Source organism: Ruegeria sp. BK1, from assembly GCF_056535645.1.
On record NZ_JBQFIS010000001.1, the window covers coordinates 3182023 to 3636982 of the forward strand.

Sequence of the window (454960 nt, forward strand, 5' to 3'; positions counted from 1 at the left end):
ATGTTGGTGGTCGAGGCAGCAGAAGAGGGTGCAAAGTTGATCATCGACCACCGCGAGTTGGGCGATGACGAAATCGCAGCGAACCACACCAAAGGCTGGACGTCGACGCTGAACAAGCTGGCCGCACAGCTGGCCTAGTTTTTCATCACGAAGGCATAAGGGAGGAAATAAATGCCACAGTTTCTATTTGTCTATCACGGTGGTCATACCCCGACCGACCCCGCTGAAATCGAAGCGACCATGGCCGCCTGGGGCGCTTGGTTTGGCGGAATGGGCGAGGCACTGGACATCCCCGGAAACCCGGTTGGCCAGTCTTACACCGTCAGCAGCAGCGGTGTTGTTGACAATGGCGGCGCCAATCCGGCCTCGGGCTTTACAGTTGTCAAAGCCGAAAGCATGGATGCTGCGACCGAGATGGCCAAAGGTTGCCCGATGGTTGTCAACGGGTCCGGCTCGGTCGAAGTGGCCGAGATTCACGAGATTGAGATGTAGCCTTTAGCTGGGGAACCCCGGCGCGGGTTTGATCACGCCGCATTCCAGCCCTCGACGGCTGTATTGCGTGGCGTTCAGAAATTTGCGGGTGGCCGGGTGGTCGGCCTCCAGCACGCCCAAGCTGACCAGAACCGCGGCAATGGCGCATTCGCTGGCGCGGGTGGTGCCGTCGGTGATCTTCAATGCCACGCCCATGCGTTTTTCGGGTAGGATTGCGATGAACACAGCCTCGGCACCGGTTTTGATGGCAACGCGACCACCCATGGCGCGCATCAGTTCGGTGCAGGCGCGGGTTTCACCGGCGACCAGCTCGGGGTGTTTCATCATTGCGGCCGTCAGCTGTTGCGCCGCGTCGCTGGCCCGGTCCGACCGATCCGCGGCGCTGGCAAACCACGCCATCGAACGCGCCAACCCGACCAGCGAGGTCGCAAAGTTCGGGGCTGAGCAGCCGTCGATGCCGTAGGCGGGGCTGGTCTCGCCCGTTGTTTCCTCAAGCGCGGACAGGCAGGCCTGTTGTACGGGGTGGTCGATTTCCAGATATTCCGGTCCGGCGCCCATATGCTGAGCAACGGTCAGAAACCCGCAATGCTTGCCCGAACAGTTATTGTGAATCTGACATGGCGTGTCATCGGCTAATATTAACCCGTCGCGCGCAGCCATGTCCTGTGGCTCTTGCGGGCCGCAGCGAAGATCGGATTCCGCCAGACCCAGGTGGTCCAACCAGGCTGAGACGCGATCGGTATGAATATGCGCTCCACTGTGCGAGGCACAGGCCAGTGCAAGATGTTCCGAGGTCAGCCCGTACTTCGCCGCTGCACCCGAAGTGATCAGCGGCAGCCCCTGAATCATCTTGGCCGAGGATCGCGGATAGATCACAGCGTTCGGATTCCCCCAACTTTTAACGATCTGGCCGGTATCGTCGCAGATCACCGCATGCCCAAGATGTAGGCTTTCCAACAGCGGTCCGCGCCACAGTTCTGTCATTGGTACGGCTTGTGTCATTAGAACATTCCTTAACATGCGCAAAATTCTGCCAATCGCTCTTTCGCCTGTGGCGAAACCTGCGTTACAGTGTGTATGTCGGCAATCACCGGAAGACGCAACGTACAGACGGATCAGGCAGGGTCCGCACGCATTTCCGGTGGGTATGAGGTAATGGGTCGAGCTAGGAGGCTGGACGATGGGATCAAAGCTTGTCCGCGTGATCGCGGGCCTGTGCATAGCAGGATTGGCAACAACGGCAACTGCACAACAGGCGACGAGCACGAACAGGGTTGCAGCCAAAACGGACTGGAGCGTCTTCGTCGAGGATGACCCGACTGAATGCTGGAGCGTTTCCGCCCCCAAGGAAACCGTGAACACCCGCGGTGGGCGGGTCGTGTCGGTACGGCGCAGCGACATTCTGCTGTTCGTGTTCTACCGCCCCAACGCCGAGGTCAAAGGGCAGGTGACGTTCACGGGCGGCTATCCATTTGCACCGGGATCGACTGTCAATCTTGATATCGACGGCACCAAGTTCGAGCTGATCACCGAAGGTGAATGGGCGTGGCCCGCAACCGAAGGTGAAGACCTGAAGGTGGTCGCAGCCATGAAGCGCGGGACCGAGGCCGTCCTGACGGCGCGCTCGGAACGTGGGACGCAGACCAAGGACACGTTCTCGCTGCTGGGGTTCACCGCTGCGATTGAAGACGCCGAGACGCGCTGCACCAACTAGACTGGGCATTTGCCTGATCGCTGCCCCGCCAGTCTGGCGGGGTTTTGCGTTGTGGCAGGGCATTGTGCAGCGTTCTGGAGGCGGCATTCGTATTCGAAATTTGATTCCAGTCAAAGAAATGAATGCAAATATCTGCATGTATAAAGCTCTGAACTAGGGAAGGAGCCCGACATGCAAACGAAATCACTCACCGCTCTCTTGATGATGGTCGCCCTTATCCTGAGTGCTTGCGAGAAAGAGGCCGACACATATCCGGTCACGGGCGAGCAATGCGGGCCGGATGATCCGGTTCAAACGCTGGACGCAACGGATTGCAATATCGTGCCACCGGGCATTTGACGCATGCGGGTCCCATCGTGGCACGGCCATGTCGTCGTGTCTGGGGCTTCGACGCTTTGGGGTAAAACCGGGCCTGTGCTAGTATTGGGCAACCAATAGGGGGCTGCCCGATGCGCTTTGCATTTTTGATTTTGTTTCTGTCTTCCGCTGCCAGTGCTGATCCAACTCTAGAATGTCTGGATGCTGGTTCTCAGATAGAGATTGGCGCATGCGTGGGCGCGATGGAGGACCGCGTCAATCAGGCGATAGATGCAAGCTACAACATTGCCATGCAATCGGCCAAAGAACTGGATGATGTTACCGGACGTGTTGTGGCAGTGCCCGCGTTGGACAGCGCGCAGACCGCGTGGCTGGCTTACCGCGATGCCCAATGCGAGGCTGTTGGCGCGTCGTTCGGTGGTGGGTCAGGTACCGGCATTGGCATTACCGCCTGTCGGGTAGAGTTGGGCCGGGCACGTGTGGACGAATTGCTGCGCTACGCGAATTAAACGCGACGATTTCTTTTGATCTTTGCGCTAGGTCCTATATAGAGGCGCATCCCAAGCCAGAATCCGTTGAGATAGCCCCATGTCGCCCAAAGCGCCGATCACTCAAGACGTCATGACCATCCCCCGCAAGCTGCCCGAGGGGAAGGTTAACCTTGTCGGTCTTACTCGCGACCAATTGCGCACGACGCTGGTCGCACATGGCACGCCCGAGAAACAGGCCAAGATGCGCACCGGGCAGATCTGGCAGTGGATCTATCAATGGGGTGTTCGCGATTTTGCGCAGATGACAAACCTCGCCAAAGCCTATCGGGCCCAACTGGCCGAGAGCTTTTTGATCGAAATTCCCGAGGTCGTAACACGGCAGGTGTCCGAGGATGGCACCCGAAAATACCTGTGCCGCATCGCCGGCGGGCACGAGGTTGAGGTAGTCTATATCCCCGAGGACGATCGCGGCACGCTGTGTATTTCCTCGCAAGTGGGCTGCACGCTGACCTGTTCTTTCTGCCATACAGGCACACAGAAACTGGTGCGCAATCTGACCGCGGCCGAGATCGTGGGTCAGGTGATGATGGCTCGCGATGATCTGGGCGAATGGCCCACTCCCGGTGCGCCCAAAGACGAAACGCGCCTGCTGTCGAACATCGTATTGATGGGCATGGGCGAGCCGCTTTACAATTTCGACAACGTGCGCGACGCGATGAAGATCGCCATGGACCCAGAGGGAATTTCCCTGTCCCGCCGTCGGATTACGCTTTCGACCAGCGGTGTGGTGCCCGAGATTGCCCGAACGGCGGAAGAAATCGGCTGCCTGCTGGCGATCTCGTTCCACGCCACTACGGATGAGACCCGCGACGTGCTGGTGCCGATCAACAAGCGCTGGAATATCGAAGAGCTGCTACACGCACTGGCCAGCTATCCCAAGGCGTCTAATTCGGAGCGGATCACGTTCGAATACGTGATGCTGGATGGAGTCAATGACAGCGACGCCGACGCGCATAGGTTGATTGACCATATCAAGCGCCACAACATCCCGGCCAAGATCAACCTGATCCCGTTCAACGAATGGCCAGGCGCGCCTTATAAGCGCAGCTCGAACAACCGGATCCGGGCGTTTGCGAATATCATCTATCAGGCGGGTTATGCCTCCCCCATCCGCAAAACGCGGGGCGAGGACATCATGGCAGCCTGTGGTCAGTTGAAATCCGCAACCGAGCGTGCGCGCAAGTCGCGCAAGCAAATTGCAGCCGAAGCGGGCCTCGACGGATAGTAAGCATAAAATTTGATCGCCCCGTAAACAGATTTAATGCGTCTGCGTCTGTCTATTGCATGCGTTTTTTGGTATGTTTGCCAGGTCAAAACTTGGGTGCTGCGCTCACATCCATGCACAATGGGGTGAGAGTCGAGTGCCCCGTGATGGCGAGAAGACCCATGGCCGCTATCTAATAGCCACTCACAAGACGTGCGGCGTTTCTGTGAACCGAATTGAACAGATAGGCCATATGAATGTTTGTGCAATTGATACGACAAAACCGCAAAATTCTATTGGGGTTAGGATTGGCAGGCTTGGTGGCGACCGGAGTCGCGGCCCAGTCGAATGGTGAAAACGCGCATCTTGCGATCGAAAACCCGGCGGATCTAACCAAGGAAGAGGCGCTGAGTATCTATGCCTCATTACAGCGCCGGATGGCGCGGGGATACGCCGCCGCGCAGATGGATGAGCTGCGAAATTATCAGAGCTGGCCTTTGTTCAACGATGCGCCCTATATCTCGGAAACCCATGGCAGGCGGTTCGTAAACAGCTATGCCAACCGGATGGCGCACAATTACGGCACGCTGCAACCGGGTGAAAAGCTGCCGTTGGGGTCGGTTTTGGCCAAGGACAGCATGACTGTCACGGATGAGGGCAACACCCATCCCGGCGCCTTGTTCGTGATGGAGAAACTGGCCGAAGGCGCCAGCCCGGATACGGCAGATTGGCGCTATATCATGGTGATGCCGGACGGGTCGGTCTTTGGCGACACGATGGGCGACCGCGCCAGCGCCGTGTCTTATTGCCACGATTGTCACGAGGCCGTGGCGGATAGGGACTATACATTCTACGTGCCAGAAGAATATCTGGTGCAGAACTGAGCTTTCCTATCGCCCGAACCGGGCGGTGCCGATCACGTCGATCAGGCTTTGCCTGACGGGTTCGGGCTGCGATTCGACGGCGTTCAGCACCTCGCGCAGTTCGGCGCGCAACCCGTGCATCTGGTCGATCAGCGAGATCATCATCGACAGTGCATCTGCTTCCATCTCGTACTGGTCGTGTAACTCGCAGGCCAGCTCTAGTCGGGCCACGTCAAGGCTATGATAGACCAGCCCTTGTTCGGTGCTTTCAGGGATCACGATTTCGGCGGCCAGATACTCGGTCAACCGGGCTGAGGTTAGGCGAGTCACGGTTGCGATCACTTCGGATTCGGTCAGGGTGCGGGTCATGACGGCATTCCTTTGCGAGGATCATAGCGGTGTGTGTCACGCCACGTTTCCATGAAAGCCTTTAGGTCATCGTCGATCTGGTCCGGCATGGCGACGGTCAATTCGATCAGTTGGTCGCCCCGGTCGGAAGAGCCGCGTTTTTTGACCCCTTTGCCCCGCAACCGCAAGGTTTTGCCGCTGCTGGTGCCGGGCGGCACGCTGACGTTGACGCCGCCGTCAATAGTTGGCGCGGGGACTTTGCCGCCCAGAACAGCCTCGTCAATGGTGATGGGCAGGGTAATGTGGATGTCATCACCCTGACGTTCAAACACCGGATGAGGTGCGACTGTCACGGTGACCAGAGCATCACCTGCAGGCCCGTCGCCAAACCCGGGATCCCCCTTGCCGCGAAGTCGGATGGTTTGGCCGTCTGTAATGCCTGCCGGGATCTTAACCTCGATCCGGTCGCCGTCAGGCAATGTCAGTTTCTGGCTGGCGCCAAACACAGCGTCCAGAAAGCTGATCTGCAGGCTGTAGCTGCGGTTATGCCCCGGCGCATGGAACCCCTGACTGCGTTGACCATAGTTGGCGCGCCCGCGCATGAATTCGGCGAAGATGTCCGACATATCGTCCGGGCCTGCCGCGCGCCCGCGATAGGGGTTTCCGGCAGCCTCGGCATAGTCACGATAGTATTGTTGTTGCGGACGCTCCTGGCCCGAGGCGTCAATCTCACCCCGATCGTATTGCGCCCGTTTCTCGGGGTCTTTCAGCAGATCATAAGCGGCGGCTGCGGCTTTGAATTTTGCCTCGGCCTCGGCGTCGCCGGGTTTCAGATCGGGGTGACAGTCCTTGGCGATACGCCGATAGGCTTTCTTGATCTCGGCGTCGCTGGCATCTTTGGCAACACCTAAAACGGTATAGGGATCGTCGCTCATCTCACCTCTCGTCGGTGGGGGTCTGACCTTGATACTTGGGTTTTATCATGCGATTTCAAAGACCCAAAAGAAAGAGGCTTTTGAAATACCTCGCTAAATCGCTTAATCCTGCTAATATCTGCATGTTTTGAATTGATTGCTGACGGAGACTTTAATGACGCGCAGACTCAAGTCCGTTCTGGCCCTGCTGGCTGGGAATGCCATCGGGTTGCTGCTGGCGGCGATCTTGCTGCCTGAATTTGCGATCCGGCCGATCTCGTTCATCGTGGTGGTGATCGTTTTCACGCTTATTCAATGGGTCGCCGAGCCACTGATCCTGAAACTGGGCGCAAAGCGCGCGCCTGCAATCAAGGGCGGTATCGCGTTGATCGTGACCTTTGTCGGGTTGCTGCTGACCGATCTGATCACAAATGGTCTGACTGTGGGCGGTATTTCGAACCTGCTGGCCGCAACCTTGCTGGTCTGGCTGGGGGCGTTGATCGCCAGCATCGTGCTGCCGATCTACGTGTTCACTGAACTGCGCGAGCCCAAGAAGTAATCACAGCGCGTTAAGGCTGGCGTTTATCGCCTGCCACAACTCCTCGACCGGCTCACACCCTACCGAAAGACGGATGAAGGCCGGGTCCACATCGTCGCCCCAGCGCGCGCGGCGTTCGGCTGAACTGTGGACGCCTCCGAAGGATGTGGCAGGACGAAGCATCGGGCAGGCGTTGATGAAGGTTTCGGCTTTGTCTTCACTGTCCAGCGTGATCGACAACAGAAACCCGAACCGCGTTGTCTGCGCTTTGGCCAGCGCGTGCGCGGGGTCAGAGGGCAGACCGGGATAGCGGATAGCTTTCACCGCAGGGTGATCCGCTAGCCGCTCGGCCAGTACCTGCGCCGAGGCGCACATCCGGTCGAACCGCACATCCAGCGTCTCTAGCCCGCGATGCAGCAGCCATGCCTCATGCGGGCCGGGGATCGCGCCAGAGACTTTACGCCATTCCTCGACCCGCTCCATGATCTGCGGATTGCGGCTGGAGACATGGCCCATCAGCAGGTCGGAATGCCCGCCCATGGCCTTGGTGTCCGAGGCTACAACCACATCCACGCCCAGATCCAGCGGGCGCTGGCCCAGCGGGGTCATGGTGGTGTTGTCAGCAATCGTGATCCCTCCGGCTGCGCGTACTGCTTGTGCAATTGCGGGCAAGTCCATCATGTCCAGACCGGGGTTCGAGGGGCTTTCGACAAAGACCACGTCGAACCCGTCAAACCCGCCCTCGGTAAACGCGGTCGTGGGGCGTTCGGTGACCGACACGCCCAGACCTGATAGAAATCGATCCGCCAGCACGCGGGTGACGTAGTAGCCGTCGGACGGGATCAGGATACGCGACCCGGCCTTGATGGTGGCAAACAAAGCGGCGGAAATCGCCCCCATTCCCGAGGGGAACACGAGGCAAGGCGCGTCCTCCAGATGGGCCAGAACATGTTCCAGATGCACCCATGTGGGGTTGTCGACGCGGCCATAGGTTGCCAAACCGTCCGGCGCGCCGGGCAGGTGGTACATGCTGCTTTGGGTCAGCGGCAGCGCCACAGGGTCGCCTGCATTCAGGGCATTGCCGCGCAGGTGCAGCATCTCTCCGGGTTTGGGGGCCATCTCTCAGCGCCCCGGAATGTCGTCGCGGGGCGGGGCGGGTTCCCAGTTCTCGATGATGTCGACAGCCTCTTGCGCGGTGTCGACAAAACGGAACAGGTCCAGATCTTCTTCCGAGATGGTGCCCGCATCCGCCAGTGCCTCCCAGTTGATGACCTTTTCCCAGAACTCTCGGCCAAACAGCAGGAAGGGCACGCGGTCCATCCGGCCGGTCTGGATCAAAGTCAGGGATTCAAACAGCTCATCCATGGTGCCAAAGCCGCCGGGGAAGATGGTGATGGCCCGGGCGCGCATCAGGAAATGCATCTTGCGGATGGCGAAATAGTGGAAGTTGAAGCTGAGTTCCGGCGTCACGTAGAGGTTCGGCGCCTGTTCATGCGGCAGCACGATATTCAGCCCGATGGAACAGCCGCCCGCGTCCTGCGCGCCGCGATTGCCAGCCTCCATCACGCCGGGGCCGCCGCCGGTGACGATCACGTTCTCGCGGCAGCCTGTCTGGTTCGACTTCTCGGTCATCAACCGGGCAAATTCACGTGCTTCGTCATAATACTCAGACAAGTCAGCCAGAGTTTTCGTGCGCGCATTGTGTTTTTGCGACGGTTCCGGGATGCGCGCGCCGCCGAACATGACGATGGTCGAGGTGATCTGACGTTCGCTCATGATCATCTCGGGCTTAAGCAGCTCCAATTGCAGGCGCACCGGGCGTAGCTCATCGCGGCACAGGAACTCATCATCGGCAAAGGCAAGGCGATAGGCGGGCGAGCGTGTCTGCGGCGTGTCCGGCACCTCGCTCGCGGTCGAGCGGTCGGTCTGCGCGTCGCGGAACGGGCTGTGGCGGTCTTCTCTCATATGTGAGGTTTCCCTGCTTGCGTGTTTGCAAAACAGCTATAGGGTTCGCGGTCAGAGCGCCAGTCACGGAAGTACAAGAATGAATTGGAAGAACGAAATTTCAGCAGCCGCAGACCGGATCGCTGGGTACGCACAGGTTACACCCGTGATGGAGAGCCGCGTTCCGGGCTACCCGATTGAGTTGAAGCTGGAGCATATGCAGCACACTGGCAGCTTCAAAGCGCGCGGGGCATTTAATACGTTGCTCAGCATGGATGTTCCCGCGGCCGGTGTCGTGGCCGCATCGGGTGGCAATCACGGGGCAGCGGCGGCCTATGCGGCGCAGACGCTGGGCTATCCGGCCAAGATTTTCGTACCTGAACTGGCGGGTCCGTCCAAAATCGCATTGATCGAACAAACGGGAGCGGACCTGAGTGTTGTGTCCGGCGAATATGCGAACGCGCTTACGGCGGCGCAAGATCATGAGGCGCAGACCGGCGCGATGCAGATCCACGCCTATGACTCGCCGGGCACCGTCGCCGGGCAAGGCACGTGTTTCGCCGAATGGGAGGCGCAAGGCCTACAAGCCGACACAGTTTTGGTCGCCGTTGGTGGCGGAGGGCTGATCGCCGGGGCGCTAGCGTGGTTGCAAGGTGCGCGCAAGGTCGTGGCTGTCGAGCCCGAGACCTCATGCGCTTTGAATGCCGCATTGCAGGCCGGGGAGCCGGTCGATGTCTCGGTCTCGGGTATTGCGGCCAATGCGCTGGGCGCGCGGCGGATCGGATCGATTTGTTTTGGTCTGGCGCAGGGCATGACCTCGGTCTTGGTCAGCGATGCGGCCATTGCCGATGCGCAAAAGCGGCTTTGGCAAGCGCATCGGATTCTGGTCGAACCGGCAGGTGCTGCGGCTTTGGCGGCGTTGATCTCTGGCGCGTATAAGCCCGCGCCAGGGGAAAAAGTGGCCGTGCTGGTGTGCGGGGGCAATATTTCACCCGACCCGCTGATGGGCTGAGAATGCGGCTTGTGATCTTTGGGGTCGGATTTTATCTATTTTTCATGAGCGCGACCATTGCCGACACCATTTACGACAGCCTAAGCCAGCAGATCATAACTGGCGCACTGACCGCTGGGGAAAAGCTGCGTCAGGATCATATTGCACGGGCCTTTGACACCAGTCATGTGCCGGTGCGCGAGGCCTTGCTGCGGTTGCAGGCCCATGGGCTGGCCAAAAGCGAACCCCGTCGTGGAATGCGCGTAACAGCGCTGGACCCGGTTGAGATGCGCGAAGTGATCGAGATGCGCGTCGCGCTGGAGCCTCTGGCGCTGCAATATGCGGTACAGAACCTGACACCTAATGCCCTGGTACGTGCAGAAGAGGCGCGACTTGCCTGTGATGCGGCTGAAACCATGCCGGAATGGGAAGCCAGGAACCGCGCCTTTCATCGTGCCATTCTGACGCCCTGCGGGTTGCCGCGTTTGCTGCGTACAATCGACGATCTGCACATCGCCAGCGCGCGCTATCTGTTCGCGCATTGGCGGCCGAAATGGGAGCAGCGGGTCGACAGCGACCACGCCGCGCTGATGCAGGCGATCCAGAAGAAAGACACGGCAGGGGCAGTTTCAATTTTGGTGCGTCATATCAGGCGGGCAAGCTAGACGGCCCGCAAAACACCGCAGTGTCGATGTCCTGACGTAAACGCACCCGCCTTCGTCGCATTGCGTCATTGTTTTCGGCTGCGTATAGGCAACACCAACGTGAACAGATTCGTCAGGGAGCCCCGAAATGTCCAACGCGCAACTGGAAGCCGCCATCGAAGCCGCATGGGAGGCACGCGATACCATCACCCCCGCCACCACCGGCGAAACACGCGAGGCCATCGACGACACGCTGAACGCGCTGGACAGCGGCACGCTGCGTGTTGCTGAAAAGCTGGACAGTGGCGACTGGCACGTGAACCAGTGGGCCAAGAAAGCGGTCTTGCTGGGCTTCCGCATCAAGGACATGGAAATCCAGACCGGTGGCCCACAGGCCGGTGGCTGGTGGGACAAGGTGGACAGCAAGTTCGCCGGTTGGGGTGAGAACCAGTGGAAAGCCGCAGGCTTCCGCGCCGTGCCCAACTGTGTGGTCCGCAAATCAGCCTACATCGCGCCCGGCGCGGTTCTGATGCCGTCTTTCGTGAACCTCGGCGCCTACGTTGACGAAGGCACGATGGTCGACACGTGGGCCACCGTCGGGTCCTGCGCGCAGATCGGCAAGAACGTCCACCTGTCGGGCGGCGTCGGCATTGGTGGCGTGTTGGAGCCGATGCAGGCCGGCCCGACCATCATCGAAGACAACTGCTTTATCGGAGCCCGGTCGGAAGTGGTCGAGGGCTGCATCGTCCGCGAAGGCTCGGTTCTGGGCATGGGCGTGTTCATCGGCAAATCAACCAAGATCGTCGACCGCGAAACCGGTGAGGTCACCTACGGCGAAGTGCCGCCCTATTCGGTGGTCGTTGCAGGCTCCATGCCGACCAAGAACAACATCAGCCTCTATTGCGCTGTGATCGTGAAGCGGGTGGACGAAAAGACTCGCTCGAAAACCGGGATCAATGAACTGCTGCGCGACTAAACCCCGCGCCAGTCGAATACAGGCCGCAGCCCCGCGCTGCGGCCTTTGTTGTTAGCCCTTGACCGGATAGCGGTCGGCTTCCTCGAACACGTCGATCACCCGCGACCCGGCCTTAATCTTACCGCCATGTTCCACACCTGAAGGGATCGAGTAACTGTCGCCGGGTCGGTAGATGCGTGTCTCATCCCCGATGGTCAATTCGATCTCGCCTTCAATGACCGTGCCCCATTGCGCCTTGTGCGAATGCATGGGCAGTTCGAAGTCTTGCAAAAAGGTAAAAAATGCCACCAAACCGGCGTCCGAGCGGATCACGGCGGATTGTACCACGTCCTCGGGGAACGGGACGTCGAGGCTGGGAAAATTGGTAATGAAATCTGGATAGGTCATATGGCCCCCTCTTGGCTGATGGCGTCACTATGGCCAGATGCCCGCCCTCATGCAATCGCTTGACCGGACAGGGGCGCGCAGCTATGGCCCCCAACATGGAAAAGCAAAAGAAACCCTCCCGTCAGCAAGTTTACACTCTGCTTGTGCAGATCGGCCGCAAAGAAGGCGACGGCCTGCCCGAAGGCGCGACCGGGGCGGCGTTGATGTGCTTTGCCAGCGGTGTGGATGAGGCCGAGGCGGTGCGCGAAACCGTAGCGATCCTGAAACAAGCCGACACCGCGCCTTTGGACGTGACTGGCTATGGCACATTGGCCGAACGCGAAGCGCAGGGCCATGACATCGACCCGGATGAGCGCGCCCTGATGCAACGTGCGCTGGACGAGAACGCGGTCATTGTTGCTCAGATGACGCCGTTTTTCGGGGATGAAGACGCGGTCTAGTTCCGCGCGCCGAACCACTTTCGGTAAATCTCGTCATAGGTGCCGTCTTCGCGCAGGGCCAGCAGTGCCTGATTGACGTCTTCCACCAAGGGCGAGCCGGTCGGGAAAACGATCCCGTAGTTTTCGCGCAGGAAAATACCGCCGGTCATCGAAGCGAACCTGCGACCCTGATGCGTGGCATAGTAGGACAGGATCGGGGCATCGAACACGACGGCGTCCAAATCCTCGGCTTCGAACGCGGCCAGTAAGGGATCAAGACTGTCATAGCCTGCAAACTCGATCTCGCGCCGGTTCAGGAAACTGGCAGCGGTCGAGCCCGAGATCGTGCCGACCTGCTTGCCATAAAGGTCATTGACCGAATTCACGTTGCCGCTGATCGCATCCACCGTCATGACCGAGGTGATGCGCGCGGTGAAGACTGACACGATGAACAGGGACGACACCACCAGCACCACGCCCAGCAGGCGGCCAAAGGGGGTGCGCGGCATCCGTTCCTCGAACCCGCCATTCACGACTAGATTAAGCGCCCACCAGAAGGACGGAAACCATGCCTCATCTAGCTTGCGGTCGAAATAGGGCTGCGAGCGGCGCTCGAACACCCACATCAGCATCCCTCCGCCCAGCAGGATGGCAAAGGCCAGCCCGATGGCGATAAACAGCTCAACCGACAGCAAGGCTTGCAGCAGAGACGGGCGTCGCACCGCGTCCGAGGGAACCATGATCTGCAAACCGGCCTCGAAAATCGGTTGGCTGAAATCCATCTGCGTTTCACGCGCGGCGGTGATCGAGATATTGGCGATGGCCAGATCAGACGTGCCGTCTTGCACCGCAACCAGCATGTCGCCGAAGCCGTCTACGCGGTCGATCTCGTAGTCCCAGCTCAGGGCCTCGGCCAAAGCAGCCAGCAGGTCCATCGAGAATCCCACATCCGCCCCATCCTCGACATATGAGAACGGAGGACGGGTCACGGTGGTGACCGACAATGTCTGCGCCTGGCTTTGCTGTGCGAGAACCGCGAAAGTCAGGCAGATCCATGTGACAAGAATGCGAGTCATCAAAATTACCTGTTTCGCGGCCCTGTAACGCGAATTTATCGGGTGGGACAAGGTGGTCGCTGGGTCACACCTGATGTTTTGTTGGGGTATCACCCCGAGAGTTCTGTCAAAAAACGAGGTGAAGTGGCCGACTCAGGGGTTGGCAATTGGGCCAATTCGTTGAATCTGTGCGCGAACCTGCGTGTGAGGAATGGGAAAGGGGCAAAGATGACAGACCCGGTAGAGTTGACGGCGGAGCTGATTCGTTGCCCATCGGTCACACCCGAGGAGGGCGGAGCGCTGGTTCTGCTGGAAAATCTGCTGTCCGGCGCAGGCTTTGACTGTACCCGCGTAGATCGCGGTGGGGTCAGCAACCTATTCGCCCGTTGGGGCGACAAAGCGCATCCGCGTAGTTTTGGTTTTAACGGCCATACCGATGTTGTTCCCGTCGGCGATGAGGCCGCATGGACCACGCCGCCCTTCGGGGCGCAGGTGAAAGACGGTGTGATGTATGGGCGTGGCACCACGGATATGAAGTCCGGCGTGGCGGCCTTCGCTGCTGCCGCGGTTGATTTCGTGCGCGACACACCCCCCGATGGGGCCGTGATCCTGACCATTACAGGCGATGAAGAGGGCGACGCGCTGGACGGCACGACCGCCCTGCTGGACTATATGAACAGCGCCGGGGAAAAGATGTCGGTTTGTCTGGTTGGTGAGCCGACTTGCCCGAACACAATGGGCGAGATGATGAAGATCGGGCGGCGTGGCTCGATGAATATCTGGTTCACCGTGACCGGGGTTCAGGGCCACGCGGCCTATCCGCACCGCGCCAAGAACCCGATGCCCGCAATGGCGCGGCTGATGGACCGGTTGGCCAGCCACGAGTTGGATCAGGGTACGGACCATTTCGACGCCTCAACACTGGCCGTGGTGACGATCGACACGGGCAACTCGGCAACAAACGTGATCCCCGCGCAATCTACTGGGGCTGTGAATATCCGGTTCAATGATCTGCATTCCGGGGCCAGCCTCAGCGATTGGTTGCGGGCCGAGGCCGCTGCCGTGGCCGATGAGTTCGGGGTTGAGATCGACCTGCGCATCAAGATCTCGGGCGAGAGCTTTTTGACCCCGCCGGGGCCCCTGTCCGCACTGGTCGCCAAGGCGGTTGAGGCGGAAACCGGTGTGGTGCCCGAGATGTCGACCACAGGCGGTACCTCGGACGCGCGATTTGTGAAGAACCACTGCCCGGTGGTGGAATTCGGCCTTGTGGGCCGCACGATGCATCAGGTGGACGAATGCGTCGAGGTAGCCCAGATCGAACAGCTCAAGGCGATTTATACGCGCATCCTGCGGGACTATTTCGCCTGAGATGCAGCGCACCCTTGTGATCATGGTCAAAGAGCCGCGACCGGGTCGGGTGAAAACCCGGCTGGGTCGGGATATCGGCATGGTTGGTGCAGCGTGGTGGTTTCGCCATCAGACCCGAAACCTGATCCGGCGGCTGCGCGACCCGCGCTGGCAGATCGTGCTCGCAGTTTCGCCCGACCGCGAAGGGCTGACCAGCCGCATCTGGCCCACCGACCTGCCGCGCGCAGCGCAAGGGCGGGGAGATCTGGGTGACCGGATGGGGCGAATGTTGCGCGGGATGCCAAAAGGACCCGTCTGTCTGATCGGGGCGGATATTCCGGGCATCACGCGTAGCCATATTGCCCACGCGTTCACAGCGCTTGGCGGAGCGCAGATGGTGTTCGGCCCTGCGCCCGATGGCGGGTATTGGCTGGTGGGCGCGCAAAGATACGGTGCGCTGCACGACGGTCTATTTAGCAATGTGCGCTGGTCCACCGAACATGCGCTGGCGGATACGCTGGCATCGATCCCCGGCGCGCGGGTGTCGCTGCTGGACCCGTTGCGTGATGTGGACACGGTGGCGGATCTGAAACCCTGATCCGTTTTTGGTCATGACGCCGTCGCACGCCCGTGTTACGCCAAATATATGAGTCGCATACCCACCAAGCAGGAGGTCCTTGACTGGATCTCGGCGAACCCCACCCTGACCTCGAAACGCGATATCGCCAAAGCCTTTGGGATCAAGGGCGCGGCGCGGATCGACCTGAAACGCATCCTGCGCGAGCTTGAGGCCGAGGGCCACCTGGAAAAGCGCAAGCGCAGCTATGGCGACCCGGATCGTCTGCCACCGGTCAGTGTGTTGCAGGTCAAGGCTCCGAACGATGATGGCGACCTGTTCGCCCGCCCGCTGGAATGGCATGGCGAGGGGGTCGAGCCCATCGTGCTGCTGATCACCCGCGCCAGTGACCCGGCGCTGGGCGAGGGTGACCGGATTCTCGCCCGCCTGACCGTGGTGCATGAGGAAGACCACAATTACGAGGCCCGCCTGATCCGCCGCATTGGCACCAACCCACGCAAGATCGTCGGCATTTTCCGCAAAGGGGCCGAGGGCGGGCGGATCGTGCCTATCGACAAAGCGGGCCAGAATGAATGGCTGGTCCCCGATGGTGCGGTGCTGGGCGCAAAGGACGGTGAGTTGGTCGAGGCCGAACAGGCCGGGCCCAAGAACCGCATGGGCCTGCCCCGCGCCCGCATCGTTGAACGGTTGGGCGACCCCACCGCGCCCAAGGCGGTCTCGCTGATTGCTATCCACCAGCATGGTATCCCCGACGACTTCCCGGACAAGGTGATCGCCGAGGCTGACAAGGCCAAACCCGTCGGTCTGAAGGGCCGTGAGGACCTGCGGGATATGCCGCTGCTGACCATCGACCCCTCAGATGCGCGCGATCATGACGACGCGTGCTATGCGCATGCGGACGATGATCCGAAGAACCCCGGCGGTCATGTGATTTGGGTCGCCATCGCCGATGTCGCCGCCTATGTGCAGCCCGGAACCGCGCTGGACTGCGAGGCGCGCAAGCGCGGCAATTCCAGCTATTTCCCCGACCGCGTGGTGCCGATGCTGCCGGACCGCCTGTCGGGCGACCTGTGCTCGCTGCATGAAGGCGTCCCGCGCGCTTGTATCGCCGTGCGGATGCAGATCGACGCCGAGGGCAACAAGATCGGCCACCGTTTCGTGCGCGGGCTGATGCGCTCGGCCGCGTCGCTGCACTATGCTGAGGTGCAGGAGGCCATCGACGGTACTCCCAATGACCGCACCGGACCGCTGTTGGAGACGGTGCTGAAACCGCTCTATGCTGCCTATGCCGCGTTGAAATCCGCGCGTGCGGTGCGACAGCCATTGGAGCTGGACCTGCCCGAACGCAAGATCGTCCTCAGCGACACCGGCGAAGTGACCAGCGTGGCGTTTCGCGACCGGCTGGATGCTCATAAGTTGATCGAAGAGTTCATGATCCTCGCCAACGTGGCTGCTGCCGAGACGCTGATTGCCAAACGTCGCCCGCTGCTGTTCCGCGTCCACGAAGAACCCGCGCCCGAGAAACTGGAGAGCCTGCGGGAAACGGCTCAGGCTGCCGGTTTGAACCTTGCGAAAGGGCAGGTGCTGCAAACCCGCCACCTCAACGCGCTGCTGAACGCCGCTGCTGGAACCGAAGATGCAGAACTGATCAACCTGACGACCCTGCGGTCGATGGCACAGGCCTATTACAACCCCGAAAACTTCGGCCATTTCGGTCTGGCGCTGCGGAATTATGCACATTTCACCTCGCCCATCCGCCGCTATGCGGACCTGATCGTGCATCGCGCGCTGATCTCGGCCCATGGCTGGGACAAGGATGGGCTGACCGAAGATGAAATCGCGCGGCTGGACGAAACCGCCACCCATATCTCGGACACCGAGCGGCGTTCGATGATGGCCGAGCGTGACACAACCGACCGCTATCTGGCCGCCTATCTGAGCGAGCGGGTGGGCAATGAATTCACCGGCCGCATCAGCGGCATCGCGCGGTTCGGGGCCTTTGTGAAGATGGACGAAACCGGCGCTGATGGGTTGGTGCCCGTGCGATCCTTGGGGCGTGAGTTTTTTCATTTCGACCGCGAGGCCGGGACGCTGATGGGATCAGACACCGGGCTGATTATCGCCATCGGCCAACGCGTCACGGTGCGCCTGACTGAGGCGACGCCGGTTACGGGCGGGTTGGAGCTGGAGTTGCTGTCCATCGACGATCAGGCCCTGCCGCGTGGGCGAGGTCCGGTGAAACGCGGCGCGCGGCGAAAGGCGCTCAGCAACAAGCGAAAGAAAGACAAGATCAAGCGCAAGGTCGAACGCAAGCGCCGGCAGAAGTAGGCGCCCTGGCCGGGCCTCAGGTCACGAACCGGTGCCGTCAGCATGCGTTCGCTGGGCAAAACACGGCGCATCGGTCTTTTGCGCGCTTTGTGAATTTCCCGTTTTGCGCTATTCTTGGCCTTGAGCAGTAATCAGGACATTCGACATGCGTAAAAGCATCAGCGGCGCCGTGACCGTCGCTCTATGGGCGTCCCTTTTGCAGGTATCGCCGGGTCACGCAGAAGACAAGTCAGGGGCTTTTCAGGTGGCCTCGGCGGATGTGACGGTTTCGCTGCGTCCGGCCTTGCGGCCATCGACACAGGAGTATCGGGTGGCAACCGAAGGAAACGCACGCTTTCAGGCATGGTTGGGCGCCTTTCGCAAACGGGCGGTGGAACAGGGGATTTCGGCAGGTACTTTGGACCGGTCACTGACCGGGCTGACCTATGACAAGGACGTCATCAAACGGGACCGCAATCAGGCCGAGTTCTCAAAACCGATCTGGGACTATCTGGATTCCGCTGTGTCGAGCAAACGCATCGCTGGTGGGCGTGCCGGGTTGGATGACTACAGTCAAACCCTGAACAAGATCGAAAAGAAATATGGCGTCGAAAAAGAGGTTGTGACCGCGATCTGGGGGCTTGAGACCTCGTATGGATCATTCAAAGGCGGGGATCAGACGATCCGCTCGCTGGCGACATTGGCCTTTGACGCCCGCCGCGCGCAGTTTTTCGAGGCGCAGCTGGTTGCGGCTTTGCAGATTGTCGAGGCCGGGGATGTAGCGCCGTCCAATATGGTTGGAAGTTGGGCGGGTGCGATGGGGCATACGCAGTTCATGCCGACCTCGTATCTGGAACATGCGGTGGATTTCGACCGCGATGGTCGCAGGGATATCTGGGCCGATGATCCAACGGATGCACTAGCCTCGGCCGCGTCTTATCTGGCGCGCCATGGGTGGAAAAAGGGTCAGCCCTGGGGGGTCGAAGTGCGGTTGCCTGAAGGGTTCGACTATAGCCAGGCGCGGCGGGATTATACTCTGAAACCATCGCAATGGGCGCGGCAGGGGGTGGTGACACCGCAAGGCCGTGCGGTTCCCAACCATGGTAAGGCCGCGATCCTGCTGCCTGCTGGTGGGCAGGGGGTTGCGTTGATGGTCTTCGACAATTTCCGGGTGATCGAGAAGTACAACAGCGCGGATGCCTATGTGATCGGGGTAGGGCACCTGTCGGATCGTTTGGCGGGTGGCGCGCCGTTTCAAGGCGCGTGGCCACGTGGCGACCGGGTGCTGAGCTTTACCGAGAAGAAAGAGCTTCAGACCCGCTTGACTGAAGCCGGGTTTGATACGCAGGGCGTGGATGGACGCACGGGCCCAAATACGGTCAATGCTGTGCGAGAATATCAGCTCGCGCAGGGGTTGGTGCCGGATGGCTACCCGTCCCTGCGGTTGCTTGAGCGGTTGAGGTAAAGGGGGCGCTGCCCCCGCCGCGGCAGGCCGCGACTCCCCCGAGATATTTTTGGCCAGATGAAGCTGCGCGGATCAATTGGCGGCTCTCATCAATCCCTGTTTGGTGATTTCTGCATGCGCTTCGTCCAGTGATTTGTGGATGCGCAGGAACATTTCGTCGATATCCGCAGGTGTCACAATCAGCGGTGGCGAGATAATCATGCGGTCGCCGACATGGCGCATGATCAGATTGTTGGCAAAGCAGCGCTCGCGGCAGATCAAGCCGATCGTTCCAGCTTCGGATGCGAATTTTGCACGGCTGGATTTGTCCGGGGTTAGGGCGATTGAGCCCATCATGCCGACAATTTTCGCTTCACCCACCAGCGGGTGGCTGGTCAGAGCTTCCCATTTTTTTTTCAGGTAGGGGGCGGCGACGTCGCGGACGTGGTCCACTATGCGTTCCTCTTCGAGGATGCGCAGGTTTTCCAACGCCACGGCAGCGGCAACAGGGTGACCGGAATAGGTATAGCCGTGGTTGAATTCGGTATCGCCGATAACTTTGGCGATGTCGTCGTTGACGATGGACCCGCCGATGGGGGCGTAGCCCGAGCTGAGGCCCTTGGCGATGGTCATGATGTGCGGGCGGATGCCCATGGTTTGTGAGCCGAACCAGCTTCCGGTGCGACCGAAGCCGCAGATCACCTCATCGGCGATCAGCAGGATTTCGTATTTGTCGCAGATGCGCTGGATTTCCGGCCAATAGGTTTCGGGAGCTACAATCACGCCACCCGCGCCCTGCACGGGTTCGGCGATGAAGGCTGCAACGCGGTTTTCGCCCAACTCCAGAATCGCCTCTTCCAATTCACGCGCACGGGCCAGGCCGAACTCTTCTGGCGCCATGTCGCCGCCCTCGGCCCACCAGTTGGGTTGATTGATATGATGGACATTTGGGATCGGAATGCCGCCCTGAGCATGCATCCCAGCCATTCCGCCAAGCGACGCTGAGCCTACGGATGAGCCGTGATAGGCGTTGTGGCGGCTGATGATGATGTTCTTGTCAGGCTGGCCTTTTTCGGCCCAATAGGTGCGAACGAGGCGGATATTGGTGTCATTTGCCTCGGACCCGCTGCCTGCAAAAAACACATGGTTCAGATCGCCTGGCGCCAGTTCGGCCAGTTTGTTGGCCAAGGCGATGGCGGGGACATGGGTGGTCTTGAAGAAGGTGTTGTAGTAGGGAAGCTCGCGCATTTGGCGGGCGGCGGCATCCGCCAGTTCATCGCGGCCATAGCCGATATTCACGCACCAGAGCCCGGCCATGGCATCCAGAATCTGTTCCCCTTCACTGTCGGACAAATAGATACCTTTGGCGCCGCTAATGACTCGCACACCGTCCTTGCTCAGGTCCGCATTGGTCGAGAAAGGGTGCATATGGTGGGCAGCGTCCAGCGCCTGCAACTCGGCGGTCGGCATGTGGTTGGTGATGGTCGACATCGGGGAATCTCCTGCAAGAGCGGTTGGCGATCACAATATGATCAAATTTTTCCCTGTCAATCGAATCGCATTATTCTAGGACGTCGATAGTGCTTCGGCCATCAGTTCCATCCCTTGTTCGATGTCTTGCGCGGTGGCTTTTGCAACGCGCTGGGGGTCTTGATCACGCAGTGCCGAGACGATGTCCTTATGGCGATCCGGCAGGCTTTGAGTTCCGAACCGGCCGCATACGACTCGTAGGGACGGGCCGAACCGAAGCCACAGACTTTCGGCCAAATCGTTCAGAATCGGGGCGTCGGCATGGGCGTACAGAGTTTGGTGGAACTGGTGGTTCAGGCGCAGATAGCCGCCGACATCTCCGTCCGCGATGGTGCGGTCCAATCGTTGATCGATGCGGGCGAGCGCGTCTATCTCGGCCTTGCTCATGTTAAGGGTCGCACGTCTGGAAAGCTCTGATTCTATTGCAATTCTTGCAAAAATCATTTGCCCGACATCACTGTCCTTCAGCAAAGGTACACTGACCCGACGGTTGCCTTGAAACACCAGTGCGCCGTCCGAGATCAGCCTTCGGATCGCCTCGCGTACAGGGGTCATGCCAACTCCAAGCGAATCAGTCAGTCCTTGTATGGTGACAGGCTGTCCGGGCACCAGATCGCCGTACATGATCTGTGCGCGCAGTGTCTGATAGACCTGTTCATGCGCCGGCTGTTTCTGATCCCCGGAGACCTGTGAAACCGCCTTATTTTTGATCAAATCCAAGTGGTTTACCCTATTTTCGACTATGTTGACTTGCCAGGAATCTGACCTCGTGAAACCATACGATGGATCGGGGGAAAACGCAAAACTTGATCAAATCCAAAAAAACGGGAAAATACCCGCACACTTGCAGGGAGAAGAAAATGTCAATCAAAACGCTGACACTGACAGCGGTCATCGCATTGGGGACTTCGGCGGCCTTCGCCGAAGAGGTGCGTGTCTACAATTGGTCGGACTATATCGACGAGGAGCTGCTGGAGAAGTTCGAGGCCGAAACCGGCCTGACGCTGATCTACGATGTGTTCGACAGCAACGAAGTTTTGGAAACCAAAATGCTGGCTGGCGGATCGGGCTATGATGTGGTTGTGCCCTCGGGCACATTCCTTCAGCGCCAGATCCAGGCGGGGGCTTTCCAGCAACTGGATACGTCGCAGTTGGACAATTCAGGCAACCTTTGGGATGTCATTCAGGAACGCACTGCGGGCTATGACCCCGAAAACGCCTATTCGATCAACTACATGTGGGGCACCACCGGGATCGGTGTGAATGTTGGCAAAGTGCGTGAGCTGCTGGGCGACGATGTTGCGCTGAATAGCATGGAACTGGTGCTGAAACCTGAGAATATGGAAAAGCTGGCCGGTTGCGGCGTTCATTTCCTGGATGCGCCCGCGGAAATGATTCCGATGACGCTGCAATTTTTGGGCGAAGACCCTGACAGCCATGATCCCAAGGTGATCGGCAAGGTCGAAGAAGTGCTGACCAGCGTGCGCCCCTACATCCAGAAATTCCACAGCTCGGAATACATCAACGCGCTGGCCAATGGCGATATCTGCGTGGCCGTGGGTTGGTCGGGTGATATTCTTCAGGCCCGTGACCGTGCCGCCGAGGCCGACAACGGAGTCGAGATTGAATATCACCCCTTCGCCGAAGGCTCGCTGATGTGGTTCGACCAGATGGCGATTCCGGCGGATGCACCGAACCCGGAAGGTGCGCATAAGTTCCTGAACTTCATCCTGGATGCCAACAACATGGCTGCGGCGTCGAACTATGTGTACTACGCCAATGGCAACAAGGCCTCGCAAGAGTTTCTTGAGGAAGACGTGATCGGCGATCCGGCGATCTATCCGGACGACGCAACGATGCAGAATCTCTACATCACCACGCCCTACCCGGCAAAAACGCAGCGGGTTGTGACCCGTCTGTGGACCAAGATCAAATCGGGTACCTGATCCGATTTCCTAAGGCAGGGCGGGTTTTCCGCCCTGCCGTTTTTCCTAAGATTGCCGAACGGGGGCTGTAGTGAACTCTGACGTCTTTGCGCCGTGGGAAGACCCACAGGCGAAACCCTTGATCCAATTCCAGAATGTCACCAAGCGGTTTGGAGACTTTACGGCAATCGACAACCTGTCTCTGGATATTTTCGAGAAAGAATTTTTCGCTCTACTGGGGCCTTCGGGCTGCGGCAAGACCACAATGATGCGGATGTTGGCGGGGTTCGAGACGCCCACAGAAGGCCACATTATGTTGGGCGGTCAGGATATCGACCCGATCCCACCGAACAAGCGGGCGGTGAACATGATGTTCCAATCCTACGCACTGTTCCCCCATCTGAGCATCTGGGAAAACATCGCCTTTGGTCTGCGCCGGGACAACATACCCAAACGCGACCTTGAGGACAGAGTCGAAGAAATGCTGCGCCTGACCCGGCTGACGCAATTCGCGCGTCGTAAACCGCACCAGATCTCGGGCGGGCAGCGGCAGCGGGTCGCTTTAGCACGGTCTTTGGCGAAAGCGCCAAAACTATTGCTGCTGGACGAACCGTTGGGCGCGCTGGACAAGAAGCTGCGGCAGGACACGCAGTTCGAGCTGATGGATATTCAGGAAAAGACCGGCACCACCTTTGTCATCGTGACCCACGATCAGGAGGAAGCTATGACCGTGGCGAGCCGCGTGGCCGTAATGGATCAGGGACAGCTGATGCAAGTCGCCACGCCGGACCGGATTTATGAGAACCCCAACTCGGTCTATGTCGCAGACTTTATTGGCGACGTGAACATCATTGAAGGCCGCGCCACCGCCAATGGTGAAGACACCTATCAGATCGATTGGGCCGAAGGGCAGGCCCCGTTGACCGCGACCTCGGCCAAAGGGTTTGCGCGGGGGCAGGCCTGTCATCTGGCCATCCGCCCCGAGAAGGTAACTATCTCGGCCGACCGCCCGGCGGACGCGATCAATGCGGTGCAAGGCAAGGTCCATGACATCGCCTATTTGGGGAACCTGTCCACCTATCACGTCGAATTGCCCAACGGCACGATCATCAAGGCGCAGACGGCCAATACCCGCCGTATCTCGCGCCGTTCATTCACGTGGGAAGACCCGGTCTGGCTGTCCTGGACAGCAACGGCTGCGGTTCTGCTGGCCGACTGATGCGCCGCGCCTTTCTGATCGCTGTCCCCTATGTCTGGCTGCTGGCGCTGTTCTTGGTGCCGTTCTTCATCGTCCTGAAAATCTCGCTGTCGGAAATCGCGCTGGCGATTCCGCCTTATACGCCGACGCTGGACTTTTCGCAGGGCTGGTCGGGCATCAAAGATTTCTTCAGCCAGCTTGACCTGGAAAACTATGTCTGGCTGACCGAGGATGACCTGTACTGGAAAGCCTACCTGTCCAGCGTAAAAATCGCTCTGATTTCGACGTTTTTGACCCTGCTGGTGGGGTATCCGATCGCCTATGGCATGGCCCGCGCGCCTGCCGAGTGGCGCCCGACGCTGATGATGCTGGTGATCCTGCCCTTCTGGACCTCGTTCCTGATCCGCGTTTATGCGTGGATGGGTATTCTGTCGAACGAAGGTTATCTGAACCAGTTGCTGCTGTGGACAGGGCTGATCTCGACCCCGCTGACCATTCTGAACACCAACACTGCCGTCTATATCGGCATCGTCTACACCTATCTGCCGTTCATGATCCTGCCGATCTATTCGGCGCTGGAACGGATGGACGAATCCCTGATTGAGGCCGCCGAAGACCTTGGTTGTTCGCGGGTTCAAGCCTTTTGGCTTGTGACAATCCCGCTGTCGCGCCCCGGCATCATAGCAGGCTGTTTCCTTGTGATGATCCCGGTGATTGGCGAATTCGTCATCCCCTCGCTTCTGGGCGGGTCAGGCACGTTGATGATCGGCAAGGTTTTGTGGGAGGAGTTCTTCTCGAACCGCGACTGGCCCGTGGCGAGCGCCGTGGCCGTAGTATTGCTGCTGATCCTTGTGATCCCGATCGTGCTGTTCCAGCGCAACCAGCAGAAACAGACGGAGGCCGAGCAATGAACAGGCTAAGCTGGTTCAACGCGGTCTCGCTGACGCTGGGATTTGCGTTCCTCTATATCCCGATGATCATCCTGATCATCTTTTCCTTCAACGAAAGCAAGCTGGTCACCGTCTGGGCTGGCTTCTCGACCAAATGGTATGGTGAGCTGGTCCAGAACGAGGCGTTTCTGGATGCGGCATGGGTGACAATCCGGGTGGCTGTGTTCTCATCTACGCTGGCGACCATTCTGGGCACCGCCGCCGCCTATGTGCTGGTGCGTGGGGGGCGTTTCTTCGGTCGAACGCTATTCTCCGGTATGATCTACGCCCCGCTGGTGATGCCCGAGGTAATCACCGGCCTGTCGCTGCTGCTGCTGTTCATCGGCATCGGGCTGGATCGCGGTATCCTGACCATCGTTCTGGCGCATACGACCTTTTCGATGTGTTTCGTCTCGGTCGTTGTCTCGTCGCGTTTGGTGACGTTCGATCAGTCGCTGGAAGAGGCCGCTCTGGACCTTGGTTGTTCGCCCGCGCAAGCGTTTCGCCTAGTGACACTGCCGATCATTGCGCCTGCCGTGATTTCCGGCTGGTTGCTGGCCTTTACCCTGTCGCTGGATGATCTGGTGATTGCGTCCTTTACCTCGGGGCCGTCGGCCACAACCCTGCCGATCAAGATCTTCTCGGCGGTCAGGCTGGGTGTCAGCCCCGAGATTAACGCGCTGTCAACGTTGATGATCGCCGTCGTGACAGTGGGCGTCATTACCGCGTCGCTGGTGACAAAACGCGCCATGATGCGACAAAAGCAGGATGAAATGGCCGCGGCACGGGCCGAATGAAACGGCTGTTTCCGGACTATACCTATGGTCCCGGTCCAAGGCAGGGATGCTGGTGGGACGAAACAATTGCCGCCCCCAATTGGCCGGAACAGTCTGGGGATTTGGTCGTTGACGTAGCCATTGTTGGCGCGGGTTTCACTGGCCTGTCCGCCGCGTTGCATCTGACCAAGGCCGGGGCATCCGTCGCTGTGCTTGAGGCCGAAACGCCCGGCTGGGGGGCGTCTGGCCGAAATGGTGGGTTTTGTTGCCTGGGCGGGTCGAAGCTTAACCCCAAGGCCATGACCCGTCTGTTCGGTGAGGCGGCGACAGCGGGCTATGCGCAGGCCGAGGAAGATGCCGTCCATCTGGTCGCCGATCTTCTGAGCAGTTATGAAATCGACGCCGATACCCATTCCAAAGGTGAAACCCAACTGGCGCACAATGCGCGGGCAATGGAGAGGCTGAGGAAAAGCGCCGAGGCCTTGGGTGTTTTGCACGAAGCTGCAGACTTGCCCGCCTTGGGATTCGGTGGCGCGTTCCATGGCGGCTATACCACCCCCGTCGGGTTTGGTCTGAACCCAAGGAAGTACCTGTACGGGCTGGCAGACGCCGCCAAAGCGCGCGGCGCCCAGCTCTTTCAGAGAAGCCCGGTGTCAAAAATTGTCAAAACAGCGAGCGGCTTTGATGTCCAGACGCCAACTGGCCGGATACAGGCGGCAAACGTTCTGATCTGCACCAACGGATATTCAAGCGAGGATGTTCCGGCCTGGATGTCTGGGCGTTATATGCCTGCGCAGTCGACCGTTCTGGTGACGCGGCCTTTGACGCAGGCCGAACTGCAGGCGCAGGGTTGGACTTCGGATCAGATGTCATATGACACCCGGAATTTGTTGCACTATTTCCGCCTGATGCCGGATCGTCGGTTCCTGTTCGGAATGCGCGGCGGCCTTCGGTCCTCGTCGCGTGCCGAGGCCGGCATTCGCCAAAAGGTTCGCCATGACTTTGCGGCGATGTTTCCCGAGTGGCGCGGGGTGGACGTCACTCATATGTGGTCGGGGATGGTGTGCCTGTCCCGCAACCTGATGCCCTATGCCGGTCCGGTGCCAGATCAGCCTGGTATGTTCGCCGGGTTCGCTTATCACGGCAACGGTGTCGCGATGGGAAGCTTTTGCGGACGGGCTCTGGCTCAACTGGCTTTGGGGCATAACCCGGACTTGCCAGAGCCGATGACCCGCAGGCCCGGTCGGTTCCCCCTGGGGCGGTGGCGACGCGCCCTGATGCCGCCTGCCTACGCTATGATGGGGCTTGCGGATTTGTAGCGCGGTCAGAGGGACGCGATTTCCAGTTCTAGCCCGGCGGCATAGTCGTCGGCCCCGTTCTCGACCCGCCACAAGCAATAGGCCGCCATCCGCCATGCATACCAGGGGCGCAGCGCGTTGAAACGCGCGACGATCTGAGGCTGGTCATAGGAGGTCAGAAACGCCGCCTCCTCCTCGGGCGCCAAGGGTGCCCCGCGATAGAGGTGCTGCATAGCTGGGGACAGGAACAAGGCGATATCTTCGCAGGGGTCCCCCAGCGCTGGGCATTGCCAGTCAATCAGCGTCAGACCCGTGTCTGAGGCCAGGATGTTTCCGGCTACCGGGTCGCCATGGATGAGGCAAGTGTCCGGCGTGGCGGCAACATGGGTCTGCGGGCAAAGCTGTTCCAACCGCTGGCGAACTTGTGTCTTGCACAGACCCAGAATGCGCCGCGTATGATCCCGTAGGTCGTCGCTGCCATTGCATCCGTCGGGTGCGTCGATCCGGATTTCCATACTGTGCAGCCTGCGCAGCAATTGAGCCACTTGCGCGGCCCCGGTTTGCCAGGGCGCACCGGGCGCGTGATCATAGAACACCCAATGCCCATCACTATCCTGCCCCGCCGCCCGCAAGCGCGGGGCAAACCCTGTGGGGGCAAGCTCCGTAAGGCAGAGCGCCTCAAGCCGGGCATCGTTTCGAAACAGAGGGTTGCGCAGCCCTGAACGATACAGTTTGAGCACCTTATCTCCGTCTCCGCCCAGAACCTTCCAGACCTGATTGGTGCGCCCGCCATAAAGGGTCTGAAAACGCGCCCCGGCCTCGACCAGACCTGAGCGGCACAGATCTTCCACAAGGCGGGGCGGAGGTGCGTTTGAAGCGGGCAGAGGGATCACCGGGTCAGGAGTTGAGTCGCGCGTTGCACAGCTTTGGCCTGTCCCGGCGCGTAGATCAAGTTCCGGTTCGAACGCCCGAGACCAGACCGGCCGGTATGACCTGCCCGTTTTCGAGGGTCAGCAACACCGTATCCTCGCCCACCTGCGCCTCGATCACTTGCGCGTATGAGGACATGGGCTGCGTCGACAGAACCTCTTCCCCGTCATAGCTTTCCATTGCGGCAGAGTAGGTTCCAGCCGGAAGCGGCGTGCCGTCCTCTTTGGTTCCAGCCCAGACAATCACGGAATCGGTGGTTTGAACGGTGATCCGTTCAACCTCGGCCCCGTCTGCGTCGCGGATAACCAGAACGGCACCGTCCGCCGCCGGAGCGGCCTGGCCGTAAAGTGTCAACGGCGCGCCGTCGAACTGGAATGGAGAGGTGCTGCGCACATCCATGCCGACCCAACTGGCTAGTTCCTCCAGATTCATGCTGCTCATCGACAGGGTCAGGGCCGTCAGCAGGTCATTTGTCTGCACCTGTTGTTCCACCATCGAAAACTGCGCCAGTTGTGCGGCGTATTCCGAGGAATCCAGCGGCTCCAACGGGTCTTGGTGACGGGCCTGAGCGGTCAGCATCAGCAAAAAGGTCTCAAAATCCGAGGCCAGCGCGGCCGTCTGACCTGAGGACGCCGCCAATGGATTGGCTTTCTGCGTGGTTGAAGCGATAGGAGAGATCATGGGTCACAGCCTTATGTCGATGCGCCCGGACGTGCCAAGGTTGACCGGGCGCTGGAGAGTGGCAGAGGTGAGTTCGGATTGTACCGTCTCAGAAAAAGAATTTTCACCGGAGTCCGATGGGTCCTGTCCCTTGTCGGCGGAGTTGCCCAAGTCGAAGGACAGATCGCCGAAGCCGAGGCTTTTGAACGCGGCCTCAAGCACAGCAAGATGGCGGCGCATCAAGTCCAGCGTCTCGGGACGTTCCGCCGCGATGGTCAGATGCAGCCCATCATCACGCCCATTCAGAACCATCGAGACGCGCCCCAGTTCTTCGGGGTTCAGCGCGATTTCCACCGCACCTGATTGAGGCCGTGCGGTGATCGCTGCCGCCATCTGTCCGGCAATGGCCCGAGCAACCTCGGACCGTGCGGTCGCTGGCAGATTTGCCGTCGCCGTCTCGCGCACCGATGCGGTCGCGCCGGTTTCCTTCACGATCAGGCCGTCCTCTACCTCGGGGAGAGGAGTTGAATCGGTGTGTGCAGCGGCATTTTCCGATACCAGAAGTTGAATCTGCATAAGGTTGGGTACTTGGGTCGGTGCAGCAGGTGGTTTTGGATTTGCAGCCGACTCAACATGTGGCTCCTGGGAAATCGGCGAAGTTAGAACTTCCTTCTTTGCGGAAAACGGCGTTGGAGCCGCAGCGATTGCAAAAGCAGGAACTGACCTGCTCTCTGCTTTTGGCAATGTCGGAAGATTTGGTGAATCCTCAGGCAAGTCATCGTTGAAAACAGGCGATACCTCGGCGCGTCGATCGCCCATATTGCGCTTTGGAGGTTCCGCAAGAGCTTCGTCAGATCGTATGCTATCCCCCGTTTCCGCCAAATTGTGCGGATTCCCAGCGACCGCCGGCGCAGCATCAGGTCGCGACAGTGGGTGCGATTTGATCGTCTGCGAACCTGTTTCAACAGGCAAACCTTTTTCCACGACTATCTGCAGATCTTTGGCTTCTTCCCCATCCGAGTCGGGCACCGTTTCGGTATCCAGCAGAGAAACAAGATCTTCTGTCGGTTCGGATAGGCTCTGCTCGGGCGGCGCCTGATCATCCAGAACGGATTGAAAAGACATATCGGCCTTTTGTCCCGAACCATCGGCAGGTTGGGGAGAAATTTTGGCGTTATTTTGGGCGGGTATCACCGCTGTAAGAGGATTGGGCATTTTGCTCCCACTCAGGTTGTCTGGCCACAAACCTGCCCGCAGGAAGTTACGTTTATTTTAACTGCTTTCCTTTTTGATCGAGAAAGTTCGATGCAAATTTCGGAGAAAGCGATGAAGATTACAGCACCAGCCTTCCCTGCAATGCCCGCGTCCTCGGCGGATAGAATCAAGGCCGCAGCGGTCGAGCTTGAGGCGGCATTCCTGTCGGAAATGCTGAATTCCGCCGGGTTGGGGGAGGCACGCAGTTCGTTCGGAGGCGGTGCGGGCGAAGATCAGTTTTCCTCGTTCCTTGTCCAGCAACAGGCCCGCCAACTGGCCGAAACCGGTGGCGTGGGCCTGTCGGAAATTCTGTTTCAATCAATGATGGAGACAACCAATGACGACCAAACCTGACATGGGGCTTCTTAAGTCTTTGGAAGAGGTTCTGGACCTTGAGCGCAACGCGCTGGTGCAGGGTGATCTGGATCAGCTGACCCAGATGGCGCCCGAGAAGGAAAAGCTTATCGATGCAGTCAATGATTTGCAGGTGCTGGACAGCGAAGATCTGATTCGTCTGCAAAACAAGGTCGCGCGCAATAAGGCGTTGCTTGGCAGTGCAGCGGACGGAATTCGCGCCGTTGCAGACCGCATGGCCGAACTGCGCCGGGTACACGGCGAATTCAGCACCTATGGTGCCGACGGGCAGCGCAGCGATTTTGCCGTGCGCAGCCACGCCAAGCTGGAAAAACGCGCCTAGGTGGCGGTTTGATTCAAATCCAAAATTTCCAGCCTAGGGGCTTTAGCACTCCGTTAGGAGATCAGGGGCCAAGGTGATCGGGCACTTGAAACAGCAAGTGGCGCGAACAGCCGGACGGCGGATCGCACAGATCAGAAAGACGTTAAAGCCCGCAAGTGGTGCGGGGTTAGCACGGGCGCAAAGGGCCCATACGTAAAAAGGAAGAAGCTATGTCCAGCATTCTGACCAACAATGGCGCAATGGTTGCGCTGCAGACTCTGAAATCGGTCAACAAAAATCTGGCGATGACCCAGAACGCGATCTCGACCGGTAAAGACGTTGCCACGGCCAAGGACAATTCAGCGGTTTGGGCGATCTCGAAAGTTATGGAATCCGACGTCAAAGGATTCAACGCGATTAAAGACAGCCTAGCTTTGGGCGAATCGACTGTTGCTGTGGCGCGGAATGCTTCGGAAACCGTGACCGATCTTCTGAACCAGATGAAGGGCAAGATCGTCGCAGCGCAAGAAGACAACGTGGATCGGGCCAAGATCAACGATGACGTAACTGCGTTGAAAGATCAGATTTCTTCTGTTGTCAGCGCTGCACAATTCAATGGTCTGAACCTGGTTGACGGTTCGGCCGGTACAGCCTCGATCCTGGCGTCTCTGGATCGCGACTCTGCGGGGAATGTGACCGCATCATCGATTTCGGTTGCGTCGCAAAACCTGTCGACCGGCGGCTATACCAGTAAGGGTGTTCTGGCGGGTTCGGACAATGTGACCTCTGACAACGATGCGGCGGGTTTCACGATGGACAAGTCCGGCGGCACCGGAGATATCGTGATCGACAGCTCTACCGACAACTTTGCGGCGGGCGACAAAGTGTCAATCACGATTGGCGACAAGGTTGCGTCCTACACCGTTCAAGACGCTGATCTGGACCCCTCGGGGACTTACGATGCGGCTTATACGGATGCCATCGTTGCAGTTGGCCTGAAGAATCAGATCGACTCCCTAGGCATTACCGGCGTCGCGATTGACTACGACTCGGGATCTCCTGGCACGCTGACCTTTGTAACGGGTACCGCAACAGCGGGCGCGGATGCGGACCGTGACGTGACCGTTTCGGCGCAGTTCACCAATGCGAACGCGGGTGGCCTGGGTGCTTTGGCTTCGATAGACGTGTCCACGGATGCAGGCGCACAGGCTGCGCTGGGAACCATCGAATCGCTGATCGACACTGCGATTGATGCTTCAGCAGCCTTCGGTTCGTCGCAAGGCCGGATCGAGACCCAGAAAGAGTTCATCTCGAACCTGGCGGACTCGTTCAAATCCGGTATCGGCTCGCTGGTTGACGCCGACATGGAAGAGACCTCGGCCCGTCTGCAAGCCCTTCAGGTGCAGCAGCAGCTGGCCACCCAGTCGCTGTCGATCGCCAATCAGGCGCCGCAGTCGATCCTGTCGCTGTTCCGTTAATCTTCGGAACTTGGCCGGGGCGTGGAAACGCGCCCCGGTTCTGACCGCCCTAAGACGGCCCATTGGAAGGATTTCAAGTGATACCGCAAACTCTTGCACAGCGTGCCTACGTACAAACCGCCGCCCCGACGCGCACGCCGCGCGACACCGAATACGAGGCGATTTCCAAGATTACGCATCGCCTCAAGGCAGCAGCAGCTCGTCAGAAATCCGATTTCGGAACTTTTGTTCAGGCGTTGCACGAAAACCGTCGGTTGTGGAACGTCTTGGCCAGTGGCGTCGCGGATTCCGACAATGCGCTGCCCAATGATCTGCGCGCGCGGATTTTTTACCTTGCGGAATTTACCGAGCGGCACAGCGGTCAGGTGTTGGGCAACAAGGCGACGGTTGAACCCTTGTTGGAGATCAGTATGGCAGTGTTGCGCGGGCTCAGGCAGATGGGGGCAACCTGATGGGTGGGCTGGTGCTGAAACTTGCTCCGAAAGAACGGGTGCTGATCAACGGCGTGGTCGTCGAGAACGGGGACCGGCGCAGCCGGTTTTCAATCATGACGCCGCAAGCCAATGTCCTGCGTTTGCGCGATGCTATTCACCCGGATGAAGTGAACACGCCCGTCCGCCGCGTTTGTTATGCGGCACAGCTGGTGCTGTCGGGCGACATGGAGCCGGATCAGGCGCGCCAACAACTGCTGCGACGTGTCGAGGAGTTGAGCCAGGTGTTCACTGACGCCGATAGCCGAAAGGTGTTGGCTGAGGCCACAGAAGCCCTTTTTGCTGAGCAATTCTACAAATGCCTCAAGTCCCTGCGTACGTTGTTGCCGCGGGAAGAGCGGTTGATGGCCTATCAGCAATGACCTTTCAGCCCGTCATACCTTCTGGCGGTCTGGTTGGCTGGCGGTTTTTGCAGCGTACTTATGACGCGCAACTCGACAGTTTCGCAACCTCAGCGGTCAATGAACGCGAGACGCTTTATTTTCTGGACAATATCTCCAAAGTGCAGACCGCCGAGGATTTGGTTTCAGATCGGCGGTTGCTGCAGGTGGCATTAGGCGCTTTCGGGTTGGAGGACGATATCAACAATCGGTTTTTCATCCAGAAGGTGCTGTCAGACGGCACTTCAGCGGATGACGCCTTGTCAAACCGGCTGTCTGACAAACGGTATCGTGAGTTTTCCGAAGCGTTCGGTCTTGGTCCGGGGGAAATTCGTAGAACCGGCTTGGTCACATTCATGGAGGACATTGCGCGGGACAATGTCGTGTCCCGATTTGAGGTCGCGGTGGGTCAATCTGACGAATCCATGCGTATCTCGCTTTTTGCTCAGCACACACTGGCAGATTTGGCGGCGCAGGAGGGCAGTGCAGATACTAAGTGGTTTGAGTTGATGGGTTTGCCACCGCTGCGTAGTATGATGGAAACCGCCCTGGGGCTTCCGTCCAGTTTTGGGCAGTTGAATATAGATAAGCAGTTGGATGTGTTCAAGGACAGGCTATCGCGCCTGACTGGCTCGGATGATCTGGCGCAGTTCACGGATGACGGGGCCATAGCCGAACTGACGGACAGGTATCTGGCGCGCAGCCAGATCTCGCAACTACAAAATACGATATCGCCCGCGCAAACGGCTTTGATCCTTTTGGGCGGCTAGGGTCTCGGCGTTCACCGGTCCAATATGTGATCAGCGGCTGTTTTAAGCGCAAAGGATGGCACCGGCTGAGACACATTATGGAGCGCGACATCCCCAAGGGGCAGCGCGTCGGCGCAGGCTGGGACAATGTCGGACGAGACGACGATCCTGTGACCCACGGTCTTACCATATTCCCCCAATCGCGCGGCGATGTTGGCGGCCTGACCGATTACGGTGAAATCAAGCCGTTCGCGGGATCCGACATTGCCATAGGTCACGCGCCCATAGGCGACGCCAATCGAGCAATCGCAATGGGCATCTGTTCCCGAGGCCCGAAACTCGCCAAGCTTTTCAACAATACCGATCGCAGAGCGCTGCGCATTGGCACGGGCCGTGATCGAGTTCTCACCTGCGGGGAACACGGCCAAAACAGCGTCGCCGATAAATTTCAAAACCTCGCCGCCATTGTCATGCACGATGCCCGAAACGGTTTCAAAAAACCCATTTAACAGACTGATATAGGGGGTGCGGCCCAGTTTTTCCTCTAACCGGGTCGAGTTACGTAGATCGCAGAACATGATTGCGGCGTCGATCTCATCCCCGTCGCCGCGTCGGATTTCACCACCCAGAACCCGCGCGCCGGACCGTTTGCCCACATAGGTCTCCAACAAAACCTGCGCATTTTCGCGCTGCATGAACACCTCGTAGAACCGGGCAATCACCGCCGAGCATTCAAAGACAAGACCTAGATTCTCGGTCGTGAACCCATCCGGGTGGTCGCTGGTCAGAGTCAGAACATTGGTGCGGCCATCGGAAAATGGCAGGGGCATGGCGACGTAGTCGGTTGCACCTTTGGCGCGCAAATCCTCGATAATGGGAAAACTGTTATACGGGTTGTCGTCACTCAGCCGCTGGCGAACTCCGCCCAACCCGTTCGAGACATGTCGCAACGGGCTGTTGATATAGGCCGGATGGTCGTGAATTTCATAGGTTGGCACATTGGTCGAGATCTCATCCTCGCCCTTTTCCCAAATGTAGTGCTTGCCCGCGATCAGCGGATGCAGCGACCAGACCAGAATGCTGAGGCGTTGAATGGCAATGCCGTGCTCCAGCATCTTCTCGGACAGCGCTTTGGTAAAGGCTTCCGAGGTTTCGATTTCCGAGGCGCCGCGCATCAGCCAGTCAATCAAAGGGCCGCTGATATTGCCGTCTTGGGGTTGTTCAAGCGTATTGCCACCCAGATCAAGCCGGTCATAGGCGTTGGGCAGGAACCCGATATGGCCCTGAATGGCCTTGCTTTCGGGCAGCGCGTCCTCATACGCCCAGACCGAGTTCGCAAGGCGCTGATCCCCAAGGACCACGTCATGATAGGTTGCCGTTCCCTTGAACGGGCAGAAGGTTTGCAATTCGGTCTCTTCGCTCAATTCGACAGACACATCTGCGCGGGGGATGTAGATCGTCGGAGGCAAGCGGGTTTCATACATCACCACGGCGTTGGCACTTTCAGCCAGCAGCACGTCGCCGCGATAGATGGCGATCCGACCTTTTAGTCGTTCAACCGAGATGCGATAGCCTGTGGAATGCGGAGTGGTGTGGACGTTCATCATCGACCTCCCTGTCCGGGGTCCTATAAGGATGGGACTTCGGACCGGGAATGCCAAGAGGGACCGCGCACAGTTTTTTGCACATGCGGCGTGCGCGGCAGCGGGGTCAGACCATCTGGATCACGTCTTTTTCGATCGACAGCATATATCCCCGTTTGGCGATATTCTTGACCAGCAACTCACTGACCATCTGATTGCCTAGCGCGTCGCGCAGGCGTTTGATCCGGGTTGCCCCGGCGGCCTCTTCGCAATCGGCGGCGTCCTTGCCCGAGATCACCGCCTCGATCTGGGCACCGGACAGGACTTCGTCATCCAGACGGGATTCCGCCAGAACCGACAGGGTCTCCATCGCGGCGGGGGTCAGTTTGAAATCCATATTGTTGAGGTATACGGTGTTTTCCTCGCGGCTGATCAGCAGGGATGTGACCTGAATGCCGGTACGCTCGATCTGGGCCATGCGGCGGTTCAGAAGGACCAGCATCACCAAAAACACCAACGCAGTGACCAGCATCGCGCTGGCAAAGACCAACAGCACGAAGATCACCATACGGTAGCTGGACAAGGTGTCGGCAAATGCAGTGCCGGATTGCGCCAGAATTTCCAGCAGGCGGATCTCGGCCTGTGTGGTCAGGTCGCTTTCGACGAACAACCGCTCGACCCGGGCATTGAACGCGTTTGCGTCGGGCAGGGACCAGAACAGGAAGACGGCGGCAGTGATCAAGATCAGGACAATCGCGGCAATACCCGCGCCGACCAACCGTACCCCGGATCGCCGCGCGTCAGTAACGGAGATAGAATTTTCCGGCATCGGCCTTCCTCTTGTCCAACCCTTCCGGTCCGAAAACCGACATCACGTTCAGCAGGGTCCAGCCCGAGGTGCGCAGCCGCTGGGCCACCTCTTGTTGCGCCTGACCCTTGTTGCAGGACGACACCTGCATGACGCCGTAATGCAATCGCAATGGATTGTCCTGCTTGGCTTTGTAATCCGCAAAGCAATCCGCCGCAGACGCCGCCGTGCCGAGCGATATCAGGGCCGCGAAGGCCAGAGAAGAGAGGATAGGTTTCATAGGCTGCATCCTGCGCATGTGTTGCCCTGATATTCAATATCCTAAGGGGTTTGCGGGCCCTGATATTCGATAACAATGTCCCGATATTGCTTGTCGGAGGGCGGTGAACCCAGTGTTGACCCAAAGAATTCACGAGCCCAGCCGGCTTCGTCGCAACACGGTCAAAAGGACACGCATCATGCACCGGAAATTTATCGCCCTGATCATCGCAACTGCCGTCGCTGTTACGGGTGTTTCAGCCTCGCAGGCGCGGGCTGCGGATGCCAAGGATATTCTGGGCGGTCTGGCCGCCATCGCCATCATCGGCGCGGGCGTTCACTACTATAACAAGGAAAAGGACAAGAAACGCGCCAGCCGTCACCAAACGCATATCCAACCCCATCACCCGGTGCGTCCCCGCCCGCACCATCTGGCGAAATACGACCTGCCGCAGAAATGTCTGCGCACCTTTGATCACTATTCACCCCGTCATCAATTGCTTGGAACCGGGTGCCTCAAGAAACACTACAAATATGCCAATAGCCTGCCGCGAGAGTGCAAAGTCGGTTTCTGGAATGGCAAGAAGGTCAAGCGGGCCTATGAACCCGCCTGCCTGCGCCAGCAAGGTTATCGTGTCGTTTACAAGTAACCGTTTTCGAGCAGGAGCGGCGTCGCAGAAGCGCCGCGCAGGAGGGGGTGGCGCAAGCCGCCCTCTCTTTTTTGTTGCGATAAGGTCCGAAACAGGATTTTCCAAAAGGATGACGACACCAACCTACGATATTGAACAGACCGCCATGGCTGACGGGTTTCTTCGGATCGCCGGGGTGGATGAGGTGGGCCGGGGCCCCTTGGCCGGGCCTGTTGTTGCCGCAGCCGTGATTCTGAACCCGGTCGACATACCTCAGGGACTGAATGATTCCAAGAAGCTGACAGCCAAACGTCGCGCGGCTTTGGATGCGGCCATTCGCGAACAGGCTGATTTCGCAGTGGCTGAGGCGACAGTGGCCGAGATAGACGAGCACAACATCTTGCGCGCTTCGCATCTGGCAATGGAGCGCGCGGTGGCCGCTTTGAACCCTCCGCCGGATTATCTGCTGATCGACGGGAACATGATTCCGCGCGGGCTGAGCATACCTGCGCAAGCGGTTGTCAAAGGCGATGCGCGGTCGGTGTCGATTGCGGCGGCCTCGATCCTTGCGAAAAACTGGCGCGATCAAGTGATGGTGGATTTGGCGCAACAGCATCCCGGCTATGGGTGGGAGTCGAACGCAGGTTATCCGACAAAAATGCATCGCGAAGCGCTGCGAAATCTAGGTGTGACCCCACACCATAGACGTTCGTTTAAACCGGTCCACAATATCTTGTATCAAGAGTAAATCGTAAGTCTCTGATTCAAAAAAGAAATTGACGGCGAATCGTCTTTGACTCATCCTTGTCTCAACCAAATGAGCGCAAAAGCGCCGTGGACACTTGAGGCAGTGATATGACTACGACCACCAAAAAGGGCGCAAAAGCGCTCCCTTTAAACACGATTCTTTCCGGGGACTGCATCGATGTGATGAACAGTCTGCCCGAGGCGTCGATTGACCTGATCTTTGCGGACCCGCCGTATAATTTGCAGCTGAAAGGCCAGTTGCACCGCCCGGATAACTCTCAGGTGGATGCGGTTGATGATCACTGGGATCAGTTTTCCAGCTTCGGGGCCTATGACCAGTTCACTCGCGAATGGCTGAAAGCAGCGCATCGGTTGCTGAAGCCCAATGGGGCGATCTGGGTTATTGGCTCTTATCACAACATCTTCCGGGTTGGCTCGGCCCTTCAGGATGCGGGATACTGGATTCTGAACGACGTGGTTTGGCGCAAATCGAACCCGATGCCGAACTTCCGTGGCAAGCGGTTCACGAATGCGCATGAAACGATGATTTGGGCGTCCAAACGTGAAGGTGCGAAATACACGTTCAATTACGAGGCGCTGAAGGCGCTGAATGAGGGCGTACAGATGCGCAGCGACTGGGTGCTGCCGATTTGCACAGGGCATGAACGTCTGAAAGATGAAAACGGCGATAAGGCGCATCCAACGCAAAAGCCTGAATCGCTGCTGCATCGGGTGCTGGTCGGTTCGACCAATCCGGGCGATGTGGTGCTGGACCCGTTTTTTGGTACGGGCACGACCGGCGCTGTCGCCAAGATGCTGGGCCGCGAGTTCATCGGGATCGAACGCGAGGAAAGTTATCGCAAAGTGGCCGAAAAACGCATCGCCAAGGTTCGCAAATTCGATCGCGAGGCGCTGGAAGTCAGCGCCAGCAAACGCGCCGAGCCGCGCGTGCCGTTCGGCCAGTTGGTCGAACGCGGCATGCTGCGTCCGGGGGAAGAGCTCTATTCCATGAACCAGCGTCACAAGGCCAAGGTCCGCGCTGATGGCACGCTGGTCGGGCAAAATGTCAAAGGCTCGATCCATCAGGTAGGGGCGCATTTGGAGAACGCGCCTTCCTGTAACGGCTGGACTTATTGGTGCTTCAAGCGCGACGGCAAGACCGTGCCGATCGACGTGCTGCGTCAGCAAATCCGGGCTGAAATGCACAACTGAATACCGCCGGTGCCTGTGGCCTGACACAAGGCACTAAGCCTTGCCCCGCCGGTCTTCGGCGGGGTCTTTTGTTTTCATCACATTCTCACTTCTATATGACTTCTGCAAAGCCCGCCGCGCACCGAGGGAGCCTCAGCCATGTCGGACACCACAGCCAGTCAATCCCGCTTCAGCCGGTTTTTCGTCACTCGCCCGGATCCGGTCGACTTGGACAACAAATACACCGAGGCCGCGCTAGAGAGACACAAGCGAGAAGGACTGGAGCTGGCGGTACGCGCACGTTGGTTCGCCATGGGGTTGACCGGCATTCTGCTGGTATTCCTGAACCCTCATTGGGAGGTGTTGTGGTACCATTTCATCCTGTTGCTGATCTGCGCCAATGGCTGGTTGATCCGACGGGCGGGGCAGGTCGGGCAGTCGCGGACCGAGTTGCTGCTGATCTTTGTGGACCTTCTAATCATGACGCTGGGGATGATCGTCCCGAACCCATTCAGTGACGATGTGCGCCCGTTGGCGATGCAGTACCGGTTCGACAACTTCCAGTATTTCTTCATCATTCTGGCCGCCGGGACATTGGCTTATTCTTGGCGGACGGTTGTGGCGATCGGGTCCTGGACCGCGATGATGTGGACCGTTGGCTGGATCATTGCATGGTGGGTCGCCACGCCGATCCCTGGTATCAGCGAGCGCGTTGCCGAAGCATTAACGGAGTACCCGGATGTAGCTGAGTTGATGGACCCAAACAGTTTTATGCCCTCGCAACGCATTCAGCAGGTGGTTGTTTTTATCATGGTCGCGGTCACGTTGGGCATTTCGATGAGGCGGCTGAATCGCTTGCTGATGACAAACGCCGGGCTTGAGCGGGAACGGGCAAACCTGTCGCGCTATTTCTCGCCCAATGTGGTGGATGAGCTGAGCCAGAATGACGAACCGCTGAAGCAGGTGCGAAAAGAGAGTATTGCGGTTCTGTTTATTGATATCGTGGGCTTTACAAAATACGCGGCGGGTCGTGATCCTTATGAAGTGATCGAGGTGCTGCGCGGGTTTCATGCGCGTATGGAAACTGAAGTGTTTCGCCATCATGGCACGTTGGACAAATATCTGGGCGACGGGTTGATGGCGACCTTTGGCACGCCGGTGCCGACGCCTTTGGATGCCAGCAATGCGGTGGCCTGCGCGCGCGACATGACCCGTGTGATCAATCAATGGAATACTGACAGGCGCCGCGCGGGTGAGCCGGAAATCCATGTGGGTATCGGAGTGCACTATGGGCCGGTGGTTTTGGGCGATATCGGCGCGAACCGGTTGGAATTTGCAGTGATCGGAGACGCGGTCAATGTGGCGGCCAAGCTCGAGGCTTTGACCCGAGTCAAAATGGCTCAGGTGATATTGAGCGACGAGGTTTGCAGCCAGCTTACAATGGAAGGACACAGTGCCGCGACCCTGACAGAGGGGTTTGAAAAGCTGCCGGGCCAGACCGTGCGCGGGGTTGAGCACCCCATGGATATCTGGGTGATGCGGGCGCTTCCGCCGATCTGAATTGCATCATAGATGCAAGGCAGATCGTTGGGCCGGGCAGCGCGCGGGGCGCGCTGCGGTCACGCTCGAGGCAGCGGGTTTTGCGATTTGTTGTAGGGTTTCCAGTTGCTGACCTCGGGGTAGTAGTGGCGTCTCCAGGCGCGAACGCGCGGATTCATGACGCGCCGCCAAACGGGTGGGATCATGGCGGCGACGGTCATCACAGGGTAACCGTAGGGCAGTTGCGGAGCGGTGTCTTCGGAATGGTGTTGTAAAAGGGGAAAACGGCGATTGGGTTTATAGTGGTGGTCCGAATGCCGTTGCAGATTGATCAGCAGCCAGTTTGACGCTTTTTGTGATGCATTCCAGGAATGCTGCGGCTTGACGTGTTCGTATTTCCCATCGCCGAGATGCTTGCGGGTCAGGCCGTAATGTTCGACATAGTTGACCAACTCCAGCTGCCAGATCGCGACACCGGCCTGAAGCAGGAACAGGGCGACGCCGGACCACCCTCCGACCCCAAGAGCCAGCAGCACCATACTGCCCTGCAACACCCAATAGCGCCAGAAGGGGTTCGAAGCGTCCGTCCATGGGCGGTCTTTCCGCGCCAGCTTGTCGCGCTCGGCCTTGAAGGCTGAGGTCAGGCACTGCCGCAGGACGCGGGGATAAAAGCGGTGAAACCCTTCATTATAGCGGGCGGTCACTGGGTCTCGAGGGGTGCCGACATAGCGGTGATGCACCAGCAGATGCTCGGACCGGAAATGCGAATACAGGACCATGGCCAGAAGAATATCGCCCAGCCAACGCTCGAACCGGCCTTTTTGATGCATCAGTTCGTGGCTGTAGTTGATCCCGATTGTGCCAGAGATGACGCCCATGCCGAAGAACAACCCGATCTTGGACGCCAAGGACAGGTGATCAGTATGAGTGGCAAACCAGATCAGACCGAACAGCGTGATGAACTGCACCGGGACCCAGATATTGGTCAGCAGGATGTACCAGCGCAGGCCTTTGTCAGGGGTGTCGGGGTCCGCGTTGTTCAGCTCCAGCCCGGTCAGCAGGTCCAGTATGGCAAAGGCCCACCAGGTGAAAATCGGCACAAGAAGAACCCACCAGCCACCAAGGGTGGCCGATATCCAAATTATGGGAATCAGCATGAAGGATACCCAGAAGGGCAGCGCTGATTGCCAGCGGGACAGGGTGTCGGATGAAATCATGCGCCAACTCCGAATGACCGCTTCTGGGATGCTCCAGAGGCCTTTTTGAAAAACCTGTTACTGCCCGAGCCAGAGGTCAAGCGCCTTGCGCATCACAGTTGGAAGAACTTTGGGTCGGAACGTGTGTTTGTCCATGATGATCAGGTCATTCGGGGCTAGATCTTCCGGCAGGGGGGCGGTCCAGACGCGCAGAATCAGGTGGAAATGGGTGAAGGTGTGGCGCACCTCGCCGGGCAGTGCCTGCCAATCCGCCGGGAAGGGCGGTGTCTCGGCTGGCGCATCCGACCAATCTGATCCGGGCCAGCCCAACATCCCACCCAGCAGGCCTTTGTCCGGGCGACGCTCAAGCAGCAGCGCGCCATCGTTACGCTGGGCGATATAGACATGGCCATAGCGCGTGGGCTTTGGTTTTTTGGGCGTTTTGCGCGGCAGGTCAGCCTGCGTTCCGGCCTTGCGCGACAGGCAGGGATCGCGCAGCGGGCAAATTCCGCAGGTAGGTGATTTGGGCGTGCAGATCGTGGCCCCCAGATCCATGACAGCCTGCGCGTAGTCTCCGGGTCGTACGTCAGGTGTCAGCGTTGCGGCTTTGTTCTTTAGCGCAGGTTTCGAGCCGGGCAGCGGGGCGTGAATGTCGTAAAGCCGGGCTATGACGCGTTCGACATTTCCATCCAGCACGGTTTCGGGGCGGTCAAAGGCGATGGCCGAGATTGCAGCGGCGGTATAAGGGCCGATGCCGGGCAAGCCTAGCAAAGCGTCATGGGTGTCGGGGAAGATGCCGTCGTGACCTTCAGCCACCGCTCGCGCGCATTTCAGCAGGTTGCGGGCGCGGGCGTAGTAGCCCAGCCCGGCCCATTCGCCCATGACCTGATCATCGGGGGCCGCGGCCAGCGCCTGCACCGTGGGCCAGCGCGTCGTGAACCGCATGAAATAGTCACGCACGGCGGCCACGGTGGTCTGCTGCAGCATCACCTCAGACAGCCAGACGCGATAGGGGTCGGGCCGCACTCCGGCGGCGCGGTCAGCGGGGCTGACGCGCCACGGCATCTTGCGGGCGTGGCGGTCGTACCAGGCCAGCAATTCGTTGCTGACGTCAAATTCGCCTGTGTCACGCAATTTTTAATCATCTCCCTGTCGGGTTTCGCTGGCGCCCGGTGTCCTGCCCTCTACAATAGTGGCGCAGGAGTTGGAAACCAGATGCAGCGCAGACGTTCTTCGACCCGCGGGTTCAAACGCACCGCGACATTGCTGAGCGATCAGATCAGACGCGCCGGTGAAAGCCGGGGCTTTGCCGTGTCGCGCCTGTTGACCCATTGGGCCGAGATCGTGGGGCAGGACATGGCTGCCATCGCGCGCCCTGTGAACGTGGGCTATGGCAAAGGCGGCATGGGGGCGACGCTAACCGTGCTGACCACCGGCCCGCAAGCCCCGATGCTTGAGATGCAAAAGGAACAGCTGCGCGGTAAAGTGAACGCGGTTTATGGCTATAACGCCATCAGCCGGGTGCGCATCACCCAGACCGCTCCGACAGGATTTGCCGAGGGGCAGGCCAGTTTCGATCACAAACCGAAAGTGGTGAAACCCACACTGAAACCGGAAATCGCGGCCGAGGCGGACCGGGCAGCGCAAGACGTCCATGATGGCGACCTGCGTGCAGCCCTTGAACGTCTGGGTCGTAACGTTCTATCCAAACAAAAACGCTGAGAAAGGGCTGATACATGAGCCGTATTGCAACCGGAATTTGCGCGGCCGTCGCCATTGCCGCAGGCAGCTTTTTGCTGTCGTCACCAAACGCGTCATTTTCGCTGATCGGCAGCGCCAAGGCGCAAGAGGCCGAGCTGGACACCTCGACCATCGTCGAGATGACCCTGGGGGCCAAGGACGCGCCGGTCGAGATCATCGAATATGCCTCGTACACCTGTCCGCATTGCGCGAATTTCCACAAAGGGCCGTACAAGCAACTCAAGAAGGATTTCATCGACACCGGCAAGGTCAAGTTTGTCTACCGCGAGGTGTATTTCGACCGCTACGGCCTGTGGGCGTCGATGGTGGCGCGCTGTGCGGGTCCTGACAAGTTCTTTGGCATCTCGGATCTGATCTATGAAGGCCAGTCCGAGTGGACCCGCGCGGGTGGCCCGGCTGAGATCGTGGATGAACTGCGCAAGATCGGGCGTCTGGCCGGGATCGACAATGACCAGCTTGAAGCCTGTCTTCAGGATGGCGATCGTGCCCGCACATTGGTGGCCTGGTACCAGGAAAACGCCGAGCGTGACGGCATTCAGGCCACTCCGTCGTTTATCGTGAACGGCAAAGCGGTCGAGAACCAGTCGTATGACGCGTTCAAGAAGCTGATCGAAGACGAACTGGGCAGCTAAGCCTGTTTGGCGGCCAGCTCTTTTCGGCTGGTCGCTTTTTAGGGCGATGGGGCAACTTGCAAGAGCATTTGTTTGACCCTGTCGCCGTCCGCGACATTTAGGCGAACGGGCAGGGTGATGACCTTGCTGCGGAACGCTGCGGGCAGGCGAACGGCGTCTTTCTCGGTCGTGACCATCTGTGCACCGAGCAGGCGTGCCTCATTTTCCAACCGGGCCATCAAGGCCGGGGTCAGTGGCTGGTGATCGTCCAGTGCTTCGGCCCGCAACAGGGTTGCGCCTTGCTGGCGCAGGGTTGCAAAGAACTTCTCCGGGTGGCCGATCCCGGCAAAGGCCAGAACCGGCGTGTCGGCCCAGTCCATCCCGGTTTGCAGCGCCTCGACCACACCCGTGGCGTGGGGAACGGTCAGCTTCAGCCCCCATCTGTTGGTGAATTCGATCTGCGCGGCGGCATCCCCTAGTGACAGGACGAGATCGGCACGTTTCAGGCCCACATCGACCGGTTCGCGCAACGGTCCGGCAGGCAGGCACAACCCGTTGCCGAACCCGCGCTGGGCATCCACCACGATGACCGAGAAATCCTTGGCGACCGAGGGGTTTTGAAACCCGTCATCCAGAACGATCACCGTCGCTCCGGCCTCGGCGGCGGCTTTGGCCCCGGCGGCGCGGTCCTTTGCCACCCAGACATCGGCAAAGGCGGCCAGCAACAGCGGCTCGTCCCCGACCTCGGCTGCGGTATGCTTGCCCGGATCAACGCGCACCGGCCCGTCCAGCGATCCGCCATGGCCGCGTGTGACCACATGGGTCTGATGCCACGCATCGCGCAACTGTTCGATCATCCAGATCACGGTGGGGGTCTTCCCGGTGCCGCCCGCATTCAGGTTGCCAACGCAGATCACTGGTACGCCGGGTGTTAGACCCGGCTGGGCCGCAACGCGCCGGGCGGTTGCGGCCGCGTAAAGTCCCCCAAGCGGAGCTAGAAGTCGTGCCCGGATTGCCAATCGGTCAGGTGCGGTGTGCCAGAAATCAGGTGCCTGCATGATCTGATCCCCGCCGATCCAATGTGTCCTGCACCAATTCGATCAGGCGATCCGCCTGCGGTGCGCCCTCGGTTACGACCTGCCATCCGGCCAGCGCCATATCGGCGGCGCGGTCCGGGGCCAGGCTTTCCACAACAGCGTCACCCAGTTCGGTTGCACTTCTCACCACTCTTGCGGCACCCGCCCGGTCAAGCTGATCGTATATCTGTTGGTGCCGATGCACAAACGGGCCGTGAATAACCGCCGAGCCCAGGGCAGTCGCAATCAGCGGGTCCTGTCCACCTGACCCGCGTTCCAGCGTGCTGCCGATGAAGGTCACGGCTGAAACGCGCTGCCAGAGACCCAAAGCTTCGGCATCCGAGGACAGGATCACCTGCGTGTTGTCCTCGATTGTTCCGCCTTCATCCCAGTTGACGCAGCGCAGGTCCATCGCCTCAAGCCGTCGGTGCAGCGGGGCTGCCTCGTAGATATCCGCGACATGCAGCACAAGGGCCAGCCTGGGCAGCATTCGGGTCGCTTGCCTATGGGCGCTGAGGACAGAGATGAATTCCTTGTCCTGCACCCAGGAAGCTAGCCACACAGGGCGACCAGACAGGGCATGCGTCATCTCGATCAACTCATCCTCAGGCCAGGGGCGGGGGTTGGGGCTGACCATAAGGGGCGGAGCTGTGCCCACTTTCGAGGACGAGATACCCAGCCGGCGGATTTGCCGGGCGGCTTCGTTATTCGTGGTTAGGATGGAGGTGAAACTGTCGAAGGTCAGTCGGGTCAGGTCTGGCAGCCAGCGTCCACCCGGTGCGATGTTGAAGTGATAGGCGGCTTCGGCAAGGATCAGAGGGATGCCCCTTTCCTGCGCCCGCGTGATCAGGTTGGGCATCAGCCCGCCGCCAATCCAAAGGCCGATATCTGGGCACCAATGCTCTAGAAAGGCGCGCGCGGCGCCGGTCTGTTCGGATGGCAGGTTGATCAGGGGAAAGTCTGCCGACGGCCAGCGAGACAGATCTGCATCCGGCGGGGCCGTCAACAGGATCGACAGATCGGGTCGGACCTGTTGCAGGCGTTGACAAAAATCAACCACTGCCCGCTGCCGATCCCGTGCGCCGATGTGTATCCAGATCAATTCACCCCCGGGGCGTGGGGCGTAGGCGGTGTCTCCTGCGCTGGACACCCCCCAAGACAGGACGCGATAGGCCGTCAAGCTCATCGAGCGCGTCTTGGTCATGACCAGGGTCCGGTGCTTTCCGGCTCCAGCATGTTGGTTATACGGCTGTGCAAGGCGGCCCCTGCAGCGACGACCCCATTTAGGCGGGGATGCGGGTTGTTGAAGCGCAGCGGCCCGCCCAATCGGTCGGAACACACTCCGCCCGCTTCGCGGATGATCAGATCACCGGCGGCGATATCCCATTCCCAGCTTGGGCGCAGCGTCAGCATCCCGTCGAACCGCCCTTGCGCAACCGTAGCCATGCGATAAGCCAGCGACGGGCGGTAGTTGCGCTGAAAGCCGGGAATTGTGCCATTGCGCCAATGGCTGGCGTCCATATTTGGTCTGGCTGCCAGAACTTCAGCGCTGTTCAGATCGTCGATGCCAGACACGCGTATTGCGGTGCCGTTTAGCGTTGCTCCCTGCCCTTTGGCTGCCGCAAAAAGCAGGTCGCGGCGGGGTAAGTATATAACAGCTGCCGTAACTTCTTGGCCTTCTGTAACGGCTAGCGAATGCGCCCAGGTCCGCGAGCCTTCGGCAAAGCTGCGCGTGCCGTCGATGGGGTCGATGATGAACACCCGGTCTTTTGTAAGCCGCGCTTGGGAATCCTCGGTCTCTTCGCTGAGCCAGCCATAGCCGGGCCGGGCAGCAGGCAGCTTCTGCTCCAGCATCGCGTTCACCGCCAGATCGGCTTCGGTCACCGGGCCCGCGCCGCCGGGTTTGTCCCAGCGCTGGGCCGTGGTGCCCGAATAGCGGGTAGCGATCTTTCCGGCCTCCAATGCGGCGTCGATCAGCAGGGGCAGGTCAGTTGCCGGCAAGTGTCATCCCTTCGATCAGCAACGACGGCACCACGCGCGACAGATAGGGGCGGGCGTCATTGGCCGGAACGATCCGTTTCAACATGTCGCGCAGATTGCCCGCAATGGTGCATTCGTTGACCGGATAGGTGATCTCGCCATTTTCGACCCAAAAGCCTGATGCGCCGCGGGAATAGTCGCCTGTATTGGGGTTGATGGTTGACCCGATCATCGACGTCACCAAAAGCCCGGTTCCCATATCGCGCAGCAGGTCAGCCCTGCTTTGATCACCCTGCGTCAGGCTCAGGTTCCAGTTGCTGGGAGACGGGGGCCCCGAGACCCCGCGAGCAGCGTTACCCGTCGAGGTCATGTCCAACTTGCGTGCGCTGGCCAGATCCAGAGTCCACCCGGTCAGAACGCCGTTTTCGACAATCGCCCGGCGTCGGGTTGGCAGGCCTTCGGCGTCAAACGGGCGGGATCCGGCAATGCGCGGGCGATGCGGGTCTTCGATCAGCGATATACGCTCGGGCAGAACCTGTTCGCCGAGACAATCCGACAGCCAGGATGCGCCGCGCGCAATGGCTGCGCCGTTGCTGGCCCCCAGCAAATGCCCGATCAGCGAGGACGAGATGCGCTCGTCAAACAGAACCGGAAAGGTGCCGGTGGTTGGTTTCCGTGCGCCCACTTGCTGAACCGCACGCTCCCCGGCGGTGCGGCCGATCTCGTCGGGTGCGCGCAGATCGGTCTGAAAGGTGCGGCTGTCACCATCATAGTCCCGCTCCATCCCGGTGCCTTCGCCCGAGATCGCCACGCAGGATGTTGACCGGCTGGACCGAGTATAACCGCCGGAAAATCCATTGCTGGCTGCCAAATGCACCCGGTGCGTCCCATAGGCCGCCGCCGCATCCGAGACCTGAGACACCCCGTCAACAGCCAGCGCCGCAGCCTCGGCGGCCAATGCGTCCTGCAACAGGGCTTCGGCCGTGGGTTCGGGGGTGGGATCAAACAGCTCCAGCGCCTGCATGTCCCAGGTTTTGGCAAGCTGGTCTGGGTCGGCGAGGCCGGCAAAGGGGTCCTCGGGGGCTTCACCCGCCATGGCGACAGCACGTTCGGCCATTGCCGTCAGGGTCTCGGGGCGGCTGTCCGAGCTGGATACGATCGCCTGTCGCTTGCCCAGAAACACACGTAATCCAAGATCGGTACCTTCCGACCGTTCGGCGTGTTCCAACGCCCCGGCGCGCACCTCGACCGACACGGAGGAGCCGTCCAATACAATGGCATCGGCAGCCTCGGCCCCCGCTTTGCGGGCCGCATCCAGCAGGTTCTGGCTGATTTCTTCAAGTGCGCGGGTCATGGGGCCTCCGGGTGTGGTTGTATTGGACCTAGCCCCGGACCGGGCGTCCCGCAAGGCCCCCAATGCCATTGGGCACAACGAAGTTGCGTGAACGCAGGGCGCATTTCAGGGCAATGGAAAATCGTCACCGGGTTCGAACCGGAAAGGACGTCAGAGGGCAGGTGATGACCACCCTCTGACAGTGCAGGTCACTTGATGCGCTGACCATTGGCCAGAATTTGGCCATCCTCGGTGAATTCGATCTTGGAATTCAGCGTATCGGGTTCTTCGCCAGGAACGGCCATCAGACCCATCATCATCCGTGCGCCCAGGGCATCGCTTTCCGCAACCAATCCCATGCTGATCAGCGTGTCGATCAACTTATTGGCCCCGACCAGTTGCAATGTAGTGCTGCCGACAGGTGTGGGCAGGCCGCCCAGTTCTTGCGTATTGGTGTTGTCGAAGGTGAAGTCGCCCTCACCGGTCAGTTTTGCACCGACCAGAGACACCAGCAGCTCGTTGATCTTCAGCGAATGCAACTCACCCGGCGCGTCTTCGGACAAGGCCAGCGACTCGACTGCCTCGGGGTCGAAGAAATCTGTCAGGATTTTTGCAGTGCCCGCCGTATCCAAAGCAATGGTGGCTGGATCTCGCGGCAGCGCACCTGCGGGGTCAAAAATGCTCCACAACACGTCCGACATGGTGAAATCGGTCAGGTTGAAGGCAAAGCCGAACGGTTGAATTTCTTCAGATTTCTGCACCGGGAATTCGAATTTCAACCCGGCATTGGCCATCGCAATCTCGATCGGGAAAGGCAGGTCTGCCGTGGTCACTGCCAGTTTGGTGCTGTTCTGCTCCAGATCATAGGCCAGACGCTGCGCGTCAAAGCTGGCCCCGAACCGCCCCCCCTCAGAGGAACTGCTCATGTCAAAGCTTTCTCCGTCCGAGGTGCCCGCGATGGCCGTTTTGCCGGAGGCATAGGTAAACAGCCCCGAGAATTCGAAACCATTTTGGTAAAAGGCCAGAGGGTCCGACACATCGAAACTCGACGGAATGACGTTGGTGCCTTCAAACGCAAGCTGTTCCAGCGAGCCGTCGATCTTGCCGGTATCGTCGCTCTCGGGGTCGTCGAAGGCCAGATCATAGCTGAGTGCGCTGGCGGTGAAGGTCTGGTCTATATCGCGGTTTTCACCGATCTTCATGCGTGAACTGCCTGACAGATCGGCAAGCTGTACGGCCACACCCAAAACGTCGCTGGGCAGAGTTTCATCATTGGCCGTTATCTCGTCCAGCGTGATCCCCAGCGTGTCGGCGGTGTAGTCATAGGTCATCTCATCCGGGCTGCCCGACACGACCATGTTCAGACCTTTGTGGGTGTATAGGATCTTGGCCGAGAACGCCTCGCCCTCACCCTCACCCGAGACAGTCATCGGCAGAGTTTCGGGCAGGGAAATGCTGACGGTTCCATCGCCGTTTTCGGTCAGCGTCATCTGCGGGACCTGCATTTTAAAGCTGCTGTCCTCTTCGGGCAGAACCATGTTCAGGTTCATGTCCGTGATGCTAAGTACATTGCCATTGGCTGATTGCTGCGCCTCGACCGTGTAGCCCATCTGGGACAGATAGCTTTGCCAGTCGTTCCACACATCCTGTGCAGTAACATCGGCAAACGCGCCTTGGGAAATGACGGCATAGGCCAAAACAGCGCCGCTGCTGCGGCGAAGGAAAACGGACATTACAAGAACCCTTCTTGATCAATTTTGCGGGCATCGTCGTGCCTGTGGCGTCGGGCGTCAAGGGGCAAGGGCTGGACCCTTTCCCCGTTAGCGAGGTAGAGGTTTACACAATCTCAAAACAACGGAGGTACAGGGTCCACATGCAAGGAAAAACCGTACTGATAACTGGGGCCAGTCGCGGCATCGGGGCCGAAGCAGGGCGCGTTTTTGCCGCGGCCGGGGCGAATGTCGCCCTTGTTGCGCGCAACAGGGACCAGATCGATGCTCTGGCGGCTTCGCTGGGGGAGAATGCGATTGCGTTGCAATGTGACGTCAGCGATTTTGCGCAGTTCGAACAGGCCGTGGCCGATTGCGTGGACCGCTTTGGCGGGCTGGACGTGCTGATCGGCAATGCGGGTGTGATTGATCCGATCTTTCATCTGTCGAATGCCGATGTCGAGGCTTGGGGTAAGGCGATCGATATTAACCTCAAGGGCGTTTTCTACGGGATGCGCGCCGCGTTGCCGATTATGCGGGCAGCCGGTGGAGGGACGGTGATCACCATCTCGTCCGGCGCGGCCTCGAACGCGATTGAGGCGTGGAGCCACTATTGCGCCTCCAAGGCCGGGGCGAAGATGCTGACCGAGTGTTTGCATCTTGAGGAATCTATTCACGGCATCCGCGCGATGGGGCTATCTCCGGGTACTGTGGCCACGGATATGCAGCGCGTGATCAAGGCCAGCGGCATCAACGCCGTCAGCCAGTTGGAGTGGAGCGATCACATCCCCGCCGATTGGCCCGCGCGCGCGTTGCTATGGATGTGCACCAAGGACGCCGATGAGTTTCTGGGTGATGAGATATCGCTACGCCGCGAGGACATTCGACAACGGGTAGGTCTGACGTGATTGAGTTAAGTAAGGCGGACGGGCTTTGGATCGTTACGCTGAACAACCCCGGAAAGGCCAATGCGCTGACCGGGGCAATGCTGACCGAACTTTGCGAAATAGCCGAAGCCGCGACAGAGGCACGCGCCTTGATCCTGACCGGTGCGGGCAAGGTGTTCAGCGCTGGTGCCGATCTGGATGAGGCGCGGGCAGGGCTGGCAACCTCGGATTTGTGGGAACGTCTGTCCGGAGCCATTGCAGCGCTGCCATGCCTGACCGTGGCGGCCCTGAACGGGACGCTGGCGGGCGGGGCCAACGGGATGGTTCTGGCCTGTGACATCCGTATTGCCGTGCCCACGGCCAAGTTTTTCTACCCGGTCATGAAGCTGGGGTTTTTGCCTCAACCGTCTGATCCGGGTCGTATGGCAGCGCTGATCGGGCCATCCCGGACCAAGATGGTCCTGATGGCCGGGCAAAAGATCGCAGCGGATGAAGCCTTTGCCTTCGGTCTGGTCGACCGTGTGGTTGAACCTGACGTATTGATGCAGACGGCGCGGGATCTGGTGGCAGACAGCCTGAGCGCCGATCCGAAAATCGCGGCTGGAATTGCCGAGCTTTGCCCATGAGATTATCTGCCATCCGTCTTCGGGTCGCGGACCCTGAACGCCTGTCAAAGTTCTACGGCGAGCTTTTGGGCATGCGCGCGCAAGAACAGGGGGCGAGCCTGCGTCTGGGATATGCAGGCGAAGATGCCGATCTGCTGCTGATGCCGGGCGGTGGGGGCTATAGCCACGACCAAGGCCAGCGCTATTGGAAGATTGGCATTACCCTTCCCGACGTCGATCTGGCAGCGGCTTATCTGCGGCGACAGGGGGTTGAGGTCTCGACCCCTCGGCAGTTTCTGGACATCGGCTATATGTGCCACCTAACCGACCCCGAGGGGTTTGTCATCGAACTGCTGCAACATGATTTTGAGGGCAACCGCCCAGACAACGCGGCAGATCCCGACGATCCGTTTGCGCAGGCCCGGATCGGTCAGATCACCCTGCGCACAGGCGATATCGGGGCCGAGGACAAGTTCTGCCGCGCGCAGGGCATGCGCCTTTTGTCGATGCAGGATGTTGCCCAATACGGGTTCGACCTGCATTTCTATGCCTTCACCGACGAGACACACCCGGATGCCGATCCGTGGGTCGTGGCGAACCGGGAATGGCTGTGGAAACGTCCCTACACGACCTTGGAATTTCAGAACGTGGCAGGTGCGCAATTCGCACCCTCGCCGGATTATCGCGGGATCGAGATCGAAGGGCTACCCGCCCCTATCCACGATGCGTTCGGGGATCGCGTCTGGCCGGGTTGATCAACGCCCGCGCCGCTTGCCCGGAACTTTTGAGCGAAAGCCGGGCGGGCGTTTGCGCACCCAGTTCAGGAATTTCTCAATTCGAGGGTGTGTACGCAGGGCCTCGACCGTGTTGAAATTGCGGGCCAGTTCGGCTTCGGACAATGTGGCGTGGACCTCTTTGTGGCAGATCACGTGCAGTAAAACCGTGGGACCGCCCTTGCCCCCTTTGAGTTTTGGGATCAGATGGTGCAGGCTTCCGCCCCCGTCAGGAATGGGGCGGTCACATAGCGGGCAGATGGGGTCGCGGTCGGGCATGGGGCAGACTGTGGCTCAGGGCGTGCGAAAGGCAAGAGGACAGCAATGGCACATGCAGTTGTAATCGGTGCCGGGCCTGCGGGTCTGATGGCGGCAGAGCAGCTTGCAGCAGCGGGTCACGACGTGCTGGTGGCCGAGGCCAAGCCTTCGGTCGCGCGCAAGTTTCTGATGGCGGGCAAATCCGGCTTGAACCTGACCAAGGACGAGACGTTCGAGAATTTGATGCCTGCATACGGCGCGGCCGATTGGCTGCGTCCGATCGTGGCCGAGTTCGACGCCGTCGCGGTGCAGGGCTGGGCAAGAGGGTTGGGGCAAGAGCTGTTCACCGGTTCGACCGGGCGGGTGTTTCCCAGCGCGATGAAAGCCTCGCCGCTGTTGCGAGCATGGCTGCGGCAGTTGGACGAGGCGGGTGTGCAGATCCGAACCCGCTGGCGTTGGTTGGGCTGGGACGGCGACGCTTTGCGCTTTGATACGTCTGAGGGGCCGCAGGTCATCAAACCCGACGCGACCGTGCTGGCGCTGGGCGGGGCCAGTTGGGCGCGGCTAGGATCAGATGGGCAATGGGCGAAGATGCTAGCAGAGAAAGGTGTGGCGCTGGCTTCGTTCGAACCGGCGAATTCGGCGCTGTCGGTGGCGTGGAGCCCGCATATGCAGCCGCATTTCGGCAAGGCGCTGAAATCGGTGCGCTGGATGGCCGGAGAGTTGCACAGCAGGGGTGAGGCCACGATCTCTGCCACCGGGCTGGAAGGCGGAGGGCTGTATTCGCTTACACCGGCGCTGCGTCGGGGAGCGGATCTTAATGTCGATCTGGTGCCCGATCTGGGTGCGAAAGTTTTGCAGGCGAAGTTTGAGGCAAAAAGCGCGAAAACAACGTTGTCTCAATGGCTGAAAAAGGCTCTGAAACTGCCGCCACAGAAAATTGCACTGTTTCATGAGATGTCCAAGCAAGCAGGTGCGCCGCAAGGGCACGAAGCTGCGTCGCTCAAACACTTACCCATCCTTGGCGCGCAGCTGCGCCCGATGGACGAAGCGATTTCAACCGCAGGTGGGGTTCAGCGAGGCGCCATGGATGGCCACCTGATGCTAACGGCCAAACCTAGCGTGTTCTGTGCCGGTGAGATGCTGGATTGGGAGGCCCCGACGGGGGGGTATCTTCTGACCGCGTGCCTCGCCACCGGGCGCTGGGCCGGGCGCGGGGCCGTGCAATGGCTGGCGCGCTAACGCGACCGGGCCAGCATTGCTAAGCGGATCATGGCGCGTTCCACCAATGCCATGGCGGGTGCGGTTTGACCGGCGGACCGCAAGGACAGGTCCGTATCGGTCAGAACGGTCAGCGCGGTTTGCAGCTTTGGCGCGCCCCATCCCTGCGCCTGCCGCAGAATCCGGTCGCGCCGTTTGCCATAGACCGGCGGACGCAGTTTGCCGATACCCTGCGCCGCCCCACCAGGGTCCGATGCGCAGGCGTAAAGTGTACGAAAATGCCGGGTGGCCCCAATGCACAAAGTCACCGCATTGGTGCCTTGCGATTGCAAGCGGCGGATCAGAGGACCAATTTCGCCCGCACGGCCCTCGGCCACCACGTTCAGAACATCGTCCAGCGCGGCCTCGGTCGAGCGGGGGGCGCAGGATTCGATATCCTCGATGGTCAGCTCAGAGCTGTCTCCGCGCTTGTATAGGGACAGCTTTTCAATGGTTTGCGCAAAGTCTCCGGGGCTGATTCCGGCTGCAAGTTCGGTTATCGCCGACATGGAATCGGACGGGATGTTCTTCAACCCGGCCTCGGACAGAACCCGTTCGACCTCGGCCCGCGATGGGGGATCGTCATAGATGCCGACCGCATAGGCAGAAGGGTGTGCTTCAAAGGCCTTGCGGATTTTCGAGCTGGGTTTCAACAGCCCGGCGGTGACGATGATCTGAGCGTCACCGGGTGCCCAATCCTCGAAGGCTGCAAGGATCGCAGGGGCAGCCACGTCGGTGGTATCCTCGACAAACACAGCGCGTGGGCCGGGAAAGAACCCGACGGCTTTTACCGCATCCAGCAACAGGGCCGGGTCGCCGCGCAGATCGCTGCCGGGCATCCGCGTCAAGCGCATCTCTTCTTCGGCATTTGCGCCCAGAAGGGCCGCCAGAACCTGCTGGCGCTTCAACGCAACACGCATCGCATCCGAGCCGTATATCAGCAACCCAAGCTTGTCGGCGTCAGGCCGCGCAAAATACCCCTCAGCCTCGCGTGGGCTGAGCTTCATGTGCCAAGTCCCGGGACGGTGTAAAGCTCGGTTACGATCTGGTCCGACAGAATCACCATCAGCCGCTGCATCGCATCCCGCTCGTCCGCCAGAGTCGACACGGTCGAACCGGCTGCGGAATAGCCGACGAAATTGTTCACCCGGCCCGAGGCCAAAATCTGCCCGGTCTCATTCGACCGCAGCGCGTAGGTCGCGGTGCCTTCGATATTCAGACGGTTGGTCTCGTTGGTCTGGGTGATCGCGGCAGAACGAACTACAGTCGAGACATCGACATCAAGATTATAGGCGTTACCCGAATTTGCACTGCGGCCCAGCCGTTGTTCCAGATTCTGGACCAGCAGAAAACTGTTGGTTGAATTCGGCGCCGATACTGTGACACGCCCGTCCAGAGCCGCGCCAGTGCCACCGGGGGCATAGACCGGTTCAAAGCCGCAGGCAGCGAGTGCCAGCGGCAGCATCAACAGGGTTCTGCGGTCAAACAACGACATTCACGATCCGGCCCGGTACAACGATCACCTTTTTCGGCGCATTGCCATCCAGCGCCTTTTGCACAGCTTCGGTGCTGAGCGCGATTTTTTCAACCTCGGCCTTGTCCATTTCCAATGGAACGCTGATTTCCGCGCGGCGCTTGCCATTGATCTGAATGGGCAGGGTGACGGTATCGTCGACCAGCATCTCCTCATCTGCGACGGGCCACGCGGCGGTGGCAACCAGCCCCTCACCGCCCAGCAATTGCCACAGCTCTTCTGACAGGTGCGGGGTCATCGGGGACATCAGCTGCGCCAGTGTTTTGGCCGCCTGACGTTTGGCATCTGCGCCCGCCTTGGATTTCGCCAGTGTATTGGTAAAGGCGTAAAGCTTAGCGATCGAGGCATTGAAACCAAAGGATTCGACCCCGCCTGACACATCATGAATGGCTTTGTGCATTTCACGCAGCAGGGTTTCATCCTCAGCATTGGCGGGCGCATCGGATTCGGCGATCTCAGTGGCGATGCGATGCACGCGGCTGAGGTGCTTAAAGGCGGCCTCGGCCCCGGATGCGGTCCATTCCACGTCGCGTTCGGGCGGCGAATCGGACAGCACAAACCAGCGCGCGGTATCTGCACCAAAGGCTGAGATAATGCTGACCGGATCCACCACGTTTTTCTTGGATTTCGACATCTTTGCCGAAGGGATGATCTCGACCTCGGTACCGTCGGCCAGTTTGCCGTCGGTCACGTCCTCGGGCAGGTGATAGACCGGTCGGCCATTGGTGTCGCGGGTTTGGTAGATTTCGTGCGTGACCATGCCTTGAGTGAACAGCGCGTTGAACGGCTCGATGGCCTTTTTGGGCAGGTGGCCGGTAATCTGCATGGCCCGCGCAAAGAAGCGCGAATAGAGCAAGTGCAGAATCGCATGTTCGATGCCGCCGATATACTGATCCACGTTCATCCAGTATTCGGCCTCGGCCAGATCGGTCGGGGTTTCGGCGCGGGGCGCGGTGAAACGAGCGAAATACCACGACGAATCGACGAACGTGTCCATCGTGTCGGTCTCGCGTGTGGCCGGGGCTCCGCATTTCGGGCATTCGCAGTCACGCCAGGTCGGGTGACGATCCAGCGGGTTGCCGGGTTTGTCGAATGTCACATCGTCGGGCAGGCGAACTGGCAGGTTCTCTTTCTTTTCGGGCACCACACCACAGGAATCACAATGCACCACGGGAATCGGGCAGCCCCAGTAGCGCTGGCGGCTCAGACCCCAGTCGCGCAGGCGATATTTGGTGACACCTTCGCCCCAGCCCGCCTTTTCGGCGAAATCTACGGTGGTGTTGATGGCCTCATCACCCGTCGCCTCAGTGAGGCCGGCGAAGTGATTCACCCAGCGGACTTTCTCGGTTTTCGGCGGAACGAAAGCGATCTTGTCCACCGGGGTGTCATCGTCCAGTGCAAAGAACGTATCGACCACCGGCAGACCGTATTTGCGGCAGAAGTCCAAATCACGCTGGTCATGGGCTGGGCAGGCAAAGATTGCGCCGGTGCCGTAATCCATCAGGATGAAGTTCGCGATCCAGACTGGCAGTTCCCAATTCGGGTCCAGCGGGTGTTTGACGGTGATGCCGGTGTCATAGCCCAGCTTTTCGGCGGTCTCGATCGCTTCTTCGGTGGTGCCTCCCTTGCGGCATTCGGCCACGAATTCAGCGACTTCGGCGTTTTCAGCCTCCAGCTGCTTGGCAATCGGGTGATCGGGCGAGATGCCGACGAAAGACGCGCCCATCAGCGTATCGGGGCGAGTCGTGTAGACGGTGATCGGCTCGGCACCATCGGTGCGTTCAAAGCTGAACTGCAGGCCGCGCGATTTGCCGATCCAGTTTTCCTGCATCAACCGCACCTTGGCGGGCCAGTTTTCCAGTGTGTCCAGCGCGCCGAGCAATTCTTCGGAATAGTCGCTGATTTTAAAGAACCACTGCGTCAGTTCGCGCCGCTCGACCAGAGCGCCCGAGCGCCAGCCGCGCCCGTTTTCCACCTGTTCATTGGCCAGAACAGTCATGTCCACCGGGTCCCAGTTCACCACGGCGTTCTTGCGGTAGACGAGCCCGGCCTCAAGCATATCCAGAAACAACGCCTGTTGCTGGCCGTAATATTCCGGGTCGCAAGTGGCGAATTCGCGCGACCAGTCGATCGACAGGCCAAGCGGTTTCATTTGCCCTCGCATGTCGGCGATGTTGCCGTAGGTCCAGTGTTTGGGATGGCCGCCGATAGCCATCGCAGCGTTCTCTGCAGGCATCCCGAATGCGTCCCAGCCCATTGGATGCAGCACGTTGTGCCCAGTCGCCAGTTTGTGCCGCGCGATCACGTCGCCCATCGTGTAGTTGCGTACGTGTCCCATATGGATTCGGCCAGACGGGTAGGGGAACATCTCAAGCACGTAGTATTTCGGCTTGTCCGCCTTGTGATTAGCGGCAAAGATTCCGGCCTTGTCCCAGGCCTCTTGCCATTTTGCTTCGATTTCGTTGGCCGAGTAGCGCGACATCGTGCGGTCCTTCGTGAATGAAAACGCCGGGACAGAGCCCGGCGTGGTAATATTGTGATTTGCAGCGGGTGGCTAGAGCTTGTTGTCCGCAATCCGCAACTGACGGGCCCGCGACAGGATTGCATCTTCAACCGCGCGCGTGGTTGCAGCGCTGACAGGAGCGCCTCCGCTGGTTTGAAGCGATACCGAAAGCGAACGCGCCGCGAGGGCCGGATCACTGATATGCACTGTGGCGCGATATTGACGACCACCACCCGGAGGTGTGCCGTAACCCGTTACGATTACACCGGTAAAGGGGTCCACCTCTTCGACAGGTAAGAAGTTCAGAATGTCCAGAGACGCCGACCACAGGTAGCGATTCACATTGGTGACCTGCTCGGCATCGGCGGTATCGAACACATCCCAGATCGTCGAGCGATTCGGGTCATTCAACTCGCGCTCAGCAGTGCTGGTGCCGTCTGACGAAAGTTGCAGGTTTGGGTTCGGTAGTTCAGAGTTGCCCAGCCCGCAAGATGAGACCAGGGCGGTCACAAGGATCATACCGAAAATCGTCTGCGGGCGCATCGTCGAAGGGTCCTATTTCATTGGGTCTCACTCGTTCAGAGATACTCCTAGACAAGGTCAGGTGCCGCAACAAGCCTATTCTTGTCACTTTAGGGTGGGTTTGTTGGTGTGGCGGGCCAGGCAATCAACTGTGGCATCCTTGCACCAATCTGCGGCCAATAGGGCGCGAGGCTTTATGCCAAGCTTGCGTGAGGGGGGCAAAAAGAGCGAAACGGTTCCCGTGCTGAGACACGTGCAAAGACATGTGTCGAGTAGAAAAACTTTGAAACCGAGGGAAACAAGATGAAAAAAGTTCTCTTCGCATCGACCGCTCTGCTGGCAACCGCAAGCATGGCGTCGGCCGAAATCAAATTCAGCGGCTACGGTCGCTTTGGTATCGGGTACCTGGAAGATCGCGCACAAGCGACTGGGACTACCAATATCACCATCACCACAATCGACGGCGGCACGGCGACAACAACCGTTGCGACGACTGCAGAAACTGACGAAACCATTCTGGTCTCGCGTTTCCGCCTGAACATCGACGGCGTTGTCGATACCGATAGCGGCGTTGAGTTCTCGGCTCGTGTTCGCCTGCAGGCTGACGAAAACGCCAGTAACGGCGAAGCTAGCGAAGCTCAGCTGAGCGGTGCACGCTTCACCGTTCAGTACGAAGGTCTGCGTGTTGACGCAGGCAACGTATCGGGCGCCTTCGACAACTTGGCGAACTACTACGGTAACGAGCCCGGCCTGGAAAGCTTCATCGGTCAGTACTCGGGTGTTGACTATAACTTCCTGGCCTTCTCGTCGACCGGCGCGGGTTCGAATGCTGTGTTCTTCCAGTATGCAGTTGGCGATTTCGCGTTTGGCGCGTCTTACGACCAGCGCACCTTCTTCGCGAACGACGGCCTGGGTACCACCACCGACGCAGACCGTTGGGACGTTAGCGTAACTTACACCTTCAACAACGTAACCGCGGCGCTGGCCTATGGTGAAACCGATGGCGGCGACGTCACAGATGACCAAGACCTCTTGGTGTTCACTCTGGGTGCAGATTTCGGTGACTGGAATTTGACTGGGTTTGTTGCAGACGAAGACACACCGACTACCATCATCGGTACTCGTGAAGTTGAAACAGACGGCACTGCATGGGGTGTGTCGGCAGCCTACAACCTGGGCGCTGCGACAACTCTGAGCTTCGCTTACGGCGACGGTAGCGCAGACGGCGACACCCAGCAGTATGGTATCGGCGCGGTATACGACCTGGGTGGCGGTGCATCGCTGCGCGGTGGTATCGGCAACAGCGACTGCGACGCATGTGAAGACTCGCAACTGCGCGCAGACTTCGGTGCATTCTTTGCATTCTAAGTTGAGCTGAACCGCATGGTTTAAGGGCAGGTCTTCGGGCCTGCCCTTTTCTTTTGCGCCGACATGGTGTTTTCCTGCGCTCAGGTCAATTCGAGGGAACCCATGCCGCTGCACGATATCTCAACCCGTATCACCAAGGCCGAGGCTGCCGCAGGACGCGTTGCTGGCAGTGTCAAACTGATCGCGGTGTCCAAGGTCCAGCCGAACGACCGCGTACTGGACGTTCTGGCGCAGGGCCACAGGAGCTTTGGGGAAAACCGGGTGCAGGAAGCGGCCGGAAAGTGGCCCGGTTTCATGGAAATATATCCCGATGTCGATTTGCACCTGATCGGCCCTTTGCAAACCAACAAAGCCCGTCAGGCGACCGAGCTGTTCAGCACAATACACTCAGTTGATCGCCCCAAGCTGGCCAAGACACTAGCACGGTTGGCGCAAGAAGTGGGCGCATGCCCTGACCTGTTCATTCAAGTCAACACGGGGGAAGAGGCGCAAAAGGCTGGCATTAAACCATCCGAAGCTGACACGTTTATTGCCGAATGCAGGGCGCTGGATCTGCCGGTCGTCGGGCTGATGTGCATCCCTCCGGTCGATGAAGAAGCCGCACTGCATTTTGCATTGCTGGCGAAGATCGCCGCCCGCAATGGGCTTGAGGGGCTGTCGATGGGTATGAGCGACGATTTCGAAAAGGCCATCGCCTTGGGTGCAACCCATGTGCGTGTCGGCTCGGCGATCTTTGGCGAACGCGTCAGGCCCGAGGAATAACTACCCGCGTCCCGGGCAGCACCCTTTGCGCGATCCAGAGCAGATGATCGCGCCGAAAGGCAATGCAACCTTCGGTCGGAAATCCGGGTCGCCGCCATTGATGCAGAAAAATAGCCGACCCACGACCCGGAACTGCATTGGGCCAGTTCCAATCCGTCAGCAGCACAACATCGTAGAGCGGATCAGCGCGGCGCAGTCTCTCGTGGCTGAACGGGTAGGGCGCGCGTACTAGTTGATTATATCGAGAATCGCTTCCGTCATCGGACCACAGATCCTGCGGTCCAGTCGGGATCGCCCAAGAGGTCGGCGCCACAACACGATCCGGTCGGTACAGAAGCCCGACGATGTGATGAATGCCGGTCGGGGTCGCCCCATCGCCCTCGCGTTTGTCGTTGCTCAGCCCGCCTTTGCCGATTGAGCAAGGAAACAAACGCCCGGCAAACCGAACGCCGCGCGGGGTCAGAACCAGATCTTGCGGGGTCACAGCAAGTGGCCGGACTTGGCCGCCTTGGTTGCCAGATATCCGCGGTTATGCGCGGTTTCGCCCACCTTCAGCGGTACACGCTCGGTCACGGCGATGCCGGTTTTCTCCATCATCGCAATCTTGGCAGGATTGTTCGTCAGCAATCGGACCGAGTTGAATCCCAGCGATTTCAGAATATCCGAACCCAATCGGAAATCACGCTCGTCATCCTCGAAACCCAGCCGGTGGTTGGCTTCGACCGTGTCGAACCCCTGATCTTGCAGGAAATAGGCGCGCATCTTGTTGGCCAACCCAATGCCCCGCCCCTCTTGGTTGAGGTAGAGCAGCACCCCGGCGCCCTCCGAACCCATCTGCGCCAGTGCCCCCCGCAGTTGCGGGCCGCAATCGCATTTCAAGCTGCCCATCAGGTCGCCGGTGAAACAGGCCGAATGCAGCCGCGCCAATACTGGTTTGCTTCGGTCCGGTCGGCCGATTTCGATGGCGTAATGTTCTTCGCCGCCATCTTCGGGGCGGAATACGTGCAACCGGCCTGCCTCGGACACCTCCATCGGAAGGCGCGCGGCGACAACGGCATTCAGGATGCTGCGATCGGCCAGATGCGGTGCGGCGCGAGTGTGGTCGATGCAGGTCAGACCGTGCGCCGCGGCAAATGCGCGCCCGTCCTCGACCGGGACCACAACGGTTGCGGGCAGCAGACGCGCTGATTTGGTCAGCGCAATGGCGATGCGGTGCAGATTGGCATTACCCTGACGTTCCGTCATCAGGGGGCCCTTCATAGGTGCGTTCAGATCGTCCGAAGGGTCGGCCACAGCCTGAACCCAACCGATATCGGTATCTGCCGGAATGACCACCCGCGCGAGATCACCGTCATAGGCCCGCGCTTTCAGAGTCTCAGCTCGTCTTACGGTGATTGCAACCACTGGCTCGCCGCCAAGGCTGCGCAAATCCGCAAGCCTTTGGGCGCTCAGGGTTTCTGAGGCAATGGCCAGCACGCTGAATCCACTGTCATCTGTTAGCACGACCGGGACACCCATACGCAGGTCCGCGCGGGCGCGTGCCAGCAGTTCCGATATGTCGGGGATAAGACTCATTTATGTTACCCTGTAACGATCAGCCTCTTTCTGTATCCTGATCCGCAGGAAATGTGAAATAATTCCTACTCGCCGGACACGAGGGCGTGAGACGATTGCAGCAAACCTTGTTGATTGCATATTCGACACGCAAGTGTCCGAAAAGGCTTAGGAGGACCGGGAATGGCACAGCTTAAGAAAATCCTGCTGGTGGATGATGATGAAGACCTGCGCGAGGCGCTGAGTGAGCAGCTCGTGATGACAGAAGACTTTGACGTGTTCGAAGCGTCAGATGGTGCCTCGGCCATGGAGCGAGCCCGCGAGGCGATTTATGACCTTGTTATTCTGGACGTCGGTCTGCCTGATACGGACGGGCGCGAGCTGTGCCGCCTGATGCGCAAGCAGGGCGTCAAAAGCCCTATCCTGATGCTGACCGGTCACGACAGCGACGCCGACACCATTCTGGGCCTGGATGCCGGTGCCAATGACTATGTTCCTAAGCCGTTCAAGTTCCCGGTTCTTTTGGCCCGCATCCGTGCCCAGCTGCGCCAGCACGAACAGTCCGAAGACGCCGTCTTTGTTCTTGGGCCGTATACGTTTAAGCCTGCGATGAAGATGCTGATCACAGAGGAGGATCGCAAAATCCGCCTGACCGAGAAAGAGACGAACATCCTTAAGTTCCTCTACCGCTCGGCGGATGGCGTGGTCGCGCGCGACGTGCTGCTGCACGAAGTGTGGGGTTACAACGCTGGTGTCACCACCCATACGCTGGAAACCCACATCTATCGCCTGCGTCAGAAGATCGAGCCTGATCCGTCCAATGCTCGCCTTTTGGTCACAGAATCGGGCGGATATCGTCTGGTCTCTTAACTGCCGGTGGATTGATGTGGATCAAAGTGATACCCTGAAGTCATCATTAGGTTACTCCCAACCCGCGCATGTCCGGGTTATGACATGCACCTCCCTGTTGGACTGCCGGGCCTGATGGCCCGGCCTTTTTTTGTGTAACGAGTCTGTATGACGCCCGGCCACCGTCCGTGACCACCCAAATTCCGGACGCGCTTGACTTGTCCCCCGGTACCGGTGCCAACTCGGCCCATCGTTTTGGGGGGATGGGATTTGTCCAGTGACATTCGTGAATTGTTGAAGATTAAAAAGTCAATTTTGTCAGCGCCGATGGGGGGCGCGGCGGGACCGGATCTGGTGGCGGCTGTCTGCAATGCGGGCGGTTATGGCGTCATCCCGTTGTGGGGCAAACCCGCGGCGCAGGTTGCAAGCGGCATTGAGGCGGTGCGTGCCCTGACGGACCGTAACTTTGCGGTCAATATCAACCTTGAATTTCCGTATGAGGAACAGCTTCAGACCTGTATCGACAAACAGGTTCACGCGGTTTCGCTGTTCTGGGGGATGGAGCCTGAGGCGATTTCCAAAGCCAAAACGGGCGGCTTGCTGGTGATGGCCAGCGTCGGCAACGCAGCCGAGGCCAAGGCGGCGGAAGAGGCTGGCGCAGATATCATTGTCGCCCAAGGGTGGGAGGCCGGAGGCCACGTCTGGGGCCAGGTCGCCACCATGGCGTTGATTCCCGCCGTTGTGGACGCGGTTTCGGTTCCGGTTGTTGCGGCGGGGGGCATAGCGGATGGGCGCGGCATGGCGGCTGCGTTGATGCTGGGGGCTTCGGCCGTTTGGGTCGGCACCCGGTTTCTGGCCAGCGTTGAGGCCACGATTCATGACGAATACCGCCGCCGCGTCCTGAACGCGACCGAGGCGCAGACCGAATGGTACTACGACCTCTATGATGTGAAATGGCCGCAAGCCCCGCATCGGGCGCTGGCCAATTCCACCGCGCAAAAGTGGAAAGACGCAGGGTCCGCCGCGCCGGGCCAGCGTCCCAACGAACAGGAAATTATCGGCCACCGTCCTGATGGTGAGGCCGTGGTGCGGTACCAAAGCTATACCCCGCTGCCCGAAACACAGGGCGATGTCGAGGCAATGTCGCTTTGGTCCGGGCAAGGCGTTTCGATGGTGCGCGAGGTGATGCCCGCCGCACAGATCGTCGATGAGATATTCAACGAGGCGCAAGCCCTGCTGAATGCGGCGCCGTGCCGGCTCTGACATACCGGTTTTTCCGATGGCACCCCGCCCCGCACCGCGCTAACGTCGCGCCCAACCGCGACAGAGGAGTCCCCCATGCCCTTTACTCTTGCCACCTGGAACATCAACTCGGTCCGCCTGCGCGAGCCTATCGTGCTGAAATTGTTGCAGGAAGAGGCCCCAGATGTGTTGTGTCTGCAAGAGTGCAAGTCACCGGTCGAGAAGATCCCGACCGAAGGCTTCGCCGAGCTGGGGTATACCCACATGGTTGCGCGGGGGCAAAAGGGCTACAACGGTGTCGCCATCCTGTCCCGCATCCCTATGGAGGAGGTGGGCGACAAGGATTTCGCCAGTCTCGGCCACGCCCGCCACATTGCGGCACGGCTGGAAAACGGCGTGACCATCCAGAACTTCTATGTCCCCGCAGGTGGCGATGTGCCCGACCGCGAGGTGAATGAAAAGTTTGGGCAAAAGCTGGATTACCTCGCCGACATGCGCGATTGGTTTCGCGCTGAAAAGCCCGAAAAATCCATTCTGGTCGGCGATCTGAACATCGCCCCACGCGAAGATGACGTGTGGTCGCACAAACAACTGCTCAAGGTTGTCTCGCACACCCCGATCGAGGTCCAGGCGCTGGCTGAGACGCAAGATGCAGGCGGTTGGGTTGATGTTACCCGTCAGGACATCCCCGAGGGGCAGCTCTATAGCTGGTGGTCCTACCGCGCGCGTGACTGGGAGGCAGCGGACAAGGGGCGGCGACTGGATCACGTCTGGGCCACGCCCGATATCTCGAACGCGGGACATTCCAGCCGCGTTCTTCGCGACGCGCGCGGGTGGGAAAAACCCAGCGACCACGCCCCGGTCTTTGCCACATTCGACCTGTAATCGCGCAAGTCAGCCCTTGGTTTCTGCCTGTTGCGGTTGCATATAGGGCGCAAGTACGAACGAAAGAGTGACTGCCATGGATCTTCTGAATACCGCCCCCGACTCTGCCGCTGCCGACCTGATCAAGGAAGGGTCCGAGGCCACTTTCATGGCCGACGTTGTGGAAACCTCGCAAGAGGTGCCGGTCATCGTCGATTTTTGGGCCCCGTGGTGTGGCCCGTGCAAAACGCTGGGCCCGATGCTGGAAGAGGCCGTCACCGCCGCCAAGGGCGCGGTCAAGATGGTCAAGATCAACGTGGACGAAGCGCAGATGATCGCCTCGCAAATGCGCATTCAGTCGATCCCGACAGTCTATGCCTTTTTCAAGGGTCAGCCTGTCGACGGGTTTCAGGGAGCGCTGCCGGGGTCCGAGATCAAAGCGTTCGTTGACCGGGTGATCGAAGCGGCAGGCGGCGAAAGCCCCGGTGGTCAGTTGGACGAAGCCGTTGCCGCTGCCGAGGAAATGCTGGCCGAGGGCGCGGCAAGCGATGCGGCCCAGACTTTTGCCGCGATTTTGGGCGAAGATCCCAACCATGCCGGCGCTTACGGCGGTCTGGTGCGCGCGCATATCGCCGCAGATGATCTGGAACAGGCCGAGGCGATCCTGAATGGTGCTCCGGCTGAAATTTCCAACGCGCCCGAATTGGAAGCCGCCCATGCGCAGTTGGAACTGGCCAAACAGGCCGCCGATGCCGGCCCCGTGGCCGAGCTGAAGGCGGCGGTTGAGGCGGACCCCGACAACCATCAGGCACGCTTTGATCTGGCGCAGGCGCTGCACGCGAACGGGGACGTGGAAGAGGCCGTCGCGCAATTGCTGGACCTGTTTCGCCGCGACCGCGAGTGGAATGACGGCGCCGCCAAGGCGCAGCTCTTCACGATCTTTGATGCGCTCAAGCCAAATGACCCGATTGTTTTGAACGGGCGGCGTAAACTAAGCTCGATGATATTTGCCTAATTTCTGAACAGAGCTACACTCCGGTCTATGATGCATCCCGCCGACCTGCCGGAAACGGTATCCGTTTTTCCTTTGCCCGGGGCGTTGCTGTTGCCCCGTTCGCGCCTGCCGCTGCACATTTTCGAGCCGCGCTATTTGCAGATGCTGGACGATGCCCTGAAAACGCCTGAGCGGTTGATCGGAATGGTGCAGCCGAACCCCTGTCAGAACAACGACTCCAAACTGCATCAGATCGGTTGCGCCGGACGCGTCACTCAGTTCTCTGAAACCGAGGATGGGCGCTATCTGATCACGCTGACCGGCATTTCCCGGTTTCGGGTGAAATCTGAACTCGACGCTTTTACCCCTTATCGGCGGTGCGCGGTGTCATGGGACGGGTTCGACCGGGACTTGGGCAAAACCGAACAGGATGACGGGTTCAATCGACCGCGGTTCCTGAATCTGTTGGAAAAATTCTTTTCGTCGCAGAATCTTTCGACCGATTGGGACACGCTGAAAGACGCGGATGATGAGTTGCTGGTAAATTCGCTGTCCATGCTGCTGGATTTCGACCCTGAAGAGAAACAAGCCCTGCTTGAGGCCCCGTGCTTACGGACCCGGCGCGAGACGTTGGTAACATTGATCGAATTCGCCATGCGCGGCGGATCGAGCGAGGAACATTTGCAATGACTGAACACGCGTTTGACCGTCACATGCTCGAGGCGCTGATTTGCCCGCAGACCCACACGACCCTGCACTATGATGCGGACAAACAAGAACTGGTGTCGAAAGCCGCCGGTCTGGCCTTTCCGATCCGCAATGGCATTCCGGTGATGCTGGTGGATGAGGCGCGCGAGCTGGACTAAATCGCGCGACCCTGCAGCAATTTGGGTAGGTCCCCGGTCAACCCGGCGGCCTCGCGCACAAAGCCGCGTCGTAGGCCTGGCAGCGATCCGACGATTCCCATCCCGATATCGCGGCCTGCACGCAGAAGCGGATTGTCGTTGGAAAACAGCTTGTTGAACACGTCTGTCGCCATCGCCAGCGAGGCCGTGTCGAAGCGCCGCCACTCCTGATAACGCTCTAACACCAGCACCGATCCGATATCCTCACCCCGTCGCCCAGCTAGGGTCAGAACCTCGGCCAATGCGCCCACATCGCGCAGACCGGCATTCAGGCCTTGCCCTGCGATTGGGTGCATACCGTGGGCGGCGTCGCCCACCAGCGCCATGCGGTCGCCGATAAAGGAATTGGCGATGGTCAAGTTCAGCGGATAGGTGAACCGGTCACCTTGCAGCCGGATGTCGCCCAGAAAATCGCCGAAGCGGGGGCGCAGGACTTGCATATAGTCGGCCTCGGACAGAGCATTGATGCGCTCGGCAGCTTCGGACCGTTCGCTCCAGACGATCGAACTGCGATTGCCAGTCAGCGGTAGGATGGCCAGCGGGCCGGGCGGCATGAAGAACTGATGCGCGATACCGTGATGGGGCAGGTCATGTTCAATCGCACACACCAGCGCGGTTTGGCCGTAATCCCACCCCGTCCGCTTGATGCCCGCGCGCGCAGCGGTGCCGCTGCGGCGGCCATCGCAGCCCACCAACAGCCCGCCCGTCACGGTCGCGCCATCATCCAGTTTCACGGTCACGCCGGTCGCGTCAGCCTCTTGCGCGACAACCGTGCGTCCGTTGATCTGCGTGATCCGGGTCTCGTCGGCCATGGCGTCCAGAAAGGCACGACGCAGGTGGCGATCTTCGACCATGTAGCCCATCGGGCCCTCTTCGATCTCGGCATGGTCGAAATGCATGAAGAACGGCGAGGGGCCCACGCCCGCATGTCCATCCGTGACCTTGATTTCAAGCATCGGCTGGGCGTGACCAGAGACCTTATCCCACACGCCCACAGCATCCAGCAGCCGTTGCGAGGCCAGCGCCAGTGCATAGGCACGCCCGTCAAACGCAGCGTTCTTGCGGACTTTCTGGGCCAAGCTGTCGATCACGGTGACAGAATGCCCTGTTTGGGCCAGCGCCAAAGCCAAAGCCGGGCCGTTCAGCCCGCCGCCTACGATCAGGATATCGGTCTTGTGTTCCATGCCTCGCAATATGCGCGCCCTTTCGGGATTGTCCATGTGCGGTCCTGTCGCTACCGTCCCGTCAGCAGAATTTTCCAAGGGGGCAGGGATGCAGGACTGGTTGACCATGACGGCGTGTGATCTGGGGCGGGGGATCGGCATGGGCCAGATTGATCCGGTCGAGCTGACCGAGACCTATTTGACCGCCATCGACGCCCATCCCTACCGCGACCGCATCTATGCGCGCGTCACCCATGATCGCGCCCGGGCCGAGGCGAAAGCCGCGCAGGATCGCGCCGCGCTGGGTCTGCGCCGGTCGCTGCTGGACGGGGTGCCGATCAGCTGGAAAGACCTGTTCGATACCGCTGGTACCGGGACCGAGGCCGGATCAGCCCTGCTGAAAGGCCGTGTGCCGCAGGCGGACGCGGTTGTCGTGCGCAACGCCACGGCCATGGGCACGGTGTGTCTGGGCAAAACCCATATGAGCGAGTTGGCCTTCTCGGGCCTTGGTCTGAACCCCATCACCGACACACCGCCCTGCATTGATGATGTGGATGCCGTGCCGGGCGGGTCATCCTCAGGCGCGGCGGCATCGGTCGCTTGGGGCTTGGCGGCCTGTGGGATTGGGTCCGACACCGGAGGCTCGGTTCGTATTCCATCCGCATGGAACAATCTGGTGGGTCTGAAAACAACCGCAGGGCGGGTCAGCCTTGAAGGCACGGTACCACTGTGCCTGCGCTTCGACACTGTGGGCCCGCTGGCCCGGTCGGTTGAGGACGCGGCGCATATGCTAGCCCTGTTGGAAGGCCGCACACCCGCCGACCTGCGTGGCGCTGGCTTGAAAGGCCGCCGCTTTGCCGATCTGCAAAACATCGCCAAGGATGACCTGCGCGACGCTCCTCGTGCCGCCTATGACAGCGCGCTGGAGCGTCTGCGCGATGCAGGGGCCGAGATCGTGCCGCTGGAAGTGCCCGAACTGGCGGATGCGATGGCGCTGTCTGGTGTGCTTTACACGACCGAGGCCTATGGCCTGTGGCGCGATGTGATCGAAGCCAACCCGGATGCGATGTATCCAGAAATCCTCGAACGGTTCCGCACGGGCAAGAATGTCTCGGGTGCGGATTACATCGCGGCGTGGTCCAAGCTGAAGGCCTCTCGCGCTGCCTGGGATGTGGCCACATCCGGGTTTGATGCTGTTCTGGCTGCAACAGCGCCGATTCTGCCGCCCAATCTGGAGCGTTTGCTGACCGATCACGACTACTACGTCACCGAAAACCTGCTGGCCCTGCGCAACACGCGGATCGGCAACCTGATGGGTCTGGCCGCGCTGACCTTGCCGACAGGAACACCGGGCTGCGGGTTGATGATGATGGGCTATCCGGGGTCCGAGGAGGCTCTGCTACGGATCGGATCAGCGGCCGAGGCGGCATTGGCCTGAATGCCACAATCCCCTGATTCGCCGCCACTTTGTCTGGACGAAGTGGGGTGCGGCCTGTAACCTGCCTTAAAACGGGGCGGTATGATCCCGAACTTGAGGCAGTAGATATGAATTTCCCCGAGCGGTTTTCGAACCTACCGGAATACGCTTTCCCGCGTCTGCGCACCCTGTTGGACCACCATCAGCCGGGCGGCGATGTGATTCACATGACTATCGGCGCGCCGATTCATGATTTCCCGGCCTGGGTGACGGATGTCATCTCTGAGAATGCCGCAGGGTTTCAAGGTTATCCGCCCAACGAAGGCTCACCCGAGCTGCGTGGCGCGATCACCGACTGGATCGCGCGCCGCTATGGCGTGACGATGGACCCCGACACCAACGTGATGGCACTGAACGGCACGCGCGAGGGGTTGTATAACGCCGCCATGGCGCTGTGCCCCGAGGAAAAGAATGGCCAGAAGCCGGTCATCCTGTGCCCGAACCCGTTCTATCAGGTCTATATGGTAGCCTCGATCTCGGTCGCGGCGGAACCTGTTTTTGTATCAGCCACTGCCGCCACTGGCCATCTGCCCGACTATGCAGGCCTGCCCGAGGATGTGCTGAACCGCACTGTCGCGGCTTATATCTGTTCGCCCGCCAACCCGCAGGGCGCTGTGGCCTCGCGCGACTATTGGGCCGAACTCATCGGGTTGGCCGAAAAGTACGATTTCCGCATCTTCGCGGATGAATGCTATTCCGAGATCTACCGTGAAGAGGCACCAGTGGGCGCCCTGACCGTCGCGCAAGAGATGGGCGCAGACCCCGAACGTGTGGTGCTGTTCAACTCACTCTCGAAGCGGTCGAACCTGGCAGGGTTACGCTCGGGTCTGATTGCGGGCGGGCCGGATACGATCAAACGGGTCAAGCAGCTGCGCAACTATGCCGGATCGCCACTGCCCCTGCCGTTGCAGGCCGCCGCTGCACGTGTTTGGGCCGACGAAGAGCATGTCATCCAAAACCGCGCGCTTTATCAGGAAAAATACGCTATCGCGGATGAGGTGTTTGCGGGCGTGCAAGGTTACATGTCACCCGAGGCCGGGTTCTTCCTGTGGCTACCGGTCGACAACGGCGAAGAGACCGCATTGAAGCTGTGGCGTGAAACCGGGGTTCGGGTTCTGCCGGGCGCATATCTTTCCCAAGGCGATCCGGGGCAAAACCCGGGCGAGAATTTTATACGGGCCGCGCTTGTGGCTCCAAAAACAGAGTTGCAGCAGGGGCTAATCACGCTCCGCGACTGCATCTATTCGTGAGGTACGAGGGCAAAATGGCATCATTGAACGCGCGCAACCGCGATCCATTGCTGGACAGTACAACGCAAGCCGCCATTGAACGGCGCAGCAAAGAGCTGATCGGGATTGCCTTGATCCTGCTGGGGTTGGCCTCGGCGGCGATGATCTGGTCCTACACGCCGGATGATCCGAACTGGATGGTCTCGACCGATGCGCCGGTGCAGAACTGGATGGGGCGGATTGGGGCCTCGATCGCGGCACCCTTGTTCATGATCGTGGGCTGGGGCAGTTGGAGCATCGCCTTGGTCCTGATCGGCTGGGGCGTGCGCTTTGCCGGGCATTTTGGCGAGGATCGCGCGATTGCACGGTTGATTTTTGCGCCGATTTGGATTGCCGTCGTCTCGGTCTATGCAGCGACTTTGGTGCCCGATGAGGCTTGGCGTTCGACCCATAGTTTTGGTCTGGGCGGGCTGTTTGGCGACACCGTCATGGGCGCGTTGCTGACACTGTTGCCGGTCGCATCGCATTTCATGGTCAAGCTGATGTCACTGGCCATGGCGCTCGGGTTGCTGGCGCTAGGCGTTTTTGTTCTGGGCTTCACGCGCGACGATGTGCGCAAAGGATTCCGGGCGTTTCTGCTGGGTTTGGTTATGTCCTATGACGGGTTGATGAACCTGCTGGGTCGTGGGGCCGCCGCGACCGCGCAGGCCGCCCGTGATCGCCGAGCGCAATGGGATGAGCGCAAGGTCGCGCGCGCCGAGGCCGCGGAGGCTGTATTCGAAGATGAACTGGCCTACGCCGACCCGGTCTTTGACGAACCGCCGCTGACCGCGCCCGAGCCCGCGAAACCGGGCCTGCTGTCACGCATCCCCGATCTGATCCGCCGCCCCGATCCGATGCCCGAGCCCGAACTCATTGACCGGGAATCTCTGGTCGATGTTGACGAGATGCCAGGCGAGGACCGCATCCGGTCGAAGATTTCCGCCGCTGTACGCAACCGCAAGGTCGCCGCGGGTGAGATGGCGCCCGAATATGACCCGAACCTGCCGCTGACCAAGGGGCGGGGGCGTGGGCCTGATCCGTTGATCCTGAACTCAGGTGCTGGCGAATTGCCGCCGGAACCGCCGATGACTTCGACTGGTTTGCCGCCCAAGTCGATGCTGACGGCAGAACCGACCGAATGGCAGGAGCCCTTACATCAGGACTTCGCGCCCGAGCCGGACTATGACGACGCCGTATTCGAGGACACGCCCGAGCCTGCGCTGCAGTCTCGGCCCGCGATGAAAATCCCCGTGGCGGAGCCGCGCAAACCGGTTGTCGCGCAACCTGTGCGCCGCGCGCCTCAGCCTTCGCGCCGCGCGCAGGCCGAAGCGCAGCCTGCGCTGTCGTTCGAGGACAAGCATTCCGATTTCGAATTGCCGCCTTTGGGCCTGCTGGCCAACCCGGCGAACATTCAGCGCCATCACCTCAGCGATGAAGCGTTGGAGGAAAACGCCCGGATGCTGGAAAACGTTCTGGATGACTATGGCGTCAAGGGGGAGATCGTCAGTGTTCGCCCGGGTCCGGTTGTTACTATGTACGAACTAGAGCCCGCGCCCGGTCTGAAAGCCAGCCGTGTGATCGGTTTGGCCGACGATATCGCACGCTCGATGTCGGCGCTGTCGGCGCGTGTTTCGACCTTGCCAGGGCGCTCGGTCATCGGCATCGAACTGCCCAACGAAAATCGCGAGATGGTGGTGCTGCGTGAAATCCTTGCCAGCCGTGATTTCGGCGACGGCAACCATGCGCTGCCGTTGGCCTTGGGTAAGGATATCGGCGGTGAGTCAGTCGTGGCGAACCTTGCCAAGATGCCTCACCTGCTGATCGCAGGGACCACGGGGTCCGGTAAGTCGGTGGCGATCAACACGATGATCCTGTCGCTGCTCTATAAGTTGACGCCTGATGAATGCCGCCTGATCATGATCGACCCCAAGATGCTGGAACTGTCTGTTTACGACGGTATCCCGCATCTGCTGTCGCCCGTTGTGACCGACCCGAAAAAGGCGGTTGTCGCCCTGAAATGGGTCGTTGGCGAGATGGAGGATCGTTATCGCAAGATGTCCAAGATGGGCGTGCGCAATATCGCGGGCTATAATGGCCGTGTGAAGGATGCGTTGGCCAAGGGCGAGATGTTCAGCCGCACGGTCCAAACGGGCTTTGACGATGAAACCGGCGAACCCACCTTCGAGACCGAAGAATTCGCGCCCGAGGCGATGCCCTACATTGTCGTCATCGTCGACGAGATGGCCGACCTGATGATGGTCGCGGGCAAAGAGATTGAAGCTTGCATCCAACGTCTGGCGCAGATGGCACGGGCCTCGGGTATTCACCTGATCATGGCGACGCAGCGGCCTTCGGTCGATGTGATCACCGGTACGATCAAGGCAAACTTCCCCACCCGGATCTCGTTCCAGGTGACCTCGAAAGTCGACAGCCGCACCATTTTGGGCGAGATGGGTGCCGAGCAACTGCTGGGGCAGGGCGACATGCTCTATATGGCTGGCGGGGCCAAGATCACTCGCTGCCACGGCCCGTTCGTGTCGGACGAAGAGGTCGAAGAAATCGTCAACCACCTGAAACAGTTCGGCCCGCCCGATTACATGAGCGGTGTCGTCGATGGTCCGGCCGAGGAAAAGGCCGACAATATCGATGCAGTTCTTGGCCTGAATACCGGTGGCAACACCAATGGCGAGGACGCTCTCTATGATCAGGCTGTGGCGATTGTGATCAAGGATCGCAAGTGCTCGACCTCTTATATCCAGCGGAAACTTGCCATCGGTTACAACAAAGCCGCGCGTCTGGTTGAGCAGATGGAGGACGAAGGCGTTGTTTCCGCTGCCAATCACGTCGGAAAGCGCGAAATCCTCGTCCCCGAGCAATAGGATATTTAATAACAAGGGCAGAAGGCCTATCTGTGCCTCATGAAACAGATTGCTTTTGCCCTTGCTTTGACATTGTCCGCACCCGCCGCGTGGGCGGCGGACAAGCTGCCGCTATCGCAGATATCAAACTACCTGAACGAGCTGAAAACCGTTGAGACCACGTTCACGCAGGTCAACGACGATGGCTCGCTCAGCACCGGGAAATTGTGGATCGAACGCCCTGGCAAGATGCGGTTCGAATATGATCCGCCCAACAGCGCAGTGGTACTGGCGCGGGCTGGAACCGTTCAGATATTTGATCCCAAGTCCAACCAGCCGGCTGAGCAATATCCACTAAAACGTACGCCCCTGTCGCTGGTGCTGGCGCGGAATGTGAATCTGGGACAGGCCAATATGGTGGTCGGTCACGATTTTGACGGTACCGCCACGGTCGTGACGGCGCAGGACCCCAAGAACCCGGATTCGGGTCGGATCGAGCTGATGTTTACCGGTGATCCGGTCGAACTGCGCAAATGGGTGATCCACGATAACGCAGGCAGCCAAACGACCGTTCTGCTGGGGCAGCTGGAAACTGATGGCAAGCTGAACAGCGACCTGTTCACGAAAAGGACGCGGAGCGGGTCAGGCGATCGCTGACCCGCTGGGCTGTTAAATTCGGCAGCCCGCCAGCTGTGCCTGATAGAGTTTGGCGCGCGCGTCCACATCATTGGCCACGTTCAACAACCATGTTTTGCTGTAATGGCTCCCACGAGCGTAGCCGGTATGGCCTTCGTGATAGGCCAGATACTGGTTGCGGGTGTCATGCAGCTGGATGCCGTTGCGCTGGTTGGTTTTGTTCATGTACCAACCGATGAAATCCGACGCGTCGCGGATACGGTCGCGCTTGGCGCGGCGCTTGCCGGTTTCGCGCTGGTATTCCTCCCACGTGCCGTCCAAAGCTTGACTGAACCCATAGGCGCTGCTTTGACGGCCCATCGGGATGACACCCAACACGTATTTATGCGGGGTGCGCGCATCGTGGCGATAGCGGCTTTCCTGATAGATCGTCGCCATCTGAACGTGGACGGGGACACCCCATTTCCGCTCGGTGCTTTTGAAGGCTTTGATAAAATCAGGACGTTCACGCGCAATGCTGCACGCGTCATTTAGCTTGCTGGGCGGCTGTTTGGAGCCACCACTACAGGATGCCAAAAGCAGCACCCCGAAGAGTACGATAAGAATTCTGCTCATGTGCCTCGTGCCTTTTTTCTTCATTCTAGCGCAGATTGAGCCTTTAGGAAATCACAATCGCTACAACACAATAGCTAGAATTAAAGGCAACGCGCCCACAGACAGGACAGTTGACACCATAACCAGGCCTGCGACGGCGTCTGCGTCCGCTTCGAACCGTTCGGCCAGCAGGTACGAGGTCACAGCCACCGGGGTGCACATTTGCAGGACCAGAACGCCAAACGCGACGCTATCCAGGTCAAATGCCAGCGCGATGCCCCAGCCCAGCCCAAAGCACACCGCCAGTTTCAGCGCAGACAGCCAAAGCGCCTGTCCCAAACTGCGCGAGGTCAGCCGCGCGATCGCCACGCCCAGCGTGATCAGCATCAGGGGGATGGCCATTTGCCCAAGCAGGTCCAGCGTATTGGTCAGGAAAACGGGCGTTTCCCAACCGCGCCACAGGAACAGGGCACCCAGCAGGGTGGCCCAGACCATCGGTTCGCGCGCGGCTTTGCCGAACGCACCTTTGCCCGCCACAAGATAGATCCCATAGGTAAAGGAAAAGAGCGCCGTTACAGCCAGAAAAACCACCGCAAATCCCAGCCCCGCCTGCCCAAAGGCAAAGATGCACAGCGGCACCCCCAGATTGCCTGTGTTGCCAAAGATCAGCGGGGCAAGAAATGTGCGGCGATCCAAGCCGCTGAGCCGCACGAACAGGCCAAAGGCCACCGCAAGCACCACATGCCCGGTGATGGCCGCCAACGTGAACCGCGTCAGCTCGGTGGCTGTGATCTCGGTCTGCATCAGGGCGACAAAGATCAGACAGGGCACCGCCAGCGTAACGCCCAGACGGGTCACAAATTGCAGCCGGTATTCGAACCCCAGCTTGACCCACGCAAATCCGATCCCGGCCAAAAGAAAGACCGGAGCCGCAATTTCGAACACTGTTAGTAGAAGGTTCACAGACTGTTTCCCTTAAAATCCGATCATTGATTGGCATTTCCGCCGGGAAAAGAGTAGTAAGTTCTTTGGGGGCTGAAGATATGCTGAAGACACATGCCAAGTACAAATTGGGCCAGGTGGTCCGTCACAAGAAACATCCCTTCCGAGGGGTGATTTTTGACGTAGACCCGGAATTCTCGAACACAGAAGAATGGTATCAGGCCATCCCCGAAGATAGCCGCCCGATCAAGGATCAGCCGTTCTATCATTTGTTGGCCGAAAACGACCAATCCTTCTATGTTGCTTATGTTTCTGAACAAAATCTGGTTGCCGATCAGTCCGGCGAGCCGGTGGAACATCCTGATATTCCAGACATGTTCGGCCCGTTTGAAAACGGCGCATACCCGCTGCATTTCCACCTAAACTGATCGGCGCATCGTGCGCGTTCAGGATCAGTAGCCAAGAGCGCAACCGTCTTTTCGGGGGTCGCTGGCACCTTCCAGAACACCGTCATCGCGGATTCGGATAGCCTGCGCTCCACCCAGTGGCGTTTCCGGGATTTGAACGTTGTGGCCCAGATCTGACAATTGTTGCACGACGCTGGGCGGAATTCCGCGTTCCAGTTTCATAACGTTTCCATCGGCGAAGGCGCGCGGGGCGTCGATGCTGTCCTGCAATCCCAACCCGTGATCCGTCAGGTTGGACAACAGGCGTGCGTGTCCGGTGGGTTGAAACGATCCGCCCATTACGCCGAATGGCATGGTGATGCGGTCGTTCTGTTTCAGCATACCGGGAATGATCGTGTGCATCGGGCGCTTGCCCGGCCCCATCTCATTCGGATGTCCGGCCTGCAAGGTAAAGCCAGCGCCCCGGTTTTGAAGCAGTATCCCGTATTTCGGTGAGGCGATGCCCGACCCAAAACTGTGAAAGATCGAATAGATCAGAGACACGGCCATCCGATCCCGATCGACGACGGTAATATAAACCGTATCCTTGTGGATCGCCTCGGTCAGCGGAGCGGCGGCTGGCATCGCCCGCTTAGGATCGATCAGGGCGGCGAGCTGATCTGCCAGCGCCTGATCGGTGAACTTTTCAGCCTGCGTGGCGTGATCAGGATCGGCGATAAAGCGATTACGCGCGTCATAGGCCAGTTTTGAGGCCTCGGCCTCGATATGAATACGTTCCGCGCTGAACGGGTCCATCCCGGAAAGGTCGAAATTTTTCAGGATATTTAACAACAAAAGCGCCGTCGCCCCCTGACCGTTGGGGGGGTGTTCGTACATCTCGACACCGTTGTAGCTGCTGTTGACTGGTAGGGTGACGGTACATTGGGTGGTCCGAAAATCTTCGATCGTGTGAACACCGCCCAATTGCGACAGTGCGGCAACCATGTCCTCGGCAATGTCGCCGGTATAAAACGCATCGCGCCCGTGTTGTGCGATTTGGCGTAGAACTTCTGCCTGACCCGGAGAGCGGAAGATTTGCCCCGTTTTGGGGACCTTGCCGTCGATCAGGTAGTGATCTCGCGCGGATCCTTGCAGCGTGGCTGCTCCAATATTCCAGTCCAAAGCCACGCGCGGGGCCACAGGCACGCCGGTATCCGCATAGTGGATGGCAGGGCTAAGGACCGAATCCAACCCGATCCGGCCCTCGGTTTCGGCCAGGTGGCAAAAGGCATCGACCGCGCCTGGTATTGTCACCGCCTCGGGCGAGGACAGGGGAACCGCATTCAGACCCTGTGAGCGCAAGGCGTCCGCATTGGCCATCGCGGGAGCGCGGCCTGATCCGTTAAGGGCGCGGATTTTGGTTTCGCCAGCACGGTTGAACAGGACAAAGCAATCTCCGCCCAATCCGGTCATCTGTGGCTCGCACAGTCCCAGCAGAACTGCGCCCGCAATCGCGGCATCCATCGCATTACCGCCCTGTTCCAGAATGCTTATCGCAACTTGCGCAGCCAGCGGGTGCGATGTTGCGCACATGCCTTCCGTTGACAGGACTTCGGACCGACCCGGAACGTGAAAATCGCGCATAACAGTATTCCCCAATAACTCGCGCCGAAGGTATCGCGCGTCGATCTATTGTCCAGTCAAATCAAGGGGAAATTCCTCGGCGCCGTTCACTGGGTGGGGGCTGTGACACTTGGCGCCGAGGGAAGCTATCTGAGCTACAGGTAAATGTATGACCCTGATTTGCGGCGCGACAATGGTTCGATTTGGGCGTTATTGTGACCTTTTACCTGTCACTCGGCGTCCGGGAAATCAAAGCGCAGGGACAGCCTGTTGCAGCCGTTGCTGCGCTCATACCGGATATCGCTGGTCAATTCATGGATCAGGAACCAGCCAAATCCGCCCTCGGGCAGTTCGTCGCGCGATGACCCCAGCGCCGCCGGCATACCTTCGGGCACCCGAAATCCGGGCAGAGGGTTGCCGGTGTCCGAAATCAGTATTTCAAGCCAGTCTTGGTTCAGCCGACACCGCACCTTGACCTGAGCGGGTGTGACCCCGGCATAGGCATGCTCGACCACGTTGTTGATTGCCTCGGCTAGCGCGATTTTTACGTCCCCCGCCTTGTGCGCGGGCAGGCCTTGCGCTTTCAGGCAGGCGCTGAGCTGAGCGATGCCCGCGCTGGCATCGGACGCTGTGGCTGAGAACTGAAGATCCAGGCAGTTACCGGTACACATGGGCAGGGCGCTTATTCATTCGATCTGCGGGCTCAGTCGGCGGTGGACGCAAGCGCGTCGCCCAGCGTCGGGTATAGCTTGAAAACCGTGTCCATACGGGTCAGGCGAAAAACCTTTTCGACAAAGGGGTGCAACCCCGCCAGATCCAGCCTGCGATCACTGCCAAGCTGTTTCATGGCGGCGACGATCGCCCCGAGACCGCTGGAGTCGATGAATTCCACCCTCGTCAGATCTAGCACTACCCGCGCAGCACCGCCTTCGGCCTCTTGCCGCATCTCTTCCTTGAACTGGATGGCCATGGCGGCGTCGATCCGGTCGGAATGCACCGTGATAATCTGGGCCGAGTCGGTTGTTTTGCTGGTCAGGCTCATGCGCGCCGGTCCTCTGAATTGCAAATCATGCGTAGAAATACGCTAGACGCCAATTCTTACCATTCGGTATCCATCCATACGGAAAAGCAGAAAAGGAGCCTCCCGATGAAGCAAGTTGTAATCGCAGGTGCAGCACGGACCCCGATGGGTGGGTTTCAAGGGATGTTCGATGGCGTCAGCGCCGCTGATCTGGGCGGAACGGCAATCCGCGCCGCCTTGCAGGGCGCCGGGGCCGATACTGCGGACGAGGTGCTGATGGGCTGCGTCCTGCCCGCGGGTCAGGGCCAAGCCCCTGCGCGGCAGGCAGGTTTCGCCGCCGGTCTGGGTGAAGAGGTTCCCGCGACCACCCTCAACAAGATGTGCGGGTCGGGAATGAAGGCTGCGATGATGGCCTATGACCAGATCGCCTTGGGGCACGCAGACACGATGGTTGCTGGCGGGATGGAGAGCATGACCAACGCCCCCTATCTGTTGCCCAAAATGCGCGGCGGCGCCCGGATCGGCCATGGGCAGGTGGTTGACCACATGTTTTTGGACGGGCTCGAGGACGCCTATGACAAGGGGCGTTTGATGGGTACCTTCGCCGAGGATTGTGCCGAGGCCTATCAGTTCACCCGCGAGGCACAGGATGACTACGCGCTGCAGTCTCTGTCGAACGCGCTGCAGGCACAAGAAACCGGCGCCTTTGCGGATGAGATCACGCCTGTTACCCTGAAAACGCGCAAAGGGGACGTCACACAATCCACCGACGAGCAACCTCTTTCGGCCCGGCCCGAGAAAATCCCGACCCTGAAACCGGCCTTCCGCAAGGATGGAACGGTGACAGCGGCCAATGCCTCGTCGATCTCGGACGGGGCTGCGGCCTTAGTGCTGGCGTCGGAGGAAGCCGCCCAGGCGCAAGCCCTGACCATCCGCGCCCGTATTCTGGGCCATGCCAGCCACGCACAGGCCCCCGGCCTGTTTACGACTGCCCCGGTGCCTGCCGCGCAAAAACTGCTGACGCAGATCGGTTGGACCACTGATGATGTGGACCTGTGGGAGGTGAACGAGGCCTTCGCCGTCGTGCCCATGGCCTTCATGCACGAAATGGGTTTGCCGCGCGACAAGGTGAACGTGAATGGCGGCGCGTGCGCTCTGGGCCATCCCATCGGCGCATCCGGCGCGCGGATCATGGTCACATTGCTGAATGCGCTCGAGAAACGAAACCTCAAACGCGGCGTTGCGGCCATCTGCATCGGGGGTGGCGAAGGCACCGCCATTGCCATAGAACGCGTTTGACCATTCTTCTTGTTTCAAATACGGCGGAGGTGAATTGAGCCACCGGCTCATGAGGGGGTAGCGCCCCCTGATACCCTTGCCTCAAAGTGCTGCCATGACCGTTGACTATTCCACCCTCGCAAAAACCATCGCCGCCCTGACCGAAGGCGAAACGGATCAGGTCGCCCTGATGGCCACTGTCACCTGCGAGGTGCATCACAGCGATGACCGCTTCAACTGGACCGGGTTTTATCGCGTGACCGAGCCCGAGGTGTTGAAGATCGGGCCGTATCAGGGTGGACATGGCTGTCTGGTGATCCCGTTTGCACGCGGCGTCTGTGGAGCAGCAGCCCGCACCGGAGAAGTGCAAATTGTACCCGATGTGGAGGCTTTTCCTGGTCATATCGCCTGTGCGTCCTCGACCCGGTCGGAACTGGTACTGCCTGTCTTTGACTCGCAGGGTGAGGTGATCGCGGTGTTTGATATCGACAGCGATCTACCAGATGCGTTTACCCAAGCGGATGCTGATGAGCTCGCTGCCATCTTGCGCGATGTGTTTGCGCGTTAAGGTCGGTTAGCCCAGCAACGGGGGCAGATAGGTGAAGGCCGCATAGCAAGCAGCGGCCTGAACTATCAGAATTGCAAACAGCCATGCTGAAAACCGGCCTTTGCGGGTTTTGTGGCGAAAAATCCAGCGCCCAACCACGGCTCCGGGGCCGCCACCCAGCGCCGCCAGCCACAAAAGGCGGCGTTCCGGCACCCGGCGCTTGCGCCGCCGCGCGCGAAGTTTGTCCCAGCCAAAGGCCAGCAGAGTCAGGGTATTGATCGCCCACAGATACATCACTGCTATCCACATGCGTGACCGATACCGAACCCGGCCGCGTGACCCAAGTGAAAAAACGCTTGGTTTTTTCATCGATTCGCGCCATCGTGAAAAACAGGGATGAAATTTCACGACAACGCGGAGCGGCAATTGAACTCGCAGGCCCCCCAAAGCGCGACCCTCGGTGCCGATATCCGCGCCTTGCGCAAAGCGCGCGGACTGACGCTGAGCGAGATTGCGGCAAAGCTGAACCGCTCGGTCGGGTGGCTGAGCCAGGTCGAGCGGGATATGTCTGACCCGTCCATCTCGGACCTGCGACAGATGGCCGATTGTCTGGGCGTGCCCATGTCGATGCTGTTTGCCCATTCTGCCGCCCCGGCGGCCGAACAGGGATATGTCGTCCGCGCAGGCTCGCGCCGTCCAATGGGATCGGGTGAGGAAGGACTGATCGAGGAATTGCTCTCACCCGATCTGACCGATGATTTTGAGATGGTGCATTCCACCTTCGAGCCCCGCTCGCAGATGCAGACCCCTGCCAATCGTCCGACGCAAGAGGTGGGCTATATGATCTCGGGGCGGTTGGACCTAACGATTGGAGGACGGCAGTTCTCGGTCGGGCCGGGCGACAGTTTCCGTATCAAACACGAACCCTATCACTGGGCGAACCCCTATGATGAGCCCGCCGTGGCCATCTGGGTCATCGCCCCGCCGGTGTATTGAATGAGCTTCGAGGCCTGGACCATATTCGCTCTGTTCTGGGTGGTGTTCGTCACCACACCGGGGCCGAATGCGGTCAATTGCATCTCAAACGGAATGAGCCTGCCCTTTGCCAGGGCTATGTTGGGCGTGCTGGCGATCCTGACACAGGCCAGCGCCTTTTTGATCCTGTCCGCGCTGGGCGTCACGGCGCTGATCGCGGCGTCACCCACCGGGTTTTTCATCGCCAAACTGATCGGCGCGGGGTTCTTGATCTGGATGGGCATCCGCGGCTGGATCAATGCCAGCAAACCCGCGCCCGCGTCCGAGCGACCCGCGCGCCACGTTTATCTGCACGCACTGGCAGTGGCGACCATCAATCCCAAAAGCGTGGCCGGGTATCTGGCGGCGTTTTCGCAATTCGTTCAACCCGAGGTTCCGGTCTGGCAGCAGATGGGAGTGATCATGCCCACCGCTCTGGTCATCACAACGCTCAGCTACACCGGATTTACCTTGTTGGGCGCGCTGATGGGCAAGGCCGCGCTGGGCGCTGTGTTCAATATCTGGGTCCGCCGCGTGATGGCGACCTGTTTCATCATCTACGGTGTGTTGCTGGGTACCAGCGCAACGCCTACAGCAAGGGGGTAAAGACATGCACACCGGTTCCTGCCTCTGCGGCAAGGTCGCCTTCACCATTGACGGAGACCTCGCCGCACCCAACGCCTGCCATTGCGGCCAATGCCGCAGGCAATCGGGTCATCTCTGGGCCTCCTGCGAAACCCATCAGGACAACCTCAGCTTTACCTCCAGCGAGACGCTGGGTTGGTATCGCGCCTCGGACATCGCCAAGCGCGGCTTTTGCAGCGCCTGCGGCTCGTTCCTGTTTTGGCAGCATAATGATGAGGACACGATTGCGGTTTCAATAGGGTCTCTGGACGAGCCCACCGGCTTGAAACTCGCCCAACATATCTTCGTCGCCGACAAGGGCGACTACTACGACATCAAAGACGATCTGCCCCAGCGGGCACACTAACAGGGAAGCAAAACCATGAGTGATTTTCCAACCAAGGCCCGTGTGGTCATCATCGGCGGCGGCGTCGTCGGCTGTTCATCGCTTTACCATCTGGCCAAGAAGGGCTGGACCGACTGCGTTCTGCTGGAAAAGAACGAACTGACAGCGGGCTCGACGTGGCACGCGGCGGGCAATGTGCCGACCTTTTCGACCTCATGGGCGATCATGAACATGCAGCGCTACTCGACCGAGCTGTATTCGCGGCTGGCGGATGAGGTCGATTACCCGATGAACTACCACGTCTCGGGCTCGATCCGACTGGCGCATAGCAAGGAACGGATGCAGGAGTTCGAACGCGCCCTGTCCATGGGTCGTTATCAAGGCATCCCGATGGAGATGTGGACAGCGGAAGAGGCCAAAGAGCGCTATCCCTTCCTTGAAACCCATGATCTTGAGGGCGTTCTGTACGATCCGACCGACGGCGACATCGACCCGGCGCAGCTGACGCAGGCTCTGGCCAAAGGCGCGCGGGACATGGGGCAAAAGATCATCCGTTTCTGCCCGGCAACCGGGGTGACACAGCACGACGATGGCACATGGACCGTTCACACCGATAAGGGCGATATCGACTGTGACTATGTGGTCAACGCCGCCGGGTACTATGCGCAGCGCGTGGGGGAATGGTTCAAACCCTTTGGCGGGCGCACGGTGCCTGCGATGGTCATGAGCCACCAGTACCTGCTGACCGACGAAATCCCCGAGGTTGAGGCATGGTCGAAGGAAAACGGCGGCAAGCTGCCGCTGCTGCGCGACGTGGATATCTCGTATTACCTGCGGCAGGAGAAGAACGGCTTTAACCTTGGTCCCTATGAACCCAACTGCAAGGGCCATTGGATGACCGAAGACGATCCGATGCCCGAGGATTTCAGCTTCCAGCTTTGGAACGATGATCTGGACCGGATCGAAGACATCGTCACTGACGCGATGGAGCGGGTGCCGCTGATGGCAACCTCGGGCGTGGGTCGGGTGATCAACGGGCCGATCCCTTACGCGCCGGATGGGTTGCCTCTGATCGGGCCGATGCCCGGCGTAAGCAACGCGTTCGAGGCGCACACCTTTACCTTCGGCATCGCGCAGGGCGGCGGCGCAGGCAAGGTGCTGGCCGAATGGATCGTCGATGGCGCGACCGAATGGGATATGTGGGCCGTCGATCCCCGCCGTTACACCGATTACACCGATCAGGACTACTGCAATCAGAAGGGTATGGAGGTCTACGGCAACGAATACGCCATGCACTTCCCGCATCATGAATGGCCTGCAGCGCGGGACAAGAAGCTGTCTCCGGTCCATGACAAGATTAAGGAACTGGGCGGCGTGATGGGTGCCTATAACGGCTGGGAACGCGCCAATTGGTTCGCCAAGCCGGGCGACGATACCTCGCTGGATGCGACGCATACATGGGGCCGCTCGGGCCCGTGGGAGCAGCGGATCAAAGAAGAATGCGAGGCCGTGCGCGACCATTGCGGCGTGCTGGACCTGCCGGGTTTCTCGCGCTTCATGGTCAAGGGGGAAGGCGCGGCCGAGGCGCTGCGTGGGCTGGTGACGGGTGGTCTGCCCAAGGTGGGCCGGATCAATCTGGTCTATATCGCCGACGACCGGGGCCGCATCCTGACCGAAATGTCCTGCCTGCGTCTGGGTGAGGATGAGTTCGTCATGATCACCGCCGCCACCGCGCAATGGCATGACCGGGACATTCTGGTGAATGCGATGCCCTCAGGTGTCAGTGTCGAGGATGTGACCACCACACGCGACACGCTGATCGTCACCGGCCCAAAATCGCGTGAGATCCTGTCGGGTCTCACCGATGCCGACCTGTCGCTGGGCTGGCTGACCCATCAGGCCGCCACTGTGGCAGGGAAACCCGCCTATCTGATCCGCGTATCCTTTGCTGGCGAACTGGGTTGGGAGGTTCACGCTCTGAACGACGACATGCCTGCGATCTATGACGCGATCCTTGAGGCTGGTGCCACGCCGTTTGGCATGTATGCGCTGAACTCGCTGCGGATCGAAAAAGGCTACCGCGCGTGGAAGGGCGATCTGTCCACCGATTACTCGCTGTTGGAAGGCGGGCTTGGGCGTTTTGTCAAACTAGACAAGCCGCAGGATTTCCCCGGCAAGGCCGCGATCCTGAATGAAAAGCAGCAGGGGGTGAAGAAGTCGTTCGTGACTCTGACGGTCGAGGCAGGTGACTGCGACGCGCCCTATATGTCCTGCATCTGGCAAGGCGATCAGATCGTGGGTGAGACGACGTCCGGCGCATGGGGCTATCGCGTGGGCAAATCCATCGCGCTGGGCATGATCAAGTCGGAACTGGCAAATCCGGGCACCGCGTTGGAGGTCGAAATCTACGGTCAGAAATACCCTGCCGTGGTGCAAGAGGATCAACCCCTCTGGGATCCGGCCAACGACCGGCTGCGGGCCTGACCATGGCTGTTCCGCGCGTTATGCAGGGCGTTCACCTAACCCGCCACGGCGGGCCCGAGGCGCTGGAATTTCGCGCGGATATTCCCGTGCCGCAACCCGGACCCGGTCAGGTTCTGATCCGGGTCGCGGCAGCCGGGGTGAACAACACCGACATCAACACGCGCGTCGGCTGGTATTCCTCGGATGTGACCGGCGCGACAGATGCTGTGGATCAGGAGGTCGACGCGGGCGGTTGGGGCGGTGCGCTTGAGTTCCCGCGCATTCAGGGCGGCGATCTGTGCGGCATCGTTGAACTTGCCGGACCCGAGACTGGGTTCCAACCCGGTCAGCGCGTCACCTGCCCGATCAACCTGCCGCGCCCACGCCCCGGCAATCCGACCGGCTTCATCGCGCTGGGGTCTGAGATCGACGGGGCCTTCGCGCAATATTGCCTGGTTGAAGCGTCGGACCTGTACGACGTCTCAGCGTCTCCGCTATCTGATGCCGAGATCGCGGCCATCCCCTGCGCTTTTGGAACGGCCGAGAACCTTCTGACGCGCGCGGGCGTGACCGCCGGGCACAAGGTTCTGATCACCGGAGCTTCAGGCGGGGTCGGTCTGGCCGCCGTGCAACTGGCCCAGCTGCGCGGGGCGACCGTGTGGGGTGTCACCAGCCCAGCCAAAGCCGATGTGGTCAAAGATCAGGGAGCAACGGATACGTTCGACCGGGACGCGCCCTTGCCGAAAGACATGTTCGATGTGGTGATTGACGTCGTCGGCGGTCCCGCGTGGCCCAACCTGATCCTGTCGCTGAAACCCGGCGGGCAGTATGCGGTATCCGGTGCCATCGCCGGACCCATCGTTCAGGCAGATCTGCGCGACATTTATTTGCGCGACATCACCATCCACGGCTGCACCCATCAGGCGTTCGAGGTCTTCGGACGATTAGTCGAACTGATGAATGCAGGCCGGATCAAACCTTTGATCTCAAAAACCTATCCGCTAAGAGATATCACCAAAGCGCAAGCGGACTTTCAGTCCAAAACATTTGCGGGAAAACTGGTCCTAATTCCCTGAGGAAAGGTAAGGCTATGGCGGATATAACCCTGTTGGACGGCTCGATCGGGCAGGAATTGGTCAAACGCGGCGGCGAAAAACCCACACCTCTGTGGTCGACGCGCGTGATGATCGACCAACCCGACCTGGTGGGTCAGGTCCACGCGGATTACTTCCAACGGGGCGCGACGGTTGCCACCACCAATACCTATGCCGTCCACCGCTCGCGCTTGGTGCGGGAAGGGATCGAGGATCAACTGCCTCATCTGATTGACCAAGCGTTGACCCAGGCCGAACGTGCGCGCGGATCACGCCACAAACGGATTGCGGGGGCGCTGGGGCCTCTGCTGGCGTCGTACAGACCAGACCTGAAGCCCGATGTAGACGATGCAGCGGTGAAATTTTCCGAACTGGTGCAGATGATGAACGACCGGGTGGACCTATTCCTGCTGGAAACCGTCTCGTCCCTGCAAGAGGCCGAAGGCGCGTTGCGCGGGACGGAAAGCGCAACCAAACCCGTCTGGCTGGCGCTGTCAGTGATGGACAATGACGGCACCCGCCTGCGTTCGGGTGAGCATCTGGCGCAGGTTGCGCCGCTGGTCGATCGCTTCGCGCCCGATGCGGTTCTGATCAACTGTACTCGCCCGGAATCGGTGATGCCCGCGCTGATGATCCTTGAAACGATGGGCCGCCCTTACGGGGCCTATGCCAATGGCTTCACTGGCATCACGCAAGGGTTTTTGGAAGACGCCCCCACTGTTGATGCGCTGGAAGAACGTCGTGACCTGACCCCCGAAGCCTATGCCGATTTCGCGATGAAGTGGGTCGAACACGGGGCCACCATTGTCGGCGGCTGCTGCGAGGTCGGCCCCGATCATATCGAGGCGCTGGCCCACGCGCTGCACGCCGCCCGACACCGGATCGTCTAGGGCGATGGCGGCACAGCAGCATTTCGATATCCTCGTCGCCCCTGGCTATGTGCTGCTGGAACTGGCGTCGCTGGTCGAGGTGCTGCGTCTGGCCAATCGCGTCTGTCCGCACCCGCCCTTTACCTATGCGTATAAATCCCTGAAGGGTGGAGCGATCCATTCCAGCAGCGATGCGATGATCCAGACCGAGGCTGTCTGCACCCAGCCCAAGGCGGATTACCTGTTTGTTATCGGCAATACCGACCCTGACCATCCCGACCTTTCGCTGGGCCGCGTGGTTTCGGATTACACATATCGCGGCGCACAGGTGTTTCTGCTGGCCGAAGCCGCCAGTCGTTACATCGACGAACACGGGACCGAGGATATGGCAACCCATTGGGAAAACGCCTCATTCCTGCGCGAACGCGGCGCCCGGTTCGAGGCCAAGCTCTCCATCGCCACCCAGCAAGGCGCCGTCGTCACCTGCGCGGGGATGGAGGCGACGACGGATGTGGCGCTGTCGGTGATTGGCCGTCACATCTCGGGGCCCGCCAAGATGACCGTGGCCGATATCATGTTGCACGAGAACATCCGCGATTTTTCTTCGATGCAGCCGTTTTCCGGCACGCGTTTGACCGCCACCGGGGATGCCAAACTGGACCAGTGCATCAAGCTGATGCAGGCCAATATCGAAGATCCCCTGCCGATCCATCAGATCGTCGAGGAACTGCATCTGTCCAACCGCTCGCTTGAGCGGAAGTTCAAGATCTTCTTCGGCACCACCCCCAACGGTTTCTACCGCGAGATGCGGCTGGCCAAGGCCAATAACCTGCTGCTCAATACCACCATGAGCGTGCGCGAGATCGGCCTTGCCTGTGGATTCCCAAACGGGTTTTCCTCGGTCTACAAAAGCTTTTTCGGCGTCACGCCCTTTGTTCTGCGTCGCGAAAAGCGCGCGACACATCGGTGAAAATTACTCGTTTTGTGACGCTTTTGGTGCATTTATTGTCGATCCTTCGTGGCATTTTGGCCCAAACCTGACAGTGCGGAGATTTCAGGATGGTTGATCTTCCCCCAAAGGCCCGTGTGGTCATCATCGGCGGCGGCGTCATCGGATGCTCGGTCGCATATCACCTGACTAAGAAGGGCTGGAGTGATGTCGTTCTGCTGGAGCGCAAGCAGCTGACCAGCGGCACCACATGGCACGCTGCCGGCCTGATCGCACAGTTGCGGGCGACGGCGAACATGACCAAACTGGCGAAATATAGTCAGGAACTTTACGGCTCGCTCGAAGAAGAAACCGGTGTTGCCACGGGGTTCAAACGCTGCGGCTCTATCACCGTGGCGCTGACCGAGGAACGCAAGGAAGAGATCTACCGTCAGGCCGCCATGGCCCGCGCCTTTGGGGTCGAGGTCGAAGAAATCTCGAACGAGCGCGTCAAGGAGATGTACCCACATCTGAATGTCGAAGACGTCAAGGGCGCGGTCTATCTGCCGCTGGACGGGCAGGGCGACCCGGCCAATATCGCACTGGCGCTGGCCAAGGGCGCGCGGCAACGCGGCGGGATCGTCAAGGAACGGGTGAAAGTCACCGAGATCGTCAAGCAGGGGCGTACAGTCACGGGCGTTGACTGGATTGCCGATGACGGCAGCGCCTCGGGCCATATCGAATGCGATATGGTGGTGAATTGCGCGGGCATGTGGGGGCATGAGGTCGGGCGCATGGCAGGCGTGAACGTCCCGCTGCACGCGTGTGAGCATTTCTATATCGTGACCGAAAGTATTGACGGCCTGACCCAGCTGCCGGTTCTGCGCGTGCCGGATGAGTGCGCCTATTACAAGGAAGACGCGGGCAAAATCCTGCTGGGCGCATTTGAACCCAACGCGAAGCCATGGGCCATGGAGGGCATCCCCGACAGTTTCGAGTTCGACCAACTACCCGAGGATTTCGACCACTTCGAGCCGATCCTTGAGGCAGCGGTGAACCGGATGCCGATGCTGGCCGAGGCGGGGATTCACACCTTCTTCAACGGGCCAGAATCGTTCACCCCCGATGATGCTTATCATTTGGGTCTCGCGCCCGAGATGGACAATGTCTGGGTCGCAGCCGGGTTCAACTCGATCGGTATCCAATCCGCAGGCGGCGCAGGCATGGCGCTGGCCGAGTGGATGGATAGCGGTGAGAAGCCGTTTGATCTGGGCGATGTGGATATCAGCCGGATGCAGCCGTTTCAGGGCAACAAAAAATACTTGTTTGAACGGTCCAAGGAAACGCTGGGACTGCTTTACGCCGACCATTACCCCTATCGCCAAAAGGCCACCGCGCGTGGCGTGCGGCGCACGCCCTTCCACCATCACCTGCTGGAACAGGGTGCCGTCATGGGTGAACTGGCCGGGTGGGAGCGCGCCAACTGGTTCGCCAATGCAGGTCAGGAACGCGAATACCACTATAGCTGGAAACGTCAGAACTGGTTCGAAAACTCTGCCGCCGAACACCGCGCGGTGCGTGAGAATGTCGGCATGTATGACATGTCCTCTTTCGGCAAAATCCGCGTCGAAGGGCCGGATGCCGAGGCGTTCATGAACTACATTGGAGGTGGCGATTACTCAGTGCCCAATGGCAAGATCGTCTACACCCAGTTCCTGAACCGCACCGGTGGGATCGAGGCAGACGTGACCGTCACCCGCCTGACCGAGACCGCCTATCTGGTCGTCACCCCCGCAGCCACGCGTTTGGCCGATCAAACCTGGATGCAACGCCACGCGGGTGGGTTCAACGTGGTCATCACTGATGTCACGGCAGGCGAGGGCGTTCTGGCCGTCATGGGTCCCAACGCACGCACGTTGCTGCAAAAAGTCTCGCCTGCCGATTTCTCGAACGCGGCCAACCCGTTTGGCACAGCGCAAGAGATCGAGATCGGCATGGGCCTCGCCCGCGCGCATCGCGTCACCTATGTGGGTGAACTGGGGTGGGAGATCTACGTCTCCTCCGACATGGCGGGCCACGTGTTCGAAATCCTCTACGAGGCCGGGCAAGATATGGGTCTGAAACTCTGCGGGATGCATATGATGGACTCTTGCCGGATCGAGAAGGGCTTTCGCCATTTCGGCCATGACATTACTTGCGAGGATCACGTGGTCGATGCGGGGTTGGGTTTTGCCGTTAAAACCGACAAGGGCAGTGATTTCATCGGTCGTGAGGCGGTTATTGCCCGTAAAGAAAGTGGACCGCAAAGCCGGTTGGTTCAGTTCAAACTGACCGACTCTGAGCCGCTGTTGTTCCACAATGAACCCATTCTGCGGGATGGCGAATATGTGGGATATCTGAGTTCGGGCAACTACGGTCACACGCTGGGCGCGGCAATCGGCCTGGGGTATGTGCCGTGCGCGGGTGAAAAGGCAGCCGATGTACTGGCTTCTAGCTATGAGATCGACGTCTGCGGCGTGAAGGTCAAAGCCGAAGCATCCCTGAAGCCGATGTATGATCCCAAGTCCGAGCGTACAAAAGATTGAGCCGTAACTAGGGACGCTGCCCTCGCCGCCCTTTCCGGGCGACTCCCCCGGGATATTTGAAGCCAAATGAAGCAGGAATCCTTCATTCATCTGGCAATAAATATCCCGGAGCGCGAGGCAGAGCCTCGCATCTTGATGCTCAGACTTGGGTGCGACGTATCAGATTTCTTGATAGGGTTCTTCACAGTTTTCTTGGTTCCCAAAACCATTTGATTTGCCATAGAGGAAATGGGCACCAACCGGAGACCAAACGTGGCAGATACCCCCACACCAATGAACCGTGAAGATACGCCAAAGGGGTTGGCCTTAGCAGTAACGGCCTATGTTTTGTGGGGCTTTCTGCCTCTTTACATGAAAGCGATGGCGCATGTCGGGCCGGTTGAGATTGTGGCGCATCGGATCATCTGGTCAGTACCGGTCGCCGGGGCGCTGCTGGTCGTGTTGGGACGAACACAAGATTTGAAGGCGGCGCTGGGCAATCCGAAGATGTTGGGCATGGCGTGTTTGACGGCTGCGCTGATCTCAGTGAACTGGGCGATTTATGTTTGGGCCATTGCGAGCGGGAATGCGTTGGATGCGGCGCTGGGTTACTACATCAACCCGTTGTTCAGCATTGCGCTCGGCGCTGTGTTGCTGCGGGAGCCGTTGAACCGTGCGCAGCTTGTCGCTGTAGGATTGGCAGCGACGGGCGTTTTGGTACTGATCTGGCAGGCGGGCAGCCTGCCATGGGCAGCCTTGGGATTGATGGTGAGCTGGGGGTTCTACGCCTTCTTCAAACGTTCGCTTCCCATTGGGCCAAATCAGGGGTTTTTGCTTGAAGTGCTGATCCTGCTGATCCCGGCCTTAGCCTATGTGACGTGGCTGGGCGCGCAGGGGACGGGGCGCTTTGGGGTGTCGGCTTCGGATACGATGCTGCTGCTTGGCTGTGGTATCGTAACCGCGATTCCGTTGTTGGTTTATGCCAATGGGGCAAAGCTGGTGCGCCTGTCTACGATGGGGATTCTCCAATACATCGCGCCGACCATGATCTTCATCACCGCTATCACTATGTTCGGCGAGCAGATCGACCAAGGCCGCATGATCGCTTTTCCGATGATCTGGGCCGCACTTGTTATCTATTCGATCCCGATGATCCGGCAGATGCGCGCTCAGCCTTGATGCAGCAGATGGGCGGCGGTCTCTGCCCAGATCGCATAGGTTTTGGGACTGGGATGGTAGCCATCCGGTGCGGCCAGTGCAGGGTCGTCCGGTAAGTCGAGGGCCAGGTGCCGGGCTTGCGCATATTGTGCGACAACCTTTTGAAGCGCCCGGTCCAGCCTGGCTGCCTGTTGACCCAGCACCCAGGCCAGAGGGTGGGGCAGCGCGGGAAAGCGGTGCATCTGTGGAACCGCCATCACAACAACGCGACGCACCCTTAGTGGGCCGGTCAACAGTTCCATCAACCGGGCCTGTCGGTCTGCGAAGACCTTCGCAGATACAAGACGGGTCACGTCGTTGACGCCCAGGGCCGTGATTGCCATGTCGAAGGGACCGTCTAGGCCCTCCAGTCGGGCGATCGTGTCTTCGGTGGTGTGGCCAGTGGTGGCCTCCAGTTGCCATTCGACGCAGTAGTGACGGGATAGATTGCGCACCACGCATCCTGACAGAGCTTGTGTTTGTGTGCCAGCGCCCACCCCAGCAGCCGAACTGTCACCGGCAATCAGCAAGCGCAGGCGCGGACCGCGGCCGAAACGCCCGGCACGGGGGCCCGTCGGTTCGGGCAGCAGCCGCGCGTTGCGCCGCACGGCCAGCCCTTGTGCCGCCAAGACCGGCAGCAGCGGGACCCGCAGCAATTGATCGGCGGCGAAGGGCATCTTAACTGAGCGCGTCTTTGAACTTGAGGAACCGCGCGTCGGTCATAACGCGCGACATCATCGCTTCGCGCAGGGCGCCAACGCTCTTGTAGGGGCGCATGACGACCTCGAATTCCTGAATCAGACCATCGTCGCTCAGTGTGATCAGGTCAACACCCACCGCATCCAGTTCTCCGACCTTGCATTGGAATTCCAGCGCCCAGTCCTTGCCCTCTCCCATGATCCGGCGATAGTGGAAATCAGAAAACACCTGCCCCACATGCCCCAGCACGGCGGCCACGGGTTCGCGGCCCGTCCATGTGCTGTAGTAGGTTGGGGGCGAGAAGCGCACGTCCTCGGCCAGCAATTCATGGATCAGGGTTTCGTCTCCTTTGGCGACGACCTCTTGCATGCGGGCGATTGTGGGGTGCATGTGTTCTCCTCCGCTTTGGGCCAGATTTGCTGAACTGTTGAGTTCAGGCAAGCCCGACGTTGCGGGAGGTTGCGCTGTAGGATAGGCAGGCGCGCATGAGCGACGCCTATGATCCTCCCCTGACACCCTTGGATGTGCTGCACGAAGATGCCCACCTGATCGTGGTCAACAAACCTTCGGGGCTGCTATCCGTGCCAGGGCGGGGTGACCATCTGGCCGATTGCCTGCTGACGCGGGTTCAGGCCGCGTTCCCGCAGGCGCTGTTGGTGCATCGGCTGGATCGGGATACGTCGGGTGTGATGGTATTTGCGCAGACGCCCCATTCGCAGCGTCATCTGAGTATGCAGTTCGAAAAGCGTCAGACCCGCAAGACCTATGTCGCCCGCGTCTGGGGGCAGGTTGCTGACAAGACCGGCACCGTTGACCTACCGCTGATCGTCGATTGGCCCAATCGTCCGCGCCAGATGGTGTGTCATGAAACCGGCAAGCTCGCCGTGACCGACTGGCGCGTAGTAAAACATGAGGGTCAGACGACCCGCATCCGGCTGTTTCCGAAAACCGGCCGCTCGCACCAGTTGCGGGTGCATATGCAGGCGTTGGGCCATCCCATTCTAGGTGACCCGTTCTATGCCGAGGGTCCGGCGCGGGACTTCCCGCGCCTGATGCTGCATTCCGAGGAGTTAAGGCTAAAAAGCCCCGATGGAGGCGCATCGATGAAATTTCGCGCCAAGGCAGACTTTTAGAACAGCCCAACCCATAGCAGTTTCAAGTTCCCAAGGGATAATCGTCTTTTGCGCCGACGAGAGACGCAAGGTTGGCGGGCGGCCATGATCTCGCGCTCGATCTCGAAGGCGCGCAGCCTGTGGCCTTGGGACCATGGGCCCAATTGCAGTGTCATCATAACGTGATCGTCGCGGCTTGGCATGGGGACCTCCTTCATTTCATGTCCAATCTGGCGGGTCACTGCTGACACCACCTTGTCAGGGGGCTGTGTTAAGGTGTCAGCAGATCAACCCCGGAGACGCCGATGCGCCGCTCGACCCGCTTGTTTGAAATCATCCAGATCCTGCGCGCCACAGACGCGCCGGTCACAGCCGAGGCGCTGGCCGAAAAGCTCGAAGTGTCGGTGCGTACGGTGTACCGCGACATCGCCGCGCTTCAGGCGCAACGCACTCCGATCGAGGGAGAAGCCGGAGTCGGCTACATGATGCGGCGGGGGTATGACCTGCCGCCGCTGAATTTCGACGCCGAAGAGGTTGAAGCCCTGTGGGTGGGGTTGTCCATGCTGGCCCGAACGGGTGACAGCACCTTGCAACAGGCCGCCGATCGGGTGTGTCGCAAGATCGAAGCCCTGCGTGCGCCTGCGGATTGGCTGCAAGTAGCCCCCTGGGGCGCGCCAATGGATGACCCTGCCAAGGGATGTGTCCCGATTGTCAATTACCGTGAGGCGATCCGTTCGGAACGCAAACTGCGCATCACCTATGTGAACGCCGAAGGCCAGCGGACCGAACGTATCGTGCGGCCTGTCGCGTTGATCTACCACATCGAATGCACCATGCTGGCGGCGTGGTGCGAGCTGCGCAACGGGTTTCGCCATTTCCGCACCGACCGCATCTGGGCCTGCGCCCCGACCGAGGATCACTTTTGCGGGCAAGGCGCGCCTTTGCGCGCGATCTGGCAGGAACAGGACTATTGGACTGATCCCACGCCACCGCATTGAACGGCGTCATCCCGCCACGCTCACCCGATTGTTGCTTGAGCCTGCGCCCAAGTGGCGCGATACAATGGGGGAAAGAACGTGGCCCCGGCAAACGGGTGCCAGAGCAGAAGGTGAACTTATGACGATTTCCAAGTTTTTTGTTGCCGCCGGGCTCAGCTCGGCTTTGGTTCTGGGGGCCTGCACGGACCCCGGTACGCTGAACCTGCCCGCTGATCCCAATCAAAACGCCAAGCAAGGCGCGATTCTGGGTGGTCTGATCGGCGCTGGTGTCGGCGCGATTGCCAATGATTCTGACCCCTTGTTGGGTGCACTGGCCGGTGGGGCCATCGGGGCTGCCGGTGGCGGTATCATCGGTAACCAGTTGGACCAGCAGGCCGCCGAGCTACGCCAGCAACTGGCCAATGACGGTATCATCATCGTCAATGCCGGCGACCGCCTGATCGTGACCGTGCCAAATGACATCACGTTCAACACCGACAGCGCCACAGTGCGCCCGGCGCTGCGGGCCGACTTGGTGAAGGTCGGGCAGAACCTGAACAAATATCCCAACTCGAATATTCAGGTCATCGGCCATACCGACAGTGATGGCGAGGCATCCTATAATCAGGGTCTGTCCGAACGCCGTGCACGCTCGGTCGCGGATATCCTGCAAGCCAATGGCGTGAACGGATCGCGGATCACCACGATCGGTCTGGGTGAAAACCGTCCTGTCGCCTCGAACCTGACCGCCGCGGGCAAAGCGCAAAACCGCCGCGTGGATATCGAGATCACGCCCAACTGACGGGGCCGATCTGATAAGAGCGATTTATGCACATTGACTGCGCGTCAACCATGCTTTGGCGCGCAGCATTCTTGGACTAACTAAAAGGAAACGAACAACCCGGAGTTTCCTCATGTCCGAACCGATCCTGCTGGGCCTCTCTGGCTCATTGCGCAAAGACGCCACCAACCGCAAGCTGCTGCACGAGGCGGCACGCCTGTTCGAGGCGGGCACTTTCATTGACGCTGACCTGAACCTTCCCCTTTATGATGGTGATCTGGAGGCGCACGAGGGTATTCCCCCAGCGGTTCAAACACTGTCCGACCAGATCGCGCAGGCCCATGCGGTGATTATCTCGACCCCGGAATACAACAAAGGGCCGTCGGGTGTTCTGAAAAACGCGCTGGATTGGGTAAGCCGTACCAAGACAAAACCATGGGCTGACAAGCCGGTTGCCGTGATGTCGGCTGCCGCAGGTCGCGCCGGGGGTGAGCGCGCCCAGATGGTGCTGCGCGGCTTTATGGTGCCGTTTCAGCCACGCATTCTGCAAGGGCCGGAATTTCATCTGGCAGACAGCACCAATGAGTTTGATGAGGCTGGCCGGCTACGCAGCGACCGGTACGAGAACATGCTGCGGAGCCTGATGCAAAAATTGCGAGCCGAAGCAGGTCTCTGACCGGTTGTTCGGGATGCGCCGGATGCCTAGTCTGGCCCAATGCAACAGGACATCCAGACCGATATGATCGACCCAGCCCGCGCCTGTGCGATGCAGGCCGCGCTGGGTCAGAAACCCTCCATCTTGGCGGGCACAGATCTGCCCCCTTTCTTCCATCAGCTTTACTTCTGGACGCCCGAGCCGCCACAAGGACTGGGTCGCGACGGCCATCCGAAACGGGGCGGCCTGATCCCCGATATGGGCCTGCCACGCCGTATGTGGGCGGGGGGGCGGCTGAGCTTCCACACCCCTCTGGTCGCCGGTGAGCGGGCCGAGCGTCGCTCTGTCTGCGAAAGCACCGCGCGGAAAACCGGACGCAGCGGGCCTTTGGGATTTGTGACACTGCGCCATGAGATCTCGCAGCGGGGCAGGCTGTGCGTGACCGAATGGCAGGATCTGGTCTACCGCGAAGACCCAACTGGCCCGGCCCCGACACCCCCGAAGGCGCGGACAGATGAGACCGAGACGCAGCAAGTCGCCTTCGACACCACGTTGCTGTTTCGATACTCGGCACTGACCTTCAATGGCCACCGTATCCACTATGATCTGGATTACGCGCGCGATGTCGAAGGCTATGCGGGGCTGGTCGTTCACGGCCCGCTATTGGCGCAGTTGCTGATGCTGTTTGCCGAGGCGCGGATGGGATCTTTGGCGCGGTTTTCCTTCCGGGCGTCGTCGCCGCTGATGCATTTCGAAACCGCAACCTTGTGCCGGAACGGATCCGACATGTGGGTGCGCGGCCCCGATGGGCGTCTATGTATGCAGGCTGAGGCGCATCCTCGGTCAGAGTGACGCTTCGGGGCGGAAGTCCTCGGGGATCGTGTCGCGTCCCTCCAACATTAGATCGGCCATGACCTCGGCCACTTTCGGGGCCATGCCGAAGCCAATCTTGAACCCTCCGTTGGCGATGAACTGTCCATAATGCAGCGGATGTGCCCCCAGCATCGGGGCGCGGCTTTTGCTGCGTGGGCGAACCCCGGCCCAGCGTTCGATTACTTCGGCCCCGTGCAGCAGCGGCACGGCCCGGATGGCGCGGTCCAGCACGTCGTCCAGTGCTTCATCGGTGCTGTTTGGATCGTCATACTCACGTTCGGAGGTCGACCCAATCGCCAGCGTGCCATCCGCATGGGGGACAAGGTGAATGGCATCGGCAAAAAGCTGCGGCACTTCTCCGGCATCAAATCGCAAAAGGGCGGCTTGTCCTTTTACGCCATTGCCGACCGTCCTGCCCAAGGCGGTATTTAGTTCCTGTAAACCGGCCAAACCGGTGGCGTGGACAACCTGACCTGCGTCCGGCGCGTCGGACTGCACATGTACACCCATCACTTGCAACGCTGCGACCAACGCGGCACAGGCCCGGCGCGGGTGCATCCGCGCGCTGAGCGTGTCGTGGATCACAAATCCGGTCGGACTGGGCGGGCACCATGCGCCGACCTCTGTGGTCCTGACCACACGCCACTCGGCCCGACCCTGCCATAGTTCGGCCGCTGTCACCGCGCGAGCGTGGGCCAGATCCAACGTGCGTTGATCCGCGATGGGTTGCAGCCGCCCCAATCGCCCATAACCCGGTGAGACGCCGCCTGTGGCCTCAACCTGCGTCCAGAACGGTTCGGCCATGATCAGGCTGTCGAATTGAAAGGCTTTCTTGGCGTTCCAGTTCTCGGGCACGTGCGGGGCCAGCGCACCCACTAACCCGCCGCTGGAACCTGCGCCGGGGCCAAACGGGTCCACCACCTGAACCTTGGCGCCACGTCGGGCGCAGGTCCAAGCGATGGACAGGCCAAAGATACCCGCGCCCCGCACCGTCACATCGACCATTGCCAAACCTCATTTCCTTGTTCAGTGTCGCGCCGCTTAGCTACAGGATTCCCCGATGGCAGACCAGCGTGCCGAACTGACATGGCGGGACGGGCAGATCCCCGTCTCGGACCGTTTCGACGATCCCTATTTCTCGCTCCAGAACGGTCTGGAGGAAACGCGGCATGTCTTTCTGGCGGGCAATGATCTGCCTGCACGGTTCGTGCCGGGGATCCGCATAGCCGAGCTGGGATTCGGCACCGGGCTGAACATGCTGACGGTCTGGTCTGCGTGGGAGATCTCGGGCCAGACAACCCCGCTGAGTTTCACCAGTTTCGAGGCCTACCCCATGGGTCGCGATGACATGGCCCGCGCGCTGGACGCCTTTCCCGATCTGACCCCGTGGGCCGAGCGGTTTCTAAGCGCATGGCAGGGTGGGGCTTGTGATCTGAGCACCCTGCGGCTGGAGGTGATCGAAGGCGATGCGCGGAAGACTCTGCCTGCGTGGTCCGGGCAAGCGGATGCGTGGTTTCTAGACGGGTTCTCGCCTGCCAAAAACCCTGAACTATGGGGCTCAGACCTGATGCAACAGGTGGCGGATCACACGGCCAAAGGCGGCACTGCGGCGACCTATACGGCGGCCGGGTTTGTTCGGCGCGGACTGGCCGATGCGGGCTTCACCGTGGCGCGAACCCCCGGATATGGCCGCAAACGTCACATGACCCGCGCGGTGAAGGAATGAGCCAGCAGAACAATATCCGCGCCGGTATCGCGCTGATGATCGCGGCGACGGTTGTGTTTGCGTTGCAGGACGGGATCTCGCGCCATCTGGCGGCGACCTACAACACCTACATGGTCGTCATGATCCGCTATTGGTTCTTTGCGGCTTTTGTGATCGCATTGGCCGCACGCGCGCCCGGAGGGCTAAAGGCAGCGGCACAGACCAGCCAGTTGGGCTTGCAGGTCTTCCGGGGCGTCTTGCTCGCGGTCGAGGTTTGCGTGGCCGTGTTCGCCTTTACAGTGCTGGGCCTGATCGACAGCATGGCGGTGTTCATCTGCTATCCGCTGTTGGTGGCAGCGCTCAGCGGGCCGGTTCTGGGCGAAAAGGTTGGCTGGCGACGTTGGCTGGCGATCGGGGTGGGGTGCGTCGGCGTTCTGATCATCCTGCAACCGGGGGTGGGCGTGTTCAACCCGTGGGCCATTGTGCCGCTGATCTCGGCCTTTTTGTTTGCGTTGTATGGCCTGCTGACCCGCTATGCTGCCCGCAAGGACAGTGCGGCCACCAGTTTCTTTTGGACCGGCATAGCCGGGGCAGTGGCGATGACCCTGGTCGGCATGTGGTTCTGGGAGCCGATGGCCCGTGCCGATTGGGCGTGGATGTTACTGCTTTGCGTCGGAGGTGTCTCGGGTCACTGGCTATTGATCAAATGCTATGAGCTGGCCGAGGCCAGCGCGGTGCAACCTTTTGCCTATTTTCATCTGGTCTGGACCGCTATCATCGGTATCTCGATCTTTGGCGAAGCCCTGCGCGCCGAGGTCATTCTGGGCGCAGCTTTGGTCGTTGCGGCGGGCCTCTTTACCCTATGGCGCGAACGCCGCCAGGGTTGAACCCGTCAGCTCTTGCGAGAACGGCACCGGCAGGGCAGGCTGCCCCAGCCGTGCGCGGTAAACCGGCAAGCTTTCCGCCACGCGCATCACGTAGTTACGGGTTTCGCTGAAGGGGATGGTCTCAATCCAGTCGACCACGTCAATCTCGCCTGCCCGCGGGTCGCCATAGCGTTCCATCCACGAGATCGGACGGCCCGGCCCGGCGTTATAGCCAGCCGCCATCATCACCACATTGCCGTTGAAGTCCTCGGCCAGACCGGACAGGTAATTCGCCCCCAGCTTGGCGTTATACTGCCAGTCCGACGTGAGGCTCGAGGTCTTGTGCCCGCTAAGGATGCCCAGATTCCGCGCCACGTTCTGGGCGGTGGCGGGCATCACCTGCATCAGTCCCCGCGCACCTGCGCCGCTAATCACGACGGGGTCAAATTCGCTTTCGCGACGGGCAATGGCCAGCGTCATCTCTTTGGCCATCGGAAGACCCAGATCAGCCACCGGATGCACCGGGTAATAGGCCGCAGGCAAAACAATGCCCACTGTGGCCGCGCGCTTGGCAATCATTACGGCCAGATGGGGTTCTTTCAGTTCAATGGCCAAATCGCCCAGTTGGTTGGCTTGCGTGGAGTCCAGGCTTTCGACCAGATGAGTCAGGAACCGTTCCGACAGGTTGTCCTCACCAGCCTGCAACAGCAATAAACCGGCCTCTAACACGCTGGAATCGGCAAAATCCGCCTGCTTCCAATGTGGTGCCCGGCGCGGGTTCGCCAATTCGCTGTCAAATGGACGCCCAATCTGTTCGGCCGCCAGCAAACCATAGAATGAAGTCTGATAGTCCGCCCCCATCGCATAGGCCGCATAAGCCTTGTCCGCATCGCCCAGCGCCGCGTAGGCTCGCCCCAGCCAATACCCGCCGCGTCCTTTCGAGATCGGAGATGCCACTGCATCCGAGAAATTCTGGAAATGCCGCACCGCAGTGGCCGGGTCATTCAGTTTCCGCAGCGCCAGAAACCCGGCCAGCCACTCCAGATCGGCATAGCCATACCCATTTTCGGGCGTCATATGGTGATTGGCCGCGATTTCATAGGCTTTGGCCGCGCTGCCATTGCGCATCTCAAGCCGCGCCAGCCGGCGGCGGCCCTCGGCCCATTTGTCGGGCTCACCCAGTGCATCGGGCCCGGTCGAGCGCGCGAGCATCAGGTCAATCGCGCTGTCGTCCAGCTCTTTCTTGTCGCGCCAGACAAAGCGGTCAAAGGCCAGCCCAGGCGCATCCACCAGTGATTTAGGCACTGCGGCAACCTTGCCATCCACGCCGGGCTGGCGTTTTTGCAAGGCGATCCGCGCCACGGCCAGCTTGCGCTGATCGGCACTAACCAAAGGCAGCATCTGCCCCGCACTGACCAGATGGCCATCCCACAGCATCCGATCCAGCCGTGCCGTGTGATGAGGCCGCAGCATCGCCTCAAAATTCTCAAGATAGTTTTTTTGCAGACCCGCCCCCATGGGCATGGTCCGCCATGCGGTCACGATATCGGCCTCGGCATCCCCGGTGCGTCCCTTGGCCTTTAGTGCCACGGCGTAGTTCAGCGCCCCTTCAGCGGTTTGCGGAGGGAGGTCGTCATAGAACTTCACCACCCGGTCGGGATCAGCCCCGGTAAAGGCTGGCTCGCTCTTGCGCCGCAACCAGGCCAGGCCAGGCCAATCAGGACGTCGATCCAGAAATACCAGTACATCGCCCGAGGTCCCGAACCCTTCACGCAGCCAATGCCAGACGATGATATCGCGCGACACCGATCCTCGTGCACCGGATTCGCGCAACGCTGCGTTCCAATCACCCTTGCGCATCTCATTCATCCCGGCGCGCAGATCACCCACCGCGTCGGCCCTTGCTTGCCCGAATGAAATCAGAATCACAGCTGTCAAAAGCGCCAGAACGCGTGTCATGCCTTGCATTTCCCAACCAACCAAGGATAGAGCCATTCAGGATAAACCTTGCACCGCCGGGATCAACACACATCGCCAAGATTGTGATGCCGCGCGAGGCAAAAAATTGCTAACCGCACACCAAGGAGCGTGTCATGTTCAAAGGCTCAATGCCAGCCCTCGTCACCCCGTTCACAAACGGCGCGTTGGACTTGGATACGCTCAAACACTTGGTCGAGTGGCACATTCAGGAAGGCTCGACCGGATTGGTCCCTGTAGGCACGACGGGTGAAAGCCCCACGCTCAGCCACGATGAACATGAAACCGTCGTGGCCGAGGTGGTCAAGGCCGCCGCCGGACGCGTGCCGGTTATCGCGGGCGCGGGTTCAAACAACACGGTCGAAGCCATCCGCTTTGTGCAATTTGCTCAAACGGTTGGGGCAGATGCGGCTCTTGTCGTGACCCCATACTACAACAAGCCTACGCAAAAAGGGCTGATCGCACATTTCCGCGCGTTGCATGAATGCGCAGATATCCCGATCATCATCTACAATATTCCGGGTCGTTCGGTCATCGACATGTCACCCGATACCATGGGCGAGCTGGCAAAGTTGCCGCGTATTATCGGCGTCAAAGATGCGACAGGCGATCTGGCACGGGTCAGCCAGCAACGCGCCACCTGCGGTCCGGATTTCTGCCAGTTGTCGGGCGAGGACGCCACAGCGCTGGGCTTCAACGCCCATGGCGGCGTCGGCTGCATCTCGGTTACTGCAAACGTAGCCCCCAAACTCTGCGCCGAGTTCCAGCAGGCCACGCTCGCGGGCGACTATGCCAAGGCGCTGGACTATCAGGACCGTCTGATGCCTCTGCACGAGGCGATCTTCATCGAACCCGGCCTTGTCGGTGCCAAATACGCACTGTCCAAACTGGGCTTGTGCAGCACCGAGGTCCGCTCGCCGCTCACGGAATTGGAAGACAGCACCAAAGCCGCGATCGAGGCTGCGATGAAACACGCGGGCCTGCTGTAACGCCGGGCCTCAACTCGGGTCCGAACTTCATCTGGCCATAAATATCCCGGGGGTGAATTGAGCCGCAGGCTCAAGAGGGGGCTGGCCCCCTCATGCCCTATCGTTTGCCGTAATACAGCCCAACAACATGTTCGGCCTGCGCAAAGAACAACCAGCGTGACACCGCAACTCCTGCCAAATGAGACAACACCGCCAAGGCGGCAAAGAAATGGCTGAACGGCAGAACCAGCAGTAACACCGGGACCATGAAGGCCAGAACAAACGCGATGATGCGCAGTTTCTCGGCGTGTTTGCGACCCACCACAAAGACGAATTCGCGCAGAAGGTAGTTGGTTCCCGTATGCGGCGGTTCAAAGGCCCGTACCGCGCCGCGTGCACCCAAACCGGTGGCAGTGCCAAGGTCTGTGCCAGAGGTGGCAAAGGCTTTGTCCCCTAGCCACCAATAAAATGCCTGAACAAACGCCGCCGCCAGCAAAAGTGGAACTGCGAGGCTCGTCTGACCCGCCAAGAGCGCCCCACCAGCAAGGCTGAAGCTGAGAAACATGGCTGGTGTCAGTTTCATGTTCCAGCGCGGGATCGTTTTGAGTTGGGTATAGATCATCGAGGTTGTGAAAACGGTCGCCAAGGCGAATCCGGCGCCGATAAGGCCGAAAAGCCCCCAACGCTGGCCAAAGAAAACAAGACCAATGGCATAAAGCCCCATCACGAGCAAAGCGATCACAGCACACCAACCCTCACGGCTGAGCCAGCTGGAACGCCATTGGGTGAATGCCTTCAAAGCCCGTTCCGGGTGGCCAAGGTGGAAGGTCGAGGCCATCAGCCCTCCGACCGACAGGCCGTAGGCGATGACAAAAAACACAAAGGCCACCCAGCCCGAAACGTCAGGCATCCCGAGGCCCAGAAAGAACAGCAACCCAAATCCCAGGCCTGAAAGTGTGGTGAAGATGATGACGGAAGGGGCTGGATGCATCAGAGCTTCTCCAGTGTTTTATCGAGCCAACCAAGGAAGCCTTTGGGTTCTTCAGCGACTGGGGCCAGAAGCGGGGCGAGGATGTCGATCTGGTCCTCAATCTGGTCCTTGGGCCGCGGCGGCAGGTATTTGTTGACGGGTTTGGTGCCCATTTCGGGCATCAGATCCATGCCCTCGCGTTCGGCGACCAGCTTGCTGACATCGCTTTCCGGGTCGCCGAGGTCTCCGAAATGACGAGCGCCGGCGGGGCAGGTGCGCACGCAGGACGGCACGCGATCCACCTCGGGCAGGTTCTCATTATAGATGCGATCCACGCAGAGGGTGCATTTCTTCATCACTCCCTCCGCCCGATCCAATTCGCGCGCGCCATAGGGGCAGGACCACGCACAAAGCCCGCACCCAATGCAGTCGCTTTCATTGACCAGAACGATCCCGTCCTCGACCCGTTTATAGCTGGCCCCGGTGGGGCAGACGGTGACGCAGGGGGCATCCTCACAATGCAGGCAAGACTTGGGGAAGTGGATGAGTTGTGCGGGACCTTCAGCGGGTCGCACCTCGTAGGAATGCACGCGGTTGAGGAATGTGCCCGAAGGGTCGGCCCCATAGGCGTCCTGATCCGACAGTGGCGCGCCGTAGTTTTCGGTGTTCCAGCCTTTGCAAGAGATCACACAGGCGTGGCAACCGACGCAGGTGTCAAGGTCGATGACGAGGCCCATTTTGCGGTCGGTCGATGAGGGGAGCTGGGTCATGTGCTTTGACCTCCGCGTAGGTGGTGAGGGTCGGTGCGAGGGGCCAGCCCCTCGCGCTCCCCGGGATATTTTTGGCCAGATGAAGATTGGATCCTGCTCATTTGCCAACCTTCCATGCCAAGTCCTTGGGGCCGGTGCCGACTGGGGACTGAATCGGGGCGAATTCCGGCTGGCTTTCGGCGTCGGATGGCGGATCGGCCTTTTTGATCTTCACCTTGAGGTCGAACCACGCGGCCTGCCCGGTGATCGGGTCCGAGTTGGCCCAGCGCATTCCGTCGCCTTTTGGGGGGAGGAGTTCATGGATCAGGTGGTTCAGCAAGAAGCCCTTGGTGGCTTCGGGCGCGTCCACTTGCAGGGCCCATGCGCCTTTCCGTTTGCCGATTGCGTTCCACGTCCAGACGGTGTTGTCGTTGAGCGCGGCCATCTCCATCACCGGAACGGTGATTTCGCCGTGGGGCGAGGTGACTTTGGCCCAGTCGCCGTCTTGTAGCCCGTGTTCACGCATCAGTTTGGTCGGCACGTAGAGCGGGTTGCGTCCATGGAGTTGCCGTAGCCACGCGTTCTGGGTGCCCCAGGAATGGTACATCGCCATCGGGCGTTGGGTCAGGGCGTTGATGGTGAAGCCTTCGTTGCCCTGCTGGTCGGTCTCGTACCAGATGGGCAGCGGGTCCATCGTGTCTTTGAGGCGCTGACGCAGTTGCTCGGGGGGTTGTTTGTCTCCGTGCCCTTCGGCGGCCAGTTGGAACTTGCGCATCGGCTCGGAGTAGAGCTGAAACAGATAGGGTTGCGGGCTGTCATAGAGGCCCATGCTGACCGCCCAGTCCTGATAGGCCGTGTTCCACGGTTTGTAGTAATCCGCACCTTCGGGGATATGGGCGACGTAGAAACCGCCATTGTCTATATAGCGGTTCAGCTGGTCTGGATTGACCGCGCCGCGCCCTTCTTTGTCGCCATCCTCGCCCCGGAAACCCGCAAGCGGTCCGATGCCCGGTTTGCGTTCGTGGTTGACGATATAGTCGGCGTAGTCCTTCCATTTGGGCGTGCCGTCTTCGTTTGTGAAGCCCGGCAGGCTCATGCGGTTGGCCAGTTCGATCAGAACCGACTGGAACCCGCGCACGTCGCGGTCGGGCTCGACCACTGGCCAGCGGATCGCGTCGGCGGCGGCATCGGCCTCGCAGATCGGGCGGTCCAGCAGCGAGATACAGTCGTGCCGTTCGAGATAGGTGGTGTCGGGCAAGATCAGGTCGGCATAGGCCACCATTTCCGAGGAATAGGCATCCGAGTAGATGATCTTAGGGATGACATATTTGCCGTCTTCGGTTTTGGCCGAAAGCATCTCCATCACGCCCTTGGTGTTCATGGAGGAGTTCCACGACATGTTCGCCATATACATGAACAGCGTGTCGATCTTGTAGGGATCACCAGCGGCGGCGTTCGAGATCACCATATGCATCAGCCCATGGGCCGACATCGGGTTTTCCCAGGTGAACGCCTTGTCGATGCGCTGCGCGTTGCCGTGTTCGTCCAGCAGCAGGTCTTCGGGGCCGCGTGGGAAGCCAAGGTGCGGGCCTTCCAGAGGGCGACCGGGGCGGCGGTCTCCGTGCGGGGTGGGGTGCGCCTCGACCGGTTTGGGGTAGGGTGGTTTGAAGCGGAAACCGCCGGGGACCTCGACCGTGCCCAGCAGGATTTGCAGCACGTGCAGGGCGCGGCAGGTCTGAAAACCGTTGGCATGGGCTGAGATGCCGCGCATGGCGTGGAAGCTGACCGGGCGGCCTGTCATTTTCGAATGTTTTTCGCCCCGGAAGTCGGTCCATTCGTGGTCCAGCTCGATCGCCTCGTCAAAGGCGACGCGCGCGATTTCGGCCGCAATCGCGCGGATGCGTTTGGCCGGGATGCCGCAGCGGTCGGCGACTTTTTCGGGGGCGTGGTCGTCGGACAGGTATTTCTCGGCCATCAGGTGAAAGACCGGGCGGTGCGTAACGCCGTCTTTGTCATAGGTGGCTGACAGGTCCGGACGGACACCGGGTTTGTCAAAGGCAGTTGGTTCGCCAGTCACGCGGTCGATGACAAGTGGCTTGCCGTCGTCGTCGCGCAGGAACAGCCCCTTCTCGGGGCCTTCGGCGGCGTTCACCAGAACAGGCGCGTTTGTGTAGCGGCTTAGATAGTCGAGGTCGATCCTGCCCGCTTTCATCAGCACATGAATCAGCGACAGGATGAACAGACCGTCGGTGCCGGGCGTAATCCCGACCCAATCGTCGGCCACCGCGTTATAGCCCGAGCGGATCGGGTTCACCCCGATCACCCGCGCGCCGCGTGCTTTGATCTTGCCGATGCCCATCTTGATCGGGTTGCTGTCATGGTCTTCGGCCACACCAAACAGCATGAACAACTTGGTGTGGTCCCAATCGGGCTGGCCGAACTCCCAGAACGCGCCGCCCATTGTGTAGATTCCGCCCGCCGCCATGTTGACCGAGCAGAACCCGCCATGGGCTGCATAGTTGGGAGTGCCGAAATTCTGCGCCCAGAAGCTGGTGAAACTTTGGCTCTGGTCGCGGCCGGTGAAGAAAGCCAGTTTTTGCGGGGCTGTCTCGTGCAGCTCGTTCAGCCAGCCGACAGCGGTGCTGATCGCTTCGTCCCACTCGATCTCGCGGAACTCGCCCGAGCCACGCGGGCCGACCCGGCGCAGCGGTTTGCGCAAGCGCGAGGGCGCGTTAACCTGCATGATTCCCGCGCTGCCCTTGGCACACAACACACCCTTGTTGACGGGGTGATCGCGGTTGCCCTCGATATAAGCAACTTTGCCGTCTTTCATGTGGACGTTGATGCCGCAGCGGCAGGCGCACATGTAGCAGGTGGTCTTGCGGACCTCGTCGGAAACCTTGGGCGAGGTGTCGATCACTGGCTGGTTCAAATGCGCCCCCTTTTCATCTTGCGACCCGATCATTCCCACGTTTTACGAAAAATCGGAATAATTTTTTCGTTTTTACGCCTTTGGACGACTTATGTCCCGGCATCATTGTGTTGCGCCTGAACGGCGGTGACGGCGATCATGTGCAGGATGTCTTCGGACGAACAGCCGCGCGACAGGTCGTTTGCGGGTTTCGCCAGCCCTTGCAGTACCGGGCCGATCGCCTCGACCCCACCGATGCGCTGGGCGATTTTATAGCCGAGGTTCCCAGCATTCAGGCTGGGGAAGACAAAGACATTTGCCTCACCCTTGAGCGGTGACTCTGTGGCCTTGGTTGCGGCGACTTCGGGAACGAAGGCGGCGTCGAATTGCAGCTCTCCGTCGATCAGCAAGGTTGGGTCCTTGGCGCGTGCGATCTGTGTGGCCTCGACGACTTTGGACACTTTGGGATGTTCTGCGCTGCCCGAGGTGGAGAAGGACAGCATCGCTACGCGCGCCGTATCGCCGGTCAGGGTGGTGTAGGAATCAGCCGAGGCACGGGCGATTTCCGCCATCTCTTGCGCGTCTGGGTCCACGACCAAGCCGCAATCGGCGAAGATGCGGGCGCCTTTGACGTCGTGATGGTCCTGACAGAACAGCATCAGGAAGAAGCTGGACACCATCGCGGCCTCGGGCGCGGTGCCGATGATCTGCAACGCGGCGCGCACGGTGTCCGAGGTGGTTTCGACCGCTCCGCCGACCGTGCCGTCGGCGATATCCTGTTGTACCAGCATGGCAGCATAGGTCAGGCGGTTGGTGATCTGCTGGCGCGCCTCATCCAGCGTCAGGCCCTTGTGCTTGCGCCGCTCATGCAGGGCCTGTGCAAGGCCGGGCGTCAGGTCAGAGGTGGCCGGGTCATGAATGTCGATCCAATCCGGGTCATATCCCTCGTGTGCGCTGAGAAGGGCCGAAACCTCGGCCCTGTCTCCGATCAGTATGATCCGCGCAACATTCTCTTTCACGGCCTTGACGGCCCCTTCGACAACGCGGGGATCGTCGCCCTCGGACAGGGCGATGATCTTGTCCGACGCGCTTGCCGTCCCGAGAATGGCGCGCAGAGGCTTCACGCGGATTACGCCCCGGCCTGCGGGGTCATGTCATCGGCGGTGACGCCTGCAACGGCCACTGGTTTCTTCATCGCGTCGCGGCGGAAGGGTTCACCCAGTTCTTGGTTGATCATGGCTTCGATCAGGGTAGTGATGCCGTTCTTCTGGTCCTCGATGGCCTGATTCAGGGCCGCTGTCAGCTCGTCCATGGTGCGTGCCACCACGCCTTTCAGACCGCACGCCTGCGCGATACCGGCGAAAGAGACCTTGGTGTCCAGCTCGGTGCCCACAAAGTTGTCGTCGAACCACAGGGTCGAGTTCCGTTTCTCCGCCCCCCACTGATAGTTGCGGAAGACGATCTGCGTAATCGCGGGCCATTCTTCGCGCCCAATGGCGGTCAGTTCGTTGACCGCGATGCCAAAGGCACCGTCGCCCGCAAAGCCCACAACCGGCACGTCGGGGCAGCCGATCTTAGCCCCCATGATCGAGGGCAGGCCATAGCCGCAGGGCCCGAACAGGCCCGGGGCCAGATATTTGCGGCCATCTTCGAAGGACGGATAAGCGTTGCCGATGGCGCAGTTATTGCCGATATCGGACGAGATGATCGCCTCTTTCGGCAGGGCGGACTGGATCGCGCGCCACGCCATGCGGGGGCTCATCCAGTCGGGCTTGGCTGCGCGAGCGCGCTGGTTCCATGTGGTGCCTGGATCGTCATCTTCGTGGTCCATGCTGGACAGTTGCTGCGCCCAAGCGGATTTCTTCTGAGCGATTTTCGCCTTGCGCTCATCGCGACCGGCGTCGCCAGCTGTGTCGCTGAGATTTGCCAGAATGCCATTGGCCACCTTGGCCGCATCGCCGATGATGCCAACCGAGACCTTTTTGGTCAGGCCGATCCTATCCGGGTTGATGTCGACCTGAATGATCTTGGCATCCGCCGGCCAGTATTCCATGCCGTAGCCCGGCAGTGTCGAGAACGGGTTCAGACGGGTGCCGAGGCACAGAACCACATCGGCCTCGCTAATCAGCTCCATACCCGCCTTTGAACCGTTATAGCCCAGCGGGCCAGCGAACAGCGGGTGCGAGCCGGGGAAGGCGTCATTGTGCTGGTAGCCGACACATACCGGCGCATCCAGACGCTCGGCCAGGTCTTTCGACGCTTCGATGCCGCCTTCGGACAGAACCACGCCCGCACCGTTCAGGATCACTGGATTCTTGGCGTTCGACAGCAGCTCGGCCGCCTGCGCCACGGCGCTTTCGCCGCCTGAGGGACGCTCGAATTCCACAATCGCGGGTAGGTCGACGTCGATAACTTGAGTCCACATATCGCGCGGGATGTTCAACTGCGCAGGGGCGCTGGCGCGTTTGGCCTGCATGATCACGCGGTTCAGAACCTCGCACACGCGGGTCGGATCGCGGACCTCTTCCTGATAGGCGACCATGTCTTCGAACAGTTTCATCTGCTCGACTTCCTGGAAACCACCCTGACCGATGGTCTTGTTCGCGGCCTGCGGCGTGACCAGCAGCAGCGGGGTGTGGTTCCAATAGGCGGTTTTGACGGCGGTGACAAAGTTGGTGATACCGGGGCCGTTCTGCGCGATCATCATCGACATCTTGCCGGTGGCGCGGGTATAGCCGTCGGCCATCATACCGGCGCTGCCTTCGTGTGCGCAGTCCCAGAACATGATCCCCGCTTTGGGGAACAGGTCTGAGATCGGCATCATGGCCGAGCCGATGATCCCGAACGCATGTTCGATCCCGTGCATTTGCAGAACCTTAACAAAGGCCTCTTCGGTGGTCATTTTCATCTGGTTGATCTCCGCGCATATATGAGTTTGGCCGGGCTGGCAGCCCCGCCTTTAGATATGGTTTTGGCGCAAGGGACAGGGTCGCGTTAGGGCCAGAAGTCAGGGCGGGTTAGGTCCAGATCGAAGTCAAGCTTTGCGGATCGTCTCGGCGATCCGTTTCACGCCTGGATCAATTCGGTCCTGTGGGATCGAAGAATAACCCAGACGATAGAAATTCCGCGGCCGGTTTGCGCCAGAAAAGAAGGGCGCGCCGGGCTCGATATGCACGCTCTGGTCTTGTAAGGCTCGGGCCAGATCGGTCGTGTCTATATGCTCGGGGGCTGACATCCACAGAGACGAGCCACCCATGATCCCCCGACCGGCGACGGTCAGACCATGGATTTCAACCGCCTTGTCCATCGCTGCGCGTCGATACGCCAGCGCTTTGGACATGCGCCTGATCTGTGCATCGTAATGGCCAAGCGACAGGAAATAAGCCGCCGTGCGCTGGACATGCCCCGGCGGGTGGCGCAGAACCAGCGACCGAAGGGCACGGGCTTCGCGAATGAACGGCGCGGACCCGACCATGTAGCCAAGGCGCAGTCCGGGAAACAGCGACTTCGAGAAGCTGCCTACATAGATCACCCGCCCGTCCTGATCCATGGATTTCAGCGCCGGAGAGGGTGCACCCAAAAAGGCCATCTCGAATTCATAGTCATCTTCGACCACCATCGCATCCAAAGCGCGGGCGCGCTCCAGCAACGCAGTGCGGCGTTCGATCGGCATGGTCGCGGTGGTGGGGCTTTGGTGGCTGGGGGTGGTAAAGATCACATCGGTCTGCTCGGGCAGCGCATCCGGTGGCAGCCCGTCACGGTCCACGGCGACCGGCGCCACTTTGCAGTCGGAATGGTTCAGCAGATCGCGCAGAGCATAATAGCAAGGGTCCTCGATCACCGCCGTTCGGTTGCGGTTCAATAAGATACGCGAGGCCAACCACAATGCGTTCTGCGCGCCCAGCGTGATCAGAATCTCCTCGGGTCTTGCGGCGATCCCGCGGCGGGGTAGGGTATGGCGGGCGATGAATTCGACCAGAAGAGGGTCGTCCTGATCCACATAATCCCCGGTCAGGGAATCGAAATCCTTGTGCCCCAGCGCCCGCACCGCACACAGGCGCCAATTGGCATGATCGAACAGCGACCGGTCGGCCTGACCGTAGATGAACGGATAGCGGTAATCGCGCCAGTCGCTGGGCTTTGTCAGAGTGTCCCCGTCCGAAAATTTGCGTGCCAGGGCGGTGCTCCAATCCACAGTCTCGTCGCCGCGCGGGGTGGGCGTGTATTTCGGGGGAACCGGCGCGTTTTCCGACACATAATACCCCGACCGCCCCTTGGCTGTTAGATAGTCATTGGCCAGAAGTTCCGTATAGGCCAACGTCACCGTGATCCGGCTGACGCCCAGATGGGCAGCCAGTTTGCGGGATGAGGGCAGTTTCTCACCCACATGAAAACGGCCCGACAGGATACCTTCGGCAATCATCTGCTGGATCTGCGCTTGCAGAGTGCCCTGACCGTTGAGTTCCAGAAAGAAAGTGTCGACCGATATCCCCATGCGTATCTTATAGGGTGGACTTATGGAGGGAGCAATCTGGACTTACGCATTTTTGACTGTTGACGGGGCGATATGAATAACCTAAATACCTAAAAATCTAGTTTAATGGAGTTGTAAAATGTGGGAAGCCGCCGCTGCGGGATTTTCTGCCATGGGGTCCGAGGCCCGGTTGAAGGTTCTAAAAACGCTGGTCCGCGCCGGTGAGGCCGGTCTGACGGTTGGAGAGATCCAGGACCGAACCGGGATTGCACCGTCAACGCTGGCACATCACCTGCGGTTTCTGGCCGCCGGAGGGGTGGTGCAGCAGGAGAAGATCGGCCGAACAACGATCAACCGCGCGAACTATGACGAGTTGAGGAAACTGGCGCAGTTTATCCTGTCCGAGTGCTGCGCCGACGAAGTGGGAAAGGCCGCAAACGATGGCTGAGCTAACACAAAACCCGAAGGTTCCGGCGAAAGTTGCGCTGGACCTGATCAAGACACCTTGGGCGGTGATCTTGGTCCTTCTGATTGGGGTAGCCGTTCTGGACCCGGCCAATTGGACCGAAGTGGTAACGTTTGCAGGCAAGGCTCTGGCGCATACCGGGCAGTATATCCTCTTTGCCGTGTTGTTACTGTCTTACCTCAAAGCCACCGGGGCCGAGGTCATGGTCGCGCGTGCCTTTGAGGGGCGCGAGACGCGGATGATTTTCCTCGCCGCTTTGTTCGGTGGCCTTGCCCCGTTCTGTTCATGCGAGGTGATCCCCTTCATCGCCGGTCTGCTGGCGCTGGGCGCGCCTTTGTCGGCGGTGATGGCGTTTTGGTTGAGCTCACCGCTGATCGACCCGCCGACCCTGCTGATCACGGCGGGCGCGCTGGGTTGGCCGTTTGCCATAGGCAAGGCCGTCGCCGCCGTTGCTTTGGGCCTGTTCGGAGGCTTCGTGGTGCGCGCGCTGATGCGTGGCGGAGCGTTCGCGGAGCCTCTGCGCGTTTACAAACCCGCCGGGTGCTGCGGCTGTGGTCCGAAACAGGACGACAAGCCGGTCTGGAAATTCTGGCAGGAACCGGAACGCCGCACGCGGTTCCGAGCTGAATTTGTCCAGAACGGGATGTTCCTGCTGAAGTGGCTGGCTTTGGCCTATGTACTTGAGGCGCTTCTAGTTAGCTATGTGCCCGCCGACCTGATCGCGCGTGTGGTTGGGGGCGAAGGCATTGTGCCGATTGTCATCGCGGCGCTGGTCGGAATGCCTGCCTATCTGAACTCTTACGTCGCACCGCCGTTGCTGGCGGGGCTGACCGAGCAGGGCATGAGCGCAGGCGCTGCCATGTCGTTCATGATCGCAGGCGCGGTCAGCTCGATCCCGGCGATGGCGGCAGTGTGGTCGCTGGTCAAGCCACGGGTCTTTGCGACCTACCTTGGGCTGGGGATCACCGGGGCGATCATCGCAGGGGTTATCTTTCAGATGATCTAAAGGAAAAACCGCCCGGAGATGCCTCCGGGCGGTTTTGCTTATTGGTTGGCCTCGCAGAGGCTCGGCATTTTGAACCGGTACCGGGGCTCTTGGCTTTTGACGTAGACGCGTTTTTCGACGCAGGCGGTATCGCCGACGGTGCGAGCTACGTGTTCCTTGGATTCGTCGATCGAGATGGTGGACCCGTCGGGCAGTTGAACCGACGCGATGACGCCGTGTTTCAAGTCTCCATTCATCGGGGTCGCCGTCAGAACCGCAACCGTCAGGTACGAGTCGTGTTCGTGCGCGCCGTCATCGTTGAGTATCAGCAGCGCTGCTGCGACCGAGACTGTGCCGACGATCGCCACCATCAGCAGGCCCCATGTTTTCAGAAATGCATAGATCGACACCGCACGGTGCGGGCCGAAGACAGAGGACAAAGCATTCAGCATAGGTATCTCGTGCAAAAAAGCCCCGGCCGTTTCGGACCGGGGCTGATTAAGTATCAGAAGCGCGGATCTTCGTCTTCTTCCTCGTTGCCGCCGCCTTTGGGCAGGTTGAAGAAGCTGTCGGCGTCGATGATCGGCTCATCGTCTTTTTCCTCGACCGGGTCATCGGACAGCGAGAAGGTTTCCAGCCCCTCGATGGCGGTCGGGATTTTCGGTGCGGCGTCCATTTCCAGCGACTGTTCGGTCGAAACCAGCTTGCGGCGCTCATCATCGCTCATGACGCCACCTTCGGCGGCTTTCTTCGCGGCCGCTTTCTGGACAATCGCGTCCAGCTCGGACTGTTTGCACAGGCCCAACGCAACCGGGTCGATCGGCTGCATGTTAGCGATGTTCCAATGCGTGCGCTCGCGGATCGACTGGATGGTGGGCTTGGTGGTGCCGACCAGCTTGGCGATCTGTCCATCGCTCAGCTCGGGGTGGAACTTAACCAGCCACAGGATCGAGTTCGGACGGTCCTGGCGTTTGGACAGCGGGGTATAGCGCGGGCCACGGCGCTTTTCCTCACCTGCCGCAGCAGCGTTGAACTTGAGCTTCAGCTTGTGCAGCGGGTTGTTCTGGGCCGAGTCAATCTCGTCCTGGGTCAGCTGGTTGTTGGCGATGGGGTCGAAACCCTTGACGCCAGCAGCCACGTCGCCGTCTGCGATGCCCTGCACTTCAAGCTCGTGCATTCCTACGAAATCCGCGATCTGCTTGAAACTGATCGTGGTGTTGTCCACCAGCCAAACGGCGGTTGCTTTGGCCATAAGCGGTTTTGCCATCAGCCTGCCTCCTAATGCATACATCTGTCCCGTCGCCGGAATTCGGCGGCCCCGTGGTCTTGGGGCAGGTTTCCGTTGTCGGGGAACTTCGGGCCTATATAGTCGCGCAAAGGCAAGAAGGGAAGAGGCGAATGCGCCACGGGATTTTAGCGCTGGCATTGTGGGCGTTCAGCGGGCTGGCCGCACAGGCCGACGGCGAGAAGGCGGGTGTGTTCGACTACTACGTTCTGTCGCTCAGTTGGTCGCCCAACTGGTGCGCCCGCGTCGGCGATGCGCGCGGGTCCGACCAATGCGATGCGCGGCATGATCATGGCTGGATCCTACACGGGCTTTGGCCGCAATACCACAATGGCTGGCCGTCTTATTGCCCGACGGCCAAGGCGCCACCGTCGCGTGCGATGACGCGAGAGATGGCGGATATTCAAGGCACCTCTGGGCTGGCGTGGCACCAGTGGAAAAAGCACGGAACCTGTTCGGGCCTGTCTGCATTGGACTACTACGCCTTGTCGCGGCGGGCTTATGAGGGCGTCGCCCGTCCACAGGTGTTCCGTCAATTGGACGCTTCGGTCAAGCTGCCCGCCTCGGTGGTGGAAGAGGCGTTTCTCAAGGCCAACCCCGCGCTAGAGCGCGACATGATCACCGTCACCTGCAAACAGGGCTATATCGAAGAGGTCCGCCTGTGCCTGTCCCGCGATCTGTCGCCTGTGCCCTGTGGACTGGACGTGATCCGCGACTGCGCGGCCAAGGATGCGTTGTTCGATCCGATTCGCTAAAGCTTACGGTTCTGGCAATCCCGCGCATAGTCCAGCGCTTTGGCCGTGCCTTTAAGGTCAATCGCCATAACCACTTCGCCTACAGGGTTGTAGACGGTCATCGTCTTGTTTCTGGCGATAGCGTCCACAAAGCTGCGGTCGGTGAAAAAGACGGTGGCACCGGGCACATCGCGCTGGTTGAACCCGATGGCAGTGGCATCAAAGCTCTGGCCGTCCAGTTCAAAACGGATCGGATAGCTTTCGCCCTGTTTGATATCACCCCAGGCCTTGTTGTAGACGGCAAAATACCCGCGATTGTCCAACGCATCATAGCCGATACGCACGACCGAGAGGTCTTGATAGATCGTCTGTATCAAGCACCCATTGCCAAGCGCTGGATCCATCATGATGTTCCAGCCGTCGACAAAGCCTTTGTCGACTAGCTGCTGCGAAAACGCAGTAGTGGCTGTAAAGGCGGCAAGTGCGACAGCAAAAAGGCGTTTCATTACAGTTCCCAAAATCAAATGGACAAGGTCAAAGCCATAGTACACGCCGCGTGCGGCAGGCAAAGGTCATTCTTGACTGATGTCGCCGCGAAGAAACACCTATGTGCATGGCGGAACCCGGCTTTGCCTTGCCAAGGGAACGCTTGAAACTTGGCTGTCGCACAATAGTTTTCGTCTCATAAAACAAGGAGCGAGCTATGCCGCAACATCCAAGAGCTTTCTCTCACATCGGATTGTCCGTTCCAAACGTTGACGAGGCGGTACAGTTCTACTCCGAAGTCCTTGGTTTCTACGTGATCATGCCGCCGACCGATGTAGTAGAGGACGATACGGATATCGGTGTCATGTGTACCGATGTGTTTGGTCCGGAATGGAAAAAACTACGTATTGCACATCTCGCGACTGCTGATCGCATTGGGTTCGAGCTTTTCGAGTTTGACGGGAATTATGTACCGGAAAACAATATCGACTTTCGCCAGAATGGTACGTTCCATTTTTGCGTCCAAGACCCGGATGTCGAAGGCTTGGTGGAAAAAATCGTTGCAGCGGGTGGCAAGCAGCGGATGCCAATTCGATACTATTATCCCGGTGAGAAGCCCTACCGTATGGTCTATGTCGAAGACCCCTTTGGCATTGTCTTCGAGATTTATAGCCATTCCTACGAATTGACCTACTCGTCGGGGGCTTACACCTGACATATGAGACTGAAGCTTGTGTGTGGCCGGAAGGGGCCATATCGTTCCGGATGCTGCCGTTTTGCTTAGTTCAGAGCTCTTTTCGTGCCCTCAGTGCTGCCGTAATCGTCCCGTCATCCAGATAGTCCAGCTCGCCCCCAATCGGCACGCCCTGGGCCAGTGAGGTCAGGCGGACCTGCCCCTCCAACTGATCGGCTATGTAGTGGGCTGTGGTCTGGCCGTCTACGGTGACGTTCAGGGCGAGGATGACTTCGGTGATTCCTTCGGCCGTGACCCGGTCCTTAAGGCGCGGGATGCGCAGTTCGTCCGGGCCGACGCCGTCCAGTGCCGAGAGTGTCCCGCCCAGCACGTGATAGCGGCCTTTGAACACGCCTGCGCGTTCCATCGCCCAGAGGTCGGCTACGTCTTCGACTACGCACAGCTCTCCGGTGGCGCGGGCCTCGGCGTCGCAGATGTCACAGATGTCCATGGTGCCCACGTTGCCGCAGTTCAAGCATTCGCGGGCGGTGATGGCGACCTGCTGCATGGCGTCCGACAGGGGTGTCAGCAGCAGCGCACGTTTGCGGATCAGGTGCAGCACCGCGCGACGGGCCGAGCGGGGCCCAAGCCCCGGCAGTTTGGCCATCAGGTCGATCAGATTGTCGATGTCGCTGTTCGAACTCAACGCGTGTGCTCCTGCAAAAGGGCCGAGTTTGCGGGCCCGGCCTTTGGGTCGTCAGGAGTGTGTATCAGAACGGCAGCTTGATGTCTGCGGGCAGACCCATGCTTTCGGTCAGCTTGGCCATCTCTGCCTGCGCGCGTTCGGCGGCTTTGGTCTGTGCGTCCTTGATGGCGGCGAGGATCAGGTCTTCTACGACTTCCTTATCGTCGCCGTTGAAGATCGAGGGGTCGATGTCCAGACCTTTGAGTTCGCCCTTGGCGGTGGCAGTGGCTTTGACCAGACCTGCACCGGATTCGCCGACAACCATCAGATTGTTGAGTTCTTCCTGCATGTCGGTCATCTTGGTCTGCAGATCCTGCGCGGATTTCATCATCTTGGCCATATCGCCCAGACCGCCGAGTCCTTTGAGCATTACGTTTTCTCCTGCTAATCGGTTTGTCGCCTAGATACGGATAGCGCCCGTGCGGCACAAGGGGGCAGTGCCCTCCCGCCCGTCGTCGCGGTCTTTTGCAAGACCTCTCCTCCCGTTGGGCCCGGCAGAGCGCGGGCAACGCCCGCGCTCTGCCGGGCCCAAGGTCGCTCAGGGGTATCGGCGTCAGCCGATGGCCCGTGGCGGGCGCCGGAGGGTTAGTCCTCCTCGAACGGGTCCCATTCGTCTTCGACCTCGGGCAGGGCTTCGGTTTCGACCTTGGCGGCGCGTTCTTCGGGGGTTTCGATGCGTTTGATCTTGGCTTTGGGGAATTGAGCCAGCACCGCCTGCACCAGCGGGTGCTGTTCCGCCTCGGCTTTCAACGCCAGATCGGCGGCGTCGCGGATTTCGGCGATGGTTGCTGCCTTACCGTTGGCGACAATCGTCACCGCCCACCGATTGCCGGTCCAGCGTTGCAGTGCGGTACCCATGCGAGCGGCCAGGTCGGCTGGGGCCGAGTCCGTCGGTGTGAATTCAATCCGTCCGGGTTGGTACGAAACCAGCCGGACACCGTTTTCGACCTCGACCAGCAGTTTCACATCCCGGTTGGTGCGGATCAGTTCGACCACATGTTCGAAGGTCGGGTAGCGGGCCAGAGCCGTCTGCACATCCTGCGCCAGTGCCGCCGTCGGTGCACCTGCTCCGCCGCGTACGTGTGGCGCATAGGCAGAGGCCACGGGGGCCTGCACGGCGTGCGGTGGGGCGCTCATTCTGCCGCCGGGTCCGTCATTGGGTGACGGAGGCGGGGTGTCTTGCAAACGTTTGATCAACTCTTCCGGGCTGGGCAGGTCGGCAACATGGGTCAGGCGGATCACGGCCATCTCGGCGGCCATCATGGCGTTGGGGGCGGCTGAGACCTCTTCCAGAGTCTTCAATAACATCTGCCACATACGGGTCAGGACGCGCATCGGCAGGGCCTCTGCCATTTGCTGACCGCGCGCGCGTTCGTCGGGGGACACGGTCGGGTCTTCGGCGGCATCCGGCGTGATTTTCACGACCGAGACCCAATGGGTGATCTCGGCCAGATCGCGTAGCACGGCCAGCGGGTCGGCGCCTTCGGCATATTGCGCGCCAAGCTCAGTAAGCGCCCCGGCGGCGTCGCCGCGCAGGATCATGTCCATCAGGTCCAGCACTCGGCCACGGTCGGCTAAACCCAGCATCGCACGCACCTGATCGGCGCTGGTTTCCCCGGCACCGTGTGAAATCGCCTGATCCAGCAGAGAGGTCGCATCCCGCGCCGAGCCTTCAGCCGCGCGGGTGATCAACGCCATCGCGTCCTCGGCGATTTGCGCACCTTCGGCCTCGGCAATGCGGCGCAGCAAGCCGATCATGTCTTCGGGTTCGATCCGGCGCAGGTCGAACCGCTGGCAACGCGACAGAACCGTCACGGGTACTTTGCGAATCTCGGTGGTAGCAAAGATGAATTTCACATGCTCGGGTGGTTCCTCTAGCGTCTTGAGCAGCGCGTTGAAGGCGCTGGTCGACAGCATATGGACCTCGTCGATGATGTAGATCTTGTAGCGGGCCGAGGCCGCGCGGTAGCGGACGCTGTCGATGATCTCGCGAATATCATTGACGCCGGTGCGGCTGGCGGCGTCCATCTCCATCACGTCCACATGGCGGCCCTCCATAATGGCCACACAATGTTCGCACTGGCCGCAGGGTTCGGTGGTCGGCTTGCCCTCGCCATCGGGGCCGATGCAGTTCATACCCTTGGCGATGATACGGGCCGTGGTGGTTTTGCCGGTGCCGCGAATGCCGGTCATGATAAAGGCTTGCGCAATTCGATCCGCCTCGAACGCGTTTTTCAGCGTGCGTACCATGGCGTCCTGACCGACTAGATCGGCGAAGGTTTCCGGGCGGTATTTGCGGGCAAGAACCTGATAGGCGGGGCTGGGCGTGTCGGTCATATCTGCTCTGTCGGATTCGGAGTCCGATGCAGCGTAGTGACCCCTGCCGCCCACGTCCACAGCAGCAGCGCAGGAAATTCGATTTGCAAGCAAGGACGCAGGCGATACATCATCGGTGCAGATTGATCGGAACGTGCCATGAATAATTTCGCCATCTATTCCCTGCGACTGGGGCCGGGTCGTCTGGGGATATCTCCGCTGCCCGGCGCGGGAGGTGCCTATGCGGCCGATCTGAAGACGGTGCAGGACTGGCGACCGGATCTGGCGATTTCAATGACCACAAGCTCTGAGATGAAAAACCTGGGAGCGGCGGCGTTCGGTGGCGATCTGGAGCGGCACGGGGTCGAATGGGCTCACCTGCCGGTCCAGGATTTTGGTGCGCCGGATGCGCGGATACAGGCCATTTGGTCCAATGTCAGCCAGCGGGCCCGTGCGCTGCTGTCCGGCGGCGGAGGCGTTTTGGTCCATTGTCGGGGCGGCTGCGGGCGATCGGGTATGGTTGCTTTGCGGTTGATGACGGATAGCGGACTGCCCGCAGATACCGCTTTGCAGATGCTACGGACAGTACGTCCCTGCGCCGTCGAGACCGAGGCGCAGATGGTCTGGGCCACTTCGGCGGCCCGGACGGGCAGCTGAATTCAGGCTGAAAGCTGGTGTTCGGTCGGCGCGGCTGGCTGGGGCGCCGTGGTAACCACTTCCATCATCGCGCAGGGCGGTGTCGGCAAAAGGCTGGCTGCGTGGGCGGTGAAATCTGCTCCGAACAACATATCCGCATAGCGATCCAGCCGCTCGGCCGGAGTGTCGGCGGCCACACCGCAGAACACCCGGATCTGATCGGGTTGGGCGCGAAACCGGGCCGAGCACCCTTCGGCGCAATGGGTCAAGTCGCTGCTGCCTTCGATCTCGAACGCATCGGTTGTTGCCGGACGGGCCGTGGCCATTGCATCCGTCAGGGCGCGTGCCATTCGGGCCAGTGCCGGGCAGGGGGCGCCGGTTTTTTGGCATACCGTCGCGGTGAATTCGTGGGTCTTGGTCTTCCAGATCATGATGCGCCCTCCGCGCGCTGGACGAGGGGCATGGATCAGGTGTGACAGCGTGCTGACGACCTGTCCCGGACACCCCGCCCGAGTTTCGGTTTTCGTTCGATGGCAGGTCTCCTGACTTGCGGGTCGTGGCTTTGCCGACCTTCCCAGCCTTTCGGCCAGTGGTATCTCGGCATTGCTCACCGCTTACAGTTGCGGGGGCAGTCTCGGCCTTGATCCGTTCCGGCAATGCCGGGCAGGATCGCACCGTGTTCCCTTTTCATCCCGCCCCGTGACCGGGGACGAGAACCATCACGCCATCGCTAGCGGTTGAGCGGGCTTCGAGTCAAGCGCCATTGAATCCCGGCGCGACGTTGGGTCAATTTCCCCACGGCTTGACTCTGATGACGGAACAGGGCCGACTGCGCGGGTGAACTAAACAGTTTAGAACATGAGGCGCGGGCGATGTTGGACAATACGCATTCTGTTTTGACCGAAGATGTCCAGTTTCCGTCCGGTCCGGCGATGCTGTCGGGGCGGCTCTATCTGCCTGCTCTGCCTCCCAAGACAGTTGTGATGATCCATGCAGCGACCGGCGTGCCCCGCGACTATTATCAGCATTTTGCCCATTGGCTGGCGGCCGAGCAGGGTATGGCTTGTCTGACCTATGACTATCGGGATTTCGGCCATTCGCTGACCGGCCGATTGCAGGACTCGCAGGTAACTATGGCGGACTGGGCGCTGGTCGACATGCCCGCCGCCCGCGCGGAAATGCGCAGACGCTTCCCGGACGCGGAACAATGGAGCATCGGCCATTCCGTTGGTGGAATGCTGGGCCCGGTTCAGCCGGATATCGCGCAGATTGACCGCATGATCTGTGTTTGCTCCGGGCTTGTCACTCTGTCTGATCACCCGTGGCCGTACAAGGCGCTGGCGGGGTTGTTCTGGTATGGCCATGCGCCGCTGGTTGTCAAAGCGGCGGGGTATTTGCCGGGCAGGGCTTTGGGTTTTGGGGCTGACCTGCCCGCGCGGGTCTACTGGCAGTGGCGTAAATGGTGCACGGCACCGACGAACTACCTGCCCGATTTGGGCAAGACCCTGCCCGAGGCGCACTGGGCCGGGCAGGGAGTGCCGGTCGATCTGATCGCATTCGACGACGATCAGGTGGTGCCGCCCAAAGCGGTGTGGCGCCTGGCCGAGCTTTATGGCCCGAATGCGCGGCGTAGGTTGTTGTCACTGTCAGATTTTGGGGTGAAAGAGATCGGGCATATCGGCGTGTTCGCCCGTCGCAACGCAGCGGTCTGGCCGCAGCTTATTGCCCAGGATCATGTGGTAGATAAGTGAGAGGTTGGACATCGACCCAAGCGGGGCTCGTTGTGGCTGCTTCCTTCCGGACCTGACCAGGTTGGCGAGGCGCTCGCCCGCGCCAACCTCTCAGCACGCGATATAGGCAAGTGCGCGGCAAATGACAACCCGTCAGAGCGTCAAATGGATCATCAGAAAACCGGCCTCGTCCTCTCCGGCGATGTTTGGTGCAAATTCTGAGATGTCGTCCAGATGGTTCCGGGCCTTGTGGCCAGTACGCAGAACCGCCACCGCCCCGGCCACGGGGGACAGACGGAACGGACGCTCGAACACGGTGCCGGAATGAGGCCCGGCAGTCACGTAGTTTTTGACCAGATCTTGTAGAGGCAGAATCGGCAGCGGAACGCGCGTCGCCCGCCCGGCAAAGGGGAAGTGCCCACCGCCATTTGCGCGGTAATTATTCAACGCCACCACAAAAGTCTGCTCTGCATCCAAGGGTTGGCCTTCGAAACGAATCTCGCGGACGCGGCGGGCCGATGGGTGCAAAAGTGCCCCATCTGCGCCAAACCGAGCGGGCTGGCTAAGGTCGATCCGGTATGTCAGCCCATGCAGGACGTCAAAATTATGCCCCGCGCGGTCCGAGGCCAGCAGATCGCATCGTTGGCCGGGGATCATCCTGTTAAAGACGCCTGCGGACATTTCCAGCCAGTCTTCGATTTGCGAACCGGTGACCGCGACGGCCATCATCTCATCGGGAAAGACGTTCAAGTCCGTCACATGGCGCAGGCAGATTTCCCCGGCCGGGACGTCGGTAAAGAACCGAGGCCCGGCACGCCCGCCGAATTTCGACGGGGACACGGCAGACAGGATTGGGCAGTCCCGATAGTCCGTATCCTTTAGAAAAGGTCGCAACGCGAGGGTTTGAGCGGCGGCCACGAAAGCCAAGCCCCGGTCATAGCCGCAAAAGCTGAAATAGCTGTGCATGTGCTGCTGTACCTGTCCCACAGGTTCGGCCACCCGCCGCCGCGTCTCGGCGTGGCCGGTGGCAAGTAGCTGCGTCAGTGCGGCGTCTTCATCTGACGCCTCTGTCGAAACCGAACGCACCTGCGCGTGTCCATGAAATACCTGCCATCGGTCGTCCAGTGATGTGCCGAGGGTCAGGTCGATGACGCCCAGATATGACCCCGCCGCACCGGGCATCACGACGGGGGTGCTGTGCACCAGCCCGCGATCAACGTCGATATAGCCGCTGTATTCTTGTTCAGGGCTGGGAAAAACCATATGGGAATGCCCGCCCGCAATGGCGTCGATCCCGTCGATGGCGGCCAACGGTACCAACGCGTTTTCCATGCCGGGCGTGTCTTGCGCCGGACCGAACCCCGTATGCGCCAGCGCCACAACGATATCGCAGCCCAGTTCGTGCAGTTCAGCGACTTTGCGGCGCGCACAGTCAAGGATGTCGCCGATCTGAACTGCACCTGCCAGCTTGTGCGCCTCCCATTTTGCGGTCTGGGGTGGCAGGACCGAGAATATGCCGATTGCAAGCTCGTGCGCGTGCCCTTGGATTTCGACCTGACGCCTGACAATCGTGTGCTCCTGCCAGAACTGCGGGCTGGAGGATTTGTGGGCATTGCTGCACAGAACAGGGCAGGGGGCCTGCCGCATGATCCGGTCCAGCACGTCCAGACCAAAGCCATAATCGTGATTGCCCAGCCCTATAGCATCGTAGCCCAGAAGGTCGAAGGCCTGCATCAGAACATGGCGCTCGGGGTGTTGAGCCACGGCCCAGTCGCCCAGCGGCGTGCCCTGGACCGAGTCGCCATTGTCTACCAGCAGAACCAACCCGTCCTGTACCTCGCTTCGGGCCTTGCGGATCAGGTCTGCGGTCCGGGTCAGGCCAATCGTCGGTTCGTGCCTGTCAGTGTAATAGTCATATGCCGTCAGATTCATATGCAGATCGGACGTGGCCAGAATTCGCAGTTGGACGGTTTGAGAGGAAGGAAAAGTCGACACTACTCTACTTTAGGCAGTTTTTTATCAATCATTTTCAACAAAAAGAGTGTTGCGTGCAATTTTCAAGGCGGACCTGCGGTCTTTCAGCGGCAGCGGGTGTTTTTTCGGAGTTCCATGAATACCCATTGCAACCCCAGAACCATCGTGGCAGCCCTATGCGCACAATCTGGGGGGCATGCAATGAAGAATGCAGAGTTTGTGACGTTCGGCGGATCAGGGCTGGACCGTGCGGCGCATATTCGGGGCGATGCCGACGCGCTGGCTGGCCTGGTGGCGGACCCGAATGCCAAATGCCTGCTGATATGGCGCGGCAAACCCCTTGTAGAGGGTGAGGCTTCGGATCGGTTGGGTCTGATCCCGGTGTCTCATGCGCTGGTCGAAAAAGGACCAGGCGGAGTTGCGGATGGGCTGATTTTTCTGGGCCTGTCGGATGGTGTCCCGGTCTTTGCTGCCGATATCTCGAATTGGGAACCTGACGGGCAGGATTTGTCTGAAGTAGGTGGTTTCGTGGATGGCTCGGAACAGCAGCATCCTGACCTGCCAGACAGGTTCGTATTTGCCGAGCTGCGCCGGATCATGACGTGGCTGTCCCCGCGTGATGCCGAGCTTGCGGCGACCGCCAAGGCGGTGATCGGCTGGCACGAAACCCATAAATTCTGCGCCCGCTGTGGCGCGGCCAGCGCGATGACGCAGGCCGGATGGCAACGAAGCTGCCCCACGTGTAGCGGCCAGCACTTTCCGCGCACGGACCCGGTGGTGATCATGCTGATCACCCATGGGGACTCGGTACTGATGGGGCGGTCTCCGGGTTGGCCCGAGGGGATGTATTCGCTGCTGGCGGGTTTTGTCGAACCCGGCGAAACGCTCGAAGCTGCTGTGCGCCGCGAAGTGTTCGAAGAGGCGGGCGTGCCCGTCGGCGCTGTCACCTATCTGTCCAGCCAGCCCTGGCCCTTCCCGGCCTCTTTGATGTTTGGTTGCGCGGGCCAGGCGCTGTCGCGTGACATCTCGATTGATCCCGTTGAAATTGAAGATGCCATGTGGGTCAGCAAGTCCGAGATGATGCAGGCCTTTGCCGGTGAGCACCCGGTTCTGAAACCTGCCCGCAAAGGGGCCATTGCACATTTCCTGTTGCAGAACTGGCTTGCAGATACGCTGGACTGACGAAATAGAAACGCAATAGGTCAACGAACTAAAGGTCGGAATGCAGTTCACAGTACAGGAAGATATTCAGGCACCGATCAACGCCGTTTTCGAAATGGTCGCCGATTTCGAACGGTTCGAACGTATGGCCATGCGCCGCGGGATCGAGGTGCGGCGGCTGTCCGGCCACATGGGGGTGGTGCCGGGCACCAAATGGCAGGCCGACTTCACCCTGCGGGGCAAGCCACGCCATGTTGAGATAACAATGGCACACAGCGACCCGCCCGCGCAAATGCGGTTCGAGGCAATCGGCAAAGGGGTCGGCGGTGTCACTGAGGTTGATCTTCTGGCTCTGTCCCAACGCCGTACCCGGTTAAGCGTGGATGTAACGCTGACGGCCAAATCCCTGCCCGCGCGGCTGTTTCTGCAATCGCTGCGGCTGGGCAAATCGCGGTTCCGGGCCCGGTTCCAATCCCGACTGACCGAATTCGCCCGCGAGATGGAGGAACGACACCTGCACGGGTCGTAAAACCGATATGAGCGATCTGATCCTGAGACTGGCAACCTCATACGACGCGCCGGGTATTGCTGGAGTGTTGCAAGCCCTTGTTTTGGCAGACAAGCGCAGCAAACCGGCAGATGCCGGGTTCGCCGAAACGCACTGTGTCTCTCATCCCGGTCAGATTCAGTGCCTTCTGGCGTTGGACGGGGACGAGGTGCTGGGGTTTCAATCGCTGAAGCAAGCGGTAGAGGGCAACCCCTATGGCGCGCCTGTCGGCTGGGGATTGATCGGCACGCATATTCGCCCTTCGGCGGCTCGGCGCGGGGTCGGTCGGGCGTTGTTTCAGGAAACCCTGAAAGCTGCCCGTGCGGCAGGCCTTGTGGCGATCGACGCGACGATCGGCGTCAACAATGCGGAAGGGCTGGCCTATTATCAGGCAAGGGGGTTCGTGGACTGCCGCCGAATTGACGGCGCGCGCCGCAAATCCTTCACCTTGTGACCGCCGCCGGGTAAACGCCTAGCACTTCGACATTTGTGGTGAAATGCTCCAGCTCTTCCATCGCCAGTTGCACATTGCGGTCGTCGGGGTGCCCCACGATATCGGCATAGAACTGCGTGGCGGTGAATGAGCCGTCGACCATATAGCTTTCCAGCTTGGTCATGTTGATCCCATTCGTGGCAAACCCGCCCATCGCTTTATATAGCGCGGCAGGGATGTTGCGGACCTGAAAGACGAAGCTGGTGATCATTCCGTGTTCACCGCGCCGCGTGCGGTCTTCCTCGCGTGACATTACAAGGAAGCGGGTGGTGTTGTCGTCATTGTCCTCGATATGTCGGGCCAGAACGTTGAGGCCATAAATCTCTCCGGCCAGTTCGCTGGCCAGCGCGGCCGAGTGAAGTTCGCCCTGTTCGGACACTTCGCGCGCGGCGCGGGCATTATCGGGGCTGACGCGCCCGTGGATGTTGTGCTGTTTCAGAAAGCCCGCGCATTGGGGCAGCAGAACCAGATGGGAATGGGCCTCGGTAATGTCGTCCAGCGTGGCACCCGGAACGGCCAGCAGGTTGATATGGACGCGGACAAAGGCCTCATCAATGATGTGCAGCCCGCTATGAGGCAGCAGGCGGTGGATATCGGCCACGCGCCCATAGGTCGTGTTCTCAACCGGCAGCATCGCCAGATCCGCCGCGCCCGAGCGCACCGATTCGATCACATCCTCGAAAGTGCGGCAGGGCAGGGCCTCCATATCGGGGCGTGCGTTACGGCAGGCCTCGTGACTATAGGCGCCGGGCTCCCCCTGAAATGCGATACGTTTGGTCATTTGGTCGATTCCGTGCAACAAGTTCCAGAATTGGGCGTTTAGTCGCGGTGTCTATACCTTGCCTCTTGTCAGGGGAAGCCTTAGACACCCCGCAGACAGCTGAAATGGACTCGCGATCAATGTTCGACACGATGACAGTTACCAAGGCCGCCGCAGGCCTGTTTGGCACCTTCCTGGTGCTGCTTCTGGCCAAATGGGCCGCCGAAGGCCTGTACCATGCCGATGGTCATGGCGAGACGGCCTCGTACATCATTGAAACCGAAAGCGCAGGCGAAAGCGCCGACGGTGAGGAAGTGGTGTTCGAAGACCTGCTGGCCGCAGCCGACCCGGAAAAAGGCGCACGCGTTTTCCGTAAATGCACCGCTTGCCACAAGCTGGAAGACGGCGCGAACGGCACAGGCCCTTATCTGTATGGCATCGTTGACCGTCCGGTCGCGTCGGCCAATGGCTTCACCGGCTACTCGGCCTCGATGCAGGCCCATGGCGGCAACTGGACGCCCGAAGCGCTGGACGCCTTCCTTGAGCGCCCGAGCGCCTATATTCCCGGCACATCCATGAGCTTCGCGGGCCTGAAAAAGCCGCAAGAGCGTGCCGACCTGATTGCCTATTTGCAGACCATCGGCAACTGATCCTGCGAATAACCCGAAAAAACAAAGGCCGCTGCCCCGTGCAGCGGCTTTTTTTGTCTAAACAGAACTTCACAAAGCGCTCACGCATTCTAAACTTGAATTTGTAAGTGCTGGTATTTTAGCTGGCGAACGCAAGATTAAAACACGTGATGCAACAGGGGATGAGCAACATGAGGTCCAACCGGGAAATCGTTCAGGCGCGTGTATTGGATTTCAGAGGCGGGCTTTGGGCTCTGATGGCCGGTATGGTCATGGTGATGTTGATGGCACTGCCGGGGCGGGCCGAGGAAACGATCATCAAAAGTCACGGTTTCTCGGAATTTGGTGATCTAAAATATCCCGAAGGCTTTGCGCATTTCGCCTACGTCAACCCGAACGCCCCGCGCGGAGGAGAGCTTTCCTATGCCGCGCAGGGCACGTTTGACAGTTTCAATCCCTTCACCCGGCAGGGGCGAGCGGGCGCACGATCCGCAGACCAATACGAATCCCTGTTGATCGAATCTTATGACGAGCCTGCCTCTTATTACGGCTTGCTGGCGGAGAGTCTCGAATACCCGGAAAGTCAGGAATGGGTCATTTTCAATATGCGGCCCGAGGCACGGTTTTCTGATGGAACGCCAGTCACGGCAGAGGACGTCGTGTTTTCTCACAATCTGCTTTTAGATCAGGGTTTGAAATCTTACGCCGAGGCCGTTCGCAAGCGTATCCCCCGCGCCGAGGCATTGGATGAACATCGCGTAAAATTCTACTTTGCCCCTGATATCCCGCGCCGGGCGCTGATCTCTCAGGTTGGTGGCACGCCGGTGTTTTCCAAGGCGTGGTTCGAGGCAGACCCGGAAAACCGCCGTCTGGACAAATCTCGCCTTGAACCAGGCATCGGGTCGGCCCCCTATCTTCTGGACAGCTACGACATCAACCGACGCATCGTTTACAAGCGCAATCCCGACTATTGGGGCGATGAGATCAATGTGAATGTGGGTCGGAACAACTATGACACCATCCGCATCGAGTATTTCAGCGACTCGATTGCCGCGATGGAGGGGTTCAAGGCCGGAACATTCACTCTTCGGCAGGAAAACAACTCGAAAAGCTGGGCGACGGCTTATGATTTCCCAGCGATTGCAAATGGCAATGTCCTGCGGGTCGAGCTTGAGGACGGCAACGTCCCGTCGGCCTCTGGTTTTATCATGAACCTTGACCGGCCTCAGTTTCAGGACCCCCGCGTGCGCGAGGCGGTTCAACTGGGCTATAACTTCGAATGGACCAATGAAAGCCTGCAATATGGCCTGTTCCAGCAGCGCGATTCGTTCTGGCAAGGCACGCATCTTGAGGCAACCGGCCTGCCCGAAGGGCGTGAGCTTGAGGTGCTGCAAAGTCTAGGCGATGCGGTGGACCCTGCTGTGCTGACCGAAGAACCGGTCTCGGCCCATGACTCGCGCCCGGCCCGTCAGAATGACCGCCGCAACCTGCGTGCTGCGATGCAACTGTTGGATGAGGCGGGCTGGAAAGTCGGAGACAACGGCATCCGCAGCAATGACAATGGCGAAGTTCTGAAGATCGAGTTTCTGTCGGACCAGCCCACTTTGGATCGGATTATCCAACCATTTGTCGACAACCTGCGCGCCATGGGGATTGATGCGACCTATAACCGGGTCGACAACGCTCAGTTCACACTGCGCCGTCGGGATCGGGATTTCGACATGATCTTTGGCGGCTATCCGACCTCGTTGCAGCCATCCACAGGGCTCTATCAGCAGTTCGGGACCGAGGCAGCCGCGTATTCGGTGTTTAACCCGTCGGGCGCGCATGGCCCCGATATCGAACCGCTGATCGACAATATCGTCGCCGCGACTGACAGCGAAGAACTGCACGCCAATGTGCGGGCGCTGGATCGTGTGCTGCGGGCCAAGCGGATCATGGTTCCCACCTGGTTTCTGGGTAAATACTGGGTCGCCTACTGGGACATGTACGAGCACCCTGCGAACCTGCCGCCCTATGCGCTGGGCGTCGAGGACCTGTGGTGGATCAACGCCGAGAAAGAAGCCGAGTTGAAATCCTCGGGCGCCTTGAGGTAATCCGCTCTCATGGGAGCATATATTCTAAGACGTCTGTTGCTGGTCATCCCCACTTTGCTTGGGATTATGATCGTCAACTTTACGCTGGTTCAGTTCGTTCCGGGCGGCCCGATTGAACAGATTATCGCCCAGATGGAAGGTGGGGGTGATGTGTTCGAAGGCATTGCCGGCGGCGGCAGCGATATCGAGCAGCAAACCGGCGGCGCGAATGACCGCTATATCGGTGCGCGTGGGTTGCCGCCCGAGTTCATTGAAGAGTTGGAAAAAGAATTCGGATTCGACAAACCTCCGGTCGAGCGGTTTCTGGACATGATGGGCAACTATCTGACGCTGGATTTCGGCGAGAGCTATTTCCGGTCGATCAGCGTGATTGATCTGGTGCTGGAGAAAATGCCGGTGTCGATCTCGTTGGGGCTGTGGTCAACGTTGATTGCTTATCTGGTGTCGATCCCGTTGGGAATTCGCAAGGCGATGAAGGATGGTTCGACCTTTGATACCTGGACCAGCGGGGCAATCATCGTGGCCTATGCCATCCCCGGTTTCCTGTTTGCGATCTTGTTGCTGGTGCTGTTTGCCGGTGGCTCCTACTGGCAGATTTTCCCGCTGCGAGGGCTGACCTCGGACAATTGGGATGACCTCAGCGCGGTGGGCAAGGTGCTGGATTATTTCTGGCATATCGCTTTGCCGATCATTGCTCTGACAATCTCTGCCTTTGCGACGCTGACTTTGCTGACCAAGAACTCGTTCCTGGACGAGATCAAAAAGCAATATGTGATGACCGCCCGCGCCAAGGGCCTGAACGAGCGCAGGGTGCTCTATGGTCACGTGTTCCGTAACGCGATGCTGATCGTGATCGCGGGTTTCCCGGCAGTGTTCATTGGCGTGTTCTTTGGTGGGTCAATCATTATCGAGACGATCTTCTCGCTGGACGGTCTGGGCCGTCTGGGATTCGAGGCCGCAGTGGCGCGCGACTATCCGGTGATCTTTGGGACACTGTTCATCTTTGGTCTGATGGGGCTGGTTGTCGGCATCATCAGCGACCTGATGTATGTGCTGGTCGACCCGCGCATCGATTTCGAAAAGCGGGAGGGGTAAATGGCACTGTCCCCACTCAACCAGCGCCGCTGGCGCAATTTCCGCCGAAACGGACGGGCCTTCTGGTCGCTGATCATCTTCTCGGTGCTGTTCGGCCTGTCGTTGTTTGCCGAATTCATTGCCAATGACAAACCCATTCTGGTGAACTACCGGGGTGAGTATTTCACGCCGATCTTCAACTTCTATCCCGAAACGGCCTTTGGCGGCGACTTCCAGACCGAGGCGATCTATCGCGACCCCGAGGTTCAGTGTCTGATCGACAGCGGCGGGATCGAAGATTGCTTTGACGATCCCGAAGGCATCATTGAACAAATTCAGGCCGGAACATACGAGGCCGAAGGGTTCGAGCGTGGCTGGGCTATCTGGCCGCTGATCCCCTATTCCTTCAACACCAGCGTGGATCGCCCCGGCGCGGCTCCGCTGCCGCCCAACGGGCAGAACCTGCTGGGCACGGATGACACCAAGCGCGATGTGCTGGCACGGGTGATTTACGGGTTCCGCCTGTCGATCCTGTTCACACTGATGGTCACCGGCGCGGCCAGCATCATAGGCATTTTTGCGGGGGCCATTCAGGGCTTCTTTGGTGGCTGGCTCGACCTGATTTTCCAACGCGTGATCGAGATCTGGTCGGCCACGCCCTCACTTTACGTGATCATCATCATGTTCGCCATTCTGGGCCGAAGTTTCTGGCTACTGGTGGCGCTGATGATTCTGTTCAGTTGGACCGGCCTTGTTGGCGTCGTTCGTGCTGAATTCCTGCGGGCGCGCAACCTTGAATATGTGCGGGCGGCGCGGGCGCTGGGTGTGGGCAACATGACCATCATGTTCCGCCATATGCTGCCCAACGCGATGGTAGCCACGCTGACCTTCATGCCCTTCATCGTCACAGGTACGATTGCCGGGTTGGCCTCGCTGGACTTTCTGGGGTTTGGCCTGCCGTCCTCGGCTCCGTCGCTGGGTGAGCTGACTTTGCAAGCGAAACAGAACCTGCAAGCGCCGTGGTTGGCTTTCACCGCGTTTTTCACCTTTGCCATCATGCTGTCGCTGCTGGTCTTCATCTTTGAAGGCGTGCGGGATGCGTTTGATCCCAGAAAGACCTTCTCATGAGCCTTTTAGATGTGAAAAACCTCAAGGTCTCGTTCAAGCAGGACGGGCAGGTCTCTGCTGCGGTCAAAGGCGTGTCGTTCACCGTGGATCGCGGGGAAACGGTTGCACTGGTGGGCGAATCCGGCTCGGGGAAGTCGGTGACCGCGCTCAGCACCGTGTCGCTGTTGGGCGACAGCGCGATTGTCGAAGGCTCGGTCACCTATGACGGGGATGAGATGATCGGCGCCGCGCAAGCCAAGCTGATGGATGTGCGCGGCAACGATATCAGCTTTATCTTCCAGGAGCCGATGACCTCGCTGAACCCGTTGCACACGATCCAGAAACAGATGGCGGAATCGCTTGCGCTGCATCAGGGCGTCACAGGGGACGCCGCGCGCGAACGGATTGTCGAGCTGCTGACCAAGGTTGGCATCCGCGACCCGCGCGAGCGTTTGGACAGCTACCCGCACCAACTGTCCGGCGGACAACGTCAGCGGGTCATGATCGCCATGGCGCTGGCCAACAAACCCGACATCCTGATCGCGGATGAGCCCACAACAGCGCTAGATGTGACCATTCAGGCGCAAATCCTGGAACTGCTGGCCGAATTGCAGAAATCCGAGAATATGGGGATGCTGTTCATCACCCATGACCTTAGTATCGTGCGCCGCATCGCTGACCGGGTTTGCGTGATGAAGGATGGCGAGATCGTGGAATCCGGCCTGACATCCGAGATCTTCGATAACCCGCAGCATCCCTATACGCGCAAATTGCTGGCCGCCGAACCTTCGGGTCATCCCGATCCTGTGGCGACTGACGCCGAAGAGGTCGCGCGCACTGATCACCTGAAGGTTTGGTTCCCGATTCAGCGCGGCTTGCTGAAACGAACCGTGGGTCACGTGAAGGCCGTGAACGACGCCACGCTCAGCGTGCGGGCGGGTGAGACGCTGGGCATCGTGGGCGAAAGCGGCTCGGGCAAGACGACATTGGCACTGGCGATCATGCGGCTGATCGCGTCCGAGGGTGGGATCACCTTCCGCGATCAGGACGTGCGCCGCTGGTCCACGCGCGAGTTGCGACGGCTGCGCAAAGATATGCAGATCGTGTTTCAGGATCCGTTCGGCAGCCTAAGCCCGCGTATGACCTGCATGCAGATCATTGCCGAGGGGTTGGCGATCCACAACGTCGACCCGCACCGCGCGCCCCGTGATCTGGTGGCCGAAGTGATGACCGAGGTGGGTCTCGACCCTGCCGCGATGGACCGTTATCCGCATGAGTTTTCGGGCGGGCAACGTCAGCGCATTGCCATTGCCCGCGCGATGATCCTGCGGCCCAAGCTGCTGGTTCTGGATGAACCGACCAGCGCGCTGGACATGACAGTGCAGGTGCAGATCGTCGATCTGCTGCGCGATCTACAGCGCAAATACGGGCTGGCCTATCTGTTCATCAGCCACGACCTAAAGGTTGTGCGCGCCATGTCGCATAACGTGATCGTCATGCGCAACGGCGACGTGGTCGAGATGGGCGCGGCTGAAGACCTGTTTGAGAATGCTCAGACAGAGTATACCCGCGAACTGATTGCGGCAGCGGGCTGAAAACAGCCCGCGCCATGTGTCAGGCGTTGGCTGTTTCCCTGACCGCTGCTTTTGGAACCGGGCCGCGTAATTCTTCATAGTGATCAAAGCTCAGCTTGACCCATCCTGTGCCACGCGTGGCGCTGGCAAGGCTCCGGAGCAACTCGTCCTGCGCCACTGCGGGAAGCTGGGCGTTGAAAATCTCCCAGCCCGAAGCGTTGGGATTGCCCTCGAACCCAAGAACCTGCCCCTGTAGCGAGCTGATTGTGGGCACCAGGTCGCCGACGAAATCCGATGGCAGGTGTATCTCGGCGTTCAGGATGGGTTGCAGCACTACGGGTTTAGCCTGTGGCAGCGCCTCACGCACTGCGTTCTTGCCCGCTGTACGAAACGCATAGTCAGAACTGTCCACATTATGGTGTTTACCGTCGTTGAGCGTGACTTTGACATCGACAACAGGGAAGCCCTCGGGCCCCTGCACCAGCGCGTCTTTCGCACCATGCTCGACCGAGGGGATGTAGTTGCGCGGAACCGCGCCGCCTTTGACCACCTCTTCAAACTGGAACCCCGCGCCACGCGGCATCGGCGCGATTGAGATCACTACATCGGCAAACTGCCCCGCCCCGCCGGATTGCTTACGGTGGCGGTGGCGATGTTCGACGGGCGCACGGATAGTCTCGCGATAGGCAGTCTCGACTGGGTCGGCCTCAATCTCGATACCGAAATCCTCGGCCAGCTTCGCCGTCACGCGGCGCATGTGTTGTGGACCTTGCGAGCCCAGCACCGAATGTCCGCTCAGCTCGTCCTGATCCAGATGCAGGCCGGGGTCGATCTCGACCAACCGCGCCAATGCGTTGGACAGGCGTACATCGTCCCGCTCATGCGATGGTGAGACGACCTGACGATGCGCGGCCGGATGGGACCAGGCCCATTCCGGCAGGGCGGTTGCGCCCTTGCTGTCATAGATATTACCGGGATTCAGATGGTCGGATTTCACCGCCAATCCGATTTGTCCAGCCTCCAGCGTGGCGATCTGGGTTTTGGCATCCAGCGTCGTCAGGTTGCCGACGGTTTCGCCGCCCAACGCTTCGTGAGCCTTGACGCCGTCACCAAGCCCGCGCAGCACGATGATCTTGCCGATATGCTTTTTCACATCAGCAAATCCGGCAATGGCGCGCGCGTTTTCGGCAGCCTCGTCCCGGTCGGCGGCGATGTTGAACTCGGGCGCTTCGTGCCGCAGGGCCTTCATCAGCCGGGTCAGGCCGTTGCCGTGGCTGGCGGCCCCCAAACAGGCGGGGATCAGTTGGTGGTTTTGCAAAACCTGTGCCGCCAGATCGTAAACCTCGCCACTGGGGGGCTGTTTGTCCTCGATCAGTTGCTCCAGCAAATGATCGTCAAAGTCCGACAGCGTTTCCAACAGCTCGGTCCGCGCCTCTTGTTCACGATCTTCAACGGATTGCGGCAGCTCGATCAGGGCCGAGGGTTGGCCTTCCTGATACTTCCACGCCCGCTCCGAGATCAGATCGACCGCACCGACAATCGTGTCGCCTTCGCGGATGGGTACCTGTCGCAAGGCGATGTGGTGTGTGCAATAGGTCTGCAGTGCCGAGATGATATCGCGGATGCGGCCATTGGGGCTGTCCATGCGGTTGATGAACAGAAAACAAGGAATGCCTGCCTCTTCCACCAGGCGCAGATAGGGCGCACACAGGACGGCTGCATCCGGGTCGGGTGGGACGACCACCACTGCTGCGTCCGAAATGGCCATGGCGGGGCCGACATAGCCCAGATTGTCGCCGCCTCCGTCGACGTCGATGGCGCACCATGGCTCGTCCAAGTAAGAAAAACCGTGCACATGCACGGTTCCGGATACGTCGAATGTGGTGGGCCGCCCGTCGAGGCGGCTGATGGCCTCGACCAGAGTAGTTTTGCCCGATTGGCTGGGGCCGAGGACGGTGAAAACGCGCATGAGTGCTGTCCCTCTTTAAGGTTGCAGAAATACCTGCACGAAAAGGGCTGTCCGGCGCGGATGCGTCGGCAAGAACTGTCTGCAAATTCACCTGCCTCAGGGTGCGATACGCACAGCCCAAGTGTGGAGAAAACCAGAGGCCTGCGTCAAGCCCCTGTGCGGGTATGCATGGGTAGGCCCGCGTGGGGACCCACCGGGAAAGGGGTTAGATTGCCGAACTGTGCCCGGCCTTGCTGAGGTCATAGGCATCAAAGCTGCGGGCAATCATTCGGGTCAGAGGGCGCGCTTCGGGCGGGATGAACAGCCCGTCTTCGGTAATACTGAGCAAATTGTCGAAGGCGGCATTGGCCGACTGATACATCTGGTTCAGCTCACTAACCGAGATGTCGTGGTCGCGCAGAATCTCCGCCGAATTGATCTTGAAATCGCACATCAGCGCTTCGATCAGGCGTGATCTCAGAATGTCCTGCCCCTTGAACAGGTGCCCGCGCGAGGTCGAGAACCGCCCTTCGCGGATCGCCTTGGTATGCGCCGACGTTGCCGGAGCGTTCTGGGCATAGCCCTGTGGAAAACGCGAGATCGAGCTGGCGCCGACACCGATCAGAACCTCGGCCTGATCATCGGTATAGCCCTGGAAGTTCCGCTTCAGCTTCCCGGTCTTCAGGGCGCGGGTCAGACCGTCTTCCTGAGTGGCAAAGTGATCGATGCCGATTTCGGCGTAATTGTCCCACATGAACAGGCGGCGGGCGGTGTCGAACAGGTCCAGACGCTGTTCAGGCGTAGGCAGCGCGTCGGACGGGATCATCTGCTGCCGCTTGGCCATCCACGGCACATGGGCGTAGCCATACAGCGCAACCCGGTCGGGGTTGAGCGACAGCAGCTTCTGTACGCTTTCCGTCATCCGCGTTTTGGTCTGATGCGGCAGACCATAGAGGATATCGGCGTTCAGACTATGGATGCCCCGTTCGCGGATCATTTCGGCCGCTTTGCGTGTTGTGTCATAGCTTTGGATGCGACCGATGGTCTTTTGGATTTCATCATCGAAGTCCTGAACCCCAATCGACGCACGGTTCATGCCCGCCTCTGCCAGGGCATCCAGTCGGGCCTCGTCAATCTCGTTCGGGTCGATCTCGACCGAGAACTCGGCATTAGGGCCAAGTGGGACCACGTCGAGAATGTGGGCGGCCAGATCGCGCATCAGGTCGGGGTTCAGCAAGGTGGGCGTGCCGCCACCCCAATGCAGGCGAGACAGGGTCACGCCCTCGGGCAGGCGCGCGGCCAGCAGGTCTAGCTCGGCCTTGAGGACATCCACGTAGGCGATGACCGGATTGTCGGTCTGGGTGCCTTGCGTCCGGCAGGCGCAGAACCAGCACAGCCTGCGGCAGAATGGAACATGGATATACAGCGAGATCGAACTTCCGGGTTTGATGTCGGAAATCCAGTCGCCATAAAGGCTTGACCCTACGTCATTGCTGAAGTGCGGGGCGGTGGGATAGCTTGTATAACGCGGGACTTTCGCGTCAAATAGTCCAAGCCGTGCCAGTTGTGGTTTAACTATCATGACGGTACCGTTAGAGGACGCCACGAACAGATGCTTTGATAGAGATCAAGTGGAAGCGCGCATGACACCCACATTCAAGATCGACCATACGAACTGTGCAGACTGCCCGATCCGCCACCGGGCCGTGTGTGCGCATTGTGACGCGGATGAGCTGGAAGAGCTTGAAGGCATTAAATATTATCGCAGTTTCGAAGCCGGGCAGACGATCATATGGTCGGGTGATCAGATGAACTTTGTAGGCTCGGTCGTGTCTGGAATTGCGTCTCTGACGCAAACAATGGAAGACGGTCGTACCCAGATGGTCGGTCTTTTGTTGCCTAGCGACTTCGTCGGCCGTCCGGGGCGCGATTCGGCCCCGTATGACGTTCAGGCGACCACAGATCTGGTCATGTGCTGCTTTCGAAAGAAGCCCTTCGAAGAGTTGATGAACACGACTCCGCATATCGCGCACAGGTTGTTGCAGATGACTCTGGACGAGTTGGACGCCGCCCGTGAATGGATGCTGGTTCTCGGTCGTAAGACCGCCCGCGAAAAGATTGCGAGCCTATTGTCCATCATCGCCCGCAGGGATGCCTCGGTCGGTCAAAGAGGTAGCGATGGCCCCATCGTATTCGATCTGCCCCTCACGCGTGAGGCGATGTCGGACTATCTCGGCCTGACTCTGGAAACGGTCAGCCGCCAGATTTCGGCGCTTAAGAAGGATGAGGTTATCCTGCTGGAAGGCAAGCGCCACGTGACGATTCCCGATATGGGACGCCTGATGGAAGAGGCCGGGGACGATTCGGATGGCGGCTTCCTAGTGTAACCGGCGCTAATGCGCCAGAAACACCGGTACTGAAGATTGTTCCAACATGTTCCGCGTCGCACCGCCCAGAATGGCTTCGCGGAACCGCGAATGGCCATAGGCGCCCATTACGATCATGTTGGCTTCGGTGTCCGAAGCGTGACGGTTCAGGATATCCGAAACCCGCGTCATGGTTTTGCTGAGAACGTCAATCTCGCATCGCACCCCGTGACGGGCCAGCATCTGTGATAGCATCCCGCCGGGGTCAGAACGATCCGGCCCATGGCGGGGCGGGTCGATCACCACGATCCTCACCAGATCGGCCTGTTTCAGAAATGGCAGGGCTCGACGGATAGCGCGCATGGCCTCTACGCTTTCGTTCCAGCCGATCAGAATCGTTCCAGGGCGGCTGAAAGGCTGCGCTTTGTCGGGGACGATCAGAACCGGGGCGTGACCTTCGAACATCGCAGCCTCGACAATTGGTTCTGCTTCGGCGCCGCGGTCCTCGCCATAGGGCTGTGGCAGAATCACCAGATCGGAAAACCGGGCGCGATGCGCCACGTGGCGCCCAAGATCGGCGATCTGGGCCACACCGTTTTCGGCAGACCAGCGCGTGCCGGATTTGGATAGGAAGGCCTTTGCATAATCCAGCACTTCCTCGGCCTCGGCATTGGCCCGGCTCAGCGTTTCTTGCAGGATCAGCGCATTGGCTCCTGCATAGTAGTAACCCGTCTGGCTGCGATCCACGCCAAGGCATAATGCCTCGACATGTGCGTCCTGCGCTTCGGCCAGCGCTACCATCTGCCCCAGTGCCGCATCTGAGGGTTTGGTTTCTGTCATCACGGTGAGAAGTGATTTGTAAGACATCTTGACCTCTTGCCTACGGGGCGGGGCAAACTGCGACGTTCCAGCCCATTCGTTTCTGAAGCATAGTCACAATATCTGCCGACTCGTCTTGACACAGATCAAAGCAGTTAGAACCGCTGTGGTAGAAAACAGCAGCCAGTCAAAAAGGTCTCGCGACACATAAAGAATCGCGCGGGGCATGGCAAAGGGACGCAATATGTCAAATTATATCAAGCTGATCGTGCTTGGTGTGATTGCGGTATTCGCCGCGATCGCAACCAATTACGCACGCGATTTGGCGTATCAGGTGCACGCAATTCTGGTGATGTTGATCGCCGGTGGTTTGTTCATCTGGACGCTTAGAAACACGGATGAGCCAGAAACGTTCGTTGATCGCTCGGGTGAATACATGGATGGCGTGATCCGCTATGGCGTGATCGCAACCGCCTTTTGGGGGGTAATCGGGTTCCTGGCGGGGACCTTTATAGCGTTCCAGCTGGCCTTTCCTGCGCTCAACTTCGAATGGGCACAGGGCTATCTGAACTTTGGCCGTTTGCGTCCGCTGCACACCTCGGCGGTGATTTTTGCTTTTGGCGGCAACGCGCTGCTGGCGACCTCGTTCTATGTGGTGCAGCGTACCAGCGCCGCGCGCTTGTGGGGCGGAAACCTGGCGTGGTTCGTGTTCTGGGGCTATCAGCTGTTCATCGTTCTGGCCGCGACCGGCTATGTTCTGGGTGGCACACAGTCCAAGGAATACGCCGAGCCCGAATGGTATGTTGACCTGTGGCTGACCATCGTTTGGGTCGCCTATCTGGCCGTTTACCTGGGCACGATCATCAAGCGGAAAGAGCCTCATATCTACGTCGCCAACTGGTTCTACCTGGCCTTCATCGTCACCGTTGCGATGCTGCATGTGGTCAATAACCTGACCATCCCTGTCAGCATCTGGGGCTCGAAATCGGTCATCGTCTGGTCGGGCGTACAAGATGCCATGATCCAGTGGTGGTACGGCCACAACGCTGTGGGCTTTTTCCTGACTGCAGGTTTCCTGGGCATGATGTATTACTTCATCCCGAAACAGGCCGAGCGTCCGGTCTTTTCATACAAGCTGTCGATCATCCACTTCTGGGCGCTGATCTTCCTGTATATCTGGGCTGGTCCGCACCACCTGCACTATACCGCGTTGCCTGACTGGGCCTCGACGCTGGGCATGGTGTTCTCGGTCGTGCTGTGGATGCCTTCGTGGGGTGGTATGATCAACGGTCTGATGACCCTTTCGGGCGCATGGGACAAGCTGCGTACGGACCCTGTGATCCGCATGATGGTCATCTCGGTCGGTTTCTACGGCATGTCCACCTTTGAAGGCCCGATGATGTCGATCCGTGCCGTGAATTCGCTGTCTCACTACACCGACTGGACCATCGGCCACGTGCACTCTGGCGCGTTGGGCTGGAACGGTATGATCACCTTTGGTGCGCTCTACTATCTGGTGCCTGTACTGTGGAAGCGTGAGCGTCTGTATTCGCTGCAGATGGTCAGCTGGCACTTCTGGCTCGCCACGATCGGCATCGTTCTCTATGCCGCGTCGATGTGGGTCACCGGTATTATGGAAGGCCTGATGTGGCGCGAAGTGGATGCCAACGGCTTCCTAGTGAACTCGTTCGCTGACACCGTGGCAGCCAAGTTCCCGATGTATGTGGTGCGTGCTCTGGGTGGCGTGATGTTCGTCGCTGGTGCCGTAATCATGTGCTACAACCTGTGGATGACTGTGCGGAAGGCACCGGCCAAAGAGGCCAGCCTGACCGTCGCGGTCCCGGCTGAATAAGGAGGGCCGGAGCAATGGCAATTCTCGACAAACATAAGATCCTCGAGACCAACGCGACCCTCCTGCTGGTGTTCAGCTTTCTGGTCGTGACCATTGGTGGCATCGTTCAAATCGCCCCGCTGTTCTACCTTGAGAACACCATCGAAAAGGTGGAGGGCATGCGCCCTTACACCCCTCTCGAGATGGCGGGCCGTGAGGTTTATCTGCGCGAAGGCTGCTATGTCTGCCACAGCCAGATGATCCGCCCCATGCGAGATGAGGTCGAACGTTACGGTCACTACTCGCTGGCGGCTGAGTCGATGTATGACCACCCGTTCCAGTGGGGCTCCAAGCGGACCGGTCCTGATCTGGCCCGCGTGGGCGGTCGCTATTCGGACCAGTGGCATGTGGACCACCTGCGTGATCCGCAGTCGGTTGTGCCGGAATCGGTTATGCCGAAATACGGCTTCCTCGAGCATCGCAAGCTGGACGGCAAGTATATCGGTGACATCATGAAGGCGAACGCCGTTGTCGGCACGCCTTACACCGAAGAGATGCTGGCCAATGCCGAGGCCGACTTCCGTGCGCAGGCCGATCCGGACAGCGACTATGACGGGCTGCTGGAACGCTATGGCGACAAGGTCAGCGTGCGCAATTTCGACGGTCAGCCAGAGCTGACCGAAGCGGATGCGTTGGTGGCTTATCTTCAGATGCTGGGCACGCTGGTTGATTTCTCGACCTTCACCCCGGACGCAAGTCGTTAAGGAGGGCGTTATGGAAGAATACACACTCCTCAGACAGTTCGCGGATAGCTGGATGCTTTTGCTGCTGTTCTCGGTCTTTGTCGGCATCATCATCTGGGTTTTCCGCCCCGGTGCCAGCAAGGAATACAAGGACACCGCCAACATCCCCTTCCGGCATCAAGATAAACCCGCCGAATCCAAGGAGGCGCGGCCATGAGCAAGACACCTGATAAACAGCCAGGCGATCCGAATACCACGGGTCACAGCTGGGACGGTATCGAAGAATTCGACAATCCGATGCCCCGCTGGTGGCTGTGGACCTTCTACGCCTGTATCTTCTGGGGCGTGATCTACACGATCATGTATCCAGCATGGCCGCTGGTTCAGTCGGCAACCGCAGGCGTCACTGGCTGGTCCTCGCGCGGGGAAGTGCAGCAGGATATTGTATCCTTCGAAGAAGCCAACGCGCCCTGGAACGCACGTCTGGTGGAAACCCCGCTGGAAGAGATTTCGGCCGATGCCGAGTTGCAGCAATACGCTGTGAACTCAGGCGGCGCCGTGTTCCGCACCTGGTGTGCGCAATGCCACGGCTCGGGAGCGCAGGGTGCTCCGGGTTTCCCGAACCTGCTGGATGACGCATGGCTGTGGGGCGGTTCACTTGAGGATATCGAGTTCACAATCGCCCATGGCATCCGGAACGAAGAAAGCGACGATGCGCGCTATTCCGAGATGCCGGCCTTTGGTGAGCTGCTTGAGAAAGAAGAGATTGCTCAGGTGGTTCAATACGTGATGTCGCTGACGAATGCCCAAAGCGATGATGCGGCGGCGCAGGCTGGCAAGGTTGTGTTCGAAGACAATTGCGCGGCTTGCCATGGCGAAGACGGCACTGGCGATGTCTTTCAAGGTGCGCCGAACCTGACCGACGCGATCTGGCTCTATGGCGGCAGCCAAGAGGCGCTGACCGAGACGGTGACTTACAGCCGGTTTGGCGTGATGCCCGCTTGGGAAAACCGCCTGACCGATGCGCAGATCCGCGCTGTCACGGCTTACGTCCACCAGTTGGGCGGCGGCCAGTAAGGCCAAAAGAATACCTTCGGACGGTTCGCCGCCCGAAGGTTGCAGCACCGGCTGTTCCATCTGTTCGCGCGTTTCCAGAACAGCCGGTGCTATTTCCCTACCGTAGAGTTCCGCCCATGACGGGTCCAGAACTTGGGTAAAGCGATCACAGATCGTTCAGATCGACATCGCGGAGCGGTTCTTTCCACCAATGACTGTCCGGCAACCACTCCTTCCTGGACTGGTTTGGCTTGGGCGCATCCCGGATGACGGGGGCATCGACGCGGGTTGCGGTCAGAAAAGTTCGTGCAAAAACGGTGAACATTGTCAGCCTCCTATACGCTGCGATCATGGGTTAAAGATTGACCTTTGGGCTTTGAAATGCGACTCAAATGAAACTCTAACGTGTAAGTTTGGATTACATATGGATTGGCTATCTCTGCCCCCTTTGGCGGCCCTAAGGGCCTTTTCTGCCTTCGCCGAGCGGCGCAATGTGGTTGCAGCTGGTGCGGCGCTTAATGTCAGTCACGCTGCCATCAGTCAGCAATTGCGCGCGCTTGAGAAACATCTGGGCGTGGCCCTGCTGGACCGGACCGGTAAATCCATGACCCTGACACCGGAAGGCGAGGAGCTGGCCCGCGCCCTGCATCTGGGCTTTGGCGCGATAGGCACGGCCATTGCTGATCTGACCAAGGCCCGGCAGGGGCGGCCCGTGCATGTGTCTTTGACCTCATCCTTCGCGGCATCCTGGCTAATGCCGCGCCTGCCTACGTTTCAGGCCAAATACCCGGATATCCATCTTGCGCTAGACCCTTCGCCCAAGCTGGTCAGCCTTACACCCGGTGGGGTGGATGTGGCCATACGCTATGGCGCGGGCGACTGGCCGGGTGTCAGCGCCGAGATGCTGCAACCCAGCCCCATGGTCATCGTCGCCGCACCTTCCCTGCTGGATGGCAAGACCGACTGGACCGCGAAGGAGCTGAGCCAGTTACCTTGGCTTGAGGAATTCGGAACGACCGAGGCAACCACATGGCTGGCCCGGCAAGGTGTTGATCACGGACCGGGCGCCGGGCGCATCGCGCTGCCGGGCAACCTGCTGCTGGATGGGGTGCGCGCGGGGCAGGGCGTGACCGTGACCGCGCGGCATTTTGTCGAAGGCGACATATCATCCGGTCGTATCGTCGAACTGTTTCAGGAACCCGGCGACTTTGGTTATCATATCGTTCTGGGCGATGCGCCCCTGCGTCCTGCCGTAAAGACCTTTGTCGCGTGGCTTAGGCGTCAGGCGCGCGACCTGTGACAAAAGGTGTCTGTACGATGCGCTTTTGACCCATGTCAAAGTGCCGGGTGGTGTGATCTGGGACAAGGCGCAGAATAGAAGTGAGTCTGGAGCCAGCCCGTGAGCGATTCCGATCCCGCCCCTAGCCTTTACGCCGCACGAGAGCCGATTTTCCCCCGGCGCGTGTCCGGTCCGTTTCGCAATCTGAAATGGATCATCATGGCAGTGACGCTGGGTATTTACTACATCACTCCGTGGATCAGATGGGACCGTGGCCCCAGCCTGCCGGATCAGGCGGTGTTGCTGGATCTGGCCAACCGTCGCTTTTACTTCTTCTGGATCGAGATCTGGCCGCACGAGTTTTATTTCGTTGCCGGCCTGTTGATCATGGCTGGGCTGGGCCTGTTCCTGTTCACCTCGGCCTTGGGGCGTGTGTGGTGTGGCTATGCCTGTCCGCAGACAGTGTGGACTGATCTCTATATTCTCGTCGAACGCTGGATCGAAGGCGACCGCAACGCCCGCCTACGTCTGCACCGACAACAAAAGCTGGATATGCGAAAGGCACGGTTGCGCCTGACGAAATGGACCGCCTGGTTCCTGATCGGTTTGGCAACCGGCGGTGCCTGGGTGTTCTATTTCGCCGACGCGCCCACATTGCTGCGTGATCTGGTGACGGGCAATGCGCACCCTGTGGCCTACACAACCATGCTGATCCTGACCGGCACCACCTTCCTGTTTGGTGGTTTCGCGCGGGAACAGATTTGCATCTATGCTTGCCCGTGGCCCCGCATTCAGGCGGCGATGATGGACGAGGATACTCTGGTCGTCGGCTACCGCGAATGGCGGGGCGAGCCGCGCGGCAAGGGCAAACGCACGGCGGATTCCGAGTTGGGCGATTGCATCGATTGCATGGCCTGCGTGAACGTCTGCCCCGTGGGCATCGACATCCGCGACGGGCAGCAGTTGGAGTGCATTACCTGTGCGCTCTGTATCGACGCTTGTGACGACATGATGGCCAAGATCGGCAAGCCTCGTGGTCTGATCGACTACATGGCGCTGAGTGACGAGACCCGCGAACGGGCGGGTGAGACCCCCAAGAATGTCTGGAAACACATTCTGCGGCCCCGCACGATCATGTATACGGCCATGTGGGCGGCTGTTGGTTTTGCGCTGCTTTTTGCGCTGTTCATCCGCTCGGATATCGACCTGACCGTCGCACCTGTGCGCAACCCGACCTTCGTGACCCTCTCAGATGGCACAATCCGCAACACCTATGACGTGCGTCTGCGCAACAAACATGGTGAGGAACGCCCGTTCAAGCTGACCCTGGCAGGCGACCCGGCCTTGCAAATCCAGATCGAGGGCATCGACGGAGACACTGTCAATGTCACCGCAGATACGGCACAATTGACCCGTGTCTACGTGGTGACCGCAGGTGATACCGGCCCTGCTGCTGCGGATGTGACGCCCGTGCGCATCTGGGTCGAGGATCTGGAAAGCGGCGAACGCGCCTATAAGGACACCACGTTTAACGGACGGGGGAACTGAGCATGGCTGAACGTCAATTCACCGGAAAACACGCGCTGGCCGTGTTTGTCGCGGCCTTTGGTGTGATCATCGCCGTCAATCTGGTGCTGGCATACAGCGCGGTGAAAACCTTTCCGGGGCTAGAGGTCAAAAACTCTTACGTCGCGAGCCAAGAGTTCAACGAGCGTTTGCAGGAACAACAAGCCCTTGGATGGTTCATCCGGGCCGAGGTTTCGGGCGGATTGCTGGTTCTGCACATCACCGATCAAACCGGCGCTCCGGTCGAAGTGGCCGAGTTGCAGGCCGTGGTTGGCCGCGCCACCCATGTTAAAGAAGATTTCGCCCCTGATTTCACCTTTGACGGTACTGCCTATGCAACCCCTGCGGCGCTGGGCAAGGGCAACTGGAACATCCGTCTGGTCGCCAAGGACCACAGCGGAGCGGAATTCGCGCAGCGCGTGCCGCTTTATGTGAAAGGGTAGGGGATCGTGGCGCAGCTCAGTTCCGGCACAGCGGCCTGTCCGGGCTGTATCGCGGCCCCAGCAGAACCGGCACGGCCCATTCCGCAGGACACCCAGATCGCTCTGTCGTTGCCGGGCATCCATTGCTCGGCCTGTATCGCGACGGTGGAACGCGCGCTGAACGCCACTCCCGGCGTCGAAGATGCGCGCGTCAACCTGACCCTGAAACGCGCCATGATCAAAGCCGCGCCCGATCTGCGTGCTACCGATCTGATCCCAGTGCTGGAAAACGCGGGTTTTGAGGCACATGAGCTGGACCCCGGTGCCCTGTCCGCCACACAGGCTGACAAGGCGGGGCGCGACCTGCTGATGCGGCTGGCTGTGGCCGGGTTTGCCTCGATGAACGTGATGCTGCTGTCGGTCTCGGTCTGGTCCGGGGCGTCCGACGCCACACGGGACATGTTCCACTGGATATCGGCGGCGATTACGCTGCCCGCGATCGCGTTCTCCGCGCAGCCCTTCTTTGCGAATGCGTGGTCAGCCTTGCGCGTGCGGCGTCTGAACATGGACGTGCCGATCGTGCTGGCGATCCTGTTGGCGCTGGTCACATCGCTTTGGGAAACCACGCTCAGCGGCGAACATGCCTATTTCGACGCCGCCCTGACGCTGACGTTCTTCCTGCTGGCCGGGCGTTATCTGGATTACCGCACCCGCGCCGCTGCCCGATCTGCGGCCGAGGAGCTGACCGCGCTGGAAGTCCCCCGCGCCATTCGGGTCGTGGATGGCATCGAGGAAGAGGTCGCCGTTGCCACGCTGAGCGTGGGCGACCTGATCTTGATCCGCCCCGGCGGGCGGATGCCTGTGGATGGCGAAATTGTCTCGGGCCAGTCTGAACTCGACCGGTCCCTACTGACCGGAGAAACCCTGCCGGTGTTCGCCGAGGCGGGCACGACTGTCAGCGCTGGAGAAGTCAACCTGACCGGCCCTCTGACCATCCGCGCGACGGCGGTGGGTGAGGACACCTCGCTGCACCGCATGGCCGATCTTGTGGCCATCGCGGAATCGGGGCGCTCGCGATACACCTCGCTGGCCGACAAGGCGGCCAAGCTCTATGCGCCCGGTGTGCATATCCTGTCGGCGCTCAGCTTTGTGGGTTGGTATATCTATTCCGGTGACGTGCGCACGGCGCTGAACATCGCCGCCGCCGTTCTGATTATTACCTGCCCCTGCGCGCTGGGCTTGGCTGTGCCAGCGGTGACCACGGCGGCCTCGGGGCGGTTGTTCCGTAAGGGGATGCTGATCAAGCACTCTACCGCGCTGGAACGTCTGGCCGAGGTTGATACGGTTGTTTTCGACAAAACAGGCACGCTGACCTCTGGTATCCCTGAACTGACCAATCTGGGCGACCATTCCCGCGCGGATCTTGAGGTCGCGCTGGCCCTGGCCGAGGCGTCCTCGCACCCGTTGTCGGTTGCTTTGACCAAGGCCGCTCGCGAGGCTGGGATAAAACCCGCCACGCTGAAAGACGTCACCGAGGTTCCGGGCTACGGCACTGAGGGTACCTATCGTGGTCAGCGCGTACGTCTGGGCCGGGCGGCATGGACCGGCGCGGAAGAGGGCGACCAGACCGCCGCATGGCTGGCCATCGCCGGGCAAGCGCCGTCGGCATTCCTGTTCTCGGACGCGCTGCGCGTTGGTGCCGCGGATGCGGTCCAAACGCTGCGCGAAGCGGGCAAAGAGGTCATCCTGATCTCGGGCGATACGCAAGGCGCTGTTCAGGCGCTGGCGGGCAAGCTGGGGATTGAAAACTGGATTGCGCAGGCCCTGCCGCAGGACAAGGCCCAGCATGTCGAAGCTTTGCGCGATCAGGGCCATCATGTGCTTATGGTCGGTGACGGGCTGAACGACACGGCGGCGCTGGCGGCGGCGCATGTGTCGATCTCACCAGCGTCCGCACTGGATGCGGCGCGGGTGGCGTCAGATATCGTGCTGCTGGGCAACGACCTGTCACCTATCGCCGATGCCTGCGATACCGCTGCCAAAGCCACAAAACGGATTCGCGAGAACTTCCGCATCGCCACCGTCTATAATATCATCGCGGTGCCTTTGGCCGTGGTTGGTCTGGCTACGCCGCTGATCGCGGCGCTGGCGATGTCGGCCTCATCAATCACTGTGTCTTTGAACGCGTTGCGGGTAAGGTAAAGCGATGGAAGTCTTGGCCTATCTGATACCGATTTCCCTTTTTCTGGGCGGAGTTGGGCTGGTGGCCTTTGTCTATACTGTCCGCTCGAACCAGTATGACGATCCCGAGGGAGACGCGCGGCGCATCCTCAGCGATGAATGGGACGACAAGCCCAAGCCCTGACAGCTCTTGAAATTGCCGCAATGCCCGGTTATGTCCGGCCCATCCGCTAGCAGAGAGAACACCGCCAAATGGCTACCATGAATCCGATCCAGTTCATTCAGCAAGTCCGCGCCGAAGTTGCAAAGGTCGTGTGGCCCACGCGCCGCGAGGTTCTGCTGACCACGGTCATGGTGTTCATCATGGCGGCTCTTACCGCTGTGTTCTTTGCATTGGTCGATCTGGGCATTCGCGGGGGTCTTCAACTGATCCTTGGTGCGTTCGGCTAAACCCGTTTGGGGTTGGGTGGAAACGCCGCTTCCCTCTTGCACAGCACGCGATGTCCTTGTAGGTCACGCGGGACTCTTCGGAATGGGCGTGCGGCGATTCGGACCGCGCGCCGCTTTTTATTCCGGATGACGTAACTGAATTCAAACGACGGGCGCAGTCGCGGCCCAAAGGCAAACAAGGACGACAGGTTCATGGCGAAACGGTGGTACTCGGTCAGCGTTCTTTCGAATTTCGAAAAGAAGATCGCAGAACAGATCCGCACGTCGGTGGCCGAACACGGCCTTGAGGACGATATCGACGAAGTTCTGGTGCCCACCGAAGAGGTGATCGAAGTGCGCCGGGGCAAGAAGGTCACGACCGAACGCCGTTTCATGCCTGGTTATGTACTGGTGCACATGGAAATGTCGGATCAGGGCTATCACCTAGTGAACTCGATCAACCGCGTCACCGGTTTCCTGGGCCCGCAAGGTCGCCCGATGCCGATGCGAGATGCTGAGGTGAACCAGATTCTCAACCGCGTTCAGGAAGGCGAAGAAGCGCCCAAGCTGATGATCTCCTTCGAGGTCGGCGAGAAGGTCAAGGTCAACGACGGCCCGTTCGAGGATTTCGACGGCATGGTTGAAGGCGTGGACGACGAGAATCAGAAGCTGAAGGTTTCGGTCTCGATCTTTGGCCGCGAAACACCGGTCGAGCTGGACTTTACACAGGTGACCAAGCAGGGCTGATTTAAGCCTTCACAGCAATTTCTAACGCCGCGCTGCCATGAGCAACGCGGCGTTTTTCTTTTCAGTGCCACAAAAGTTGGTTTTTAATGCTCCGCTTATTGCGCCTGCACCATGGCCGCACGCAAAAGCTGCGGGCGGTCGGTTTGCGACGGCAGGAACACCGCTTGCGATCCGGCGTCAAGCGCCGACAGGCTTGCGTCATACCATTGCATTGCAAGGTCCTGACGTTCCTGCACGCCAAAGCCTTCGCGCAGGTGGTGGCCGACCAATTCTCCGTAGGCAGGCTCACCCAAGGCGACCAGCATCAGTGCCGAGCCAACTGCTGTATCCATGTTGTCCTGACGGTAGCCGAGCGACAGACAGACCTTGCTTGTGGCGGACAGATCGGCTGGGCTCAGCCCGGTATCCAGAGCGAATTTGCGCATCTGGCTTTCCGCATCGGCTTTCGAGCTGAGCGAAAGCGCAACCACCTGCGGCGACAGGGTGTCACCAAAGGCGGCACATTGCGTGCTGATCTGATCGGGGGTCAGGCCCTGAATGTCCTGGATCAGTTCTTCACCACGCGCCATGGCATAGCTGCGAGCCAGGCAGAACTGCTCGCTCAGGGCGAAATCGGGGTCCGACATATTGGCCAGTGTTGTGTACCCGCCATTGGTCGAGGTTTGCAGCATCACCGCACTGCACCGGTTGGCAAGTGAGGGCCGTGCTGTGCCACCGGCAAAGAGGCTGGGCAAGCTGCCCGTCGATGCGGTTTCGGTTGGGGCTTCTGTGGGTGTGGTCTCGGGCTGGGCAGTCACAACCGGAGTGATCGGGGCCGGAGCCTGTGCCTGGGGCTGCGGGGCAGCCGCCAGCGCGGCGCCGCTGTGAACCTGCTGACGATAGGCAAACAAAAGTGGCTGACCCGACAGTTGCGTCGCCGCTTGCCCGCCGCTGGTCGCCCAGTAGTAGGCCTGGTTCAGAAAGTCGCTTTGATAGGGGGGAAAGTCATAGCCATTGACCGGGTAGCCCATCGACGCCTGATATCGCTCGATCGCTGCGCGGGTACCGCCCCCGACTTGGCCATCGACTCGTCCGGCATTGTAGCCGAAATAGTTCAGGGCAGTCTGTGTTTGAGCCCCCTGTGAGGTGGACGGAATACCCGATCTGTAAGTCCGCGTTGTTGTCGATCGGCTGGATTGCTTCTTTCCTTGCTCTTTACCGATTGCGTAGCCAATGACGCCACCCACGACGGCACCGCCAAGAATTTCGCCCGCATCCGCTCGGGCCACCTGTGGAGCTGTAATGGCAAGCGAGAGCGCGATGCCCAGTGTTGTGATGAATCGAATAATCATAATAAACCTCCGCCAAATAAGCATAGTTGCAGTCACTATAGCACAACTGCCCCTCGTGCAGTTTCACAATAGCCAAGACGTGATCGGTGCGCGGGGATTTGCTTTGCTGGCGGAGGTTTTTCCCGAGGCGCGATGCAGAAACAGGGTTATAACCTAGTGAACTCTATCAACCGCGTTCAGGAAGGCGAAGAAGCGCCGAAACTGATGATCAGCTGTGAAGTTGGCGAGAAGGCCAAGGTCAACGACGGCCCATTCGAGGATTTTGATGGCATGGTCGAAGGCGTGGATGACCAGATCCAGAAGCTGAAAGTTTCGGTCTCGATCTTTGGTCGGGAAACACCGGTAGAGCTGGACTTTACGCAGGTTACGAAGCAGGGCTAAACGCTCAGTGCCTGGAAATGGAACGCCCGCGCTGCCCAAAACACTGCGGCGCTTTTTTGGCAAGAAACAGTTGCAACACTCCGAGGTTAGGGCCGACCGGGAATGAGTTCCTGTTGCTGAAGCACCGTCAATACATCCAGAATTGTTGACGGGCTGACATCAACAGACCCGTCAAGCAATATACCAAGTCCACCGTCTCCGATCTCGCGCGGGCCACCGCTTTCGTAGACCGGATCAAGTGAAGCGAGTTCTGCCGGCAATTCCGGGCACAATGGGGTTTCGTTGAGCACAAGATCTACAGCTGCCAGCATCAGTTCTTTTACGGACTCGAGGGTGTCGTCTTCCAAGATTTGTTCGCGCTGCGCTTCCGGCGCCGTGAGTGTGAGATCGATTAGTTTGATGTAGGCGCAATTGTCGCGCAGTTCGACAGTCGCCTCGGTGGACATGTTCGCCAGAATGGAATTCTTTTCTTGGCCGCGCTGAAAATCGCGCTCACTGGTGCGGCTGCACTCAAAGAGTGTAACAGTAACCTCGCCGTCTAAATCAATTGCATCGTCCTTGGCCCCAAAGCTTATGTCATCTAGCCTGACTTGCAGACCGCAATTATCGACTATCGCGTTGTCAGCCAGTCTTTCGGGCACAATTTTCTGTGCGCCCCGTAAGTCGAGTAATGCTCCGACGCCTATCCGTGTAGTGTCAACGGCAGTTAGGGTCAGATTTAGCTTGTAGGGCAAATCCGTATCGCGAACTGGCAATGTCGCGTCGATGATAAAATCCACCTGTTGGGCGTATGGGGCTCGGGCACCTACAACGGCTGCCATCAAGACTGGGATAATTAACCAAAGTCTCATTCAGCAAACTCCAAAACACCAAGGTTCTTTAGACCCGCAAGAACTTTGACTATTGTCTCGGCGCTTACGTCGGCTGATCCAACAACAGCAGCGCCCATTCCCCCGGGTGCAACTTCACGTGTTCCACCAGACTCGTAAATTGGATCAAGAACCGTGAATTCTTCTGGCAGTGGTGGGCAAACCGGGTTGGCTGCCAGAAACTCTCCACCCTTTTCAAGGACCGCTTCGTTGATGCGGTCGGTCAGCCCGAAAAGATTGGTAACAGTTCCGATGAACCCACGCGGGCTGAGGTCCGCGCTTTCGATACTGAATGTAAGGCATTGGCCCTTAACTTCCGCCTTGGCGACAGCAATTGCATCTACCGTGGCCCCAAAATATTGAAAGCCCGGTTCTTCATTCCGTTTGCACCGCGTGAATTGAGCACGAGCCGAACCCTCGACCTTTACGGTTTCGCCGATGGCGGTGACGTCTCGGATGTCGAGATAGATCTGGCGCTTACAGGTTTCTTCCAACGGACCGGTCAGTATTTGCGGTGCCTTTTCCTGCAATCCGCGCAAATCCATGAACGCCCGCAATCGCAGCCGAGTTGGGCTGGATTCCTCCAGGCCGGCGTAGACTGTGAAGGGGACGGGAATATCGCGCAGCGGAACTTCTTTGGTCAGCTTGACCTGAAACTGACCCGAATAGGTGCTGGGATCAATTCCTGTCGCATCGAAAGCAGCATCGGTGTTGGACACGCTGGTTTGGGCAGTTTCGTTGGACGCACCACCCTGATCCTGAGCTTTGCTGCCGCATCCGGGCAACATAGCTAAGAGCACGCATATCAGTAGCCCCTTGTTTAGCCGAGATGACGCCATCCCTGATCACTTCTTTTGTAGCCAATTTGCTCCAAGATACCCGCCTTGTTTTCTGACGCAACTTATGTATTCAGATGAATTATTCTGTTTGACTGTTCCCAAAAGCCACTGAGGTCCGGTCAATACAAAAAGTCAAACTGGCAATAGCGCGACATCCACTTGCCAACCCCACAATTCCACTATAAATGCCGCCTCTATCGTCTTCGGGCGAGATTCTCTCGTGGGAGGTTGCTGGGATCGCGATCCCGGATCGGACCACGCAACATAGTCTGGGTGAAACGCGTTTCACCCGAGTTGAAAGGAAAACCAAATGGCCAAGAAGCTTGCTGGTACAATGAAGCTGCAGGTTCCTGCAGGTCAGGCGAACCCCTCGCCGCCAGTTGGTCCGGCGCTAGGTCAGCGCGGCATCAACATCATGGAGTTCTGCAAGGCGTTCAACGCCAAGACCGCAGACATGGAGCAAGGCGCCCCTTGCCCGACCGTGATCACCTACTATCAGGACAAGTCCTTCACCATGGACATCAAGACGCCGCCCGCGTCTTATTACCTGAAAAAAGCCGCTGGTCTGAAGCCGGTTGGCAAGCGTAACCGCCCCCGTGGCGCGGAAAACCCCGGTCGCGAGACCGTGGCAACCGTGACCTCGAAGCAGGTTCGCGAAATCGCCGAAGCCAAAATGAAAGATCTGAATGCCAACGATATCGAAGGCGCAATGCAGATCATCCTGGGCTCGGCCCGCTCTATGGGCATCGAGGTGAAGTAAGATGGCAAAACTTGGTAAACGCACCCGCGCTGCGCGCGAAGCTGTCGCCGGCAAGGAAAACCTGTCGGTTGAAGATGCAGTTGCCCTGGTCAAAGCCAATGCAACCTCGAAATTCGACGAGACCATCGAAATCGCGATGAACCTGGGCGTTGACACTCGTCACGCAGACCAGATGGTTCGCGGCGTTGTTGGTCTGCCCAACGGCACCGGTAAAGCGATGCGCGTTGCTGTGTTCGCGCGTGGTCCCAAGGCGGACGAAGCGAAAGAAGCAGGTGCGGATATCGTTGGCGCAGAAGACCTGATGGAAACCATTCAGGGCGGCACCATCGAATTCGATCGCTGCATTGCCACCCCGGACATGATGCCCATCGTTGGCCGTCTGGGTAAGGTTCTGGGCCCCCGCAACCTGATGCCGAACCCCAAGGTTGGCACCGTGACCATGGACGTGAAAGCGGCCGTGGAAGCAGCCAAAGGCGGTGAAGTTCAGTTCAAGGCGGAAAAAGGCGGCGTTGTGCACGCAGGCGTTGGCAAAGCTTCGTTCGACGAAGCCAAGCTGGCCGAAAACGTCCGCGCTTTCGTCTCGGCTGTGGCCAAGGCAAAGCCGTCGGGTGCAAAAGGCACCTACATGAAAAAGATCGCACTGAGCTCGACCATGGGCCCCGGTGTGACCCTGGATGTGGCGGCTGCGTCGGGCGAATAAGCCCTTCCGTCAATGCAGATTTGAAACCGGGTTGCCGAAATGCAGCCCGGTTTTTTTGCGTTTACAGGTAAGCGCGCAGAACCTCTGCCTCACGGGCGCTGATAGTCGAGGCCGCGGTTTCGCCGAAAGCAGAGACTCCGAATTTCAACATGGGGAATAGGGTTAGAATCTCGGACCGTTGGGCCTCTGACAGGGCGTGTTTGGCGGTGTCGCCAAAGAAATAGCTTTCAGTCAGTGCCCCGTTTGAGCGGACGATATGATGCCGGTCGAACATGAAATGCGTGTAGGTGATACTGTCCATTTCGCAGATTTCAACGCCAGGCAGGCCGCACAGGTGTTTGGCGGCAACGAAGACTTCGGATGAGCCGAACAGCATGTCGGTGACGGGGGCCGAGACCAGTACCCGGTGCTGTGGCGACAAGATAAGCTTGCGGCTGTTTCCAATCGCATCTTTTTCGATGACGACAGGGGCAAAGGCGCCGGTGCCTTGCACTTCGGTTGTGCCGATCCACAGAATGGGTTGGAACCCGGCGTCGCGGGTCCAGACCATTTGACCTTTTTTCAGCAGGGCTACGTCGACTTCGCCATCGACGGTTTCGATCAACGTGCCGGGGCCAAAGCAAGGGATATAGTCATCATAGGAAGACGACCCGGCGTTGGAACCGGAAATCTTGATGTAGGACGTGCCGGGTGTCAGCGGTTCGGATGTTGCAAACCCCCAAACGTCCGAGGTGATGCCATTTTGCGAAAAGACATAAATCTCGATCTCGGGGCCGGTAGGTACTCCGTTTTCGTCGAGGGCGCGGACAACGATTATGGATTCGGATTCGACCTGGGTACCGTCGGCGACGATACCGCCACCATCCGTGATGACGTGCCCGGCTTCTTGGTCATCGTCGAAGACGTTAGGGCTTCCGCTGGTGTCATCCAGCGTGACAGTGGTGCCAAAGCCTCCGGAGTATTCAAAAATCGTTCCGTCCGGCGTGTCCGAGTTGTTGATGATCGGATCGCCTTCAATCGAGCTGTCGGGGCTGGACGTGACGATCAGAGCTTCACTATCCTGGGCGAAAAAGCTGCGAAGTACCATTGAATACGAACACCTGTAGCTGCTGAAGATCCGGATCACGGATCATTTTTTCGAGGCAATCTGGACCAAAATATTGGTGCAGGTCGAGAGGGTAAATATCAAAACCTTTCCATGTCGTTACAAAAAAGCGTCAGTGTAGTCAGGGCTTTTGGAACGCAAGACGCAACCGGTCGCCGAGCCTTTTCCGCCTGTCCTCATCATAGGCGCTATATGGGTGATCAGCTTGCCAAAGGGACAGCCAGTCAATCAATAGTCGGGCACGCAGACAGAAATCGAGGACGTCCATACGGAACGGATGGCGATATCGACGTAGGAACATCTGTTTGTTGGCTTGCACGATTCCACTGCGGTCAATGGCGTCGGTCGGCGCGTTGCGGAATACATCTGATTTCAAGAAGTCTACAATATCATAAACCGCCAGTTTTTCGCGGGTTTCAGTAAAATCCAGCCCGACCATCTGCCCTTGCCCGACAATCAGGTTCTGGCTGTGGAAATCACCATGGGCCAGGACCTGGGTCTCGGGCGCGCCCCTCAGGCCAGCCATCTCGGCCAACAGCACCCTGAGCATGACGTCACTTTCTGCTCGAACCGAAGGTGGAACCTGTGCGTTTAACTCTGCAATCAGGTCAGTCATCCATTTGGGGCGAAATCTGTACTCCTTGGACGGACGGAAAGAATGTAGATCGTTCAGCCACGCGCCGGCGCGGCGATAGATCTGGGCGACTTGGGTGTCATCTATGCTGTTGTGGATCAGGTCTGCGGCGGTTGGTCGGTCGATGAAGGGGGTGACAAAGAACGCCTGAGACGGCGAAAGATAGACCGGGTGCACGACGTCGGAATCTTTCATAGGTGAAAAATACTCCGACAAGGCGGTAAGGTGGCCGAATTCCTGTTTCAGTCGTCCGGTGCCAGGGGAGTCGACGTCGATCTTGAGGGCGTACACCTCATGAGCAGCACGCAGTTTAATCACCATACGCGTGTCAGGAAAGTCATGAGATCGGTAGATGCAATCGAACGCACCAACCGGATTGGCCCCGATTTGCCGGGCGAACTCGTCCACATAGCGAGAGGCGCGGTGAAATTCTTCGTCCGAAAGAGGGTGCATTCTTGGAGGGAACCGTGTCCAGGCGTGTCTGATAATCTGCCCAATGGACGGGCAGTTGCAGCCCTTGTCAATGCCATGGCAAAACCGCGCCCAATCCGCAATTTACCTCTTGGAAACCCACGCCATCTGCCCTAAAGAGACTTGCGGAGTAAAGCGTGCGATTCGTCGTGCGCTTTATTTCGTTTCGTCCAAGACGGTGGGTGGTGCCATATGGCCCCTTAATCTCCTGCCTGAGACGGGTAAGACCAAAGAATTCTGAGGGTCGCGATCCTCGGGCGCATTTTGGCCAATCCCGTAACAACGGACCTGAACGCTGTGGTTTCGACCGCAGCAAATATGAGCCGGGATGTCCAACATCCCAAACTTGGAGAGAACTGTGGATAGAGCCCAGAAAGAGAAAGTGGTCGAGGAACTCGGCCAAATCTTCGAAAGCTCTGGCGTCGTAGTGGTAGCTCACTACGCCGGTCTGACAGTTGCCGAGATGCAGGACCTTCGCGCACGTGCTCGTGACGCGGGTGGTGCCGTGCGTGTTGCCAAGAACAGGCTCGCCAAAATCGCCCTCGACGGAAAGCCATGTGAGAGCATCGCTGACCTGCTGACGGGTATGACCGTTCTGACCTATTCCGAGGACCCCGTGGCAGCAGCCAAGGTGGCCGAGGACTTCGCCAAGGAGAACAAGAAGTTCGAAATCCTTGGCGGTGCAATGGGCGAGAACGCTCTGGACCGCAAAGGCGTCGAAACAGTTTCGAAAATGCCGTCTCGCGAGGAGCTTATTGCTTCGATCGTGGGCTGCATTGGCGCACCTGCTTCGAACATCGCCGGCGCGATTGGCGCACCTGCAAGCAACATCGCAAGCATCCTTTCCACCATCGAAGAGAAGGCGGAAGCTGCGTAAGCGGTTGGCACTGAATGATCTGCGTAGGGAACACTCCCTGACGTTGGAACACACACTTTAAACGGAAAGAGCTGATAAAATGGCTGATCTGAAAGCACTCGCAGAAAGCATCGTGGGTCTGACCCTGCTGGAAGCACAAGAACTGAAAACCATCCTCAAAGACGAATACGGCATCGAGCCCGCAGCTGGCGGCGCCGTAATGGTTGCAGCTGGTGGCGACGCCGGTGGCGCAGCTGAGGAAGAAAAAACCGAATTCGACGTCGTTCTGAAGAACGCCGGCGCTTCGAAAATCAACGTGATCAAAGAAGTTCGCGGCATCACCGGTCTGGGCCTGAAAGAAGCCAAGGAACTGGTCGAAGCTGGCGGCAAGATCAAAGAAGGCGTGTCGAAAGACGAAGCCGAAGAAGTCAAAGGCAAGCTGGAAGCAGCTGGCGCCGAAGTCGAGCTGGCCTAAGCCAACCGACAGGTGCATCGCTGATGCGCCGAAAATTCAGGCTGGGCCCAGAGAAATCTGGGTCCAGCCGAACCTGTCTTAGAAAGGGCCTCATATCTTGGGGCGTTTTCTAAGACACGGTTTTCGGATCGGGAGGCCACCTTCGGGACGGTGGCCACGAATTGATCCGGACGTGTCGTCTCGATTGTGCAAGATGCCGGGGCCCGACGGTGTCTTTGCCCGCTGAGAACATCGAAAGGTGACATCTGACATGGCTCAAACGTTCCTTGGCCAGAAACGTCTTCGTAAATATTACGGCAAAATCCGCGAAGTTTTGGAAATGCCGAACCTCATTGAAGTCCAGAAATCTTCATATGATCTTTTCCTGCGCTCCGGCGATGCAGAACAGCCCACAGACGGCGAAGGCATCAAAGGCGTGTTCCAGTCGGTTTTCCCGATCAAGGATTTCAACGAAACCTCCGTGCTGGAGTTCGTGAAATACGATCTGGAAAAACCCAAATATGACGTCGAAGAGTGCATGCAGCGCGACATGACCTACAGCGCGCCGCTGAAGGTTACTCTGCGTCTGATCGTGTTTGATGTCGATGAAGACACCGGCGCCAAGTCGGTCAAAGATATCAAGGAACAGGACGTGTTCATGGGCGACATGCCCCTGATGACACCGAACGGAACGTTCATCGTGAACGGCACCGAGCGTGTAATCGTCAGCCAGATGCACCGCTCGCCCGGTGTGTTCTTTGACCACGACAAGGGCAAGACCCACTCGTCCGGTAAACTGCTGTTTGCCTGCCGCATCATCCCGTATCGCGGCAGCTGGCTGGACTTTGAGTTCGACGCCAAGGACATCGTGTTCGCCCGTATCGACCGTCGCCGCAAGCTGCCTGTGACCACCCTGCTGTACGCACTGGGTCTGGATCAGGAAGCGATCATGGACGCGTATTACAACACCGTGTCCTACAAGCTGGACAAGAAGAAAGGCTGGGTCACGCCGTTCTTCCCAGAGCGTGTGCGCGGGACCCGTCCGACATACGACCTGATCGACGCGAAATCAGGTGAAGTGATTGCCGAAGCGGGCAAGAAAGTCACGCCGCGCGCCGTGAAGAAGCTGATAGACGAAGGCAACGTCACCGACCTGCTAGTTCCCTTCGACAACATCGTCGGCAAGTATGTCGCAAAGGACATCATCAACGAAGAAAACGGCGCGATCTATGTCGAAGCCGGTGATGAGCTGACTCTGGAATACGACAAGGACGGCGACCTGATCGGTGGCACCGTCAAGGACCTGATGGATGCGGGCATCACCGACATCCCGGTTCTGGACATCGACAACGTTAATGTCGGTCCCTACATGCGCAACACTATGGCTCAGGACAAGAACATGAGCCGCGAAACCGCGCTGATGGACATCTACCGCGTCATGCGTCCGGGTGAGCCGCCCACCGTCGAAGCGGCCTCGGCCCTGTTCGACACGCTGTTCTTCGACAGCGAGCGCTATGACCTGTCCGCTGTTGGCCGCGTGAAAATGAACATGCGTCTGGCACTGGACGCGCCTGACACTCTGCGTACCCTGCGCCGCGAAGACATCGTGGCCTGCATCAAGGCGCTGGTTGAGCTGCGTGACGGCAAAGGCGACGTGGACGATATCGACCACCTCGGCAACCGTCGTGTGCGCTCGGTGGGCGAACTGATGGAGAACCAGTACCGCGTCGGTCTGCTGCGCATGGAGCGCGCGATTAAAGAGCGTATGTCGTCAGTCGAGATCGACACCGTCATGCCTCAGGACCTGATCAACGCGAAACCGGCTGCGGCTGCTGTTCGTGAATTCTTCGGCTCGTCGCAGCTGTCTCAGTTCATGGACCAGACCAACCCTCTGTCTGAAGTCACCCATAAACGCCGCCTCTCGGCGCTTGGCCCCGGTGGTCTGACACGTGAGCGTGCAGGCTTTGAAGTGCGCGACGTTCACCCGACCCACTACGGCCGGATGTGCCCGATTGAAACGCCTGAAGGTCCGAACATCGGTCTGATCAACTCGCTGGCCACCTTCGCCCGCGTGAACAAGTATGGCTTCATCGAAACGCCCTACCGCGTCGTTAAAGACGCCGAGGTGACCGATGAGGTTCACTACATGTCCGCGACCGAGGAAATGCGTCACACCGTGGCGCAGGCGAACGCGACTTTGGATGCGGATGGCAAGTTCATCAACGATCTGGTGTCGACCCGTCAGGCCGGTGACTACACCCTTGCCCCGCGCGAGAATGTTGACCTGATCGACGTGTCGCCGAAACAGCTGGTGTCGGTCGCTGCATCGCTGATCCCGTTCCTTGAAAATGACGACGCCAACCGCGCTCTGATGGGCTCGAACATGCAACGTCAGGCGGTTCCGCTGCTGCGGGCCGAGGCACCGCTGGTTGGTACCGGCATTGAGGAAAAGGTTGCGATTGACTCGGGCGCTGCGATTCAGGCGAAACGCGCCGGTATCATCGACCAGGTCGATGCCCAGCGTATCGTTATCCGCGCGACTGAGGATCTGGAACTGGGCGACGCTGGCGTTGACATCTATCGTCTGCGCAAATTCCAGCGTTCGAACCAGAACACCTGCATCAACCAGCGTCCGCTGATCAAGGTGGGTGACACTGTCCAGAAGGGCGAGGTTATTGCTGATGGTCCGTCGACCGATATGGGTGAACTGGCCCTTGGTAAGAACGTGGTCGTCGCGTTCATGCCCTGGAACGGCTACAACTACGAAGACTCGATCCTGATCAGTGAACGTATCGCGCGTGACGACGTCTTTACCTCGGTCCATATCGAGGAATTCGAAGTCGCCGCCCGTGACACCAAGCTGGGTCCGGAAGAGATCACCCGCGACATCCCGAACGTCGGTGAAGAAGCGCTGCGCAACCTCGACGAGGCGGGCATCGTTTACATCGGCGCGGATGTTGAACCGGGCGATATTCTGGTCGGCAAGATCACTCCGAAGGGCGAAAGCCCGATGACCCCGGAAGAAAAGCTGCTGCGCGCCATCTTTGGTGAAAAAGCATCTGACGTGCGCGACACCTCGCTGCGCGTGAAGCCGGGCGATTACGGTACGGTCGTTGAAGTCCGCGTCTTCAACCGTCACGGCGTCGAGAAAGACGAGCGTGCGCTGCAGATCGAGCGTGAGGAAGTCGAACGTCTGGCCCGTGACCGGGACGACGAGCTGGCGATCCTGGACCGCAACATCTATGCGCGTCTGCAAGGTCTGATCCTGGGTAAAACCGCTGTCAAAGGCCCGAAAGGCGTCAAGGCAGGGTCGGTGATCACCGAGGAGCTGCTGGAAACCCTGACCCGTGGTCAGTGGTGGCAGCTGGCGCTGGAAGGCGAACAGGACGCACAGATCGTCGAGGCTCTGAACGAGCAGTACGAAGTGCAAAAGCGTGCTCTGGACGCTCGTTTCGAGGACAAGGTCGAGAAAGTCCGCCGTGGCGACGACCTGCCGCCGGGTGTGATGAAAATGGTCAAAGTCTTCATCGCCGTGAAGCGCAAGCTGCAGCCGGGCGACAAGATGGCCGGTCGTCACGGGAACAAAGGTGTGATCTCCAAGGTTGTTCCGATGGAAGACATGCCGTTCCTGGCCGATGGTACGCCGGTTGACTTCTGTCTGAACCCGCTGGGTGTGCCTTCGCGTATGAACGTTGGTCAGATCCTTGAAACCCACATGGGTTGGGCCGCGCGCGGTCTGGGTCTGAACATCGACGACGCTCTGGGTGAATACCGCCGGTCCGGCGATCTGACCCCGGTACGTGAGGCAATGAAACTGGCCTATGGCGAGGATGTCTACGAAGAAGGCATCACCGGTCTGGACGAGGATGGCCTGATCGAGGCTGCTGGCAACGTGACCCGCGGTGTTCCGATCGCCACCCCGGTCTTTGACGGAGCCAAAGAGGCAGACGTCAACGACGCGCTGGTGCGTGCGGGCTTCTCGGAAAGCGGTCAGTCGGTTCTGTTCGACGGTCGTACCGGTGAGCAATTCGCACGTCCGGTGACCGTGGGCATCAAGTACCTGCTGAAACTGCACCACCTGGTGGACGACAAGATCCACGCGCGTTCGACCGGGCCGTACAGCCTGGTTACCCAGCAGCCGCTGGGTGGTAAGGCGCAGTTCGGTGGTCAGCGCTTTGGTGAGATGGAGGTCTGGGCTCTGGAAGCTTACGGCGCCGCCTACACCCTGCAGGAGATGCTGACGGTGAAATCGGATGACGTCGCCGGCCGGACCAAGGTCTATGAGTCGATCGTCAAGGGCGAGGATAACTTTGAAGCGGGCGTACCGGAATCGTTCAACGTTCTGGTTAAAGAAGTCCGTGGCCTCGGCCTGAATATGGAACTCCTGGATGCGGAGGTTGAGGAGTAAGGGCGCTGCCCTTTCTCCCGTCCCCCCTTCCGCAAGATTTGAGGTAACAAATGAACCAGGAAATCACCAACAACCCGTTCAACCCGCTGACGCCCCCGAAGGTCTTTGACGAGATTAAGGTCTCGCTGGCGTCGCCCGAGCGGATCCTGTCTTGGTCCTATGGCGAGATCAAGAAACCCGAAACCATCAACTACCGCACGTTCAAGCCTGAACGTGACGGCCTGTTCTGCGCGCGTATCTTTGGCCCGATCAAAGATTACGAATGTCTGTGCGGCAAATATAAGCGGATGAAATATCGCGGCGTTGTCTGCGAGAAATGCGGTGTGGAAGTCACCCTGCAAAAAGTCCGCCGTGAGCGTATGGGCCATATCGAACTGGCCGCGCCCGTTGCGCATATCTGGTTCCTGAAATCGCTGCCGTCCCGCATCGGTCTGATGCTGGACATGACGCTGCGCGATCTGGAACGCGTTCTGTACTTTGAAAACTACGTCGTCATCGAACCCGGTCTGACCGACCTGACCTATGGCCAGATGCTGACTGAAGAAGAGTACATGGACGCGCAAGATGCCTATGGCATGGACGCGTTCACCGCCAATATCGGTGCCGAAGCCATCCGTGAGATGCTGGCCCAGATCGATCTGGAAGCCGAAGCCGAGCAGCTGCGCGCTGATCTGGCCGAAGCAACCGGCGAACTGAAGCCCAAGAAGATCATCAAGCGTCTGAAGGTTGTTGAATCCTTCCTTGAGTCGGGCAACCGGCCCGAGTGGATGGTGATGACTGTGATCCCGGTCATTCCACCGGAACTGCGTCCGCTGGTTCCGCTGGATGGTGGCCGTTTCGCAACGTCGGATCTGAACGATCTGTATCGCCGTGTCATCAACCGGAACAACCGTCTGAAGCGTCTGATCGAGCTGCGCGCACCTGACATCATCGTCCGCAACGAAAAGCGGATGCTGCAGGAATCCGTTGACGCTCTGTTCGACAACGGCCGTCGTGGCCGCGTGATCACCGGCGCCAACAAGCGTCCGCTGAAATCGCTGTCGGACATGCTGAAAGGTAAGCAGGGTCGCTTCCGTCAGAACCTTCTGGGTAAGCGCGTCGACTTCTCGGGCCGTTCGGTCATTGTGACCGGTCCGGAGCTTAAGCTGCACCAGTGTGGTCTGCCCAAGAAGATGGCGCTGGAGCTGTTCAAGCCGTTCATCTACTCGCGCCTTGAAGCCAAGGGTCTGTCTTCGACCGTGAAACAGGCGAAGAAACTGGTCGAGAAAGAGCGTCCCGAAGTTTGGGATATCCTCGACGAGGTGATCCGCGAACACCCTGTCATGCTGAACCGTGCGCCAACGCTGCACCGTCTTGGCATTCAGGCGTTCGAGCCGGTCCTGATCGAAGGCAAAGCGATCCAGCTGCACCCGCTGGTCTGTTCGGCCTTTAACGCCGACTTCGACGGTGACCAGATGGCCGTTCACGTCCCGCTGAGCCTTGAGGCGCAGCTGGAAGCGCGTGTTCTGATGATGTCGACGAACAACGTTCTGTCGCCTGCAAACGGCGCGCCGATCATCGTTCCGTCGCAGGATATGATCCTGGGTCTGTACTACGTGACTCTGGAACGCGAAGGCATGCCGGGCGAAGGCAAGGTCTTTGGCTCGATCGAAGAAGTTCAGCACGCGCTGGACGCGGGTGAGGTGCATCTGCACTCGAAAATCACCGCGCGGATCACGCAGATCGACGACGAGGGCAACGAAGTTCAGAAGCGTTATGAAACCACTCCGGGCCGTCTGCGTCTGGGTGCCTTGCTGCCGATGAACAACAAGGCGCCGTTCGAGTTGGTCAACCGCCTGCTGCGGAAGAAAGAAGTGCAGCAGGTGATCGACACCGTCTACCGTTACTGCGGTCAGAAAGAGTCGGTCATCTTCTGTGACCAGATCATGTCGATGGGCTTCAAAGAGGCGTTCAAGGCGGGCATCTCGTTCGGTAAGGACGACATGGTCATTCCGGGTGACAAGTGGGGCATCGTCGATGACACCCGCAATCAGGTGAAAGACTTTGAACAGCAGTACATGGACGGCCTGATCACTCAGGGCGAAAAGTACAACAAAGTTGTCGATGCCTGGTCGAAGTGTAACGATCGCGTGACTGAGGCGATGATGAGCACGATCTCGGACGTCGCCAAGGCCGAAGACGGGTCGGATCAAGAGCCGAACTCGGTCTACATGATGGCCCACTCGGGTGCGCGTGGCTCGGTCACTCAGATGAAACAGCTGGGCGGTATGCGCGGCCTGATGGCCAAGCCGAACGGTGACATCATCGAAACGCCGATCATCTCGAACTTTAAAGAAGGTCTGACCGTTCTCGAGTACTTCAACTCGACCCACGGTGCCCGTAAGGGTCTGTCGGATACCGCTCTGAAGACGGCGAACTCGGGGTACCTGACCCGTCGTCTGGTGGACGTGGCGCAGGACTGTATCGTGCGTGAGATCGACTGTGGCACCGAGCGTGCAATCACAGCCGAAGCAGCCGTGAACGACGGTGAGGTTGTTGCCTCGCTGGCCGAACGTGTGCTGGGCCGTGTGGCGGCTGACGATGTTCTGCGTCCGGGCACCGATGAGGTGATCGTCGCAGCAGGTCAGCTGATCGACGAACGTATGGCCGACACCATCGACGAGGCCGGTGTTGCGTCGATGCGCATCCGTTCGCCTCTGACCTGTGAGTCCGAGGAAGGCGTCTGTGCAACCTGCTATGGTCGTGACCTTGCACGCGGCACCATGGTCAACACGGGTGAAGCTGTCGGCATCATCGCCGCGCAGTCGATCGGTGAACCCGGTACTCAGCTGACTATGCGGACCTTCCACATCGGTGGTGTTGCGCAAGGTGGTCAGCAGTCGTTCCAGGAAGCCAACCAGGAAGGTGTTGTTGCGTTCGAGAACCCGCAGATTCTGATCAATGCCGCAGGCGAAAGCCTGGTCATGGGCCGGAACATGAAGCTGGTTATCAACGACGAACACGGCGAAGAGCGTGCCAGCTTCAAGCTGGGTTACGGATCCAAGCTGTTCGTCAAGGATGGCGCAACCGTTTCCCGTGGCGACAAGCTGTTCGAATGGGATCCGTACACTCTGCCGATCATCGCCGAGAAAGCCGGTACTGCGAAATACGTTGACCTTGTTTCGGGCCTTGCTGTCCGCGACGAGACCGACGAAGCAACCGGTATGACCCAGAAGATCGTGATCGACTGGCGCGCGGCCCCCAAAGGCAGCGACCTCAAGCCCGAGATCATTCTGGTCGGTGAAGATGGCGAACCAGTCCGCAACGACGCGGGCAACCCGGTTCACTATCCGATGTCGGTGGATGCGATCCTGTCGGTCGAAGACGGTCAGACCGTCGAAGCCGGTGACGTTGTCGCGCGTATCCCGCGTGAAGGTGCCAAGACCAAGGATATCACCGGTGGTCTGCCGCGTGTGGCCGAACTGTTCGAAGCCCGCCGTCCAAAAGACCACGCGATCATCGCAGAAGCCGATGGTTACGTGCGCTTTGGCCGCGACTACAAGAACAAGCGCCGCATCAGCATCGAACCGGCGGACGAGTCCATGGAGACCATCGAATACATGGTGCCCAAGGGCAAGCACATCCCGGTCGCCGAAGGGGACTTCATCCAGAAGGGTGAATACCTGATGGACGGTAACCCGGCTCCGCACGACATCCTGTCCATCATGGGTGTCGAAGCGCTGGCGGATTACATGATCGACGAGGTGCAGGACGTGTATCGTCTGCAGGGCGTGAAGATCAACGATAAGCACATCGAGGTTATCGTGCGCCAGATGCTGCAGAAGTGGGAGATCCTGGATTCAGGCGACACCACCCTGCTGAAAGGCGAGCATGTCGACAAGCAAGAGTTCGACGCGGCCAACGAGAAGACCATCGCCCGCGGTGGTCGTCCGGCACAGGGCGAACCGATCCTTCTGGGGATCACCAAAGCCTCGCTGCAAACGCGTTCGTTCATCTCGGCGGCGTCGTTCCAGGAAACCACTCGTGTCCTGACCGAAGCTTCGGTTCAGGGCAAGAAAGACAAGCTGGTTGGCCTGAAAGAGAACGTCATCGTCGGTCGTCTGATTCCCGCCGGTACCGGTGGTGCCACTCAGGCCGTGCGTCAGGTCGCCCAGACCCGCGACAACGTCGTCATCGAAGCCCGCCGGGAAGAGGCCGAAGCCGCCGCTGCTCTGGCTGCGCCGCTGATCGATGACGACATGGTCGGGGATGAGCTGGACATCGTGGTCGACGCCCCCGAAAGCCGCGAATAAATCAAGAAAATAGAGAAGTAGAAAAGGCCTCTGCAAAATTGCAGGGGCCTTTTTGCCCTCTGGGGTCAAGGGCAAACGCGTCGGGCTGGAAGGCGACAGACTTCATTCAAACGCGCAAAACATACGCTTTAACGGGATCAGCCTTGCCTTTGAGGTTAAATGTACGTTGTTCGGCTATCTCAGGCTTACTGGTTAGATGTTCAGAGAAGGCTTCGGAATAAACCAGTTCCCGCGGTCCGGCTTCTGCTTGAAAGCGGGCGGCTATGTTCACAGTGTCACCAACCGCCGTGAAGTCTTTGGCTGCACCGGTCTGGATTGAACCCACGTTTGCAGTTCCCAGTGTCATGCCAACCCCGACATCAAGTGGCAGCTTACCTTTGTCCAAGCCCGCCACCAACCTTTTTGCGGCTGCCAGCATCTTGTCTGCCGTGTGCTCACTTAGTGAGGGCAATGGCACGGGGTAGATCGCCATAATCTGATCGCCGATATATTCCACAATCGCGTCATCGCGGGTGATTTCTTGCGTCGCGATCTCGTAGAACTGGGTTAACACGCGGGTTACCTCGTCAGGGGCATGAGATTCAGACCAGGCCGTAAAACCTCGAAGATCGGCGAATAGAATTCCGACCTCAAGATTGATGGTTACGGCAGGCAAAGCTGCGAAACAGCTTTGGCAAAAGTTGGGATTTTTGGAGGAAGGTTTGATGCCCAGGGCTTTCCCCAATCCTTCAAACGGCACAAGGCAAAATCGACAACGGGGTGAAGACGGCAAAAACCGTGTAATTGCACGGACCCGACCAACAAATCCCGTCATGCACAGATTCAGGATAAGCGGATTATCGTCCGAAGAAAGTCTGCTGACGATCCAAGCGTCGTGGTTATAGATATACCATACGAATGCAGCCGTCAGAAGGATGCACAGCAATGCTCCGAGCAAAACTGAGTAGAGAACGGCCGAGATAATCGAGAGCGTTAGAATGATAACGCCGACAGAGATTGCTCCGATTTCAAACAGACGAGCGTTCCGCATTACGAGGCACCGGTTTGAACAAAAGCAGTATACATTATTTTCCAGTTTCTAGGTGTTTTGTTCTTTCGCATATCGTCGATGGGTTGGCGGAAAGACGTCTTGACAAGAACTGACGTGATCTTGCCAATGTCTTCTATTTGGAAGTTTTGGAAACTTTGGATGACCCCAAACATAAAAGGCGCCCTACTGATGATGGGCAGTATGGCGGCCTTTACCATCAACGATACGCTGATCAAGCTGGCAGGGGCCGAGGTGCCTCTGTTCCAGATGGTGGCCATGCGCGGGGTATTGGCGACGGTTCTTGTGTATCTTATGGCGCGCAACCTGGGGGCGCTGCATTTGCACTTCCCGCGACATGACAAGTGGCTGATCGGTGCGCGTAGCCTGGCCGAACTGTCGGCCACGTTCTTTTTCCTGACCGCTCTGCTGCATATGCCGCTTGCCAATGTGACGGCGGTCTTGCAGGCACTGCCGCTGACCGTGACTTTGGGCGCGGTTCTGTTTTTTCGCGAACAGATCGGGTGGCGGCGCATTCTGGCTATCGGGATGGGGTTTGTGGGGATGCTGCTGATCGTCCGACCAGGTCCGGAGGGGTTTAGCATCTATGCGATTTACGCACTGATCGCCGTGATCTCGGTCACGGTGCGGGATCTAATCACGCGGCGCATGTCCAGTGAAGTGCCGTCGCTGGTTGTGACGCTGGCCACAAGCGTCACCATCACCGTTTCGGCCTCGATTGCGACCGTATCAACAGGTTGGGTGCCAGTTTCGCCCGGAGCGGGCGTGATGGTGGGGACGGCGGCAGTGTTTGTACTGATGGGCTATCTGTTCAGCGTCATGGTTATGCGCGAGGGCGATGTGGGGTTCATCGCGCCGTTTCGTTACTCCAGCTTGCTTTGGGCCCTGGGTTTGGGTTGGGTCGTGTTCGGAGACTGGCCAGACGCTGTAACCATGGCAGGTGCCGCGCTGGTCGTGGGTGCCGGGCTTTTCACCCTATTCCGTGAGCGGGCAGTTCACCCGCCCGAGTGAACCCGACGCACGGCGTCCTGATCGATGGCAAAGCGGGCGATGAACTCGCCCTCTTGTTCGGGGGTCAGGGGGGCAAGCTGAGTGTTGCTTTTGCGGGCATGGGGTGAATCGTTGAACGAATTCAGCGTGCGCACCCACATCGGCGCGTCTGGATAGCTGATCACCGGCATGTAGTTACCGATCCGGTGATGCCCAAAATTCATGATTGTCAGATCACTTCCACCCCGCACGTACATGGCAAACCCGATCCCCAGCAGCGGTTGAAACACCTGCGCGGCGTGAATGCCCTCGGGCCCGAACCGTGCCAGAAACCCTTGGTTATAGTCGATGGCAACCGTTTTGTGGTTGCGCATCAGCGCGCCGCCTTCGTCAGCGGCGATACGTAGCCGTTCGACGAAATCCACCGACACGGCGTCGTCATCATCATGCCGGAATTGGATGCAGGGCATGTTGGGATCGTGACGTGCGGCGTTCAGGATCTCTTTCATCACCCGGCGGTGGCGCATGGGGCGACGGGCGATGATCTGCACCTGCTTCATGCCTGTGGTCAGGTCGTGCAGCCGATCAAAGGCGGGTTTCGGTAGGCAATCCCCGATCACGATGAGCAATTGGAAATCCTCATCCGTCTGTTCGCGCAGACAGGGCAGGGTGGTGGTTTCGAACAGGCGAAACCTCTCTTCCAGCCGGGTAGGGTGGTAGAGATAGGCGCGCCGTTCCACGATCGTGTCATGTTCGACCTGAAAGCCGCCATGGGCGGGGTAGGAAAAGCGGCACAGGCCGATGATTTGCATGGGTCATCCGTAGTGCGTGGCGTTGTGGCTGACTATGCCCCTGCGGTCGCGAACTCGCAACGGTCAGCAGTACTGGCGGCCGACAATCGGACCGGATATATCAGCGCAAAGCGGCCTGTCGTGCGGTGGGTCCGGTGTACTGTTGACACTTGCGCCGACTCCCCCTATTACGCGCCCATCTCGGTACCGGGGGCCGCCCCAAAACCGATCTCAGTAATGGACTGGTCAAGACCCGGACAATTTTGCAGTTCGCGTCCTCTGATAACCAACCGCGACGTTCACCTCGGAATGGGAACGCTCGCGGGTTTTGCGCTTGTGGACGCATGAGCGCAGCAAAGTTTAACCGCACGCAATGCGCGTGCATGTCATGTGTGTTGCAAAACGGGGAAGAAACCGGAATGCCAACTATTCAACAGCTGATCCGCAAACCGCGGCAGCCCAAAGTAAAACGCTCGAAGTCCATGCACCTGGAGCAGTGCCCGCAGAAACGCGGCGTCTGCACCCGTGTGTATACCACCACACCGAAAAAGCCGAACTCGGCTATGCGTAAGGTTGCCAAAGTGCGCCTGACCAACGGGTTCGAGGTCATCTCGTACATCCCCGGTGAAAGCCACAACCTGCAGGAGCACTCGGTTGTTCTGATCCGTGGCGGCCGTGTAAAAGACCTTCCCGGTGTGCGTTACCACATCCTGCGCGGTGTTCTGGATACTCAGGGCGTCAAAGACCGTAAGCAACGTCGTTCGAAATACGGCGCGAAGCGTCCCAAGTAAGAAGGAGAGGCTGATATGTCACGTCGTCACGCCGCCGAAAAACGCGAAGTCCTGCCTGACGCCAAATTTGGCGACAAGGTTCTGACCAAATTCATGAACAACCTGATGATCGACGGCAAGAAGTCGGTCGCAGAGCGCATCGTTTACAACGCGTTTGACCGCGTTGAGAACAAAATCAAGCGCGCACCTGTCGAAGTGTTCCACGAAGCGCTCGACAACATCAAACCGTCGGTCGAGGTTCGCTCGCGCCGGGTTGGTGGTGCAACCTATCAGGTTCCGGTCGAAGTACGCCCCGAGCGCCGCGAAGCACTGGCCATCCGCTGGCTGATCACCGCCGCGCGCGGTCGCAACGAAAACACCATGGAAGAACGCCTCGCCGGTGAGCTGCTGGACGCTGTACAGTCCCGCGGTACTGCCGTGAAGAAGCGCGAAGACACCCACAAGATGGCCGAGGCGAACAAAGCCTTCAGCCACTACCGTTGGTAATCCAGAGGCTTATCCAAAATGGCACGCGAATATCCGCTCGAACTATACCGTAACTTCGGTATCATGGCGCACATCGACGCAGGTAAGACCACCTGCTCGGAGCGTATCCTGTATTACACTGGTAAATCTCACAACATCGGTGAGGTGCACGATGGTGCAGCCACCATGGACTGGATGGAGCAGGAGCAGGAACGCGGCATCACCATCACTTCGGCTGCGACCACCACTTTCTGGGAGCGCACCGAGGACGGTAAAACCGCCGATACCCCTAAGCACCGCCTGAACATCATCGACACCCCCGGCCACGTTGACTTCACCATCGAAGTTGAGCGTTCGCTGGCGGTTCTCGACGGTGCCGTCTGCGTTCTGGACGCAAACGCCGGTGTTGAGCCCCAGACCGAAACCGTGTGGCGTCAGGCTGACCGCTACAAGGTTCCGCGTATGGTTTTCGTCAACAAGATGGACAAGATCGGCGCAGACTTCTTCAACTGCGTTCGCATGATCGAAGACCGCACCGGCGCACGCGCTGTTCCGGTTGGTATTCCGATCGGCGCCGAGTCCGAGCTGGAAGGTCTGATCGACCTGGTCACCATGGAAGAATGGCTGTGGCAGGGCGAAGATCTGGGCGCAAGCTGGATCAAAGCTCCGATCCGCGACAGCCTGAAAGACATGGCTGACGAATGGCGCGGCAAGATGATCGAAGCGGCCGTCGAAATGGACGACGACGCGATGATGGAATACCTGGAAGGCAATGAGCCCGACGTTCCGACCCTGCGCGCCCTGCTACGCAAAGGTACTCTGGACATCGCGTTTGTTCCGGTTCTGGGTGGTTCGGCGTTCAAGAACAAAGGCGTTCAGCCTCTGCTCAACGCTGTGATCGACTATCTGCCCAGCCCGCTGGACGTTGTTGATTACATGGGCTTCAAACCCGGCGACGAGGAAGAAGTTCGTGACATCGCCCGTCGTGCTGATGACGACATGGCCTTCTCGGGTCTGGCGTTCAAAATCATGAACGACCCCTTCGTTGGCTCGCTGACCTTCACCCGGATCTACTCGGGCACCATGAACAAGGGTGACTCGATCCTGAACTCGACCAAAGGTAAGAAAGAGCGCATCGGTCGTATGATGATGATGCACTCGAACAACCGGGAAGAGATCGAAGAAGCGTTTGCAGGCGACATCATCGCGCTGGCGGGTCTGAAAGACACCACCACCGGTGACACCCTGTGTGACGCGAAGGATCCGGTGGTTCTGGAAACCATGACCTTCCCCGATCCGGTGATCGAGATCGCGGTTGAGCCCAAAACCAAGGGCGACCAAGAGAAGATGTCCCAGGGTCTGGCCCGTCTGGCCGCCGAAGACCCGTCCTTCCGTGTGGAAACTGACCTGGAATCCGGTCAGACCATCATGAAGGGCATGGGCGAACTTCACCTGGACATCCTGGTTGACCGTCTGAAGCGCGAGTTCAAGGTTGAAGCGAACATTGGTGCACCGCAGGTGGCCTATCGTGAAACCATCTCGATGCCGGTTGAACACACCTACACCCACAAGAAACAGTCGGGTGGTTCGGGTCAGTTCGGTGAAGTTAAGCTGGAAATCCAGCCGACCGAGCCAGGCGAAGGTTATTCGTTCGAAAGCCGCATCGTTGGTGGTGCCGTTCCGAAGGAATACATCCCGGGTGTTGAAAAAGGCATCAACTCGGTCATGGATAGCGGCCCGCTCGCTGGCTTCCCCGTGATCGACTTCAAGGTTGCCCTGCTGGACGGTAAGTTCCACGACGTTGACTCGAGCGTTCTGGCGTTCGAAATCGCGGCCCGTATGTGTATGCGTGAAGGCATGCGCAAAGCTGGCGCGAAACTGTTGGAACCGATCATGAAGGTCGAAGTGATCACTCCGGAAGAATATACCGGCGGTATCATCGGCGACCTGACCTCGCGTCGTGGCCAGGTGTCTGGTCAGGAACCGCGCGGCAACGCGATCGCGATCGATGCGTTCGTTCCGCTGGCGAACATGTTCGGCTACATCAACACTCTGCGTTCGATGTCGTCGGGCCGTGCCCAGTTCACCATGCAGTTCGATCACTACGATCCGGTTCCGCAGAACATCTCGGACGAGATCCAGGCGAAATACGCATAACCAAAGATTTGAGGGAGTCCGGTTCACGGGCTCCCTTCATTACCGAAAAAGGAGGCCATCATGGCAAAGGAAAAGTTTGAGCGTACAAAACCGCACGTCAACATCGGCACGATCGGCCACGTTGACCATGGTAAAACCACGCTGACCGCAGCGATCACCAAGTATTTCGGTGACTTCAAAGCGTATGACCAGATTGACGGTGCGCCGGAAGAGAAAGCGCGCGGTATCACCATCTCGACCGCCCACGTGGAATACGAGACCGAGAACCGCCACTATGCGCACGTTGACTGCCCCGGCCACGCCGACTACGTCAAGAACATGATCACCGGTGCTGCCCAGATGGACGGCGCGATCCTGGTTGTGAACGCCGCTGACGGCCCGATGCCGCAAACCCGCGAGCACATCCTGCTGGGCCGCCAGGTTGGCATCCCGAAGATGGTCGTGTTCATGAACAAAGTTGACCAGGTTGACGACGAAGAGCTGCTGGAACTGGTGGAAATGGAAATCCGCGAGCTGCTGTCTTCGTACGAATACCCCGGCGACGATATTCCGATCGTTGCAGGTTCGGCTCTGGCCGCGATGGAAGGCAACAACCCTGAAATCGGCGAAGAGAAGATCAAGGAACTAATGGCGGCCGTTGATGAGTATATCGACACCCCCGAGCGCGCTGTTGACCAGCCGTTCCTGATGCCGATCGAAGACGTGTTCTCGATCTCGGGCCGTGGTACCGTTGTGACCGGTCGTGTTGAGCGTGGCGTGATCAACGTTGGCGACGAGATTGAAATCGTCGGCATCCGCGACACTTCGAAAACCACCTGCACCGGCGTTGAAATGTTCCGCAAGCTGCTGGACCGCGGTGAAGCGGGCGACAACATCGGCGCGCTGCTGCGTGGTGTTGACCGTGACGGCGTTGAGCGTGGTCAGGTTCTGTGTAAGCCGGGTTCGGTTACACCGCACACCAAGTTCGAAGCCGAAGCCTATATCCTGACCAAGGAAGAAGGCGGTCGTCACACTCCGTTCTTCGCGAACTACCGTCCTCAGTTCTACTTCCGTACAACTGACGTGACCGGCACCGTGACCCTGGCGGAAGGCACCGAGATGGTCATGCCTGGCGACAACGTGTCGTTCGGCGTTGAGCTGATCGCGCCGATCGCGATGGAGCAGGGCCTGCGCTTCGCGATCCGCGAAGGCGGCCGCACCGTCGGCGCCGGCGTTGTGTCGAAAATCACTGAATAATTCGCGCAAGCGAATGATCAGACAGAAAGGGCGTCCCTCGGGGCGCCCTTTTTGTTTGAAATAACGTTGCGGAAACAACAGATACTTCTGCCGATGACTTGTTGTTTCTAGTTGTTTGGGACTTCAACAAAATCGCGGATACTGGCGATCATTCTCGTGAAATCTGGTTCGGCCTCAAAGAGCAAGTGGTTCGGGCTGTTCAATTGCACGAATAGTGCATTTGGAATTTTGGACGCCAGCAATTTTCCCTCGGAAAGTGGGGCAACTGCATCTCTATCACTGTGGATGACTAATGTTGGCACGGTGACCTGTGGCAAAAGACCGGACACATTAATATCGTCAAAAAGCGCCCGAAACTGCGCGATGTTTTCCGCAGGGCCACACAGCTTTTGAAACTCGTTGAACCATTGCGTTTCCTCTTTGGTCGCGTCCGGCATGAACATCGTAGTCAGAATCTGTCGTATCGCGGGGTTGTCGTTTCCCCAACTGGTACGGATAAGTTGTACGAGGGCCTCGCTTTCTTCAAATTCCATCCTGTTGCCACGTTGTCTTCGCCCACGTGGATATCCACCGCTAAGGATCAGGTGTGAAATTCGCGAAGGGTGGCGGAGTGCGTATGCGACAGACACAGATGCGCCTTGCGACAATCCCAGTATTGCGACTTTTTCAAAGCCGTAAGCGTCGACCACCACTTCCATATCGTCGACCATTCGGTCGAAACTAATGTCAACATTGGCCCATTGCGACAGGCCGTTGCCACGCTGATCATACCGAATGACAGAAAAATTTTGCGACAAGTGTCGAATATAATCGCCATACGCTGGATTCTGCCAGTCTTGTTCCAGATGTGTCATCCAACTCCCGGAAATTAGCAATGGGTAACCCTCACCCGATGCCGTGTGTGCGATGGATGTGCCGTCATATGATTGGCAGAACTTTACTGTCGGCAATGTGTCCGGTTGAAGATTTCGGCGTCGGTGAAATGAAGGTCTGTCTTCGCCAGACTGAACAGAGATCTGACCGATCAAACGGAAACCGCGCCGCCCCACCGTTTCTATGTATTGCGAGTCTTTAGCCTTGTCGCCAAGCGCTTTTCGAATTTCAAAAATATACTCTCGTACCAGATCTGGGCTCACGTTCAGGTCTTTCCAGACTGCGTGAAGTATCTCCTCGCGAGACAACACAACGCCGGGTTTGGCTACCAAAAGAGCTAATATATCGGTCGCCTTCGGAGACAGCGACGCATTTCCCTGTTCCGATGACAGTTTGCCATCGTTCAGATTCAGCACCCATTGCCCCATGCACGCCTCCAATGCGATCTCTCAAACTCAACGATAAAACAACGATAAGTCAACGGCATCGGTTCTCTGCCAAGGGTAAACTGAATTGCGAGATCAATCAGGATAAAAACGATGCCACACATCTCGACGAACAATTCGAGCCGAAACCTGACAATTAGTGAGAGTACCACGAAAGCCGAGGCGGCAGTATTGGTGCAACAACTTGCAACCCAACTGGAAGAGGAAATTTGTCTGGCGTTGTTGGAAGGTAATGTTGCCTTGGCACAGCGTTTGGCCTTGCCACAAGCTCGATTGAAACAGCTGGGACAGGTTCTTCAATAGATGCTTCTGTTTCGAAATTTGCTTCCCGCTGGGAATCGCTGTTACTGATAGGCATACCTTATGGGCTTGGGTCAATTACCCCTTGCCAAACCACACCAACCCCACTAATACGCGCGAGTTCTCACTAAGAACATCAAGGCGGGGTGATTCCCGCCTTTTGGGTTCGAAGAGGGTTGGCGATGCGCGTCTGTCCTCCTCTCAACCTCAACGCCTGATAAAAGGCTGTATCTATGCAAAGCCAAAACATCCGTATTCGGCTGAAGGCATTTGACTATCGCGTTCTGGATGCCAGCACGCAAGAGATCGTCAACACTGCCAAGCGGACCGGCGCGAACGTGCGCGGCCCGATCCCGCTGCCGAACAAGATTGAGAAGTTCACGGTTCTCCGTGGCCCTCACGTTGACAAGAAATCCCGCGACCAGTTCGAGATCCGCACGCACAAGCGTCTGCTCGACATCGTTGATCCGACCCCCCAGACCGTTGACGCGCTGATGAAGCTCGACCTCGCTGCTGGTGTGGACGTCGAGATCAAGCTGCAGTCGTAAGATCGGAGGGTATAGATTATGCGCTCTGGTATTATCGCAAAAAAAGTCGGCATGACCCGCCTGTTCATGGAAGACGGCAAGCAGATCCCTGTGACCGTTCTTCACCTGGACAACTTGCAGGTTGTTGCACAGCGTACCGCTGACAAAGACGGCTACACCGCTGTTCAGCTGGGCGCCGGTGCTGCCAAGGCAAAACGCACCTCGAAAGCCATGCGCGGTCACTACGCCGCTGCCAAGGTTGAGCCCAAGCGTAAGCTGGCCGAGTTCCGTGTGTCGGAAGATGGCCTGATCGATGTGGGCGCCGAGATTTCGGCAGAACACTTCCTGGAAGGTCAGAAAGTTGACGTTTCGGGTACCTCGATCGGTAAAGGCTTTGCCGGTGCGATGAAGCGCTGGAACTTTGGTGGTCTGCGCGCCTCGCACGGTGTTTCGATCAGCCACCGTTCGCACGGTTCGACCGGTCAGTGTCAGGACCCGGGCAAGGTATTCAAAGGCAAGAAGATGGCCGGTCACATGGGTGCTGCCCGTGTTACCACCCAGAACCTGGAAGTCGTCAAAACCGACGCCGACCGGAACCTGGTCTTCATCAAAGGCGCCGTTCCCGGACCGAAATCGGGCTGGGTCACCGTCAAGGACGCCGTGAAGAAGAAAGCACCGGAAGGCCTGCCTTTCCCGGCTGCTGTGAAATCGGCTGCAACCGAAGCACCTGCGGAAGAAGCTCCCGCGGAAGGTGGTGAAGCATGAAACTTGATGTAATCAAACTGGACGGCGGCAAAGCCGGCGACATCGAGCTGAACGCCGATCTGTTCGGTCTCGAGCCGCGCGCGGACATCCTGCACCGTGTGGTCCGTTGGCAGCGCAACAACGCGCAGGCCGGCACCCACAAGGTAAAGACCCGTTCGGAAACCAGCTACTCGACCAAGAAGATCTATCGTCAAAAGGGCACCGGTGGCGCACGCCATGGTGACCGCAACGCGCCGATCTTCCGCAAGGGTGGTATCTACAAGGGCCCGACCCCGCGTTCGCACGGCCACGACCTGCCCAAGAAGTTCCGCAAGCTTGGCCTGCGCCACGCTTTGTCGGCCAAAGCCAAGGCAGGTGAACTGGTTGTGATCGAGAACGCCGAAGCCGAAGGCAAGACCGCCGCTCTGGCCAAACAGGTTGCAAACCTGGGCTGGAAACGCGCTCTGGTCATCGACGGCGCGTCCGTGAACGAAGGGTTCCTGAAAGCGTCCAAGAACATCGAAGGTCTGGATATCCTGCCGTCGATGGGCGCAAACGTCTATGACATCCTCAAGCGTGACACTCTGGTGCTCACCAAAGCGGCTGTCGAAGCACTGGAGGCTCGTCTGAAATGAGCGCGAAGGCAGAACACTACGACGTGATCCGCAAGCCGATCATCACTGAAAAGTCGACCATGGCGTCTGAAAATGGCGCGGTTGTCTTTGAAGTGGCGATCGACAGCAACAAGCCGCAGATCAAAGAGGCCGTTGAGGCGCTGTTTGGTGTGAAGGTCAAAGCGGTGAACACCACCGTGACCAAAGGCAAGGTCAAGCGGTTCCGCGGCCAGCTGGGTCGTCGGAAAGACGTCAAAAAAGCATATGTGACCCTGGAAGAGGGCAACACAATCGACGTGAGCACCGGTCTTTGATCCGACGCTTACTGCGACTATTCACGGCCTCGGCGGTTCAACCCGCCGGGGCCGATTTCGTTTCAGACCCTGAAACTGTGCGTGCGCAGGTGCTGGAGCAGATGCGGGCGTTCAGTGCCGAGCCCTATTTCCAGATTGCCGATGAGAAGCTAGGGCTGCTGTCGGTGTTCGATGATCTGAAATACGACCGGGCAGATGTGGACATGATCTCTCCGGCGATGCGTCACCATGTGGTCGGCAAGCTTGGCCCCTTGGGCTTCCGGCAGACCTCCGGCACCGTGCTGGAGCACGCCGAGGCCGATATGCGGGTGCATATCCCTAAGTTCCACGCACTCGGCGCGTCGCCTTTCGACATTGTGCGCTATACCGAGAAACGCCCGCAGGACTACTGTCTGCTGACGCCCACACAGGTGGCCTGTCAGTACGTGGATCACTATGAGTTGGACGACGCGGTGCAGCGGATCGAAGAGCTGATTGCGAAGCACCCGATCAACCTGCTCAAACTGGCGGATTATCTGGAAGGCAAACCCAAACACCGCGCCTTTCGCGAGGTGCTGGGGCATATCAAGCTCAAGCAGCGGATCGCGGTGGAGTCCGAGCCGCTGTGCCGCAGGCGGTCTTTGGGGTGAGCTGTTGTCGCAGGGAAAGATGAAAAGGGTTTCTGAACGGCGAGCCTTGTTGACCACTGTAACTCGCTGTTGATAGCTTTACTGAACAATTTGAATTTCAACACTTTAAGTAAGTTGCTTATGGAGTTTGGGCCGATGTCAAAAAATGAATTCGACGACTTAATTAAAGATCTCAACAAAGATCTGGAGAAGATCCGAAAAAAATATGATCAGACATTTGACAGGCTGGAGGCTCTTGAGAAGCTCTGCAAGCCGGTTTCAAAAGACCCCATGTGCAAGGATTTATTGAGGGTTGTTAAAGAGATAAAGAAATTTCGAGTAAAAGTTCCACGTACAGTCACTACTATTCAGCAGGCCATAGAAACCGGAAAAAAAATTGGGGAAGCTGCGCAGAGATTGGACAAAGACCTTTCTAAAAAGATGTTTGTGGTTACGAAGACGTGTGAACAAATTCGGGACGAGTTCAAACAAAACAAATGTCTCTACTTCGAGAGGGAGCGCGCGAAGAATTGGGAGAAACTTAGGGCGCCTGGCGCAATTTTTCTCCGAACTTTCGGAAAAGAGTTTCCGCAAGCGTGCAAAGCTTGGGATGCTTGTCGCAAAGAAGTCTTCGAATACGATAAAATCATACAGCGAAAAATTGACCGCATCAGGAAAAAATACAAAATCACGCCTAGAGATGAAAAAAACCCCAAGCTAATTCTTCACTAAGTTGTGTTTTCTTTGGTGTGTTCTTGAAGCCTTATTCTTTGAAACCTGTAGATAGTCAAATTTACCTCGACCTATAGACACCCACCCCCAACCCTGTTACACGCTCCCAATCTTGCGGCCTCGGATTCGTTCCGGGGCCTCTGATATTTGTAACCGGGGACCTTCGGGGCCCTATACCCTTGGCACCTACGGGGGCCTATCACATAGCGGGGGAACGCTCCTCGCACTTGCTAAACGGAAGACAGAAAGCATGGCACTCAAGTCGTACAAGCCGACGACGCCGGGCCAGCGCGGGCTGGTGCTGATCGACCGTTCGGAGCTTTGGAAAGGACGTCCGGTCAAGTCTCTCACTGAGGGTTTGACCAAATCGGGCGGCCGGAACAACACCGGACGGATCACTTCACGCCGCCGCGGCGGTGGCGCAAAGCGTCTCTACCGGATCGTTGACTTCAAACGGAACAAATTTGATGTCGCGGCAACCGTCGAACGGATCGAATATGACCCGAACCGGACCGCATTCATCGCACTGGTAAAATACGAAGACGGCGAGCAGGCATATATCCTGGCTCCGCAGCGTCTGGCTGTTGGTGACAAAGTCATCGCGTCGGCAAAAGCCGACATCAAGCCGGGCAACGCAATGCCGTTCTCGGGCATGCCCATTGGTACCATCGTCCACAACATCGAGATGAAGCCTGGCAAAGGCGGTCAGATCGCACGTGCAGCCGGTACATACGCTCAGTTCGTTGGTCGCGATGGCGGCTACGCTCAGATCCGTCTGAGCTCGGGCGAGCTGCGCATGGTCCGTCAGGAATGCATGGCTACCGTTGGTGCCGTGTCCAACCCTGACAACTCGAACCAGAACCTCGGTAAAGCCGGTCGTATGCGCCACAAGGGCGTGCGTCCGTCGGTTCGTGGTGTTGCAATGAACCCGATCGATCACCCGCACGGTGGTGGTGAAGGTCGTACCTCGGGTGGCCGTACGCCGGTTACGCCGTGGGGTAAGGACACCAAGGGTAAGCGTACCCGCAACAAGAACAAAGCGTCCCAGAAGCTGATCATCCGCTCGCGGCACGCCAAGAAGAAGGGACGTTAATCTATGTCTCGCTCTGTTTGGAAGGGTCCTTTCGTCGATGCTTACGTGCTGAAAAAAGCCGAAGCAGCGCGCGAGTCGGGCCGCAACGAAGTCATCAAAATCTGGTCGCGTCGTTCCACCATTCTGCCCCAGTTCGTGGGTCTGACATTTGGTGTGTACAACGGCCAGAAACATATCCCCGTCAACGTCTCGGAAGACATGATCGGTCAGAAGTTCGGTGAATACTCGCCGACCCGTACCTATTATGGCCACGCCGCAGACAAAAAAGCGAAGCGGAAGTAAGTCATGGGCAAGGAAAAGAACCCCCGCCGCGTGGCTGAAAACGAAGCAATGGCGAAAACCCGCATGCTTCGCACCAGCCCGCAGAAACTGAACCTGGTTGCGCAAATGATCCGCGGCAAGAAAGTTGAGAAGGCTCTGACCGACCTGACTTTCAGCAACAAGCGTGTCGCGCAGGACGTCAAAAAGTGCCTGCAGTCCGCAATCGCGAATGCCGAAAACAACCACAACCTGGACGTTGACGAGCTGATCGTCGCCGAAGCATGGGTTGGCAAGAACCTGGTCATGAAGCGCGGTCGTCCGCGTGCCCGTGGCCGTTTCGGCAAGATCATGAAGCCGTTCTCGGAGATCACCATCAAGGTGCGTCAAGTTGAGGAGCAAGCCTAATGGGTCATAAAGTAAATCCGATCGGCATGCGCCTGCAGGTCAACCGCACCTGGGACAGCCGCTGGTACGCCGACACCAAGGACTACGGTGATCTTCTGCTGGAAGACCTCAAGATCCGTGAGTTCATCAACAAAGAGTGCAAGCAGGCCGGTGTTGCCCGTGTGATCATCGAACGTCCGCACAAAAAGTGCCGCGTTACGATCCACACCGCACGTCCCGGTGTCATCATCGGCAAGAAAGGTGCAGACATCGAAGTTCTGCGCAAAAAGCTTGCGCGTATGACCGACAGCGAACTGCACCTGAACATCGTCGAAGTGCGCAAGCCCGAGCTTGACGCGCAGCTGGTTGCCGAGTCCATCGCTCAGCAGCTGGAACGTCGTGTTTCGTTCCGTCGTGCAATGAAGCGGTCGGTTCAGAATGCCATGCGCATGGGCGCCCTGGGTATCCGGGTGAACGTCGCTGGTCGTCTGGGCGGCGCTGAAATCGCACGGACCGAGTGGTACCGCGAAGGCCGCGTGCCTCTGCACACCCTGCGTGCCGACATCGATTACGCACATGCCGAAGCGATGACCCCCTATGGGATCATCGGGATCAAGGTCTGGATCTTCAAAGGTGAGATCATGGAGCACGATCCGCAGGCACGTGACCGTAAAGCACAGGAACTCCAGGACGGCCCTGCACCTCGTGGTGCTGGTGGCGGTCGTCGCTAAGGAGGGAAAGATATGCTTCAACCAAAGCGTACTAAATTCCGCAAGATGCACAAAGGCCGGATCAAGGGTCTCGCCAAGGGCGGCTCTGATCTGAACTTTGGCACCTACGGCCTCAAAGCTCTTGAGCCTGAGCGTGTAACTGCACGCCAGATCGAAGCTGCACGTCGTGCCATGACGCGTCACATGAAGCGTCAGGGTCGTGTCTGGATCCGCATCTTCCCCGACACTCCGGTCACGGCCAAGCCGATCGAAGTTCGTATGGGTAAAGGTAAAGGTTCGGTCGACCGCTGGGCCTGCAAGGTCAAGCCTGGCCGCGTGATGTTCGAGATCGACGGCGTTAATGACGACATCGCGCGTGAGGCCCTGCGCCTGGCCGCGATGAAGCTGCCGATCAAGACTCGCGTCGTGGTTCGCGAAGACTGGTAAGCGATCAGGGGGCAACCCCGTTCGTGACAAGATTGACCCCCGTCGGGAAGCCGGCGGGGGTTTTCTGTTGCGCTTGTGAAGTTAAGGGTCGCAAAAACCGTCGACCTCTTCCTATCGCGCCCCTAGGCTGCCCGGTAGAAATGGGAGGGCCCTATGGTTCAGCTGCGCAAAAAGATGTTCATCAAGGAAATCATAACCACCGATCAGTTGGGCCAGCCCAGTGATCCGATAAGCCGGGTTGCAGCTCTGGCGGTGTTCATGAACCCTCTGGCTGGACGGTTCTCGGATGACCTTTCAGAGTTGTTTGAGATTGGTGCGCTTCTTGGCCCGGACCTCGCATCCGAAGCGATATCCCAACTGGACGGTGCGCCGGTATCCTACGGTAAGGCAGCGATCATCGGCGTGAACGGCGATCTTGAACAGGGCGGGGCGGTGATCCACCCCAAACTCGGTGCTCCCATGCGCGCGGCGGCGGGCGGAGGCGAGGCGGTTATCCCCTCGAATGCCAAATTAGGCGCGCCGGGTTGCGCGATTGATCTGCCACTGGGGCATAAAGATAACCCGTGGTCGTTCGACCATTTCGACACTATGACGCTGAACATTCCAGACGCGCCGAAACCGGATGAGATCGTACTGTGCCTCGCCTATGCTGATGGCGGCCGCCCAATTCCCCGCTGTGGCAAAGGACCCGTCAAAAGCTAATCGACTGGCCTTGCAGAAAACACTGCGGTATGCCCGGCCCATGGCACAGATTGAATCACTCTTCGTAACCCGTCTCTACCGCGCGTCTCTTTCCGAGTTCGATCCGAAGATCGACGCTCAGGAATTGGAAAGCTCTTGCCTTGTTGTCGCCGAGGATGATGAGGCGGGGCAGGAGTGGTGTGAAGAGAACGGCTATCCCGGCTATACCAGCTATGCTTCGCTGACCGATCTGCCGTGGCGGTTTCCGATCTTTGCCGATCTGGTCAAGGCGCTGGATCAACATGTTGCGGCCTTCGCCAAGGATCTTGAGTTCGATCTGGGCGAGGGCGCGTTGAAACTGGAAGACCTCTGGATCAACATCCTGCCCGAAGGCGGCATGCACTCCAGCCACCTGCATCCGCACAGCGTGATCTCGGGCACGACCTATGTGGCGATGCCCGAAGGCGCGAGCGCGCTGAAACTGGAAGACCCCCGCTCGGGCCGCATGATGGCCGCGCCGACGCGCGTTAAAGGCGGGCGGAGGGATTTGCAGCCGTTCATCTATATGAAGCCGCAGGTGGGGGACGTGCTGCTGTGGGAAAGCTGGCTGCGCCACGAGGTGCCGATGAACATGGCCGAGGATGAGCGGATCAGTGTCAGCTTTAACTACAAGTGGGAGTGATGACAGTTACCTCAGGCGCGAGCATTTTTCATTAAACATCCAGATTGTACGTGATCAAGATGAGTTCGAGCACAATACTTCACAAACTCAACAATCTGTATCTTTGGGCCAGGTTCTGGAATCATAGGAGAAAGGTTCGTAGGAATGAGCTTGCCAAGGCTAAAACTCAGAACTCCAACAAGAACCGCCTTTGCGTACTTGGAACAGCAAAAAACGAGGCCTTGAATTTGGCCGAGTGGGTCGAGCACTACGCACAGCAGGGTGCCGACAAAGTATTTCTTATCGATAACGGAAGTACAGACAACTCGATGGAAGTAATTTCGAGCTTCCTAAGTTCTGGTTTCGTAGAAGTTGTCAGTCTCCCCCAAAAACACAAGCAAGTGGCTCATTATTGGAAGGCATTCCAAAAATTTCAGGTTCCGCAGTTGTTTGAGTGGATGTTGGTTGCTGACGTTGATGAGTTTTGGTTCTGCAAAGATGGGGCCAAGCTGGTTGATGCGTTAGAGCAATTTGACGATGTGGACGTTGTTTATGCGAACTGGACGGTCTTTGGTACTTCAGGTCACAAAGAACATCCCAACAGCTTGAGAAAAAATCTGGTCAAACGAAAACCCGGTTTGAGCCCACACAAATGGCGAAAGTACCTTGTGAGGACGTCAGTCCCGAAAAAACTAGGGGATATCGGGGTACACTATGTACGTGGCGCGGATTCATGCCGCACGATCTCTGACAACGAGACCTTCCAGATTAACCACTATCAGTTTCAAAGCCTACATTACTGGCAAAACGTTAAGTTGACTCGGGGAGACGCTGATAAATTCCACCAAGATCACAGTCGAAAACTCCAACATCTCATCGACTTTGATAAACTGTGCACGGAGTTGGACACGCAATTTGCAGATAGACTCCGATCACTCGAATCGTAAAAGGGCTGGAAGATTGGAGTCTTTCAAACTTCCTCTTGCCACCCAACCCTCAAACCCTTATACGGCGGCATCTTGCGATCTCCCGGCGTTGTCGGGCGATTCGTATGTCTATCATTCATCCACCAGGTCAAAGGTGACCCGTGTACGGGGCCTTCTGGTGTTTTGAGCAAAGGAAAAAGGCGATGAACGCCCAAGAACTGCGTGACAAGACCCCGGACCAGCTCCGCGAGGAACTGGCCAACCTGAAGAAAGAAAGCTTTAACCTGCGCTTTCAACAGGCAACCGGTCAGCTGGAAAACACTGCTGGTATCAAAGCGGCCCGCCGCAACGCTGCCCGCGTCAAAACCATTCTGAACGAAAAGGCCGCTGCTGCGGCATCGGAGGAGTAATCCTATGCCCAAGCGTATCCTGTCCGGCGTGGTAACCAGCGACGCCAACGAGCAAACCGTAACCGTTTCGGTTGAGCGTCGTTTCAAGCACCCGCTGCTGCACAAAACCGTTCGTAAGTCCAAGAAATACCGGGCTCATGACGAAAAGAACGCCTTCAAGGTCGGTGACACAGTCCGCATCATCGAATGCGCGCCGAAATCGAAGACGAAACGTTGGGAAGTTCTGGAGGCGTAAGCCCCTAGGATTTTCCCATTTGTCGAAACCCTGGGGGATCTAATCAGACCAGCCCCCACAGGTCGGGAGAAACCACATGATCCAGATGCAGACCAATCTGGATGTCGCTGACAACTCCGGCGCACGCCGAGTTCAGTGCATCAAGGTCCTGGGTGGTTCCAAGCGTAAATACGCCTCCGTTGGCGACATCATTGTCGTCTCGGTGAAGGAAGCCATCCCGCGCGGCCGCGTAAAGAAAGGTGACGTCCGTAAGGCCGTCGTCGTACGCACCGCCAAGGAAGTCCGTCGCGAAGACGGCACCGCGATCCGTTTTGATCGCAACGCCGCCGTCATCCTAAACAACAACAACGAGCCAGTCGGTACCCGTATCTTTGGCCCCGTTGTTCGCGAACTGCGCGGCAAGAACTTCATGAAAATCATCTCGCTGGCTCCGGAGGTGCTGTAATCATGGCTGCTAAACTCCGCAAAGGCGACAAGGTCGTCGTGCTGGCCGGCAAGGACAAGGGCAAAGAGGGTACCATTTCCTCGGTTGACCCCAAAGCCGGTAAAGCTGTTGTCGAAGGCATCAACATTGCCATCCGTCACACCCGTCAGTCGCAAACTTCGCAAGGTGGTCGTCTGCCTCAGGCAAACCCGATCCAACTGTCGAACCTGGCGCTGCTGGACAAAAACGGCAAAGCAACCCGCGTTGGCTTCCGCATGGAAGGTGACAAGAAGGTGCGCTTCGCCAAGACCACAGGGGACGTGATCGATGCTTGATTCCGCAACCTACACCCCGCGTCTGAAAGCTCAGTACGTTGAAACCATCCGTGCCGCTCTGAAAGAAGAGTTCGGCTACAAGAACGACATGCAGCTGCCCAAGCTGGAGAAAATCGTTCTGAACATCGGTTGTGGTGCTGAGGCGGTCAAAGACTCGAAGAAAGCGAAAGCTGCTGTCGAAGATCTGACTGCGATTGCTGGTCAAAAGGCCGTTGCAACCAAGGCGAAGAAGTCGATCGCGGGTTTCCGAGTCCGTGAAGACATGCCGCTGGGCGCGAAAGTGACCCTGCGCGGTGACCGGATGTACGAATTCCTAGATCGTCTGATCACCATCGCGCTGCCGCGCGTTCGTGATTTCCGCGGTGTTAAGCCGTCTTTCGATGGTCAGGGCAACTTTGCCATGGGCATGAAAGAGCACATCGTGTTCCCGGAAATCGACTTCGACAAGGTCGACGAGGTCTGGGGCCTGGATGTCGTAATTGCCACCACAGCGAAAACCGACGCTGAAGCGAAGAGCCTGTTGAAAGCATTCAACATGCCGTTCAACGCGTAAGCGCCGGGAGGATTGAGACATGGCTAAAAAAGCAATGATCGAACGCGAAAAGAAGCGCGAACGCCTGGTGGCCAAATATGCCGCAAAGCGTGCCGAGCTGAAAGAAATCGCGAATGACGAGAGCCGCCCGATGGAAGAGCGTTTCAAAGCGCGTCTGAAACTGGCGAAACTGCCGCGCAACAGCTCGGCTACCCGTCTGCACAACCGTTGTCAGCTGACCGGTCGTCCCCACGCTTACTACCGTAAGCTGAAGGTCAGCCGTATCGCGCTGCGCGAGCTGGGTTCTGCTGGTCAGATCCCCGGCATGGTGAAATCGAGCTGGTAAGGGAGACATAGATATGAATGATCCTATCGGCGATATGCTCACCCGTATCCGCAACGCGCAAATGCGCGGCAAGTCCACCGTTTCCACCCCCGCATCCAAGCTGCGTGGCTGGGTTCTGGACGTGCTGGCGGACGAAGGCTACATCCGTGGTTATGAAAAGACGACCGGTGAAAACGGTCATCCGGCCATCGAAATCAGCCTGAAATACTACGAAGGCACCCCTGTTATTCGCGAACTGAAGCGGGTTTCGAAACCCGGTCGTCGCGTCTACATGGGCGTCAATGACATCCCGCAGGTCCGTCAGGGTCTGGGCGTGTCGATTGTCAGCACTCCGAAAGGTGTGATGTCGGACGCAAACGCTCGCTCCAACAATGTTGGCGGCGAAGTGCTCTGCACCGTCTTCTAAGGAGGTCTGCAATGTCTCGTATTGGTAAAAAACCGGTCGAGCTGCCCAGCGGCGTTACCGCTTCTGTGTCTGGCCAGACCATCGAAGTGAAAGGTCCGAAAGGCACCCGCAGCTTCACCGCCACCGACGACGTTACGCTGTCGGTTGAAGACAACGTGGTCAAGATCGACCCCCGTGGCATGTCCAAGCGTGCCCGCCAGCAGTGGGGCATGAGCCGCACCATGGTTGCCAACCTGGTAACCGGTGTGACGACTGGCTTCAAAAAAGAGCTGGAGATCCAGGGTGTTGGTTACCGGGCTCAGATGCAGGGCAACACCCTGAAGCTGAACCTGGGCTACAGCCACGATGTTGATTTCACTGCCCCGGAAGGTGTCACCATCACCGCGCCGAAGCAGACCGAGATCGTTGTGGAAGGTATCGACCAGCAGCAGGTGGGCGAAGTCGCGGCCAAAATCCGCGAATGGCGTCGTCCCGAGCCGTATAAAGGCAAGGGTATCCGCTACAAGGGCGAGTTCATCTTCCGCAAGGAAGGCAAGAAGAAGTAAGGACGCAGACAATGGCAAACAGCAAAAGAACCCTGTTTCTGAAGCGCCGCCTGCGCGTTCGGAACAAACTTCGCAAAGTCAACGCCGGCCGCGTACGCCTGTCGGTTCACCGTTCGAACAAGAACATCAGCGTTCAGCTGATCGACGACGTTCGTGGCGTGACCCTGGCCGCAGCCTCGACCCTGGAAAAAGATCTGGGTGTTGTTGGCAAGAACAACGTCGAAGCGGCCACCAAAGTGGGCGCGGCCATCGCCGAGCGTGCCAAGAAGGCGGGCGTCGAAGAGGCCTATTTCGATCGTGGTGGCTTCCTGTTCCACGGCAAGGTGAAGGCAGTTGCCGACGCCGCGCGTGAAGGTGGTCTGAAGATCTAAGACCTGCGGGCGGCTTGACGGCTGCCCCGATGATCCGGGGGCCCTGACGTTAGTCGGGGCTCACTTGGATTGAAGAAAACGGCGCCGGATGCGCCACATGAGAAAAGGGATGCCAAATGGCAGAACGTGAAAACCGTCGGGGCCGTGGCCGCGACCGTGAAGAAGCACCGGAATTTGCAGATCGTCTGGTCGCAATCAACCGCGTGTCGAAAACCGTAAAAGGTGGTAAGCGCTTTGGCTTCGCCGCTCTGGTGGTTGTCGGAGATCAGAAAGGCCGCGTGGGCTTTGGCAAAGGTAAAGCGAAAGAAGTACCTGAAGCCATCCGCAAGGCGACTGAGCAAGCCAAGCGTCAGATGATCCGCGTGCAACTGCGCGAAGGTCGGACCCTGCACCACGACATCGAGGGCCGTCACGGCGCCGGTAAAGTGGTTATGCGCACCGCACCTGAAGGAACTGGTATCATCGCCGGTGGTCCGATGCGTGCAGTGTTCGAAATGCTGGGCGTGAAGGACGTTGTGTCCAAGTCGCTGGGCTCGCAGAACCCGTACAACATGATCCGCGCCACCATCAACGGCCTGCAAAAAGAGCAGAGCCCGCGTTCAGTCGCCGCACGTCGTGGCAAAAAAGTTGCTGACATCCTGCCCAAGCGGGACGAAGCACCGGCTGAAGCCGAAGCGTAAGGAGTAGCGTACTATGGCAAAAACCATCGTCGTCAAGCAGATCGGCTCCCCGATCCGCCGCCCCGCCGAACAGCGCGCAACCCTGATCGGTCTGGGCCTGAACAAGATGCACCGCACCCGTGAACTGGAGGATACACCTTCGGTCCGCGGCATGGTCAACAAGATCCCGCATCTGGTCGAGATCATCGAAGAACGCGGCTAAGCGCTGCATCTGTTAAGAATTGAAACGCCCCCGTTGTTAGCGGGGGCTTTTTTCATGTTTAAGACCTTGTTTGTCCGCTTTGAGCCCAAAATGCTCAGTCATTTTTCCAAGCTTGGGCGTATGCCGTGCTTTCTTTCCAAGTTGGAGACCAACCAAACTAGGTCCTCCGAACAAGTGCACACCCGTACAATTTCCTGCCAAGTCACACGTCGGATAAGGCCCGGGACACGACAAGCTGCGAACGCTAATCTAAGTTGATTGTCAGCCTCTCCGCCTGGGCGGTAGACCGGGTTTCGAGCATCGTACACAAAAATTGCATGTCCGTTGGTAGGATGCACGCTGCCTTCACTGTCAACAATTGCAGCAAGCACGTTGCGAACAATCTGATAGGTCGGCAATAGCGGGCACGGCGACAGGTCTTCCAGCGTGTCCCAGTCAAAAACACTTGGAATGTGGTCCCAATAGGTAATTCCGGTCTCGGAGAGCGCGCACCTTGCTTGCCGACCTTGTTGCCGCGTGTAACTACCATTGCAAATTGGGGTCTCAGTCTTAGAGGCGCGAACGCGGGAACACGTTCCAAACTCAGGCTCGCAAAACTTGCATTCAACCGCTACGCGATAATCTTCCATTTCCAAACAAACGTCCAACTGAGTAGAACGTGGTTCGTTCATGGTATGGACATCCACCTCCATAGACATCTTAGCCAGTGTGGTAGGCGTACCAAATGCAGGTCGTCCGCATTCCGCGCGTACCTGCGCAAGTAAATCCAAACAATCAGCGGCTTTGAATGCACCGAACACGCTTTGCGCCAATGCTTGAGAACTTTTGAAAGATCCAAAGTGCCTATGTCGATTCTGAGGTGTGATTTCCGCTTTAATTTGTGCAGCTTGTTTCTCTTCTTCAGGAAGCATGAGGTTTAGGTAAGGCTTTTTGGCTGATGCTACAGGTGGTCTTCTCGATCCTTCGCGACCGTCAAGATCGTCCGGTGACAATTTCGTTGCGTGTGCCCACCACACCTTGTGGAGCAACTCTTCATGTTGGCGGACGTCGTATACCTTTCCATGCGAAGCAACGTTTGCACTCTTGGGCAAAAACGACGGGTATTCCAGTTGATCCAGTGGTTTTAGCCTGGGCGCGGTTGTCTGTTGACCATATTGAACTTTGGCATTGGGGATCGAGGCGAAATTGATGCCGAGACCCAATGATTGCGATAGACCCTGTGCTTTTTCTTCCAAAGCCATCGTGAAGTCTACGTTGTCAAGCAACCAACTTGACCACCAATCGGTTTCTCCGAGTATCACAATCTCCGGACTCTCCAGCCGCATCTCTCGACCGAACCTTTTGCGACATTCGTCGGCAATACGGTCTAGATTGGCCTCGACGATTGCGGCATATCGTAACCCCTCGAGCAACGCGATTGGGGGTGGGTCACTGGGCCCTCCGGCATGCCCGATTACTTTAAGCTCAATCACAACCGGTCTTCCGTGCTCGGTAATGCCGAACATGTCAATTTTTCCGATTTCGCGGTCCGCGCGGCTGGCTTTCAAAGGAACTTGATAGTCGATTAACTCAAACAGGACGCCGTTCGGTAACAGCCAGTTTTGCTGAGCATTGACCATCGCAATCGCAAAGTGTTCTTCTCGTCGGTTCGTTTTCCCTGTTGTGCTCGGGTATCCGCTTCGACCTCCTAGATACTCTCTGTCAGGTGGCCGCGTCGGTGCTTGAGTCTTCAGTTCAAGATATGCCTGAGAGTAGGAAATGATATCGATCTGCGCGACATCCTTAGCCAGTGAAGACTTTGGCCAGCGGTGGGAAAACAACAGATCAGTATCCATAAGCCGACTATAGCGACGCTTCGCTCATTGTCAGGCCCTTCAAAAATCAAATGAGCTTTCCAAGTTTACCATGGTTTTGCCAATCATAGCCAAAGTCGGCTTTGTCCGCTAAAAGGACATCCGTTCGATTCAGCCTAACACGCGAAACTCCTGTATCGCTATTCCCCCGACGCATACCGGATAGACCGAAACATCCGTTGTTGGCGATACCCACCCTCCTTATCTGAGCCTTGTCCCAAACAGGAACGCAAACAGTCACTCGGGGAATTCGCCTCGGGCTTAGAAAGGAAACGAACCATGGCACATACAGCAACATTTACTCGCGAAGGCTTTGGCCTGACCGCCCGCATCACAGCGCTCGTTGCGCGCATCAAAGAGGGTTTTGCCCTGCGCACCGAGTACAACCGCACCTATGCAGAGCTGCAAAGCCTGTCCGATCGGGAACTGAACGACATCGGTGTGCGTCGCTGCGATATCAAGGACATCGCGCGTGAGCACACATACTGCTCGTAACGCTACCACCACTCACTGATGAAGAGGCGCCAAATTGGCGCCTCTTTTGGTTTCGGTGGTGCGATACAACAAACCTTGCATCCAGCGGGACAAAGCTGTAGAGCGCTCCGGTGGATTTATGTCCACGAGAATCAAAACCAAGAAATGCCGCGTTTGGCCCATCACGCTTCGGGGGTCACATCCGGCTAAGGAGAAGCGAAATGAAACTGCACGAATTGCGCGACAATGCTGGCGCCGCCCCGAAACGCACCCGCGTTGGCCGTGGTCCGGGTTCCGGCAAAGGTAAAATGGGTGGCCGTGGTATCAAAGGCCAGAAATCCCGTTCGGGTGTGGCCATCAACGGCTACGAAGGTGGCCAGATGCCGCTGTACCAGCGCCTGCCCAAGCGTGGCTTCAATAAGCCGAACCGCAAGGAATTCGCCGTAATCAACCTGGGTCTGATCCAGAAATTCGTCGACGCCGGCAAGCTGGACGCCAAAGCAGCAATCACCGAGGATGCGCTGGTTGCATCCGGTCTGGTGCGTCGCAAGCTAGACGGTATCCGCGTTCTGGCCAAAGGCGAAATCAGCACCAAAGTAAACCTGGAAGTAACCGGTGCTTCGAAATCTGCCGTTGAGGCAGTTGAGAAAGCGGGCGGTTCACTGACGGTCACAAAAGCCGCTGCGGCAGAGTAAGCGCTTGTGAGCGGGCCAAGACCCGCTTACATAGACTTCAGAGTTTTCCAAGACGCCGCCCGAGCCGGAAAACGGTTCCGGGCGGTGTTTGCATAAGAGAGACCGATTTATGGTATCAGCAGCAGAACAAATGGCAGCCAACACAAGCTGGGCTGCTTTGGGCAAAGCCACCGATCTGCGCAACCGCATCCTGTTCACGCTTGCATTGCTGATCGTCTATCGTCTGGGCACCTTTATTCCGGTTCCGGGCATCGACGGCCAAGCACTGCGCGAGTTCATGGAGCAAGCGGGGCAGGGCATCGGCGGCATGGTTTCGATGTTTACCGGCGGGGCGCTGGGGCGGATGGGTATCTTTGCCCTCGGCATCATGCCCTACATTTCGGCCTCGATCATCGTGCAGCTGCTGACATCTATGGTTCCCGCGCTCGAACAGCTCAAGAAAGAGGGCGAGCAGGGCCGCAAGAAGATCAACCAATATACCCGTTTCGGCACCGTGGCCTTGGCCACCGTTCAGGCTTACGGTCTGGCGGTTTCGTTGGAATCGGGCGATCTGGCAACCGATCCGGGCCTGTTCTTCCGCCTGTCGACCATGATCACCTTGGTTGGTGGCACCATGTTCCTGATGTGGCTGGGTGAGCAGATCACAGCACGCGGAATCGGCAACGGTATCTCTCTGATCATCTTCGTGGGCATCATCGCCGAAGTTCCGGCCGCTTTGGCACAGTTCTTCGCTTCGGGCCGCTCGGGCGCGATCAGCCCTGCTGTGATCATCGGTGTGATCGTGATGGTGATTGCCGTGATTACATTCGTGGTCTTCATGGAACGCGCTTTGCGCAAGATCCATATTCAATACCCGCGTCGTCAGGCCGGTATGAAGATCTATGAGGGCGGCTCGAGCCACCTGCCGGTCAAAGTGAACCCAGCGGGCGTGATCCCGGCGATCTTTGCCAGCTCGCTGCTGCTGCTGCCGGTGACGATCTCAACCTTCTCTTCGGGGGCGACCAACGGGCCGGTCATGTCTTGGCTTCTGGCCAACTTTGGTCCCGGCCAGCCGCTGTATCTGCTGTTCTTCGCTTCGATGATCGTTTTCTTTGCCTATTTCTACACGTTCAACGTGTCGTTCAAACCGGACGATGTGGCGGACAACCTGAAAAAGCAGAACGGTTTTGTGCCGGGCATCCGTCCGGGCAAGAAAACCGCCGAGTATCTAGAATACGTGGTCAACCGCGTACTTGTTCTGGGTTCGGCCTATCTGGCAGCGGTCTGTCTGTTGCCTGAAATTCTTCGGGGCCAGTTTGCCATCCCGTTCTATTTCGGCGGCACCTCGGTTCTGATTATCGTCTCTGTGACCATGGACACGATCCAACAGGTCCAGAGCCACCTGCTGGCGCACCAATACGAAGGGCTGATCGAAAAGTCCCAACTGCGCGGCAAAGGTAAGAAACGTGGCAGGAAGGGACCCGCTCGTCGATGAACATCATTCTTCTCGGCCCCCCGGGGGCAGGCAAAGGAACGCAAGCCCGTCACTTGGTTGAAACCCGCGGCATGGTCCAGCTGAGCACTGGCGACATGCTGCGTGAAGCCAAAGACAGCGGCACTGAAATGGGCAACCGCGTAGCCGAGGTGATGGCTAAGGGCCAGCTTGTGACGGATGAGATCGTGATCGGCCTGATCCGCGAAAAGTTGGAACAAGGCGCTGAAGGCGGGTTCATCTTTGACGGTTTCCCGCGCACTCTGGCCCAAGCCGATGCGTTGGGTGAGCTGCTGGACAGCACCGGCGAGACCTTGGACGCGGTTATCGCGATGGAAGTGAACGACGACGCTCTGGTCGCGCGTATCACGGCTCGGTCAACCTGCGGCGGTTGCGGTGAAGTCTACAACGACATCACTAAACCGATCCCGGCGGACGGCAAATGCTCGAACTGCGGCAAAGAAGGTGACTTCAAACGCCGTGCGGACGACAATGAGGAAAGCCTCAAGACCCGTCTGATGGAGTACTACAAAAAGACCTCAATGCTGATCGGCTATTATCACGCCAAGGGCAACCTGTCCTGGGTTGATGGTCTCGGGGAGATTGACGAGGTTCAGGGCGCGATAGCTGGTGTGTTGGACGCCTGATCGATCCACATTTGAATATGGGCTTGACGGCACTGCCAAAAGCCCATATCGACCCCCATCCCTAAAGGGAATCAAGACTGCGTGAGGGATTCGTCCCAACCGCCCCGACCACCTCGAATAATGCTGGGCCCGCTGGCGACACTGCCAAGGTCAAGCGTTGTGAAAAAAGGTTCTGGAGTTACGGAACCGCAACGAAAAGGAAAGTGACACGTGGCACGTATTGCCGGCGTAAACATCCCGACTGCAAAGCGGGTACCTATCGCCCTCACATATATCACCGGTATCGGCAACACCTCGGCCAAAGCGATCTGCGAAGCCGTGGGCATTGAAGCGACCCGTCGCGTCAACGAACTGTCTGACGCCGAAGTTCTGAAAATCCGCGAGTACATCGACGAAAACTACACTGTCGAAGGTGACCTGCGTCGTGAAGTTCAGATGAACGTCAAACGCCTGATGGACCTGGGCTGCTACCGCGGTCTGCGTCACCGCCGCAACCTGCCGGTTCGCGGTCAGCGTACCCACACCAATGCTCGTACCCGCAAAGGCCCCGCGAAGGCCATTGCTGGTAAGAAGAAATAAGGGAGGGTCTGACCGATGGCACGCGATAAGACTCGCATCAAGCGCAAAGAGCGTAAGAACATCGCATCGGGCGTTGCCCATGTGAACTCGACCTTCAACAACACCAAAATCCTGATCTCGGACGTACAGGGCAACGCCATTTCGTGGTCGTCTGCCGGTACCATGGGCTTCAAAGGCTCGCGGAAATCGACACCTTACGCCGCTCAGATGGCTGCAGAAGATGCAGGCAAGAAGGCGCAGGAACATGGCGTCAAGACGCTGGAAGTCGAAGTTCAAGGCCCTGGTTCGGGTCGTGAATCGGCTCTGCGCGCTCTGGCTGCTGTGGGCTTCAACATCACGTCGATCCGCGACGTGACGCCGATTGCGCACAATGGTTGCCGCCCGCCGAAGCGTCGCCGCGTCTAAGCGATTTTGAATTGAGCTGGGGCTGTGTTTTTGCACGGCCCCAGCACGTCATTTTGAACCTCGGGCGTCTGCACCTTGTTGGTCATGGGGCGCGGACAGGAATGGAGGGATTACATGATCCATAAGAATTGGGCAGAATTGATCAAGCCGACTCAGCTGGACGGCAAGCCGGGCAACGACCCCGCGCGTCAGGCAACGCTGGTTGCTGAACCGCTGGAACGTGGCTTTGGTCTGACCCTGGGCAACGCGCTGCGCCGCGTTCTGATGAGCTCGCTGCAAGGGGCGGCCATCACCAGCGTTCAGATCGACAACGTCCTGCACGAGTTCTCGTCGGTTGCTGGTGTCCGCGAAGACGTCACCGACATCATCCTGAACCTCAAAGGCGTGTCGCTGCGTATGGAAGTCGAAGGTCCCAAGCGCCTGTCGATCAATGCCAAAGGCCCCGCCGTTGTCACCGCTGGTGACATCAGCGAAAGCGCCGGTATCGAGGTTCTGAACCGCGATCACGTCATCTGCCACCTGGATGATGGCGCCGACCTGTTCATGGAATTGACCGTCAACACCGGCAAGGGTTACGTCTCGGCTGAGAAGAACAAGCCCGAAGATGCACCCATCGGCCTGATCCCGATCGACGCGATCTATTCGCCGGTCAAGAAGGTTGCCTATGACGTTCAGCCGACCCGTGAAGGTCAGGTTCTGGACTATGACAAACTGACCCTGAAGATCGAAACCGATGGTTCGATCACTCCCGAAGACGCGTTGGCATTTGCCGCACGCATCCTTCAGGATCAGCTGTCGATCTTTGTCAACTTCGACGAGCCGGAATCGGCCAGCCGCCAAGACGAAGACGATGGTCTGGAGTTCAACCCGCTGCTGCTGAAGAAAGTGGACGAGCTGGAACTGTCGGTCCGTTCGGCAAACTGCCTGAAGAACGACAACATCGTCTATATCGGCGACCTGATTCAGAAGACCGAAGCCGAGATGCTGCGCACCCCGAACTTCGGTCGCAAGTCGCTGAACGAGATCAAGGAAGTGCTGTCCGGCATGGGTCTGCACCTCGGCATGGATGTCGAGGATTGGCCGCCCGACAACATCGAAGATCTGGCGAAGAAATTCGAAGACGCGTTCTAAGCGCGTCTTCACAAATGCCCGGACTTCCGGGGATCATATGGGCACTTCCGCCCCAAGGAGAGCCGGTGACACGCATCGCCGGCCAGACAAAGCACAACGCGAAAGAAGGAACTAGAAAATGCGTCACGCACGTGGTTACCGCCGCCTGAACCGTACTCATGAGCACCGTAAGGCTCTGTTTGCAAACATGGCTGGCTCGCTCATCGAACATGAGCAAATCAAAACGACTCTGCCCAAGGCAAAAGAACTGCGCCCGATCATCGAAAAGCTGGTCACTCTGGGCAAGCGCGGCGACCTGCACGCCCGCCGTCAGGCCGCAGCACAGCTGAAAGAAGACAAAGACGTCGCCAAGCTGTTCGAAGTTCTGGGCCCCCGCTACGCCGAGCGTCAGGGCGGTTATGTCCGCATCCTGAAAGCAGGCTTCCGCTATGGCGACATGGCGCCGATGGCGATCATCGAATTCGTTGATCGTGACGTCGACGCCAAAGGCGCAGCCGACAAGGCCCGCGTTGCCGCCGAAGAAGCCGCTGACGAAGAATAAGATCGCGCCGTCTGGCTGATTAGAAACCTCCGCCCCACGTCGGGCGGAGGTTTTTCTTTTGCGGCATCGCTGACTTGCATTCGGCTGCGCGGGTCCGCATATCTGGGGCGATCCAAATCCCGGAGGTCTCATGATCCGCGTCTTACTGACCCTGATGCTATTGAGTCTTGCATCCCACAGCCACGCTGAAACCAAAGTGCCGACCTCTCAGGCCGAAATCAGTCTCGGGTTTGCGCCGGTGGTGAAGCAAGCGGCACCGGCGGTGGTGAATATCTATGCCAAGATCGTGCGGGAAGGGCGGGGGAACACTCTGTTTTCGGACCCGTTTTTTCAGGACTTTTTCGGCCGCGGTTTTGCCGAGCCGCGCCCAAGGGTTCAGAACTCGCTGGGGTCGGGGGTGATCCTGACTGCAGACGGGTATGTGGTGTCGAACTTCCACGTTGTCGGCAAGGCAACTGAAATCCGGGTGGTCACGACCGATCGTCGCGAGTATTCCGCACAGGTGGTGCTGGGCGATAAGGAAAGCGATATCGCCATTCTGCGTTTGGATGAGGCCGAGGCGTTGCCCTATCTGCCGCTGCGCGATTCCGATCAGGTTGAGGTTGGTGAACTGGCGCTGGCAATTGGCAACCCGTTTGGCGTCGGACAAACGGTGTCGTCTGGGATTATCTCGGGGTTGGCGCGTACGGGCACGGCAACCGGTAATGCGCGGGGCTATTTCATCCAGACCGATGCAGCGATCAATCCGGGCAATTCCGGCGGGGCATTGATTGACGTGAACGGTGATCTGATCGGCATCAACACCGCGATCCTGACGCGTTCGGGCGGGTCGAACGGAATCGGCTTTGCGATACCGGCCAATTTGGTTGCGGAATTCCTGCGTCAGGCCCAGGCTGGAAATAACAGTTTCATAAGCCCATGGGCCGGGATGGCGGGCCAGCACATGAGTGCGGACATCGCCGAGTCTCTGGGTCTTGTAATTCCGCAGGGCGTCGTGGTGTCCGATCTGCATCCGCTCAGTCCTTTGGGCGAAGCCGGGTTGCGGGTTGGCGACGTGGTGACGCATGTGGATGGGGACGAGGTGAACTCACCCGCTGAAATGAAGTTTCGCATGTCTGTCGCGGGTGTGGGCGGCAGCTCGGTCCTGACGCTGTTGCGGGGCGAAGTTCGGGAAGAAGTCGAGATCGCCCTGATCAAAGCGCCCGAGGTTCCGCCCTCGGACGATACGATACTGGACAACCAGACGGTTATGCCTGGGTTGAAGGTAGCGCGGATCAACCCGGCTGTCATTGCACGGATGGGGTTGATCTTGTCGCAGACCGGCGTGGTCGTCACCGATCCGGGGCGCTATGGCGGGCGCTCGGGTCTGCGTGTTGGTGACGTAGTCAACAGCATCAATGGGGTCTCAATTGAACACCCTGATGATGTGGTTCAGGCGCTGACCGATCCGGGGCGCAGATTGCAGTTGGATGTGTCGCGCGGGGGGCGTTCGGTTTCGGTAAGGTTCCGCTTGTGAGTGATCTGTTCGATACCGGCGCGACCCAACCAGCAACGTCAGCGCATCGTCCGTTGGCCGACCGTTTGCGTCCCCAAAGCTTGGCGGATGTGATCGGGCAAGAGCAGGTCCTGGGACCGGATGCTCCGTTGGGTGTCATGCTGGCCTCGGGCAGCCTGTCCAGCCTGATCTTTTGGGGGCCGCCGGGCGTGGGCAAAACGACCATTGCACGCCTCTTGGCGCAGGAAACCGACCTTCATTTCGTGCAGATCAGCGCGATTTTCTCTGGTGTTCCCGATTTGCGTAAGGTCTTCGAGGCCGCGAAAATCCGCCACCAGAACGGGCAGGGTACGCTGCTGTTCGTGGATGAGATCCATCGGTTCAACAAGGCCCAGCAGGACGGGTTTTTGCCGTATATGGAAGACGGCACGATCCTGCTGGTGGGGGCGACGACCGAGAACCCCTCGTTCGAGTTGAACGCCGCTGTGCTGAGCCGCGCGCAGGTGTTAGTGCTGGAACGCCTTGATCTGGCCGATCTGGAACGTCTGACCCAGCGTGCCGAAAAGGAACTGGGCACGGCGCTGCCCCTGACCGGCCCCGCACGCGAGGCACTACAGGAAATGGCCGATGGCGACGGGCGGGCGTTGTTGAATCTGATCGAACAAATCGCAGCGTGGAAAGTAGACGCGCCGCTGGACCCGGATGCGCTATCGACCCGTCTGATGCGGCGGGCGGCGAAATACGACAAGTCGGGGGATGAACACTACAACCTAATCTCGGCCCTGCATAAATCGGTGCGCGGGTCGGACCCAGACGCGGCGCTGTACTGGTTCGCGCGGATGCTGAACGGGGGTGAAGACCCGCGCTATTTGGCGCGACGCATCACGCGCATGGCGGTCGAGGATATCGGGCTGGCCGATCCGCAGGCACAGGCGATCTGTCTGCAATCTTGGCAGACCTATGAACGCCTTGGCAGCCCCGAGGGCGAACTGGCGCTGGCGCAGGCGCTGGTCTATCTGGCGCTCGCCCCCAAATCGAACGGGGCCTATGTGGGATATAAGGAGGCGATGCGGCTGGCCAAGCAATCCGGCAGTGAACCGCCGCCCAAGCATATCCTGAGCGCGCCGACCTCGCTCATGAAGGATCAGGGCTATGGCGCGGGCTATGCCTATGACCATGATGCCGAGGATGGGTTTTCCGGCCAGAACTATTTTCCCGACGGGATGGACAGGCCTGAGCTGTATCAACCGGTCGAACGCGGGTTCGAGCGCGAGTTGAAAAAACGGTTGGACTATTTCGCCAAGCTGCGGGCGCAACGCAACGGTTGACTCTGCCGGTAAGGCACGCCACAGACGCGCATGTTTTCAATGGCACTGAATGGCATGCAATCCGCGCGGACCCGCCGCGTGAAGGGGATATCGGTATGAGTGGCGTACAAATGATCACCGTGGCAGAAGGCGATGGCGACCAGCGGATTGACCGTTGGCTGCGCCGTCTATTTCCGCATGTCAGCCAGGGCCGCATCGAAAAGATGTGCCGTAAGGGTGAATTGCGCGTGGATGGCGGACGGGTGAAAGCCGCGACCCGGCTTGAGGCCGGGCAGGTCGTGCGCGTGCCACCTCTGCCCGACGCAGATCACAAACCGGTTGAGGTCAAGCGGCGTATCTCGGATGCGGATGCCAAGATGATCCAGTCTTGTGTGATCTACCGCGACGATCACGTGCTGGCGCTGAATAAACCGCACGGCCTGCCGGTGCAGGGCGGCAGCGGTCAAACCCGCCACGTGGACAGCCTGTCCGAAGCGCTGCGCTTTGGCTATGACGAGAACCCGCGCCTTGTGCATCGTCTGGACAAGGACACATCCGGCGTTCTGCTGCTGGCCCGCACGCGCGAGGCCGCCAAGGGCCTGACCGCCGCTTTCCGTCACCGTGACACGCGCAAGATCTATTGGGCTTTGGTGGCCGGTGTGCCGACCCCTTATCTGGGTGAGATCAAGACCGGTTTGGTCAAGGCCGCAGGTCACGGCAAGCACGGCGAGGGTGAGAAAATGATCCCCGTTCATCTGAACGAGATCAACGAAACCCCCGGCGCGAAACGGGCGCATACGCACTATGCCACGCTTTACCGTGTGGCCGGGCGCGCGGCCTGGGTCGCGATGGAGCCGATCACCGGCCGCACGCATCAGCTTCGGGCGCATATGGCAGCGATTGGTCATCCGATCATCGGTGACGGCAAATATGGCGGCTCGGGTCAGGAAAACCTTGGCGACGGCTGGGGTGCGCAGCTGGGCGGGATCATCAGCAAAAAGCTGCATCTGCACGCGCGGCAGGCATCGTTTCAGCATCCGGTGACGCGCAACACGATCACCGTGAAGGCCCCCTTGCCCGACCACATGAAACACAGCTGGGATACCTTCGGCTGGACCGAGGATCTGGCCGCCGACGACCCGTTCGAGGAACTGCAATGAGCGCACCCCTGCGTTTGGTGCTGTTCGACGTGGACGGCACTCTGGTCGACAGTCAGGGCAGTATCGTTGCTGCTATGACCGCCAGTTTCAACGCGCTGTCCCTGCCGGTGCCGGATCGCACGGCGATCCTGTCCATTGTTGGCCTGTCGCTGCCCAAGGCGCTGGCGCAGCTTGCGCCGCAGCATTCGGATGCGGATCAGGCGCGGCTGGTCGAGGGGTATAAACAGGCCTATCACGCGCATCGGCTGGAACAGGGCATGGCGGGATCGCCGCTCTATCCCGGTGCCCGCGAGGTGATTGAAGCGTTGCACGCCATCCCCGAGGTGCTGCTGGGCGTGGCGACTGGCAAATCTCAGCGCGGATTGGATGCGTTGATCGAAGGGCACGGGCTGCAGGGCTATTTCGTGACGCGGCAGGTGGCGGATCATCACCCTTCAAAACCGCACCCGTCGATGATTGACACCGCGCGGGCTGAGACGGGGGTTGAGGCTGCCGATACCGTGATGATCGGCGACACCCGGTTTGACATGGACATGGCCGCGGCTGCCGGTGTGCGCAGCGTCGGCGTCACATGGGGTTATCACGCGCGGCCCGCGTTAGAGGCAGCAACCTCTATCATCGAAACCTTCGACCAGTTGCCCGGCGCGCTGGATCAAATTTGGACCTGAAACGATGAGCGACTGGAAACCGAAACGATTCTGGACCCAAAGCGCAGTGGTTGAGACCGAAGGCGGCTTTACCGTCGAGCTGGACGGCCGACGTGTGAAAACCCCGGCCAAGGCGGGGTTGGTCGTGCCGACACAGGCCATGGCTCATGAAATCGCCACCGAGTGGGACGCGCAGGAAAAAGAGGTCGATCCGACCACCATGCCCTTCACCCGCTCGGCCAATGCAGCCATCGACAAGGTCCGGCATCAGCACGCCGAGGTTGCAGATATGCTGGCCGATTACGGCGATTCGGATCTGCTGTGCTACCGCGCCACGCACCCGCAAGAGTTGCAGCAGCGGCAGGCGGATCAGTGGGACCCTGCCCTTGAATGGGCGGCCGAGACGCTTGCCGCGCGCTTGCTGCCGGTTGCGGGAGTTTTACATCAACCCCAGGACCCGCAGGCCCTGCTGGGCCTACGCCAACGTGTCCATGATTACAGTGACTTCCAATTGGCCGCCTTCCACGATCTGGTCAGCCTGTCTGGTTCACTGGTGCTTGGATTTGCTGCCACCGCAGATTGGCGCCCTGCCGAGGAGATCTGGCAAGCCTCTCGATTGGACGAGTTGTGGCAAATCGAACAATGGGGTCACGACGACGAGGCCCACGCCGCGTCCGAGGTCAAAAGGGCCGCTTTCCTACACGCCAAGCGGTTCTTTGACCTCTCGGTTTGAGCCCTTATGCCGGAATTTTTGCCGTTACTGCGGACATCTGGAAGATGATCCATCGTTTTCACTGATCCGACCCTTGACGTTTGTTTATGAATGCGACCAAACTCGGGCGCACTAAAGGGGAGACACCTTTGGGGAAACCTTTCTGGTGCCAAAGGTGCCGGACAGAGCCGTCTCTGGACAGAGGCGGAAAATCAGGAAGAGGTAAAAATGAAAAAATCCGTAATCTTGGGCGTGGCAACCGTTGCCGGCCTGGCTGCAGGCGCAGCGGCAGCGGGGACTGTCGATGATGTCAAAGCGCGCGGTAAGCTGAACTGCGGTGTGACCACCGGTCTGGTTGGCTTTGCTGCACCCGACGCGAATGGCGAATGGCAAGGCTTTGACGTCTCGCTGTGCCGCGCGGTCGCTGCTGCTGTTCTGGGCGATGCAAGCGCCGTAGAATTCGTTCCGACCACTGGCAAGACGCGTTTCACCGCGCTGGCCTCGGGCGAGATCGACATGCTGGCCCGTAACACCACCTGGACCTTCAGCCGCGACGTCGACCTGAAGTTCGAATTCGTGGGCGTGAACTACTATGACGGTCAGGGCTTTATGGTTCCCAAGGCGCTGGGTGTTAGCTCGGCCAAGGAACTGGACGGCGCAACCGTCTGCATCCAGACCGGCACCACGACAGAGCTGAACCTGGCGGACTTCTTCCGCTCGAACAACATCAGCTACGAGCCGGTTCCGATCGAAACCAACGCCGAAGCGCAGCAGCAGTACCTGGCTGGCGCATGTGACGTCTACACCACCGACGCATCGGGCCTGGCCGCAACCCGCGCCACGTTCGAAGATCCGGCGGCGCATGTCCTTCTGCCCGAAATCATCTCGAAAGAGCCTCTGGGCCCGCTGGTCCGTCACGGCGATCACGAGTGGGGCGACGTTGTCCGCTGGACTCTGAACGCGCTGGTCTCGGCTGAAGAGCTGGGCGTGACCTCGGCAAACATCGACGAGATGGCCGCTGGCACCAACAACCCCGAAGTGAACCGTCTGCTGGGCAGCGAAGGCACTCTGGGTGAGATGCTGGGCCTCGACGCTCAGTGGGCGATGCGCGCGATCAAATCGGGCGGCAACTATGGTGAAGTCTTTGCCAAGAACATCGGCGAAGAAACTCCGATCGGTCTGGCACGCGGCCTGAACGCGCAGTGGACCGATGGCGGCCTGCTGTACTCGCCGCCGTTCCGCTAAATCCTAAGGAAAAGGGCGCGGGGGAACCTGCGCCCTTTTCTCATCAAATTGCTGCGGACAGCTCATGAGCGGGGAGAACCCTGCCGGAAAAGAAGAATCCGCAGACTACGGGGATCCAAAATATGTCGACTATGACCGACCCGCCGAAAGCTGACTTTCGGTTGTCTATGCTCATAAACGATACCCGCTATCGCTCGCTGACATTTCAAGTGATCGCGGCCATCGCTATTGCGCTTTCCATTTGGTATCTGGGCAATAACCTGATCCAGAACCTGCGGGCCGCAGGCCTGAACATTTCCTATACTTTTCTGGGCGATCCGTCCGGATACGACATCAACCAGCGTTTGATCGAATATGACAGCCAGTCTTCGCATGGACGTGCGGCTGTTGTGGGCATTCTGAACACTCTGCTGGTGGCGTTTCTTGCGTGTATCACCGCCACTGTCTTTGGAGTGATCGCTGGGGTCTTGCGTCTGTCGAACAACTGGCTCGTCTCAAAGCTAATGGCGGTCTACGTCGAGATCTTCCGGAATATTCCTGTGCTGATCTGGATCATCATCATCTTTACGATCATGACGGCTGTGCTGCCGGGTCCGCGCGCCTTCCGAGGTGACAACCCGACTTCAAGTATGCTGTTTGACTTGTTCGCCTTTACCAACCGCGGCGTTTATATCCCCGGGCCTCATTTCTCTAGCGGTTTTTTCAGTGCAGCTTTTCTGAATTGGTTGCTGGTGATTGCTGTATTGATTGGTTCTTGGTTCGCCTCGCGCGAGGTTGAGAAGCGTGCAACCCTGCAACAGGAACAGACCGGCCAACGACCCAAAACCGGCCTTGTCAAACTGGGTGTCTGGCTAGTGCCCGTCGCGTTGCTGATGGTGCTGATGGGGCTGACTTGGGATGTGCCCGAGCTGAAGGGTTTTAACTTCTCCGGTGGCATCAAGATCGGTGGACCTCTGATCGCACTTTGGTTCGCCTTGTCGATCTATACTGGTGCCTTCATCGCGGAAAACGTGCGCGCGGGTATTCAGGCGATCAGCAAAGGCCAGACTGAGGCTGCTGCTGCGTTGGGCCTGCGCCCCGGTCGCATCATGAATCTTGTGATCCTGCCTCAAGCATTGCGTGTGATTATCCCGCCGTTGATTTCACAGTACTTGAACATCACCAAGAACTCGTCACTGGCGATTGCCGTGGGGTATGCGGATATCACCGCCACTTTGGGGGGTATCACGCTGAACCAGACTGGCCGCGCGATTGAGTGTGTTCTGCTGCTTATGCTGTTCTATCTGACGGCTTCGCTGCTGATCTCGATGGCGATGAACGTCTACAACGCATCCGTCAAGTTGAAGGAGCGCTGAGCCATGGCTGATCAAACAACAAATCCGATCGCTTTTGTGGCTGAAGGCACCATTCCTCCTTCTCCTCCACCAGCGAACCAGACGGGGATCGTCAAATGGCTGCGCGAGAACCTGTTCTCGGGCGTGACCAACACGATCCTGACGCTTCTGTCTTTGATTCTGATCTATGTTCTGCTCAAAAACACGTTGCCGTGGATTATGAACGGGGTATGGAATGCCAATTCTCTGGCGGAATGCCGTGAAATTCTGGCTGGTAAGACTGGGGCCTGTTTCGCGGTTCTTACAGAACGCTGGCCGCAACTGATCTACGGTTTCAAATACCCTGACGAGGCCTACTGGCGCCCGAATCTGGCATTCGTATTGATGTTGGTGGCTCTGGCACCGGTCCTATTCTTTGACCTGCCGCGCAAGCTGCTGGTGTTCACGGCGCTCTACCCCTTTATCGCTTTCTGGCTGATCTGGGGCGGCACTATTCTGGTTCCACTCGTGGCATTGGTTGGCTTTATAGCGGCAGGAGCAGTGTTTCAGAAGCTTGGCCGCAACAGCTTCGCTGCCGGGTTCTTCGGCGCGATTGTGGTGGCTCTAATTATCTGGAATATCGGCGGGGCGCTGATCCCGGAAGACGCCAACGAAGGGGCTATGCTCACGGCTGTTCCAAGTCGTGATCTGGGCGGCTTTATGCTGAACATGATGCTGGGCCTGACCTGCGTGTCACTGTCGGTTCCGCTTGGGATTGCACTTGCGCTGGGCCGTCAATCTTCCATGCCGCTGATTAAGTGGGTCTGTGTCATCTTCATCGAATTCATCCGTGGCGTGCCTCTGATCACGCTGCTGTTCGTGGCTTCGGTGATGCTGGCCTATTTTTTCCCGCCTGACAGCACGGTCGACCTGTTCCTGCGCGTTGTGATCATGATCACCATGTTCTCGGCCGCTTATATAGCCGAGGTTATCCGTGGCGGTCTGGCAGCGCTTCCACGTGGACAGTACGAGGCAGCAGATAGTCTAGGCTTGGATTACCCTCAGGCGATGCGTCTAATCATCCTGCCACAGGCACTGAAGATCTCGATCCCCGGTATCGTGAACGTGGCCGTTGGCCTGTTCAAGGACACCACACTGGTTTCGGTCATTTCGATGTTCGATCTGGTGGGCATGATCCGGGGACCCATCCTGGCGTCAACCGAATGGAATGGCGTCTATTGGGAGCTTCTGGGCTTTGCCGCGCTTCTGTTCTTCGTCGTTTGTTACGGCATCTCTCAATATTCCCAGTGGCTCGAGCGTCGCCTTGCCACGGACCATCGTTAAGGAGTTCAACACATGTCTGAACTTGCAATTGAACGCGAAATCGACCGCTCGAAAATGCAGGTGAGCGACGAAGTCGCCATCGAAATCAACGGCATGAACAAGTGGTACGGGTCTTTCCACGTGCTGCGCGACATCAATCTGACCGTCAATCAGGGCGAGCGGATCGTGATCGCGGGGCCTTCTGGTTCCGGAAAATCCACCCTGATCCGCTGCCTGAACGCGCTGGAGGAACACCAGCAGGGCACGATCATCGTGGACGGGACCGAGCTGTCGAATGACCTGAAAAACATCGACAAGATCCGGTCCGAGGTTGGTATGGTGTTCCAGCACTTCAACCTGTTCCCGCACCTGACCATTCTGGAAAACTGCACGCTGGCCCCGATCTGGGTGCGCAAGACGCCCAAGAAAGAAGCCGAAGAGCGGGCAATGCATTTCCTGGAAAAGGTGAAAATTCCCGATCAGGCGCTGAAGTATCCCGGCCAATTGTCCGGTGGTCAGCAGCAGCGTGTGGCGATTGCGCGGTCCTTGTGCATGATGCCGCGGATTATGTTGTTCGATGAACCCACTTCGGCGCTGGACCCCGAGATGATCAAAGAGGTGCTCGACACCATGATCGAACTAGCCGAGGAAGGTATGACCATGCTGTGCGTCACGCACGAGATGGGCTTTGCCCGTCAGGTCGCCAACCGTGTGATCTTTATGGACGCAGGCCAGATCGTGGAACAGAACGAACCCGAAGAGTTCTTCAACAACCCGCAAAGCGAACGGACAAAGCTGTTCCTCAGCCAGATTCTGGGCCACTGATCCATTCGAAATTTGGGAAAGGGCGGGGCTTTGGCCTCGCCTTTTTCTATTCCAGCAGTTCGCGCGGAATGGCGAAGTCCTGAACGTCCCCGCTGTGCCAGTCTATGTCGGCCCAATCGGTGATGCCAAAGCGGATGATCATTGTGGCGCCTGTGGGATAGTCGTGAAACCGCGCATGATCCGGCGCGCTTCGTACGATACGGCTGGCAAATTCGGCAATACCGGGATTGTGGCCCAGCATCAGCACCGTGGGCTCGGTCGCCCCCGACAATTCGATCAACATCTCTTCGGGCTCCGCCAGATAGAGCGTGCGATGAAAGCAGATTTTTACCGCTTGCAACCCCATCCGGTCCCAGGTCTCGCGCGTGCGGGCTGAGGTCGAGCTGAGAACCTCGTCCGGGACAAGGTTGTGCTGCTGCAACCATGCACCAACCGCTTGGGCGGACTTCCGGCCTCGTTTGTTCAAAGGACGGTCATGATCGTCAAGCGTTGGGTTGTCCCAACTGGATTTTGCGTGCCGGGTCAGGATCAGCGTCAGGCTCATGACGGGTGAAAGGCCCGCATATGGTGCGCGGATTGTTCCGGGTTGCGGCCTGCACCGGCGCTCAGAGGGCAGGCCAGCCGCGCCTGACAACCGCCGGTCATGCAGGTCTGGCCTTCGATGGTGGACAGGTGGTCATGGCATGCGGCCACGTTGTAGAATTCGCGGCTGTTTAGGGCCTCCACCGGACAGGAAGTCACACAAGGGGCTGGGCAGTTCGTACAGGGAGAGAGATCAGAGACCTCGGGTATGTAAAATTCCTGCTCAAAATGCAGGGCACCCCGATATGAGATCATCATGCCCACGGTATCATGTACCAGCGCGCCGACCGGACTGCTGAACGTGCGGCCCGATTTCAGTGCCCAATCGATGAACGGTGCATAGGGTGGGCCACCAAACGGGAAATGTGCGGTAGCGCCCAAATCCCGCGCCATCTGGCCAATAACACGGGTCGACCATTGGTCCACCGGGTCAGGTTCCTGCCATTCCGGTGCGGCTTTCAGAACGGGCCAGAAGGCTGAGCCTGCGCCCAGTAGAACCAAAGTGCCCCCGTCCAGTCCTTTGGCCTCGCTGATCCGGGGATGCGTTGCGCCCATCACGATCAGGCCTGCCTGATGCGCCACGCGCCCCACCCAGCCATAGCTGATCGCTGTGCGATAGGCTGAGGCTGGTGGAAGTGCGGTCATCTCTTTTTGGCTCTTTGGGTCAGTCAGGGCGGATCAATGACCCGGCGCCATGCTCGGTGAACAGCTCCAGTAGTACCGCGTTTGGCGCGCGCCCGTCCAGAATGACCACCGCCCGCACGCCGCTGTGTAGCGCGTCCAGCGCGGTTTCGGTCTTGGGGATCATGCCGCCCGCAATCGTGCCTTCCAGGGTCATTTCGCGGATCTGGCCGGCTTTCAACTCGGTAACGACCTCTCCGGCGGCATTCTTTACGCCCGAGACATCGGTCAGGAGCAGCAAGCGGTCCGCCTTCAACGCCGAGGCGATCGCACCGGCGGCGGTGTCGCCATTGACGTTGAATGTCTCACCCTCGCGCCCGGCGCCCAACGGCGCGATCACTGGAATCACGTCATGGGCAAACAGATCATGTAGGATTTTCGGGTCCATCTGCGACGGAGAACCTACGAACCCCAATGAAGGGTCTGTCTGCTCGCAGATGATCAGGTTGGCATCCTTGCCCGACAGGCCCACGGCAGTGCCGCCCTGGCCGTTGATCGCCTGTACGATGCGCTTGTTCACGAGGCCGGACAAAACCATCTCGACCACTTCCACGGTCGGTTTGTCAGTGACACGCTTGCCGCCGACAAATTCGGACTGGATGTCCAGTTTATCCAGCATCGCGTTGATCATCGGACCACCGCCATGGACGATCACCGGGTTCACCCCAACCTGACGCATCAGCACCACGTCGCGGGCAAAGCTTTCCATCGCTTCATCACTGCCCATGGCGTGCCCGCCCAGCTTGATGACGACAATTGCCCCGTCATAGCGTTGCAGATACGGCAAGGCGCTGTTCAAAGTGGCAGCGGTGGCGATCCAGTCCCGGTTCATATCTCGTGTCTTCATGGCTTAGGTCCCTCTGACGTTCCGTGTTAGGGCCTTTGCACGGTGCTGCCAAGGGGCAAGCTATTCCAGATTGGCGATGATCGAACGCAAGGTCGGAATCCCGTCACCCTTTTCGGACGACGTCAGCACAATCTCAGGGAAGGCGGCAGGGTGTTTTGACAGCGCGCCGCGCACCTGATCTAGCACCTTTTCGCGGTCCTTGGCCTTGACCTTATCGGCCTTGGTCATCACGCATTGAAAGGTCACGGCGCTGGTGTCCAGCAGCTTCATGATCTCGGCATCGACCGGTTTCACGCCGTGGCGCGAGTCTATGAGGACAAAGGCCCGACGCAGGGTTTGACGCCCGCTCAGGTATTGTTTTAGCAGCCGCTGCCATTTCTCGACCACCTTGACCGGCGCGTTGGCATAGCCATAGCCGGGTAGGTCGACCAGATACAGCTCGGGGCCTTGGGTGAAAAAGTTGATCTCTTGCGTGCGGCCCGGCGTGTTCGAGGCACGCGCCAATCCTTTGGTGCCTGTCAAAGCGTTGATCAGGCTAGATTTGCCCACGTTCGAACGACCCGCGAAACACACCTCGAGCCGGTCGGGTGCGGGCAGGCCGTCCATGGCGACCACGCCTTTGACGAACTCGGATTCGCCCGCAAAAAGTTTGCGGCCACGTTCTTGCGCGAACTCATCCGGTGTTTCGGCTAGGGGAAAGGGCAGGGTGTTCATAGCGGTTGAACCTTGTCGCCCGGCTTGACCTCGCCGCCCTGGATCACTTCGGCGTAGACGCCAAAATCCTGATGATCCCATGCGTTCAGGGCCGCCAGCGTGTCAGCGTCGCGCTGCCCGGTATCCGGGTTCGCGGTTGTCGCAAGGCAACGGGTGATCCGTTCACGCACATTCAGAACGGCCTGACCGATCTGAATGTCGCGGCCCAGCCAGTCAAATTCTTCCCACAGGGGCAAGCCGTCGAACCAGATATTGCCGCGCCAGCGAATGGGGGACAGCTCCTGCCCCAGCTTTTGCTCGACCGCGCGATGTGAGGCCATGTTGCACAGGCTGATCGAGGGGAAATCGCTGTCGGTCATGCCGCGCCCGGGCACTCGGACAATCCGGGTCGAGGCCGCGCGGTCTACAGGCATCAACGGTTTGACCCAATCCAGAAAGACATCCTGCTGCGTGTCCGGCTGAAAGCGCAGCTCGGGGCGATCGGGATGGGTGAGGGTGACGATGTCACCGTCGGTCCGGGCCGAGATTGCCATCAGTGACGGTGCCTTGGCCCCGCGACTGAAATTTGGGCACGGCACCCATTCGGACCCATCGGCCTTGGACGCCTCATGCGCGACCGCCCAAACGCGATCCCCGGGCATGGTCTGCCCGGGGTTCAGAGTGACGGTCTGGACGGCCTCGCGGCCATGGCTTTTGATCGGATGCCGCCAGAGGCTGGTTACTTCACCGGTCATTTGTCATCCGCTTTTGGCGTGCGCTTGAAGCCTGATTTGATGTTGCCGAACACATCCGGTGTATAGCCCTGGCTGCGCATGATCAGGTATTGCTGCGTGAAAGTGATCGTGTTGTTTGCAATCCAGTAGACGACCAGACCGCTGGCAAACCCACCCAGCATGAACATGAAGACCCAAGGCATCCAGGCGAAGATCATCGCCTGCGTCGCGTCAGTTGGGGCCGGGTTCAGTTTCTGTTGCAGCCACATCGAGATACCCAGAAGCAATGGCAGGATACCGATGAAGATCAGCGCCATGAAGCTTTCAGGTTGCGGCGCCGCCCAGGGCAACAAGCCAAACAGGTTCATAATCGAGGTCGGGTCCGGCGCGCTCAGGTCTTGGAAAGGGCCGAACCATGGGGCCTGACGCAGTTCGATGGTGACGAAAATCACCTTATACAGCGAGAAGAAGATCGGGATCTGCAACAGGATTGGCAAACAGCCCGCGGCGGGGTTTACCTTTTCCTTCTTGTACAGCTCCATCATGCCTTGCTGCATCTTCTGGCGGTCGTCGCCTGCGGCCTCTTTCAGGGCCTCCATCTGCGGCTGCAGCTCCTTCATCTTCGCCATCGAGACGTAGGATTTGAACGCCAGCGGGAACAAGATGGCTTTAATGATCAACGTCAGGCCGATTATCGACCAGCCCATGTTGCCAATCAGCGCATTGATGTTGTGCAGCAGCCAGAAGATCGGCTTGGTCAGGAAATAGAACCAGCCCCAGTCGATGCTGTCGATGAACTTCTGAACGCCTTCAGCCTGGTATTCGCGAATGGTTTCCCATTCCTTGGCGCCCGCGAACAGACGGGTCGTAACCTCTTCAGTCGCGCCGGGGGCTACAGACAATGTCGGAAGAACGGTTTCGGTTTGGTAAATCTTGCGGCGCGCATCGTATTTGGCGGCGGCTTTGAAGGCCGATCCTTCTTCGGGGATCAGGGTGGTCATCCAGTAGTGATCGGTGAAGCCAACCCAGCCGCCTTCCTTGACCTGAAACACCTCGGCCTGCGCACGTTCATTCGGGTCGATGTCAAAGTCGCGGACATCGCCATAGTCGATCTCGTCCAGCACGCCATCGGCCATGACCATGACGCCCTCGTGCAGGATGAAGAAATTCTTGAGACCGGGCAGATCGCCATCTTCGCCGATCCCGTGACGGGCTAGGATGCCATAGGGGGCCATGCCCACTTCGGCCTGCGTGTTGTTTTCCACCGATTGGGTAACGTCGAACATATAGTTCTCGTCCACCGAGATGGTCCGGCGGAAGGTCAGGCCGTTGCCATTATCCCATTTCAGAGTGACCGGCGTGTCGACGCCCAACGTCTCACCGCTTTCCAGCGTCCACAGCGTATTGGGCCCCGGAACATCGGTGCCTGCAACACCTGCGCCAGGCGCCCAGCCGTACAACGCATAATAGGCCGATTCCGATCCCACCGGGGACAGTAGCTCCACAATCGGTGCGCCTTCTTCGATCGAGACTTTGTAGTCCTTCAGGAATAGCTCATCGATGCGGCCACCTGACAGGGATAGGCTGCCTTCCAGGCGCGGTGTGTCGATCGCAATGCGCGGTGCTTCGGCATCAGGCAGAGTTTCTTCCGCTGCGGCTGTTGCCTCGCCAGTCGTGCCTGCATCCGACGCGCTGGGCGTCTGAACCTCGGTCGCGTCGGTGGCGCTGATCTCGGCCTGATCGGGCAGCGTCGTTTGTTCCGGCGGCGGGAACAGCACGAACCAAACGAGGATCACGAGAAAGCTGAGCGCGGTTGCGAGGATGAGATTCTTGTTCTGATCGTCCATCTGGGACAGCCACCTTAAGCAGTGAAACACACCCGGTGGGTTCAACAGAGTGCAGCCCCAAAGGTCAAGCGGATTCGCCCGTCAAACCGCCGCTGAGTGCGTATTTGTGGTGCAATTTTGCGTTTATGGGCCGGCTTTGCGACCAATCTTGGGCACACCGTTCAGCTTGTTCTGATGGGTCATGATCCAGTCGAACGTGTTTTCGAAGGGCATGGGCTTGCCAATCCCGAAGCCCTGAACATGGTTGCAGCCCAGCTGAGCCATCAGTGCGTGTTCGCCCGGCGTTTCGACCCCTTCAGCCAGAGTTTCGACGTTCAGCCGCTCGGCCATGGTCAGGATGGCGCTGACCAGCTGCTGCTGGCTGGCATCCCGATCTGCCTTGGCCACAAAAGAGCGGTCGATCTTGATCCGAGAAACATCAAAGCGCTTGATCGACGCGATTGAGGCATGTCCCGTCCCGAAATCATCCAAATCAATGCAGCACCCCAGTTTCGACAGGCTGGTCACGTTGCGGGTAATCACGTCATCGGGTCGGCGCGAGAAGACGGTTTCCAGCACTTCAACGGCCAACCGGTCAGGGGTCAGGTCGTTTTGGTCCAGCTCCCATTTCAGCCGGTCGATCAACGCTGGGTCGCGCAGCTCATCTGAGGAGAAATTCACGCCGATCCGGGGCACAACGATCCCGGCATTGTCCCATTGACGCATGGCGGCGAAGGCGTGGTGGCGCATGGTTTGGCCAAAACGCTCCATTAGACCCGCCTGTTCGGCAAAAGGCAGAAATACATGCGGGCTCAGCACGCCTTTTTGCGGATGCTCCCAACGTGCCAGCGCTTCGAACCCGGTGACGCGGCCGGTATCCGTCGAAATCTGAGGCTGAAACCAGGGTCGAATCTCGCCACTATCCAGTGCGGCATCAAACTCGCGCCGCAGGTTGGCCCGGATGCGTGAGCGGCGCCGCGTTTCGCTGGAATAGGCGCGGATGGTCGAGGGGCCATTTCTTTGCGCCTCATCCAAAGCGGCTGAGGCAGCATCAATCCACGCCTCAAACCCATCATTCCGGATGCTGGACAACAGGCTGAACCCGATCGAGCAAGACAGGTAAATGCCGGTGCCGTTCAGCACCACGGGTTCTTCAATAGTGGCTTGAATGCGCCCCGACATTTGGATGCAAGCTTCAAGATCAAGATGCTTGGACGGGTTAAGTCCGACGACGATTTTGTCCTCATCCAATCGGGCAGCGATATCATGAGCGCGGATCACCGACAGCACTCGGCTGCGGAACTGATCAACCACATGTGCCGTCGCTGCGGTGCCGTGCAAATCCTCGAATTCAATGTACCCGTCCAATGCCACAATTAGGCAGGCCGAGTCGTCACGCGTGGTGGCGGTGGACCTGAAAAATCCCTCCATCCCTGCGGCAAAGCTGTCGAGCGGGATCAACCCGCTGGGCACGGTTTGGTCGCCGGGTGTTGTGGCCAGCGCGGAAAATGCCGCCAGTAAAAGCGGCAGGGTCAAAGCCACAGTAACCAAAGCCCGCTCTCCCCCCATCCAGAACGCGGCCAGGCTGATCGCAGGGGCAAAGGCCAGCGCGGGCGGGCCGCTGAGGGCGGTGGTCAGAACATTGAGAGCTTTTTCAACCGGGATACGTTTCCACATTGGTGTTCCGGGCCTTTCCCTTGGGCATCGCACGCTTGGGAAAACCGTAGAAAACCATTCTGAGTCAGACGTTAACGCAGACGCGGAATTTCATCCGAATTTTCGTCATTTTTGCCTGGGCGCAACGCAAGGCCTTGAAAATCGAACAATTTCGGGTCCAGCAGATGCGAAGGCCGAGCGTTGGTCAGGGCGCGGAACATCACCTGTCGGCGACCGGGGCTGTTCTTTTCCCACTGATCCAGAATCTGTTTCACTTGTTGGCGCTGTAGCCCGTCCTGACTGCCGCAGAGATCGCAGGGGATAATGGGATAGTTCATCGCGTTGGCAAATTTCTCGCAATCGGCCTCGGCCACATGGGCCAGCGGGCGGTAGACGAACAAGTCGCCCTCTTCATTCACCAGTTTCGGCGGCATCGTGGCCAGACGCCCACCGTGGAAGAGGTTCATGAAAAATGTCTCGAGGATATCGTCGCGGTGATGTCCCAGCACCACGGCCGAGCATCCCTCTTCCCGTGCGATGCGGTACAAGTTGCCCCGGCGCAAGCGCGAGCACAGCGCGCAATAAGTCCGACCTAGCGGAACCTTGTCCATCACGACGGAATAGGTGTCTTGATATTCGATCCGGTGAGGTACGCCCATGCGGTTCAGAAACTCGGGCAGAACGGTGGCCGGAAAGCCGGGTTGACCCTGATCCAGATTGCAGGCCAGCAGATCGACGGGCAGCAAGCCGCGCCATTTCAACTCGTATAGAACTGCCAGCAGGGTATAGCTGTCCTTGCCGCCGGACAGGCAGACCAACCATCGCGGCGGTTTGCCGTCTTTGTCATGGGCAGACGGGTCCACCATCCCGTATTGCTCGATGGCTTCACGGGTTTGGCGCACAATGCGCTTGCGCAGCTTCTTGAACTCGGTGGTCGAGGGCGCACCGGAAAACAGCGGGTGGATATCGTCAGCTTCGTCAAACATGCGCAGCCCCTACAATAGTTGCTGCAACCGGGCAAGGGCGGCGCTTAGCCAAGGCGGGCCAACAGGGCTTCGGTGTCCAACCCTCGAACCGACCCGGGCACCCGACCGCTGTCGCCGGTCAAGCGCGTCGCGATGAACCCATCGGCCACGGCAGGCGGTGCGTGGCGCAACAGCAGTGAGGCCGTCAGCAGCAGAGCGGTGCGTTCCGCAAACCAGCGGGCCTCAGCCTCGGGAGGGAGGTCAGGCCAGCGTCCGATATGATCCCGCAGGGCCGCATCATATCCTCGATCCACGCCTTTTGCGGCGTCTACTTCGGCGCGCAGCACTTCGGCGGCCAAAGGTTCACGCGCCAATGTCCGCAGAATATCAAGGCAGATCACATTGCCGGACCCCTCCCAGATGCCATTCAGGGGTGCTTCGCGGTAGAGCAGGGGCAGGGGCGTATCCTCGACGTACCCCATGCCGCCCAGTATCTCCATCGCTTCGACCACGACCACGGGGCAGCGTTTGTTGTTGAGGAACTTGGCCAGCGCCACGCCGATTCGGGCAAAGGCGCGGTCTTCCGGGGTTTGTCCGTCAAAGGCCTGGGCCACGCGCATCCCAAGGGTCACTGCGCCCTGCCAATCCAGCGCTAGATCGGCCAGCACCACGCGCATCAGGGGTTGGTCGATCAGGCGGCGTTGAAAGGCGCTTCGGTGGCTCACCCAATGATGCGCCTCGGACAGGGCCGCGCGCATCAACCCGGCAGGGGCCATCGCGGTGTCCAGCCGCGTGTGATGCACCATCTCAAGGATCGTGCGAATGCCCGCGCCCTCGTCCCCTAACTGATAGGCCAGTGCGTCGTGATACTCGATCTCGGCCGAGGCGTTGGCGCGGTTGCCCAACTTGTCCTTCAGGCGCATGAGGTGGATGGCGTTGCGTTCCCCCTCTAACCAGCGTGGCACAAGGAAACAGGTCAGCCCGCCGGGGGCCTGCGCCAGGGTCAGGAATCCGTCAGACATCGGGGCCGAGCAGAACCATTTATGACCGCGCAACCGCCAATGATCGCCGTCCCGCGTGGCGGTGGTGGTATTGGCGCGGATATCCGATCCACCTTGTTTTTCAGTCATCGCCATACCCAACGTAGCGCTGTGTTTCTGCGCTATGGGCCGGATTGCAGGATCGTAAGTATGCGCGGTCAGTTTCGGCACCCAGAGCTGGGCGATACTGGCGTCGGTTTTCAATGCAGGTACCGCAGCATAGGTCATCGTCAGGGGGCAGCAATGACTGGGCTCGACCTGACTGGCCATATATACCATAGCGGCATGGGTCGAGTGGCCGCCGGGTTCGTCATTCCACGGTAGTGCGGCGTATCCGGCGCTTTGGCTTAGTTGCATCAACTGGTGATAGGCGAGGTGAAAGCGAACCTCGTCCAGCCGTCGCCCACCGCTATCGAACAGGCGCAGGTGCGGCGGGTGCGCATTGGCCGCGCGCGCCGCCTCGTGGATCTCGGGCATTCCCAAAGTTTTGCCATATCGGGCAAGCGGCTCGGAACACCCTTTGGCACGGGTCACACACTCTTGCAGCACAGGGTCCGCAGCCCATAGGTTGATTGGATCGCGATCGGTTGGTTGGTTGGTCACTTCATGGGTTGGCAGGGTATCGCGGGCGGGTGTGGTCATGGGCTGAGTGTTCCGCCCGCAACCCGTCTGGTCAAGCCTGACTTAGCGATGGTCGGACTCATCTGGCACTGGGTCATATCCGGTACCGCCCCACGGATGACATCGGCCAATACGGCGCGCGGTCAGCCAGGCGCCTTTGATGGCCCCGTGCTTTTCTAGCGCTTCAAGCGCATAGGCCGAGCAGGTAGGTTGATAGCGGCAATTATGGCCAACCCAAGGGCTGAAGATCAGGCGATAGGCCTTGACCGGCAGGGCAAAGACACGCGCCAGCGGGGTCATTTCCGGTCACTATGGATTTTGCGCAGCGCATAGCGCAGATCGCCTAACAGCGCGTCATAGGGGCGGTTCGCCGTCACCTCGGCGCGGCCAATCAGGACATAATCCCAACCGTCGTGGCCATGCACCGGCAGAACGGCGCGTGCGGCCTCGCGCAGACGGCGTTTGGCGCGGTTGCGAGCGACGGCATTACCCACCTTCTTGGAGCAGGTAAAACCCACGCGAATCCCCGATCCTTCGTCCAGGGTGCGCTTGCGGGCCTGTACCATCATCGACGACGTCCCCTGCCGTCGCGCGCGGGCCGCCTTCAGGAAATCGGATCGCTTCTTGAGGATGATCACAGGTGCAGACACGCAAACGGACGCCGCCGGAGGCTTGCTGGGCTGGACTGAACCATCCTCAGGGGCCTCCGGCGGCGTCATGTTCATAACCTGAAAGGTCGAGCGGCTTACGCGCTCAGCGACTTGCGGCCGCGTGCGCGACGTGCGTTCAGGATTTTGCGGCCGGCCTTGGTGGCCATGCGCGCGCGGAAACCGTGGCGGCGTTTGCGAACCAGGTTCGAAGGCTGATAGGTGCGTTTCATCGCTCCGTCTCCAATCTATAGCGGTCGGGTGCGGCGCAGATTCGCCTTGCCCTAGTGTTCGAAGCCCGTCCTCTACTGGGTGGCGGGGGGTAAGTCAAACCCTTAGGTGGGGGTTTTGCCGCCTTTTGCAACAATTCTGGTATCCCACCGGGACAAACGTTTCAAAATGACAGTGTTGCCCTTTTATTCCGTCACATTCCCTGCGGTCAAGATCAACGCCGCGTGAGGGGCCTGTTGCGCAGGCACTGGACAGCGCATGTTGTGTGCAGATGAAACGCACAAAACCGGACACAGACATGAGCGATACAACACAGGCCCCGCGCAGCGGGCTTGCGCGCCATATTCCCTTGCTGGTGATCCTTGCCGTTGCGGTGGCGGGGTTCTTCACCTTGGGCGATTACCTGACCTTTGAGACCCTGCGCGATAACCGCGAATCCCTGCTGGCATGGCGAGATGCAAATTACTGGGCCATGGCAGGTGCATTCGTGGTGATCTATATCGTGATCGTTGCCTTTTCACTGCCGGGCGCCGCCGTAGCCTCGATGACGGGAGGGTTCCTGTTCGGCTTATTTGCAGGCACCGTGTTCAACGTGTTTGCTGCCACCATTGGCGCATCGGCGATCTTTTTGGCGGCGCGATGGGGGTTGGGCGAATCCCTGACCGCCAAGCTGGAGTCATCCGAAGGGACGGTTAAAAAGCTGAAGGACGGGCTGCGCGAGAATGAAATCTCGGTCCTGTTCCTGTTGCGCCTCGTACCGGTGGTGCCGTTCTTTGTGGCCAATTTGGTGCCAGCACTGGTGGGCGTCAAATTCCGAAATTTCCTGTTCACCACCGCGCTGGGCATTATTCCGGGCGGCATCGTTTACACTTGGATCGGTGTTGGTCTGGGTGGCGTGTTTGACCGGGGTGAGACGCCTGACGTGTCCCTGCTGTGGGATCCGTTCGTGATCGGACCCATCATTGGCTTGTGTATGCTGGCGGCGTTGCCCATCCTGATCAAAGCCATGCGCGGCAAAAAGGACGCCTGATCTTATGCAAGAATTGAAGACGGATATCCTGGTCATTGGCGCCGGGTCGGGTGGCTTGTCGGTGGCTGCCGGGGCCAGCCAGATGGGCGCGGATGTGATCCTGCTGGAGGGTCACAAGATGGGCGGAGATTGCCTGAACTTTGGCTGCGTGCCCTCGAAGGCGCTGATCGCCAGCGGCAAGGCGGCTTACGGGCAGGCGCATGCCTCGGCATTGGGCGTCGCGGATGTAGTGCCGCAGGTGGACTACGCCGCCGCAAAAGATCATGTCCATGACGTGATCGCGCAGATTGAACCGATGGACAGTCAGGACCGGTTTGAAGGCTTCGGCGTCAAGGTGATCCGCGAATATGGTCAGTTCGTCTCGCCCACGCAGGTGCAGGCGGGGGACAATCTGATCTCTGCACGGCGTGTCGTGATTGCGACCGGTTCCTCACCAATGGTGCCCTCGATACCCGGTCTGGATCAGGTGCCATACTACACCAACGAGACGATCTTCGATCTTCGCGACAAGCCCGAGCATCTGCTTATCATCGGCGGCGGCCCCATCGGGATGGAGATGGCACAGGCGCATATCCGACTGGGCTGCAAAGTCACCGTGATCGAGGGGATGCAGGCTCTGGGTAAGGACGACCCTGAGGCGGCAGAGATCGTTCTGGATTCGTTGCGCGCGGAGGGCATCGAAATTCATGAACAAGCTATGGTGGCACAGATTCGCGGCGCGGACGGAAAGGTCGAGGTCGTGACCGAGACGGGCCAGATCTATACCGGCTCGCACTTGTTACTGGCCGCTGGGCGCAAGGCCAATACTGATCGCCTGAACCTTGAGGCGGCCGGGATTGAGCCAATACGAAACGGCATCAAAGTCGACGACGCGCTGCGCACCACGAATAAAAAGGTCTATGCCATCGGCGACGTTGCAGGTGGGCTGCAATTCACTCATGTCGCGGGGTATCACGCGGGCATCATCATCCGCTCGGCCCTGTTCGGTCTGCCCTCCAAGGCGAAAACCGCGCATATCCCTTGGGCCACCTATACCGACCCCGAACTGGCTCAGGTTGGTCTGACTGAGGCGCAGGCTCGCACGCAGCATGGCGACAAGGTGGAAATCGCGCGCTTTGACTACCACCACAACGACCGCGCCATATCCGAGCGCAAAACGAAAGGCTTCATTAAGGTCATGGTCGTAAAAGGCCGACCCGTGGGGGCCACAATCGTAGGGCATCAGGCGGGGGAATTGATCAACTTGTGGTCGCTGGCCTTGGCGAATAACCTGAAGATGGGACAGGTCGCCGCGATGGTTTCGCCTTATCCGACGATCGGAGAGCTTAACAAACGCGTGGCGGGTGCCTATTTCTCGCCAAGGCTGTTTGAGAATCAGACAGTTAAACGAGTGGTCGGGTTCGTCCAGCGCTGGCTGCCCTGACTGGGAGGAGAGTAAAAAGTGAACTCGCTGTCGGGCCGATTTCTGATCCTGACCACGGTCTTCGTCATGTTGGCCGAGATCCTGATTTTTGTCCCCTCGATAGCGCGGTTCCGCGAAGACTTTTTGTTGAACCGGCTAGAGCGCGCCCAGATCGCGTCGCTGGCGCTGTTGGCCGATGACATGCTGGCCGATGATCTCGAGGCCGAGTTGCTGGCCAATGCGGGCGTCTACAACGTTGTTTTGCGTCGCGATGAAGTGCGGCAGCTGATGCTGTCTTCCCCCATCCCTGAACAGATCACCAAAACTTATGACCTGCGCGACGCAACCCCGTGGATATTGATCCGCGATGCGGTCGCGCGTCTGTTCACTCCGGAAAACGAAGTAATCCGTGTGATTGGTGAGCCGGTCAAGGGCGCCGGTCTGTTGATCGAAGTGACCACCGATAGTATGCCTTTGCGCATGGCGATGACCGATTACGGGCTGCGCATTCTCGGGCTGTCTTTCGTGATCTCAATCATCACCGCCTTTTTCCTGTTCCTTGCCGTGCGCGTAGTTCTGGTGAAGCCGATCAAGGGCGTGGTTGGCTACATGCAGCGCTATGCCGGCGCGCCCGAGGACGCGCGCGGGATCATCTCGCCCAATTCCAAGGTGACCGAGCTGCGTGAGGCCGAGGAAGCGTTGCAACAGATGCAGACCGAACTGACCCACGCGCTGAAACAGCGCGAGCGTCTGGCGCAACTGGGCGGGGCGGTGGCCAAGGTCAGCCACGATTTGCGCAATATCCTGACCTCGGCCCAACTTTTCACAGACCGGATTGAATCCAGTGATGATCCTTTGGTCCGTCGCATGGCGCCTAAGCTGGTGAACTCGATCACCCGCGCGGTGTCATTGTGCGAAAGCACGCTGGCCTTTGGCCGGGCCGAGGAACCGGCCCCCACGCTGACGATGGTCCCCATGCGCGCCGTCGCAGACGATGTCGTTGCAAGCGAGCAGCTGGCCGTCGCAGGCGGGTGTGTCGAGATCGTCAACGAACTACCCGAGGATCTGATCGCTCGTGCAGATCCCGAACAGATTTTCCGGGTGATCATGAACCTTGTGCGCAATGCGCGTCAGGCGCTTGTGGCCGCTGGGAAGCCCGGTAGAATCACGATTGCTGGATGTGAATATGAAACGAATTGGTGCATCGAGATACGGGATAACGGACCGGGATTGCCGCCCAAGGCCCGCGAAAACCTGTTCACGCCCTTTCAGGGTGGCGTGCGCAAAGGCGGCTCGGGCCTGGGTCTGGCAATTTCGCAGGAATTGGTGCGCGGTCACGGCGGCGACCTCGTTATGGCCGAGACGGGCCCGATGGGGACTACCTTTGAAATCCGCCTGCCGCGGGGCGATGTGACTTTTTAAAATATTTTTGCAGAATCGGCTTGCACGTCCCGAACACGGGGTCTAAACAGCGCCTCACCAACGCGGACCGATAGCTCAGCTGGATAGAGTACTTGACTACGAATCAAGGGGTCGGGGGTTCGAATCCTCCTCGGTCCGCCATTTGGTACTGAAAACATTGACGAAATTCCGATCAACGTTTTCCTGCCCCTGATCTGCCACTAAATTCGAAACGCTTGCCGGTTTACCCCTGCGATGCCGAGTGAGTCCGAATGTCGCACCCCACCCCCCGGCCTCACCCGGACGCCGCACGGTTTTGTTTATACCCCACGCATACCAAGCGCGGGGTATCTGGACTTTTTGACTGATAGGTCAGGTGAGATATGGCCACTCCCGCGCGGCTACAAACTCGTTACGCCGAGAGTACATCAGCTGCTTGGCCATTTGGCGCACTTAGCACGAAAGACCGCTTTGAAGTCCACGCAGACACCCGATCCATTCCGATGATTATCCGCAATGCGGACTTTGCAGCCATCCGCATTCTTGCTCTAAAGGACCACAATCAGCCCAAATCGGACGTTCACAACCAGAATTTCCAAGTTTCGAGTTGCGGACAAAGCTACCACACACGTTGCCTGAACAGTTCCGCTGGTTGCTCTAGAAGAGCTTCAATGCCGAACAAAGCTGTCGATGTTAGCAATCATTTTGGCAAAATCTGGCTCTGATGAGAATAGCAAGTGGTTGGGGCTATTCAATTGCACGAACGACGCATTGGGAATATGGGACGCTAACAGTTTTCCTTCCGAGAGCGGAGCTACCGCATCCCTGTCGCTGTGAATAACCAACGTTGGCAAGGAAACCTTCGGTAACAGTCCACTGACGTCAATATCGTCAAACAAAGCACGAAACTGAGCGATATTCTCAGCTGGCCCGCAGAGCTTTTGAAACTCATTAAACCATTGCATTTCTGCCTTGGTTGCATCCGGCATAAACATAGTGGTCAGAATTTGTCGTATTGCAGTGGATGGCCTGATTTGACTGGTCCGACTTGATTGTTAGTGCATGACTGGCCTCGGGTCCATCTGGACGATGGTTTCAGGAGCTGGTGGCCGATAGCCGAGAGCGCTGTGGGGCCGCTTAGTGTTGTAGTGTTTCCGCCAGCCTTCGATGATAATCTGAGCCTCCCTCAGCGAGTAGAAGATCTCTCGGTTCAGAAGTTCATCGCGGAACCTGGCATTGAAGCTCTCCACATAGCCGTTCTCCCAAGGGCTGCCCGGTTCGATGAAGGCCGTCCTGGCTCCCACGGCTTCGATCCATGCTCGGACGTCTTTGGCAACGAACTCGGGGCCATTGTCGCTGCGCACAAATGCCGGCGGCCCTCTCAGGATGAAGAGATCGGTGAGAGCGTCGATCACGTCGGTCGAGTTTAGCTTCCGCTTCACTGTGATTGACAGGCATTCCCGGCTGAACTCATCGAGGATGTTCAAGGTACGGAACGCCTTGCCGTCGTCAGTGCGGCAATGCACGAAGTCGTAGCTCCAGACATGGTTGCGGTGCTCAGGCTTCAGGCGGATGCATGATCCGTCGTTCAGCCAGAGACGGCTCTTCTTTGGTTGCTTGCGTGGCACCTTCAGCCCCTCCCGCTTCCATAGCCGCTCAACACGGCCGACGCTGACCTGCCAGCCCGCATCTCTCAGCAGAACGGCGACGCGGCGGTAACCGTAGCTGCCGTATTGCCGGGCCAGTTCAATCATGTTCGCGACAAGCCGGTCTTCGTTTTCCCGGCCTCGGGGAGAGTACCTTTGCGTCGATCGATGCTGCCCCAGCACCCGGCAGATCCTGCGTTCTGAAACCTTCATCCTACTTCGGATCAGGTCGATGCAGGCACGCCGGCGGGCGGGGCTCAGAAGTTTCCCCGGGCTGCTTCCTTAAGGATTAGCTTGTCCAGGGTCGATCCGACACGGCTTTCCGAAGCCGTTCATTCTCTTTCTGGAGCCGTTTGAGTTCCTTAAGTTGGTCGGTTCCCATACCGCCATACTGCTTGCGCCATCGGTAATAGGTCTGCTCGGTAATGCGCACTTCGCGGATCGCATCCACGCGCTGCATACCCTGGCCGACAAGCACATCAACCTGCCGTAACTTCTGAACTATCTCCTCGGGCTTGTGCCGCTTGTTTGCCATTCTCTGTCCTCCGTTCACTATACATAACGGTGGACCTAGTCAGATGAGGCATTCCACACTGAGCGGTCATCACTCAACCAGAGATCGCTTCACATAAAACCGCTTCAACGACGTTCGCGGTTTGTTGCGGTGGTGCAAAGCAACCCTTGGCTGCAGAAGCTTGGCGTTCTCATCCTTGTTTATTCGGCTGCCTGATGCAGCGGGGTAAGGAAGTTGAATAATGAACTTACGAAATTCATCTGGTAAGCACAGAAATTAAGCTTGCCTATCAGGCCCCGTGTCGCTGATCCAGGTGATGGTGATAGGCAGAAACAACAGCGAGCTACATAGCCTCAAGCGTATGTGAGAGACCATTTCGAATGTGATCTTCCAACAGCCTCTTCGCCGTGTCGGCGTCTCTGGCCAGCGCGGCATCGAACATGCCCTTGTGCTCCTTGACCGCCTCTTCGCCGCGATAAGTCAGCACAAGCATCTGATACCGCAAGTACTTGTCGTAGATGATGGAGTGCAGAGACAGAAGGTTTTTGGAGTTGCAGGCCGCGATCATCGCTTGGTGAAACTCCCAATCATATCGTTTCCAGGTTTCTTTCTCCGACTCGTCGCCCTTGAGAAGCTGCTGTTCCATCAGATGCAGTTTGTGGTGTGCGGCAACGAGGTTGCCTTCCCAATCCGTGTCGCCATTCGCAATGGACAATTCCAACGCGTGGCATTCCAACAGGACCCGTAGCTCTGAAATCTCGGTCAGGTCTTCTCGTGAAACTGGTGTGACCAGGAAACCCCGTTGCTCGGGAGCTTCGACAAATCCGTCGCTGGCGAGCCTGTTCAGCGTTTCACGAAGTGTCGAAAGGCTTGCCGAGTAGCGTTCCTTCAAGGCGTCCAGCTTCAGTTTGGAGCCGGGTTGCAGCTCCCCGAAGATGATATCCCGCTTGATGCGCTGATAGGTGCTTGCACCTATCGTAGACGGCTGTTTCGCCATGCGTTTCACCCGATATTATCAGTTTCCTCGTTCACTTAGCATTTTTCGGAGACATCAACAATCCAAACTGATATATGGTAAAAATAAAAATATCATACATTATTGCGGAATCGCGAAAACCCCAATACGGTCGTGGCCAAGTTGGGCAAAGCAGCTCGATCGCTATCATCGGTTTCGGGATTTTCCGGACCCTCCGGAAGGAAGCAAAGTGTCTAAGAACTTTCGCATTGCCATTGTCGGCATTGGTCTTGTTGGGCGCCGCCACGCGGACGCTATCCGAGCGTTGCGCCATGTTGATCTTGTCGCGGTGGTCGACCCCAGTGAAGGAGGTCGTGCCTACGCCGTTGAGCACGGGGTCGCGTGTTACGAGACGTTGGAGGAAATGTTTGCAAACCAGACGCCTGACGGAGCTGTGCTTGCGACGCCCACTACGCTTCATGTTGATCAAGGCCTAACCTGTATTCGACATGGCTGCCCCGTTCTTGTCGAAAAACCGATCGCCGTAGAAGCCACCGCTGCACTTGAGCTTGTTCAAGCAGCGGAGAAGGCCAATGTGCCACTGATGGTTGGACATCATCGTCGGCACAATCCTCTGATCCGGTCGGCCAAGGAAGCCATTGTCGATGGGAAGATTGGAGATGTGCGCGCTGTCCATGCGAATTGCTGGTTCTATAAGCCAGACGAGTATTTTGATGCCGCGCCTTGGAGAAAGAAACCCGGTGCAGGGCCCATCTCGGTCAATCTTGTCCACGATGTGGATCTGCTGCGGTACCTGGCCGGAGAAGTCATGACCGTACAGGCTCAGTCGGCTGCATCGCAGCGGGGATACGACAACGAAGATGTTGCCGGTGCTCTGTTGACGTTCGAAAGCGGGGCGATAGGGACGATAAGTGTGTCCGACAGCATCGTAGCTCCATGGAGCTGGGAGATGACGTCTCAGGAATATCCAATCTATCCTTCAACCACTGAGAGTAGCTACATGATAGGTGGCTCTCATGGTTCGTTGTCCGTTCCCGATCTTCGTTTGTGGAGTTACCAGAGTGAGCAAAGGGACTGGTGGACGCCTATCTCATCAACCGCGCTGAAGAAGGGTGCGTCTGATCCTCTGGTCAATCAGCTTAGGCATTTTGTTGAAGTAGCTTTGCACAAAGCAGAGCCGATTGTGTCTGGATGGGAAGGTTTCAGAACGCTTCAAGTTATTGAAGCTATTCAGAATTCCTGCAGAACAGGTGAGACGGTCAGGATCAAAAACCTACAAAAAACACCAAAGGTAGATATGACGGCTGCATAAAATATCAGATATTTTACAAAAAATCTTGCAAAACGTCAAAAATAGGTCAAAACTCTGAATCGCAAAAAGGAAGCATCATGATGTCTCAGGGAGGAGCAAAGTGATTACCAAACTTACCCGCCGGGCTGCTGTATCAGCCCTGGTTGCAACCGGTGTTCTGTTTAGCGCAACAAGTGGTGTGCTGGCGGAAGACAAAGTGCAACTTCGCCTCGCAACATCAGGATCGGAGACCGACCAGCGCTCGGTCGCTATGGCCGAGGTTTTCGCGCCTATGGTCGCTGATTTCGCAAGCTATGAGCCCAGCTATAATGGCACGATCTTCGCCCAAGGCACCGAGCTGGACGCCATCAGCCGGGGCAACCTGGAAATGTCGATCACCTCGGCGCAGGAACTGGCACAGTTCTTCCCCGAGTTTTCGATCTTTACCGCCGGCTATGTCCATCAGGACGCCGCGCATCAGGTTGCCGTCTTCAACGATCCCTTGATGGACGCGTTCAAACAAAAGGCCGAAGAGGAGCTGGGCGTCAAACTGCTGTCGGTCATGTATCTGGGCCGTCGCCAGGTGAACCTGCGCCAGCCCAAGGATGAATTGACGGTCACGACGCCAGCAGATTTGGAAGGTGTGAACCTGCGGATGCCGGGCACGGATGCGTGGCAGTTCCTTGGCAAAGCGCTGGGTGCCGCCCCGACACCAATGGCCTTCTCCGAAGTCTATACCGCGCTGTCGACCGGTGCCGTTGACGGTCAGGATAACCCATTGCCGACTGTGGTTGATGCCAAATTCTACGAAGTGACCAATCAGATCATCCTGACATCGCATCTGGTCGACCTGAACTATATCGCCATCGGCAAAGAGGTTTGGGACGGGCTTACACCGGAACAGCAAGCCAAGGTTCAGGAAGCTGCGGATGCAGCGGCTGAATCCGGTCGCCAGAAGCAGCTTCAGAAAGAAGAGGACCTTGTCAGCTTCCTCAAGGAGCAGGGCATGGAGGTCTACGAGCCCGACCTCGCGGCGTTCCGTGATCAGGTGCAGTCGATGTATCTCGAAAGCGAATTCGCCGGATCATGGCCGGACGGTGTTCTCGAGCAGATCAACGCTCTGGGCAACTAAGCCCATCTACACAAGGGAGGGAGAACCACAATGAAAGGCTTCACAAAGGGGTTCTCCCGACTGACCGAAGCGATTGCCGGCGGGATGCTGGCGGCAATCTTCCTAATCTTCCTTCTGCAAATTCTCTTGCGGTATTTCTTTACCCCCGCCGGTTGGACGCTTGAACTGATCGGCATCCTCTGGGTCTGGGTGATCTTTTTTAGCTGCGCGTTCATCGTGCGCGAGAGAGATCACGTGAAGTTCGACATCATCTACCTTTCGGTGCCGATGCGCGTTCGTCAGGTCTTTGCGATGCTGGCGGCCGCGGCGATTGTGGTCGGGATGCTCTACAGTTTCCTGCCGACGTGGGACTACATCGACTGGATGAAAATCCGCAAAACCTCGACTGTGCGTAATCCGTTCTCGGGCGAGAAGATACCGCTGCGCACCGTGTTTTCAATCTACGCGGTGTTCATGCTGGTCGTGGCCGCGCGCTATGGCTGGCTGTTCTTCGACATCCTTCGCAACGGTCCACCTAAAACCGAACTTGAAATGGTCGTGGGATTTAACGTGGTCGATGATCACCCCCGCGTTGACGGCGAAGACGATGAGGACGCAAGCAAATGAGCTTTGAACTTCTTTCCTGCCTGCTCGCTCTCTTTCTTTTGGCAGGCATCGGGACACCTATCGGCTATTCCATCCTTTTGGCCTCATTAGTGTATCTGGGAACGGCTGGATTGGACGTCGCCCTCGCAGGTGAGAAGATCCTGCAAGGCTTTTACAAAAGCACGATCCTGCTAGCCGTGCCTTTGTTCATCGTTGCCGCAAATATCATGAACGCAGGGTCGATCACAGACCGCTTGCTGAACTTCTGCGTCGCTGCGGTCGGTCGGTTCAAGGGCGGCCTCGGGCACGTAAACGTGGTAGCATCTCTGATCTTTTCCGGTATGTCCGGCTCGGCTGTCGCGGATGCCGCGGGGATCGGCAAGATCATCATTGAGATGATGACCAAGGATGGCCGCTACAGCCGAGGTTATGCTGCTGCTATTACCGCGGCGTCGGCGACGATTGGCCCGATCATTCCGCCCTCGATCCCAATGGTTTTGTACGCGCTCGTTTCCAAGGCCTCCATCGGATCTCTGTTCTTAGCCGGTATTCTGCCGGGCCTGATCATGGGCGTCGTCCTCATGGCAATGAACTATTACCTGGCCGGAAAGCGGAACTTTGCATTGGAAGATCCTGTTCCTCTGCGCGAATTGCCGGCTAAAACCGCCAACGCGTTTCCGGCACTGCTGATGCCCGCAATCCTGCTGTACGGTATATATGGCGGCGTCACCACTCCGACCGAAGCCGCCGCAGTTGCTGCATTCTACGCTCTGCTACTGGCAGCGTTGTTCTACCGCGCGCTGACCTTCCGTGGCCTTTATCAAGTGTTCGTCGACAGCGCGCGCTCCTCCGCCGCCGTCGGGGTGGTTATTGGTGGTGCGTTTATCTTGAACTTCATCGTTATTCAGGAGCAAATACCGCAGTCGATCTCGGCACTGCTGGAGGGTTCGGATGTTAGCCCGATTGTATTCCTGATCCTCGTAAACCTGCTGATCCTCGCGCTGGGATGCGTTTTGGACGCGACGACGATCATCCTGGTGATCGTGCCCCTGTTCATTCCAACCTGCGAAGCGCTCGGGATTGATCTGGTGCATTTCGGAGTGTTGGTCGTCGTGAACTCGATGATCGGTCTGATCACGCCGCCCTATGGAATTCTGCTCTTTGTGATCAACGCCGTGACGGACATTCCGCTGCGTGAAATCATCTCGGAGATTTGGGCCTTCCTGGCGGTGCTCATCTTCGCCCTCGTGATCATGATGCTGATGCCTGATCTGGTCCTGTGGTTGCCGCGTATGTTTGGATATCAGGGATAATGTGCCTCTCGGTTTCGACAACGTCGATCCCCGGTGATCTGGCCGAAAAACTGAGTTCTATCGCCGACGCGGGGTTCGGAGGTGTCGAATTACACGAACCGGATTTGACCGCTTTTGACGGGCCGCCATCGCAAGTCCGCGAAATTGCATCAGAGCTCGGCCTTAAGATTTGCCTGCTGCAACCCTTCCATAACCTCGAAGGCCAGTCCGGCGGTGGACGGGAGCGCGCCTTTGATCGGCTGAAGAGCAAACTCGACCTGATGAACGAGTTGGGAACGGAATTGCTGCTCATCGGGTCCGCTTTCGAGGTTGATGCCGCTGCCACCGAAGAACAGGTAGTCGCAGATCTTGGCGAGGCGGCCGAGATCGCGAAAGAGATGGGGTTGCGTCTGGCCTATATGGGCTTGCCATGGTCGGATCTTGTTCACTCCGATGAACAGGCGTTAGGCGTCGTTGAAGCCATCAACAGCCCTCATCTGGGGTTGGCTTTGAACTCATTCTTCTCGCTCGCTGACGGGTCCAAACCCGCCCGCCTTAGGGACATTCCTGGAGAGCGGCTGTTTCATGTGCAACTGTCCGATGCACCGCGACTTGAGATGGATATTCGCAGGCTCAAACGGCACTTTGGGCTTCTGCCGGGGCTTGGGTCGCTGAACCTTGCGGGCTTTGTGCGGGTGTTGTCCCGCGCCGGATACAAAGGGCCTTGGTCGGTTGCACGCGTCAACGAAGCAGCTCCTCAACCCGGTGGCCGAACACTGGCCCGAGACAGCTACAGGTCGCTGGTGAACCTCCTGGATGAGGTATCCCGGACCGAGCCGGGAACCGATTTCGGCATCCCGGACCTGCCGGAACGCGTCTATGCGTCAGGCTTCGAATTTGTCGAATTTACAGCCGACGAAACAAGCGGCGCGCAGCTGGCAGATATGTTGTCAGCAATGTGTTTTCGAATGGAGCGAAAACACGTATCCAAGTCCGTCGAGTTGTGGCGGCAGGGCGCGATAAACATCGTTGTGAATACCGAAAAGGAAGGATTTGCCCATTCGGCGTTCCTGGGTCACGGCCCCTCCGTTTGTGACATGGGGTTGCGTGTCAAAGATGCGGATCAGACGGTTCAGCGGGCGACCGCGTTGGGCGCGCCGAATTTCTCACAACCGGTGGGAACAGGGGAACTGGATATCCCGGCCATTCGGGGCGTTGGTGGCAACGTCGTTCATTTCATCGATGAGAAATCCGATCTCCATCGGGTATGGGACATTGAGTTCGAGCCGGTTGCGAAAACCAAAGCCACCCAACCTGCCGGTCTGCGTCGTATCGACCATCTGGCCCAGACGATGCGTCACGATGAGATGCAAAGCTGGCTACTCTACTACATTTCGACTTTCGAGATGGCAAAATCCCCTATCGTGAACGTCGCCGACCCGTCTGGTGTCGTGCAAAGCCAGGCTATCGAAAGTCCCGAAGGCGAAGTGCGCTTAAACCTGAATGGGGCAGTTGGGCGTCGAACACTGGCGGCGTCATTCCTTGAAGATGGCTTTGGGGCTGGTGTTCAGCACATTGCCTTCCAGTCGGATGATATTTTTGAAACTTCAGCCCAGTTGCTCAAGTCTGGCTTTCCCAGCCTGTCCATCCCGGAGAACTACTACGCTGATCTGCAAGCGACATTCGGATTGGATGACGACTTGGTCGCCCAATTGCGCAGGGGGAGTATTCTCTACGATCGGGCGGCGGGTGCTGAGTATTTTCAGATATACAGCCGCCCCATCTTTAACGGCTTCTTCTTCGAAATTGTTGAACGCCGTATGGGCTATGCCGGTTATGGCGCGCGCAATGCACCCATTCGCCTTGCCGCGCAAAGCAAAACCCAGCCGGTGAAAGAGGTGCAGACGCAATGACCGCGCAGACGACAGACGATGAGCGCGCCGTTCGCCAATGGTGGCGTACCTCCATCATCGACATGAAACCTGGACAGATCTCTTTTCGTGGCAACGCCATAGAGGACCTGATCGGAAACGTATCTTTCCCGCAGATGATCTGGCTTATGGTGCGGGGCGATCTACCCAGCGACGCGCAAGCGCGCCTGTTCGAAGCCGCTTTGGTCGCAGGCGTGGATCACGGCCCACAGGCTCCCTCAATCGCGGCTGCGCGTATGGCCGCCACCTGCGGGGTAGGTCTCAATAACGCGATGGCGACTGCGGTGAACATGCTGGGCGACGTGCACGGCGGGGCAGGAGAGCAGTGTGCAGAGCTGTACTATGATATCGCAGCTCGCATGGATTGCGGAGCATCGTTGAATGACGCAGTGAAGGACGGTCTGGACAGCTGGCGCGAGACCTATGGCAAGATCGTCTCGGGCTTTGGTCACAGGTTTCACAAACCTGTCGATCCACGCGCACCCCGATTGATGCAACTTGTTCGAGATGCGGCGGCAGAAGGCACAGTTTCTGGCCGGTTTGCCGATATCGGAGAAGAGGTTCAAGCCGAACTCGGTCGTCAACGAGGCGGTCGGCCAATTGCCATGAATATTGACGGCGCGACAGCTGTGATCTTCTGCGAACTTGGCTTTCCTGCGCCCTTGTCGCGAGGGCTGTTCTGCCTGTCCCGCTCGGTCGGAATACTCGCCCACGCTTGGGAACAGATGAACCAGGGTGGCCGCAACAAAGGGCCGATTCCCCCTAATTACTTACCCCTCTACGAAGACAGGAATGATGAAACGTGAGACATCGAAATCCTTCCGGGTCGGCCTTATCGGCTGTGGTCGTATCAGCGATATTTATCTAAAAACACTATCCAAATTCTCAAACGTTGAGGTCGTGGCTTGCGCAAGCCTTGACCCTTCGGAAAGCCGCACCAAGGCAGATCAATACGGTATCGCCAAGGCCTGTGCGCCAGATGGGGTGTTTGACGATCCGACGATTGACTGCGTTCTGAATCTGACAATTCCGGCGGCGCATGCCGAAATCAGCCTGCGTGCGTTGGAGGCGGGCAAGCACGTCTATTCCGAGAAGCCGCTGGTTATGGATCGAACGGATGGTAAGACGATTCTGCACATGGCCTCTGAAAAGGGGCTACTGGTCGGTTGCGCACCCGACACATTTCTGGGCGGTCGTTGGCAAACCGTTCGGCGCTTGATCGATGAGGGTGCCATTGGCAAACCGACAGGGGTTTTTGCCCATGTCGGTACCCACGGGACGGAACGCCACCATCCCAACCCGGATTTCTACTACCAGGCCGGTGGCGGGCCCTTGCTGGACCTTGGGCCATATTACCTGACCGCCATGGTTTGCTGCCTTGGCCCGGTTGACCGGGTCGCCGGAATGGCTCGGCGCACGTTCGACAAAAGGATGATCGAAAACGGCCCTCGCAACGGTGAATGGATGGATGTCGAGGTCGACACGCATTCCCTAAGCCTACTGCAGTTCTCTTCCGGGGCTATAGGGTCGATGACCATGAGCTTTGACGTCTGGGATAGCGAAACGCCGCGGTTCGAGATCTACGGTGAAAAAGGCACCATCAGCATTCCTGATCCTGACCCGGTTCATGGTGCCAACATCTTTCAGGGGGATGTCTGGCTGAAAACGCGGGAGACCTCGCGCTGGTCTCATCAGCCGCGCCCATCCGGTCGCGAAGGCTGGCAGGTGGTCGTCAACAAACACGGGTTCAATGAGGACAGTCGCGGGCTCGGCCTTTTGGATCTGGCTCTGGCGGCGCAAGAAGGACGCCAACCCCGTGCAAGTGGAGCGCTCGCCTACCACGTTTTCGAGGTCATGGACGCGATCGAACGGGCACCAAAATTTGGCGCCTATCAGACGATAGAAAGCCGTTGCGCGGCTCCGGAGCCTTTGCCGGTCGATTTCCTTAACGATGAGAGGAAGGAATTGGTTCATGCCGATTGAGACACTCGACTTTGCTCAGCCATTCTTTCGCGTCCAGCACATAACTGACGAGCGCAGAATTTCTATCGAGGGTCGCGCCATCGTCCTTAACCTTGGGGGGCGAAATCTCTCTGTCGAGGATCAGACCATTGCACCGCTTTCCTCTGTGATCGTGCAAGACAGCACGCTTAGCGGCGTGGAACGTGCAGTCATTGTCCACGATTTCGACGCCCATGCCGATGACAACGAGTTGTTCGCATGGGTGAAAGATACATGGCCATCTGCTTTTGATGTTCGCCAAGAGGAGCGTTTACGCGGTGTCAGCCACTACATGTCGCCAAAGGTCTTTGTGGGTAACGTTGGGCTGACCATGTACCATTCCGGCTCGGTGCCGCTGAATGTCGGATTGCACAAGGATCATCCGTTCTGCCCGGTACCGGGGTTTCGCGAAGTGCATACACAAATCGTAGGCTTTGGGAAAATGCAGCAATGCCGTGAGCGGGATGTTGAATCCCTTTACCTCGAAGAATTCATGGCCCCCGGCACGACGCACAAACCGATGTATGACGCCGAAGGCAACTATCCCTGGCATCAGTACGAGACGATTACCCCCAGCATTTTCATGGCGGTGGAAATGCTGCCGGAAGGCGTACGGGTCTCGGAAATGGAGGTTCAGAATGGCTGAGAGACTTTTGCCCGAAAACCTGAAATTTGATGGCCCCTTCCCCCGCTTGTCTCGCCGTTTGCGGCTGGGGGTTGTTGGCGGTGGGCGTATCTCGGTCACGCAGGCAACGGCGGCCCGGATGACGGACCGGTGGGAGGTCGCCGCAGGCGCGCTCAGTTCAGATGCCGAGCGCAGCAGGGCACGCGGGGCCGAGTGGTTCCTGCCAGCCGACAGGTGTTATGCGTCGTTCGACGAGATGGCGCAGGCCGAGGCGGCGCGCCCGGATGGCGTGGATGCCGTTATGATCACGACCCCGAACCACGTTCATTTCGAAGCGGCCAAAGCGTTTCTGGAGGCGGGCATTGACGTGCTGTGCGACAAGCCACTGACCAATGAAGTCGACGAGGCCGAGGGGCTTGAGGAGATTACCGCGCGCACGGGACACATCTTTGCTGTCGGCTATGCGATGTCGTGTTTTCCAGTAATCCGTCAGGCCAAACAAATCGTGGCGGAAGGCGGTATCGGTAAAATCAACCAAATCCACGTCGAGTTCATGCAAGACTGGATGACGCCCGATGATGTTGCTGATGCGCCCCACGTCAAATGGCGACTGAACCCAAAGATATCTGGTCCGACCAGTTGTGTCGGCGATATCGGCACCCATGCCGCGCATCTCGCCAGCTTTGTCTCGGGCCTGCCCTTGACCGACCTACGGGCCGAGTTTCATGTCTGCGGCGCGCCTAAGCCTTTGGAAGACACGGTGTTCATGTTCACCCGCTATAAAAACGAGGTTCCGGGAACCCTGATGGCGACACGCCTTGCACCGGGAAATCGGGGTGGGTTGCGGTTGCGCATTTTCGGGAGCGAAGGAGGTCTTGAGTGGGATTTGGAGAATTCGGAGCAGCTGAAGTTCAATCGGTTTGGTGAGCCGGATCGTATCATCAGTCGAGGTCACGGGCATGGTATCGGACACGGCGCGGAACGTCTGATCCGTACCGCGCGCGGCTTCCCCGAAGGGATTATCGAAGCCTGGGCCAACCTCTATACGGAATTTGCCATGGCCGTAGCCGCGCGTCGGGATGGCGTTACCGTTCCGACCGATTGGCTGACATATCCCAGCGTCAATCAAGGCGCAGACGGTGTCAGATTCATTGACGCCTCTGTGCGCTCTCACCAGTCCGGAGGGGACTGGGTCACTCTCTAAGGCTCCGCCAACACGAAGGTTAAGCACGCCCGGGTTGTTGCCCAGGCGTTTTCATTTCCTGCTCAGCATTAAAAGTTGATATTTTAAAAAATATCATATATTTTGTATTACATGTGATGAAAATGAGATTCGCAGGCACGTGGAGCTGTCGTTCATGGCGAAACCTGAAGAGGCTGGCGCAAGCCCCTCTCTCTATTCCTTGGCGCATTTGACGCTGATTGGCTGTACGCCGCCCGAGTTGGTCTATATCGCCGCGCGGGCCGGTTACGATGCCGTCAGCCCTCGGTTCATTCCGATGCATGTGCCCGGTGAATTCACCCAATCGCCAATCGACAAGGCGCAGGTGCAGGCTACCAAAACTGCTCTCTCTACAACCGGTTTGAAAGTCCTTGATGTCGAACTGGCGCGCATCACCGAAGACGTCGATCCGCGCAGTTTTGAGCCTTCGTTGGAGGTCGGCGGAGAGCTGGGCGCCAAACGCATGATCATGAGCGCGTGGACCAATACCCGCGATGATCGTGACTTCCTGATCGACGTCTATTCCGAGACCTGCGAACTGGCGGCTCCGTATGGGCTAACAGTGGACCTTGAGTTTCCAAGCTTCTCCCGCTTGCGCACTCTGGATGAGGCGCTTGACATCGTGCGTGCCTCCGATCAGCCCAACGGCGGTATTTTGGTCGATACGCTTTACCTGCACCTCAGCCGTGTGGATCTGGGCGAACTGTTGCACGTCCCCTCGGACCTGTTTCACTTCCTGCATATCTCCGATTGCTTGCCCGGCATCGCCGACACGCGCGAAGGTATGATCCAGCTGGCTCGCGATGCGCGGCTCTATCCCGGCGAGGGCTGGATTGATTTCACCGGCATAATCGAACGGATGCCACCCGTCGACTATTCCATTGAATTGCCCAACCAAAGCCGCGTTGCCGAGTTGGGATATGAAGAACACGCGCGTCGCTGTCTCAGCCACGCCAAGCGAACATTTGGCGAGGCGCGGTCACAGCGTCGTATGCCCGATGCTACAATTCCAAAACACCAAGAGGATCATCATGGGCAAAGAGCTCACTGAAAACGACCGCAACATGGCGGCAGATATGCTGGCACGCGCCCGCGCTGCCATGGCCGAGATCGAGGATTGGGATCAGGACAGGCTGGACCGCCTGTCTCAGGCCATCGCGTGGTATGCAGGTAATGAGAAAACCTTCACGCGTCTGGCTCAACAAGGCGTGGATGAGAGCGGTATCGGAGATCGCGAAGGCCGCCCAGCGAAGCGCTTCAAGATTCACATGGTGCTGCGAGATGTCTTGCGCACACCCTCGACCGGCATCGTCGAGGTTGATGAGGAAAAAGGTCTGGTGAAATATGCCAAACCTGCTGGCGTCATCGCATCCCTGATCCCAATGACTAACCCAGCGATGACACCACCGGTGACCGGCGTTTCCGCCGCCAACGCCCGGAATGCCGTCATTTTCAGCCCGCACCCGCGAACCGCTCATACGACCTTCGAAATGGTCGAGGTTATGCGTGCAGCTTGTCGTGCTGCCGGTGCCCCCGAGGACTTGTTTCAATCCATTCGCAAACCCTCGATCCCATTGACGCAACATCTGATGGAGATCTGCGACTTGACTTTGGCGACGGGCGGCAAACCCATGGTCAAAGCGGCGTACAGTTCAGGGCGTCCAGCCTATGGTGTCGGCGCAGGCAATTCATCCATTGTCATTGATGAGACTGCCGATCTGGATATCGCCGCGCAGAATACCCGTATTTCAAAGACCTCCGACTTTGGGTCGGGCTGCTCGGCCGACGGCAACATCATCATCCAGCGCTCAGTTTACGACGATATGGTCAAGGCGCTTCAAGCCGAGGGAGGCTACCTGTGTTCGGATGAAGAGAAGGCCATGCTCGAAGCGGCCATGTGGGATGAAAAGGGAAACCGTACGTTTCCGACCATTGCCTGTCCGCCGCAGCAAACGGCCAAGGTCGCCGGTTTTAGCATCCCCGAAGATCGCAAGTTTCTGATGGTTGAAAATCAGGGGCAAATCGGGCCGCAGCACAAGTTCTCCAAGGAAAAACTGACCACGCTGATGGCGCTTTATCACTTCGAAACGTTCGATGATGCGCTGGAAACGGTCAGCCAGATCTACAACACCGGGGGCAAGGGCCATTCCTGCGGCATCTACAGCCACAATGACGATCATATCGACCGGTTGGCGCGTCTGGCTCCGGTCAGCCGTATGATGGTGCGACAGCCTCAATCCAAGGCCAATGCGGGTGCCTGGACAAATGGCATGCCTATGACCAGCAGCCTGGGCTGCGGCATCTGGGGCGGCAACATCACCAACGAAAACGTCACCATGAAACACATGATGAACTACACCTGGGTCAGTCGTCCGATCCCTGAGGATCGCCCCTCGGAGCCGGACCTGTTCGGTGAGTTCTACGGACAGGAGGTCGCGTGATGGACGGAGCGAAACTGGACGGCAAAACCGTTGCCGAACATATCGTTGACTTTCTCGAACGCCGTGAGGTTAAGCATGTGTTCGGGCTTTGTGGCCATACAAACATCGCAGTTCTGGCCGCGTTGGCCGAAAGCCCAATTGATTTCGTCACGGTGCGGCACGAACAAATCGCCAGCCACGCGGCAGACGCTTACGCCCGCGTGACAGGCAAGGCCTCGGTGGTGTTGTCCCATCTCTCCCCGGGGCTGACCAATTGTGCCACCGGGGTCGCCAACGCCGCACTGGACTGTATCCCGATGGTCGTGATCGCGGGCGATATTCCTACACACTACTACGGCAAACACCCACATCAGGAAGTGAACCTCCATGCCGACGCCGCCCAGTGGGAGATCTATCGACCCTTCGTAAAACGCGCCTGGCGGGTCGACCGCGCAGATTTAATGGCCGAGATTCTTGAAAAGGCGTTCCATCTGGCTGAAAGCGGCCAGCCCGGGCCGGTACTGGTCAATGTTCCCATGGACATCTTTTCAGAGGTGATCCCCTCGGACAGTTTCGACCGTATTCGCGACAACACGCGCGCTCTCAAGAAACCGTCGATTGACGACGAGACAGCGGGCGAGATTGTCGAAGCGTTGGCTAAAGCCGAAAGCCCAGTCGCTTATGTCGGAGGCGGTATTCTTCTGGCACAGGCCAGCGAGGAGCTGCGCGCGTTCGTTGAACATATGGGCCTGCCCGTCGCGCATTCCCTGATGGGTAAAGGTGCCCTGCGGGATGACCATCCGCTCGTGCTGGGAATGACCGGGTTTTGGGGCACAGAACTGGTCAATCAGTCCTGCCTGAATGCGGACTACATCTTTGCGGTGGGCACCCGGTTCAAAGAGGCTGATTGTTCAAGTTGGTATCCCGGCTACACGTTCAACATTCCCGGCTCGAAGGTCATTCATATCGACATCGAACCGCAGGAGATCGGTCGGAACTATCCCACCGAGATCGGAGTCGTTGCTGACGCCAAGGCCGCATTGCGCGTCCTCAACCGGGTCGCCCGCGAGATGTATCCGGACGGCTTCAAGCGCCCTGCGCTGGAGCAGAAGATCGCTAGCTTCCGGACGGACTTCAAAGCGCGCAACGTGGAAATGGCGACCTCATCGGCCTTTCCAATGATGCCCGAACGTATTCTGGCAGATACCCGCGAGGCACTGCCCGAGGATGCCATCATCACCACGGACGTTGGGTGGAACAAGAACGGTGTCGGGCAACAGTTCGACATTTTGACGCCGGGTTCAATCCTGACCCCGGGCGGGTTCGCGACGATGGGTTTCGGTCCTCCGGGCGCGATCGGCGCAAAACTGGCGGCACCTGATCGAGTCGTACTAAGTTTGGTTGGTGATGGTGGATTCGGTCAAAATCCTTCGATGCTGGCAACAGCAGTCGAACTTGATCTGGGTATCATCTGGCTGGTCATGAATAACAACGCCTTCGGAACGATCGCCGGCCTTCAAAAAGCGCATTACGGTCTAACTTATGGAACCACGTTCCCGGGATCAGCCGCCGCACCCGCAAACGGACCGGGCTATGCGGACATTGCGCGAGCTTATGGTGCGGAAGGGCACAGGCTCGGCGCCGCTGACGAGTTGTTGCCTGCATTGGACGCGGCAATTGCCAGCGGCAAACCAACTGTTCTTGATGTCCCAATGATCAACAACCCAACACCAACAACCGGGCATTGGAATATTCTCGACATCTATTCGCCAGACAGGGATGTTTCGCACGTTGCAACCTAAAGCAATTTAGAGTGTGCGATCCGCCTATGCATACGGCTTTTGCCCGTATCTGTTAAACAGAAGGGCAATTGCCGCTATGCGATGGTTTCAGCTTGATGGAAAATCTTTGAGTCGCAAATGGCAAAACCCGTGCGCCCATCAAAAATCGAATGACTCAAAATCAATGACTTAGCTGTCGATGAATGGCAATACTATGTGTCGCCCGACAGATTTTCCAAAATTTCGATGAGACACATTAGGTTGCTTAAGCCTCTGTGTTTTATGGCTGCAGCCGGTTTGGTGGGTTTCGTTGGATTTTATCCGATCATACCCGTGTACTTTCATTGAGTGGTATATTTTGTGGTATTGTCAAAGCTGCGCTCGGCGGGAAGCTGACAAAGAAGCTGGTAGAGAATATCGGTCCGGGTCGGCGTGGTGACGGCTTTGGCCAGTACCTCGTTGTTGATCCATCTGGAGCGCGGCGCTGAATCGTGCGCTTAACGGCTAAGGCACAAAAGAACCGCAAGGGCTCTCCCCTACGCATAGATTTCGGTTTGGGCGACTCGGATTTGATCACATTGAACCAGGCGCGCAAGAGGGCGCTCGGATACCGGCAGATGGCGAAAGCGGGTTGAACCCGCGTTTCAATGCTCAGCGTGAAATCCCGACCTTCGAAGAACTCAGCGGCCAGATCCACATCGAACGCCCGCCCACATGGAAGAACGCCAAGCATGGCCAGCAATGGCTCAATAGTTTCCGTGACTATGCGTTTCCCAAGATCGGCCGCATGCCCGTGGATAGCGTCGATTAGCCCGAAGTGCTGATGTGCCTGTCGCCCATCTTGACTGAGAAACACGAAACTGCAAAGCGACTGTCTCAGCGGATCAAGACGGTGCTCGACGTGGCAAAGTCTAAGGGCTTCCGCTCTGGCGAGAACCCGGTGACCGCGATCCGCGAAGGCAAGGTGCTGCCTACCGTCAAAGCCAATGTTCAGCACCACGATGCTGTGCCGTGGCAAGAGGTGCCGGCGTTCTATGCCGAGTCGCAGACCCGTTCAGCCGTGGCCGCCAAAGCTCTGCAGTTCACCATTCTTACCGCCTGCCGCACTTCAGAAGTGTTGGAGATGAAATGGCCCGAGGTCGACGTAGATGCGCATCTATGGACCATACCTGCGGAGCGCATGAAAGGCGGGCAGGTCCATCTTGTCCCCTTCACCGATGAAATACTGGTCATTCTGGAGCCGCTGCGCGCGCTGGCATCTGACTATGTGTTGGAGGGGCAGATAAGAAGCTGCAGAAATTGATCAACTGACTCGGCGCCGACCAGTGCCAAGGCAAAGCAGTCATCCGACCGAACTGTTTCGATAACGGCTTCGCGCCCATACCTCCCCGATACTGCACAGCACCGTATGGCTGCTCTTGCCTATTGGCTGCCTGCCATACCAGCAATCATTGCGCTTAGCGCGACGAGGTGGACAAGCATGAGTGCCTTGTCATTCCACAGTGCGCCAACGGCGAACCAACCAACGAGACCGACAAGAAACATGTAAAGGTTCCAAGGTGTCCAGCCAAACCCCGTTGCGGTGTATCCCATGATCTGAACAGCAGATGCGCCCCACTTGACCGTGAAGACAAGGCGCTCGCGCGGCAATACAAAGGCCAAGGCATCAGACTGCACGGGTCAAACCTCCGTCGATACGCAGGTTTTGTCCCGTCATGTAGCCACCATCTTCCGAGGCGAGCCATGAAATGAGAGAAGACACCTCTGACGCGAAACCGTAACGCCCCATGGGAATACGCGATTTGCGGTCTTCGGTTTCGGGCAGGCTATCGATGAAGCCAGGAAGGACGTTGTTCATGCGAATGTTCTCTGACGCGTGTTTGTCCGAAAAGAGCTTCGTGAATGCTGCAAGCCCGGCCCGGAATACCCCCGACGTTGGAAAGAGAGGGTCGGGTTCGAATGCCGCAAAGGTTGAGATGTTGATGATTGCTCCGCCGCCCTGCGCCTGCATTGTCGGCGTGACAAGCCTTGTAGGGCGGACCACGTTCATCAGGTACACTTCCATCCCTTTATGCCATTCGTCGTCGTTGATTTCGAGAATCGAACCCTTCGGTCCGTGGCCAGCAGAGTTCACCAAGACATCAATACGGCCCCAACGATCCTTCGCGCCTTCGACCAAAGCGTTGAGCGCTTCTCCGTCAAGGTTAGAACCCGTCACGCCAAAGCCCCCGAGTTTGGCGCCTAGCGCCTCACCCTTGCCTGACGAGGACAGGATGCCAACCTTGAACCCGTCTTCCGCCAATTTGCGGGCTGCATCCGCACCCATGCCGCTACCGCCTGCTGTGATCAGAGCTACTTTTTCTACTGTCATATCTAGTGTCCTTTGGTGGTTGGGTTACATATGATAAGCTTGTTGAGAAAGTGCGATTGAGAATTGATGTTGCGTGGCAGTAGAAATACTATTGCAAAATGACTGAACTCCCCCCACTCAATAGCCTGCGTGCTTTCGATGCAGCAGGCCGCCGCCTTAGTTTCCGAGCCGCCGCTGATGAATTGGGCGTCACGCAAGGGGCCGTAGCGCAACAAGTGCGTCAGCTCGAAGCGCATCTTGATGTGGCCTTGTTTGAACGGGTACCCAAGGGCCTGCGGTTCACATCGGTCGGACGCATCTATCACAAGCGGATCGCTGACGTGTTCGCAGACCTTCGATCCGCAACTGCCGAGTTGAAGCCAGAGCCGTACAAAGTCCTTATCAGCGTCACTCCGACTTTCGCCGCAAAATGGCTGATCCCCAACCTACCCGACTTTTCCGCAGCATACCCGAATATTGATTTGCGGATCATGGCCACTGAGAAAGTCTCGAGCTTTCATAGCGACGGGATTGACCTTGCAGTACGCCAAGGATCGCCGCCCTTTGGCGCATCACTAGACGTAACCCTTCTTTTCAAGCAATTGCTCATCGCGGTAGCTGCGCCAAAATTTGCGACCAAGGACGATAGTCTTCTTGAGCCAGAAACCCTCAATAAACTTCCAAAAATCCATGACACCCATGATCTTTGGCCCAGCTATCTTGCGCATTTAGGCGTCGAGTACCAGTCTCCTCGTGACCTTCATCTGAGCCAAACGTCTCTTGCTGTCGATGCTGCTATTGCCGGGCAAGGTGTGGCCTTGGTAAGCCGGTTTCTAGTGGCTCATGACATTGAAGCCAGACGCTTAGTCGAGATTGGTGCCGCCTGGGATCCGGGCCGAAATGACTTCTATGTCCTCATGCCGCGAGCCACCAAAAACAATGAGTCGGTGACCAACGTTTTGGCATGGCTAAAGTCGCGCTCCGCCGAAGATACCTGAATGCCTTGAATGGAAAGCAGGCATTTAAATCATTCGAGCGAATGGCAGTTGAGTCCGCATAGCGGAACTTGCGCAAGTATTCCGGAGCGACCGATTTCGGCATAAGCAGACATTCAAGTCCACGAAAACGGTTCTTCTGTTTTCGATGTCTGCTTTTAACAGGACCGGACGTTCGGCAAAATTGGGCCAACTTCCGGTATGCGGACACACCGGAAATTCGTAAATAGCTGGATTCCGTAGCCTACTCGATCAGCATGTGGATCTCAGCACGTACATCGGAGTTGCAAAATCCTGTTCTTCGGCCAAAGCTCGGAAACAACCTTAGTAGAGTTGAAGGAGACCCCATGGCTAATCTGGGCACACGTCCGATCAGGACGCGCGACGACATAGCCGAGTTCGAAGCCGAGATGACGCTCGACGAACGGTTGCCCGAGCAAAGCATCTTGGAGGTCTTTGAAAACAGTGCTGAGCGTGATCCCGATGCTGTTGCACTGACGATGTTGATGACCGGAGCACCAGATGAGCAGCCTCGTCGTGTCACCTACGGCCAGCTACTTGGGCAGATCCGGCGCGCAGCAAATCTTTTTGCCGAGATTGGAGGGGAGGCACCGGGCGTGGCGTATATGTTGCCCGCTTTGGTTGAAACACACGTCACGCTTTGGGGCGCAGAAACGGCTGGTTACGCTGTGCCCATAAACTTTCTTTTGCAGCCTGAGAGCATAGCAGAGCTTATCAAAGCGTCGGGGGCGAAAATCCTCGTTACTCTTGGCCCACACCCACAACTCGACATCTGGCAGAAAGCTTTGGCATTGAGGGAGCAAATCCCGGACCTCGTGCTGGTACGCGTTTCTCCCCCGGGTACGCCTGCTGAAGCCGGGGTGATTGACCTCACCGAGGCATTGTCTGACCAACCACAGGATCACCTGGCATTTGGGAAGGCCCGGAGCGGTTCTGATCTGGCGGCCTATTTTCACACCGGGGGTACAACGGGCGTTCCAAAGCTTGTTGCACACACGCATCGCAGTCAATTGGTTGCAGCTTTCGGGGGCGCAGCTATGTGTGGTTTTCGTTCGGATGATGTTTTTACGGCCACGTTCCCGCTTTTCCACGTCGCCGGCACGATTGTGGGCGGGCTCAGCTGTTTCATGGTAGGCGTAGAGCTGCTTGTGATGACGCCCGCGGGTTTGCGTAATCCATCGGTGGTCGAAAGCTTCTGGCGGCTTGTCGCAGATCACAAAGTCACGATTGTCGGAGGTGTTCCAACCGCGATTGGGGCGATCCTGCAGACACCGATTGGTGATAATGACGTCTCGGGCGTGCGGGCGGGTGCAACCGGCGCATCACTGCTTCCACCCGCCGTCGGGCAACGCTTCAAGGAGGTCACGGGCTGCACTTTGTTCGAAATTCTTGGCATGACAGAAGCGTCCGGACTGATCAGTATCGACCCACTGGGTGGTTCTGGTACTGCGGGCTCAGTGGGTTGGGCGTTGCCATACACAAGTGTCGACGTTCTGAAGCTGGAAAGCGATGGCCGTCTGGGAGAGGAATGCGAGGTCGGCGAAATTGGTGTAATTGCAATTACAGGCTCCCACGTGTCTCCAGGATACAGCGAGCCGAGCTTCAACACTGGGGTATTCGACGAGGGTGTCCTAAACTCGGGCGACTTGGGATACAAAGACGCTGATGGCTGCCTGTACGTTGCTGGCCGTTCGAAAGACCTCATTATTAGAAGCGGTCATAATATAGATCCGGCCATGATCGAAAACGCGATGAGCACCCATCCCGCTGTCGCGTTGGCCGCTGCGGTCGGGATGCCTGATCCTTATGCCGGAGAACTGCCCATGTGCTTTGTTCAGGTCCACACACCGGATGATGTTACGGTCGAGGAACTCATGGAACATGCTCGGCAGACCATCGACGAAAGACCGGCATGGCCCAAAATCATTGAAATTGTTGATGAGATCCCCCTGACGTCCGTGGGCAAGATTTTCAAACCCAGCCTGCGATGCGATGCTGCAAAGCTGGTCGTGAAAAATCTGCTTCGTGACGAACTTCAGGTGTCTAATGCCGATGTGCAGGTGGAGGCTGGAGGGCCACGCGGGCTTTGCGTGACGGTGAAACTGAATGATGCAAACACGACGTCCGGACCTCTTGTTGAGCAAAAGCTCAAGGATTTCCTGTTCGAGACGCGCATTTTGGGAGGATCGTAAAACGCGCTCGTCCTCGCTACGCGAGTTTCCGATCGCAAAATTTATTGCGCCGCGAACGCCCATTGTGCGAGCCTTTTAAACGATCGTATTGTTCGGGGAGGGCAAAATGGCGGTTCCGTTGGGTGTGATATCGGTCTTCGTCGGTCTGGCAATATGGGCGGGTCTGGCTGTTCATGCGGTCATGAAGAGAAAGTTCGTGCCCGTACTTCTCTTTGGCATTCTGCTGATGCTGTACTTGAACGCCGGATACGTCATTTACGGCCCCGCGGCCTCCATAGCTAACTTTGTCGGTATCTATGACGTGTTGATCAATTTGGGACTGAGCGATCCGTTGAGTGCCGCTGCCGTCTCCACGTGCCCAGACAATTCCTGCTCCGTCTGGGGCAACACATTCACAAACCATCCTGCGTGGGGCGTTGCCTTTTATGATCGTTTTGCGAATGGACCAGAGCTAAGATCGGCTCTGCTGCTTGGGCATGTCGTCTGCAATTCCATTGTTTTTGTGCTGATGCACGTACAAATGTTCTTTCCCGGTGGTCGGGGGGCGAACCACGCGATCCTTGGGCGCATCAGCTTTGGGATACTGACAGTTGGTGTTGGTTGCGCTGCGATACTCGCGGCCCAACACGGTCCTGTTGGAGAGTACGGCGGGGCCCTGTCGACATGGGGCTTTTTCTCAATGTCTATCTTCGTCTATGCCACCGCTGTTATGGGAATACTGGCAATAAGACGACAGGATACAGCCCAGCACCGTATCTGGATGTGGCGCTTTGTTGGTTCGATGTGGGGATCATTCTGGTTGTTTCGTGTTCTACTTTTTGTCATCGATCCGCTGTTTCGCGACATCGAAGCCCTCGCGATCCAGATTTGCATTTGGGGATCGGCGCCGGCTGGCATTTTGATTGCTGAGATGGTTCGAAGACGAGTCGATGAACGGGATGAAATCGCACCAGTCGTAGCTGAATAGGCTTTTTGTGCATCATCAGATTCACGTATGGCGATCCATAAGCACCATTCGAGACGGTCTCAAAAAGAGGCTGCTTAGGGCTCGAAGAAGACGTTCGCTGCACTTTGTATGAGTGTCTGCTATTCATGTGTTTTACCAGTCGTTCCGTCATGCTCGAACCTGAGGCATTGAAGCGTTGGCTCCAATGTTAAGTAAGGTATATTGGGTGGTATGCATTTTAGATGACAAAATTTTGTATATGTTTAATAGCAATTTACAAAAAATATTTGGTTGCTCCTTTCTCCGCAATTGCCTTCCTGTTGAGCGTCACACGAACCCGACCCAACCGTCGTAGTTAGACCAGAAAAGCGGTGAGTATTCGGCATCTGAGGGCAACCCAAGTCATATTTTCTTTTGTGAACGAAGTGAGATCCAGGGCTGCAGATCAGTCGCTGTATCTTGTAATTTGTTCGATCATTTGTGTAGTTTGCGATCTGCCAAATTGGGCCCATTCCTGCCATTGGTTATAGCACGCCGACGCTGCGCTGCGGCCCATCAAACCTGCCGTTCGCCAAAGGATCGAAATTCTTAGGCGGCCGAACTCACAGTCCACGGAAAGAGCCCTCATTCGTTGTCGTCGTGCGAATATCAGGTTCCGGGCTAATCATCAGAGCCCGAGCGCCCGTGTAGTCGCTGAACTGCCTGGCGGATATGGCAAAGCGTATCGGGCATCCCAGACTATCTGTAGCAGCATGCAACTTAGTGTTCATGCTGCCTTTGGTTTGCCCGATCAACTGACGCCGCCCGGTTAATATCATGTTGCCAATTCCACAAACACCGCCCTCCAAGAAGTTTGCGACACAACGCCCACGATCAGCTTCACGTTCAATTGAATGGTCGTTGGCGCACTTGCCTGTTAGCTGCGCCACAGATCAACAGCAGGAGAATCCATGCAGGTTTCGGCGATTATTGTTCTATTCGGTGCCGTCATTCTGGCAAGTCTCTGGGCATCGCCTCGGCGTGCTTCGGTTTCGGGCTTCTTTGGTGGGACAACCAACGAAGGAGCCGCGCCAGGCCTTTGGACGTTGGTGCTGAGCCAAGTCACAACTTGGATTTTTGCTCGCTCCCTCATGAATTCTGCCATTCTGGGCTATTTCTACGGCATCGCAGGGGTTTTGGCCTATGCCGCGTATTACGGCTCCTTCCTGACTGGTGGTTTTGTAGTGCAACGGTTGCGCGCGCGGGGTGCAAGGTCGGTTCAGGATTGGCTCCGCGACAGTTTCGGAACCATGGGAACAGGGTGCTATAACCTCGTGATTGCTCTCAGACTCTTGTCTGAGGTCTTTGCCAACCTGATCGTGGTCGGTCTGATCTTTAGCGCACTAGCACCTGACAGCGCCAATATCGGCACGTATTCGATCCTTTTGGTCGGGCTATTGGCGCTGGCCTATTCGGCCTGGGGCGGGCTCAGCGCAGCGCTTCGGACGGATGTTCTGCAGATGGCGGTCTTTCTTGTGGTCTTCGCCTTGGCCTTTGTCGCGCTGGTTCTCAGCCCCAACTTTGATCTGGGCGCGGTTTTGACCGCCGAAGGCACTTCGGGCCCGCACAATGGCTGGGTTTTGCTGGTCGTGGCTTTTCTGCAGGTGTTCTCCTATCCCGTGCATGATCCGGTCATGATGGATCGTGGGTTTATTGCGGACAGCGATACAACCCGGAAGAGCTTCTTGCACGCGTTCTGGATTTCCTCGCTTTGCATCGTGGCATTTGGGTTCTTTGGCATTCAGGCGGCACTGGATGGGGCAGCATATGAGGGCGAGCTGATCAGCACCTGGGCGCAATCCCTGCCGGGCTGGGTTTTTATGGCGCTTTTGGTTTCACTCCTGGTGTCGGCGCTCTCGACGCTGGATTCCGCGCTGTCTTCGGCCGCGCGACTGGTGGTTGAAGAACTGTGCCTAGCCCCTCGCACCCTAACCGGTGGGCGCATTGCCATGGCCCTCTTCGCAGTCGTGGGCGCGGCGCTGACGCTCTGGGGTAACCAGACCCTGTTTGATGCCGTCGCGGTCTCGGGCACCGCCTCGATGTTTTTGACGCCGATCCTGCTGGCTGGGCTTATTGGCGGTCGACAGGTGGCCCTCTGGGCGTATCTTGTCAGCTTTGCCGCCGCCATGCTTGGCGCATTGGCTTACCTGTTCCGTGGGCAGGGTTTTGTGGCGCAGGTCCTCATTGATGGGCACAAATACGAGCAGCTTTTGCAGATTTGTATCTGTGTGTTGGTCGTGGGATGCATCGCTGTCTGGATTGGGTCGCAGCGCGCAGCGGGCAGGGTTGCGGGCGAATAGCTGACCAGCGCGACAGCTTGAACGGCCTATAAGAGACACTCGTCACGCAGCTCTGACGCCGCGGCCGCGCCCGCATTGCCGTCGTTCGCGGCAATCGCGCAATCTGGAAATGATCGTACTCGCAGATTGCAGACAAATCTGTGGTTCGCTGAAATCACCTCAACGGTCCCGACCAATGGCTTTCTTGCTTAATCTAGCGAATTGCCCAATTTCATTTGGAATGTCAGTTCCAAGCGCAGAGCTTCAGCACAATTTCTATCATTCTGACTACCTTGTAGAATGGTTGCAGCTAAGGCTTCCAATGAAGACAAACAGTCCTCCGCTTCTCACCGGCCTCTTCAATTGGTGTTGTTTTAATTGACACATTGCCCTGCATGCGATCCGCTGAACCAGGTCATCCATTTTAACGCAAGGATTTGATGTCATGCCAGAATCGCTCAACCTGCATAAATTTGAAAACCTAAGTCCTTTCCAAATCAAAGACGAACTTATCAAGTTGGCGCAAAAAGAGGCGCGACAGATGGCTCTGCCATACCTAAATGCCGGTCGAGGGAACCCCAACTGGATCGCTACCAAAGCGCGGGAAGCATTTTTCCTTTTGGGACAGTTCGCCTTGACAGAAGCTCAGCGCCATCGGAATGAGCCGGAGGTTGGTCTGGCTGGGATGCCGCAAGGGCCAGGATGTTATGACAGGCTAAAGACGTATTGCGCCAAATCGGTTGAAGGAAACGGCCCTCCTGGTGCGGATACTTTGGTGGCCACAGTTGATTTTGCGATTGAGAAATTTGGATTTACGCCTGACGATTTTGTGCTCGAGTTGACCGACGGTATTGTCGGCGACCATTACCCGATGCCCGACCGTTGCATGGAACACAACGAAATTATTGTCCACGAATACATTATGTGGGCGATGTGCGCGGGGCACCGACCGGATGCGAAGTTCGATATCTACGCGGTTGAGGGCGGAACCGCAGCGATGTGTTACATCTTCAAAGCGCTCAAGAACCAGCGATTGCTGAATGCCGGTGACACCATTGCGTTGGGTACACCGATTTTCACGCCCTATCTGGAAATGCCCGTCCTTGAAGACTATGGGCTAAATACAGTGGATGTCTCTTCGAAAGAAGAGGACCACTTTCAACTGAACGACGAAGACTTCGAAATTCTGTCCGACCCGAAGGTCAAAGCACTCTTTCTGGTCAACCCGGGCAATCCGTCTTCCGTCGCTATCAGCCCAGAGGTCTCGGCGCGGCTCGTCGAGTTCGTAAAGACCCGCCGCCCGGACCTGATCATTTTGACTGACGATGTTTACGGGACCTTCGTTCCAAACTTTCAGTCGATCTTGGGGCATCTGCCCGAGAACACCATCGGGGTTTATTCCTACTCCAAGTATTTTGGGTGCACCGGGTGGCGTCTGGGCGCGATTTTGGTGGCCGAGAACAACATCTTCGACAAGATGATTGCGGATGCTCCGGATGAAACCAAGGCCATCGTCAACGCACGCTACGAAACGTTGACGCCTGATCCATCCTCGTTCAAGTTCATCGACCGGATCGTCGCCGACAGCCGCGATGTTGCGCTGAACCACACTGCAGGTCTATCGCTGCCGCAACAGGTGATGATGACCTTGTTTTCACTCGTCGAGCTTATGGACGAAGAGAAGGCCTATCAGAAATTCTGCTGGGGTATTCTGAAACATCGCTTTGACGAGCTGGTCGAAGGGATGGGCATTGAAGTTCCCGATAACCCGCTGTTCGACAAATACTACGGTATTATCGACTTCGAATTCTGGCTTCGCAAATACGTCGGTGAAGAGGTCGTCGAGTGGATCAAGGAGAATGTGCACCCGTTGGATATATCCTTCAAACTGGCTCAGGACCACGGGATCGTGTTGCTGAATGGATCGGGCTTTGACGCGCCTAACTGGTCGGCGCGGGTATCGTTTGCCAATTTGGATGATAGTGCCTACCGCCAGATCGGAAGAGCGGTGCGCGCAGTGGCCACTGGCTACGTGCAGGCCTACCGTGCCTCGAAAGGACTGCCTTTGCATGGTTGAGGTCTAGCTGCAGCGCAGAGCAACGGTTCAGCATGATGATTGGTAATCATGCTGATCTCACCCTTCCAAGCCAGGACTCTGATTGTTGTGCGGTCTGACTTACGGAACAAAAGCCACAACCAAAGGCCCCCAGAGTGTCAGGAAGATATTGGCCACGGCATAGGTCATGGTGAAGGCTGGCGTTGGTGTCGAGTTCCCGGCTTTTTCCAAGAGTGTCGCAAAACCGGGATTACCCGAGCGTGATCCGGTCACAACCGCACAGGCCTCAACCGGGTTCTTGATACGCAAGGCAAAATAGTTGATCGGGAACTGCACGATCATGGGCGTCAATGTAACCACAACGCCTAAAAGCAGAAGCGTGATCCCATATTCCTGAATCGCCTCCAGTGCGGGTTTGCCTGCATTTAGGCCAACCACACCAACAAACACGGCCAAACCGAAACTCTGAAGGAAATTCGCGGCTCCACGGTTAATACCGCCGATCTTGGGTTGCCGGATGCGCAAATAGCCGATGATCAATCCTGTAACCAGGCAACCGAGGCCGGACCCCAAAGCCACCTTCGTTCCTGCAATGACAAAACTGATCTCTCCGATCAGATAGCCGATGGCCACCCCGATCCCCAAGGCAATGAAGTTGGTGACCGAGGCCGAAGGCGGCACATAGCCTGCAACTTTGGCAACTCGGTTCAGGTCGTCCTTGTGACCGACAATACTGATCTCGTCACCTGCGTGAATCTCGGTGTTGTGCAGGACGGGGACATCATGGCCCATGCGGGTGATCTTTGAGATATGAACACCGCGCCTTTGATCTGCCGTCAGAGCCTCGCGCAGCTCCACCAAGGTTTTGCCGGTCAGTTTACGGTTGGTGACCACGACGTTGCGACGCTCCTCAACAACGGTCAATTCAGGAGGATACTCTCCGATTTCACCACTGGCGCTCCCCTCGAACTGGGTCAAAGTCGTGACGAGGCCGGAGACGACCACAACGTCTCCGGCGTTGATTATCGTTTCAGGAGTCGGATCCACAGGAGCGCCATCGTGGAGCAACCGTTCGACGATCAGATCACCATCATAGCCATTTTCGATGTCCTTGACGGATTTTCCGGCAATGCTTGCATCGGCATCTACCTGATAGGCGCGGGCGTCGAACCGATTCATGGGAAGGAACTCACCTTCCTCTAGTTTGGGACCACCGCCGCCGAGTTTCTGAGCCAGCTTAATCGCTTCTTGCCGCAGATCGACACGCATGATGATGGGAATGATGCTAACTGCCAATATCGGGCCGATTGAGCCGAAGATGTAAGTAACCGAGTATCCTACAGCGATGTTGGTTTTCAGCTTTTCCGCCTCATCAGCGGCGAGCCCAAGCAGATCGATGGCGTTTCCAGCGGTGCCAATGATTGCAGATTGTGTCAGACCGCCAGCGGCCAGTCCTGCGGCCAGCCCTTTGTCCAAGCCCGCCAACCGAGCAACAACGATAACAAAAAACAACCCCCAGACGGTCATCATAAACGCGGCCAATAGCTTGGTCAGCGCAGTTCGGTTCAAGGCCGCAAAAAATTGAGGCCCCCCATTGTAACCGACCATAAATATGAAGAGGGAAAAGAATACATTCTGAACATCGGTACTAAGATTGATGCCGCCGATCTGGCCTATAAAGACCGCCACCAACAACGTGCCAGCAATGCCTCCTAATTCGAACTTGCCGACTCGAAACTTTCCAACGCCATATCCCAGGCCCAGACAAAGAAACAGAGCCATGATCGGGAAGGCGCGAAGTTGTTCTGTAATCAATTCCATTTTGAAATCTCCAGAGTCCAAACGCTGGTCCTTTCCCCTAAAGATACAGAGCCTTACTGTATTGAAAACAAAAATTTAAACACCCGAGGTCGTGCGGTCGTTTCGAAACTACTTGGAACAAACTCTTTTTAAGGGCAGGTGAACGTGGAACCCAATAGCCGTTTTGGGAATGCAGGTCACACCATACACTCTTCGTCTTTTAGGGTCAGGTCTCATAGCCAGTATATGGCGAGCGCTGCGAGTGCGACGGCGGACAAGAAGAATTTGGGGCACCTGTCGTAGCGGGTTGCCAGACGCCGCCAATCCTTCAACATTCCGAACATGATCTCGATCCGGTTGCGCCGTTTGTATCGACGCCTGTCGTACTTTACCGGTTTCTTCCGCTGCTTCCGGCCAGGGATACAAGCTCGCTCCCTTTGTCTTTCAACGCTTCCCGAAGACGCGCCATCTGCGCATCTGTGAGCCAGAAAAGATCAGACACGGTCACGGCTCGTTTTTCGAACCGTGACTCATGCACCAACGCGGAAATCAATGGGTCCTGACCCTAAGGCGCACCAGGTAGAACGGTCTCTCTGCGATGAAATGGGAACGTGCTGCAGACGCGTCTCAGAAAATGTCGATTGTTAGACCAGAGCAACCAAGCTGCCAAATAAAACGTCGCGAACCGGCACGCGCATGACGTTTTTTTAGGCGGATGGTAGAGCGAACGCTCTACACTATGTTTATGATTGGAACCAAACAAAAGATAGCTCGTGCCCTTCACCAACAATTCTCGGAGTTGGGTTTCGCGGGCCTAGGGGTCGAGGCATTGCGTGCAGGTGCAGATGTTTCGATCCGCACGCTCTATAAGCATTTCCCGAGCCGTGAAGAGATGATTGTTGGCGCGTTGGAGCATCGGGACGCTGCATATTTCGAGTGGCTTTCGGGTGGTCCGAAACAGGGCATTGACCATGTATTGTACCCGCTTGTGCGACTGGGTGACTGGTTGAGTGATGTATCAAACACTGGGTGTCTATTTTTGAATGCACTGGCGGAGCACCCCAACAGCGCGCCAATCTCCGATCTGGTTAAGGCGCACAAGCTCAAATTGGCGAATGAGTTTGAGCTCCGCTTAGAACGTATTGCTCCAGACCAGAACACGCGCCACGCAGCCGAAACCTTGTTTCTTTTGCACGAAGGTTTGACTGACGTGGCCCGCTTAAGGGGTCCTGCGGCGGCCACCCAATCTGCGCTTCTTGCAGCCCGCAAAGTGCTGGAAACGGAAGACATTACATGAGTCACGGTCCTAAAATCGAAGAGATCCATATCTATCAGCACAATCTGCCGGTAAAGAATGGACCCTATACGATGGCCAATGCCGAAGTTTGGGCGCTGGACACAACACTGGTGAAGATTGTAGCGACCGATGGGACAGAAGAGTGGGGAGAGACCTGCCCGGTAGGCCCCACCTATGCCGAAGCGCATGCGCTTGGCGCACGCGCGGCTTTGATACATATGGCACAAGATTTGATCGGTAAGCCGCTCTGGCCATTGGTGTTGCAACGAAAGATGCACAGCCTGCTCAATGGCCACAACTATGCAAAAGCGGCGATAGACATCGCAGCGCACGACCTGTTGGGCAAGTTGCTTGAGATAAGAGTGGCAGACTTCCTCGGGGGTGCTGTGACGGAACGCGTACCCTCTTACTATGCGACAGGTGTGGGTGCTCCGGATGAGATCGCCCGGCTCGCTGCTGATAAGCGCGATGAGGGCTATCCGCGCCTTCAGGTGAAGGTTGGCGGGCGTCCGGTCGAGCTGGATATCGAAACGATCCGGAAAGTATGGGAGCAGATCAAGAACTCAGGAATGCGTCTTGCGGTTGACGGCAATCGAGGTTGGACAACGCGCGATGCACTGCGCGTGAGCCGCGAATGCCCCGACATTCCGTTCATTATGGAACAGCCCTGCAACACGGTCGAAGACTTGCAAAAGATCCGCCCGCAAGTCACCCACGCCATCTACGTGGATGAAAGCAGCGTTGACTTGAATACCGTGATCAGCGCAGCGGGGGCCGGCCTAGTAGACGGGTTTGGAATGAAGGTCACGCGCATCGGAGGACTGACCAACATGCGCAGCTTCCGAGATATCTGCGAAGCCCGCAACCTGCCGCATACCTGCGACGATGCCTGGGGCGGCGACATTATCGCGGCGGCTTGTGTCCATGTTGCAGCAACCGTGCGCCCCGACCTTTGCGAAGGAGCATGGGTGGCCGCACCTTACATCGACGGGCACTATGACCCCGAAAACGGTATTCGCATCGAAAGCGGGTTTATCGCGCTACCCGAAGGTCCGGGTCTCGGCGTTACCCCAAATCCCGAGATATTTGGTGATCCTGTTGCCAGCTTCCAAGCGTGAGGATGGATATGAGATTTGAAGGCAAAAAAGCACTGGTCACAGGCGCAGCTGGTGGGATCGGGGCGTCAATCGTTTCCAACTTGCGGGCCGAAGGGGCGTTGGTGGCCGCGGCGGATCGAAATGTTGATGGCATTGATGCTGACGCTCACCTGCCGGGTGATCTGTCGCAGGCTGACTATGCAGATACCCTCCCTCAGGCTGCCAATCTTGCGCTCGGCGGCCTGGACATCGTAATCAACAACGCAGGCGTTATTACACGCGGTGCCGTAACAGAGACGACAGACGCAGATTGGGATCTCTCGATCACGGTTAACGTCGAAGCCCCCTTTCGCATTTGTCGGGCAGCAATCCCGATAATGGCCAGTGATGGCGGTGGGGCGATCGTAAACACAGCTTCGTGTTGGGGTGGAAAAGCTCCAGGCCCGAACCACGCGCTATATTGTATGACCAAGGCGGCAATCGCATCTTTGACCCAATGCATGGGAATGGACCACGCACATCAGGGCATTCGGATCAACGCGGTGTGCCCAAATGAAGTGAACACGCCCATGTTGCGTAGCGGCTTTGAAAAGCGCGGTTATGACCCCGACACTGCCGTGGTTGAACTAGGGGCCACTGTCCCCATCGGCCGGATAGCTGAACCCCAGGACATTGCGGATGTCGTTTTGTTTTTGGCTTCCGACGCAGCGCGTTACATGTGCGGCGCACTTGTTGAGGTGAATGGTGGAAAGCCAGTCTCATGAGGCGATTTGAAGGGAAAGTCGCACTGGTCACCGGTGGTCGATCTGGCATCGGCCTCGCCATTGCAGAACGACTGCGGCAGGAGGGTGCGCGTGTATTCACGGCGCAACGTCAAACCGATGAGGTCTTTGAAGGCATTGTCGCGGACCTGTGCGATCCGCAGCTGCCCGCCGAGGTCGTCAAGACAGTGGTTGGGCGTGCCGGTCAACTGGACGTGCTCGTTAACAATGCCGGTATGATGCAGGAGGCCAAAATCGAAGACACGAGCATTGAGGATTGGCAACGTAGCCTGGCATTGAATCTAACGGCTCCGTTCTTGATGATCCGGGCCGCGCTCCCCCATTTGCGCAAAACACGCGGGAGCATTGTCAACACTGGGTCGATTGAAGGTTTGGGATCCAATCCTCGTCACACGGCCTATTGTGCCGCAAAAGCGGGCCTGCACGGCCTGACTAGGTCTGTCGCTGTGGATCACGGAGAGGAAGGAGTCCGATGCAACGCTGTAGCACCCGGATGGATCGACACGGAACTCAACGAAGACTTCGTGAATTCGATGCCAGAGCCTGATGCGTTCCGACGTAAGATCGGCGGAATTCATCCGGTTAACCGAACCGGGCGACCCGACGAAGTGGCCGCACTGGTCGCATTTCTGGCGTCAAGTGAAGCCAGTTTTGTAACAGGGCAGGTCTACACGATCGACGGTGGTAGAATGAGTAAACTCAGCCTGCCTTAAGGCTTGCTGATCCGACTATTGCCTAAACAAATTTTCGCATTTCAAACACTCTTTCAACCGCACTTTAAGCAGCGGACCTTTATGCGAACCGCAGTATCTAGCACTTTGGGTTCATTGCCAGCCCCGGATGCCGCGTAGCATCCACGCCTTCGGCAAAATTGCTAGAAATTCCTCACGTCCCAAACGTGTCATTGGTCGAGATTTCCAATCGCTGCGGTGCTGCTCACCCGACTGGCCCTTCGCAGCGCGAGCAAAGTGCTGACTCTCACGGACTCACAAATCGTGGGACGAAGCGGGCGATCGCCAATCAAACGTCCGCTTTGTAGTGCGCGAGGAACATAGCAACGCAATCGTCCAAAACATTCTTTGATGTCGGGTTCTGACCGAGGAAGAACTCTGGCCAGAAGAAGAAGTTTTTCACCAGCCCCAAAAGCTGGTTGGTTGCGAAGGCCGGATCAGCTTTTCGGATGACGCCTGCGTCCATAGCTCCACTGATCAAGCCTGTCATTGGGTAGTCATGGGACTCGGTCTCAGTGAAAAACCGCCGGGAACGATCAAGGTCACGGATCAGCTCAGATAGAACCATTCGATTAAGTCCAATAGCTGTTTCTTCTGTGATCACCTCGACGTAGCGCCACAAAGCATCCTTCAGTTGCTGGGCAAAGTCGCGAGCAGGGTCATAGGATACCGGCTCCATGCGCCGGTTCTGTTCCAACATGATCTCTGAGATTGCATCGAACAGCGCTTCTTTGCTTTCGAAGTGATTGTAGAGCGTGCGACTCGATACGTTCGCTTTTTTGGCGATTGAAGTTGTTTTCGCCCCCAGAAACCCCTGCTCTTTGAACTCATCGATGGCCGCATCGATAATATCTTTTCGTTTTTTTTCAGTACGTTTCACGATTTCAACCTCAAAAAGTAAAAAGATGTGTTTACAAACATCATCTATTCACCATAAGTAAACACAACGATTTACTTTAGCAAGGCGCAATGATGCCTGATCCCGAAAGGAACAAGACCATGACAACCCAAAATTTCACTGCGGGCAAAACCGAAGTCACCTTCAAATCCTTTGGCGTGGATTTGGCGGGCGATCTGTACCTGCCCGAAGGCTCTGAAGAGACAAAGACCTATAAGGCTATCGTGGGTGCCAGTCCGTTCCCGCAGGTCAAGGACCAAATCCCGGCAACTTACGGACCGGAAATGGCCGCGCGCGGGTTCATTTACCTTGGTTTCGACTACCTCGGCATGGGCGTCTCCCCAGCGCTGCCGGGGGAGTACAAGCAGTCGCGTTATATGTTCCGTCTGATCGAAAACACTTGGGACGCCGTGTCTTTTCTCGGCACGCTGCCGTTTGTTGACGAGATTTACGGTCTGGGCGTTTGTCAAGGCGGGTCCATCATCGCATCGGCAGCTGTGACGGACCATCGCATCAAGAAAATTGCAATGGTGTCGGGCATGATGGCGGCAGACGATCTTCAATGGACCGACCGCAACATGGTCAATCAGCAAATCGCGGCCTCGAACGCCTCGATGCAGAAGATGTATGAAACCGGCGAGCCCGATTATGTCGCACCATTTGGGCTGAATGATGAGCAAACCCGCGAAGACTTTGTCGGATCAGGCGTCAATCCGATGGCCGGAGAATCCTATGACTACTACGGGCGTGATGGTGTCAAAGGCCCGGTCGCGGTTCCGACCTACACCAACATGCATATCGGAGACCAGGGCATGCAGTCGCTGATCTCCATCGGCGAAGCCTATGCCGACAAAATCGTGCAGCCGTCACTGACCATCTACAGCAAAACGGCTTTCACCGCGCCTTGTTCAACCCAGTTTGTTAAGAAGCTGACAAATGAACACGAGGAACTGGCCTTTGATGAATTCAGCCACGTGGACTTCTACTACAAACCTGAAGCTGTAAAGGCGTCGACTGACGCGGTCGCTGAGTTCTTCGGCAGATAAACTGTAAAGGCAGAGGCCCTTTCGCGACCGCTGCATTTTCGATTGATGAGTTGCGGGATCGCGTGAACGGTCCCGCAGAAATCTCATCGTCATCCCGTGCGATTGCAAAAAACCTCGATCATCGTTTCGGGATTTTCCGCGAAGAAGTTGCAACCATTGAAGTGACGCGTGTTGCTGTTTTCAATCCCGCGTATCCTCAAGTTATAAAATAGAATATTTTTGTTTTCACGTCGACCGATGGCGTCAAGCGACAGCTTTGAAATGATATCTATGGACGCAGTTTTCGCGCAAACAAAGCCGTTCGCTTGGTCTTCGCCGTAGCTCGACCAGCTTGGGATTAATCATTTGCCCGGTTCCAGCCCGCACCATGTTCACAAGGAATGTGAAAGTAGCGTCCATTGACACATCAGGCTCCGTCCGCTTCGTGCGATCACCAGGACCGATTTAGTAGGTCGAATGTTGCGGCGATCATCGGGTTATCTTTGCGCCGTTTTAGCGTCACAAAGCACAGGCACGCAGGAACTGAAACAGAATTACAGACGGCAAGTCCAAAGGATTGTTTTTGATGAAGCGCGATGGAATCGCGGCAGAGGCTCAGGCCAATCCCGGATCTCACCATTTCAAGCATCGAAGCTTCTTGATCCACCAATGCGACCACGTTCGGGCGGCTGGCCTGATCTTCGAAAATCTTGGCCAGCAAGCGATGGTGGACAGAGGCTTCGGGAGTGCCAATCCAAGGCAAGGCTGCAAGCGAAGGCCAGTCGGACTCTTCCACCTGCTTCTGCCAGCCAGCTGGCCCGATCACGCGATACACAAAATCGGCCAGCTTTATGGCGTGCACAGGATCACCGCCGTCCGACCCAATACTGGAAAGGTCGTCGGGTCCACACAGGTAGAACCCGGCATCGACGCGACCCCGTCTGAGCCATGTCAGGATGTCCCCGCTGACCCCGTGTACCAACTCGGTTTCGACATCAGGATGCTCTGATCGCAGATGCGCCAACAGACGGCCCAAGCGTATGAACTCCGGATCGACGATCGTGCCGATCGTCAGTTTTCCACTCAAACGACCAATACGCTGGCGGGCACTGCGTTGGAAATCACTGACTGCATCGAGGACTTGTTGCGCCTTTGCCAAAACCGCAGCGCCGTCATGGGTGATCTGCAACCCAGTTGCGGTTCGGTTGAACAGCGTCAGTCCAGTCTCTTCGCTAAGTCGCTTGATCTGATGGCTGATGGCCGGCTGGGTAAGGTTCAACACTTCGGCTGCGCGGGAAACGCTGCCTTCACGGGCCACCGTTACAAAGGCCAGAATGGTGTTAATATTCGAAAACCGGTCCATATAAAATTTACTAATATGGCATTGTGCGAATTGTCATTAGATTTTTGTGTGCCTCTCGCGCAGAGATCAGTGAAGCCAATGATGCGGGGCCAGGTGAACAGCCTCCCGAACTTCGGAGGTAAATGAAAGGGTCGCGTACAAGAAAATCGGAATCCATTTCCTTTCCGGTGCGCATAAGGCGAAGCAACGACTGAATAGGTGGACGACACGGATGTCTGACGGCGCAAACAGGTTCGACTATATCGTGATTGGTGGCGGATCGGCCGGGTGCCTGATGGCCAACAGGCTGAGCGCCGACACCAAGAACCGAGTTTTGCTGCTTGAGGCGGGTAAGGCCGATACCTATCCTTGGATACACATCCCTGTTGGCTATCTCTACTGCATCGGCAACCCGCGCGCGGACTGGATGTACAAAACCGAACCAGCCAAGGGGCTGAACGGTCGCAGCCTGCTGTATCCGCGCGGAAAGACGCTGGGTGGATGCTCTTCGATCAACGGGATGATCTATATGCGGGGTCAGGCCCGCGACTATGACAATTGGGCCAAGCTCACCGGTGAAGAGGCCTGGAGTTGGGACAACTCGCTGGCCGACTTTAAGGCTCATGAGAACCACTACAAGCTAGACGATGGCGCCGACCCGAGCACTGGTGACAACAGCCGGTTTTCCGATCTGCACGGGCATGGTGGCGAATGGCGGGTCGAAAAACAGCGGCTGCGCTGGGATGTTCTGGACAGTTTTGCCGATGCCGCCGTTGAGAACGGCATTTCCAAGACGGATGATTTCAACACGGGCGACAATGCCGGGGTGGGCTATTTCGACGTCAACCAGCGCTCGGGCTGGCGCTGGAACACGTCCAAGGCGTTTCTGCGCCCGGCCAAGTCACGCCCAAATCTGACGATCTGGACCGAGGCGCAGGTCGAGAAACTGACCTTTGAGAAAGGCAAAGACACCGCGTTGCGTTGCACCGGCGCGGTTGTCCACCACAAAGGGCAGCCCGTTACGGTCCAAGCCTCAAAGGAGTTGGTTCTGTCGGCGGGTGCCGTGAACTCTCCGCAAATCCTGCAACTGTCCGGAATAGGCCCAGCGGCGCTTCTCAAAGAGCACGGGATAGACGTAGCAATGGATGCGCCCTTCGTTGGTGAGAACCTGCAGGACCACCTGCAAATACGAGCGGTATACAAGGTAAAGGGCACTCGGACGCTGAACACCTTGGCCAATTCTCTGGTAGGCAAAGCCAAGATCGGTTTGGAATATGTGCTGAAGCGGTCTGGCCCGATGAGCATGTCGCCCAGCCAACTGGGGGCTTTCACTCGATCCGATCCTCAGCGCCCTCATGCCAACCTCGAATATCATGTCCAGCCGCTGAGCCTTGAAGCCTTTGGCGAAGACCTACATGACTTCCCGGCCATTACCGTCAGTGTATGTAACCTGAATCCGACCAGTCGCGGGCATGTCCGTATTGCGTCTTCGGATTTCCGTCAGCCACCTCAGATTTCGCCCAACTATCTTGACACAGACGAAGACCGCATAGTTGCCGCCCAAAGCCTGCGGCAGGTGCGCGAAATCATGGCGCAGCCCGCGATGGAAGCTTACGAGCCGGAAGAATTCAAACCGGGTATCCAATATCAAACTGACGAGGAACTTGCCCGGTTGGCAGGCGACATCGCCAGCACGATCTTTCACCCTGTCGGCACGATCAAAATGGGGCGCGAGGACGATGAAACCGCCGTTCTTGACCCGCATCTACGCATGAAGGGGGTGGCTGGTCTGCGTGTGGTTGATGCCTCGGTCATGCCAGAGATTACCAGCGGTAACACCAATTCGCCCACTATCATGATCGCAGAAAAAGCCGCGGGCTGGATGCTGGCGGGTCAATAAGACCTGTCAGCATCCGGACGTAAAAGTTTCCCGGAGGATCCATGCGCAATTCGTTTTCCAATCTTCCGCTGGCCGGTGTGAAGGTCGTCGATTTCGGCCAGTATATCGCGGGCCCTGCCGTCGCAATGTTGCTGGGCGATTTGGGGGCAACCGTGGTGCATATTGATCCGCCCAGCGGTCCGATGTGGGACAGCCCGGCAAATGCTGCACTGAACCGGAACAAGGTGATCGTTAATTTGGACCTCAAGACGCCAGAGGGGTTGGAGAGAGCCAAAACGCTCTGCGCCGAGGCCGATATTATCGTCGAGAACTTCCGCCCGGGTAAGTTGGCCGCGCTTGGAATGGATTTTGCCGCGATGCGCGAAGAAAGGCCCGAATTGATCACGATCTCGATCCCCGGTTTTGCATCAAATGACGAAGAACGGCGCGAACTTCGGGCCTACGAAAGCATCGTCGCGGCAAGTTCGGGCGTATTTACCGACATGGGGCTAAACCGAGTGCTAATGGGGCTGAACCCGTCATTTTCTCCCCTGCCACTTGCCTCGGCTTATGCCTCGCAGATCGCCGCGTCGGCTACGGTATTGGCTTTGCAATCACGGCAGGTAACAGGTCTTGGCGACCAGATCGAAGTTCCGCTGGCAGCCGCCGTGATGGAGGGGCTCTGTTACAACTCGATCAAGGTAGAAAACATGCCCGAGCGCTATCTGACCCAGCGCGAGGTCGAGATTGAACGTCGGCGTATCGAAGGTCTGCCGATGAACGTTGCATATGAAGAACTGCAGGAATTGTTGGACCCGTTCTTCCGCAGTTACATGTGTAAGGACGGGCGCATGTTCTACGTCGTTTGCCCCAGCCACAAGAACCACGCCCGTCGCTGTCTGGAAGTACTCGGCATTTATGACGAGTTGGTTGCTGACGGGCTGACTTCGGAAGAAGACACATACAAACCTTGGTCGGAATGGTCGCACGACACCTCACTCGGGGTCTATCCGATGCCCAAATTCTGGGCCGATAAAATCGCGGCGCGTATGAAAGAGGTCTTTATGACCCGCACATCGCACGAATGGAAAAAAATGTTCGGCCGGGGCCTGATCCCCGGAGCGCCGCAGCGCTGGCTACAGGAATGGATTCATGACGAATACGCCGAGACTTCGGGTCTGATGATCGACGTTCACGACCCGATTTATGGTGATATGACGCAACCCGGCCCAGTGGTCTGGATGGAAGAGAGCGGCGAAGAGGCATTGCAGCCGGAACCCCGTCGATGGGTCGATTTCGACGAAGCGCTGAAAATATTGAAGAAACACCGCACCGAGATCCCAGACCCTTCTGAAGAAACCGCGAAAGTAGGGTGGTTAACCGGCGTACGGGTTCTGGACCTATGCAATGTGATCGCGGGCCCACATTCGGCCAGTTATCTGGCGCGGTTCGGGGCCGAGGTGATCAAGCTCGACCCCTCCGTGCCGATGTATGACAGTTGGAACACCGTCATCTATGGCATGTCCCAGATGCGCGGCAAGCGCTCCATTCTAGCAGATATCACCTCTCATCACGGACGCCGGGTTTTCGAGGATCTTGTTAAATCCGTCGACGTTATCGTTTGGAACGCACCGGACAATCAGATCAAGAAAATGGGTCTTGATGCTGACAACCTGCGCAAACTCAACCCGGATGCGTTGTTCTGCAAACTCGATTGTTTCAGCGGCGTGCGCCGGGGCACGCGTACTGACTACATCGGCTACGATGACTTGGTTCAGGCGACAACCGGTATCATGCTGCGCTTTGGTGGTGCTATGGACCGACCAGAGGAACACGCCCATGTGGGCACGATCGACGTTATGTGCGGATTTGGTGGCGCACTTGGAGTGGCCGCAGCACTCTATCAGAAATACCGCTTCGGTCGGATTGGGCGCGGTCGCACCTCGCTCAATGCTAATAGCGGTCTTCTGCAAATCCCCTTTGCTTTTGATTACAAGGGGCGAGGGCTTTTCGACGAACCGTCGGGCCCCGAGGCAAATGGCTATGATGCTCTGACACGGTTCTATAGTACCGCGTCGGGGCGCTATGTGCTGCTCAGTGCCTACGAAGCCGATCTGCCGCGGTTCCGAAAAGTCGAGGGCCTAGAGGAACTGCCTGATCTGCCAGAAGAAGACCGTGCCGCCTATCTTGCGACTGCATTCCAAACCCTTCCTGCGTCGGATTGGGTGGAAAAACTGCAATCGGCTGATATCGGCGTGGCAATCTGCGAAAATCTCGACGCTTTGCGCGCGAGGAATTCACGCGAGGCGGATGGTACACCGGGCACTGAAAATGGCAGCTACTCTTTCTCGATTTACCCCGACCACCCCAGCGGTCATGAGGTAACACAACTTGACCCCTACGCAGTGCGCCCAACCCGTGCAAAGGTATTTGCAGTCGAGCCATCCGAGAAGTTTGGCACTTCAACCCGCATGATCCTCGGTGAACTCGGTTATGTGGAGGAGGCCATCGAAGTGATGATCAAATCTGGCGATGTTGCAGAGTCGTGGAGTGCGGAATATTTGCCGAGCTAAACGAATGGCAAGGTCGCTTGTGGCAGGGCACAGGGGCAAGCTTGCTTTTTGCGATTGGCGGCTCTGGGATGACATAGAGTACAGCTAATTTTGCGACCGTTGCAGCGCGCATTTCTTCCGAAAGAGTTTCGCAAGCGATAGAGCCGCGCAATGCCCAGGAAAACAAGAAACTTAGTTTGCGGGTCGTTGATCAAGGAGCTTGACTGCTTCAATCACATCGATCGTAGTCTCACCTCCAGCAATCCCATCCAAAGCAGTGCGAACATCAGATATCGCCCTATGCGCCTGTCCAAATAGTTTGCATTGTTTTGCGAAATCTACGGATGTTCGAAGTTCAAGCATCTTTGCTTTCTGTTCTCTTGCAGTAGCTAGTGCCCCACGAAATTCTTTTTCTGCCAATTCATTGTCGCAACGTGCCAGCGCGTAGACTCGATCCGTCTCAGATCGGGCCCATCCTTCATTTGTGTACTGCTGTTGTTCACGAGCCTGAGCCAGAAAATTTAGGGCCCTATCTCGGTCACCTATGTTCCAAGTGAGTTCCGCCAACAGTGTCAGAAAGAATGGTTTGTAGTTTCCCGCACCACTCTCCCACCACGCTATCGACGCTTCGTGTAACGCATCGATCGATTCTTGGTTTGGCGAAACATGGGCTTTCACCCAGCTTCGCCACAAGGTCGCAGTCAAAGACATGAATGTGAATGAGTGCTTGGCTGAAAGCTCGTCAAGCTGCTTTGCGATCTCCAGCACCATGTCGGGTTCTCGGCGCAGCAGATGAAGCATGCACAGATAGGTTAGAGACTGTGCGATGCTATGAGCATGCTCCAGCTCTTTTGCACCCGAAACCGCCAGCATTTGCACCTCAAGTGCTTTGTCTGGGTCCCCGCGCATCCACATTGCCAAGCTTAGGAAACACGACGTAATCGCCGCATGGTCGGATCCATAGATGTAAGCCAGATGTGCATCACGTTCCCGGCTGTAGAGTTCGAGTGCTTTGCTTAAATGATCGTATGCGGGCTCCAGATCACCAATATGAAACAGAACTGCGCCCATTGCGCGATGCGCCACCATCTGATGCTGCGTCTCACGAGTCGAGGTCGACAGATCCAGCAATTGCGCCGCGACGTTCCTGGCCAAATCATACTCGGCGCGCACCAAATGGAAGGAATACAAACCATTCAGAACTGGAAATAGCTGCTCTGTTTCTTCAACGCGTTCACACAAGTCGCGTATTCTTTCGTAAACAGAACCGGTTTCGTCGGCGGCTATTCCGGCGGTCGTTCGTAAGACACCGGCCTTGAGAACCTGAACCTCAATTTCCTTGCGGTCCCGCTCGATACTTTGATCCATTTCGCCAAGCTGCTCAATCGCCAGGGACAATTGCGTGCCTGCCTCAATGTTAGCGGATCGCTGGACTGCCCGCTGGCCTGCAAGATAACGATAGTCCACTGCCTCCTTACACATGCCTGCCATGGTGTAGTGATGAGCCAGAATTTCCGGGCTTGCATCACCCGTATGAGCCGACTTTTCTTTCAAATATTGCGCGACACGAGAGTGTAGAACCCGACGTTCCCGCTTTAGAAGGCTGTTGTAAGCGGTGTCACGAATAAGGGCGTGACAGTAGCTGAAGGTTTCAAAACCTTCTGAACGAGACGCTGTTACTATGCCAGCCTCAACCAAAAGTTCCAGTCCTGCGCGCAACGCACCATCGCCTACGTTCGCCACTTTTGAGATCAATTGAAAAGTAAACTGAGGGCCTATTACAGCGCCAATCTGGGCGACCTCTTTGGCAGAGCTCAGGCGATCAAGGCGTGCCATCAATGCATCATGTAACGTACTGGGCACCGAGTTTGCCGGCGATGCCCCGCCCATCGTGTAGGTGTCCCTTCCCCTGGTCAGGACGCCAGATTCAAGGAGATCTTTCGTCACCTCCTCAACGTATAGCGGCACGCCGTTGGATCTTGCCGCGACCACGTCATACATCTCTTCAGCGACCATCTCGCCTTTGGCGACTTCGTCAACAATGCTCTTTACCTGTCGAAAGTTTAGCTGCTTCAAATCAACCTTCGTAAGGTTGGATTGCAGTGTCCAACCTGGATCGAACTCGGGCCGGAAGGTCATGACGACCAGCACCGGAAGGTTGCGAATTCGATCCACCATCCGATCAAGCAGCAATTTGGTTGTTGGATCAATCCAGTGGGCATCTTCCAAAAGGAAGAGAACTGGAGGACCGTCAGCCTCTGACGCAAGATTGTCCAGCAACAATTCCAGCGACTGTTCCATGATCTGCTGCGGTGTCAGATCTATAGGCCCCAAATGATCTTCAAACGGAACAGACAATAGGGATCCTGCCAACTTCAAAGCATCGTCCGATTGATCGCTCAACACGCCGCGGATTTTTTCAAGCTTAACGTGATTTGGCTCGTCCGCGCGAAGATCAGCTGCATTCTCAAGTTGGCGAATGATGGGATGCAGGGAAGTCGCAAAATGATATGGAGAACACTGATATCGCATTTGCTTGTGGGGCAAGTCCGAGATGTTCTGCCGAAATTCTTCTACCAGCCGCGACTTGCCAATTCCCGGCTCACCTGACACCAACACAACCTGACCCCGGCGATCACCGGCCAAAGCCCAATTGTCGTTCAGCGCCTCCAATTCCGCGGTGCGACCGACCAAGGGCTTGAGCAAAATATTGTCGATCGCCATAAATCGGCTGACTGTTTCCCGCTCCCCGGTTACTTGCCAGGCTTCGACTTCCTTAGCAAAACCCTTGAGTTTAAACGCACCGCGCAGAACGTATTTAAAAGCTTCACCCGCCAGCTGATGAGTGGTTGGGGCGATGATCATCGTACCCGGATCCGCCATCGCTTGAAGACGCGCGGCCAGATTGGGTGCCTCACCCATCGCCGTTCCGTCTTCAAACATCTTTTCGCCGCGCAGATCGCCGACCACAACCAACCCGGTTGCTATCCCAATCCGAACGTTGAGTTTCGCGTGGGTGCGAACATCTGGCATCTCATCAATGATGCGCAGTCCGGCACGAATAGCGCGCTCCGGGTCGTCTTCATGGGCGTGGGGAAACCCAAAGAAAACCATAATCCCGTCGCCATAGTAGCTGGCAATATGGCCATCAAATGCTGCAACGGCCGCAGCACAGGTTTCCTTGAAAAGTCGAAGAACATCAGCCAAATCTTCCGGGTCGACGCTTTGCGCTATTTCCGTTGAACCGACAAGATCGATAAACATTACAGTAAGTTGTCGCCGCTCAGCCACGATCTCGGCGCTGTTGCTATTGCTGGGCGGGCGCTGCCCCATTTCCATGCTGGCGCGAACGGCTTTCAGAAAACGCCTTCTCGGCCCCAAGGGAAGTCCGATGGTAATAAGGTCTTCGTAAGTTAGTTCAGACAGGTCGCAAAGTTCAATTTCATGTTCGGCAAAAGCGGCGGCATACTTGGACAAACCATGTTTATTTAGCCAAGACGCTGTTTCGGACATCAATTGGTATTGCTTGCGTTAGGAGCAGGATCTCTGAATGCGCACTGCGAGCAAGCATCTCCTTGTTAACTTAACCCGTCAAATGACCGGTGGCTCATTTGTCGAACAGTATGATCAGTTTCTTGTTTAATGAAGACTACCGTTTTGTAAGAGGTCAAGGGCTTCATTGGCTCTCTTGACGTGTTACTGGATGCAAAGTCGGATCCAAGCGAACCGCTTCAACTGTTCCCAATGTGGTCGATGATTTGGAACTCTACCTATGCCATCGCACCGACGAAAGAACTCTTCTCCCATAAACTGCAGCCATTTACGGTCGTTTGTCATGTAATGTCGTGCTGCGATTGACGCTCAATCACGTGAGAGTCGATTCTCAGATAAACTCCAAATTGTCAGTAGGAAGCTTTCACGGGCGTCAAGAACGAGATGACCGTCCAGTCTTTTTTAAGGAAATCGACCAGCAACGTTCCAACCATATAGATTGGTAGGATAAAGACCTTAGTTTATTGGCAAACTGTCATTTGAACTATGTTAGGAAAGGGGTCTTTGGCCTGTCTCATTTCTAGCTCCGTCACAACGAAACAAGAATCTTTCCGAAGAACAAAATCAATATGATATAAAGAAATGCGAATATTAGTCCGATGCGACGTAAATCACCAACGCTGCCGGGTAAAAATTGATTTGGGAGGTCACAATGTTTCGTATGCTTCTAAGCTTAACAGCTCTAGGATTGACGCCGGTTAGTGCCTTCGCCGATGCTGTCCCAAGTGAAGAGGCTGCCGAGGGCTTGTTCTCGGAGCAACCCTATTCTCCCTATGCCAACAGATCCTTCCCGGAACGCCCCTTATGGGGGGACACTCACCTTCATACGGGACTTTCATTGGACGCCGGAGCCTTTGGCAACACTCTGCTGCCGGACGAAGCCTGGCGCTTTGCCAAAGGTGAGCAAGTCATTTCTTCGACGGGCCAGCCTGTCAGACTGGCCCGGCCTTTGGATTGGATGGTTCTTACGGACCACACAGACTTGATGGGATTTGCTCCTGATCTGCAGGCAGGCAAACCCGGTGTTCTCGCCGATCCAAAAGGATTGGAGTGGTACAAAGGTTACAAAGCGGGTGGAGAAGAAGCTGGCAAGGCTGCATTCGACATTATAACCAACTTCTCACAGATGACTCTGCCGGAAGTTTTGCTTGAATCATACAGTCCGGGCGCTGATGCTTTTGCTTTTACTTGGGAAAATATCGTTCTGGCGGCAGAACGACACAACGACCCTGGCAATTTCACCGCTTTCATTGGGTTCGAGTGGACGTCGGTTCCGAAAGGTTTCAACCTGCACCGGAACGTTATGCTGCGCGATGGGCCTATCAGGGCGCTTCAGATGGTACCTCCGGTCACGCAACCCCCTTATGGTGATACAGATCCAAAGGCGCTTTATGCTTGGCTTGAAGAGTATCAGCAGAAAACAGGCGGGCGCGCGGTTGCATTCGCTCATAATGGCAACTTGTCAAATGGATGGATGTTCCCAACCGAAGACACCTATCACGGTGGAAAGGTTGACGAAGAATACGTCGCTGCCCGCGCTAAATGGGAGCCGCATTATGAGGTCACTCAGATCAAGGGCGACGGCGAAGCGCATCCCTTCCTGAGCCCTGATGATGAATTTGCGGATTACGAAAACTGGGATGTCGGCAATCTTGATATCTCTGAACTTAAAACCGACGACATGCTGGCTGGTGAATACGCCCGCGAGGCATTGAAGCGCGGCTTGATGTTGGAAGAAAAGTTCGGCGTGAACCCCTATAAGTTCGGCATGGGCGGCGCGACGGACAGCCATACATCTCTGGCGACAGCCGAAGAAGATAACTTCTTCGGAAAATCCGTCAGCGTTGAGCCTTCGGCCACAAGGATCAAGCATCCTTTCATAGCCAATGATCTTGGCGAAATTCCCGGCGACCTCCTCGTCGCGTCCGGCTACACGGCCGTTTGGGCGACTGAAAATACGCGCGCGGCGATTTTCGATGCATTCAAGCGGCGCGAAACCTACGCGACCACGGGGCCACGGATTGGTCTGCGCTTCTTTGGTGGATGGGATTTCAATGACGCCGATGTTGAAACCCGCTTCATTGCAAATGTTGGCTACACGAAGGGCGTTCCAATGGGTTCCGACATGCGCCCTAATGAGGGCGACGGAGCACCCTCATTCCTGATCGCTGCATTACGCGACCCGGTTGGGGCCAATCTGGATCGTGTGCAGGTGATTAAGGGATGGCTGGACTCCGAAGGTGCTTTGCAGGAGAAGGTCTACGATGTGGCATGGTCGGACGATCGAGTTGCTGATCAAAACGGCAAAATCCCTGCGGTTGGCAACACGGTGGATACCGAAACCGCAAGTTGGACCAACACAATCGGGACCGCCGAACTTGTAACCGTTTGGTCTGATCCTGATTTCGATCCAAATGCGCGCGCATTCTACTACGTACGTGCGCTCGAAATCCCGACGCCACGTTGGATACTGTACGACAAATTGAGGTTTGGTGCCGAGCTACCAGAGGATGCGGTGCTTACGCATCAGGAACGCGCGTACTCTTCGCCGATTTGGTATACACCGGCAGAGTGACGTTTCTTCGCACGCGTTTGAAGAATGAGGCAGCAACCTTTGCCGCGTTGCTCTCACCTGAGCTGCAAAACGTCGTGGGCTACGATTCCTTGGAAAATTTAACTGACTGAAGCCAGCATAAAACATATCGCCGGATGGCGTTTCACGCAGGAGCCTTCATGCGAATAGTGAAAGAACCTCTATTCCATTTCTTCTTGATCGGAGCCGCCATATTCATTTGGTTTCACATTGTTTCTCCGAATGACGAGTTGATCGCAGATCCAGAGGCCATAGCAATAAGCGAAAGCGATGCCGCGCGGTTAGCTGAACAGTTCGCAGCCAGGTGGAAACGTCGGCCCAGCAATGCCGAGCTTCAGGCTTTGGTCGATGCATCCATCCGCGAAGAGGTTCTGGTTAGGGAAGCGAGAAAGCTTGGTCTGGATCGCAGGGATAGCGTGATCAGATCGCGCCTGAGCCAAAAGATGGATTTTTTGACCGAAGCCATGGCCACGTCAGTTGTACCTGCAGACAAAGATCTAGAAGTTTTCCTCCAGCAAAATGCGGACCGCTACGCGACACCAAAAAAGATTGCCTTCACTCAGGTTTTTCTTGGTGAAAAGCCAAGTGACGCCGACATCGAAAGGGCATTGTCCGCGTTGCGAGCGGAACAAGAGGTATCCGACTTGGACCGCGCGACATTGCTGCCTGCGTCGATGCCGCTGACCGCGACGCGGGTCATCGACTCCGTCTTCGGAACCGGGTTCTCCGATGGTTTAGTCAATCTCGAAGAAGGTCGATGGGTCGGGCCAATCCAATCAGGCTACGGGGTCCACTTGGTACAGCTGCTGAAGATCGAGCCAAGCCGGATACCTCCATTGCCAGATATCTACGATGAAGTGCTGCGGGATTGGCGCCGCGTCATGAGCGAAGATCTGGCGCAAGCGCAATATGAGGCTCTTGCCGACAATTATAAGATCATAGCACCCGATTTCACAGGTCAGGCCAAATGAAATTCATACTTGGCCTATTGTATGCTCTGCTGTTTGCCTGGTCTGCCGGCAATGCAGCCGCACATGCGCTTGATCCGGGATATCTAGAAATTCGTCAAATCTCACCGGATGCCTGGAGTGTTCATTGGCGTAAGCCAGACGTGAACGGTCAGCCAATGGCGATCGACGTGGTGCTACCGGATAGCTGTACACCTGCCAGCGGGCCTGATCCAATGTCCGATGGGCGAGCATGGGTTTCTAGCTGGATTGTGGAGTGCCGCGCGGATGTCGCGGGTCAATCCATTACAATCGAAGGGCTGGAGACCCAAAAAAACGATGTATTGTTCCGCTGGCATCCCCTTCAGGCCGAGTCTGCTACACTCCGTTTCACCTCAGATATTACCGTCCAGAGAATACCCTCTGAACAGACAGCATGGTCTGTTTTCATCGCGTATTTTCAGTTGGGTTTTGAACATATTCTGGAAGGCTGGGACCATCTGTTATTTGTCTTCGCGCTGTTTATTCTAGTCCGCGATCCCTGGAGGCTGGTGGGAGCCGTAACAGCCTTTACGCTTGCCCATTCGATTACACTGGCATTGGCAACACTCGGAGTTTTAAATGTTCCCGGGCCACCGGTCGAAGCCGTTATCGCGCTTTCCATCGTTTTTTTGGCGATGGAGATTGTAAAGGGCGGCGAAGGTCGGTTCCGACTTTCAAAACAGAAACCCTGGATCGTATGTTTCGGGTTTGGGCTTTTGCATGGGCTTGGATTTGCAGGCGCTTTGGCCGAGATAGGGCTTCCCTCTAACGACATTCCTGAAGCCTTGCTTGCATTCAACCTTGGCGTCGAGGCCGGACAACTAAGTTTTGTCGGGGCTTTGGCTGTTCTGGTTTTGGTTTGGCGGTTCACAGCACTTCCGATCAGCCAAACCGCAACGCTTGTTACCGCTTATGGCATTGGTTCAGTGTCGATGTATTGGCTCATTGAACGAGTTAGTGGTTTTTAGATCGTGATGATGTTCCAAAGTTCGCTGTACCAGTATCGTTCGTTAGATTCTGTGTTGGATAGGACAATGCCGTTCTAAGTGCGAAGATGAAGTTGCGCCGCGGCTGCTTGATTGGAGTTGTGGGAAGCTAATGGGATAAAGAGTTGTGAGAGACAAATTCGGCTAGAACCGCTTTGCTCCCATTTTTCCAGATCTCGTTTAACCACCGAGCAAAAGCAGCCACAAACTGCGTGTTATGGTCAAAATCGCCACAATACAGGTCCTGTTCAAGCCAAAGTCCGGGATCAATTTTGGCCGCCAGCGCCGTTTTTCTCAGATTTTCCCAAACAGGATCGTTAGGGGCGATTTCTGAGCCATCCTCGCGAACCCCTGCGCACATTCTGCACCAAAAAGCTTCTGCTAGAGCAAGCCCGTTTATGGAAGAGCCCGAAGCAATTGCATCGCGTATCGAGGGCAGCACAAACCCAGGGTGTCGCGCTGATCCGTCGAACGCGACCCGGCGCGTTGTGTCGTGAATTGCAGTGTTCTCAAACCGACGTTCAACCAACCCAAGGTACTCTTGCGGGGTCGTTCCAGGAACAGCGTCAACATGGGGTAGAATTTCTTCGATTTGGACTTTTTCAAAAAAAGCCAATATGTCAGGGTCTTGCATACAAGCAGAAATTGTCGGGACGTTTAGTATCTCTCCAACATTGGCGAGCAGTTGGTGGCCTCCGTTCAATATGCGCAGCTTCTGTGCCTCATATCCGTGAACATCCTCGGTTAAGGTGGCTCCAACTTGTTCAAGTGATGGTCGTCCGGCACAGAAGTTATCCTCGATGACCCATTGGCGAAAGTTCTCGTGTGAAACCGGGGCGCGGTCATCAATACCAAGTGCGTTGCATTGTGAAATCACCTGATCACTCGTTGCTGGCACGATGCAATCCACCATCGAATTGGGAAATGCGCCGTTCCGGTCGATCCAATCGGCAAGATCAGGGTCCGACAGGCGCGCTAACCCAACGATACAGTTTCGAAGGATAGTGCCGTTGCCCTGCAGGTTATCACAGCTTAGCGCGGTGAAGGGGGTCAAGCCATTTGCACGACGTATCCCGAGCGCTGCAACAATGGCGCCGAAAGCGGTGCGGGGGTGATTTGGGTTTGCCGCATCGTGGAGAATATCATCGTGATCCGTGTCGAAAGCGCCGGTGTTGGCATCCAGAAAATAGCCGCCCTCAGTTACAGTTAAAGATACAATTCGGATAGACGGATCAGCCATCCCGCGGATCAATGCAGCGTTGCCAGCCTCAATCGGTAGATAGTCGATCATCGGGCCTATGACCTCTGCGGATATTCCTTGTGGATCCAGCTCAATCAACGTGGTCAGGCAATCTTGCGCCAGCAACTTCTGGCGCATCCCGGCGTCATAGCTGCGTACTCCTGCTCCTATAATGGCCCAATCGCGGGCCTGGTCCTGCTGCATAAGCTTATGAATGTACCAAGCCTGATGAGCGCGGTGGAAATTTCCAAGGCCGATGTGAACGATACCGGGCGTCAAGTCCGAGGGTTGATAAGCAGGGGTTCTGACGGTTGCTGGCAAGTCTGCCAGCCTGTCTCGCCGCAGCTGGATCGGAGGGGTTGCGTGTGCCACAGGGTTCATCAGCTCATCCAATTTCCGCCATCGACATTATAGGTTTGTGCAACGATGTATTTTGCCTCGTCAGAGGCGAGAAACACGGCCATGCCGGTCAGGTCTTCGGCCCGGCCCATGCGACCATAGGGTACGCCAGCGGCCACTTCGCGTTTCTTCTGTCCGAGGGCTTTTCCTTCGTGTCTGGCAAAGAACGCATCTACACCGTCCCAGTGTTCGCCATCCACCACACCCGGAGCTATCGCGTTTACATTTATCCCATGTGGGATCAGGTTCAGGCCTGCAGACTGGGTCAAGGATATGATCGCGGCCTTGCTGGCGCAGTACACGGCAACCAGAGACTCTCCACGCCGCCCAGCTTGCGATGCCATGTTGATGATCCGACCTTTAGTACCATGGGCGATCATATGGCGGGCGACGGCCTGCATGGTGAACAAGGCACCGGCAACGTTGATGTCGAAGACACGCTCATAGTCGGCACGATCAATTTCAACAATCGGAGCGGCAGTGAAGATCGCTGCGTTGTTGATCAATATGTCGATCGGCCCGAAATGTGCCGTCGTGCGGGCGATGGCGTTGTCGATGCTCGGCTGGTTTGTCACGTCCATTTCCACGGCAAGAGCAGATGCGCCGATCTCAGTCGCGGCTTGTTGCGCGCGCTGGATGCCGATATCGGCTATGGCGACACGGGCTCCCTCCGCAACATAGGCCTTTGCAAAGGCCAGCCCTATGCCACGCGCGGCCCCAGTAATCAGGGCGGTTTTACCAGCCAGACGTGTCATCCGATCCGCAAGCCTTTCGCGTCGAACCGGTGGATCACATCAGCGCGCGGTGTCAGGTGAACGCGGTCGCCATGGCGGAAACCCACCTCGCCATCCGCGCGGACAGTGATTGTGTCGGCCAGCCCGGTTTCGTGGACATGGAAAAATGTATCCGAGCCCAGATGTTCAGAAACGCTCACCACCCCGGACCAGTCCCCTTCGGTGTCTGAGACTGTGATATGTTCAGGCCTTATTCCGATGGTCTGAGCACCGTATTTCGCGGCCTCTTCGCCCTCGATGAAGTTCATTTTGGGGGAGCCAATGAAACCCGCAACGAACAGGTTTCGAGGTGTCCGGTATAATTCCAGCGGACTGCCGACCTGTTCGATTACTCCGGCCTGAAGGACGACGATCTTGTCGGCCATCGTCATGGCTTCGACCTGATCATGGGTCACGTAGATCATGGTGGTCGCAAGGCGTTCGTGTAATTCGCTGATCTCTAGCCGCATGCCGACCCGCAGCGCCGCGTCGAGGTTCGACAAAGGTTCGTCGAACAGAAATGCCGCTGGTTCGCGCACAATCGCGCGCCCGATGGCAACCCGCTGGCGTTGGCCGCCCGAAAGTTGTCCTGGACGGCGGTCCAGATAATCGGTCAGGTTCAGGACGCTTGCCGCGCCTTCGACGCGCTTGTCGATCTCGGCCTGATCCAGTTTCGCCATACGAAGGGGAAAGGCGATGTTCTTGCGCACGGTCATATGGGGATACAGAGCATAGGACTGAAACACCATCGCCAGCCCTCGTTTCGCGGGCGGGACATCGGTGGCGTCCGCGCCGTCAATGTCGATAGAGCCCGAGGTGATATCTTCCAATCCAGCGATCAGACGCAAAAGGGTGGATTTACCGCAGCCCGAGGGGCCAACGAAGACGGTGAACTCGCCATCTTCGATGGTCAGGTCCAGCGGCGGAATGACCTGCACATCGCCAAAGCTTTTGGTCACGGACTTGAGTTGAATACGTCCCATGTGTCGTGTTCCTTATTTCACAGCGCCGAAGGTCAGGCCGCGGACAAGTTGTTTTTGGCTAAACCAGCCAAGGATCAGAATTGGAGCGATGGCCATGGTCGAGGCAGCGCTAAGCTTGGCAAAGAACAGGCCCTCGGGGCTGGAATAGCTGGCGATGAAGGCCGTCAGCGGGGCCGCGTCGACAGCGGTCAGGTTGAGGGTCCAGAATGCCTCGTTCCAGGCCAGGATGAAGTTCAGCAAAACGGTTGAGGCGATGCCGGGGATGGCCATGGGGGTCAGGACGTAGAGGATTTCCTCTTTCAGCGTTGCGCCGTCCATCCGCGCGGCCTCCAGAATTTCGCCGGGGATTTCGCGGAAGTAAGTGTATAGCATCCAGACGATGATGGGCAGGTTGATCAGCATCAGGACAACCACCAGCCCTCCGCGTGTGTCCAGCAGGCCCAAACGGATAAACAGCAGGTAAATCGGGTAGAGCACGCCAACGGCAGGTAACATCTTGGTGGACAGCATCCACAGCAGAATGTCCTTGGTGCGCTTGGACGGCACAAAGGCCATGGCCCATGCTGCGGGTACCGCGATGATGACACCCAGAACAGTCGAGCCACCGGCGATAATGACCGAATTCCACAAGAACCGCATATAGTCCGAGCGTTCCTGCACGATGGCGTAGTTTTCCAACGTCCAGTTGAAGTTCAAGAACAGCGGTGGGTTGGCGATCGCCTGTGCCTCGGTCTTGAAGCTGGTCAGGATGGTCCACAGGATCGGGAAAAAGATCAGCAAGCCAACGGCCCAAGCGAGGGCGGTATTCAGCGATTTGCGGCGGGTTGTGACAGCGCGGGCCATGGTCTTACCTCCTCACGCGTCCAGGTTCTTGCCGACGATGCGCATCAGGAAGATGGCAACGATGTTGGCTAAGATGATTGCATAGACACCTCCGGCTGATCCAAGGCCAACATTTTGGCTTTCCAGCACCCGCTGGAAGATCAGGTAGGTAAGAGTGCGCGTGCCGAACGCGCCGCCGGTGGTCACGAAAATCTCGGCGAAGATCGACAGAAGAAAGATTGTCTGGATCAGGATCACAATGGTAATCGCGCGGCTCAGATGCGGCAGAATGATGTGGTAGAAGCGCTTCAGAACGGGGGCACCATCCATCTCGGCCGCTTCCAGCTGTTCACTATCCAGCGATTGGATCGCAGTCAGCAGGATGAGCGTCGCAAAGGGCAGCCACTGCCAAGACACGATCATGATAATCGAGGTCATAGACGCCTCGGACAACCATGAGATCGGCTCGGCCCCGAAAAAGCGCCACAGATGGGCCAACAGGCCGTTGACCGGGTCCATGAACATGTTCTTCCAGACCAGCGCAGACACTGTAGGCATGACGAAGAAGGGCGCGATCACCAGAATGCGGACAACACCTTGCCCCCACATCGGCTGATCCAGCAGCATCGCCAGTAGGATGCCCAGGATAACAGTAATGACCAGGACCCCTCCGACAATCACAAGCGTTGCCTGTACCGCGGGCCAGAAAGAGCTGGACGATACGAACCGAACATAGTTGTCGAACCCGACCCAGCCCAGATCCCCACCGCGCAGCGGCAGGTATTTCTTGAAAGAAAAGTACAGCGTCATCGTCAGCGGCACGAGCATCCAGCCAAGAAGCAGGACCACTGCAGGTGCCATCATCAGGCGAGCAACGGATCGGGAATGCTGGGTAGCCATGACGCAAGACCTCTCTGTTCAGGCATAACTCAGCCTGCGAGAAAAACGCGAGTTGTGGAAGGGGGGGAGCGGGGGGCAGATTACTGCCCGCCCGCGGGGAGAAAACCTCAGTACCCTGCGGCTTCCATCTCTTCGGCGGTGAAGGCCTGCGCTTTGGCAAGGGCTTCTTCAACCGTTTGCTGTCCGGCATAGACTGCCGAGAACTCTTGGCTGACCTGGGTCGCGATGCCTGCAAATTCCGGGATGGCAGCGAACTGGATGCCAACATACGGAACCGGCTTGACCGTGGGGTTGTTCGGATCAGCGGACAGGATCGAGTCCAGCGTCATCTTGGCAAAGGGAACCTTCTGGTATTCCGGGTTCTCATACAAAGAGGTGCGCGCACCAGGCGGAACATTCGCCCAACCTTCGTTTTCAGCCACCAACTCGATGTAGTCTTTTGACGTTGCCCATTCGATGAACTGTTTGGCCGCGTCTTCCTGCTGTGTACCAGCCGGAATGGCCAGTGCCCACGCCCAAAGCCAATTGGAGCGTTTCCCCAGTCCGGTATCGGGGGCCAGTGCAAATCCAACGCTATCCGCCACGGTCGAGTCAGTGGGGTTGGTCACAAATGACGCCGCAACGGTGGCGTCGATCCACATGCCGCATTTGCCCTGCTGGAACAGCGACAAGTTCTCGTTAAAGCCGTTGGTGGCATAGCCTGCAGGGCCAGATTCCGACATCATTTCAACGTAGAAGTTCAGCGTATCGGCCCATTCTGGCTGGTCGAACTGAGGCTTCCAGTCTTCGTCAAACCAGCGCGCGCCAAATGAGTTGGACATCGCAGTGATGAACGCGCCGCCTTCACCCCAACCGGCTTTGCCGCGCAGGCAGATACCGTTGATGTCAGCGTCACGGTCGGTCATGGCCGCCGCGGCCTCTTTGATGAATTGCCAGCTTGGCGCTTCGGGCATTTCCATGCCTGCTTTTTCCATCAGGTCGGTGCGATACATGATCATCGAGCTTTCGCCATAGAACGGTGCCGCATAGAGCGTTCCTTCATGGCTCAGACCACCCGACATCGCGGGTAGGATGTCACCGACATCATAATCTTCGGACAGACCATCCAGCGGAACCAGCCAGCCGTTCGCACCCCAGATCGGGGTCTCGTACATACCGATCGTCATGATGTCGAACTGACCACCCTTGGTGGTGATGTCGGTGGTCACGCGCTGGCGCAAAACATTCTCTTCCAGCGTCACCCATTCGACTTCAACGCCCGTCGCTTCGGTGAATTTGTCGGTATAACCCTGCATCCGGATCATGTCGCCGTTGTTCACGGTTGCGATCGTTATGGATTGTGCGTGGGCAGCTGCCGTTGCGACGAACGTTAGCGCAGTCGCCGCACGAAGTGCGTGTTTCAAGTACATCCCTGTCCTCCCTGAGCTTGGATGCTGTGCAGAGAGCCTAGTTCAGGATTTGTCGCGCCGTCAATAAAAACTTTACGCGCGTTAATTTTAGATCGTCATGCAGATTCCCTCAGCACCAATCGCGCAGGGAAGAGAGTTTCTGTTCGGCTCTCGAATTTCCCACCGTTTTCAATGAGTTCGAAAAGTGTTTCAACACTTCGCGCGGCCACATTGTCATAGTCATGCGCGGCGGTCGTCAGTGACGGGCAGGTGAATTTTGCAAACGGATGATCGTCGTTCGACGCCACCCGCAGTGTACAATCGTCTTTCCTACCAACGCGAATCCCCTGTTCGAAACACGCCGCCAGAAAGCCAATGGCCAATCGGTCATTGCTACACAGAACTGAATCCGTGCGCAGCTTGCGTTCATCCAAAGCCTTGAGCGCACCCTTTCGGCCAATCTCTTCAAAGGCCCAACCTGTGCCTTCGATTTTGATCACATGCGGCTCAAAACCCAGCCGATCCATTACGTTGACATAAGCCTTGCGTCGCTTGTTGGCATTGGGGTTCGCAGGTGTCCGCATTTCGAAAAACGAAGGCGGCTCGCCGGTGCGAGTCATGTATTCTACGGTCTGGGACACAAAGCTGAAATTATCGGACCCGATAAACGCTGCGCCCAATCCATCGAGGTTACTGTCGAACAGAACCGTTGGCACACTGGCGCAGAATTTCTCAATAGCGGACTTGTCTGAGATACGTCCCAAAGGCGCCAACAAAACGCCCGCGGGTTTCAAGGATTGTAAGCCGTCCAGGATTTCGTTTTCCAGTTTTTGTTCGCCATGAGAGCTAAACAGAAACGGGCGGTACCCGGCTGCGATACAGCTTTGTTCTAGATACCGCGCGATTTCAGCGAAAAACGGATCGGCCAGGTAGGGCACGACGATGCCGATATTCTTGGTCAGCTTGCGGTTCTGGTTCACAGCATAGATGTTCGGGCGATAGTCGAACTGTTCCAGCGCTTCTTCTATGCGTGCCCGTGTAGTTGGGCGAACGCTGTCTGGGTCGTGAAAGTACTTGGACACCGTGGGGCGCGAGATCCCGCTGAGGGCTGCGAACTCTTCCATATTCTTTATCTTGGTCATGCCAGTCTGCCTGCGTATCTCAGCCGCCTTGATCTTATCCTATTTTTACATATTCTTTGCGCGCGCTAAAAAGATCAATAGCAAGACAAGTTCCGGACTTTTGTGCAGGTAAGGGGTTTGAATGTATCTCGGGATCGATATCGGTACGTCAGCGGTCAAGCTTGTCTGCGCGGATTCCAGTCGAATTCTTTCAACGTCTTCGGTGAGTATAAAGACTTCCTCTCCTAAACCCGGTTGGTCAGAGCAGCACCCGGATCTTTGGTGGCAGGCGACACGCGACGCCTTAGGTCAAATTTCTGGGCAAGTTACGCTGTCGGAGGTGAAGTGCATCGGGTTGTCAGGTCAGATGCACGGGGCCGTTTTGCTGAGCCGCGATCTGCGCCCAATCCGCCCGGCAATCCTGTGGAATGACAGCAGGGCGGCGCGGGAATGCGACGATCTGCGACAGGCCTTGCCGCAGATTGGTCAAATCGCTGGGGTCCTTCCTTTGCCGGGTTTCACCGCACCTAAGGTTACATGGCTAAAACAGCATGAGCCAAAGCACTATGCCCAACTGGCCCACATCCTGCTCCCCAAGGACTACATCGGTTTACGGCTGCATGGTGAATTGGGAACTGATACATCCGATGCTGCCGGGACAATGTGGCTCGATCAGGCGTCGCGTGGCTGGCACGCCGGTATCGCCGAAGCCACAGATGTAGCTTTGGATTGGCTGCCGCAGGTATACGATGGTCATAGTGTCGTCGGGTCTGTGACACCACAAGCGGCGACTGAGACCGGCTTGAAACCCGGCACGCCAGTCGTTGCCGGAGGTGGAGATGCAGCAACCGGGGCGGTGTCTTTGGGCGCCACCGAACCGGGCCGGGGATTTGTCTCTTTGGGGACTTCTGGACAGCTGTTTGTGGCAGATCGAAGCTACAAGCCAAACCCTGAACGCTATGTGCATGCTTTTGCGCACACACTGTCCGACCGATGGTACCAAATGGCGGCGATGCTGAACGGCGCGCGACCAATTTCCTGGATAGGTGGCCAATTGCGGCTTTCCGAAGCCGAAGTTGTCGCGCTTGCCGAAACGGTCAGCGGGGACCGTGTGCCAATTTTTCTGCCTTATCTGACGGGAGAACGCAGCCCTCACGGCGATCCGCATATCCGAGCCTGTTTCTTTGGCCTGGAGGATTCCACAACGCGCGCAGACATCTGCCGTTCCGTGTTGGAGGCGATTGCTTTCTGCTTTGCCGATGCGGCGCAGAGTTTCGGTGACACTATAGAAGAATTGCCAGAGCTCGCAGCGATAGGAGGAGGCAGCAAATCAGATCTTCTGTTGAGATTGATTGCGACTGTGACCGGAAAGCCAATTGTGCGATCGACCGGAGCTGATGCCGGTCCGGCTTATGGTGCAGCTCGGTTGGCAGCTTGTGGTGATGGGGCTTTGGATTTAGCTGATCTTGCGCTTCAGCCACCAACATCGGACAGGTTCGAGCCCGCAGATATGCCACTATTGTTCAAGCGGTTGGCGCGGTTTCGGAAGCTTTATCAGGCAGTCAGTTTGGCGGAATAGGAGCCGTGTACTGTCACCAAAAACTCGGCCAACTGCCTGCGCTGCGGTGGGCTCGTTCCGATATCATCGAACAAGAAACGCATCAATGCGCAGGTAGCTGATGTTCTCATTCCCGACGCGCAACATAGGCATCCAGTTCTTTACAAACGACGCCGTCCAAATAAGGCGCTGCGAAAAAGATCCAATGTAAAACGGTCGCTGAGATAGCGCGCAACTGGTCCGACCCGCCGCATGGGCTGAAGCGCCTCATTGAACCGGTCTACTGATGTCCCGTCCGCATGTCGCGCCATCAACTGGTTTTGTGCGACCTTGGCGATGAACTTGCCATCGCAGATGGCCAGCCGACCCGTATCCCTGCCTCCGGAATGCAGCACCAGGTTTGGCCCCGAGACGTAAAGGTTGTAGCCGTTTCATAGCCCGATTGCGCGTCAAAAGGACTTCGGGGACACATGGTTAGAAGAGGTTCGCCAAGGCACGTCGAGTTTGCATGCAGGCTGACCGATTGCTGTCGTGATCAAAGCGACCTCGGGGATGCCTGTCATTAGTGTGCTGGATTTTTTCGAGATCGAGTCGGTATATTGCCCATACATCGCAGGGGTTCCGAAGCGGTAGTGCTGAAGATAGGCGATCGCGTCAGGGTCCAGCACTTCCAGCGGTTTCAAACACGCATGCAGCTGGCGCAAGGCGTGTCTGCACTGCTTTCTGGGCTAATACCCGTGCGGCGCGCCTTGATCGTCCCTCTACACGCGGCATGAAACGCCGCCGTCGACGGTAATTTCAGTGCCGGTGATATAGGACGCATCATCACTGGCCAGAAACACGGCTGCGTTGGCCACATCCCACGGGGTGCCCACTCGGCCCAGCGGAATGCGTGCTGCGCGCTGCTTGTCCAGCGCATCCCAGTCAATTGCCTCGGGGTCTTCTGCATTCTGTTCGGTGATATCGCGCGCCATTGGTGTGTCGATAAAGCCCGGCAGAATCGCGTTTGCGCGGATTCCATGTGGTGCCATTTCCGCTGCCAGATTGCGGGTGAAGGAAATGATCGACCCTTTGGTGGCATTATAGCCAATATAGGGCGTGCCCAGATAACGCAGCCCGGCGATCGAGGAAATGTTGGTCACAACTCCCCCCTTGCGATCCACAAAATGAGGCAGAACATGCTTTGTTGGCAGAAAGACCGCCTTCATGTTCACATGCACCAGCATGTCCCAATCCTCGACTGTGCTGTCCATGGCGCCGCCGGTTTTCAGGATTCCGACATTGTTTTGCAAAATGTCGATCTGGCCGAATTCGGACAGGCATTGAGTAATTGATGATTGAACCTGATCTTCCTGCGTGACATCGGCGGCCATCGCAACGGCGCGGCCCCCTTCGGCACGGATCAGTTTGCAGGTTTCCTCAGCCGCGGCCAGATGCAAATCCAGGGCACAGATCCGTGCGCCTTCCTGCGCGAGACGAATGGCGGTGGCTTTGCCGTTGCCCATGCCACCCTTCATGGATCCCGCACCCGTCACCAGGGCGACTTTTCCTTCCAACCGTTTCATCAGTCATCCCTCATTGGATTGCAAAAAGGCATTCATACCGCCGTCAACGGCGATCAATTGCCCGTTGATGTAAGAGGCGGCCTCGGACATCAGAAAAGCCACAGGTGCCGCGATTTCCGCTGGATCCGCCCACCGCGCTGCTGGTGTCCGGTTTTCAATTCGGCGCACGAAACCTTCGTCGCCCAAGATTTTGCGGTTCATCTCGGTCAGGACATAGCCGGGTGCAATGGTGTTGGCGCAGATGCCGTCCGTACCGAAATCCGCCGCTAGCGACCGAGTCAAACCTGCGACGGCCGCTTTGGACGAGGCATAATTGCCGACCCCCGGTCGCGGATGTGTGGCGGCAATGGACGGGATCGAAACGATCCGCCCGCGCTGAGGCCCTTGATTGGCACGCATCACTCGGCCTGTTTCACGCGCCAGTAAAAAGGGTGCAAAGACATGCAGATCATAGATCGAGCGGTAGTCACCAACCGTCTGGTCCAGTACGTGCCCGTGATTGGTGATTCCGGCATTGTTAATCAGACCCCAGATCGGGCCGATACCCTGCACCCAATCGGTGCAGGCGTCGAAATCGGTTAGGTCAAAAGCGGCCGTTCGGACAGTTGCTCCATCGGCGCGTAAGCCGTCTGCTGTGGCTTCGAGGGCCTCGCCGTTGATGTCTTGTAGGCACAATTGCGCACCTTGCGCGGCGCAGGCATGTGCCATCGCCGCACCCAATCCGCGTGCGGCCCCGGTGATCAGAATGGTTTTGCCAGCCAGCGAGAAATTCGGCCCTCTCATGAGGCGAGGGCCGCCTTATCCGCCGCAAGCGCGGTATTCACCGCAGGCATGACCTGATCGCAGAACACCTCGAGCGAGCGCAGGGTGTTGGCAAAGGGGATCGAAGCAATCTGCATGAAGACGCTTAGATGCGTGATGCCAAACTCGCGCGCTTCGGCCACGAGACGTTGCGTGATGTCTTCGGCATCGCCAATGATGGCGCGCTGCAGAACCGTGTCGATATCCGGTTCGTTGTCGAAGGGCACGATCTTGAGGTCCGCGCCCTCCATCAGCGGTTCGGCGCGGCGCATGTTGTTGGCCATGCGGGCATGGATCAGCACCTGCTCGGCTGCCGCACGGGCATCGTCTTTGTCCTGAGCGACATAGACATAGCGCTGCACCGCAAAGGGGAAATCATCCCCCGTCAGGCCGTTCTCGATGCGCGTTTCCTTGTACAACCGCCGCGCAGTGCCCACGATCGCGTTTGGTCCGATAGCCGGCGTGGTCAGCGTTTCGGCCCCGTAGTCGATCATCTTCTGGCGCATCTCTGGTGCGTTTCCGACGGCAAAGGTGCGGATACGATCTTGAACCGGAGCGATGGACAGGGCCGCGTCGCTGATCTGAATGTGGTCGCCCTGAAAGTCGATCACGCCGCCATAGACGCCCTGTTCGATGCAATCCCAGATTTCCAGCCCGCGCATCAGACGGTCGTCGATATCGAATCCGAATTTCTTAAATTCGCGGGGCTGATAGCCAGTGCCCAGACCTAGAACCAGACGGCCCTCGGTCAGTTGATCTGCTAGGCAGATATCTTCGACCAAACGCAAGGGTTCGTAGAAAGGCATCACCACCACCGCAGGGCCGACCTTGATCCGTTTGGTGTGGGCAGCCATGTTCGCGGCTGTCATCAGCGGCGAGGGCGAGATGCAATAGTTCGATAGGTGATGTTCGGCGAACCAGGCGACGTCAAAGCCTGCCTCATCCACCATTTTCGTCATGGTGCGCATCTGGTTGAACACATCCGCATGCGACGAGCCATCAACAGGCTTGGTCATCAGGTTGAACAACGAAAATTCCATGTCGTTGGGGCTCCGGTCTGGCTACATCACTTGGTCTGTGCAGTTTGTCGGAAAGCTGGCAAAGCACCAAATGTTGAATCCTTTACCAGTGGCAAAGAATTTCTTATGGAGATTGTGCCTCCTTCCGCAACCAAGTCAGAAAGGCCTGAACGCGCGGTTGTTCTACCCGCCGTTCGGGGCAGATAAAGTGGTAGGAATACGGCCCCTTGACCGGTTCGAATGGCAATTGCACCAAAGCCCCCGAGACCAGCAGATGCCGGGCAATCACATCGCGCACAACGCCAATGCCTTGACTATAGAGAATGGCGTTCACCGTGGCACTGCTGTCGCCGAAAAAGGCCCCCCGTTCGAACGCCGCAGGATCACCGCCATTTTTCTCGATCACAGCGCGCCACTCGCTGTAATTTGTGTCGTGCAGAAAGGGGCGATCCGCCAGCGCATTGATGTCCGACATGTCGCGCAACGTTTCGGCCGTTTGCGCAGAGGCCACAAGTATGTGCTTCTCGCCGAATAGGCGTTCCTCGTACCCGTCCTCGTACCCGCCTGGCCCCCAACGAATGGCGACATCTGCATCCTCTTGGCCAAAGCCTGTCTTTGCCACGGTCGACAGAGTGATCAAATCGACCGTAGGGTTGGCCGTCACAAACCGGTGCGCCCGCGCGGCAAACCATGTCGACGCAAACGAGGGCAGCAGACTAACCGTCAGCGTCGTCCGCCCGGCGTCCGGGGCCAGGTTCTGTACGCTTTCCCCCAGCGTATTTAGGATCTCGGCCACGTCTTCGGCAAATTGTTCACCTTGTTCGGTCAGCAGGATCATGTTGTTGCGGCGACGGAAGAGTTTGACGCCTAGTCGATGCTCCAACAGCTTGACTTGCTGGCTGACAGCCGGTTGTGTCAGGTTCAGTTCCGCTGCGGCCAGCGTAAAGCTCTGCAGCCGCGCGGCGGCTTCGAATGCGATCAGGGTCTGCAACGGCGGCAGCGGGCGACGCATTCGATTGCTGTCAAAGCCAACTGGTTCCAGTTTCGACAAAGCACCGGGGCGAAGATGATCCAGTTTGTTTCGAAGGGCGCGTCGCATCACAGGCCTGCATAAGTTTTTGTTAGGCAAAGCTTAAGCAATTCGTTCTTGTATTCAAGGCGGTCGCCGCCACAGAAATGCCTGAGACCGACGGAGGCGACATGCTGGACCCTACTGAATTTACATCCGCAATGCGCAAGGCGGTGACGCCTGTGTCAATTGTCACTACCAGCGGCGAGCACGGCCCGCATGGCGCGACCGTCAGCGCAGCCTGCTCCCTGACGGCAGCACCACCTGCAGTGCTGATCTGCATCAACAAGAAAAGCCGCATTCTGGGCATGATTGAGGAACACGGGATCTTTTGCGTGAACTATGTCGCGCCTCAGCATGACATGCTGGCGCTTGCGTTCGCCGGTGCCCCCGACCTTATGGATCAGCGTAGTTTTACCTCTGAACATTGGACGATTGACCAACGGACGAGCCTGCCGGTCCTGTCAAATGCTGCCGCAATCTTCACATGCCTGCATATTCAGACAGTCTCATTCGGCACGCACCGCATTCTGATCGGCAAGGTCGAACGCGCCGAAAGCTCTGAGACTAAACCGCTGGCGTATTGGAATGGCGATTTTCGTGAGCTGACCTATCCCAAATAGACCGGCGACCGAAGGAATTGGAGGTTATGCCTGTTCAATACTGTGCAATCCTTTGCGTTGTGTTCAACGTCCGCAGCGTTGAGGTACTCTGGCGAATGACCGAAATGGGCCGATCCTTGATCCTAAGGGGCAAAGTTATCTTGGCCATTGTTATAAACCCTTCAGGCCAGCAACGATCCCAAAGTAATTGATACTGTGGTTCGTACGAGTGTCCGACCACATCCCCCGGTTTTGTCCGATCAGATTCAAGTTTCGGTGTTGACCCTGTCAGATACACAACGGTCTTACTCGCCCCATCCACCAGCACCCTCGGTGTATTTATCACCGCATCTTGTCTAGTTTGACTATTCCGAGACCTCGTGCGTCGAAAAGGCATCCGCGTAGTCGGGATGCCAGCGTGAAAGAGCCGGGCGATTGTTGATGATATCGCCCATGGCCCATTCAACCCGTTTGCGGTCGCGTTCTTCTGACACATCGTTGTCAGGGCAGAGGATATAGAAGCCCCCGTCCGACATGCGCCTCAGCAGATAGTCAACGGCCTCTTCGCTTGTCCAGGCTGCGGCAGGTTTTTCCGGCATAAACTTTTCAATCATACCGGTATAGGTAAATCCCGGCACAAACAGATGGGCGGTGATATCCGCTTCGGCCTGCCGCAAGTCATGCGCAAGCATTTCTGTCATGACCTTCACAGCAGCTTTGCTGGTATTGTAAGCGGGGTTCCCGGGTGGTGTGGTGATGCCCTGTTTTGACCCAGTGTTTATCACTACTGCCGGACGCGCTGCCTTAATCATACGCGGCAGAAAAGCATGGACACCGTTCATGACGCCAAAAAGATTGACCTCAAACAATTTGCGCCAGTTTTCCGCGTTTTCCCAACTGCCGGACGGCACTGCGATACCGGCATTGTTCATCAGGACAGCCACCTCACCGAGCGCAAAGACCTGATCTGCCAAGGCATTCACAGCTTTGGCATCGCTAACATCCGTCGGAACCGCCTGAACAATTGCAGACGCCCCAGCCTGATCGCGCAATTCTGCCTCAGCTCTGTCCAAGGCCTCGCCCGCCAGATCGACCAGCACAACCCCCAAGCCGTCTTGAATAAATCGTTGGGCCGCGGCCTTGCCGACACCGCTTGCGGCCCCGGTTACAACAGCCAGGCCACCTTTTTCGATTGCTTTTCGGTACATGGAGCATCCCTTTTTTCTGCGAATGACTAAAGGGTCCTTCAGGGCGCCATCTTTTGCTTGAGGCCGTCAATGAACGTCTCGTCATCCTGTTGTTTGCGCGCGTTCAGCAATTCTTCGGCATCGGGCCCTGCGCGAAAACGCAGGCGGCTTCCGGTCTCGTTGGCCGCATCCCAAATGACTTGCGCGACCGTTTCTGGTTCAGAAGGGCTCGCGGCTAGTTTGCCAAAAAGACGCCCCATGGCTTCGGCCATAGGCGCGTAGTCCGGCAGGTTCTCATCCATCGCGAAATCGAAAGAGCTGCCGCCGAAGTTCGTCCGTATCATGCCCGGTTGGACAATACGGACTCGAATGCCGAGGGGTTCTAATTCGTAGTGCAGCGCCTCAGACAGCCCTTCTACTGCGAACTTGGTACCATGATAGAGCGCGCCAAGCGGAAATGTAATCTGTCCTCCGATGGACGAGATATTTATGACCGTGCCTGACCGGTTCTGGCGGAAATGAGGCAGAACCGCTTTGGTCACTTCCATCAACCCAAGCACGTTGGTGTCAAACTGACGTCGGATGCGATCCATCGAAAAGGCCTCTAGTGCACCGTAGGCGCCGTAACCCGCATTGTTCAACAAAACATCAATCTGGCCAAACCGTTCGATGCCATCGCGAACGGCCGTTGCAATTGAGCCCGCATCCGTCACATCCAGTTGGGCCAGATGCACGTTTTCCGAAGCCCCAAGATCGGTGCTGCCTGCAGGGTTGCGCATAGTGGCGACGACATTCCAACCATTCGCTTGGAAATGTCGGGCGGTTGCTGCGCCAATACCGGATGACGCCCCGGTGATCAGAATGGTTTTCACATTGTTGCTCCGCAAGTTTATAAGCATACAATAGTGACAAAAAAGAGGATGTATCTTTCTATATCTTCCAATTTTCTTGCCTAATTCTCCACAAGTAAGCGTTTTCAGTAATAGTCATTTTTATTCCGTGCTAGCGATGAGGGCAGACTGGAGGCATTCATGAGACCTCATACACTATTGGACTATGTTCGGGATCTGCTTGACCACGCGGGCGTCGCGCAGGGTGTCTTGACACATAAGGAAAGCGGGGCGGTTTTTCTCACCCATCCTTCGACCACTCAACATGACGCAAATGTCTACCGCCCGCTGTTGTGCGCGGTTTTACAAGGCGCCAAAGAGGTTGGGACCAGTACCAGAACGCTCTCCGTACAGGCAGGGCAGTCGCTGATCGTCAGCAACGCACTGCCGGTTGTCTCAAGGATTACCGAGGCCACACCCGAACGTCCCTACGTTGCGCTCGTGTTCCCCCTTGATCTGGATCTCGTGCGCGGTCTGGCATCCTCACTGCCTCAATCTTCTAGTAAACGCGTGTCGGATCCATTTTCGATCTGCCTAGCTGAAACCGATGATGACATGAAAAGCGCCCTGTTGCGGTATTTTCAGCAGTGCGAAACTGAAGAGACGCGTCACATGCTGTCACCGATCACGGCTAGGGAAATCCATGCCCGCCTGCTGATCGGGCAACATGGCGGCACGCTTCAAAAACTGGTGTGGCACGAAAACACGTCTAGCAGGATTCTCGCGGCGACACACGAAATCCGGTCAGATCTGGCCAATCCTCTTGTTGTCGGCGAGCTTGCCGGGCGTGTAGGTATGAGCAGTTCGGCCTTCTTCGAGCAGTTCAAGGCGGTAACGGGAACATCACCGCTACAATACCAGAAAGACCTGCGTTTGCTTCATGCCCGCAATGAGCTTCAATCTACCGGAGCAAAGATATCAGAGATTGCCTACGGGGTTGGATATGAAAGCCCAGCCCAATTCTCAAGAGAATATGCCCGCAAGTTCGGGCGCTCTCCAAGACAAGATCGGATTTTCGAAACTGTTCAATAGCCCTGCAGGAAAAACGCAAACGCCAAGCCATGTAACGAGCCAAACTTTTCGGGCCGGTCAATTTCCGATAGCGGTCGTTTTAGTTACCGGCGAATTGGCAAGTTGTCCGCAATTCGGTCTTTGGCTGATATTGCGCGCGCAGCATGCGGTTGGTTTGCTAGGCCGCGCCGCAGTATGGGGTCAATGGAGTGAAGGTCTGATTTGGACGGAAAGCTGACATTTGCTACGTCTGCTAAGAGTAGGGGCCGTTGAGGTGAAGCGAACACTTAGTCTGAACCATAACAGCCAAATTGGTTAGACTATCAGTAGGGCATCCACTGTCGAGATTTCGCGACATCCGATAAACTGCGAGCAGGAGGGTCCTATGCAGCGCCGACTCGCCGCGATCATGGCTGCCGATGTCGTTGGGTATTCGTCGTTGATGGGCAGCGACGAAACAGGGGTATTGTCCGCTCTCAAGACGTTGCGCATAGAGATTTTTGATCCCACAATTGCGAGACATCACGGGCGCCTCGTCAAGTTGATGGGGGATGGTGCTCTTGTCGAATTTGCTTCGGTTGTCGATGCCGTTAACTGTGGTGTCGAGATCCAGCGGGCAATGGCTGAGGCTGCTCCTGGCCTCGCCAACGGGTCGCGATTGCAACTTCGGATCGGGATAAACCTCGGTGATGTCATGATCGCTGATGGAGACCTGTATGGTGACGGGGTGAATGTTGCCTCTCGCATTGAAGGCCTGGCGGATCCAGGGGGCGTCGCAGTTTCTGAGAGTGTCGCGCAGCAAGCAATGGCAAAGGTAGATGCCGAGTTTGAGGATCTCGGCCCCAAAACCCTAAAGAACATCGCGGAACCGGTTCGGGTTTTTCGCGTCATGCCTGACGGAGCACCCGCCTCTGAACAGCGATCCAACAAACTTCCGTTGATGACCGGTGCATCGGTGTTGGTTTGTCTGGGCGTTGCAAGCTTGATTGCGTGGTGGATCAGCTTTGATCACGAGCCGTCCGATGCCATGACCTTTGATGAAGCCGCTCTGTTGTCAGAGCCAACAGGTCCGACCGTTGCGGTTCTGCCGTTTCAAAACCTTAGCAATACGGACGCCCGCGATTTGTTGGCTATTGGCATTGGCGAAGACATCATCGTTGAGCTGGGGAGCTACCAGGACCTCAATGTATTGTCCCGCCAATCCACCCATTCTTTTGGGCCGGGCGAAAGTGACCCGAGCAGCATCCGGCAGAAATTCGGCGCGGACTATGTGCTGGAGGGTTCCGTCCGGCAGGTTGCAGATCGTCTGCGCGTGACGGCAAGACTGATAGACACAACCTCGGGGCATCAGGTCTGGTCTGGGGCGTATGATGAAAGTCTTACGACTTCAAACATTTTAGACGTTCAACTGAGCATCACCGAAAAAGTTGCCTCTGCTCTGGGTGACGCAGGCGGGGCGATCAAGCGCATTCACGCAGGTCATGCGCGTGCGAAACCTCCGGAACTTCTCTCGTCTTATGAATGTTCCTTGCTGCGCGTTGGTTTTCTGAACCGACGAGATATGCAAGAGCGCGTCCGGGGCTGTATTGTGCGGGTTGTCGAGGACGAACCCGAGTATTGGCGCGGGTGGGCGCAATTGGCCGAGGCACTGCTGACCGATGTGAAGCTTTTTACCGGGCTTTATCCAGGGACACAGGACCAGAAAATCCAACGCGCGGAAGAGGCCGCGCGGAACGCGGTGTCGCTGAACCCGTATTCTGCGCGCGCTCATTTCCTTCTGGCGCTTGTGCTTCAGATTCAACGCGATCTTGACGGGTTCTTCTCGTCCGCCGAAACAGCACTGGCATTGGGAACCGATCGCTATCTGCAAGGGCAAATCGGCTATGAATTCATATGGTCCGGTCGTCTGGATTTTGGGGCTGCGCTTGTCGAAAATGCAATCGCGCTAGACCCAAATGCAGCAGACCCAAACTGGTATCAGGCGCTGGCCGAGTATCATTTCCTGAACGGAGATTACGAAGCAGCGCTGAAGACCTATCGCAAGGGTGCACAGCCAGACGTCTGGTGGTCGGTTTCTATTGAGGTTGCAATTCTGGCTGAACTGGGTCCTCGAGACGCAGCCATTTCCGCGCGAGACAGGCTCTACAAAATTCGTCCGGGGATAAAAATTGCCGACATTGTCTGGATGTATCGGCGCTTTGCGCGCCCGGATCAACATATCCTGCCTTTTGTCGAAGCTTACAGAGCTGTGGACATGCCTGAAGGACGGTTTGCCCCGCTGCGGGAGGATAGTGCAGGCTGACCGCTACGATGCGGTCCTGCATGGAGTAGCATCAAGCCTGGCGCACCTTCTCATTCGGGCACCCCAGCCCTTTGTAAGCTTGCGAGCCAGATCCGTTGGTTTTCGAGGTGACTTTTTTCCCGCGAATTACCTGTTGCCAACGCGCCCAACTGCCGGGCTGCACCAAGTGCTTCTTCACAACGTTCCACATTAAACTCAGATGAATTCGCACCGAAGTACCTCTTGATCTGCAAAATCATCTCGCCGTTCTGGAGCGAGAAACTGGTAGTCCGTTTCGTACGACGCTTCCGGCAGATCAGTACGGAATGATCATGGATGTTGTCCAGAGCGTGAACATGCCGACGTGCGCGCTGCGCCAAATGCTAAAGACATACGTGACCGAGGTCGGTTAAGCATACTGGAAACGGACGATCGTGGTCCCACATGGCGGTTGGCCGCAGCTTGCCGGGGCGTTTCGGCACTGCCGGACATGATCGATGACTGGTTGGATCAGCAACGACAAAAACCCATCGAAAGCGGGAATTCTTGCTGAAAAATCCGAATTTCTGGGCGCAAAATGCGCCTGATGTCTTTGCAGCGCTCAAAAAGAACCGGGCCAACTCAGCAGTGCCAGTTGTCGAAAGCGCCAAATTCAGTTTGGCAGCACTCATAGCAATCGCGGTTCTGACAATATTTGAGACTCATGTCGATTTCGCTAAAGGCACCCAAATATTCTGTTTTCCAGATGGGCGCGAAAGGTTAACTTCACCTATCAACTGGTCCTGAAGTCGCCGCTATTGGGTTAGAATTAAGTGACACGATTTCCCACTTGTTAAGGAAGCTGCAGTAGCCCAGCACCACAGACCAAGCCGCCGGTCTCCTTCTTGCGTCCGCCTTCGAGACATGTCCGACAGCTAAGGTACACCATAGGCGGGCGACGGTTATTCTCTGCTGAGTCGACGCAATAGTTTAACTCCAACTGAAACTGGTATTCGTACTTTAAACAAATTCAGAGGCACGAGGCCGTCGTAAGCTCTTCTCTATCTTGTGTTGACCCGGGTGAAAGTTCAGAAGTATCCACTTGTTCGGCGCAAACGAAAATTTCTTTTGATCGAGGCGAAAACAGTGGTCGCGGTCACCGAAAACCTGGCTTTGAAAAAGCTATTCTCGGACCTTATACGCCTCGATTTCATTGGATAAACCGCGGATTGAGTGACAGCCGGCTGATTGCATATGGTGTGGCATATGTTCTGCGACGCTCTGCGTCACCAGTAACTTTTCATCCAAATTCTTACATAGCTCCTGAACTCGACTGGCCACATTCACAGCTTGTCCGACAACTGTGAAATCCAAGCGATCCGGACTGCCGATGTTGCCAAAGGTGACGCGACCGAAATCAATGCCGACTACGAATTCTATTGGCTCTTTTCCCGTGTCGGCGGCTGTTTCGTTGTAGACTCTCAGGGTGGTTAGGGCTTGTTCTGCAGCTAGCACCGCAGATCTACACGAGGTTTCCGCGTCGTCATCAATGTTGAAAACTGCAAGTATGCCATCCCCCATGAACTTGAGAACGTCACCGCCCTGATCTTGGATGGGCGACACGACCATTTCGAAATACTCACCCATCATGGCAAGCAAAGCGTCTTCGGACCAGGATGAGGCTTTGCTGGTGAAGCCACGAAGATCCGCAAATAGGATCGCGGCTGAAACTGTTCTGTGTTCTCCGCGCTTTATGTGGCCCTGATCAATCTCTTCGGCGGGACCGTGCCCCAGATAGGTTTGCAGAAGGCTTTTTTGCGAATGACGCATTGCGATGGGTTCCAAAGCAGCGGCAAGTGCGTATCGCGTGTCTTCGATGTATCGGATATGCGCGTCCGAAAACCCAGCATCTGCGTCCGAGGTGAAGCTGGTGCCCTGAACCGAACCGTTGCCATGCTCCAGCGGGATGGCCAGAAAATCTGTGGCACCTGCTTCGGCCAACTCGGCATAGACCGGATGTTCTTCCAGAACGTCTAGATCGGTCAGGCGTTTGCGCAATGGGCGCCGCTGCGTGACGACATATTCAAACGGGCTGCCGTGCCATGCACTTGTTGCCAGAACCGTGGTCGGTACGGTGTAGCGGCGGGTTTCTTCCGGCGTCCAGATGATGCCCCACGCGCTAAGCAAAGGGTTCGAGTAATTCTGGGCGATCCTTGCGCGGGCTAGGGGTACGCCAAGCGCCACCAATCCTTCGCAATACCCTTTGACAATGAGACCCTCGTCGCCCAGCAGGCGACCATCGGAAATCAACCAGTGTTTCAGGTGATCAGTCTCGGTCATCGTGGTCTCACACTCTTGTTCCGCGCTGATACTTTAGCTGTCATTGGTCGCGAAAGAACCCACGCCGGCTGAAAAACTCATGCCTTTCTGCCAGACGCGGGATACGTCGGCTTCAGCTCACCGCCGCCGCCAGCGAGGGGTCGTCTTCTAGTTGCTTAAGCAATCGGGCTTGTCTCACTCTTGGATCCAGTTCGGGATCACTCGTATAAGCCAGCATAAGGGGCACATTCTCGTCAATCTGATCCTGAGTTGCCACCGCCATGCCGTGAGCCACGAACGGGCGTAGATATGTCATGCCTGCTAGGTTCGCCGTCTGTTGGAACGGTTTCAGAAACTCAGCCATGGAGAAGTTGTTGTATCCACCTGCGTGATAGCTGTGCTCCGGGCCACCGGTTGAGACGAGGATCAACAGCTCGCGCCCCTTCAACCGGTCCCCGCCCGGCCCGTAAGCGAACCCATAGTTCAGCACCTGATCCATCCAAGCCTTCATCACCGGCGGTGCGGAATACCAGTAGAATGGAAATTGAAACACGATCCGGTCATGCGCCAGCAAGAGGGCCTGTTCGGCTTCTATGTCAAAACGCATCTCGGCACCACCAATGGCGGTCAGATCTCGGGTCGTCACGTTCGAAACATCAGAAAGTGCGTCGAACCATGCGCGGTTGATGCGCGATTTGCTCAGGTCCGGATGGGCGGTCAGTACGAGGGTTTTCATGTATCAGCCTCTTGCAAGAATTTTGCGGAATAATGGGTGATTAGCGGGCGGCCGTCGGCTCGGGTTTCAAAGCGCCAGTCTTCCTGAACGCTGGCTTCAATGAGGTCGCCCGCAACGGTCGTGGCGCGAAACAGAACTTCAAACCGTGCGGCACCGGGCTTGATTACGATCTTGCTGACGTGATGCTCGGTCGGGCGCTGCAAGGTTTCCAACACGCCCCGATACCAGGCCCGCACGCGGTCATGTCCGCCAAGTGCGGTGTCGATGTCAGGCGTATCCCACTCTACGTCTGGATGGAGGTCAGGCAGGAACGCGTCGATCGGATCCAGCCTGTCGAACCGGGCAAACCAGTCGGCGATGAAACCGCGGATTTCGGGGTAATCGGTCACTTGAACCACCTGTTGGTAGTTCACTTAGCCAGCCGCTCAGGGACCGGAGCCAGCGAGTACTGGGACCAGAAAAACGTGTTTGCCGCATCCTGATCGGCGGACAGGTTGGTTGCCTCGACGATCTTGCCATTCTCGATCCGGTAGACGAGCGCCCAGGTCGTATCGACATTCGGTTTGCCGTCGGCGTTCGACCAGCCGCGGTGGATATCAACCACATGGGTCTCATCCGCTCCGAAATAGATGGGTTCGGCCTGAAATCCGGCGGTGCCCAGCTGTTCGAAAAACGCCAGTACTTCATCCCGACCGGTCTTGGTTCCGGACAAGGGATGGCGGCCCGGGATGTGCCATTTTACGTTCTCGTCCATCACGGCTGCGATGCCGTTCAGATCGTTGGCGCCATAGGCGGCGAAGAAGTCCTGTACGACCTTGATATTGTCTTCGGGGGATGCGGCCATGGCGATCTCTCCTGTGATCAGAGCGGCGGTGAGGGCAGCAACTTTGGTCAGAGTTTTCATCTTGTGTCCTCTTGAATACGTGGTGACACAAAGTTAATAATTTTCATTGCGCGTGATAATTGACCAAGTTGGCATTACTTTCATGTATCATATCGAATAATGAGGTAGTTCGGAGATATGATGCGCCTGCCACTTGCCACGCTTGAAATCTTTACGGCCATCGCGCGCCACGGATCGCTACGTGCTGCGGCCGATGCGCTGGGTATCAAGCCGTCAACCGTTAGCCATCAATTGAAATCGTTGGAAGATCAGTTGGGCACCGCGCTTTTCATTCGGACAACACGCTCGATCAGCCTGACCGAGGCCGGACGCGCCCTGATCCGTGGCGCTGGGCCTGCCTTTGATCAACTCTCTGAGGCCGTCGAAAGCGCGCGCAGCACCGGTCACGCCGCGCGGGGCACGTTGAAACTGGCGATGCCCGAGTTTGCCTATCACCTCTTTGTTGGTCCGATCCTCAACAGTTTCTGCGCCGCGTATCCCGAGATCGAGTTGGAGCTGTCGCTAACGGATGCGCTGTCAGACATACTGGGCGAGGAACTGCACGCAGGTTTCCGTCTGGGGGATCGTGTGGCGCAGGATATGGTGGCAGTGCGGTTGACGCCGCCGCTTCCGGTGACCGTTGTCGGCAGTCCGGACTACTTGGCGGCACGAGGCATCCCGGACACACCACGTGATCTTCTGGGGCATACTTGTATCCGCTACCGGTTTCAATCCTCGGGCCAGATTGCGCCGTGGAGTTTTCAATCGAGCGAGGGAGGGTATGACGTCGATGTGCAGGGCAACCTGATCGCCAACGCCCTTCCAGCCTCCGTCGATCTGGCTAAGCGAGGGCTGGGCCTCGCCTATACATTCAAGGCCTATGTCGGCACCCAGATCGCTGCGGGAGAGTTACAACCGGTTCTGGACGACCACTTGGGACCCACCCCTGGCTTTTTCATGTATTTCCCACGCGAGTATAAATCCATGATGCCCCTAAGGCTGTTCATCGACCACATAAAGCGCCAGCAAAGCGTTTGACCCTGCGCGCGCAGACCCCACATATCGAATAGTGCCAGCCGGAGCCGCTCTTTGCCCCTAAGATACGCTGATATCTACCCGTCAGAACCGTTGCTGAACAGCGATGCGATGCAGCGCCCTTCGGCGGCAGGTTTGATGTCAGTGCGGTATTTTCGCGCCGAACCCGATCGGATGCCGGAAGAGGTGTTTTCGGAACACCACGTCCTTCTGAACCTGCAGGTAAAGGGGCATCGCGTGCAAAACTGGCGGGACGGCACGCTGCGGGATTTCACCTTTTGCAAAGATGAGGTCATCGTGACCCCGGCAGGCATGCGGTCGGGTTGGCGGTGGTACGGGCAGTCCGACGTGATCGTGATTACTTTGCATCCGGACAAGGTTCAGCGATTTGCGCAGTCTGAACTTGGTATGCTGCTGGCCCCGGAGCAGTTTCACGACCAGCCGCAGTTTTCTGATCCTGACCTATGTGCTGCGGGCGTCATCCTGCGCGACGCGCTTGCGACCGACGATATGTCCTCGGCGGTGATGTTCGAAGCCATGAGCCGGGTTTTTCTGGTCAAACTGCTGCAGAAATACGGCAAACGCCGCGCCGAAGAGGTTGAGCTGTCCTCGCGCTTTACCTCTCAGCACTACCAACGGGTGCTGGCCTATGTGCAGGACCGTTTGGACCAGACGATCACCGTCGATCAATTGGCGTCTGAGGCGGGCATGAGCCCCTCGCATTTCGCGCGGGTGTTCAAGGAAACGCTGGGTTCGACCCCCATGCAATATGTCATGGCCTACCGGGTCGAGCAGGCGATGAAGATGATCGAAGACCCCGCGCGCCCTCTGGGCGACATCGCTTTGGCCTGCGGGTTCTCGGATCAAGCGCATTTCACGCGCAGTTTCAAACAGGTGGTGGGCCAGACCCCGCGCGCGTTCCGTGCAGCGCGGGCTCTCTGAAGCAGAATCTTTCAAAAACGCGGCAGTCCGGTGCAAGTATCCCTGCCGCCGGCGTCGTATCTCAGGTGTCATCGGGCGTATGCCCATCCAGACAGATTTTGGGAGATACCGCTATGAACACCCTTGCTATGAACACTGCTGCCGCGTTGATGGCGTCGACAGCCGCCGTTGCGCAGGTGGAAACCCGCACCGTCACCTTTGAGAACGAAGGCGCCACCCTGTCCGGCACTTTGTATTTGCCGGAAGAGCGCGGAGCCGAGCCGCTGCCGACCGTCGTCGTGACCGGGGCCTGGACCTCGGTTCAGGAACAGATGCCCGCCAACTATGCCCGCGAGATGGCCGAACGCGGTTTTGCGGCCTTCACCTTCGATTTCCGCGGTTGGGGCAAATCGGGTGATCTGCCGAACAACGTGCGCTTTGTTGAAAGCCCCGAGGCCAAGACATCGGACATCCAAGCCGCGATTGCATTCGTCGCGACCTTGCCCGAAGTAGATGCCGACCACATCAACGGTCTGGGGATTTGTGCCTCGGCCGGGTACATGGTCGATGCTGTCTCGGGCAACCCGTTGGTTCAGCGAGTGGGTCTGGTTGCACCTTGGTTGCAGAACGCCGAGATCGTCGAGGCGGTTTATGGCGGTGCAGAAGGTGTCGCCGGGCTGATCGAGGTGTCCCACGCTGCCGAGGCGGCTGGCGGTCAGATCATTCCTGCCGCAGGCCCCGAGGGTGCCGAGGGCGTACTGATGCCGATCGGCGGATATTACTATGAGGCTGACCGTGGCGCGATCCCCGAATACGATGACAAATGGAACAATGCGGGCTGGGAAGGTTGGCTGACCTATCACCCCGCCGACAATCCGCAGCGTTTGGATAAGCCACTGGCCATTGTTCATTCGGAAAGCGCGGCGATCCCACAGGGCGTGCAGACCTTCCTTGCCGGCTTTGCAGGCGAGGCGACCGCGCAATGGCTGGAGGATGTCACGCAGTTCGACTTCTACGACAACCCCGAGAATGTCACTCACGCGGCGGATACCGTCGCTGACCACTTCCGCGCCGGTTCGAGCAACTAAGCCCTGTCCGGACGCCGAGCAATCGTTCGGCGTCCACCCCCATCTATTCGGAGCATCCTCGTGCGTAGAAAACTCACATCGACCCTTGCGGCCGTTTCCATGATCGGAACCGCGGCTTTTGCTGAACAACAGGCCGATATCTCGACCGCAATCACCGACATCGCGGCAGGTGCTGACCGCCACGACTGGACCCGCGTGCGCGGCGCGTTCTCCGATACCGTCACAACGGACTACACCAGCCTCTGGGGCGGAGACCCGGTCACACAACCCGCCGACGAGCTCGTGGCTGGATGGTCCGCCTTTCTTCCCGGTTTCGACGCGACGCACCACATGGTGACCAATCACACCGTCACCTCTCTGTCCGATACATCTGCGACGGCACAGGCGGATTTCACAGCAACCCATCGTCTTGATGACGGCTTGTGGGTGCTGGGTGGCCGCTATGACTATGAGCTTGAGAAATCAGATGATCGCTGGGTTGTCACATCGATGACCATGACGGCAATCTGGGAATCCGGTGACCGTGGGCTTGTGGCTCTTGCCGGTCAGCGCGCGGCCGAGGCAAATTGAGGAAGGACCATGACCAGTCAGCGCGTCGCACTCGTGACCGGAGCCAATCGTGGTATTGGCAAAGAGGTCTCCCGGCAATTGGCCCGAGACCATGGGATGAAAGTTTTGATCGGTGTGCGCGACTTGGCAAAAGGGCAGGCCGCTGCGGATGAAATCGGATATGGGGCGGAAGCCTTGCAACTGGATGTCTCTAATCCGGACTCTGTTGCTGCCGCTTTCTTTTTGACGATTGAATCGGTCTATGGTCGCCTTGATGTTCTGGTGAACAACGCGGGCGTGGATTATGACACCGACCAACAGGTTCACCACGCCGATCTGGACAGGGTCCGCCAAGCATTCGATACGAACCTTTTCGGCCCATGGGAGACGACGATCGCGGCGGTGCCACTGTTGCAACGAGGTACGGATGCCCGGATCGTCAATGTGTCCTCTGGCGCGGGGTCGCTGACCAGCATGAGTGCCGGCACACCCGGCTATGGCGTGTCCAAAGCGGCGTTGAACGCGTTGACCCTCAAGACCGCCGCTGAGTTGAAACCTCAAGGCATTCTCGTCAACGCCGTGTGCCCCGGTTGGGTTGCCACGGATATGGGCGGCGGGGGTCGTCCGATTTCCGAAGGGGCCAAAGGAGTCGTCTGGGCAGCGACTTTGCCGAAAGGCGGCCCGACCGGAGGGTTCTTTCGCGATGGTGTTGCAATTGATTGGTAGGTTCAGCCGGGTGTCATGAAATCAATTAGCTTCCTGATCCGTGCGGGCAACAGACGGCGGCTGGGATAGACTGCGAACATGTCCCGCGTCAGAGGGACGGTGTCTATAACCTCAAGCCGTTTTAGATCGCTGTTTACCATATCCGAAGGCAGCATCGCGACACCCAGGTTTCGACGGGCGGCCTGCGCAATGACATCAAGGTCGGTTAAGTTGTGTGCGGTTTGCTTCGGGTGCAGTGTTTCCCCGCTCTCTAGCACCCAGGGTTGACCAGCTGTCAGCGCGGGCAAAGCAAGAAAGTCCGGTCTGGAAATCAACCCTCTTAGCCCACGCTCTCCAATAAACCCTTGTCCGGCACAAAAGCAGTAGGGAACCGACCAGAGCCGTTTCGCGACAAGGCTGGAGTCGGTGAGTGGGCCTACCCGAAAAGCCACATCAATATTGTCGCGAAAGAAGTCCAGCATGATATTGGTGGTGGTCATTTCAAGCGCCACATCCGGATTCTGTTCCGCAAAATCCAACAGCCGAGGGCCAATCGTCGTGCGTGCTGCCAGCGGAGGTGCCGTGATGCGGATGCTCTGACGTCTCGTGTCGTCGGTAAAACCTACGATACCTTGCAGAGCCTCGATCGGGTCCTGACATCGATCCAGAAGGCGGCGGCCTTCTTCCGTTAGGCGCACCTGCCGCGTCGTTCGCTCAAATAGTTTGGTGCCAAGATGGTCCTCCAACTCGGCAATCCTTCGGCTGACACGGCTGAGCGGGATCCCCAGACGCTCCGCAGCTTTGGAAAAGCTGAGATGGTTTGCGACGGCGGTAAAAAGGGCAAGGTCGTTGTAGATCATTATTCTATTTTTGAGATTATAACTCCTGATATCAATCATTATCATTGCTTGATGTGACCTCTACCTTCTGCGCAACAGAAGGAGATAGCTGATGCCTTTCGCCATGGAAATCACCCAAACCGGCAAACCGGACGTCTTATTTAAGACCAACAAGGCGACCCCGACCCCCGATGCCGGGGAAATCCTGATCCGCAACTCAGCCGGGGCGGTCAACTTTATCGACACGATCATCCGACGCGGTGAGATGCCCGAGGGGATGATGCCCGATCTGCCTCATGTCCCAGGGGTCGAAGGTGCCGGTGTGGTCGAGGCGCTGGGTGAGGGTGCCGAAGGCTTTTTTGTTGGGGACCGTGTGGCTTGGATGGGGCCGATCGGGGCCGGTGGATACGGTACCCATTCGGTAATCGCTGCGCCCTACGTCACTCGGCTGGCCGATACCGTGGACTTCGAAACAGCCGCTGCAATCCCCGTAAACGGGATGACCGCCTATCACATGCTGGTCAATCTGGGCGACGCGGCGGCTGGCAAATCGGTACTGGTTCACGCGGCAGCCGGGGGTGTCGGAACTATGGCCCTGTATATTGCCAAGCATCTGGGCATGACGGTGATCGCCTCGACCAGCACTGCCAAGGTTGGATATGCCAAAGATCAGGGCGCCGATCACGTCATCGACTATCGCACCGAGGATGTCACCGCGCGGGTGATGGACCTTACCGAGGGGCGCGGTGTGAATCTGACGCTGAACCCGATCTCGGGCGATACCCTGAGATCAGACCTCGATGTATTGGCACCTCTGGGCACAACCGTTCTATTCGGGTTTCTTGCCGGTCCGCCCACAGGCAGTTTTGCCGAAGACTTGTCGAAGCACTTCCAAAAGTCCGTCTCGGTCCGTGTCAGCGACATATACACCTATTTCATCAATCGACCTGATCAGTTTGGCGCGGATATGGCCACAGTGTTTGATCTGCTTGAGAGGGGCGTTCTGCGCCCTCAAGTCACCTCCCTGCCCATTAGTCAAGCTGCCGAGGCGCACCGCCGCCTAGAAGCCGGTGAAACAACCGGCAAGCTGGTGCTGAGCTTCGACTGACCCATCCAGTAAAAGAGGAATCAAAGCAATGAACACTGTTTTCGAGACCGCCCTGAGTGGCAAACACATTGTCATCGTTGGTGGCAGCAGCGGCATGGGGAAAGCAACAGCAAAAATGGCTACCGCCCTCGGGGCAAAAGTTACAATCGCCAGTCGCAATACTGCCAAGCTACAGGCTGCCGCGGGCGAAATTGGGAGCGGGGTACGGATCGCGCCCGTGGATACGACTGATGGAGCAGGAGTGTCCTCCTGGGCCAGAGCGCTGGGATCGGTTGACCACTTGGTGATCTCTGCTTCAAGTGCTGCGCGTGGGGCGTTCACCGACCTGCCCATCGACGATCTGCGCGCTATGTTCGAGGCCAAGTTCATCGGCCCCTATATGACTGCACGTGAAGTGATGCCGGTGTTGGTCAAAGGCGGCTCCATCACGTTCTTTTCCGGCGTGCTCAGTCGTCGCCCATCCGCCGGAGCTACTGGCCTGGGCGCAGTAAACGCGGCGGTCGAAGCGCTGGCCAAAGGGCTGGCGCTAGAGTTGGCTGGTCGGGCGCGGGTGAATTGCGTCAGCCCTGGCATGGTTGCAACCGAAGCCTATGCCGCAATGACTGAAGAGACACGTGAAGCCATGTATGCGCAGGTTGGCAGCAGCCTGCCCGCAGGACGGGTTGGAGAGGTCGAGGACATCGCACAAGCCGTTGTCATGGCGATGACAAACGGGTTTCTAACGGGCTCGGTCTTGGATGTGGATGGCGGTCACCTTGTGCGTGATTGACGTCTGCCACAAGTCCAAAGGCAAATAGGCAGTTTGCCCAAAACGGACTTGTTTAGGGTGGCGGTTCTGGCTTCATCAAAGCAGATTATGGGTTTGGAGGCAGCGTCCAAGTTGGGCCGAACGCGAGCGCAGGCGCAACCTGCATTGCTGACATTCAATCGGTCTGCAGTGTTAGGCAAATTGGGCTCCTGAGTCGCCGCTCACTGTCTAGCTGCGTATTGTAGCCCATCGAACGTCCGGTGGGCGGACTAACCAGGCATTTGAACTGCATAAGAAAAGGGCTGATTTGGCGCGACAAGCGGTCATCCGAGTTCAGGGGGCTACCTGCTAACTGTCATGTTATTTCAGCCACCGACTGTCGCAATTTAAGAGTAACATCAATCAACTGTGAGTCAGGGCGGATGCCGTCCTCAATCCATCGGATGACCGCGTTTGCGGTCTTCTTTCCCATTTCAACCACCGGCAAGTGAACCGTTGTAATGCCTGGTACCGATTGACCGGATACGGGCAGGTCATCGATGCTAACCAAGGAGACGTTTGATGGAACCACCATGCCTTGCCGATGTAGCTCGAAAAGTACGCCCTGCGCGAGAACGTCCGACGTGCACATTACGGCGGTGAAGTGAGTTCCAGCGCTCAGGGCGTTTTGGATGGCTGTTGCGCCGCCTTCCAAAGTGATTTTGGTTTCAAATTTGAAAGTCTCTAAACCCGGCACATCGACAAGCAGGCCTGAAAGGCGCGCCCGCGTTCTGTCGTTGTTGTCCGCTGGGCCGTGAATAACGGCAATTTGGCGGTGCCCCGCGTCGATGAGGTATTGCAGTGCCATGCGGGAAGCGCGCGCATTGTCATAGCCGATGGTAGGCAGTGAATATCCGTCGTCGTAGTAAGATGTGGCTATGGTTGGCAGCCGCGTGCGAGAAATCAGGTTGTCGAAATCAGGGCTATGGGTAATTCCGGAAACGATTAGCGCTTCTGCACCAATGTCGATCAGACGTTGTGCCTTCTCGGCTTCGATTCCCGGGTCTCCTGCGGTTGTTGCAACCACCAAGGATAACCCGAACTCGCCGAGTTCATATTCGAGTGCAGAGAGGAATCTGGCGAAGATCGCATTGTCCAGTGTCGGCACCAAAGCACCCACCACCCGAGTTCGCCCCGAGTTTATGGCCCTGGCAGCTGCGCTGGGGACAAAGTGAAGGGATTCGATTGCCTGCTGGACGCGGTCGCGCGTGTTCTTGGATACAGCCTCAGGTGTGTTTAATACACGCGAAACCGTGGCGACGGAAACACCGGCGGCTCTGGCCACGTCCCTGAGGTTGGCTCGTTTCTTTGTCTCTTTTTCAGTCATTTACTTTCTTAATCGAGGCTGTTCAGCAAGCGCTATAGAAATAAACTTGACACATGTAACTAGTTTCATCAACTTATGTAACTAGTTACATTTAGCTGCGGCTGCAGGTTTCCATGACGTCCCATTCGGTCATTCACGACTTCAGCAACATCGGGTGGACTTCTCCCGAGCGATCCTTCTTTGGCTTTCCTAAGGCGCAAAGCGGGACAACCCATCGGCTCGCGGCACGAGAAGCGAAACGGTTTGACATGCAGCCTGGGGACCTGCTTTCACTATCGGGCCGCTGGCTGACGTCCGATCTGCAGATCGGTGCATTCGACTCAAAAGGCAAAGATGCTCTCGCGGCCCTCGGGGTAAATGCCACAGGCAAGCTGGACATGAATGCTGCTGATTGTCGGGCTTTGTTGGGTTGGGTGACTGCAATGGGTGGGAATGCATCTTGTGACATTCCCGTCACCAATGTTCCGGCGTCGGAAGATCAGGTGGTTTTCAGCGTGAAAGCGCGCGTCACTGTCTGGGTGGTGCGCTTGGGCAATAACGAACAACTGGTATCTGGCGCTCTCAACAGCTGGGTCACGGCATCCTTTCAGCCCGCCCAACGCAATACGCCAATCTTGCCGCCTGAATTGGGAGATGTGCGAGACGAGTTCACCGTCGCACGGGGTACTGGCGTGGCCTATGAATTGGCCCCCGGCGAAGTTGTTCAGATCATTGATGTCGAAGGGCAGCAATGTTCGGATTTTCTTGCGCTGCGCACCGACGGGCTGGACAGGGGCGAAGAGCTGTTGATTGACAATACGGCCACGCGATCTCTGGTTCGGCGCAGCTATCCGGGGCCCGGATCATTGGACAAATTTTTTGATCAGGACATGAACCCGCTTTTGAATGTACTTCAGGACACTTGTGGGCGTCATGATACCTTTGGACTGGCCTGCACCGCACGGGGGTACGAAGAGCGCGGTTTTCCAGGCCACGTAAACTGCTCGGACAATATTTCGGCGGCGTTGGACCCATTCGGAGTACGGCGGCGTTCAGCCTGGCCTGCGATCAATTTCTTTTGGAATACCTGGGTTGATCCCCACACCCATGATCTCCGGACTGCGGAGAGCTATTCGCGACCTGGTGATTATGTGGCGATGCGAGCGATGGAGCGGCTCACCTGTGTGTCAACCGCCTGTCCGGACGACATAGACCCGATCAACGGCTGGAATCCAACAGACGTACACGTCCGGATTTACAAGCCGAACACCCCAATTCGCCGCGCTGTTGCTTATCGTGAAAAGGAAGATGCCCCAATGTCGCTCAGTCAGGAGTCTGCATTCTTCAAGCGGTTGGAGCCTTTGACGCAGGACTTCGCACCTGCGCGGGATCTTTGGGCACCTGTCAGCTTTCCTTCAGTCGGTTCGATCGGAGAATATTGGGCGTGTCGTGAAGCCGTGACCCTTCAGGATATGAGCGGTCTGAGGAAATTTGACATCATCGGACCAGATGCCGAGAAGCTTTTGCAATTGGCCACGACACGCAACGTTGCAAAGCTGTCGGTTTGGCGCGGATCGTATACTTTGATGTGCGATCAGACGGGGGCTGTGATTGATGACGGCACGCTGTTCCGGCTAAGCGATCGCCTGTTCCGCTGGTGTTGCGGCACTGAAGAGAGTGCCCGCGTGCTTGAAGCTTTGGCCTTGGAAAACAACCTTCATGTGCGCATTCATGCGATGCGAGGGTCTCTTCCCAATCTGGCGCTGCAAGGGCCGCGTTCGCGGGACCTGTTGCGCAAGATTGTGTTTACGCAGCCGCATGTCCCGTCTCTGGAACAACTAAAGTGGTTTGGTGTCACAATCGGCCGGCTGCACTCCCGCGACGGGGCGCCGTTTATGCTGTCACGGTCGGGGTATACCGGCGAACTCGGATATGAGGTGTTCTGTTCTCAGGCCGATGCGCTTTTGCTCTGGGATGCTCTTATGGAAGCCGGGCAAGAGTTTAACATCACGCCAATGGGGTCGGCCGCGCTTGAGACCATTCGGATCGAAGCGGGGCTAGCTGCGGCTGGTGCCGAATTCACCCCAGGTGTGGATGCGTTTGAAGCGGGGCTGGGCTTTGCGATTGATCTGAACAAACCCGAATTCGTCGGCAAGGGTGCATTGACGCGAAATGCCGAAAACCCACGTCGGGTTTTAAAAGGCATGACGCTGGGCGGCAGCGATGTTCCCGCGAATGGCGCTCCGATCTTTGCCGGAGAACGGCAAATCGGCGAGGTAACCTCTGCCACGTATTCGCCCACGTTTGAATGCGCCATTGCGATGGTACGGCTATCGATCGAATTTTCCGAGACTGGCACCCGATTGGAAATTGGACAATTGGACGGTCGCTTAAAACGCCTTGGTGGGGTGGTTGTGGATATCCCGTTTGTGGATCCGCAACGCACGCGCGCCAGAGCATAAATCAAAAAAAGGAGAACCAACAGGATGAAAACGTTAACTAAAATTTCAACAGCCATTGTGCTAAGCCTCAGCGCAACCGGTGCATTTGCGCAAGAAAAGGTAATGATTGGTGAGCCGAGCTGGCCCGGAGCAAAGATCATGGCCAACGTGATTGGCCAGATTATCGAAGGTCGTCTAGGCGGCGAAGTGGGCTATGCCCCCGGTGCGAATGCCGTCATTTTCGCCGCGATGGACGGCGGGCGTGGTGACATTGACGTGCACCCGGATGTCTGGCTGCCAAACCAGTCGTCCTTCACGGATGAGTATGTGGATGAAAAGGGCACGGTGTCTCTTTCGTCTGGTTCATACGAAGGTAAAGCCGGCTTCTGCACCCCGACTTACATGGCCGAAAAGCACAACATCAAATCCATCTTTGATCTGGCGACCCCGGACGCTCAGCAACTCTATGACGCCAATGGTGACGGTAAGGGTGAGATCTGGATCGGTGCTTCGGGATGGGCGTCGACCAACGTGCACCGGGTCAAAGTGCGCGACTACGGCGTCGAGACATTTCTTGAGCCGAGCACTGAAGACGAAACCGTCTTCTACGCACGCTTGAAGGATGCAGTGTCGAACGAAGAGGGTGTCGTCTTTTATTGCTATAAACCGCACTATGTTCATGCGCTTTACGATATGACGATGATCGAAGAACCGCCCCACAACCCTGATGAATACACGATTATTCAGCCCGGTGATGACGCGGATTGGTATGCCAAATCGAAGATCACCAGCGGCGACGTTGTTAAAACCGTCAAGGTTGCCTACTCGAATTCGTTGAACGAACGGAACCCTGCAGCCGCGTCGCTATTGGCAAATATCGACATGGATTCGGATGCGCTGTCGGAGCTCACCTACAAGGTCGTTGTTCAGGGTGGCGACATTTCCGAAGTAGTCGCCGCATGGATTGCCGAGAATGGGGACACCGTGGATGGATGGCTGGGCCTAAACTAAACCGGGCTTGATCGAAATCGCCGACGGCGGGCAGCGCCGTCGGCACGCACTATCATTTTCTGGGTGGAGCCATGGCCAAAGATATAGCCATCGACGCGCGAGGCGTGTGGAAAGTTTTTGGGGATCGTTCAAAAGAAGCACTTGCGGCCATTCACGCGGAAGGGTTGGGAAAACCTGAGGCTCTTGAACGATTTAACTGCGTTGTAGGTGTCGCCGATGCCAGCTTTGAGATCGAACGCGGAGAGCTTTTCTGCGTCATGGGGCTGTCTGGATCGGGCAAATCGACCTTGGTACGTCACGTCAATCGGCTTTTGGAGCCGACTGCAGGTGAGATCCTGCTTGATGGCGAAGATGTCATGGGTTTGGGGCCCGAAGGATTGCGGGACTTGCGCAATCGTCGCGTCGCTATGGTATTCCAGAATTTTGGCCTGATGCCGCATCGGACCGTGCGAGACAATGTGGCGATGCCGCTTGAAATTCGCGGTACAGGTAAGGCGCGGCGCTGGGAAGAGGCCGAGCGTGTCCTTAACCTGGTGGAGCTGACCGGTTGGGAAGACAAATATGCGCATGAACTGTCGGGCGGGATGCAGCAGCGCGTCGGGTTGGCCCGCGCCATTGCGTCGGATCCGGAAATCCTGCTGATGGACGAGCCTTTTTCTGCGCTTGATCCATTGATCCGCAAACAGTTGCAGGATCAGTTCATGGCGCTGAGCCGCGAGTTGAACAAGACAACGATGTTCATCACCCATGACCTAGACGAGGCAATTCGCATTGGTCACCGAATTGCAATCATGAAGGATGGGCGCATCGTGCAGGTGGGCACCCCGGAAGAGATCATCCTTAACCCCGCAGATGACTATGTCGCGGACTTCGTCGCCGGAATATCAAAGCTTCACATGATCTTTGCACATTCCGTCATGACACCTGTTGATGAACACGAGGCCCAGAACGGTCCCATACCCGATGACCCTCATCAAGCGCATCCTGAGATGGATCTGGACGAACTCATGAACCTGTGCGTCGAAGGACATGGGATTGTTGCCGTCGTCGATGATGGCAAGACAGTCGGAGTGATCAATCGCACCGGCCTTATCCGCGCAATTCAACAAAATCAGGCGTGAGGACTGGCTATGTCGGATATTAAACCGGAAACCGCCGAAAGACTGGGCCGTCTGGTCGAAGAATTTGTTGGCAACGGCGCGGATTACTACCGCAAAACATTTGCCTATATGATGGAAGCCCCTGGCTATCGCTTCACGCTAAACCTGGCTGCTGCAATCCTTGGGCCGCTCTGGTTTGGCGCGCGCGGTCTTTGGTCGTGGTTTCTGAGCTTTATGGTGCTGGAAACCTTTGCCTATATTCAGATTGGCAAAGGTCTTTTTGGGGATCTTGGCCGCGAAGCCCGGCAGCGCGCGGAAAAAATCGGAGAGACGCTCGACCTTCGTCGTGAACAGATCGCAGTCGCTGAGCAAACAGGGGCATCATCTCTGGATTCCTTGAAACGGGCTGCAGAGTCACTGGAAACAGCTCTGGCACAAGCTCAGGGCGCGGCGGTTCAGGCGGATGCGACTGGACTTGGATTCATTATTGTTGGGCTGCTGTTGTTAGTGGCGTTCAAATTTATCCAAGCCGCTCTTGCCAACTGGACGCTTGAGGGCCAGTTCGCGCGGTGGCGCTCGGACCGAAGCGCGGCCAGTGGGTGGTCACCCCAGCGTCTGCTAGTCGCGGTGTTTCTTTTTGGCAGCGTTGTCAGCCTGTCAGTTATTAAGTTTGCCCAGCCTGATGCGTTTGCTGTGCTGAAGTCCTTTCCCACGGATCGCACCTGGAGATTGACCGTCGGCGATGGCGTTCAGGCTGTATTTGATTGGACCAAAACCACTGGACGCGGTTTTTTTGACAGTCTGACATTCGGCATGAGAACCCTTCTTGACTGCATAGAGGTTATTCTTGTGCAAACCCCGTGGCCCGTCGTCGGGCTTGTCATCGTGTTGCTGGCCTATCTCACTGCCGGTGCTCGCGTTGCCATCTTCACCGGGGCTGCGCTCGCATATTTGGGTTTGCTCGATTTCTGGGAAAAAGCAATGACAACCATTGCATTGTTAGGGGCTGCGGCGTTGATCTCGATCACGCTTGGCATCCCACTTGGGATCTATTGCGCCCGTCGTCCCAAGGCATTTGCAATCGTTCGTCCGATCCTCGATTTCATGCAGTCCATGCCAAGCTTTGTCTACCTGATCCCGGTTGTTGCATTTATCGGTTCGGGCAAACCCGCGGGTGTCGTCGCGACCATGATCTTTGGCAGCCCACCGGTCATCCGCTTTACTGTACTCGGGCTTCAACAAGTGCCTGAAACCGTACGCGAAGCCGCATTGGCGTTTGGTGCGACACCGCGCTATTTGCTGTGGCGTGTCGATCTTCCGCTTGCGGCCAAGACCATCATGGCAGGGGTGAACCAGACTATTCTTCTGTCTCTGGCGATGGTGGTTGTGGCCTCACTGATCGGTGCCAAAGGGCTGGGTGAAGATGTTCTTGAAGCTCTGCAATACGCGGCAGCGGGACAAGGCATTCTTGCCGGTCTAGCGATCTTGTTCTGCGCTCTGATCCTTGACAGGATTGTCGCCGGAAAACGATAGCCGCCGCCTTTGCGAAGGGAAGTCGGTCTAGAGCAGAAGCTGTTTAACGCAAGTAAATGGCCAAAGGTGCGCCAAACCGGACACGCTTATCCGGCTTAGCGCAAAGCCAAGTTTGCGGGTGTAAACCTCAGACCGTTTCCGGCTCGGTTGCCGCCATGAGTGTTGGCAGGCCTCCGATCCGAGCAAGGAGAGACACAATATCATCCACCCCTTTGCGATTTCGAAGTGACGCAAATACGAAAGGTCTGCCGCTGCGCATCCGTGTCGCGTCGCGGTTCATGACGTCCAACGATGCGCCGACATGCGGTGCCAGGTCGGTTTTGTTGATAATCAGAATGTCGGATTTGGTGATCGCAGGGCCGCCTTTGCGCGGGATTTCCTCGCCAGCGGCAACGTCGATTACGTAAAGCGTCACATCCGCAAGTTCCGGGCTGAATGTGGCTGACAGATTGTCGCCACCGCTTTCGATCAGCACCAAATCGACCTCCGGATGGCGGTCCTGCATTTCGGCCACGGCGGCAAGGTTGATCGAAGCATCCTCGCGGATCGCCGTGTGGGGGCAACCTCCGGTCTCGACACCGATGATCCGGTCCTGCGGCAGGATCTGCATGCGCATAAGCGCTTCGGCATCTTCGCGGGTGTAGATGTCGTTGGTGATCACGCCCACCGAAAGCTTGTCGCGCAGTGCCTCTGCCAGAGCGGCGGTCAGGGTGGTTTTGCCTGCACCCACGGGGCCTCCGATGCCCACGCGTAGGGGGCCGTTCATACTGGTCATGTTCGGAACATCCTTGAATATTGGGTTTCGTGTTTCATCGACGCGATGTCGGACAAGAAGGCGGTCGCGCCAAGGTCGTCCATTTTAGCTGCAAGAGCACCCGTTGCGACGCGTTGGCACAACGGGGTCAAATCCCGGATCAACCGCTGGCTTTCTGTCTGGCCCAACGGCACAAGACGTGTCGCGCAGGCGACCAGGTTCGACATGAATGCCTGAAGGTACATCTGCACGGTCAGCGCCAAAGGCAGCCCCCACAGTCCGGCGGCATGGCCCAGCGCGACAGGATAGGTCAGGGGTGGCAGGTCAAGCGACCAGACATCGGCTGTAAGCCCGCTGAACGCCTCACCCAGAAGACGTGTTTCCCGCAGACGCTCGGATGAGGGACAGAAGGCGCGTGCGGTTTGATCGATTTCGGCCAGAGCAACTGCCGGAGCGGTATATGCCGCCGACAGCAAGATACAATCGTTGCGCCCCGTGCCGAACTCGACGACATCGGCAATCCACGCGCCTGTTTCGGCGACCGAGGAAACGCTGCCGCTCTCGATTTCCCATTCCAGCCCATGCGAATAGGCAAATCCGCCTACGGGGTAGGCAGGTGAGAGCCATTGCGCCAGCGTCAGTATGTCGGTGTCAGTGGGCGTGGCCATGGGTCCTGCCGTGGCCATAGGCCCCACCTTCGGGGGTGAAAGGTTCGCGCACCTCTCGCACCGTGGCGCCAAGCTTCAGCAACATATCGCGAATGACGTGATCGATCTGTATCAGCAGACGCTGGGTTTCGACCTGGCAGGGCGTATGACGGTTGCCGATATGCCAGGCGATGCGGGTCAGGTCAGGTGCGGTGACTTCCAGCAATGCTTCGGGGGCGGCCTGAATGACCACCTCGCGCCCGTCATCAAGGACAAGCGCGCCGCCATGATCCAGCGAGGTGGTCTGGGCTAGGTCGATCAGAATTTGCTCGCCGCTGTCGCAGGTCAGAACCTTGCGGCGCAGAAAGCGGTCTTCATAGGTCAGCGACAGATGATCGGCCGGTTCACCATGTGAGTGGTTCGAATATTGGCGCGCGGTGCAGAGTAGGGCGGTCATATGCTTGCCCCCTCTGCAGCGGAGATTTTCAGAGCCAGATCGAGTCCGCGAATACTCGGTGAACGATCCGATCCCGTGTAAGTCCACGTTTGCGAAGTTCTTCGTCGCTGAGCGATTGCAGGAATTCGACTTGCCGTACGCGTGTCTGAGCTTCGGCCACGCGGATCAATGCCAAGTAGATTCGCGATGTGGTGGATGCGATCAGGCCGGACAGTGAAACCCGTGCCGGAGTGTGCGTTGCTGAATGTGCCATTTGGACCCTCGTTTCCGTTGGTCCTCCCATGAGCTTGAAAATGTGTCATGTCAGCCTCATTGAGTAGTGGGTTTTTGGTCATGGCCGCGTTGCAAATGCAGCAACGCAGCACAATTTTTGGTCAAAACATAAAGTACCGCTGGGCCATCGGCAGAACCTCGGCCGGTTGGCAGGTCAGCAATTCGCCATCGGCGCGGACTTCGTAGGTTTCGGGATCAACCTCAACCTGCGGCGTGGCGTTGTTCAGCAGCAGGTCGCGCTTGCCGATATTGCGGGTGTTTTCGACGGCAACGGTTTGCTTTGCCAGTCCCAGTGTATCACCAATCCCCGCAGCCTGCGCCGCGCCCGAGACGAAAGTGATCGCCGAATGCTCGACCGAGCGCCCATAGGCCCCAAACATAGGCCGGCTATAGACCGGCTGCGGTGTGGGGATCGAAGCATTAGGGTCGCCCATCTGCGCGCAGGCAATGGTGCCACCCAGCAGAACCATCTCGGGTTTGACCCCAAAGAAAGCTGGGTTCCACAGCACCAGATCGGCGCGTTTGCCTTCTTCGATGCTGCCGATCTGATGGCTTAGACCGTGGGCAATCGCCGGGTTGATCGTGTATTTGGCGATATAACGGCGCACGCGAATATTGTCGTTTTCGCCGGTTTCCTCGGGCAGGCGACCGCGTTGTTTCTTCATCTTGTCGGCGGTCTGCCACGTGCGGATCAGAACCTCACCCACGCGGCCCATGGCCTGACTGTCGGATGCGATGATGCTGAACGCGCCCATGTCGTGCAGAATGTCCTCGGCTGCGATGGTTTCACGCCGGATGCGGCTTTCGGCAAAGGCCACGTCCTCGGGGATGGATTTGTCGAGGTGGTGGCACACCATCAGCATGTCCAGATGCTCTTCGACCGTGTTCACGGTGAAGGGGCGCGTCGGGTTGGTGGACGAGGGCAGAACGTGGTTCTCGCCACAGATCTTGATGATGTCGGGGGCATGACCGCCGCCTGCGCCCTCGGTGTGGAAGGCATGGATCGTGCGGCCCTTCATGGCGCCCACGGTGTTCTCGACAAAGCCGGATTCGTTCAGCGTGTCGGTGTGGATCATCACCTGCACGTCCATCGCATCGGCCACCGAGAGACAGCAATCGATGGCGGCAGGGGTCGTCCCCCAATCCTCATGCAGTTTCAGGGCGCAGGCACCTGCGTTGACTTGTTCTTCCAGCGCGGCGGGCAGCGAGGCGTTGCCTTTGCCTGCAAAGGCGAGGTTCATCGGAAAGGCGTCGGCGGCCTGCAGCATCCGCCCGATATGCCAAGGGCCGGGGGTGCAGGTGGTGGCCAACGTCCCATGGGCCGGGCCAGTGCCGCCGCCCAGCATGGTGGTCAGGCCGGAATGCAGCGCATCTTCGATCTGTTGCGGGCATATGAAATGGATATGGCTGTCGAACCCGCCGGCGGTCAGGATACGCCCTTCGCCCGCAATGGCCTCGGTGCCGGGGCCGATGATGATGTCAACACCGGGCTGCGTATCGGGATTGCCGGCCTTGCCGATCTTGGCGATGCGTCCGTCTTTCAGACCCACATCCGCCTTGTAGATGCCCGAGTGATCCACGATCAGCGCATTGGTGATGACCGTGTCCACGGCCCCCTCGGCCCGCGTGGCCTGAGACTGCCCCATCCCATCACGGATCACCTTGCCGCCACCGAACTTGACCTCTTCGCCGTAGAGCAGCGCATTGTCGCCCGTTCCCCCAGTCGCGGCAGCGCCGGCGCGTTCGGCGGTCAGGTCGCGTTCAACTTCGATCACCAGATCGGTATCTGCCAGCCGCAGCTTGTCGCCGGTGGTGGGGCCGAACATGGCGGCATAGTCAGAGCGTTTGATTGTTGCTGGCATCAGAGCGACCCCATGACCTTTTGATTGAACCCGTACACCTTGCGCGCCCCCCCGATGGGGATCAGCGAGACTTCGCGCGCCTGACCGGGTTCGAACCGAACGGCGGTGCCCGGCGCGATGTCCAGACGCATGCCATGTGCGGCAGTGCGGTCGAAATCCAGCGCCGGGTTGGTTTCGGCGAAATGATAGTGCGAGCCGACCTGAACCGGGCGGTCGCCGGTATTGGCGACCATGAGGGTGATTGCCTCGGCATTCGCGTTCAGGGTGATCTCACCCTCGGCTGGGAACAGCTCTCCGGGGATCATTTGTTCAGCTTTGTCATCACGACCAAAGCTGCCAGCGCGACAACCGCCAAACCGACGCCCAAAGTGGCATAGTCCGTACCGTGCGCATGAATATGCGTGTCGGTATGGGCAGCGGCAGGGCCAGCAAGGATCAGGGCTGGGAAGAGCATACGGGTCATATTTGTGTTCCTTTGTTAGCGAATAGGGTTGTGGACGGTCACCAGTTTGGTGCCATCAGGGAAGGTGGCTTCGACCTGAACTTCGTGGATCATCTCAGGCACGCCTTCCATGCATTGCGCGCGGGTGATCACTTCGGCACCCGCTTGCATCATGTCAGCCACCGATCGGCCATCACGCGCGCCCTCGACCACGGCGTCGGTGATCAGCGCGATCGCCTCGGGGTGGTTCAGCTTTACGCCACGGGTCAGCCGCTTTCGGGCGACCTCGGCGGCCATGGCGACCAGCAGTTTGTCTTTTTCACGGGGGGTCAGGTTCATGTCAGATCATCCAGCATCTGGGAAGCGTGTCATTGTTCAATCGCCGCAGAACCGGCATCAGCGTGCGGCGGAGGGTAAAGCTGTTCTCGGCCAGCACCCGGATTACCAGCAGATCGTCTTGGATCAGCGAGGCTCCGGCGGTTTCGGATAGCATATCGCGGATGGGGTCGAGTTGGCCCTCGGCTGTGGTAGAGACAAAGGCAACCAGCGCCATTGCCCCCGCGCCGCCTGCGATATGCGGTTTGGCCAGATGCGCGTGCAGATCACCGGTGAACTGCATCGCGTCGAGAAACAGGGGGGTGCCATCGCGCAGGATCTCGACTCGGTCGCGCAGGCAGATATCGGTCAGGGTCTCGCCCATCGCCATGCGGCCAAAGACCAGCGGTTCTACCATCAGTGCGGTGGCTTCCGGGGCAAGGTCGATCTGCAACCGACGCTCCAGCGCGCTGCCGTCAAACAGGATGGTTTCCTGCGGCAGCCAGTTCAGCCGCGCACCCGGAGCGGCGCTTAGGTGGTTCACGATCTGGCCCGAGGGACCAGGTTTGGCTTTATACGCGCGCTCGCAGGCCTGAGTTGTTAGCGTCAGGGTGGTGTCGTCGCCCGCATGGCCGGTAAAGCGGAAATTGTCGCCGCCGGTGATCCCGCCAGCGGTGTTCAGCAGCACCGCATCCAGTGCGTCGCCATCGGTGCGCGGAAACAGGCACTTGAACGAGCCCGACTGCCGGAACCCGTCCAGAACCGAGGATGTGCCCAATCGTTTGGCACTCAGCCGAATCGCACCTTGCGCGCGCGGCGGGGTCGCGGCTTGCGTGGGCAATATCGAGGCATGATGTGTAATGGCGCACCTGCGGATCACTTTGTTCTGCCGCTTGTTTCGCCGTTTGGACGTCGGAACTCTATTCTGCCTTGTCGGAATTGGGCCAATATCCGGCGGATTGGATTAATTTTTGAGCGAATTGGTTAACGACTGCCTGAAAATTAAACAAATGAGGCGGATTGTCGGAAATGATCTGTCAACTATTTGCCAAATTCTCTGCGATGCAGAAACGGTATGGGTGCCCGCCACGGGGACGATCCCCGAGGGTGTGTGACGGCTGCGCGAATTGGACCTCGGACACAACCGCCACACGGATCGCAACAACAGTTGCGGGGATCAGGTAGAAGAAGAGTGCGTATCTGCGCAAGCCCTCTCTCCCGGCCCCGCCCAGGAGAATCATATGACATCTCTCAAATCCACGCTCGCCGGATCTCTTGTCTTTGCCGCCATGGCGACCGCTGCACTGTCTGCCGAAGACACGATCAAAGTCGGTGTATTGCACTCGCTTTCTGGCACCATGGCGATTTCGGAAACCACGCTGAAAGACACCATGTTGATGCTGATAGACCAGCAAAACGCCAAGGGTGGCCTGCTGGGCAAACAGCTTGAGGCGGTTGTCGTCGACCCCGCATCCGACTGGCCGCTGTTTGCCGAAAAGGCGCGCGAGCTGCTGACCGTGCATGAAGTGGATGTGATCTTCGGCAACTGGACCTCGGTCAGCCGCAAATCGGTTCTGCCGGTGATCGAAGAACTGAACGGCTTGCTGTTCTACCCGGTTCAGTATGAGGGCGAAGAATCGTCCAAGAACGTCTTCTACACCGGTGCCGCGCCGAACCAGCAGGCAATCCCTGCGACAGACTATTTCCTGGAGGAGCTGGGGGTCGAGAAATTCGCTCTGCTCGGCACAGACTATGTCTACCCCAGAACCACCAACAACATTCTGGAAAGCTATCTGAAGGGTAAAGGCATCGCGGACGAGGATATCTTCGTCAACTACACCCCCTTCGGTCATTCCGACTGGTCCAAGATCGTTGCGGACGTGGTTGCGCTGGGTGCAGATGGTAAGAAAGTCGGCGTGATCTCGACCATCAATGGCGACGCAAATATCGGCTTCTATAAGGAACTGGCAGCAGCAGGCGTTTCGGCGGACGATATTCCGGTCGTGGCCTTCTCGGTCGGAGAAGAAGAACTCTCGGGTCTGGATACCACCAACCTGGTCGGTCACCTGGCCGCGTGGAACTACTTCCAGTCGGCAGATACCGATGTGAACGCCGAATTCGTTGAGACGTGGAAAGCCACCATGGGTGAAGACCGCGTGACCAACGACCCGATGGAAGCACACTATATCGGCTTCAACATGTGGGTGAACGCCGCGACTGAAGCCGGCTCGACCGAAGTCGACGATGTGCGCGCCGCGATGTACGGCCAGGAGTTCCCGAACCTGACCGGTGGAACCGCAGTCATGCTACCGAACCACCACTTGGCCAAACCGGTTCTGATCGGTGAGATTCAGGAAGACGGTCAGTTCGACATCATTAGCGAAACTGACGTTGTTCCGGGCGACGCCTGGACCGACTTCCTGCCGGAATCGGCGGTACTGAAGTCTGACTGGAAAGATCTGGGCTGCGGTATGTACAACACCGAGACCAAGACCTGCGTTCAGACGCTGTCGAACTACTAAACGACACGCAAGGCGGGTGTGATCGCCCGCCTTGCCCTTAAGACACCTCGGGTTTCTCTACATGTTACGACTATTCCTTGCGGGCCTCGCAATCCTGTGCGCCTGCCTGACGGCCAACGCGCAAGAGGGCGGTCTGCAACCGATCCTGCAAGAGCATCAGGAGATCATCGCCAAAAGCTCGCGCAAGACGATCGGACCGGCGATTGAAGCGATTGCCAGCAGCGGGTTGCCGCAAGCGCAGGTCATGCTTGAGACGTGGGCCGCTAAAAATGTGTGGATGCGCAAGTCCGATGGCCTGTTCTTTGCCGGCAAAAAGGGTGAAGGGCGTTCATATGAGCTGACCGATTTCGACACCGGAGAGGTCGTCGGGACGTTTGAGAAATCCGACCTGAAACAGTTGAAACCCAATAGCGGCATCCGCGCGATGATCGGCACGGCACTGGTACAATTCCAACTGACCGACCCGGATCTTGCAAAACGACTGGCCGCTTTGACGTCTATCCAACGCGATCCCGAGGGCGCTCTGCTTGAGCCGCTGCGCGCGTCGATTGATGGCGAACCCGACGCCGATCTGAAAGCGCAGAAGCAACGCCTCGAGCGGTTGCTGACCATCGGCTACGACGAAGATACTGAAGCCCGTGTGGCCGCGATCGAGGAGATGTCCGACGATCTGGGTGTGGACGTGCGCGCGGCTTTGAACCCTCTGGTCGTGACCAAGCTGCAGACGGCGACAGATTTACCTTCGGATGTGAATATCGCCGGTGTACTGCAACCGGGCTCGAATGACCTGTCGCGTGATGCCGCCTATGATCTGTTGGTCGCGGGTGACCTAGCCAAACCCCGTGTATCGCCCGATGACATCCGCACGGCGCTGGCCGCCAATATAGACGGAGGCCGCGTGGGCGGTGTTCCGGTTGCGCAACTGACCACTGACGCCGCCCGGGCGCAGGCTTATGCGGCATTGGCCGAAGCCGGAACTGTCCCCGCGTTGATCACGCAGACTGACATCGACGCAGCGCTGGGCGCGCATGTGTTCTTTGAAACCTATACCGAGCCTTCTCCTGAAGTCACAGCCGCCGCCGAAAAGGCGCTGGACCAAATCGAACTGAAGGTCGGCCTGAACCAGACCCTCGACCTTACTCTGGACGCGATTTCTCTGGCCTCGATCTATTTCCTCGCCGCTATCGGTCTTGTCATCACCTTCGGCGTGATGGGCGTGATCAACATGGCCCATGGCGAGTTCATCATGATGGGCGCCTATACCGGCTATGTGGTGCAGCAGTTTATCCCCGACCATACGCTGTCGATCATCGTCGCCATCCCGATGGCCTTTGCCGTCACTTTCGCCATGGGCGTCGCGATGGAGCGGCTGGTGATCCGTTGGCTTTATTCTCGCCCGCTGGAGACTCTGCTGGCGACGTTTGGTATCTCTATTGCGCTGCAACAACTGGCCAAGAACATCTTTGGCACGCAGGCCCGCCCACTGACTGCACCGGGCTGGCTGGACGGAGCATGGGTGCTGAACGATGTGGTCTCGATCAGTTACATCCGTATCGCGATCTTCGTTCTGGCGATGATCTTTCTGGGACTGTTCCTGTACATCATGAAACGCACGCGGCTGGGGCTTGAGATGCGCGCCGTCACGCAGAACCCGCGCATGGCCGGGTCGATGGGCATCAACCCGGGGCGGGTGAACATGCTGACCTTTGGCCTCGGCTCGGGCATCGCCGGGATCGCGGGGGTTGCGATTGGGTTGTTCGCCAAGGTCACGTCCGACCTAGGCAGCGATTATATCGTGCAAAGCTTCATGACCGTGGTTGTCGGCGGTGTCGGCAACATCTGGGGTGCTCTGGCTGGTGCGGGCATGATCGGCTTCCTGCAAAAGGGGATCGAGTGGATGAACCCGTCGAATACCCTTGCAGCGCAGACCTACATGATCATCTTCATCATCATTTTCATCCAGTTCCGGCCAAGGGGCATCATCGCCCTCAAAGGCCGCGCGGCGGGGGATTGAGCCATGGAACGCAGCTTTGTCGCCAAAAACCCATCGGTGCTGGTCTTTCTGGCTATCCTGTCCCTGTTCACTTTGGGCGTTACCGTCCTGTCCGAAGGGTTCGGGATCGGCGTGATCTCGACCAGTTTCGTCAAGACGCTGGGCAAAACCCTGTGCCTGTGCCTGATTGCCGTGGCGATGGATCTGGTCTGGGGTTTCACCGGCATCCTGTCCCTCGGCCATTTCGCCTTTTTCGGGCTGGGCGGTTACATGATCGGCATGTGGCTGATGTATGAACGCACGCGGCTGATCGTCGTCGAGTCACTGTCGCAAGCCGAAATCCCTCCGACGTCATCCGAGGTCGTGGACGCCATCGGCACGCAGATCTTCGGTGTGGTCGGGTCGTCCGAGTTCCCGTTGATCTGGGCCTTCTCGGACAGCCTGTTTCTGCAGCTGGTACTGGTGGTGCTGGTACCGGGCCTGCTGGCACTGATCTTTGGTTGGCTGGCGTTCCGCAGTCGGGTGACGGGCGTCTACCTGTCGATCCTGACCCAAGCGATGACTTTGGCACTGGCGCTGTACCTGTTTCAGAACGACAGTGGCTTGCGCGGCAACAATGGCCTGTCGGGTTTGCAGAACCTGCCGGGTGTTACCACCTCGCAGGACGTGGTGTCGGTCTGGTTCCTGTGGGCCTCGGCACTTGCGCTTGGCTTGGGATACATGCTGGCGGCATGGGTGGTGTCGGGCAAGTTCGGCTCGGTCATTCGCGGCATCCGCGATAACGAGGCGCGGGTGCGGTTCCTCGGCTATTCGGTCGAGGTCTACAAGCTGGCCGTCTTCACTCTGACCGCCTGCATCGCCGCCATCGCGGGCGCACTCTATTATCCGCAGGCGGGCATTATCAACCCCGAGGAAATGGCCCCCATCGCCTCGATCTATCTGGCCGTTTGGGTCGCCATCGGCGGGCGCGGTCGCCTGTACGGTGCCGTCATCGGCGCGGCGTTCGTCAGCCTGCTGAGCACATGGTTCACCGGCGGGCAGGCCCCGGACATCCCGCTGGGGTTCTATACAATCAAATGGGTTGACTGGTGGCAGGTGCTGCTGGGCGTGTCCTTCGTGCTGGTCACACTGTTCGCCCCACAAGGGATCGGGGGGCTGTTCGACCTCTGGACCAACCGCAGGGCACCGCAGCGCCACGGTGCGGCCCTGGGGCCTGATGAAAGCGCGTTGCGCGAAAAGGAGGCCACGGAATGAGCACTCTGCTAGAAGTCAGCGGCGTTTCCGTCACCTTTGACGGGTTCCGCGCCATCAACAACCTGTCGTTCCAGATCGGCAACGCGGAACTGCGCGCCGTGATCGGGCCGAACGGTGCGGGCAAGACCACTTTCATGGATATCGTCACCGGCAAGACACGTCCTGACGAAGGCCGCGTCATCTGGGGCGAGAAATCCGTTTCCCTGCTGCGCATGAGTGAGGCCAAGATCGCGCAGGCCGGGATCGGGCGGAAATTCCAGAAACCCACCGTGTTCGAAGATCAGAGCGTGCAGGAAAACCTGCTGATGGCGCTGAAGAACAAACGCGGATGGTTGGGCGTGCTGTTCTACCGCCCTTCAAAGGGCGATCTGGAGAAAGTCGAGGAACTGGCCGCCGAGATCGGCTTGAAGGACGAGTTGACCCGCAAATCGGGCGAACTCAGCCACGGGCAGAAGCAATGGCTTGAGATTGGGATGCTTCTGGCACAGGAGCCGCGCTTGCTTTTGGTAGACGAACCCGCTGCCGGGATGACCCCGCAGGAACGCGAACACACCACCGATCTTCTGGTGCAGGCCGCGAAAACCCGCGCCGTGGTTGTGGTGGAGCATGATATGGAGTTTGTCCGCCGTCTGAACTGCAAGGTGACTGTGTTGCACGAGGGCTCGGTTCTGGCCGAGGGGTCCTTGGACCACGTGACATCAAATCAGGACGTCATCGACGTTTATCTGGGGCGCTAGGCGATGCTGAAACTGAACGATCTGACCCTGCACTACGGGCATTCGCAAGTCCTGCACGGTGTTTCGATGCAAGCCGCGCAGGGTGAGGTGACCTGCGTGATGGGCACCAATGGTGTCGGAAAGACCAGCCTGATCAAGGCAATCTCGGGCACGCATCCCCGCTCTGGCGGTACGCTGGAGCTGAATGGTGAGGCCCTCCCGCCCTTTCCGGCGCATAAAATGGCGTGGAAGGGGGTGGCATACGTTCCCCAGGGGCGCGAGATCTTTCCCCTGCTGACTGTGCGCGAAAATCTGGAAACTGGCTTTGCCTGCCTGCCGTCCAGCGAACACTTTATCCCCGATGAGATTTTCGACTTGTTCCCGGTTCTCAAGAAAATGCAGAACCGCCGCGGAGGTGATCTGTCAGGTGGCCAGCAACAACAACTCGCCATCGCACGTGCCCTGATCACCAAACCCAGCCTGCTGCTGCTGGATGAACCTACCGAGGGTATTCAGCCCAACATCATCCAGCAGATCGGTGAGGTCATTCGCCATCTGCGCTCTAAAGGTGAGATGGCGATCGTTCTGGTCGAGCAGTATTTCGATTTCGCCTATGACCTCGCTGACCGCTTCGTTGTTCTGAGGCGCGGTGAGATTTTGATGCAAGGATCGCGGCAGGAGCTGTCGCGCGACCGGGTTCTGCAAGGCGTAACAGTGTAGAACACTCAATCCGCGAATTGGGGGCAAATGTGGCCGATCTGTGTCCTCAGATCGGCCATGGACGTGTTTGCGTGTGAAATAAGCGGGAATCACCGATCGAATCGCTGATTCAACGCAAGAGCAAGGTCACAAATCTGCCTTAAACGACAAAAATTTCCCGTTATACGGGAAAACCTTTTCGTTTGTGGGGAGGCTCTAAAGGTTCACGGCTGGTAAACATTTTATTAACGGGGATGCTGCCTGGTACCTCGTAAGCGTGCGGATTTCGCACTTGGTAAAACAGTCTGGAGTAAAAATTATGTCGAATACTATTCGCAATTTCTTTCTGAAGCTGCGCAAAGACGAGCGCGGTGCGACCCTGGTCGAATATGGCGTGGCCCTGCTGCTCGCCGTTATTGTTGGCGGTACTGCACTGATTAGCATCGCGGAAGACACCTCGGCCAACTTTGATGATGCGGCAAATGTTCTTAGCGATGTTCGCGATGTGGCGACACCCTAATAATATAGTTTGTTCTGCGGCAGTCACGGTAGTTGGTTGGGCTATGTCTTGTTACATTTTGTCACGAGATACCAAGCACACTTGTTAGGAAGTAATCTAAGCGCCGCAGAGCTGACGTTAGTGAAGTTGCCCCCGCCTTTTTGATGGGGCGGGAGCAACACGTAGATGGTAAAATGCGTCAGAGTGAATGCTAAACTGCTCAGTCTTTTTGAACACCGCCCAAACCTGACAGCCATTATTACTTTCGGAAATTGGAGGGCAAAATGCGCGTTAAATCTCTATTAATGTCAATCTTCGGTATTGGTCTCGCTGGAGGCGCTGTGCTCTGGACCCAAGACCAGCTTGAGCGAAACCAAGCAGCAGCTGTGGATGCGAGTATCGTGCGGGTTGTGGCTGTATCAGAAGACATTCCGTTTGGAAGCCCGATTGAAAGTCATAAATTGACTACGATCGAGTGGCCAGCCGAAGCAGTGCCCGTTGGTGTCTTTACCAATTACAACGATGTTCTTCCCACGGCGGGTGGAGAACCGCGCCGGGCCAAACGCGCATTGGCCCAGGGTGAAATTCTTCTTGCTTCGAAAGTATCAGAATTTGGCGAGAAAGTTACCATCGTGCAGACGCTTGGCGAAGGTAATCGTGCCATGGCGATCAACGTAAATGCGCAAACCGGCGTCGGTGGGTTTGTAACCCCTGGTGACTATATCGACATTGTTCTGACACGCGGGCGAGATGAGGAGTTGCGCGCCATTACGATCCTTCAAAATATCCGCATAATTGGTGTCGACCAGCAAGCCGATGAAGAAATTGACAGACCTGGCATTGCGCGGACCGTTACCGTCGAGGTGACTCCGGAACAAAGCCAGCGTTTGGCCCTGGCACAGAAGGCCGGACAGCTGAGCCTGTCTCTGCGTTCACTGGATGAGACTGAAAACAAACCTCTTGAGGCTGTACGTTTGAGCGACATCCTGCTGGAAAAATCACCAGTCGAAGATGGTACCCCGCAACCTGTTGTGAAAGTGCGTCGCGGTATCTCGGACGTTCAGGAAGAGAAGGTAACTATTACGGCAACCGACGACGAGGTTCCGCTTACGGACACATCCAGCACCGTGAATTGATGCTAGTCAGGGTCAGGGAGGGTAAACGATGACTTTTGTTTCCAAGTTCCAGAAAGAAGAAGACGGAACGATCCTGATTTTTGTGGCACTTAGCCTGGCCATGATCCTCGGCTTCGCCGCCCTGACCTTTGACCTTGGCCGTATGGCCTCGACCCAGACCGACCTGCAGTCTTATGCCGACCATGTGGCATTGGCCGCGGCGGGCGAACTTGACGGCAATGCCGACGCTATTACCCGCGCGCGTACAGCCGCCGAGAACATGATCGCGGATCGCCAATTCTTTGCCGATGGGGATCAGACGCTTGACTCGGCCGCCGATTTCAGCTTGCGCTTTCTGACCGGTTTGCCGGACCCTGCTGTCGACCCTGATGATGATGACGCGGTCGACGCATTTGTGACCACCGATCCACTTGCGGCAGTTATGGTCGAGGTGCAAGCAACGCCGCGAACCGTTCTCCTGCCCTTTACACGTGGTTTGGCTGCGTTGTTGGGGGCCCCTGCTCCGAATGAACAAGTCGGCGCGACCGCGATTGCTGGCTATACAGCTTTTGCTTGCGATGTGACGCCTCTGATGTTTTGCATCCCGAATGGCTGGACGGCTAACGCAAATGTCGGTCAGGCTATCCAGTTGCGTACCGGTGGCAACAGTTCGGCCTGGGGGCCGGGCAACTTTGGCTTCCTTGATCCTCAAGATATCGGGATCAATCCCAACGGCCCCTGTGCGGGTTTGAATGGATCAAGCCTTTATATCTGCCTTATCGCCGCCGAGGGTAACTTGACTAAGTGTGTGTCGCAGCGTGGGGTGGACACGGAACCGGGGCAACGGAACGGTATTGGTTCGGCCATCTATAACTCTCGTTTTGATTTATTCCTCGCAACGATGAACAGCTTGCGGAATGATCCTGCCTATGCCCCTGGTCCTCAAGTTATTGCTGGGTGGGAGAACCCGACGGGCCAGTGCTTGAAAAACAATCCAACGATTTCAGATGACACCATGCCGTTCCCGCGCGACGACTGTTTTGATGCCGGAAACTGCGCCACATTGGTGCCCGAAGGTGCCGGCCGCTTCGGTGATGGGGACTGGGATGATGGGAGAGCCGCCTATTTGGCGACGAACTATGGTACTGGAACAGACCCTTTAAACCCGCTGCAACCACATCCGCTGATTGCTGATGGGACCATAAGCTTGCCTACCGGCAACACGCGCTACCAGATGTATCTGGATGAGATTACCAAGTTCGCTGGCCGTGACATTCTTGAGGGACGCAGTGAAACTGGTCGTCGGCAATGTGCGAGCACAACGAACCCTGACCCTGATCGCCGCACATTCATCGCCGCCGCTATCGATTGCGATACCAATCCAGTTGCAGGTCGAGCTGTGGACGTGCCGGTGCAGGAATTCGTAAAAGTCTTTCTGATCCAGCCACTGGAGCAAACCTCGGGAACTGATTTCGATATCTACGTCGAAGTGGTCGAACAGGTCGGTGGCGCCGGAACCGGTATTGACGAAGGTATCTTCCGCGATGTCGTGAGGTTGTACCGGTGAAACGTCTGATGTCCCTTATCTCACGACTCAAGCGCTGTGAATCCGGTGCTCCGATGGTCGAATTCGCACTGGTCATGCCCCTGATCTTGCTGTTCTTGGCGGTGATCATCGAAGGGGGCAGGATCACATGGATACACCAATCCACATCCGCCGGGGTCCGCGACGCTTCGCGAATGATTGCGCGTATTGCACCATTGGATCTGTGCGAGACGGGGACCCCCGGCGATTTTCAGGATTTGGAAGATTTGGCGACTGATATTGTTGAAACACAATTGGATGGGTCGACTGTAATTCCGGCAGGCGCAATTTTGTCGGATGTGTCTTTCGCTTGTTTCGAGCGGGCTGGTGACTATCGTTTGAATCCCACCTCGGTGGTCGAGGTTACGGCCGATGTACGCATTGATTTGATATTTGGTGGAATTTTTGACTTTTTTGGTGACGGGGTTGGCGCGTTGAATTTCCAAGTTGCGGATCAAAGCAGGGTGTATGGCGTATGAACCAGGTTCTTCATATCCTACAAGCGTTTGCCCGCAATCAGCGTGGTGCCGCTTTGGTCGAGTTGGCAATCGTCATCCCGCTTTTTCTGTTCCTGATTTTCGGGGTCGTAGACTACGGGCGTCTTTACTGGTCGACGACGGCGTCGCAAAAAGCGATGCACACCGCTGCCCGTTTGGCGACGGTTGGCCCACCGCAATGTGGAGCGTTGCCGGCAACTCACACACTGGGCCCTGGTGGAGATGCGAATACCCGTTTTGGGGCCTTGTGCCGAAGCAATGGTGGCATTTGCGCTGTCCCCAATCTTCCGGCGCCGTGCACGCTGGATACTTCGACCCCGTACGGCGCGCGCATCTGGAACCAGATCGGTCCTCTGTTGCCGCCGGGCACAGGACCTGCGAATGTACAGTTCACTTATTCACATGATGCCCGTCTGGGATTCCTAGGTGGTCCCTATACCCCGGTCGTGACGGCTGATTTGATCGGTGTCGATTTCAATTTCGTAATGCCGCTGGCTGGTCTGGCTGCGTTGGCCTCGGGCAATCCGGCGGTCACGTCCAATACCCCGAACAGTATTTCCCTTCCCGCGATGAGCACTTCGGTTCCTGCCGAAGACCTGGCTGTCGGGGCGGTAGAGTAAGGAGTAAGATAATGAATTCCAAGCAGATTTCAGTGTTTTTGATTTCGCCCGATGAAGAGATTTACTCGGCCATCGAAGGATCTCTGGCGGATCAGGAGAATTGCAGCTTTACCGGTCGGAAAGAAACGGTGTCCGGCGTCAATGGAAAGGCCGCAAACCTTGCGTCTTTGCATGATGTTGTCCTGTTCGATGTCGAAGATGACGCCGATGGTGCGTTGAAGACGGCGCAGAATATCTGCGATGCGCGGATGCCCAATGCCATTATCATCGCGCTGGCCCCCGAAGATCTACCGCTGGAAAAAGCGCGGCAGCTTACGAAACTGGGCGTGGACGAGGTATTGCCCCGAAATGCCATCAACGAAGAGATCGTGCCGCAGGTGGATGCGATCCGCAACCGCCGTCAGGCGCAACTGCCCACCGTTTGGAGTGGACATGCAACTCTCGGCAAGGTGATTGCGGTTGCCAAGTCGCGTGGCGGGGTTGGGTCCTCGCTGGTGGCTGCGAATATGGCAAACGAGTTGCAGGCCAAGGAGGGTTTCTTCAAGAAGAAAGCGACCAATGAGGTTGCGGTTGTGGATCTGGATTTCCAGTTCGGGTCGATCGCGGCGCTGATGGACGTGGAAGAAAGCGACGCGATGTGGCGCATGGCGATGGATGAAAGCATCCCCGACGGTGCGTTTCTGGAACAGGCTATGGTCAAGGCACCCTGCGGTGTTGACGTTCTGGCTGCACCCTCGCGCTACGGCCCGCTGTCAGCCATTCAGGAAGACCAGATCACGGCAATTCTGGATAACCTGAAGCGGACTCATGACTATGTGGTCGTCGATCTGCCGCGGGCCCTGGTGGAATGGATCACTCCGGTGCTGACACAGGCCGACAGGCTGTATCTGGTCACGGATGTCGCAGTCCCGTCGGTGCGGTCCGCCCGCAAACTGATGGATTTCTATCAAAGCGAGAACCCCGCCATCGATATCCAACTTGTGGCGAGCCTTGAAAAGAAACCTCTGTTGCCCGCAGCCCATCACCGCGCAGCGGCGAAGTTGCTGGAACAGGATTTTGCCCATTGGGTGCCCAAGGATGACCGCACGGTTCGTGAATCCGTGGACCGGGGCATCCCGTTGCAAGATGTTTCCAACCGTGCGCCAGCAACGCGAGCAATCAAGAAACTGGCCGATGACGCGCGCGCTGCTATGCCGCCGCGTGTTAACAACTCGTAATCGCATATCCGCAGACGTGAAGTGAATAGTAGTAAAGGTTTAAGAACATGTTTCGTGAATTTGACAGGACTGGTCGCACAACTTCGAACGCCGCGAAGGTCGTTCCGCTGGATACGAAGCAGGTTTCTGATAAAGCTTCGGATAACGTTGTGTTTGAAGCCGAGAAATTGGCGACCAAGCATGCCAGAGAGATGGACCGCATCGATCTGAAAGCGCGGATGCACAATTCGCTGCTGGACAAGCTGAACCTGGCGGTGATCGACAAAGTTGAAGAAGACACGCTGCGCGGTGAGATCGGCAAACACGCCACCGAACTGTTGCGCCACGAAGGCCGCGCCATGCGCAGCGAAGAGGTCAAGCAACTGGTCGAAGAGCTGATGCATGAGGTTTTGGGCCTTGGCCCGCTTGAACCTTTGCTGGCCGATCCGACAATCAACGATATCCTTGTGAACGGCCATCAGCAGATTTTCGTAGAACGCGCCGGTATTCTTGAGAAAACCCCGGCTCGGTTCCGTGATGAACGTCACCTGTTGCGTATCATCGACAAGATCGTCAGCCGCGTTGGTCGCCGTATCGACGAACGTCAACCTTGGGTAGATGCGCGTCTTGAGGATGGCAGCCGTGTGAATGCGATCATCCGGCCTTGTGCGCTGGACGGGCCCGCGCTGTCTATCCGTAAGTTTGCCCGCGTGCCTCTGACTATGCAGCGCCTTGTGAACAATGGCGCGTTGAATGATAGCGCGGCGTCGCTGCTGCGCGGTCTGGTCGAGGCCAAGATGAACATTCTGATCTCGGGTGGCACCGGCTCTGGTAAGACCACGATGCTGAATGCACTTTCAACCTATATAGGTGGGAGCGAACGCATCGTGACCATCGAAGACGCGGCCGAATTGCAGCTGCAGCAGGAACATGTACTGCGTATGGAAACCCGCCCGGCAGGTCTGGACGGAACCGGTGCCGTTGCACAGCGTGATCTGGTCCGCAACGCTCTGCGGATGCGCCCTGACCGCATCGTGGTGGGCGAAGTGCGCGGTTCTGAGGCGTTCGACATGCTGCAGGCGATGAACACTGGCCACGATGGTTCAATGACTACGGTCCACGCCAACAGCCCTCGGGACGCCCTGTCTCGTGTTGAACAGATGGTTCAGATGGGTGGTATGGAACTGCCGCACTCGGCCATTCGTGCAACTATTGCCTCGGCCATTCACTTCGTGTTGCAGCTGAACCGCCTGTCCGATGGTACCCGCCGCGTAACCTCGATCGCCGAAGTCACTGGTATGGAGGGCGAAATCGTCACCATGCAAGACATTTTTGTCTTCAAACGCGAAGGCAAGGACGAGAACGGCAAGGTTAAGGGTCGCTTTATGCCGACCGGCATCCGTCCGAAGTCCAGCGATGCTCTGGCCGCTGCCGGGATCGACATGTCCTCGATCCAGTTCAACTAAGGAGGGCCAGCGGTATGGAACAGCTTCGCGCTTTTATAGAAAACCTGGATCTAAGCACGATCGTCGGCCCCGAAATGGAAGTCGCCGGGTTTGATGTCCGCTTTATTATCGCACTAGTGATTTTTCTTGGCGCTCTTATCGCTTTTGAAGGTATTCGTCAGTTTTCCCGTCGCGGTGAAAACCGGGAAGAAGCGATAAACCGCCGTATTCAGATGCTGAACGAAGGCAAGACTGGCGAAGATGTTCTCAACCTTCTCAAACCTCAGGAGACGCGCCCAATCCTGCGCAAGTTTCCCTTTGTGGGTGATTTGCCGGCCGCTTTGAAGGCAGCTGGGTTGAACATGGTTCCGGAAATGTTTCTGATCGGGTGTGGTGTTGCGTTTCTGATTAGTGCCATCGGTGGCACAATGGTTGCAAATCCACTTCAGGTCATCCCGATTTCTATCCTCTTGTTCATAATCGCTCCTTTGATTTTTCTCGGATCCGCGCTGAGACGGCAAAAGGCAGCATTGATTAAGCAACTGCCCGACGCGTTGGATTTGATGTCGAGAGGTCTAAAAGTTGGTCATCCGTTAAACACGACACTTCAGAGCGTTTCTGAAGAAATGCCTGATCCTATTGGAACAGAGTTCGGTCTCGTTGTCGATCAGGTAGCCTTTGGCGAGGAATTGACCGAGGCGATGAAAAATATGGCTGATCGAGTTGACGAGGAAGACGTCCGATATCTGGCGGTTGCTTTAATGATGCAGCATGGTTCCGGCGGCGATCTAGCCGGAATCCTTAAGACCCTCGCCCAGGTGATCCGAGCGCGCATGTCTTTGCGCCGTAAGATCAAGGCCATCTCAGCCGAAGGGCGCATGACAGCTTACATTCTATCGTCTATTCCGGTGGTGATTGCGGTGGCCATGACGATCTTGTCGCCGTCCTACTACGGAGATGTAATGGACGCACCGTCTTTTTGGCCGGTGATGGGAGTTATCGCAGCTGCGATTGTCCTGAACGCCATCGTTATGTTCAAACTCGTGAATTTCCGGATATAAGGAGCGTTTGCGATGCAACTTTTAGACTCTTTGCTGCAAAATGAGTTTGCCCTTCAAGCTTTGATTTTTCTTCTAGTGATTGCCGGGGCGTTCATTGCTTTCTTTGGTATTTCGTCTTCGCTGAGCGAGCGCTCGTCGGCAGCAGACCGTATGGTTCCAAGCCGACCGAGGCAAAACTTGGCACGCGTCAATATCGATAGAGGTGAAGACCCAGCTCCAACTGGTCTGACTGCAGCCTTAATACCCGCTGATGCCAATCTGCGATTTGAAGTGGGGCAGGTGTTGGCGCAATCTGGATTTCGTGGCAAGAACGCGATAGCAGGATACTATGCAGTTCGCCTGGCGCTAGCGACGTCTTTGCCCATGATCTTTTTGGCGTTATTGAGTTGGCAACTTCCGACGAGCATTGGGGCGCGGATCGCAGACTATATGTCTGGGCTGGATGTGCTTTCTATCCTACGCAATGTCGTGATCCTTTGTGCCATTGGCTTCTTCGTTCCGCAGCTTTGGATGAACTCGCGTATCAAAGAACGCCGCCGTTTGATGGAAAACGCTTTCCCAAATATGCTGGACTTGCTTCAGATTGGTGTCGAGGCTGGAATGGGGTTCGATCAGGCTTTGCTAAAAGTGGCGGTAGAGTTGCAGCTTGTTTCGCCAGAATTGTCGGAAGAAATTCTAGTTGCTCTGAGTGAAATTCAAGCGGGCCGTGACCGTGATGCAGCCTTAATGCGCATGGCGCGCCGAACCGGAATTGAAGAAATGAGTTCCTTTGTCAGTGTTGTTCTGCAATCGACGCGATTTGGTGTGCCACTTGCTTCCGCATTGAAAACATACGCTGACGAGATGCGGGAACTACGCGAACTCAGAGCGCAAGAGATGGCAAACAAGCTGCCGGTCAAGATGTCTGGCGTAATGGCAATGTTGATGCTACCGGCTCTTGCAGGATTGATCCTGGCCCCGGTTGTTATCCGCTATTCTAGCTCGTTAGCAGCAGGTAACTAAGCGACTAGGACAATTAAAACACAGACAGCGTAATCATGACCAGGCCTGACGCCCCTATGGCGACGCCCATTGGAAACTCTCGTGATTGCGCTGTCGACTCGAATTTGGGGGATAAACGCTTGGCGTAGCGCCGAAAGAGGGACATCCCGATCAAACCCAGAGCCATGGCCGCGGAAAATACAATCATGTATGTGGGCACGACGCTTGGGGGCATGGCCAAAAAAATGACTGGCAACATCTTTGCGTCCCCTCCACCCAGCCAGTTGATCGCAAATAGCCCCAGGCAGATAAGAAAACACGCCCCGCCGATTAGCAAACGGATCAGCAATTCGTTCCAGTCCAAGAAAGGGGCGGCGACAACGCATAGTGCTAGGCCAATTATGCAGTATAGGTTCGGGATACGAAGTTGGGTGAAATCGGTCCATGCGATCGCCACGAACAGCGGGGCGAACAGCCAAAGCGAGATCCAGTTTTGCCAGTCTAGTTGTGGCATTAAGCCCTTGCTTGATGCTGCTTCCCATGCAGAGCTTCACGCTCTTCAACGGATACTAGCCGACGGGCCAGCATATGGAAGTTGTCCAGACCTGTTTTGGAATAGATATGCTTGAGGTGTGTCCTGACAGTAGCAGCGCCAATGTCCAACTCGGCGCCAATAGCCTGCGAGGACAATCCTCGAGATACCAGTACACAGACCCGCCACTCAGCCCGCGTCAGGCCAGTCGGGTTGTCGGTGCTGAGAATCGCAACGTTTTCCGTGCTACTTTTCCGAATGGTCGTAACCGACTGGCGCGACAGCGCTTCGGTTACCAGACCGGGACGGCGACTTTGGAATGTTTCGGACAATTGGGGTGCAATTTGTTCAATTGCCTCTTTGAAACCCGGTTCCGGGTTGCGCCCGAAATGCAGCTCTAAGAAGTCAATCTCACCGCCCTGGTGATCAAGACAGACAAACAGAATTTCCGAAAGGCTGCGATGTGAAATCCACTCGGTCAGGACGGGGGAAAGATCGCTCGGGTCTTCGCCATCTTCAACCAGACTAAAGACCGAGGCCCGCTTGGGCATATTGCGAAACGGCCCCAACGCGTCATTCGCGAAAGACAGGAATAGAGGACGGCAATGGGCAGGATCTCGGGTGTCAGCCCTGGCGGCAACGCGATGAGAACCCTTGTTCAGCCACAGACGGCTGATTACGGCGCATTCGGCGCCAAATGCTTCGGCAATACCATTCAGCGCGGCGTCCAATACAAGACCGCCCTGACTCCAATGAATGAAATTGATGATCGCTCTGGCATGTTGCGCGTTTGGCAGCCACGCACCGCTATGAGCTTTCCCCCCAATCATGAGTTACCGTTCCACACTGGTTAAAACAACTTACTGGCTAATGGCACGAATTGTATTTTCGCCTCAACCGATTCTTCAATAGTCCAAAAATCCTACCAATCGTACATGAACTGAAAATTAACAATACATAAATCCTGACTGTGCATCTAATCATGTGTCTTATTGGTCGTAAGTCGGAGACAAACGGTTGTAAAGTATCGAAATGTGTCTTTATAAGTCTCAATCAGAGACGCGTTCTATGCCCAGATATGGCGGCTCTCGCGTTAAAATTTGAACAAAATGGTTGCCGTGGCGTCGTTTCTCAAAGCGAAAGGCAGTTGGTGTAAGCCTCGATATTTTCAATGGAAATAGTGTGATAGGTGCGCTCCAATCAGAAAATCCTGCTGGCCCGATGTGTCGTCATAGGCGTAGGTGTGTTGCGATTGAAGCCCGATGCTTTGAAACTGTTTTCTTGCACAACCCTACGGTTACCCTCAGTTTCGGCTGTGACTGGATAGGTTTGACGGCATGACACGGGGAATGGAAAGAGTGGATGAGTAGCAAATCTGTCACACGTCGCTACTCGCTGACCGGTGGAGTCGTAGCGAGCACCGGCCTGGCGTTGCCGATGATCTTTCCCACTTCGTCCTCTGCTGGTTTCACGAATGCACCAAACGGAAGCACGGTTACGTTTGGCTTCAATGCGGCTTTGTCAGGACCCTTCTCGGAAGAAGGAAATGACCAATTGCGCGGGCAGAAACTGGCCGTCGAGCATCTTAATGGCCAGGGAGATGGCGGGTGCCTGAACGCGTTTTCCTCGCGGGCGCTGGCCGGGAATGGTGTTTTGGGCAAGAAAGTCACGTTTGTCGTGGCAGATTCAGAAGGCAAGGCGTCCAAGGCGCATTCTTCTGCCAAGGCAATGATAAATTCCGATGGCGCGGTGATGCTGAATGGCGGGTCGACGTCGGGCGAGGCCATTGCGGTTCAGAACCTGTGCCAAGACGCGGGCGTGATCTTCATGGCTGGCCTGGCGCATACAAATGACCTCACGGGTAAGGAGAAGAAAGCCAATGGTTTCCGCAATTACTTCAATGCCTATATGACGGGTGCCTCCCTTGCTCCGGTTTTGGCGGCTGAACTGGGCACGGACCGCCGTGCTTATCATCTGAGTGCTGACTACAATTGGGGCTGGTCCCAGGAAGAGGCGATTGTTGCCTCGACCGAAGCGTTGGGATGGCAAACAGTCAATCGGGTTAAAACCACTCTGACATCGACGGAATTTACGACACATATCGCGTCGATTCTAAACTCGGGAGCGGATGTTCTGATCCTGAACCACTATGGTGCCAACTTGGAGGATTCGTTGGCCAGCGCGTTGCAATTCGGTTTGTTGGACAAGGTCGCGAATGGCAAGGATTTCAAGATTGTCGTCCCGGTACTTTCCGATCTCATGGCCGCGAGGGCGGGTGCGAGTATCAAGGGCGTGCTGGGTTCGATGAATTGGAACTGGCAGCTTCAGGATAAGGGGACCAAGGCGTTCGTGTCGTCCTTTCAGGAAGCATATGGCTTCCCGCCTTCGATCGCGGCACAGACCGGCTATTCACAGATTTTGCTCTATGCCGATGCCGTCGAACGGGCGGGAACCTTCAACCCATGTGGTGTTGTCGAAGCTCTCGAAGATTTCGAGTTTGACGGTTTGGGTAATGGGCCAAGCTGGTACCGTGGTGCGGATCACCAGTGTTTCAAAGACGTACTTGTTGTGCAGGGACGTGATAGCCCGACCGACCCTTATGATAGGCTGGAAGTCGTCGATGTTACCCCAAGGGCGCAGGTCGAATATGACCCTCAGCATCCGATGTTTTCTGGTGGCCAGTTAGGAAAGTGCAATCCGGGCGCATAATTGACGCACAAGAATTTTCGACGAAAATTCTCTGTATCGCCGAATACGGGAAACCCCCAATATCTTCGGAGGGCGCGGGCGGTTAACTCTAGTTCATCCAAGGTTACACCGAGGACAATCCACTTCCCCGGATGAGGGGCTGGCTACTTTCCCCCTCGGCCGGCCCTTCATTTTCGGGTCAGGCTGTTTCTTCCAACATCGTCAGCGACGCCCTCACCGCTGGCGGCAATTCTATCGCTTGGTCATAGCTGAGCATGTGGGGGATCTCGTCAATCGATGATTTGCGATAGCCTTTCGTGAATAGCAGGAATGGAACCTTTGCGCGTTGCGCTGTTTCCGCATCGACCTCGCTGTCGCCGATGAACAAGCGCGGACCGGTTTGAGGGATCGCGTCAAAGCTGGCGTGCAGATGGGCGGGGTCGGGTTTGCGGGTGTTCAGCGTATCGCCGCCGAAAACGGTATCGAAAAATTGCGACAGCCCTAGCGCGTCCAGGATGTGGCGAGCCGGGGCCTCGGGCTTGTTGGTGCAGATGCCAAGTACGCAGCCCATTTGCTGCAATTGGGCCAAAGCCTCCGGTACGCCCGGGTAGACAACGGTCTGCGCACTGGAGGCCGCCCCGTAGTAGTCCAGAGTTCGTTTGGCCAATTCGCTGTGGCGGTCTAGCGGTATGTCGCAGTGACCCATCACACGCTCAACCAGTTTCGGCAGGCCGTTGCCCACGAATTTCTGGATGATCTCCTGCGGCAGCGCGGGTTTGCCTTCGTCGCCCAGCATCCGGTTCGCCGCTGCGGCGATATCGGGCAAGCTGTCAATCAGCGTACCATCCAGGTCGAACATCAGCGTTGCGGTCATTGAAACCTCGGTCGTTGAAATTGTTCAGTCAGACCTAGCCTTTTCGCAATTTCAGCGCAATTCCACACTCTTGGTTGGAGCGTATAGATTGCCGCTTGACATACCTGAGTAAAATAATCAGATTATCCAGCAAGACACACAGCCAACCCGGAATCGGGTCAGCCATCCCAAAAAATGAGAACAGAAATCGGCCTTTCGCCCGTGACCCTCTGGAGTTGACCTGATGAATGTGCAGAACCCGAACCCGACGCAATCCTACCCCGTATCGATGCTGCCGGCACACAAGGCCGAAGAGCTGACCAAAGGCGGGAACCTTGCTCATATCGCGTTGGGCGACCAGCTTTACACCCTGCGCATTACACGCGCGGGCAAGCTGATCCTGACTAAATGACCGCCTCGTTATCACGCGGAGGGGCTGCGGTTGGAAAGCTGTCCGATCTCAGCCCGATCGAGGCCAGCGCGGTTCTGTACCTGCGGCTTTGGGGCGACGCAACGGCGCGCAAAGATATCGCCTGCAAGATCGGGGTCGACCTTGGCACCGGACCTGAAGCTGTTGCAATGATGACCATTGATCGACTGTGTGCGCTCTGTGCGCATCACGGGCGACGCCCTTTGATCCGTCATCAGGTTGGGTGTTCCTGTCTTGGCGCGGATGAGAACTGTTTTGCGCAGACGATCGCTGCGGCCTCGGAAGGGGCGCGCGAGGACGCGATGATGATGGCGACGCTGATTGTCCGGCCGGACTTTGCCCCTGCACTTACCGCCTTGTCCGAAGAGCTGGGTCTGGCGCTGCGCCGGATGACCGCGCCGCAACCTCTGCCCTCAACCGGGCATCTATCCCCCTCGGCCGCGTTGCATTGACAGCGATGCCGATCCAGACCTCTGGTCATTTCTGGCCAGAGGTCTGATCGTTCAGCAGCACCCGCAGCCGGCATGGTGGTGATCATGATCACATGTTGGGGCAGGGGCATAGTCGCCCACCTCGGCCAAAACATTCCCCAATGCCCACAGAATCATGTCAACGTCCTCGGCCTCGATTGTCAGAGGCGGTCGGATTTTGAGGATATTGTCTTTGGGCCCTTCGCTGCCGATTAGAATGCGATGATCGCGCATCCGGTTCTTGACGTATTTGCAGATCTCGGTGCCCTCGGAGCCGTCTGAGTTGATCAACTCGACCCCCAGAAACAGGCCCATGCCCCGCACATCGCCGACACAACCGAAATCGGCCTCGATCCTGCGTAACCCGTCCATCAGCCGTCCGCCCATCACGCGGGCATTGTCCTGCAGCCCCTCGTCATCGACGATGTCCAGCACCTCTTTCCCGATCCGGCAAGACAAGGTCGATCCGCCGAAGGTCGAGAAGAACTCGATCCCGTTGTCAAAGCTTTGTGCGATTTCCCTGGTCGTGACCAACACGCCCAAGGGGTGCCCGTTGCCGATCGGTTTGCCCATCACCACGATATCGGGCAGCGCGCCCTGGTGCTCAAAGCCAAAGTAGTACTCACCCAGACGCCCCAGTCCGGTCTGCACCTCATCGGCGATACACACCCCTCCGGCGGCGCGGATTTTTTCGTAGACTGCGGGCAGATATCCTTTGGGAGGGATGATCTGACCCCCGACCGAGGGGAAGGTCTCGGCGATGAAACCGGCGATGCCGTGGCCCTTGTCCTGCAAAGCGGCAATCGCAGGGTCCACAAAATTCGCGAATTTTGTGGCGCGGTCGGGATCGTCGCGCTTGAACGATCCACGATAGTCGTTGGCCACTTCAACCAGTTCGACCCAATCCGCCTGACCCACGCCACCATGCTTGTTGAACTTATAGGCCGAGATCGCAACCGCCGCATTCGTATTGCCATGATAGCCGTGATCGGGTGTCACGATCCCTTTGGCCCCGGTATGTGCGCGGGCCAGCCGCAGGGCCAGTTCGTTCGCCTCGGTGCCGGAGTTCACAAAGAAACAGACTTCAAGGTGATCAGGCAATTTCGACAGCACCTTATCGGCAAATTCGGTCTGCGCCGGGTGCAGATAGCGAGTGTTCGAGTTCATGCGCCGCAACTGATCAGACGCCACCGCTTGAATGCGTGGATGCGCGTGGCCTACATGGGGGACGTTGTTATAGGCGTCCAGATAGGGGCGACCCCATTCATCGAATAGGTGGTGCTTCCAACCGCGCACCAGCATGACTGGGTCGTCATAGGTCAGGCTCAGATTGCCTCCAAAGTGGTCGCGCCGCCCCTGCAGAATCGCGTGTTTGTCGGTCGGCTGATAAAACACCTTGTCATCGGGCAGGTTCAGCAGCGCCGCCGGGTTGGGGCAGACCGCGTGCCACAGCTCCATCTCATCCGGGTCGCCCACGCCGGGCCAGTCGCTTTGCATCCCGTCGGTGGTCATTGCCAGTTGAAAATGAACGTGTGGGGCCCAGCCGCCGTTCTGCTTGGCATCCCCCAACCGCGCGAACGCTGCGCTCTGCGCCACCGGATCACCGGGCTTCAGTCGATCACATACCTCGGGGTCGAGATGACCATACAGCGTATAGAACGCATCCCCTTCGGGCGTTTCATGATGCAGGATCACCACGCCGCCATAGTCCAGATGAGTATCGCGGTTCTCGACCGCCTCAACCCGCCCGCTGACCGGAGCATGCAACACGGTGCCCGCCGGGGCAAAGACGTCTACCGCCAGATGCACCGTGCGCCGGTCCGAGGCCTTCCATGGCCCCTTGCGGAACCCGGGTTCGGCATAGATCAGGCGCGGCTCGTTATAGTAGCCCAGCCACAGGCCTTCGCCATATTCCTCACCTACGCGCGCGGCCTCGGCCAAGGGCATGTGGAACGGGTTTTGCGGCCAGACGCAGTTTTCAACCGACAGCGACCCCGTCGGCACGTCACTCAGATCCTGTCCGAACATCGGGGCGAACTGCCCTCGATGTTCGGTTAGGTAAGCGTGGACCCTTTCGGCCCCATCGGTCACAGGCAACCCGCAGGCCACGCGCAACCGCGCGCCCATCAAGCCGCCATTGACCGTATCATTTTCCAGAAACCGCCAGGCAGGGGCCTGGCTAATTGTCACATAGGGATCATCTGGGTTCTTAATTGCCATCAAGGTCGAGTTTACAACCGACACCGCCAACCGCATCCGCAACAGCGGCCAGATCAGATCAACCTCATCTGCCCGCAATCGATTGGCCGCATGATACCCTCGTACCAAAGCGGCCAGCGCTCTCTCAGGCTGTGGGTGGTCTAGAACGATATAGGCCCCAGCGATCGCCAGATCACAAATCCGGGGTGCCGCGCACATGTCCCCAAGATCAATTAAGCCCGCGATAGATTGGCGCTGCCCTAATTCTCCTTCAACCAAAATATTGTAGTCATTGGCATCGTTGTGGATGGCTTGTCTCGGAAGGTCGTTCAAAGTCTCCCGGACAGTGTCGAACTCTGCGCAAATGTCGGACAATAACAAGTGGCGCGCGGCGTCACTGATCGTATCCAGATGATCCGCAATCCAACTGGCTTGCATCAGGTCCCATTTGAAACCCGCGCGATGCAAACCCTCGTGATCGAACCGCTCAAGCGCTCGGTCGGTCGCTCCCAGAACTCGGCCCAGTTTCAGGATCAACTCCTCGGATTTAGGCGCGGCGTTGGCGTAACACGAACCCGGCAGACATTCGAGCAGCCACACCAGCCGGGGGTTTTCGTCCTGATCCGTAATCTGGGGCAATAGCCGCCCATTCAAATCGCTAAACACCTTGGGCAACGGGAGTCCGGGCGCTTCCGAGGCCAGATGCTCCAACGCTTTGATCTGCAAGTCCACCAGCCCGGCCTCGCATCCTGGCCGCATAACCTTCAGAACATAATCCTGCCCATTGGTCGCCCGCGCCAAGAAGTTCAGATCATATTCGCCATCCAGCCGGGTCAGCTTGGCGTCCAATCCCCATTGCGTCCGCAACGCGGCCGCCCAGAACACAGTTATATCGTCCATTCCAAACCCTGACCCGCGCAAAACGGGATCCTCTTCATCTGGCCAAAAATATCCTTGGGGGGAATCGCGCCCCGGCGCGATGGGGGGCAGACCGCCCCCCTTTCCCTATCACCCCAAAGCGCGCAACCGCTTGATCAGCGAGGACGTATCCCACCGTCCCCCGCCCAGTTTCTGCACATCCTTGTAGAACTGATCGACCAAGGCTGTCACCGGCAGCGAGGCTCCGGTCTCATCCGCGGTATCAAGGCAAATCCCCAAATCCTTGCGCATCCAGTCGACAGCAAAACCATGGTCGAAATGATCGTCCAGCATCGTCTCATAGCGATTGGCCATCTGCCAGCTGCCGGCCGCCCCCTGGCTGATCACTTCAACAACCGATCGCCCGTCCAACCCGGCCTTTTCCGCGAAATGCAGCGCCTCGCTCAGACCTTGCACCAATCCGGCAATGGCAATCTGGTTGCACATCTTGGTCATCTGACCTGCGCCGCTTTCGCCGATACGGCGACAGATTTTGGAATAGACCTGCATCACCGGTTCTGCCGCATCATAAGCCGCCTGATCTGCGCCGCACATAATCGACAAGACCCCATTCTCAGCCCCCGCCTGACCGCCTGAGATCGGAGCATCAACAAACGCAATACCTGCGGCTTTTCCGGCCTCGTAAAGCTCACGCGTGACTTTGGCGGATACGGTTGTGTGATCAACAAATATCGACCCGTCGGACATACCATGAAACGCGCCGTTCGGACCATTGCAGACCATGCGCAGATCGTCGTCATTGCCCACACAAGCCATGACAAACTCTGCGCCCTCAGCGGCTTCGCGTGGTGTCGCCGCCATCGAGCCACCATGCTGGGCGACCCAAGCCTCAGCTTTGGCTGTGGTGCGATTATAAACGGTGACGTCGTGACCGGCGGCTTGCAAATGGCCGGCCATCGGATAGCCCATTACACCCAAACCCAAAAACGCGACTTTTGCCATGTGGAGATCCTCTCTGCTGTCCGATACCCACTTAGTGCAGCAGATCGGAATGTTTAGCAGAGACAAAGCAAAGCTGCGCGAAAAGGGCAACCCTGCGCTATGGTTCGCCACCCAAATCTTGCAGGATCGGACAATCTGGACGGTCGTCCCCGGCACAGGCCTCTACCAGATGGCCCAGCGTATCCCGCATGGCGTTCAGATCGGCGATCTTGGCCTCGATCTGCGCGAGATGTGCCCGGGCGACCTTTTTGACATCCGCGCTGGCGCGGGTTTCGTCCTCATAAAGTGCCATCAGGGTTCGGCAGTCGTCGATGGTGAACCCCAAGGAGCGGGCGCGGCCCAGAAAGTTCAGCTTGTGCACGTCCTGACTGCGAAATACCCGATACCCGTTGTCGTCCCGCAGCGGTTTGACCAGACCGATATCTTCATAATACCGGATCGTTTTGGCGGGCAGGCCCGTCTGGGCCGACACGTCTCCGATATTCATGCGGTCACCGCCTGAGTTTGGTGTTTCATGTCCCGTTCGGGCAGGCTGGCCCGCACCCGTCGCAAGCGCAGGGCGTTGGTGACGACAAAGACGCTGGACAAGGCCATCGCTCCTGCTGCCAAAGCCGGGGACAGCAGCGGTCCGCCAAGGGGATACAAAGCGCCCGCCGCCACCGGGATCAAAAGGGTGTTGTACCCGAAGGCCCAACCCAGGTTCTGACGGATGTTGCGCATCGTCCGGCGGCTGATCTCAACGGCATTGGCCACACCGCGCAGATCGCCGGACATCAGCACGACATCGGCGGTTTCAATCGCCACATCCGTGCCGGTTCCAATCGCCACGCCGGTGTCGGCAGCGGCCAGCGCAGGGGCGTCGTTGATGCCATCGCCCACAAAGGCCAGCGCGCCAAATTGGTCGCGTAGAGCATTGATCGCCTGCAACTTGCCATCGGGCAGCACCTCGGCGGTCACGTGGTCGATGCCCAGCTTATCGGCCAGCGCCTGCGCTGTGCGGGCGTTGTCCCCCGTGACCATGGCAAGTGTCAGGCCCATCGCGTGCAGCCTGTCCAGAGCCTCAATCGTGCCGGGTTTGACGGGGTCCGACACCGTCAGCAAAGCCGCAGCCTGACCGTCAATCGCCACAAACAAAGGCGTGGCCCCTGCGGCGGCGCGCTGATCTGCCTCGGGCGTCAGGCCCGACAAATCCACCCCGTTCCGGTACATCAGCCGGGGAGAACCGATCACCACCTCGCGCCCTTCAACCACGGCCCGGACGCCCAGCCCGGTCTGAGATGTGAATTCTGTTGGCTGCGGCAAGTCCACAGGTCCGGCGCGCGTGATGGCGGTGGCGACGGGGTGCTCGGACCGCGATTCCACCGCAGCGGCCAGGCGCAACACGTCGTCGCGATCGAACCCGTTGGCGGTGGTGACACTTTCCAGCTCGGGCTGGCCCATGGTCAGAGTACCGGTCTTGTCCAAGGCCACAACTTTGGCCTGTTGCAACTGTTGCAGCGCATCGCCCTTACGGAACAGAACACCCAACTCAGCCGCGCGCCCGGTGCCGACCATGATCGAAGTTGGCGTCGCCAGACCCATCGCGCAGGGGCAGGCAATGATCAGGACCGAAACCCCAGTGACCAGCGCCATCGGCAGGGCAGGTGCTGGTCCGAAGATCAGCCAGATCGCAATGGTCAACAGTGCAACAGCCAGCACGGCAGGCACAAACCACGCGGTAATCTTGTCGACCAGCCCCTGAATTGGCAGCTTGGCCCCCTGCGCCTGTTCAACCATCCGGATCACCTGCGCCAGAACCGTATCGGCCCCGACCCGCGCTGCACGCACGCGCAGTGCGCCGGTGCCGTTTACCGTGCCGCCCACCACCTGATCGTCGGGGGCTTTACCAACCGGGACGGGCTCGCCGCTGATCATGCTTTCATCGACATAGGATGTGCCGCCCAGCACCACGGCATCTACCGGAACCCGCTCGCCTGGGCGGATTTGCAGGACGTCGCCGACGTTGATCTGGGAAATCGGGCGGTCCACGGTGGTGTTGCCCTGTTCGACGCGCGCGGTTTTTGGCTGCAGGCCTACCAGCTTGCGGATCGCAGCGCCGGTGCGGCCTTTGGCCCGCGCCTCCATCGCGCGGCCCAGAAGGATGAGGACAACGATGACCGAGGCAGCCTCGAAATACACATTCGCGCTGCCTTGCGGTAAGAGGCCCGGCGCGAAAGTGGCGATGACCGAGTACAGATACGCCGCGCCCGTACCCATTGCAACCAGCGCATTCATATCCGGTGCGCGCCGCAGCAGCGACGGAATACCCTTGACGTAAAACACCCGGCCCGGTCCGACCAACAAGGCCGAGGTCAGGGCGAATTGGATCAGGTGGCTGGTCTGCAATCCTATGGTCTGATGTACCCAATGATGAAAGGCGGGGATCATGTGTCCGCCCATTTCAAGGACAAATACGGGCAAGGCCAGCGCTGCCGCGATCAAAGTCGTGCGGGTCAGTGCCGTGGCCTCATGTGCCTTGTCGGCGGAGGTCTCGTCCGTCTGGGCGATATGCGCCGGATACCCTGCATCGCCCGCCAGTTTTGCAAGCGAGGCAGGGTCTGTCGCGCCCTCTACATAGCGGATCGTTGCGCTTTCGGTGGCCAAGTTCACATCCGCTGCGATCACGGCGGGGTCGGCGCGCAACACACGCTCGACCCGGTTCACACAAGAGGCGCAGCTCATCTGGTCGATTTTCATCGTGACATCGGCTGTTGCAGCCGGATACCCCGCAGCCTGCAGCGCTTGCGTTACATCGCTGAGGGGGCCGTCGTACGCGACCTGCGCCGTCCCGGCCGCGAAATTCACCGTTGCCTCGGACACGCCCGCGACGCCTTGCAAGGCCGCTTCCACGCGCCCCACGCAGGATGCGCAGCCCATTCTTGTGATGTTCAATCGGGTTTCATGTGCGGTGGTCATCCGACTCATCCTGATCTGCTGTTGCCCTCTAAGTGGGGGTTCCAGTCACGGGAAGGTCAAGGGTTTATGCCGCATACCCGCCATGCATTGTGGCTCAGCGCTGGGGCAAGGCTTGCAACAACAGCGAGTTATACTGCGCAGGCGGCGCTGCGCGCACCGCTTCGGGCGAGGCAAAAAAGCCCAGCATCAGGACCGATACGCAAGCCAGCAGGCCCAAAAGGCACAGGCCGGTGAGGTTGAGTGTCGTGCGTAGCATTGACAGTTTTTCCATTCCTAAACTCACTGAGACCTTACGGGTCGGTTCAAGATCTTTGTGCCAGCTCTTGCCTTAACTTTTCGTTCTCGACCTGAAGCTGCGCCAGTTGCTGACCAAGCGTGTTCAGATGCGGGCGCAATTCGGCCTCGGTAAAGCGCGGCGTGATGTGTCGGGGGCAGTTCCAGTCCAGCCCCTCCACCCGGATGATCGCGGCGCGTTCGGCTGGTGCTTCGGCCCCATCGGGATAGAGGCTGGCGGCAGCGGCTTCGCCCTCGGTGAACTCTACCCGACCCAATATTTTCAACCGGCGTTGGTTGGCGTAGTCCATCAGGATCATCGCTACCCGGTCATTCCCGTCCAGATTCCCGCGCGAGATATATTGCTTGTTGCCCGAAAAATCGGCGTAGCCGATAGTCGTGGGCCCCAGCACGCGCAGGAACCCAATCGGCCCGCCGCGATATTGTACATAGGGCCAGCCGGTCTCGGACACTGTAGATTGGTAAAACCCGTCCCGCGCCTCGATAAACGCTTTCTCTGCCGGACCGATTTGGTGCCCTTGCTGCGGCCCGTCTTCGATGAACTTGGCATAGGTCCTTGCTGATCCCATCCGTTCCTGATGGGCCAGAACCGCCGGGGTGAAGGTCAATTCGGAAAAGGCGCGGGGCATGGGCGATCCTTTCTACAGGCCCAGATCAGACAGGCCGGGGTGATCTTCGGGCCGTGGGCCTTGACTCCAGCGGAACAACCGGTCTTCCTCGGCAATCGGCAGGTCGTTCAACGACGCATGGCGCTTGGCCATCCGGCCATCTTCGGCAAATTCCCAATTCTCATTGCCATAAGACCGGAACCATTGGCCGCTGTCGTCGTGCCATTCATACGCATAGCGCACAGCAATCCGGTTGCCGGAAAAGGCCCAGAGTTCCTTGATGAGACGGTAGTCCAGTTCTTTGTTCCATTTGCGGGTCAGGAAGGCATGGATGTCTTTGTGTCCCGATAGGAATTCAGCGCGGTTTCGCCATTGGCTGTCCTCGGTATAAGCGGGCGTTACCAGATCGGGGTCGCGGCTATTCCAGCCATTTTCAGCCATGCGCACTTTTTGTGTAGCAGTTTCCAGGGTGAAGGGGGGCAGAGGGGGTCGGCTCATGTCTTGATCTTTCAGGTCAGCGCGGCGGCAAGCATCGCAAGTGTCAACAGGAACGGGACGTACTGAGGGGAAAACGGGCTGGTGCGGCGTTTCATTGTAAAGCTCCTAAGTTTACTGATCGGTACATCTTGAAGAGAATGTGTACTGATCGGTAAACTTTTGCAAGTCTCAAAGTGAAAAAACTTTGCGACCGACGCTAAATCGGCTTCTTTTCAAGGCTGTTGACGTTGGATTTCGTGTAACCTTGTCGCGGGACGCGGCTACAATTATGTACTGATCAGTACACTCAGGAGCCGAATCATGCGCCCCAACAAACGCGACGAACTTGTCCGCAATGCGCTGCAGGTCTTTTACAGGGACGGGTTTCACGCCACTGGTATGGACAAGCTGGTGGCGGAAACGGGCGTCTCAAAGACCTCGATGTACAAACACTTCCGGACCAAGGAAGAGTTGATCGTCGCGGCCCTGCAGCTGAGAGACGAGAACTTTCGCACTTGGTTTTATCAGCGGATCGATGCGCTGGGCCAAACGCCGGCGAAAAAGCTGTTGGCCAGTTTCGATGCGTTGGCTGAATGGTTTCAGGAAGACGGATATCGCGGCTGTATGTTCATCAAGGCAGGGGCTGAATATCAGGATAAGGATCACCCGATCCACGTTCAGGCGGCCGAGCACAAGCGTCTGTTGCTGGAGTACTTCACGGATTTGGCCCGCGCCGCCGGGGCGGCTGATCCTGAAAAGCTGGGCTGTCAGATATTGATCTTGAAAGAAGGCGCTATCGTGTCCGCTGTTCTGTTGAAAAGCTGCGATCCGGCACGTGATGCAAAAGACGCGGCGCTGGCTCTATTGAAAGGCGCGCTGCCTGGATGGGAAAAAGCCTGAAAGACGTTACGTTGTGGCGTCTTTTGGCGCATTGGATTGCAGTGAGACGAAGAGTACCTTCCGGAGAAATTGATATGGGAGGACACTTGATGTCTTTGTTTACAAGCTCTGCAAGCTGGGTCACTGAAGAACACCGCATGTTCGCCGAAATGGCGGATCGGTTCATGCAGGACGAACTGGTCCCCAACGAAGAGCGTTGGAATGATCAGGGGATGGTCGACCGCGCATTCTGGCAAAAAGCCGGTGAGATGGGCCTGATGGCTGGCTCGATCGCAGAGGAACATGGCGGCGTTGGCGGGGATCTGGGGTTTGATGCGGTCACTCTCTATGCCCAGTCGTCGCACGGCAATTGCGGCTGGGGCTATCCGATCCAGTCGATCGTGATCCACTATTTGATGGCCTACGGCAGCGAAGAGCAAAAGCAGAAATGGCTGCCGAAACTGGCCTCGGGTGAGATGGTCGGCGCACTGGCTATGACCGAACCCGGCACCGGGTCGGACGTGCAGGCGATCCGCACCACCGCAGATAAGGACGGCAATTCCTACCGCCTGAACGGCTCGAAGATCTTTATTACCAATGGTCAGTCGGCCGATCTGATCCTTGTGGCGGCCAAGACCGACAAGTCGCAAGGCTCTAAGGGTGTGTCGCTGATCGCGGTCGAGACCGAGGGCGCCGACGGTTTCCGCAAGGGGCGCAACCTCAAGAAGCTGGGCATGAAGGCCAACGACACGGCCGAGCTGTATTTTGAGGACGTCAAAGTGCCGATGACCAATCTGGTTGGTCCTGAAGAGGGGCAGGGCTTTTATCAGATGATGAAGCAGCTGCCCTGGGAGCGGTTGACGATTGCTCTGATCGCTCTGGGTTCGATTGATTTCGCCATTGCCGAGACTGTGCGCTATACGCAAGAGCGTAAGGCCTTTGGTCAGCGCGTGATGGATTTCCAGAACACGCGCTTCAAGCTGGCGGAGTGCAAGACCAAAGCCGAAGTTCTACGCAGCTTCCTCAATGACTGTCTGGCTCAGTTGCAGGCGGGTACGCTAGATGCGGCCACGGCGTCGATGGCGAAATACTGGGGTAGCGAAATTCAGAATGAAATCATGGGTGAATGCCTCCAGCTCTTTGGCGGTTATGGATTCATGATGGAATACCCGATTGCACGGCTTTACGCGGATGCGCGGGTACAGACGATCTATGGCGGCACCAATGAGATCATGAAAGAACTCATCGCCCGCTCGCTGGACAAATAAGAACGACAGGGCGCTCTCGCCGGTCGTTGACGTTTCTGGCGAAACATCTCCTCCTGTTGAGCCGGGCAGGCGCGGGCTCAGCCCACGCCTGCCCGGCCCCCTGCCGTCCGCAGGACGCAAGGCCGCGCAGTTTGCTACTGTTGTTACGCGTGCTGGTTTAAGGTTTGGGTTACCCGACCTGTCCGCGTAGCCATTCAACGAAGGATTTCAACGGCTCGGATTCGGCCCTGGATTGGGGCCAGACCAAGTAGAAATCCCCCAGACTGACGCCCGGACCGTGCCAAGCGGGAACAAGACGCCCGGAGCGCAGGTCATCTTCCACAAGGTAACTCGGCAGCAGCGCCACGCCCAACCCGTGAACGGTTGCCTGCCCCATGGTCGAAAACTGGTCGAACAGCATTCCGCCAAGCCCTGACACCTCTTTGCCCTGAAACGCAAACCATCTCTCCCACGCATCCGGGCGGGTTTCGAGGTGGAGCAAAGGCGCGCTGAGCAGCCAGTCGATGCGATCCGCCCGCTCTGGCAGGATCGAGGGGGCACAGACCGGCACGACATCCTCACGCATGATGGGCAAGTAATTCACGCCCCGCCAATCCCGTTGTCCAAAATGAATGGCGGCATCGAAATGCTCGACCTCGAAATCAAAAGGTCGGAGCCGTGTGTTGAGGTTCACCGTTACCTCGGGATGGCGGCGTGCAAAATCCTGAAGGCGGGGGGCCAGCCAGTGCATGCCGAAGGCGGGCAGGATCGACAGGTTCAGCGACCCGCCCTTGGGGTTTGCTTTCAACTTGACCGAAGCCTGTGCCAGTTGATGCAGCACAGTACGCGCGACCTGAACATATTCTTTGGCTGCCGGGGTCAGGTGGAGGCGCATCTGGCTGCGCTGGATCAGATCGACGCCCAGTTGTTCCTCCATTGTTTTGAGTTGGCGACTGATTGCGCTTTGTGTCAGCGAGAGTTCTTCGGCCGCCGCAGAGGCGCTGCCAAGGCGGTCCACAGCTTCGAGCGCCAGCAGGGACGGGATGGAGGGCAGGAAACGTCGGGGGGCGATCATATGATTATTCCTCATACCTTTCGGATGGATTATCACTGGCATTTCGATTGCACCAGCCTGATAGATTGATGCGTTTTAACTCGGTCTTCGGCGGCGATGATCCGGCAGAGGTCTTGCCCGCCCTTCGTGGGCGCGATTATTGCTGTAACAGAAGACCTGGCCGTTCGTAGGCCACCACGGGGATCACAGGGCACGGCAGCGCCCATGATCCGACAACAAAAGGACGGAGGCGCAGATGGATCGCGCTCAGATCGTGCATGAGAACTTCCTCAAACGCGTCACCGCGCGCGATTTTCCCGCAGGCAACGCGCCCCGGTCCGGTCTGAGCGATGCCGATGCCGTATCACTGTTCCGCTCGCAAGTGCTGAGTCGCGCGCTGGACCGCACCAGCCGCGCCATGCAGAAGGCGGGGCAGGGGTTCTACACGATCGGCTCATCCGGGCACGAGGGGATGGCGGCCGTGGCCCATGCTCTGCGCCCCACGGATATCGCCTTTCTTCATTACCGCGATGCCGCGTTTCAGATCGCCCGCGCAGAGCAGGTACCGGGCCAGCAGATCGCCTGGGACATGCTGCTGAGTTTTGCCTGTTCTTCCGAAGACCCCACGTCGGGCGGACGGCACAAGGTGTTGGGGTCCAAGGCGCTGACCATCCCGCCGCAGACCTCGACCATTGCCAGCCATCTGCCCAAGGCGGTCGGCGCAGCTTATTCTCTGGGCGCGGCGCGGCGGCATGCGCCTGAGCACCGTGAGTTGCCTGAGGACGGGATCGCCATGTGTTCCTTTGGTGATGCCTCGGCCAACCACTCGACCGCACAGGGCGCGATTAACACGTCGGGCTGGACCAGCGTGCAAGCGACGCCGCTGCCCTTATTGTTTGTGTGTGAGGACAATGGAATCGGTATCTCGGTCAAAACGCCAAAGGGCTGGATACAGACGTCGATGGAGCATCGCCCCGGCATTCGGTATTTTCAGGCCAATGGGCTGGATATCTACGAGACCTATGCCGTCGCGCAAGAGGCCGCCGACTATGTGCGCACCCGCCGCAAACCCGCATTCCTGCACCTGAAAACCGTACGTCTTTACGGTCATGCCGGTGCTGACGTACCGACCACCTATATGCCCAAATCCGAGGTCGAAGCGGATGAGGCAAATGACCCTTTGCTGCATTCTGTGCGCCTTTTGGATCAGGCCGGGACACTGTCGCCGGATCAGGCGCTGGAGATATATCAGGACACCTGCGCCCGCACTGATCGCATCGCTGCCGAGACCACCACGCGCCCGCATTTGGGCACCGCCGCCGAGGTGATGGCCAGCCTGATCCCGCCCAAGCGCGTTTGCAAACCCACCAATGGCCCTAGTGCCGAGGCGCGCGCAAAGGCGTTTGGTGGCGATATGCGGGCGATGAAAGACCCTCAGCCCATGAGCCGTCTGATCAACTGGGCACTGACCGATCTGATGCTGGAGCATGGCGAGATCGTCTGCATGGGCGAAGATGTGGGCCGTAAGGGGGGCGTCTATGGCGTCACGCAAAAACTGCAACAGAGGTTCGGGCCGGACCGGGTGATCGACACGCTGCTGGACGAGCAGTCGATTTTGGGGCTGGCGATTGGCATGGGCCATAACGGGTTTGTGCCGATCCCCGAAATCCAGTTCCTCGCCTATCTGCACAACGCTGAGGATCAGATCAGGGGCGAGGCCGCGACGCTGCCGTTTTTCTCGAACGGGCAGTTCACCAACCCTATGGTCGTGCGAATTGCCGGGCTGGGCTATCAGAAAGGGTTCGGCGGGCATTTCCACAATGACAACTCGCTGGCCGTGCTGCGTGATATTCCGGGGGTAGTCATCGCCTGTCCTTCGACCGGAGAGGAAGCGGCGCAGATGCTGCGCGAATGCGTCCGCCTGGCGCGCGAAGAACAGCGGGTGGTGGTGTTTCTGGAACCCATTGCGCTCTATCCCATGCGTGACCTGAATGGGGCGCAGGACGGGAGGTGGATGACGACCTATCCCGCACCGGATCAACGGATTGCGCTGGGTGAGGTGGGCGTGCATGGCGACGGTACCGATCTGGCCATCGTGACCTATGGCAACGGGCATTACCTGTCGAAACAGGCGCTGCCCGAACTGCAGGCGGCGGGGTTGAACGTGCGGATCATCGACCTGCGCTGGCTGGCGCCACTGCCTGTTCAGGCGTTGTACGAGGCCACCGAGGGCTGCGCACATGTGCTGATCGTCGACGAATGCCGCCGCACCGGCAGCCAGTCCGAGGCGCTGATGACTTTCTTCGCCGAAGAAAGTCCGGCCACTCCAATCGCCCGTGTTGTCGCCGACGACAGTTTCATAGCAACCGGCCCCGCCTATGCTGCGCCCTTGCCGTCGAAAGACGGGATTTTGGCCGCCGCATTAAACCTGACCGGAGGTCGCCAATGACCCGCACCGCTGTTCTGATCTGCCCCGGTCGGGGGACATACAACAAACCCGAATTGGGCTATCTGCATCGCCATCATGCTGACCGGATGCAGCTGTTTGCCCAGTTTGACGCAATTCGCGCAGAGGCAGGGCAAGAAGGGGTCACGGCCTTGGATGGTGCAGGTCGGTATACGATCAGCACGTATTCTCGTGGCGATATCGCGTCGCCTTTGATTTACGCAGCCTCGCTGGCCGATGCGCAGTCGCTGGCGGTTGATATCGAAGTCGTTGCCGTCACCGGAAACTCGATGGGGTGGTACATCGCTTTGGCGGCGGGCGGCGCGGTCACGCCAGAAAACGGATTCCGCGTGGTGAACACCATGGGCCCGCTGATGCAGGACCACCTGATCGGCGGGCAGCTTGTGTATCCGTTCGCCCGAGAGGATTGGTCGAACGACGCCGAGCGCAAGGCTGAACTGTTGGCCGATGTCGTGCGGATTGACGCTCTGGACGGGCACGAGTTGGCATTGTCGATCGATCTGGGCGGTATGCTGGTTCTGGCAGGTAATGAGGCCGGCCTAAGCGCGTTTGAACACGCGCAACCAACTGTGCAGGATCGCTTTCCCATGCGCTTGGCAAACCACGCCGCGTTTCACACTGCGCTACAAGCGCCGGTGGCTGCCGAAGGGCGGGCGCGTTTGTCTGCGGATATGTTTGACCCGCCCGAACGTCCTCTGATCGATGGGCGTGGAAAAATCTGGTGGCCAGGGGCGACGGACACCCAAGCGCTGTGGGACTACACCCTAGGGCATCAAGTCACCGAGACCTATGATTTCACCCGCGCCATCCAGACTGCCGCGCGCGAGTTTGCGCCCGATCTGTTCATCGTCACCGGACCAGGGGCAACCCTGGGTGGGGCGGTGGCGCAGTCGCTGGTTCTGGCCGATTGGAAGGGCATGTCCGACAAAGCGGCATTTCAGGCGCAGCAGGACGCACAGCCCTTTCTGATCGCTATGGGGCGAGAAGATCAGCGTTCGCTTGCAACCGGTTGACGCAGCCCTGATGATCCGCGCATGCGCAAGGAGCCCGATGTGAGCGACCATGACCAGTCCCTCTGGCTGAACACCTGCCGCGAGCATGTGGACAGCACCCCTCTGACCGACGATCTGACGGTCGATCTGGCCGTGATCGGTGGCGGGTATACCGGTTGCTCGGCGGCTTTGACGGCGGCACAATCGGGGGCGTCGGTGGCGCTGCTGGAGGCGCATGAGATCGGGCATGGTGGGTCGGGTCGCAATGTGGGCTTTGCCAATGCGGGGCTATGGCTGCCACCGAACGAGATCCGGACGCATCTCGGGGCTGAGCCGGGCAATCGCCTAATCGACCTTTTGGGCGCTGCACCGGGGGATGTGTTCGACCTGATCGCGCTGCACGGGATCGATTGCGAGCCTGTCCGCAACGGCACCCTGCATTGCGCGCATTCGGGGGCGGGGTTCAGGGACTTGGAAAACCGCCATGCGCAGCTCAAGGCGGCAGGCGCGCCGGTGGAACTGTTGAGCACCGATCAGGCCGGGCAACGCACCGGCAGCGCAGCATTTCACGGGGCGCTTTTCGATCCGCGGGCGGGAACGATTCAGCCTCTGGCCTATGTGCGCGGCTTGGCCCGCGCCGCGACTCAGGCGGGGGCGCAGGTTTTTACGGAAAGCCCGGTTCTCTCTCTGTCCCATGATGGCGATGTCTGGACCCTGACAACAGCCCAAGGCTCTCTCCGGGCGATGGCGTTGATACAGGCCACGAATGCCTATCACCGGGGCATGCCGGATACCGCGCCCGCCTATGTGCCGGTTTATTACTTCCAGTTTGCCACGGCCCCTTTGTCGGACAACCTGCGCGCCAGTATCCTGCGCGGGGGCGAAGGGGCGTGGGATACCGGGTTGATCATGACGTCTTTCCGGCTGGATCAGGACGGGCGGTTCATCATCGGCGCGATGGGGGATCTTGGTCATGCAGGAAGCAGTGCCCATAAGGCGTGGGCGAAACGCAAGATAGCGGCGCTTTATCCGCAGCTGGCCGACCAGCCGTTGGTGCAAGGTTGGCACGGGCGGATCGCAATGACCTCGGACCACATTCCGAAAATCGCGCGGATCGGCCCGAATGCGCTGGCGGCGCACGGGTTTTCAGGGCGTGGGATCGGGCCGGGGACTGTTTTTGGTCGCCAGATGGCCGACAGTTTGCTACGCGATGATCCCGCCCTCCTGCCCGTTCCGCCAGTTGAGGGATACCGCGAAAGCTGGACCGGGCTGCGGCGCGCATATTTTGAGACCGGTGCGGCGCTGACGCATCTCATCAAAGCCCGGTTCTAAACCGCCCCCTTCATAGTGCGGCGGCAATCCGTTCGATCCGGCCGCGCAGCCAGCGATGGGCCGGGTCATTCGCCGATCTCTGGTGCCAGACCATGTAGATCGAGACCTCCTCACACGTGAAAGGCAACGGCGCGCAATCCAGCGCCGCCAACGGCCCGCGTTTCATCAAGGCGGTGTCGGTCGAGATCAGGTCGCTGCCTTTCACAAAGGACGGGATGGCGTTGAAATGGGGCAGGGTGACGGTGGGCGGTCTGATCTGGTTTTGATCCACGCCGCGCATCACCGCGCGCGAGCTTCGACCATCGGCGAACCGCACCTCGACATGTTCGGTGCTGCAATAGACGTCCCAACTGTCCGGCGGTTTGCGCTGTGCGGCGTCATAGAAGATCATCAGCGGGCTGCTGAGGATGCGTTTTTGAAAAATGTCCGGCCCGTCGGGCGGAAGCGGTGTCAACATCAACTGGCATCGGTCGCTGCGCAGAAGGTCCGGGTCCGGCACGCCCGATGGGATGAACCCCAGATGCAGGCCAATGCCTTCAGATCGCGCGGCCCGAAGCAGAGTGGGAAAGATCAACTCGCGCGGCATATCGTTGGTGGCGATCTGGATCTGCATCTGTTCCGCTTGCGGATCAAAGGGGCGGTCTTCGGTCAGGGCGCGCATCCCGTCCAGAACATGCTGAACCGGGTCTTTCAGCGCCAAGGCGCGCTCGGTCGGGGTCAGGCCCTGGCCCGAGCGCACGAATAGCGGATCGCCCAGAACCTGCCGCAGCTTAGCCAGCGTATGGCTGATGGCCGATTGCGTGACGCCCAACCGGTCGGCCGCCTTCGAGACCGAGCTTTCCTCGAGAATGGTCAGGAAGACACGAAGGACCTTGCCGTCCAGATCGGTAAAATCAATATTTCTCATATCATCTATGATTATTCATGAATGGTTTTGAGGTCCATGGCGGATTAGGGAAAGCTGAACCCAACAGGAGGCACAGGATGGCAATCCGCTTTTTCTCGGACAAGAACAGGCCCGTTCACATGGGCGGCTATCCGTCAGAGCGGCTGGAACGGCAAGCGGAAATGCCTGATCTGTCGGCGGTGCCGCCGATGCAGTCGCTCAGCTTTCATCGCCCCAAGCGCCCGGAAAGCATCGTCAACGCGATGGGGGAGTTTCAGGCGATGCTGGACACGATCCGCGATGGGTTCGTGAATCCTGTGGTCTCCGAGGTGCCTGCTGACGTGACCGAGCGCGCCAACCATCTAAAAGCGTTTGGCTATTTCAATGATGCCTCGATGATGGGGTGTGGTTCTTTGCCGCGCGAGGCATTGCTGACCGAACCCCGCCGCAACCCCGATATTGACCGTCTGGCCCATGCGCTGAAGACACGGCAGACCAAGACGCTGGCTTCGGGGATCGACCTGATCATGGCCGATCTCAAAGAAAGCATGGAGGCCACGCCGCGCCCGATGGACACCCATCGCCATGCAATTGTCTTTCTGTACGAACACAACCGCGACCCGGACCCCAACGAGACCGGCGCGGATTGGATCATGGATGCGCAGGATCACCGCGCCTGTCTGCTGGCGACCGAGAATGCGGTGGTCGTGGCCAACTACCTGCGCGTTCTGGGCTTTGATGCGCGGGCGCATACGGTCATGTCCTCTGAGGTTGATCTGGGTAAGCTGGCCGTCGCGGCGGGGCTGTGTTCGGTCGAAGACGGAGAGCTGGTCGCGCCGTGGCTGGGTAAACGGTTCGGACTGGCTGCGGTCACGACCGAGATGGAGATCGCACACGATCAGCCTCTGCAACCCATGACGCAGCAGCCGTGGTTTCGTACTCAAGGCCCCGCGTGGTGGCTGGGCGCGGGCTTTGCCAAGAACGCGCTGAACCGCGATCCTTATGCCAATCGGCGCTATGTGGACGGGGCGCACCCGTTTGAGAACCTCAGGCGGGTTGATGCGCCCACTACCTATATTGATGAGGAAAACGTGGCCCGCGTCCCCAAGCGCGCCGATATGTTCGCCCGCGCACAGTTCGGGGATATGGGTAAGCATCTGCAAGACGGGGCCAAGGGCGGGTATTACGTGCGCAAGGCCGCGCCTAGCACCGCACAACGCCGCGCGCTGGGCGCGTTCGTGCTGTTGCAGGATGGGGAAAGCGCTGACGCCGCGCACCCAACCGATGCTGCCCGGAACGCCGCGAATATCAAGGCGGCCACGTATTTTCTGGGGGTCGATGCGGTGGGCCTCAGCCGGTGCCCGGACTGGGCGTGGTACTCGCATGATGCAACGGGCGAGGAGATCATTCCGCCCCACGACCAGGCCATCAGCATGATCATCGACCAGGGTTATGAGACGATGGAGGGCGCCAGCGGCGATGACTGGATCAGTGTCGCGCAGTCGATGCGCGCTTATCTGCGGTTTTCGTTATTGGGTGGAGTGATCGCGCAACAGATCCGCAATCTGGGCTATAAGGCCCGCGCGCATACGGTGATGGATGGCGAGGTGTTGCAGCCGCCGCTGCTGCTACTATCCGGTTTGGGCGAGGTCAGTCGCATCGGAGAGGTGATCCTGAACCCTTACCTCGGGCCCCGCCTGAAATCCGGCGCAGTTACCACCGATATGCCAATGGCGCATGACAAGCCCATCGATTTCGGCCTGCAAACCTTCTGCGAAAGCTGCAACAAATGCGCCCGCGAATGCCCTTCGGGTGCGATCACGGCCGGGCCGAAGCTGATGTTCAACGGCTATGAGATCTGGAAGTCTGACAGCCAAAAATGCGCCACCTACCGGGTGACCACGCCGGGTGGGGCGATGTGCGGGCGGTGTATGAAGACCTGCCCTTGGAACCTTGAGGGCATCTTCAAGGAACGCCCCTTCCGCTGGGCCGCTATGAATATTCCCAAGGCCGCTCCCGCGTTGGCGCGGTTGGATGATGCCGTGGGCAATGGCGGGCTGAACGACGTCAAGAAATGGTGGTGGGATCTGGAGCTGCAACCGGACGGCGCCTATCGCCCGACCGACCACCCGCTGAACCGGCGCGACCTGCAAACCGACCTAGACCTGAAATACGAAGATCAGACTCTGGCCGTCTACCCCGCCTATCTGGCCCCGCATCCCTGGCCCTATCCGTTCGCCATGGACCGCGAGGCTGGGATCGCAGCCTATGAGGCCATGGTCACGGCCGAGGAATACAAGGCGCGCAAAGCGGCGGGCGATCTGTCGGTGATCCACCGCTATACCATCGCGGGCGATGCCCCGGTTATGCGCGTCGCACTGACCAAGGTCGACAAGATGACTGCGGATGTGACCAAGTACGAATTCTCGACGCTGGACGGCTCACCACTGCCCGAATGGACGGCAGGCGCGCATCTGGACGTGCTGGTCGCGCCGGAATTCCTGCGGCAGTACTCTATGTCCGGTGACCCATCCGACCGCGCTACCTATCAGATCGGTGTATTGCGCGAGGATGAGGGACGCGGTGGCTCAGCTCTGCTGCACCGCATTTTCAACGAGGGGCGCAAGGTCTTCATCTCGAAACCCATCAACCATTTCGAACTGGACGAGGGCGCAACCAAGACCTTCCTGATGGGCGGCGGGATCGGCATCACTCCGATGATAGCCTTTGCTCACCGTCTGTATGCCGTGGGCAAACCGTTCCAGCTGCACTATTCGGCCAGTACCCGTGCCGAGGCCGGGTATCTGAAGGATCTGGCAGCGATGCCTTGGGCGGATCACGTGCACTATCATTTCTCGGACGAAGGCACACGGGCCGATCTGGAAGCCGTCCTGTCGGGATATCAAGACGGTTGGCACGTCTATACCTGTGGTCCTGATCGCTTCATGGACGGAGTTATGCAAGCGGCTGAGCGTCAGGGGTTTCCCGAAGAAGCGCGGCATCTGGAGTATTTCTCGGTCCCCGAGCAGCCGGACTATGAGAATCACGCCTTCACTTTGCGGCTGGCAAAATCGGGTCGAGATCTGACTGTACCCGCCGACAAAGATGCAGCGCAGGTGCTGAACGAGGCGGGCATTCACGTGGATGTGAAATGCGCCGATGGCATCTGTGGGGTCTGCAAATGTGGCGTGATTTCGGGTGAGGTCGAACACCGCGATTTCGTTTTGTCCAAGAAACAACGTGAGAGCGCTATCATCCTATGCCAAAGCCGGGCGGCGCAGCCGGATGGTGTGATCGAGATCGACCTCTGAGCCAAGGTTGGGAAACGAAATTCTGAAACGCAAAAATTGGTCGCTCTGGCCATGGACGTTACGGCACGGCTGCACTAACGTCCCCAGCGAACCCTAGTGAATCCTGATCAACAGGTGCGAGGTATTTTCATGGATTATCACAGCCCCGCCAGTTTTGCCGAGGCGTCGGCTCTGGCTGCAAACGCAAAGGGGGTCACCCGCTTTTTGGCCGGAGGCACGGACGTTCTGGTGCAGTTGCGCTCGGAACTGGTCACGCCCGATACGCTGATCGACATCAAAAAGATCGACGGCGTCAGCGATATAACCCGCAACGCGGACGGCAGTTGGACACTGGGTGTTGCTGCCACAGGTGCCGAGATGAGCGAGCACCCTGAGCTGGGCAGCGACTGGCCTGGCGTGGTCGAAGCGATGGACCTGATCGGATCGACCCAGGTTCAGGGTCGCGCAACGCTGACCGGAAACCTGTGCAATGGCTCTCCGGCGGCGGATTCGGTGCCTGCGATGGTTGCCGCTGGTGTGACCGTTTCTGTCACTGGTCCAGATGGAACGCGTGATGTGGCTGTCGAGGAAATCCCAACCGGACCCGGCAAGACCTCGCTGTCCAAGGGTGAGGTGATCTCGGCTGTGAAAATCCCCGCACGCGGAGACAACGCTGGCGACGCCTATCTGCGGTTCATCCCGCGCACTGAGATGGACATCGCCGTTGTTGGCGTGGGTGTCAGCCTGCGTCTGGACGGTGATACCGTGACTGAGGCCCGCGTCTCGCTGGGCGCGGTTGCGCCGACTGTCCTGCTGGTTGAAGACTGTGCCAAGGCCATCATCGGTAGCACTCTGGACGATGCTGCGCTGGACGCGCTGGCGGCTGCGGCATCGGCCGCCTGTAACCCAATCGACGACAAACGCGGCACGATCGCATTCCGCACCGAGGTCGCTGGTGTTCTGGCCAAGCGCGCCGCGAAAATCGCCTATGCCCGCGCGAAGGGAGAGAAAGCATGAGCAAGCTCCACGTAACGACCACCGTGAACGGCGATGAGGTCGATTTTCTGTGCGACCCGCGCGAAACCCTGCTGGATTGTCTGCGCGACAAGCTAAACCTGACCGGCGCGAAAGAGGGCTGCGGTACTGGCGATTGCGGCGCGTGTTCGGTCACGGTTGATGGCCGTCTGGTCTGTTCCTGCCTGATGCTGGGCGCTGAGGCCGAGGGTAAGACCATCGAAACCGTCGAAGGTATCGCGGATGGTGACGTGCTGCACCCTCTGCAACAGAAATTCATCGAACATGCCGCCCTGCAATGCGGCATCTGCACGCCGGGCATTCTGGTGGCGGCCAAATCGCTGCTGGAGAAAAACCCCAACCCGACCGAGGAAGAAACCCGGTACTGGCTGGCAGGCAACCTGTGCCGCTGCACCGGCTATGACAAGATCATTCGCGCCGTCATGGAAACGGCAGAAGAATTGCGGGAGGCTTCGTAATGGCTCTGGACGATCGTAAAACGGAATTCACTTTTGTTGGCACCCGTCCGAACCGCCCTGACGGCTTGGACAAGGTGACGGGCCGCGCCAAATTCGGCGCGGATATGTCTGCACCCGGCATGCTGCATGGTGCGATCCTGCGCTCGCCCCACGCCCATGCCCGGATCGTGAAAATCGACACATCGAAGGCCGAGGCGCTGAAAGACGTCAAAGCCGTCGTGACACGCGCTGATTTCGCCGACGTGCCGTTCAAACCCGGTTTGGCGGGCGAATTCTGGAACGTGCTGGAAAACGTCATGGCCGGTGAGAAAGCTCTCTATGATGGTCATGCGGTGGCTGCTGTGGCGGCGACCTCGGCACTGGCCGCGCGGGATGCGCTGAAGCTGATTGAGGTTGAGTACGAGGTATTGCCTCATGTGACCGACGTAGACAAAGCGATGGCCCCGGATGCGCCGGTCATCCGCGAAGGTGCGGCAGATTATTCCGTGCCCGAAGGGATGCACCCCAACGTCGTGCGGTATCACGAAAGCGGTCATGGCGATGTCGACGCAGGCTTTGCCGAGGCCGATCTGGTCCTCGAAGACAGCTTTGTCACCGAGGCGACCCATCAGGGCTATATCGAGCCACACGCCTGTCTTGGCCTGCTGGGCAATGACGGCAAAGGTGAACTTTGGTGCACCACCCAAGGCCATTGGATTGCGCAAAAGACATGTGCGGCATTGCTGGGCATCGAAACCTCGCAGCTGCGCGTTACCGCGTCCGAGATTGGCGGCGGCTTTGGCGGCAAGACCACGGTCTTCATCGAACCGGTCGCGCTGGCGCTGAGCCGCAAGGCGAACCGCCCGGTCAAGCTGGTCATGACCCGATCCGAAGTGTTCCGCGCGACGGGGCCGACGGCCTCGGCTTCGATGGATATCAAGATCGGCATGAAGAAGGACGGCACGATCACCGCCGCGCGTGGTGAGTTCCGTCTGCAAGGCGGCGCGTTCCCCGGTGCGCCGGGCGACATGACCGCCATGTGTGCCTTTGCGGCCTATAACCTGACCAACGTCAAACAGATCGGCTATGACGTGATGGCCAACCGTCCCAAGCAAGCCGCTTATCGCGCGCCCGGCGCGCCGATGGGCGCGTTTGCGGTCGAGTCGGTCATTGATGAGATGTGCAACAAGCTGGGCCTCGACCCCATTGAAGTGCGCCTGAAGAACGCTGCGCATGAGGGCACCAAGGCCAGCTATGGCCCGCGCTATGAACGCATCGGTCTGGTCGAAACGCTCGAGGCCGCCAAGGCGCATCCTCATTATTCGGCACCATTGAAGCCGGGGCAGGGACGCGGCGTCTCCTGCGGTTTCTGGTTCAACCACGGGGGTGAAACCTCGGTAACCTTGGCGTTGTCCGAAGACGGATCAGCCCAGTTGATGGTGGGCACGCCCGACATTGGCGGCTCGCGCGCGTCGATGGCACTGATGGCGGCTGAGGTGCTGGGCATTCCATATGAGAACATCCGTGTCACCGTCGCAGACACCGCAACGCTGGGGTATAATGACGTCAGCCACGGTAGCCGGGTAACCTATGCTTCGGGTCTGGCGACGATCAAGGCGGCGCGCCATGCTGTCGAAAAACTGTGCGAACGTGCAGCGGCCAAATGGGATATCCCGGTTGAAGCCGTAAAGTGGGAAAACGGTTGCGCCGTGCCTTCGGGTCCGAACGCCGGCGACTTTGACCCGATGCCGCTGGCAGATATCACCGCCAAAATGGGACGCACCGGAGGTCCGATCTCGGGCCATTTTGAGGCGACGCCCGAAGGCGCAGGTGTGTCCTTTGGCACCCACATTGTTGACGCCGAGGTCGATCCGGAAACCGGCAAGACCACGATCACCCGCTATACGGTCATTCAAGACGCCGGTAAGGCGATCCACCCGACCTATGTCGAGGGCCAGTTCCAAGGCGGTGCCGCGCAAGGTATCGGCTGGGCGCTGAACGAGGAATATATCTATGGCGAGGATGGACGGTTGCAGAACTCGATCTTTCTTGACTATCGCATCCCCGTTGCCAGCGACCTGCCCATGATCGACACGGTTATCGTCGAAGTGCCCAACCCCGGCCACCCCTTCGGTGTGCGCGGTGTGGGTGAGACGGGCATTGTGCCGCCCTTGGCCGCCATTGCCAATGCTGTGTCTAACGCGGCTGGCGTGCGGATGAAGCAACTGCCGATGTCCCCGCCGCGCATTCTGGCGGCGCTCAAGGACAATGGTTGAGGTCCACCTCTGGTCCGGCCTCCGGTCTTTGACCGGGGGTCAGCAGGTGGTGGAGGTCGAGGCCAAAACCACCGGCGATCTGTTGCAGGAACTGATCCGGGCGCATCCGCAACTGGAAGGCCCAATCGAGGCGGGAGTCTCCATCGCCATCGACGGACGCGTCATCGCAACCGGTCTGACCGAACCGATCCCTGAAGGCAGTGAAGTTTACCTGATGCAGCGTCTGCGCGGCGGTTAGGACGGCGACCAAGGCTCGCGCCCAACCATGCGGTCGGCCTCGGCCGTGATGTCATTCATATGTTGTTCAAGGCTAAGGCGCAGGGCCTCAATCTGCTCGTCCGAGGCTTTGCGCGGCACGGTTTCCGTCCATTCCCGGCAAAGAAACACGCCCTTGTTGCGCCAGGGGCGCGGCATCAGCAACCGGTCCCATGTGCCCGCCTCGCGGCCATGTTCCGCGGAAAAAGTAATCCCGAACACCCGCTTGCCCGAGGTTCTTGCCCAGACTAAAGGCACCGTGGACAACACCCTTTCCGGCCCGCGTGGACCGTCGGCGGCGATGCCGATGGAAATGCCTTGCTTCATTTTGCCGATCACTTCGCGCGACACGGCAATGTTGTTCGATTTCTTGCTGGTCATGGCGATCGTGTCCATGCCGAACAGCTTTTGCACGCGACCAACCATGCTGCCGGCTCGAGCAGACGAGGTGATGGAGCAGATGGGCCCCTTGTCCAGCGGGTAGAAATAGGGCGATTGCGCCAGCCTTTGGTGCCACAGCACCACAATGACCGGTTCGCCCTGCTCGGCCAACTGGTCCAGTTCCTCATAGCCAATACGCTGCCATTCGGTGTTGCGATTGACCAGCCGGATATACCACGCAATGCGCCGCGCAGCCCAGTTCAACAGGGCTTCACTATCAGCGATCTTCTTGCGGATACTCACGAGCGGGGTCCTTCTGCCAAGCAAATTGTGTCTTATAGAACTCAACGCCATGCGCAACTTGTTTGTCGCATGGGTTTAGAGCGGCGGAATCTGAAAAAGCCTCTTGAGTCCGCCGCGCGGCTGGCATATCTGATGCCCACCTTAGGGGTATAGCTCAGTTGGTAGAGCGACGGTCTCCAAAACCGTAGGTCGCGGGTTCGAACCCTGCTGCCCCTGCCATTTCCCAATATCGCTGACATCCACGCGCCAATTTGGGCTATTCCTTTGCATTCCGGTTTCCTCCGCCCGGCGATTGGCATATTGTCCGGCGAAACACCCAAGGACCGGATGAGGATACATGTCGCGTTTCGATGGATATTTCCTGCGGCAATTGCTGATTCTGTTCGGCTTTTTCACGCTGGTTCTGGTGGGGGTCTTCTGGATCACCCGTTCGGTCAGCCTGTTTGATCGTGTGATCAGCGGCGGTCAATCGGCGATGGTGTTTCTGGAATTCACCGCGCTGACCCTGCCGACCCTGATCCGAACGGTGATGCCCATGGCTGTGTTTGCCGCCGCCGTTTATGCCACCAACCGCCTGAGCCGCGAAAGCGAGCTGACGGTTATGTTGGCGACGGGCTCCAGCCCATGGCGTCTGGCGCGGGCAGTATTTCTGTTCGGGCTAGTGACAGGTTTGATGATGGCCGCGATAAGCGTGTTTCTGCGCCCGGCCTCGGTCGAGCAGCTTGAACAACGACAGGCCGAGGTCGCAGGCGATGTCACCGCGCAGCTTCTGAACGAGGGTGAGTTTCTACATCCTGCCAGCGGCGTAACGGTTTATATCGGACGGATTGACCTGGATGGTACACTGTACGAAGTCTTCGTCTCGGACCGCCGGGATCGGGCCAGTACAGTCACCTATTCCAGTAAAACCGCTTATCTGGTCAACAATGGCAGCGGCATTCATCTGGTTATGGTGGACGGGGTGGCGTTGCGCTTGGATCAGCAGGGCAGGACCTTATCATCGACCCTGTTCGAGGATGCTTCATACGACATATCCGAACTGGCTCACGGCAACGATATGAGCCAACGAAGTCTTGAGGCGATCCCGACCATTGAATTGTTGGAAAACCGTCAGGCGTTGACCGCATACGAAGGGTTCAGCGAAGGAGAGCTGGTGGATGAACTGCACCAGCGGTTCTCATGGATTGCCATCTGCGTAGCGGTGGCCATGGCGGGATATGCAACCCTGATGCTGGGCAGCTTTTCCCGTTTCGGTTTGTGGCCGCAGATTTTTGGGGCGTTTACTATTCTCGTTTTGCTGGAAGGTGTTCGGGGGTTCGTGTCGCCTATTGTGATCGACGATCCCGCGCTGTGGGCGGTTCTCTACCTGCCCGCCGTGATCGGCATCCTCATATCCTGCCTGTTCTTGCTGATTGCGGGGCGACCACTTTTGCGGAAAAAGCCGCGAGAGAGCGATCTCGCCTGGCCGCAGGCCTAAGCCGTCCGCAATTCCTGCAGGCAATCTAGAACATCGCCAAATGCTGGGCTGTCGCGGCGCGTGACCAGATAGAGCGGCAACATCAGGTCATAGGCATCTGCAACGGGCGCAACCTGCCCAGAATGAAGGTATTCAGCGATGACATAGCGTGGGAAATACCCTAACCCACCGCGCCGCAGGACATAGCGTAGGGCCATCATGCAATTGCCCAGAAACACCGTCTGGCCCGAAGCCCGATGCGCGGTGGATCGAATGTGATTCTGATAGACCTCCCCCAGTTCCAAATTGACGAAAATCGGGTCAGTTCCGGCATCAGGGGTCTGGACCAGCACCAGTCGCTCGGGTGGCAATTCGTGAAACATGACCCGTCTGTCCGACGGTTTCTCATGGGTCAAGGCCGCGTCAAGAACATGGGTGGCTACCGCATCAACCATATTCAGGTCATGATCATAGTTGAGCGTCAACAGCAGCTGCCCCAGGTCGTCCTCATAGCGGATTGCCAGATCGACCAGCAGCGGGTCCCAGATGCTCAGTTGCGCGCCCAGGCGCAGGGCGACCCGGTTCTGCGACTGCGCGGGCAGATCGCGTGAGGCAAAGGACCAGAGCGACAGCATCTGTTCAGCATAGGGCCGGAACTGCCGCCCGAATTCGGTCAGGCCGGTCCCGCCTGCCCCACGGGTGAACAGGGCTTTGCCGGTTTCATCCTCGATCAGACGAATGCGGGCGCTTACAGCGGTTTGCGTCACGTTCAGCTTGCGGGCGGCAGCGTGGAAGCCTCCGGTCTCGGCGACGCACAGAAAGGTCTCAAGGGCTTTGATTTGCATGTTGAAAGTAATTTTTGATCGAAGTGATAAAATCAATTCATTTTTTCGCTCAGCTGGAGTGGAGTAAGCTTTCGTAAACGGATCGATGAAAGGACCGCTTCCATGCTGGACAAAAGCCACAAACCCACTTGGACCAGTTTCGAAGAGGCGACAAAGGCCGATTGGGATGCCGTGATGGAGTATGAAGAGGCGTACAACGCCGCTTTGCCCGACCGTATTCTGGACGCTATCCGGTCGCTGGACGAGGAGTGGACGCCATACCCGGTCAACCGCTATCAGCATAGTTTGCAGGCCGCGACCCGCGCTTACGAAGATGGGGCTGATGAGGAACTGGTGGTCGCTGCTCTGATCCATGACACCGGCGATATCCTGTCGCCCTACAATCACGGTGAGCTGTCAGCGGCGATGATGAAGCCCTATGTCAGCGAGAAGACCTATTGGATTTTGAAACATCACTGTGTGTTTCAGGGCTACTACTATAACCACCACCTTGGCGGCGATCGCAACGCCCGCGACAAGTACCGCGACAGTCCTTATTGGGAGGACTGCGGCTATTTCTGCCATGAATACGATCAGAAGGCGTTCGACCCGGACTACCCGACCAAACCGTTGGAGTTCTTCGAGCCCATGTTGCGCCGCGTGTTGAACAAGGGCGAAGGGCACATGGAGCTGAACGAAACCTCGGAAAGCTAGCAGGCCGCCATCAGGCGATAGACGATCTGAGCTGCAGTGAAGTCCCAGGCGGCATTGCCGTCGGGGGCCAGTTCGACCACGTCAAAGCCCACGCATTTACGGCCTTTGAGGGCGTGTTCGACCAGCCGCAGCGCCTGATAGTATCCCAAACCGCCCGGTACGGGAGTTCCGGTGGCGGGCATCAGCGAGGGGTCTAGACCGTCCACGTCAAAGCTGACATAGACCAGTTCGGGGAAATCCTCGGGCAGGTCGACGGCGTGGATATTGCCTGTGACCAGTTCCTCGGCATCCACATGGAAGACGTGGTTTTTCAGACGGCTTTGCGCCTCTTCGGTTGAAAAGGCGCGGACGCCGAATTGGGCCAGTTTGATGCCCTCTTCGGTCAGCAGATGCATGACTGAGGCGTGCGAGTGTTTCTTGCCCTGATAGGCGTTGCGCAGGTCCGCATGGGCGTCGATCTGCACGATACCGACGGGCTGGTTCAGCGCCCGCGCCACGCCCATCACCGCACCATAGCTAAGCGAATGTTCCCCGCCCAGTGTTACTGGCACTTTGCCTGCGCGAATTGCGGCCTCGGTGCGTTGGGCGAGGCGCTCCATCACGTCAGGGAGGGGGCCTTCGCAATCCAGCGGGTTTTCGGTGAAAATGCCCTCGACGCAGGGCTCGGTATGGCCGGTGATACGCTCCAGTTCATTGCTGGCCTCGATGATGGCTGCGGGACCGTTGGCGGTCCCCGATCCGTAAGACACGGTACGCTCCAGTGGCACGGGGATGACGCGAAACCGGGCGTCTTCGCTGCGCTCAGCGGCGGTCAGTTCACTGTCGAGGAAAATGCTCATGAGAGGCGATCCTTAAAGTCGTCATAGCCGAATTGTTTGATAATCTTCAGCGCGTCCGTTTCGCTGTTCCAAAGGGCGATTGTGGGCAGGGGTACCCCGTTGAACGTGTTGGTCTTGACCATCGAGTAATGCGCCTGATCGAGGAAGGCAAAGCGCTGCCCTATCTCCAGCGGTTTGTCCCATGTGTAGTCGCCAATCACGTCACCAGCCAGACAGGAGGGGCCACCCAGACGGTAGGTATGACCTGCTTCGGCCTCGTCCATCAAGGCGGGGCGATAGGGGGCCTCGATCACGTCGGGCATGTGGCAGGTGGCCGAGATATCGGTGATGGCGAGGTTCATATCATTGGTGGGCAGGTCGAGGATTTCGCCGACCAGAATACCCGCGTCCAGCGCAACGGCCTCGCCGGGTTCGAGGTAGATAGCGACATCGTATTTCGCGCGGATGGATTTGATGAAAGTCACTAGCCCATCCCGGTCGTAGTCATCGCGGGTAATATGGTGACCGCCGCCGAAATTCAGCCATTTGAGCTGGCTGAGGAAGGGTTTGAGCTTCGGCTCAACGGCAGCCCATGTGCGTTGCAACGGCTCGAACCCCTGTTCGCAGAGCGTGTGCATGTGCAGCCCGTCGACTCCGATCAGTGTGTCTTCGGACAGTTGGCTGACGGGTGTCCCAAGGCGCGAGCAGGGCGCGCAGGGGTCGTATTTGGGTATCTCGCCTTCGGAATGTTCTGGGTTGATGCGCAGGCCGACCTGAACGTTCGCGGCTTGGGCTTTTGCCAGGAAGCGGTCCGTTTGCGTGGGTGAGTTGAAGATGATGTGGTCGGACAGCGACAGGATTTCGTCGATATCTGCGTCTTTGTAGCCAGCGCAGAAGGTCGCAACCTCACCGCCATATTCCTCGCGACCCAGTCGTGCTTCGTAGATGCCACTGGCGCAGGTACCGCCGAGGTGGTGGCGGATCAGAGGGGCCAGTGAGAACATCGAGAACGCCTTGAGCGCGCTGAGGACATGTGCGCCGGACCGGGTGCCGATCTCTGAGAGGATGGTCAGGTTCCGCTCGACCGCTTTTTCGTCGACCACAAAGCAAGGTGTGGGGACGCGGCTGAGGTCGAAATTGCGGAAGGCGCCGGCGTCTCCGGCTTGGGTCGTCATCATGTCGGACATGTCCGGCGTCTCCGATTGTGGTGAGGCCGGGGGCTCTGCCTGTCGCCATTGGTGCTTGAACCAATGGCGCATCAATGGCGACCCCCGAGGTACTTTTGAACAGAAGAAGTTCTGGGGATTAGAATTCGACGGGACCGTCAAGTTCATGAACTTGCCATGGCAGGCCGTGATTGTTCAGCATATCCATGAAGTCATCGGGGTCGAGTTGTTCCATGTTCCAAACGCCCGGCTCGCGCCAGTTGCCTTTCAGGACCTGTGCCGCGCCGATCATCGCGGGAACGCCGGTGGTGTAGCTGACGGCCTGGGAGCCGACCTCAGCGTAGCATTCCTCATGGTCGCAGATGTTGTAGATATAGTAGGTTTTTTCGCCCGAGCCGTCCTTGGCCTGACCTGTGGCGATGTCGCCGATGCAGGCTTTGCCCTTGGTTTCCGCGCCCAGATCGCCGGGATCGGGCAGCAAGGTTTTCAGGAACTGGATCGGGATTATCTCTTTGCCGTCATGCATCACCGGATCGATGCGGGTCATGCCGACGTTTTCCAGCACTTTGGCGTGCATGATGTAGGCGTCGCCGAAGGTCATCCAAAAGCGGGCGCGTTCGATCTCGGGGAAGTGGGTGCTGAGGCTCTCCAGTTCCTCGTGATACATCAAGTACATGTTCTTGGGACCGATGGCGGGGAAGTCGAACTCGACCTTGTGGGTCATGGCGGGGGAGTGTTGCCACGCGCCGTTTTCCCAGTGACGCACTTCGGCCAGCACTTCGCGCAGGTTGATTTCCGGGTTGAAGTTGGTGGCGAATTCTTGATCGTTGCTACCGCCATTGGCGTCCAGCACGTCGATCTGGCGGATCGTGTCCAGCTTGTGTTTCTTCAGCCATTTGGCGAATACGCTGGTCACACCCGGATCGAAGCCAGATCCGAGGATGGCGGTCAGGCCCGCCGCTTTGAAGCGCTCCTGATAGGCCCATTGCCAGTGGTATTCGAACTTGGCCTCATCCTCGGGCTCATAATTCGCGGTGTCGAGATAGTGAATACCGGCCTCAAGGCAGGCGTCCATCAGCACCAGATCCTGATAGGGCAGGGCGAGATTCACCAGAATCTCGGCGCCGGTTTCTTTGATCAGCTTGACCGTGTCTTCGACCTTGTAGGCGTCCAGTTCGGCAGTAGCGATATCTACACCAACGCGGTCTTTTACGGCTGCGGCGATGGCGTCGCATTTCGATTTCGTGCGGCTGGCCAGAGTGATCTCGGTGAAGATGTCCGAGTTCATCGCCATCTTGTGCACGGCTGCGTGGGATACGCCGCCGGCGCCGACAACCAGTGTTTTGCCCATGGTCTGTCTCCTTCTTATTCGTAATAGGTGTAGCCGTTGATTGAGTCGCGATAGGCGCTCATCAGGGTTTTGCGGTCCTTGGCTTGCAGAGTACCGGTAGAGATCGCCTCGTCTACCATTTTGCGGAAGGCGGCAACGCAGTCTTGCGGGTCGAACTCGACATAGGACAGGACCTGACTGATCGTGTCGCCCTCTTGCTCGTGCAGCAGGTCGAAGCCGCCATCGGCGCGCAGGTCGATGGTGACGACGTTGGTATCGCCAAACAGGTTGTGCAGATCGCCGAGCGTTTCCTGATAGGCACCGACGAAGAAGACGCCCATGAAGTACTCGCCGTCCTTGGGCAGGGAATGCACCGGCAAGCTGGGTGAGACACCGTCGGCCAGAATGAATCGGTCGATTTTGCCGTCGCTGTCGCAGGTGATGTCTGACAAGACGGCGCGGCGGTCGGGGGTTTCATTCAGCCCTTGGAGCGGCACGATCGGGTGTAGCTGGTCGATCGCCCAGACATCGGGCAGGGATTGGAACAGCGAGAAGTTGCAGTGGTAGATATCGGCCACTTTCTCAAGCTGATCGTCTACATCCGTGTCCAGATCATCGCTTGCGGCCAGCGCCTTGAGGCGGGCCATCAGCGACAGATAGATACGCTCGGCGCGGGCCATCTGGCGCAGGTCGACATAGCCGCGACGGAACAGGGCGCGCAGTTCGTTGCGGTAAAAGGTGGCGTCGTTCCAGCATTCTTGCAGACGATCTTGGCTGAGGTATCCGTGAACGGCAGCAAGGTCCGAAACCAGATGGTTGTCGTCAGGTTCCACATCCGGTGCGGTCGGTGCATCGTAAAGCGTGCTTTCCAGCACATTGAATACCAACATCGAGGATGTCGCCACCACCGCACGACCGCTTTCGGTGACCAGCGTTGGGTGGGCGATTTCGGCCTCATCCATCGCGTAGGCGACGGTCTCGACGACGTTGGCGCAGTATTCCTCGACAGTGTAGTTGATCGAGTTCTCAGCGGCCTTTTTCTCACCGGTATAATCCACGCCCATACCTCCGCCGAGGTCCAGATGGGTCAGCGGTACGCCCTCGCGGGTAAGTTCAGTGTAATAGCGGCAAGCTTCGCCGACGGCGCGGCGCACATCGTTGACGTCTTGCACCTGAGAGCCCAGATGCGAGTGTTGCAGCTTGAGGCAGTGTAACAGGCCCGCCGCTTTTAGTTTGTCCACCGTGGCGACTAGCTGGTCGGTGTTCATCCCGAAGGCTGAGCGATCGCCCGAGCTTTCTTCCCATTTTCCGCTGATCTGGTTGGTCAGTTTTACCCGCACGCCGATCAGCGGTTCGATGCCCAGATCGTTATAGACCTCGATCACCGTGTCGGCCTCTTTCGGGCTTTCCAGAACGATGACGGTGTTGAAGCCGATCTTGCGGGAAAGAATGGCCAATTGGATGAATTCGGCATCCTTGACGCCATTGCAGACGATCAGTGCCTCGGGGGCCAGACGATGGGCCAGCGCCACAACCAGTTCGGGCTTGGAGCCCGCTTCCAGCCCATAACTGTATTTCTTCCCGAACTCGACGATCCGGTCGACGACCTGTGCCTGCTGGTTCACCTTGATGGGGAAAACACCACGATAGGCGCCCTTGTAGTTAACGCGCGCGATGGCATCGCGGAAGCTTTCGTTCAGATGCGCAATCTCGTGTTCCAGATACGAGGTTACGCGCAGCACCATCGGGGCCTTGATCCCCCGGTCGTCCAGATCGGACAAGATACCGGGCAGGCTGATTGCGGCGGCTTCGGGGTGTATCGGGTTGCGCAAACCGATCTCGCCCTGCTCTGTCACCTCGATGAGGCCCTTGCCCCATTTTTCAACCCCGTAGATGGAATGCGGTGCGTCGGGCGTCTGTTTCAATCAAGTCAGTCCTTAACGTAGGGTGCCGGTTTAGCGCCCGCCAATACGGCAGCAATTTGATTCGTCCAAGTGTAATCTATGTATCGCGAATTGCCGAATTTAGGCCAAGGAGCGGATTGGGATCAAGTGGTTGTCCCAATGGCATTTGGCGCGCGCCATGATGTGGGCACCCTCGGTGATCTCTCCGACCGCGCCGGTGCCTGTGGTAAAGACAAATCCCTGCTCGGCAGAGCCGATGCCGCAGACATCCGTCAAGGAATAGGCCGCAGTCAAATTGCCGGTTTCGACATCGAATTGATGCAGCGCGTTTCCTCGGGGGCAGGTGATGGCGACGGTTTTGCCATCACTGGCGAAAGCGACGCTGCCCGCGTAGCCCTGAAGGGTGCTCTGTTCTCTCTCGGGCGCGGTCAGCAGGCGCGGGGCCGTGCCACGCCGGTGCAGGCCCAGCAGCGGCGGGTGCCGTGTTTTGTTCCCTTGCCATTGCAGCGCAAAGGCCACCAGGCCGTCGGGCCGGACAGCCAGATGGCGGATCGAGTTTCTGTGCAGCGCGCGCGGCAGTTCCATCTGTTCTATAACCGCGCCAGAGTGGTCCAGATAGGTCAGGTTGGGGCGCATGACGGGCAGGTTCAGCTTGGTGCGACCTGTTTCTGGGTGGGTTTCGATGCCGCCATTGGCCACAATAAGAGTTTGGCCGTCGGGCATCAGGCGCATGTCATGGGGGCCGATGCCGCCCGAGGGGAACTCACCCAATCGCGCGAAATCCCCCGTATTCCAAACTCCGATCACGCCTTGGCCTGCCTCATAGTCGTTTTCTGTGGTGTAGAGCGCCGCCCCATCTGCCGAAAACACGCCGTGGCCATAGAAATGGCGGTCTTTTGGAGCGTCCAGCCGGGCGGTTTGGGCTCCGGTTGCGCAATCGATCACCAGCGCAAAAGTGCCCGGTCGGCGGGCAAATGCCACCGCCTGCGCGCGCTGAGGGTGCGCGGCTGCCGCGTGACCCCTTGCGGGCAAGGGTAACGTGAACAGGATATCTCCCCCAGCAGTCAGCCCCGCCAGCCGGTAAAAGCCGCCGGGAAACAGGGCCGCCGCCAAGTAGTCGGGCGCGCCAACTTCCGCCCAACCGCCTATGGGCGTCATGCTGGTGGCGGCAAGCCCGACAAGAAAATGGCGACGGCTGGTCATGGTCAGTCACCGTCCAGTGCGTTGAACCCGGCGCTGATGCCCAGGGTCGGGCCCAGATCATTGGCGGCAATCTGGCGGATATCGTTGATCGACTGTTGCAGCGCCTCGATGCGTAAACGGCCCTGCGGGTTGGCCACGCCCGCAAATGCAGGGTCGTCCAAGGCTTGCGCGCGGGCAATCGCATTGTCGAACGCGCCGTCCATGTCTGCCGCAATGGCAGGATGATCCGCAGACAGGCGCATGGCCAGATCACGCAGCGTGATCAGCGACAGTTCCACATGGCGCACGGACCGCGCAGACCGGCGCGCCTCGGCCCTCTTTGGACGGGGGCGGTCGAATGTGCCCAGCGGGCGTCCAAGGCGGGTCTCGGACGTGAATTGAAGGCCGGTGGACAGTGCCTTGTATAGCTCTTGCAGGGCTTCGTTTTCGGACCGATAGGGGCTGTCGCCGCCGGGTTGCGTGACGTGTTCGGCAAAGGGTTGCCAGTCCTCGGCGATGGCCTTTGCGTTGCGGTCGATGTCAGTTGTGATCGCGCGGATCAGGGCGCAGCGATAGGGGCCTTGGCCCTGATCGGCAAAGGCGGGGTCAAAGAGCATCATCTCCAGCGCGAAAAACCCGCGCCCGGCGATGGAGGTTTCGGCAAAGGCCTCGGGGCTTTCTACAACGGGGTCGCTGGTCGAGATCAAACCGCTCAGGGCCTTGGGCGTGAATCCCTTAGTGTCGGGCCAGAAGGCCAGCGCAAAGGCGCGGCCGTCCCGCTCGGACGGCCCGAACCGTAGGTGACTGACCAAAATCCAATCGTCGAATGCGCCATGGAATGCGGCCCGCAGGTCAGGTGATGCAGGATCGCATCCGGCCTGCGCGGTCGAGGCCAAAGTGGCGGTCGTCTCGGATAGTCTCGCATAACCGGGCAGAACGTGTGCGTCGACCACGTCCGTCAGAATCGCAGCACCGTCCTGTGCTGTGGCGGGCAGGGGCAAAGCCAAAGCAAGGGCAAGGAACAGCGGGCGCATCAGAGGCTCTCCAGAAAGCGGATCAGGGCGTCTCGGTCAAGCTTGGGCATCGACACAACCGTATCGCGCGCCGCTTGCGCCTCGCCCCCGTGCCACAGGATTGCCTCTAGCAGGGACCGCGCCCGCCCGTCATGCAGGAATTGAGTGTGGCCCGAAACCTGTTGGGTCATCCCGACGCCCCACAGCGGCGGCGTGCGCCATTCCCGACCCGTAGCGCGCGCCTCCGGGCGGTGGTCGGCCAGACCTTCGCCCATGTCGTGCAGCAGCAAGTCGGTATAAGGCCAGATCAGTTGGAAACTGTGTTCGGGCCGGTCCTCCATACGGTGCGTGACATAGGCAGGGGTGTGGCACAATGCACAGCCGGTCTGGTGGAAGACCTGCTTTCCGCGCAGCACTTGCGGGTCGTCTGCATCTCGACGTTCTGGCACCCCAAGATTGCGGCTGTAGAAGGCCACAAGGTCCATACCCTGCTGATCAATCTCGAACACACGGTCGTCGCCATCGCCATGCGGGGCATTCACGCAGTCCACCTGCAACTCCGTGCAGTCACCATGGGCCGCAGGGAACAGAGGGCTGGATATCCCGATGTCTCCGGCAAAGGCACCTGCCGATTGCTCCAAGATAGTCGGCATCCCAGCCTTGTAGCCGAACCGCCCCATCATCGGCGCATCGAATTCGGTCGACCACACAATGTTGGGGCGGCCTGAGATACCGTCCCCATCAACGTCTTCTGGGTCGGCCTTGGCCAGTATATCCCCGACCGGGATCGCTTCGAGCAGACCCAGCCCGATCATCTGCGGTGCCACGCGTGGGCTGAGCATCGCCTGCGGGTGCAACGGCCCATAGCCCAGATCGGCGGCGGTATAGGTCGGTGCGCGCAACGTGACCGTCTCACCATCCAACAGCTCGACAGGGACTTCCGTGTAGGTGATGTCCAGCCGGTATTCTGCCGGGTGGCCAGGCAGGGCGAGGTCCTGCATCTGGCCGCCGTAGTTTGGCTCTGGCTGCGTGGCGATATAGTCCGCGATCTCGGACTGGCCCGCCCCGCCAGGGATTGAGACGCGTAGGAACATCGACACCGCGCTGTCCTGTGGGCCATTCGGCGTATGGCCGCGCCCGTCCTTGATGTGGCAACGCTGGCACGACCGCGCGTTGTAAAGCGGCCCTAACCCGTCCGAAGCCAGCGTCGAAGCCGGCGACGAAACCCATAGCTTTTTGAACAGCCCGTTACCGACTTTGAAATCCAACTCCTGCTCAAACTCCAGGTTGCCCGACGGTTGCGAGAACGCATCTGCATCCGCGCGCAACCGCACGGTGGCCGCCCCTGCCGGCAGGTCCTCGAACCGTTGTGGCACGCTGAAATCCTCGGGCGCGGCGGTGACATCCGCGATCCGGGCGGCCTCGTCTTTGGTTCTGGGCTGGAAGTTGAGGTGCAGGTCCTGCAACCCGGTCGGGAAAGAGGGGGTGGCCGCCAAAGCAGCCACCGCTACGATCGAAAGCTTACTCGCCTTCGTCCATTTTCGATGCATTGAGATGCGCATAATTGGCTTCGCCAATCCTTTCATACAGATCAAGCTGCGTTTCGAGGAAGTCGATGTGACCCTCTTCATCGCTGATCAAACCTTCAAACAGGGACATGGTCACATAGTCCCCCGCCTCGCGGCAGTATTCGCGGGCCTCCACATACAGGGCGCGCGCGTCGTGTTCGGCTGCCAGATCACATTCCAGAGTTTCCTTGGGCGTCTGCCCGATGCGAAGTGGGTCCAGCTTTTGCAGGTTGGGATGGCCTTCCAGAAAGATGATCCGTTCGATCAGCTTGTCCGCGTGGCCCATCTCCTCGATGCTTTCCTCGCGACTTTTCTTGGCCATGTGACCAAGGCCCCAATCCTCCTGCAAGCGGTAGTGAAGCCAATACTGGCTGACCGCCGTCAGCTCATGCCGCAGGGATTTGTTGAGGTATTCTATGACTTTGGGATCGCCCTTCATGTGCTTTCTCCTGTGATGCTGCGGACCGCAATGTCCGAAGCTGCATGGGGATTTCCAGCTTATCGCTGGACCGCATCGTGTCTAGGAAAAGTGGCATGCATCCGCCACAATCCGCTGATTTTCCAAGGGCATGATAGATCTTGCCGGGGGTGATCACCGCATGGGGATCGGACGCGCGCATCCAATCGATCGCGGTATGGATGTCGGTGTCCGAGATATTGGTGCAATGGCAAATGATTATGGCAGACCGCCTTTAGCTGTTTATTCTGACTATAATAGTCGGTTAATTACTGAATGTCCTGCGGCAAACCGTCTGCCAGCCCTCAAAAACCTGCGAGGCGACTGTGAGATGCCGCCTCACAGGTGCGGGATCACTGGAAGACTGCGTTGGGGTTGTCCAAACTGTCCGAGCCTTCAAAATCAATCTGATCCAGCTCCAGCTTGGTGACGATGCGTTCGATGGTCTTGGTCTGATCGATCAGGCCGTTCACGCCGCCCATGATCAAGGCCTCGCCACCTGCATTACCGCGTTCCAGCATTTGGTCATAGGCGAACCCGGCCTCGGCTGTCGATTTGATCCGGCCCAGCGCCTGCATTGTATTGGCCAGCTTCACCTTCATCTCGGCATCCAGCGCGGGGTCGGTCGCAGTGACAAGATCAGACAGCGATGCGCCCGAGATCGGAGTGCCGTCGATCCGGGTGTAACTGCCCAGATAGACATTCTGGATGCCCAGGCCATCGTAATAGTGGCTGTTATGGGTGTTGTCCGAGAAGCAATCATGTTCCTCTTCCGGATCATTCAGCATCAGGCCGAGGCGCATCCGCTCACCGGCCTGTTCTCCATAAGACAGCGAGCCCATGCCGGTCAGAATTGCGCTGACGCCTGCGGCTTCGTTCTCGCTCAGGGCCGTGTGCGCATCCCCGCCTTCAACCCATTGCGCAGCCATCCAGTCTAGATCGCTGACCAACAAATCGGTCACAGCGCGCAGATATTCTCCGCGACGGTCACAATTCCCGCCGGTGCAGTCTGCGCCTTGGGCAAAATCTGTCCACGGGCGGTTTCCGGCCCCGGCGCCGTGGCCGTTCAGGTCCTGCCCCCAAAGCAGAAACTCGATTGCATGATAACCGGTGGCTACGTTCGCTTCGATTCCATCAGCCTCATGCAGGGTTTCGGCCAGCAGTTCGGGGGTGATGTGGCTGGCATCGATGGTTTGGCCCGACAGGGTAAAGCTGGGGTTCGCGATGACGTTCAGCGCGGCGAATTCGTTCTCGTCCGATGGGCCGCCATAAGTGGCATCCACATAGTCGATCAACCCTTCATCCAACGGCCACGCGTTCACTTTGCCTTCCCATTCGTCGACAATTGGGTTTCCGAACCGGTAAACCTCGGTCTGCTGATAGGGCACGCGGGCTGAAATCCACGCCGCCTTGGCCGCTGCCAACGTCGCGTCCGAAGGGGTCGCGATCAGGGCATTCACTGCCGTCTGTAGCATTTTGGCGGCGATCAGGCTGTCATCGTATTTCGCTTGGGCGATATTGGCGTAAGTGGCGAGGATGTCGGCTTTCGAGGGGGTCTCGGCCGCGGACGCATTGGTTGCAACGCACAGCGCCAGCGCGCTGGCAGCAGCATGGAATCTGGTCATGGGATCAGGTCTTTTTTGTTAATTCAGAGTGGTCGGCGCACCTGATTGGTGCTAGCTGACGAATAACTGAGTGAATTAGTCGCCTATGTCAACCTGAGTTTTGTAATCAGGTATGAACTCCGCGCAAATACCCAAGACAGATGATGCACAGATACTGGTCGGTCGAACCGAACGCAGCGAGTCTGTGGTCCAAAACTGTTTGGGGAACGAGAAAGCTGAGGAGGGGCTTGAACCCCGTTGCGCGGATCATGACCGAGGTCTGGTACGGTCCGAGAGTTCGCGGGCCGCTACATCCGACATCGTAAACTTATTGGCGACGGTGAGTTTCTGGAGGGCAAGCCACCACAAAGCGCCACACCCAACCACACGGGATTTGTCACCCAAACGCTACCCAATCCCCAAAAGCGGACAACTATATTCCGCATTGCGAAATCAAACTTTCAAGGGGTTTTGGGTGATACTGCGCAATGTTTGCAGCGGATCGCTGTCAGCCGCTTCGAGGGATTGTGACTTTATATCCGGTCTTGAATTCATTCGGCATACGTGTCGGACGTCCAGTTGTCAGATTGGTACACACATAGTTTGATCTGGCGCGCAATATCGTTTTGCTGTCACCCAATCGGATCATCTGAAACAGGCGACTGCAACGCAAACGCTCATCATTCACCGAGAGCCAGTTGTACACGACGATCTCATCATCCAAAAAAGCGGAGGACAGATAATCGATCTCGTGGCGCACTGCGGCCATACCGCGATTCAGGTCGAGGCAGGCTTGCTCGGTCAAACCGACATGCCGCGTATGTTCCCAAACGGTAGCATCCATCCATTTCAAATAGACAGCGTTGTTTACATGGTGGAAGCCGTCCAGATCGCCCGCCGTGACCTTGAACCGTTTCCAGAAGGAGTTTGGATAATCTGCAAGTGAGGATATGTCTTCGTTCATTGCGCGAAATACACCATTGTGAGTCTAAAATGGAGAACGTGAAGAGGCCTTTGACGAGCCTACTCTGACAACCATAAGGAACGCCCTATTGTCCATTGATCCCTTCAAAGAACGGCAAGACATCTATTTGATTGCCTGAGTTTGGTTGCGAAACAACCACGGCTTTAGCAGCAGAGTTATGATTGGCATTATCAGATATGTCATCGACACAACCTGAATTGTGACGATGCTGAGCGTCTGTGCCCAACGTGGCCAACCAGTCATGAAAGGAACGAGGAAAACCTGAAGCGCAAAGACAAGGGCAAAGATCACAACGATCAATACAACAGCCATTTTATGGCGTGGTGGTGGAACGGCTGCAGGGATCTCGGGCATATCGAACCACACTTCGAGACCGGTCTCGCTTTTGCGATCTGCATCGCCATCGGATATCCCTTCCAGCTTGGCAATCCACTCGGATCGCTCGGGCGAGGTTTCCCAGGCGGCAGCATGTTCGTAATTATCGAAACGATAAATCATGACGTAGCGTCCGCCAGTCTTTTCGGAAGGGCGCAAAATGCTTAAACCTTGTTGCCCCTCGAAATGCGATGCAGCCTCGGCTATGCCTCGGATCCAATCCTCGAATTCGGCCTCGCGCCCCGGCACGACGCGACGTGAAACAGAGATCGTTACGGGGTTGTTGTCCGTGTCTCGGTGATGTGTCATGTGATCAGTCATTGTGAGCCAAGTTTCCTGCTATGAGGCGCGTGAACGACCTTTGATCAGCCGAAACGCAGCGCCTCTGCGGTTTTCCTAAACCAACATCAATCTGTGTAATTGCAAAGTGGACCCTCGCATCGCTGAAGATCCCTGATGTCTTGATTTTCAAGAGCTCGAGATGGATGGCCTGATTTGACTGGTCCGACTTGATTGTTAGTGCATGACTGGCCTCGGGTCCATCTGGACGATGGTTTCAGGAGCTGGTGGCCGATAGCCGAGAGCGCTGTGGGGCCGCTTAGTGTTGTAGTGTTTCCGCCAGCCTTCGATGATAATCTGAGCCTCCCTCAGCGAGTAGAAGATCTCTCGGTTCAGAAGTTCATCGCGGAACCTGGCATTGAAGCTCTCCACATAGCCGTTCTCCCAAGGGCTGCCCGGTTCGATGAAGGCCGTCCTGGCTCCCACGGCTTCGATCCATGCTCGGACGTCTTTGGCAACGAACTCGGGGCCATTGTCGCTGCGCACAAATGCCGGCGGCCCTCTCAGGATGAAGAGATCGGTGAGAGCGTCGATCACGTCGGTCGAGTTTAGCTTCCGCTTCACTGTGATTGACAGGCATTCCCGGCTGAACTCATCGAGGATGTTCAAGGTACGGAACGCCTTGCCGTCGTCAGTGCGGCAATGCACGAAGTCGTAGCTCCAGACATGGTTGCGGTGCTCAGGCTTCAGGCGGATGCATGATCCGTCGTTCAGCCAGAGACGGCTCTTCTTTGGTTGCTTGCGTGGCACCTTCAGCCCCTCCCGCTTCCATAGCCGCTCAACACGGCCGACGCTGACCTGCCAGCCCGCATCTCTCAGCAGAACGGCGACGCGGCGGTAACCGTAGCTGCCGTATTGCCGGGCCAGTTCAATCATGTCCGCGACAAGCCGGTCTTCGTTTTCCCGGCCTCGGGGAGAGTACCTTTGCGTCGATCGATGCTGCCCCAGCACCCGGCAGATCCTGCGTTCTGAAACCTTCATCCTACTTCGGATCAGGTCGATGCAGGCACGCCGGCGGGCGGGGCTCAGAAGTTTCCCGGGCTGCTTCCTTAAGGATTAGCTTGTCCAGGGTCGATCCGACACGGCTTTCCGAAGCCGTTCATTCTCTTTCTGGAGCCGTTTGAGTTCCTTAAGTTGGTCGGTTCCCATACCGCCATACTGCTTGCGCCATCGGTAATAGGTCTGCTCGGTAATGCGCACTTCGCGGATCGCATCCACGCGCTGCATACCCTGGCCGACAAGCACATCAACCTGCCGTAACTTCTGAACTATCTCCTCGGGCTTGTGCCGCTTGTTTGCCATTCTCTGTCCTCCGTTCACTATACATAACGGTGGACCTAGTCAGATGAGGCATTCCAACTTCTCGTTCTTCGAGATCGCGATCTTTACCTTCCTGGTGACAACGCTGCCTGTTCTGACCGGTATTATCGTGCGCCACTTCTTCAACGGTTTGGCCCGTCGCCTTGAAAACCCTCTGCAGAACGTCGCCGTCATCTTTTGGGCCGTTCTAATTCTGGCGCTGTTCGCAGCCAACCGCGAACTGATCATCACCTACATGCCGACGCTGGGCTATTCGACCATGACGCTGCCGCTGGTGCTGATGTTGCTTGGTCTGGCCTTTGGTAAAATCCTTGGCCTCAGCAAGACCGAAGGCAAAACGGTTGGCATTGAAACCAGCGTTCAGAACTCGCCCTTGGGCATTACGCTGGCGATTGTGATCACCGGCACCAGCACATCGCTGAGTGACGTGCCGATGGCGCTGCCATCCGCGCTGTATTCGATCACAATGTACCTCGTAGTTTTGCCGTTCATGTTCTACTTCCGCTGGAGAAGTCGCGGAGATGTACGTCAAAGCGTGGCTGCAGAGTAAGCCTCTGACCAAATATCAGAGTATGCACACGCAAATTCTGATCACGCAAACCTGCCCCTTTTGGGCAGGTTTTTTTTGACGCTGCCTTTCCAATGGGCGAGCTTTCAACGAGTGTTTTCTGCGGCTTGGATCGAGAAGTAATTGCCAGGCTGAGGTGCCCGGGAGTTCTGATATGAGAACAGCAAACACTGAAATGTTAGGCAGCGGACGTCCCGTCATTCAGGGCGGATTGCACCATGTAGGGTTGGCTGAATTGATTGCTGCTGTGTCGAACGCGAGTCGGTGGGCACAATCACTGGTCTAGCCTAGCAGGTGCCCGCCGACCGCGCCAATGAACTCGCAGGGTGCAAGGACATGACTGGCAAACAAATCGCGGTTAACGCCAAAAAAGCGCTCGCTGCGAAATACAGAACGCGTTCCGCCTGACGCAATGGTTTCGCGGGTCCTGGTCACAGAGAAAAGAAACGCGGTCCAGTTCGCCAACATCATCGATGCTGTCATTGGCGTGTAAGCGCCTTCATTCCAAACAGAGAATCTAGAGTGGGGGGTGTGGTAGCGGAGGAGGGACTTGAACCCCCGACACGCGGATTATGATTCCGCTGCTCTAACCAACTGAGCTACTCCGCCATGGGTGAGAGGCGATTTAAGGGAGGGGCCCGAGAGGGTCAAGAGGGAAATCTCCCTGAAGCCGGATTCTTTTTGTGCCGGGCCTCAACCGGTTTCGGATGCGGATTGGTTCGGGTTGACAGTGCCTCCGGCGATGCTGCGGATAAAGGTGGCGCATGCGTCGGGCGCGGTGATCAGGATCATGTGGCCCAACCCTTCGATCTGTTCGTTGGTCAGACCATATTGCGACATTGGCGCGCCGTGGGCAGTGGGGGACAGGATGGCGTCCTGTGCGCCGTATAGAATGCCTCCGGGTACTTTGAGGTCTGGATAGCGGGCCACTTGTGCCTCAAGGCTATCGTCTATGCCGACAACGTCCTGAGAGGCGGTGATGAAGGCTGATGGTCGCAGACCCAATGCGCCGCCGGCGCGGTCCAGGAAATCATCCGGTGCCGGTTCGGGGTCGAAGACGGCGCTGAGAGCATGAGGGGCGGTCTTGGCGGCCATGGGGACGGCAATCGTATTGCCGATGAAATTGCGCAACCATTCGGTCCTAATTTCGAGCGGTTTGAACACGGGCGGCGGGCCGGACATCACCTGTGTCAGCGGAGCCAGAAGCGCCAGTGCCTTGACCTTGTCAGGATAGTCCAGCGCCATCGCCAGCGAAACTGCGCCGCCCAGTGAATGGCCGACCAGAACGGGGTCGGACACGCCTTTGATATCGAGAAACTCCTGGATCATCCGGCCCTGCTCGGGCAGACGCCCCAAATCGGCGGACTCGCGGGTTGAATACCCGCATCCGGGCCGATCGACAGCGATGACATGGTAGTCATCCGCGAGCATATCCACCAAGGCATAGGTATAGTGCTGAAGCTGCCCGGTGAGGCCGTGGATCAGGACAAGGCTTTGTTTGGATGGGTCGCCTTTTTCCACATAGTGGATGCTGCCGCCGCGCACGCGCTGGATCTGCCCCAATTGCGGGACACGTTTGCTGCCGTCTTTGGTCAGCTTGCGGGTCCAAAGATTCATCGCGCCAAAAAATGCAGCGATTAGAAGAACGATAATCAGAAAGGTCATCTCAATGGTCTCCGCTTTGGGATGGGAGGGGTTGGTAATGCTCCAGCCCTGATTGGGCCATACGCTTTTCAAATTCAGACACGGTGCCGGGCCAGAGGGTTGTGTTGTGCCCCTCGGCATCCTGATACCACGAAGCGCAGCCGCCCGTCTGCCAGACACTGTCTGTGTGTCGGTCCTGCATCTCTTGTTCAAAGGCGGCCTGTCTGGAAGCGTCAGGGGTGATTGCATGCAGACCACCGCGCTGCATCTCGTCCAGAACGCGGCCAATATGGCGGACTTGCGCTTCGATCATCAGAACGACCGAGTTATGCCCCAGCCCGGTATGCGGCCCAAGCAGTATGAAGAAGTTCGGGAATCCGGCAATCGCAGTCCCCAGATTGGCCTGCATCCCCTCGCCCCAGGCGTCGCGCAGGCTCAGCCCATCCGCGCCGGAGATGTTCAGATAATCGACCATATCGGTGACGTGAAACCCCGTGCCCCAGATCAGTATATCAGCCTGCGCCTGCGATCCATCGGCGGCGGTGATCTGGTCGCCCTCGATTTTGGTCACGCGATGCGGCACCACCGTAACGTTGTCGCGCGCAAGGGTGGGGTACCAATCGTTCGAGCTGAGGATGCGCTTGCAGCCGATTTGATAAGCGGGGGTCAGCTTTTCGCGCTCGGCCGGGTCGGTGATGGCTTTTTCAAGCGCGGTGCGCCACATCTTCATGGCGAAATTGACGGCTCCCTTTTCGCGGCGAAAAACACGGTGGCGGTATTCGAACACCATGTAGATCAGCTTTCGCCGTAGTTTCGGCAACAAGGGCATGCGCTGGTACAACCTGCGCACCCATGGCGCGATGGGGCCGTCTGGTCGGGGCAGAACATAAGGCGCGCTGCGCTGGTAGATGGTGACCTGCCCGGCCATTTTCGCAATCTCGGGCACGAATTGAACCGCCGAGGCCCCGGTACCAATCACCGCGATCCGTTTACCCGACAAAGGTACTTCGTGATTCCATCGGGCAGAATGAAAGCTGGGGCCAGGAAAACTGTCTGCGCCGGGAATATCGGGGATGCTGGGCACATGCAGCGCGCCGATGGCCGAGACCAAAATGCGCGCGGACCAGATGTCCCCGCCTTCGGTTTCAACCCGCCAATGGCTGCCATCCCACCGGGCGGTTTTCAGTTTCTGCTGGAACTGGCAAAGGTCGTACAAACCTTCATTCTGCGCGACCTTGCGCAAATAGGCCTGAATTTCGGCCCCACCCGCATAGGCGCGGCTCCAGTCCGGATTCAGGTGCGTGGCCATGGAATAAAGATGCGAAGGCACATCGCACGCGACGCCGGGATAGGTGTTTTCTCGCCATGTGCCGCCGATATCGCTCGCTTTTTCAAGGATCGTGATATCGGTGATCCCGCGCTTGCGGGCCTCAATCGCCATAATCAGCCCCGAGAACCCGGCGCCGACGATCAGCATATCGGTTTTATGTTCCACGCGCCCCGCCCCTCCCAAAACGATCCAGATGGTTGTTTCAGGATATAGGCAGGGTGGGGCGCGTGGATAGGGTCTCGTTAGGTCAGGGGATGATCACGGTTTGATCAGGCGCGCAGTTTTTTGCCATTTGCGTCGAACGGGGGCTCTTTCAAGATAGTGGCCTTATGCGGCCGGCCCAGCACCATCACCTCGACCTCATCGCCGGGCTGGGCGTTTTTGACATACCCAAGCGCCAGCGACATTCCGACCGTGTACCCATAAGTGCCCGAAGTCACACGACCGATACCTTCACCGTCTTTGAAGATCGGCTCACCGCCGGTTGCGTCGGCGTTGGACGCGGTCACGTCGGCCTCATCCAGATGCAGAAGAACCAGCCGTTCTCGGGCGGGGTTTTCAAGCACCTTTTGCGCGGCCCCTTTGTTCAGGAAACCCTTGTCGAACTTGCACAGACGGTCCAGCCCAACCTCGTGCGGCCAGTATTCGGGGCTGTATTCGCGGCCCCACGAGCCATAGCCCTTTTCCACCCGCAGCGACATCAGCGCGCGGCTGCCAACGGGACCTGCGCCGAAGGCTTTGCCCGCTTCCAGCAGCGCCTCATAAAGCTGCGCCTGATCTTCGGTCTTGCAATGCAACTCCCACCCCAGGTCACCGGTGAAGGACACGCGCAGGGCAAGAACTTCGACGCCTGCAAGCTCGATCATCGCCGAACGCATGAACGGGAAATCCTCGGTTGCCAGCGAGGTGTTGGTCAAGCGGTGCAGGATCTCACGTGATTTCGGACCGGCGACGTTAAAGCCGCAAATCGCTTCGGTGTGGCTTTCGAATGTGGTGCCTTCGGGCAGTGGAACCTGCTTGAAAAAGCGTTTGTGATACCGCTCGGCCATACCCGAGCCGATGATCCAGAATTCGTCCTCGGCCACGCGGGTGACAGTAAAGTCGCCTGCAATCCCACCGCGTTTCGAGATCAGAGGTGTCAGGCAAGAGCGGCCAACCGCCTTTGGCATAGTGTTGGCAAAGACTGCGTTCAGCCAATCCGCCGCGCCGGGGCCTTTGCAGATGTATTTGGCAAAGTTCGAGATATCGATGATGCCCGCACGCTCGCGCAGCATCTTGCATTCTTCGCCCACAGGGGCCCACCAGTTCTGGCGGGCAAAGCCGTTGGTATCCACCGTGCCCGACTCATCCGCGAACCAAAGCGGATGCTCCCACCCGACATTCAGGCCAAAGACCGCACCCATGGCCTTTTGGGTTTCGTAGATCGGGCGCACGCGGGCAGGGCGGCCTGCGCTGCGCTCCTCGTTCGGGAAGTGAATCGCAAAACGGTGGGCGTATTGGTCGCGCACCTTGGCTTTGGTGAATTCCTTTGTCGCCCAGGTGTCAAAGCGGGCCATGTCCCAGGCGAACATGTCGTATTGGGTTTCGCCTTCGATGATCCACTGCGCGGCCATCAGGCCCATGCCGCCCGACTGCGAGAAGCCGGGGATGATGCCGTTGCAGCAAAAATAACCGTCCACCTCGGGTACTGGCCCCATCAGCACGTTAGAGTCCGGAGACCAGATCATCGGGCCGTTGATGACGCGCTTGATCCCGGCTTCGCCCACGGCGGGAAGGCGCTCGATGGCGTTCATCATGTTCTCTTCGATCCGCTCAAGATCGTCGGGGAACAGGTCATGGGCGAAGTCCAACGGCGTGCCGTCCTCGGCCCAAAACTTCATGTCTTTCTCATAGGCCCCGACCAGCAAACCGTTGCCTTCCTGACGCAAATAGTACTCGCCATCCCGGTCCGAGACTGAGGGCAGGCGTGTGCCATGTGCCTGCACATCCGGCATGGCTTCGGTGACGAAATACTGGTGCTCGGTTGGTTGCAGTGGCAGTTCGATCCCAGCCAGTTTGGCGACCTCACGACCCCACAGGCCAGCGGCATTCACCACCCAAGGGGTTTTGATGTCGCCCTTGGGCGTGCGCACGATCCAGCTGCCATCTTCTTGCTGCTCGGTCGCGGTAACGGGGGTGAAACGGTGAATCTCCGCACCGCGCTGACGCGCACCCACCGCATATGCATTGGTTACGCCCGACGGGTCCACATTGCCACCATCAGGTTCGAACATTACGCAGCGGATACCATCGTAATTGACCAGCGGGTTCAGGCGTTGGGCCTCTTCAATGCTGATCTCATAGAAGTTCATGCCATAGAGCTTGGCCTTTGCGGCCTGCAGGCGAAGTTGATGTTCGCGCTCTTCGGTCTGCGCCAGATACAGCGAGCCGGGCTGGAACACGCCGCAGCTTTGGCCCGTTTCGGCTTCCAATGCATTATAAAGGTTCATTGTATAGTGCTGAATGCGGCTGATATTTGTGCTGTCATGCAGCCCGTGGATGTTCGCCGCCGCGTGCCACGTTGAGCCCGAGGTCAACTCATCCCGTTCCAACAGGACGACATCCGACCATCCGAGTTTGGTCAGATGATAGAGGATCGAGCATCCGATCACCCCGCCACCAATCACCACTGCCTGTGCATTCGTTCTCATGTGCCTGCCATATCCAAGTTGGGTTCTTTGCGCTTTCTGTCACCAAGGACGTCGCGCGGACAACGGAGAATAATTTCAATCTGGGTTGAGCAGGTTTAACCTGAGGCTAATCCGAAAAATCCAACCGGTGCGCGCGCCCATGGGCGGCCAGTCTTGCGTTCAGGGTATCTGCCTCGGGCGCGCCGGATTCCAGCGCAAAAACAAACGCATGGGTCAGATAGAAACAGGCCGCGTCGGTATCCCGCGCGGCCTCGCGTTCGTCTGCAGCCAAGGTGTAATAGCGGATCAGCGCGTCGTGATCATCGCGAGCATGGGCCTCGAGCAGCAGGTGATCCAGCTTGGACTTGTCCATCGAACCTCCGTCGGGACCGGCCATTGAAAACCGACCGGTCCGCAGTTTCAATCCGCGCGACCGTTTTCGATCTGCGTTGCGACCCAATGGTGGAAATTATGCGTCGGTCCGTCCATCGCGGGCGAGAACCGTCCGCCGTCAAACAGAACACCATGGCGACCCTTTTGCATGCCTTCTACAACAAAGACATCCTCTTCGAATACCGTCTTCCAAAGCTGCGCGTTCGAGGCGCGCAACCCGTCATGCTGCGGCGTATCTTCAATGCTTTTTGCGTAGTACAGTTCAATGTGTTCGACGGTGTTTTCCTGATCGACAGGTTCTAACACGATGGCAAAAGCGTGGTCGCGCTGCACGCCCAGCAGAACATTTGGATAAAGAGCGATATATTCGGCACCCTCGTCCCATTTGTCGCTGAGGCCCGGAAAATCTTCGAAGGTTGCCCCATCCTGATCGGTAAGTTGGCGATAAACCAAAGTGCCCTGACCGGAATAGTGCCCGCGCGCTTCGATGTTGTAATGATCTTCCAACCGGGAATAGCTGTTCAGACCGGGATGAACCCACGGCAGGTGATAGCTTTCGCAATAGTTCTCGACCGCCAGCTTCCAGTTTGTCTTGACCTCAAGCTTGAACGAGGACGTCTCGCCGCCGTGATGCACGGGCTGGTCGAACTCCTTCCAGCGCTCAAGAAGAGCGGCGTGGGCGTCTTCGAACGCTGGGGCGTTGCCGTCGACGTTCACAAAGATGACATCGCGCCAGACATAGGACCGCACGCGGACCAGTCCCAGATCACTGCGGTCAACGTCTTCATGGGTGTTGTGACCGGGTCCGCCCACATGAGGGGTTGCGCGCAGCTCACCCTTCAGGCTGTAGCACCAGCTGTGATAGGGGCAGCGGATCGCGCCTCCGATCTTGCGAGGAGTGTCCACCAGGATCATGCCGCGGTGACGGCAGGTGTTCTGAAATACACCGATTTCGCCGTCGCGATCGCGTACGATCAGCAGGGGCATGCCCAGAAAGTCCACAGGTTTGGCATCACCCTCCTCGGGTACGTCCTTACCGAAGCCAACCCCGGACCAATTCGCATAAAGAACCGATTTCCGTTCCTCGGCAAAAATTGCAGGGTCGACATAGTGTTCATTCGGCAGACCGTTGGCGATATTCACGTCGGCCAGAACGGAGGACAGAGGGCTATGCTTGTTCATCGGGCTCTCCTAAGATTGGTTTTAACCGTATTGGGGAAGGCGTGCGGGCGTCTCAATATCAGAAAACCTCATCAGAGAGTTATCTGATCTAAACCGAGCCGTCCTCTACCTCTTGCAAGATCCAGTTCTTCAGTGCGCGAGCGCTCTCTGACAACTCGTTGTCGGGGCGCCCAACAAGGTAGAATTGGTTGGGTGCGGTCAACCTATGAGGGCCGATGATGACCAATTTACCCGATTGCAGCATCGGTTGGATCAGCCGTCGCCAACCCAGCGCCAGACCAGCCCCCTTGCGGGCCAATTGCAACGCAACCGAGTAGCTGTTCACGCGCGAGTCGATTGGGATCGCACCATTGTGACCCATTTGATGGAACCATTCCGGCCATGTGGTCCAGCTGCGATCATCTGAGTCCAAATGGATCAAGCGCTCGGCGGCGAGGTCTTCCAGTGATGCGTCAACCAGGCGTTCGGCTATGTCCGGGCTGGCTACGGGCACAAGGTGGTCGCGAAACAAGGGGGTGTGTGAGAGGCTTTGATCGCTGTCACGACCATAACGGATGAAGAAATCAATATCGGGCCTGTCGCGAAAAGGCCGGTCCTGCGATAGTTGGTCGACATTTATCTCAGGCTTTTCGCGCCAAAACCGGATCACTGCTGGAGAAAGCCATAATGCAGCAACGGCCGTTGTTGATCCAACGGTCACCTTGCCGATTGCGGCCTGGTCCCGGATTGTCGCCAGTGTCTTGGAGATTTTGGTAAAGGACGACGACAGAGTCTCAAACAGGGCTTTTCCGTCCTCTGTCAGATCCACACCCCGATGCTTGCGTTGGAAAAGGACGGCGTTCAAGTCCCCCTCGAGCGCTTTGATCTGATGGCTGACCGCCCCTGGGGTGACAGACAATTCTTCAGCTGCGTTTTTGAAGCTGAGATGCCGTGCGGCGGCTTCGAAGGCGGATAAGGTGGTAAGGGGCGGAAGGTTATAGTGGCGTCTGGACATGTTGGCTTAAGAATCAGCTTTCGTGGTCGCGTTAGATCATTTCAATCGAGTATTAGTTTATTTGGGGTTGAATGCCAGATTGCCTCGCCAATTAGATGAATTTTACGGTCACGATTTCGGTGGATGTCGCCAAAAACGACAAAAATGTCGGTTCTGTCTAATGTCCCGCACGGGGCACGCTATAGTCGCATTCACCAAATTTATTGGGTCATGCACGCGGTTTCGAGTGTTCTTCAACGGGGCTCAGACAGGCGGGCGAAAAAACAACAGCGAATGCTGACATTCGGAAAATGGCCGAAAGGGAAATTGATGGATTGGCATAGCCTCACCCCCGATTGCCAGATTAAACCACAGGTCAATAGCGATCTGCGACTTGTTCCACACAACGCAGATTGAATTGTCGGATCAACAGGTGGCGATTGGTGGAAAGCGTGCGGCACGTCCGATCTGGAAAGTTCATTTATCACATAATTGCGAAATCTCTGGGTGAAGCGCGCCGGTCCCGGTAGCTTTCCCCAAAAACGAACGACAACACGGAGGAAGTAGATGTCGATAAAGGACCCGTTTACGGACTTGGACATAAAAACGGCGGATAGCGGTTTTTATGAAAACAACAGCGTACCGATTGCGCTAATCAGTAAAGGCATCATGGTTGCGCTGGTGCTGTGGGCTTTGGTGTTCCCGGCCAATGCCAACAGCACTCTGGGCAGCTGGAACTCTCAAATCTTGGAAGTGTTCAACAGCTTCTACATCATCATCGTTGGCTTGTTTTTCTTCTTCCTGGCGGTCATTGCGATTCTTCCTTCGACGGGCAAGCGCGTAATGGGTCAGCCAGGCGAAAAGCCCGAGTTCTCGAATTTCTCGTGGTTCTCGATGATGTTTGGCGCCGGTCTGGGTGTGGGTCTGATGGTGTTCGCCACAGCCGAGCCTCTGGGCCTGTGGGGTTCGAACCCCGTTGTGGTTGCGGGCGACGTCCCGGGTAACGTGCCAGATGCTGTGCAGTCGGCTTATCGCTACACCTATCTGCATTATGGTTTCCACGCCTGGGCAATCTATGTGGTGACCGGCCTATCTTTGGCCTACTACGCGTATACACGCAACATGCCATTGACCATCCGCGCGGCGCTGACGCCGCTGTTCGGCAAGCTGATGAACGGCTTCTTGGGTCACGTGGTTGACGTGCTGGGCGTGGTCGCGACCATCTTGGGTGTGTCGGTGACGATCGGGTTTGGCGTAAGCCAGTTCATCGATGGGCTGTACGCAATTACTGGTATGGAATGGATTATGGACTTGGGCGGCGAGGTTCCGACACCATCGAAAGTGGGTCTGATCTCGGGTCTGGCTGTCATCATGGGGCTGTCGATCATCTCGGCGGTGTCGGGTGTCGGCCGGGGCGTTAAATATCTGTCGAACCTGAACCTTGTTCTGTCGATCATCCTGCTGGGTACGTTCGTTGTGTTTGGCTCGTTTGTCTTCGCGATGACCACCTATGGTACGGCAATGGTCGACTATATCCTGCACTTCGTATCGCTGAGCTTTGGTGCCTATGGCCCGCTTTCAGCTGAAGCTTTTGCAGCGGCCTTGCCGGCCGAGGCGCAGGCCCATGCGGATGCGCTGATGGGTGGTGCGACGAATGCTTGGGGCAGCTTTGACGGCTTCAAGAGCGGTCTGGAAGGCGCAGCGGCTGAGCTGGACGAAGCGACGCTGGCCGCAGCCTATGCTGCAGGTGAGCAGGGCCGTCAGTTCGGCTGGCAAGCCGGCTGGACCACGTTCTACTGGGCTTGGTGGATCGCCTTCTCGCCCTTCGTGGGCCTGTTCCTGGCGCGTATCTCCAAGGGTCGCTCGGTGCGTGAGTTCATCCTGGGCTGTGTGTTCGCACCGGCGCTGGTGTGCTTTGCATGGATGACCGTTCTGGGTGGTACCGCGATTGATCTGGAATTGGCTGGTGCAGCGGAAGGCGCGATCATCGGTGCGTCGAATACCAACAAGCTGTTCGTGACCCTGTCCTACATGATTGACGGCGGTCTGCTGTCGATGCTGAACGTGATGTGCGTGATCCTGATCATGACCTTCCTGGTGACCTCTGCGGACTCGGGTATTCTGGTTATGAACACGATCATGTCGGGCGGCAGCCAAGAGACTGGCATTAAGCACCGTATCATCTGGGGCCTAATCCTGACGGCTGTGATCGGTACGCTGATCCTGGCGGCTGGTGACAACAACCCGCTGGATGCGCTGCGCAACGCAATGATCATCGGCGCGTTGCCCTTCACCATGGTGATGGGGCTGATGATGGTGGCGCTGGCCAAGGCATTGTTCCGCGACGGTCTGCGCGACAAGAGCGAGGTGGCGCAGGCGGCTGAATAAGCCTCCATTGCTCAAGGTAAGAGGCGCCGCCCCAAATTGGGGCGGCGTTTTTCATGTCACGACCTCACTCAAGGTCGTGAAAAAGTGGAACGAAACAGGCGGATGTGCCTGTCGTTGACAGGCGATCTGGCAAAGCAGCGACCTCTGTGGTGCAGCTTTTTAGACGGTTTCTGAAACTGGTGAAAGATCTGCATGCGGGGGGAGCTGGCCTGCCCTTGGGCGAGTCGGGCTTGGCAGGCGCTCACCCCCTATTCCCGCTCGTACCCCCTCGTTACAACAATACTGGTCAACTGAATTGCGGGATTGATCATCAGTATCCGGCGAAATGGGCAGAACTATTGTCAGAACATGTCCATTCTAAGAGCCAATTTGGAAACAAATTGCAGATTTGCCTTAATTTGTTGTGCGACATGAAATCTACTTGGTGGGAATTGACCGACGTCTGATGCAGCTAATGTTTGCGTTAAATGTCTTTCTGTGACATTTTCGTGAAGACAGTCATTTAACACTTTAGGGAATTTTTGGCGAAAAATCACAATCGAATGTTTTTGGATGTACCCATGTCTTCAGCAGGAGTTAGAGCTGGAGGACGATTATGAACTTAGGAACCGCTGGTACCGCTGTCCCGTCTGCTTTGATCGCTGCGTCTGTGACGTCGCGCGAGGCACAGATTTGCCGAGCCTCTCAGGCGGCTGAGGCAGCTTTCGAACGGATTGCACAGACAGCGAGGGTCACCCAAGAGCACCCGACCGAGTTCCAGGATCGGGTGTTTTCGATCTTTCGTTGGTATTTCCTATCGGCCTTTTGTACCCGGCTTTTGTCGGGCGCGGCGCACAGGATGGAACATCAGACTCTTCAGATGTCGATGGATATCATCAGCGCTGTCAAAATGGTTTTGTCCGATCACGAGGTCGAAAAAGCGATGTCCCTGGTTCAGAAGGAACAGACCTGCCCGACCGAAGTGCGCGCAAATGGCATTGGTGCACGAGGCCATATGGTGGGCTGGGTCGCGGCAGGACTGCATAAGAAAGGCCGTGACTTTCCCAAAGAGATCGAGAGCGCTCTGGCCGGTGCTTTGGCCGCATCCGGGCGCCTGAACTAGACTGGTTCTTCAGGTCCGGGTTGCGGTTCCGAACGGCAGAGAAAGCGTGCGGTTCAACACTCGATCGGGCACTTTGATCAGCCATTGGAGTCTTGATCCTGTCAGCACTTTACAGAAGACGATTCCGAACACTAGCGCCGCCAGAACTGAAAGCGGGATCACCACCAGCGGCTCGGTAATACCCAAAATTTTGGATAGAATGATGCGCGTCCCTGCCACGGGAAGGAAATGGGTGAGGTAGATATACAGGCTGAAACTTCCGATTGTAACCAACCACTTGGCCTTACCCGCGTTCGAGGCCAGAACTACCGTTCCAATGATTGCCGAGGCGGACAGGGCCGATAGGGAAAAGTAGACCAGAGGAAGTTTCTCGAATCCTCCCGACAGCGCAGCGATGCTGAGCCCGAGGAACCCGATCCACAATGCGATCACCGGTAGCGCGCGCGCCTTGACCGCCGAAGATCTGATCCATTCAGACGCATATACTCCGATCGCGAAATAGACGAACAGCTTGGCCAGTTTATCGGCGATGACGACCACGCCTTCGGGCCAGACATTCAGCAGGAACTGCGCCTGTATGATGGCCGCAAACCCGACAATATAGACCGGGGGAACGCCGCGCAGCAGGCGCAATATTACGAAAGACAGCATGAGGGCGTAGAGAAACCAGATCGTCGGCAGCGGGTCCCAGGGGATTATCAGGATTTCCCACCAATAGGTGGTCGAATTGGTAATAGCGTTCAGTCCAAACCGAAAGGTGAAGATGATCATGGACCACAGAAGGTAGAAATAGAGGAAATAGATCACCTTGCCGCGGATGAACTTGTCTGCGGGGCCGTCGATAGCCTTTTTGGCAAACAGCCCGGCTACCAGAAAGAACAGGGGCATGCGCACGGGATCGAGGCTGTAGTTGAAGGTTCTGATCCATTCGGGGAAGGTCGGGTCGAACCGGAACCCGGCGATAGAATGGTGTAGAACCACGAAAATGATCGTCAGGCCTTTTACCGCATCAATCCAGCCCAAGCGCCCTGCCAATGATTGCGTTGGGGCCGCGTTGCTATTGTCCGAACGAATATCAGTCACTCTTTAACTCCCGAACCTGCACACAAGGTTACAGAGAAATGCCACCTGAAATGGGAAGCTTATGAACACAATGGCGAAGGGTCCCATGCCGCGTTGGGCCGAGTCAACACTGTTGGTGCCGAGGGCAATTGGCCAGCGGCGCCGCAGCAGCGAGACGAGTATTGAAAATCAGTAATTTGGGAATGGTGCTGCTGGAGGGCATTGAAACCCTATATGTAGATGTTTCAAAAAATCTCAAATAGAGATTAACTGTATGAAAATGTTTAACTTACCTCCTTCATTCGATCTCAATTAATCTCGACTAACGGCAGCACATACCATACCTAGGGGTGGACCAATGGGTGGACCGGTAGAGAGATATATGGCGAAAAACAAATTGAGCGTGCGTGGCGTTATTGCGCTAGGTGCTGGAAAGCACTGCGATGGCGCTGGGCTCTGGCTTGTTAAGGCAGATTCAAAAAGCGGTAAGTGGGTTCTTAGACTTACGGTTTTCGGTAAGCGACGGGAAATGGGCCTCGGGCGGTGGCCGGATGTTGGCTTGGCGGAGGCCCGGGAAACAGCTGACGCAGCCCGACGCGAACTGCGGGAAGGCCGAGATCCGATCAGAGAGCGGCAAAAACAACGTGTAGAAGCCCAGCGCAACTTGCATTTATTTAGAGACATCGCTCGGGATGCGTTTGAAGCGCGGAAGTCTGAGTTGCGCGGTGGCGGAAAAGCGGGGCGTTGGTTTAGCCCGTTGGAGTTACACGTCGTACCCAAACTTGGTCATGTGCCAGTTGCTGAAATTACTCAGATCGATCTGCGGGATTGCCTTGCGCCTATCTGGAATGAGAAAGTCGAGACGGCTCGAAAGGCGCTGACGCGGACATCTATTTGTTTGGAGCATGCAGCAGCGCTGGGCATTGATGTTGATTTGCAGGCTCCCAAGAAGGCGCGTGCATTGCTTGGCAAACCGCGCAAGACCACCACCAACATTCCGTCGCTTGCCTGGAGTGAGGTGCCCGAGTTCTACAAAAGCTTGGACGAAGGTACAGTCACCCACCTTGCTCTGAAACTTCTAATTTTGACCGGGGTACGGTCACGGCCAATACGGTATTTGAGGGATGAGCATATCGACGGTGATGTCTGGACCATTCCGGCAGAACAGATGAAAGGGCGCGAGGGCGCTACCGCTGAGTTCCGTGTTCCGCTTTCTAATGAAGCGCTTCATGTTCTTGGAGACGCGCGGCGACATGCTCGCGACGGCTATCTGTTTCCGAGTATTCGGAAAGGGGTGATCTCGGACGCCACAATGTCGCGATTGATGGAGCGTCGTGGCATGAGCGCCCGTCCGCATGGATTTCGTTCAAGTCTCCGCGTGTGGTTGGCGGAGGCGACCGATGCGCGTCACGAAGTTGCAGAAACCATGCTTGGTCACGTAGTGGGCAGCTCTGTTGAACGCGCCTATCGTCGAACCGACTTCCTCGACCAACGTCGTGTGCTGCTGGAGCGCTGGGCGTCCCACCTCACCGACAATACAGATACAATCATAAAATTGGCCACAGCATGAATCAGGATCGTCGTTATCTTCCCTTGTACAACGAAGAGGGAAAATGGATCTCTCGACCAGATCTCTATGTATTAATCAGAATGTCCGTGACAGACGATCAAGGAGAAAGTGTGGTTTCAAAGGCCTATCGGTACGTGTCTGAAATTTCGGACAATACCACAAACGAATTGGACGATTTGGATGCCACGATACAGAGGAAATTCATCAGAGCGAAATGGAATGAGCGAGAATTTTCGGCCATGGTTGTCACCGAGCTTTTACGCCTTGATCAGAGTGGGATAAAACCAACTGTGGGAAAGGCGTTACGGCTCGTCACACGCTACTCGCTTGGAGAAAAGCTTAGGGAGGCAGGCTCAGTCTCCGACCAAGCCGAAAGAGCTTTCCGGAAGTGGCGAAATACCTGCCATCTGGAAACCGCATTTCGAATGCATGATTCAAAGCAGATCATATTTGAAAACGATGTGGGGAAATTTGACGACTTTCTTGCAGATGCCAAAGCTCTTGAGCGGTTCATGGACGAGGTTTCTGCTCACGGCCATATTCAATGGAATCCTTGGCGAATACCGGACGACATTAAACCGGGCGCTAAGCCAATCATGGAACCGTTGAGTTCGGAGGAGCGAGAACTCGTTGTCGGCGTTTGACAGCATGACTTGGGGGGGAGAAATTTTTTCTCCCCTCCCAATACCATTTTAGATCGCCTCTAGATGACTCAACGCTCATCAAAACGAGGCATCTAGTCACATGAACGCTGAAGCCAACTCAATTCAAACCGAAATCGATCCATTGCTTAAGGTGGCGGAAGCCGCAGAGCTGCTTGCAATCAGCGTACCGAGCTTCTGGCGCCGTATAGCGGATGGGTCGGTCCCCAAGCCAATCAAACTTGGTGGATCTTCTCGGTGGCCTCGTTCCGAAATCCTTGCTGTCATCGCTGAAGCCAAAGCCAACCGGTAACAAACCGGCCAGCAACGCTTGCGAGCGGCTATATGTCTTCCTCCGCTTTTCTAATATCAACTGACCAGTTTCCTCACGGTGGACGCACGTGAGCACACGGTCAGCCAACCTTGTATGGAGCCTCCATGGCTGGACAAATGATTTTCGCCCAACTTTCAATCCAAGATATGCGCCGAACAATACAGGATTTGACGCTTGAAGAGCGCGGATTGCTATTCTCGTTTCTTGTCGAGAATTGTGAGGCGCAGGACTCATTGGAGCATGACGAGGAAAGGCTTGCGTATCGTGTCGGCCTTGGCAAATCTAAAAAGTCGCTGGCGCGTCTGCTATCGTCGCTCATCAAGACTGGAAAAGTGAAAGCGACCGATGACGGAATAATGGTCGCTCTTGCGGAAAACGCGATCAATCATTTCCAAGCGAAATCCGAAAATGGCAAGTTCGCAAACTCCTGCCGAAACGACAGAGCAAAACTGAAAGCAATCTTGGAGCAAGCAAACGATGTGCATTGTGATCTGTCTAATCAGGCTACGAGCGCGCTCAGCGTGGCGGATTTGCTGAGTCACGCTGAAAAAAATGAACTCACCTTGGAATTTGACCGTCTGATCGCAGCTCTCAGAAATCTCGTCCAGAGCAAGGGTGCGTATACACTCGCTGATGCACTTGATAGCGACGCGGCAAAACGCTCGGTGGAACGGTGGTGTGCGCTCGAACTCAGCTCTGAACAAATCGTTTCAAACGTAAACGACGTGATAGCCAAAAAAGGCGATGGAGCAATAATGTCTTGGCAGTACTTTGATCGAGTATTCCTGAACTTGGCTGAACGAAAAGCTACTTTGCATGGTGCTTCCAGCCGGTCACCAAGACACGCTTAGGTAGCAGATAGTGCAATCGACCTATTCCTTTTGCCAGCAGGCCCCTAGGCGGCTCGTCCAATTTGATGCCGCCCGCGTTTAACGACGCTTTCAAAGTCCATGGGGTCTTAGGTGGATGCTTAGAATTGCTAACATTTGGAGGTGTTTTTGAGTTTGAACCAAGTGCTTCGCGAGGTGTTGCTATCACTTCAGGAAGAGTTCTCTTCGGGTACGGCACCGAGCTATCGAATCTGCCCTTTTCGGAACGTTACTGGTCGAGGCAAAGAGAAGACGTGCTCCAAATGTATTGGTGGCCAGTGTCGAGATCTGCAGGACATAGGCTTGGACGAAGAGGGTCAACCGCTTCCAACACATCGCCGTGCACGCTGTGGCGCGAAAACGCGCAAAGGTTCGCAGTGTCAGCTCCCAGTGTCTCCAGGAAAACGGAGATGTCGGTACCATGGTGGCTTGTCAACTGGCCCAAAGTCTGCTTCCGGCCGAGCGCGGATCGCTGAAGCACAACGCAATAGATGGGCAAATCAGAGATCCAATACTTGACCAAGTGTTTATAGTTGTATGGCAATGTCCACCGACACTATGCGCCGATAACAGTAGTCGCAGATTTATAAGCACCAAACATATTCCGAGCACGCTTGTTTATGCTCGTGAAAGAAACCGATAGCCGTCAGGGGGCTTTCGTATTCACTTTCGCAATTGGCCCATTCCTGGCGTTCAGTATCTTTTGACTATGCTGCCCTGCGCAGTCGTTGGTGCACGTTGCAGCTATATCTTGATAGAAGGTCTGCGAGCCCGAAGACTTTCACCAGTATTTGAGTAAGGGGGGTGGCCATGTTTCGTCTTTTTCTATTTGCGTTTGTGATGGGTCTCGCCGCCAACGTGGGCACGGCGCAGACACCACCTTCGGTTGGTGAAGTCGCGAATTACGACGGTCTCTTCGCAGCCGCTCACACCGGCAACCAAGAAAAGATACGGCAGCTCATTGCGGCGGGCGCAAACGTCAACGCACGGGACACGCGAGGCCGCACGCCAGCCCATGTGGCAGCCTTTGCTTCAGAGGACGAGGCGTTGCGCGCACTAGCTGAGGCCGGCGCCGACATGAACGCGCTTGAGGGTCAGGCTTACGACATGGTCACTATTGCGGCCGTTGCAAACGATCCTGAACTGATGACGCTCGCGATCGAGCTAGGCAACGATCCCGGCCTAACAACCAGCCCTTATGATGGAACGGCTCTCATAGCGGCCGCACATCTCGGTCATGTAGAGATTGTCCGACGGCTGATCGCCTCTGGCGCGCCTCTGGACCATGTGAACAATCTGCACTGGACAGCAGTTATTGAAGCCGTTGTGCTTGGAGACGGCGGCCCGGATCATCTTGCAGTTCTGGATGCGTTGTTGGTGGCGGGTGCTGACAGATCGCTTGCCGATCGTAACGGAACTACGCCACTCGAACACGCTGAACTACGCGGATTTGCTAAGATGGCAGAGCGGTTAAGAAAAGTGGACTGAGACCAATCCAGCAGGCTGAAGCGGTGAGTTTCACTCAAGAGGCGCCGATGGAAGCTTGGGTGGGGCCGACACTACCCAAGCGGTTAATTTATGAGGTGCCCGCAGCCGAAACAGTTAGTTGAGTTGTGGTGTGGGGTGCCCATTTGATTTGGACCACCGTTATGTTTGAGAAACGGAGGACTGAGAATGTCGAGCAAGAGACACAAATCAGAAAAATAGTTTAGAAGCTGCGGCAAGACGAATGATTTGGGGGCTAGTGTATGAAACACATGAAGGGTTACCGTTTGCTCCTGACGTTAAGCCACGAAAGCGCTCTGCCGACTTCAAGGCAAGCTCTTCCAACAAGGCCGGCGCCACAACAAATCTGCAGCGAACCGGGCTGGACCCTTTTTGCAAAATTTGGCATGAATGCGCAACTCTGTATCTGAAGACCAACCGATGCTTCCATCTGAACGACATGCAATAATCCTCGAAGAAGTTTCGCGTCAACCTGCGGTTTCTATCCGAGCTTTGACCGAACGGCTCGGCGTATCGCGGGAAACTGTTCGTAAGGATATCGAGCAACTGGCGCTGGCAAACAAGCTCAACCAGGTACGCGGTGGAGCGACCAGTGTACGTACGCACGAACCCCCCATGGTCGATCGCACTCAAACCAATCGAGCAGGCAAAGAACGTATTGGCAATTACGTAGCCAGCATAATCCCGGATGGAGCGAGTGTGATCATTGACAGCGGATCGACGACACTCGCGGCAGCGAAAGCCTTGGCGACCAACCACCAATATTTAACAATTTATACCAATGATTTAACCATAGCCTCGGTACTTGCGCCAGCGGCAGAAGAGGTCACCTTGTTGGGCGGGCGGTTAAATTTTTCGGAGAATGCTACAATGGGTTTGGACACACTGGACCACCTTTCCCGATACAATGCAGAATTTGCACTGATCGGAGTTGGTGGGATTAGCGCTCGGACCTTGTTCACCGATTTTTCGCTGGAAGGCGCAAACCTGCGACACATAATGATAGAGCGGTCGCAGCGCCCGTTCCTATTGGCGGACAGCAGCAAATTCGATGTGGTGGGGCAAGTTGCGATGAAACCACTGCCTGCGGATGTTACCCTAGTGGTTGACGGCGAGTTGCCCAAAGGCATTTCGGAAGTGATTAGAGACCAACCCGTTGATGTTGTCAGCGTCTAACGCCAATAAAGGAAAAATATTGCCAAGTTTTGCAAAGTGCAGATAAGGTGGGCACAAACCCGATTCCTTCTGTACGGAGCAAGGCAATGGCCGACATCCAACTTCCGCAAAGCGCGCAATATGTCATCGTGGGGGGCGGTATCGTTGGCTGCTCGGTCGCATATCACCTGACGAAGATGGGGCATCGAGATGTTGTGCTGCTGGAACAGGGGCAGCTGAGCTGCGGCACCACATGGCATGCCGCGGGTTTGGTCGGTCAGCTGCGTAGCCAGCCCGCGATGACCAACCTGATCCGCTATTCGACCGAGCTGTATTCACAGCTTGAGGCCGAGACCGGGCTTGCCACCGGCTGGATGGAATGCGGATCGGTCACAGTGGCACGGACTGAGGACCGAATGACCATGCTGATGCGCACCGCTGCTGCTGCGCGGGCGCAGGGGGTCGAGGTCCAGGTCGTCACCCCGCAGGAGGCGCAGGACAAATGGCCAGTGATGCAGGTGGACGACGTCAAAGGCGGGCTGTGGATGCCCGGCGACGGTAAGGCCAACCCGACTGATCTGACCCAGTCTCTGGCCAAAGGCGCGCGCATGGGTGGCGCGAAAGTGATCGAAGGAATCAAAGTCACTGACATTCTGACCAAAGATGGCACTGTCACCGGTGTGGTCACCGATCAGGGCACGATCAATGCCGAGATCGTGGTGAACTGCGGTGGACAGTGGGCCCGGCAACTGGGCAAGATGTGCGGCGTCAATGTGCCTCTGCACTCTGCCGAACACTACTACATCGTGACCGAGCAGATCGAAGGTGTGAAACCCGACCTGCCCGTTCTGCGCGACCCAGATGGCTATATTTATTTCAAGGAAGAGACAGGCGGTCTGGTAATGGGCGGCTTTGAGCCGGACGCCAAACCTTGGGGTATGGACGGCATACCAGACAACTTCTTCTTCCAGCTTTTGGAGGATGACTGGGACCAATTTGAAATTCTCATGGAAAATGCACTTATCCGAGTGCCCAGCATGGCGGAGACAGGCGTGCGTCAATTCTATAACGGACCTGAAAGCTTTACGCCCGACAACAATTATCTTTTAGGTGAAGCGCCCGAGCTGAAGAATTTCTTTGTCGGCGCTGGTTTCAACAGCATGGGCATCGCCAGTGCTGGCGGCGCCGGGCGGGCGCTGGCTGAGTGGATTGTCGAAGGGGCTCCGACCTCGGACTTGTTTGCAGTGGATATCCGGCGGTTTGCGAATTTCAACAACAACCCGACTTGGCTGCATGACCGGGTCAAGGAAACGCTGGGCCTGCACTACGCGATGCCCTGGCCCAACCGGGAACTAGACACGGCTCGCCCTTTCCGCCGTTCGGCCCTGTACGACCGGCTGGCAGCGAAGAACGCCGTATTCGGGTCAAAAATGGGCTGGGAGCGGGTGAACTATTTTGCCGAAGACGATGAAAAAGCCGAGATTGAATACAGTTTCGGTCGTCAGAATTGGCATGGAAACGCTGGTAAAGAACACAAGGCCACTCGCGAAGCGGTAACACTGTTTGACCAAAGCTCGTTCTCGAAATTTCTGGTGCAAGGACGCGATGCTTGCAGCGAGTTGAACAGAATCTGCGCAGCAAATGTTGAAGTGCCCGTGGGTCAGACAGTGTACACAGGCTTGCTGAATGAACGTGGGGGGTATGAATCCGACCTGACGGTTCTGCGACTGAAAGCGCAAGAGTTTATGCTGATTACAGGATCGGCTCAAACCATTCACGACGCAGATTGGATCCGCAAGAATTTCAGCGAAGATGCCCATGTTTTCCTAACGGATGTCACGGCTGCATGGTCGGTGCTGTCGGTGATGGGGCCAAAGTCGCGCGATGTTTTGAAGAACCTGACGAAAGCAGACCTGTCGAACGCAGCCTTCCCATTTGCAACCGTTCAGGAAATCGATCTGGGCTATGCCACGGTTCTGGCCAACCGCATGACCTATGTCGGCGAATTGGGCTGGGAACTGATCGTGCCAGTCGAATTTTCTGCAGGCGTGTACGATGACCTGATGCGCGAAGGGGCCGCGTTCGGTATGATCGACGCTGGCTACTATGCGCTGGAAGGCCTGCGGATCGAGAAAGGCTTCCGCGCCTGGAGCCGCGAGCTGACCCCGGACATCACGCCGATCCAGGCTGGTCTGAATTTTGCCGTGGACTATGACAAACCCGACGGCTTCATCGGGAAAGAGGCACTGCTGGCCGCAAAAGCGGACCCCGATCACCTGAAAACCCGTATCGTACAGCTGGTACTGGACGATGACGCGCCACAGCTGTGGGGCGGCGAGGCTGTGCTGTATGACGGCGTCGAAATCGGTGAAGTCCGCTCGGCCGCCTATGGTCACACGTTGGGCGCGTCAGTTGCCCTTTGTCAGTTGGATGCACCCGAACGTGTGACGGCGGATTACATTGCCAAGGGTAAGTTCGAGATCGACCTTGCCGGAAGCCGACTGTCTGCAACGGCGCATATCCGAACCCCTTATGACGCAAAAAACGAACGGCCCAAAGCGGACGGCTAGGCCCGATGAAACTCAGACGGCGTAACCCGGAATGAAACACTGTTCGGTCATCGAATCCGACACGGGTCATGCCACAGAGATTGGCTTTTTGTGCTGGGATGGCCTGCCCTTGGATCAGCTCTCGGTTGGGCTATCCTATTTGAAGGCGGCGAACCAGCTGGCCGCTGACATACAATTCAGAGTCTCGGTCCTGTCGCTGGCAGGCACTGACGTGCAGAGCGAATGCGGAGTAAACTTGAGCACCAGCCGCATCAATGACCACACGGCGCGATACGGCTATCTGTTTCTGGTTGGCGGACCAGTCCTTCCTCCTGATCTGCAGAATATCCTCGGCCGCGTGGCACGCGCACAACTCAGGGCAGGTCGGGTTCTGGGCGCGGTTGAAGCGGCCTTGATCCCGCTGGCGCATACCGGGCTTCTCAGTGGTTCGACGGTCGCCGCAACAGCCCCAGTACTGAGCGCGTTGGAGGAACAGTTCCCAGATATCTCACCCGCATCCAACGATAGCCACGCCCGTGGAGCGATATGGTCTGGAGGATCAAGGTTCTCTCTGCTCAACCTGCTGTCCAAGACTACAAGCAACACCCTTACTCCGCAGGAACAACCCCGGTTAAACCGGAAATTCCTAAGCTACAGCCCGAATTTCGGCAGGTGTATCGCTTGCGCACACGACATCGCCCGAGTCGACAATGGCTTTACCGGCGACATCGTTGTTGACAAGGCTATAGAACTGTTTCGGTATAATCTGGAAGAACCCCTCCAGATTAAGAGCATTGCCGAGGAAGTAGGGATTTCGGTGCGCCAACTTGAAAGGAAATTTGTAGCAGCAACAGGGCTTACCCCAAAAGCCTACTACCTGGAGGAGCGGTTGGAAAAGGCCCAGGCAATCGTCAGGTTCACCAATCTGACACTTAACGAGGTTGCCTTGGCCTGTGGATTTGGGTCCAATGCTACGCTGTCGCAGAAGTACAAACAAAGGTTCGGGCAAACTCCAGCATGCGAACGCGCCCGGATGAACGCCTCACGGTTCGAAACTTGATGCGCTGCTGACGTTCAACACATTACCTCAGGACATCAGGTTCGTATGACAATTCACGCGCTTCTCATCGTATTGACCGCAGCCTTTCTGCACGCGCTATGGAATGCCGTAGTCAAAGGCGCGCCGGACAAAGCCATCGTTCTGGGGCTGGTCTCGCTCGGCCATGCGATACCAGCGATGTTTGTGTTGCCATTCACCGGCTTGCCGGTCTGGGCGGCCTTTCCCTTTATCATTGGCTCGACCCTGATCCATTGGGGGTACTATTGGTTTTTGAACACCGCCTACAAACATGGCGACTTGTCGGTGGTCTATCCAATCTCACGCGGGATGACTCCGATTTTGGTTGCCATGGGTGCAATTCTGTTCGCGGGTGAAATTCTGCCACCCGCGGCATGGATCGGCATTACCTGTATCTCCTTGGGTATTGGGTGCCTGTCCTTTGCCGGATTGGGCAAACACACGAACTGGATCGCCATCGCGGCTGCTTTTGGCACCGGCCTGATGATTGCGTCCTATTCACTTGTCGACGGTATTGGCATCCGGTTGTCCGAGAACACGTTGGGGTATATCGCGGCGTTGTTTGTGGCCGAGATTTTTGTGGCCGGTTTCATTTTCACAACCCGGTGGCGGCGCGTGGTGACTCTGCCTCGACGCTATGTCTGGGCAGGCCTCGCAGGCGGTGTCATCTCGGGCCTGGCCTATGGATTAGTACTTTATGCAAAGACAATCGCGCCGTTGGGCATGGTGTCCGCGCTCAGGGAGAGTTCCGTCATCTTTGCTTCGATTATTGGTGTCATGTGGTTCGGCGAAGGGCCAAAATCCAACAGGCTTCTGGCTGCGACCATCGTGGTGATTGGGATAGTGGCTCTGGCGATGGCAAGTTGAAGGGATTGGGGGGAAACTTGCAGACAGAAAACACAGAATCACGCCCGAATGTCTTGCTGATCGTCATCGATCAGTTCCGCTTCGATCTTCTGGGTCAGGATGGCCTCGGACGAATAGCGCAATTGCCCAACCTTCGGCGACTTCAAGAAAACGCCGTCAGCTTTGCCAACCACTTTGCTGTCACAGTGCCTTGCGGACCAAGCCGGGCATCCCTGTTCACCGGGCAATATGCTTTCAACCACCGGTCGGTCCGAAACGGCACTCCGCTCCGGCACGATACCCCGAACCTGCCACGTGCGATGCGACAGGCCGGGTACAATCCACGTTTGTTCGGCTATACCGACACGACCCGCGATCCCAGGGTTCTACCCCCCGATGACCCAAGGCTTCAAAGCTATGAGGAATTACTTCCTGGCTTTGAGGAGGCGGTGAGAATGCGCATGGAATCAGATGTTGGAGCCTGGCTTTCGCATCTGTCGCAGCAGGGCATTGACCTGCCCCCGTACCCCGACACCTACCGCCCCAACGGCCCGAAGGTCGGTGATCCGGCTTTGTATCCGGCGGATATGAGCGATACGGCGTTTCTGTCGGATCAGTTTCTATCCAAAATGCAGGATGCTGAGCCGGGATGGTTTGCCACGCTGACCTATATCCGGCCTCACCCTCCGCTTGTGGCACCTGCACCTTACAATACGCTTTATGCCCCAAGGGATATGCCTGCGCCGCGTTCAACCCGCGATCCCTTAGGAGACCGGCACTGGCACCCGTTTCTTGCCCCTGCACAGGATAAGCAACCGATATCAAGCATGGTTGTTGGCTTCCCCGATCTGATGAATGATCCGGAAACCATCGCCCAACTGCGAGCAACATATCTGGCGTTGGCAACGGAAGTCGATCATCATATTGGGTGCGTGGTGGACTGGCTCAGGACGTCCGGCCAGTGGGACAACACCGTTCTGATCGTCACCGCAGATCACGGTGAGATGCTGGGCGACTACGGGCTGTGGGGAAAAGGTACCTTCCATGATGCTGCCTATCATGTGCCCCTGATTGTGCGCGATCCCGCGCGTCCTGATATGCACGGTCGGGTGCATTCCGGGTTCACGGAGTCCATCGATATACCCGTCACCATTCTCGAAAGAGTCGGTTCGAGTCCCCTCTCTTCGATGAACGGGCGAAGTTTGCTTGGCATTTTGGACGATACGGAAACGGAAGGGGCGGATTACAGCTTTTCCGAGTTCGATTTTGGCAATCCAGTAAAGCCGACTCCATGGATGGTTGAGTTAGGTCTGACCTCGCGGCAGGCGAATCTGGGCATTTTGCGCACAAAAGAATACCGCTTAGTCGAGTTTGGCGCAGGGCTGCCGCAAGTACTCTTTGACATGGACGAGTGTGGGGAAGCAGAGTCTATCACAGCGCAATCTGAAATCACACCAACGCTGCTTCACCTGACCCGCAAGATGCTGGAACACCGCATGAAAAATGCCGATCCCACCTTTGCTCAAACGATTGTGAGGCCTGGAGGCGTAAAGACCGGGTCGTACTAAGTGCATGCAAAGCCGCGATTTTAAACGTTGAAGACCTGTCGCTGCGATACCAAAATCTATCGTAAACGCGCTGCGGCAAACGGTAATCTTATCCATAGGACAAACTTATAACGTTGAAGATATAATCGATTTTTCTTGAAAATATAATCTGTCAAACTGTCTGTGCTAATCTGAATGAAAACGCCGCACGAGAATGGCGAACCTGTCCAATAAATCACCAACAGAGGATGACAATGAGACACACAACAGCACTTCTAACCGCTCTCGCCATCGGCACACTGACTGCAACGGCAGCGGCATCAGAGACAGAACTGACCGTTTATACCGCCGTCGAGGCCGAAGACCTGGCCCGATATGCCGAGACGTTTAACCAAAGCAACCCTGATATCAAAATTAACTGGGTTCGTGACTCGACCGGGATCATTACCGCAAAATTGCTGGCGGAGCGGGACAACCCTCAGGCAGACGTCGTCTGGGGGCTGGCGGCCACGTCGCTGCTGCTGCTGAAATCCGAAGGCATGCTGGAACCCTACGCACCGGTTGGCGTTGAAGAACTTGATGTCAAGTTTGTTGACGGCGACAATCCTCCAGCCTGGGTTGGCATGGATGCTTGGGTTGCGTCGGTTTGCTACAATACCGTCGAGGCCGAAAAGGCTGGGCTGACGCCGCCAACGTCATGGAAGGACCTTACCGATCCAATGTACAAGGATCAGGTAATCATGCCGAACCCGAACTCATCAGGTACTGGTTTCCTTGATGTTTCAAGCTGGCTGCAGATGTTTGGTGAAGACGGCGGCTGGGAATATATGGATGCGCTGCACGAAAACATCGCGCGATATACCCATTCGGGTTCGAAGCCCTGCAAACTGGCGGCTGCGGGCGAAATCCCGATCGGTATCTCGTTTGCTTTCCGCGGTGCCAAATCCAAAGCAGACGGCGCCCCGCTTGAAATCATCGTTCCGTCCGAAGGCGTCGGCTGGGACATGGAAGCAACCGCAATTGTTGCCGGCACAGGGAATCTGGAAGCAGCTCAGAAACTAGTTGATTTCACGGTCACTAAGGAAGCCAACGAGATGTACAACAGCGGTTACGCGGTTGTGGCCTATCCCGGCATCGCAAAGCCGGTCGAGCACTTCCCAGAGGGCCTTCTGGATGCCATGATTGACAATGATTTTGAGTTTGCCGCCAACAACCGCGCGGCGATTCTGAAGGAATGGCAGTCTCGCTATGACGGAAAGTCGGAAGCGAAGTAATCCCATTAGCAGGGGGGGCGATCATGCCTCTCCTGCACACCACACTCTTGTTCCCCAAAATACAAACTACTCACCCGGTTTAGACCGGCCAAGTGCGGCCGTACCCGAGGTGCAGATATGAGGACCTCTCCCGTGCTTCAGAAAACACCACCCGGTGAACTGTATCTCAGTATCCAAAACCTGTGGAAAGCCTTCGGCAGCTTTCTTGCGCTCAAGGATATTTCGCTGGAAATCAACGAAGGCGAGTTTGTCTGCTTTCTGGGCCCGTCAGGCTGTGGAAAAACAACTCTGCTGCGTGCCATTGCAGGCTTGGACCTGCAAACCAAGGGTACGGTCATGCAGGACGGTATGGACGTGTCCAACCTACCCCCGTCCGAGCGTGATTTCGGGATCGTATTCCAGTCCTATGCGCTATTTCCTAACCTCACGATTGAGAAGAACATTGCTTTTGGCCTAGAAAACTCGGGCCGCAGCAAGTCTGAAATCGCGGTCCGTGTGAATGAGTTGCTGCATCTGGTTGGCCTTCCCGATCAGGGTAAGAAATACCCGGCGCAATTGTCGGGTGGGCAACAGCAAAGGATTGCACTGGCGCGCGCGATTGCGACCAAGCCCGGACTATTGCTGCTGGACGAACCTCTATCGGCGCTGGATGCCAAGGTACGTGTCCATTTGCGGCACGAAATCAAGGAATTGCAACGCAAACTAGGCGTGACGACCGTAATGGTGACCCATGACCAGGAAGAGGCGTTGGCCATGGCAGATCGCATAGTGGTCATGAATCACGGAGTTATTGAGCAGGTGGGTTCTCCCACAGAAATCTACCGGGAACCGGCCAACCTGTTTGTGGCGGATTTTATTGGTGAAATGAACCAGATTCAGTCTCAGGTTACAAAGGGCGGGCGGTTGAGTGTGGGTGAAAAGACTTTTGCCTGCCTGGGCCATCAGTTCAACGATGGAACTCCGGTTGTCGCGGCAATCAGGCCGGAAGACGTAATTCCCCATGAAGCTGGGTATCTGGATACAGGTGGCAACCGAAACTGCATCGAAGTTACTCTTGATGAGATGGAGTTCCTAGGCTCGTTCTGGCGTTGCCGTCTAAGCAACGAACGGTTCGGGTCATCAGAACTGATTGCTGATTTCTCGATCAATGCTGTGCGCCGTCTTGAACTGGAAGAGGGGCGCAGCATGGTGATTGAGCTTCCTGAAAACCGTCTGATGGCGTTTGATGTTCCGGAGACCGAGGTATGAGCATGATTTCCTCAAATACTGGCACTCTGCCCCCCGGACCGGATATCAAGCCCAAGCTCAGCCGGGACGATTTACTAATGCGTGGCAGCATGATGGTCATTGTGCTCTACCTGATCGTGACTCTGGCGCTGCCGCTTTACACAATGCTCTCCAAGTCGTTTTCCACTTATCGTGTGGAACTGTCGCAATACGAGTTTCAGGTCAGCGACGAGGCGGGCAATTTCGACGGCACGGTTCTGACAGGCGATGCGCTGAACCGGCAGACCGAGGTATTCACTGATACCGATCTTGTTACCGGTTCGGACGGGCGCTTGCCTGTGACAGGTTTGTTCCCGGATTTCAGCTTCCGCAGCCCGGTCATGTATCAGATCCGTAACACAAGCGACACCGGTCGCTTTCTGGTCGGATCAACTCTGCAGGACGGTACCGACTGGATCGAGCTTGATTCCAACACCTTCCGCCGGGTTCAGTTGCGGCCCGTTCAATCACGGGGCCTGGACAACTTTGTAAACTACTTCTCGACACCTGCGCTGTTCAATTCGATCAAGAACTCGCTTTGGATATCCGTAGTGAGTACAATCGTTACAGTAACGCTGGCCTTTTGGTTTGCCTATGCGCTCAATCGCAGCTGTATGCGGTTCAAAGGTGTATTTCGCCTGATCGCGATGGCACCGATCCTTGTCCCTTCGCTCTTGCCGGGTATCGCTTTGGTATACCTGTTCGGCAATCAGGGCATGATCAAGGAACTGTTGTTCGGTGCAAGTATCTATGGCCCGATCGGCATTGTGATTGGATCAGTGTTTTTCACCTTCCCGCACGCCTTCCTGATTATTTCAACGGCGCTCGCAATCTCGGATGCGCGGCTGTACGAGGCTGCGGCAAGTCTGCGGTCAACCCCATGGCGCACGTTCTGGACGGTCACGGTCCCGGGTGCGCGCTATGGCCTGATTTCAGCCGCCTTTGTGGTGTTCAACTTGGTGATTACCGATTTTGGGTTGCCCAAAGTCATCGGTGGACAATTCAACGTGCTTGCGGTGGATATCTACAAACAGGTGATCGGCCAGCAGAACTTTGAGATGGGCGCGGTTGTGTCAGTGGTTCTGGTGATCCCGGCAATCCTGGCCTTTGCCATTGACCGTATGGTTCAGTCCAAACAGGTTGCGCTGCTGTCCGCACGATCGGTGCCGTACCAGGCAGCCCCAAACCCAAAAGCGGACCGGCTGTTCCTGATTTATTGCAGCCTGATCGGCCTGTTCATCGTCGGCCTTTTAGCGGTTTGCCAATTTGCGGCGCTGATCAAGTTCTGGCCATATGACCTGAGCCTGAGCCTGCGGAACTATCAGTTCGACAAGATGGATGGCGGTGGATGGGGTTCATATTTCAATTCGATCCGGTTGGCCTTGCTGACCGCAGTGATTGGCACCACCGTTGTGTTCTTCGGTGCCTATCTGGTTGAAAAATCGCAAGGGTTCCGCACCGGAAGGTCGATCTTTCAGATGTTCGCGATGTTGCCGATGGCAATTCCTGGTATGGTGCTGGGGCTGTCCTACATCTTCTTCTTCAACAACCCTTCAAACCCTTTGAACGGCATCTACGGCACCATGGCAATACTGGTGATCTGTACAGTAACGCATTTTTACACTGTATCGCACCTGACGGCGGTGACCGCGCTGAAACAAATGGACCGCGAGTTCGAGTCAGTTTCGGCCTCGCTCAAACAGCCGACGATGAAACTGTTTGCGCGTGTTACGGTTCCAGTTTGCCTGCCAGCAGTTTTGGACATATCCATTTATCTGTTCGTCAATGCAATGACAACTGTGTCAGCAGTCGTGTTCCTCTACTCGCCTAAAACGACGCTCGCATCTATCGCAGTGCTGAACATGGATGATGCTGGGGATATTGCACCAGCTGCGGCGATGGGCATGATGATCTTTTACACCAATGCTGCGGCCCGGATCATTCACCTGATTGCGTCTAAAGGGATATTAAAACGCACTCAGGCCTGGCGCAGTCGCTGATGGCCACTCCTGCTGATACCTAGCCCCGCCAATCAATCGTTGGTGGGGTTTTCTTCCAAAGTGCGTTGCGCAAACTCTGTGAAGGCGCGGATGATCTTCACTTCGCGCCTCTGAGACAGCGATATAATGCTCTCGCCCATCTGCAGGTTGATGCCTTTAAGTTTGATTTGCCGGAGACGGTCATCATGGCCATATTCCGCCTGCGAGACAAAACCGATACCTGCGCCCGAGGCCACAAGCTCCCGTATCGCTTCGCGCCCCTCAGCTACAATCGCGGGCTTCAACGTTATCCCATGTTTTTTGGCCTCGTCTTCAAGTTTCTGGCGCGTTTTTGATCCCGTCTCGCGGAAAATTAACGGTAGATTTGATAGCTCTTCTAGAGACAGTGTCGGCTTCGACGCCAAGAGAACACCCTGTGCGGCAAAGGCCACGATCTCAGTGGAACCAAGACTTAAGACATCCATATCCTTGCCGGGAGAAAGGCTGCCCACTACGCCAATTTCCGCGTTATAAGCCCTTAGCTCTTCTAGAATCTCTTCGCTATTCCCCGAGCGTACGGTGATCGTGACATTCGGATTTTTCTTTTGAAAGGGCCCCAGAAAGGCTGTCATGTGGTGCGCGGAGTCGGCGATGATGCGCAACTCTCCATCGACCACGGCCTTAGTTTCGGATAAGTAATCCTCGATCTGACCTTCGATCTCGAAGTATTGCTTCGTGTATCGGTAAAGCTGCTCACCGTCGGGTGTCAAAGTCACACGTTTGCGCTCGCGTTGAAACAACAACAGATCATGATCCTGTTCCAGCTTTCGCACCTGTTCCGAAATTGCCGGCTGCGTCAGAAAAAGAGCCTCTGCAGCACGCGAAAATCCGCCATGCTTGGCTACAAAATGAAAGGCTTTGAGCTGGCTGTGCCGCATAGCAGTACTCCGAAGTCATATCATAGGCTGTGCTTATAATTAGATTGATATTTGCAATTTCACATATAGCAACATTTGCTGCAATTGTGTTCTTGAAAATACCTTTCTGGAGCTTGGTTATGACGCCTTCCAACCCCAAAATCGAACAACCGCGCCTCGGTGAACCTTACCTTCTGACACCCGGTCCTTTGACGACATCCTATGCCGTAAAAGAAGCCATGCTAAAGGATTGGGGCAGTTGGGATGACGATTTTCGCGCCATGACGCAAGAGGTGCGGACAAGCCTGCTGGCGTTATTGGGCGAGGGCGCCGATGATTTTGACTGCGTCCCGATGCAGGGCAGTGGTTCGTTTTCGGTCGAAGCGATGCTTGCATCATTCATTCCGCGCGATGGCAAAGCGCTGGTGCTGGCGAACGGAGCGTATGGCCAGCGCTCGGCGCAAACGCTGGGATATCTGGGACGCGATCATGTTGTGCTGGACAAGGGTGATTACCTGCCCCCCCGGGGCAGCGAAGTGGCAGAGATTCTGGATAAAGATCCTGAGATCACCCATGTAGTAGCGATCCATTGCGAAACCTCCTCGGGCATTCTGAACCCCGTCGAAGAGATTTCCGAGGCGACCTATGCCGCCGGGCGTAAGCTTCTGATTGACTCGATGTCAGCTTTCGGTGCGATTGAGTTAAAACCAAGCGAGGTCAGGTATGAGGCGATGGTGTCCTCGGCCAACAAATGTATCGAAGGTGTGCCAGGATTCGGCTTCATCGTCGCCCGCAAGTCCGAACTTAAGGCGGCTGAGGGCAACAGCCATTCTTTGTCGCTGGATGTTCATGCGCAATGGGCGCATATGAACAAAACCGGTCAGTGGCGGTTCACCCCTCCGACACATGTGGTGGCGGCGTTCATCGAAGCACTCAGGGCGCACTCCGCCGAAGGGGGCGTACCGGGCCGCGGCGAGCGCTATACACGCAACCGTGATGTCATGGTCGCCGGCATGCGCGAACTGGGCTTTGAAACACTGCTGGACAATCGCTGGCTCAGCCCAATTATCGTCACCTTTTTCTGCCCGGCGGACGAGAATTTCGTTTTCGATGAGTTCTACACCCTTATGAAATCCAAGGGTTTCATCATCTACCCAGGCAAGCTGACGGTGGTCGATAGTTTTCGCGTCGGATGTATCGGTCAAATGGACGAACACGTCATGCGCAAAGTTGTAAACGCAGCAAAAGAATCGTTGGAGGAGATGGGTGTCACAAGCGCTGCACCTCCCCTCCGGGCATTGGAAGAACGCGCCAAACTGGCAGCTTAACTATCAAGGAACATAATAAGATGACCATCCAAACACCTGTTGAAGCAAACGAACGCGTCTATCCGACTCCAAAAGTGCCCGCAATCGCCATCTGTCTTGATGGGTGCGAGCCAGAATACCTGGAAGTCGCAATAGCCAAGGGTCTGATGCCCAACCTTAAGCGGATGCGCGAGACCGGTACCGACCGGTTGGCCCATTCTGTGATCCCCTCCTTCACCAACCCCAACAACCTGTCGATCGCCACCGGCCGGCCACCTATCGTGCATGGTATCTGCGGCAACTATTTGATCGACCCTGACAGCGGTGAAGAGGTCATGATGAACGACGTGCGGTTCCTGCGCGCGCCGACCATTTTCTCGCAATTCTACGATGCTGGTTTCCGCGTCGCCATGGTTACCGCCAAGGACAAGCTGCGCGCCTTGCTCGGTGCTGGGTTAAAATTTGACGAAGGTCGAGCCGTTGCCTTTTCTTCGGAACGCTCGGGCGAGACGACTTTAGCCGAACACGGGATCGACAATGCAAGTAAATGGCTGGGCATGGACGTCCCTGAGGTCTATTCAGCCGAATTGTCTGAGTTTGTATTCGCCGCTGGCGTCAAGTTGCTGAAAGAGTTCAAGCCCGACGTGATGTATCTGTCCACCACCGACTATATTCAGCACAAGTTTGCGCCTGAACAGCAAGGAGCACTTGATTTCTACGCCATGTTCGACCGCTATTTGGGCGAACTTGACGAGCTGGGTGCCGCCATCGTTGTGACCGCCGATCATGGCATGAAGCCAAAGCACCTGGCTGATGGATCGCCCGCCGTTATCTACGCACAGGATTTGATGGACGAATGGCTTGGTAAGGACGCGGCGCGCGTCATCCTGCCGATTACCGATCCGTACGTGGTGCATCACGGTGCGTTGGGCTCGTTCGCAACGGCCTATCTGCCCGAAGGCGCAGATCAGAACGACATCATTGCCAAACTCAGGGCAACCGAAGGTATAACCCATGTGCTGACCAAGGCCGAGGCAATTGAGCAATTCGAACTGCCGGGCGACCGGATTGGCGACATCGTGATGGTTTCTGGTGAGAACATCTGCATTGGCACATCCGAGCACCGCCATGATCTGGCGGCCCTGAAAGAACCGCTGCGCAGCCATGGCGGTTTGACCGAACAAGAGGTTCCGTTCATCGTGAACCGTGTCATTGACCTGCCGAACCAGCCGGTTTTACGCAACTTCGACGCCTTTTTTTACGCAACCACAGCGGCGGCACAGTAAGTCATGAAAGATCAAACCATGTCGAAATTCGAAATACGAAACGAAGGGATGCGGATCGGTGGTGAAGTTGTATTCACTGACGAAACCGTTCCGGTGCTCTATCCCTATACCAACGAGGTGGTGGGTCATGTCCCGGCCGGAACCGCTGAACATGCACGCAAGGCCTTCGAGATTGCGGCGAACTACAAGCCGAAACTTACCCGGTATGAACGCAGCCAGATCCTGCAGCGCGCGGGAGAACTAATCGGAGAAAAGCGTGAGTATCTGGCCAAATGGCTGACGCTGGAACTTGGCATCTGCCATCAGCACGCAATCTATGAAACCAAGCGCGCGCAGGACGTCTATCAGTTTGCCGCCGCCGAAGCGCTGAAAGACGACGGCGAGATATTTTCGTGCGATCTGACCCACAACGGCAAAGCCCGCAAGATTTTCACGATGCGAGAACCCGTAAACGCGATCAGTGCGATCACGCCGTTCAACCACCCGCTGAACATGGTCAGCCACAAAATTGCTCCATCTATTGCGACCAATAACTGCATGGTCTGCAAACCGACGGAACTGACCCCGCTAACAGCGCTGACTTTAGCTGACATTCTCTATGAAGCGGGGCTGCCGCCGGAGATGTTCCAGGTTGTCACGGGCTGGCCCGGTGACATCGGTGATGAAATGATCACCAACGATCACATCGACATCATTACCTTCACTGGCGGTGTACCGGTCGGCAAGATGATTGCCGAAAAGGGTGTCTATAAGCGCCAGGCGCTGGAACTCGGCGGCAACGACCCCCTAATTATTCTCAATGATCTAAGCGACGCGGATCTGGACAAGGCGGCAACAATTGCGGTTGCGGGCGCGACCGGCAACTCCGGCCAGCGCTGTACGGCGGTCAAGCGCATTTTGGTGCAGGAAAGTGTGGCGGACAAGTTTGTGCCGCTGGTTCTGGAGAAAGCCAAAAAGATCAAATTCGGCGATCCGCAGGATCCCGAAACTGAACTGGGTTGCGTGATCCATGACAAGGCAGCAGAGGTCTTTGAAAACCGGGTTTATCAGGCAGAGAAAGAGGGCGCCGAAATCCTCTATCACCCCGGTCGTCAAGGCGCGCTGCTGCCACCCATCGTGGTCGACAAGGTACCTCATGACAGTGAATTGGTCATGGAGGAAACCTTTGGCCCGATCGTCCCCATTGTGCGTGTGCCCGACAATGACGATGAGGTCATGCAAATCTCGAACTCGACCGAGTTTGGCCTGTCTTCAGGCGTGTGCACCAATGACCTGAACCGCGCGATTGCCTATATCAACGGGCTGGACGTCGGAACCTGCAACATCTGGGAACAGCCCGGCTATCGTATCGAGATGTCTCCCTTTGGCGGCATCAAGGACAGCGGCAACGGCGTCAAAGAAGGCGTCATCGAAGCAATGAAGTTCTTCACTAACGTCAAAACCTATTCACTGCCCTGGCCTGGCTGACTCCTCTGCCCTTCCCGTTAGGGGGAAGGGCTTCAGAAATTCCTCCCCGGTACTGGCGGACCTTTCGGGGTCCGCATCTTTTCAAAAACGACAACGCGGAGCGACTATGCCACAGATTGTCCATACAGAAGGGGAATCGAATACCTCGGAAGCCCGCAAAGCCTGGCTGAAGAAGTCTATCGGACCCAATTCGTCACAACTTCTCAAACGCGACGCTGATGTGTTCCTGCATCAATCCCTGTCCAGTCCTTGCGTCAGTACGATCGCCAAGGCAGAAGGTATCTGGATCGAGGACCTCGATGGCCGCCGCTACATGGATTTTCACGGAAATTCGGTGCATCACATCGGCTATGGCCATCCCCGGCTGGTGCAGGCGATCAAGGATCAGCTGGACGACCTGCCATTTGCCCCGCGCCGCTTCACCAACGACCCGGCAGTGGAGCTGGCCGAGAAGCTGGTCGCCATCACACCCGGCGATCTGGGCAAGGTGCTGTTCACCACCGGTGGATCGGACGCCAATGAAGTGGCCCTTAAAATCGCCCGCGCGGCTACAGGTCGCTTCAAGACGCTTAGCTTCTGGGACGCCTTCCATGGAGCGGGCTTTGGTGCAGCGAGCGTTGGCGGCGAAGCCACGTTCCGCAGCCATATCGCCGGTCCACTTTTGCCGGGGACCGAGCATGTGGCCCCTTTCCACCCCACTCGTTGTCCATATGGTCACACGACGCTAGAGGCCAGCGCCGAAGCCTGCGCAAACATGATCGACTATGTGCTCGAACGCGAAGGTGACATCTGTGCCGTGGTGGCCGAAGCAATGCGTGCGGTTCCCATTGTGCCGCCTCCGGGTTTCTGGAAACGAGTGCGCGAGATTTGCGACCGTCATGGCGCATTGCTCATTTTGGACGAAATTCCAACCGGCTTGGGCAAGACCGGACAAATGTTCTCGTTCCAACATGATGAGATCGTTCCCGATATTGTCACCATCGGCAAGTCGCTGGGCGGAGGTATCCTCCCCATCGCCGCCTGTATCGCCCGCAAGAATCTGGATGTTTGCGGCGATTTTGCCATCGGACACTACACGCACGAAAAGAATCCCGTAACCGCCCGTGCCGCTTTAACTACAGTGCAAATCATTGAGGAAGAGGGATTGGTCGAGCGCGCATCAGAACTAGGGGAACATGCAATGAGCCGCCTGATGGACGCATTGCAAAACGTTGCCATCGTTGGCGACATCCGGGGCCGTGGGCTTATGTTCGGGATCGAGATTGTCGAGGGCCGCGTTACCAAGACACCTGGAAATGCCCGCGCGGAACGGATTTATTATGCCTGTCTCGAAGCTGGGCTGAGCTACAAGATCAGCCAGGGATGCGTTCTTACCCTGTCGCCGCCACTGACCATTTCGAAAGGCGAACTGGATCGAGCAATCGATATCGTAGTTGCGGCGATTGAAAACGAGGTTTAACCGATCGGTCCGCATACGCCGTGCAAAACTCTAGCGCGGGAGCGCACCGTTCAAACCGATCAAAACCTGACGCGGATGACACGGCGCGAACGCTCATCGCGAAGTTTATTGAACCCGAAGTCTCTAACGCCGTGGTAAAAAAGTTAGAGTTACTTGCAGATTATCGCACAAGAGCTGCGGTGAACTGAGCCTATGTTGAAGTCGGAGTGAAGTATGGCGATTGTCACCTTCCTGATCAGCCTGGCCGGGGCTACCATGCTACTGCTGTTCGCGGTCCGCATGGTGCGTACGGGGATTGAACGCAGCTACGGCGCGTCGTTCCAGCGGGTGATGACGCAGCAACGCAGTTACGTGCAAGCTTCGCTGGTGGGCGTGTTCATGGCGATGGTGCTGCAAAGCTCGGCCGCGGTAGCTCTGTTGAGCTCGGGTTTTGCTGCCAGCGGATTGCTGAGCTTTCCGGCTGGGCTGGCCATTGTGTTGGGTGGCGATCTGGGCTCGGCACTGATCATTCAAATCCTTTCGTTTAAACTGGACTGGCTTGTTCCGTTGCTGCTGGCGGTTGGCGGCTATCTGTTCGTCAAGACCGAGGCTAAAAAAGCCCGACAGTTGGGGCGTATCCTGATGGGTGTTGCCTTTATCCTGATCTCGCTCAGGTTCCTGCGCGAAGCGATGGACCCCATTCGCGACAGCGCATTTCTACCCGCCGTAGCCGACTATTTGGCACGCGACTATATTACCGCCTTCCTTGTCGGCGGTGCGCTGGCCTTTGTCATGCATTCTTCGGTCGCGGCCATCCTTATGTGCGTGACGCTTGTGCAGATTGGCGCAATCCCGTTTGCCGCCGGTATGTCATTGGTATTTGGCGCGAATTTCGGCTCAGCCTTCATTCCGGTCTGGCTGACGCGAGGGATGCCCGTGACCGCCCGGCGTATACCCTATGCCAATCTGGCGCTACGGGGCAGCTGGGCATTAGTGACATTGTTTGCGGCAAACTTCGCCTTGAGGACCGGACTGTTAGGCGACCTGCAAGGGGGTCAGATGCTGGTTAACGTACATCTTGCATTCAACCTGTCGCTTCTGATTCTGGCTCTTCCGTTTTGTGGACGCTTGGAGGGCCTGTTCGAAAGGCTCTTGCCCGACCAGAAGAAAGAACAGAAATCCCGACCTGCGCGCCCGACCAGCGCATTGGACATGGAAAATCTGGCTAACCCGAGCCAGGCCATGCCGAGCCTCAAGCGTGAGCTCCTGCGGATGAGTGACTTTCTCGAAACCATGTTCCGTCCTGTCCTGGAACTGTACCGGAGCGGAGAAAAAGAACAGATCCGCTCGGTTCAAGCCATTGACGAGGACGTAAACAGATGCCTTTCGGATATTCGAGCCTTTGTCGCTGCAATGCCCTCAGAGCTATATGAGAAACGCGATGTAAAAACCGCGCGCGATTTAATGGAATTTGCGATCCGGCTTGAAACTGCAGGGGATGTTGTCGCCAAACGCCTGACAATATTGGCCGGCGAAATGCGCGCAAAGGGATCAAGTTTTTCACAGGAAGGCTGGTCGGAACTGGTTCAGATGCACGAGGGTATTCTGGCCAATATGAAACTGGCATCGAATGTGCTGATTTCAGACGATCTGGAAAGTGCACGTCTTCTTAGCCTTGAAAAAACTGAGATCAAACGAGTGGAAAGGGAAAGCCGCAAGCGGCACCTGCGCCGCTTGCAGCACGGAACAACCGAAAGCTTTGAGACCAGCGATATTCATTTGGAAACCTTGCGGGCATTCCGCGAGTTCAACAGCCATATCGCCTCCATCGCATACCCGGTGCTCTATCGGAACGGTCAGTTGCTTGAGACACGGCTGATCAACGAAATTACTGACTAACTAGTTGTTTAGGAATTTGTTTTTTATTGCGCCGAAACAACGAAACAGTGTTAAAATCAAGGAGGCGGTCGGATACGGGAGCCAGTCTCGATGAGAAAAATCGAAGCAGAAGACGCGAAAGAAGGTCCAAGCGCAAGTAAATACGCTCGTACCTATCAGTTTGTATTAGTAATGCTTGGCTTTCTTAGCGACCTTGTTCACAGACGGTCCCTGGAAAATAAATTTTATCCTGAAGATACATCCAATTGCACCGTTGAACCCCGTTCGTTTGACGCAACTGCAAAACACGCAAAGCAAAGTAAGCCAAAACTGAGTGACGATGCTAAAAGCAGTAGCGGCACGACTGAAAGAGCCACAACATTTTATTTGCCTTAACAGGACGGCTCAATTTGACATGCCGGTTTCATTGTTAGTGCGTTACTTGTGCCTGGACCGTTTTCACGATGATATCTGTTTCCGACGGATGGTTACGGTAGCTCGTCGATAGACCGAAGATTGAAACATTCGGCATAGCCATTTTCCCAAGAGCTGCCCGGCTCAATGATTTTTGCTTCGCCCCGACGGTGTCGATCCAGTCTCGAACCGCTTATTCCATTTAGCGCAAAAGTGTGTGGTCGGGTTTGTCCGCATTGTGTGAGTTCAGCCAGCCGATGAATTTGCGCTTGCGGCGAGCGGCAGATTCGACGGGCCGCGTCGCAGCACCGGTTGCCGACGGTCAATGGCCGGTCAGGGTCGTTGGAACTTCCAAATGAATACAAGGTTGGAAAAAACGCACCGGTTTCAGTAGCAATCAGTGATCGTCAAAACCGAAAGGATTTGAGTTTTTGTAATGAAATCAATGTGCGTTTTCTACGAACGCGACGCGAACGTACTTCCATCAAGACATAGACAAAGAAAAAGATTAAGAAATTGATAAAGAGCGCTCCATCCGCTTGTGTTACGCAAATCACGGTTGCTGTGTTTGCTGTTCAATGCCGAGAAACGAAGGCGCGGGTTAGCGAACCTGACGATGGTCGGGGCAGATCTAGCGCCGACGCACGAAGGACACTTAATCAGAAAGCGGCAACCAGATTGTTTTGTCGGTCCTTCTGTCTCGCCCAGCTTCGCGTTCCTTTTGTCCGTCACGGATCCGGGTGCGGGGATTTTCAATCGGGTCTAGGCTGTTCAGATAGGGTGTCAGGCAATAGAAAACTTGCGGATGCTTACGCGATGGTTTCCAGGTGATCTTCGCCCAAATCCGCTTTAACATTTTAGCACCTGAACGTTTGTATTAACTGGGTTCTTCACCTGAATAGCATTGCATGGATTGGGTTGTAGCGACCAGCGATTTCTCCGGGAATTGGGTATTCACCGAAAAACCTCATCTCCTTATTGTGACCTTTAGCTGTAATGTGCCAGTTGCCTACTTTTTTGCTGCAGCCAACGCTCCTTTTGCCCGCAACCCGACCCCTTTGTTGTGCCACTCGATCACTGTAGCGACTCAAGTGATTAATCGGTGGTGGAGAAATTGTAGCGGTTAAAGTGAAGCTCTGATTTTGGATGCCCAATAAAGCACCACCTACATTTTTTCAGAATGCTTAGGTTTCGGACGAACGTGAGAATTAAAGAAAAGTCCCTTAGCTTGAGGTACAGAACCCCGAGAATCAGCTTACTTTTCTGTCAGTTAAGGCCTGCCAATTCTGAGGTGGAAGTGTCGCAAGGCTTCGAGAAAACCAATTTCGCATACCACAGTTGGCACTCGCGCCGATTTTTCGGATAGCAAACAACGAAGTTGAGAATGGTATTCTCAAAAGGTGGGCCAAGCGGTGGGCTGTAAATAGAATCAAAAACACAACGCATTGATAATTCTATGAATTTTTAAGGGATATGGTGCTGCTGGAGAGAATTGAACTCTCGACCTCTCCCTTACCAAGAGAGTGTAGTGGACAAATACGGACCATTTTGGACCAAAAATAGGGGTTTTTCGTCCATATCTGTCCACAATTGTCCTTGCCTGTCCGCTCGATTGTCCCTAAATCTGTCCCTATGACACAGTCCAAATCGTATAACATCCGCTCTGAGCGTGGCCGCAAAGCCCTAAAACCCCGCGTCGATCCATATTGGGAACCGCTGGGTGATGGTACCAGCATTGGCCTCTATGTCGGTGTATCCGGCATGGCATGGAAAGCCCGCAAGCCGGGCAATGGTAAACGCTGGTCAAAGACGACGCTCGGTAAGCTGACCGACATGGATTATGCCACAGCGGTCCGCGCGGCTCAGGATTGGGCCGATCAGGCCGACACACCGGCAGAGACCGCTGCGCCTGTTCTGACCGTTGGTCAATGCGCGGATGATTGGCTGGCTAAGATGAGCAAGAGTCACAGCATCCAAACAGCCAACACATCCAATGGTCATGCCAGCCGGGTCCGCATGGTTAAGGCGTTTTTCGGCGCTGATACACCTGTTGCTGATCTGACTGTTGCCAAGATCGAAAGTTACCGCGACAGAACCAATGCCAAGACCGGTAAGCCGCTGGCGATATCGTCCGTCAACACAGACATGAACAAGTTAAACGCGATGCTCACATTGGGGGCCGAGCGGGCCGGATATACCGGCGAACGTGTCTGGCTCAAAGTTGATCGTCTGAAATCTCAGGTGGACGAAATTCACCGGGCCGACAATGGCGAGGACAGCGAGTATTCAGGACGGGTCTTTACACCGCGCGAAATAGCCCGGCTGGCTGATGCGGCTGATGCGGACTTTGCCGACTTTATCAAGGCCATGTTTCTCACCTGTACCCGCATCCAAGCCCTACGCATGGCGGATGTCCGCGATCTTGATACCGAAGCCGGTACGTTGCGCCTGCGCCGGGGCAAGAATGCCGGTAAGCGGGGTGTTATTACCATCAGGCTGTTTGAGAGTGCTGTCACGTTCCTAGGCGAGTGTGCAGAAGGTAAAGGCCCGAATGATCCGTTGCTTTCCATGGCGGATGGATCGCGCTGGGCGGAAGGGTTCCAACGCACCCGGTTTGACCGGGCCGTAAAGGCCGCTGGGCTGCGTAATGCCGATGGGGTTACAATGGCTCATCTCCGGCACAGCGGGATCACATGGGCGGTTGAGCGTGCCAAGTTGGACCCGGTGACGGTTGCCAAGATGGCAGACACATCCGTTGACATGATCCTCAAGCATTACTTTCGTCCCGTTGACGGCCCGGGCAAGGGGCCGCGACTATGATCGATCTTGGTATCCGGGTCGCGTGGCGGCATCCACAGATATTACATATGCGCCTAGCTGACATAGGTGTGTCCAAGCCCGACTCTTATCTGCATATCGCCATGCGTCGTCTGGTCGATACTATGCCCCGGCTCGACAGTGAGACCGAGTTTAGAGCGGCTGTCTATCTGTGCAGCCTGTCTGAATGGTCCACCAAGGCTCATCACATGCGTCCGGCTGCTGATCTGTTGGTTGACCGGGACATTCCGGCATTGCGTACTCTGATGGCCACTGCTGTCCTTACGCTTACTCAGTCCGAGCGTGACGGGTTCAGACATCGACCCGGAGCCGGGGCGGTTGAGGAAATGCGCGATCTGGGGTGGAAAGTGCAAAGCGATAGGGTCGGTGTTGGTGTCTTGGCGCGTCGCCTTGGACATACAAATACGCGCCAAATCACCCGTGCACGGTCGAATTGGAAAAATTTGACCCTCTGAGAAGCCCGTACAGCGACGAAACGGGGTGTCCGTAGGGTACGGGTACCCCCTAAATTGGACATAAAGTCCCGACTTTATATCGGCTACAACCACACGGACATCTGCGTATTCCCTTGGACAGTCATTCATCCAAGGAGGTACAAATGACCATTGTTTTACCTGACACCAAGCCGTGTGGAGAGGCGCAGCCCTACCTGGCTTTTATGTCTGAGAACGGCATCGGTCGCTCAACTGCGTATAACATCCTCAATACCGATTACGGCCCGCCGACTTTCAAAGTTGGTTCCAAGCTGATGATCGATAAGGCCATTGGCAGAGCGTGGTTCCAAGCATTGGCCAACGGTGTTTTCACAATCGATAGCGCCACCCTCAAAGGGGATGCGGCATGAATATGATGGATACACTGTGTGTTCACTTTGGTGATGTGGCCGAGATGGTCGATCACGATGACGACCTACACCACGACGCCCGTTATATGCAGTACCAGTGCGATGACGTGCCGCCGAACGAATGGGCCGCGACGCTTGAAAAGGTCTTACCCCTGCATCGTCAGTTTATCGCCAAGCTGCTGGAACGTAGCACACAAGGGGGATCGGCATGATTCAGTATCTCGACAGCGTAAAGTACGAGGGTCGTTATATTGATGCCGTTGTTTCTCGCTCAATCGACTTTAACCCGTCGGATCATGACAGCGCCGAAAGTGCCGCTCGCGCTTATCACGCTGCCCTAGTCAAATTGTGCTCTGAGGCGCGACCAGAGGATACATGGTGGGGTCAAAACCCGGATCATGAGATTGCGATCTGGGTACCGGGTACCAGAGAGGACATGACCGAAAGTCCGACCGCTTGGGGTGTCTGCTGGGAAGCCGGACCAACCGGCTGGGCGCATCGATCAGATGCCGGGTTATATGGTCTGCCCGGGCCGTGGTCGTTTGTCATGCTATTTGATGAGGTGTCGGCATGACCCGTCCTATCCTCACTCTCAAAGGGCGCAAACCTACACCAAAACCCAAACCCCATCCCCGGGACGTTCTGGCTGATCTGGGCCGTCACTGGCCCGTTCTCGTATCCGATCCGCCTGTACCATTGGCCATCGGGATCGACCAACAGATCAAGGCATCCGCTGCCGAGCGTGATCTGTCGTTTTCCAATAACCGGATCAGTCAGGCCTTGCGATGGCGAACAGGTGGATATGCGTACCGACGTGCCATCGCTGCTGGCGTTACCCGGATCAATCTCGACGGTTCTCCGGCAGGTAAACCATCCGATGCCGAGCGTGAACAAGCGAAACGCCCCGCTGCTAAGGCGAGGCGTTCAAAGAAACAGCGGTTTGCCGACCGTGTATCCAAAGGTGATGTGAATGCAGCCTACCAAAATCGAATGGATTGAAAAAGACGTTTCAGAGCCGGTTGGGTTTGTCCCACGCCCGGAAAGTCCACCCTTACGCGGCATCTCCGGCTCAGTTTGGATCGTGATTGTCGAGACGGAGAGTCCGCCCGGCGTACCGATGTGGGCAGTCTCAGCATTACGAATGAAGCGATGCGCGGACGGTTTGAGCCGGGACGGGTGCCCGCCCCTCTCAGAGACACATGTATCCATTGAGGCGTGTCGAGCGGCTGCGCCGCTACTGGTTGCCCGGTTGATGGCTGACGCAAGCGAGGCTGCCTAATGTTTATCGGAACCTTTACACATAACGCCCCGGGCATCTCTGCCCCGGGCAAGCATTACCGCCCGGACGGATCGTCTGAGGTACAGGGATCATTCAAACGGATGCACTATCAAACAGCATCCTTTGCGAGCCTAGCTGATCTACATGGTTGGTTGATGACAGCACCAGGTAGCGTCCACATGTCCGCCGGGATCGCATCTGTTTCCGAAGCCGAAGCGTATGAAGCCAATATGGCAACCCGTCTCTTGGCATCCGGTGATGGAACATGTCCGGAGACGGGACGCCAAATCATTACCCGGACAAATGTTGATGTGTCGTTTTATTCCGGCCCGGGCATGATGGTGTTCGATACCGACGGGATTGGCGACTTTGACTATATATATGGTGCTCTGATCGCCGCCGCTCCGGGGCTGATGCAACATGGGATGTTACACACATCCTCATCCGGCAGCCGGATCACTGGCGCGGACGGATCGGTCATCCGGGGCGATAACGGTGCCCATACGTTTTTACATGTCATGGACGCGAGTGATATTCCGCGTTCTCTTTTGGTTGCCCACAAACGGATGGTGCTGGCTGGCTACGCCCGGCATCGGATCGCAAAAGGGATCAATGCCGCGTTTCTGAACAGATCGCTTGTTGATCTGCAATTGCGGGTACCATCACAACCGATCTTTATACGGGCGCATCTGGCCGAAGGGATGACACAGGACAAGGTGTATACCCTGCGTCCGGGCGTCGAGATGGTTGATACAAGAGCCGTGTTTCCTGAGTTGAGCGAGGGTGAAGAACTGGCCTATGAGGCCGCAATTGCACAAGCCGTGCTCGACATGAAAGGCGAAATGGAAACGGCACGCGCGGCCCGGGCGGCTGATGCTGTTGCCACTCTCACCGCATCAGGCATGTCCGAGACGGATGCCCGGGTTACGGTTCAAGCGGCAGCCGGTGGTGATCTGGGTCCGGACTTCCAGATTGTTCTCAGTAACGGGACCATTGTTACAGTCGGGCAGATACTGGCCGATCCGGGCGTCTATCACGGTCAGACATGTTGTGATCCGAGCAATCCTGATCGCAGCCGCAAGACGGTCGCCAAGATTTATTCCAACCAAATGCGCCCGCTCATCCACAGCTTTGCTCATGGTGGTGCCAAGTATCGATTGCATAACTCGCTGGATGGCGTGGTACCTGAGAATGATCAGGATTGGCTAAACCGGCATCTCAAAGCGGCACAGGATGCCATTGATGCGTCGGTTGTGCTCCAATGGTCGTTACAGCCGGTGACCCGTGATTGTGACACAGTCCTTGCGCATCTGGATAATCCAACTGGTACCGAGATACCCGGCGTTGGTCTGGTCATAAACGGTCGCAGAGTGACGTGTGATCCGGAGCGTCTCTGCCAGTACATCAAGGGTCATCCCGGTCGACAGCCGGATTGGGCGCGTCTGATGGTTGTTTATGCCGGGATCACACATGACGGCTTGGAAGAGGCCGCCACCATAGCAGCCAAGGCATTCAGCGCTGTTACCAAGCCACTTGCCCGTGGTGCTCTGCTCAACGCGGTTACGGCTCAAGAGAATGCCGTGCCGGTTCTTATTCCTGTTTCGGGTGAGACTGTCGATCCGCCTGCCGAGGCTGATCTGGAACAGGCGAAACACTCGGCAGAGTTATTGTCCCAGTGCAAACATATCGCAGACGATCCGTTAGGTTCTCTGGATGCATCTCTGAGTGAGCACGGAATTGTTGGTGAACGTCGCGTTGCCAATGCGACTTTCCTTACGCTTGTGAGCAGCAACACGGGCAAACTGATCAACCTGATCAACAAAGGTCAGTCGAGTGCCGGTAAAAGCTATGTCACCAAGTCTGTATTGAAACGCTTTCCCGATACGTATGTTTTCTCGGTCTCAAGCATGTCCGCCAAGGCATTGGTCTATCAGCCGCCCGGGTTCTTCGTTCACAAGCACATCTTTCTTGAGGAAGGTGAAGCGCTGGTACGCACCAACGACGGGGAAAAGAACGAGTTTGCGGAGATGTGCCGGGTTCTGTTGTCCGAAGGTCGGTTGATCCATGCCGTTGTCGAGCGTGATCCGGAAACCGGCAAGCATCAGACGGTAATCTATGAGCAGGAAGGTCCGACCGGGTTGATCACCACCACAACGCGCGGGCATCTGGATAGTGAAATTGAAACCCGGATGATGTCGGTCTGGTTGGACGAGTCCCCGGAGCATTCAAAACAAATCGTCCAGTCTATTGCCGAGCAAAAAGAGACTGAGGCGCAAAGTGATCCGGAGGTCAGTGATTGGCACGCTTATGCTGAGTGGTTGCGTCTTGGTGGTCCCTATCGTGTGGTTATTCCGTTTGCGACGAAAGTTGCAGCACATGTTCCAACCAAGAGCGTGCGTGTCCGCCGGGATATCAACAGTCTATTTGCCACCATAGAGGCAAGCGCCGTCGCAAATCGTTTGCATCGGGACTTAACAGAGACCGGAGCAATTATCGCAACATGGGACGACTATGAAAAAGCCGTTGAGTGCGTTGGTCAAAGCATCAGTGAAGGCCACGAGGTTGTTGCCAGTGAGAATGCCCGTTCGATGCTTGGCGCAATGAATACTGTGTTCAAGGATGCGGTCGGACAGGCTGGCGGTTGGGCCACACGGACAAATACAACTTGGCAACTGGCGCAACCGCATAATCTACCATCGTACATAGAAGTCGGTACAGATCAGCAAATGGAGCCGTTCGTTGCTCTGAAAGGATCAGAACGAAAGCTGTGTGACGTGCTCAACATGTCCAAGACGACATACAGACGGCACATGAAACACGTGATTGGTGAAGGCTACGTTGATCACCCAATGGGTAAAGATCAGCTATATCGAATTACCGTAGAAGGTTGGGACGTTATAGCCAACGAGCACAACTCGATTTTCCCAGACAGAAAAAAAATCGAGAACGGCATATCACCCCAAATCGGTGGACCAGTGGACCACCTTGGAGCAAACCCATGAAATTAAAAGAGAATAAGTGGTCCACACCGATTTGGACCACCAAAATCAAGGGTGGACCAGTGGACCACTTTTGCCCCGGATCGCTTGGAAGTGGTCCACTGGTCCACATCGAAAATAAGTGGTCCAAACCCGTGTGGACCATTTTCACAGAGCATTATCAACGGCTTAGTCGTTTTGGTCCACTGGTCCACGGATTCCGGGTGATACCCCAGCTCAAAAAAAAAATGTGCTCACACGTTGGCGTTGGCTGTCGTTGGCTGCTCACACGTTGAAAGGACGCCCAAATGTATATGGTAAATAAATATACGTTCATGTCTGAGAATGGACAGATAACGTACAAGATGTCTGGTGATGGTTGTTGGTACATCTATCGTGAAGGCAAGGAACCTTTGCCCTATAAAGGTCCCGGTTGTCCCAAGTGTCACATCCCGTTGTTCCTGCATTCGACCGTACCGGCATCACGCGGTTGGTTGCACGCTCTTTATGTCAGCCAGAGAGAACGTGGTTTCGCGCTTGAACCGTTGCTTGGTTGGTACGTGTGTCCAACTGGAAAACAAGCCCACCCTTTTACCAGACACCTAAGCATAGCTCGCGATCCGTGGTTGATCGATCCGCTTGGAAGGTGGAACGCGCCTGACGGTTCTCGGGTCAAGAATGAAGCAGAAGCGTTGGCATATGAGCACGACCGGCACAAGAAAACGTAGCGTGTCAGCTTGGCACACGTTGGCTGTTGGCTGTGGCGTATGGGTCGGGTCGATCAAACCCGGGGGGATATTTTTTAATTGTTTGCTTCGGGGAGCGACCACCGCAGTGGGGCCAAGATTCCTGACGTAAAACCGCTAAATTTGGAGGATACAGAGTGCCAAAGGCAAAAACACGATCATCTACAGTCGTCCCGGTTATTTCAGCCGGTTCCACAACCAATACGCATTGGCTGCCCGCCCCAACGGACTTTGACGAGTCGCAAACGGAGCATTGGCGCGAATTATGTGATCTGGTCGAGCAGCAAACCGGTTTGCAAGTGACGGATGCGACGACGATTGAAACTGCCGTCAGATCGGCAACGGAAATCCGGGACGCCTTGGCATTTGCCGAAGCAGCCAAGCGGGCCGACGACTTCAATACATGGGAACGGGCCATGAAGGCCGTGAATGCCGCCAGACGGGCGCATCGGTCGGCAATGGCAACCTTGAAGGCATCCCCGGATGAGCGGTCTAGCCGGATCGCAAAGCAGGCCAGAGGACAGCGAGCCGGGGCAAATGACGATACATGGAAAGGGGTTCTCAAATGAGCAATACAACATGTGTCAATTGGGCCGAGCGGTTGCAGCGCGGCCAAATTCCGTTCAATCGGGCAAAGCTGCCAATGCGAACCAAGAAGGCCAAACGGTTTGCTGCCATATTCGACCGGCTCCGGGTTGGTGATCTGGACGGCGAACCCATGACATCCGAGTTACCGAATACCGCTTGGGTCCGAGACATCGGCATGGCGGTATGGGGCGGAAATACGATCAAGGAATGTCTGATTTGTTGCCCCAAGAAGCAATCGAAAAGCACCTTTGGTTCACTGCTGTTCTTGGCAGCCTTTCTGGCCGAGACCAAACCGAGGCAAACCTTCACGATTTTAGCGCCATCGATTGGAATTGCCGGGATCACCTTTGCAGCAATAGAGGCCGCCATTCAGGCGGATCAAACGCTCTCTGATCTATGCCATGTGCGCAGTTACACCCGGGAAATAACGAACCGGGATACAGGCGCGACACTCACTGTCCGGGCGTTTGAAAAGTCCGCCTCAACCGGCCTCAAAGGTAGTGTTCTCCTAGACGAAAGCTGGCTGCTAGGGGAAAAAGCAACCGGGCAGAAACTTCGGGCGCAAATTCGCGGTGCCCTAGCTGCATCTGATACGGCCAAAATCGTCCACTTAACCACCACATCTGATGACCCGCCGCGCGGGTTTTGGGCCGATCTGCTGAGTTATGCGCGGCAAGTGAGGGATGGTGAGGTTACGGACCCGGCATTCTTACCTGTGATCTGGGAACCATGGCCCGATTGTCCTGATCCATTTGAGGATGAATCCGTCTGGCCGAAATTGATGCCATCCTTTCCACATATCGCGGCTCCTGAGTTTTACCGGAGCATGATTGCAGAGGCCAAGGCATCCGGCCCGGCAGCCATTGCCCGGGACAAGGCGCAGTTTTTCAATTGGACGCCTGAAACGGCCAGTGCCGGTGCTGATGGCTGGCTGGTTGCGAACATGTTGCCCAGATTGGTTGAACGGATGTCGATTGCCGATCTGTTCGCACAATCGGATGTCATTGCCGCTGGTTGTGATCTGGGCGGCCTGAGCGATCTGAGCAGTTTGGGATTCTTAGGCGTCAAAGGGGATCGTTGGATGGTCGCGGCCCGGGCATGGGCAACACCCACTGTCTGGCAGGTGAACACATCCAGTGCATCCGCATTTGATGATTTTGTGGCCGACGGCGATCTTGTACGCATTGATGCCGGGCAAGACTTAGATGGTATTCTCGACCTGTTGGAACAGGCCCGGGATACCGGCAAACTCTCAGCCGTGGGTATTGACCCGGCAGGTGCTCAACAATTGACGGATCATCTGGCAGCAACACCCGGGTTCCAGATCGTCGCGGACCCGGATGATTTGTCCGGCTTCGGAGATGTCCCGGTTTTGGGTGTGGGTCAGACAGCACTCAAATTATCCCCGGCATTGCGAACGATTGAGAGACAGGCGGATCAAGGTCTGTTGCGGGTCTCAGACGCCCGTTTGATGCAATGGTCGTTTAGCAACGTCCGCATCGGTCGGCACGGCGCGGCTGATCATGTGGACCGGAGCCGTCAGCAAGATAAGATTGATGTTATTGCGGCTATCCTAGATGCGGTTTCTGTCTACCTGGTAGTCCCGGAACCCATCGCATTTGATACCGCCTGTCTGATCGGGTGAAACCATGGCACGTTTAAAACAGGCGCGATCCAAGATGAAACCGGTCGCGCTGCGTATGAAGTCGGTAACCATATCGGATGCATCGCCCGGTTTGGTCGAGCGTAAACGGTTCTACTATAGCCGAGCGTGGAAAGTGTTGCGCAAGTCGCAACTGGATGCCGAGCCGATGTGTCGTGTTTGTGGGGCTTGGGCAACCGTTGCGGATCACATTTATTCCCATGACGATCAACAAGCGGCTGCTGCGGCTGCGCTGCTGGGTCAATCAATCCCGCCGACATGGCAGCAACGGCTTGCATGGCCGCCCGGGCTGCAATCGTTATGTGGTCGGTGTCACCGGGATAAATCGACCGCCGAAGCCAGAGGCAAATTAGTTGATTGGCTCCGGAGCAAGTGAAGGAATCTCACGCCAACCGACCGAACCGAGATTTGCCGTTGATCTAGGTGTCTGGGATGATCCGACCATTGCAGCGACGAGACGTGATGTCCGGGTTGGTTGTAGCTGGCTCCAATTGAGCAGTTGGACCGTTACGGCTGGATGGGCAATGTCCCAGACTTTCAGTCCGGATGCCCGGTAGTGTTTCGCCAGTGCGAGCGCGGTTGTTTGCATGAATGCGGGTAAGAGCGGTGTTCCATAGCGATCTTTGCCGTGTGTTCCGACCGCAGCCGCACCTTTGGCAGTGAGACCGACCGCCGTGACCCGGTCAAACGTTGGTGCCGCCACGACGGCAATATCAACATTGGTGGGTGCGCAGATCAAAAGCGGATCGTCGGCACTGTCCGGGGCATCCCTCAACCGGGCGAGATGTTCCGCGACTTCTGCCCGTTCTACCACTTCCTGTTTGCTGGCCGCCTGTTTGCGTATGGCATCTGTCTTGGCTCCGAAGTCGGCACCCGCCCGGGCGAGATAAGCCGCATAGATCATCCAGACTCCGATGTCCCGGATGTTCTGTCCGTTCTCAAGTCTCGACAGGACGGATCGGGCGACACCCGTGGCAGATGCAGCATCCCGGATCGTCAAACCCAGCTTTTCGCGCTGTTGCCGGAGATAGACGCCTTGCCTGCGTCGGTGCTCTTTTGCTCTCTCTTTTGTCATTGTCCCAGTTTGCCAGAAGTCGAGCCGGATTGCACCAGCTTGGGACGATCTGTGCGTGCGTACCGATGTCGAGCACACTGCCCGGGCAATCACGCAAACAATGGAGATGAAGTTATGAAGATCAACAAAACCCCGGCAGACCTGAGCGGCATGAATGTAACCAAGGCCGGTGTCGGCATGGCGTCCGGTGTGACCAAAGAAATTGTTGCTCAGACGGTGACAGATGATGAAGGCAACTCGGTTGGTGCGCTGCTGACATCCGATCTGGAAGGCGGTCGTGTGGAAATCGAAGTCAGTGATGACGGTGTTCCCAGCTTCGTTGAGTATGATGGTGATGGGGTTGAGGCGTCCCGTATCCCGGCGGTCGAGGATTCTTCGGATGATGAGGATCAGGAACCGCTACCAGATATGGCGGCCTCACTCTAACGCATCCGCGTATGGGGGCCGTCTTTTCTAGGCGGCCTCGCTATTCACATCAGGCTGTTTTTTTATCGAATGAGTTGAAGGGTCGCACCGCACGGAAGGCTGAGTCTCGGAGAAAAAACCTCTGGGGCGTTTTGCGGGGGATGTTTGATTTACACGTACCGAAGCTGGGGAACATACACCGGCAAGGGGCGCTAAAAATCGGGCTTTTTTCCCACGAGGAAGCAGCTAGGTTAAAATCACTTGTTAAACATACAGTTATGAGCGTTTAGATACCTTATGTGCATTATTCAATCATTATGCGCATCAAATCAGCCTCTCTCGTTGACCTGAGCAAACGGAATTGGGTGATTGCACACTGAGGGCGCTGAAAATCGACTTACTATGATACCCCAAGTCTATCTAGGTTGGTCATAGCAGACCGGGCATTTATCCGCTGGTCATGCTGAGTATTACGAGGCACCTGCATCTATCTAGGTCGGATATCTCTGGACACCTAGGGACATATATGGACGCCAATAGGGACGGGTGCGCGCATTTGTCCCTGAATTGCGTCCCTAGATTGGTCCGCTATTTGCCTGACTACCCGCTAAGTCACTGATTTGATGGTGCTGCTGGAGAGAATTGAACTCTCGACCTCTCCCTTACCAAGGGAGTGCTCTACCTCTGAGCTACAGCAGCGCTGTGGGCGGGTGATTAGACTCAAACGAAACGCGGCGCAAGGGTGTCTGGACGGTTTTTTTCGCCTCCTGTAGAGAAAGATCATGACGGAAAAAAATTCACCAAAAAAACAAGGCAAACCCAGTGATGCGCGCGAAGAGCGGCTGAAGGCCGCGCTGAAGGCAAACATGGCGCGGCGCAAGGCGCAGGCCAAGGCGCGGGCGGTCGCTGGGGGCAAGGCCGACAAGGACGAGGGATAAGAGCAAATGGATTCGATTCTGGTGACGGGTAACGGGCCGCTAAACGGTCAGATCCCGATTGCAGGGGCTAAAAACGCGTGTTTGACGCTGATGCCCGCAACGCTGCTCAGCGATGAACCGCTGACGCTGACCAACGCGCCGCGTCTGAGCGATATCAAGACCATGACCGCCCTACTGCAATCGCTGGGGGCCGAGGTGTCGTCGTTGCAGGACGGGCAGGTGATTGCCATGTCCAGCCATGATCTGACCAGTCAGACGGCGGATTATGACATCGTGCGCAAGATGCGGGCCTCGAACCTTGTGCTGGGGCCTTTGCTGGCGCGGTTCGGGCAGGCGGTCGTGTCGCTGCCCGGTGGCTGTGCGATCGGTGCGCGCCCGATGGATCTGCATGTGGAAGGGCTTGAAGCGCTGGGCGCCGAGATCGAACTGAAAGACGGGTACCTGCACGCCAAGGCCCCCGGTGGGTTGAAAGGCGCGGTGCATGAGATGCGTTTTGCTTCGGTCGGGGCGACTGAGAACATTGTGATGGCGGCCACGCTGGCCAAAGGTACTACCGTCCTGAAAAACGCAGCGCGCGAGCCCGAGATCGTCGATCTGGTCGAATGCCTGCGCAAGATGGGCGCGCAGATTTCAGGCGAGGGGAGCTCGACCATCGAAATTCAGGGCGTCGACCGTTTGCACGGCGCTACCCATCAGGTTGTCACTGACCGGATCGAACTGGGCACTTATATGCTGGCCCCGGCGATCTGCGGCGGTGAGGTCGAGTTGCTGGGCGGGCGGATGTCGCTGATCGCGTCCTTTGCCGAAAAGCTGGAAGCAGCGGGTGTCAGCGTGACGGAAACCGCAAATGGTCTGATGGTCGCGCGCAAGAACGGGCGTGTTCGGTCGGTGGATGTGGTCACGGAACCCTTCCCTGGTTTCCCCACGGATTTACAGGCGCAAATGATGGCGCTGATGTGTACTGCCGAAGGTGTGTCCGTTCTTGAAGAGCGTATCTTTGAGAATCGCTTTATGCACGCCCCTGAACTGGTACGAATGGGGGCCAATATCGAGGTACATGGCGGCACGGCCACGGTAGCGGGCGTCGAACGTTTGAAAGGCGCGCCTGTGATGGCGACCGATCTGCGGGCCTCGGTTTCGTTGATTCTGGCCGGTTTGGCGGCCGAAGGTGAGACGACGGTTAGCCGGGTCTATCATCTGGATCGTGGCTATGAACATGTGGTGCGCAAGCTGGAAGGCGTGGGTGCAAAGATTGAACGGATCAAAGGCCAATGACAGACGCAAGTTTCCATGACGGGCGCGAGGCCCCGCTGAATCTTGGTGCCGAGGATGCAGATGACCTGCAGGTGATCTCGACCCTGACACAGGACGCGGTGTTTCCTATAACCGAGATGACTTGGCGGCCATCCCAACGCCGCTTTGGCCTGCTGTTGAACCGCTTTCGGTGGGAGGACAAAGACGCCGCCACCCTACGCGACCGCCCGTTTGAGCGGGTACAGTCGGTGCTGGTGTTCGACGCGGTGCTGTCGGTGGCAAGTCAGGGGATCGACCGCAGCGACAAGGATATGGTGATGTCCCTCTTGTCGATTGATTTTGAGCCGGGCGAAGATGGGGCGGGCCGCGTGGTGCTGACTCTGGCCGGGGATGGCGCGATCCGATTACTGGTCGAGGCTGTGGATGTGTCCCTCAAGGACGTCACGCGGCCCTATCAGGCACCGTCTGGGCAGGCGCCGCATCATCCGGAATAAACGGGGCATAGCGCAAGCGTTTTCCGGGCCTTCCACAGGCCTGGTTTTGCGCCGTGCGACCGTGTTCGATGTGTTCCAGATGAGCCGCGCTCTGATCCGCTCGATCACCTATCTTTGTGCGGCAGACCATCACAAGCAGCCCGCGCTGCTGGCGGCTTGGACGGCCAACAAGGACTCTCAGACGATCCGACGCTGGATACAATCCGGCGCCCAGCTTTGGCTGGCCGAGATTGACGGGCAGGTGGCCGGGGTCGGTGGGCTGCACAACCGTTCGGAAGTGTCGCTGCTCTATGTCGATCCAGCCTATGTGCGGCGCGGTGTCGGTTTGGCCCTGTTGATCCGGCTGGAAAGTGAACTGGTCGATCAAGGGTGTGCGGAGGCACATGTTTATGCCACTGCGACGGCACGGGAATTCTATCGCCGGTTCGGCTGGAAGGATGCGGGTGAGGCCGAAGAATGGCAGGGCGTCCTGCAATATCCGATGCGCAAATCGCTGCACCCGACCGACGAAGGGTTGAGGCCCTTCCCCTCGGGCGATATGTCCCGATGAAACGCCCCGGAGTGCAAGACGATGCCAGTTTTCCTTGAGACAAGCTCGACCGATTTCGAAACCGCCTTTGCGGCGCTGTTGTCGGCCAAACGCGAAGACAGCCCCGACGTGGATGCGGTTGTGGCCGAGATCATTCAGGACGTGCGCGCGCGCGGCGATGCGGCGGTGATTGAGCTGACGGCCAAATTCGACCGGCTGGAACTGGCCCCTGATACTTTGGCGTTTTCGGCTGATGAGATCGCGGCGGCAGTGGCTGAGGTCACGGATGAGGATCGCGCCGCGCTGGAACTGGCTGCGGCGCGCGTCCGGGCCTATCACGAAAAGCAAATGCCCGCCGATCACGAATGGACGGATGAGGCCGGGGCCACGCTGGGCTGGCGTTGGTCGGCCGTGTCGGCGGCGGGGCTTTATGTGCCGGGTGGGTTGGCCTCGTACCCTTCGTCGGTCTTGATGAATGCGATTCCGGCCAAAGTGGCGGGGGTTGAGCGTCTGGCGATTGCCGTGCCCACGCCGGATGGGGTGGTGAACCCCTTGGTTCTGCTGGCCGCGCAGTTGTCGGGTGTGGATACGATCTATCGCGTGGGTGGGGCACAAGCGATTGCCGCGCTTGCCTATGGTACGGACAGCATCGCCCCGGTGGACAAGATTACAGGTCCGGGCAATGCCTTTGTCGCCGCGGCAAAGAGGCGGGTGTTTGGCAAGGTGGGTATCGACATGATCGCGGGCCCCTCCGAAATTCTGGTGATCGCCGATAAGGACAACGACCCCGATTGGATCGCGCTTGATTTGCTGAGTCAGGCGGAACATGACGAAAGTGCACAGTCGATCCTGATCACTGATGATGCAGCTTTCGGTCGGTCGGTTGCCGCTGCCGTGGACAAGCGCCTTGAGACGCTCGAGCGCCGCGCCATCGCAGGCGCAAGCTGGCGCGATTTTGGCGCAGTGATCACCGCGCGCGATCTGGATGAGGCCGCCGCGCTGTCGAACCGTATCGCCCCAGAGCATCTTGAACTCTGCGTTGCCGACCCTGTGGCGCTGAGCGCAAAAACCGTCCACGCAGGCGCCATCTTTCTGGGCCAATACACGCCCGAGGCCATCGGCGACTATGTTGGCGGCCCCAATCACGTGCTGCCCACCGCGCGCTCGGCGCGGTTTTCTTCGGGGCTGAGCGTGATGGATTTCCTCAAACGCACCACGCTGTCCCAGATGACCCCCGCTGCGCTGCGCGCCATCGGTCCTGCTGCGGCGCAACTGGCGCGGTCTGAAAGCCTTGAAGCTCATGGCCTGTCCGTCACGGCCCGGCTGGATCGTCTGAACGACTAAAGGCGCGAACCAACAGATATCAGGTGGAGGGCAGTTTGGAACGCGTAGCAACCTTGTGGATCGGCAAACGGTTCAGCTTTCTCGAGCACCTGTGCCTTAAATCCTTCGCGGATGTGGACCAGACGCCCATCGTCTATCACTACGGCGATCTCGAGGATATCCCGGACTATATCGAGGCCCGCGATGCGCGGGAGATCTTTGACACACCCGAGATCTACCGCGACCCGATCATGCGCTCGGTCGCAGTCCACGCCGATCTGTTTCGCTTGAAACTGATGCAGCAGACCGACTACATCTGGGTGGACGCGGATGCCTATGCTGTTCGGCCGTTCGAGACCCGTGACGGGTATTTGTTTCCCAAAGCCAATCTGGCACGGCAGCGGATGATGAACGGGGTTGTGGCTCTGCCCAGCGACAGCCCGGCTTTGAAGAAGATGTGCGATTTCGCTTTCGACAGCGACCTCGTGCTGTTCTGGTGGTCGGATGACAGAAAGCACGCCTATCGGGACATTTACGGGCAATCCACCTACTGGAGCCTGCCTTTGTCAACGCTTGGGCCGCCGCTGTTTTTCCACAGCCTTTATGGGACGCCAGAGCATGACATGAGCTTGCCGAGAGTCGAGCTTTACGCCGTTCCACTCCGGCATCGCGGTCTGTGGAACGAGCCTGATATGTCCAAGCTGGAATTTCTGGATTGGCAAAGCAAAATGTCCATCCATTTCTTTGGGTCGTGGTTTCGAAAGATATTCAAGGACCGGGAGATCAATTCCGGATCTTTGGTCGACACCTTGTTGCGCAAACATGCGATTGACCCGTCCCTGTATCCGCTGTGACAAAAGCCACAGGGCCGCGTTGCTCATTCAATTTTCTTGCGATAAGTCTGACCCGACCTGAATGGACCACGTACGCATGACCCGCATTTCGCACATAGAACTGGATGACCGAAACCTGCCCCCGCCGACACCCGAGATCGAGCAGGAGCGCAAGGTCGCGATCTATGATCTGCTGGAGGAGAACTCCTTTGCGCTGCCCGCGCGCGACGATCGCGTGGTGCCTGACGGCCCCTATCATCTGCAACTGTCCATCCGGGACAAACGGCTGGTTTTCGATATCGCCACCGAGACCGAGGAAAAAGCCGCCGAATTCCACCTGTCGCTGGGCCCGTTCAAGCAGGTGGTAAAAGACTATTTCCAGATATGCGAAAGCTATTTCGACGCGGTGAAATCGCTGCCACCCAGTCAGATCGAAACCATCGATATGGCGCGGCGGGGCATTCACAACGAAGGCAGCCGGGTCCTGCAAGAGAGGCTGGAAGGCAAGGCCGAAATTGACACCGACACCGCCCGCCGCCTGTTCACGCTGATCTGCGTGCTGCATTTCGGGGGGTGACGGGTGACGCCTTTGCCGCAGTCGATTCTGTTCTGTTGCGACCACAACTCGGTTCGGTCTCCGATGGCCGAAGGCATCATGAAAAAGTTCTACGGCACCGGTACCTATGTGCAATCTGCCGGTGTCCATAACGATCTGGAGATCGACGGTTTCTGCGTCGCCGTCTGCCAGGAAATCGGCGTTGAGCTTTCGCGACACAGGTCGCGTTCCTTCGACGAGATGCAGGAATGGGGCGATGACCTCAGCTCGTTCGACCTGATCGTCGCGTTGTCACCCGCCAGCCAAAGGCGAGCGTTGGATTTGACCCGTATTTTTCATCTGGATGTCGATTATTGGCCAATAATGGACCCTACCGGACTGGGCGAAAGTCGTGAAGACAAGCTAACGCACTACCGACAGACCCGCGATCAGATCATCAAACATCTGAAGGACCGCTGGGGCGAACCAACGGAGTGACCATGAACCAGACCGTCGAAACCTATTTCAAAGCCTTCAACGCAGGTGACGTTGATGGCATGCTGGCCTGCCTGTCCGACGACGTGGCCCACCATGTGAACGAAGGCCAGATTCGCGTCGGCAAAGAGAAATTCGCCGCCTTCTGCGCCCACATGAACCGCTGCTACCGTGAAAACCTGACCGACATCGTGGTGTTCGACGCCCAAGGCGGCACCCGGGCTGCGGCCGAGTTCATCGTGAACAGCACCTATCTGGAAACCGATGAGGGCCTGCCCGAGGCGCATGGTCAGACCTACCGCCTTCCCGCTGGGTCTTTCTTTGATTTGAAAGACGGCAAGATCACTCGCGTGACCACCTTTTACAACCTGGCCGACTGGACCAAACAGGTGTCCTGTGGCTGAGGTCACAGACGTCCGCCCCCTGACCGGAGCGGCGCTTGAGGCCGCTCTGGACGATGTGGCCCGGTTGCGCATCAATGTGTTTCACGCATGGCCCTATCTCTATGATGGGGATCTGGGCTATGAGCGGAAATACCTGCAAGCCTACCGCGACAGTGCCCGATCCATCGTGGTAGGGGCCTTTGACGGCGACCGTCTGATCGGGGCCTCAACCGGTGCGCCTCTGGCCGATCATGCCGAAGATTTTGCTGCGGCTTTTGACGGGTCAGGTGTGGATCTGTCGGATGTTTTCTACTGCGCCGAATCCGTTCTGCTGCCTCACTACCGGGGGCAGGGTGTTGGTCACAAATTCTTCGACCAGCGCGAAGCTCATGCCCGCGCTTTGGGTTTTGCGAAATGCGCCTTTTGCAGCGTGCAGCGCCCTGTCGACCATCCGATGCGACCAGAAAGCTATAGGCCTTTGGATGCGTTCTGGCGGGCACGCGGGTATGAACCCCTACCCGGTGTCGTGGCGCAGTTTTCGTGGAAGGATATAGGAGAAGACGGCGAGACGCAGAAACCGTTGCAGTTCTGGATCAGGGATCTGAACGCGTAGCTGCGCCTTTCGGTCTCAGCGTGTCTGTTTGCGGCTGAGAAGGCCGTACTTCACCGCCCATCCGCGAAAGGACCGGCGTTTGGGTTTTTCCAGTCGAACCTCGGATTTTGTCTGTGCCCCGCCTTTGCGATTGAATTCGAACACGTCAATGACACGCTCAGCGCAGCCGCAGGCCTCGCCCATACCGACCTTGGCGAAATAGAACTTTTCGAAGCTTTCGGGGTTTTGCATGGTGATCCTCCTGACCCTATTGAACCAAGTCTGGGCCGGCAAGCCAATTCACTTTCCCGTCGGGCCTGTGTCGGGTCTATACATATCGCGCGATCCTGTCCTAGGGTCGCGCCAATCCATTGCTGAAGGACGCAGCCCATGAAAGTCGCAACCGCCGCCTATGACCTCGACTGGCTCGACAGTTGGGCGCAATATGAGGACAAGCTGAGCCGCTGGGTCAGCGAGGCCGCCGGGCAGGGGGCCGAGTTGCTGGTCTTTCCTGAATATGGCGCGATGGAGCTGTCGACGTTGGACGGGGCCGATGTGGCAGGCGATCTGGAACGTTCGATCCGCGCGGTGTCGGACCGGATGGCCGATGCGCAGGCCCTGCATCAACGGCTGGCGCGCGAATATGGCACCTATATTCTGGGCGCGTCCGCTCCGGTTGTGGATGGACCGGGCCGCCCGGTGAACCGCGCCGCGCTTTATGCGCCCGATGGCCAGCAGGATCACCAAGACAAGCAAATCATGACCCGGTTCGAGCGTGAGGCTTGGGATATCGCCCCCGGCGGCCCGTTGAAACTGTTCGACACCAAGCTGGGCAAGATCGGCGTTCTTATCTGCTATGACAGCGAATTTCCCCTACTGGGTCACGCGCTCAATGACGCGGATCTGATCCTTGTACCTTCATGCACCGAGGCACTCTCAGGCTATTGGCGGGTGCGGATCGGTGCGATGGCGCGTGCGCTGGAAAACCAGTGTGTGACGATCATGGCGTCGCTGGTTGGTAAGAATGAGTGGTCCGAGGCCGTGGATATGAACACAGGCACCGGTGGCATCTTCGGCCCGCCGGACAAAGGGTTCCCCGGCACCGGCGTATTGGCTGAAGGACAGTTGAACCAGCCCGGCTGGACTTACGCCGATATCGATCTGTCGGCCATTGCAGAGGTCCGCGCCGATGGCCATGTGCTGAACCGAACCCATTGGGATGAGCAAACGCCCCGAGTCGAATCGGTCACAATCTCTGCTCTTTCGTGATTCCGGCCTTGAAATAAGCCCGAAATAGGCTCATTTAAGCGCACATCCTCGCAGATTCTGCGAGTGCAACGTAAATGTGGAGACAACATGGCCAAGGAAGATACGCTCGAATTTCCCGGTGTCGTGAAGGAACTCCTGCCTAATGCGACGTTTCGGGTCGAGCTGGAAAACGGCCATGAGATCATCGCACATACGGCAGGCAAGATGCGCAAGAACCGCATCCGTGTTCTGGCTGGCGACAAAGTTCAGGTCGAGATGACCCCCTATGATCTGACCAAGGGTCGGATCAACTATCGCTTCAAGTAACGCCTTTTCTCATGGCGTTTATCCTCGGATCGGGCAGTCCAAGGCGGCTGGACCTGTTGGCTCAGCTTGGCGTGCAGCCCGATGCGATCCGCCCCCCTGACATCGACGAAACGCCCCTGAAGGGCGAACTTCCGGTTCCCTATTGCAGCCGCATCACGCGCGAAAAAGTGCAGGCGGTGCAAGCGGATATCGATGACGTTACCCTGTGCGCGGATACCACTGTGGCGCTGGGCCGTCGTATTCTGGGCAAACCCGAAAACGCAGGTCAAGCGGCTGAGTTTCTGCACGCCCTGTCGGGGCGTCGCCACCGGGTGATAACTTCGGTCGCGGTGCGGCGCGGGGATCAGGTGCTGCAACGCGACGTGGTCTCACAGGTCAAGGTCAAGCGCCTGTCGGATGTTGAGATCAACGCATATCTGGCGACCGGAGACTGGCAGGGAAAGGCGGGCGCATACGCTATCCAAGGCCCCGCTGGCGCGTTCATCCCGTGGATTTCGGGCTCGTTCACCGGTATCGTCGGTCTGCCCCTGTCTGAAACCGCCGCGCTTTTGCAAGGTATCGGCTACCCCCTGTATCGTGAGGCATCATGAAGGGTCGCACCATCGTTCTGGATCATATCAATAGTCGTGAGGCTGCGGCACTGATGGTCGACGGCAAGCTGGATGATTTCCTGATCGCCGCCGATGCGCCTGCACCGGGCACGATCTACCGCGCCCGCGCGGATCGGCCCGTGAAAGGGCAGGGCGGCATGTTCCTGTCAACACCCGACGGCCCAGCATTTCTGCGGCAGGTCAAGGGCCTCGCCCCCGGTGCCCTGATTCTTGTGCAGGTGACGGGTTATGCCGAGCCGGGCAAAGCCCTGCCCGTGACCGACCGCATCCTGTTCAAAAGTCGCTATGCGATCGTCACCCCAGATGCGCCGGGCCTGAACATCTCGCGCTCGATCCGGGATGAGGACGAGCGTGACCGCCTGCTTGAGATCGCGCATGAGGTGATGGACGGCAGCGATTACGGCCTGATCCTGCGCTCGTGCTGCGCTGGTGAGGATGCGGGCGAGATTGCCGAAGATATCAGCGCCATGCTGGCCCATGCCGACGCTGTGGTAAACGACTCTGGAACCGAGCCGGAACTGCTGCTTGAAGGCGACGGCCCTCATGTTCTGGCCTGGCGCGACTGGACCGACCCGGCCGAGGTCGAAACCCGCGCAGGTAGTTTCGGCACCCATGGCGTGCTGGAGGCATTGGACACGGCCCGCGGTATCTCTGAGCCGTTGCCCGGCGGAGGGCACCTGTTCATCCAGCCCACCCGCGCGCTGGTCGCCGTTGACGTCAATACCGGTGCTGACACGTCCTTGGCCGCTGGAACTAAGGCTAATTTCGCCTGTGCGAAAACGCTGGCCCGCGCCTTGCGGGTACGCGGGTTGGGCGGGCAAATCACGCTTGATCTGGCGCCCATGCCCAAGAAAGACCGTCGAGGGTTCGAGTCCGCCCTGCGCGCCGCCTTCAAGTCCGATCCGATCGAAACCACACTGGCTGGCTGGACACCTTTGGGCCATTTCGAATTGCAGCGCAAACGGGCCCGGCTGCCGCTGAGCGAGGTGTTGAAATGAGCTGTCCGATCTGCGGTGAAGACACTGTCGTCACGTACCGCCCGTTTTGCTCGAAGCGCTGCGCGGATGTCGATCTTGCCAAGTGGCTGAACGGCTCTTACGCGGTGCCGTCTCAACGTGAAGAGGACACTGAGGCGGATGCCGAAGTCGACGAAACCGGTCATTCGCGTCCGCATTGAAAAAATGTAAAAAAGGCTCTGGACACTGCCAGTGGCAAGTCATAGAACGCCTCCACCCAACGGCAGTCGCCGTTCCCGTGCCCGGGTAGCTCAGGGGTAGAGCAGTGGATTGAAAATCCTCGTGTCGGTGGTTCGATTCCGCCCCCGGGCACCACTTAAATTAAACAAAAACAGATGCTTACTGAACTTAGCGCGCTTACGCCGAAGTGCATTTTCGCCCTTGGGTGACAATTTGGGTGACAGCCGACGAGTTTTGCACCTGATTTTCTTGTAAGCGGACATTGATGGACACCGCAGCGAAGGACTGCTCGGAGCCCAAACCGGAAGCGGTCCTGCGCTAAAGTTCGCAAGTGCAGCAACGCGAACGCCAAAATGGTTAGCCGTGCCGCAGTGAGAAAAGCAGACGTTCAGCCCAAACGCAGCGAAAATGACTATGCGGATGTCCGAGTTGCGGACGAACAAGACAGTCGGGTCGCAAGCCTCAACGTCAACAAACGGCCGATACTGTTGAAAAACTCCAAAATACAGAAAGCGGCGATTTTCGCGAAACGGCGACCAATCGAGAAAGTCCACTGCCACCATCATTGGCGGGCTTTGAGACGGCCGCCGGCCGCCAGCATCAGATGTTGGCCGACCCCTCAGCTGAAAAATTCTTCCGGGCCTGTACGGGCAATTTTTCACTCGGAACTGCGCAAAACAGGAGTTTTTCAACAAAATAGGCCCTTAACGGATTATCAGCAGACTTTAGCATTACTGCGGTCGCAATCCGCAAAGCCGCCATTCGCTGCGACAGGAAAAAGCAAAGCGAAAAGTCATCGATAGTCCAGCAGGACGGTAACCGGTTTCACTTCACTACGCCGAAATACGCCAGGTGCGCTCGCCTCGTTCCATCGAAAAAGAGTGATGTGCCAAAGGCCCGGGCGCCTTCGTGAGGGATCAATCAATCCGATATGCCCGTCTGCTCTGATCCGATCAGCAGCGAACCATGAGGACGGATCCCTACCGGCAGCTACGAGTTTGCGCCAGGGTTGACTGGCAAGCGCATAGATATCTGCGGCTTCGGGGCTGCGCAAATCGAACAACGCGCATCGTTCCACCTCGAAAGTCAACACAACCCGCGGGCGATCATCCTTCCTGACGTCCTGACCAATAGCGACTTTTGCGCTTTCGACATCAGGGCTCAGATACAAAGCGTCCTGCCCCCGGCGATTGAACCGGGCGGGTGGGCGATCCGGTGCGCCGCGCATGAGGTGAACGTCTGGGTCATCGGCCCAAACAATCTTTACGAATTCTCCGGAAACTTCTGTCAGCATAACGGGTGGCACTGATCGTTTGCGCGTCGCGTTATAGGAAAGACGCAGGGCGGCAGGGGTTTTCCTAGAAAAGAGAAGACGCATGATACCTTGATTGAAATCACCTACTCATGTTTCCTCGCATTGTGTTGCATTTCCAAAGGCCTCTCGCATGAAGGTTCCAAAGATCGCCCTCCTTGGCGCGATTCTCGAGTCAAATCGTTTTGCACCGCCGGCTGATTTGTCGGACTTTAAGTCTCTGACATGGCTTTCAGGCGATGCTTTGATGTCTGAAGCGAGATCCGCGACACCAAAGCTGGCAATAGAATTTGCAGCCTTTGTCAGGGCGATGGATGCTACGGGCGACTGGACGCCGGTACCCTGTATCTTGGCAGCCAGCCACCCGGCGGGTCCAGTACGAAAATCTGTAATCGAAGAGGTCATAGCGACTTCGGAAGACATGCTGCGCTCAGCTGGCCCTGTTGACGCAGTCTACATCTGCAACCACGGCGCGATGGTTGCCGAGCATGACCACGACCCTGACGGTTTGTTGATGTCACACATTCGGGGAGTTGTAGGACCGGACATACCTGTCATTGCGACACTCGATCTGCATGCAAATATCTCACAACGGATGGTCGATGCCTGTGACCTGATCGTCGGCTATCGGACCAATCCTCACGTCGATCAGATAGAACGTGGCGAGGAAGCCGCCTTTTCGCTGCGCCGGGTTTTGGCGTCGGGCGTCCGGCCCCAAACCGCGCATGTCAAACTGCCTCTTGTTCCGGCATCCGTGACCCTGCTAAGTGCTGAGCACCCGTATGGCACGCTGATCGACCATGGTCAGCGACGACAAGCCGAAGGTCGAGGTGAGATTCTAAACGTATCGATCTTCGGTAATTTCCTTTTCTCCGACACGCCCGACAACGGTCTGAGCATCGTTGTCACCGCGCGTGAGGACCAGAAGGCGGCCAATGCACTGGCGGAAGAATTGGCAGACATGGCCTGGTCATTGAGGAAGGATTTCGTTCGGAAACTGACATCCGTGACGGAAGCGATCTCAATTTCCGCTGACCAAGCGCGCACGCCTGTGATTTTCTCCGATGCCGGTGACAATCCTGGTGGCGGCGGCAGTGGCAGGACGACGGAACTGTTAGCCGCTCTTCATGCGGCAAAAGTCGAAGTATGCCTATTCGGTTCCTTTTGTGATCCGGAACTTGCGAACGAAGCCCATGGCATCGGTGTCGGCGGCAAATTCAGGGCACGATTCAACCGGTCTTCCGATTCCAGCGCTTTCTGGGCGCAATGGGATGTGCCTTTTGAGGCGGATGCAGAGGTCTTGGGTCTCCATAATGGAGATGTGGTAGGTGAACTGGGCATGACGGCAGGTCGGAGATTGGCCCTAGGGCCATCCGCTGCGCTTCGTATTGGTGGTATCACCGTGGTGGTGATCACCGATCGCACACAGACTGCCGACCCCGTGTTCTTTCATATGTTCGGGCTGGATATTGCGTCTGCCCGGACTGTTGTTGTGAAATCCAGAGGCCACTTTCGGGCCGGGTTTTCCAACTGGTTTGGGCCAAACCAGGTATTTGAGGTCGACACGGGCGGGCTTACGTCGCCAGTTCACGACCGCTGGCCGTTTGCGAATTTGCCACGACCGAACTTTCCGATGGACGTCGACACCTCGTGGTCGGCTAAGATGCTGCGCTAGACGGGCTCTGAGTATTTGTCCTGCGGCGTCGTCAACTTGACAAATTGCATGAACTGGCGGGCAAGCTGAGAAGGTGGCCTGCCTGATGGAAGTACAAAGCTCGTGTCATAAAAAATGGCGGCGTCAAATGGCCTGACGACGACACCTTCCATCCCTGACGACAACAACGGGAAGGGATTGATCAGCGTCACGCCCAAACCCTCGCGGACGAGCTCCAGTGCGGCCATGTTCGTTGCCGTTTCTGCGACTTGTTTCGGCCGAATTCCAGCGCGCGCAAAGATCTTTTCTGTGATCGCTCGCGTCCCCAGCCTTCGCAGAAACTCGATCAGCGCGACGCCTTCAAGGTCGTGCGGCGTCACCACTCGTTTTTCCGATAGCGGATGGTTGCTCGGCATGGCGCAGACCACCTGACTGCGGCGCCAAGGCATGAGATGAACACCAGTTCTTTGGATCATCGCACTCGTCAAACCAAGATCATAGCGGAGGTCGAGAATGCCGGCGACCAGCACGTCCGTGGCCTGAATATCCAATTGAAGCTGCTTTCCTTCATTCTTCTTGAGAAAACTGGCCACCCTGGAGATGACAAAGTGATGTGCCAGAGTCGGCGGCACGATCAGGCGTAACGGCTCGTTATCCGGAGTAGCCCATTCTGCGCCCTCAATGTCCGCCAGCGTCTCGAAAATTGGGTCCAGTTTTTCGTTGAGACGCAAGGCTTCGTCTGTTGGGTCGATACGTCCCGATCGCCGGAGAAAGAGCGATCGCCCAACACGGGCCTCGAGTTGTGATAAGGACCGGCTCACGGCAGACTGCGAAATCCCGAGACGCCGCGCGGCGCCGATGGTTGTCCCAGTCGTGATCACGGCTCTTAGCGACTCGAACTCGCGCAGTCTGTGTCTGTGTTCTGTCATGCTACATTACTCCCCCGGTACGAGCGGCTGAACATCCAAACTCTTGGATTGGTCTATGCAAAGACGCATAGCAATAAGTATTGGCAATGATTTTTGCGGTAGCTAGCCTTTTTTAATAGGGCGCGGGATCGGCCAAAGATTCGCCCATTCACAAGCGCCAAACAAACAGGGAGTCTTTTTGATGAGGAAACTCACATCTGCGACAGCCGTCGCTGTCAGCATTTTGGCTTTCGGCGCCAGTGCTGTTTCGGCCGAAAAACTAACGATCGGCCTCGCTTCGGAGCCGACGTCACTCGATCCGCATTTTCACAACCTGGGTCCGAACAACGCGATGTCCGTGCACATCTTTGACCGGCTGATCGCGCAGGATGAGAAGCAGCGCCTATCGCCGGGTCTTGCCGTGTCATGGGAGCCGATTGATGAATTGACTTGGGAGTTCAAGCTGCGTGAGGGCGTAAAGTTTCACGACGGAAGTGACTTTACGGCAGACGATGTAGTCTGCACCATGGCGCGCGCGCCGGACGTACCGAACTCTCCATCGGGATACGGCACCTATCTCAAGGGTAAGGAAGTCGTCAAAATCGATGACTACACGGTGCATTTCAAAACGGCCGCACCTTATCCGTTAATGGGCAACGACATTTCCACGATCCCTGTGATCTCAGAAGTGGGCTGCGAAGCAACGACGGAAGACTTCAACGCGGGTACGGCCACCATCGGCACAGGGCCGTTCAAGTTCCAAAGTTACACGCCGGGTGAAAGCATCGTGCTGGTACGGAACGACGACTACTGGGGTGATGCACCGATCTGGTCCGAGGTGGAATTCCGCCCAATCACGTCCGGTCCGAGCCGTGTTGCATCGCTTCTTGCCGGTGATGTGGACATGATATCGGGCGTACCAACGACCGATATCACAACACTTCAGGGCAATGACGGTATTCAGTTGAGCCAGGGCGTGTCCAACCGAGTGATCTATCTTCACATGGACCAATTCCGCGAGGATTCACCCTTTGTGAAGGCCAACGGTGGCGGCGATATCAAGAACCCCCTCATGGACGTCCGCGTCCGTAAGGCGATCAGCATGGCGATCAACCGCGATGCAATCGTTGAGCGTGTCATGGAAGGGGTTGCCCTGCCCGCCGGTCAGCTTCTGCCCGAGGGGTTCTTTGGCGTGTCTGACAATTTGGACGTCGTGGCCTATGATCCAGACGGTGCTAAAGCGCTTCTGGCTGAAGCCGGTTATCCCGATGGATTTGAAATGACAATCCATGGGCCGAATGACCGTTACATCAACGACGCCAAAATTGCCGAGGCAATTGCGCAAATGTTGACCCGTGTTGGCATCAAGACAGCCGTCGAAACCATGCCGCGTTCGGTATACTTTGGGCGCGCTTCCAAAGGCAGCCCAGAGGGTCTGCCGGAGTTCAGCTTTATCCTCGTCGGATGGGGCGCGGGGTCCGGCGAAGCGTCCTCGCCTCTCAAATCGCTGATCCACACCCATGACAAGGATGCGGGCTTTGGATCATCAAACCGTGGCCGACACTCGGATGCTGAAACCGACGCGTTGATCGAAGAAGCCCTGCGAACAGTCGATGACGCAAAGCGGCAGGAACTGCTCGCCGCGGCAACAGAGCGCGCGATCGAGAACGTGGCGATCATTCCGACGCACTTCCAGGTCAACACCTGGGCGGCCAAAAAAGGTCTGAGCTACATCCCTCGGACCGACGAATACACTCTCGCGACAGGCGTCGTGAAAGAGTAACCGCAATGCATCCGGGCCGCCTTCGCAGCGGCCCGCAGCCTTTGCCCAGGGAATGTCCTCATGACCGTTTTTGTCATTCGCCGATTGCTGCAAGCAATGCTTGTTGTCTTCCTGATGTCGGTGATTGTCTTTTTTGGCGTCAACATCGTTGGTGACCCGGTCTACATGCTGGTAAGCCCCGACGCGGATCAGGCTGACATCGAAGCGGCCATTCGACGGCTTGGATTGGATCGGCCTATTTGGGAACAGTACTGGTTGTTCCTCAAAGGTGCGGCACAGGGTGACCTCGGCGATAGCTTCGTCTTCGGTGAGCCCGCGCTCAAACTGATCCTGCACCATATGCCTGCCACGATGGAACTGGCCTTCAGTGCACTCTTTCTTGCCATCGTGATCGGAATTCCATTGGGGCTTTATGCCGGGCTCTATCCCGACAGCCCGCTTTCCAAAGGCGTTATGGCTGGCTCGATTCTCGGTTTCTCGCTGCCGACCTTCTGGGTCGGACTAATGCTCATCATGCTGTTTGCCGTAGAACTTAGATGGGTCCCTGCGACAGGTCGTGGCGACATCGGCTCGTTTCTTGGGATTCACAGCAGCCTTTTTACGCTCGATGGGTTGAGCCACATCTTCCTGCCTGCTCTCAACCTGGCACTTCTTAAGATTTCGCTGGCAATCCGTCTCACCCGAGCGGGTGTCAGGGAAGCGATGGGACAGGATTACGTTAAATATGCCCGGGCCAAAGGGCTTTCGACCCGACGCATCATTCTGGTGCATGTAATGAAGAACATTATGATCCCGGTAGTGACAGTCATGGGCCTCGAATTCGGCAGTTTGATCGGGTTCTCGGTGGTGACTGAATCAATCTTCGCGTGGCCGGGAATGGGCAAACTGCTGATCGACGCAATACTGCAATTGGATCGGCCTGTCGTCGTCGCCTATCTGATGATCATCGTACTGTTCTTCGTGCTGATCAATCTGATCGTCGACATACTTTACTCGATCCTCGATCCGAGGGTTCGTTTGCAGGATCAGGGCGCATGACCGACACCGTCACAGATCATTCGCTGACCACCGCCAAATCCCCTAAGGTCGAGACGCCGTTCCAGCGATTTCGGGCCGAGTTCTTCGAAAGCAGGATCGCGACAGCGGCGCTCGGCATATTCCTGATCATCGTTCTTTTGGCCATCCTGGCACCCTGGATCACACCGCAGAACCCCTACGATCTTGGTCAGGTCAGCGTCATGGATGGGCGCTTGCCGCCAGGTTCCGAAGCCTTCGACGGATATACAATGTGGCTCGGCTCGGACGGGTCTGGGCGCGATCTCTACTCGGCAATTCTCTATGGTTTGCGTATCTCTCTGACCGTTGGGCTTGCATCTGGAGTGATTGCCCTTCTGATCGGTATGGCGATCGGTCTGGTCGCGGCCTACGCTGGTGGCCGGGCCGAAGCGTTCATTATGCGCATCGTGGATCTTCAACTTTCGTTCCCGGCATCGCTGGTTGCGCTGATGATGGTTGCGGCACTTGGTAAGGGTGTCGACAAGATCATTCTTGCCCTCGTAATTGCGCAATGGGCCTACTACGCCCGCACGGTGCGCGCGACCGCGCTTGTCGAGCGTGGAAAGGAATATGTTGAAGCCGCACAATGTCTCGGCATTTCGCGTTCGCGGATCGTCTTTCGGCATATTCTCCCGAATTGCATGGCGCCTCTGATTGTCGTTGGCACGGTACAAACCGCCAGTGCGATCTCATTGGAAGCCACGCTTTCGTTCCTTGGCGTAGGACTTCCACAGACTGAGCCGTCGATCGGGGTGCTGATCGCAAATGGATTCGAATACATGCTTTCAGGACGCTACTGGATTTCCGTTTTTCCCGGCGTCGCGCTGTTAATGACGGTGGTGTCCATCAACCTTGTTGGCGACCATTTGCGCGATGTTCTGAACCCGAGGTTGAAGAGATGACTGAAGTACTCGAAGTCAGCGGGCTGAAGACCCACTTCTTCACGCACGCGGGTGTGGTCAAGGCCGTAGATGGTGTGGATTTCACCGTCTCCAAGGGCGAGGTAATGGGTCTGGTGGGTGAGTCCGGGTCGGGCAAGTCGATCACCGGGTTTTCCATCCTTGGGCTGATCGAACCTCCCGGGCGCATCGTCGATGGGTCAATCCGTTTTAATGGTGACGAGATCGCGAACGCACCGGAAGAGCGACTCAAGACCTTGCGTGGCAACCGAATCTCGATGATCTTTCAGGATCCGATGATGACGCTCAACCCGGTCCTGCGCGTCGATACGCAGATGATCGAGGCCATTCTCGCCCATGAAAACGTAAGCCGCCAAACCGCCTGGGAAAGAAGCCGTGATGCGCTTGGTTTGGTTGGCATCCCATCGCCGGAAGAGCGATTGCAAGCCTATCCGCATCAGCTTTCCGGTGGGATGCGGCAGCGCGTGGCGATTGCGACAGCCTTCTTGAACCAGCCGGACCTCATTATTGCCGACGAGCCGACGACAGCGCTCGACGTGACAATTCAGGCGCAGATCATCCACGAGGCACAGAAGCTGACGAAACGCACGGGAACTGCGATGATCTGGATCACGCATGACCTTGCCGTTGTGGCAGGGCTCGCGGACCGGATTTCGGTGATGTACGCAGGACGGATCGTTGAGCAAGGCGGTATCGACGATGTTATCGACCGTCCGTTGCATCCCTATACGGTCGGGCTTCTCGGATCGGTTCCGACGGCGAACCGGCGTGGGCAGCGTTTGTTCCAGATCGAAGGGATGACGCCAAACATGCTCGCCCTGCCTGAAGGATGCGCCTTTGGACCGCGTTGTCAGGCCCTAACGGCAGCGTGTTCCAAGCGCCCCCCGATTAAGGACGTGGATGGCCGCAGCCTTCGCTGTTTCAATCCGCAACGCACCAAGGAGACGACGCTTTGACTGAGCCGCTCGTTGAAATCCGAGGCGTTTCGAAGCGCTTCACCAAACGTTTGGACGTCGCGGGGAAAATCGCACAGCGACTTGGCGCAAACATCCGGGAAGAAACGGTCCATGCTGTCGATAACGTGAACCTGTCGATTCAAAAGGGTGAGGTTCTGGGATTGGTCGGCGAATCCGGCTGCGGCAAGTCCACTTTGGGACGTGTTGTTGCCGGCATTCACCCTGCAAGTGACGGACAGATGTTCTACGGAGGCAAAGATGTTGCGACGTTGAACGGCACCGACAAACGCGCGGCGACCCTCGCAATTCAGATGATCTTCCAGGACCCCTTTGCCAGCCTAAATCCGCGAATGCGCGTCGAAGATATCATCGGCGAAGCACCGCGTATGCATGGGATCGTCAGCAAAGCAGAGAGTGCGGAATACGTGGACGACGTGATGCGCAAGGTCGGCCTCGACCCGTCGCTCAAGCGGCGTTACGCGCATCAGTTTTCCGGCGGTCAGAGGCAACGGATTGGAATTGCACGTGCGCTCGCCGTGAAGCCGAAGTTCCTTGTCTGCGACGAAGCCATCGCTGCGCTGGACGTGTCGATCCAGGCGCAGGTTATCAACTTGTTCATGGATCTGCGCGAAGAGCTGGGCCTGACCTATCTGTTCATCAGCCATGACCTGAGCGTCGTCGAACACATCGCCGACCGCGTGGCGATCATGTATCTGGGCCGCATTGTCGAGAGCGCATCGACTGAGGAAATTTTTTCGGACCCGCGCCATCCCTACACGAAAGCGCTGCTTGCAGAGGCTCCGCGCCTTGATCAGCGCCGGCGTGATTTTGCCCCGATTGAGGGGGAAATTCCGTCGCCGCTAGATCCGCCATCTGGATGTACCTTCCACCCGCGTTGCCCCGTGGCGACCGCTGAGTGCCGCACCACTGTTCCTGAACTGAAAGCGGGGCGCGGCGGGCGCGAAACGGCTTGCCTGCTGGAACACGCCGAAACCGTTTGAACGAGAAGCTGGAGAGCCCCTTGAAAAACGCCGATCCGATCTGGGACCACGTCGACCGCCATCGTGATGATTTTATCGCCTTGTCAGATCGAGTCTTTGACACGCCCGAGACGCTTTATGCCGAGTACAAGTCCGTCGCCGAACATGTGCAGATGTTACGCGCTCAGGGGTTCAAGATAACAGAGAACGCAGCTGGCATTCCTACGGCCGTGATTGGCGAAGCAGGAGACGAGGGTCCGGTGATTGCCATCCTCGGTGAGTTCGATGCGCTGCCATATCTGAGCCAGGCGCCGGGTGTGGCTGAACATCAGCCGCTTGAAGAGGGCGGCAACGGGCATGGGTGTGGTCACAATCTGTTAGGGGCCGCCGCACTCTTGGCCGCGACGGCGGTGAAAGACTGGCTGGCCGAAAACGGCATCAAGGGCCGTGTGCGATACTATGGCTGCCCCGCTGAAGAAGGGGGCGCGGCCAAGACATACATGGTGCGTGAAGGACTGTTCGATGATGTCGACGCAGCCATCTCGTGGCATCCAGCGACCTTCACAGGCGTGAATGAGGCCAGATCGCTCGCAAACACCCGGATCGATTTCACTTTTCATGGAAAAGCTGCCCATGCGGCGGGTGCACCGGAATTGGGTAGGTCGGCGCTTGATGCGGTTGAACTGATGAACATCGGTGTAAATTACCTGCGCGAGCACATGCCCGACAGCGCCCGGGTGCACTACGCCTATCTCGATGCAGGTGGTGTTGCGCCGAACGTGGTGCAGGCCAAGGCCACGGTGCGCCAGCTCGTCCGCGCCAGTTCGCTACCCGACCTCGCCGATCTGGTTACGCGTGTCAGAAAGATTGCAGATGGTGCGGCGCTGATGACCGGAACGCAGGTCACAAGTCAGGTCTTTTCCGGCGTTTCAAACCTGCTTGGAAACCGTCCTTTGGAAGAAACCATGCAGCACGAGCTAGAGAAACTCGGACCCGTCGCCTTTGACGAGTCAGACCTCAGCTTTGCCCGTGAGATTCAGACTACATTGACCACGGCTGACATCAACACGACCTTCAAGCGGATCGGAGCTAAGCCCAGAAAGGATCTCGCACTCTGCGACTTCATCGCACCTCTTGATCGCCACAGCGATGGTGGCGAAGGCTCAACAGATGTCGGGGATGTGAGTTGGGCTGTTCCGACGGTTCAGGCTCGGGTCGCGACCTGCGCAATTGGAACGCCATTTCATACCTGGCAAACAGTTGCACAAGGCAAGGCACCCGCAGCGCACAAAGGCATGATCTACGCCGCAAAGGCAATGGCCGCGACAGCCTGTCGACTGGTTGAGGACCCGTCACGCATCGATGCTGCGCGCGCGACGCATCAAGACCATCTGGGCGAAACGCCGTACACATGTCCGATCCCTGCAGACGTGCGCCCACCTGTCTGAGGGAAAGTGAACATGACCCGCGCTGCTGCCATAGACAACGTCGCCGAATATTTTGACAGCGGTCGATTTGCAACCGATCTTAGCGAACTGGTTGCCCATGAGACGGAGAGCCAGACACCAGAGAAAGCGGCGGAACTTCCGCGCTATCTTGAAGAAGCCCTCGTTCCGCGCCTGCACAGTCTTGGGTTCTCCTGTGCAATACACCCGAACCCTGTGCCAGATGCAGGTCCTATCCTTGTCGCTGAACGCATCGAGGACGACACAGGCCCAACGATCCTGTCCTATGGGCATGGCGACGTGATCCGCGCCCAAACCGATCAGTGGCGCAACGGGCTTTACCCGTTTCGTCTTGTGGATGAGGGCGATTGCCTCTTCGGACGCGGTACCGCTGACAACAAGGGACAACACCTCATCAATTTGGCTGCGTTGAGCTCCGTCATCGACGCTCGTGGATCACTCGGCTTCAACATTCGAATCCTTATTGAAATGGGTGAGGAGATGGGGTCGCCGGGGCTGTCGGAGTTTTGCGCCACGCACAAAGAAAACCTTGCCGCGGATGTCCTGATCGCATCGGACGGACCACGCCTTCAGTCAGACACGCCGACGATGTTCATGGGTGCACGGGGCGGCAATTCGTTCGACCTCATCGTTGACCTTCGAGACGGCGCGCATCATTCCGGTAACTGGGGCGGTTTGCTTGCCGACCCCGCGATGATCCTTGCGCAAGCCCTCTCGACGATCACCGATGTGAGGGGCCAAATCCAAATACCAGAGTGGCGGCCGACCAGCCTAACCGAAGACATCCGGCATACCCTGCGCAATTTGCCGGTAGGCGGAGATGGCGGTCCGAAGATTGACGAAGACTGGGGCGAAGAAAGTCTGACACCGGCCGAACGGGTCTTTGGCTGGAACAGCTTTGCGATCCTCGCAATGAAAAGCGGTGTCCCCGAAGAGCCGGTTAACGCGATCTCGGGATATGCCAAGGCCGCCTGTCAGCTCCGCTTCGTTGTTGGCACCGATCAAGCCGGTATCCTGTCGGCCCTTCGTCGCCACCTTGATGCAAGAGGATTTCAGATCGTTAAGATCAAACCTCACGACCGCGGATTTTTCGATGCGACGCGGACATCGCCGGAGCATCCTTGGGTGTCGTTTGTCGCGCGTTCGCTGGAAGAAACGTCTGGAAAGCGGCCACATATTCTGCCAAATCTCGCCGGTTCCCTGCCCAATGAGGTCTTTTCCGATGTGCTCGGCCTCCCAACGATTTGGGTGCCTCATTCCTATCGTGGCTGTTCACAGCACGCGCCAAACGAACACGTGTTGAAGTCGGTGTCGCGTGATGCATTGCGGGCAATGGCCGGTCTTTTCTGGGATATTGGTGACCTTGCCAGGCCACTCTGACCGCGCGCCACAAAGGCTTTCATCCATACCTGGATCGGGCGGGTATCGCACTCCCGACTTTAACTGACCGCTTTGCGGACAAAACCGACTTTTGTAGCCACGACTATTGCTCATACTGAAAGTGCTTGCATCCGCAGCGGTAGATTTTTCGGTCGAGCAATGATTTCCGGTTTGCGGCCATTCTACTGGGCCAATCCAGCCCGAGTTCAAGCTATCCTTTCGGTGTAATCAGCGTTGAAAATTGAACGCCAGCGAAGCGGGTTCCCAAAAAGAAAAAACGAAATTCAGTTATGGAATTTTTATAACTTACACGATTAGCAAAAACGACATCGGGTCGCTGCCAGGAGAGAAAAAATGAGGAAACAGGTTTGACTGATTCCCAGTCCATTGAGCACTTCTCATGCACGAACGCCGAATACCAGAATGGCTTCGCCATGCGCCAGCACCCAGCGTGCAGGGATTCGCCATTCTGGCGGGAACGGAGGCGATTGCCAGGGGTATTTTGATTTCTGTCTTTCCGGTAGCGATATACAACGCGCTGAAGGATGCGCGATTTGTATCCGAAATTTATTTCGCCATTGGCGCGGTATCACTCTTGATCGGTCTTCTGGTTCCCTACCTGATCCGGTTTGTCCCACGGAGATGGGTCTATGTGTTCGGCACTCTTTCGTACGTCGCGGGTGCGGTTGTGACGACCGTTGCGACCCCTGCTGCCGTTATTGCGGGGCTCGCACTCACGACTTTCGCCGTTGTGACGACATTTGTGTGCTTCAACGCCTATGTACTCGACCATGTTGCCAGGATTGAACTGGGACGTTTTGAGACATCGCGGCTTTTTTACAGTGCGCTGGGTTGGACGGCTGGGCCTGCACTTGGCGCGATATTGTACGAATGGTGGCGACCTGCGCCGTTCCTGATTGCAGCCGGTTCGGCGATTGTCATGCTGCTCATCTTTCTTGTTATGCGCCTCGGAAACGGCAGGCTCATCACCAGAAGCCAAAGCGCTCCCGCAAATCCGTTCGCCTATTTCGGGAGGTTTTTTGCGCAACCGCGATTGGTTGCCGGATGGGTATTCGCGGTCGTTCGTTCCTGTGGGTGGTGGATTTATGTCGTATACCTGCCCATCTATGCGGTTCAGAACGGGCTAGGCAGCCAACTAGGAGGGATTGCTTTGTCGATTTCCAATGCCGCCCTGTTTTGCACCCCGCTGATGCTTCGGTTTATGCAGCGCAGTTCGGTGCGCACAGTAGTCAGAACCGGATTCCTCATGTCCGGGCTGCTATTTCTATTTGCTGGAGTTCCATTCGGAATCCCTGAAGTCACAATCGCGTTCTTAATGATGGGCTCGATTTTCCTGATCTTGCTCGATGTTTCCGCAGGTTTGCCGTTCCTCCTCGCAGTCAAACCTTCCGAACGAACTGAGATGTCAGCAATTTACGCGAGCTTTCGCGATGTTTCGGGTATTATTACACCTGGTGCCGCCTGGCTGGTTCTTCTCGTGGCACCGCTCTCTGGTGTGTTCGCCGCGGGTGGTGCAGGTTTGCTTTGGACGTGGGTTCTGGCTCGTAAGCTGCACCCCCGGCTGGGTCAGACACGCATATCAGTCGAAAGTACTTCAATGGAAGCTGGTAAAGTTGCTGCTGATATGGTGAGCCTGCCAAACTTAGCCCATGAGAAATCAGTCGCCAGTCGCTTACCGACGGATACATAATAGAGGCCAGCCATTGAGTGACCAAAGCAACTCAGGCGTCAGTACCGTGCGGAATTCCAGGATTAAGCAGAGGCGTTGGACTACAAGAAATGCCATTTAAGCGAGAATGTTAAAGGCAAGCCTAACTCTTTCGACTCTGTTTTATACACGAAAGGAATCGTTAGCCTTGTAGTCTCGGACTCTTAGTCAAACGAGTACGAAAATCATCACCGAAACGCCGGGCCATGTGCCCAGACCGTCAACGAATACCGATCACCATTCTCAACCGGTGTCACTTGATGCAACAAAAAGCTTGGAAAGATGGTCGCGCTCCCTTGATACCGGCTGGCCGTTACAGCATAAGCGCCCGGCATTATCTCCAAGTCTCCGCCGTCGTACATTCCGGGTTTGCTGAGTTGAACCACCAGCGACAGCTTTCTTTTTCGGGCAACAGGCCCGTCGCCGATATCGGAATGCCACGCAAAATGACCACCATCTGATGCTTTATAGCAGGCAATCTGCGGACTTTCGGCGAACTCGCTCAGATCAAAGCCAAACTTGTCGGTGTTGGAGCGACGGACAACATTGATCAGGCGTGACATCACCCAATCAGAGCCTTCGACGTCGTCCAGCCAGGTCACATCCGCTCTGCGCAGATTATGATCCTTGTTTTGCCCGACAAGCAGAGCCTCGTTCGCCGGGGCTTTTTGTGATGCAGCAACAATCTGCTCACATTCCCGCGCGGTAAATGCACCGGGAATCGAATGAACTTCCAGCATTCTGTACACCATTTTTGATTGGAACTGGATTTTGCCAAAACGCACAGATGGCGCTACGCTGTTTTCGACCTAAGAGGCTGAAAGCGACGTAATTTTTCTACAATCTCAATTGTTTTGGGTCCAGGAATCCGGATTTGGAATTCACCCTAGACGTTCTCGGATCCCAAACGGTATACGATGTGCGGCTATCGCCTGCTATTGGACCTTTCAGCGAGTTGCCGAGGTTTATTCCACGCTGGCTTAAGGTCATTGCGATGGCGCGTACCGTGATGGTCGCCCGGGAGAAAAGCGGACATTCGGCTGTTCCGCAGCATAAGACAGATTGGGCTCGGAGCAACCGTTCGCCGCAACCCTTAAACACGACTACTTCGCGGACAACCTTGCCATCCGCTTCATTTTTCTCATTGTCTGCTAGTGGCGTACGACCGACATCTACGCTTTCCCCGAAAAAGGGGATGGTTCTTCTGCTGCCATTTGGTGCAAAGAAGGACGTCTTCGCTCCTACTGACGGATTTGCAACGTGTTGAAGCTCATCAAGAATGCGCGCCTCTATTCACCTGAACCTGTTGGTTTGGGCCATATTCTCACTGCGGGTGAACGCATCATTTACCTCGGCAGCAATAAACCCGAATTGCCTGTCCAGCTTCAGGCAGAGATCATTGACGTCGAAGGCGCAGCGGTTGTTCCGGGTTTTATTGATGGGCATGCGCATATAACTGGCGGTGGCGGTGAAACCGGACCAGCCAGTCGGGTGCCGCCGCTTGTCCTGTCCTCTTTCACGCGTGCCGGTGTCACTTCAGTCGTTGGAGTATTGGGCACGGACGATCTGACCCGCAACACGCAGACGCTGGTGCAACAGGCCTATGGGTTGCGCGAAGAAGGACTTTCAGCCTGGTGTCACACCGGTGGCTATCACGTCCCACTGACCACCCTCACCGGTTCAGCCCGTGGAGACATTGTGTTCCTTGATCCGGTCATCGGTGTTGGGGAACTGGCGATCAGTGATCACCGGTCGAGCCAACCGACATTGGACGAGTTTCTGCGGATCGCAAGCGAAGCGCATGTCGCAGGCCTGATGACTGGCAAGGCGGGGATTGTGCATTGCCATATGGGAGATGGCGAGCGAGGGCTGTCAATGTTGGAACAAGCTATCGCGACCTGCGAAATCCCCGCACGCGTCTTCAATCCAACCCATGTCAATCGCAACAAACCACTCTTCGAACAGGCCGTGGCGCTAGCACGGCACGGATGTTACATCGACGCTACCGCATTCCCCTGCGGACATGTCGAGCCGGGCATCTCTGCTACTGAGGCCTACATTCAGTTTCGCGATTTGGGCGGTCACGCCGACCGGTTCACCATCAGCTCTGACGGTGGTGGCTGCCTGCCCGCCTTTGACCATGAAGGCAATCTGACACGGTTTGGTGTGGGTTTGTCGGACACTTTGCCGGACACGCCGCGCGAACTCACCAACAGAGGAGTACCAATGCCCGAAGCGCTGGCTCCGCTGACCTCAAATGTCGCCGACCTGCTGAAGCTGCACCAAAAAGGTCGTCTGAACGTGGGTATGGACGCTGATTTGGTCGTTCTTGACGAAAACACTGCCGTGCGGCATGTGATGGCCCGGGGGGAATGGCATGTACGCGACGGCCAGATAGCCCGACGCGGCATGTATGAACAGGTTTGAGCGTCCGCGCGGTCCCCGGTGGCTGCCCGCTATAGCACCGGAAGGTAGTTAAGATATGTGCCCTGCACCCGTTGATGCAGAAACCCCGCGCGGGTTCATCATTCCGATCGGCGGCGGTGAAGACCGCGTAAAGGAAATGCAGATTCACCGAAAGTTCGTAGAACTGTCCGGCGGTGCCGACGCTGATATCGTCGTAATCCCGACAGCCTCGATGCTGGAAGAAACCGGACCGGACTATAACCGCATCTTTTCCGAGCTTGGTGCAGGCAAGGTTGAATTCCTGCCTATCTCGCGCCGCGCCGATTGCGACAACCTGGATTACGCGGGGATGCTGGATCGTGCTACCGGAATTTTTATGACCGGTGGGAACCAGTTGCGCCTGTCAGCGATTCTTGGAGGCACGCTGGTCGCCCAGAAAATCCGGCGCCGAAACGCGGCAGGGGTGCCGGTTGCAGGAACATCGGCCGGTGCTTCGATCATGTCCGAGCATATGGTAGCAGGTGGTAGCAGCAACTCTGGTCCAGCCGAAGGTAACATCACGCTGGCTCCCGGTATGGGTCTGACCAACGCCGTCATCATTGATCAGCACTTCACCCAACGCAACCGCCTGGGTCGATTGCTAACCGCTTCATCTTTTAACCCATTTCTAATCGGATTGGGCGTTGACGAAGACACGGCGGCCTTCATTGGGCCCGATAACGTCTTTGAAGTAATCGGCAGCGGAACGGTTACCGTGGTGGATGCCAGCCATTTGACCCATTCTTCGATGTGGGATGCCCGTCGCGGCGAAGCACTCAGCCTTCTTGGACTTCGGCTTGACGTTCTGGGTGAAGGGTGCCGTTATGATCTGACGGCTCGCCAGGCTTTTCCGCCAGATGAGCATATGGCGTTCTGCACATTGCCGGATCTGTCCGAGGATGAGGCCGCCAACGGGGGGAAACAATAAGCTAACCAACGGGGAGCCTC

General features: G+C 57.8%; 441 protein-coding genes, 5 tRNA genes, 1 other RNA gene, 6 pseudogenes and 1 riboswitch (1 of these 454 cut by a window edge). Of the genes and pseudogenes, 290 read left to right on the forward strand and 163 right to left on the reverse strand.

Annotated features, from left to right (window positions below):
- Both ACR3E7_RS15750 and ACR3E7_RS15755 read left to right on the forward strand, forming a co-directional pair.
- Positions 1–138, forward strand: the end of a protein-coding gene (locus ACR3E7_RS15750) for an SRPBCC family protein (protein WP_170774929.1). The gene continues 291 nt to the left of window position 1, outside the view; 138 of the gene's 429 nt are visible here — the last part of the coding sequence; its start codon lies off the left edge, out of view; its stop codon occupies positions 136–138.
- A gap of 33 nt (positions 139–171) precedes the next feature.
- On the forward strand, positions 172–492 hold the full coding sequence (locus tag ACR3E7_RS15755; RefSeq protein ID WP_480505175.1) for a YciI family protein: 321 nt from the start codon (positions 172–174) through the stop codon (positions 490–492).
- 3 nt (positions 493–495) lie between these two features.
- Here ACR3E7_RS15755 and ACR3E7_RS15760 read toward each other — a convergent pair whose 3' ends face one another.
- Complete coding sequence (locus ACR3E7_RS15760) at positions 496–1494, reverse strand: asparaginase (protein ID WP_480505177.1); 999 nt, start codon at positions 1492–1494, stop codon at positions 496–498.
- 178 nt (positions 1495–1672) lie between these two features.
- Between ACR3E7_RS15760 and ACR3E7_RS15765 the strand changes: the two genes are divergently transcribed.
- From ACR3E7_RS15765 to ACR3E7_RS15785, 5 genes are all read left to right on the forward strand, one after another.
- Positions 1673–2206, forward strand: a complete 534-nt coding sequence (locus ACR3E7_RS15765; RefSeq protein ID WP_170774923.1) for an invasion associated locus B family protein — start codon at positions 1673–1675, stop codon at positions 2204–2206.
- A 171-nt stretch (positions 2207–2377) separates the two neighbouring features.
- Positions 2378–2545, forward strand: a complete 168-nt coding sequence (locus tag ACR3E7_RS15770) for a hypothetical protein (RefSeq protein ID WP_170774922.1) — start codon at positions 2378–2380, stop codon at positions 2543–2545.
- Positions 2546–2655: 110 nt separating this feature from the next.
- On the forward strand, positions 2656–3033 hold the full coding sequence (locus ACR3E7_RS15775) for a lysozyme inhibitor LprI family protein (RefSeq protein WP_170791317.1): 378 nt from the start codon (positions 2656–2658) through the stop codon (positions 3031–3033).
- Between the two features lie 79 nt (positions 3034–3112).
- Entirely contained in the window at positions 3113–4300 is a 1188-nt protein-coding gene (rlmN, locus tag ACR3E7_RS15780; RefSeq protein ID WP_480505180.1) for a dual-specificity RNA methyltransferase RlmN, read from the forward strand.
- Between the two features lie 299 nt (positions 4301–4599).
- Positions 4600–5163 carry a cytochrome P460 family protein gene (locus ACR3E7_RS15785; protein WP_331252768.1) on the forward strand — a complete coding sequence of 188 codons (564 nt, stop codon included), beginning with the start codon at positions 4600–4602 and terminating at the stop codon, positions 5161–5163.
- 6 nt (positions 5164–5169) lie between these two features.
- Here ACR3E7_RS15785 and ACR3E7_RS15790 read toward each other — a convergent pair whose 3' ends face one another.
- Together ACR3E7_RS15790 and ACR3E7_RS15795 are read right to left on the reverse strand one after the other, a co-directional pair.
- Positions 5170–5511: a hypothetical protein gene (locus ACR3E7_RS15790; RefSeq protein WP_170774914.1), complete on the reverse strand. Its 342-nt coding sequence runs from the start codon at positions 5509–5511 to the stop codon at positions 5170–5172.
- The gene (locus ACR3E7_RS15795) at positions 5508–6425 is read right to left on the reverse strand and encodes a DnaJ C-terminal domain-containing protein (RefSeq protein ID WP_480505183.1); all 918 of its coding nucleotides are present in this window, start codon (positions 6423–6425) and stop codon (positions 5508–5510) included. Before ACR3E7_RS15795 ends, ACR3E7_RS15790 begins: the two co-directional genes overlap by 4 nt.
- Before the next feature lie 154 nt (positions 6426–6579).
- Between ACR3E7_RS15795 and ACR3E7_RS15800 the strand changes: the two genes are divergently transcribed.
- Positions 6580–6963 (forward strand): hypothetical protein, encoded by a 384-nt coding sequence (locus ACR3E7_RS15800; RefSeq protein ID WP_170783117.1) that lies wholly within the window; start codon positions 6580–6582, stop codon positions 6961–6963.
- Here the strand turns inward: ACR3E7_RS15800 and ACR3E7_RS15805 are convergent, their stop codons facing one another.
- Positions 6964–8061, reverse strand: coding sequence for a cystathionine gamma-lyase (locus ACR3E7_RS15805; protein WP_480505185.1), 1098 nt, complete (start codon positions 8059–8061; stop codon positions 6964–6966).
- A 3-nt stretch (positions 8062–8064) separates the two neighbouring features.
- Complete coding sequence (locus ACR3E7_RS15810; protein WP_170791306.1) at positions 8065–8907, reverse strand: LOG family protein; 843 nt, start codon at positions 8905–8907, stop codon at positions 8065–8067.
- 79 nt (positions 8908–8986) lie between these two features.
- On the opposite strand from ACR3E7_RS15810, the gene ACR3E7_RS15815 reads away from it, so the two are divergent.
- The 3 genes from ACR3E7_RS15815 to dapD all read left to right on the forward strand — a co-directional run bounded on the left by ACR3E7_RS15815 (position 8987) and on the right by dapD (position 11497).
- On the forward strand, positions 8987–9898 hold the full coding sequence (locus ACR3E7_RS15815; RefSeq protein ID WP_480505187.1) for a threonine/serine dehydratase: 912 nt from the start codon (positions 8987–8989) through the stop codon (positions 9896–9898).
- Positions 9899–9942: 44 nt separating this feature from the next.
- On the forward strand, positions 9943–10542 hold the full coding sequence (locus ACR3E7_RS15820; protein WP_480505189.1) for a GntR family transcriptional regulator: 600 nt from the start codon (positions 9943–9945) through the stop codon (positions 10540–10542).
- Between the two features lie 127 nt (positions 10543–10669).
- Entirely contained in the window at positions 10670–11497 is an 828-nt protein-coding gene (gene dapD, locus ACR3E7_RS15825) for a 2,3,4,5-tetrahydropyridine-2,6-dicarboxylate N-succinyltransferase (protein WP_480505191.1), read from the forward strand.
- Between the two features lie 51 nt (positions 11498–11548).
- On the opposite strand, the gene ACR3E7_RS15830 is transcribed toward dapD, so the two are convergent.
- Positions 11549–11884 (reverse strand): cupin domain-containing protein, encoded by a 336-nt coding sequence (locus ACR3E7_RS15830; RefSeq protein WP_170791301.1) that lies wholly within the window; start codon positions 11882–11884, stop codon positions 11549–11551.
- Between the two features lie 95 nt (positions 11885–11979).
- Between ACR3E7_RS15830 and ACR3E7_RS15835 the strand changes: the two genes are divergently transcribed.
- A complete protein-coding gene (locus tag ACR3E7_RS15835) occupies positions 11980–12324 on the forward strand; it encodes a hypothetical protein (protein ID WP_170775019.1) in 345 nt (114 codons plus the stop codon).
- On the opposite strand, the gene ACR3E7_RS15840 is transcribed toward ACR3E7_RS15835, so the two are convergent.
- Entirely contained in the window at positions 12321–13379 is a 1059-nt protein-coding gene (locus ACR3E7_RS15840) for a transporter substrate-binding domain-containing protein (RefSeq protein WP_170783110.1), read from the reverse strand. The genes ACR3E7_RS15835 and ACR3E7_RS15840 overlap by 4 nt on opposite strands.
- Positions 13380–13586: 207 nt before the next feature.
- Between ACR3E7_RS15840 and dapE the strand changes: the two genes are divergently transcribed.
- From dapE to ACR3E7_RS15860, 4 genes are all read left to right on the forward strand, one after another.
- Positions 13587–14726 carry a succinyl-diaminopimelate desuccinylase gene (gene dapE, locus ACR3E7_RS15845; protein ID WP_480505194.1) on the forward strand — a complete coding sequence of 380 codons (1140 nt, stop codon included), beginning with the start codon at positions 13587–13589 and terminating at the stop codon, positions 14724–14726.
- Between the two features lies 1 nt (position 14727).
- On the forward strand, positions 14728–15303 hold the full coding sequence (locus ACR3E7_RS15850) for a TIGR04282 family arsenosugar biosynthesis glycosyltransferase (RefSeq protein ID WP_480505196.1): 576 nt from the start codon (positions 14728–14730) through the stop codon (positions 15301–15303).
- 48 nt (positions 15304–15351) lie between these two features.
- Entirely contained in the window at positions 15352–17610 is a 2259-nt protein-coding gene (gene rnr / locus ACR3E7_RS15855) for a ribonuclease R (protein ID WP_480505198.1), read from the forward strand.
- Between the two features lie 145 nt (positions 17611–17755).
- Positions 17756–19054, forward strand: a complete 1299-nt coding sequence (locus ACR3E7_RS15860) for a lytic murein transglycosylase (protein ID WP_480505200.1) — start codon at positions 17756–17758, stop codon at positions 19052–19054.
- Positions 19055–19126: 72 nt separating this feature from the next.
- On the opposite strand, the gene ACR3E7_RS15865 is transcribed toward ACR3E7_RS15860, so the two are convergent.
- Together ACR3E7_RS15865 and ACR3E7_RS15870 are read right to left on the reverse strand one after the other, a co-directional pair.
- On the reverse strand, positions 19127–20524 hold the full coding sequence (locus ACR3E7_RS15865) for an aspartate aminotransferase family protein (RefSeq protein WP_480505202.1): 1398 nt from the start codon (positions 20522–20524) through the stop codon (positions 19127–19129).
- A 75-nt stretch (positions 20525–20599) separates the two neighbouring features.
- Positions 20600–21283, reverse strand: a complete 684-nt coding sequence (locus tag ACR3E7_RS15870; RefSeq protein ID WP_480505204.1) for a GntR family transcriptional regulator — start codon at positions 21281–21283, stop codon at positions 20600–20602.
- Between the two features lie 140 nt (positions 21284–21423).
- On the opposite strand from ACR3E7_RS15870, the gene ACR3E7_RS15875 reads away from it, so the two are divergent.
- From ACR3E7_RS15875 to ACR3E7_RS15895, 5 genes are all read left to right on the forward strand, one after another.
- Complete coding sequence (locus ACR3E7_RS15875) at positions 21424–22509, forward strand: polyamine ABC transporter substrate-binding protein (protein ID WP_480505206.1); 1086 nt, start codon at positions 21424–21426, stop codon at positions 22507–22509.
- 70 nt (positions 22510–22579) lie between these two features.
- Positions 22580–23707, forward strand: coding sequence for an ABC transporter ATP-binding protein (locus tag ACR3E7_RS15880; protein ID WP_480505208.1), 1128 nt, complete (start codon positions 22580–22582; stop codon positions 23705–23707).
- The gene (locus ACR3E7_RS15885; RefSeq protein WP_480505209.1) at positions 23707–24597 is read left to right on the forward strand and encodes an ABC transporter permease subunit; all 891 of its coding nucleotides are present in this window, start codon (positions 23707–23709) and stop codon (positions 24595–24597) included. Before ACR3E7_RS15880 ends, ACR3E7_RS15885 begins: the two co-directional genes overlap by 1 nt.
- Positions 24594–25412, forward strand: a complete 819-nt coding sequence (locus ACR3E7_RS15890; protein WP_170774875.1) for an ABC transporter permease — start codon at positions 24594–24596, stop codon at positions 25410–25412. The genes ACR3E7_RS15885 and ACR3E7_RS15890 overlap by 4 nt, the downstream gene beginning before the upstream one ends.
- The gene (locus ACR3E7_RS15895) at positions 25409–26710 is read left to right on the forward strand and encodes an NAD(P)/FAD-dependent oxidoreductase (RefSeq protein WP_480505212.1); all 1302 of its coding nucleotides are present in this window, start codon (positions 25409–25411) and stop codon (positions 26708–26710) included. Before ACR3E7_RS15890 ends, ACR3E7_RS15895 begins: the two co-directional genes overlap by 4 nt.
- A gap of 5 nt (positions 26711–26715) precedes the next feature.
- Here the strand turns inward: ACR3E7_RS15895 and ACR3E7_RS15900 are convergent, their stop codons facing one another.
- From ACR3E7_RS15900 to ACR3E7_RS15910, 3 genes are read right to left on the reverse strand one after another with little or no spacing between them, the layout of a single operon-like run.
- Positions 26716–27582 carry a phosphotransferase family protein gene (locus tag ACR3E7_RS15900; RefSeq protein WP_480505214.1) on the reverse strand — a complete coding sequence of 289 codons (867 nt, stop codon included), beginning with the start codon at positions 27580–27582 and terminating at the stop codon, positions 26716–26718.
- A 55-nt stretch (positions 27583–27637) separates the two neighbouring features.
- Positions 27638–28300, reverse strand: a complete 663-nt coding sequence (locus ACR3E7_RS15905; protein WP_480505216.1) for a flagellar hook capping FlgD N-terminal domain-containing protein — start codon at positions 28298–28300, stop codon at positions 27638–27640.
- Between the two features lie 3 nt (positions 28301–28303).
- Positions 28304–29524, reverse strand: coding sequence for a flagellar hook-length control protein FliK (locus ACR3E7_RS15910; RefSeq protein WP_480719422.1), 1221 nt, complete (start codon positions 29522–29524; stop codon positions 28304–28306).
- A gap of 81 nt (positions 29525–29605) precedes the next feature.
- On the opposite strand from ACR3E7_RS15910, the gene ACR3E7_RS15915 reads away from it, so the two are divergent.
- The 6 genes from ACR3E7_RS15915 to ACR3E7_RS15940 all read left to right on the forward strand — a co-directional run bounded on the left by ACR3E7_RS15915 (position 29606) and on the right by ACR3E7_RS15940 (position 33328).
- Entirely contained in the window at positions 29606–29887 is a 282-nt protein-coding gene (locus ACR3E7_RS15915; protein WP_480505220.1) for a rod-binding protein, read from the forward strand.
- Positions 29871–30230 (forward strand): flagellar biosynthesis protein FlgN, encoded by a 360-nt coding sequence (locus tag ACR3E7_RS15920; RefSeq protein ID WP_480505222.1) that lies wholly within the window; start codon positions 29871–29873, stop codon positions 30228–30230. The genes ACR3E7_RS15915 and ACR3E7_RS15920 overlap by 17 nt, the downstream gene beginning before the upstream one ends.
- Before the next feature lie 209 nt (positions 30231–30439).
- Positions 30440–31687 carry a flagellin gene (locus ACR3E7_RS15925; RefSeq protein ID WP_170774865.1) on the forward strand — a complete coding sequence of 416 codons (1248 nt, stop codon included), beginning with the start codon at positions 30440–30442 and terminating at the stop codon, positions 31685–31687.
- A 77-nt stretch (positions 31688–31764) separates the two neighbouring features.
- On the forward strand, positions 31765–32139 hold the full coding sequence (gene flaF / locus ACR3E7_RS15930) for a flagellar biosynthesis regulator FlaF (RefSeq protein WP_480505224.1): 375 nt from the start codon (positions 31765–31767) through the stop codon (positions 32137–32139).
- Positions 32139–32540, forward strand: coding sequence for a flagellar biosynthesis repressor FlbT (gene flbT / locus ACR3E7_RS15935; RefSeq protein ID WP_480505226.1), 402 nt, complete (start codon positions 32139–32141; stop codon positions 32538–32540). Before flaF ends, flbT begins: the two co-directional genes overlap by 1 nt.
- Positions 32537–33328: a DUF1217 domain-containing protein gene (locus tag ACR3E7_RS15940; RefSeq protein WP_480505228.1), complete on the forward strand. Its 792-nt coding sequence runs from the start codon at positions 32537–32539 to the stop codon at positions 33326–33328. Before flbT ends, ACR3E7_RS15940 begins: the two co-directional genes overlap by 4 nt.
- 11 nt (positions 33329–33339) lie before the next feature.
- On the opposite strand, the gene ACR3E7_RS15945 is transcribed toward ACR3E7_RS15940, so the two are convergent.
- From ACR3E7_RS15945 to ACR3E7_RS15955, 3 genes are all read right to left on the reverse strand, one after another.
- Complete coding sequence (locus ACR3E7_RS15945) at positions 33340–34911, reverse strand: DUF427 domain-containing protein (protein WP_480505230.1); 1572 nt, start codon at positions 34909–34911, stop codon at positions 33340–33342.
- A gap of 106 nt (positions 34912–35017) precedes the next feature.
- The gene (locus tag ACR3E7_RS15950; protein WP_170774855.1) at positions 35018–35719 is read right to left on the reverse strand and encodes a winged helix-turn-helix domain-containing protein; all 702 of its coding nucleotides are present in this window, start codon (positions 35717–35719) and stop codon (positions 35018–35020) included.
- On the reverse strand, positions 35691–35978 hold the full coding sequence (locus tag ACR3E7_RS15955; RefSeq protein ID WP_480505232.1) for a hypothetical protein: 288 nt from the start codon (positions 35976–35978) through the stop codon (positions 35691–35693). The genes ACR3E7_RS15950 and ACR3E7_RS15955 overlap by 29 nt, the downstream gene beginning before the upstream one ends.
- 178 nt (positions 35979–36156) lie before the next feature.
- Here ACR3E7_RS15955 and ACR3E7_RS15960 point away from each other — a divergent pair, with 178 nt between their 5' ends.
- The 4 genes from ACR3E7_RS15960 (at position 36157) to ACR3E7_RS15975 (ending at position 40083) form a co-directional block, all read left to right on the forward strand.
- Positions 36157–36606: a hypothetical protein gene (locus ACR3E7_RS15960; RefSeq protein WP_170774851.1), complete on the forward strand. Its 450-nt coding sequence runs from the start codon at positions 36157–36159 to the stop codon at positions 36604–36606.
- Positions 36607–36715: 109 nt separating this feature from the next.
- Positions 36716–37333, forward strand: coding sequence for a ribonuclease HII (locus ACR3E7_RS15965; RefSeq protein WP_170791265.1), 618 nt, complete (start codon positions 36716–36718; stop codon positions 37331–37333).
- A gap of 107 nt (positions 37334–37440) precedes the next feature.
- Entirely contained in the window at positions 37441–38544 is a 1104-nt protein-coding gene (locus ACR3E7_RS15970) for a site-specific DNA-methyltransferase (RefSeq protein WP_170791263.1), read from the forward strand.
- Between the two features lie 138 nt (positions 38545–38682).
- Entirely contained in the window at positions 38683–40083 is a 1401-nt protein-coding gene (locus ACR3E7_RS15975; RefSeq protein ID WP_480505235.1) for an adenylate/guanylate cyclase domain-containing protein, read from the forward strand.
- A gap of 59 nt (positions 40084–40142) precedes the next feature.
- On the opposite strand, the gene ACR3E7_RS15980 is transcribed toward ACR3E7_RS15975, so the two are convergent.
- A complete protein-coding gene (locus tag ACR3E7_RS15980) occupies positions 40143–41279 on the reverse strand; it encodes an alkane 1-monooxygenase (RefSeq protein WP_480505237.1) in 1137 nt (378 codons plus the stop codon).
- Between the two features lie 57 nt (positions 41280–41336).
- Positions 41337–42392 carry an A/G-specific adenine glycosylase gene (gene mutY, locus ACR3E7_RS15985; protein WP_480505239.1) on the reverse strand — a complete coding sequence of 352 codons (1056 nt, stop codon included), beginning with the start codon at positions 42390–42392 and terminating at the stop codon, positions 41337–41339.
- Positions 42393–42473: 81 nt separating this feature from the next.
- Here mutY and ACR3E7_RS15990 point away from each other — a divergent pair, with 81 nt between their 5' ends.
- Entirely contained in the window at positions 42474–42980 is a 507-nt protein-coding gene (locus ACR3E7_RS15990) for a DUF721 domain-containing protein (RefSeq protein WP_480505241.1), read from the forward strand.
- A gap of 14 nt (positions 42981–42994) precedes the next feature.
- Positions 42995–43651 (forward strand): DsbA family protein, encoded by a 657-nt coding sequence (locus ACR3E7_RS15995; RefSeq protein ID WP_480505242.1) that lies wholly within the window; start codon positions 42995–42997, stop codon positions 43649–43651.
- Positions 43652–43689: 38 nt separating this feature from the next.
- Here the strand turns inward: ACR3E7_RS15995 and lpxK are convergent, their stop codons facing one another.
- The 5 genes from lpxK to ACR3E7_RS16020 form a co-directional block, all read right to left on the reverse strand.
- A complete protein-coding gene (gene lpxK / locus ACR3E7_RS16000) occupies positions 43690–44688 on the reverse strand; it encodes a tetraacyldisaccharide 4'-kinase (RefSeq protein WP_480505244.1) in 999 nt (332 codons plus the stop codon).
- Positions 44675–45910 carry a 3-deoxy-D-manno-octulosonic acid transferase gene (locus tag ACR3E7_RS16005; RefSeq protein ID WP_480505246.1) on the reverse strand — a complete coding sequence of 412 codons (1236 nt, stop codon included), beginning with the start codon at positions 45908–45910 and terminating at the stop codon, positions 44675–44677. The genes lpxK and ACR3E7_RS16005 overlap by 14 nt, the downstream gene beginning before the upstream one ends.
- Positions 45907–46707, reverse strand: coding sequence for an inositol monophosphatase family protein (locus ACR3E7_RS16010; RefSeq protein ID WP_170791247.1), 801 nt, complete (start codon positions 46705–46707; stop codon positions 45907–45909). The genes ACR3E7_RS16005 and ACR3E7_RS16010 overlap by 4 nt, the downstream gene beginning before the upstream one ends.
- Positions 46694–48040: a TldD/PmbA family protein gene (locus tag ACR3E7_RS16015; protein ID WP_480505249.1), complete on the reverse strand. Its 1347-nt coding sequence runs from the start codon at positions 48038–48040 to the stop codon at positions 46694–46696. Before ACR3E7_RS16015 ends, ACR3E7_RS16010 begins: the two co-directional genes overlap by 14 nt.
- 188 nt (positions 48041–48228) lie before the next feature.
- Entirely contained in the window at positions 48229–49752 is a 1524-nt protein-coding gene (locus ACR3E7_RS16020; protein ID WP_480505251.1) for a DUF2125 domain-containing protein, read from the reverse strand.
- A 140-nt stretch (positions 49753–49892) separates the two neighbouring features.
- Here ACR3E7_RS16020 and ACR3E7_RS16025 point away from each other — a divergent pair, with 140 nt between their 5' ends.
- Genes ACR3E7_RS16025 through ACR3E7_RS16035 form a run of 3 tightly spaced genes read left to right on the forward strand, consistent with a single transcriptional unit; the run spans position 49893 to position 51975 of the window.
- Positions 49893–50636, forward strand: a complete 744-nt coding sequence (locus ACR3E7_RS16025) for an SDR family oxidoreductase (protein ID WP_480505253.1) — start codon at positions 49893–49895, stop codon at positions 50634–50636.
- Positions 50633–51241: an enoyl-CoA hydratase/isomerase family protein gene (locus ACR3E7_RS16030; protein WP_170791240.1), complete on the forward strand. Its 609-nt coding sequence runs from the start codon at positions 50633–50635 to the stop codon at positions 51239–51241. The genes ACR3E7_RS16025 and ACR3E7_RS16030 overlap by 4 nt, the downstream gene beginning before the upstream one ends.
- On the forward strand, positions 51238–51975 hold the full coding sequence (locus ACR3E7_RS16035; protein WP_480505255.1) for a VOC family protein: 738 nt from the start codon (positions 51238–51240) through the stop codon (positions 51973–51975). The genes ACR3E7_RS16030 and ACR3E7_RS16035 overlap by 4 nt, the downstream gene beginning before the upstream one ends.
- Here ACR3E7_RS16035 and ACR3E7_RS16040 read toward each other — a convergent pair whose 3' ends face one another.
- On the reverse strand, positions 51976–52272 hold the full coding sequence (locus tag ACR3E7_RS16040) for an HNH endonuclease (RefSeq protein ID WP_170783087.1): 297 nt from the start codon (positions 52270–52272) through the stop codon (positions 51976–51978). It lies immediately after the preceding gene.
- 45 nt (positions 52273–52317) lie between these two features.
- On the opposite strand from ACR3E7_RS16040, the gene ACR3E7_RS16045 reads away from it, so the two are divergent.
- Positions 52318–53493: a TIGR03862 family flavoprotein gene (locus ACR3E7_RS16045; RefSeq protein ID WP_480505257.1), complete on the forward strand. Its 1176-nt coding sequence runs from the start codon at positions 52318–52320 to the stop codon at positions 53491–53493.
- Here ACR3E7_RS16045 and holA read toward each other — a convergent pair.
- From holA to ACR3E7_RS16065, 4 genes are all read right to left on the reverse strand, one after another.
- Complete coding sequence (gene holA / locus ACR3E7_RS16050; protein ID WP_170791234.1) at positions 53490–54518, reverse strand: DNA polymerase III subunit delta; 1029 nt, start codon at positions 54516–54518, stop codon at positions 53490–53492. The genes ACR3E7_RS16045 and holA overlap by 4 nt on opposite strands.
- Positions 54515–55006 carry an LPS assembly lipoprotein LptE gene (locus ACR3E7_RS16055; protein WP_480505259.1) on the reverse strand — a complete coding sequence of 164 codons (492 nt, stop codon included), beginning with the start codon at positions 55004–55006 and terminating at the stop codon, positions 54515–54517. Before ACR3E7_RS16055 ends, holA begins: the two co-directional genes overlap by 4 nt.
- Complete coding sequence (gene leuS, locus ACR3E7_RS16060) at positions 54993–57527, reverse strand: leucine--tRNA ligase (protein ID WP_480505261.1); 2535 nt, start codon at positions 57525–57527, stop codon at positions 54993–54995. Before leuS ends, ACR3E7_RS16055 begins: the two co-directional genes overlap by 14 nt.
- Positions 57528–57599: 72 nt before the next feature.
- The gene (locus tag ACR3E7_RS16065) at positions 57600–58091 is read right to left on the reverse strand and encodes a DUF3576 domain-containing protein (protein ID WP_480505263.1); all 492 of its coding nucleotides are present in this window, start codon (positions 58089–58091) and stop codon (positions 57600–57602) included.
- Positions 58092–58373: 282 nt separating this feature from the next.
- Between ACR3E7_RS16065 and ACR3E7_RS16070 the strand changes: the two genes are divergently transcribed.
- A complete protein-coding gene (locus ACR3E7_RS16070; RefSeq protein WP_480505265.1) occupies positions 58374–59438 on the forward strand; it encodes a porin in 1065 nt (354 codons plus the stop codon).
- 102 nt (positions 59439–59540) lie between these two features.
- Entirely contained in the window at positions 59541–60200 is a 660-nt protein-coding gene (locus ACR3E7_RS16075; protein WP_480505267.1) for a YggS family pyridoxal phosphate-dependent enzyme, read from the forward strand.
- Here ACR3E7_RS16075 and ACR3E7_RS16080 read toward each other — a convergent pair.
- Both ACR3E7_RS16080 and ribA read right to left on the reverse strand, forming a co-directional pair.
- Positions 60184–60684, reverse strand: coding sequence for a L,D-transpeptidase family protein (locus ACR3E7_RS16080; RefSeq protein WP_480505269.1), 501 nt, complete (start codon positions 60682–60684; stop codon positions 60184–60186). The two genes, ACR3E7_RS16075 and ACR3E7_RS16080, sit on opposite strands and share 17 nt — an antisense overlap.
- Positions 60681–61775: a GTP cyclohydrolase II gene (gene ribA / locus ACR3E7_RS16085; protein ID WP_170783079.1), complete on the reverse strand. Its 1095-nt coding sequence runs from the start codon at positions 61773–61775 to the stop codon at positions 60681–60683. Before ribA ends, ACR3E7_RS16080 begins: the two co-directional genes overlap by 4 nt.
- 162 nt (positions 61776–61937) lie before the next feature.
- On the opposite strand from ribA, the gene ACR3E7_RS16090 reads away from it, so the two are divergent.
- The 6 genes from ACR3E7_RS16090 to ACR3E7_RS16115 all read left to right on the forward strand — a co-directional run bounded on the left by ACR3E7_RS16090 (position 61938) and on the right by ACR3E7_RS16115 (position 66569).
- A complete protein-coding gene (locus ACR3E7_RS16090) occupies positions 61938–62624 on the forward strand; it encodes a response regulator transcription factor (RefSeq protein WP_170355386.1) in 687 nt (228 codons plus the stop codon).
- Between the two features lie 213 nt (positions 62625–62837).
- Positions 62838–63866 (forward strand): NAD(P)H-dependent flavin oxidoreductase, encoded by a 1029-nt coding sequence (locus ACR3E7_RS16095; RefSeq protein ID WP_480506641.1) that lies wholly within the window; start codon positions 62838–62840, stop codon positions 63864–63866.
- 75 nt (positions 63867–63941) lie between these two features.
- Positions 63942–64730 carry an exodeoxyribonuclease III gene (locus ACR3E7_RS16100; protein ID WP_480505273.1) on the forward strand — a complete coding sequence of 263 codons (789 nt, stop codon included), beginning with the start codon at positions 63942–63944 and terminating at the stop codon, positions 64728–64730.
- Between the two features lie 76 nt (positions 64731–64806).
- On the forward strand, positions 64807–65724 hold the full coding sequence (gene trxA / locus ACR3E7_RS16105) for a thioredoxin (RefSeq protein ID WP_480505275.1): 918 nt from the start codon (positions 64807–64809) through the stop codon (positions 65722–65724).
- Between the two features lie 27 nt (positions 65725–65751).
- Positions 65752–66393 (forward strand): LON peptidase substrate-binding domain-containing protein, encoded by a 642-nt coding sequence (locus ACR3E7_RS16110; RefSeq protein WP_480505277.1) that lies wholly within the window; start codon positions 65752–65754, stop codon positions 66391–66393.
- Positions 66390–66569 (forward strand): Trm112 family protein, encoded by a 180-nt coding sequence (locus ACR3E7_RS16115; protein WP_170355381.1) that lies wholly within the window; start codon positions 66390–66392, stop codon positions 66567–66569. Before ACR3E7_RS16110 ends, ACR3E7_RS16115 begins: the two co-directional genes overlap by 4 nt.
- On the opposite strand, the gene ACR3E7_RS16120 is transcribed toward ACR3E7_RS16115, so the two are convergent.
- Positions 66566–67828, reverse strand: a complete 1263-nt coding sequence (locus tag ACR3E7_RS16120; RefSeq protein WP_480505279.1) for an FAD-dependent monooxygenase — start codon at positions 67826–67828, stop codon at positions 66566–66568. The two genes, ACR3E7_RS16115 and ACR3E7_RS16120, sit on opposite strands and share 4 nt — an antisense overlap.
- Before the next feature lie 52 nt (positions 67829–67880).
- Here ACR3E7_RS16120 and ACR3E7_RS16125 point away from each other — a divergent pair, with 52 nt between their 5' ends.
- The 4 genes from ACR3E7_RS16125 to ACR3E7_RS16140 all read left to right on the forward strand — a co-directional run bounded on the left by ACR3E7_RS16125 (position 67881) and on the right by ACR3E7_RS16140 (position 74034).
- The gene (locus tag ACR3E7_RS16125) at positions 67881–69209 is read left to right on the forward strand and encodes an amidase (RefSeq protein ID WP_480505281.1); all 1329 of its coding nucleotides are present in this window, start codon (positions 67881–67883) and stop codon (positions 69207–69209) included.
- Positions 69210–69316: 107 nt separating this feature from the next.
- On the forward strand, positions 69317–70498 hold the full coding sequence (locus tag ACR3E7_RS16130) for an aminotransferase class I/II-fold pyridoxal phosphate-dependent enzyme (protein WP_480505283.1): 1182 nt from the start codon (positions 69317–69319) through the stop codon (positions 70496–70498).
- Positions 70499–70512: 14 nt separating this feature from the next.
- Entirely contained in the window at positions 70513–73398 is a 2886-nt protein-coding gene (locus ACR3E7_RS16135; RefSeq protein ID WP_480505285.1) for a DNA translocase FtsK, read from the forward strand.
- A 39-nt stretch (positions 73399–73437) separates the two neighbouring features.
- Positions 73438–74034 (forward strand): LolA family protein, encoded by a 597-nt coding sequence (locus ACR3E7_RS16140; protein WP_170791204.1) that lies wholly within the window; start codon positions 73438–73440, stop codon positions 74032–74034.
- Positions 74035–74046: 12 nt separating this feature from the next.
- Here the strand turns inward: ACR3E7_RS16140 and ACR3E7_RS16145 are convergent, their stop codons facing one another.
- A complete protein-coding gene (locus tag ACR3E7_RS16145; RefSeq protein ID WP_170774790.1) occupies positions 74047–74628 on the reverse strand; it encodes a transglycosylase SLT domain-containing protein in 582 nt (193 codons plus the stop codon).
- A 60-nt stretch (positions 74629–74688) separates the two neighbouring features.
- Positions 74689–75570 (reverse strand): AEC family transporter, encoded by an 882-nt coding sequence (locus ACR3E7_RS16150; protein ID WP_170791202.1) that lies wholly within the window; start codon positions 75568–75570, stop codon positions 74689–74691.
- Positions 75571–75650: 80 nt separating this feature from the next.
- On the opposite strand from ACR3E7_RS16150, the gene hspQ reads away from it, so the two are divergent.
- Positions 75651–75977, forward strand: a complete 327-nt coding sequence (gene hspQ, locus ACR3E7_RS16155; RefSeq protein WP_170774786.1) for a heat shock protein HspQ — start codon at positions 75651–75653, stop codon at positions 75975–75977.
- A gap of 24 nt (positions 75978–76001) precedes the next feature.
- On the opposite strand, the gene ggt is transcribed toward hspQ, so the two are convergent.
- From ggt to ACR3E7_RS16170, 3 genes are all read right to left on the reverse strand, one after another.
- On the reverse strand, positions 76002–77579 hold the full coding sequence (gene ggt, locus ACR3E7_RS16160; RefSeq protein ID WP_480505288.1) for a gamma-glutamyltransferase: 1578 nt from the start codon (positions 77577–77579) through the stop codon (positions 76002–76004).
- 209 nt (positions 77580–77788) lie between these two features.
- Positions 77789–78229 (reverse strand): ATP-binding protein, encoded by a 441-nt coding sequence (locus ACR3E7_RS16165; RefSeq protein ID WP_170791198.1) that lies wholly within the window; start codon positions 78227–78229, stop codon positions 77789–77791.
- Between the two features lie 32 nt (positions 78230–78261).
- On the reverse strand, positions 78262–78600 hold the full coding sequence (locus tag ACR3E7_RS16170; protein WP_170791196.1) for an STAS domain-containing protein: 339 nt from the start codon (positions 78598–78600) through the stop codon (positions 78262–78264).
- Positions 78601–78705: 105 nt separating this feature from the next.
- Between ACR3E7_RS16170 and ACR3E7_RS16175 the strand changes: the two genes are divergently transcribed.
- Both ACR3E7_RS16175 and ACR3E7_RS16180 read left to right on the forward strand, forming a co-directional pair.
- A complete protein-coding gene (locus ACR3E7_RS16175) occupies positions 78706–79878 on the forward strand; it encodes an acetyl-CoA C-acyltransferase (protein ID WP_480505290.1) in 1173 nt (390 codons plus the stop codon).
- A 94-nt stretch (positions 79879–79972) separates the two neighbouring features.
- Complete coding sequence (locus ACR3E7_RS16180) at positions 79973–80425, forward strand: GAF domain-containing protein (protein WP_170774774.1); 453 nt, start codon at positions 79973–79975, stop codon at positions 80423–80425.
- 6 nt (positions 80426–80431) lie between these two features.
- Here the strand turns inward: ACR3E7_RS16180 and ACR3E7_RS16185 are convergent, their stop codons facing one another.
- Positions 80432–80698 carry a DUF1294 domain-containing protein gene (locus ACR3E7_RS16185; protein ID WP_237215654.1) on the reverse strand — a complete coding sequence of 89 codons (267 nt, stop codon included), beginning with the start codon at positions 80696–80698 and terminating at the stop codon, positions 80432–80434.
- A 102-nt stretch (positions 80699–80800) separates the two neighbouring features.
- On the opposite strand from ACR3E7_RS16185, the gene ACR3E7_RS16190 reads away from it, so the two are divergent.
- The 9 genes from ACR3E7_RS16190 (at position 80801) to rarD (ending at position 91485) form a co-directional block, all read left to right on the forward strand.
- Positions 80801–81400, forward strand: coding sequence for a helix-turn-helix domain-containing protein (locus ACR3E7_RS16190; protein ID WP_237217553.1), 600 nt, complete (start codon positions 80801–80803; stop codon positions 81398–81400).
- Complete coding sequence (locus ACR3E7_RS16195) at positions 81401–82024, forward strand: LysE family translocator (protein WP_170783066.1); 624 nt, start codon at positions 81401–81403, stop codon at positions 82022–82024. It abuts the gene before it with no gap.
- 4 nt (positions 82025–82028) lie between these two features.
- Complete coding sequence (locus ACR3E7_RS16200; RefSeq protein WP_170791189.1) at positions 82029–82409, forward strand: GFA family protein; 381 nt, start codon at positions 82029–82031, stop codon at positions 82407–82409.
- A 15-nt stretch (positions 82410–82424) separates the two neighbouring features.
- Complete coding sequence (locus ACR3E7_RS16205; RefSeq protein ID WP_170791187.1) at positions 82425–84872, forward strand: GcvT family protein; 2448 nt, start codon at positions 82425–82427, stop codon at positions 84870–84872.
- Positions 84873–84874: 2 nt separating this feature from the next.
- Positions 84875–85927 (forward strand): zinc-binding dehydrogenase, encoded by a 1053-nt coding sequence (locus ACR3E7_RS16210; protein ID WP_480505294.1) that lies wholly within the window; start codon positions 84875–84877, stop codon positions 85925–85927.
- A gap of 14 nt (positions 85928–85941) precedes the next feature.
- Entirely contained in the window at positions 85942–86835 is an 894-nt protein-coding gene (locus ACR3E7_RS16215; protein ID WP_170774764.1) for a homocysteine S-methyltransferase family protein, read from the forward strand.
- A 4-nt stretch (positions 86836–86839) separates the two neighbouring features.
- A complete protein-coding gene (locus ACR3E7_RS16220; RefSeq protein WP_480505296.1) occupies positions 86840–87784 on the forward strand; it encodes a GlxA family transcriptional regulator in 945 nt (314 codons plus the stop codon).
- A gap of 89 nt (positions 87785–87873) precedes the next feature.
- Positions 87874–90327: a GcvT family protein gene (locus tag ACR3E7_RS16225; RefSeq protein WP_480505298.1), complete on the forward strand. Its 2454-nt coding sequence runs from the start codon at positions 87874–87876 to the stop codon at positions 90325–90327.
- A gap of 273 nt (positions 90328–90600) precedes the next feature.
- Positions 90601–91485, forward strand: a complete 885-nt coding sequence (gene rarD, locus ACR3E7_RS16230) for an EamA family transporter RarD (RefSeq protein ID WP_170775004.1) — start codon at positions 90601–90603, stop codon at positions 91483–91485.
- Here rarD and ACR3E7_RS16235 read toward each other — a convergent pair.
- On the reverse strand, positions 91476–92180 hold the full coding sequence (locus ACR3E7_RS16235) for an SGNH/GDSL hydrolase family protein (RefSeq protein WP_480505300.1): 705 nt from the start codon (positions 92178–92180) through the stop codon (positions 91476–91478). The two genes, rarD and ACR3E7_RS16235, sit on opposite strands and share 10 nt — an antisense overlap.
- 1 nt (position 92181) lies before the next feature.
- Entirely contained in the window at positions 92182–92592 is a 411-nt protein-coding gene (locus ACR3E7_RS16240; protein ID WP_480505302.1) for a nuclear transport factor 2 family protein, read from the reverse strand.
- 95 nt (positions 92593–92687) lie between these two features.
- Between ACR3E7_RS16240 and ACR3E7_RS16245 the strand changes: the two genes are divergently transcribed.
- Entirely contained in the window at positions 92688–93335 is a 648-nt protein-coding gene (locus ACR3E7_RS16245; protein WP_480505304.1) for an RluA family pseudouridine synthase, read from the forward strand.
- Here the strand turns inward: ACR3E7_RS16245 and ACR3E7_RS16250 are convergent.
- Positions 93332–93517 (reverse strand): hypothetical protein, encoded by a 186-nt coding sequence (locus ACR3E7_RS16250; protein WP_480505306.1) that lies wholly within the window; start codon positions 93515–93517, stop codon positions 93332–93334. The genes ACR3E7_RS16245 and ACR3E7_RS16250 overlap by 4 nt on opposite strands.
- 102 nt (positions 93518–93619) lie before the next feature.
- Here ACR3E7_RS16250 and ACR3E7_RS16255 point away from each other — a divergent pair, with 102 nt between their 5' ends.
- The 4 genes from ACR3E7_RS16255 (at position 93620) to ACR3E7_RS16270 (ending at position 96579) form a co-directional block, all read left to right on the forward strand.
- Positions 93620–94312: a helix-turn-helix transcriptional regulator gene (locus tag ACR3E7_RS16255; RefSeq protein WP_170791172.1), complete on the forward strand. Its 693-nt coding sequence runs from the start codon at positions 93620–93622 to the stop codon at positions 94310–94312.
- Between the two features lie 118 nt (positions 94313–94430).
- The gene (locus ACR3E7_RS16260) at positions 94431–95093 is read left to right on the forward strand and encodes a YiaD family glycine zipper/OmpA-like lipoprotein (RefSeq protein WP_170791170.1); all 663 of its coding nucleotides are present in this window, start codon (positions 94431–94433) and stop codon (positions 95091–95093) included.
- 112 nt (positions 95094–95205) lie between these two features.
- Positions 95206–95748 (forward strand): NADPH-dependent FMN reductase, encoded by a 543-nt coding sequence (locus ACR3E7_RS16265; RefSeq protein ID WP_480505308.1) that lies wholly within the window; start codon positions 95206–95208, stop codon positions 95746–95748.
- Between the two features lie 39 nt (positions 95749–95787).
- The gene (locus ACR3E7_RS16270; protein WP_480505310.1) at positions 95788–96579 is read left to right on the forward strand and encodes an HTD2 family dehydratase; all 792 of its coding nucleotides are present in this window, start codon (positions 95788–95790) and stop codon (positions 96577–96579) included.
- On the opposite strand, the gene ACR3E7_RS16275 is transcribed toward ACR3E7_RS16270, so the two are convergent.
- Complete coding sequence (locus ACR3E7_RS16275; RefSeq protein ID WP_480505312.1) at positions 96571–97605, reverse strand: NAD(P)/FAD-dependent oxidoreductase; 1035 nt, start codon at positions 97603–97605, stop codon at positions 96571–96573. The two genes, ACR3E7_RS16270 and ACR3E7_RS16275, sit on opposite strands and share 9 nt — an antisense overlap.
- 55 nt (positions 97606–97660) lie before the next feature.
- Here ACR3E7_RS16275 and mnmC2 point away from each other — a divergent pair, with 55 nt between their 5' ends.
- Both mnmC2 and ACR3E7_RS16285 read left to right on the forward strand, forming a co-directional pair.
- Positions 97661–98326: a tRNA (5-methylaminomethyl-2-thiouridine)(34)-methyltransferase MnmC2 gene (gene mnmC2 / locus ACR3E7_RS16280; RefSeq protein WP_480505314.1), complete on the forward strand. Its 666-nt coding sequence runs from the start codon at positions 97661–97663 to the stop codon at positions 98324–98326.
- Positions 98323–99192 (forward strand): DMT family transporter, encoded by an 870-nt coding sequence (locus ACR3E7_RS16285; RefSeq protein WP_480505315.1) that lies wholly within the window; start codon positions 98323–98325, stop codon positions 99190–99192. Before mnmC2 ends, ACR3E7_RS16285 begins: the two co-directional genes overlap by 4 nt.
- Here the strand turns inward: ACR3E7_RS16285 and ACR3E7_RS16290 are convergent.
- The gene (locus ACR3E7_RS16290; RefSeq protein ID WP_480505336.1) at positions 99166–101130 is read right to left on the reverse strand and encodes a lytic transglycosylase domain-containing protein; all 1965 of its coding nucleotides are present in this window, start codon (positions 101128–101130) and stop codon (positions 99166–99168) included. The two genes, ACR3E7_RS16285 and ACR3E7_RS16290, sit on opposite strands and share 27 nt — an antisense overlap.
- 134 nt (positions 101131–101264) lie before the next feature.
- Here ACR3E7_RS16290 and dapA point away from each other — a divergent pair, with 134 nt between their 5' ends.
- A complete protein-coding gene (gene dapA, locus ACR3E7_RS16295) occupies positions 101265–102137 on the forward strand; it encodes a 4-hydroxy-tetrahydrodipicolinate synthase (RefSeq protein ID WP_170791158.1) in 873 nt (290 codons plus the stop codon).
- A gap of 97 nt (positions 102138–102234) precedes the next feature.
- On the opposite strand, the gene ACR3E7_RS16300 is transcribed toward dapA, so the two are convergent.
- The 6 genes from ACR3E7_RS16300 to pdxR form a co-directional block, all read right to left on the reverse strand.
- Positions 102235–103107: a dimethyl sulfoxide reductase anchor subunit family protein gene (locus ACR3E7_RS16300; protein WP_170791156.1), complete on the reverse strand. Its 873-nt coding sequence runs from the start codon at positions 103105–103107 to the stop codon at positions 102235–102237.
- Complete coding sequence (locus ACR3E7_RS16305) at positions 103107–103856, reverse strand: 4Fe-4S dicluster domain-containing protein (protein WP_480505318.1); 750 nt, start codon at positions 103854–103856, stop codon at positions 103107–103109. The genes ACR3E7_RS16300 and ACR3E7_RS16305 overlap by 1 nt, the downstream gene beginning before the upstream one ends.
- Before the next feature lie 97 nt (positions 103857–103953).
- On the reverse strand, positions 103954–106800 hold the full coding sequence (locus ACR3E7_RS16310) for a molybdopterin oxidoreductase family protein (RefSeq protein WP_480505320.1): 2847 nt from the start codon (positions 106798–106800) through the stop codon (positions 103954–103956).
- A gap of 56 nt (positions 106801–106856) precedes the next feature.
- Positions 106857–107870, reverse strand: a complete 1014-nt coding sequence (pta, locus tag ACR3E7_RS16315) for a phosphate acetyltransferase (RefSeq protein WP_480505322.1) — start codon at positions 107868–107870, stop codon at positions 106857–106859.
- 5 nt (positions 107871–107875) lie between these two features.
- The gene (xsc, locus tag ACR3E7_RS16320) at positions 107876–109654 is read right to left on the reverse strand and encodes a sulfoacetaldehyde acetyltransferase (protein WP_480505323.1); all 1779 of its coding nucleotides are present in this window, start codon (positions 109652–109654) and stop codon (positions 107876–107878) included.
- Between the two features lie 126 nt (positions 109655–109780).
- Positions 109781–111241 carry a MocR-like pyridoxine biosynthesis transcription factor PdxR gene (gene pdxR / locus ACR3E7_RS16325; protein ID WP_480505325.1) on the reverse strand — a complete coding sequence of 487 codons (1461 nt, stop codon included), beginning with the start codon at positions 111239–111241 and terminating at the stop codon, positions 109781–109783.
- A 118-nt stretch (positions 111242–111359) separates the two neighbouring features.
- Between pdxR and ACR3E7_RS16330 the strand changes: the two genes are divergently transcribed.
- Both ACR3E7_RS16330 and ACR3E7_RS16335 read left to right on the forward strand, forming a co-directional pair.
- Positions 111360–111668, forward strand: coding sequence for an ArsR/SmtB family transcription factor (locus tag ACR3E7_RS16330; protein ID WP_480505327.1), 309 nt, complete (start codon positions 111360–111362; stop codon positions 111666–111668).
- Positions 111661–112692 (forward strand): permease, encoded by a 1032-nt coding sequence (locus ACR3E7_RS16335; RefSeq protein WP_480505329.1) that lies wholly within the window; start codon positions 111661–111663, stop codon positions 112690–112692. Before ACR3E7_RS16330 ends, ACR3E7_RS16335 begins: the two co-directional genes overlap by 8 nt.
- 38 nt (positions 112693–112730) lie before the next feature.
- Here the strand turns inward: ACR3E7_RS16335 and ACR3E7_RS16340 are convergent, their stop codons facing one another.
- Positions 112731–113123, reverse strand: coding sequence for a hypothetical protein (locus ACR3E7_RS16340; protein WP_170783039.1), 393 nt, complete (start codon positions 113121–113123; stop codon positions 112731–112733).
- 53 nt (positions 113124–113176) lie between these two features.
- Positions 113177–113938: a DUF1013 domain-containing protein gene (locus tag ACR3E7_RS16345; protein ID WP_170774713.1), complete on the reverse strand. Its 762-nt coding sequence runs from the start codon at positions 113936–113938 to the stop codon at positions 113177–113179.
- A 131-nt stretch (positions 113939–114069) separates the two neighbouring features.
- Between ACR3E7_RS16345 and ACR3E7_RS16350 the strand changes: the two genes are divergently transcribed.
- Positions 114070–114711: a ribonuclease T2 family protein gene (locus ACR3E7_RS16350; RefSeq protein ID WP_170783038.1), complete on the forward strand. Its 642-nt coding sequence runs from the start codon at positions 114070–114072 to the stop codon at positions 114709–114711.
- Here ACR3E7_RS16350 and ACR3E7_RS16355 read toward each other — a convergent pair.
- A complete protein-coding gene (locus ACR3E7_RS16355; protein ID WP_480505331.1) occupies positions 114708–115196 on the reverse strand; it encodes a hypothetical protein in 489 nt (162 codons plus the stop codon). The genes ACR3E7_RS16350 and ACR3E7_RS16355 overlap by 4 nt on opposite strands.
- A gap of 197 nt (positions 115197–115393) precedes the next feature.
- Between ACR3E7_RS16355 and ACR3E7_RS16360 the strand changes: the two genes are divergently transcribed.
- On the forward strand, positions 115394–115891 hold the full coding sequence (locus tag ACR3E7_RS16360; protein WP_480505333.1) for a lactoylglutathione lyase family protein: 498 nt from the start codon (positions 115394–115396) through the stop codon (positions 115889–115891).
- 70 nt (positions 115892–115961) lie between these two features.
- Here ACR3E7_RS16360 and recR read toward each other — a convergent pair whose 3' ends face one another.
- The 3 genes from recR to ACR3E7_RS16375 form a co-directional block, all read right to left on the reverse strand.
- The gene (recR, locus tag ACR3E7_RS16365) at positions 115962–116555 is read right to left on the reverse strand and encodes a recombination mediator RecR (RefSeq protein ID WP_170791144.1); all 594 of its coding nucleotides are present in this window, start codon (positions 116553–116555) and stop codon (positions 115962–115964) included.
- A gap of 64 nt (positions 116556–116619) precedes the next feature.
- On the reverse strand, positions 116620–116964 hold the full coding sequence (locus ACR3E7_RS16370) for a YbaB/EbfC family nucleoid-associated protein (RefSeq protein WP_170355334.1): 345 nt from the start codon (positions 116962–116964) through the stop codon (positions 116620–116622).
- Between the two features lie 215 nt (positions 116965–117179).
- On the reverse strand, positions 117180–118931 hold the full coding sequence (locus ACR3E7_RS16375; protein WP_480505945.1) for a DNA polymerase III subunit gamma/tau: 1752 nt from the start codon (positions 118929–118931) through the stop codon (positions 117180–117182).
- Between the two features lie 138 nt (positions 118932–119069).
- On the opposite strand from ACR3E7_RS16375, the gene ACR3E7_RS16380 reads away from it, so the two are divergent.
- Positions 119070–119567, forward strand: coding sequence for a protein-tyrosine phosphatase family protein (locus ACR3E7_RS16380; protein ID WP_480505943.1), 498 nt, complete (start codon positions 119070–119072; stop codon positions 119565–119567).
- Positions 119568–119569: 2 nt separating this feature from the next.
- On the opposite strand, the gene ACR3E7_RS16385 is transcribed toward ACR3E7_RS16380, so the two are convergent.
- The gene (locus ACR3E7_RS16385) at positions 119570–119977 is read right to left on the reverse strand and encodes a hypothetical protein (protein ID WP_170774699.1); all 408 of its coding nucleotides are present in this window, start codon (positions 119975–119977) and stop codon (positions 119570–119572) included.
- Positions 119978–120061: 84 nt separating this feature from the next.
- Positions 120062–120282, reverse strand: a riboswitch (cobalamin riboswitch).
- A 136-nt stretch (positions 120283–120418) separates the two neighbouring features.
- Between ACR3E7_RS16385 and ACR3E7_RS16390 the strand changes: the two genes are divergently transcribed.
- Positions 120419–121297 carry an alpha/beta hydrolase family protein gene (locus tag ACR3E7_RS16390; RefSeq protein ID WP_480505941.1) on the forward strand — a complete coding sequence of 293 codons (879 nt, stop codon included), beginning with the start codon at positions 120419–120421 and terminating at the stop codon, positions 121295–121297.
- Here the strand turns inward: ACR3E7_RS16390 and ffs are convergent.
- Together ffs and ACR3E7_RS16400 are read right to left on the reverse strand one after the other, a co-directional pair.
- Positions 121292–121390, reverse strand: an RNA gene (ffs, locus tag ACR3E7_RS16395) — signal recognition particle sRNA small type. The two genes, ACR3E7_RS16390 and ffs, sit on opposite strands and share 6 nt — an antisense overlap.
- A 39-nt stretch (positions 121391–121429) precedes the next feature.
- Entirely contained in the window at positions 121430–123271 is a 1842-nt protein-coding gene (locus tag ACR3E7_RS16400) for a bifunctional 2',3'-cyclic-nucleotide 2'-phosphodiesterase/3'-nucleotidase (RefSeq protein WP_480505939.1), read from the reverse strand.
- Between the two features lie 180 nt (positions 123272–123451).
- Here ACR3E7_RS16400 and nudC point away from each other — a divergent pair, with 180 nt between their 5' ends.
- From nudC to ACR3E7_RS16415, 3 genes are read left to right on the forward strand one after another with little or no spacing between them, the layout of a single operon-like run.
- Positions 123452–124432, forward strand: a complete 981-nt coding sequence (gene nudC, locus ACR3E7_RS16405) for an NAD(+) diphosphatase (protein ID WP_480505937.1) — start codon at positions 123452–123454, stop codon at positions 124430–124432.
- A 40-nt stretch (positions 124433–124472) separates the two neighbouring features.
- Positions 124473–124940 (forward strand): SRPBCC family protein, encoded by a 468-nt coding sequence (locus ACR3E7_RS16410; RefSeq protein WP_170791135.1) that lies wholly within the window; start codon positions 124473–124475, stop codon positions 124938–124940.
- 7 nt (positions 124941–124947) lie between these two features.
- Entirely contained in the window at positions 124948–125412 is a 465-nt protein-coding gene (locus tag ACR3E7_RS16415) for an N-acetyltransferase family protein (protein WP_480505935.1), read from the forward strand.
- Here ACR3E7_RS16415 and ACR3E7_RS16420 read toward each other — a convergent pair.
- Positions 125402–126232, reverse strand: coding sequence for a prephenate dehydratase (locus tag ACR3E7_RS16420; protein WP_170774687.1), 831 nt, complete (start codon positions 126230–126232; stop codon positions 125402–125404). The two genes, ACR3E7_RS16415 and ACR3E7_RS16420, sit on opposite strands and share 11 nt — an antisense overlap.
- Positions 126233–126351: 119 nt before the next feature.
- Here ACR3E7_RS16420 and ACR3E7_RS16425 point away from each other — a divergent pair, with 119 nt between their 5' ends.
- From ACR3E7_RS16425 to ACR3E7_RS16445, 5 genes are all read left to right on the forward strand, one after another.
- Positions 126352–126861, forward strand: a complete 510-nt coding sequence (locus ACR3E7_RS16425) for a c-type cytochrome (protein WP_480505949.1) — start codon at positions 126352–126354, stop codon at positions 126859–126861.
- Between the two features lie 170 nt (positions 126862–127031).
- Positions 127032–128936 carry an extracellular solute-binding protein gene (locus ACR3E7_RS16430; RefSeq protein ID WP_480505933.1) on the forward strand — a complete coding sequence of 635 codons (1905 nt, stop codon included), beginning with the start codon at positions 127032–127034 and terminating at the stop codon, positions 128934–128936.
- A gap of 9 nt (positions 128937–128945) precedes the next feature.
- Positions 128946–130031, forward strand: a complete 1086-nt coding sequence (locus tag ACR3E7_RS16435; RefSeq protein WP_170774684.1) for a microcin C ABC transporter permease YejB — start codon at positions 128946–128948, stop codon at positions 130029–130031.
- Complete coding sequence (locus ACR3E7_RS16440; protein WP_170783025.1) at positions 130032–131138, forward strand: ABC transporter permease; 1107 nt, start codon at positions 130032–130034, stop codon at positions 131136–131138. It abuts the gene before it with no gap.
- Positions 131135–132712: an ABC transporter ATP-binding protein gene (locus tag ACR3E7_RS16445; protein WP_170791128.1), complete on the forward strand. Its 1578-nt coding sequence runs from the start codon at positions 131135–131137 to the stop codon at positions 132710–132712. Before ACR3E7_RS16440 ends, ACR3E7_RS16445 begins: the two co-directional genes overlap by 4 nt.
- Before the next feature lie 19 nt (positions 132713–132731).
- Here the strand turns inward: ACR3E7_RS16445 and ACR3E7_RS16450 are convergent, their stop codons facing one another.
- Both ACR3E7_RS16450 and hemN read right to left on the reverse strand, forming a co-directional pair.
- Positions 132732–134660 carry an elongation factor G gene (locus ACR3E7_RS16450; protein ID WP_480505930.1) on the reverse strand — a complete coding sequence of 643 codons (1929 nt, stop codon included), beginning with the start codon at positions 134658–134660 and terminating at the stop codon, positions 132732–132734.
- 205 nt (positions 134661–134865) lie between these two features.
- Entirely contained in the window at positions 134866–136221 is a 1356-nt protein-coding gene (gene hemN, locus ACR3E7_RS16455; protein ID WP_480505928.1) for an oxygen-independent coproporphyrinogen III oxidase, read from the reverse strand.
- A 61-nt stretch (positions 136222–136282) separates the two neighbouring features.
- Between hemN and fnrL the strand changes: the two genes are divergently transcribed.
- Positions 136283–137026: a transcriptional regulator FnrL gene (fnrL, locus tag ACR3E7_RS16460; protein ID WP_170774674.1), complete on the forward strand. Its 744-nt coding sequence runs from the start codon at positions 136283–136285 to the stop codon at positions 137024–137026.
- A gap of 6 nt (positions 137027–137032) precedes the next feature.
- Here fnrL and ACR3E7_RS16465 read toward each other — a convergent pair whose 3' ends face one another.
- Positions 137033–137872, reverse strand: coding sequence for a universal stress protein (locus tag ACR3E7_RS16465; RefSeq protein ID WP_480505926.1), 840 nt, complete (start codon positions 137870–137872; stop codon positions 137033–137035).
- A 196-nt stretch (positions 137873–138068) separates the two neighbouring features.
- On the opposite strand from ACR3E7_RS16465, the gene ccoN reads away from it, so the two are divergent.
- Genes ccoN through ccoP form a run of 4 tightly spaced genes read left to right on the forward strand, consistent with a single transcriptional unit; the run spans position 138069 to position 141475 of the window.
- Positions 138069–139676 (forward strand): cytochrome-c oxidase, cbb3-type subunit I, encoded by a 1608-nt coding sequence (gene ccoN, locus ACR3E7_RS16470; protein ID WP_170774670.1) that lies wholly within the window; start codon positions 138069–138071, stop codon positions 139674–139676.
- 14 nt (positions 139677–139690) lie between these two features.
- A complete protein-coding gene (gene ccoO, locus ACR3E7_RS16475) occupies positions 139691–140419 on the forward strand; it encodes a cytochrome-c oxidase, cbb3-type subunit II (protein WP_170774668.1) in 729 nt (242 codons plus the stop codon).
- Between the two features lie 10 nt (positions 140420–140429).
- Positions 140430–140615 (forward strand): cbb3-type cytochrome c oxidase subunit 3, encoded by a 186-nt coding sequence (locus tag ACR3E7_RS16480; RefSeq protein WP_170774667.1) that lies wholly within the window; start codon positions 140430–140432, stop codon positions 140613–140615.
- Complete coding sequence (gene ccoP / locus ACR3E7_RS16485; protein ID WP_170774665.1) at positions 140612–141475, forward strand: cytochrome-c oxidase, cbb3-type subunit III; 864 nt, start codon at positions 140612–140614, stop codon at positions 141473–141475. The genes ACR3E7_RS16480 and ccoP overlap by 4 nt, the downstream gene beginning before the upstream one ends.
- 145 nt (positions 141476–141620) lie before the next feature.
- Here the strand turns inward: ccoP and ACR3E7_RS16490 are convergent, their stop codons facing one another.
- The gene (locus tag ACR3E7_RS16490) at positions 141621–141779 is read right to left on the reverse strand and encodes a hypothetical protein (RefSeq protein WP_170791117.1); all 159 of its coding nucleotides are present in this window, start codon (positions 141777–141779) and stop codon (positions 141621–141623) included.
- 99 nt (positions 141780–141878) lie between these two features.
- Between ACR3E7_RS16490 and ACR3E7_RS16495 the strand changes: the two genes are divergently transcribed.
- The 7 genes from ACR3E7_RS16495 (at position 141879) to nusG (ending at position 148078) form a co-directional block, all read left to right on the forward strand.
- Positions 141879–142754, forward strand: a complete 876-nt coding sequence (locus ACR3E7_RS16495) for a LysR family transcriptional regulator (protein ID WP_170774662.1) — start codon at positions 141879–141881, stop codon at positions 142752–142754.
- Between the two features lie 99 nt (positions 142755–142853).
- On the forward strand, positions 142854–144281 hold the full coding sequence (gene ccoG, locus ACR3E7_RS16500; RefSeq protein WP_480505923.1) for a cytochrome c oxidase accessory protein CcoG: 1428 nt from the start codon (positions 142854–142856) through the stop codon (positions 144279–144281).
- A 2-nt stretch (positions 144282–144283) separates the two neighbouring features.
- The gene (locus ACR3E7_RS16505) at positions 144284–144742 is read left to right on the forward strand and encodes a FixH family protein (RefSeq protein ID WP_170774659.1); all 459 of its coding nucleotides are present in this window, start codon (positions 144284–144286) and stop codon (positions 144740–144742) included.
- A 3-nt stretch (positions 144743–144745) separates the two neighbouring features.
- Entirely contained in the window at positions 144746–146923 is a 2178-nt protein-coding gene (locus ACR3E7_RS16510; RefSeq protein ID WP_480505947.1) for a heavy metal translocating P-type ATPase, read from the forward strand.
- A 4-nt stretch (positions 146924–146927) separates the two neighbouring features.
- Complete coding sequence (gene ccoS / locus ACR3E7_RS16515) at positions 146928–147086, forward strand: cbb3-type cytochrome oxidase assembly protein CcoS (protein ID WP_170355309.1); 159 nt, start codon at positions 146928–146930, stop codon at positions 147084–147086.
- Positions 147087–147154: 68 nt separating this feature from the next.
- Positions 147155–147352, forward strand: coding sequence for a preprotein translocase subunit SecE (gene secE / locus ACR3E7_RS16520; RefSeq protein WP_058272489.1), 198 nt, complete (start codon positions 147155–147157; stop codon positions 147350–147352).
- Between the two features lie 192 nt (positions 147353–147544).
- Positions 147545–148078 (forward strand): transcription termination/antitermination protein NusG, encoded by a 534-nt coding sequence (gene nusG / locus ACR3E7_RS16525; RefSeq protein WP_170774657.1) that lies wholly within the window; start codon positions 147545–147547, stop codon positions 148076–148078.
- Positions 148079–148173: 95 nt separating this feature from the next.
- On the opposite strand, the gene ACR3E7_RS16530 is transcribed toward nusG, so the two are convergent.
- On the reverse strand, positions 148174–149409 hold the full coding sequence (locus tag ACR3E7_RS16530) for a peptidoglycan-binding domain-containing protein (RefSeq protein ID WP_170774655.1): 1236 nt from the start codon (positions 149407–149409) through the stop codon (positions 148174–148176).
- A 132-nt stretch (positions 149410–149541) separates the two neighbouring features.
- On the opposite strand from ACR3E7_RS16530, the pseudogene ACR3E7_RS16535 reads away from it, so the two are divergent.
- Positions 149542–149790, forward strand: a pseudogene (locus ACR3E7_RS16535) (transcription termination/antitermination protein NusG); the annotation flags it as partial.
- Positions 149791–149876: 86 nt separating this feature from the next.
- Here ACR3E7_RS16535 and ACR3E7_RS16540 read toward each other — a convergent pair.
- Entirely contained in the window at positions 149877–150641 is a 765-nt protein-coding gene (locus tag ACR3E7_RS16540) for a hypothetical protein (protein ID WP_170774653.1), read from the reverse strand.
- A complete protein-coding gene (locus ACR3E7_RS16545; RefSeq protein ID WP_480505920.1) occupies positions 150638–151447 on the reverse strand; it encodes a hypothetical protein in 810 nt (269 codons plus the stop codon). Before ACR3E7_RS16545 ends, ACR3E7_RS16540 begins: the two co-directional genes overlap by 4 nt.
- 361 nt (positions 151448–151808) lie before the next feature.
- On the opposite strand from ACR3E7_RS16545, the gene rplK reads away from it, so the two are divergent.
- A complete protein-coding gene (gene rplK / locus ACR3E7_RS16550) occupies positions 151809–152258 on the forward strand; it encodes a 50S ribosomal protein L11 (RefSeq protein ID WP_170774649.1) in 450 nt (149 codons plus the stop codon).
- 1 nt (position 152259) lies between these two features.
- Positions 152260–152958 (forward strand): 50S ribosomal protein L1, encoded by a 699-nt coding sequence (rplA, locus tag ACR3E7_RS16555; protein WP_170774647.1) that lies wholly within the window; start codon positions 152260–152262, stop codon positions 152956–152958.
- 61 nt (positions 152959–153019) lie between these two features.
- Here rplA and ACR3E7_RS16560 read toward each other — a convergent pair whose 3' ends face one another.
- Both ACR3E7_RS16560 and ACR3E7_RS16565 read right to left on the reverse strand, forming a co-directional pair.
- The gene (locus tag ACR3E7_RS16560) at positions 153020–154045 is read right to left on the reverse strand and encodes a Hint domain-containing protein (RefSeq protein WP_480505917.1); all 1026 of its coding nucleotides are present in this window, start codon (positions 154043–154045) and stop codon (positions 153020–153022) included.
- A gap of 139 nt (positions 154046–154184) precedes the next feature.
- Positions 154185–155150, reverse strand: a complete 966-nt coding sequence (locus tag ACR3E7_RS16565; protein ID WP_480506639.1) for a phosphotransferase — start codon at positions 155148–155150, stop codon at positions 154185–154187.
- 376 nt (positions 155151–155526) lie between these two features.
- Here ACR3E7_RS16565 and rplJ point away from each other — a divergent pair, with 376 nt between their 5' ends.
- From rplJ to rpoC, 4 genes are all read left to right on the forward strand, one after another.
- Positions 155527–156045 (forward strand): 50S ribosomal protein L10, encoded by a 519-nt coding sequence (rplJ, locus tag ACR3E7_RS16570; protein WP_170774641.1) that lies wholly within the window; start codon positions 155527–155529, stop codon positions 156043–156045.
- A 79-nt stretch (positions 156046–156124) separates the two neighbouring features.
- Positions 156125–156499: a 50S ribosomal protein L7/L12 gene (gene rplL / locus ACR3E7_RS16575; RefSeq protein ID WP_010441182.1), complete on the forward strand. Its 375-nt coding sequence runs from the start codon at positions 156125–156127 to the stop codon at positions 156497–156499.
- Positions 156500–156749: 250 nt separating this feature from the next.
- The gene (gene rpoB / locus ACR3E7_RS16580) at positions 156750–160886 is read left to right on the forward strand and encodes a DNA-directed RNA polymerase subunit beta (RefSeq protein WP_480505913.1); all 4137 of its coding nucleotides are present in this window, start codon (positions 156750–156752) and stop codon (positions 160884–160886) included.
- Positions 160887–160936: 50 nt separating this feature from the next.
- Positions 160937–165178, forward strand: coding sequence for a DNA-directed RNA polymerase subunit beta' (gene rpoC, locus ACR3E7_RS16585; RefSeq protein WP_480505911.1), 4242 nt, complete (start codon positions 160937–160939; stop codon positions 165176–165178).
- Positions 165179–165284: 106 nt separating this feature from the next.
- Here rpoC and ACR3E7_RS16590 read toward each other — a convergent pair whose 3' ends face one another.
- Positions 165285–166208, reverse strand: coding sequence for an adenylate/guanylate cyclase domain-containing protein (locus ACR3E7_RS16590; RefSeq protein ID WP_480505909.1), 924 nt, complete (start codon positions 166206–166208; stop codon positions 165285–165287).
- Between the two features lie 159 nt (positions 166209–166367).
- Here ACR3E7_RS16590 and ACR3E7_RS16595 point away from each other — a divergent pair, with 159 nt between their 5' ends.
- Positions 166368–167237, forward strand: coding sequence for a DMT family transporter (locus ACR3E7_RS16595; RefSeq protein ID WP_170783012.1), 870 nt, complete (start codon positions 166368–166370; stop codon positions 167235–167237).
- Here ACR3E7_RS16595 and ACR3E7_RS16600 read toward each other — a convergent pair.
- A complete protein-coding gene (locus ACR3E7_RS16600) occupies positions 167222–168028 on the reverse strand; it encodes a putative rhamnosyl transferase (protein WP_480505907.1) in 807 nt (268 codons plus the stop codon). The genes ACR3E7_RS16595 and ACR3E7_RS16600 overlap by 16 nt on opposite strands.
- 398 nt (positions 168029–168426) lie before the next feature.
- Here ACR3E7_RS16600 and rpsL point away from each other — a divergent pair, with 398 nt between their 5' ends.
- From rpsL to tuf, 4 genes are read left to right on the forward strand one after another with little or no spacing between them, the layout of a single operon-like run.
- The gene (gene rpsL, locus ACR3E7_RS16605) at positions 168427–168798 is read left to right on the forward strand and encodes a 30S ribosomal protein S12 (RefSeq protein ID WP_005621086.1); all 372 of its coding nucleotides are present in this window, start codon (positions 168427–168429) and stop codon (positions 168796–168798) included.
- A 15-nt stretch (positions 168799–168813) separates the two neighbouring features.
- The gene (gene rpsG, locus ACR3E7_RS16610; RefSeq protein WP_039529242.1) at positions 168814–169284 is read left to right on the forward strand and encodes a 30S ribosomal protein S7; all 471 of its coding nucleotides are present in this window, start codon (positions 168814–168816) and stop codon (positions 169282–169284) included.
- 18 nt (positions 169285–169302) lie between these two features.
- Positions 169303–171420, forward strand: a complete 2118-nt coding sequence (gene fusA, locus ACR3E7_RS16615; RefSeq protein ID WP_170774631.1) for an elongation factor G — start codon at positions 169303–169305, stop codon at positions 171418–171420.
- A gap of 60 nt (positions 171421–171480) precedes the next feature.
- Positions 171481–172656, forward strand: coding sequence for an elongation factor Tu (gene tuf, locus ACR3E7_RS16620; protein ID WP_170356932.1), 1176 nt, complete (start codon positions 171481–171483; stop codon positions 172654–172656).
- 107 nt (positions 172657–172763) lie between these two features.
- Here tuf and ACR3E7_RS16625 read toward each other — a convergent pair whose 3' ends face one another.
- Positions 172764–173957 (reverse strand): alpha/beta hydrolase, encoded by a 1194-nt coding sequence (locus ACR3E7_RS16625; protein ID WP_480506006.1) that lies wholly within the window; start codon positions 173955–173957, stop codon positions 172764–172766.
- A 111-nt stretch (positions 173958–174068) separates the two neighbouring features.
- Here ACR3E7_RS16625 and ACR3E7_RS16630 point away from each other — a divergent pair, with 111 nt between their 5' ends.
- From ACR3E7_RS16630 to rpmD, 26 genes are all read left to right on the forward strand, one after another.
- Positions 174069–174278, forward strand: a complete 210-nt coding sequence (locus ACR3E7_RS16630) for a hypothetical protein (protein ID WP_480506004.1) — start codon at positions 174069–174071, stop codon at positions 174276–174278.
- A gap of 230 nt (positions 174279–174508) precedes the next feature.
- Positions 174509–174823: a 30S ribosomal protein S10 gene (gene rpsJ, locus ACR3E7_RS16635; protein ID WP_008756422.1), complete on the forward strand. Its 315-nt coding sequence runs from the start codon at positions 174509–174511 to the stop codon at positions 174821–174823.
- 18 nt (positions 174824–174841) lie between these two features.
- Positions 174842–175567 carry a 50S ribosomal protein L3 gene (gene rplC / locus ACR3E7_RS16640; protein ID WP_008758167.1) on the forward strand — a complete coding sequence of 242 codons (726 nt, stop codon included), beginning with the start codon at positions 174842–174844 and terminating at the stop codon, positions 175565–175567.
- Entirely contained in the window at positions 175564–176181 is a 618-nt protein-coding gene (gene rplD / locus ACR3E7_RS16645) for a 50S ribosomal protein L4 (RefSeq protein ID WP_480506002.1), read from the forward strand. The genes rplC and rplD overlap by 4 nt, the downstream gene beginning before the upstream one ends.
- Positions 176178–176474, forward strand: a complete 297-nt coding sequence (locus tag ACR3E7_RS16650; protein ID WP_008757532.1) for a 50S ribosomal protein L23 — start codon at positions 176178–176180, stop codon at positions 176472–176474. The genes rplD and ACR3E7_RS16650 overlap by 4 nt, the downstream gene beginning before the upstream one ends.
- Complete coding sequence (locus ACR3E7_RS16655) at positions 176471–177103, forward strand: hypothetical protein (RefSeq protein ID WP_480506000.1); 633 nt, start codon at positions 176471–176473, stop codon at positions 177101–177103. The genes ACR3E7_RS16650 and ACR3E7_RS16655 overlap by 4 nt, the downstream gene beginning before the upstream one ends.
- Before the next feature lie 135 nt (positions 177104–177238).
- On the forward strand, positions 177239–177814 hold the full coding sequence (locus ACR3E7_RS16660; RefSeq protein WP_480505998.1) for a hypothetical protein: 576 nt from the start codon (positions 177239–177241) through the stop codon (positions 177812–177814).
- Between the two features lie 250 nt (positions 177815–178064).
- Positions 178065–178907, forward strand: coding sequence for a 50S ribosomal protein L2 (rplB, locus tag ACR3E7_RS16665; RefSeq protein WP_170356688.1), 843 nt, complete (start codon positions 178065–178067; stop codon positions 178905–178907).
- Between the two features lie 3 nt (positions 178908–178910).
- Positions 178911–179189: a 30S ribosomal protein S19 gene (gene rpsS / locus ACR3E7_RS16670; protein ID WP_005980699.1), complete on the forward strand. Its 279-nt coding sequence runs from the start codon at positions 178911–178913 to the stop codon at positions 179187–179189.
- A 3-nt stretch (positions 179190–179192) separates the two neighbouring features.
- A complete protein-coding gene (gene rplV, locus ACR3E7_RS16675; protein WP_039538267.1) occupies positions 179193–179573 on the forward strand; it encodes a 50S ribosomal protein L22 in 381 nt (126 codons plus the stop codon).
- On the forward strand, positions 179573–180283 hold the full coding sequence (gene rpsC / locus ACR3E7_RS16680; protein WP_008758042.1) for a 30S ribosomal protein S3: 711 nt from the start codon (positions 179573–179575) through the stop codon (positions 180281–180283). The genes rplV and rpsC overlap by 1 nt, the downstream gene beginning before the upstream one ends.
- A 12-nt stretch (positions 180284–180295) precedes the next feature.
- Positions 180296–180709, forward strand: coding sequence for a 50S ribosomal protein L16 (gene rplP, locus ACR3E7_RS16685; RefSeq protein WP_058283513.1), 414 nt, complete (start codon positions 180296–180298; stop codon positions 180707–180709).
- Positions 180710–180862: 153 nt separating this feature from the next.
- The gene (locus ACR3E7_RS16690) at positions 180863–181411 is read left to right on the forward strand and encodes an amino acid synthesis family protein (RefSeq protein ID WP_480505996.1); all 549 of its coding nucleotides are present in this window, start codon (positions 180863–180865) and stop codon (positions 181409–181411) included.
- A 40-nt stretch (positions 181412–181451) separates the two neighbouring features.
- Entirely contained in the window at positions 181452–182072 is a 621-nt protein-coding gene (locus tag ACR3E7_RS16695) for a 2OG-Fe(II) oxygenase family protein (protein WP_480505994.1), read from the forward strand.
- A 59-nt stretch (positions 182073–182131) separates the two neighbouring features.
- Positions 182132–182998, forward strand: coding sequence for a glycosyltransferase family 92 protein (locus ACR3E7_RS16700; RefSeq protein ID WP_480505992.1), 867 nt, complete (start codon positions 182132–182134; stop codon positions 182996–182998).
- A gap of 182 nt (positions 182999–183180) precedes the next feature.
- Entirely contained in the window at positions 183181–183387 is a 207-nt protein-coding gene (rpmC, locus tag ACR3E7_RS16705; RefSeq protein WP_010437082.1) for a 50S ribosomal protein L29, read from the forward strand.
- A gap of 4 nt (positions 183388–183391) precedes the next feature.
- Complete coding sequence (rpsQ, locus tag ACR3E7_RS16710) at positions 183392–183622, forward strand: 30S ribosomal protein S17 (RefSeq protein WP_152459158.1); 231 nt, start codon at positions 183392–183394, stop codon at positions 183620–183622.
- A 76-nt stretch (positions 183623–183698) separates the two neighbouring features.
- Entirely contained in the window at positions 183699–184067 is a 369-nt protein-coding gene (gene rplN, locus ACR3E7_RS16715) for a 50S ribosomal protein L14 (RefSeq protein ID WP_008757934.1), read from the forward strand.
- A 2-nt stretch (positions 184068–184069) separates the two neighbouring features.
- Positions 184070–184381 (forward strand): 50S ribosomal protein L24, encoded by a 312-nt coding sequence (gene rplX, locus ACR3E7_RS16720; protein ID WP_170356681.1) that lies wholly within the window; start codon positions 184070–184072, stop codon positions 184379–184381.
- Positions 184374–184934, forward strand: coding sequence for a 50S ribosomal protein L5 (rplE, locus tag ACR3E7_RS16725; RefSeq protein WP_480505990.1), 561 nt, complete (start codon positions 184374–184376; stop codon positions 184932–184934). Before rplX ends, rplE begins: the two co-directional genes overlap by 8 nt.
- Before the next feature lie 19 nt (positions 184935–184953).
- Positions 184954–185259: a 30S ribosomal protein S14 gene (gene rpsN / locus ACR3E7_RS16730; protein ID WP_068340744.1), complete on the forward strand. Its 306-nt coding sequence runs from the start codon at positions 184954–184956 to the stop codon at positions 185257–185259.
- Positions 185260–185272: 13 nt separating this feature from the next.
- Complete coding sequence (gene rpsH, locus ACR3E7_RS16735) at positions 185273–185665, forward strand: 30S ribosomal protein S8 (RefSeq protein ID WP_068340741.1); 393 nt, start codon at positions 185273–185275, stop codon at positions 185663–185665.
- Positions 185666–185676: 11 nt separating this feature from the next.
- Complete coding sequence (gene rplF / locus ACR3E7_RS16740) at positions 185677–186210, forward strand: 50S ribosomal protein L6 (protein ID WP_170456135.1); 534 nt, start codon at positions 185677–185679, stop codon at positions 186208–186210.
- Positions 186211–186221: 11 nt separating this feature from the next.
- Positions 186222–186581, forward strand: a complete 360-nt coding sequence (rplR, locus tag ACR3E7_RS16745) for a 50S ribosomal protein L18 (RefSeq protein ID WP_170356678.1) — start codon at positions 186222–186224, stop codon at positions 186579–186581.
- Between the two features lie 116 nt (positions 186582–186697).
- Positions 186698–187261, forward strand: a complete 564-nt coding sequence (gene rpsE / locus ACR3E7_RS16750) for a 30S ribosomal protein S5 (RefSeq protein WP_170356677.1) — start codon at positions 186698–186700, stop codon at positions 187259–187261.
- Between the two features lie 13 nt (positions 187262–187274).
- Positions 187275–187463 (forward strand): 50S ribosomal protein L30, encoded by a 189-nt coding sequence (gene rpmD, locus ACR3E7_RS16755; RefSeq protein ID WP_074736195.1) that lies wholly within the window; start codon positions 187275–187277, stop codon positions 187461–187463.
- Positions 187464–187561: 98 nt separating this feature from the next.
- Here the strand turns inward: rpmD and ACR3E7_RS16760 are convergent, their stop codons facing one another.
- Positions 187562–189298: a PGN_0703 family putative restriction endonuclease gene (locus tag ACR3E7_RS16760; RefSeq protein WP_480505987.1), complete on the reverse strand. Its 1737-nt coding sequence runs from the start codon at positions 189296–189298 to the stop codon at positions 187562–187564.
- Positions 189299–189595: 297 nt separating this feature from the next.
- Between ACR3E7_RS16760 and ACR3E7_RS16765 the strand changes: the two genes are divergently transcribed.
- From ACR3E7_RS16765 to ACR3E7_RS16845, 17 genes are all read left to right on the forward strand, one after another.
- Positions 189596–189811, forward strand: a complete 216-nt coding sequence (locus ACR3E7_RS16765) for a DUF1127 domain-containing protein (protein ID WP_170773626.1) — start codon at positions 189596–189598, stop codon at positions 189809–189811.
- A 200-nt stretch (positions 189812–190011) separates the two neighbouring features.
- Positions 190012–190485 carry a 50S ribosomal protein L15 gene (gene rplO, locus ACR3E7_RS16770; RefSeq protein WP_480505985.1) on the forward strand — a complete coding sequence of 158 codons (474 nt, stop codon included), beginning with the start codon at positions 190012–190014 and terminating at the stop codon, positions 190483–190485.
- Positions 190486–190594: 109 nt separating this feature from the next.
- Positions 190595–191959, forward strand: coding sequence for a preprotein translocase subunit SecY (secY, locus tag ACR3E7_RS16775; RefSeq protein ID WP_170773630.1), 1365 nt, complete (start codon positions 190595–190597; stop codon positions 191957–191959).
- Complete coding sequence (locus ACR3E7_RS16780; RefSeq protein ID WP_480505983.1) at positions 191956–192603, forward strand: adenylate kinase; 648 nt, start codon at positions 191956–191958, stop codon at positions 192601–192603. Before secY ends, ACR3E7_RS16780 begins: the two co-directional genes overlap by 4 nt.
- A gap of 210 nt (positions 192604–192813) precedes the next feature.
- On the forward strand, positions 192814–193182 hold the full coding sequence (rpsM, locus tag ACR3E7_RS16785; protein WP_170456119.1) for a 30S ribosomal protein S13: 369 nt from the start codon (positions 192814–192816) through the stop codon (positions 193180–193182).
- A 15-nt stretch (positions 193183–193197) separates the two neighbouring features.
- A complete protein-coding gene (rpsK, locus tag ACR3E7_RS16790) occupies positions 193198–193587 on the forward strand; it encodes a 30S ribosomal protein S11 (RefSeq protein WP_170462414.1) in 390 nt (129 codons plus the stop codon).
- A 114-nt stretch (positions 193588–193701) separates the two neighbouring features.
- Entirely contained in the window at positions 193702–194718 is a 1017-nt protein-coding gene (locus tag ACR3E7_RS16795; RefSeq protein ID WP_170773634.1) for a DNA-directed RNA polymerase subunit alpha, read from the forward strand.
- Between the two features lie 118 nt (positions 194719–194836).
- On the forward strand, positions 194837–195259 hold the full coding sequence (rplQ, locus tag ACR3E7_RS16800) for a 50S ribosomal protein L17 (RefSeq protein ID WP_039538314.1): 423 nt from the start codon (positions 194837–194839) through the stop codon (positions 195257–195259).
- A 130-nt stretch (positions 195260–195389) separates the two neighbouring features.
- Positions 195390–196775 (forward strand): trypsin-like peptidase domain-containing protein, encoded by a 1386-nt coding sequence (locus ACR3E7_RS16805; RefSeq protein WP_480505980.1) that lies wholly within the window; start codon positions 195390–195392, stop codon positions 196773–196775.
- Positions 196772–198082 (forward strand): replication-associated recombination protein A, encoded by a 1311-nt coding sequence (locus tag ACR3E7_RS16810; RefSeq protein WP_480505978.1) that lies wholly within the window; start codon positions 196772–196774, stop codon positions 198080–198082. Before ACR3E7_RS16805 ends, ACR3E7_RS16810 begins: the two co-directional genes overlap by 4 nt.
- Positions 198083–198177: 95 nt before the next feature.
- A complete protein-coding gene (locus ACR3E7_RS16815) occupies positions 198178–199221 on the forward strand; it encodes an RluA family pseudouridine synthase (protein WP_480505976.1) in 1044 nt (347 codons plus the stop codon).
- A complete protein-coding gene (locus ACR3E7_RS16820) occupies positions 199218–199889 on the forward strand; it encodes an HAD-IA family hydrolase (protein WP_480505974.1) in 672 nt (223 codons plus the stop codon). The genes ACR3E7_RS16815 and ACR3E7_RS16820 overlap by 4 nt, the downstream gene beginning before the upstream one ends.
- Positions 199890–199893: 4 nt before the next feature.
- Positions 199894–200601, forward strand: coding sequence for an ATP12 family chaperone protein (locus ACR3E7_RS16825; protein WP_480505972.1), 708 nt, complete (start codon positions 199894–199896; stop codon positions 200599–200601).
- Positions 200602–200808: 207 nt separating this feature from the next.
- A complete protein-coding gene (locus ACR3E7_RS16830) occupies positions 200809–201825 on the forward strand; it encodes an amino acid ABC transporter substrate-binding protein (protein ID WP_170773646.1) in 1017 nt (338 codons plus the stop codon).
- 122 nt (positions 201826–201947) lie between these two features.
- Positions 201948–203180: an amino acid ABC transporter permease gene (locus ACR3E7_RS16835; RefSeq protein ID WP_170773647.1), complete on the forward strand. Its 1233-nt coding sequence runs from the start codon at positions 201948–201950 to the stop codon at positions 203178–203180.
- Positions 203181–203183: 3 nt separating this feature from the next.
- A complete protein-coding gene (locus ACR3E7_RS16840; protein ID WP_480505969.1) occupies positions 203184–204482 on the forward strand; it encodes an amino acid ABC transporter permease in 1299 nt (432 codons plus the stop codon).
- 12 nt (positions 204483–204494) lie between these two features.
- Entirely contained in the window at positions 204495–205286 is a 792-nt protein-coding gene (locus ACR3E7_RS16845; RefSeq protein WP_353394379.1) for an amino acid ABC transporter ATP-binding protein, read from the forward strand.
- Between the two features lie 46 nt (positions 205287–205332).
- Here ACR3E7_RS16845 and ACR3E7_RS16850 read toward each other — a convergent pair whose 3' ends face one another.
- The 12 genes from ACR3E7_RS16850 to rpmH all read right to left on the reverse strand — a co-directional run bounded on the left by ACR3E7_RS16850 (position 205333) and on the right by rpmH (position 215811).
- Complete coding sequence (locus tag ACR3E7_RS16850; protein ID WP_480505967.1) at positions 205333–205830, reverse strand: SixA phosphatase family protein; 498 nt, start codon at positions 205828–205830, stop codon at positions 205333–205335.
- Positions 205827–206513, reverse strand: coding sequence for a ferredoxin (locus ACR3E7_RS16855; RefSeq protein ID WP_480505965.1), 687 nt, complete (start codon positions 206511–206513; stop codon positions 205827–205829). The genes ACR3E7_RS16850 and ACR3E7_RS16855 overlap by 4 nt, the downstream gene beginning before the upstream one ends.
- Positions 206514–206532: 19 nt before the next feature.
- The gene (gene argB, locus ACR3E7_RS16860; RefSeq protein ID WP_170787571.1) at positions 206533–207396 is read right to left on the reverse strand and encodes an acetylglutamate kinase; all 864 of its coding nucleotides are present in this window, start codon (positions 207394–207396) and stop codon (positions 206533–206535) included.
- Between the two features lie 60 nt (positions 207397–207456).
- Complete coding sequence (gene yihA / locus ACR3E7_RS16865) at positions 207457–208110, reverse strand: ribosome biogenesis GTP-binding protein YihA/YsxC (RefSeq protein WP_170773652.1); 654 nt, start codon at positions 208108–208110, stop codon at positions 207457–207459.
- On the reverse strand, positions 208107–208844 hold the full coding sequence (locus ACR3E7_RS16870; RefSeq protein ID WP_480505963.1) for an MOSC domain-containing protein: 738 nt from the start codon (positions 208842–208844) through the stop codon (positions 208107–208109). The genes yihA and ACR3E7_RS16870 overlap by 4 nt, the downstream gene beginning before the upstream one ends.
- Entirely contained in the window at positions 208841–210670 is a 1830-nt protein-coding gene (gene yidC, locus ACR3E7_RS16875; RefSeq protein ID WP_170773655.1) for a membrane protein insertase YidC, read from the reverse strand. The genes ACR3E7_RS16870 and yidC overlap by 4 nt, the downstream gene beginning before the upstream one ends.
- A gap of 123 nt (positions 210671–210793) precedes the next feature.
- Positions 210794–212326 carry a putative bifunctional diguanylate cyclase/phosphodiesterase gene (locus ACR3E7_RS16880; RefSeq protein ID WP_480505961.1) on the reverse strand — a complete coding sequence of 511 codons (1533 nt, stop codon included), beginning with the start codon at positions 212324–212326 and terminating at the stop codon, positions 210794–210796.
- Between the two features lie 71 nt (positions 212327–212397).
- Positions 212398–213291, reverse strand: coding sequence for a tRNA 2-thiocytidine(32) synthetase TtcA (gene ttcA / locus ACR3E7_RS16885; RefSeq protein WP_480505960.1), 894 nt, complete (start codon positions 213289–213291; stop codon positions 212398–212400).
- A 44-nt stretch (positions 213292–213335) separates the two neighbouring features.
- Positions 213336–214952 carry an acyl-CoA dehydrogenase family protein gene (locus ACR3E7_RS16890; RefSeq protein WP_480505958.1) on the reverse strand — a complete coding sequence of 539 codons (1617 nt, stop codon included), beginning with the start codon at positions 214950–214952 and terminating at the stop codon, positions 213336–213338.
- Positions 214953–214994: 42 nt separating this feature from the next.
- A complete protein-coding gene (gene yidD, locus ACR3E7_RS16895; protein ID WP_170773663.1) occupies positions 214995–215231 on the reverse strand; it encodes a membrane protein insertion efficiency factor YidD in 237 nt (78 codons plus the stop codon).
- The gene (gene rnpA, locus ACR3E7_RS16900) at positions 215228–215650 is read right to left on the reverse strand and encodes a ribonuclease P protein component (RefSeq protein ID WP_170773665.1); all 423 of its coding nucleotides are present in this window, start codon (positions 215648–215650) and stop codon (positions 215228–215230) included. The genes yidD and rnpA overlap by 4 nt, the downstream gene beginning before the upstream one ends.
- Before the next feature lie 26 nt (positions 215651–215676).
- A complete protein-coding gene (rpmH, locus tag ACR3E7_RS16905) occupies positions 215677–215811 on the reverse strand; it encodes a 50S ribosomal protein L34 (protein ID WP_005980833.1) in 135 nt (44 codons plus the stop codon).
- Between the two features lie 296 nt (positions 215812–216107).
- Between rpmH and ACR3E7_RS16910 the strand changes: the two genes are divergently transcribed.
- The 4 genes from ACR3E7_RS16910 (at position 216108) to ACR3E7_RS16925 (ending at position 219804) form a co-directional block, all read left to right on the forward strand.
- Positions 216108–216839 carry a TVP38/TMEM64 family protein gene (locus ACR3E7_RS16910; protein ID WP_480505956.1) on the forward strand — a complete coding sequence of 244 codons (732 nt, stop codon included), beginning with the start codon at positions 216108–216110 and terminating at the stop codon, positions 216837–216839.
- A gap of 4 nt (positions 216840–216843) precedes the next feature.
- Positions 216844–218262, forward strand: a complete 1419-nt coding sequence (locus tag ACR3E7_RS16915; RefSeq protein ID WP_480505954.1) for a dihydrolipoyl dehydrogenase family protein — start codon at positions 216844–216846, stop codon at positions 218260–218262.
- A gap of 18 nt (positions 218263–218280) precedes the next feature.
- Positions 218281–219663, forward strand: a complete 1383-nt coding sequence (locus ACR3E7_RS16920; protein WP_480505953.1) for a sensor histidine kinase — start codon at positions 218281–218283, stop codon at positions 219661–219663.
- Between the two features lie 64 nt (positions 219664–219727).
- Positions 219728–219804, forward strand: a tRNA-Arg gene (locus tag ACR3E7_RS16925).
- 506 nt (positions 219805–220310) lie between these two features.
- Here the strand turns inward: ACR3E7_RS16925 and ACR3E7_RS16930 are convergent.
- From ACR3E7_RS16930 to ACR3E7_RS16940, 3 genes and pseudogenes are all read right to left on the reverse strand, one after another.
- Positions 220311–220631, reverse strand: a complete 321-nt coding sequence (locus ACR3E7_RS16930) for an alpha/beta fold hydrolase (protein WP_480505951.1) — start codon at positions 220629–220631, stop codon at positions 220311–220313.
- Positions 220632–220697: 66 nt separating this feature from the next.
- Positions 220698–221823, reverse strand: a pseudogene (locus ACR3E7_RS16935) (IS3 family transposase).
- A 322-nt stretch (positions 221824–222145) separates the two neighbouring features.
- The gene (locus ACR3E7_RS16940) at positions 222146–222799 is read right to left on the reverse strand and encodes a GntR family transcriptional regulator (RefSeq protein WP_171634661.1); all 654 of its coding nucleotides are present in this window, start codon (positions 222797–222799) and stop codon (positions 222146–222148) included.
- A gap of 208 nt (positions 222800–223007) precedes the next feature.
- Between ACR3E7_RS16940 and ACR3E7_RS16945 the strand changes: the two genes are divergently transcribed.
- The 14 genes and pseudogenes from ACR3E7_RS16945 to ACR3E7_RS17010 all read left to right on the forward strand — a co-directional run bounded on the left by ACR3E7_RS16945 (position 223008) and on the right by ACR3E7_RS17010 (position 238361).
- Positions 223008–224090, forward strand: a complete 1083-nt coding sequence (locus tag ACR3E7_RS16945; protein WP_480504938.1) for a Gfo/Idh/MocA family protein — start codon at positions 223008–223010, stop codon at positions 224088–224090.
- 100 nt (positions 224091–224190) lie between these two features.
- Positions 224191–225201 carry a TRAP transporter substrate-binding protein DctP gene (dctP, locus tag ACR3E7_RS16950; RefSeq protein ID WP_170773895.1) on the forward strand — a complete coding sequence of 337 codons (1011 nt, stop codon included), beginning with the start codon at positions 224191–224193 and terminating at the stop codon, positions 225199–225201.
- A gap of 30 nt (positions 225202–225231) precedes the next feature.
- Complete coding sequence (locus ACR3E7_RS16955; protein WP_480504940.1) at positions 225232–225807, forward strand: TRAP transporter small permease; 576 nt, start codon at positions 225232–225234, stop codon at positions 225805–225807.
- The gene (locus ACR3E7_RS16960) at positions 225804–227099 is read left to right on the forward strand and encodes a TRAP transporter large permease (protein ID WP_108859945.1); all 1296 of its coding nucleotides are present in this window, start codon (positions 225804–225806) and stop codon (positions 227097–227099) included. Before ACR3E7_RS16955 ends, ACR3E7_RS16960 begins: the two co-directional genes overlap by 4 nt.
- Entirely contained in the window at positions 227099–228991 is a 1893-nt protein-coding gene (locus ACR3E7_RS16965; RefSeq protein WP_480504942.1) for a bifunctional sugar phosphate isomerase/epimerase/4-hydroxyphenylpyruvate dioxygenase family protein, read from the forward strand. Before ACR3E7_RS16960 ends, ACR3E7_RS16965 begins: the two co-directional genes overlap by 1 nt.
- Positions 228988–229815, forward strand: coding sequence for a citryl-CoA lyase (locus tag ACR3E7_RS16970; protein WP_480504944.1), 828 nt, complete (start codon positions 228988–228990; stop codon positions 229813–229815). The genes ACR3E7_RS16965 and ACR3E7_RS16970 overlap by 4 nt, the downstream gene beginning before the upstream one ends.
- Positions 229805–230992 (forward strand): Gfo/Idh/MocA family protein, encoded by a 1188-nt coding sequence (locus ACR3E7_RS16975; RefSeq protein WP_480504946.1) that lies wholly within the window; start codon positions 229805–229807, stop codon positions 230990–230992. The genes ACR3E7_RS16970 and ACR3E7_RS16975 overlap by 11 nt, the downstream gene beginning before the upstream one ends.
- Complete coding sequence (locus ACR3E7_RS16980) at positions 230982–231656, forward strand: hypothetical protein (RefSeq protein ID WP_480504948.1); 675 nt, start codon at positions 230982–230984, stop codon at positions 231654–231656. The genes ACR3E7_RS16975 and ACR3E7_RS16980 overlap by 11 nt, the downstream gene beginning before the upstream one ends.
- Entirely contained in the window at positions 231649–232839 is a 1191-nt protein-coding gene (locus ACR3E7_RS16985; protein ID WP_480504950.1) for a Gfo/Idh/MocA family protein, read from the forward strand. The genes ACR3E7_RS16980 and ACR3E7_RS16985 overlap by 8 nt, the downstream gene beginning before the upstream one ends.
- Positions 232840–232993: 154 nt before the next feature.
- A complete protein-coding gene (locus ACR3E7_RS16990) occupies positions 232994–233908 on the forward strand; it encodes a sugar phosphate isomerase/epimerase family protein (protein WP_480504952.1) in 915 nt (304 codons plus the stop codon).
- Positions 233889–235298 carry an aldehyde dehydrogenase family protein gene (locus ACR3E7_RS16995; protein ID WP_170353332.1) on the forward strand — a complete coding sequence of 470 codons (1410 nt, stop codon included), beginning with the start codon at positions 233889–233891 and terminating at the stop codon, positions 235296–235298. Before ACR3E7_RS16990 ends, ACR3E7_RS16995 begins: the two co-directional genes overlap by 20 nt.
- Entirely contained in the window at positions 235298–237079 is a 1782-nt protein-coding gene (locus tag ACR3E7_RS17000) for a thiamine pyrophosphate-binding protein (RefSeq protein ID WP_480504954.1), read from the forward strand. The genes ACR3E7_RS16995 and ACR3E7_RS17000 overlap by 1 nt, the downstream gene beginning before the upstream one ends.
- A 610-nt stretch (positions 237080–237689) precedes the next feature.
- Positions 237690–237941 (forward strand): annotated as a pseudogene (locus tag ACR3E7_RS17005) (phage integrase central domain-containing protein); the annotation flags it as partial.
- An 18-nt stretch (positions 237942–237959) separates the two neighbouring features.
- Positions 237960–238361, forward strand: coding sequence for a tyrosine-type recombinase/integrase (locus ACR3E7_RS17010; protein ID WP_480505126.1), 402 nt, complete (start codon positions 237960–237962; stop codon positions 238359–238361).
- A gap of 119 nt (positions 238362–238480) precedes the next feature.
- Here ACR3E7_RS17010 and ACR3E7_RS17015 read toward each other — a convergent pair whose 3' ends face one another.
- Positions 238481–238735, reverse strand: coding sequence for a DUF6552 family protein (locus ACR3E7_RS17015; RefSeq protein ID WP_480504955.1), 255 nt, complete (start codon positions 238733–238735; stop codon positions 238481–238483).
- Positions 238725–239429 (reverse strand): SDR family oxidoreductase, encoded by a 705-nt coding sequence (locus tag ACR3E7_RS17020; RefSeq protein ID WP_480504957.1) that lies wholly within the window; start codon positions 239427–239429, stop codon positions 238725–238727. The genes ACR3E7_RS17015 and ACR3E7_RS17020 overlap by 11 nt, the downstream gene beginning before the upstream one ends.
- 98 nt (positions 239430–239527) lie before the next feature.
- Here ACR3E7_RS17020 and ACR3E7_RS17025 point away from each other — a divergent pair, with 98 nt between their 5' ends.
- From ACR3E7_RS17025 to ACR3E7_RS17045, 5 genes are all read left to right on the forward strand, one after another.
- The gene (locus ACR3E7_RS17025; RefSeq protein WP_480504959.1) at positions 239528–240406 is read left to right on the forward strand and encodes a LysR substrate-binding domain-containing protein; all 879 of its coding nucleotides are present in this window, start codon (positions 239528–239530) and stop codon (positions 240404–240406) included.
- Between the two features lie 344 nt (positions 240407–240750).
- On the forward strand, positions 240751–242616 hold the full coding sequence (locus ACR3E7_RS17030; RefSeq protein ID WP_480504961.1) for an AMP-binding protein: 1866 nt from the start codon (positions 240751–240753) through the stop codon (positions 242614–242616).
- 106 nt (positions 242617–242722) lie between these two features.
- Positions 242723–243583, forward strand: a complete 861-nt coding sequence (locus tag ACR3E7_RS17035; protein WP_480504963.1) for a DUF2306 domain-containing protein — start codon at positions 242723–242725, stop codon at positions 243581–243583.
- 929 nt (positions 243584–244512) lie between these two features.
- A complete protein-coding gene (locus ACR3E7_RS17040) occupies positions 244513–245901 on the forward strand; it encodes an SLC5/6 family protein (protein ID WP_480504964.1) in 1389 nt (462 codons plus the stop codon).
- A 424-nt stretch (positions 245902–246325) separates the two neighbouring features.
- Positions 246326–247957 (forward strand): bifunctional aspartate transaminase/aspartate 4-decarboxylase, encoded by a 1632-nt coding sequence (locus ACR3E7_RS17045; protein ID WP_480504966.1) that lies wholly within the window; start codon positions 246326–246328, stop codon positions 247955–247957.
- A 99-nt stretch (positions 247958–248056) separates the two neighbouring features.
- On the opposite strand, the gene aspT is transcribed toward ACR3E7_RS17045, so the two are convergent.
- Both aspT and ACR3E7_RS17055 read right to left on the reverse strand, forming a co-directional pair.
- A complete protein-coding gene (gene aspT / locus ACR3E7_RS17050; RefSeq protein ID WP_480504968.1) occupies positions 248057–249757 on the reverse strand; it encodes an aspartate-alanine antiporter in 1701 nt (566 codons plus the stop codon).
- 212 nt (positions 249758–249969) lie between these two features.
- Positions 249970–250193 (reverse strand): annotated as a pseudogene (locus tag ACR3E7_RS17055) (transposase); the annotation flags it as partial.
- A 282-nt stretch (positions 250194–250475) separates the two neighbouring features.
- Here ACR3E7_RS17055 and ACR3E7_RS17060 point away from each other — a divergent pair.
- Genes ACR3E7_RS17060 through ACR3E7_RS17075 form a run of 4 tightly spaced genes read left to right on the forward strand, consistent with a single transcriptional unit; the run spans position 250476 to position 253625 of the window.
- Positions 250476–251033 (forward strand): TetR/AcrR family transcriptional regulator, encoded by a 558-nt coding sequence (locus tag ACR3E7_RS17060; RefSeq protein WP_480504970.1) that lies wholly within the window; start codon positions 250476–250478, stop codon positions 251031–251033.
- Positions 251030–252151: a mandelate racemase/muconate lactonizing enzyme family protein gene (locus tag ACR3E7_RS17065; RefSeq protein WP_480504972.1), complete on the forward strand. Its 1122-nt coding sequence runs from the start codon at positions 251030–251032 to the stop codon at positions 252149–252151. The genes ACR3E7_RS17060 and ACR3E7_RS17065 overlap by 4 nt, the downstream gene beginning before the upstream one ends.
- Positions 252152–252159: 8 nt before the next feature.
- Positions 252160–252894 (forward strand): SDR family NAD(P)-dependent oxidoreductase, encoded by a 735-nt coding sequence (locus ACR3E7_RS17070; protein ID WP_170790580.1) that lies wholly within the window; start codon positions 252160–252162, stop codon positions 252892–252894.
- Complete coding sequence (locus ACR3E7_RS17075; RefSeq protein WP_480504974.1) at positions 252891–253625, forward strand: SDR family NAD(P)-dependent oxidoreductase; 735 nt, start codon at positions 252891–252893, stop codon at positions 253623–253625. The genes ACR3E7_RS17070 and ACR3E7_RS17075 overlap by 4 nt, the downstream gene beginning before the upstream one ends.
- Positions 253626–253932: 307 nt before the next feature.
- Here the strand turns inward: ACR3E7_RS17075 and ACR3E7_RS17080 are convergent, their stop codons facing one another.
- The gene (locus ACR3E7_RS17080) at positions 253933–254523 is read right to left on the reverse strand and encodes a TetR/AcrR family transcriptional regulator (RefSeq protein ID WP_170773700.1); all 591 of its coding nucleotides are present in this window, start codon (positions 254521–254523) and stop codon (positions 253933–253935) included.
- A 119-nt stretch (positions 254524–254642) separates the two neighbouring features.
- Between ACR3E7_RS17080 and ACR3E7_RS17085 the strand changes: the two genes are divergently transcribed.
- Complete coding sequence (locus ACR3E7_RS17085) at positions 254643–255587, forward strand: alpha/beta hydrolase (RefSeq protein ID WP_480504976.1); 945 nt, start codon at positions 254643–254645, stop codon at positions 255585–255587.
- Between the two features lie 430 nt (positions 255588–256017).
- Here ACR3E7_RS17085 and ACR3E7_RS17090 read toward each other — a convergent pair whose 3' ends face one another.
- The gene (locus ACR3E7_RS17090) at positions 256018–256929 is read right to left on the reverse strand and encodes a LysR family transcriptional regulator (protein WP_480504978.1); all 912 of its coding nucleotides are present in this window, start codon (positions 256927–256929) and stop codon (positions 256018–256020) included.
- A 211-nt stretch (positions 256930–257140) separates the two neighbouring features.
- Between ACR3E7_RS17090 and ACR3E7_RS17095 the strand changes: the two genes are divergently transcribed.
- Both ACR3E7_RS17095 and ACR3E7_RS17100 read left to right on the forward strand, forming a co-directional pair.
- Positions 257141–258808: a GMC family oxidoreductase gene (locus tag ACR3E7_RS17095; protein ID WP_480504980.1), complete on the forward strand. Its 1668-nt coding sequence runs from the start codon at positions 257141–257143 to the stop codon at positions 258806–258808.
- Between the two features lie 41 nt (positions 258809–258849).
- Positions 258850–261360, forward strand: coding sequence for a CoA transferase (locus tag ACR3E7_RS17100; protein WP_480504982.1), 2511 nt, complete (start codon positions 258850–258852; stop codon positions 261358–261360).
- 171 nt (positions 261361–261531) lie between these two features.
- Here ACR3E7_RS17100 and ACR3E7_RS17105 read toward each other — a convergent pair whose 3' ends face one another.
- Complete coding sequence (locus ACR3E7_RS17105) at positions 261532–264852, reverse strand: ATP-binding protein (RefSeq protein WP_480504984.1); 3321 nt, start codon at positions 264850–264852, stop codon at positions 261532–261534.
- Positions 264853–265543: 691 nt separating this feature from the next.
- Between ACR3E7_RS17105 and ACR3E7_RS17110 the strand changes: the two genes are divergently transcribed.
- The 3 genes from ACR3E7_RS17110 to ACR3E7_RS17120 all read left to right on the forward strand — a co-directional run bounded on the left by ACR3E7_RS17110 (position 265544) and on the right by ACR3E7_RS17120 (position 269441).
- The gene (locus tag ACR3E7_RS17110) at positions 265544–267466 is read left to right on the forward strand and encodes a DUF3604 domain-containing protein (RefSeq protein ID WP_170787030.1); all 1923 of its coding nucleotides are present in this window, start codon (positions 265544–265546) and stop codon (positions 267464–267466) included.
- A 134-nt stretch (positions 267467–267600) separates the two neighbouring features.
- A complete protein-coding gene (locus tag ACR3E7_RS17115) occupies positions 267601–268455 on the forward strand; it encodes a peptidyl-prolyl cis-trans isomerase (RefSeq protein WP_480504986.1) in 855 nt (284 codons plus the stop codon).
- On the forward strand, positions 268452–269441 hold the full coding sequence (locus ACR3E7_RS17120; protein ID WP_480504988.1) for a HupE/UreJ family protein: 990 nt from the start codon (positions 268452–268454) through the stop codon (positions 269439–269441). The genes ACR3E7_RS17115 and ACR3E7_RS17120 overlap by 4 nt, the downstream gene beginning before the upstream one ends.
- Positions 269442–269568: 127 nt before the next feature.
- Here the strand turns inward: ACR3E7_RS17120 and ACR3E7_RS17125 are convergent, their stop codons facing one another.
- From ACR3E7_RS17125 to ACR3E7_RS17155, 7 genes are all read right to left on the reverse strand, one after another.
- Positions 269569–271080, reverse strand: a complete 1512-nt coding sequence (locus ACR3E7_RS17125) for a mannitol dehydrogenase family protein (protein WP_480504989.1) — start codon at positions 271078–271080, stop codon at positions 269569–269571.
- Positions 271080–271853: an L-iditol 2-dehydrogenase gene (locus tag ACR3E7_RS17130; RefSeq protein ID WP_480504991.1), complete on the reverse strand. Its 774-nt coding sequence runs from the start codon at positions 271851–271853 to the stop codon at positions 271080–271082. Before ACR3E7_RS17130 ends, ACR3E7_RS17125 begins: the two co-directional genes overlap by 1 nt.
- The gene (locus ACR3E7_RS17135) at positions 271850–272854 is read right to left on the reverse strand and encodes an ABC transporter ATP-binding protein (RefSeq protein WP_170773719.1); all 1005 of its coding nucleotides are present in this window, start codon (positions 272852–272854) and stop codon (positions 271850–271852) included. The genes ACR3E7_RS17130 and ACR3E7_RS17135 overlap by 4 nt, the downstream gene beginning before the upstream one ends.
- A 12-nt stretch (positions 272855–272866) precedes the next feature.
- Complete coding sequence (locus tag ACR3E7_RS17140; RefSeq protein WP_480504994.1) at positions 272867–273697, reverse strand: carbohydrate ABC transporter permease; 831 nt, start codon at positions 273695–273697, stop codon at positions 272867–272869.
- A 12-nt stretch (positions 273698–273709) separates the two neighbouring features.
- Positions 273710–274576 carry a carbohydrate ABC transporter permease gene (locus ACR3E7_RS17145; protein WP_170375757.1) on the reverse strand — a complete coding sequence of 289 codons (867 nt, stop codon included), beginning with the start codon at positions 274574–274576 and terminating at the stop codon, positions 273710–273712.
- A gap of 107 nt (positions 274577–274683) precedes the next feature.
- Entirely contained in the window at positions 274684–275985 is a 1302-nt protein-coding gene (locus tag ACR3E7_RS17150; RefSeq protein WP_170773725.1) for an ABC transporter substrate-binding protein, read from the reverse strand.
- A gap of 95 nt (positions 275986–276080) precedes the next feature.
- A complete protein-coding gene (locus ACR3E7_RS17155) occupies positions 276081–277106 on the reverse strand; it encodes a LacI family DNA-binding transcriptional regulator (protein WP_480504996.1) in 1026 nt (341 codons plus the stop codon).
- Positions 277107–277227: 121 nt separating this feature from the next.
- Between ACR3E7_RS17155 and xylB the strand changes: the two genes are divergently transcribed.
- Positions 277228–278664, forward strand: a complete 1437-nt coding sequence (gene xylB / locus ACR3E7_RS17160; RefSeq protein ID WP_480504998.1) for a xylulokinase — start codon at positions 277228–277230, stop codon at positions 278662–278664.
- A 140-nt stretch (positions 278665–278804) separates the two neighbouring features.
- Here the strand turns inward: xylB and ACR3E7_RS17165 are convergent.
- From ACR3E7_RS17165 to ACR3E7_RS17185, 5 genes and pseudogenes are all read right to left on the reverse strand, one after another.
- Positions 278805–279311 (reverse strand): annotated as a pseudogene (locus ACR3E7_RS17165) (trimethylamine methyltransferase family protein).
- Positions 279312–279404: 93 nt separating this feature from the next.
- Entirely contained in the window at positions 279405–280208 is an 804-nt protein-coding gene (locus tag ACR3E7_RS17170) for an SDR family NAD(P)-dependent oxidoreductase (RefSeq protein ID WP_480505000.1), read from the reverse strand.
- A gap of 3 nt (positions 280209–280211) precedes the next feature.
- Entirely contained in the window at positions 280212–280991 is a 780-nt protein-coding gene (locus tag ACR3E7_RS17175) for an SDR family NAD(P)-dependent oxidoreductase (protein ID WP_480505002.1), read from the reverse strand.
- The gene (locus tag ACR3E7_RS17180) at positions 280988–282049 is read right to left on the reverse strand and encodes an LLM class flavin-dependent oxidoreductase (protein WP_480505004.1); all 1062 of its coding nucleotides are present in this window, start codon (positions 282047–282049) and stop codon (positions 280988–280990) included. Before ACR3E7_RS17180 ends, ACR3E7_RS17175 begins: the two co-directional genes overlap by 4 nt.
- 103 nt (positions 282050–282152) lie before the next feature.
- Positions 282153–283127 (reverse strand): LysR substrate-binding domain-containing protein, encoded by a 975-nt coding sequence (locus ACR3E7_RS17185; RefSeq protein ID WP_170787007.1) that lies wholly within the window; start codon positions 283125–283127, stop codon positions 282153–282155.
- 101 nt (positions 283128–283228) lie between these two features.
- Here ACR3E7_RS17185 and ACR3E7_RS17190 point away from each other — a divergent pair, with 101 nt between their 5' ends.
- Positions 283229–283720, forward strand: coding sequence for a flavin reductase family protein (locus tag ACR3E7_RS17190; protein ID WP_480505006.1), 492 nt, complete (start codon positions 283229–283231; stop codon positions 283718–283720).
- A gap of 344 nt (positions 283721–284064) precedes the next feature.
- On the opposite strand, the gene ACR3E7_RS17195 is transcribed toward ACR3E7_RS17190, so the two are convergent.
- Both ACR3E7_RS17195 and ACR3E7_RS17200 read right to left on the reverse strand, forming a co-directional pair.
- Entirely contained in the window at positions 284065–284907 is an 843-nt protein-coding gene (locus ACR3E7_RS17195) for an SDR family NAD(P)-dependent oxidoreductase (protein WP_480505008.1), read from the reverse strand.
- 38 nt (positions 284908–284945) lie between these two features.
- On the reverse strand, positions 284946–285758 hold the full coding sequence (locus tag ACR3E7_RS17200) for an SDR family oxidoreductase (RefSeq protein WP_480505010.1): 813 nt from the start codon (positions 285756–285758) through the stop codon (positions 284946–284948).
- A gap of 159 nt (positions 285759–285917) precedes the next feature.
- Here ACR3E7_RS17200 and ACR3E7_RS17205 point away from each other — a divergent pair, with 159 nt between their 5' ends.
- From ACR3E7_RS17205 to ACR3E7_RS17215, 3 genes are all read left to right on the forward strand, one after another.
- The gene (locus tag ACR3E7_RS17205) at positions 285918–286808 is read left to right on the forward strand and encodes an AraC family transcriptional regulator (protein ID WP_480505012.1); all 891 of its coding nucleotides are present in this window, start codon (positions 285918–285920) and stop codon (positions 286806–286808) included.
- Positions 286809–287172: 364 nt separating this feature from the next.
- Positions 287173–289089 (forward strand): adenylate/guanylate cyclase domain-containing protein, encoded by a 1917-nt coding sequence (locus ACR3E7_RS17210; RefSeq protein ID WP_480505014.1) that lies wholly within the window; start codon positions 287173–287175, stop codon positions 289087–289089.
- 525 nt (positions 289090–289614) lie between these two features.
- Positions 289615–289854: a hypothetical protein gene (locus ACR3E7_RS17215; protein WP_480505016.1), complete on the forward strand. Its 240-nt coding sequence runs from the start codon at positions 289615–289617 to the stop codon at positions 289852–289854.
- 375 nt (positions 289855–290229) lie between these two features.
- On the opposite strand, the gene ACR3E7_RS17220 is transcribed toward ACR3E7_RS17215, so the two are convergent.
- The 4 genes from ACR3E7_RS17220 to ACR3E7_RS17235 form a co-directional block, all read right to left on the reverse strand.
- The gene (locus ACR3E7_RS17220) at positions 290230–291387 is read right to left on the reverse strand and encodes an adenylate/guanylate cyclase domain-containing protein (RefSeq protein WP_480505018.1); all 1158 of its coding nucleotides are present in this window, start codon (positions 291385–291387) and stop codon (positions 290230–290232) included.
- 112 nt (positions 291388–291499) lie between these two features.
- Positions 291500–292102, reverse strand: coding sequence for an NAD(P)H-dependent oxidoreductase (locus tag ACR3E7_RS17225; protein WP_480505020.1), 603 nt, complete (start codon positions 292100–292102; stop codon positions 291500–291502).
- Positions 292099–292491: a Cif family virulence factor gene (locus ACR3E7_RS17230; RefSeq protein WP_480505022.1), complete on the reverse strand. Its 393-nt coding sequence runs from the start codon at positions 292489–292491 to the stop codon at positions 292099–292101. Before ACR3E7_RS17230 ends, ACR3E7_RS17225 begins: the two co-directional genes overlap by 4 nt.
- A 20-nt stretch (positions 292492–292511) precedes the next feature.
- On the reverse strand, positions 292512–293006 hold the full coding sequence (locus ACR3E7_RS17235) for a nuclear transport factor 2 family protein (protein WP_480505024.1): 495 nt from the start codon (positions 293004–293006) through the stop codon (positions 292512–292514).
- Between the two features lie 120 nt (positions 293007–293126).
- Here ACR3E7_RS17235 and ACR3E7_RS17240 point away from each other — a divergent pair, with 120 nt between their 5' ends.
- The 5 genes from ACR3E7_RS17240 to ACR3E7_RS17260 all read left to right on the forward strand — a co-directional run bounded on the left by ACR3E7_RS17240 (position 293127) and on the right by ACR3E7_RS17260 (position 297304).
- On the forward strand, positions 293127–294023 hold the full coding sequence (locus tag ACR3E7_RS17240; protein ID WP_480505026.1) for a LysR family transcriptional regulator: 897 nt from the start codon (positions 293127–293129) through the stop codon (positions 294021–294023).
- A 51-nt stretch (positions 294024–294074) separates the two neighbouring features.
- Positions 294075–294962: a helix-turn-helix domain-containing protein gene (locus tag ACR3E7_RS17245; RefSeq protein WP_480505028.1), complete on the forward strand. Its 888-nt coding sequence runs from the start codon at positions 294075–294077 to the stop codon at positions 294960–294962.
- A gap of 113 nt (positions 294963–295075) precedes the next feature.
- Positions 295076–296029 carry an alpha/beta hydrolase gene (locus ACR3E7_RS17250; RefSeq protein ID WP_480505030.1) on the forward strand — a complete coding sequence of 318 codons (954 nt, stop codon included), beginning with the start codon at positions 295076–295078 and terminating at the stop codon, positions 296027–296029.
- Positions 296030–296089: 60 nt separating this feature from the next.
- Entirely contained in the window at positions 296090–296599 is a 510-nt protein-coding gene (locus tag ACR3E7_RS17255) for a nuclear transport factor 2 family protein (protein ID WP_170790626.1), read from the forward strand.
- 9 nt (positions 296600–296608) lie between these two features.
- A complete protein-coding gene (locus ACR3E7_RS17260) occupies positions 296609–297304 on the forward strand; it encodes an SDR family oxidoreductase (protein WP_170773755.1) in 696 nt (231 codons plus the stop codon).
- Between the two features lie 2 nt (positions 297305–297306).
- On the opposite strand, the gene ACR3E7_RS17265 is transcribed toward ACR3E7_RS17260, so the two are convergent.
- Complete coding sequence (locus tag ACR3E7_RS17265) at positions 297307–298143, reverse strand: LysR family transcriptional regulator (RefSeq protein ID WP_480719426.1); 837 nt, start codon at positions 298141–298143, stop codon at positions 297307–297309.
- Between the two features lie 91 nt (positions 298144–298234).
- Here ACR3E7_RS17265 and ACR3E7_RS17270 point away from each other — a divergent pair, with 91 nt between their 5' ends.
- The gene (locus ACR3E7_RS17270; protein WP_480505034.1) at positions 298235–299230 is read left to right on the forward strand and encodes a quinone oxidoreductase family protein; all 996 of its coding nucleotides are present in this window, start codon (positions 298235–298237) and stop codon (positions 299228–299230) included.
- 28 nt (positions 299231–299258) lie between these two features.
- The gene (locus tag ACR3E7_RS17275) at positions 299259–299999 is read left to right on the forward strand and encodes an SDR family oxidoreductase (RefSeq protein WP_480505036.1); all 741 of its coding nucleotides are present in this window, start codon (positions 299259–299261) and stop codon (positions 299997–299999) included.
- A gap of 334 nt (positions 300000–300333) precedes the next feature.
- Here the strand turns inward: ACR3E7_RS17275 and ACR3E7_RS17280 are convergent, their stop codons facing one another.
- Entirely contained in the window at positions 300334–301344 is a 1011-nt protein-coding gene (locus tag ACR3E7_RS17280; RefSeq protein WP_170790635.1) for a LacI family DNA-binding transcriptional regulator, read from the reverse strand.
- Positions 301345–301457: 113 nt separating this feature from the next.
- Here ACR3E7_RS17280 and ACR3E7_RS17285 point away from each other — a divergent pair, with 113 nt between their 5' ends.
- The 4 genes from ACR3E7_RS17285 to ACR3E7_RS17300 all read left to right on the forward strand — a co-directional run bounded on the left by ACR3E7_RS17285 (position 301458) and on the right by ACR3E7_RS17300 (position 307408).
- Positions 301458–303785 (forward strand): DUF1989 domain-containing protein, encoded by a 2328-nt coding sequence (locus tag ACR3E7_RS17285; protein ID WP_480505038.1) that lies wholly within the window; start codon positions 301458–301460, stop codon positions 303783–303785.
- A 24-nt stretch (positions 303786–303809) separates the two neighbouring features.
- The gene (locus ACR3E7_RS17290) at positions 303810–304775 is read left to right on the forward strand and encodes an ABC transporter substrate-binding protein (RefSeq protein WP_480505040.1); all 966 of its coding nucleotides are present in this window, start codon (positions 303810–303812) and stop codon (positions 304773–304775) included.
- A 71-nt stretch (positions 304776–304846) separates the two neighbouring features.
- Entirely contained in the window at positions 304847–305896 is a 1050-nt protein-coding gene (locus ACR3E7_RS17295; protein ID WP_480505042.1) for a quaternary amine ABC transporter ATP-binding protein, read from the forward strand.
- A gap of 9 nt (positions 305897–305905) precedes the next feature.
- The gene (locus tag ACR3E7_RS17300; protein WP_480505044.1) at positions 305906–307408 is read left to right on the forward strand and encodes an ABC transporter permease; all 1503 of its coding nucleotides are present in this window, start codon (positions 305906–305908) and stop codon (positions 307406–307408) included.
- A gap of 127 nt (positions 307409–307535) precedes the next feature.
- On the opposite strand, the gene ureG is transcribed toward ACR3E7_RS17300, so the two are convergent.
- The 9 genes from ureG to ACR3E7_RS17345 all read right to left on the reverse strand — a co-directional run bounded on the left by ureG (position 307536) and on the right by ACR3E7_RS17345 (position 313038).
- Entirely contained in the window at positions 307536–308183 is a 648-nt protein-coding gene (gene ureG, locus ACR3E7_RS17305) for an urease accessory protein UreG (RefSeq protein ID WP_480505046.1), read from the reverse strand.
- Entirely contained in the window at positions 308180–308848 is a 669-nt protein-coding gene (locus tag ACR3E7_RS17310) for an urease accessory protein UreF (protein ID WP_480505048.1), read from the reverse strand. The genes ureG and ACR3E7_RS17310 overlap by 4 nt, the downstream gene beginning before the upstream one ends.
- A complete protein-coding gene (locus tag ACR3E7_RS17315; protein ID WP_170790646.1) occupies positions 308814–309266 on the reverse strand; it encodes an urease accessory protein UreE in 453 nt (150 codons plus the stop codon). The genes ACR3E7_RS17310 and ACR3E7_RS17315 overlap by 35 nt, the downstream gene beginning before the upstream one ends.
- 28 nt (positions 309267–309294) lie before the next feature.
- Positions 309295–309519: a DUF1127 domain-containing protein gene (locus ACR3E7_RS17320; RefSeq protein ID WP_170790649.1), complete on the reverse strand. Its 225-nt coding sequence runs from the start codon at positions 309517–309519 to the stop codon at positions 309295–309297.
- 121 nt (positions 309520–309640) lie between these two features.
- Positions 309641–311401, reverse strand: coding sequence for an urease subunit alpha (gene ureC / locus ACR3E7_RS17325; RefSeq protein ID WP_170790651.1), 1761 nt, complete (start codon positions 311399–311401; stop codon positions 309641–309643).
- Positions 311401–311706 carry an urease subunit beta gene (locus ACR3E7_RS17330; protein WP_170790659.1) on the reverse strand — a complete coding sequence of 102 codons (306 nt, stop codon included), beginning with the start codon at positions 311704–311706 and terminating at the stop codon, positions 311401–311403. Before ACR3E7_RS17330 ends, ureC begins: the two co-directional genes overlap by 1 nt.
- Positions 311703–311864, reverse strand: a complete 162-nt coding sequence (locus tag ACR3E7_RS17335) for a hypothetical protein (RefSeq protein ID WP_170773783.1) — start codon at positions 311862–311864, stop codon at positions 311703–311705. Before ACR3E7_RS17335 ends, ACR3E7_RS17330 begins: the two co-directional genes overlap by 4 nt.
- A 15-nt stretch (positions 311865–311879) precedes the next feature.
- Positions 311880–312182 (reverse strand): urease subunit gamma, encoded by a 303-nt coding sequence (locus ACR3E7_RS17340; protein ID WP_170790661.1) that lies wholly within the window; start codon positions 312180–312182, stop codon positions 311880–311882.
- Position 312183: 1 nt separating this feature from the next.
- The gene (locus ACR3E7_RS17345) at positions 312184–313038 is read right to left on the reverse strand and encodes an urease accessory protein UreD (protein WP_480505051.1); all 855 of its coding nucleotides are present in this window, start codon (positions 313036–313038) and stop codon (positions 312184–312186) included.
- A 361-nt stretch (positions 313039–313399) separates the two neighbouring features.
- On the opposite strand from ACR3E7_RS17345, the gene urtA reads away from it, so the two are divergent.
- The 14 genes from urtA (at position 313400) to ACR3E7_RS17415 (ending at position 328362) form a co-directional block, all read left to right on the forward strand.
- On the forward strand, positions 313400–314680 hold the full coding sequence (gene urtA / locus ACR3E7_RS17350; RefSeq protein ID WP_480505053.1) for an urea ABC transporter substrate-binding protein: 1281 nt from the start codon (positions 313400–313402) through the stop codon (positions 314678–314680).
- Positions 314681–314741: 61 nt separating this feature from the next.
- Positions 314742–316694, forward strand: coding sequence for an urea ABC transporter permease subunit UrtB (gene urtB / locus ACR3E7_RS17355; protein WP_480505055.1), 1953 nt, complete (start codon positions 314742–314744; stop codon positions 316692–316694).
- A gap of 3 nt (positions 316695–316697) precedes the next feature.
- Entirely contained in the window at positions 316698–317927 is a 1230-nt protein-coding gene (gene urtC, locus ACR3E7_RS17360) for an urea ABC transporter permease subunit UrtC (RefSeq protein WP_480505057.1), read from the forward strand.
- The gene (gene urtD, locus ACR3E7_RS17365; protein ID WP_170773791.1) at positions 317924–318664 is read left to right on the forward strand and encodes an urea ABC transporter ATP-binding protein UrtD; all 741 of its coding nucleotides are present in this window, start codon (positions 317924–317926) and stop codon (positions 318662–318664) included. Before urtC ends, urtD begins: the two co-directional genes overlap by 4 nt.
- 3 nt (positions 318665–318667) lie before the next feature.
- A complete protein-coding gene (gene urtE / locus ACR3E7_RS17370) occupies positions 318668–319363 on the forward strand; it encodes an urea ABC transporter ATP-binding subunit UrtE (protein ID WP_480505059.1) in 696 nt (231 codons plus the stop codon).
- 298 nt (positions 319364–319661) lie between these two features.
- On the forward strand, positions 319662–319862 hold the full coding sequence (locus tag ACR3E7_RS17375; protein WP_480505061.1) for a Flp family type IVb pilin: 201 nt from the start codon (positions 319662–319664) through the stop codon (positions 319860–319862).
- 263 nt (positions 319863–320125) lie between these two features.
- Entirely contained in the window at positions 320126–320977 is an 852-nt protein-coding gene (gene cpaB, locus ACR3E7_RS17380) for a Flp pilus assembly protein CpaB (RefSeq protein ID WP_170786951.1), read from the forward strand.
- Positions 320978–321005: 28 nt separating this feature from the next.
- Entirely contained in the window at positions 321006–322523 is a 1518-nt protein-coding gene (locus ACR3E7_RS17385) for a pilus assembly protein TadG-related protein (RefSeq protein ID WP_480505063.1), read from the forward strand.
- 8 nt (positions 322524–322531) lie between these two features.
- Positions 322532–323020, forward strand: a complete 489-nt coding sequence (locus ACR3E7_RS17390; protein WP_170786946.1) for a TadE/TadG family type IV pilus assembly protein — start codon at positions 322532–322534, stop codon at positions 323018–323020.
- The gene (locus tag ACR3E7_RS17395; RefSeq protein ID WP_170786944.1) at positions 323017–323658 is read left to right on the forward strand and encodes a TadE/TadG family type IV pilus assembly protein; all 642 of its coding nucleotides are present in this window, start codon (positions 323017–323019) and stop codon (positions 323656–323658) included. Before ACR3E7_RS17390 ends, ACR3E7_RS17395 begins: the two co-directional genes overlap by 4 nt.
- A gap of 11 nt (positions 323659–323669) precedes the next feature.
- Complete coding sequence (locus tag ACR3E7_RS17400) at positions 323670–324875, forward strand: CpaE/TadZ family protein (protein ID WP_480505066.1); 1206 nt, start codon at positions 323670–323672, stop codon at positions 324873–324875.
- A gap of 47 nt (positions 324876–324922) precedes the next feature.
- On the forward strand, positions 324923–326320 hold the full coding sequence (locus ACR3E7_RS17405) for a TadA family conjugal transfer-associated ATPase (protein ID WP_480505068.1): 1398 nt from the start codon (positions 324923–324925) through the stop codon (positions 326318–326320).
- A 14-nt stretch (positions 326321–326334) separates the two neighbouring features.
- Positions 326335–327360, forward strand: a complete 1026-nt coding sequence (locus tag ACR3E7_RS17410; RefSeq protein WP_170786937.1) for a type II secretion system F family protein — start codon at positions 326335–326337, stop codon at positions 327358–327360.
- 12 nt (positions 327361–327372) lie between these two features.
- Positions 327373–328362 (forward strand): type II secretion system F family protein, encoded by a 990-nt coding sequence (locus ACR3E7_RS17415; RefSeq protein WP_480505070.1) that lies wholly within the window; start codon positions 327373–327375, stop codon positions 328360–328362.
- A gap of 13 nt (positions 328363–328375) precedes the next feature.
- Here ACR3E7_RS17415 and ACR3E7_RS17420 read toward each other — a convergent pair whose 3' ends face one another.
- Together ACR3E7_RS17420 and ACR3E7_RS17425 are read right to left on the reverse strand one after the other, a co-directional pair.
- Entirely contained in the window at positions 328376–328855 is a 480-nt protein-coding gene (locus ACR3E7_RS17420) for an A24 family peptidase (protein ID WP_480505072.1), read from the reverse strand.
- Entirely contained in the window at positions 328855–329703 is an 849-nt protein-coding gene (locus tag ACR3E7_RS17425; RefSeq protein WP_480505074.1) for a helix-turn-helix domain-containing protein, read from the reverse strand. The genes ACR3E7_RS17420 and ACR3E7_RS17425 overlap by 1 nt, the downstream gene beginning before the upstream one ends.
- 532 nt (positions 329704–330235) lie before the next feature.
- Between ACR3E7_RS17425 and ACR3E7_RS17430 the strand changes: the two genes are divergently transcribed.
- Complete coding sequence (locus ACR3E7_RS17430; RefSeq protein WP_170786931.1) at positions 330236–331582, forward strand: ABC transporter substrate-binding protein; 1347 nt, start codon at positions 330236–330238, stop codon at positions 331580–331582.
- A 178-nt stretch (positions 331583–331760) separates the two neighbouring features.
- On the opposite strand, the gene gph is transcribed toward ACR3E7_RS17430, so the two are convergent.
- On the reverse strand, positions 331761–332435 hold the full coding sequence (gph, locus tag ACR3E7_RS17435) for a phosphoglycolate phosphatase (protein WP_480505076.1): 675 nt from the start codon (positions 332433–332435) through the stop codon (positions 331761–331763).
- A 223-nt stretch (positions 332436–332658) separates the two neighbouring features.
- Between gph and hemP the strand changes: the two genes are divergently transcribed.
- Positions 332659–332826 (forward strand): hemin uptake protein HemP, encoded by a 168-nt coding sequence (gene hemP, locus ACR3E7_RS17440; RefSeq protein WP_170773822.1) that lies wholly within the window; start codon positions 332659–332661, stop codon positions 332824–332826.
- Positions 332823–333296 (forward strand): hypothetical protein, encoded by a 474-nt coding sequence (locus ACR3E7_RS17445; RefSeq protein WP_480505078.1) that lies wholly within the window; start codon positions 332823–332825, stop codon positions 333294–333296. Before hemP ends, ACR3E7_RS17445 begins: the two co-directional genes overlap by 4 nt.
- A 51-nt stretch (positions 333297–333347) precedes the next feature.
- Here ACR3E7_RS17445 and ACR3E7_RS17450 read toward each other — a convergent pair whose 3' ends face one another.
- The 7 genes from ACR3E7_RS17450 to ACR3E7_RS17480 form a co-directional block, all read right to left on the reverse strand.
- Entirely contained in the window at positions 333348–336413 is a 3066-nt protein-coding gene (locus ACR3E7_RS17450) for an aminotransferase class III-fold pyridoxal phosphate-dependent enzyme (RefSeq protein ID WP_480505080.1), read from the reverse strand.
- A 108-nt stretch (positions 336414–336521) separates the two neighbouring features.
- On the reverse strand, positions 336522–337550 hold the full coding sequence (locus ACR3E7_RS17455; RefSeq protein ID WP_408015522.1) for an NAD(P)-dependent oxidoreductase: 1029 nt from the start codon (positions 337548–337550) through the stop codon (positions 336522–336524).
- The gene (gene cueR, locus ACR3E7_RS17460; protein ID WP_480505082.1) at positions 337492–337881 is read right to left on the reverse strand and encodes a Cu(I)-responsive transcriptional regulator; all 390 of its coding nucleotides are present in this window, start codon (positions 337879–337881) and stop codon (positions 337492–337494) included. The genes ACR3E7_RS17455 and cueR overlap by 59 nt, the downstream gene beginning before the upstream one ends.
- The gene (locus ACR3E7_RS17465) at positions 337878–340349 is read right to left on the reverse strand and encodes a heavy metal translocating P-type ATPase (protein WP_480505084.1); all 2472 of its coding nucleotides are present in this window, start codon (positions 340347–340349) and stop codon (positions 337878–337880) included. Before ACR3E7_RS17465 ends, cueR begins: the two co-directional genes overlap by 4 nt.
- A gap of 94 nt (positions 340350–340443) precedes the next feature.
- Positions 340444–340620: a hypothetical protein gene (locus tag ACR3E7_RS17470; protein WP_170773835.1), complete on the reverse strand. Its 177-nt coding sequence runs from the start codon at positions 340618–340620 to the stop codon at positions 340444–340446.
- Positions 340621–340651: 31 nt separating this feature from the next.
- The gene (locus tag ACR3E7_RS17475; protein WP_170786915.1) at positions 340652–341272 is read right to left on the reverse strand and encodes a pyridoxamine 5'-phosphate oxidase family protein; all 621 of its coding nucleotides are present in this window, start codon (positions 341270–341272) and stop codon (positions 340652–340654) included.
- Positions 341273–341284: 12 nt separating this feature from the next.
- Entirely contained in the window at positions 341285–341749 is a 465-nt protein-coding gene (locus tag ACR3E7_RS17480) for a nuclear transport factor 2 family protein (RefSeq protein WP_480505086.1), read from the reverse strand.
- Positions 341750–342049: 300 nt separating this feature from the next.
- Here ACR3E7_RS17480 and ACR3E7_RS17485 point away from each other — a divergent pair, with 300 nt between their 5' ends.
- Both ACR3E7_RS17485 and ACR3E7_RS17490 read left to right on the forward strand, forming a co-directional pair.
- Positions 342050–342628 carry a TetR/AcrR family transcriptional regulator gene (locus ACR3E7_RS17485; RefSeq protein ID WP_480505088.1) on the forward strand — a complete coding sequence of 193 codons (579 nt, stop codon included), beginning with the start codon at positions 342050–342052 and terminating at the stop codon, positions 342626–342628.
- An 89-nt stretch (positions 342629–342717) separates the two neighbouring features.
- The gene (locus ACR3E7_RS17490) at positions 342718–343875 is read left to right on the forward strand and encodes an acyl-CoA dehydrogenase family protein (RefSeq protein WP_480505090.1); all 1158 of its coding nucleotides are present in this window, start codon (positions 342718–342720) and stop codon (positions 343873–343875) included.
- A gap of 169 nt (positions 343876–344044) precedes the next feature.
- Here the strand turns inward: ACR3E7_RS17490 and ACR3E7_RS17495 are convergent, their stop codons facing one another.
- The gene (locus ACR3E7_RS17495) at positions 344045–344929 is read right to left on the reverse strand and encodes a LysR family transcriptional regulator (RefSeq protein WP_480505091.1); all 885 of its coding nucleotides are present in this window, start codon (positions 344927–344929) and stop codon (positions 344045–344047) included.
- Between the two features lie 235 nt (positions 344930–345164).
- Between ACR3E7_RS17495 and ACR3E7_RS17500 the strand changes: the two genes are divergently transcribed.
- Genes ACR3E7_RS17500 through ACR3E7_RS17510 form a run of 3 tightly spaced genes read left to right on the forward strand, consistent with a single transcriptional unit; the run spans position 345165 to position 349699 of the window.
- Positions 345165–347357 carry a dehydrogenase E1 component subunit alpha/beta gene (locus tag ACR3E7_RS17500; protein ID WP_480505093.1) on the forward strand — a complete coding sequence of 731 codons (2193 nt, stop codon included), beginning with the start codon at positions 345165–345167 and terminating at the stop codon, positions 347355–347357.
- Positions 347354–348388, forward strand: coding sequence for an ACP S-malonyltransferase (locus ACR3E7_RS17505; RefSeq protein WP_480505095.1), 1035 nt, complete (start codon positions 347354–347356; stop codon positions 348386–348388). Before ACR3E7_RS17500 ends, ACR3E7_RS17505 begins: the two co-directional genes overlap by 4 nt.
- 39 nt (positions 348389–348427) lie before the next feature.
- Positions 348428–349699, forward strand: coding sequence for an NAD(P)/FAD-dependent oxidoreductase (locus ACR3E7_RS17510; RefSeq protein ID WP_480505097.1), 1272 nt, complete (start codon positions 348428–348430; stop codon positions 349697–349699).
- A gap of 10 nt (positions 349700–349709) precedes the next feature.
- Here the strand turns inward: ACR3E7_RS17510 and ACR3E7_RS17515 are convergent, their stop codons facing one another.
- The gene (locus tag ACR3E7_RS17515) at positions 349710–350606 is read right to left on the reverse strand and encodes a LysR family transcriptional regulator (RefSeq protein WP_480505099.1); all 897 of its coding nucleotides are present in this window, start codon (positions 350604–350606) and stop codon (positions 349710–349712) included.
- Between the two features lie 77 nt (positions 350607–350683).
- On the opposite strand from ACR3E7_RS17515, the gene ACR3E7_RS17520 reads away from it, so the two are divergent.
- The 5 genes from ACR3E7_RS17520 (at position 350684) to ACR3E7_RS17540 (ending at position 357861) form a co-directional block, all read left to right on the forward strand.
- Positions 350684–353896 carry a reductive dehalogenase gene (locus ACR3E7_RS17520; protein ID WP_480505101.1) on the forward strand — a complete coding sequence of 1071 codons (3213 nt, stop codon included), beginning with the start codon at positions 350684–350686 and terminating at the stop codon, positions 353894–353896.
- 129 nt (positions 353897–354025) lie between these two features.
- Positions 354026–354892 carry an FAD binding domain-containing protein gene (locus tag ACR3E7_RS17525; RefSeq protein ID WP_170790728.1) on the forward strand — a complete coding sequence of 289 codons (867 nt, stop codon included), beginning with the start codon at positions 354026–354028 and terminating at the stop codon, positions 354890–354892.
- On the forward strand, positions 354889–355368 hold the full coding sequence (locus ACR3E7_RS17530) for a (2Fe-2S)-binding protein (RefSeq protein WP_170353362.1): 480 nt from the start codon (positions 354889–354891) through the stop codon (positions 355366–355368). Before ACR3E7_RS17525 ends, ACR3E7_RS17530 begins: the two co-directional genes overlap by 4 nt.
- A complete protein-coding gene (locus ACR3E7_RS17535) occupies positions 355368–357623 on the forward strand; it encodes a xanthine dehydrogenase family protein molybdopterin-binding subunit (RefSeq protein WP_170773860.1) in 2256 nt (751 codons plus the stop codon). The genes ACR3E7_RS17530 and ACR3E7_RS17535 overlap by 1 nt, the downstream gene beginning before the upstream one ends.
- Complete coding sequence (locus tag ACR3E7_RS17540; protein WP_170786891.1) at positions 357616–357861, forward strand: MoaD/ThiS family protein; 246 nt, start codon at positions 357616–357618, stop codon at positions 357859–357861. The genes ACR3E7_RS17535 and ACR3E7_RS17540 overlap by 8 nt, the downstream gene beginning before the upstream one ends.
- Here the strand turns inward: ACR3E7_RS17540 and ACR3E7_RS17545 are convergent.
- Positions 357858–358562 (reverse strand): lysophospholipid acyltransferase family protein, encoded by a 705-nt coding sequence (locus tag ACR3E7_RS17545; protein ID WP_480505104.1) that lies wholly within the window; start codon positions 358560–358562, stop codon positions 357858–357860. The two genes, ACR3E7_RS17540 and ACR3E7_RS17545, sit on opposite strands and share 4 nt — an antisense overlap.
- 143 nt (positions 358563–358705) lie before the next feature.
- Here ACR3E7_RS17545 and ACR3E7_RS17550 point away from each other — a divergent pair.
- Both ACR3E7_RS17550 and lptF read left to right on the forward strand, forming a co-directional pair.
- Positions 358706–358781 (forward strand) — tRNA-Trp (locus tag ACR3E7_RS17550).
- Positions 358782–358899: 118 nt separating this feature from the next.
- Positions 358900–360039: an LPS export ABC transporter permease LptF gene (gene lptF, locus ACR3E7_RS17555; protein ID WP_480505106.1), complete on the forward strand. Its 1140-nt coding sequence runs from the start codon at positions 358900–358902 to the stop codon at positions 360037–360039.
- Here lptF and ACR3E7_RS17560 read toward each other — a convergent pair.
- On the reverse strand, positions 360036–360863 hold the full coding sequence (locus tag ACR3E7_RS17560; RefSeq protein WP_170790731.1) for a LysR family transcriptional regulator: 828 nt from the start codon (positions 360861–360863) through the stop codon (positions 360036–360038). The two genes, lptF and ACR3E7_RS17560, sit on opposite strands and share 4 nt — an antisense overlap.
- A 102-nt stretch (positions 360864–360965) precedes the next feature.
- Here ACR3E7_RS17560 and ACR3E7_RS17565 point away from each other — a divergent pair, with 102 nt between their 5' ends.
- Positions 360966–361556: an HD domain-containing protein gene (locus ACR3E7_RS17565; RefSeq protein ID WP_480505108.1), complete on the forward strand. Its 591-nt coding sequence runs from the start codon at positions 360966–360968 to the stop codon at positions 361554–361556.
- Here ACR3E7_RS17565 and speB read toward each other — a convergent pair.
- From speB to ACR3E7_RS17630, 13 genes and pseudogenes are all read right to left on the reverse strand, one after another.
- Positions 361553–362395 (reverse strand): agmatinase, encoded by an 843-nt coding sequence (gene speB, locus ACR3E7_RS17570; protein WP_480505110.1) that lies wholly within the window; start codon positions 362393–362395, stop codon positions 361553–361555. The two genes, ACR3E7_RS17565 and speB, sit on opposite strands and share 4 nt — an antisense overlap.
- Positions 362392–363561 carry a carboxynorspermidine decarboxylase gene (gene nspC, locus ACR3E7_RS17575; RefSeq protein WP_480505112.1) on the reverse strand — a complete coding sequence of 390 codons (1170 nt, stop codon included), beginning with the start codon at positions 363559–363561 and terminating at the stop codon, positions 362392–362394. Before nspC ends, speB begins: the two co-directional genes overlap by 4 nt.
- Before the next feature lie 118 nt (positions 363562–363679).
- Positions 363680–364891, reverse strand: a complete 1212-nt coding sequence (locus tag ACR3E7_RS17580) for a saccharopine dehydrogenase family protein (protein ID WP_480505114.1) — start codon at positions 364889–364891, stop codon at positions 363680–363682.
- Positions 364892–364905: 14 nt separating this feature from the next.
- Positions 364906–366795: a biosynthetic arginine decarboxylase gene (speA, locus tag ACR3E7_RS17585; protein ID WP_480505116.1), complete on the reverse strand. Its 1890-nt coding sequence runs from the start codon at positions 366793–366795 to the stop codon at positions 364906–364908.
- 99 nt (positions 366796–366894) lie between these two features.
- A complete protein-coding gene (locus ACR3E7_RS17590; protein ID WP_480505118.1) occupies positions 366895–367977 on the reverse strand; it encodes a DUF1513 domain-containing protein in 1083 nt (360 codons plus the stop codon).
- Positions 367978–367979: 2 nt separating this feature from the next.
- Positions 367980–368990 (reverse strand): imelysin family protein, encoded by a 1011-nt coding sequence (locus ACR3E7_RS17595; RefSeq protein WP_480505119.1) that lies wholly within the window; start codon positions 368988–368990, stop codon positions 367980–367982.
- Positions 368990–370519 carry a di-heme oxidoreductase family protein gene (locus tag ACR3E7_RS17600; RefSeq protein ID WP_480505128.1) on the reverse strand — a complete coding sequence of 510 codons (1530 nt, stop codon included), beginning with the start codon at positions 370517–370519 and terminating at the stop codon, positions 368990–368992. Before ACR3E7_RS17600 ends, ACR3E7_RS17595 begins: the two co-directional genes overlap by 1 nt.
- Entirely contained in the window at positions 370491–370976 is a 486-nt protein-coding gene (gene bfr, locus ACR3E7_RS17605) for a bacterioferritin (RefSeq protein WP_170773884.1), read from the reverse strand. The genes ACR3E7_RS17600 and bfr overlap by 29 nt, the downstream gene beginning before the upstream one ends.
- Positions 370924–371217 carry a (2Fe-2S)-binding protein gene (locus ACR3E7_RS17610; protein WP_480505130.1) on the reverse strand — a complete coding sequence of 98 codons (294 nt, stop codon included), beginning with the start codon at positions 371215–371217 and terminating at the stop codon, positions 370924–370926. The genes bfr and ACR3E7_RS17610 overlap by 53 nt, the downstream gene beginning before the upstream one ends.
- Positions 371218–371347: 130 nt before the next feature.
- Positions 371348–372619 (reverse strand): imelysin family protein, encoded by a 1272-nt coding sequence (locus ACR3E7_RS17615; protein ID WP_480505122.1) that lies wholly within the window; start codon positions 372617–372619, stop codon positions 371348–371350.
- A 487-nt stretch (positions 372620–373106) separates the two neighbouring features.
- Entirely contained in the window at positions 373107–373562 is a 456-nt protein-coding gene (locus ACR3E7_RS17620) for an acyl-CoA thioesterase (protein WP_480505124.1), read from the reverse strand.
- Between the two features lie 123 nt (positions 373563–373685).
- Positions 373686–374267, reverse strand: a complete 582-nt coding sequence (locus tag ACR3E7_RS17625) for an antibiotic biosynthesis monooxygenase (RefSeq protein WP_170786873.1) — start codon at positions 374265–374267, stop codon at positions 373686–373688.
- Between the two features lie 207 nt (positions 374268–374474).
- Positions 374475–375599, reverse strand: a pseudogene (locus tag ACR3E7_RS17630) (IS3 family transposase).
- A 43-nt stretch (positions 375600–375642) separates the two neighbouring features.
- Between ACR3E7_RS17630 and ACR3E7_RS17635 the strand changes: the two are divergent.
- Positions 375643–376167, forward strand: coding sequence for a bile acid:sodium symporter family protein (locus ACR3E7_RS17635; RefSeq protein ID WP_480504926.1), 525 nt, complete (start codon positions 375643–375645; stop codon positions 376165–376167).
- A 550-nt stretch (positions 376168–376717) separates the two neighbouring features.
- Here ACR3E7_RS17635 and ACR3E7_RS17640 read toward each other — a convergent pair.
- From ACR3E7_RS17640 to ACR3E7_RS17670, 7 genes are all read right to left on the reverse strand, one after another.
- Positions 376718–376794, reverse strand: a tRNA-Met gene (locus ACR3E7_RS17640).
- A gap of 84 nt (positions 376795–376878) precedes the next feature.
- Positions 376879–377850, reverse strand: a complete 972-nt coding sequence (locus ACR3E7_RS17645) for an alpha/beta fold hydrolase (protein WP_480504925.1) — start codon at positions 377848–377850, stop codon at positions 376879–376881.
- Position 377851: 1 nt separating this feature from the next.
- Positions 377852–379324, reverse strand: a complete 1473-nt coding sequence (locus ACR3E7_RS17650) for a flavin-containing monooxygenase (protein WP_480504923.1) — start codon at positions 379322–379324, stop codon at positions 377852–377854.
- Between the two features lie 104 nt (positions 379325–379428).
- On the reverse strand, positions 379429–381849 hold the full coding sequence (locus tag ACR3E7_RS17655) for a GcvT family protein (RefSeq protein WP_480504921.1): 2421 nt from the start codon (positions 381847–381849) through the stop codon (positions 379429–379431).
- Between the two features lie 106 nt (positions 381850–381955).
- Positions 381956–382201, reverse strand: coding sequence for a hypothetical protein (locus tag ACR3E7_RS17660; protein WP_170773974.1), 246 nt, complete (start codon positions 382199–382201; stop codon positions 381956–381958).
- A gap of 47 nt (positions 382202–382248) precedes the next feature.
- Positions 382249–383403 carry an aromatic ring-hydroxylating oxygenase subunit alpha gene (locus ACR3E7_RS17665; RefSeq protein ID WP_170773976.1) on the reverse strand — a complete coding sequence of 385 codons (1155 nt, stop codon included), beginning with the start codon at positions 383401–383403 and terminating at the stop codon, positions 382249–382251.
- Between the two features lie 88 nt (positions 383404–383491).
- Positions 383492–384397, reverse strand: a complete 906-nt coding sequence (locus tag ACR3E7_RS17670; protein ID WP_170773978.1) for a LysR substrate-binding domain-containing protein — start codon at positions 384395–384397, stop codon at positions 383492–383494.
- A 546-nt stretch (positions 384398–384943) separates the two neighbouring features.
- On the opposite strand from ACR3E7_RS17670, the gene ACR3E7_RS17675 reads away from it, so the two are divergent.
- Both ACR3E7_RS17675 and ACR3E7_RS17680 read left to right on the forward strand, forming a co-directional pair.
- Positions 384944–386764, forward strand: a complete 1821-nt coding sequence (locus ACR3E7_RS17675) for a BCCT family transporter (RefSeq protein WP_170790774.1) — start codon at positions 384944–384946, stop codon at positions 386762–386764.
- Positions 386765–387359: 595 nt separating this feature from the next.
- Complete coding sequence (locus tag ACR3E7_RS17680; protein WP_480504918.1) at positions 387360–387866, forward strand: hypothetical protein; 507 nt, start codon at positions 387360–387362, stop codon at positions 387864–387866.
- Between the two features lie 9 nt (positions 387867–387875).
- Here the strand turns inward: ACR3E7_RS17680 and ACR3E7_RS17685 are convergent, their stop codons facing one another.
- Complete coding sequence (locus tag ACR3E7_RS17685) at positions 387876–388949, reverse strand: acyltransferase family protein (RefSeq protein WP_170790778.1); 1074 nt, start codon at positions 388947–388949, stop codon at positions 387876–387878.
- 361 nt (positions 388950–389310) lie between these two features.
- On the opposite strand from ACR3E7_RS17685, the gene ACR3E7_RS17690 reads away from it, so the two are divergent.
- From ACR3E7_RS17690 to ACR3E7_RS17755, 14 genes are all read left to right on the forward strand, one after another.
- Complete coding sequence (locus ACR3E7_RS17690) at positions 389311–390498, forward strand: tyrosine-type recombinase/integrase (RefSeq protein ID WP_480504916.1); 1188 nt, start codon at positions 389311–389313, stop codon at positions 390496–390498.
- Complete coding sequence (locus ACR3E7_RS17695; protein ID WP_480504914.1) at positions 390495–391142, forward strand: hypothetical protein; 648 nt, start codon at positions 390495–390497, stop codon at positions 391140–391142. The genes ACR3E7_RS17690 and ACR3E7_RS17695 overlap by 4 nt, the downstream gene beginning before the upstream one ends.
- Positions 391143–391242: 100 nt before the next feature.
- Positions 391243–391452, forward strand: a complete 210-nt coding sequence (locus ACR3E7_RS17700; RefSeq protein ID WP_170546573.1) for a helix-turn-helix transcriptional regulator — start codon at positions 391243–391245, stop codon at positions 391450–391452.
- A 125-nt stretch (positions 391453–391577) separates the two neighbouring features.
- On the forward strand, positions 391578–392324 hold the full coding sequence (locus ACR3E7_RS17705; protein WP_480504912.1) for a hypothetical protein: 747 nt from the start codon (positions 391578–391580) through the stop codon (positions 392322–392324).
- A 174-nt stretch (positions 392325–392498) separates the two neighbouring features.
- Positions 392499–392861, forward strand: a complete 363-nt coding sequence (locus ACR3E7_RS17710) for an HGGxSTG domain-containing protein (RefSeq protein WP_480506668.1) — start codon at positions 392499–392501, stop codon at positions 392859–392861.
- 291 nt (positions 392862–393152) lie between these two features.
- Positions 393153–393830: an ankyrin repeat domain-containing protein gene (locus tag ACR3E7_RS17715; protein WP_480504910.1), complete on the forward strand. Its 678-nt coding sequence runs from the start codon at positions 393153–393155 to the stop codon at positions 393828–393830.
- Positions 393831–394268: 438 nt separating this feature from the next.
- The gene (locus ACR3E7_RS17720) at positions 394269–395024 is read left to right on the forward strand and encodes a DeoR/GlpR family DNA-binding transcription regulator (protein WP_480504908.1); all 756 of its coding nucleotides are present in this window, start codon (positions 394269–394271) and stop codon (positions 395022–395024) included.
- Positions 395025–395110: 86 nt separating this feature from the next.
- On the forward strand, positions 395111–397573 hold the full coding sequence (locus ACR3E7_RS17725; RefSeq protein WP_480504906.1) for a GcvT family protein: 2463 nt from the start codon (positions 395111–395113) through the stop codon (positions 397571–397573).
- A gap of 31 nt (positions 397574–397604) precedes the next feature.
- A complete protein-coding gene (locus ACR3E7_RS17730) occupies positions 397605–398612 on the forward strand; it encodes a GlxA family transcriptional regulator (RefSeq protein ID WP_480504904.1) in 1008 nt (335 codons plus the stop codon).
- A gap of 45 nt (positions 398613–398657) precedes the next feature.
- Positions 398658–399497: an EamA family transporter gene (locus ACR3E7_RS17735; RefSeq protein WP_480504902.1), complete on the forward strand. Its 840-nt coding sequence runs from the start codon at positions 398658–398660 to the stop codon at positions 399495–399497.
- Positions 399498–399550: 53 nt separating this feature from the next.
- Positions 399551–401044, forward strand: coding sequence for a sulfatase-like hydrolase/transferase (locus tag ACR3E7_RS17740; RefSeq protein WP_480719429.1), 1494 nt, complete (start codon positions 399551–399553; stop codon positions 401042–401044).
- Between the two features lie 233 nt (positions 401045–401277).
- Positions 401278–402297, forward strand: coding sequence for a putative 2-aminoethylphosphonate ABC transporter substrate-binding protein (locus tag ACR3E7_RS17745; RefSeq protein WP_480504898.1), 1020 nt, complete (start codon positions 401278–401280; stop codon positions 402295–402297).
- A gap of 132 nt (positions 402298–402429) precedes the next feature.
- A complete protein-coding gene (locus ACR3E7_RS17750) occupies positions 402430–403545 on the forward strand; it encodes a putative 2-aminoethylphosphonate ABC transporter ATP-binding protein (protein ID WP_480504896.1) in 1116 nt (371 codons plus the stop codon).
- Complete coding sequence (locus ACR3E7_RS17755; RefSeq protein WP_480504894.1) at positions 403542–405563, forward strand: putative 2-aminoethylphosphonate ABC transporter permease subunit; 2022 nt, start codon at positions 403542–403544, stop codon at positions 405561–405563. Before ACR3E7_RS17750 ends, ACR3E7_RS17755 begins: the two co-directional genes overlap by 4 nt.
- 32 nt (positions 405564–405595) lie before the next feature.
- Here ACR3E7_RS17755 and ACR3E7_RS17760 read toward each other — a convergent pair whose 3' ends face one another.
- A complete protein-coding gene (locus ACR3E7_RS17760; protein ID WP_480504892.1) occupies positions 405596–406480 on the reverse strand; it encodes a LysR substrate-binding domain-containing protein in 885 nt (294 codons plus the stop codon).
- A gap of 119 nt (positions 406481–406599) precedes the next feature.
- Here ACR3E7_RS17760 and ACR3E7_RS17765 point away from each other — a divergent pair, with 119 nt between their 5' ends.
- From ACR3E7_RS17765 to ACR3E7_RS17840, 16 genes are all read left to right on the forward strand, one after another.
- Positions 406600–407787 (forward strand): 2-aminoethylphosphonate--pyruvate transaminase, encoded by a 1188-nt coding sequence (locus tag ACR3E7_RS17765; protein ID WP_480504891.1) that lies wholly within the window; start codon positions 406600–406602, stop codon positions 407785–407787.
- 20 nt (positions 407788–407807) lie between these two features.
- Positions 407808–409052 (forward strand): phosphonoacetate hydrolase, encoded by a 1245-nt coding sequence (gene phnA / locus ACR3E7_RS17770; protein WP_480504889.1) that lies wholly within the window; start codon positions 407808–407810, stop codon positions 409050–409052.
- Between the two features lie 18 nt (positions 409053–409070).
- A complete protein-coding gene (gene phnY, locus ACR3E7_RS17775) occupies positions 409071–410519 on the forward strand; it encodes a phosphonoacetaldehyde dehydrogenase (RefSeq protein ID WP_480504887.1) in 1449 nt (482 codons plus the stop codon).
- 106 nt (positions 410520–410625) lie between these two features.
- Entirely contained in the window at positions 410626–411978 is a 1353-nt protein-coding gene (gene pbfA / locus ACR3E7_RS17780) for a (R)-1-hydroxy-2-aminoethylphosphonate ammonia-lyase (RefSeq protein ID WP_480504885.1), read from the forward strand.
- 213 nt (positions 411979–412191) lie between these two features.
- Positions 412192–413856 carry a Na/Pi cotransporter family protein gene (locus tag ACR3E7_RS17785; protein ID WP_480504883.1) on the forward strand — a complete coding sequence of 555 codons (1665 nt, stop codon included), beginning with the start codon at positions 412192–412194 and terminating at the stop codon, positions 413854–413856.
- Positions 413857–413946: 90 nt separating this feature from the next.
- Positions 413947–414231: a hypothetical protein gene (locus ACR3E7_RS17790; protein ID WP_480504881.1), complete on the forward strand. Its 285-nt coding sequence runs from the start codon at positions 413947–413949 to the stop codon at positions 414229–414231.
- 1650 nt (positions 414232–415881) lie between these two features.
- Entirely contained in the window at positions 415882–417069 is a 1188-nt protein-coding gene (locus ACR3E7_RS17795) for a tyrosine-type recombinase/integrase (RefSeq protein WP_480504879.1), read from the forward strand.
- A complete protein-coding gene (locus ACR3E7_RS17800) occupies positions 417066–417542 on the forward strand; it encodes a hypothetical protein (protein WP_480504877.1) in 477 nt (158 codons plus the stop codon). The genes ACR3E7_RS17795 and ACR3E7_RS17800 overlap by 4 nt, the downstream gene beginning before the upstream one ends.
- 143 nt (positions 417543–417685) lie before the next feature.
- Positions 417686–417931, forward strand: a complete 246-nt coding sequence (locus tag ACR3E7_RS17805; RefSeq protein WP_480504875.1) for a hypothetical protein — start codon at positions 417686–417688, stop codon at positions 417929–417931.
- The gene (locus ACR3E7_RS17810; protein ID WP_480504873.1) at positions 417928–418143 is read left to right on the forward strand and encodes a hypothetical protein; all 216 of its coding nucleotides are present in this window, start codon (positions 417928–417930) and stop codon (positions 418141–418143) included. The genes ACR3E7_RS17805 and ACR3E7_RS17810 overlap by 4 nt, the downstream gene beginning before the upstream one ends.
- Positions 418140–418505, forward strand: coding sequence for a hypothetical protein (locus ACR3E7_RS17815; protein ID WP_480504871.1), 366 nt, complete (start codon positions 418140–418142; stop codon positions 418503–418505). Before ACR3E7_RS17810 ends, ACR3E7_RS17815 begins: the two co-directional genes overlap by 4 nt.
- Positions 418502–418930, forward strand: coding sequence for a ProQ/FINO family protein (locus ACR3E7_RS17820; RefSeq protein ID WP_480504869.1), 429 nt, complete (start codon positions 418502–418504; stop codon positions 418928–418930). The genes ACR3E7_RS17815 and ACR3E7_RS17820 overlap by 4 nt, the downstream gene beginning before the upstream one ends.
- Positions 418931–419389: 459 nt before the next feature.
- On the forward strand, positions 419390–422212 hold the full coding sequence (locus ACR3E7_RS17825) for a hypothetical protein (RefSeq protein WP_480504868.1): 2823 nt from the start codon (positions 419390–419392) through the stop codon (positions 422210–422212).
- Positions 422213–423071: 859 nt separating this feature from the next.
- Positions 423072–423503 carry a hypothetical protein gene (locus tag ACR3E7_RS17830; RefSeq protein WP_480504866.1) on the forward strand — a complete coding sequence of 144 codons (432 nt, stop codon included), beginning with the start codon at positions 423072–423074 and terminating at the stop codon, positions 423501–423503.
- Positions 423500–425167 carry a terminase TerL endonuclease subunit gene (locus ACR3E7_RS17835; protein WP_480504864.1) on the forward strand — a complete coding sequence of 556 codons (1668 nt, stop codon included), beginning with the start codon at positions 423500–423502 and terminating at the stop codon, positions 425165–425167. Before ACR3E7_RS17830 ends, ACR3E7_RS17835 begins: the two co-directional genes overlap by 4 nt.
- A gap of 4 nt (positions 425168–425171) precedes the next feature.
- Positions 425172–425561 carry a hypothetical protein gene (locus ACR3E7_RS17840; RefSeq protein WP_480504862.1) on the forward strand — a complete coding sequence of 130 codons (390 nt, stop codon included), beginning with the start codon at positions 425172–425174 and terminating at the stop codon, positions 425559–425561.
- Here the strand turns inward: ACR3E7_RS17840 and ACR3E7_RS17845 are convergent.
- Positions 425535–426260, reverse strand: coding sequence for a helix-turn-helix domain-containing protein (locus ACR3E7_RS17845; protein WP_480504860.1), 726 nt, complete (start codon positions 426258–426260; stop codon positions 425535–425537). The genes ACR3E7_RS17840 and ACR3E7_RS17845 overlap by 27 nt on opposite strands.
- Before the next feature lie 114 nt (positions 426261–426374).
- Here ACR3E7_RS17845 and ACR3E7_RS17850 point away from each other — a divergent pair, with 114 nt between their 5' ends.
- On the forward strand, positions 426375–426686 hold the full coding sequence (locus tag ACR3E7_RS17850) for a hypothetical protein (protein WP_480504858.1): 312 nt from the start codon (positions 426375–426377) through the stop codon (positions 426684–426686).
- Positions 426687–427289: 603 nt separating this feature from the next.
- On the opposite strand, the gene ACR3E7_RS17855 is transcribed toward ACR3E7_RS17850, so the two are convergent.
- A tRNA-Thr gene (locus ACR3E7_RS17855) sits at positions 427290–427364 on the reverse strand.
- 83 nt (positions 427365–427447) lie between these two features.
- Here ACR3E7_RS17855 and ACR3E7_RS17860 point away from each other — a divergent pair.
- The 10 genes from ACR3E7_RS17860 to ACR3E7_RS17905 all read left to right on the forward strand — a co-directional run bounded on the left by ACR3E7_RS17860 (position 427448) and on the right by ACR3E7_RS17905 (position 434062).
- Positions 427448–427603 carry a hypothetical protein gene (locus ACR3E7_RS17860; RefSeq protein WP_170773985.1) on the forward strand — a complete coding sequence of 52 codons (156 nt, stop codon included), beginning with the start codon at positions 427448–427450 and terminating at the stop codon, positions 427601–427603.
- A 6-nt stretch (positions 427604–427609) separates the two neighbouring features.
- The gene (gene murA / locus ACR3E7_RS17865; RefSeq protein WP_480504856.1) at positions 427610–428878 is read left to right on the forward strand and encodes a UDP-N-acetylglucosamine 1-carboxyvinyltransferase; all 1269 of its coding nucleotides are present in this window, start codon (positions 427610–427612) and stop codon (positions 428876–428878) included.
- Positions 428875–429351 carry a DUF2948 family protein gene (locus tag ACR3E7_RS17870; protein ID WP_480504854.1) on the forward strand — a complete coding sequence of 159 codons (477 nt, stop codon included), beginning with the start codon at positions 428875–428877 and terminating at the stop codon, positions 429349–429351. The genes murA and ACR3E7_RS17870 overlap by 4 nt, the downstream gene beginning before the upstream one ends.
- 79 nt (positions 429352–429430) lie before the next feature.
- The gene (locus ACR3E7_RS17875; RefSeq protein ID WP_480504852.1) at positions 429431–429901 is read left to right on the forward strand and encodes a GNAT family N-acetyltransferase; all 471 of its coding nucleotides are present in this window, start codon (positions 429431–429433) and stop codon (positions 429899–429901) included.
- Positions 429902–429922: 21 nt separating this feature from the next.
- The gene (hisD, locus tag ACR3E7_RS17880; RefSeq protein WP_480504850.1) at positions 429923–431224 is read left to right on the forward strand and encodes a histidinol dehydrogenase; all 1302 of its coding nucleotides are present in this window, start codon (positions 429923–429925) and stop codon (positions 431222–431224) included.
- A gap of 35 nt (positions 431225–431259) precedes the next feature.
- Positions 431260–432057, forward strand: coding sequence for a glycosyltransferase family 32 protein (locus ACR3E7_RS17885; protein WP_480504848.1), 798 nt, complete (start codon positions 431260–431262; stop codon positions 432055–432057).
- Between the two features lie 76 nt (positions 432058–432133).
- Positions 432134–432613, forward strand: coding sequence for a UPF0262 family protein (locus ACR3E7_RS17890; protein ID WP_170773997.1), 480 nt, complete (start codon positions 432134–432136; stop codon positions 432611–432613).
- Positions 432614–432616: 3 nt separating this feature from the next.
- Positions 432617–433069, forward strand: a complete 453-nt coding sequence (locus tag ACR3E7_RS17895; RefSeq protein ID WP_170773999.1) for an arsenate-mycothiol transferase ArsC — start codon at positions 432617–432619, stop codon at positions 433067–433069.
- Between the two features lie 2 nt (positions 433070–433071).
- Entirely contained in the window at positions 433072–433470 is a 399-nt protein-coding gene (locus tag ACR3E7_RS17900; RefSeq protein WP_480504846.1) for a ketosteroid isomerase-related protein, read from the forward strand.
- On the forward strand, positions 433463–434062 hold the full coding sequence (locus ACR3E7_RS17905) for a GNAT family N-acetyltransferase (RefSeq protein WP_480504844.1): 600 nt from the start codon (positions 433463–433465) through the stop codon (positions 434060–434062). Before ACR3E7_RS17900 ends, ACR3E7_RS17905 begins: the two co-directional genes overlap by 8 nt.
- Positions 434063–434077: 15 nt before the next feature.
- Here the strand turns inward: ACR3E7_RS17905 and ACR3E7_RS17910 are convergent, their stop codons facing one another.
- Complete coding sequence (locus ACR3E7_RS17910; protein ID WP_170774005.1) at positions 434078–434293, reverse strand: hypothetical protein; 216 nt, start codon at positions 434291–434293, stop codon at positions 434078–434080.
- A gap of 138 nt (positions 434294–434431) precedes the next feature.
- On the opposite strand from ACR3E7_RS17910, the gene ACR3E7_RS17915 reads away from it, so the two are divergent.
- The 6 genes from ACR3E7_RS17915 (at position 434432) to ACR3E7_RS17940 (ending at position 437558) form a co-directional block, all read left to right on the forward strand.
- Entirely contained in the window at positions 434432–435310 is an 879-nt protein-coding gene (locus ACR3E7_RS17915) for a carbon-nitrogen hydrolase family protein (protein ID WP_480504842.1), read from the forward strand.
- An 87-nt stretch (positions 435311–435397) separates the two neighbouring features.
- On the forward strand, positions 435398–435616 hold the full coding sequence (gene infA, locus ACR3E7_RS17920; RefSeq protein ID WP_005978431.1) for a translation initiation factor IF-1: 219 nt from the start codon (positions 435398–435400) through the stop codon (positions 435614–435616).
- 11 nt (positions 435617–435627) lie between these two features.
- Positions 435628–436206 carry a Maf family protein gene (locus ACR3E7_RS17925; protein ID WP_480504840.1) on the forward strand — a complete coding sequence of 193 codons (579 nt, stop codon included), beginning with the start codon at positions 435628–435630 and terminating at the stop codon, positions 436204–436206.
- Entirely contained in the window at positions 436203–437225 is a 1023-nt protein-coding gene (locus ACR3E7_RS17930) for a ribonuclease E/G (protein ID WP_480504838.1), read from the forward strand. Before ACR3E7_RS17925 ends, ACR3E7_RS17930 begins: the two co-directional genes overlap by 4 nt.
- Positions 437222–437404 (forward strand): DNA gyrase inhibitor YacG, encoded by a 183-nt coding sequence (locus tag ACR3E7_RS17935; RefSeq protein WP_480504836.1) that lies wholly within the window; start codon positions 437222–437224, stop codon positions 437402–437404. The genes ACR3E7_RS17930 and ACR3E7_RS17935 overlap by 4 nt, the downstream gene beginning before the upstream one ends.
- Positions 437405–437483: 79 nt before the next feature.
- A tRNA-Phe gene (locus tag ACR3E7_RS17940) sits at positions 437484–437558 on the forward strand.
- A gap of 658 nt (positions 437559–438216) precedes the next feature.
- Here ACR3E7_RS17940 and ACR3E7_RS17945 read toward each other — a convergent pair.
- The gene (locus ACR3E7_RS17945) at positions 438217–438717 is read right to left on the reverse strand and encodes an RES domain-containing protein (RefSeq protein WP_171711833.1); all 501 of its coding nucleotides are present in this window, start codon (positions 438715–438717) and stop codon (positions 438217–438219) included.
- A 151-nt stretch (positions 438718–438868) separates the two neighbouring features.
- Between ACR3E7_RS17945 and ACR3E7_RS17950 the strand changes: the two genes are divergently transcribed.
- Entirely contained in the window at positions 438869–440410 is a 1542-nt protein-coding gene (locus ACR3E7_RS17950; protein ID WP_170387143.1) for a M81 family metallopeptidase, read from the forward strand.
- Here ACR3E7_RS17950 and ACR3E7_RS17955 read toward each other — a convergent pair.
- Positions 440407–441318 (reverse strand): LysR family transcriptional regulator, encoded by a 912-nt coding sequence (locus ACR3E7_RS17955; protein ID WP_170387145.1) that lies wholly within the window; start codon positions 441316–441318, stop codon positions 440407–440409. The two genes, ACR3E7_RS17950 and ACR3E7_RS17955, sit on opposite strands and share 4 nt — an antisense overlap.
- A gap of 181 nt (positions 441319–441499) precedes the next feature.
- Between ACR3E7_RS17955 and ACR3E7_RS17960 the strand changes: the two genes are divergently transcribed.
- The 8 genes from ACR3E7_RS17960 (at position 441500) to ACR3E7_RS17995 (ending at position 451549) form a co-directional block, all read left to right on the forward strand.
- Positions 441500–443080 (forward strand): ABC transporter substrate-binding protein, encoded by a 1581-nt coding sequence (locus ACR3E7_RS17960; RefSeq protein WP_170387147.1) that lies wholly within the window; start codon positions 441500–441502, stop codon positions 443078–443080.
- A 60-nt stretch (positions 443081–443140) separates the two neighbouring features.
- The gene (locus ACR3E7_RS17965) at positions 443141–444118 is read left to right on the forward strand and encodes an ABC transporter permease (protein ID WP_170482633.1); all 978 of its coding nucleotides are present in this window, start codon (positions 443141–443143) and stop codon (positions 444116–444118) included.
- Positions 444115–445038 carry an ABC transporter permease gene (locus ACR3E7_RS17970; RefSeq protein WP_480504833.1) on the forward strand — a complete coding sequence of 308 codons (924 nt, stop codon included), beginning with the start codon at positions 444115–444117 and terminating at the stop codon, positions 445036–445038. Before ACR3E7_RS17965 ends, ACR3E7_RS17970 begins: the two co-directional genes overlap by 4 nt.
- Positions 445035–446012: an ABC transporter ATP-binding protein gene (locus ACR3E7_RS17975; RefSeq protein WP_170387152.1), complete on the forward strand. Its 978-nt coding sequence runs from the start codon at positions 445035–445037 to the stop codon at positions 446010–446012. The genes ACR3E7_RS17970 and ACR3E7_RS17975 overlap by 4 nt, the downstream gene beginning before the upstream one ends.
- The gene (locus ACR3E7_RS17980; RefSeq protein ID WP_170387154.1) at positions 446009–447013 is read left to right on the forward strand and encodes an ABC transporter ATP-binding protein; all 1005 of its coding nucleotides are present in this window, start codon (positions 446009–446011) and stop codon (positions 447011–447013) included. Before ACR3E7_RS17975 ends, ACR3E7_RS17980 begins: the two co-directional genes overlap by 4 nt.
- Before the next feature lie 20 nt (positions 447014–447033).
- Positions 447034–448440 (forward strand): amidohydrolase, encoded by a 1407-nt coding sequence (locus ACR3E7_RS17985; RefSeq protein WP_170387156.1) that lies wholly within the window; start codon positions 447034–447036, stop codon positions 448438–448440.
- Positions 448441–448452: 12 nt separating this feature from the next.
- Positions 448453–449838, forward strand: a complete 1386-nt coding sequence (locus ACR3E7_RS17990; RefSeq protein ID WP_170555235.1) for a M20 family metallopeptidase — start codon at positions 448453–448455, stop codon at positions 449836–449838.
- A 400-nt stretch (positions 449839–450238) separates the two neighbouring features.
- Complete coding sequence (locus tag ACR3E7_RS17995) at positions 450239–451549, forward strand: MFS transporter (RefSeq protein ID WP_480504830.1); 1311 nt, start codon at positions 450239–450241, stop codon at positions 451547–451549.
- A gap of 206 nt (positions 451550–451755) precedes the next feature.
- Here ACR3E7_RS17995 and ACR3E7_RS18000 read toward each other — a convergent pair whose 3' ends face one another.
- The gene (locus ACR3E7_RS18000; RefSeq protein ID WP_170733995.1) at positions 451756–452307 is read right to left on the reverse strand and encodes a 2OG-Fe(II) oxygenase; all 552 of its coding nucleotides are present in this window, start codon (positions 452305–452307) and stop codon (positions 451756–451758) included.
- A gap of 520 nt (positions 452308–452827) precedes the next feature.
- Here ACR3E7_RS18000 and iadA point away from each other — a divergent pair.
- Both iadA and ACR3E7_RS18010 read left to right on the forward strand, forming a co-directional pair.
- Positions 452828–453994, forward strand: a complete 1167-nt coding sequence (iadA, locus tag ACR3E7_RS18005) for a beta-aspartyl-peptidase (RefSeq protein ID WP_480504828.1) — start codon at positions 452828–452830, stop codon at positions 453992–453994.
- Positions 453995–454049: 55 nt separating this feature from the next.
- The gene (locus tag ACR3E7_RS18010) at positions 454050–454940 is read left to right on the forward strand and encodes a cyanophycinase (protein WP_170621274.1); all 891 of its coding nucleotides are present in this window, start codon (positions 454050–454052) and stop codon (positions 454938–454940) included.
- Positions 454941–454960: the final 20 nt, after the last annotated feature.

Bases quoted from the DNA above. Each gene is read 5' to 3' on its own strand.
- ACR3E7_RS16120 (WP_480505279.1), bottom strand. From the start codon at position 67,828: ATGGACAATCCCGAAAGGGCGCGCATATTGCGAGGCATGGAACACAAG.
- ACR3E7_RS17525 (WP_170790728.1), top strand. From the start codon at position 354,026: ATGGATTATCACAGCCCCGCCAGTTTTGCCGAGGCGTCGGCTCTGGCT.
- ACR3E7_RS15840 (WP_170783110.1), bottom strand. From the start codon at position 13,379: ATGACTCGCATTCTTGTCACATGGATCTGCCTGACTTTCGCGGTTCTC.
- ACR3E7_RS17590 (WP_480505118.1), bottom strand. From the start codon at position 367,977: ATGACCAGCCGTCGCCATTTTCTTGTCGGGCTTGCCGCCACCAGCATG.
- ACR3E7_RS17565 (WP_480505108.1), top strand. From the start codon at position 360,966: ATGCTGGACAAAAGCCACAAACCCACTTGGACCAGTTTCGAAGAGGCG.
- ACR3E7_RS17560 (WP_170790731.1), bottom strand. From the start codon at position 360,863: ATGCAAATCAAAGCCCTTGAGACCTTTCTGTGCGTCGCCGAGACCGGA.
- ACR3E7_RS16245 (WP_480505304.1), top strand. From the start codon at position 92,688: ATGAGCGACGCCTATGATCCTCCCCTGACACCCTTGGATGTGCTGCAC.
- ACR3E7_RS15975 (WP_480505235.1), top strand. From the start codon at position 38,683: ATGTCGGACACCACAGCCAGTCAATCCCGCTTCAGCCGGTTTTTCGTC.
- ACR3E7_RS17030 (WP_480504961.1), top strand. From the start codon at position 240,751: ATGGCTAATCTGGGCACACGTCCGATCAGGACGCGCGACGACATAGCC.
- rplP (WP_058283513.1), top strand. From the start codon at position 180,296: ATGCTTCAACCAAAGCGTACTAAATTCCGCAAGATGCACAAAGGCCGG.
- ACR3E7_RS17465 (WP_480505084.1), bottom strand. From the start codon at position 340,349: ATGACCACCGCACATGAAACCCGATTGAACATCACAAGAATGGGCTGC.
- rplB (WP_170356688.1), top strand. From the start codon at position 178,065: ATGGCACTCAAGTCGTACAAGCCGACGACGCCGGGCCAGCGCGGGCTG.
- dapA (WP_170791158.1), top strand. From the start codon at position 101,265: ATGTTCAAAGGCTCAATGCCAGCCCTCGTCACCCCGTTCACAAACGGC.
- ACR3E7_RS16145 (WP_170774790.1), bottom strand. From the start codon at position 74,628: ATGAGCAGAATTCTTATCGTACTCTTCGGGGTGCTGCTTTTGGCATCC.
- holA (WP_170791234.1), bottom strand. From the start codon at position 54,518: ATGAAGCTCAGCCCACGCGAGGCTGAGGGGTATTTTGCGCGGCCTGAC.
- ACR3E7_RS17470 (WP_170773835.1), bottom strand. From the start codon at position 340,620: ATGGAAAAACTGTCAATGCTACGCACGACACTCAACCTCACCGGCCTG.
- ACR3E7_RS17240 (WP_480505026.1), top strand. From the start codon at position 293,127: ATGCGCCTGCCACTTGCCACGCTTGAAATCTTTACGGCCATCGCGCGC.
- phnA (WP_480504889.1), top strand. From the start codon at position 407,808: ATGACCATCCAAACACCTGTTGAAGCAAACGAACGCGTCTATCCGACT.
- ACR3E7_RS17405 (WP_480505068.1), top strand. From the start codon at position 324,923: ATGTTTCGTGAATTTGACAGGACTGGTCGCACAACTTCGAACGCCGCG.
- ccoP (WP_170774665.1), top strand. From the start codon at position 140,612: ATGAGCAAGACACCTGATAAACAGCCAGGCGATCCGAATACCACGGGT.
- ACR3E7_RS17190 (WP_480505006.1), top strand. From the start codon at position 283,229: ATGCTGGACCCTACTGAATTTACATCCGCAATGCGCAAGGCGGTGACG.
- ACR3E7_RS17535 (WP_170773860.1), top strand. From the start codon at position 355,368: ATGGCTCTGGACGATCGTAAAACGGAATTCACTTTTGTTGGCACCCGT.
- ACR3E7_RS17095 (WP_480504980.1), top strand. From the start codon at position 257,141: ATGTCTGACGGCGCAAACAGGTTCGACTATATCGTGATTGGTGGCGGA.
- trxA (WP_480505275.1), top strand. From the start codon at position 64,807: ATGGATCTTCTGAATACCGCCCCCGACTCTGCCGCTGCCGACCTGATC.
- ccoN (WP_170774670.1), top strand. From the start codon at position 138,069: ATGTCAAATTATATCAAGCTGATCGTGCTTGGTGTGATTGCGGTATTC.
- ACR3E7_RS15760 (WP_480505177.1), bottom strand. From the start codon at position 1,494: ATGACACAAGCCGTACCAATGACAGAACTGTGGCGCGGACCGCTGTTG.
- ACR3E7_RS17145 (WP_170375757.1), bottom strand. From the start codon at position 274,576: ATGGCTACCCAGCATTCCCGATCCGTTGCTCGCCTGATGATGGCACCT.
- dapD (WP_480505191.1), top strand. From the start codon at position 10,670: ATGTCCAACGCGCAACTGGAAGCCGCCATCGAAGCCGCATGGGAGGCA.
- ACR3E7_RS16425 (WP_480505949.1), top strand. From the start codon at position 126,352: ATGTTCGACACGATGACAGTTACCAAGGCCGCCGCAGGCCTGTTTGGC.
- ccoO (WP_170774668.1), top strand. From the start codon at position 139,691: ATGGCAATTCTCGACAAACATAAGATCCTCGAGACCAACGCGACCCTC.
- ACR3E7_RS17020 (WP_480504957.1), bottom strand. From the start codon at position 239,429: ATGACAGTAGAAAAAGTAGCTCTGATCACAGCAGGCGGTAGCGGCATG.
- ACR3E7_RS17655 (WP_480504921.1), bottom strand. From the start codon at position 381,849: ATGAGAACGAATGCACAGGCAGTGGTGATTGGTGGCGGGGTGATCGGA.
- ACR3E7_RS17675 (WP_170790774.1), top strand. From the start codon at position 384,944: ATGTCGATAAAGGACCCGTTTACGGACTTGGACATAAAAACGGCGGAT.
- ACR3E7_RS17025 (WP_480504959.1), top strand. From the start codon at position 239,528: ATGACTGAACTCCCCCCACTCAATAGCCTGCGTGCTTTCGATGCAGCA.
- flbT (WP_480505226.1), top strand. From the start codon at position 32,139: ATGGGTGGGCTGGTGCTGAAACTTGCTCCGAAAGAACGGGTGCTGATC.
- fnrL (WP_170774674.1), top strand. From the start codon at position 136,283: ATGACACCCACATTCAAGATCGACCATACGAACTGTGCAGACTGCCCG.
- ACR3E7_RS17060 (WP_480504970.1), top strand. From the start codon at position 250,476: ATGTTTATGATTGGAACCAAACAAAAGATAGCTCGTGCCCTTCACCAA.
- ACR3E7_RS16440 (WP_170783025.1), top strand. From the start codon at position 130,032: ATGGCACTGTCCCCACTCAACCAGCGCCGCTGGCGCAATTTCCGCCGA.
- ACR3E7_RS15805 (WP_480505185.1), bottom strand. From the start codon at position 8,061: ATGGCCCCCAAACCCGGAGAGATGCTGCACCTGCGCGGCAATGCCCTG.
- ACR3E7_RS16825 (WP_480505972.1), top strand. From the start codon at position 199,894: ATGAGCGACTGGAAACCGAAACGATTCTGGACCCAAAGCGCAGTGGTT.
- ACR3E7_RS16840 (WP_480505969.1), top strand. From the start codon at position 203,184: ATGGCTGATCAAACAACAAATCCGATCGCTTTTGTGGCTGAAGGCACC.
- ACR3E7_RS17210 (WP_480505014.1), top strand. From the start codon at position 287,173: ATGCAGCGCCGACTCGCCGCGATCATGGCTGCCGATGTCGTTGGGTAT.
- yidD (WP_170773663.1), bottom strand. From the start codon at position 215,231: ATGACCCCGCTGGCGCGTGTCTTTGCCCTGCCGGTCAAGGCCTATCGC.
- ACR3E7_RS17500 (WP_480505093.1), top strand. From the start codon at position 345,165: ATGGATCGCGCTCAGATCGTGCATGAGAACTTCCTCAAACGCGTCACC.
- mnmC2 (WP_480505314.1), top strand. From the start codon at position 97,661: ATGGCAGACCAGCGTGCCGAACTGACATGGCGGGACGGGCAGATCCCC.
- ACR3E7_RS17645 (WP_480504925.1), bottom strand. From the start codon at position 377,850: ATGACCTTTCTGATTATCGTTCTTCTAATCGCTGCATTTTTTGGCGCG.
- ACR3E7_RS16035 (WP_480505255.1), top strand. From the start codon at position 51,238: ATGAGATTATCTGCCATCCGTCTTCGGGTCGCGGACCCTGAACGCCTG.
- ACR3E7_RS16180 (WP_170774774.1), top strand. From the start codon at position 79,973: ATGACCGTTGACTATTCCACCCTCGCAAAAACCATCGCCGCCCTGACC.
- ACR3E7_RS17890 (WP_170773997.1), top strand. From the start codon at position 432,134: ATGACCCGCATTTCGCACATAGAACTGGATGACCGAAACCTGCCCCCG.
- ACR3E7_RS16110 (WP_480505277.1), top strand. From the start codon at position 65,752: ATGATGCATCCCGCCGACCTGCCGGAAACGGTATCCGTTTTTCCTTTG.
- ACR3E7_RS16695 (WP_480505994.1), top strand. From the start codon at position 181,452: ATGGCACAGATTGAATCACTCTTCGTAACCCGTCTCTACCGCGCGTCT.
- ACR3E7_RS17765 (WP_480504891.1), top strand. From the start codon at position 406,600: ATGACGCCTTCCAACCCCAAAATCGAACAACCGCGCCTCGGTGAACCT.
- ACR3E7_RS17520 (WP_480505101.1), top strand. From the start codon at position 350,684: ATGGCAATCCGCTTTTTCTCGGACAAGAACAGGCCCGTTCACATGGGC.
- tuf (WP_170356932.1), top strand. From the start codon at position 171,481: ATGGCAAAGGAAAAGTTTGAGCGTACAAAACCGCACGTCAACATCGGC.
- ACR3E7_RS17960 (WP_170387147.1), top strand. From the start codon at position 441,500: ATGAGGAAACTCACATCTGCGACAGCCGTCGCTGTCAGCATTTTGGCT.
- ACR3E7_RS16355 (WP_480505331.1), bottom strand. From the start codon at position 115,196: ATGAAACGCCTTTTTGCTGTCGCACTTGCCGCCTTTACAGCCACTACT.
- ACR3E7_RS16830 (WP_170773646.1), top strand. From the start codon at position 200,809: ATGAAAAAATCCGTAATCTTGGGCGTGGCAACCGTTGCCGGCCTGGCT.
- ACR3E7_RS16975 (WP_480504946.1), top strand. From the start codon at position 229,805: ATGAAACGTGAGACATCGAAATCCTTCCGGGTCGGCCTTATCGGCTGT.
- ACR3E7_RS17450 (WP_480505080.1), bottom strand. From the start codon at position 336,413: ATGGACGATATAACTGTGTTCTGGGCGGCCGCGTTGCGGACGCAATGG.
- ACR3E7_RS17290 (WP_480505040.1), top strand. From the start codon at position 303,810: ATGAAAACGTTAACTAAAATTTCAACAGCCATTGTGCTAAGCCTCAGC.
- urtC (WP_480505057.1), top strand. From the start codon at position 316,698: ATGGAACGCAGCTTTGTCGCCAAAAACCCATCGGTGCTGGTCTTTCTG.
- ACR3E7_RS15810 (WP_170791306.1), bottom strand. From the start codon at position 8,907: ATGAGAGAAGACCGCCACAGCCCGTTCCGCGACGCGCAGACCGACCGC.
- ACR3E7_RS16835 (WP_170773647.1), top strand. From the start codon at position 201,948: ATGTCGACTATGACCGACCCGCCGAAAGCTGACTTTCGGTTGTCTATG.
- ACR3E7_RS16375 (WP_480505945.1), bottom strand. From the start codon at position 118,931: ATGACCGACACGCCCAGCCCCGCCTATCAGGTTCTTGCCCGCAAATAC.
- ACR3E7_RS16015 (WP_480505249.1), bottom strand. From the start codon at position 48,040: ATGACCCGCGCACTTGAAGAAATCAGCCAGAACCTGCTGGATGCGGCC.
- ACR3E7_RS16250 (WP_480505306.1), bottom strand. From the start codon at position 93,517: ATGCCAAGCCGCGACGATCACGTTATGATGACACTGCAATTGGGCCCA.
- ACR3E7_RS17075 (WP_480504974.1), top strand. From the start codon at position 252,891: ATGAGGCGATTTGAAGGGAAAGTCGCACTGGTCACCGGTGGTCGATCT.
- ACR3E7_RS16235 (WP_480505300.1), bottom strand. From the start codon at position 92,180: ATGCCCTTCGCCGCCGATCAATTGCTGCGGGTCCCGCTGCTGCCGGTC.
- ACR3E7_RS16345 (WP_170774713.1), bottom strand. From the start codon at position 113,938: ATGGCAAAACCGCTTATGGCCAAAGCAACCGCCGTTTGGCTGGTGGAC.
- rpsJ (WP_008756422.1), top strand. From the start codon at position 174,509: ATGCAAAGCCAAAACATCCGTATTCGGCTGAAGGCATTTGACTATCGC.
- ACR3E7_RS17820 (WP_480504869.1), top strand. From the start codon at position 418,502: ATGACCCGTCCTATCCTCACTCTCAAAGGGCGCAAACCTACACCAAAA.
- rplN (WP_008757934.1), top strand. From the start codon at position 183,699: ATGATCCAGATGCAGACCAATCTGGATGTCGCTGACAACTCCGGCGCA.
- rnpA (WP_170773665.1), bottom strand. From the start codon at position 215,650: ATGACGCCGCCGGAGGCCCCTGAGGATGGTTCAGTCCAGCCCAGCAAG.
- ACR3E7_RS17130 (WP_480504991.1), bottom strand. From the start codon at position 271,853: ATGACACGTCTGGCTGGTAAAACCGCCCTGATTACTGGGGCCGCGCGT.
- ACR3E7_RS17760 (WP_480504892.1), bottom strand. From the start codon at position 406,480: ATGCGGCACAGCCAGCTCAAAGCCTTTCATTTTGTAGCCAAGCATGGC.
- xsc (WP_480505323.1), bottom strand. From the start codon at position 109,654: ATGAAAATGACCACCGAAGAGGCCTTTGTTAAGGTTCTGCAAATGCAC.
- ACR3E7_RS16490 (WP_170791117.1), bottom strand. From the start codon at position 141,779: ATGTTCACCGTTTTTGCACGAACTTTTCTGACCGCAACCCGCGTCGAT.
- fusA (WP_170774631.1), top strand. From the start codon at position 169,303: ATGGCACGCGAATATCCGCTCGAACTATACCGTAACTTCGGTATCATG.
- xylB (WP_480504998.1), top strand. From the start codon at position 277,228: ATGTATCTCGGGATCGATATCGGTACGTCAGCGGTCAAGCTTGTCTGC.
- ACR3E7_RS15850 (WP_480505196.1), top strand. From the start codon at position 14,728: ATGCAGCGCACCCTTGTGATCATGGTCAAAGAGCCGCGACCGGGTCGG.
- ACR3E7_RS16005 (WP_480505246.1), bottom strand. From the start codon at position 45,910: ATGACCAAGACGCGCTCGATGAGCTTGACGGCCTATCGCGTCCTGTCT.
- ACR3E7_RS16805 (WP_480505980.1), top strand. From the start codon at position 195,390: ATGATCCGCGTCTTACTGACCCTGATGCTATTGAGTCTTGCATCCCAC.
- ACR3E7_RS17615 (WP_480505122.1), bottom strand. From the start codon at position 372,619: ATGACCAGATTCCATGCTGCTGCCAGCGCGCTGGCGCTGTGCGTTGCA.
- ACR3E7_RS16480 (WP_170774667.1), top strand. From the start codon at position 140,430: ATGGAAGAATACACACTCCTCAGACAGTTCGCGGATAGCTGGATGCTT.
- ACR3E7_RS16300 (WP_170791156.1), bottom strand. From the start codon at position 103,107: ATGCATCCAGCCCCTTCCGTCATCATCTTCACCACACTTTCAGGCCTG.
- rpoC (WP_480505911.1), top strand. From the start codon at position 160,937: ATGAACCAGGAAATCACCAACAACCCGTTCAACCCGCTGACGCCCCCG.
- ACR3E7_RS16435 (WP_170774684.1), top strand. From the start codon at position 128,946: ATGGGAGCATATATTCTAAGACGTCTGTTGCTGGTCATCCCCACTTTG.
- ACR3E7_RS16910 (WP_480505956.1), top strand. From the start codon at position 216,108: ATGAGCGATACAACACAGGCCCCGCGCAGCGGGCTTGCGCGCCATATT.
- ACR3E7_RS17480 (WP_480505086.1), bottom strand. From the start codon at position 341,749: ATGAGCCGACCCCCTCTGCCCCCCTTCACCCTGGAAACTGCTACACAA.
- rplQ (WP_039538314.1), top strand. From the start codon at position 194,837: ATGCGTCACGCACGTGGTTACCGCCGCCTGAACCGTACTCATGAGCAC.
- nusG (WP_170774657.1), top strand. From the start codon at position 147,545: ATGGCGAAACGGTGGTACTCGGTCAGCGTTCTTTCGAATTTCGAAAAG.
- ACR3E7_RS17110 (WP_170787030.1), top strand. From the start codon at position 265,544: ATGTTTCGTATGCTTCTAAGCTTAACAGCTCTAGGATTGACGCCGGTT.
- ACR3E7_RS17600 (WP_480505128.1), bottom strand. From the start codon at position 370,519: ATGCATCGAAAATGGACGAAGGCGAGTAAGCTTTCGATCGTAGCGGTG.
- ACR3E7_RS17475 (WP_170786915.1), bottom strand. From the start codon at position 341,272: ATGCCCCGCGCCTTTTCCGAATTGACCTTCACCCCGGCGGTTCTGGCC.
- ACR3E7_RS17845 (WP_480504860.1), bottom strand. From the start codon at position 426,260: ATGACAAAAGAGAGAGCAAAAGAGCACCGACGCAGGCAAGGCGTCTAT.
- ACR3E7_RS17800 (WP_480504877.1), top strand. From the start codon at position 417,066: ATGATCGATCTTGGTATCCGGGTCGCGTGGCGGCATCCACAGATATTA.
- ACR3E7_RS17205 (WP_480505012.1), top strand. From the start codon at position 285,918: ATGAGACCTCATACACTATTGGACTATGTTCGGGATCTGCTTGACCAC.
- rplL (WP_010441182.1), top strand. From the start codon at position 156,125: ATGGCTGATCTGAAAGCACTCGCAGAAAGCATCGTGGGTCTGACCCTG.
- ACR3E7_RS17170 (WP_480505000.1), bottom strand. From the start codon at position 280,208: ATGAAACGGTTGGAAGGAAAAGTCGCCCTGGTGACGGGTGCGGGATCC.
- ACR3E7_RS15765 (WP_170774923.1), top strand. From the start codon at position 1,673: ATGGGATCAAAGCTTGTCCGCGTGATCGCGGGCCTGTGCATAGCAGGA.
- ACR3E7_RS16045 (WP_480505257.1), top strand. From the start codon at position 52,318: ATGGCACATGCAGTTGTAATCGGTGCCGGGCCTGCGGGTCTGATGGCG.
- ACR3E7_RS15950 (WP_170774855.1), bottom strand. From the start codon at position 35,719: ATGCCGGAAAATTCTATCTCCGTTACTGACGCGCGGCGATCCGGGGTA.
- cpaB (WP_170786951.1), top strand. From the start codon at position 320,126: ATGCGCGTTAAATCTCTATTAATGTCAATCTTCGGTATTGGTCTCGCT.
- ACR3E7_RS17795 (WP_480504879.1), top strand. From the start codon at position 415,882: ATGACACAGTCCAAATCGTATAACATCCGCTCTGAGCGTGGCCGCAAA.
- ACR3E7_RS17735 (WP_480504902.1), top strand. From the start codon at position 398,658: ATGACAATTCACGCGCTTCTCATCGTATTGACCGCAGCCTTTCTGCAC.
- ACR3E7_RS17155 (WP_480504996.1), bottom strand. From the start codon at position 277,106: ATGACCAAGATAAAGAATATGGAAGAGTTCGCAGCCCTCAGCGGGATC.
- ACR3E7_RS17035 (WP_480504963.1), top strand. From the start codon at position 242,723: ATGGCGGTTCCGTTGGGTGTGATATCGGTCTTCGTCGGTCTGGCAATA.
- rpsQ (WP_152459158.1), top strand. From the start codon at position 183,392: ATGCCCAAGCGTATCCTGTCCGGCGTGGTAACCAGCGACGCCAACGAG.
- rplC (WP_008758167.1), top strand. From the start codon at position 174,842: ATGCGCTCTGGTATTATCGCAAAAAAAGTCGGCATGACCCGCCTGTTC.
- ACR3E7_RS15835 (WP_170775019.1), top strand. From the start codon at position 11,980: ATGGAAAAGCAAAAGAAACCCTCCCGTCAGCAAGTTTACACTCTGCTT.
- ACR3E7_RS15815 (WP_480505187.1), top strand. From the start codon at position 8,987: ATGAATTGGAAGAACGAAATTTCAGCAGCCGCAGACCGGATCGCTGGG.
- ACR3E7_RS15965 (WP_170791265.1), top strand. From the start codon at position 36,716: ATGACGACACCAACCTACGATATTGAACAGACCGCCATGGCTGACGGG.
- ACR3E7_RS17720 (WP_480504908.1), top strand. From the start codon at position 394,269: ATGCTTCCATCTGAACGACATGCAATAATCCTCGAAGAAGTTTCGCGT.
- ACR3E7_RS16135 (WP_480505285.1), top strand. From the start codon at position 70,513: ATGGCATCATTGAACGCGCGCAACCGCGATCCATTGCTGGACAGTACA.
- bfr (WP_170773884.1), bottom strand. From the start codon at position 370,976: ATGAAGGGCGATCCCAAAGTCATAGAATACCTCAACAAATCCCTGCGG.
- ACR3E7_RS17810 (WP_480504873.1), top strand. From the start codon at position 417,928: ATGAATATGATGGATACACTGTGTGTTCACTTTGGTGATGTGGCCGAG.
- ACR3E7_RS15885 (WP_480505209.1), top strand. From the start codon at position 23,707: ATGCGCCGCGCCTTTCTGATCGCTGTCCCCTATGTCTGGCTGCTGGCG.
- ACR3E7_RS17530 (WP_170353362.1), top strand. From the start codon at position 354,889: ATGAGCAAGCTCCACGTAACGACCACCGTGAACGGCGATGAGGTCGAT.
- ACR3E7_RS16595 (WP_170783012.1), top strand. From the start codon at position 166,368: ATGACCCCAAACATAAAAGGCGCCCTACTGATGATGGGCAGTATGGCG.
- ACR3E7_RS17140 (WP_480504994.1), bottom strand. From the start codon at position 273,697: ATGGCCCGCGCTGTCACAACCCGCCGCAAATCGCTGAATACCGCCCTC.
- ACR3E7_RS17950 (WP_170387143.1), top strand. From the start codon at position 438,869: ATGAAGGTTCCAAAGATCGCCCTCCTTGGCGCGATTCTCGAGTCAAAT.
- ACR3E7_RS15890 (WP_170774875.1), top strand. From the start codon at position 24,594: ATGAACAGGCTAAGCTGGTTCAACGCGGTCTCGCTGACGCTGGGATTT.
- ACR3E7_RS16430 (WP_480505933.1), top strand. From the start codon at position 127,032: ATGAGGTCCAACCGGGAAATCGTTCAGGCGCGTGTATTGGATTTCAGA.
- ACR3E7_RS17490 (WP_480505090.1), top strand. From the start codon at position 342,718: ATGTCTTTGTTTACAAGCTCTGCAAGCTGGGTCACTGAAGAACACCGC.
- urtD (WP_170773791.1), top strand. From the start codon at position 317,924: ATGAGCACTCTGCTAGAAGTCAGCGGCGTTTCCGTCACCTTTGACGGG.
- ACR3E7_RS17225 (WP_480505020.1), bottom strand. From the start codon at position 292,102: ATGAAAACCCTCGTACTGACCGCCCATCCGGACCTGAGCAAATCGCGC.
- ACR3E7_RS16415 (WP_480505935.1), top strand. From the start codon at position 124,948: ATGAGCGATCTGATCCTGAGACTGGCAACCTCATACGACGCGCCGGGT.
- ACR3E7_RS17970 (WP_480504833.1), top strand. From the start codon at position 444,115: ATGACCGACACCGTCACAGATCATTCGCTGACCACCGCCAAATCCCCT.
- ACR3E7_RS17420 (WP_480505072.1), bottom strand. From the start codon at position 328,855: ATGCCACAACTAGACTGGCAAAACTGGATCTCGCTTTGGCTGTTCGCC.
- ACR3E7_RS15860 (WP_480505200.1), top strand. From the start codon at position 17,756: ATGCGTAAAAGCATCAGCGGCGCCGTGACCGTCGCTCTATGGGCGTCC.
- hemP (WP_170773822.1), top strand. From the start codon at position 332,659: ATGAATGTGCAGAACCCGAACCCGACGCAATCCTACCCCGTATCGATG.
- ACR3E7_RS17695 (WP_480504914.1), top strand. From the start codon at position 390,495: ATGAATCAGGATCGTCGTTATCTTCCCTTGTACAACGAAGAGGGAAAA.
- ACR3E7_RS16845 (WP_353394379.1), top strand. From the start codon at position 204,495: ATGTCTGAACTTGCAATTGAACGCGAAATCGACCGCTCGAAAATGCAG.
- ACR3E7_RS15920 (WP_480505222.1), top strand. From the start codon at position 29,871: ATGACGACCAAACCTGACATGGGGCTTCTTAAGTCTTTGGAAGAGGTT.
- rplD (WP_480506002.1), top strand. From the start codon at position 175,564: ATGAAACTTGATGTAATCAAACTGGACGGCGGCAAAGCCGGCGACATC.
- ACR3E7_RS16955 (WP_480504940.1), top strand. From the start codon at position 225,232: ATGAAAGGCTTCACAAAGGGGTTCTCCCGACTGACCGAAGCGATTGCC.
- ACR3E7_RS15790 (WP_170774914.1), bottom strand. From the start codon at position 5,511: ATGACCCGCACCCTGACCGAATCCGAAGTGATCGCAACCGTGACTCGC.
- ACR3E7_RS16205 (WP_170791187.1), top strand. From the start codon at position 82,425: ATGAGTGATTTTCCAACCAAGGCCCGTGTGGTCATCATCGGCGGCGGC.
- ACR3E7_RS16075 (WP_480505267.1), top strand. From the start codon at position 59,541: ATGCCGCTGCACGATATCTCAACCCGTATCACCAAGGCCGAGGCTGCC.
- ACR3E7_RS16450 (WP_480505930.1), bottom strand. From the start codon at position 134,660: ATGCGCGTTTTCACCGTCCTCGGCCCCAGCCAATCGGGCAAAACTACT.
- ACR3E7_RS17395 (WP_170786944.1), top strand. From the start codon at position 323,017: ATGAACCAGGTTCTTCATATCCTACAAGCGTTTGCCCGCAATCAGCGT.
- ACR3E7_RS18000 (WP_170733995.1), bottom strand. From the start codon at position 452,307: ATGCTGGAAGTTCATTCGATTCCCGGTGCATTTACCGCGCGGGAATGT.
- lptF (WP_480505106.1), top strand. From the start codon at position 358,900: ATGTCGCGTTTCGATGGATATTTCCTGCGGCAATTGCTGATTCTGTTC.
- rplK (WP_170774649.1), top strand. From the start codon at position 151,809: ATGGCCAAGAAGCTTGCTGGTACAATGAAGCTGCAGGTTCCTGCAGGT.
- hisD (WP_480504850.1), top strand. From the start codon at position 429,923: ATGCCAGTTTTCCTTGAGACAAGCTCGACCGATTTCGAAACCGCCTTT.
- ACR3E7_RS16960 (WP_108859945.1), top strand. From the start codon at position 225,804: ATGAGCTTTGAACTTCTTTCCTGCCTGCTCGCTCTCTTTCTTTTGGCA.
- rpsC (WP_008758042.1), top strand. From the start codon at position 179,573: ATGGGTCATAAAGTAAATCCGATCGGCATGCGCCTGCAGGTCAACCGC.
- ACR3E7_RS16650 (WP_008757532.1), top strand. From the start codon at position 176,178: ATGAGCGCGAAGGCAGAACACTACGACGTGATCCGCAAGCCGATCATC.
- ACR3E7_RS15995 (WP_480505242.1), top strand. From the start codon at position 42,995: ATGAGCCGTATTGCAACCGGAATTTGCGCGGCCGTCGCCATTGCCGCA.
- ACR3E7_RS16125 (WP_480505281.1), top strand. From the start codon at position 67,881: ATGCAGGACTGGTTGACCATGACGGCGTGTGATCTGGGGCGGGGGATC.
- ACR3E7_RS16020 (WP_480505251.1), bottom strand. From the start codon at position 49,752: ATGTCCGTTTTCCTTCGCCGCAGCAGCGGCGCTGTTTTGGCCTATGCC.
- ACR3E7_RS17135 (WP_170773719.1), bottom strand. From the start codon at position 272,854: ATGGGACGTATTCAACTCAAGTCCGTGACCAAAAGCTTTGGCGATGTG.
- ACR3E7_RS17625 (WP_170786873.1), bottom strand. From the start codon at position 374,267: ATGACACATCACCGAGACACGGACAACAACCCCGTAACGATCTCTGTT.
- ACR3E7_RS16220 (WP_480505296.1), top strand. From the start codon at position 86,840: ATGGCGGCACAGCAGCATTTCGATATCCTCGTCGCCCCTGGCTATGTG.
- ACR3E7_RS17975 (WP_170387152.1), top strand. From the start codon at position 445,035: ATGACTGAAGTACTCGAAGTCAGCGGGCTGAAGACCCACTTCTTCACG.
- ACR3E7_RS17690 (WP_480504916.1), top strand. From the start codon at position 389,311: ATGGCGAAAAACAAATTGAGCGTGCGTGGCGTTATTGCGCTAGGTGCT.
- urtB (WP_480505055.1), top strand. From the start codon at position 314,742: ATGTTACGACTATTCCTTGCGGGCCTCGCAATCCTGTGCGCCTGCCTG.
- ACR3E7_RS17040 (WP_480504964.1), top strand. From the start codon at position 244,513: ATGCAGGTTTCGGCGATTATTGTTCTATTCGGTGCCGTCATTCTGGCA.
- infA (WP_005978431.1), top strand. From the start codon at position 435,398: ATGGCCAAGGAAGATACGCTCGAATTTCCCGGTGTCGTGAAGGAACTC.
- ACR3E7_RS17660 (WP_170773974.1), bottom strand. From the start codon at position 382,201: ATGGACAAGTCCAAGCTGGATCACCTGCTGCTCGAGGCCCATGCTCGC.
- ACR3E7_RS16195 (WP_170783066.1), top strand. From the start codon at position 81,401: ATGAGCTTCGAGGCCTGGACCATATTCGCTCTGTTCTGGGTGGTGTTC.
- rplO (WP_480505985.1), top strand. From the start codon at position 190,012: ATGAAACTGCACGAATTGCGCGACAATGCTGGCGCCGCCCCGAAACGC.
- ACR3E7_RS16990 (WP_480504952.1), top strand. From the start codon at position 232,994: ATGGCGAAACCTGAAGAGGCTGGCGCAAGCCCCTCTCTCTATTCCTTG.
- ACR3E7_RS16940 (WP_171634661.1), bottom strand. From the start codon at position 222,799: ATGGCGAAACAGCCGTCTACGATAGGTGCAAGCACCTATCAGCGCATC.
- rplV (WP_039538267.1), top strand. From the start codon at position 179,193: ATGGGCAAGGAAAAGAACCCCCGCCGCGTGGCTGAAAACGAAGCAATG.
- ACR3E7_RS17620 (WP_480505124.1), bottom strand. From the start codon at position 373,562: ATGAACGAAGACATATCCTCACTTGCAGATTATCCAAACTCCTTCTGG.
- ACR3E7_RS16210 (WP_480505294.1), top strand. From the start codon at position 84,875: ATGGCTGTTCCGCGCGTTATGCAGGGCGTTCACCTAACCCGCCACGGC.
- ACR3E7_RS15980 (WP_480505237.1), bottom strand. From the start codon at position 41,279: ATGATTTCATCCGACACCCTGTCCCGCTGGCAATCAGCGCTGCCCTTC.
- urtA (WP_480505053.1), top strand. From the start codon at position 313,400: ATGACATCTCTCAAATCCACGCTCGCCGGATCTCTTGTCTTTGCCGCC.
- ACR3E7_RS17725 (WP_480504906.1), top strand. From the start codon at position 395,111: ATGGCCGACATCCAACTTCCGCAAAGCGCGCAATATGTCATCGTGGGG.
- speB (WP_480505110.1), bottom strand. From the start codon at position 362,395: ATGAGCATTTTCCTCGACAGTGAACTGACCGCCGCTGAGCGCAGCGAA.
- ACR3E7_RS16850 (WP_480505967.1), bottom strand. From the start codon at position 205,830: ATGAGCCTGACGCTGATCCTGACCCGGCACGCAAAATCCAGTTGGGAC.
- ACR3E7_RS15905 (WP_480505216.1), bottom strand. From the start codon at position 28,300: ATGATCTCTCCTATCGCTTCAACCACGCAGAAAGCCAATCCATTGGCG.
- pbfA (WP_480504885.1), top strand. From the start codon at position 410,626: ATGCCACAGATTGTCCATACAGAAGGGGAATCGAATACCTCGGAAGCC.
- ACR3E7_RS16260 (WP_170791170.1), top strand. From the start codon at position 94,431: ATGACGATTTCCAAGTTTTTTGTTGCCGCCGGGCTCAGCTCGGCTTTG.
- rlmN (WP_480505180.1), top strand. From the start codon at position 3,113: ATGTCGCCCAAAGCGCCGATCACTCAAGACGTCATGACCATCCCCCGC.
- ACR3E7_RS16360 (WP_480505333.1), top strand. From the start codon at position 115,394: ATGCCGCAACATCCAAGAGCTTTCTCTCACATCGGATTGTCCGTTCCA.
- leuS (WP_480505261.1), bottom strand. From the start codon at position 57,527: ATGTCGCGCTACTCGGCCAACGAAATCGAAGCAAAATGGCAAGAGGCC.
- ACR3E7_RS17250 (WP_480505030.1), top strand. From the start codon at position 295,076: ATGAACACCCTTGCTATGAACACTGCTGCCGCGTTGATGGCGTCGACA.
- ACR3E7_RS16855 (WP_480505965.1), bottom strand. From the start codon at position 206,513: ATGACCGCACTTCCACCAGCCTCAGCCTATCGCACAGCGATCAGCTAT.
- ACR3E7_RS17840 (WP_480504862.1), top strand. From the start codon at position 425,172: ATGGCACGTTTAAAACAGGCGCGATCCAAGATGAAACCGGTCGCGCTG.
- rpmH (WP_005980833.1), bottom strand. From the start codon at position 215,811: ATGAAACGCACCTATCAGCCTTCGAACCTGGTTCGCAAACGCCGCCAC.
- argB (WP_170787571.1), bottom strand. From the start codon at position 207,396: ATGAAGACACGAGATATGAACCGGGACTGGATCGCCACCGCTGCCACT.
- ACR3E7_RS18010 (WP_170621274.1), top strand. From the start codon at position 454,050: ATGTGCCCTGCACCCGTTGATGCAGAAACCCCGCGCGGGTTCATCATT.
- pdxR (WP_480505325.1), bottom strand. From the start codon at position 111,241: ATGGGGATATCGGTCGACACTTTCTTTCTGGAACTCAACGGTCAGGGC.
- ACR3E7_RS16240 (WP_480505302.1), bottom strand. From the start codon at position 92,592: ATGCACCCCACAATCGCCCGCATGCAAGAGGTCGTCGCCAAAGGAGAC.
- ACR3E7_RS17665 (WP_170773976.1), bottom strand. From the start codon at position 383,403: ATGAACAAGCATAGCCCTCTGTCCTCCGTTCTGGCCGACGTGAATATC.
- ACR3E7_RS17105 (WP_480504984.1), bottom strand. From the start codon at position 264,852: ATGTCCGAAACAGCGTCTTGGCTAAATAAACATGGTTTGTCCAAGTAT.
- ACR3E7_RS17315 (WP_170790646.1), bottom strand. From the start codon at position 309,266: ATGACCGCCCTACTCTGCACCGCGCGCCAATATTCGAACCACTCACAT.
- ACR3E7_RS17670 (WP_170773978.1), bottom strand. From the start codon at position 384,397: ATGTCCAGACGCCACTATAACCTTCCGCCCCTTACCACCTTATCCGCC.
- rpsL (WP_005621086.1), top strand. From the start codon at position 168,427: ATGCCAACTATTCAACAGCTGATCCGCAAACCGCGGCAGCCCAAAGTA.
- ggt (WP_480505288.1), bottom strand. From the start codon at position 77,579: ATGCGCGATTTTCACGTTCCGGGTCGGTCCGAAGTCCTGTCAACGGAA.
- rplR (WP_170356678.1), top strand. From the start codon at position 186,222: ATGGCAAACAGCAAAAGAACCCTGTTTCTGAAGCGCCGCCTGCGCGTT.
- ACR3E7_RS17275 (WP_480505036.1), top strand. From the start codon at position 299,259: ATGAACACTGTTTTCGAGACCGCCCTGAGTGGCAAACACATTGTCATC.
- ACR3E7_RS16190 (WP_237217553.1), top strand. From the start codon at position 80,801: ATGAAATTTCACGACAACGCGGAGCGGCAATTGAACTCGCAGGCCCCC.
- ACR3E7_RS17065 (WP_480504972.1), top strand. From the start codon at position 251,030: ATGAGTCACGGTCCTAAAATCGAAGAGATCCATATCTATCAGCACAAT.
- ACR3E7_RS17335 (WP_170773783.1), bottom strand. From the start codon at position 311,864: ATGACCCGTATGCTCTTCCCAGCCCTGATCCTTGCTGGCCCTGCCGCT.
- ACR3E7_RS17635 (WP_480504926.1), top strand. From the start codon at position 375,643: ATGAGGCATTCCAACTTCTCGTTCTTCGAGATCGCGATCTTTACCTTC.
- ACR3E7_RS17150 (WP_170773725.1), bottom strand. From the start codon at position 275,985: ATGTACTTGAAACACGCACTTCGTGCGGCGACTGCGCTAACGTTCGTC.
- ACR3E7_RS16385 (WP_170774699.1), bottom strand. From the start codon at position 119,977: ATGATCTGGAAGACCAAGACCCACGAATTCACCGCGACGGTATGCCAA.
- ACR3E7_RS17930 (WP_480504838.1), top strand. From the start codon at position 436,203: ATGAAGGGTCGCACCATCGTTCTGGATCATATCAATAGTCGTGAGGCT.
- ACR3E7_RS17320 (WP_170790649.1), bottom strand. From the start codon at position 309,519: ATGGCACATTCAGCAACGCACACTCCGGCACGGGTTTCACTGTCCGGC.
- ACR3E7_RS16115 (WP_170355381.1), top strand. From the start codon at position 66,390: ATGACTGAACACGCGTTTGACCGTCACATGCTCGAGGCGCTGATTTGC.
- rnr (WP_480505198.1), top strand. From the start codon at position 15,352: ATGAGTCGCATACCCACCAAGCAGGAGGTCCTTGACTGGATCTCGGCG.
- ACR3E7_RS17955 (WP_170387145.1), bottom strand. From the start codon at position 441,318: ATGACAGAACACAGACACAGACTGCGCGAGTTCGAGTCGCTAAGAGCC.
- rplA (WP_170774647.1), top strand. From the start codon at position 152,260: ATGGCAAAACTTGGTAAACGCACCCGCGCTGCGCGCGAAGCTGTCGCC.
- ACR3E7_RS15990 (WP_480505241.1), top strand. From the start codon at position 42,474: ATGCAGCGCAGACGTTCTTCGACCCGCGGGTTCAAACGCACCGCGACA.
- ACR3E7_RS17340 (WP_170790661.1), bottom strand. From the start codon at position 312,182: ATGAACCTGACCCCCCGTGAAAAAGACAAACTGCTGGTCGCCATGGCC.
- yihA (WP_170773652.1), bottom strand. From the start codon at position 208,110: ATGAACACCCTGCCCTTTCCCCTAGCCGAAACACCGGATGAGTTCGCG.
- ACR3E7_RS17400 (WP_480505066.1), top strand. From the start codon at position 323,670: ATGAATTCCAAGCAGATTTCAGTGTTTTTGATTTCGCCCGATGAAGAG.
- ACR3E7_RS16380 (WP_480505943.1), top strand. From the start codon at position 119,070: ATGAATAATTTCGCCATCTATTCCCTGCGACTGGGGCCGGGTCGTCTG.
- rpsE (WP_170356677.1), top strand. From the start codon at position 186,698: ATGGCAGAACGTGAAAACCGTCGGGGCCGTGGCCGCGACCGTGAAGAA.
- ACR3E7_RS15945 (WP_480505230.1), bottom strand. From the start codon at position 34,911: ATGAACGTCCACACCACTCCGCATTCCACAGGCTATCGCATCTCGGTT.
- rplE (WP_480505990.1), top strand. From the start codon at position 184,374: ATGCTTGATTCCGCAACCTACACCCCGCGTCTGAAAGCTCAGTACGTT.
- ACR3E7_RS16700 (WP_480505992.1), top strand. From the start codon at position 182,132: ATGAGTTCGAGCACAATACTTCACAAACTCAACAATCTGTATCTTTGG.
- ACR3E7_RS16780 (WP_480505983.1), top strand. From the start codon at position 191,956: ATGAACATCATTCTTCTCGGCCCCCCGGGGGCAGGCAAAGGAACGCAA.
- ACR3E7_RS15915 (WP_480505220.1), top strand. From the start codon at position 29,606: ATGAAGATTACAGCACCAGCCTTCCCTGCAATGCCCGCGTCCTCGGCG.
- ACR3E7_RS16340 (WP_170783039.1), bottom strand. From the start codon at position 113,123: ATGCTGAATGCTTTGTCCTCTGTCTTCGGCCCGCACCGTGCGGTGTCG.
- ACR3E7_RS16290 (WP_480505336.1), bottom strand. From the start codon at position 101,130: ATGACACGCGTTCTGGCGCTTTTGACAGCTGTGATTCTGATTTCATTC.
- ACR3E7_RS16565 (WP_480506639.1), bottom strand. From the start codon at position 155,150: ATGCACCCTCTTTCGGACGAAGAATTTCACCGCGCCTCTCGCTATGTG.
- ACR3E7_RS17785 (WP_480504883.1), top strand. From the start codon at position 412,192: ATGGCGATTGTCACCTTCCTGATCAGCCTGGCCGGGGCTACCATGCTA.
- ACR3E7_RS16200 (WP_170791189.1), top strand. From the start codon at position 82,029: ATGCACACCGGTTCCTGCCTCTGCGGCAAGGTCGCCTTCACCATTGAC.
- ACR3E7_RS16765 (WP_170773626.1), top strand. From the start codon at position 189,596: ATGGCACATACAGCAACATTTACTCGCGAAGGCTTTGGCCTGACCGCC.
- ACR3E7_RS17790 (WP_480504881.1), top strand. From the start codon at position 413,947: ATGAGAAAAATCGAAGCAGAAGACGCGAAAGAAGGTCCAAGCGCAAGT.
- ACR3E7_RS15820 (WP_480505189.1), top strand. From the start codon at position 9,943: ATGAGCGCGACCATTGCCGACACCATTTACGACAGCCTAAGCCAGCAG.
- ACR3E7_RS17385 (WP_480505063.1), top strand. From the start codon at position 321,006: ATGACTTTTGTTTCCAAGTTCCAGAAAGAAGAAGACGGAACGATCCTG.
- ACR3E7_RS16985 (WP_480504950.1), top strand. From the start codon at position 231,649: ATGGCTGAGAGACTTTTGCCCGAAAACCTGAAATTTGATGGCCCCTTC.
- ACR3E7_RS16540 (WP_170774653.1), bottom strand. From the start codon at position 150,641: ATGAGACTTTGGTTAATTATCCCAGTCTTGATGGCAGCCGTTGTAGGT.
- ACR3E7_RS17330 (WP_170790659.1), bottom strand. From the start codon at position 311,706: ATGATCCCCGGAGAGCTGTTCCCAGCCGAGGGTGAGATCACCCTGAAC.
- ACR3E7_RS16100 (WP_480505273.1), top strand. From the start codon at position 63,942: ATGCCCTTTACTCTTGCCACCTGGAACATCAACTCGGTCCGCCTGCGC.
- ACR3E7_RS16165 (WP_170791198.1), bottom strand. From the start codon at position 78,229: ATGTGTACCGGTAACTGCCTGGATCTTCAGTTCTCAGCCACAGCGTCC.
- ACR3E7_RS17085 (WP_480504976.1), top strand. From the start codon at position 254,643: ATGACAACCCAAAATTTCACTGCGGGCAAAACCGAAGTCACCTTCAAA.
- rpsN (WP_068340744.1), top strand. From the start codon at position 184,954: ATGGCTAAAAAAGCAATGATCGAACGCGAAAAGAAGCGCGAACGCCTG.
- cueR (WP_480505082.1), bottom strand. From the start codon at position 337,881: ATGAATATCGGAGACGTGTCGGCCCAGACGGGCCTGCCCGCCAAAACG.
- ACR3E7_RS17425 (WP_480505074.1), bottom strand. From the start codon at position 329,703: ATGATTGGGGGGAAAGCTCATAGCGGTGCGTGGCTGCCAAACGCGCAA.
- ACR3E7_RS17730 (WP_480504904.1), top strand. From the start codon at position 397,605: ATGAAACACTGTTCGGTCATCGAATCCGACACGGGTCATGCCACAGAG.
- ACR3E7_RS17680 (WP_480504918.1), top strand. From the start codon at position 387,360: ATGAACTTAGGAACCGCTGGTACCGCTGTCCCGTCTGCTTTGATCGCT.
- ACR3E7_RS17115 (WP_480504986.1), top strand. From the start codon at position 267,601: ATGGCGTTTCACGCAGGAGCCTTCATGCGAATAGTGAAAGAACCTCTA.
- dapE (WP_480505194.1), top strand. From the start codon at position 13,587: ATGACAGACCCGGTAGAGTTGACGGCGGAGCTGATTCGTTGCCCATCG.
- ACR3E7_RS15830 (WP_170791301.1), bottom strand. From the start codon at position 11,884: ATGACCTATCCAGATTTCATTACCAATTTTCCCAGCCTCGACGTCCCG.
- ACR3E7_RS16175 (WP_480505290.1), top strand. From the start codon at position 78,706: ATGAAGCAAGTTGTAATCGCAGGTGCAGCACGGACCCCGATGGGTGGG.
- ACR3E7_RS16970 (WP_480504944.1), top strand. From the start codon at position 228,988: ATGACCGCGCAGACGACAGACGATGAGCGCGCCGTTCGCCAATGGTGG.
- ACR3E7_RS17580 (WP_480505114.1), bottom strand. From the start codon at position 364,891: ATGGGCAAAACACTGGTTGTCGGCGCCGGCGGCGTATCCCACGCAGCC.
- ACR3E7_RS17495 (WP_480505091.1), bottom strand. From the start codon at position 344,929: ATGATCGCCCCCCGACGTTTCCTGCCCTCCATCCCGTCCCTGCTGGCG.
- ACR3E7_RS17125 (WP_480504989.1), bottom strand. From the start codon at position 271,080: ATGAACCCTGTGGCACACGCAACCCCTCCGATCCAGCTGCGGCGAGAC.
- ACR3E7_RS17910 (WP_170774005.1), bottom strand. From the start codon at position 434,293: ATGCAAAACCCCGAAAGCTTCGAAAAGTTCTATTTCGCCAAGGTCGGT.
- ACR3E7_RS17945 (WP_171711833.1), bottom strand. From the start codon at position 438,717: ATGCTGACAGAAGTTTCCGGAGAATTCGTAAAGATTGTTTGGGCCGAT.
- ACR3E7_RS16305 (WP_480505318.1), bottom strand. From the start codon at position 103,856: ATGACCCAGCTCCCCTCATCGACCGACCGCAAAATGGGCCTCGTCATC.
- rpsK (WP_170462414.1), top strand. From the start codon at position 193,198: ATGGCACGCGATAAGACTCGCATCAAGCGCAAAGAGCGTAAGAACATC.
- ACR3E7_RS17260 (WP_170773755.1), top strand. From the start codon at position 296,609: ATGACCAGTCAGCGCGTCGCACTCGTGACCGGAGCCAATCGTGGTATT.
- ACR3E7_RS15775 (WP_170791317.1), top strand. From the start codon at position 2,656: ATGCGCTTTGCATTTTTGATTTTGTTTCTGTCTTCCGCTGCCAGTGCT.
- ACR3E7_RS15940 (WP_480505228.1), top strand. From the start codon at position 32,537: ATGACCTTTCAGCCCGTCATACCTTCTGGCGGTCTGGTTGGCTGGCGG.
- ACR3E7_RS17415 (WP_480505070.1), top strand. From the start codon at position 327,373: ATGCAACTTTTAGACTCTTTGCTGCAAAATGAGTTTGCCCTTCAAGCT.
- ACR3E7_RS17935 (WP_480504836.1), top strand. From the start codon at position 437,222: ATGAGCTGTCCGATCTGCGGTGAAGACACTGTCGTCACGTACCGCCCG.
- ureG (WP_480505046.1), bottom strand. From the start codon at position 308,183: ATGACCAGTATGAACGGCCCCCTACGCGTGGGCATCGGAGGCCCCGTG.
- ACR3E7_RS17995 (WP_480504830.1), top strand. From the start codon at position 450,239: ATGCACGAACGCCGAATACCAGAATGGCTTCGCCATGCGCCAGCACCC.
- ACR3E7_RS16870 (WP_480505963.1), bottom strand. From the start codon at position 208,844: ATGACCGGTGAAGTAACCAGCCTCTGGCGGCATCCGATCAAAAGCCAT.
- hemN (WP_480505928.1), bottom strand. From the start codon at position 136,221: ATGATAGTTAAACCACAACTGGCACGGCTTGGACTATTTGACGCGAAA.
- ACR3E7_RS16255 (WP_170791172.1), top strand. From the start codon at position 93,620: ATGCGCCGCTCGACCCGCTTGTTTGAAATCATCCAGATCCTGCGCGCC.
- ACR3E7_RS17000 (WP_480504954.1), top strand. From the start codon at position 235,298: ATGGACGGAGCGAAACTGGACGGCAAAACCGTTGCCGAACATATCGTT.
- ACR3E7_RS16410 (WP_170791135.1), top strand. From the start codon at position 124,473: ATGCAGTTCACAGTACAGGAAGATATTCAGGCACCGATCAACGCCGTT.
- rpsH (WP_068340741.1), top strand. From the start codon at position 185,273: ATGAATGATCCTATCGGCGATATGCTCACCCGTATCCGCAACGCGCAA.
- ACR3E7_RS16350 (WP_170783038.1), top strand. From the start codon at position 114,070: ATGCGCCACGGGATTTTAGCGCTGGCATTGTGGGCGTTCAGCGGGCTG.
- ACR3E7_RS16660 (WP_480505998.1), top strand. From the start codon at position 177,239: ATGTCAAAAAATGAATTCGACGACTTAATTAAAGATCTCAACAAAGAT.
- murA (WP_480504856.1), top strand. From the start codon at position 427,610: ATGGATTCGATTCTGGTGACGGGTAACGGGCCGCTAAACGGTCAGATC.
- ACR3E7_RS16815 (WP_480505976.1), top strand. From the start codon at position 198,178: ATGAGTGGCGTACAAATGATCACCGTGGCAGAAGGCGATGGCGACCAG.
- ACR3E7_RS17045 (WP_480504966.1), top strand. From the start codon at position 246,326: ATGCCAGAATCGCTCAACCTGCATAAATTTGAAAACCTAAGTCCTTTC.
- ACR3E7_RS17505 (WP_480505095.1), top strand. From the start codon at position 347,354: ATGACCCGCACCGCTGTTCTGATCTGCCCCGGTCGGGGGACATACAAC.
- nudC (WP_480505937.1), top strand. From the start codon at position 123,452: ATGAAGAATGCAGAGTTTGTGACGTTCGGCGGATCAGGGCTGGACCGT.
- ACR3E7_RS16530 (WP_170774655.1), bottom strand. From the start codon at position 149,409: ATGATTATTCGATTCATCACAACACTGGGCATCGCGCTCTCGCTTGCC.
- ACR3E7_RS16225 (WP_480505298.1), top strand. From the start codon at position 87,874: ATGGTTGATCTTCCCCCAAAGGCCCGTGTGGTCATCATCGGCGGCGGC.
- aspT (WP_480504968.1), bottom strand. From the start codon at position 249,757: ATGGAATTGATTACAGAACAACTTCGCGCCTTCCCGATCATGGCTCTG.
- ureC (WP_170790651.1), bottom strand. From the start codon at position 311,401: ATGCCAGCAACAATCAAACGCTCTGACTATGCCGCCATGTTCGGCCCC.
- ACR3E7_RS17870 (WP_480504854.1), top strand. From the start codon at position 428,875: ATGACAGACGCAAGTTTCCATGACGGGCGCGAGGCCCCGCTGAATCTT.
- ACR3E7_RS17745 (WP_480504898.1), top strand. From the start codon at position 401,278: ATGAGACACACAACAGCACTTCTAACCGCTCTCGCCATCGGCACACTG.
- ACR3E7_RS16215 (WP_170774764.1), top strand. From the start codon at position 85,942: ATGGCGGATATAACCCTGTTGGACGGCTCGATCGGGCAGGAATTGGTC.
- ACR3E7_RS17875 (WP_480504852.1), top strand. From the start codon at position 429,431: ATGAGCCGCGCTCTGATCCGCTCGATCACCTATCTTTGTGCGGCAGAC.
- ACR3E7_RS15895 (WP_480505212.1), top strand. From the start codon at position 25,409: ATGAAACGGCTGTTTCCGGACTATACCTATGGTCCCGGTCCAAGGCAG.
- ACR3E7_RS17515 (WP_480505099.1), bottom strand. From the start codon at position 350,606: ATGAGAAATATTGATTTTACCGATCTGGACGGCAAGGTCCTTCGTGTC.
- ACR3E7_RS16265 (WP_480505308.1), top strand. From the start codon at position 95,206: ATGTCCGAACCGATCCTGCTGGGCCTCTCTGGCTCATTGCGCAAAGAC.
- rpsG (WP_039529242.1), top strand. From the start codon at position 168,814: ATGTCACGTCGTCACGCCGCCGAAAAACGCGAAGTCCTGCCTGACGCC.
- rpmC (WP_010437082.1), top strand. From the start codon at position 183,181: ATGAACGCCCAAGAACTGCGTGACAAGACCCCGGACCAGCTCCGCGAG.
- ACR3E7_RS17835 (WP_480504864.1), top strand. From the start codon at position 423,500: ATGAGCAATACAACATGTGTCAATTGGGCCGAGCGGTTGCAGCGCGGC.
- ACR3E7_RS17295 (WP_480505042.1), top strand. From the start codon at position 304,847: ATGGCCAAAGATATAGCCATCGACGCGCGAGGCGTGTGGAAAGTTTTT.
- ACR3E7_RS16505 (WP_170774659.1), top strand. From the start codon at position 144,284: ATGGCTGAACGTCAATTCACCGGAAAACACGCGCTGGCCGTGTTTGTC.
- ACR3E7_RS16690 (WP_480505996.1), top strand. From the start codon at position 180,863: ATGGTTCAGCTGCGCAAAAAGATGTTCATCAAGGAAATCATAACCACC.
- ACR3E7_RS17120 (WP_480504988.1), top strand. From the start codon at position 268,452: ATGAAATTCATACTTGGCCTATTGTATGCTCTGCTGTTTGCCTGGTCT.
- ACR3E7_RS16545 (WP_480505920.1), bottom strand. From the start codon at position 151,447: ATGTTGCCCGGATGCGGCAGCAAAGCTCAGGATCAGGGTGGTGCGTCC.
- ACR3E7_RS16590 (WP_480505909.1), bottom strand. From the start codon at position 166,208: ATGCGGAACGCTCGTCTGTTTGAAATCGGAGCAATCTCTGTCGGCGTT.
- ACR3E7_RS17755 (WP_480504894.1), top strand. From the start codon at position 403,542: ATGAGCATGATTTCCTCAAATACTGGCACTCTGCCCCCCGGACCGGAT.
- ACR3E7_RS16795 (WP_170773634.1), top strand. From the start codon at position 193,702: ATGATCCATAAGAATTGGGCAGAATTGATCAAGCCGACTCAGCTGGAC.
- gph (WP_480505076.1), bottom strand. From the start codon at position 332,435: ATGACCGCAACGCTGATGTTCGACCTGGATGGTACGCTGATTGACAGC.
- secE (WP_058272489.1), top strand. From the start codon at position 147,155: ATGGCTACCATGAATCCGATCCAGTTCATTCAGCAAGTCCGCGCCGAA.
- ACR3E7_RS16890 (WP_480505958.1), bottom strand. From the start codon at position 214,952: ATGACCACACCCGCCCGCGATACCCTGCCAACCCATGAAGTGACCAAC.
- ACR3E7_RS15960 (WP_170774851.1), top strand. From the start codon at position 36,157: ATGCACCGGAAATTTATCGCCCTGATCATCGCAACTGCCGTCGCTGTT.
- ACR3E7_RS16760 (WP_480505987.1), bottom strand. From the start codon at position 189,298: ATGGATACTGATCTGTTGTTTTCCCACCGCTGGCCAAAGTCTTCACTG.
- ACR3E7_RS16445 (WP_170791128.1), top strand. From the start codon at position 131,135: ATGAGCCTTTTAGATGTGAAAAACCTCAAGGTCTCGTTCAAGCAGGAC.
- ACR3E7_RS17925 (WP_480504840.1), top strand. From the start codon at position 435,628: ATGGCGTTTATCCTCGGATCGGGCAGTCCAAGGCGGCTGGACCTGTTG.
- ACR3E7_RS17540 (WP_170786891.1), top strand. From the start codon at position 357,616: ATGGTTGAGGTCCACCTCTGGTCCGGCCTCCGGTCTTTGACCGGGGGT.
- ACR3E7_RS16965 (WP_480504942.1), top strand. From the start codon at position 227,099: ATGTGCCTCTCGGTTTCGACAACGTCGATCCCCGGTGATCTGGCCGAA.
- ACR3E7_RS16465 (WP_480505926.1), bottom strand. From the start codon at position 137,872: ATGTCTTACAAATCACTTCTCACCGTGATGACAGAAACCAAACCCTCA.
- rarD (WP_170775004.1), top strand. From the start codon at position 90,601: ATGAACCGTGAAGATACGCCAAAGGGGTTGGCCTTAGCAGTAACGGCC.
- ACR3E7_RS17900 (WP_480504846.1), top strand. From the start codon at position 433,072: ATGAACCAGACCGTCGAAACCTATTTCAAAGCCTTCAACGCAGGTGAC.
- ACR3E7_RS16055 (WP_480505259.1), bottom strand. From the start codon at position 55,006: ATGTCGTTGTTTGACCGCAGAACCCTGTTGATGCTGCCGCTGGCACTC.
- ACR3E7_RS16625 (WP_480506006.1), bottom strand. From the start codon at position 173,957: ATGGGGCAATGGGTGCTGAATCTGAACGATGGCAAACTGTCATCGGAA.
- ACR3E7_RS15770 (WP_170774922.1), top strand. From the start codon at position 2,378: ATGCAAACGAAATCACTCACCGCTCTCTTGATGATGGTCGCCCTTATC.
- ACR3E7_RS16090 (WP_170355386.1), top strand. From the start codon at position 61,938: ATGGCACAGCTTAAGAAAATCCTGCTGGTGGATGATGATGAAGACCTG.
- ACR3E7_RS17310 (WP_480505048.1), bottom strand. From the start codon at position 308,848: ATGGCCACGGCAGGACCCATGGCCACGCCCACTGACACCGACATACTG.
- ACR3E7_RS16980 (WP_480504948.1), top strand. From the start codon at position 230,982: ATGCCGATTGAGACACTCGACTTTGCTCAGCCATTCTTTCGCGTCCAG.
- ACR3E7_RS17390 (WP_170786946.1), top strand. From the start codon at position 322,532: ATGTCCCTTATCTCACGACTCAAGCGCTGTGAATCCGGTGCTCCGATG.
- ACR3E7_RS16065 (WP_480505263.1), bottom strand. From the start codon at position 58,091: ATGCGCCCGCAGACGATTTTCGGTATGATCCTTGTGACCGCCCTGGTC.
- ACR3E7_RS17990 (WP_170555235.1), top strand. From the start codon at position 448,453: ATGACCCGCGCTGCTGCCATAGACAACGTCGCCGAATATTTTGACAGC.
- ACR3E7_RS15865 (WP_480505202.1), bottom strand. From the start codon at position 20,524: ATGTCGACCATCACCAACCACATGCCGACCGCCGAGTTGCAGGCGCTG.
- ACR3E7_RS16310 (WP_480505320.1), bottom strand. From the start codon at position 106,800: ATGATCGGGTCGCAAGATGAAAAGGGGGCGCATTTGAACCAGCCAGTG.
- ACR3E7_RS17850 (WP_480504858.1), top strand. From the start codon at position 426,375: ATGAAGATCAACAAAACCCCGGCAGACCTGAGCGGCATGAATGTAACC.
- lpxK (WP_480505244.1), bottom strand. From the start codon at position 44,688: ATGCAGGCACCTGATTTCTGGCACACCGCACCTGACCGATTGGCAATC.
- ACR3E7_RS17825 (WP_480504868.1), top strand. From the start codon at position 419,390: ATGTCCGCCGGGATCGCATCTGTTTCCGAAGCCGAAGCGTATGAAGCC.
- rplF (WP_170456135.1), top strand. From the start codon at position 185,677: ATGTCTCGTATTGGTAAAAAACCGGTCGAGCTGCCCAGCGGCGTTACC.
- ACR3E7_RS17100 (WP_480504982.1), top strand. From the start codon at position 258,850: ATGCGCAATTCGTTTTCCAATCTTCCGCTGGCCGGTGTGAAGGTCGTC.
- ribA (WP_170783079.1), bottom strand. From the start codon at position 61,775: ATGAGTCTTATCCCCGACATATCGGAACTGCTGGCACGCGCCCGCGCG.
- ACR3E7_RS17180 (WP_480505004.1), bottom strand. From the start codon at position 282,049: ATGGAATTTTCGTTGTTCAACCTGATGACCAAGCCTGTTGATGGCTCG.
- ACR3E7_RS16070 (WP_480505265.1), top strand. From the start codon at position 58,374: ATGAAAAAAGTTCTCTTCGCATCGACCGCTCTGCTGGCAACCGCAAGC.
- rpsS (WP_005980699.1), top strand. From the start codon at position 178,911: ATGTCTCGCTCTGTTTGGAAGGGTCCTTTCGTCGATGCTTACGTGCTG.
- ACR3E7_RS17265 (WP_480719426.1), bottom strand. From the start codon at position 298,143: ATGATCTACAACGACCTTGCCCTTTTTACCGCCGTCGCAAACCATCTC.
- ACR3E7_RS15955 (WP_480505232.1), bottom strand. From the start codon at position 35,978: ATGAAACCTATCCTCTCTTCTCTGGCCTTCGCGGCCCTGATATCGCTC.
- ACR3E7_RS15875 (WP_480505206.1), top strand. From the start codon at position 21,424: ATGTCAATCAAAACGCTGACACTGACAGCGGTCATCGCATTGGGGACT.
- ACR3E7_RS17070 (WP_170790580.1), top strand. From the start codon at position 252,160: ATGAGATTTGAAGGCAAAAAAGCACTGGTCACAGGCGCAGCTGGTGGG.
- ACR3E7_RS16335 (WP_480505329.1), top strand. From the start codon at position 111,661: ATGGCTGAGCTAACACAAAACCCGAAGGTTCCGGCGAAAGTTGCGCTG.
- secY (WP_170773630.1), top strand. From the start codon at position 190,595: ATGGTATCAGCAGCAGAACAAATGGCAGCCAACACAAGCTGGGCTGCT.
- ACR3E7_RS16040 (WP_170783087.1), bottom strand. From the start codon at position 52,272: ATGCCCGACCGCGACCCCATCTGCCCGCTATGTGACCGCCCCATTCCT.
- phnY (WP_480504887.1), top strand. From the start codon at position 409,071: ATGTCGAAATTCGAAATACGAAACGAAGGGATGCGGATCGGTGGTGAA.
- ACR3E7_RS17285 (WP_480505038.1), top strand. From the start codon at position 301,458: ATGACGTCCCATTCGGTCATTCACGACTTCAGCAACATCGGGTGGACT.
- ACR3E7_RS17965 (WP_170482633.1), top strand. From the start codon at position 443,141: ATGACCGTTTTTGTCATTCGCCGATTGCTGCAAGCAATGCTTGTTGTC.
- ACR3E7_RS15925 (WP_170774865.1), top strand. From the start codon at position 30,440: ATGTCCAGCATTCTGACCAACAATGGCGCAATGGTTGCGCTGCAGACT.
- ACR3E7_RS17445 (WP_480505078.1), top strand. From the start codon at position 332,823: ATGACCGCCTCGTTATCACGCGGAGGGGCTGCGGTTGGAAAGCTGTCC.
- urtE (WP_480505059.1), top strand. From the start codon at position 318,668: ATGCTGAAACTGAACGATCTGACCCTGCACTACGGGCATTCGCAAGTC.
- ACR3E7_RS16630 (WP_480506004.1), top strand. From the start codon at position 174,069: ATGCCACACATCTCGACGAACAATTCGAGCCGAAACCTGACAATTAGT.
- ACR3E7_RS17595 (WP_480505119.1), bottom strand. From the start codon at position 368,990: ATGCGCCCGCTGTTCCTTGCCCTTGCTTTGGCTTTGCCCCTGCCCGCC.
- ACR3E7_RS17915 (WP_480504842.1), top strand. From the start codon at position 434,432: ATGAAAGTCGCAACCGCCGCCTATGACCTCGACTGGCTCGACAGTTGG.
- ACR3E7_RS17300 (WP_480505044.1), top strand. From the start codon at position 305,906: ATGTCGGATATTAAACCGGAAACCGCCGAAAGACTGGGCCGTCTGGTC.
- yidC (WP_170773655.1), bottom strand. From the start codon at position 210,670: ATGGACGATCAGAACAAGAATCTCATCCTCGCAACCGCGCTCAGCTTT.
- ACR3E7_RS16880 (WP_480505961.1), bottom strand. From the start codon at position 212,326: ATGTGGAAACGTATCCCGGTTGAAAAAGCTCTCAATGTTCTGACCACC.
- ACR3E7_RS17185 (WP_170787007.1), bottom strand. From the start codon at position 283,127: ATGCGACGCGCCCTTCGAAACAAACTGGATCATCTTCGCCCCGGTGCT.
- ACR3E7_RS17410 (WP_170786937.1), top strand. From the start codon at position 326,335: ATGGAACAGCTTCGCGCTTTTATAGAAAACCTGGATCTAAGCACGATC.
- ACR3E7_RS17375 (WP_480505061.1), top strand. From the start codon at position 319,662: ATGTCGAATACTATTCGCAATTTCTTTCTGAAGCTGCGCAAAGACGAG.
- ACR3E7_RS17220 (WP_480505018.1), bottom strand. From the start codon at position 291,387: ATGACCGAGACTGATCACCTGAAACACTGGTTGATTTCCGATGGTCGC.
- ACR3E7_RS17715 (WP_480504910.1), top strand. From the start codon at position 393,153: ATGTTTCGTCTTTTTCTATTTGCGTTTGTGATGGGTCTCGCCGCCAAC.
- rpmD (WP_074736195.1), top strand. From the start codon at position 187,275: ATGGCAAAAACCATCGTCGTCAAGCAGATCGGCTCCCCGATCCGCCGC.
- ACR3E7_RS17175 (WP_480505002.1), bottom strand. From the start codon at position 280,991: ATGAGAGGGCCGAATTTCTCGCTGGCTGGCAAAACCATTCTGATCACC.
- ACR3E7_RS16185 (WP_237215654.1), bottom strand. From the start codon at position 80,698: ATGTATCTGTGGGCGATCAATACCCTGACTCTGCTGGCCTTTGGCTGG.
- ACR3E7_RS17090 (WP_480504978.1), bottom strand. From the start codon at position 256,929: ATGGACCGGTTTTCGAATATTAACACCATTCTGGCCTTTGTAACGGTG.
- ACR3E7_RS15970 (WP_170791263.1), top strand. From the start codon at position 37,441: ATGACTACGACCACCAAAAAGGGCGCAAAAGCGCTCCCTTTAAACACG.
- ACR3E7_RS17235 (WP_480505024.1), bottom strand. From the start codon at position 293,006: ATGAAAACTCTGACCAAAGTTGCTGCCCTCACCGCCGCTCTGATCACA.
- ACR3E7_RS17195 (WP_480505008.1), bottom strand. From the start codon at position 284,907: ATGTACCGAAAAGCAATCGAAAAAGGTGGCCTGGCTGTTGTAACCGGG.
- ACR3E7_RS16270 (WP_480505310.1), top strand. From the start codon at position 95,788: ATGCAACAGGACATCCAGACCGATATGATCGACCCAGCCCGCGCCTGT.
- ACR3E7_RS17815 (WP_480504871.1), top strand. From the start codon at position 418,140: ATGATTCAGTATCTCGACAGCGTAAAGTACGAGGGTCGTTATATTGAT.
- hspQ (WP_170774786.1), top strand. From the start codon at position 75,651: ATGCTGAAGACACATGCCAAGTACAAATTGGGCCAGGTGGTCCGTCAC.
- ACR3E7_RS17705 (WP_480504912.1), top strand. From the start codon at position 391,578: ATGGCTGGACAAATGATTTTCGCCCAACTTTCAATCCAAGATATGCGC.
- ACR3E7_RS16140 (WP_170791204.1), top strand. From the start codon at position 73,438: ATGAAACAGATTGCTTTTGCCCTTGCTTTGACATTGTCCGCACCCGCC.
- ACR3E7_RS16420 (WP_170774687.1), bottom strand. From the start codon at position 126,232: ATGACCAAACGTATCGCATTTCAGGGGGAGCCCGGCGCCTATAGTCAC.
- ACR3E7_RS16560 (WP_480505917.1), bottom strand. From the start codon at position 154,045: ATGGTACTTCGCAGCTTTTTCGCCCAGGATAGTGAAGCTCTGATCGTC.
- ACR3E7_RS17700 (WP_170546573.1), top strand. From the start codon at position 391,243: ATGAACGCTGAAGCCAACTCAATTCAAACCGAAATCGATCCATTGCTT.
- rpoB (WP_480505913.1), top strand. From the start codon at position 156,750: ATGGCTCAAACGTTCCTTGGCCAGAAACGTCTTCGTAAATATTACGGC.
- ACR3E7_RS16390 (WP_480505941.1), top strand. From the start codon at position 120,419: ATGTTGGACAATACGCATTCTGTTTTGACCGAAGATGTCCAGTTTCCG.
- rplX (WP_170356681.1), top strand. From the start codon at position 184,070: ATGGCTGCTAAACTCCGCAAAGGCGACAAGGTCGTCGTGCTGGCCGGC.
- ACR3E7_RS16370 (WP_170355334.1), bottom strand. From the start codon at position 116,964: ATGCTCAAAGGACTCGGCGGTCTGGGCGATATGGCCAAGATGATGAAA.
- ACR3E7_RS17805 (WP_480504875.1), top strand. From the start codon at position 417,686: ATGACCATTGTTTTACCTGACACCAAGCCGTGTGGAGAGGCGCAGCCC.
- ACR3E7_RS16600 (WP_480505907.1), bottom strand. From the start codon at position 168,028: ATGCAAATCATCGGCCTGTGCCGCTTTTCCTACCCCGCCCATGGCGGC.
- nspC (WP_480505112.1), bottom strand. From the start codon at position 363,561: ATGTCCGACATGATGACGACCCAAGCCGGAGACGCCGGCGCCTTCCGC.
- ACR3E7_RS15800 (WP_170783117.1), top strand. From the start codon at position 6,580: ATGACGCGCAGACTCAAGTCCGTTCTGGCCCTGCTGGCTGGGAATGCC.
- ACR3E7_RS17430 (WP_170786931.1), top strand. From the start codon at position 330,236: ATGAGTAGCAAATCTGTCACACGTCGCTACTCGCTGACCGGTGGAGTC.
- ACR3E7_RS17270 (WP_480505034.1), top strand. From the start codon at position 298,235: ATGCCTTTCGCCATGGAAATCACCCAAACCGGCAAACCGGACGTCTTA.
- ACR3E7_RS16820 (WP_480505974.1), top strand. From the start codon at position 199,218: ATGAGCGCACCCCTGCGTTTGGTGCTGTTCGACGTGGACGGCACTCTG.
- ACR3E7_RS16495 (WP_170774662.1), top strand. From the start codon at position 141,879: ATGGATTGGCTATCTCTGCCCCCTTTGGCGGCCCTAAGGGCCTTTTCT.
- ACR3E7_RS17860 (WP_170773985.1), top strand. From the start codon at position 427,448: ATGACGGAAAAAAATTCACCAAAAAAACAAGGCAAACCCAGTGATGCG.
- ACR3E7_RS16995 (WP_170353332.1), top strand. From the start codon at position 233,889: ATGGGCAAAGAGCTCACTGAAAACGACCGCAACATGGCGGCAGATATG.
- ACR3E7_RS16170 (WP_170791196.1), bottom strand. From the start codon at position 78,600: ATGAGCCTGACCAGCAAAACAACCGACTCGGCCCAGATTATCACGGTG.
- ACR3E7_RS16930 (WP_480505951.1), bottom strand. From the start codon at position 220,631: ATGCCGGATGCAACCAAGGCAGAAATGCAATGGTTTAATGAGTTTCAA.
- ACR3E7_RS17280 (WP_170790635.1), bottom strand. From the start codon at position 301,344: ATGACTGAAAAAGAGACAAAGAAACGAGCCAACCTCAGGGACGTGGCC.
- ccoS (WP_170355309.1), top strand. From the start codon at position 146,928: ATGGAAGTCTTGGCCTATCTGATACCGATTTCCCTTTTTCTGGGCGGA.
- ACR3E7_RS16025 (WP_480505253.1), top strand. From the start codon at position 49,893: ATGCAAGGAAAAACCGTACTGATAACTGGGGCCAGTCGCGGCATCGGG.
- ACR3E7_RS17485 (WP_480505088.1), top strand. From the start codon at position 342,050: ATGCGCCCCAACAAACGCGACGAACTTGTCCGCAATGCGCTGCAGGTC.
- ACR3E7_RS16285 (WP_480505315.1), top strand. From the start codon at position 98,323: ATGAGCCAGCAGAACAATATCCGCGCCGGTATCGCGCTGATGATCGCG.
- ACR3E7_RS16130 (WP_480505283.1), top strand. From the start codon at position 69,317: ATGAATTTCCCCGAGCGGTTTTCGAACCTACCGGAATACGCTTTCCCG.
- ACR3E7_RS15755 (WP_480505175.1), top strand. From the start codon at position 172: ATGCCACAGTTTCTATTTGTCTATCACGGTGGTCATACCCCGACCGAC.
- ACR3E7_RS16275 (WP_480505312.1), bottom strand. From the start codon at position 97,605: ATGGTCGATGTGACGGTGCGGGGCGCGGGTATCTTTGGCCTGTCCATC.
- ACR3E7_RS16330 (WP_480505327.1), top strand. From the start codon at position 111,360: ATGTGGGAAGCCGCCGCTGCGGGATTTTCTGCCATGGGGTCCGAGGCC.
- ACR3E7_RS16915 (WP_480505954.1), top strand. From the start codon at position 216,844: ATGCAAGAATTGAAGACGGATATCCTGGTCATTGGCGCCGGGTCGGGT.
- ACR3E7_RS15795 (WP_480505183.1), bottom strand. From the start codon at position 6,425: ATGAGCGACGATCCCTATACCGTTTTAGGTGTTGCCAAAGATGCCAGC.
- ttcA (WP_480505960.1), bottom strand. From the start codon at position 213,291: ATGTTTGACGAAGCTGACGATATCCACCCGCTGTTTTCCGGTGCGCCC.